The sequence below is a fragment of the Streptococcus oralis genome (assembly GCF_019334565.1).
Classification (GTDB): Bacteria; Bacillota; Bacilli; order Lactobacillales; family Streptococcaceae; genus Streptococcus; species Streptococcus oralis_CR.
In genome coordinates this window covers 489847-951219 of the sequence record NZ_CP079724.1, presented here as the reverse complement: position 1 = coordinate 951219, position 461373 = coordinate 489847, and the positions used below count along the sequence as shown (strand labels likewise).

At 40.9% G+C, this 461373-nt stretch carries 417 protein-coding genes, 3 tRNA genes, 7 pseudogenes and 1 other annotated feature (1 of these 428 only partly in view); of the genes and pseudogenes, 58 read left to right on the top strand and 369 right to left on the bottom strand.

Going from position 1 to position 461373, the window contains the following annotated elements; all coding sequences use genetic code 11:
• Positions 1–11: 11 nt before the first annotated feature.
• The 20 genes and pseudogenes from KX728_RS04710 to eno all read right to left on the bottom strand — a co-directional run bounded on the left by KX728_RS04710 (position 12) and on the right by eno (position 19159).
• Entirely contained in the window at positions 12–1055 is a 1044-nt protein-coding gene (locus KX728_RS04710; RefSeq protein WP_215804685.1) for a dihydrolipoamide acetyltransferase, read from the bottom strand.
• Positions 1056–1272: 217 nt separating this feature from the next.
• Positions 1273–2265, bottom strand: coding sequence for an alpha-ketoacid dehydrogenase subunit beta (locus tag KX728_RS04705; RefSeq protein ID WP_033681771.1), 993 nt, complete (start codon positions 2263–2265; stop codon positions 1273–1275).
• A gap of 16 nt (positions 2266–2281) precedes the next feature.
• Positions 2282–3250 carry a thiamine pyrophosphate-dependent dehydrogenase E1 component subunit alpha gene (locus KX728_RS04700; RefSeq protein WP_000105349.1) on the bottom strand — a complete coding sequence of 323 codons (969 nt, stop codon included), beginning with the start codon at positions 3248–3250 and terminating at the stop codon, positions 2282–2284.
• 178 nt (positions 3251–3428) lie between these two features.
• Positions 3429–4769 carry an MATE family efflux transporter gene (locus tag KX728_RS04695; protein ID WP_084921863.1) on the bottom strand — a complete coding sequence of 447 codons (1341 nt, stop codon included), beginning with the start codon at positions 4767–4769 and terminating at the stop codon, positions 3429–3431.
• A 41-nt stretch (positions 4770–4810) separates the two neighbouring features.
• A complete protein-coding gene (locus KX728_RS04690) occupies positions 4811–6079 on the bottom strand; it encodes a dihydroorotase (protein ID WP_215804686.1) in 1269 nt (422 codons plus the stop codon).
• 12 nt (positions 6080–6091) lie between these two features.
• Positions 6092–6556 (bottom strand): NUDIX hydrolase, encoded by a 465-nt coding sequence (locus tag KX728_RS04685; protein ID WP_001135768.1) that lies wholly within the window; start codon positions 6554–6556, stop codon positions 6092–6094.
• 9 nt (positions 6557–6565) lie between these two features.
• Entirely contained in the window at positions 6566–7219 is a 654-nt protein-coding gene (locus tag KX728_RS04680; RefSeq protein WP_215804687.1) for a uracil-DNA glycosylase, read from the bottom strand.
• Between the two features lie 119 nt (positions 7220–7338).
• Positions 7339–7632 (bottom strand): hypothetical protein, encoded by a 294-nt coding sequence (locus KX728_RS04675; RefSeq protein WP_042902256.1) that lies wholly within the window; start codon positions 7630–7632, stop codon positions 7339–7341.
• Positions 7633–7655: 23 nt separating this feature from the next.
• The gene (pynA, locus tag KX728_RS04670) at positions 7656–8348 is read right to left on the bottom strand and encodes a pyrimidine 5'-nucleotidase PynA (RefSeq protein ID WP_042902255.1); all 693 of its coding nucleotides are present in this window, start codon (positions 8346–8348) and stop codon (positions 7656–7658) included.
• Positions 8349–8389: 41 nt separating this feature from the next.
• The gene (locus KX728_RS04665) at positions 8390–8968 is read right to left on the bottom strand and encodes a hypothetical protein (protein ID WP_042902254.1); all 579 of its coding nucleotides are present in this window, start codon (positions 8966–8968) and stop codon (positions 8390–8392) included.
• A gap of 35 nt (positions 8969–9003) precedes the next feature.
• The gene (locus KX728_RS04660) at positions 9004–10773 is read right to left on the bottom strand and encodes a DUF262 domain-containing protein (protein WP_042902253.1); all 1770 of its coding nucleotides are present in this window, start codon (positions 10771–10773) and stop codon (positions 9004–9006) included.
• A 306-nt stretch (positions 10774–11079) separates the two neighbouring features.
• Positions 11080–11583 carry a hypothetical protein gene (locus KX728_RS04655; protein ID WP_042902252.1) on the bottom strand — a complete coding sequence of 168 codons (504 nt, stop codon included), beginning with the start codon at positions 11581–11583 and terminating at the stop codon, positions 11080–11082.
• A 285-nt stretch (positions 11584–11868) separates the two neighbouring features.
• Positions 11869–12411 carry a ClbS/DfsB family four-helix bundle protein gene (locus KX728_RS04650; protein ID WP_042902251.1) on the bottom strand — a complete coding sequence of 181 codons (543 nt, stop codon included), beginning with the start codon at positions 12409–12411 and terminating at the stop codon, positions 11869–11871.
• A 135-nt stretch (positions 12412–12546) separates the two neighbouring features.
• Positions 12547–13464, bottom strand: coding sequence for a YobF C-terminal domain-containing protein (locus KX728_RS04645; protein ID WP_215804688.1), 918 nt, complete (start codon positions 13462–13464; stop codon positions 12547–12549).
• Positions 13465–13631: 167 nt separating this feature from the next.
• Positions 13632–14031, bottom strand: a pseudogene (locus tag KX728_RS04640) (hypothetical protein).
• The gene (locus tag KX728_RS04635; protein WP_215804689.1) at positions 14006–14917 is read right to left on the bottom strand and encodes a phosphodiester glycosidase family protein; all 912 of its coding nucleotides are present in this window, start codon (positions 14915–14917) and stop codon (positions 14006–14008) included. The pseudogene KX728_RS04640 and the gene KX728_RS04635 overlap by 26 nt, the downstream one beginning before the upstream one ends.
• Entirely contained in the window at positions 14914–15957 is a 1044-nt protein-coding gene (locus KX728_RS04630) for a bifunctional glycosyltransferase family 2/GtrA family protein (protein ID WP_042902247.1), read from the bottom strand. The genes KX728_RS04635 and KX728_RS04630 overlap by 4 nt, the downstream gene beginning before the upstream one ends.
• Before the next feature lie 191 nt (positions 15958–16148).
• Entirely contained in the window at positions 16149–16985 is an 837-nt protein-coding gene (locus KX728_RS04625) for an AraC family transcriptional regulator (RefSeq protein ID WP_084945188.1), read from the bottom strand.
• 199 nt (positions 16986–17184) lie between these two features.
• Positions 17185–17679: a YkgJ family cysteine cluster protein gene (locus KX728_RS04620; RefSeq protein WP_215804690.1), complete on the bottom strand. Its 495-nt coding sequence runs from the start codon at positions 17677–17679 to the stop codon at positions 17185–17187.
• A 175-nt stretch (positions 17680–17854) separates the two neighbouring features.
• Positions 17855–19159 carry a surface-displayed alpha-enolase gene (gene eno / locus KX728_RS04615; RefSeq protein WP_000022821.1) on the bottom strand — a complete coding sequence of 435 codons (1305 nt, stop codon included), beginning with the start codon at positions 19157–19159 and terminating at the stop codon, positions 17855–17857.
• A gap of 162 nt (positions 19160–19321) precedes the next feature.
• On the opposite strand from eno, the gene KX728_RS04610 reads away from it, so the two are divergent.
• Complete coding sequence (locus KX728_RS04610; RefSeq protein ID WP_042902244.1) at positions 19322–19768, top strand: DUF1694 domain-containing protein; 447 nt, start codon at positions 19322–19324, stop codon at positions 19766–19768.
• Here the strand turns inward: KX728_RS04610 and KX728_RS04605 are convergent.
• The 13 genes from KX728_RS04605 to KX728_RS04545 form a co-directional block, all read right to left on the bottom strand.
• Complete coding sequence (locus tag KX728_RS04605) at positions 19765–20880, bottom strand: glycerate kinase (protein ID WP_042902243.1); 1116 nt, start codon at positions 20878–20880, stop codon at positions 19765–19767. The two genes, KX728_RS04610 and KX728_RS04605, sit on opposite strands and share 4 nt — an antisense overlap.
• Before the next feature lie 9 nt (positions 20881–20889).
• Positions 20890–21534 carry a phosphoserine phosphatase SerB gene (gene serB, locus KX728_RS04600; RefSeq protein WP_042902242.1) on the bottom strand — a complete coding sequence of 215 codons (645 nt, stop codon included), beginning with the start codon at positions 21532–21534 and terminating at the stop codon, positions 20890–20892.
• A 58-nt stretch (positions 21535–21592) separates the two neighbouring features.
• Positions 21593–23026, bottom strand: a complete 1434-nt coding sequence (gene glgA, locus KX728_RS04595; protein ID WP_042902241.1) for a glycogen synthase GlgA — start codon at positions 23024–23026, stop codon at positions 21593–21595.
• Positions 23023–24162 carry a glucose-1-phosphate adenylyltransferase subunit GlgD gene (glgD, locus tag KX728_RS04590; RefSeq protein WP_215804691.1) on the bottom strand — a complete coding sequence of 380 codons (1140 nt, stop codon included), beginning with the start codon at positions 24160–24162 and terminating at the stop codon, positions 23023–23025. The genes glgA and glgD overlap by 4 nt, the downstream gene beginning before the upstream one ends.
• Positions 24152–25294 (bottom strand): glucose-1-phosphate adenylyltransferase, encoded by a 1143-nt coding sequence (locus tag KX728_RS04585; RefSeq protein ID WP_000787250.1) that lies wholly within the window; start codon positions 25292–25294, stop codon positions 24152–24154. Before KX728_RS04585 ends, glgD begins: the two co-directional genes overlap by 11 nt.
• A gap of 159 nt (positions 25295–25453) precedes the next feature.
• Positions 25454–27349: a 1,4-alpha-glucan branching protein GlgB gene (gene glgB, locus KX728_RS04580; RefSeq protein ID WP_215804692.1), complete on the bottom strand. Its 1896-nt coding sequence runs from the start codon at positions 27347–27349 to the stop codon at positions 25454–25456.
• Between the two features lie 272 nt (positions 27350–27621).
• Positions 27622–29046, bottom strand: coding sequence for an NADP-dependent glyceraldehyde-3-phosphate dehydrogenase (locus tag KX728_RS04575; protein WP_042902239.1), 1425 nt, complete (start codon positions 29044–29046; stop codon positions 27622–27624).
• 197 nt (positions 29047–29243) lie between these two features.
• The gene (gene pulA / locus KX728_RS04570; RefSeq protein WP_215804693.1) at positions 29244–31529 is read right to left on the bottom strand and encodes a type I pullulanase; all 2286 of its coding nucleotides are present in this window, start codon (positions 31527–31529) and stop codon (positions 29244–29246) included.
• Positions 31530–31686: 157 nt separating this feature from the next.
• Positions 31687–33645, bottom strand: coding sequence for an NAD-dependent DNA ligase LigA (gene ligA / locus KX728_RS04565; protein ID WP_215804694.1), 1959 nt, complete (start codon positions 33643–33645; stop codon positions 31687–31689).
• A gap of 89 nt (positions 33646–33734) precedes the next feature.
• Positions 33735–34913: an MFS transporter gene (locus KX728_RS04560; protein WP_001079360.1), complete on the bottom strand. Its 1179-nt coding sequence runs from the start codon at positions 34911–34913 to the stop codon at positions 33735–33737.
• A gap of 80 nt (positions 34914–34993) precedes the next feature.
• On the bottom strand, positions 34994–35857 hold the full coding sequence (locus KX728_RS04555) for an Rgg family transcriptional regulator (RefSeq protein ID WP_215804695.1): 864 nt from the start codon (positions 35855–35857) through the stop codon (positions 34994–34996).
• Positions 35858–35860: 3 nt separating this feature from the next.
• Positions 35861–37762: an ABC transporter ATP-binding protein gene (locus KX728_RS04550; RefSeq protein WP_215804696.1), complete on the bottom strand. Its 1902-nt coding sequence runs from the start codon at positions 37760–37762 to the stop codon at positions 35861–35863.
• A gap of 78 nt (positions 37763–37840) precedes the next feature.
• Positions 37841–38995, bottom strand: coding sequence for a DUF4352 domain-containing protein (locus tag KX728_RS04545; RefSeq protein ID WP_049479330.1), 1155 nt, complete (start codon positions 38993–38995; stop codon positions 37841–37843).
• Between the two features lie 410 nt (positions 38996–39405).
• Between KX728_RS04545 and KX728_RS04540 the strand changes: the two genes are divergently transcribed.
• Both KX728_RS04540 and KX728_RS04535 read left to right on the top strand, forming a co-directional pair.
• A complete protein-coding gene (locus KX728_RS04540) occupies positions 39406–41124 on the top strand; it encodes a phospho-sugar mutase (RefSeq protein WP_042902233.1) in 1719 nt (572 codons plus the stop codon).
• A gap of 111 nt (positions 41125–41235) precedes the next feature.
• Positions 41236–41583, top strand: coding sequence for a thioredoxin (locus KX728_RS04535; RefSeq protein ID WP_000434660.1), 348 nt, complete (start codon positions 41236–41238; stop codon positions 41581–41583).
• Positions 41584–41617: 34 nt separating this feature from the next.
• Here the strand turns inward: KX728_RS04535 and KX728_RS04530 are convergent, their stop codons facing one another.
• The 10 genes from KX728_RS04530 to yjbM form a co-directional block, all read right to left on the bottom strand.
• The gene (locus KX728_RS04530) at positions 41618–44872 is read right to left on the bottom strand and encodes a DEAD/DEAH box helicase family protein (RefSeq protein ID WP_025169038.1); all 3255 of its coding nucleotides are present in this window, start codon (positions 44870–44872) and stop codon (positions 41618–41620) included.
• Positions 44869–46740: an Eco57I restriction-modification methylase domain-containing protein gene (locus KX728_RS04525; RefSeq protein ID WP_000150976.1), complete on the bottom strand. Its 1872-nt coding sequence runs from the start codon at positions 46738–46740 to the stop codon at positions 44869–44871. The genes KX728_RS04530 and KX728_RS04525 overlap by 4 nt, the downstream gene beginning before the upstream one ends.
• A gap of 106 nt (positions 46741–46846) precedes the next feature.
• Positions 46847–47656 carry an exodeoxyribonuclease WalJ gene (gene walJ, locus KX728_RS04520; protein WP_001290610.1) on the bottom strand — a complete coding sequence of 270 codons (810 nt, stop codon included), beginning with the start codon at positions 47654–47656 and terminating at the stop codon, positions 46847–46849.
• 1 nt (position 47657) lies between these two features.
• Positions 47658–49007: a cell wall metabolism sensor histidine kinase VicK gene (gene vicK / locus KX728_RS04515; protein ID WP_000568721.1), complete on the bottom strand. Its 1350-nt coding sequence runs from the start codon at positions 49005–49007 to the stop codon at positions 47658–47660.
• Positions 49000–49707: a response regulator YycF gene (gene yycF / locus KX728_RS04510; protein ID WP_000722058.1), complete on the bottom strand. Its 708-nt coding sequence runs from the start codon at positions 49705–49707 to the stop codon at positions 49000–49002. Before yycF ends, vicK begins: the two co-directional genes overlap by 8 nt.
• Before the next feature lie 56 nt (positions 49708–49763).
• A complete protein-coding gene (gene mutY, locus KX728_RS04505) occupies positions 49764–50942 on the bottom strand; it encodes an A/G-specific adenine glycosylase (RefSeq protein WP_000886126.1) in 1179 nt (392 codons plus the stop codon).
• A gap of 82 nt (positions 50943–51024) precedes the next feature.
• A complete protein-coding gene (gene pta / locus KX728_RS04500) occupies positions 51025–51999 on the bottom strand; it encodes a phosphate acetyltransferase (RefSeq protein WP_049478210.1) in 975 nt (324 codons plus the stop codon).
• A gap of 43 nt (positions 52000–52042) precedes the next feature.
• Positions 52043–52939, bottom strand: a complete 897-nt coding sequence (locus tag KX728_RS04495; RefSeq protein WP_215804697.1) for an RluA family pseudouridine synthase — start codon at positions 52937–52939, stop codon at positions 52043–52045.
• The gene (locus KX728_RS04490) at positions 52936–53754 is read right to left on the bottom strand and encodes an NAD kinase (RefSeq protein ID WP_000799063.1); all 819 of its coding nucleotides are present in this window, start codon (positions 53752–53754) and stop codon (positions 52936–52938) included. The genes KX728_RS04495 and KX728_RS04490 overlap by 4 nt, the downstream gene beginning before the upstream one ends.
• The gene (yjbM, locus tag KX728_RS04485) at positions 53738–54409 is read right to left on the bottom strand and encodes a GTP diphosphokinase (protein ID WP_000151547.1); all 672 of its coding nucleotides are present in this window, start codon (positions 54407–54409) and stop codon (positions 53738–53740) included. The genes KX728_RS04490 and yjbM overlap by 17 nt, the downstream gene beginning before the upstream one ends.
• Positions 54410–54537: 128 nt before the next feature.
• Between yjbM and KX728_RS04480 the strand changes: the two genes are divergently transcribed.
• From KX728_RS04480 to KX728_RS04450, 7 genes are all read left to right on the top strand, one after another.
• Positions 54538–55107: a CYTH domain-containing protein gene (locus tag KX728_RS04480; protein WP_000681306.1), complete on the top strand. Its 570-nt coding sequence runs from the start codon at positions 54538–54540 to the stop codon at positions 55105–55107.
• A 111-nt stretch (positions 55108–55218) separates the two neighbouring features.
• A complete protein-coding gene (locus KX728_RS04475) occupies positions 55219–56178 on the top strand; it encodes a ribose-phosphate diphosphokinase (RefSeq protein ID WP_001283843.1) in 960 nt (319 codons plus the stop codon).
• 9 nt (positions 56179–56187) lie between these two features.
• Positions 56188–57303: a cysteine desulfurase family protein gene (locus KX728_RS04470; RefSeq protein WP_000639676.1), complete on the top strand. Its 1116-nt coding sequence runs from the start codon at positions 56188–56190 to the stop codon at positions 57301–57303.
• Between the two features lie 4 nt (positions 57304–57307).
• Entirely contained in the window at positions 57308–57655 is a 348-nt protein-coding gene (locus tag KX728_RS04465) for a DUF1831 domain-containing protein (protein WP_000863526.1), read from the top strand.
• A 6-nt stretch (positions 57656–57661) separates the two neighbouring features.
• Positions 57662–57877: a DUF4649 family protein gene (locus KX728_RS04460; protein ID WP_000286093.1), complete on the top strand. Its 216-nt coding sequence runs from the start codon at positions 57662–57664 to the stop codon at positions 57875–57877.
• A gap of 82 nt (positions 57878–57959) precedes the next feature.
• A complete protein-coding gene (locus KX728_RS04455; RefSeq protein WP_000653412.1) occupies positions 57960–58601 on the top strand; it encodes a redox-sensing transcriptional repressor Rex in 642 nt (213 codons plus the stop codon).
• 15 nt (positions 58602–58616) lie between these two features.
• Entirely contained in the window at positions 58617–59306 is a 690-nt protein-coding gene (locus KX728_RS04450) for a gamma-glutamyl-gamma-aminobutyrate hydrolase family protein (RefSeq protein ID WP_000743310.1), read from the top strand.
• On the opposite strand, the gene radC is transcribed toward KX728_RS04450, so the two are convergent.
• The 5 genes from radC to KX728_RS04425 all read right to left on the bottom strand — a co-directional run bounded on the left by radC (position 59303) and on the right by KX728_RS04425 (position 66979).
• Positions 59303–59983: a RadC family protein gene (gene radC, locus KX728_RS04445; protein WP_215804699.1), complete on the bottom strand. Its 681-nt coding sequence runs from the start codon at positions 59981–59983 to the stop codon at positions 59303–59305. The two genes, KX728_RS04450 and radC, sit on opposite strands and share 4 nt — an antisense overlap.
• Positions 59984–60025: 42 nt before the next feature.
• Positions 60026–62317, bottom strand: a complete 2292-nt coding sequence (gene pcrA, locus KX728_RS04440; protein WP_215804700.1) for a DNA helicase PcrA — start codon at positions 62315–62317, stop codon at positions 60026–60028.
• 183 nt (positions 62318–62500) lie between these two features.
• Complete coding sequence (locus KX728_RS04435) at positions 62501–64171, bottom strand: formate--tetrahydrofolate ligase (RefSeq protein WP_215804701.1); 1671 nt, start codon at positions 64169–64171, stop codon at positions 62501–62503.
• 173 nt (positions 64172–64344) lie between these two features.
• Complete coding sequence (locus KX728_RS04430) at positions 64345–65820, bottom strand: hypothetical protein (protein ID WP_215804702.1); 1476 nt, start codon at positions 65818–65820, stop codon at positions 64345–64347.
• Positions 65813–66979 carry a hypothetical protein gene (locus KX728_RS04425; protein ID WP_000345295.1) on the bottom strand — a complete coding sequence of 389 codons (1167 nt, stop codon included), beginning with the start codon at positions 66977–66979 and terminating at the stop codon, positions 65813–65815. The genes KX728_RS04430 and KX728_RS04425 overlap by 8 nt, the downstream gene beginning before the upstream one ends.
• Before the next feature lie 126 nt (positions 66980–67105).
• Between KX728_RS04425 and coaB the strand changes: the two genes are divergently transcribed.
• Genes coaB through KX728_RS04410 form a run of 3 tightly spaced genes read left to right on the top strand, consistent with a single transcriptional unit; the run spans position 67106 to position 68905 of the window.
• Complete coding sequence (gene coaB / locus KX728_RS04420) at positions 67106–67795, top strand: phosphopantothenate--cysteine ligase (protein ID WP_215804703.1); 690 nt, start codon at positions 67106–67108, stop codon at positions 67793–67795.
• 11 nt (positions 67796–67806) lie between these two features.
• The gene (gene coaC / locus KX728_RS04415) at positions 67807–68358 is read left to right on the top strand and encodes a phosphopantothenoylcysteine decarboxylase (protein WP_215804704.1); all 552 of its coding nucleotides are present in this window, start codon (positions 67807–67809) and stop codon (positions 68356–68358) included.
• Positions 68342–68905, top strand: coding sequence for an ECF transporter S component (locus KX728_RS04410; protein ID WP_095725991.1), 564 nt, complete (start codon positions 68342–68344; stop codon positions 68903–68905). Before coaC ends, KX728_RS04410 begins: the two co-directional genes overlap by 17 nt.
• Before the next feature lie 41 nt (positions 68906–68946).
• Here KX728_RS04410 and KX728_RS04405 read toward each other — a convergent pair whose 3' ends face one another.
• Positions 68947–69306, bottom strand: coding sequence for a hypothetical protein (locus KX728_RS04405; protein ID WP_215804705.1), 360 nt, complete (start codon positions 69304–69306; stop codon positions 68947–68949).
• Between the two features lie 135 nt (positions 69307–69441).
• On the opposite strand from KX728_RS04405, the gene KX728_RS04400 reads away from it, so the two are divergent.
• Together KX728_RS04400 and KX728_RS04395 are read left to right on the top strand one after the other, a co-directional pair.
• Positions 69442–69969 (top strand): ECF transporter S component, encoded by a 528-nt coding sequence (locus KX728_RS04400; RefSeq protein ID WP_000354644.1) that lies wholly within the window; start codon positions 69442–69444, stop codon positions 69967–69969.
• An 11-nt stretch (positions 69970–69980) separates the two neighbouring features.
• Complete coding sequence (locus tag KX728_RS04395) at positions 69981–70496, top strand: transcription repressor NadR (protein WP_000159158.1); 516 nt, start codon at positions 69981–69983, stop codon at positions 70494–70496.
• Here the strand turns inward: KX728_RS04395 and KX728_RS04390 are convergent.
• The 7 genes from KX728_RS04390 to uvrB form a co-directional block, all read right to left on the bottom strand.
• On the bottom strand, positions 70493–70960 hold the full coding sequence (locus tag KX728_RS04390; RefSeq protein WP_215804706.1) for an 8-oxo-dGTP diphosphatase: 468 nt from the start codon (positions 70958–70960) through the stop codon (positions 70493–70495). The genes KX728_RS04395 and KX728_RS04390 overlap by 4 nt on opposite strands.
• A gap of 23 nt (positions 70961–70983) precedes the next feature.
• Positions 70984–71427 (bottom strand): hypothetical protein, encoded by a 444-nt coding sequence (locus KX728_RS04385; protein WP_215804707.1) that lies wholly within the window; start codon positions 71425–71427, stop codon positions 70984–70986.
• The gene (locus KX728_RS04380) at positions 71405–71962 is read right to left on the bottom strand and encodes a hypothetical protein (RefSeq protein WP_215804708.1); all 558 of its coding nucleotides are present in this window, start codon (positions 71960–71962) and stop codon (positions 71405–71407) included. The genes KX728_RS04385 and KX728_RS04380 overlap by 23 nt, the downstream gene beginning before the upstream one ends.
• A gap of 1089 nt (positions 71963–73051) precedes the next feature.
• Positions 73052–73555 carry a GNAT family N-acetyltransferase gene (locus tag KX728_RS04375; protein WP_215804709.1) on the bottom strand — a complete coding sequence of 168 codons (504 nt, stop codon included), beginning with the start codon at positions 73553–73555 and terminating at the stop codon, positions 73052–73054.
• Complete coding sequence (locus KX728_RS04370) at positions 73521–74084, bottom strand: GNAT family N-acetyltransferase (protein WP_000262762.1); 564 nt, start codon at positions 74082–74084, stop codon at positions 73521–73523. Before KX728_RS04370 ends, KX728_RS04375 begins: the two co-directional genes overlap by 35 nt.
• 8 nt (positions 74085–74092) lie before the next feature.
• Complete coding sequence (locus KX728_RS04365) at positions 74093–74719, bottom strand: NAD(P)H-dependent oxidoreductase (RefSeq protein WP_215804710.1); 627 nt, start codon at positions 74717–74719, stop codon at positions 74093–74095.
• Between the two features lie 14 nt (positions 74720–74733).
• Positions 74734–76722 carry an excinuclease ABC subunit UvrB gene (uvrB, locus tag KX728_RS04360; RefSeq protein WP_215804711.1) on the bottom strand — a complete coding sequence of 663 codons (1989 nt, stop codon included), beginning with the start codon at positions 76720–76722 and terminating at the stop codon, positions 74734–74736.
• Between the two features lie 180 nt (positions 76723–76902).
• Here uvrB and KX728_RS04355 point away from each other — a divergent pair, with 180 nt between their 5' ends.
• The 3 genes from KX728_RS04355 (at position 76903) to zwf (ending at position 81445) form a co-directional block, all read left to right on the top strand.
• Positions 76903–79068, top strand: a complete 2166-nt coding sequence (locus KX728_RS04355) for an ABC transporter substrate-binding protein/permease (protein WP_215804712.1) — start codon at positions 76903–76905, stop codon at positions 79066–79068.
• Positions 79068–79808 carry an amino acid ABC transporter ATP-binding protein gene (locus tag KX728_RS04350; RefSeq protein ID WP_001096337.1) on the top strand — a complete coding sequence of 247 codons (741 nt, stop codon included), beginning with the start codon at positions 79068–79070 and terminating at the stop codon, positions 79806–79808. Before KX728_RS04355 ends, KX728_RS04350 begins: the two co-directional genes overlap by 1 nt.
• 149 nt (positions 79809–79957) lie before the next feature.
• A complete protein-coding gene (gene zwf / locus KX728_RS04345; RefSeq protein ID WP_042902209.1) occupies positions 79958–81445 on the top strand; it encodes a glucose-6-phosphate dehydrogenase in 1488 nt (495 codons plus the stop codon).
• 44 nt (positions 81446–81489) lie between these two features.
• Here zwf and ftsY read toward each other — a convergent pair whose 3' ends face one another.
• The 3 genes from ftsY to KX728_RS04330 are packed head-to-tail and all read right to left on the bottom strand — an operon-like array spanning position 81490 to position 84413.
• Entirely contained in the window at positions 81490–82800 is a 1311-nt protein-coding gene (gene ftsY / locus KX728_RS04340) for a signal recognition particle-docking protein FtsY (protein ID WP_042902208.1), read from the bottom strand.
• A gap of 3 nt (positions 82801–82803) precedes the next feature.
• A complete protein-coding gene (locus KX728_RS04335) occupies positions 82804–83622 on the bottom strand; it encodes a Cof-type HAD-IIB family hydrolase (RefSeq protein ID WP_000763413.1) in 819 nt (272 codons plus the stop codon).
• Positions 83622–84413 (bottom strand): Cof-type HAD-IIB family hydrolase, encoded by a 792-nt coding sequence (locus tag KX728_RS04330; RefSeq protein WP_042902584.1) that lies wholly within the window; start codon positions 84411–84413, stop codon positions 83622–83624. Before KX728_RS04330 ends, KX728_RS04335 begins: the two co-directional genes overlap by 1 nt.
• 217 nt (positions 84414–84630) lie before the next feature.
• Here KX728_RS04330 and KX728_RS04325 point away from each other — a divergent pair, with 217 nt between their 5' ends.
• Positions 84631–85326, top strand: a complete 696-nt coding sequence (locus tag KX728_RS04325; protein WP_042902207.1) for a VIT1/CCC1 transporter family protein — start codon at positions 84631–84633, stop codon at positions 85324–85326.
• 40 nt (positions 85327–85366) lie between these two features.
• Here the strand turns inward: KX728_RS04325 and KX728_RS04320 are convergent, their stop codons facing one another.
• Positions 85367–87355 (bottom strand): FtsX-like permease family protein, encoded by a 1989-nt coding sequence (locus KX728_RS04320; protein WP_000489345.1) that lies wholly within the window; start codon positions 87353–87355, stop codon positions 85367–85369.
• Between the two features lies 1 nt (position 87356).
• Positions 87357–88115, bottom strand: a complete 759-nt coding sequence (locus KX728_RS04315) for an ABC transporter ATP-binding protein (RefSeq protein WP_000173369.1) — start codon at positions 88113–88115, stop codon at positions 87357–87359.
• A gap of 444 nt (positions 88116–88559) precedes the next feature.
• Between KX728_RS04315 and KX728_RS04310 the strand changes: the two genes are divergently transcribed.
• Entirely contained in the window at positions 88560–90554 is a 1995-nt protein-coding gene (locus KX728_RS04310; protein ID WP_215804713.1) for a DUF1430 domain-containing protein, read from the top strand.
• Position 90555: 1 nt separating this feature from the next.
• Positions 90556–91206, top strand: coding sequence for an ABC transporter ATP-binding protein (locus KX728_RS04305; RefSeq protein WP_042902206.1), 651 nt, complete (start codon positions 90556–90558; stop codon positions 91204–91206).
• Positions 91207–91310: 104 nt separating this feature from the next.
• Here the strand turns inward: KX728_RS04305 and KX728_RS04300 are convergent, their stop codons facing one another.
• The 3 genes from KX728_RS04300 to KX728_RS04290 are packed head-to-tail and all read right to left on the bottom strand — an operon-like array spanning position 91311 to position 94202.
• Entirely contained in the window at positions 91311–91583 is a 273-nt protein-coding gene (locus KX728_RS04300) for a PspC domain-containing protein (RefSeq protein ID WP_001092797.1), read from the bottom strand.
• Positions 91584–91642: 59 nt separating this feature from the next.
• On the bottom strand, positions 91643–92086 hold the full coding sequence (locus KX728_RS04295) for a SprT family protein (RefSeq protein ID WP_215804714.1): 444 nt from the start codon (positions 92084–92086) through the stop codon (positions 91643–91645).
• Positions 92073–94202 carry a Tex family protein gene (locus tag KX728_RS04290; RefSeq protein WP_215804715.1) on the bottom strand — a complete coding sequence of 710 codons (2130 nt, stop codon included), beginning with the start codon at positions 94200–94202 and terminating at the stop codon, positions 92073–92075. The genes KX728_RS04295 and KX728_RS04290 overlap by 14 nt, the downstream gene beginning before the upstream one ends.
• 130 nt (positions 94203–94332) lie before the next feature.
• On the opposite strand from KX728_RS04290, the gene KX728_RS09335 reads away from it, so the two are divergent.
• The 3 genes from KX728_RS09335 to KX728_RS04280 are packed head-to-tail and all read left to right on the top strand — an operon-like array spanning position 94333 to position 96184.
• A complete protein-coding gene (locus tag KX728_RS09335) occupies positions 94333–94467 on the top strand; it encodes an SPJ_0845 family protein (protein WP_084948684.1) in 135 nt (44 codons plus the stop codon).
• Positions 94464–95369 (top strand): permease, encoded by a 906-nt coding sequence (locus KX728_RS04285; RefSeq protein WP_215804716.1) that lies wholly within the window; start codon positions 94464–94466, stop codon positions 95367–95369. Before KX728_RS09335 ends, KX728_RS04285 begins: the two co-directional genes overlap by 4 nt.
• Complete coding sequence (locus tag KX728_RS04280; protein WP_125328420.1) at positions 95366–96184, top strand: TIGR03943 family putative permease subunit; 819 nt, start codon at positions 95366–95368, stop codon at positions 96182–96184. Before KX728_RS04285 ends, KX728_RS04280 begins: the two co-directional genes overlap by 4 nt.
• Positions 96185–96265: 81 nt before the next feature.
• Here the strand turns inward: KX728_RS04280 and KX728_RS04275 are convergent, their stop codons facing one another.
• The 36 genes from KX728_RS04275 to gyrA all read right to left on the bottom strand — a co-directional run bounded on the left by KX728_RS04275 (position 96266) and on the right by gyrA (position 138175).
• On the bottom strand, positions 96266–97192 hold the full coding sequence (locus KX728_RS04275) for a bifunctional riboflavin kinase/FAD synthetase (protein WP_049520365.1): 927 nt from the start codon (positions 97190–97192) through the stop codon (positions 96266–96268).
• A 143-nt stretch (positions 97193–97335) separates the two neighbouring features.
• Complete coding sequence (gene smc, locus KX728_RS04270; RefSeq protein ID WP_215804717.1) at positions 97336–100875, bottom strand: chromosome segregation protein SMC; 3540 nt, start codon at positions 100873–100875, stop codon at positions 97336–97338.
• On the bottom strand, positions 100866–101564 hold the full coding sequence (gene rnc, locus KX728_RS04265; RefSeq protein WP_000661472.1) for a ribonuclease III: 699 nt from the start codon (positions 101562–101564) through the stop codon (positions 100866–100868). The genes smc and rnc overlap by 10 nt, the downstream gene beginning before the upstream one ends.
• Positions 101565–101746: 182 nt before the next feature.
• Positions 101747–101818 (bottom strand) — tRNA-Arg (locus KX728_RS04260).
• Positions 101819–101885: 67 nt separating this feature from the next.
• Positions 101886–102872 carry a GMP reductase gene (locus tag KX728_RS04255; protein WP_215804718.1) on the bottom strand — a complete coding sequence of 329 codons (987 nt, stop codon included), beginning with the start codon at positions 102870–102872 and terminating at the stop codon, positions 101886–101888.
• Positions 102873–103045: 173 nt separating this feature from the next.
• Positions 103046–104362, bottom strand: a complete 1317-nt coding sequence (locus KX728_RS04250; RefSeq protein WP_215804965.1) for an McrC family protein — start codon at positions 104360–104362, stop codon at positions 103046–103048.
• Entirely contained in the window at positions 104349–105977 is a 1629-nt protein-coding gene (locus KX728_RS04245; RefSeq protein WP_215804719.1) for an AAA family ATPase, read from the bottom strand. The genes KX728_RS04250 and KX728_RS04245 overlap by 14 nt, the downstream gene beginning before the upstream one ends.
• Before the next feature lie 164 nt (positions 105978–106141).
• The gene (locus KX728_RS04240; protein WP_125413120.1) at positions 106142–106921 is read right to left on the bottom strand and encodes an L-threonylcarbamoyladenylate synthase; all 780 of its coding nucleotides are present in this window, start codon (positions 106919–106921) and stop codon (positions 106142–106144) included.
• 29 nt (positions 106922–106950) lie between these two features.
• Positions 106951–107544: a 3-isopropylmalate dehydratase small subunit gene (gene leuD / locus KX728_RS04235; RefSeq protein ID WP_125413121.1), complete on the bottom strand. Its 594-nt coding sequence runs from the start codon at positions 107542–107544 to the stop codon at positions 106951–106953.
• Positions 107545–107553: 9 nt separating this feature from the next.
• A complete protein-coding gene (leuC, locus tag KX728_RS04230) occupies positions 107554–108936 on the bottom strand; it encodes a 3-isopropylmalate dehydratase large subunit (RefSeq protein WP_125413122.1) in 1383 nt (460 codons plus the stop codon).
• Between the two features lie 3 nt (positions 108937–108939).
• Positions 108940–109209: a DUF1294 domain-containing protein gene (locus tag KX728_RS04225; RefSeq protein ID WP_125413123.1), complete on the bottom strand. Its 270-nt coding sequence runs from the start codon at positions 109207–109209 to the stop codon at positions 108940–108942.
• Entirely contained in the window at positions 109206–110243 is a 1038-nt protein-coding gene (leuB, locus tag KX728_RS04220) for a 3-isopropylmalate dehydrogenase (RefSeq protein ID WP_125413124.1), read from the bottom strand. Before leuB ends, KX728_RS04225 begins: the two co-directional genes overlap by 4 nt.
• An 11-nt stretch (positions 110244–110254) precedes the next feature.
• Positions 110255–111817: a 2-isopropylmalate synthase gene (locus KX728_RS04215; RefSeq protein ID WP_215804720.1), complete on the bottom strand. Its 1563-nt coding sequence runs from the start codon at positions 111815–111817 to the stop codon at positions 110255–110257.
• A 314-nt stretch (positions 111818–112131) separates the two neighbouring features.
• The gene (locus KX728_RS04210) at positions 112132–112788 is read right to left on the bottom strand and encodes an MmcQ/YjbR family DNA-binding protein (RefSeq protein WP_215804721.1); all 657 of its coding nucleotides are present in this window, start codon (positions 112786–112788) and stop codon (positions 112132–112134) included.
• 43 nt (positions 112789–112831) lie between these two features.
• Complete coding sequence (locus KX728_RS04205; RefSeq protein WP_215804722.1) at positions 112832–113464, bottom strand: copper homeostasis protein CutC; 633 nt, start codon at positions 113462–113464, stop codon at positions 112832–112834.
• A 93-nt stretch (positions 113465–113557) separates the two neighbouring features.
• On the bottom strand, positions 113558–113917 hold the full coding sequence (locus KX728_RS04200) for a YbaN family protein (protein WP_215804723.1): 360 nt from the start codon (positions 113915–113917) through the stop codon (positions 113558–113560).
• A 106-nt stretch (positions 113918–114023) separates the two neighbouring features.
• A complete protein-coding gene (gene topA / locus KX728_RS04195) occupies positions 114024–116111 on the bottom strand; it encodes a type I DNA topoisomerase (RefSeq protein ID WP_215804724.1) in 2088 nt (695 codons plus the stop codon).
• A gap of 117 nt (positions 116112–116228) precedes the next feature.
• Positions 116229–117077, bottom strand: coding sequence for a DNA-processing protein DprA (gene dprA / locus KX728_RS04190; protein WP_215804725.1), 849 nt, complete (start codon positions 117075–117077; stop codon positions 116229–116231).
• Positions 117078–117158: 81 nt separating this feature from the next.
• Complete coding sequence (locus KX728_RS04185; RefSeq protein ID WP_215804726.1) at positions 117159–117782, bottom strand: hypothetical protein; 624 nt, start codon at positions 117780–117782, stop codon at positions 117159–117161.
• Positions 117783–117926: 144 nt separating this feature from the next.
• Positions 117927–119750 (bottom strand): translation elongation factor 4, encoded by a 1824-nt coding sequence (gene lepA / locus KX728_RS04180; RefSeq protein WP_215804727.1) that lies wholly within the window; start codon positions 119748–119750, stop codon positions 117927–117929.
• A 78-nt stretch (positions 119751–119828) separates the two neighbouring features.
• Complete coding sequence (locus KX728_RS04175; RefSeq protein WP_215804728.1) at positions 119829–120557, bottom strand: metallophosphoesterase family protein; 729 nt, start codon at positions 120555–120557, stop codon at positions 119829–119831.
• Positions 120558–122225, bottom strand: coding sequence for a DNA repair protein RecN (recN, locus tag KX728_RS04170; RefSeq protein WP_215804729.1), 1668 nt, complete (start codon positions 122223–122225; stop codon positions 120558–120560). It lies immediately after the preceding gene.
• Positions 122226–122231: 6 nt separating this feature from the next.
• Positions 122232–122663 (bottom strand): arginine repressor, encoded by a 432-nt coding sequence (locus KX728_RS04165; RefSeq protein ID WP_001034390.1) that lies wholly within the window; start codon positions 122661–122663, stop codon positions 122232–122234.
• The gene (locus tag KX728_RS04160; protein WP_070697266.1) at positions 122656–123471 is read right to left on the bottom strand and encodes a TlyA family RNA methyltransferase; all 816 of its coding nucleotides are present in this window, start codon (positions 123469–123471) and stop codon (positions 122656–122658) included. Before KX728_RS04160 ends, KX728_RS04165 begins: the two co-directional genes overlap by 8 nt.
• Positions 123464–124339: a polyprenyl synthetase family protein gene (locus KX728_RS04155; RefSeq protein ID WP_215804730.1), complete on the bottom strand. Its 876-nt coding sequence runs from the start codon at positions 124337–124339 to the stop codon at positions 123464–123466. The genes KX728_RS04160 and KX728_RS04155 overlap by 8 nt, the downstream gene beginning before the upstream one ends.
• Positions 124336–124548 (bottom strand): exodeoxyribonuclease VII small subunit, encoded by a 213-nt coding sequence (locus tag KX728_RS04150; protein WP_215804731.1) that lies wholly within the window; start codon positions 124546–124548, stop codon positions 124336–124338. Before KX728_RS04150 ends, KX728_RS04155 begins: the two co-directional genes overlap by 4 nt.
• Positions 124526–125866 carry an exodeoxyribonuclease VII large subunit gene (gene xseA, locus KX728_RS04145; RefSeq protein WP_000417445.1) on the bottom strand — a complete coding sequence of 447 codons (1341 nt, stop codon included), beginning with the start codon at positions 125864–125866 and terminating at the stop codon, positions 124526–124528. The genes KX728_RS04150 and xseA overlap by 23 nt, the downstream gene beginning before the upstream one ends.
• Before the next feature lie 128 nt (positions 125867–125994).
• Positions 125995–126633, bottom strand: a complete 639-nt coding sequence (gene udk, locus KX728_RS04140) for a uridine kinase (protein ID WP_001181372.1) — start codon at positions 126631–126633, stop codon at positions 125995–125997.
• A 111-nt stretch (positions 126634–126744) separates the two neighbouring features.
• On the bottom strand, positions 126745–127623 hold the full coding sequence (gene truB, locus KX728_RS04135; RefSeq protein WP_001013282.1) for a tRNA pseudouridine(55) synthase TruB: 879 nt from the start codon (positions 127621–127623) through the stop codon (positions 126745–126747).
• Positions 127624–127634: 11 nt separating this feature from the next.
• Positions 127635–128909: a DUF2130 domain-containing protein gene (locus KX728_RS04130; protein WP_001002599.1), complete on the bottom strand. Its 1275-nt coding sequence runs from the start codon at positions 128907–128909 to the stop codon at positions 127635–127637.
• 66 nt (positions 128910–128975) lie between these two features.
• Positions 128976–131108 (bottom strand): DEAD/DEAH box helicase, encoded by a 2133-nt coding sequence (locus tag KX728_RS04125; RefSeq protein ID WP_070697271.1) that lies wholly within the window; start codon positions 131106–131108, stop codon positions 128976–128978.
• Positions 131105–132010 carry a HamA C-terminal domain-containing protein gene (locus tag KX728_RS04120; RefSeq protein ID WP_000017579.1) on the bottom strand — a complete coding sequence of 302 codons (906 nt, stop codon included), beginning with the start codon at positions 132008–132010 and terminating at the stop codon, positions 131105–131107. The genes KX728_RS04125 and KX728_RS04120 overlap by 4 nt, the downstream gene beginning before the upstream one ends.
• Positions 132011–132525: 515 nt before the next feature.
• Entirely contained in the window at positions 132526–133806 is a 1281-nt protein-coding gene (locus KX728_RS04115) for an O-acetylhomoserine aminocarboxypropyltransferase/cysteine synthase family protein (RefSeq protein ID WP_000196304.1), read from the bottom strand.
• A gap of 150 nt (positions 133807–133956) precedes the next feature.
• The gene (locus tag KX728_RS04110; RefSeq protein WP_215804732.1) at positions 133957–134754 is read right to left on the bottom strand and encodes a formate/nitrite transporter family protein; all 798 of its coding nucleotides are present in this window, start codon (positions 134752–134754) and stop codon (positions 133957–133959) included.
• Positions 134755–134951: 197 nt separating this feature from the next.
• A complete protein-coding gene (locus KX728_RS04105; RefSeq protein WP_215804733.1) occupies positions 134952–135707 on the bottom strand; it encodes a class A sortase in 756 nt (251 codons plus the stop codon).
• On the bottom strand, positions 135707–138175 hold the full coding sequence (gene gyrA / locus KX728_RS04100) for a DNA gyrase subunit A (RefSeq protein ID WP_215804734.1): 2469 nt from the start codon (positions 138173–138175) through the stop codon (positions 135707–135709). Before gyrA ends, KX728_RS04105 begins: the two co-directional genes overlap by 1 nt.
• A gap of 193 nt (positions 138176–138368) precedes the next feature.
• On the opposite strand from gyrA, the gene KX728_RS04095 reads away from it, so the two are divergent.
• Positions 138369–139355: an L-lactate dehydrogenase gene (locus KX728_RS04095; protein WP_000204719.1), complete on the top strand. Its 987-nt coding sequence runs from the start codon at positions 138369–138371 to the stop codon at positions 139353–139355.
• A 124-nt stretch (positions 139356–139479) separates the two neighbouring features.
• On the opposite strand, the gene hbs is transcribed toward KX728_RS04095, so the two are convergent.
• On the bottom strand, positions 139480–139755 hold the full coding sequence (gene hbs, locus KX728_RS04090) for a non-specific DNA-binding protein Hbs (protein WP_001284636.1): 276 nt from the start codon (positions 139753–139755) through the stop codon (positions 139480–139482).
• 107 nt (positions 139756–139862) lie between these two features.
• Positions 139863–140699, bottom strand: a complete 837-nt coding sequence (locus tag KX728_RS04085) for a DegV family protein (RefSeq protein WP_070697275.1) — start codon at positions 140697–140699, stop codon at positions 139863–139865.
• Between the two features lie 141 nt (positions 140700–140840).
• Between KX728_RS04085 and KX728_RS04080 the strand changes: the two genes are divergently transcribed.
• Positions 140841–141689: a YitT family protein gene (locus tag KX728_RS04080; RefSeq protein WP_044020617.1), complete on the top strand. Its 849-nt coding sequence runs from the start codon at positions 140841–140843 to the stop codon at positions 141687–141689.
• Between the two features lie 22 nt (positions 141690–141711).
• On the opposite strand, the gene KX728_RS04075 is transcribed toward KX728_RS04080, so the two are convergent.
• The 19 genes from KX728_RS04075 to parE all read right to left on the bottom strand — a co-directional run bounded on the left by KX728_RS04075 (position 141712) and on the right by parE (position 162257).
• Complete coding sequence (locus KX728_RS04075) at positions 141712–143109, bottom strand: APC family permease (protein ID WP_215804735.1); 1398 nt, start codon at positions 143107–143109, stop codon at positions 141712–141714.
• Between the two features lie 214 nt (positions 143110–143323).
• Positions 143324–143893 carry a hypothetical protein gene (locus KX728_RS04070; protein ID WP_215804736.1) on the bottom strand — a complete coding sequence of 190 codons (570 nt, stop codon included), beginning with the start codon at positions 143891–143893 and terminating at the stop codon, positions 143324–143326.
• 19 nt (positions 143894–143912) lie between these two features.
• Positions 143913–145325, bottom strand: coding sequence for a Fe-S cluster assembly protein SufB (sufB, locus tag KX728_RS04065; RefSeq protein ID WP_000797071.1), 1413 nt, complete (start codon positions 145323–145325; stop codon positions 143913–143915).
• A gap of 57 nt (positions 145326–145382) precedes the next feature.
• Positions 145383–145823, bottom strand: a complete 441-nt coding sequence (gene sufU / locus KX728_RS04060; protein ID WP_001218475.1) for a Fe-S cluster assembly sulfur transfer protein SufU — start codon at positions 145821–145823, stop codon at positions 145383–145385.
• Complete coding sequence (locus KX728_RS04055) at positions 145810–147036, bottom strand: cysteine desulfurase (protein WP_215804737.1); 1227 nt, start codon at positions 147034–147036, stop codon at positions 145810–145812. The genes sufU and KX728_RS04055 overlap by 14 nt, the downstream gene beginning before the upstream one ends.
• 10 nt (positions 147037–147046) lie before the next feature.
• Positions 147047–148309 (bottom strand): Fe-S cluster assembly protein SufD, encoded by a 1263-nt coding sequence (gene sufD / locus KX728_RS04050; RefSeq protein ID WP_215804738.1) that lies wholly within the window; start codon positions 148307–148309, stop codon positions 147047–147049.
• A gap of 27 nt (positions 148310–148336) precedes the next feature.
• Positions 148337–149107: a Fe-S cluster assembly ATPase SufC gene (gene sufC / locus KX728_RS04045; protein ID WP_000114489.1), complete on the bottom strand. Its 771-nt coding sequence runs from the start codon at positions 149105–149107 to the stop codon at positions 148337–148339.
• Between the two features lie 152 nt (positions 149108–149259).
• On the bottom strand, positions 149260–149454 hold the full coding sequence (locus KX728_RS04040) for a DUF3272 family protein (RefSeq protein ID WP_000198269.1): 195 nt from the start codon (positions 149452–149454) through the stop codon (positions 149260–149262).
• 27 nt (positions 149455–149481) lie between these two features.
• Complete coding sequence (gene dnaX, locus KX728_RS04035; RefSeq protein ID WP_215804739.1) at positions 149482–151140, bottom strand: DNA polymerase III subunit gamma/tau; 1659 nt, start codon at positions 151138–151140, stop codon at positions 149482–149484.
• Positions 151140–151637 (bottom strand): free L-methionine (R)-S-oxide reductase MsrC, encoded by a 498-nt coding sequence (gene msrC, locus KX728_RS04030; RefSeq protein WP_215804740.1) that lies wholly within the window; start codon positions 151635–151637, stop codon positions 151140–151142. The genes dnaX and msrC overlap by 1 nt, the downstream gene beginning before the upstream one ends.
• Before the next feature lie 82 nt (positions 151638–151719).
• A complete protein-coding gene (gene rpsA, locus KX728_RS04025; protein ID WP_001001617.1) occupies positions 151720–152922 on the bottom strand; it encodes a 30S ribosomal protein S1 in 1203 nt (400 codons plus the stop codon).
• Positions 152923–153086: 164 nt separating this feature from the next.
• A tRNA-Gln gene (locus KX728_RS04020) sits at positions 153087–153158 on the bottom strand.
• A gap of 8 nt (positions 153159–153166) precedes the next feature.
• Positions 153167–153247, bottom strand: a tRNA-Tyr gene (locus tag KX728_RS04015).
• Positions 153248–153296: 49 nt separating this feature from the next.
• Entirely contained in the window at positions 153297–153527 is a 231-nt protein-coding gene (locus KX728_RS04010) for a DUF2969 domain-containing protein (protein ID WP_215804741.1), read from the bottom strand.
• A 112-nt stretch (positions 153528–153639) separates the two neighbouring features.
• Complete coding sequence (locus KX728_RS04005) at positions 153640–154662, bottom strand: branched-chain amino acid aminotransferase (protein WP_215804742.1); 1023 nt, start codon at positions 154660–154662, stop codon at positions 153640–153642.
• A gap of 129 nt (positions 154663–154791) precedes the next feature.
• On the bottom strand, positions 154792–157272 hold the full coding sequence (parC, locus tag KX728_RS04000; RefSeq protein ID WP_215804743.1) for a DNA topoisomerase IV subunit A: 2481 nt from the start codon (positions 157270–157272) through the stop codon (positions 154792–154794).
• Positions 157273–158100: 828 nt separating this feature from the next.
• Complete coding sequence (locus tag KX728_RS03995; RefSeq protein ID WP_215804744.1) at positions 158101–158949, bottom strand: aminoglycoside 6-adenylyltransferase; 849 nt, start codon at positions 158947–158949, stop codon at positions 158101–158103.
• On the bottom strand, positions 158939–159451 hold the full coding sequence (locus KX728_RS03990) for a hypothetical protein (RefSeq protein ID WP_049484235.1): 513 nt from the start codon (positions 159449–159451) through the stop codon (positions 158939–158941). The genes KX728_RS03995 and KX728_RS03990 overlap by 11 nt, the downstream gene beginning before the upstream one ends.
• Positions 159452–160313: 862 nt before the next feature.
• Positions 160314–162257, bottom strand: coding sequence for a DNA topoisomerase IV subunit B (gene parE, locus KX728_RS03985; RefSeq protein ID WP_000037293.1), 1944 nt, complete (start codon positions 162255–162257; stop codon positions 160314–160316).
• Positions 162258–162392: 135 nt separating this feature from the next.
• On the opposite strand from parE, the gene plsY reads away from it, so the two are divergent.
• Positions 162393–163034: a glycerol-3-phosphate 1-O-acyltransferase PlsY gene (plsY, locus tag KX728_RS03980; RefSeq protein WP_049550356.1), complete on the top strand. Its 642-nt coding sequence runs from the start codon at positions 162393–162395 to the stop codon at positions 163032–163034.
• Between the two features lie 34 nt (positions 163035–163068).
• Here the strand turns inward: plsY and KX728_RS03975 are convergent.
• From KX728_RS03975 to KX728_RS03935, 9 genes and pseudogenes are all read right to left on the bottom strand, one after another.
• Positions 163069–164024 (bottom strand): annotated as a pseudogene (locus KX728_RS03975) (ABC transporter permease).
• Positions 164025–164026: 2 nt separating this feature from the next.
• A complete protein-coding gene (locus KX728_RS03970) occupies positions 164027–165085 on the bottom strand; it encodes an ABC transporter permease (RefSeq protein WP_000038688.1) in 1059 nt (352 codons plus the stop codon).
• Positions 165078–166613: an ABC transporter ATP-binding protein gene (locus tag KX728_RS03965; RefSeq protein ID WP_219108679.1), complete on the bottom strand. Its 1536-nt coding sequence runs from the start codon at positions 166611–166613 to the stop codon at positions 165078–165080. The genes KX728_RS03970 and KX728_RS03965 overlap by 8 nt, the downstream gene beginning before the upstream one ends.
• A gap of 136 nt (positions 166614–166749) precedes the next feature.
• The gene (locus KX728_RS03960; protein WP_049477645.1) at positions 166750–167805 is read right to left on the bottom strand and encodes a BMP family lipoprotein; all 1056 of its coding nucleotides are present in this window, start codon (positions 167803–167805) and stop codon (positions 166750–166752) included.
• An 89-nt stretch (positions 167806–167894) separates the two neighbouring features.
• Positions 167895–168284 (bottom strand): cytidine deaminase, encoded by a 390-nt coding sequence (locus KX728_RS03955; RefSeq protein WP_000246111.1) that lies wholly within the window; start codon positions 168282–168284, stop codon positions 167895–167897.
• Entirely contained in the window at positions 168271–168933 is a 663-nt protein-coding gene (gene deoC, locus KX728_RS03950; protein ID WP_215804746.1) for a deoxyribose-phosphate aldolase, read from the bottom strand. The genes KX728_RS03955 and deoC overlap by 14 nt, the downstream gene beginning before the upstream one ends.
• Before the next feature lie 19 nt (positions 168934–168952).
• Positions 168953–170230 (bottom strand): pyrimidine-nucleoside phosphorylase, encoded by a 1278-nt coding sequence (locus KX728_RS03945; RefSeq protein WP_215804747.1) that lies wholly within the window; start codon positions 170228–170230, stop codon positions 168953–168955.
• The gene (locus KX728_RS03940) at positions 170227–170817 is read right to left on the bottom strand and encodes a class I SAM-dependent methyltransferase (protein ID WP_215804748.1); all 591 of its coding nucleotides are present in this window, start codon (positions 170815–170817) and stop codon (positions 170227–170229) included. The genes KX728_RS03945 and KX728_RS03940 overlap by 4 nt, the downstream gene beginning before the upstream one ends.
• 202 nt (positions 170818–171019) lie before the next feature.
• The gene (locus KX728_RS03935) at positions 171020–171424 is read right to left on the bottom strand and encodes a hypothetical protein (RefSeq protein WP_215804749.1); all 405 of its coding nucleotides are present in this window, start codon (positions 171422–171424) and stop codon (positions 171020–171022) included.
• A 201-nt stretch (positions 171425–171625) separates the two neighbouring features.
• On the opposite strand from KX728_RS03935, the gene coaA reads away from it, so the two are divergent.
• The 3 genes from coaA to KX728_RS03920 all read left to right on the top strand — a co-directional run bounded on the left by coaA (position 171626) and on the right by KX728_RS03920 (position 173436).
• Positions 171626–172546 (top strand): type I pantothenate kinase, encoded by a 921-nt coding sequence (gene coaA, locus KX728_RS03930; protein ID WP_215804750.1) that lies wholly within the window; start codon positions 171626–171628, stop codon positions 172544–172546.
• A 67-nt stretch (positions 172547–172613) separates the two neighbouring features.
• The gene (rpsT, locus tag KX728_RS03925; RefSeq protein ID WP_001274000.1) at positions 172614–172850 is read left to right on the top strand and encodes a 30S ribosomal protein S20; all 237 of its coding nucleotides are present in this window, start codon (positions 172614–172616) and stop codon (positions 172848–172850) included.
• A gap of 52 nt (positions 172851–172902) precedes the next feature.
• Positions 172903–173436, top strand: a complete 534-nt coding sequence (locus KX728_RS03920) for a DNA topology modulation protein (protein WP_125328397.1) — start codon at positions 172903–172905, stop codon at positions 173434–173436.
• A 16-nt stretch (positions 173437–173452) separates the two neighbouring features.
• Here KX728_RS03920 and metG read toward each other — a convergent pair whose 3' ends face one another.
• From metG to KX728_RS03900, 4 genes are all read right to left on the bottom strand, one after another.
• On the bottom strand, positions 173453–175450 hold the full coding sequence (gene metG / locus KX728_RS03915; RefSeq protein ID WP_215804751.1) for a methionine--tRNA ligase: 1998 nt from the start codon (positions 175448–175450) through the stop codon (positions 173453–173455).
• A gap of 136 nt (positions 175451–175586) precedes the next feature.
• The gene (locus KX728_RS03910; RefSeq protein WP_215804752.1) at positions 175587–176846 is read right to left on the bottom strand and encodes an ABC transporter permease; all 1260 of its coding nucleotides are present in this window, start codon (positions 176844–176846) and stop codon (positions 175587–175589) included.
• 1 nt (position 176847) lies between these two features.
• A complete protein-coding gene (locus tag KX728_RS03905) occupies positions 176848–177549 on the bottom strand; it encodes an ABC transporter ATP-binding protein (protein WP_000733788.1) in 702 nt (233 codons plus the stop codon).
• Positions 177533–178717, bottom strand: coding sequence for an efflux RND transporter periplasmic adaptor subunit (locus KX728_RS03900; protein WP_215804753.1), 1185 nt, complete (start codon positions 178715–178717; stop codon positions 177533–177535). Before KX728_RS03900 ends, KX728_RS03905 begins: the two co-directional genes overlap by 17 nt.
• 266 nt (positions 178718–178983) lie before the next feature.
• On the opposite strand from KX728_RS03900, the gene gor reads away from it, so the two are divergent.
• From gor to KX728_RS03885, 3 genes are all read left to right on the top strand, one after another.
• A complete protein-coding gene (gene gor, locus KX728_RS03895) occupies positions 178984–180330 on the top strand; it encodes a glutathione-disulfide reductase (protein ID WP_215804754.1) in 1347 nt (448 codons plus the stop codon).
• Between the two features lie 143 nt (positions 180331–180473).
• Positions 180474–181010, top strand: coding sequence for a biotin transporter BioY (locus tag KX728_RS03890; RefSeq protein WP_042768991.1), 537 nt, complete (start codon positions 180474–180476; stop codon positions 181008–181010).
• A gap of 392 nt (positions 181011–181402) precedes the next feature.
• The gene (locus KX728_RS03885; RefSeq protein ID WP_215804755.1) at positions 181403–181960 is read left to right on the top strand and encodes a TetR/AcrR family transcriptional regulator; all 558 of its coding nucleotides are present in this window, start codon (positions 181403–181405) and stop codon (positions 181958–181960) included.
• Between the two features lie 33 nt (positions 181961–181993).
• Here the strand turns inward: KX728_RS03885 and KX728_RS03880 are convergent, their stop codons facing one another.
• Complete coding sequence (locus KX728_RS03880) at positions 181994–182212, bottom strand: YdbC family protein (protein WP_084939098.1); 219 nt, start codon at positions 182210–182212, stop codon at positions 181994–181996.
• 103 nt (positions 182213–182315) lie between these two features.
• On the opposite strand from KX728_RS03880, the gene KX728_RS03875 reads away from it, so the two are divergent.
• On the top strand, positions 182316–182636 hold the full coding sequence (locus KX728_RS03875) for a hypothetical protein (RefSeq protein ID WP_215804756.1): 321 nt from the start codon (positions 182316–182318) through the stop codon (positions 182634–182636).
• 27 nt (positions 182637–182663) lie between these two features.
• On the opposite strand, the gene KX728_RS03870 is transcribed toward KX728_RS03875, so the two are convergent.
• From KX728_RS03870 to rpsP, 10 genes are all read right to left on the bottom strand, one after another.
• Positions 182664–183002 (bottom strand): ATP cone domain-containing protein, encoded by a 339-nt coding sequence (locus tag KX728_RS03870; protein WP_001196045.1) that lies wholly within the window; start codon positions 183000–183002, stop codon positions 182664–182666.
• An 11-nt stretch (positions 183003–183013) separates the two neighbouring features.
• Positions 183014–183733 carry a tRNA (guanosine(37)-N1)-methyltransferase TrmD gene (trmD, locus tag KX728_RS03865; RefSeq protein WP_215804967.1) on the bottom strand — a complete coding sequence of 240 codons (720 nt, stop codon included), beginning with the start codon at positions 183731–183733 and terminating at the stop codon, positions 183014–183016.
• On the bottom strand, positions 183723–184241 hold the full coding sequence (gene rimM, locus KX728_RS03860; RefSeq protein ID WP_215804757.1) for a ribosome maturation factor RimM: 519 nt from the start codon (positions 184239–184241) through the stop codon (positions 183723–183725). The genes trmD and rimM overlap by 11 nt, the downstream gene beginning before the upstream one ends.
• A 30-nt stretch (positions 184242–184271) precedes the next feature.
• Entirely contained in the window at positions 184272–185060 is a 789-nt protein-coding gene (locus KX728_RS03855; protein ID WP_215804758.1) for an alpha/beta hydrolase family protein, read from the bottom strand.
• 98 nt (positions 185061–185158) lie between these two features.
• On the bottom strand, positions 185159–186016 hold the full coding sequence (locus tag KX728_RS03850; RefSeq protein WP_215804759.1) for an alpha/beta fold hydrolase: 858 nt from the start codon (positions 186014–186016) through the stop codon (positions 185159–185161).
• Between the two features lie 149 nt (positions 186017–186165).
• Positions 186166–187068, bottom strand: coding sequence for a DMT family transporter (locus KX728_RS03845; RefSeq protein WP_215804760.1), 903 nt, complete (start codon positions 187066–187068; stop codon positions 186166–186168).
• A gap of 129 nt (positions 187069–187197) precedes the next feature.
• Entirely contained in the window at positions 187198–187749 is a 552-nt protein-coding gene (locus tag KX728_RS03840; protein ID WP_215804761.1) for a putative immunity protein, read from the bottom strand.
• Between the two features lie 73 nt (positions 187750–187822).
• Entirely contained in the window at positions 187823–188158 is a 336-nt protein-coding gene (locus KX728_RS03835) for a MazG nucleotide pyrophosphohydrolase domain-containing protein (RefSeq protein WP_009013949.1), read from the bottom strand.
• Between the two features lie 42 nt (positions 188159–188200).
• Positions 188201–188440: an RNA-binding protein KphA gene (gene kphA / locus KX728_RS03830; protein ID WP_000379625.1), complete on the bottom strand. Its 240-nt coding sequence runs from the start codon at positions 188438–188440 to the stop codon at positions 188201–188203.
• 19 nt (positions 188441–188459) lie between these two features.
• Positions 188460–188732, bottom strand: coding sequence for a 30S ribosomal protein S16 (gene rpsP / locus KX728_RS03825; protein WP_000268760.1), 273 nt, complete (start codon positions 188730–188732; stop codon positions 188460–188462).
• Positions 188733–188948: 216 nt separating this feature from the next.
• Between rpsP and KX728_RS03820 the strand changes: the two genes are divergently transcribed.
• Together KX728_RS03820 and KX728_RS03815 are read left to right on the top strand one after the other, a co-directional pair.
• Positions 188949–189755, top strand: coding sequence for a peptidylprolyl isomerase (locus tag KX728_RS03820; protein WP_045617343.1), 807 nt, complete (start codon positions 188949–188951; stop codon positions 189753–189755).
• A 27-nt stretch (positions 189756–189782) separates the two neighbouring features.
• Positions 189783–190022, top strand: coding sequence for a zinc-ribbon domain-containing protein (locus KX728_RS03815; protein WP_000600215.1), 240 nt, complete (start codon positions 189783–189785; stop codon positions 190020–190022).
• Positions 190023–190064: 42 nt separating this feature from the next.
• Here the strand turns inward: KX728_RS03815 and KX728_RS03810 are convergent, their stop codons facing one another.
• The 7 genes from KX728_RS03810 to KX728_RS03780 form a co-directional block, all read right to left on the bottom strand.
• Entirely contained in the window at positions 190065–191606 is a 1542-nt protein-coding gene (locus tag KX728_RS03810) for an ABC-F family ATP-binding cassette domain-containing protein (protein ID WP_215804762.1), read from the bottom strand.
• Positions 191603–192091, bottom strand: a complete 489-nt coding sequence (locus KX728_RS03805) for a VanZ family protein (RefSeq protein WP_215804763.1) — start codon at positions 192089–192091, stop codon at positions 191603–191605. The genes KX728_RS03810 and KX728_RS03805 overlap by 4 nt, the downstream gene beginning before the upstream one ends.
• Before the next feature lies 1 nt (position 192092).
• Positions 192093–193178: a dual-specificity RNA methyltransferase RlmN gene (gene rlmN / locus KX728_RS03800; RefSeq protein WP_215804764.1), complete on the bottom strand. Its 1086-nt coding sequence runs from the start codon at positions 193176–193178 to the stop codon at positions 192093–192095.
• Positions 193179–193198: 20 nt separating this feature from the next.
• A complete protein-coding gene (locus KX728_RS03795) occupies positions 193199–193729 on the bottom strand; it encodes a YutD family protein (protein WP_061406909.1) in 531 nt (176 codons plus the stop codon).
• 155 nt (positions 193730–193884) lie between these two features.
• Positions 193885–194490, bottom strand: a complete 606-nt coding sequence (gene sodA, locus KX728_RS03790; RefSeq protein ID WP_000974725.1) for a superoxide dismutase SodA — start codon at positions 194488–194490, stop codon at positions 193885–193887.
• A 69-nt stretch (positions 194491–194559) separates the two neighbouring features.
• Positions 194560–195597, bottom strand: coding sequence for a DNA polymerase III subunit delta (gene holA, locus KX728_RS03785; protein WP_215804765.1), 1038 nt, complete (start codon positions 195595–195597; stop codon positions 194560–194562).
• Positions 195598–195630: 33 nt separating this feature from the next.
• The gene (locus KX728_RS03780; RefSeq protein ID WP_215804766.1) at positions 195631–196566 is read right to left on the bottom strand and encodes a dihydroorotate oxidase; all 936 of its coding nucleotides are present in this window, start codon (positions 196564–196566) and stop codon (positions 195631–195633) included.
• A 233-nt stretch (positions 196567–196799) separates the two neighbouring features.
• Here KX728_RS03780 and gdhA point away from each other — a divergent pair, with 233 nt between their 5' ends.
• Positions 196800–198146: an NADP-specific glutamate dehydrogenase gene (gene gdhA, locus KX728_RS03775; RefSeq protein WP_215804767.1), complete on the top strand. Its 1347-nt coding sequence runs from the start codon at positions 196800–196802 to the stop codon at positions 198144–198146.
• Between the two features lie 444 nt (positions 198147–198590).
• Here gdhA and KX728_RS09330 read toward each other — a convergent pair whose 3' ends face one another.
• The 3 genes from KX728_RS09330 to KX728_RS03760 are packed head-to-tail and all read right to left on the bottom strand — an operon-like array spanning position 198591 to position 199140.
• Positions 198591–198719: a hypothetical protein gene (locus KX728_RS09330; protein WP_257474690.1), complete on the bottom strand. Its 129-nt coding sequence runs from the start codon at positions 198717–198719 to the stop codon at positions 198591–198593.
• A 10-nt stretch (positions 198720–198729) separates the two neighbouring features.
• The gene (locus KX728_RS03765) at positions 198730–198927 is read right to left on the bottom strand and encodes a hypothetical protein (protein ID WP_215804768.1); all 198 of its coding nucleotides are present in this window, start codon (positions 198925–198927) and stop codon (positions 198730–198732) included.
• Between the two features lie 3 nt (positions 198928–198930).
• Positions 198931–199140 carry a helix-turn-helix domain-containing protein gene (locus tag KX728_RS03760; protein WP_215804769.1) on the bottom strand — a complete coding sequence of 70 codons (210 nt, stop codon included), beginning with the start codon at positions 199138–199140 and terminating at the stop codon, positions 198931–198933.
• Positions 199141–199192: 52 nt separating this feature from the next.
• On the opposite strand from KX728_RS03760, the gene KX728_RS03755 reads away from it, so the two are divergent.
• The 7 genes from KX728_RS03755 (at position 199193) to KX728_RS09320 (ending at position 204809) form a co-directional block, all read left to right on the top strand.
• Entirely contained in the window at positions 199193–199723 is a 531-nt protein-coding gene (locus tag KX728_RS03755) for a DUF8453 domain-containing protein (protein ID WP_215804770.1), read from the top strand.
• A 449-nt stretch (positions 199724–200172) separates the two neighbouring features.
• Entirely contained in the window at positions 200173–200544 is a 372-nt protein-coding gene (locus KX728_RS03750) for a helix-turn-helix domain-containing protein (protein WP_215804771.1), read from the top strand.
• On the top strand, positions 200531–200914 hold the full coding sequence (locus tag KX728_RS03745) for an ImmA/IrrE family metallo-endopeptidase (protein ID WP_215804772.1): 384 nt from the start codon (positions 200531–200533) through the stop codon (positions 200912–200914). Before KX728_RS03750 ends, KX728_RS03745 begins: the two co-directional genes overlap by 14 nt.
• 2 nt (positions 200915–200916) lie before the next feature.
• Positions 200917–202626: an AAA family ATPase gene (locus KX728_RS03740; RefSeq protein ID WP_215804773.1), complete on the top strand. Its 1710-nt coding sequence runs from the start codon at positions 200917–200919 to the stop codon at positions 202624–202626.
• Positions 202627–202680: 54 nt separating this feature from the next.
• Positions 202681–203535 carry a DNA adenine methylase gene (locus KX728_RS03735; protein WP_215804774.1) on the top strand — a complete coding sequence of 285 codons (855 nt, stop codon included), beginning with the start codon at positions 202681–202683 and terminating at the stop codon, positions 203533–203535.
• Between the two features lie 123 nt (positions 203536–203658).
• A complete protein-coding gene (locus KX728_RS09325) occupies positions 203659–203967 on the top strand; it encodes a hypothetical protein (protein WP_223335634.1) in 309 nt (102 codons plus the stop codon).
• Between the two features lie 188 nt (positions 203968–204155).
• Positions 204156–204809 carry a site-specific integrase gene (locus tag KX728_RS09320; RefSeq protein ID WP_223335635.1) on the top strand — a complete coding sequence of 218 codons (654 nt, stop codon included), beginning with the start codon at positions 204156–204158 and terminating at the stop codon, positions 204807–204809.
• A 99-nt stretch (positions 204810–204908) separates the two neighbouring features.
• Here the strand turns inward: KX728_RS09320 and rplL are convergent, their stop codons facing one another.
• The 9 genes from rplL to mecA all read right to left on the bottom strand — a co-directional run bounded on the left by rplL (position 204909) and on the right by mecA (position 215225).
• The gene (gene rplL / locus KX728_RS03725) at positions 204909–205277 is read right to left on the bottom strand and encodes a 50S ribosomal protein L7/L12 (RefSeq protein ID WP_001196964.1); all 369 of its coding nucleotides are present in this window, start codon (positions 205275–205277) and stop codon (positions 204909–204911) included.
• A 74-nt stretch (positions 205278–205351) separates the two neighbouring features.
• Positions 205352–205852 carry a 50S ribosomal protein L10 gene (rplJ, locus tag KX728_RS03720; RefSeq protein WP_001287274.1) on the bottom strand — a complete coding sequence of 167 codons (501 nt, stop codon included), beginning with the start codon at positions 205850–205852 and terminating at the stop codon, positions 205352–205354.
• 38 nt (positions 205853–205890) lie between these two features.
• Positions 205891–206026: a sequence feature (ribosomal protein L10 leader region), on the bottom strand.
• 61 nt (positions 206027–206087) lie between these two features.
• Positions 206088–207347, bottom strand: coding sequence for a TRZ/ATZ family protein (locus tag KX728_RS03715; RefSeq protein ID WP_049519552.1), 1260 nt, complete (start codon positions 207345–207347; stop codon positions 206088–206090).
• A gap of 100 nt (positions 207348–207447) precedes the next feature.
• Positions 207448–209196: an ABC transporter ATP-binding protein gene (locus KX728_RS03710; RefSeq protein ID WP_215804775.1), complete on the bottom strand. Its 1749-nt coding sequence runs from the start codon at positions 209194–209196 to the stop codon at positions 207448–207450.
• A 1-nt stretch (position 209197) separates the two neighbouring features.
• Positions 209198–210922 carry an ABC transporter ATP-binding protein gene (locus tag KX728_RS03705; protein WP_215804776.1) on the bottom strand — a complete coding sequence of 575 codons (1725 nt, stop codon included), beginning with the start codon at positions 210920–210922 and terminating at the stop codon, positions 209198–209200.
• A gap of 59 nt (positions 210923–210981) precedes the next feature.
• The gene (msrB, locus tag KX728_RS03700; protein ID WP_215804777.1) at positions 210982–211920 is read right to left on the bottom strand and encodes a peptide-methionine (R)-S-oxide reductase MsrB; all 939 of its coding nucleotides are present in this window, start codon (positions 211918–211920) and stop codon (positions 210982–210984) included.
• Positions 211921–212179: 259 nt separating this feature from the next.
• Positions 212180–213049, bottom strand: coding sequence for a homoserine kinase (thrB, locus tag KX728_RS03695; RefSeq protein WP_215804778.1), 870 nt, complete (start codon positions 213047–213049; stop codon positions 212180–212182).
• A gap of 1 nt (position 213050) precedes the next feature.
• Positions 213051–214337: a homoserine dehydrogenase gene (locus tag KX728_RS03690; RefSeq protein ID WP_215804779.1), complete on the bottom strand. Its 1287-nt coding sequence runs from the start codon at positions 214335–214337 to the stop codon at positions 213051–213053.
• Positions 214338–214484: 147 nt separating this feature from the next.
• Positions 214485–215225: an adaptor protein MecA gene (gene mecA / locus KX728_RS03685; RefSeq protein ID WP_215804968.1), complete on the bottom strand. Its 741-nt coding sequence runs from the start codon at positions 215223–215225 to the stop codon at positions 214485–214487.
• Between the two features lie 122 nt (positions 215226–215347).
• Between mecA and KX728_RS03680 the strand changes: the two genes are divergently transcribed.
• Entirely contained in the window at positions 215348–216826 is a 1479-nt protein-coding gene (locus tag KX728_RS03680; protein WP_215804780.1) for an oligosaccharide flippase family protein, read from the top strand.
• Positions 216827–216872: 46 nt separating this feature from the next.
• Here KX728_RS03680 and KX728_RS03675 read toward each other — a convergent pair whose 3' ends face one another.
• The 16 genes from KX728_RS03675 to KX728_RS03600 form a co-directional block, all read right to left on the bottom strand.
• On the bottom strand, positions 216873–219401 hold the full coding sequence (locus KX728_RS03675) for an MBL fold metallo-hydrolase (RefSeq protein ID WP_215804781.1): 2529 nt from the start codon (positions 219399–219401) through the stop codon (positions 216873–216875).
• 43 nt (positions 219402–219444) lie between these two features.
• On the bottom strand, positions 219445–220257 hold the full coding sequence (locus tag KX728_RS03670; protein ID WP_215804782.1) for a LicD family protein: 813 nt from the start codon (positions 220255–220257) through the stop codon (positions 219445–219447).
• Positions 220258–220314: 57 nt separating this feature from the next.
• The gene (locus tag KX728_RS03665) at positions 220315–222474 is read right to left on the bottom strand and encodes an O-antigen ligase family protein (protein WP_215804783.1); all 2160 of its coding nucleotides are present in this window, start codon (positions 222472–222474) and stop codon (positions 220315–220317) included.
• Between the two features lie 21 nt (positions 222475–222495).
• The gene (locus KX728_RS03660; RefSeq protein ID WP_215804784.1) at positions 222496–223464 is read right to left on the bottom strand and encodes a glycosyltransferase family 2 protein; all 969 of its coding nucleotides are present in this window, start codon (positions 223462–223464) and stop codon (positions 222496–222498) included.
• Positions 223461–224297, bottom strand: a complete 837-nt coding sequence (locus KX728_RS03655; RefSeq protein ID WP_215804785.1) for a LicD family protein — start codon at positions 224295–224297, stop codon at positions 223461–223463. Before KX728_RS03655 ends, KX728_RS03660 begins: the two co-directional genes overlap by 4 nt.
• Before the next feature lie 143 nt (positions 224298–224440).
• Positions 224441–225736 (bottom strand): LCP family protein, encoded by a 1296-nt coding sequence (locus KX728_RS03650; protein WP_215804786.1) that lies wholly within the window; start codon positions 225734–225736, stop codon positions 224441–224443.
• Positions 225733–226581, bottom strand: a complete 849-nt coding sequence (gene pheA / locus KX728_RS03645) for a prephenate dehydratase (RefSeq protein ID WP_215804787.1) — start codon at positions 226579–226581, stop codon at positions 225733–225735. Before pheA ends, KX728_RS03650 begins: the two co-directional genes overlap by 4 nt.
• Positions 226578–227054: a shikimate kinase gene (locus tag KX728_RS03640; protein ID WP_215804788.1), complete on the bottom strand. Its 477-nt coding sequence runs from the start codon at positions 227052–227054 to the stop codon at positions 226578–226580. Before KX728_RS03640 ends, pheA begins: the two co-directional genes overlap by 4 nt.
• Positions 227047–228330 carry a 3-phosphoshikimate 1-carboxyvinyltransferase gene (gene aroA / locus KX728_RS03635; RefSeq protein WP_215804789.1) on the bottom strand — a complete coding sequence of 428 codons (1284 nt, stop codon included), beginning with the start codon at positions 228328–228330 and terminating at the stop codon, positions 227047–227049. Before aroA ends, KX728_RS03640 begins: the two co-directional genes overlap by 8 nt.
• 90 nt (positions 228331–228420) lie before the next feature.
• Complete coding sequence (locus KX728_RS03630) at positions 228421–228759, bottom strand: YlbF/YmcA family competence regulator (protein WP_000065973.1); 339 nt, start codon at positions 228757–228759, stop codon at positions 228421–228423.
• A gap of 10 nt (positions 228760–228769) precedes the next feature.
• Positions 228770–229873 (bottom strand): prephenate dehydrogenase, encoded by a 1104-nt coding sequence (locus KX728_RS03625; protein WP_215804790.1) that lies wholly within the window; start codon positions 229871–229873, stop codon positions 228770–228772.
• A 9-nt stretch (positions 229874–229882) separates the two neighbouring features.
• On the bottom strand, positions 229883–231049 hold the full coding sequence (gene aroC / locus KX728_RS03620) for a chorismate synthase (RefSeq protein WP_070697342.1): 1167 nt from the start codon (positions 231047–231049) through the stop codon (positions 229883–229885).
• Positions 231050–231058: 9 nt separating this feature from the next.
• The gene (aroB, locus tag KX728_RS03615) at positions 231059–232126 is read right to left on the bottom strand and encodes a 3-dehydroquinate synthase (protein ID WP_215804791.1); all 1068 of its coding nucleotides are present in this window, start codon (positions 232124–232126) and stop codon (positions 231059–231061) included.
• 18 nt (positions 232127–232144) lie between these two features.
• On the bottom strand, positions 232145–232999 hold the full coding sequence (locus KX728_RS03610; RefSeq protein ID WP_215804792.1) for a shikimate dehydrogenase: 855 nt from the start codon (positions 232997–232999) through the stop codon (positions 232145–232147).
• A complete protein-coding gene (gene aroD, locus KX728_RS03605) occupies positions 232989–233666 on the bottom strand; it encodes a type I 3-dehydroquinate dehydratase (RefSeq protein ID WP_000767778.1) in 678 nt (225 codons plus the stop codon). The genes KX728_RS03610 and aroD overlap by 11 nt, the downstream gene beginning before the upstream one ends.
• Positions 233663–234826, bottom strand: a complete 1164-nt coding sequence (locus KX728_RS03600; protein WP_215804793.1) for a class I SAM-dependent rRNA methyltransferase — start codon at positions 234824–234826, stop codon at positions 233663–233665. Before KX728_RS03600 ends, aroD begins: the two co-directional genes overlap by 4 nt.
• 272 nt (positions 234827–235098) lie before the next feature.
• Between KX728_RS03600 and KX728_RS03595 the strand changes: the two genes are divergently transcribed.
• Positions 235099–236547, top strand: a complete 1449-nt coding sequence (locus KX728_RS03595) for an alpha-amylase (protein ID WP_215804794.1) — start codon at positions 235099–235101, stop codon at positions 236545–236547.
• Between the two features lie 87 nt (positions 236548–236634).
• Here KX728_RS03595 and KX728_RS03590 read toward each other — a convergent pair.
• From KX728_RS03590 to budA, 12 genes and pseudogenes are all read right to left on the bottom strand, one after another.
• Positions 236635–236817: pseudogene (locus KX728_RS03590) on the bottom strand (DHHA1 domain-containing protein); the annotation flags it as partial.
• On the bottom strand, positions 236796–237467 hold the full coding sequence (locus KX728_RS03585; RefSeq protein WP_215804795.1) for a hypothetical protein: 672 nt from the start codon (positions 237465–237467) through the stop codon (positions 236796–236798). The gene KX728_RS03585 and the pseudogene KX728_RS03590, both read right to left, overlap by 22 nt.
• Positions 237468–237472: 5 nt before the next feature.
• Positions 237473–238858 (bottom strand): AAA family ATPase, encoded by a 1386-nt coding sequence (locus KX728_RS03580; protein ID WP_215804796.1) that lies wholly within the window; start codon positions 238856–238858, stop codon positions 237473–237475.
• A 114-nt stretch (positions 238859–238972) separates the two neighbouring features.
• Positions 238973–241591 carry an alanine--tRNA ligase gene (gene alaS, locus KX728_RS03575; protein WP_215804797.1) on the bottom strand — a complete coding sequence of 873 codons (2619 nt, stop codon included), beginning with the start codon at positions 241589–241591 and terminating at the stop codon, positions 238973–238975.
• A gap of 21 nt (positions 241592–241612) precedes the next feature.
• Positions 241613–242098, bottom strand: coding sequence for an LURP-one-related/scramblase family protein (locus tag KX728_RS03570; RefSeq protein WP_000847087.1), 486 nt, complete (start codon positions 242096–242098; stop codon positions 241613–241615).
• A 278-nt stretch (positions 242099–242376) separates the two neighbouring features.
• A complete protein-coding gene (locus tag KX728_RS03565; RefSeq protein WP_215804798.1) occupies positions 242377–243426 on the bottom strand; it encodes an ABC transporter substrate-binding protein in 1050 nt (349 codons plus the stop codon).
• Positions 243423–244196, bottom strand: coding sequence for an ABC transporter permease (locus KX728_RS03560; RefSeq protein ID WP_215804799.1), 774 nt, complete (start codon positions 244194–244196; stop codon positions 243423–243425). The genes KX728_RS03565 and KX728_RS03560 overlap by 4 nt, the downstream gene beginning before the upstream one ends.
• Entirely contained in the window at positions 244193–244999 is an 807-nt protein-coding gene (locus KX728_RS03555; RefSeq protein WP_215804800.1) for an ABC transporter permease, read from the bottom strand. Before KX728_RS03555 ends, KX728_RS03560 begins: the two co-directional genes overlap by 4 nt.
• A complete protein-coding gene (locus KX728_RS03550; protein ID WP_215804801.1) occupies positions 244980–246137 on the bottom strand; it encodes an ABC transporter ATP-binding protein in 1158 nt (385 codons plus the stop codon). The genes KX728_RS03555 and KX728_RS03550 overlap by 20 nt, the downstream gene beginning before the upstream one ends.
• Positions 246138–246276: 139 nt before the next feature.
• Positions 246277–247182, bottom strand: coding sequence for a UDP-N-acetylmuramate dehydrogenase (murB, locus tag KX728_RS03545; protein ID WP_215804802.1), 906 nt, complete (start codon positions 247180–247182; stop codon positions 246277–246279).
• A gap of 111 nt (positions 247183–247293) precedes the next feature.
• Positions 247294–248046, bottom strand: coding sequence for a YhfC family intramembrane metalloprotease (locus KX728_RS03540; RefSeq protein ID WP_215804803.1), 753 nt, complete (start codon positions 248044–248046; stop codon positions 247294–247296).
• A 9-nt stretch (positions 248047–248055) separates the two neighbouring features.
• The gene (gene budA / locus KX728_RS03535; RefSeq protein ID WP_000375405.1) at positions 248056–248787 is read right to left on the bottom strand and encodes an acetolactate decarboxylase; all 732 of its coding nucleotides are present in this window, start codon (positions 248785–248787) and stop codon (positions 248056–248058) included.
• A gap of 145 nt (positions 248788–248932) precedes the next feature.
• Between budA and KX728_RS03530 the strand changes: the two genes are divergently transcribed.
• Positions 248933–250204: an aminotransferase-like domain-containing protein gene (locus KX728_RS03530; protein ID WP_215804804.1), complete on the top strand. Its 1272-nt coding sequence runs from the start codon at positions 248933–248935 to the stop codon at positions 250202–250204.
• A 19-nt stretch (positions 250205–250223) separates the two neighbouring features.
• Here the strand turns inward: KX728_RS03530 and KX728_RS03525 are convergent, their stop codons facing one another.
• From KX728_RS03525 to KX728_RS03405, 25 genes are all read right to left on the bottom strand, one after another.
• Positions 250224–251039, bottom strand: coding sequence for an ABC transporter substrate-binding protein (locus KX728_RS03525; RefSeq protein ID WP_084878886.1), 816 nt, complete (start codon positions 251037–251039; stop codon positions 250224–250226).
• 157 nt (positions 251040–251196) lie between these two features.
• Positions 251197–251850: a phosphate signaling complex protein PhoU gene (gene phoU / locus KX728_RS03520; RefSeq protein ID WP_084878583.1), complete on the bottom strand. Its 654-nt coding sequence runs from the start codon at positions 251848–251850 to the stop codon at positions 251197–251199.
• A gap of 11 nt (positions 251851–251861) precedes the next feature.
• Complete coding sequence (pstB, locus tag KX728_RS03515) at positions 251862–252620, bottom strand: phosphate ABC transporter ATP-binding protein PstB (RefSeq protein ID WP_001287329.1); 759 nt, start codon at positions 252618–252620, stop codon at positions 251862–251864.
• Between the two features lie 12 nt (positions 252621–252632).
• On the bottom strand, positions 252633–253436 hold the full coding sequence (pstB, locus tag KX728_RS03510; protein ID WP_000049851.1) for a phosphate ABC transporter ATP-binding protein PstB: 804 nt from the start codon (positions 253434–253436) through the stop codon (positions 252633–252635).
• Positions 253437–253446: 10 nt separating this feature from the next.
• Positions 253447–254331: a phosphate ABC transporter permease PstA gene (gene pstA / locus KX728_RS03505; RefSeq protein ID WP_215804805.1), complete on the bottom strand. Its 885-nt coding sequence runs from the start codon at positions 254329–254331 to the stop codon at positions 253447–253449.
• Entirely contained in the window at positions 254321–255238 is a 918-nt protein-coding gene (pstC, locus tag KX728_RS03500; RefSeq protein WP_001070950.1) for a phosphate ABC transporter permease subunit PstC, read from the bottom strand. The genes pstA and pstC overlap by 11 nt, the downstream gene beginning before the upstream one ends.
• On the bottom strand, positions 255238–256116 hold the full coding sequence (locus tag KX728_RS03495) for a phosphate ABC transporter substrate-binding protein PstS (RefSeq protein WP_007520299.1): 879 nt from the start codon (positions 256114–256116) through the stop codon (positions 255238–255240). The genes pstC and KX728_RS03495 overlap by 1 nt, the downstream gene beginning before the upstream one ends.
• Before the next feature lie 210 nt (positions 256117–256326).
• Positions 256327–257631, bottom strand: a complete 1305-nt coding sequence (locus KX728_RS03490; RefSeq protein WP_215804806.1) for an RsmF rRNA methyltransferase first C-terminal domain-containing protein — start codon at positions 257629–257631, stop codon at positions 256327–256329.
• The gene (locus KX728_RS03485; protein WP_215804807.1) at positions 257632–258405 is read right to left on the bottom strand and encodes an inositol monophosphatase family protein; all 774 of its coding nucleotides are present in this window, start codon (positions 258403–258405) and stop codon (positions 257632–257634) included.
• On the bottom strand, positions 258395–258673 hold the full coding sequence (locus tag KX728_RS03480; RefSeq protein WP_049505535.1) for a UPF0223 family protein: 279 nt from the start codon (positions 258671–258673) through the stop codon (positions 258395–258397). The genes KX728_RS03485 and KX728_RS03480 overlap by 11 nt, the downstream gene beginning before the upstream one ends.
• On the bottom strand, positions 258674–259075 hold the full coding sequence (locus KX728_RS03475) for a Spx/MgsR family RNA polymerase-binding regulatory protein (RefSeq protein ID WP_000631261.1): 402 nt from the start codon (positions 259073–259075) through the stop codon (positions 258674–258676). It abuts the gene before it with no gap.
• A 220-nt stretch (positions 259076–259295) separates the two neighbouring features.
• Positions 259296–259913: a TIGR01906 family membrane protein gene (locus tag KX728_RS03470; protein WP_215804808.1), complete on the bottom strand. Its 618-nt coding sequence runs from the start codon at positions 259911–259913 to the stop codon at positions 259296–259298.
• Positions 259903–260676, bottom strand: a complete 774-nt coding sequence (locus tag KX728_RS03465; RefSeq protein WP_215804809.1) for a TIGR01457 family HAD-type hydrolase — start codon at positions 260674–260676, stop codon at positions 259903–259905. Before KX728_RS03465 ends, KX728_RS03470 begins: the two co-directional genes overlap by 11 nt.
• A 10-nt stretch (positions 260677–260686) precedes the next feature.
• Complete coding sequence (locus tag KX728_RS03460) at positions 260687–261424, bottom strand: acyl-[acyl-carrier-protein] thioesterase (RefSeq protein WP_215804810.1); 738 nt, start codon at positions 261422–261424, stop codon at positions 260687–260689.
• Between the two features lie 4 nt (positions 261425–261428).
• On the bottom strand, positions 261429–262559 hold the full coding sequence (hemW, locus tag KX728_RS03455; protein WP_215804811.1) for a radical SAM family heme chaperone HemW: 1131 nt from the start codon (positions 262557–262559) through the stop codon (positions 261429–261431).
• Positions 262560–262632: 73 nt separating this feature from the next.
• Complete coding sequence (locus KX728_RS03450) at positions 262633–263031, bottom strand: YtxH domain-containing protein (protein ID WP_000517390.1); 399 nt, start codon at positions 263029–263031, stop codon at positions 262633–262635.
• 15 nt (positions 263032–263046) lie between these two features.
• A complete protein-coding gene (locus tag KX728_RS03445; protein ID WP_000895033.1) occupies positions 263047–263430 on the bottom strand; it encodes a DUF948 domain-containing protein in 384 nt (127 codons plus the stop codon).
• Positions 263431–264219 carry a prolipoprotein diacylglyceryl transferase gene (gene lgt, locus KX728_RS03440; protein ID WP_215804812.1) on the bottom strand — a complete coding sequence of 263 codons (789 nt, stop codon included), beginning with the start codon at positions 264217–264219 and terminating at the stop codon, positions 263431–263433.
• On the bottom strand, positions 264212–265147 hold the full coding sequence (gene hprK / locus KX728_RS03435) for an HPr(Ser) kinase/phosphatase (RefSeq protein ID WP_215804813.1): 936 nt from the start codon (positions 265145–265147) through the stop codon (positions 264212–264214). The genes lgt and hprK overlap by 8 nt, the downstream gene beginning before the upstream one ends.
• Positions 265148–265283: 136 nt before the next feature.
• A complete protein-coding gene (locus KX728_RS03430; RefSeq protein WP_215804814.1) occupies positions 265284–266246 on the bottom strand; it encodes a hypothetical protein in 963 nt (320 codons plus the stop codon).
• A gap of 65 nt (positions 266247–266311) precedes the next feature.
• Complete coding sequence (rpsU, locus tag KX728_RS03425) at positions 266312–266488, bottom strand: 30S ribosomal protein S21 (RefSeq protein WP_000048054.1); 177 nt, start codon at positions 266486–266488, stop codon at positions 266312–266314.
• Positions 266489–266644: 156 nt separating this feature from the next.
• The gene (locus tag KX728_RS03420; RefSeq protein ID WP_070697383.1) at positions 266645–267268 is read right to left on the bottom strand and encodes a Type 1 glutamine amidotransferase-like domain-containing protein; all 624 of its coding nucleotides are present in this window, start codon (positions 267266–267268) and stop codon (positions 266645–266647) included.
• Between the two features lie 13 nt (positions 267269–267281).
• Positions 267282–267899 (bottom strand): class I SAM-dependent methyltransferase, encoded by a 618-nt coding sequence (locus KX728_RS03415; protein WP_215804815.1) that lies wholly within the window; start codon positions 267897–267899, stop codon positions 267282–267284.
• Positions 267900–268112: 213 nt separating this feature from the next.
• Positions 268113–275210 (bottom strand): GEVED domain-containing protein, encoded by a 7098-nt coding sequence (locus KX728_RS03410; protein WP_215804816.1) that lies wholly within the window; start codon positions 275208–275210, stop codon positions 268113–268115.
• Positions 275211–275502: 292 nt separating this feature from the next.
• Positions 275503–276210 (bottom strand): glucosamine-6-phosphate deaminase, encoded by a 708-nt coding sequence (locus tag KX728_RS03405; protein ID WP_000864607.1) that lies wholly within the window; start codon positions 276208–276210, stop codon positions 275503–275505.
• Between the two features lie 146 nt (positions 276211–276356).
• On the opposite strand from KX728_RS03405, the gene queA reads away from it, so the two are divergent.
• Complete coding sequence (queA, locus tag KX728_RS03400; protein ID WP_215804817.1) at positions 276357–277385, top strand: tRNA preQ1(34) S-adenosylmethionine ribosyltransferase-isomerase QueA; 1029 nt, start codon at positions 276357–276359, stop codon at positions 277383–277385.
• A gap of 39 nt (positions 277386–277424) precedes the next feature.
• Here the strand turns inward: queA and KX728_RS03395 are convergent, their stop codons facing one another.
• The 5 genes from KX728_RS03395 to mnmL are packed head-to-tail and all read right to left on the bottom strand — an operon-like array spanning position 277425 to position 282125.
• The gene (locus KX728_RS03395) at positions 277425–278285 is read right to left on the bottom strand and encodes a YihY/virulence factor BrkB family protein (RefSeq protein ID WP_215804818.1); all 861 of its coding nucleotides are present in this window, start codon (positions 278283–278285) and stop codon (positions 277425–277427) included.
• 29 nt (positions 278286–278314) lie between these two features.
• A complete protein-coding gene (locus KX728_RS03390; RefSeq protein WP_215804819.1) occupies positions 278315–280369 on the bottom strand; it encodes a cation:proton antiporter in 2055 nt (684 codons plus the stop codon).
• Positions 280370–280380: 11 nt separating this feature from the next.
• Positions 280381–280635 carry a hypothetical protein gene (locus KX728_RS03385; RefSeq protein ID WP_219108676.1) on the bottom strand — a complete coding sequence of 85 codons (255 nt, stop codon included), beginning with the start codon at positions 280633–280635 and terminating at the stop codon, positions 280381–280383.
• The gene (gene mnmM / locus KX728_RS03380) at positions 280628–281185 is read right to left on the bottom strand and encodes a tRNA 5-(aminomethyl)-2-thiouridylate-methyltransferase MnmM (protein WP_215804820.1); all 558 of its coding nucleotides are present in this window, start codon (positions 281183–281185) and stop codon (positions 280628–280630) included. The genes KX728_RS03385 and mnmM overlap by 8 nt, the downstream gene beginning before the upstream one ends.
• Complete coding sequence (mnmL, locus tag KX728_RS03375) at positions 281169–282125, bottom strand: tRNA modification radical SAM protein MnmL/YtqA (RefSeq protein WP_215804821.1); 957 nt, start codon at positions 282123–282125, stop codon at positions 281169–281171. The genes mnmM and mnmL overlap by 17 nt, the downstream gene beginning before the upstream one ends.
• Before the next feature lie 91 nt (positions 282126–282216).
• Here mnmL and KX728_RS03370 point away from each other — a divergent pair, with 91 nt between their 5' ends.
• Positions 282217–282576 (top strand): DUF3397 domain-containing protein, encoded by a 360-nt coding sequence (locus tag KX728_RS03370; RefSeq protein WP_000525394.1) that lies wholly within the window; start codon positions 282217–282219, stop codon positions 282574–282576.
• Between the two features lie 81 nt (positions 282577–282657).
• Here KX728_RS03370 and KX728_RS03365 read toward each other — a convergent pair whose 3' ends face one another.
• The 12 genes and pseudogenes from KX728_RS03365 to miaA form a co-directional block, all read right to left on the bottom strand.
• Entirely contained in the window at positions 282658–283398 is a 741-nt protein-coding gene (locus KX728_RS03365) for a class I SAM-dependent methyltransferase (protein WP_215804822.1), read from the bottom strand.
• A 206-nt stretch (positions 283399–283604) separates the two neighbouring features.
• Positions 283605–286967 (bottom strand): Cna B-type domain-containing protein, encoded by a 3363-nt coding sequence (locus KX728_RS03360; protein WP_215804823.1) that lies wholly within the window; start codon positions 286965–286967, stop codon positions 283605–283607.
• Between the two features lie 592 nt (positions 286968–287559).
• Entirely contained in the window at positions 287560–292353 is a 4794-nt protein-coding gene (locus tag KX728_RS03355; protein WP_219108673.1) for a SpaA isopeptide-forming pilin-related protein, read from the bottom strand.
• 464 nt (positions 292354–292817) lie between these two features.
• Positions 292818–300056 (bottom strand): LPXTG-anchored adhesin/beta-galactosidase BgaA, encoded by a 7239-nt coding sequence (bgaA, locus tag KX728_RS03350; protein WP_215804825.1) that lies wholly within the window; start codon positions 300054–300056, stop codon positions 292818–292820.
• 250 nt (positions 300057–300306) lie between these two features.
• A pseudogene (locus KX728_RS03345) lies at positions 300307–300501 on the bottom strand (SDR family NAD(P)-dependent oxidoreductase); the annotation flags it as partial.
• A pseudogene (locus tag KX728_RS03340) lies at positions 300493–300959 on the bottom strand (alpha amylase N-terminal ig-like domain-containing protein); the annotation flags it as partial. The pseudogenes KX728_RS03340 and KX728_RS03345, both read right to left, overlap by 9 nt.
• 148 nt (positions 300960–301107) lie before the next feature.
• A complete protein-coding gene (locus KX728_RS03335; protein ID WP_215804826.1) occupies positions 301108–302175 on the bottom strand; it encodes an ankyrin repeat domain-containing protein in 1068 nt (355 codons plus the stop codon).
• A 190-nt stretch (positions 302176–302365) separates the two neighbouring features.
• Positions 302366–303121: an SDR family NAD(P)-dependent oxidoreductase gene (locus KX728_RS03330; protein ID WP_215804827.1), complete on the bottom strand. Its 756-nt coding sequence runs from the start codon at positions 303119–303121 to the stop codon at positions 302366–302368.
• A 20-nt stretch (positions 303122–303141) separates the two neighbouring features.
• A complete protein-coding gene (rnz, locus tag KX728_RS03325; RefSeq protein WP_215804828.1) occupies positions 303142–304071 on the bottom strand; it encodes a ribonuclease Z in 930 nt (309 codons plus the stop codon).
• A gap of 14 nt (positions 304072–304085) precedes the next feature.
• On the bottom strand, positions 304086–304709 hold the full coding sequence (locus KX728_RS03320) for a cystathionine beta-lyase (protein WP_215804829.1): 624 nt from the start codon (positions 304707–304709) through the stop codon (positions 304086–304088).
• Positions 304702–305940 carry a GTPase HflX gene (gene hflX / locus KX728_RS03315; RefSeq protein WP_215804830.1) on the bottom strand — a complete coding sequence of 413 codons (1239 nt, stop codon included), beginning with the start codon at positions 305938–305940 and terminating at the stop codon, positions 304702–304704. The genes KX728_RS03320 and hflX overlap by 8 nt, the downstream gene beginning before the upstream one ends.
• Positions 305933–306817, bottom strand: coding sequence for a tRNA (adenosine(37)-N6)-dimethylallyltransferase MiaA (miaA, locus tag KX728_RS03310; RefSeq protein WP_215804831.1), 885 nt, complete (start codon positions 306815–306817; stop codon positions 305933–305935). The genes hflX and miaA overlap by 8 nt, the downstream gene beginning before the upstream one ends.
• Before the next feature lie 120 nt (positions 306818–306937).
• On the opposite strand from miaA, the gene KX728_RS03305 reads away from it, so the two are divergent.
• Positions 306938–307108, top strand: coding sequence for a DUF3042 family protein (locus KX728_RS03305; protein ID WP_001051782.1), 171 nt, complete (start codon positions 306938–306940; stop codon positions 307106–307108).
• A gap of 422 nt (positions 307109–307530) precedes the next feature.
• Here KX728_RS03305 and gggC read toward each other — a convergent pair whose 3' ends face one another.
• From gggC to KX728_RS03150, 32 genes are all read right to left on the bottom strand, one after another.
• A complete protein-coding gene (gggC, locus tag KX728_RS03300; RefSeq protein WP_061428084.1) occupies positions 307531–309075 on the bottom strand; it encodes a streptosactin export ABC transporter GggC in 1545 nt (514 codons plus the stop codon).
• Complete coding sequence (gene gggB / locus KX728_RS03295; RefSeq protein ID WP_434223055.1) at positions 309068–310249, bottom strand: streptosactin maturase GggB; 1182 nt, start codon at positions 310247–310249, stop codon at positions 309068–309070. Before gggB ends, gggC begins: the two co-directional genes overlap by 8 nt.
• Positions 310209–310313: a streptosactin gene (gene gggA / locus KX728_RS09450; RefSeq protein ID WP_000369345.1), complete on the bottom strand. Its 105-nt coding sequence runs from the start codon at positions 310311–310313 to the stop codon at positions 310209–310211. Before gggA ends, gggB begins: the two co-directional genes overlap by 41 nt.
• A gap of 51 nt (positions 310314–310364) precedes the next feature.
• On the bottom strand, positions 310365–311255 hold the full coding sequence (locus KX728_RS03290) for a helix-turn-helix domain-containing protein (protein WP_061420652.1): 891 nt from the start codon (positions 311253–311255) through the stop codon (positions 310365–310367).
• Between the two features lie 635 nt (positions 311256–311890).
• Positions 311891–312730 (bottom strand): thymidylate synthase, encoded by an 840-nt coding sequence (locus KX728_RS03285; RefSeq protein WP_215804832.1) that lies wholly within the window; start codon positions 312728–312730, stop codon positions 311891–311893.
• A gap of 98 nt (positions 312731–312828) precedes the next feature.
• Positions 312829–313788 (bottom strand): ROK family glucokinase, encoded by a 960-nt coding sequence (locus KX728_RS03280; RefSeq protein ID WP_049484369.1) that lies wholly within the window; start codon positions 313786–313788, stop codon positions 312829–312831.
• Between the two features lie 125 nt (positions 313789–313913).
• The gene (locus tag KX728_RS03275) at positions 313914–316394 is read right to left on the bottom strand and encodes an Ltp family lipoprotein (protein ID WP_219108670.1); all 2481 of its coding nucleotides are present in this window, start codon (positions 316392–316394) and stop codon (positions 313914–313916) included.
• Between the two features lie 120 nt (positions 316395–316514).
• Positions 316515–318230 (bottom strand): aminodeoxychorismate synthase component I, encoded by a 1716-nt coding sequence (pabB, locus tag KX728_RS03270; protein WP_215804834.1) that lies wholly within the window; start codon positions 318228–318230, stop codon positions 316515–316517.
• 263 nt (positions 318231–318493) lie between these two features.
• Positions 318494–319057 (bottom strand): TIGR01440 family protein, encoded by a 564-nt coding sequence (locus KX728_RS03265; protein WP_215804835.1) that lies wholly within the window; start codon positions 319055–319057, stop codon positions 318494–318496.
• Between the two features lie 109 nt (positions 319058–319166).
• Positions 319167–320858: a cache domain-containing sensor histidine kinase gene (locus tag KX728_RS03260; RefSeq protein ID WP_215804836.1), complete on the bottom strand. Its 1692-nt coding sequence runs from the start codon at positions 320856–320858 to the stop codon at positions 319167–319169.
• Entirely contained in the window at positions 320855–321592 is a 738-nt protein-coding gene (locus tag KX728_RS03255) for a response regulator transcription factor (RefSeq protein WP_000222604.1), read from the bottom strand. The genes KX728_RS03260 and KX728_RS03255 overlap by 4 nt, the downstream gene beginning before the upstream one ends.
• A 70-nt stretch (positions 321593–321662) precedes the next feature.
• Positions 321663–322775, bottom strand: a complete 1113-nt coding sequence (gene msrB / locus KX728_RS03250) for a peptide-methionine (R)-S-oxide reductase MsrB (RefSeq protein WP_215804837.1) — start codon at positions 322773–322775, stop codon at positions 321663–321665.
• Positions 322776–322784: 9 nt separating this feature from the next.
• Positions 322785–323348, bottom strand: coding sequence for a redoxin family protein (locus KX728_RS03245; protein ID WP_000759266.1), 564 nt, complete (start codon positions 323346–323348; stop codon positions 322785–322787).
• Positions 323349–323361: 13 nt separating this feature from the next.
• Entirely contained in the window at positions 323362–324072 is a 711-nt protein-coding gene (gene ccdA2 / locus KX728_RS03240) for a thiol-disulfide oxidoreductase-associated membrane protein CcdA2 (RefSeq protein WP_084853362.1), read from the bottom strand.
• 163 nt (positions 324073–324235) lie between these two features.
• Positions 324236–324787, bottom strand: a complete 552-nt coding sequence (locus tag KX728_RS03235; protein WP_215804838.1) for a GNAT family N-acetyltransferase — start codon at positions 324785–324787, stop codon at positions 324236–324238.
• 496 nt (positions 324788–325283) lie between these two features.
• On the bottom strand, positions 325284–326108 hold the full coding sequence (nadE, locus tag KX728_RS03230; protein ID WP_084939840.1) for an NAD(+) synthase: 825 nt from the start codon (positions 326106–326108) through the stop codon (positions 325284–325286).
• Entirely contained in the window at positions 326105–327565 is a 1461-nt protein-coding gene (locus KX728_RS03225; RefSeq protein ID WP_215804839.1) for a nicotinate phosphoribosyltransferase, read from the bottom strand. Before KX728_RS03225 ends, nadE begins: the two co-directional genes overlap by 4 nt.
• 116 nt (positions 327566–327681) lie before the next feature.
• Positions 327682–328170 carry a DUF6773 family protein gene (locus tag KX728_RS03220; protein ID WP_000797158.1) on the bottom strand — a complete coding sequence of 163 codons (489 nt, stop codon included), beginning with the start codon at positions 328168–328170 and terminating at the stop codon, positions 327682–327684.
• On the bottom strand, positions 328160–328369 hold the full coding sequence (locus KX728_RS03215; protein WP_001107502.1) for a helix-turn-helix transcriptional regulator: 210 nt from the start codon (positions 328367–328369) through the stop codon (positions 328160–328162). The genes KX728_RS03220 and KX728_RS03215 overlap by 11 nt, the downstream gene beginning before the upstream one ends.
• Positions 328370–328567: 198 nt before the next feature.
• Positions 328568–328978, bottom strand: a complete 411-nt coding sequence (locus KX728_RS03210) for a GNAT family N-acetyltransferase (protein ID WP_215804840.1) — start codon at positions 328976–328978, stop codon at positions 328568–328570.
• A 99-nt stretch (positions 328979–329077) separates the two neighbouring features.
• Complete coding sequence (locus tag KX728_RS03205; RefSeq protein ID WP_162284726.1) at positions 329078–330442, bottom strand: amino acid permease; 1365 nt, start codon at positions 330440–330442, stop codon at positions 329078–329080.
• Between the two features lie 76 nt (positions 330443–330518).
• Positions 330519–331001, bottom strand: coding sequence for a transcription elongation factor GreA (greA, locus tag KX728_RS03200; RefSeq protein ID WP_000818765.1), 483 nt, complete (start codon positions 330999–331001; stop codon positions 330519–330521).
• A 62-nt stretch (positions 331002–331063) separates the two neighbouring features.
• Entirely contained in the window at positions 331064–332815 is a 1752-nt protein-coding gene (gene mltG / locus KX728_RS03195) for an endolytic transglycosylase MltG (protein ID WP_215804841.1), read from the bottom strand.
• Positions 332816–332895: 80 nt separating this feature from the next.
• Positions 332896–333393: a GNAT family N-acetyltransferase gene (locus tag KX728_RS03190; RefSeq protein ID WP_000702417.1), complete on the bottom strand. Its 498-nt coding sequence runs from the start codon at positions 333391–333393 to the stop codon at positions 332896–332898.
• Positions 333390–333857, bottom strand: a complete 468-nt coding sequence (locus KX728_RS03185) for a GNAT family N-acetyltransferase (protein WP_215804842.1) — start codon at positions 333855–333857, stop codon at positions 333390–333392. Before KX728_RS03185 ends, KX728_RS03190 begins: the two co-directional genes overlap by 4 nt.
• A 9-nt stretch (positions 333858–333866) precedes the next feature.
• Complete coding sequence (gene murC / locus KX728_RS03180; protein WP_000048080.1) at positions 333867–335201, bottom strand: UDP-N-acetylmuramate--L-alanine ligase; 1335 nt, start codon at positions 335199–335201, stop codon at positions 333867–333869.
• 11 nt (positions 335202–335212) lie between these two features.
• Positions 335213–335824, bottom strand: coding sequence for a divisome accessory protein ZapJ (zapJ, locus tag KX728_RS03175; RefSeq protein ID WP_000806744.1), 612 nt, complete (start codon positions 335822–335824; stop codon positions 335213–335215).
• A gap of 47 nt (positions 335825–335871) precedes the next feature.
• Positions 335872–338967 (bottom strand): pilus expression-regulating Snf2 family helicase, encoded by a 3096-nt coding sequence (locus KX728_RS03170; RefSeq protein ID WP_215804843.1) that lies wholly within the window; start codon positions 338965–338967, stop codon positions 335872–335874.
• 92 nt (positions 338968–339059) lie between these two features.
• Entirely contained in the window at positions 339060–340226 is a 1167-nt protein-coding gene (locus KX728_RS03165) for a MalY/PatB family protein (protein ID WP_000521336.1), read from the bottom strand.
• A 7-nt stretch (positions 340227–340233) separates the two neighbouring features.
• On the bottom strand, positions 340234–341328 hold the full coding sequence (locus tag KX728_RS03160) for a cystathionine gamma-synthase (RefSeq protein ID WP_000031951.1): 1095 nt from the start codon (positions 341326–341328) through the stop codon (positions 340234–340236).
• A gap of 145 nt (positions 341329–341473) precedes the next feature.
• On the bottom strand, positions 341474–343432 hold the full coding sequence (locus KX728_RS03155) for a peptide ABC transporter substrate-binding protein (protein WP_215804844.1): 1959 nt from the start codon (positions 343430–343432) through the stop codon (positions 341474–341476).
• Between the two features lie 202 nt (positions 343433–343634).
• The gene (locus KX728_RS03150; RefSeq protein ID WP_215804845.1) at positions 343635–345257 is read right to left on the bottom strand and encodes a putative polysaccharide biosynthesis protein; all 1623 of its coding nucleotides are present in this window, start codon (positions 345255–345257) and stop codon (positions 343635–343637) included.
• A 105-nt stretch (positions 345258–345362) separates the two neighbouring features.
• Between KX728_RS03150 and KX728_RS03145 the strand changes: the two genes are divergently transcribed.
• Positions 345363–346808: a UDP-N-acetylmuramoyl-L-alanyl-D-glutamate--L-lysine ligase gene (locus tag KX728_RS03145; RefSeq protein ID WP_070696316.1), complete on the top strand. Its 1446-nt coding sequence runs from the start codon at positions 345363–345365 to the stop codon at positions 346806–346808.
• Between the two features lie 32 nt (positions 346809–346840).
• Here the strand turns inward: KX728_RS03145 and KX728_RS03140 are convergent, their stop codons facing one another.
• From KX728_RS03140 to KX728_RS03040, 21 genes are all read right to left on the bottom strand, one after another.
• Positions 346841–347041, bottom strand: a complete 201-nt coding sequence (locus tag KX728_RS03140; protein ID WP_000051185.1) for a CsbD family protein — start codon at positions 347039–347041, stop codon at positions 346841–346843.
• 101 nt (positions 347042–347142) lie between these two features.
• Positions 347143–347793 carry a DUF1803 domain-containing protein gene (locus tag KX728_RS03135; protein WP_125441798.1) on the bottom strand — a complete coding sequence of 217 codons (651 nt, stop codon included), beginning with the start codon at positions 347791–347793 and terminating at the stop codon, positions 347143–347145.
• On the bottom strand, positions 347777–348289 hold the full coding sequence (locus tag KX728_RS03130) for a YiiX/YebB-like N1pC/P60 family cysteine hydrolase (RefSeq protein WP_000892233.1): 513 nt from the start codon (positions 348287–348289) through the stop codon (positions 347777–347779). Before KX728_RS03130 ends, KX728_RS03135 begins: the two co-directional genes overlap by 17 nt.
• A 122-nt stretch (positions 348290–348411) precedes the next feature.
• Positions 348412–348738 carry a DUF2568 domain-containing protein gene (locus KX728_RS03125; protein ID WP_000985025.1) on the bottom strand — a complete coding sequence of 109 codons (327 nt, stop codon included), beginning with the start codon at positions 348736–348738 and terminating at the stop codon, positions 348412–348414.
• A 53-nt stretch (positions 348739–348791) separates the two neighbouring features.
• Positions 348792–349727, bottom strand: coding sequence for a manganese-dependent inorganic pyrophosphatase (locus KX728_RS03120; RefSeq protein WP_215804846.1), 936 nt, complete (start codon positions 349725–349727; stop codon positions 348792–348794).
• A gap of 85 nt (positions 349728–349812) precedes the next feature.
• Positions 349813–350097 carry a GIY-YIG nuclease family protein gene (locus tag KX728_RS03115; protein WP_000349631.1) on the bottom strand — a complete coding sequence of 95 codons (285 nt, stop codon included), beginning with the start codon at positions 350095–350097 and terminating at the stop codon, positions 349813–349815.
• Complete coding sequence (locus KX728_RS03110) at positions 350087–350836, bottom strand: tRNA1(Val) (adenine(37)-N6)-methyltransferase (protein ID WP_000657018.1); 750 nt, start codon at positions 350834–350836, stop codon at positions 350087–350089. Before KX728_RS03110 ends, KX728_RS03115 begins: the two co-directional genes overlap by 11 nt.
• 53 nt (positions 350837–350889) lie before the next feature.
• The gene (locus KX728_RS03105; protein ID WP_000689615.1) at positions 350890–351249 is read right to left on the bottom strand and encodes a S1 RNA-binding domain-containing protein; all 360 of its coding nucleotides are present in this window, start codon (positions 351247–351249) and stop codon (positions 350890–350892) included.
• A gap of 1 nt (position 351250) precedes the next feature.
• Positions 351251–352651 carry a bifunctional Cof-type HAD-IIB family hydrolase/peptidylprolyl isomerase gene (locus KX728_RS03100; protein ID WP_057489455.1) on the bottom strand — a complete coding sequence of 467 codons (1401 nt, stop codon included), beginning with the start codon at positions 352649–352651 and terminating at the stop codon, positions 351251–351253.
• Between the two features lie 122 nt (positions 352652–352773).
• Positions 352774–353877, bottom strand: a complete 1104-nt coding sequence (locus KX728_RS03095) for a family 8 glycosyl hydrolase (RefSeq protein WP_215804847.1) — start codon at positions 353875–353877, stop codon at positions 352774–352776.
• Positions 353878–353885: 8 nt separating this feature from the next.
• The gene (locus tag KX728_RS03090; RefSeq protein WP_215804848.1) at positions 353886–355196 is read right to left on the bottom strand and encodes a glycosyltransferase family 2 protein; all 1311 of its coding nucleotides are present in this window, start codon (positions 355194–355196) and stop codon (positions 353886–353888) included.
• Positions 355189–355329, bottom strand: coding sequence for a hypothetical protein (locus tag KX728_RS03085; protein WP_000176307.1), 141 nt, complete (start codon positions 355327–355329; stop codon positions 355189–355191). The genes KX728_RS03090 and KX728_RS03085 overlap by 8 nt, the downstream gene beginning before the upstream one ends.
• Before the next feature lie 9 nt (positions 355330–355338).
• On the bottom strand, positions 355339–356118 hold the full coding sequence (locus tag KX728_RS03080; protein WP_215804849.1) for a hypothetical protein: 780 nt from the start codon (positions 356116–356118) through the stop codon (positions 355339–355341).
• A 6-nt stretch (positions 356119–356124) separates the two neighbouring features.
• Complete coding sequence (gene wecB / locus KX728_RS03075; protein ID WP_215804850.1) at positions 356125–357273, bottom strand: non-hydrolyzing UDP-N-acetylglucosamine 2-epimerase; 1149 nt, start codon at positions 357271–357273, stop codon at positions 356125–356127.
• A 444-nt stretch (positions 357274–357717) separates the two neighbouring features.
• On the bottom strand, positions 357718–358227 hold the full coding sequence (locus tag KX728_RS03070; RefSeq protein ID WP_198459393.1) for a GNAT family N-acetyltransferase: 510 nt from the start codon (positions 358225–358227) through the stop codon (positions 357718–357720).
• A 256-nt stretch (positions 358228–358483) separates the two neighbouring features.
• Positions 358484–358723, bottom strand: coding sequence for a 30S ribosomal protein S18 (rpsR, locus tag KX728_RS03065; RefSeq protein WP_000068664.1), 240 nt, complete (start codon positions 358721–358723; stop codon positions 358484–358486).
• 31 nt (positions 358724–358754) lie between these two features.
• Positions 358755–359225, bottom strand: coding sequence for a single-stranded DNA-binding protein SsbA (ssbA, locus tag KX728_RS03060; protein ID WP_000609595.1), 471 nt, complete (start codon positions 359223–359225; stop codon positions 358755–358757).
• A gap of 11 nt (positions 359226–359236) precedes the next feature.
• The gene (gene rpsF / locus KX728_RS03055; protein WP_001151782.1) at positions 359237–359527 is read right to left on the bottom strand and encodes a 30S ribosomal protein S6; all 291 of its coding nucleotides are present in this window, start codon (positions 359525–359527) and stop codon (positions 359237–359239) included.
• Positions 359528–359675: 148 nt separating this feature from the next.
• Positions 359676–361019, bottom strand: a complete 1344-nt coding sequence (asnS, locus tag KX728_RS03050; RefSeq protein ID WP_252344775.1) for an asparagine--tRNA ligase — start codon at positions 361017–361019, stop codon at positions 359676–359678.
• A 152-nt stretch (positions 361020–361171) separates the two neighbouring features.
• Positions 361172–362350 carry a pyridoxal phosphate-dependent aminotransferase gene (locus KX728_RS03045; RefSeq protein WP_215804851.1) on the bottom strand — a complete coding sequence of 393 codons (1179 nt, stop codon included), beginning with the start codon at positions 362348–362350 and terminating at the stop codon, positions 361172–361174.
• A gap of 9 nt (positions 362351–362359) precedes the next feature.
• A complete protein-coding gene (locus tag KX728_RS03040) occupies positions 362360–362836 on the bottom strand; it encodes a cell wall elongation regulator TseB-like domain-containing protein (RefSeq protein ID WP_000776858.1) in 477 nt (158 codons plus the stop codon).
• Between the two features lie 118 nt (positions 362837–362954).
• Between KX728_RS03040 and KX728_RS03035 the strand changes: the two genes are divergently transcribed.
• On the top strand, positions 362955–363401 hold the full coding sequence (locus KX728_RS03035) for a MarR family winged helix-turn-helix transcriptional regulator (RefSeq protein ID WP_025172773.1): 447 nt from the start codon (positions 362955–362957) through the stop codon (positions 363399–363401).
• A 91-nt stretch (positions 363402–363492) separates the two neighbouring features.
• Positions 363493–364041: an NADPH-dependent FMN reductase gene (locus tag KX728_RS03030; RefSeq protein WP_215804852.1), complete on the top strand. Its 549-nt coding sequence runs from the start codon at positions 363493–363495 to the stop codon at positions 364039–364041.
• A 31-nt stretch (positions 364042–364072) separates the two neighbouring features.
• Here the strand turns inward: KX728_RS03030 and yaaA are convergent, their stop codons facing one another.
• From yaaA to KX728_RS03010, 4 genes are all read right to left on the bottom strand, one after another.
• Positions 364073–364801: a peroxide stress protein YaaA gene (yaaA, locus tag KX728_RS03025; protein WP_215804853.1), complete on the bottom strand. Its 729-nt coding sequence runs from the start codon at positions 364799–364801 to the stop codon at positions 364073–364075.
• A 76-nt stretch (positions 364802–364877) separates the two neighbouring features.
• The gene (locus KX728_RS03020; protein ID WP_215804854.1) at positions 364878–366473 is read right to left on the bottom strand and encodes a hypothetical protein; all 1596 of its coding nucleotides are present in this window, start codon (positions 366471–366473) and stop codon (positions 364878–364880) included.
• 11 nt (positions 366474–366484) lie between these two features.
• A complete protein-coding gene (locus tag KX728_RS03015) occupies positions 366485–366895 on the bottom strand; it encodes a peptide deformylase (RefSeq protein ID WP_215804855.1) in 411 nt (136 codons plus the stop codon).
• Positions 366896–366998: 103 nt separating this feature from the next.
• On the bottom strand, positions 366999–369695 hold the full coding sequence (locus KX728_RS03010) for a cation-translocating P-type ATPase (RefSeq protein ID WP_215804856.1): 2697 nt from the start codon (positions 369693–369695) through the stop codon (positions 366999–367001).
• A 306-nt stretch (positions 369696–370001) separates the two neighbouring features.
• Between KX728_RS03010 and mntE the strand changes: the two genes are divergently transcribed.
• Complete coding sequence (gene mntE, locus KX728_RS03005; protein WP_084859441.1) at positions 370002–371195, top strand: CDF family manganese efflux transporter MntE; 1194 nt, start codon at positions 370002–370004, stop codon at positions 371193–371195.
• Positions 371196–371248: 53 nt separating this feature from the next.
• Here mntE and KX728_RS03000 read toward each other — a convergent pair whose 3' ends face one another.
• The 9 genes from KX728_RS03000 to cdaA all read right to left on the bottom strand — a co-directional run bounded on the left by KX728_RS03000 (position 371249) and on the right by cdaA (position 380160).
• Positions 371249–371860, bottom strand: a complete 612-nt coding sequence (locus KX728_RS03000; protein WP_084859442.1) for a hypothetical protein — start codon at positions 371858–371860, stop codon at positions 371249–371251.
• On the bottom strand, positions 371857–373725 hold the full coding sequence (locus tag KX728_RS02995; RefSeq protein ID WP_215804857.1) for an ABC-F family ATP-binding cassette domain-containing protein: 1869 nt from the start codon (positions 373723–373725) through the stop codon (positions 371857–371859). Before KX728_RS02995 ends, KX728_RS03000 begins: the two co-directional genes overlap by 4 nt.
• The gene (locus KX728_RS02990; protein ID WP_215804858.1) at positions 373722–374921 is read right to left on the bottom strand and encodes a CCA tRNA nucleotidyltransferase; all 1200 of its coding nucleotides are present in this window, start codon (positions 374919–374921) and stop codon (positions 373722–373724) included. Before KX728_RS02990 ends, KX728_RS02995 begins: the two co-directional genes overlap by 4 nt.
• The gene (gene dapB, locus KX728_RS02985) at positions 374918–375685 is read right to left on the bottom strand and encodes a 4-hydroxy-tetrahydrodipicolinate reductase (RefSeq protein WP_215804859.1); all 768 of its coding nucleotides are present in this window, start codon (positions 375683–375685) and stop codon (positions 374918–374920) included. The genes KX728_RS02990 and dapB overlap by 4 nt, the downstream gene beginning before the upstream one ends.
• A 151-nt stretch (positions 375686–375836) precedes the next feature.
• Positions 375837–376685 (bottom strand): DegV family protein, encoded by an 849-nt coding sequence (locus tag KX728_RS02980; RefSeq protein WP_215804860.1) that lies wholly within the window; start codon positions 376683–376685, stop codon positions 375837–375839.
• 2 nt (positions 376686–376687) lie between these two features.
• On the bottom strand, positions 376688–377062 hold the full coding sequence (locus tag KX728_RS02975; protein ID WP_001050092.1) for a DUF1149 family protein: 375 nt from the start codon (positions 377060–377062) through the stop codon (positions 376688–376690).
• Between the two features lie 73 nt (positions 377063–377135).
• Positions 377136–378488, bottom strand: coding sequence for a phosphoglucosamine mutase (gene glmM, locus KX728_RS02970; RefSeq protein ID WP_000521455.1), 1353 nt, complete (start codon positions 378486–378488; stop codon positions 377136–377138).
• Positions 378489–378518: 30 nt separating this feature from the next.
• Positions 378519–379316: a CdaR family protein gene (locus KX728_RS02965; protein ID WP_215804861.1), complete on the bottom strand. Its 798-nt coding sequence runs from the start codon at positions 379314–379316 to the stop codon at positions 378519–378521.
• Positions 379303–380160, bottom strand: a complete 858-nt coding sequence (gene cdaA / locus KX728_RS02960) for a diadenylate cyclase CdaA (protein ID WP_215804862.1) — start codon at positions 380158–380160, stop codon at positions 379303–379305. The genes KX728_RS02965 and cdaA overlap by 14 nt, the downstream gene beginning before the upstream one ends.
• Before the next feature lie 136 nt (positions 380161–380296).
• Here cdaA and KX728_RS02955 point away from each other — a divergent pair, with 136 nt between their 5' ends.
• Positions 380297–381265 (top strand): NAD(P)/FAD-dependent oxidoreductase, encoded by a 969-nt coding sequence (locus KX728_RS02955; protein WP_215804863.1) that lies wholly within the window; start codon positions 380297–380299, stop codon positions 381263–381265.
• Positions 381266–381295: 30 nt separating this feature from the next.
• Here KX728_RS02955 and whiA read toward each other — a convergent pair whose 3' ends face one another.
• From whiA to KX728_RS02905, 10 genes are all read right to left on the bottom strand, one after another.
• On the bottom strand, positions 381296–382207 hold the full coding sequence (gene whiA / locus KX728_RS02950) for a DNA-binding protein WhiA (protein WP_049505290.1): 912 nt from the start codon (positions 382205–382207) through the stop codon (positions 381296–381298).
• On the bottom strand, positions 382204–383181 hold the full coding sequence (locus KX728_RS02945) for a YvcK family protein (protein ID WP_042902709.1): 978 nt from the start codon (positions 383179–383181) through the stop codon (positions 382204–382206). The genes whiA and KX728_RS02945 overlap by 4 nt, the downstream gene beginning before the upstream one ends.
• Positions 383178–384068: an RNase adapter RapZ gene (rapZ, locus tag KX728_RS02940; protein ID WP_215804864.1), complete on the bottom strand. Its 891-nt coding sequence runs from the start codon at positions 384066–384068 to the stop codon at positions 383178–383180. The genes KX728_RS02945 and rapZ overlap by 4 nt, the downstream gene beginning before the upstream one ends.
• 51 nt (positions 384069–384119) lie before the next feature.
• The gene (locus tag KX728_RS02935) at positions 384120–384500 is read right to left on the bottom strand and encodes a RidA family protein (RefSeq protein WP_001140420.1); all 381 of its coding nucleotides are present in this window, start codon (positions 384498–384500) and stop codon (positions 384120–384122) included.
• Between the two features lie 9 nt (positions 384501–384509).
• Entirely contained in the window at positions 384510–385097 is a 588-nt protein-coding gene (gene yihA / locus KX728_RS02930; RefSeq protein WP_000405196.1) for a ribosome biogenesis GTP-binding protein YihA/YsxC, read from the bottom strand.
• A gap of 8 nt (positions 385098–385105) precedes the next feature.
• Entirely contained in the window at positions 385106–386338 is a 1233-nt protein-coding gene (gene clpX, locus KX728_RS02925; RefSeq protein ID WP_002874765.1) for an ATP-dependent Clp protease ATP-binding subunit ClpX, read from the bottom strand.
• Positions 386339–386369: 31 nt separating this feature from the next.
• Positions 386370–386540, bottom strand: a complete 171-nt coding sequence (locus KX728_RS02920) for a hypothetical protein (protein ID WP_000442252.1) — start codon at positions 386538–386540, stop codon at positions 386370–386372.
• Positions 386540–387046, bottom strand: coding sequence for a dihydrofolate reductase (locus KX728_RS02915; protein WP_215804865.1), 507 nt, complete (start codon positions 387044–387046; stop codon positions 386540–386542). Before KX728_RS02915 ends, KX728_RS02920 begins: the two co-directional genes overlap by 1 nt.
• Before the next feature lie 118 nt (positions 387047–387164).
• Positions 387165–387839 carry a (d)CMP kinase gene (cmk, locus tag KX728_RS02910; protein WP_076984713.1) on the bottom strand — a complete coding sequence of 225 codons (675 nt, stop codon included), beginning with the start codon at positions 387837–387839 and terminating at the stop codon, positions 387165–387167.
• Positions 387840–387848: 9 nt separating this feature from the next.
• Positions 387849–388355: an SAG1386/EF1546 family surface-associated protein gene (locus KX728_RS02905; RefSeq protein WP_076984714.1), complete on the bottom strand. Its 507-nt coding sequence runs from the start codon at positions 388353–388355 to the stop codon at positions 387849–387851.
• 45 nt (positions 388356–388400) lie between these two features.
• Between KX728_RS02905 and KX728_RS02900 the strand changes: the two genes are divergently transcribed.
• The gene (locus KX728_RS02900) at positions 388401–388604 is read left to right on the top strand and encodes a ferredoxin (RefSeq protein WP_002874767.1); all 204 of its coding nucleotides are present in this window, start codon (positions 388401–388403) and stop codon (positions 388602–388604) included.
• A gap of 75 nt (positions 388605–388679) precedes the next feature.
• On the opposite strand, the gene KX728_RS02895 is transcribed toward KX728_RS02900, so the two are convergent.
• From KX728_RS02895 to KX728_RS02870, 6 genes are all read right to left on the bottom strand, one after another.
• A complete protein-coding gene (locus tag KX728_RS02895) occupies positions 388680–389645 on the bottom strand; it encodes a glycosyltransferase family 2 protein (RefSeq protein ID WP_025171517.1) in 966 nt (321 codons plus the stop codon).
• Between the two features lies 1 nt (position 389646).
• Positions 389647–390666 carry a UDP-glucose 4-epimerase GalE gene (gene galE / locus KX728_RS02890; protein WP_001156532.1) on the bottom strand — a complete coding sequence of 340 codons (1020 nt, stop codon included), beginning with the start codon at positions 390664–390666 and terminating at the stop codon, positions 389647–389649.
• A 102-nt stretch (positions 390667–390768) separates the two neighbouring features.
• Positions 390769–391872: an NAD(P)/FAD-dependent oxidoreductase gene (locus KX728_RS02885; protein WP_000754624.1), complete on the bottom strand. Its 1104-nt coding sequence runs from the start codon at positions 391870–391872 to the stop codon at positions 390769–390771.
• Between the two features lie 16 nt (positions 391873–391888).
• Positions 391889–392686 (bottom strand): Nif3-like dinuclear metal center hexameric protein, encoded by a 798-nt coding sequence (locus KX728_RS02880; RefSeq protein ID WP_000881165.1) that lies wholly within the window; start codon positions 392684–392686, stop codon positions 391889–391891.
• Positions 392680–393351: a tRNA (adenine(22)-N(1))-methyltransferase gene (locus tag KX728_RS02875; protein WP_000624078.1), complete on the bottom strand. Its 672-nt coding sequence runs from the start codon at positions 393349–393351 to the stop codon at positions 392680–392682. The genes KX728_RS02880 and KX728_RS02875 overlap by 7 nt, the downstream gene beginning before the upstream one ends.
• A gap of 207 nt (positions 393352–393558) precedes the next feature.
• On the bottom strand, positions 393559–395895 hold the full coding sequence (locus tag KX728_RS02870; RefSeq protein WP_002880797.1) for a cation-translocating P-type ATPase: 2337 nt from the start codon (positions 395893–395895) through the stop codon (positions 393559–393561).
• A 133-nt stretch (positions 395896–396028) separates the two neighbouring features.
• On the opposite strand from KX728_RS02870, the gene KX728_RS02865 reads away from it, so the two are divergent.
• Positions 396029–396778 carry a lysophospholipid acyltransferase family protein gene (locus KX728_RS02865; protein ID WP_215804866.1) on the top strand — a complete coding sequence of 250 codons (750 nt, stop codon included), beginning with the start codon at positions 396029–396031 and terminating at the stop codon, positions 396776–396778.
• Between the two features lie 42 nt (positions 396779–396820).
• Here the strand turns inward: KX728_RS02865 and KX728_RS02860 are convergent, their stop codons facing one another.
• From KX728_RS02860 to pbp2b, 39 genes and pseudogenes are all read right to left on the bottom strand, one after another.
• Positions 396821–397513: an alpha/beta hydrolase-fold protein gene (locus KX728_RS02860; protein ID WP_215804867.1), complete on the bottom strand. Its 693-nt coding sequence runs from the start codon at positions 397511–397513 to the stop codon at positions 396821–396823.
• Positions 397494–398504 carry an ABC transporter substrate-binding protein gene (locus KX728_RS02855; protein ID WP_084944154.1) on the bottom strand — a complete coding sequence of 337 codons (1011 nt, stop codon included), beginning with the start codon at positions 398502–398504 and terminating at the stop codon, positions 397494–397496. The genes KX728_RS02860 and KX728_RS02855 overlap by 20 nt, the downstream gene beginning before the upstream one ends.
• A 19-nt stretch (positions 398505–398523) precedes the next feature.
• On the bottom strand, positions 398524–399279 hold the full coding sequence (locus tag KX728_RS02850; protein WP_000364130.1) for an ABC transporter ATP-binding protein: 756 nt from the start codon (positions 399277–399279) through the stop codon (positions 398524–398526).
• Position 399280: 1 nt separating this feature from the next.
• Positions 399281–400327, bottom strand: a complete 1047-nt coding sequence (locus tag KX728_RS02845; RefSeq protein WP_215804868.1) for a FecCD family ABC transporter permease — start codon at positions 400325–400327, stop codon at positions 399281–399283.
• 326 nt (positions 400328–400653) lie between these two features.
• The gene (locus KX728_RS02840) at positions 400654–401265 is read right to left on the bottom strand and encodes a CadD family cadmium resistance transporter (RefSeq protein WP_000531728.1); all 612 of its coding nucleotides are present in this window, start codon (positions 401263–401265) and stop codon (positions 400654–400656) included.
• Positions 401266–401896: 631 nt separating this feature from the next.
• Positions 401897–402166: a 30S ribosomal protein S15 gene (rpsO, locus tag KX728_RS02835; protein WP_001018251.1), complete on the bottom strand. Its 270-nt coding sequence runs from the start codon at positions 402164–402166 to the stop codon at positions 401897–401899.
• A gap of 290 nt (positions 402167–402456) precedes the next feature.
• Positions 402457–403149 (bottom strand): phosphoglycerate mutase, encoded by a 693-nt coding sequence (locus KX728_RS02830; RefSeq protein WP_000240130.1) that lies wholly within the window; start codon positions 403147–403149, stop codon positions 402457–402459.
• Positions 403150–403312: 163 nt separating this feature from the next.
• The gene (locus tag KX728_RS02825) at positions 403313–403567 is read right to left on the bottom strand and encodes a hypothetical protein (protein ID WP_215804869.1); all 255 of its coding nucleotides are present in this window, start codon (positions 403565–403567) and stop codon (positions 403313–403315) included.
• Positions 403568–403929: 362 nt separating this feature from the next.
• Positions 403930–404310 (bottom strand): hypothetical protein, encoded by a 381-nt coding sequence (locus KX728_RS02820; RefSeq protein WP_042768629.1) that lies wholly within the window; start codon positions 404308–404310, stop codon positions 403930–403932.
• A 151-nt stretch (positions 404311–404461) separates the two neighbouring features.
• Positions 404462–409966, bottom strand: a complete 5505-nt coding sequence (locus tag KX728_RS02815) for a ZmpA/ZmpB/ZmpC family metallo-endopeptidase (protein ID WP_215804870.1) — start codon at positions 409964–409966, stop codon at positions 404462–404464.
• Positions 409967–410199: 233 nt separating this feature from the next.
• Positions 410200–410580, bottom strand: coding sequence for a hypothetical protein (locus tag KX728_RS02810; protein ID WP_215804871.1), 381 nt, complete (start codon positions 410578–410580; stop codon positions 410200–410202).
• 246 nt (positions 410581–410826) lie between these two features.
• Positions 410827–418329 (bottom strand): annotated as a pseudogene (locus KX728_RS02805) (ZmpA/ZmpB/ZmpC family metallo-endopeptidase).
• A gap of 294 nt (positions 418330–418623) precedes the next feature.
• Positions 418624–421416 carry an isoleucine--tRNA ligase gene (gene ileS / locus KX728_RS02800; RefSeq protein WP_070535012.1) on the bottom strand — a complete coding sequence of 931 codons (2793 nt, stop codon included), beginning with the start codon at positions 421414–421416 and terminating at the stop codon, positions 418624–418626.
• 251 nt (positions 421417–421667) lie between these two features.
• A complete protein-coding gene (locus tag KX728_RS02795; RefSeq protein WP_049501417.1) occupies positions 421668–422462 on the bottom strand; it encodes a DivIVA domain-containing protein in 795 nt (264 codons plus the stop codon).
• 16 nt (positions 422463–422478) lie between these two features.
• Positions 422479–422733 (bottom strand): DivIVA domain-containing protein, encoded by a 255-nt coding sequence (locus KX728_RS02790; protein WP_000028988.1) that lies wholly within the window; start codon positions 422731–422733, stop codon positions 422479–422481.
• 8 nt (positions 422734–422741) lie between these two features.
• Positions 422742–423533, bottom strand: a complete 792-nt coding sequence (locus KX728_RS02785) for a YlmH family RNA-binding protein (RefSeq protein ID WP_215804872.1) — start codon at positions 423531–423533, stop codon at positions 422742–422744.
• Positions 423530–423790 carry a YggT family protein gene (locus KX728_RS02780; RefSeq protein WP_000576500.1) on the bottom strand — a complete coding sequence of 87 codons (261 nt, stop codon included), beginning with the start codon at positions 423788–423790 and terminating at the stop codon, positions 423530–423532. Before KX728_RS02780 ends, KX728_RS02785 begins: the two co-directional genes overlap by 4 nt.
• Positions 423790–424320, bottom strand: a complete 531-nt coding sequence (locus KX728_RS02775) for a cell division protein SepF (RefSeq protein WP_000053373.1) — start codon at positions 424318–424320, stop codon at positions 423790–423792. Before KX728_RS02775 ends, KX728_RS02780 begins: the two co-directional genes overlap by 1 nt.
• 9 nt (positions 424321–424329) lie before the next feature.
• Positions 424330–425001, bottom strand: coding sequence for a YggS family pyridoxal phosphate-dependent enzyme (locus tag KX728_RS02770; RefSeq protein WP_001049619.1), 672 nt, complete (start codon positions 424999–425001; stop codon positions 424330–424332).
• 3 nt (positions 425002–425004) lie between these two features.
• The gene (ftsZ, locus tag KX728_RS02765; protein ID WP_000144261.1) at positions 425005–426261 is read right to left on the bottom strand and encodes a cell division protein FtsZ; all 1257 of its coding nucleotides are present in this window, start codon (positions 426259–426261) and stop codon (positions 425005–425007) included.
• A 16-nt stretch (positions 426262–426277) separates the two neighbouring features.
• Positions 426278–427648, bottom strand: a complete 1371-nt coding sequence (gene ftsA, locus KX728_RS02760; protein ID WP_000196347.1) for a cell division protein FtsA — start codon at positions 427646–427648, stop codon at positions 426278–426280.
• A 236-nt stretch (positions 427649–427884) separates the two neighbouring features.
• Positions 427885–428589, bottom strand: coding sequence for a YwaF family protein (locus KX728_RS02755; RefSeq protein WP_215804873.1), 705 nt, complete (start codon positions 428587–428589; stop codon positions 427885–427887).
• A gap of 195 nt (positions 428590–428784) precedes the next feature.
• Entirely contained in the window at positions 428785–429396 is a 612-nt protein-coding gene (locus KX728_RS02750; protein WP_215804874.1) for an NUDIX hydrolase N-terminal domain-containing protein, read from the bottom strand.
• Positions 429383–430756: a UDP-N-acetylmuramoyl-tripeptide--D-alanyl-D-alanine ligase gene (locus KX728_RS02745; RefSeq protein ID WP_215804875.1), complete on the bottom strand. Its 1374-nt coding sequence runs from the start codon at positions 430754–430756 to the stop codon at positions 429383–429385. Before KX728_RS02745 ends, KX728_RS02750 begins: the two co-directional genes overlap by 14 nt.
• 84 nt (positions 430757–430840) lie before the next feature.
• Positions 430841–431884 carry a D-alanine--D-alanine ligase gene (locus tag KX728_RS02740; protein ID WP_215804876.1) on the bottom strand — a complete coding sequence of 348 codons (1044 nt, stop codon included), beginning with the start codon at positions 431882–431884 and terminating at the stop codon, positions 430841–430843.
• Positions 431885–431988: 104 nt separating this feature from the next.
• On the bottom strand, positions 431989–432126 hold the full coding sequence (locus KX728_RS02735; protein ID WP_158084816.1) for a hypothetical protein: 138 nt from the start codon (positions 432124–432126) through the stop codon (positions 431989–431991).
• A gap of 55 nt (positions 432127–432181) precedes the next feature.
• Positions 432182–432814, bottom strand: coding sequence for a hypothetical protein (locus KX728_RS02730; protein WP_215804877.1), 633 nt, complete (start codon positions 432812–432814; stop codon positions 432182–432184).
• A 370-nt stretch (positions 432815–433184) separates the two neighbouring features.
• Entirely contained in the window at positions 433185–433811 is a 627-nt protein-coding gene (locus KX728_RS02725; RefSeq protein ID WP_215804878.1) for a TipC family immunity protein, read from the bottom strand.
• Between the two features lie 179 nt (positions 433812–433990).
• Positions 433991–434524: a thiol-disulfide isomerase gene (locus KX728_RS02720; protein ID WP_215804879.1), complete on the bottom strand. Its 534-nt coding sequence runs from the start codon at positions 434522–434524 to the stop codon at positions 433991–433993.
• Positions 434525–434576: 52 nt separating this feature from the next.
• On the bottom strand, positions 434577–435206 hold the full coding sequence (locus tag KX728_RS02715) for a hypothetical protein (protein ID WP_215804880.1): 630 nt from the start codon (positions 435204–435206) through the stop codon (positions 434577–434579).
• Positions 435203–435817 carry a hypothetical protein gene (locus tag KX728_RS02710; protein ID WP_215804881.1) on the bottom strand — a complete coding sequence of 205 codons (615 nt, stop codon included), beginning with the start codon at positions 435815–435817 and terminating at the stop codon, positions 435203–435205. Before KX728_RS02710 ends, KX728_RS02715 begins: the two co-directional genes overlap by 4 nt.
• Positions 435814–436443: a hypothetical protein gene (locus KX728_RS02705; RefSeq protein ID WP_215804882.1), complete on the bottom strand. Its 630-nt coding sequence runs from the start codon at positions 436441–436443 to the stop codon at positions 435814–435816. The genes KX728_RS02710 and KX728_RS02705 overlap by 4 nt, the downstream gene beginning before the upstream one ends.
• Positions 436440–437071, bottom strand: a pseudogene (locus KX728_RS02700) (hypothetical protein). Before KX728_RS02700 ends, KX728_RS02705 begins: the two are co-directional and overlap by 4 nt.
• The gene (locus tag KX728_RS02695) at positions 437068–437694 is read right to left on the bottom strand and encodes a hypothetical protein (protein ID WP_215804883.1); all 627 of its coding nucleotides are present in this window, start codon (positions 437692–437694) and stop codon (positions 437068–437070) included. Before KX728_RS02695 ends, KX728_RS02700 begins: the two are co-directional and overlap by 4 nt.
• Positions 437695–437703: 9 nt before the next feature.
• Positions 437704–439305 carry an LXG domain-containing protein gene (locus KX728_RS02690; RefSeq protein ID WP_215804884.1) on the bottom strand — a complete coding sequence of 534 codons (1602 nt, stop codon included), beginning with the start codon at positions 439303–439305 and terminating at the stop codon, positions 437704–437706.
• Positions 439296–439667 carry a hypothetical protein gene (locus KX728_RS02685; RefSeq protein ID WP_223335690.1) on the bottom strand — a complete coding sequence of 124 codons (372 nt, stop codon included), beginning with the start codon at positions 439665–439667 and terminating at the stop codon, positions 439296–439298. Before KX728_RS02685 ends, KX728_RS02690 begins: the two co-directional genes overlap by 10 nt.
• Positions 439655–439930 (bottom strand): TIGR04197 family type VII secretion effector, encoded by a 276-nt coding sequence (locus tag KX728_RS02680; RefSeq protein WP_215804885.1) that lies wholly within the window; start codon positions 439928–439930, stop codon positions 439655–439657. The genes KX728_RS02685 and KX728_RS02680 overlap by 13 nt, the downstream gene beginning before the upstream one ends.
• 317 nt (positions 439931–440247) lie before the next feature.
• A complete protein-coding gene (gene recR, locus KX728_RS02675; protein WP_000966754.1) occupies positions 440248–440844 on the bottom strand; it encodes a recombination mediator RecR in 597 nt (198 codons plus the stop codon).
• Positions 440845–440854: 10 nt separating this feature from the next.
• Positions 440855–442897 carry a penicillin-binding protein PBP2B gene (gene pbp2b / locus KX728_RS02670; RefSeq protein WP_215804886.1) on the bottom strand — a complete coding sequence of 681 codons (2043 nt, stop codon included), beginning with the start codon at positions 442895–442897 and terminating at the stop codon, positions 440855–440857.
• A 255-nt stretch (positions 442898–443152) separates the two neighbouring features.
• On the opposite strand from pbp2b, the gene KX728_RS02665 reads away from it, so the two are divergent.
• Complete coding sequence (locus KX728_RS02665; RefSeq protein WP_049505654.1) at positions 443153–444004, top strand: MurR/RpiR family transcriptional regulator; 852 nt, start codon at positions 443153–443155, stop codon at positions 444002–444004.
• 297 nt (positions 444005–444301) lie between these two features.
• On the opposite strand, the gene KX728_RS02660 is transcribed toward KX728_RS02665, so the two are convergent.
• From KX728_RS02660 to acpS, 14 genes are all read right to left on the bottom strand, one after another.
• Positions 444302–445066 (bottom strand): class I SAM-dependent methyltransferase, encoded by a 765-nt coding sequence (locus KX728_RS02660; RefSeq protein ID WP_200371009.1) that lies wholly within the window; start codon positions 445064–445066, stop codon positions 444302–444304.
• A gap of 329 nt (positions 445067–445395) precedes the next feature.
• Entirely contained in the window at positions 445396–446280 is an 885-nt protein-coding gene (locus KX728_RS02655; RefSeq protein ID WP_215804888.1) for an ROK family protein, read from the bottom strand.
• 17 nt (positions 446281–446297) lie between these two features.
• Positions 446298–447215, bottom strand: a complete 918-nt coding sequence (locus tag KX728_RS02650; RefSeq protein ID WP_215804889.1) for a dihydrodipicolinate synthase family protein — start codon at positions 447213–447215, stop codon at positions 446298–446300.
• A gap of 170 nt (positions 447216–447385) precedes the next feature.
• Positions 447386–448030, bottom strand: a complete 645-nt coding sequence (locus KX728_RS02645) for a YesL family protein (RefSeq protein ID WP_215804890.1) — start codon at positions 448028–448030, stop codon at positions 447386–447388.
• Between the two features lie 20 nt (positions 448031–448050).
• Positions 448051–448503 (bottom strand): NanQ anomerase/TabA/YiaL family protein, encoded by a 453-nt coding sequence (locus tag KX728_RS02640; protein WP_000575429.1) that lies wholly within the window; start codon positions 448501–448503, stop codon positions 448051–448053.
• A 445-nt stretch (positions 448504–448948) separates the two neighbouring features.
• Positions 448949–449788: a carbohydrate ABC transporter permease gene (locus KX728_RS02635; RefSeq protein WP_215804891.1), complete on the bottom strand. Its 840-nt coding sequence runs from the start codon at positions 449786–449788 to the stop codon at positions 448949–448951.
• A gap of 15 nt (positions 449789–449803) precedes the next feature.
• A complete protein-coding gene (locus KX728_RS02630) occupies positions 449804–450670 on the bottom strand; it encodes a carbohydrate ABC transporter permease (protein ID WP_002874780.1) in 867 nt (288 codons plus the stop codon).
• Positions 450671–450891: 221 nt separating this feature from the next.
• Entirely contained in the window at positions 450892–452220 is a 1329-nt protein-coding gene (locus KX728_RS02625) for an extracellular solute-binding protein (RefSeq protein WP_215804892.1), read from the bottom strand.
• A 113-nt stretch (positions 452221–452333) separates the two neighbouring features.
• A complete protein-coding gene (locus tag KX728_RS02620) occupies positions 452334–453032 on the bottom strand; it encodes an N-acetylmannosamine-6-phosphate 2-epimerase (RefSeq protein ID WP_215804893.1) in 699 nt (232 codons plus the stop codon).
• A gap of 233 nt (positions 453033–453265) precedes the next feature.
• Positions 453266–456547, bottom strand: coding sequence for an SIALI-17 repeat-containing surface protein (locus KX728_RS02615; protein WP_215804894.1), 3282 nt, complete (start codon positions 456545–456547; stop codon positions 453266–453268).
• 333 nt (positions 456548–456880) lie between these two features.
• Positions 456881–457864 (bottom strand): acetylxylan esterase, encoded by a 984-nt coding sequence (locus tag KX728_RS02610; protein ID WP_215804972.1) that lies wholly within the window; start codon positions 457862–457864, stop codon positions 456881–456883.
• Positions 457865–458181: 317 nt separating this feature from the next.
• Complete coding sequence (gene recG, locus KX728_RS02605) at positions 458182–460197, bottom strand: ATP-dependent DNA helicase RecG (protein WP_215804895.1); 2016 nt, start codon at positions 460195–460197, stop codon at positions 458182–458184.
• 18 nt (positions 460198–460215) lie between these two features.
• Positions 460216–461319 carry an alanine racemase gene (gene alr / locus KX728_RS02600; RefSeq protein ID WP_215804896.1) on the bottom strand — a complete coding sequence of 368 codons (1104 nt, stop codon included), beginning with the start codon at positions 461317–461319 and terminating at the stop codon, positions 460216–460218.
• A protein-coding gene (gene acpS, locus KX728_RS02595) for a holo-ACP synthase (RefSeq protein WP_215804973.1) crosses the window boundary here: on the bottom strand, positions 461309–461373 show its 3' end. 298 nt of this gene lie beyond the right edge of the window; the window shows 65 of its 363 coding nt (coding positions 299–363); its start codon lies off the right edge, out of view; the stop codon is at positions 461309–461311. Before acpS ends, alr begins: the two co-directional genes overlap by 11 nt.

The following is a 461373-nucleotide window of genomic DNA, read 5'->3' as shown; positions in this document are numbered from 1 at the left end:
ATACTGTATTTTTAAACCAACATTGAGATTGGGTTCTCAATTAAGGCTTTCAAGTCTTTCATAAACTTAGCACCAGCCATACCATCTACGACACGGTGGTCAATAGTTAACCCCAGGCTCATGATAGGACGAATAACAATCTCACCATTGACAACTACAGGTTTCTCAACTGTTGAGCTAACCCCGATGATAGCTGAGTTTGGTTGGTTAATAATCGGACCGAAGGACTGAACGCCAAACATTCCCAAGTTACTGATTGTGAAGGTTGAATTTTGCAGTTCGCTTGGAGCCAATTTACCGTCCAAGGTACGACCAATCACATCCTTAAAGGCTACGACCAACTCTGACAAGCTCATTTTTTCAGCATTATAGACAACAGGTGTCATCAATCCATTATCCATACCAACCGCCATCGCAAGGTTGACATAGTTATGAGTGATAATGGTCTTGCCGTCTTCTGTCAATGAAGCGTTGATGTAAGGGTGTTTCATCAATGTTTTTACAACAGCGAGTGAAAGAAGGTCTGTTACAGTAGTCTTCTTACCAGTTGCTTCCATAATTGGCTCAAGAACCTTCTTACGAAGAGCCAGCATTTCAGTCATATCAACTTCATAGTTAAGTGTGAAAGTTGGCGCAGTTAGGTAAGATTCAACCATACGTTGCGCGATAACCTTACGCATTGGTGTCATTGGAATACGCTCAATCTCACCATAAGGAGTGATATTATCTGGAACTTCTTCCACTTTTTCAATCTGAGCAGGAGACTTGATGGTGTCGTTTTCGATATTTTCAGGAAGCAAGGCCAAAACATCCTTCTTCATGATTTTACCACGATGACCTGTTCCTTGGATTTCCTGCCAAGCAATGTTATGTTCGAGGGCAATTCGTTTTGCAAGTGGCGAAATGCGAACCACATTTGTGTCTTTATAAGTTTCCACGTCTTCTTTGTGGACACGACCGTTTGCACCTGAGCCAGAAACGTCGTAGAGGTTGATCCCTAGATCATCCGCTAACTTTCTAGCCGCAGGAGTCGCTCTTAGCTTGTCATCAGCCATGACCTCTCCAATTCTATTTATGATGCAAAGGGCGTTTAAAAGCGACCGAAAAATAGGAAATCAACGCAGACTTCGATGAAGTCAAGGAGATTTATCTTTTTTCCGAGCTTTTAGCCCGTGCTCTAATCTATAATATCAAGGACGAAAAGAGTTCTGCACCTAAAAGATACAAAGTTTCTCGTCTTTTTTATTTTATTTACATAACTTATATTATGTATTATTCTTTGTTATATGTCTTACGGATGGCATCTTTGATGCTTTCAACTGTTGGAATCATTGCATTTTCAAGGTTTTGCGCGTAAGGCATTGGCACATCTTCTCCGGCGCAACGGCGGATTGGCGCATCTAGATAATCAAATGCTTCTGATTCTGAAATAATAGCTGAAATCTCTCCGATATAGCCACTTGTTTTGTGGGCGTCGTTGACCAGAACGACCTTACCAGTCTTCTTCACTGAGTTAATGATGATATCCTTATCAAGTGGAACGAGGGTACGTGGGTCCACAATTTCAACTGAAATTCCCTCTTCTGCTAATTCTTCAGCAGCTTGAACCACACGGCGAAGCATTTTACCATAAGTAACGACTGTTACATCTGTTCCTTCGCGTTTGATTTCCCCAACCCCAAGTGGGATTGTATAGTCTGGATCAACTGGCACTTCCCCTTTTTGGTTAAATTCTGACTTGTATTCAAGGATGATAACAGGGTTGTTATCACGGATAGAAGACTTGAGAAGTCCTTTCATGTCAGCAGGTGTACCTGGAGCTACAACCTTAAGACCTGGGATGTGTGTAAACCAAGACTCTAGAGACTGAGAGTGCTGAGCTGCAGAACCAACTCCGTTACCAGCTGCACAACGTACAGTCATTGGAACCTGACCTTTCCCACCAAACATATAACGTGTTTTAGCAGCTTGGTTGACGATATTGTCCATGGCAATAACCGAGAAGTCCATGAAGGTCATATCGACGATTGGACGAAGTCCTGTCATGGCTGCTCCTGCTGCTGCTCCAGAGATGGCAGCTTCAGAAATCGGACAGTCACGGATACGTTCTGGACCAAATTCTTCGAGCATTCCGACAGAAGTTCCGAAGTCTCCTCCGAAGACACCGACGTCTTCTCCCATCAAGAATACATTTTCATCGCGACGCATTTCCTCAGACATAGCAAGGATAATGGTGTCACGGAAGGACATTGTTTTTGTTTCCATTTTTATCTCTTTCTCCTTAGTCTGCGTAAATATCTTCAAATGCTGATTCTAGTGGTGGGAATGGGCTTTCCTCTGCAAATTTAACAGAAGCTTCTACTGCTTCCTTGACTTGTGCTTGAATTTCTTCCAATTCTTCTGCACTTGCAATATTGTTTTCAATGAGGTATTTGCGAAGGTTTTCGATTGGGTCTTTTTGTTTCCACAATTCCACTTCTTCGCGCGTACGATATTTACCAGGATCAGATGATGAGTGACCAAGCCAGCGATAGGTTACACTTTCGATCAAGACTGGGCCATTGCCACCACGAACATGATCTACAGCTTTCTTAAATCCTTCATAGACATCGATGACGTTGTTCCCATCTTCGATAAACATTCCAGGAATTCCATATGCCGCACTACGTTGATGGATATGCTCCACATTGGTCATTTTCTTGATATCCGCAGAAATCCCATAACCGTTGTTAATGCAGTAGAAAATAACAGGAAGTTTCCAAATAGAAGCCATGTTCACTGCTTCGTGGAAAACACCTTCGTTGGTCGCCCCATCTCCAAAGAAACAAACAACGATTTTCCCAGTATGTTGCATTTGTTGACTGAGGGCTGCACCGACAGCGATACCCATACCACCACCTACGATACCATTGGCACCGAGGTTACCAGCATCAAGGTCAGCGATATGCATGGAACCACCTTTTCCTTTACAAGTACCGGTGTACTTACCAAGGATTTCAGCCATCATTCCGTTGAGGTCAATCCCCTTAGCAATAGCTTGCCCGTGTCCACGGTGATTTGAGGTAATCAGATCATCTGGATTAAGAGCCAGCATCGCTCCAACGTTAGCAGCTTCCTCTCCGACAGAAAAGTGAGTCATACCGGGAACTTTCCCCTTTTTCACTAACTGAGCAATTTTTAAGTCCATGCGACGGATTTCTTCCATCTTACGGAACATCTCTAGCAAAAGATTCTTATCTAAAGTTGACATAATCTTGCCTTTCTAACTTTGTACTTACCTTACTATTTTACCTTTTTTAGTATACACTGTCAAAGTATATGGCTAATAAAATTTCACAATTTAAAAAAATAAACCCCTGTTAAAACAGGGATTCTCTCTAGTTAGAGCATTTTTTCACAAAGTTGTTTTTCGGGATAATTTCTTAAAATTAGCTCAATCTTTTCATTACTGTTTTCAAACGCCATTGATACAAACAACCAGAAACAATCAAGCTGGCAATCAACCCAATCCAGTAGGCAAATGCCCCTAAGTCAGTTACCTGATCTAGTAGATATCCTAGAGGTATCGCTACTCCCCAATATCCGATTAGGCCAAGATAGAAAGGAACGATAGTGTCCTTATACCCTCTTAAAATTCCTTGGAGCGGAGCCGCAAAGGTATCAGCTAACTGAAAAAAGAGACTGTAGGTTAGAAATACAGCAGTTGTTTCAATGAACTGAGGGTCATTTCCATATAGATTTGCAACACGATCTCTAAAAATGTAGAGAAAAGACAGGGTAAGACCTGCAAAAATAAGGGCGGTTACTCTCCCCAGACGAGCATAGGTTTTTGCATCCTCATAACGTTTAGCCCCAACCTCGTAAGACACAACAATCGCCATAGCAGAGGAAATACTCATGGGAAAAGCGTACATGAGACTCGAAAAGTTCATAGCTGACTGGTGACTTGCGATGATGAGCGATGAAAACTTAGCCATGATCAAGCCAACCACAGAAAAGATAGCTACTTCAGCAAAGACGGTTCCCCCGATTGGTAGACCTAGCCGAACACCTTCCTTGATTTTATCTATATTGAGTGGAATCCGTTTTTCAAGATGTAACGCTTTTAATCTTTTTTGTTTGAACAAAACAAGCAGGGAAATGCCCAATAAAACCCAATAGGCTAGCGAAGTTCCTAGCCCTGCTCCTGCACCACCAAGCTCAGGAAAACCGAATGCTCCATATATCAAGAGATAGTTAAAACCACTATTGAGCGGAAGTAATAGGAGCATCAGATACATCGATAGTTTGGTCAAACCAAGAGAATCTAACAATGACCGAATGACACTAAAAAGCAACAAGGGAATAATCCCGATAGACAGGTACCAAAGATAGGAAACTGCAACTGCCGCCACTTGAGCTTCTAGTCCGATGTTGTTTAAGACAGGTGGCGCTAAGAATACTACCATGCCAAGCAAGACCAAAGACAGTCCGAAAGCCAAGTAGATAAATTGGTAAAAATCAGATGCTACTTCTTCCTTTTTGCCCCGTCCCAGATGATGGCCTATGATGGGAACCATGGCCGAAACAATCCCTGTTAAAAAAGTAAAGAAAGGATTCCATAGACTCGTTGCAGTTGATACTCCTGCCAAGTCCATGGTATTGTACTGCCCAGTCATGGTTGTATCAACAAATGAGGCAGAATAATTGGCAAACTGATAAATCAGGATAGGGAAAAATATCTTAAGAAATAAGACAAACTTGTCTTTAAATTGATGGGTTGGATACATATACGCTCTCTATTCTTATAGTTTATAGAGCAGAATCCCATCTAGTTTTGATAGACGATTTGTCCCTTACAGATAGTATATTTGACCTGCCCTTTTAAAGTTTCCCCAATAAATGGAGAATTAGCTGATTTTGAAGCGAAGTTTGGACCAATAGTACGATCAGCCTTGGCATCAAAGATAGTGATATCTGCTGGACCATTCTCAGCCAAGTAACCTGCTTCAAAGTTGTAAAGCTTGGCTGGATTGACAGTCATTTTTTCAAGCAATTCCATCAAGCTCAACTCACCAGCTTCCACCAAATAAGTCAAACCAAGAGAAAGAGAGGTTTCCAAACCTGTCATACCAGATGGCGCTTTGGTGATGTCTTCTACATTTTTCTCATCTGCATGGTGAGGTGCGTGGTCTGTCGCAATAACTGTGATAACACCTGACTTAAGACCCTCAATCACGGCACGACGATCTGATTCCAAACGAAGCGGCGGATTCATTTTGGCATTGCTTCCTTGAGTTAAAAGAAGAGCTTCTGTCTTAGAGAAATGTTGTGGTGCTACTTCTGCTGTGACTTGCGCACCCAGACCTTGAGCGAATTCCACTACCTTGACACTTTCTTCCTTAGACAAATGCTGGATGTGAACATGGGCCTTGGTTGCGTAGGCAATCATGACATCACGCGCAATCATAGCGTACTCAGCCACCCCAGTCGCTCCACAGATATGAAAATGTTCCTTAGCGATATTTTCGTTAAATCCAAGAATCCCATTCAAACCTGGATCTTCCTCATGAAGACTAATAAAAGTATTAAGTTTTTTAGCTTCTTCCATGGCTTCCTTGACCACTTTACTGCTCTCAAGCGGAATACCGTCATCAGAAAAACCAACCGCACCTGCTTCTAAAAGCGCCTTAAAGTCTGTCAAGTCTTGTCCATTAAAGTTCTTGGTAATAGTCGCAACTGTCTTGACATTGATTTTTTCCTTGGCAGCTGACTGAAGAACTTCTTGCAAAGTTTCTACGTCCGAAATGGTTGGACTAGTATTAGCCATCATAACAACCGTTGTAAAACCACCTGCAGCAGCCGCTAGTGCCCCAGTATGGATGTCCTCCTTGTGGGTCTGACCAGGTTCACGGAAATGAACATGGATATCGACTAGTCCAGGCGCAACTACAAGACCAGTAGCATCAATTAGCTCTGCTCCTTCTTCCTTGATTTCGGCAGCTATTTTGACAATTTTTCCATCTTGGACTAAAATATCACACACTTGATCCAAACCAGACTTGGGATCCATTACACGACCATTTTTGATAAGTAGCATCTGCTTTCTCCTTTATTCATAGAAATCGACTTGGGTATCCAATAATTTATCCCCATCATAAACAAACTTGGCTGAAAAGAAGGGTTTGTCCTCTAAAAGCCACTCAACAAAGGTGTGGTCACCTTCCCAAGTTGGCTTGCTCAAAACCTCGTCATAGGGAACCCATTCCAGCGTCCCCTCATTGCAGTCAATCAAGTCACCCTCAAACTCTGTCACCTTAAAAACATAGGTGTACCAGTCTAAATCTGGTGTGAATTCTGGAAAAGTGATAACACCTTTAAGTACTGGCTTGGCTTTGAGGCCTGTTTCTTCGAGGATTTCACGCGCTGCGCACTCCTGAGGTGTCTCCCCTCGCTCTAGCTTACCACCCACACCAATCCATTTGCCTTCGTGGACATCATTGGGTTTCTTATTACGATGGAGCATGAGCAGTTCTTTTCCGTTATCAATGTAGCAAATAGTCGCTAACTGAGGCATATTCTCTCCTTATCTAAGCCAATCGATTGGCTCTTGTCCTATCTCTTTTAAGAATGCATTAGCCTTGGAAAAAGGCTTGGAACCCCAAAATCCTCTATAAACCGATAAAGGACTAGGATGGGCTGATTCGATAATCAAGTGGTGAGGATTGGTAACCAAGGCCTTCTTCTTGCGTGCATAAGCACCCCAGAGTACAAAGACTATCGGTCTGTCTAGATTATTGACAACCCGAATCACGGCATCAGTAAAAGGCTCCCATATCTGACCAGCATGACCATTGGCCTGACCAGCAGGGACCGTCAAGCAAGCATTGAGAAGTAAGACTCCCTGCTCAGCCCAAGCCGTCAAATCATGGGATTTCTTAACGCCGATGTCATCTGACAATTCTTTCAAGATGTTTTGCAAGGACGGTGGCGCTGGGATAGAGTCAGGTACAGAAAAACTCAAGCCCTGCGCCTGACCTGGCCCGTGATAGGGGTCTTGCCCTAGAATCACCACCTTAACCTCTTCAAGCGGTGTAGTCAAGAGAGCCTGAAAAACCTTCTCCTTAGATGGATAAACAGTTCCCTGAGCATAGACCTGCTCCATAAATTGATTGATTTTCCCAAAATACCCCTCAGGTAATTGCTCCTTAATCAAAGCATGCCAAGATGAGTGTTGCATCGCCGACTCCTTCGTTTTTACTGCCTCTATTATAGCAAAAAGTGGCTATCTAAACCACTTTTTACAGTTCTTATATATACTGTTATTGACCCTATTATTTGACATGAGTATTGACAGTATCAATCAGCCATTAAAAACTTTTCGATTGTATCAATAGCATAGGAAAGTTGATTATTTACAGACTTCATCCGTTCAAGATTAGCGTCCATATAGTAGAGTTCAGATAAACCACCCCTAGGGAGAAAGAGTGAATAGTGGATATTCATCTTCTCTCGAGTACTTAACTCTATATGATTGCTTATGATATACTTTAACTCTTTTAACGAATTTACTTGAGCAACCACACCTTTTAACTGATACTGCTCGATGAGGTTTAGTAAATTGTCAATCTCTTCAATGACTTTAGTTTCCATATCATCCCCTCTTAGGAAAAGCACTACATAGCATCCAAACAATCTAGTAAGTCTTGGTAAGAATGGACTTCATAAGTTGGCTGGGCTTGTGTGTGATTTTCAAGGTGATGAGGGTTGTACCAGATAGTATCTATGCCAGCATTATTGCCACCTTGAATGTCAGCTGTTAGGGAATCTCCAATCATCAGTGCCTTTTCTTTATCAAATCCAGCAATCTCTTGACCGATTTTTTCATAGAATAGTGCATCAGGCTTTTGTGTTTGCAACTGTTCAGAGATAAAGACTTGGTTGAAATAGGGAGCCAGACCAGATTGAGCCAAACGCCCTGTCTGAATGGCAGTAATGCCATTTGTCGCAGCATACAAGTCATAATCACGCTCAATGAGACAGTCCAAAAGTTCATGAGCTCCCGAAAGGGTTTGTCCTTGCTGGGCTAGAAAAAACTGGTAACGCTGAGCAAGTAACCTACCGTCTTCCTCCTGTCCAAAATGGGCAAATAAACGAGAAAAGCGCGTGTTAATCAGTTCTTGTTTACTGATTTTCTTTTGCTCCAAGTCCTTCCAAAGAGCCTTGTTCATAGGAACGTAGTATTCTTTATAGACTTGAATATCCGCAACTCCTTCTTCCTTTAGAAGTTGCGTCAAAGCCACATCCTCAGCAGCATCAAAATCAAGAAGAGTATGGTCAAGATCGAAGAGTAGAAATTTGTAGGGCATTGAGTTTCCTTTCTGAATCAGTAAATTTATCTTTCAATATATCATACTGCATCAGAACGATATATTATTTTTTGAAAGTTCAGATAATCCATCAAGTTAATAACTTTATTTTTTTCTGGCACTTCTGAGATAGTGTCAGTTTCAAACCCATTTACTTTAGCAAATTGAATTGTATAATCATATACAAAATCAAATAACTCATCAATTTCAGAGTCAAGTTTCAAAGTAAGTAGTTCTTTTTGATTATCCTGTAAAAATTTCAAGAAATTATCGACCTCTTCCTCACTTACTTTCCCCTTTTGAGCTAATTGAATGAAATGAAGTAGCTTTTCTATAAGTTGCTTTACAATCTTTTTATATCTATTAGAAATAAATGCATAATAAGCAACACCACCAACAGCTAGAATAGTTGCACCAATAGTAGTTACTAACACATACTTATTTTTTGCAAGGCCTTTAACGACCTGTTGAGCTGGTTCTCCTACCTTTACTTCTTTTAGATGCTTTACTATATGGCCAGACGAATTTCTGATTATCGAACCATAACGTTTATAAATTCCAGAGTCTAATCCTTTCTGAATATTTAATGGAATTTCTATTGTAACTTGATTTAATGACATAATTAAAACTTACCTCTTAATTCTATCGATCTAGTTTATTCAAAAATAAAATCAGCAATTCGTTTTGCAGCTTTTTCAGTTGCCAATTCAATGTCAGCTTTAGTCCAAGTGTCATTTACATAATTAACAAGAGATTTAGCTATTGGGAACTTACTACCTATATAGCCATGACCACTTGTGATTGTATTCTCTCTTTTTGTTCTAAACCAAGCATCTCCAATTCCACGATTAATTTCGGATTCAAGGAGAATCTTATTACCAAGCTTCTCAGCATAATCCCTGAATTCTTCCTGGCTTTCTAATCCAGCATCTGACATAATATTTTCTCGATTTAAACCACTTTGTGGCATAATATGTTCAATATCAATATTTCCATCTAAATTAAAGTCAATACCTTTTTCCAATGCAAATAGGAATTCATTTACATATAGAATCGAATTTGAAACACCACTTTCAGTCAAAGTTTGTTTAACATCTTCATAAATAAAATTGTTATGAATATGGTTTCTTATTTTTGAAATAAGTTCGTCTATTGAAATTGAATCGACTTGACTATACAACAAATTTATTTCTTCTAAGAAGCCTTTAAAAAGTTTATGGCTATACGAGAGTTCGGATAATTCAATTAAAACTCCAAGTCTAAGTAAGTATTCCAGATATGTGTTGTCTTGTCTGAAAAATAGATAACTACTAACAAAAGGTCTTAAATTACCGTTTAATTTGTTTATCAATTGACCATTGATAGTATCAGATACTCGTTCAAAATTGTTTATGATTGTATTTAGATCAGAAGTAAACAGAATATCTTCATTCAATAGATGCTTATTTTTTGAGAAAAAGGCTCTTATACCAGGATTTCTTCGATCAGCACCGTTTTGTTCTGAGAGTTTTACGAAAATATAATGAGTAATTAACGCATTCAAATCTAATCTAGATGAATCGGTACGTTGTACAATCTCTTGCCAATTTTTTTCGAAGTTCTTCCTATCTGATGCATTTGCAGTGGTCTTAGATACGATTACTTCAATTGGGGTCAATGGGACACCAGTCCCATTTAAAGAATTGAAAATATTTATTGCTTGATCGGTATTATAACTTGTAATGGTGATTACTTGGCAGTTATCAATGAAATGGTTAGCAAAATTGATGAGTTTAAAAACATTCAAATCATCACACATATTATAAAAATATCTAAAGTTTTTATAATAATTTGTATAACGATTATCTTTTTGACGACGATAAATTTGATAAACTTTCTCTTTAATCGAAGTGAAATCTCTACCTAACAAGATAGTAGTCATCTCACTAGCATATTTTTCCGAGATTGAATGATTTAGATACTTTATCCTATCCTTACTAGGATAATACAATCCATCAACGAAATCATCTTTTTCGTCATCTGAAACATTGAAAAGCATTGTAACAATCTGCTCTTTAAGACCATTAAGACGTTTCACTAATCTGCGTGCATCAGTATCTAGAGTCGGTTGAAGTTCAAGCTCCTTATCAATCTTCAATAAGATTGCCTTAAGAAGTAGCATAAATGTCGTTGTTCTTTGCTGGCCATCAATCAAGGTTACTTCATGCTCTTCTCCAGATTCTTGAGCAATGAGAACAGCTCCAAAGAAATAATTGTCTTGAGAACTATCATCGAAATTTTCCATATGAAGATTAATATCTTCAATGAGTTGTTCACATTGTGGTACTTGCCAAGCATAGGGTCTCTGATAGGTAGGAATATAAAATTCTGATTTTTCAAAATAAGATTTTATTGTTTGTAAAGCCGGTTGAATATCGTTTCTCATTCAGATTCTCCAATAATTTATTCTGATAATATTATATCACGAAAACACTGACAATAAAAATCAATACAAGTTTGAACGAAGGTAAAATTTTGTATAGCGATAACATCAAACTTACTTTTTCCGCACAATTAGTAACTTCATTTTCAATACTCTATAAAATCCTTTGGAAGCAATAAATTTCAAAGAATCAAAATTTGCAGGGCATTTAGTTTTCTTCCTGAATATTCATTAAGAACATTATAGTATAAATGAAAATTTCAAGGTAACATTGTTTGAATAACTTAAACTCTCCAATACTACACTCCCCTACCCCAACTCCTTGGCTATTCTGCTTTTTTCAAGTTTTCCCTTGGCAATTCTTTTCCATAAAACAAGTGGGTTCAAACTATAAGATAGGCGTACAATGTAGTAATTAAGCCATTCGATAAAGGCAAAAAGCTCTATCAACGTGGCTAAGACAGCCACTTGGACACTTTGCGTGTTCCAGACAATAAAAGGAAAGCCTGAAATAAGTAAAACAAGGTCTAGTATTCTGAAACAACCATATATTTTCCGCACATTTCCACTTCCGAACTGAGGTTTCGACAGCCTTCTAATCAAAATTGCCCAATAGATTGAACCTTGAAGCAAAATAAATGTCAGTAAAGACAAAGGATAAAGAATAGAGATCAAACCATTCCAATCGCCAAGCCTATTTTTCAAAAGGAAAAAACACAACCAAAAGGATAGAACGGCTGCAAGCTCTCCCAAGCAGAGGGACACCAACTCTTTTCTAACTTTCTCTTTTTGTATGCTCATCATCTCACCCATCTATCTATCATCCTATATCAGAAAAAAAGCTATTCGAATGATTTTCTAGTCAACAGTTCTCAGAATCAAGCTATTCTAAGCATCGAACAGCTCAATTCCTTTAATATCAGTGTAATTCGAAACTTAGAATTACATTGATATAAATGTTTTGGTGCTATTCTAAGTTTATGACAAACCTAAATTTTAATTTTAGAAGGATTCTAAAGCTAGAATGGCTCAAAAATCACGAGAACTATGCTATTCGAAACTTAGAAGAACCTTTTCTAAACCTCATGAGCACTTCAATTAACGTTTCTTACAATTTTTCTGATGAGCTTTGAGTTTTTTCAGAGCCCAGTCATAGTGACTGGAGGTGCTACTGACAAAGTAGGAACCTAGACTTGTCCCACCCGTCCATTTATAGGTACCTTTTGTGAACAATTCGTCATTGCTGAAGCCTTCCATTAACTCTAAAACCTTTTTATGCGATTGATTGAGGAGTTTGGTCGCTTCTTCTACGGACGTTTTCTGATGCTTCTTCCAAATAGCGACATTCATTTCCCCATAAGTTTTCCAATTATAAGGTTCAGGGAGAAAAGTTCTTTCTTGACCTTTTTGATTAGAATGTACCCAAGTTAAAAGTAATTGCTGCCATTCATATAGATGGATCAAAACATCCCGTAGATTTTTATCTCTATTCCAGTGAGCTTCTTTTTTCTTTTGGTCTTTTGAAAAATCAAAAGGAGTCTGTAGCTCCTCTTCACTTAATTTAGATATAAAGTGATTGAGCTTTTCATAGTTTTCCTTAGAGGCTAACACTAGCTCCTCTTTCGTTTTTGGTCTAGGCATGGGCGTTCTCCCTTCATTTTCAAGTAGAATAAGATATTTCCTCACTTCATTATACCATAATCAAAAAGCAGTTCTTCGTTTTACGAAAAACCGCTTTTACTTTCCATTTTATAAAAGTTAGGAGCGCCCCTAGACTTACTTATTTACATATAAAACTCTAAAGCGACCGTCTACTTCTGCTATCTGATAGAGCAAGTGGGACAGTTCTTGGTAATCTTCTTTTAAACATGAAAGGTGGGCTTGGCCAAATAAAGAAGCCAATTTCTCTTTTAATCTTGCCCCTTCGGGATCATGGTTTTTTAAGAATTTACTGAAGTATAGATTTCGAACAGCCGCAAGTTTGAAGCTAAAATACTGGTGCAGTTGTTTTTGCTCCGTATTTAAGCCGTTTTCAGCAACTGCTTTTGCATAGCATTCCAAAACACCACTTTGACCATTCAGATATCGGTTTTTCATAATCCTTGCTGTTTCCTGATAGATTTCAGTCTGACTCGGACTCTTGACCTTCTTAAAATTTCCCCACATGGAGTAGGCTCCGCGCTTATAGTCAATACCCTCTGCCTTCCAGGCTTCTAAAATGTCGTTAAAAGCAACCTTCATACAGGCAAAACCAGCTGGATCATGCAAATAGAGATACTGACCATCAAGAGCATACACGGTTACAAAGTGATCCACACCATAAAGGATTGTGTGATTGGGATTGTAGGTCAGATGCCCCATATCAAGAGGCCCCAGTACGACAGGCCCATTGGACAGAAAGGTTTTCAACTTTCTTCTAATCTCTTCCAAATCTACTTCCGCTCCATCCTTTAGATAGAAATCCTCATAGTCAAATCCAAGTATTTTTAAAGAATGAGAGATTGAAAGATCTGGCATTCCATTATCAAAAAACACTAGAGGGTGTCGTTCATCTTCCTTTACAATACTAGCGCCATTTCCCATCACCATGATTGCCTCTAAAAAGTCTGCTTTAAAGTCATAACCATAGCTATCCAGTGCCATTGCCAATGAATAGCTATAGCAAAGTGACACATCTCCAAAATACATCTGCATATCCATGCCTCCTTATCTTCTATGGGACTATTATACCGAGAAAACTATTCGCATGCCCCATAAAATCCAAACAAAAAATATGGGTATTTGTGATCTATAGTCATGAATTTCAACAAGAAAACTGGCTGTTTCTCTCAACAACCAGTTTTCAATTTTTAAGCTAATTTTTAACTGTTTTTCTTATGAAAGAAAAGCGAGGCGATAGCCAAAATACCAAAGGCTAGGCCGACATACCAGTAAGGTTGATCTAGGGTCGTTGAACGACCTGATAGATTGACAATTCCTCGAAAAAGCATTCCAGCTGTTAGAATTGCAACTGCCGAGTTCCACAAGTTTAGGCTGATTCGTCCTAGGTTTGGCATGATTTTCAACAATAATGCTAGAACGATGCCCCCTACTAGAGGGACTGCAAAGAGATAGTGCATATGAAGCGAGATCTCCCCAAAACTAAGGGATTCGTAGATACGGCTAAATGCAAAGAAGAAAATAGTGAGAAGACTATAGCTAACGAGTGTCTTTTTGAGGCGTTTGTTTTTTGATTTTAGTAACCGATGTAGACAATATCACTCACCGCCCTTTCTGATATCTTGCTTCCACCCGTGGTCGGTTTATTGATTACCTGACCGTTAAAGTAGAGAGTTGAGGATCCACCACCATCAAGGTTATAGGCCGTCTTCACTCCGTAAGATTTCATCACTTCTGCCATCTGGTAAAGAGACAACCCCTTGCTTTCAGAGGTACGACCATCCGAAACGATGATGATGTAGTGATTTTCATCGATAATCCCGATAGCTGTACGAGGATTCGATGACATGGCCTGACCGACTTCTGTATTGGTATCAACGGATATTTCTCCGTTCTCAACTAGAGATGGACCAAATGCCAGTAGATTGACAACACCGTCCTGAACCAACTGATCGGCTGAAACTTGGTCCTCGTAGATGATTTTAAAGGAGCCGTCCTTGTAAATGGCAAGGTCACCGTTACTAGCATCTTCACGGACACTGTCCCGATAGACAACTCCATTACGGATAACATAACCAGAGCTATTGGCACCATAGTAGTCTCCATTGACAGCTAGAATAGCATTGTTTTCAGCGGCTGTTACAGAGGTTTTAGCTATGACGTTGGTTCCATAGGAGTTTTGAGCTAGAGCTGTTTTCAGATAGTCCGATGAACTGAGGGTTATATCTGCCACATAGACCTGAGTTTCTTCCACAGTCTTTTCAGTGAGAGTGACACTGATATTTCCATCTGAATAGCTAGTATCCGTCACCTGGGCATTTTTTGCTGCCTGACTTGCTGCTGTGGTGTTAGAGGTTGAGCCGGTATTAGATACAGTGGAAATCGTTTCAGCGAGTACAAAGGTCTTCAACATTGAATAGGTAAAGGAGCTTGTCAGGAGCAAGCCCAAGACCGAGGCGTATAGATAGGGTTTCTTTAAAACTTTCATAATGGGCTACAAGTCCTTTCTTTGAAAATAAAGCGAGTTTGAACTGTCCAAGAGAGAATAAAGAGCATGATTCCGACAAGAATCTTCGCAATCAGCAAATTGACTCCAAAACCTGAATTAAAGAGACGAATCAGGATGGTGTCTAAGATAAAGAGACCAACTGCTAATCCAAAATAACCTGATCCTGTTTTAAAACTGCTCGCCTTGTTCTTAAAGACCAATTTTTTGTTGGTAGAAAAGTTAAAGATGGAGCTAGTCACACGTGCCAAACCATTTGAGAGGAGAACACGCAAACCAGTCGGAATAAAGCTCAAGCATAGAATAGAGAAAGCGTAGACCACATAATCTACGATAAAACTACTAAAAGACGAGAGCGCAAACTTTAAAATATTCTTATAAATCATCAAGCCATCTCGAATAGGTCGGAAGTGAGAAGCCTCATTGTCGTTGATATAGACTGTTTCAATCGGCACTTCTAAGATTGGGTAGACTTGACTTGCTTCGAGGAGCATGTTCATCTCGTATTCATACCGTTGTCCTTCTACCTTGAGCATAAAAGGGATCATATCCGTTGAAAAGGCACGTAATCCTGTCTGTGTGTCGGATACAGCGACACCTGTCTGCAGTTTAAACAAGATACGAGTCAAGCTGTTTCCAAAACGACTACGCAAGGGAACCTTGCCAGTAAAGGCACGGACACCAAGGACAAGTGTATTAGGATTTTCATTTGATTTGGTCAAGCTACGAAAGATGTCCCAGATCCTGTGCTGTCCATCTGCGTCTGCTGTAACCACAGTCCCTGGCTTATTGAGAGACTGAATGTACTCAAAGGCTGTTTTCAGAGCTTGACCTTTTCCTTGATTGACCTGGTGGCGAAGGACTATCGCAAAATCCGCTGCTCGAGCAAAAATGTCTTGGCATTCTGCCGAACTTCCATCATCAATGACGATGATGTAAAAATCGCTCTTATTGTGAATCTTTTCAACCAATTTAATAAGATTGTAGTCAGGTTCGTAAGCTGGGATAACTAGATAGTTCATATTTACACCTCTTTCTTTGATGATTGGAAAAGTATACAAGTAAATGCTTAAAAATTCCTTATACTTAAATTTAAGTAAAATCAAATTTATTGTTCTTCTCATAAATTCGTGCAATCAAAGAAAGAAAAACTCTGTAAAAGCTATCTTCTACAGAGTTCGATTTGCATCTTTATAAAATGTCAGAAAATGATCTAGTACTTAATCACTGGTATCCAGAGTTCCATTTGATAGTCAGGTGACGACATGTCTCCTTCAGTATAGACTTCAAAGTCTGGTGCTCCTGAGTGGCGATAGCCTGTTTCAGGGAAAAAGACCTCCAAGACATATTTCCAAGCATTGTGAATGCTAGCTGGTATAGGACCTTTGACTGGTACGATAGCATATTCAGCGGCTGGGACATCTTTGATGGACAGACCTAGTTCTTCTGCTTTCGCTTTATCCGTCACATCATAAGCAGCCATATAGTTGATGATTTCTCCTTCTTTGACATCCGAACAGATGCCGAAGGATTGGCCACTACCTAGACTCTCTAGGCTTTCCAAGCTGTAATTGTTATAGAGATTCTCCCAAGCAGACGGGCATTTGCTATTGTCAATAGCTTCCAATAGGATACCTGCAACGGTAAATGCAGGCTTCTTTTGAATCTTGATATCCATGTTCTTTCCTCCTGTAATCTTTAAGGATAATTGAAGTCTAGGAAAGATCCGATAAGGTTTTCCATTTCGAACTTCTGAGGGAGTTGCCCCATGGAATTTCTTAAAGGCCGCACTAAAAGCATCCGCAGACTCATAGCCGTATTTCAGTGCTATGTCAATGACTTTCTCAGAGCCTTCCCGCAAGTCTGTCACAGCTTCTGACAACCTGCGATTGCGTAAGTATTCTGCTAAAGTCATATCTGCTAGGATGGAAAAAAGCCTGCTAAAGAGAGCATAAGAATAGCCTGATAGCTGCTGGAATTTCTGCAAATCCACTTCTGCGTCCAACTTACTTTCCAGATATTCCATGGTTCGATTGAATTGATGCATCATATTCTTTTTCACCTCACAAAAGATACTAAGACCGTTAAAAGCAAAGTGAAAATTGGAAAATTGACGGAGGGGCTCCTGCTCCGAAAAAATTTCATCTTTTTCACACAGCTTTTAGGCCGTGTTCAATTCTAACTATAGTCTAACAGATATAAGATACTTCCGCCCCAGAATTTTTGTACAAGATTTAAAGGTGTAAAATCTATAACTTATCTTTTAATTTCTCAACAAAGAGATAGGCTGCTGGGCAGGTCAAGGTATTCTTAATCGTCAAATAGTTGATTTGATGGATCTTTTTCCGATCTGTATGGGGGAATTCACGACAGGCCTTGGGACGAACATCATAGATGGAGCAGAGATTGTCTCCTCCTAGAAAGGGGTAAGGCATGGATTTGAAAACCTTATCCCCGTCTTCATCTACCTGTAAAAACTCTGCTTCAAAGGCTGGTAATTTCATCTTAAAGTACTTAGCGATACGGGTAATATCTGCTTCTTTAAAGTCGGGCCCCAAAGTCTTGCAACAGTTAGCACAGGCAGTACAATCAATCTCAGCAAAGACTTCTTGGTGAATCTGCTGCGCAATCTTATCTAAGTTTTTAGGAGGTTTTTTCTTTAGATTAGCTAACACTTTGCGGTGCTCCTTCTGCTTTTGCAGTGCTAGTTGGTGGTAATACTCAATATCAATCTCTTTAGACATAATTTCTTCCTAATACAAGTGTTTTTGTCTATTATACCATAAACACTGCCCCCTTTTTGCTCCCTGAACAGAAAAAAGCCCTTCGGAAAAAATCCGAGGGGCTTAAAACGTTGTTAAATCAACGGCCGAACTTTTGAATTTCAAGGTTCGGGATAAAATAGTTCACTGAACTATTTTATTTTTTCAAGTTGTAGAATGATTTCAATCCACGGTATTCAGCTACTTCACCAAGTTGGTCTTCGATACGAAGCAATTGGTTGTATTTAGCGATACGGTCTGTACGTGAGAGTGAACCAGTCTTGATTTGTCCTGCGTTTGTTGCAACTGCGATATCAGCGATTGTTGAATCTTCAGTTTCACCTGAACGGTGTGATACAACAGCAGTGTAACCAGCTTCTTTCGCCATTTCGATAGCGTCGAATGTTTCAGTAAGAGTACCGATTTGGTTAACTTTGATAAGGATTGAGTTAGCAGCACCTTCTGCAATACCTTTTTCAAGATAAGAAGTGTTTGTTACGAAGAAGTCGTCACCAACCAATTGAACTTTACCACCAAGACGTTCAGTAAGAGCTTTCCAACCGTCCCAGTCGTTTTCGTCCATACCATCTTCGATAGTGATGATTGGGTATTTGTTTACCAATTCTTCAAGGTAGTCGATTTGTTCTGCAGCAGTACGTACAGCAGCTCCTTCACCTTCGAATTTAGTGTAGTCGTAAACTTTACGTTCTTTATCGTAGAATTCTGATGAAGCACAGTCAAATCCGATAAATACGTCTTTACCAGGAACATATCCAGCAGCTTCGATTGCAGCAAGGATAGTTTCAACACCGTCTTCAGTTCCTTCAAAACGAGGAGCGAATCCACCTTCGTCACCTACGGCAGTTTCCAAACCACGTGATTTAAGGATTTTCTTAAGAGCGTGGAAGATTTCAGCACCCCAACGAAGAGCTTCTTTGAATGATGGTGCACCAGCAGGTACGATCATGAATTCTTGGAAAGCGATTGGAGCGTCTGAGTGAGAACCACCGTTGATGATGTTCATCATTGGAGTTGGAAGAACTTTAGTGTTGAATCCACCAAGGTAGCTGTAAAGTGGGATTTCAAGGTAGTCAGCAGCAGCACGAGCTACAGCGATAGACACACCAAGAATTGCGTTTGCACCCAATTTACCTTTGTTAGGAGTACCGTCAAGTGCGATCATAGCACGGTCGATAGCTTGTTGGTCACGTACATCGTAGCCGATGATTGCTTCAGCAATGATGTTGTTTACGTTGTCAACAGCTTTTTGTGTACCAAGACCACCGTAACGAGATTTGTCACCGTCGCGAAGTTCAACTGCTTCGTGTTCACCAGTAGAAGCTCCTGATGGAACCATACCACGTCCGAAAGCACCTGATTCAGTATAAACTTCTACTTCAAGTGTTGGGTTACCGCGTGAGTCTAGGACTTCGCGAGCGTAAACATCAGTAATAATTGACATTTTTTACTCTCCTTTGAGTTAAATTTTTTACACCTCTATGATACCTTAAAAATAAGCGTTTTTCAAGAAAAAACGTTATCTTTGTGCAAATTTTCCTTAACTTTATAAAGTAATCGCTTTCTTTTGTCTGTTTTCTTACGATTTTTGTGATATACTGTTTTTATGACAGATTTATCAAAACAACTACTAGAAAAAGCTCATGGTGGGCCGAAATTAAACCCTGACGAACAACGCCGCTATCTCGGGACTTTCGAGGAAAGAGTTCTTGGCTACGCTGATATCAGTACTGCCAATAGTCCTGAATTAGAACATGGATTTTTCTCTATTTTAGAGGGGTTTCAAGAAAAGGTAGAGGCACTTTTTGTGAAGATTTCACCAAATATCGAGTTTGACAAACAGGTCTTTTACTTAAAACAAGCAAAGGAAAGCAACTGTCAGGCGACTATTGTTTCAGATGATCATATCACCTCTCCTTTCGGTCTTGTCATTCATACAAATGAACCTGTTCAAGTAGACGAAAAGGACCTTAGACTTGCATTCTCAAGCCTCTGGGAAGAGAAAAAGGCAGAGCCACCTAAAAAATCCATCTGGAAAAAATGGTTTGGTTAATGATTTCTCATATTTAATAAACGACCAATATTAGTAGATGTGTGCTCCAAATAGAGTCTTGCATTTTTCAGACTGTCTTCCAAAGGTTCACTTTTTTCTAAAATAGAAAAGGCTCCTTGTATATTTTCGAATGGCAGGGAAGGTAAATCCTCGGAAAGACTACCACAAATAGCGATAACTGGAACTCCGTTAGGGGTTCTTTTTGCTACGCCTATAGGCGCTTTCCCAGCAAGGCTTTGACTGTCCAGTCTACCTTCTCCAACGATAACCAGGTCGACACCTGCAACTTTCTTGTCAAAGTCAATCAAATCCAAGCAAGTATCAATCCCAGATACGATACAGGCCTCAGCAAAGGCGCAGAGCCCAGCAGCAATGCCACCACCAGCTCCTGCTCCTTTAAGAGATAGGGTGGAAGGTGAGAATTTTTCATAGAACTCCTGTATAGCCAGATCTACCGTCTCAAATAAAGCAGGATCCAAGCCCTTTTGTTTTCCAAATGTATAGGTTGCCCCTTGAAGACCACATAGAGGGCTCACGACATCTGCTAAAATGCGGATTTTCACATCTTCAGGTATCCTATACAACTTGCTATTTGAAACTGACTCGAACTCAAGCAAAGTCTGACCGCAAGCTGGTAATTCTTTTCCATTCTTATCATAAAAACAATAACCCAGACCAGCTGCAATGCCAATTCCACCATCATTACTTGCCGTACCACCTACACCGATATAGATTTCTTTCATTCCAAGATCAATGAGATGGCGAATCAACTCTCCGATACCTCTGGTTTGGATGTGAAGAGGGTTTCGTTTCTCCCGCGGAATCTTTCCAAGACCAACCAAGTCAGCAACTTCAAAGAGCGCTATTTGATCTTTATAAAAGTAGCGCATGGCTTCTTTTAGGCCAAAAGGTCCTGTCACTTGGAACCATTTTTCTTCTAGTTCAAGAGAATGGCGAATAGCATCTACAGTTCCTTCCCCACCATCACCTACAGGGCAAAGCAGACATTCTACATCTGCTATTGACTGTTCAAAACCCCTTTTTATAGCTTGAGCGACCTCTTCTGCCGTCAAACTTTCTTTAAAAGAATCGGGTGCAATTACAATTTTCATAGTTCCCTCTCATTCTAAGAAATCAATCAAAGGTAGAACTTCCATAAAATCCCTCGTATCTACATGACAAGCTATCTCTGTTTTTACGACCTCTTTGGCACAAAATGCAATACCACGTCCTGCTGACTTTAACATCAAGAGGTCATTGGCACCATCACCGATGGCAATCGTTCTTTCTTTGGGAAGTTTCAGTTCTTTTTTCCATTTCTCAAGAGTATCTTGTTTTACTTGACCTGTCACAATTTCACCAACTAATTTACCTGTTAAAAATCCGTCTTTGACTTCCAACTGGTTGGCGGAGAAATAGGAGATACCAAGGGATTCTGCTAATCTCTCAACTATTGGTGTAAATCCACCAGACACTAGACCGACTAGAATGCCCTTCTTTTGAAGTATGGAGATAAATTCTTGGGCATTCTTGGACAGATGAATGGATTTGATGACAGTATCAAAGACCGAAACCGGAAGGCTTTTTAACAAAGCTACCCTCGCTCGTAAACTTGTTTCAAAGTCCAATTCACCTCGCATTGCCTGGCTTGTAACCTGCGATATTTCTTCTTCACAACCTGCTTCTTTTCCTAAAAGATCAATCACCTCTTCTGCTATCAGGGTGCCGTCAATGTCCATGACACACAAGCCTTTTTCTTGAGACATAAGCTTTCCTTTCTAAACAGCCCAAAAATCGTATGAAAGAATCATACGATTTTATCTATTAGTTGACTAAACTATGGTACAAGTCAAGATAAGACTTACAAGCTGTATCCCATGAGAAATCACATTCCATAGCTTGTTTTTGTAGATTTCTCCAAACGTCTGGCTGGTTCTTATAAACATCCAAGGCTGTTTGGAAACTCCAGTTAAGCCAGTAAGGTGTTAAATTATCAAAGCTAAATCCAGTTCCAGTTCCTTCTATCGGATTGAAGGATTGAACCGTATCACGCAAGCCACCAACTTCATGAACCAATGGTAGAGTTCCATAACGCATCGCCATCATTTGAGACAAACCACATGGTTCAAAACGACTCGGCATGAGGAAGAGATCACAAGCTGCGTAGATTTCTTGAGCAAGTTTGACATCAAAAGTGATATTTGCTGATAACTTGTCTGGATAGACTTGTGCAAACCAAGAGAAGGAATGTTCAAAAGCCGGGTCACCTGTTCCTAAAAGGACTATTTGAACGTCCTCCTGTAAGAAACGATGCAAGCTTTCTACAACGACATCAAAACCTTTTTGGCGCGTCAATCGAGAGACAATCCCAACTAGAGGAACATCTGCTCGCACTGGCAACCCCACTCTCTCTTGCAATTTTGCTTTGTTTTGTGCTTTTCCAGATAAATCTTCCTTATCAAAATGATAGTCTAAAAGTGGGTCTGTTTGAGGATTATAAAGATCTGCATCAATACCATTGACAATCCCTGAAATCTTACCTGACTCCATGCGAAGAATCTGGTCCAAACCGCAACCGAACTGACTGGTCATAATCTCATGCGCATAGCTAGGAGAAACGGTTGAGACACGATCTGCATAGAGAATACCAGCTTTCATCCAGTTGAGACAATCATTCCAGCGAAGGGTGCCATCAGCATAGCGTTCAAAGCCAACACCGAACAAATCCCACAGCATTCCTTCAGAAAATTGACCTTGGAATTCCAAATTATGAATAGTTAAAACGGTTCTGATTCCTTGATATGCCTGAATCCAATGGTACTTTTCTTTTAACAAGAAGGGAATCATGGCTGTGTGGTAGTCGTGGACATGGAGAAGGTCAGGGATAAAGCCGATGCGTTCCATGGCTTCAAGAGCAGCCAGTTGGAAAAAAGCAAAGCGTTCACCGTCGTCAAAATCACCGTAGACATGACCACGGAAGAAATAATACTGATTATCAATGAAGTAGAAGGTAACCCCATTCAAGACCGTTTTTTTAATACCACAGTACTGTCTACGCCATCCCACACTAACTTCAAAGTGGAGAACATCCTCTATCTGGTCACCGAACTTAGCTTCTACCATATCATAATAAGGCAAGAAAACTGCAACTTCGTGCCCCGCTTTTACAAGTGATTTGGGAAGTGCGCCAATGACATCGCCCAAACCACCTGTTTTTGAAAAGGGTGCTCCTTCTGCCGCTACAAATAAAATTTTCATGAATAAATGTCCTCTGTTACTGTTTCACCCTTCTTAACTACAACTGGATGTTCTGCCGTTCCTCGAATGACAACACCGTCCGCAACTTCAACGCCCTTGTCCAAGATAGCATATTCAACTCGGGCACCTTGACCAATCACAACACGAGGGAATAAAATGCTGTCCTTCACCACACTATCCTTGTGAACATAAATGTTACGAGATAGGACTGACTGAACTACCTCACCCTCAATGATACTACCAGAAGCAAATTGAGAAGTACTTACTTTTGAAGTATTCGCATAGTAGGTTGGTTCTTCATTCTTAACTTTGGTATAAATCTTTTGATTTGGTGAGAAAAGTGAGTAGAACTTTTTAGATTCAAGCATATCAATATTTGCTTGATAATAAGACTGAACAGAATGAATGTTTGCTAAGTAACCTGTGTATTCGTAAGCAAAAGCACCTTCTTTTACAGCTAAATCGCGGAGAACATAGCGCAACTTTTCAGGATATTCTTTCTGAGCCTCCTCTTCAAGTCGTTCAATCAACCAAGGAGTGTCCACAACAAAGATATCTGTAGACATGTTGAAGAGTTCATCTGTAGATTTATTATCAAGGAGTTTGTGCGAACGAACATGGTCAGTTTCATCGATTTCCAAGATAGCATTCACATCTGAAATGTCTTTCTTTGGAAGTTTCTTATATACAACTGTGATCGGACCATTTGTTGTATTGTGTAGGTGGAAGACTTGATTCAAGTCAATATTCACCAGCACATCGCAGTTAATCGAAACGGTTTGGTTTGAACCCGAACGTCTCAAGTAGGTGAGAAGCTGTTGGTAATACTCTTTTCCAACTGTACTGCTTTCAACACGAGTATTGTAAATTCCTAGATAGTAGTGACTTAGAAGGGTTGACAAGCCCCACTCACGACCTGAACGGATATGGTCGAAAACTGAGCTGATATTATCTTGTTGGAAAATACCAAAGATACTACGAACACCTGCATTTGCAAGACTGGAAAGGGGGAAGTCAATCAAACGGTATTTCCCACCGAAAGGCAAGCTAGCCACCGGACGGTGTTCTGTTAACGTTGACATATCATGAAAACCAACTGTGTTTCCTAAAATGGCTGAATATTTATCAATCTTCATCTGTTGCTACCCCCACTACTTCATTGTATCCTACTACTTGTACTTCATCCGTTCCGTCAATCTCTACGCCGTCTGCAATGATGGCACCCTCACCAATAATAGCACGAGTAATCTTTGCTCCATGGCCAATAATAGCCCCGCTCATGATGACAGAATCAACGACCTCAGCACCTTCACGTACTTGTGCTTCTGTTGAAAGAATCGAACGTTTAACAGTGCCATCTACAAAACAGCCATCCACGACCAATGAATCTTCAACGTGTGCATGCGCACCAAAGTAGTTTGGTGGTGAAATCAAGTTTCTAGAGTAAATTTTCCACTGACGATTGCGACTATCCAAGGCATTTTCTGGTGAAATGTACTCCATATTGGCTTCCCAAAGTGACTCAATCGTACCAACGTCTTTCCAGTACCCATTAAATTCATAGGCATAGACACTTTCACCAGACTCGAGATAGTTAGGGATAACGTTCTTACCAAAGTCTGACATATCCACATTGCTCTTTTCAGCAGCAACAAGCATATTGCGAAGCCGTTTCCAGTCGAAAATATAAATTCCCATAGAAGCCTTTGTAGACTTAGGTTGCGCAGGTTTTTCTTCGAATTCAACGATACGGTTATTGGCATCTGTATTCATGATACCGAAACGGCTAGCTTCTTTGAGAGGTACGTCTAGGACAGCTACTGTCAAACTGGCATTATTATCCTTATGGGACTGAAGCATATCATCGTAGTCCATCTTGTAGATGTGGTCACCAGAAAGAATCAAAACATACTCAGGATTAACACTGTCGATGTAGTCAATGTTTTGGTAGATAGCGTGACTAGTCCCTTCAAACCAACGGTTTCCTTCGCTGGCTGAATAAGGTTGTAAAATAGAGACACCTGAATTGATACCATCCAATCCCCAGCTAGAGCCATTTCCGATATGGTTATTCAAAGCAAGAGGTTGGTACTGAGTAATCACACCAACATTATGGATTCCAGAGTTTGCACAGTTGGAAAGAGCAAAGTCAATGATACGGTAGCGCCCACCGAATTGCACTGCCGGTTTGGCAATGCTTTGAGTGAGTTTTCCGAGACGTGTTCCTTGCCCACCCGCAAGGATCAAAGCTAGCATTTCATTCTTCATTTTCTACTCCTTTATAAAGACATATGAACGTTAAAATCGAAAGAAGGTCGGAAGTCAAACTTTTTTATAAAAATAATAGGAAATCCATTTCTCTTGTGTTTCAAGTCCAATACAAGTACATCCGGTTTTAAATTCTAAAAAATTGTAATCAACAGCTCATTATTCTTTTTTCTTAGTTGGTTTCAAACGACGCTTGATTTTCCAGATGCTTGCTCCCATGGCAGGCAAGGTGAAGGTCAAGGTCTGCTCATAATCTTTCCATAAGCTTTCTTGAGTCTGAACTGTTTGATTGTGCTCTTTCCACACACCTCCCCATTCTTCTAATTCTGTATTCCAAACTTCTTCGTAAATACCTGCAACAGGTAAACCAATCGTAAAGTCCTTACGTTCAACTGGTGCCATGTTAAAGACACAGACTAACATTTCGTCTTTCTTGCCCTTACGAATAAAGGAAAGGACACTCTGATCTCTATTATCAGCATCGATAATCTCGATACCATCATAACTAGTATCAATTTCCCAAAGACAGCGATGGTCTTTATAGAATTGATTGAGTTGAGAAGTAAAATGCTTCATCTTGGCATTCATCGGATCTTCTAGATTAGACCATTCCAACTGCTCCTCAGACTTCCACTCTAGGAATTGCCCGTACTCACTACCCATGAACAAGAGTTTCTTACCTGGATGACAAATTTGATAGGTGTAGAGGTTGCGCAGACCAGCGAACTGATTGTAGCGATCTCCCCACATCTTATGCATCATACTCTTCTTACCATGAACGACTTCATCGTGTGAGAAAGGTAGGAGATAGTTTTCATTGAAAACATACATAAAGCTGAAAGTCACAAGATTAAAGTCATACTTGCGATAAATCGGATCTTCCTCGTAGAAACGGAGAATGTCGTTCATCCAGCCCATATTCCATTTATAGTCAAATCCAAGGCCGCCCATTTCTTTCATACCAGTAATCTTTGTTGCTGATGAACTTTCTTCTGCAATCATCATGATATCTGGATGAGCTAACTTGATCACTGTGTTCAACCGTTGAAGGAAATAATAACCCTCGTAGTTAAGGTTTCCACCATCTTTGTTTGGAGTCCAAGGAGCATTATCATAATCTAGATACAGCATATTGCTCACTGCATCGACCCGAATACCATCTAAGTGGTAAAAATCAATCCAAAATTTAATACTTGAAATCAGGAAAGACTGGACCTCATTTTTTCCGAGGTCAAAATTCAGTGCACCCCAACCGTAGTTATGAGCCTTGTTGTGGTCTTGGTATTCAAAAGTTGGTGTACCGTCATAATATGCCAATGCATCATCATTAATAGTGAAATGACCTGGAACCCAGTCGACGATAACACCGATATTATTTATATGACACTCTTCAACGAAATCTTGGAATTCCTCAGGTGTACCATAGGAATGTTCAAAAGCAAAGTAACCCATAAGCTGATAGCCCCAGCTCAATCCAAGTGGGTGAGCCATTAAAGGCATGAACTCAATATGTGTATAGTTCATCTCAACTAAGTATGGAATCAACTCGTCTTTCAGTTGTGAAAACGTATAGGGACTACCATCTGGATTTCTCTTCCAAGATCCTGCATGGGCTTCATATATATTAACTGGTCTCTCGAAAAATCCCAGACGTTTGCGACGTGCTAGCCAAAGGCCATCTTTCCATTTCTTTTCACGGATATTGGTCAAAACAGCTCCTGTACCCGGTCTAGCTTCAAAATAAACTGCCAACGGATCGATCTTCATAATCTGGTGACCATTTGCACGCGTGATATGATATTTATAAATCTGACCTTCCTGGGCTTGACTTGTAAAGACTTCCCAAACACCTGCTTCATTACGAACCATGGGAATCTGATTCTCAACCCAATTAGTAAAATCACCAACTAGATGAACTGCTTGTGCATTAGGGGCCCAAACCCTAAAGGTATAGCCTATTTCTCCGTTTTTCTCCTCTCTATGCGCTCCTAAATAATGCTGGAGGTGAAAGTTCTCACCTGTAGTAAAGGTTCTTAATGCTTCTTGATTATTCATTCAATCCCCTTTCTTTTGTAAGCGTTTTCTATAATTCTATTATACACTCTTTTAAGATAACTTTCAAGTAATTTACGAAGGAAATCATATTTTTTTATGAAAGCCTTCAAAAAATTACCTAGCATTTTAAAAAAGATATCCAGAAAATAGAACACGAAACAATTTCCATATATTTTTTTATTATAATACCAGAATATTCGTTTTTTATCAATTTTCTACTGTATTTTTTTGAAAAAAACAAAATCAGGAAGTATTTTTCCTGATTTTATAGATTATTTCACATCAAAAACAATGGATTTAACATTTGTCATCGCTTCGATACTATATTTAATTCCTTGTACTCCTGCACCAGAACCTTTTACACCAAGGAATGGGAAATTATCTGGTCCACGTTGTGTTTTATTATTAATATGAACGGTTCCAACTTCAAGTTTTTCAGCAATTTCAAATGCCTTCTTAAAGTCATTTGTAAAGACTGAAGATTGAAGACCGAATTCTGATTCATTAGCAATTTCTACCGCTTCATTGGCATCTGCAACTCGAATAATTGGAAGAACAGGTCCAAATGGTTCTTCCCAGGCTAATTTCATATCTCTTGTGACATAATCAAAAAGTCCAGGCCAAATGAGGTTGTTTTCACGTTTGATTAGGCTGAGCGCCTTAGCACCCTTTTCTTGAGCATCTTCAATCAATCCCCAGATGAAATCAGCTGAAGCATTATCAATAACTGGCGTGATATCTGCATTGTCAAATGGATCACCGACCGTTAGCTTAGCAACTTCAGCTTGGAGCAATTCAGCCAATTTGTCAGCTACGCTTTCCACAACCAAAACACGTTTGATAGCGGTACAACGCTGACCAGAGTAGCTAAACGCACCACCTACGATTTGCTTAGCTGCATTTTCTAAATCTGCATCTTCTAAAACAATTGCTGCATCTTTCCCACCAAGCTCCAGCATAATCGGGCGCATACCAGCTAAACGACCAATACGCTCCCCAATCGGTGTTGAACCTGTAAAGTTAATGAAGTTCACTTCCTTGTGTTCGATGATGTAGTCACCGATCTCAGAACCACGTCCAGTGATGGTGTTAAAGACACCTGCTGGGATTCCTGCTTCGTCAAATGCTTTAGCCAACAAGAGACCAGAAATAGACCCTTGTGTTGGTGGTTTGAACATAACGACATTTCCTGCAATCAAAGCTGGAGCAATCTTAGATCCAGAAAGGTTGACTGGGTAGTTAAACGGTGCAATAGCTAAGACGACTCCAACTGGCTCACGACGGACAACGGCTAGTTTATTTTTACTTGCAGCTTCAAAACCGCCACCTTCCATTGCTTGTCCAGTGATACGGAGACCTTCCTCAGCAGCAAAACGAATCAATTCTGCTGTACGTACTACCTCTCCAATGGCTGCTTTAATCCCTTTTGCAACCTCTTTGGCAAGAATGGTACCAATTTTTTCTTTATCACGTTCCAAAATGTCTGCTGTCTTATGCAAATAGGCTGCACGCTCAACGGGTGCTAAATCACGCCATGCTGGGAGAGCTGCACGCGCAGCTTTCATAGCCTCATCTACTTCAGCCTGACTCATAGCGGGTACTGTACCCAGCTTTTCTTGATTGATGGGAGAATAGATGGCAATTTCATTCTCCGATGATTTCCATTTTCCATTCACTAAATTCTGATAATTTGTCAAATTCTCTTCCTCCTGAAAATGATTAAAACTTATTTTATCAAATTTTCAGAAAATTACAACCCCTTTTTGGAAAATATTGATATTTTTTTCACAAACTTGATTCTTCAAATTATTTGAAATTTATTCCTATTAGATATTGGTTTTTAAATAAAAATCAAAAAAGGTCTAGCTTTAACTAAACCTTTTTGCTGCATTTACTATGAAAGTACCTTCAAGACTGCAACGCTGATATCATCAATCACATTAGACTCTTTAGAACGACTATTGGACACCAGCATTTCAAGATTTCCCGCATTTTCAAAGTAGAAGGAAGTTCCCTTGGCATTGAATACCACCAATAAGTGCTCTGCTCCGCCGTGAATTTCGTAAACAATCCACCCACTATTTTCAGCAGCTGTATGGACGAAGACATGACGATAAACTTCTTCGTATGTAGGATAAGAGAAAGCACGTGTTTGTGTTTTTAGGCGAATAATCTGGCGAATAAAGTCAATGCTCTCTTGTCTCTCATTGATTAAATCCCAGTTGATCTGGTTGACACTATCTGGAGCATTGTAACTATTCATGGCCCGTTCTCTATCTGCCGGAGTCAGCTCGCCATTTTCTCCTGTAGCAAGGAGTTTGGTACGACCAAATTCTTGCCCCAGCTCTATAAAGGACATCCCTTGCATAAGAATGCTCATCGCTGTTGCTGTCTCGACCTGACGCATAATCTTATCTGAACTGTGATCTGGGTGAAGGGTTGCTAACAAATCATGCAAGTTGTAATTATCATGGGCTTCCACGTAGTTAAGAACTTGGTTTGGACTAAGATATGAACCCAACTCTCGGCTACCAAGAATAGCTTTGGCTACAATCGGCTCTGTAGCTGCACCACTAACAAATCCTGCCTTGATTGAGCCATAAACTTCTCCTCCTTTGATCGCATCACGCTGATCATCGTTGAAGAAGCCGATATTTGGCATTTGGTAGGCATTGTCCTTCTTGGCCTTGTCATAAGGTGCAAGACCTGTTCCCATATCCCAGCCTTCTCCATAAGTTATAATACGGGGATCAACCTCATCTAGCGCCCAACGAATTGCCTGCATGGTTTTGACATCATGAATACCCATCAAGTCAAAACGGAATCCGTCAATATTGTATTCTTTCACCCAATAAAGGAGTGAGTCAATCATATACTTGCGGTACATTTCGGGTTCGCTTGCGGTTTCATTTCCAACACCTGTGCCGTTTTGGAAGGTTCCATCTGGATTCATACGATAGTAATAATCGGGAACAGTTGTTTGGAAAGGTGCATCAACCGTTGAGAAGGTATGGTTGTAAACGACATCCATAATGACACCGATTCCCGCATCATGATATGCTTGAATCATGGTTTTAAGGTCTCGAATAACCTGTCCAGGATCATCTAGATTGCTAGAGAAACTTGGTTCAGGAGCATTGTAGTTTTGAGGATCATAGCCCCAGTTATAGGTTACATTTCCATCCTCGTCATATTCCTTATGGCGATCAAAGATTGGTTGGAGTTGAACATAATTACAGCCGAGTTCTTTGATATAATCAAAGGCTGTTGCTTGACCATACTGGTTAACCGTTCCAGTCTGGGCAGCTCCAAGGAAGGTCCCTCGAAGATTTTCTGGAACTCCAGATGTCGGTGATTTTGTAAAATCACGAATATGCATTTCACAGATAACGGCTTTACATGGATTTTCCAAACGCCAAAGGGCGTCTGTCCCATGTTTGACTTTAAATCCTTCCACCTGTCTATCTTGCTGAGAGAGGATGACAGAACGTTTCCCATCAGGACTTGTAGCGATAGTGTATGGGTCTCGTATCAAGGTCTGGTGGTGCGGAAACTCAATCTGATACTGATAGGCTTTACCTGCAAGATTTTCATCCAGGTCTACACTCCAAACACCAATGGTATTGTACTTATGGCTATATGAATAGCTATTCCCACGCTCAAGATTAAAGGTTTTCCAAATCGGAGCATCGTTGCTGGTATTTTCATAGACAACCACCTGTACAGCTGTAGCTGTAGGAGCCCAGAGTTTAAAGCTTGTCTGGTAGTCAGAGATACTATAACCCAACTCTCCTTGGTATCCCCAATGGTGATCAAAACTTTCACTGTGAAAGGCTTTATCAAAAGCAAACGGGTTTCGATCTTTATAGCAAGGACTTGCAATGGCTGGATTTTCAGAATAATAAACCGTCTCATCACCATCCAAAATCCAAACCTCAGTCAACAGTGGATAATAGTTAAACCGTAGGATATAGTCTTTTGTCTTTCCATCTATTTCGACAGAAAAGGTCAAAGTATCGAGCCTTTCTGTACTTGTGACTGTAAAGGAGAATTTTGCTCCAAAATAGTCATTATCATAATACAAATTTTCTTTAACATCTGCCTGTTTTCTACTGAATGAACAAGCATCATAATCCCCATTTTTTCGGTGAAAATGGATGACTACTGGGTATCTATACATTTCTTTTCCTAATTCCTAATTTCAATTTTAATTTTTTTATGTGGTGCTGAAGAATTTAGCGGGAATTTCAGCACAATAGAGAATAACATTAATAGATATAAAAATACATCAGGAGAGATAGTTTCAGACTATCTAACATCTAGTTTTCAACTATTCTTTACAAACTTTCTAGCCAAGCTTCATCACGAACTTCGATACCAAGTTCTTGTGCTTTTTGGAGCTTGCTTCCTGCATCTGCTCCTGCTACGACAAGATTCGTTTTCTTAGAAACACTGCCTGTGACTTTGGCACCCAGACTTTCGAGTTTGCTTTTGGCTTCTGAGCGCGTGAGACGTTCCAATTTTCCTGTTAATACAACTGTCAAACCTGACAAGGCTGCATCTGCTACTACTGTCTGTCCTTTGTAGTCCAGATTAACTCCAGCTTCTTTCAACTCGTCTAAGAGAATCTTCGATCCTTCTGTAGCAAAATAAGTCTGAAGACTTTGAGCAATCACACTACCCAAGCTCTCGATACTTGCTACTTGCTCAGGATCAGCTTGGGCTAGATTTTCAATAGAGTGGAAATGTTGGAGCAAGAGTTGGCTAGCCTTGCTTCCGACATGGCGAATTCCCAGACCAAACAAGAGCTTTTCAGCAGAGTTTTCCTTGGACGCTTGAATGGCCTGATACAGTTTAGAAGCAGACTTTTCCTTGACACCTTCTAAAAGGAGGAAATCTTCTTCTTTCAAACGATAAATATCTGCCACATCCTTGACTAAATTGGCAGCAAAAAGCTTTTCAACGATAGATGGACCAAGTCCTGTAATATTCATGGCATCTCGAGAAGCAAAGTGAATCAAACCTTCCATGATTTGGGCAGGGCACCGTGGATTGATACAACGAAGAGCCACTTCATCTTCAAAATGAAGCAAGTGACTGTCACAGCTTGGACAGTTAGTCGGAATATCTAGTTTTTCTTCAGAAACACGCTTGGACTCTACCACACGCAAAACAGCAGGAATGATATCTCCAGCCTTATAAACAATAACCGTATCGCCCTTTCGGATATCCTTTTCGGCGATATAATCTACGTTGTGCAGTGTTGCACGACTAACAGTGGTCCCAGCAAGCTGAACAGGTGTTAGATTGGCAGTCGGGGTCACAACACCCGTACGACCTACTGTCCAGTCAACTGAAAGGAGCTGGGCTTCTTTTTCTTCAGCGGGAAATTTATAGGCGATTGCCCACTTGGGTGCTTTAACGGTAAAACCGAGTTCTTCTTGACCTGCTAGGTCATTGACCTTGATTACCACCCCATCGATATCGTAAGGCAGTTTCTCCCGTTCTTGTCCTACTTCTTGGATAAAATCCCATACTTCATCTATACTTTCAGCCAGAATTCGCTTCGGATTAACTACAAAACCAAGCTGTTCAAGATGCTTCAAGACCTTTTCTTGGCTATCACGAGTAGAAGGGCTTGCTTCTTGATAGAGGAAAGTCGAAAGATTACGCTTGGCCACTACTGCTGTATCCAACTGACGGAGGGTTCCTGCTGCTGCATTACGAGGATTGGCAAATTCAGGCTCTCCATTTTCTTGACGGACTTGGTTGACCAGATCAAACGAAGCGCGTGGCATGTAACACTCTCCACGAACAGTGATATCAAGTTCTTCTGGCAAGGTCAAAGGAATATCCTTGACACGCTTGAGGTTTTCTGTGATATTTTCTCCAATAGACCCATCACCACGTGTGGCACCGACTACCAAAATTCCCTTTTCATAAGTTAGCGAGATAGACAAACCATCGATTTTCAGCTCGCAAATATAGGTCGGTTGGGGTAATTCCTTTCGAACACGCGCATCAAAAGCTTCTAACTCTTCACGTGAAAAAGCATCCTGCAAACTATAAAGAGGATACTGATGACTGTATTTTTCAAAACCATCTAAAACCTTACCACCAACACGATGGGTCGGACTGTCCGCTAAAACTTGATCCGGATAGGCGGCTTCCAATTCGACCAACTCTCGGTAGAGGCGATCATACTCACTATCTGAAACCGAGGGATTGTCACTCGTATAGTACTCGGTCGCATAGCGGTTAAGTAAGGCAACTAACTCATTCATTCTTTCATTCATAATCCCATTTTACCACAAAGCAAGCCCTCCTCACAATAGAGAAGGACTGAAAAATGGTTTGTAGTGTAATATTTTCTAAAAAAGAGAAATTATAACTCTTTTTCAAAATGACTTCGCACATAAACGAGGGATAGACAAGACAGGACAATAACCCCGCTTCCAATTATCAGAAAAGAAGAGAGATCGACACTTGGTAGCACCGTCATAAAGCCTTTTGCAATCGGCATAAATAGGATGGCTAAGGTAAAAATGGTGCTTAGTACTCTTCCCAAGTATTCCCCCTCAACCTTGGTTTGCACCTGAGTAAAAAAGTGAATATTAAATATCGTCATAAACAGTTCACAAACTAAATTTCCAGAAAAGGAAAGAAAAGTTGGCAATGGTAACCCCATCATAAAAACTCCAACTCCAGTCAAGGCCAATAGAATCAAAAGATTATAAACACCTGCCTTTATTTTGCTAGCTAGAAGAGCTCCGATAATCGAACCAATAGCGCCCATAGTCAAAATAGTTGCATAAGCTCCTTCTACCCCGTATAGTCGATTTGAAAAAGGAAGGAGAAATTCAAAAGCTGCAAAAAAGAAATTAACACTAGAAGCTACTACCAAAAGGAAAAAGATCTCTTGCTGGCGCCAAATATAGCGAATCCCTTCTTTCATATCAGCAAAAATATTTTTCCAGCTGAGAGTCCTTTTCACTTGTTCCTTAGCCTCTTTTTTGGGGAGGAAAGCTACTAAGATAAATGCGATGAAAAAACTAATGGCATCTAAAACGAGTGTCATATGGAGACTGGCAAATTGTAAAACGATGAAAGAAAGTACAGGGGAGCTAACGCCTACAACCTGCAAAACTAACTCCAAGCGAGAGTTATAGGTCACTATCTCGTCTTTCTCTACAACCTCAGTTATAATGGCTTTGTTGGCTGTACGAGAAAATGCAAAGGCAACCGCCTGAACAATATTTGCGAAGATCAGAGCAGCAATCATCAAGCTATCATTTCTGATGAAAGAAATAGCTAAGCAAAGAACGCCACAAATTAAGTCTGTCGTCATCAAAATTTTGCGACGCGAAAAGCGGTCTGAAATCACTCCGCCAAAGGGATTGACTAGAATCGATGTAACCAACTCAGAAATCTGGTAAATCCCAAGAACAGTCTGTCCTACCGTTCCCATTGATGCTAACCAAACACTATTTCCATAATCATAGAGCATATTCCCTATCTTATTAATAGCCCCACGACTAATCAACTGGATTGCATGTCGATTCATATAAAAAGCTCCTCTCAAATTTTGAAACTATTGTATCAAAACTGAAAGGAGTCTCTTTATTTTTCCCTTATTTGGGAAATTTAAGCATTTACAAATTTTTCATAATGTTCCTGATAGTAGGCCACTTGCTCTGGAAGTCCAAGTACATCAAAAATATGCATGGCTTCCTGCATCTGACAACAACCTTCTTCTTTCAAGTCTCTCTGGTAGAGGGCAAAACCTTTGAGATAATGGAAGATATTGCGCTCATAAAGCTTGATACCATTTCCAATCAACTTCTCCACATAGGCCTCAAAATAGTCCGCATTCGCAAAAGAACGGTTCTCCAAACAATGCTGGTAACAGTTAAGAGCTAAAATCAAAACGAGTTTACGATGCCGACCAATTTCCTTGTAGTACTCTTCTCGCTCCATAACTTCTCTGCCAATCCGAGCTACATAGTCCACATTGTAGAAAGTATAGAGATTACCGAAAAGAATCAACTCATACATAGTCCATTCTTCTGTTTGAAAAAGATAATCTGCTACCTTTTCCAAATCACTCTGACTCATCCTGTAATGAGCATCTCTTTGACAAATCAGACCTTGTAGCAGAATCCAATTCAGCTCAAAATAGAGGGGATTGGTCGAACTCTTTGCTTTCTCAAGCTGTTCCTTTTGAAGCTTTTGAAAACCTGCAATATCATTTGAGTAGTAAAGCGGAATAATCTGTGCCATCAAGGCAACATGTTCATGATTTTGAAAATCTCTAGCCTTGTCCATGAAATTTTCAATAGTCACATGAATATTGTCCAAAATCTCAAAGAAACGAGAAACTGCTAGATCAGACTCCCCAAGCTCGAAGCGAGATAACTGAGAGGTTGAACATGATTCACCTGCCGCCTCTTTTAAGGAGTACTTCCCACTTGTTCGAAATTCACGAAATACCTTTCCAAGATGTTCCATTTCTTACACCTGCTCTGATAATTCTTCCCACTCAAGCATAGCTTCTTCTTGACGATGGCTAATTTTGTCCAGTTCAGCCTGCAATTCCATGAGCTTTTCAGCATCGTTGGTTTCCAGCATTTGTTCAGAAATGGCTTGACTTTGAGTTTCTAACTCTTCAATTTCAGCTTCTAGATTTTCGATTTGTCGCATGAGCTTACGGGCTTCTTTCTGACTTTCTTTCTGAGCTTGGTAGTCATTAACTGGACTTGTTTCTTTTGCTTGATTACTAGTTGAAGCTTCTTTTGTCTGAGTCATTTCTACTTCTGCTTTCTTTTCAACATAGTAGTCATAATCTCCAAGGTAGAGGGTTGAACCACTCTCGGACAATTCCAAAACATGAGTGGCTACACGATTGATAAAGTAACGGTCGTGACTGACAAAGAGCAAGGTCCCATCAAAGTCAATCAAGGCATTTTCCAACACTTCCTTGCTATCAATATCCAAGTGGTTGGTTGGCTCATCCAAAATCAAGAAGTTATTGTTTTCCATTGAAAGTTTGGCAAGAAGCAAACGAGCTTTCTCGCCCCCAGACAGCATGCCTACTGATTTCTTAACATCATCACCAGAGAAGAGGAAGGCACCAAGGCGGTTGCGGATTTCAACTTCTGGTGTCAGTTTAAAATCATTCCAAAGTTCATCCAGAACAGTATTACTTGCTGTTAGCTTACTTTGAGTCTGGTCATAGTAGCCAACCTCAACATTGGCACCAAAACGCTTCTCTCCCTTGATAAAAGGGATCTGGTCTACTATTGACTTGATAAAGGTTGACTTCCCAATGCCGTTTGGTCCGACAATCACAACAGCATTCATCTTACGGAGGTCTAGGTTGATAGGTTCTGACAGTATTTCCCCATCATAACCAATAGCTGCATTTTCAACTGTCAAGACAACATTACCAGATGTTTTTTCCGACTGGAAGGTCATGTTGGCTGATTTCTTGCCAGCTTCAGGCTTGTCCAAACGCTCCATTTTTTCTAGTTGTTTACAGCGAGATTGAGCACGTTTGGTCGTTGAAGCTCGGACTAGATTGCGATTGACAAAGTCTTCTAGAGCAGCGATTTCCTTTTGTTGCTTTTCATAGTTTTTTGCCTCAGTAGCTAGCTTTTGCTCCTTCAACTCAACAAAACGAGAATAATTGCCCACATAACGATCCAAGGAATGCTTAGTCAAATCCAGTGTAACCGTCGCAACCTTGTCCAAAAAGTAACGGTCGTGACTGACAATAATGAGGGCACTGCTATAGTTCACCAAGTAATTCTCTAGCCAGGCAATGGTTTCAATATCCAAGTGGTTGGTTGGCTCGTCCAAGACCAAGAGATTGGGCTTTTCAAGGAGCATTTTAGCCAGTGCAAGACGAGTATTTTGACCACCTGAAAGCTCAGCAATTTTCATCTGCCACATAGACTCGTCAAACTTGAAACCATTCAAGATAGCGCGGATATCAGCTTCGTAGGTAAAGCCACCAGCCTGGCGGAAATTCTCTGATAAACGATCATAATCCGCCATCAGTTTATCTAAATCTTCACCAGACTTTTCACCCATCTCCAACTCCATCTGACGCAGTTGTGTCTCTGTCCGACGCAAGTCATCAAAGACGTAAAGCATTTCATCGTAGATGGTATTGTCAGACTCAAAACGGCTATCTTGGGCTAGGTAAGACAGAGAGATATCTTTTTTCTTATAAATTTCTCCACTAGTTGGCTCCTCTTCTCCAACCAAAATCTTTAAAAGAGTAGACTTACCTGCACCATTTTTCCCAACAAGAGCAATTCGGTCTCGTTCATCTACCTGCAGATTAATATTATCAAAAAGAACCTCACCAGCAAAAGATCGTTCAATTTTATTAGCTTGTAAAATAATCATATCTCTATTTTACTATCTTTTTCTCTTTTGCACAATTGCAACGAAAAAAGTTCGAGTCATAAACTCGAACCTTTCATCTTAGTATCCAATGCCTCCACGGAATGTGCGAGCCATATCTTTCAATTCATAGTTTTTAGAAGAGGTATCGATGGTCCATTTTCCATCTTTCTTAGTCATTTTAATTTCATAACCCTCTTTCTTCATGTTATCACTAGTGTCTAGAGGAGTTGAATCAAATTGACTTGGTGCATTTTCTAAAATGTATTTTTCACCAGCTTTCATAGCTTCAGAGTAGTTGCTATATTTACCTTTGTTTTCTTCGTAGAATTTACGGCTCAATTCATAAACATTCAAGTTATCCAAGTCGATTGTTTCTGGTCTAACATAAACAACAGCATAGTCTGGCAAGTATGTCTTCACCTTGTAATCAACTTTTGCTCTCTTAGCATTTGCTTTGATGTAAGCATCTGCGAATGTTCTAAGTTCTGAATCAGACGGTTTGTAGTTATAGAAGCCTTTTCCGAACGATTCTGTAAATTTCTTGATAAACTCTTCTTTATCAGCTTTCGCATCGTTTGTGAATTCAGCACTATTATCAGAAGATTTTTTATCATCAGCAAGCGCAACAACTTGTGACTTATTATCAGTAGCACTTAGGTTCGTTCCACCACCAGAACTTTCCCCATTAAGGTAAACAGCATCGACATATTTTTTCATTACATCTTTCGCTTCATCAATATTGTCTTCATACTGACTTGGATCCACCTTGATTGCTACATCGTTATTCTTTTTAGAATTTTCTTTGATGTCATCGTAAAAGCTAGGTGCAAAGTGAAGTTCATACTTAGCATTCTTATCGACTTCATACACTACATAACCAGCAACGCTCTTTCCTTTAGAAAGACTGTCACCATATGACATAAATTTCGTTTTACTGTCGCTTTCATAAACTTGAATTGGTTGTAATTTTTCATCCTTTTCATTGTATAGCGTGATATCTTGGCTAGTAAAACTAAACTGTTTATCACGATTGTTCTTGATTTCGACTTGAAGTGCAAGGTATGTTGATGATGAATCCTCATCTTTAGGCAATACATACATACCGTCTTTTACAGAAACCTCAAAGTTAGAGTTTGAAGCTGTACCATTGTCGCTTGCTTTTTTTTGAGCTCCACAGGCAACCAGTGCTAAAGCTGATAAAAGCAAGGCAGAATGCTTAAGAATTTTTTTCATAATGGATTCTCCTTTAATGATTTACTATATTTTACCATACGCAGAATAAAAATCAAAACAGAAACCAGATATTTTCAAAATATCTTAAATTTATAGAGTTTTAACTTAAATTTTTCTATCTGTTCATTTGATGCATTAAAGGATTCTTTATAAAAAGAATAGAATATAACAATATTTTTGATTTTTTTCTTCAACAAACCTACAAAATGAATTATAAACTTTCATGTTATAAAGTATCTAATAATTAATTTTCATCCCTAACTTAGTATAAGTAAGCACAGTCCCCACCATTTTCCCGCTAAAGTGCAAAAGTTAATTTCCTACATTTTAAGTTATGCTAACGTTTTACTAAAATGTCAAATCGTGATATAATGAAAGCGATTAAAGCAAATAAACAAAGGAGACACTCTATGACTTACCAAGAAAATTATCAAAAATGGGTCGATTTTGCTGACCTTCCAGACTACCTTCGTCAAGATTTAATCAATATGGACGAAAAAACAAAGGAAGATGCCTTTTATACCAATCTTGAATTTGGTACCGCTGGTATGCGTGGTTTGATCGGTGCTGGTACAAACCGCATCAATATCTACGTTGTTCGTCAAGCTACCGAAGGTTTGGCTCGTTTGATTGAGTCAAAAGGTGGAAACGAAAAAGAACGTGGTGTAGCAATTGCCTACGATAGCCGTCACTTCTCACCTGAGTTTGCCTTTGAATCTGCGGCAGTTCTTGCTAAACACGGTATCAAATCTTACGTATTTGAAAGCCTCCGTCCAACTCCAGAACTGTCATTTGCAGTTCGTCACCTCAACTGTTTTGCAGGTATCATGATTACTGCCAGCCATAACCCTGCTCCATTTAACGGTTACAAGGTTTACGGTGAAGACGGTGGACAAATGCCTCCACATGACGCGGACGCTTTGACTACTTACATTCGTGCTATCGAAAATCCATTCGCTGTGGAAGTTGCCGATGTAGAAGCGGAAAAAGCTTCTGGCTTGATTGAAGTTATCGGCGAAGCTGTTGATGCAGAATACCTTAAAGAAGTTAAAGACGTAAACATCAACCCAGCCTTGATCGAAGAATTCGGTAAAGACATGAAGATTGTCTACACACCACTTCATGGTACGGGTGAAATGTTGGCTCGTCGTGCTCTTGCTCAAGCAGGATTTGACTCTGTTCAAGTTGTTGAAGCACAAGCAACTGCTGATCCTGACTTCTCAACTGTAAAATCTCCAAACCCAGAAAGCCAAGCAGCCTTCGCCCTTGCTGAAGAACTTGGTCGTCAAGTTGGTGCAGATGTGCTTGTTGCAACTGACCCTGACGCTGACCGTGTTGGTGTTGAAGTTCTTCAAAAAGATGGTAGCTACCTTAACCTTTCAGGTAACCAAATCGGTGCTATCATGGCTAAATACATCTTGGAAGCCCACAAAAATGCTGGAACTCTTCCTGAAAATGCAGCTCTCTGCAAATCCATCGTATCAACTGACTTGGTAACGAAGATTGCTGAAAGCTACGGCGCAACCATGTTCAACGTTTTGACAGGTTTCAAATTTATCGCAGAGAAAATCCAAGAATTTGAAGAAAAACACAATCACACTTACATGATGGGATTTGAAGAAAGCTTCGGTTACTTGATTAAACCATTCGTACGTGATAAAGACGCCATCCAAGCCGTTCTTGTCGTTGCTGAGCTTGCTGCCTACTACCGTTCACGTGGTTTGACACTTGCTGACGGTATCGAAGAAATCTACAAAGAATACGGCTACTACGCTGAAAAGACTATCTCTGTTACCCTTTCTGGTGTTGATGGTGCAGAACAAATCAAGGAAATCATGGCTAAGTTCCGTAACAATGCTCCAAAAGAATGGAATGCAACAGCTATCACTGTCGTAGAAGACTTCAAGGCTCAAACTGCTACTGCTGCTGATGGTACTGTTACAAACTTGACAACTCCTCCAAGTGATGTGTTGAAATATACACTTGCTGACGGTTCATGGATTGCAGTTCGCCCTTCAGGTACAGAACCAAAAATCAAATTCTACATTGCTGTTGTGGGTGAAAGCAATGAAGATTCACAAGCTAAGATTGCCAACATCGAAGCAGAAATCAATGCTTTTGTAAAATAAAGCTCTAAAAAAGATGAGACCAACCAGTCTCATCTTTTTTTCGTATCAAATCTAAGCATTTTTAGAAACTTTATGGCATACTAGACTTATCAATGAAAGCGAGGTAATCTCATGGAACAATTTTTAGAAAACATTAAAGACCTTGAAGTCACTACAGTTGCGCGTGCACAAGAAGCACTCGATAATAAAGAAACAGCAACCTTCTTTATTGGCCGTAAAACTTGCCCTTACTGCCGTAAATTTGCTGGCACATTGGCAGGTGTCGTAGCTGAAACTAAAGCCCACATCTACTTCATCAACAGTGAAGAACCAAGCCAACTCAATGAATTGCAAGAATTCCGCTCACGTTATGGAATCCCAACCGTACCAGGATTTGTTCACATTGCAGATGGCCAAATCAATGTCCGTTGCGACTCTTCCATGTCCGCACAAGAAATCAAGGACTTTGCTGGATTGTAAAAATATATAAAAAAGAAGGCACTCGCCTTCTTTTTTACTTATATTCAAAATATTTATCTACCAATTCTTGGATTTTCCCTTCTTTAGCTGCAGGGATTGTATCTTCTAGAACAAAGTTCTTTCTACTGATCCCTTGGGAGAGATTTCCAAAGATAAAGTTAGTGGAAATATTATAGATTATTTCTGAAGGTGCAAATCCATAAACTTGATTTTCTAGGATATGTTTTAAGCGTTCTTCAGGACTTGGAAATGCTTCTCGTAAACCATTGCTGTTATATAGCCGCTTAACAAGCTCTGCAATATAAAGGCCTGACTTCATGTACAAATCAATGAATGTCTTAGATGGATCATCAAAGATTCCTGGATTTTCTTTTTCAAGGTCATTCACCATTCTCTTCACCACACGTTTAGGAGTAAAAATCTGATTGGTTTTCTGTGGTGGAATATAGTCGAAAATATCTTCTTTCTGATCTCTAAAATAATCTGCCAACTCCTCTTTCTTGCGAAGAAATTCCTGGATGGCTTCATCAAATGTTGCTCGATCAAAGAGATGTCCTGCAAAATCCTGCCCACCATCTCTCAAATAACGAAATTGGTCAATCGTAATACCAGTCACTTCAAAGAAGACATGCTCAGGAACAAAGGTGTCAAAATTATCAAGTGTTAGAGATTGATCGCCGTAGGCCATGATGAAACTTGGAATTGTTCGTGCAAATCCTCGAAGATGGTCCCGAATCTCATCTTGAGCAGATTGTTTCAACTGTTCAACACGTTTGACCTCAACCTGCTCGATAAACTTCTCAGGCATTTTTTCCACTTCTTTTTTGAGTGTTTGTTCTAGTTTTTCTTTATGAATGAGATTATTTTCTTCTAAACGTTTTTCAAGAACTTCTTGAATCTTATCTTTTTGCTCTTTATCATTTTCTTCCTTGAGCTGTTGTTGCAACTCTTCCTTGATATGAGCTTCAGAAATTTTACGTTCTATCTCATTTTTTCGAACTTCGTTCTCAAATGTTGCTACAATTTGTTTCTTGATCTGGTCTGTTTCCCGAGTTTTCAGATCATATCCAGCCTTCAATTCTTCTACAATTACTGAAGAAACGGTCTTACTCAAGTCATTGACCAGCTGTTTTTGAGTTCTTTCTTCATCTTTTGTGACTAACTCAGCAACAGACTCACCAAGCCCATAAACTTTTTCACCAAAAAGTCGTGCTTGTTGATTGACCACGATTTCATGGTCAACCACTGCATTGCCCTCATCATCCACTTTAACACCTGAAAAGTCTAGTAAATCAGAAGGTGTTTGTAACTTGCCTTCCTTTTCAACTGGTAGTTCATTTAAGATGTCTAGAACGGTTTGACTGGCTTGGAAAATACCGCTGATATTATCAAATAGGAGGTTAGACATAAAGCCACGTTTGAGGACTTCCCTAGCTTTTATTTGACGCGGTATAGTCAGAACTGCCTTAGCATCAATTTCAACCATCTTACCTGCACGGTCTTCTGCTATGACAGGGAAGAAATTTAAGAGTTCTCTGATGTTCTCTTCACGAGTTGCGGAAGTTCCACCACCTCCTGCAGTCGCAAGTGATAAGTTGTTTGCAAACTCATCAAAGAGAATCAGGGTTCTTTCTGGCGCAAAGTCAAATACATAGGCTCTTTCTTTGCGGAAGTGATTTCCTTTGTTATCGGTCCATGAGTAAGGGTTTTGTGCACGGAAGGCAGCTTGCATATAAATGGCAGGTGATTTCAAGTTTGATAACATCAATACGCCTGTCCATTCAGGGATCGTCACACCTGTCGTCAATTGACCGACGGATAGGGTAATGGTTTTGTCATTCTCTGCTATCGCTTTTCTAACCAAGTCTAGGGATTTGAGTTTAACCTTATCATCTTCCTCAGACATACGCCCGTCACCAGCAGCTAACACAATCTCATAGTTTTCATAGATGGGATGTTCCTCTAGCAGTGCTTTTAAGGCTTTTGCTGAGGCTACACGTTCTAAGAGCCAAAAAGTATGCTTGAGTTCGTTCCGAAGTTCTTTGGTTGAAAATGGATATTTCTCATTGCTTGATAGAGTATCTAACCAATTTCTGACATCTTGCTCATAGATAAATTTCCCTTTATCATCTGTAGCGAAAAATTCACTCAAGTCAAAAGCATAGTCGATATTTTCGCCGTCTAGTTGAGCACCTTTTTCTAACTCCTCACCAATCATCTGAGACATTTGATAGGTAAAGAGATTTAACTGAGGCAAGCTCCCATATGGATTCTCCTCTTCTTGCTCAGGCGACCAAGTAGTTTTAGCTGCCTGCTCATCCGCATAAGACCAGTTGTAGATCTGCTCCTCGGTAAATTCTCCCTTGGCTAATGCCTTAAATGGAGTTCCTGATAGATGCAAGGTAAAGTTTCGACGAATCTTATTAAAGGCTTGGTCTGTCTTGAAGGTAGCAACTCCTTCGTGCGCTTCATCGATAACCAACAAATCCCAATGTAGATCAGTGACCCATTTGAGTTTATTGTGCTCTCCACCAAGATAAGCAGAGCCTTTCAAGTCTTGGAGACTGATAAAAGCTAGCTGTCTTACATCGTCATCTAAAATACCAACAAATTCTTTTCGTGACAAGGTTGGCCGATTTTTAAGACTGTCTGTTTCTGAAACAAACTTGTAAGTCGTTTGGCCTGCTATGAACTTTTCAAAATCATCGTACCATGAGTTGGCAATGGCAGGTCTGTTTGTTACAATCAGGACATTGACAGCATCCATCCGACGAGCTAAGTCATAGGTAGATAAGGTTTTACCAAAACGTGGCTTGGCATTCCAAAGGAACTTACCTCCTGGATGATTTTTGAAATAATCTAAGGTCTTAGCAACTGCTTCTTCTTGCTCTTGTCGCAAAGTATAGTCCTGTCCTTGGCCAGGCTGATAACCAGACAAATCATGTTGAACAAACTTATCGAAGAGATTTTTAGATTTCTCAGGTGTCCCATTAAAGTAAAACCATTCCGTCTTAGGACGACGCTCCACATCATGGAAAGAAAGGAAATGGTGGAAATCATGGTCCTTAAATGTCTTTCCCTTATCAGGTTCTTCCGTATAGGCTGCATCCCCAGTCCATAAGACATCTGTATCTATATGAGCAGTATGCGTTTGTTCTTTAATCCGTTGTGTAACATCACGCTCTGTATAACCAATCTTAATCCAGCCCTCATTGCTTGTTACCGTAGGGGTGGTGTAAGCATAGATTTTAGGATGAATCTCTTTAGAAGTTTTAATTTCTACCATCAATCCATCTCCCTTACATGCGTCTCAATAAAGGCAATTTCCTCAGGAGAAAGGTCATATTTTTGATAGAGCTGACGGTCAACATCAGCCACTGATTGTGTCCAATCAATGTCCGAATTGACCGTAAAATCTTGGAGTGGGACGTAATACCAAGTTTTTCGTGAGTTATGCTGAGTAACTTTCAAAACACCTAATAATACTCTAGCAAATTTAGTTTTAATAAATTTAATACAAGCATCGGCTTCAAATTTTGTTTTAAAATTACCAATAGATAAAAAAGTATCCGTATGCCCGATTAGGGGTTCCCCGATTAGGGGTGTTGATAAGACCTCACCTAAGGCACCGCTTCCATTAGCTTCTGGTACAAAAACATTGTAATTTTCAAATGTTTCCGGTAAATCTAAATATTTTTTATTAATATATCGATAGACACGTTCAGACCCGATTCTTCCAAGTAAAGCCACATGGTCTTTTTCTTCTACGTTTTTAAAAACGAAATCTAACTGAGTCAATGATTTCGAAACAATTTTATTTTTTGTCCCTTTTCCTTGCAACTTTTCAGCATTTGGATAATCAGAAAAAAGTTCATCTGAAAATCTATAAATACCTTGAGGATAAACTAGATCAGAAAATGTTTCAAAGTCTGGATGTTTTTCAATTTTTTTTACAATACTATTCAAGGCTTCAAAAATAGTAAATACTCCGATTGGTCCCAAAACTTTATCAGCATCACGATAAGTTATTGCTACTCCACCCTTGATATCCGTTCCTGTAAACACTTTACCGCTTTTAAGTTCATAGAATTGAACTTTTAAATGCTTGTCTTCAAGCATCTTTTCCATCCAATTTTTAGGAGTTTGACCAGCTTTAAATAAAAACCTTGCTGGGGTGATTAATATAGATTTATCTGCGATTTTAATAGCTTCATCAATAAAAAAGTGATAAATTGGTTCATCTCTAGCTTCTCCTGTTTCCTGATACGGCGGATTGCCTATCACGACATCAAATTTCATTTCACTTTCCTCACTAGATAGGCGCTCAAAACCTATCATCTTATTCTTTTTCCAATCTTTGATTTGAGTTTTAGATTCTTCTGCTTCTTGAACTTCTAGCTCATCTGAAAACAAGCTTAGCTGTTGAGATGGACTTTGTTTAGCTGAGTAAGGACTAGTTTTTTTCAGTCCATCCATCTGAAAGACATTGTAGGATATAATAGTCGCAATTTCTTTCTTTTGCTCTAAGGTCGGTTGATTGCCAGTCTTTGCAAGATAGTAGTCCTCAAATGTTGCTAAAAGATTTTCACGCGCCAAAAGCAGCGAATCTCCTTGATACTCATATCCATAAGAAGATCGATAAGCTTTTTTTACAAGCTTATAGAAGGTGGCTTCATCTGAGACCTCACGACTAATGCGTTGCAATTTTCTATCAAGAAAACCAACTCGCTCAGATAATGGAATTTCCTCACCAGTCACTGCATCATAGCGAGCAACCATATAAGGTGCTTCACCACAGGTTATTTCTAGCCAGCGCACTTGGATATAATCTTCAAGATCCAGAGATTCAAGTTCAGCTTCAACGTAGCCATTTTGTTTTTCAACTAAACAAGTTGGCGTAAAGACTTCGGCTCTAATCTTGGTTCGGTCTTTTTGCTCATACTTGGACTTTTCTGATCGGGGTTGAATCAAGTTTGCATAGGTTCCCGTCACCTTACTTGGAGTAATGCGGTCACTTGGAGCAAATCCCTTTCCCAACAATTCATAAGAATGCGTCGCCCAAACAATATTTTTCTTGGTCGTTCGATCTTTTAAAAGAATTTTTAATAAGTCAGCAGACTCCATAGCCAACTTTTCTTCACTAATATCTATCGTCATAAGGCAACCTTTCTCGTACTATAAACCTTATTATATCATATTTTAGATGGTGTTTGGAGTAGAAAATAATAGCTAAGCATAAGAAAAGAAGGCACTCGCCTTCTTTTTATATATCTGTTAATGGTGTTGCAGTATCTGGTGAGGTATCATAAACTTTAAAGTCTACTCCGACTCCCAGATCCGCTTGGGCTAGCTGGTTGACCATAGTCATATGAGCCAGCTCCTTGATATTGTTCTCTTTGGATAAATGCCCAAGATAGATTTTCTTAGTCCGATTTCCCATTGTACGAATCATGGCCTCAGCACCGTCTTCGTTAGAAAGATGACCGAGATCCGATAGAATTCGCTGTTTGAGACGCCAAGCGTAAGATCCTGCTCGCAAAATCTCTACATCGTGGTTGGACTCGATGAGGTAACCGTCAGCATTTTCGACTATTCCAGCCATACGGTCACTTACATAACCTGTATCGGTCAACATGACAAAACTCTTGTCATCCTTCATAAAGCGGTAAAACTGTGGTGCTGCCGCATCATGGCTAACCCCAAAACTCTCAATGTCGATATCGCCAAAGGTTTTGGTTTTGCCCATTTCAAAGATATGCTTCTGCGAAGAGTCCACCTTACCGAGGTACTTGCTATTTTCCATAGCCTGCCAAGTCTTTTCATTGGCGTAAAGGTCCATGCCATATTTGCGAGCCAAGACACCGACTCCATGAATATGGTCTGAATGCTCATGCGTAATCAAAATCGCATCCAAATCTTCAGGTTTACGATTGATTTCACTCAAAAGACTTGTAATTTTCTTACCAGACAGGCCTGCATCTACTAGGATTTTCTTTTTTGGGGTTTCCAGATAAAAGGAATTTCCACTGGAACCTGATGCTAAAATACTGTATTTAAAGCCTTTTTCACTCATTCTAGTCTTCTATTTCGTCCTCCCATATTTCTTCTTTTACGGCATCCTTATCATAAGGGAGCACTATGGTAAAGGTTGAGCCCTTACCGTATTCACTTTTGGCCCATATAAAGCCATTGTGTTGTTTGATGATTTCTTTTGCGATCGCCAGACCTAGACCAGTTCCACCTTGAGCCCGGCTTCTTGCACGATCCACACGGTAGAAGCGGTCAAAAATCTTAGGCAAATCTTGCTTTGGAATACCTAGACCTTGGTCTTTGATGGATAAAATCATCTGGTCATCAGTAGTTTTCATGCTGACAGTGATTTTCCCACCATCTGGTGAGTACTTAATGGCATTGTTAAGAATATTATCAATCACCTGAGTCATCTTATCGGTATCAATCTCGATCCAAACTGAATTAATAGGGTAATCTCTGACAAGCTCATATTTTTTCTCGTCATCCTGACTTCTCATCTTATCAAAGCGGTTGAGAATAAAGGTGATGAATGCTGTAAAATTAATCAATTCCACATCTAGCTGACTTGTCGTATTATCAATACGAGAGAGATGCAAGAGATCTGTCACCATCCGCATCATACGGTTGGTTTCATCGAGTGAAACCTTGATAAAATCAGGAGCAACAGGATCATACAGGGCTCCCTCGTCCAAGGCTTCAAGATAAGATTTAACACTGGTCAAAGGAGTTCGCAACTCGTGACTCACGTTAGAAACAAAGAGTCTTCGCTCACGCTCTTCCTTCTCCTGTTCGGTCGTATCATGTAAAACGGCAACCAAACCAGAGATAAAACCTGACTCACGGCGAACCAGAGCAAAACGTACACGAAGGCTTAGATATTCACCATTCACATCCTGGGAGTCAATCGTCAACTCAGGAATCTGTGTAATCAGGTCACGCAACTCATACTCATCTTCTATCTTAAGCAATTCGAGGATGCTTTTATTCAGAACATCTTCTTTCTGCACACCGAGCTGTTTCTTGGCCATATCGTTGATCATAGTAATCTGGCCACGGCGATTGGTCGCAAGAACGCCATCTGTCATGTAAGAAAGAATACTGTTCAATCGTTTACTCTCTTGTTCCAGATTTTCTTGGGTCAAACGAATAACTTCTGACAAATCGTTCAGATTATTGGTGATATTGGTGATTTCTGTACTTCCTTGCAAGTCCAAAACTTGAGAATAATCACCTGCAATCAAGTCCTTAACCTTTTGATTTATCTCCTTTAGACGGATATTATCCCGACGATTTTCCAGTAACAGCAAGGTCACCACCAGGATAAAGCCAAGTAAAATCAAGATAAAGATAAAATCACTGGTCAGAATAGTTTGTCTAATATCTTCAATCATTATTTCTCATATAGTATCCAACACCACGACGTGTGAGAATGTACTCTGGACGACTTGGAGTGTCTTCTATTTTCTCACGCAAGCGTCTAATGGTCACGTCCACAGTACGAACATCACCAAAATAGTCATAACCCCATACAGTCTCAAGCAAATGTTCACGCGTAATCACTTGACCAATATGAGACGCCAAGTGATACAAGAGTTCAAACTCACGGTGGGTCAAATCTAATTCCTCACCATATTTCTTCGCCACGTAAGCATCTGGAACAATTTCCAAATCACCAATTTGTAAAGGTTGCGTCTTCTTCTCATCAGACTCTTGGCTATCCACAGAAACCAGGTCTGTACGACGAAGCAGGGCCTTGACACGAGCCTGCAATTCACGGTTTGAGAAAGGTTTTGTAACATAATCGTCTGCACCTAACTCTAAACCAATAACCTTGTCAAACTCGCTATCCTTAGCTGATAGCATGATAATCGGCACGCTACTAGTCTTACGAATAGCTTTAGCAACTTCTAAACCATCAATTTCAGGTAGCATCAAGTCGAGGATAATAATATCTGGTTGCTCTGCTTCAAATAGCTCGATTGCCTCACGACCATTGAAGGCTGTAACGACTTCATAACCTTCCTTGGCCATATTAAACTTAATAATATCTGAGATTGGTTTCTCATCATCTACAATTAATATTTTTTTCATTTTATCACCTTTTCTCTATCTATTATAACAAAAAAATGCAAAGAAGGCACAAATGGCTACTGTAGGCCTTTATCTCCAAAAGTTGTTTTATAAGCCTTCCAAATTTTTTGTTGAGGTTTCGCAAGTGGATAGTCAGAAAACTCCTGAGGAGAAACCCAACGAATTTCTCTGTCTGAAAACTGTTTTGTTTCTGTCACCTGACCAGCTAGGATTTGAATGTGCCATTTCCGATGACTAAATACATGCTTGACCTGGTCAAATACTTGCTGGGACCAATTCACTTCTAAATCATAATCCTGCTCAAAGTTTTCTTGAGGACTTGGTCCAAATGCTCTGCTTTCCTCTTTGACTTGAGAAAAGAGATCTATCTGATCGTCATCACTTGAGAAATCATCAACTTCAATCAATGGAAAATGCCAAAAACCGGCTAGTAGTTTCTCGCTTTCATTTTTCTCAAGTAGATATTGACCACGGTCATTGCGTACAACCAAAGCCTTGAGATAAATTGGGAGAGGCTTTTTCTTGGGTTCTTTAATCGGATATACATCCATGGTCCCATTCTGATAGGCTGCGCTAAATTCCTTAACAGGGCTTTCTTCTGGTCGAGGGTTAACTGGTGCCTCTATGTCAGAACCTAAATCCATCAGAGCTTGGTTAAAATCACCTGGTCGTTTCGGGTCAATCAAGATTTCCATCATAGCTTGGAAAATCTTTCGATTGCTGGGAACTCCGATATCATGATTAACCTCAAACAAACGTGCCAAAACTCGCATGACATTGCCATCGACCGCTGGCTCAGGCAAATTAAAAGCGATACTGGAAATAGCTCCCGCAGTATAAGGGCCAATCCCTTTTAAACTAGAAATTCCTTCATAGGTGTTTGGAAATTGACCACCAAAGTCAGCCATAATCTGCTGAGCTGCAGCCTGCATATTGCGTACTCGAGAATAATAGCCCAATCCCTCCCAAGCCTTCAACAAACGATCTTCAGGGGCATTGGCCAGACTTTCTACTGTTGGAAACCAGTCCAAGAATCGTTCGTAGTAGGGAATAACTGTATCCACCCTGGTCTGCTGGAGCATGATTTCAGATACCCAGATGCGATAAGGATTTTTACTTCTCCGCCAAGGCAAATCTCGCTTGTTTTCATCATACCAGTTGAGGAGTTTTTCACGAAAAGAAATGATCTTCTCCTCTGGCCACATGACGATATCGTATTCTTTCAAATCTAACATATATCTAGTATAACATAGAAGCTTCTAACTGTCCTTTTCTCAGTACTAAAAAGCCTCTTCCCATGGGAAAGAGGACTAAATCTTATTGATGAACTGCTTGAGCTGCTGTGATAAGGGTCAACTTGTACACATCATCTGCATTACATCCACGAGAAAGGTCGTTAACAGGTTTGTTCAAACCTTGTAAAACAGGTCCGACAGCCGCAAAACCACCAAGGCGCTCAGCCATCTTGTAACCGATATTTCCGGCTTCGATACCTGGGAAGATAAAGACATTTGCTTGACCAGCTACGATACTTCCTGGAGCTTTAAGAGCTGCAGTTTCAGGAACAAAGGCAGCGTCAAATTGCAATTCACCATCAATCTCAAGGTCAGGGCGCAAGTCGTGAGCAATTTTTGTAGCTTCCACTACCTTATCAACACTTTCACCAAATCCTGAACCTTTAGTAGAATAGCTTAGCATAGCAATTTTAGGTTCAATACCAAACATCTTAGCTGTAATTGCTGAGTTGATCGCAATTTCAGCCAGGGCTTCTGCATCTGGATTGATGTTAATGGCACAGTCTCCAAATAGGTAACGTTCCGTACCACGTACCATGAGGAAGGCACCTGAAGTACGCGTTACATTTGGGCGAGTTTTGATAATTTGAAGGGCTGGGCGAACTGTTGAGGCAGTTGAGTGAATCGCACCAGATACCATACCGTCAACCAAGCCCAAGTAGACTAGCATCACACCAAAGTAGTTGACATCTTCAACCAAAACTTTGTGCGCTTCTTCTTCAGTCATTTTGCCCTTACGACGATCTACCAAGGCAGCAACCATTTCTTCAAATTGAGGATAATGTTGAGGGTCAATGACTTCATAACCATCCATGATCCCTTCGATTTCGAGATAAATTTTAATTTTTTCAGGGTTTCCAAGCAAAACAGGAATCACTTCTGTTTCTTTTACCAAGCGTTTTGTTGCTTGAAGAATACGAGGCTCTTCCCCTTCAGGGAGAACGATACGAGCATTTTTGCCAACCAGGTTGGCTTTGAGACTTTCAAAAACTTCCATGAGTTTTCTCCTTTAAGAAAATAAATTATACTCCAAATAGTTTTTAAAGAGTATTAGTTGATAACTGAGTAATAAGATTGCTGAAATCATCCGGCAAGGGACTTTCTAGTTGCAAATCTTGCTCTAGAAAGGGATGATAAAAAGATAAATAATGGCAATGCAAGGCCTGACGCTGAATGCCGTCGTCTAAACTTCCTCCATAGAGATCGTCTCCTAAAAGAGGAAAACCGATGTGAGAAAAATGCACTCGGATCTGATGAGTTCGCCCAGTATGAAGACGAATATCGACTAGGTGAATATTTCCATAAGACGCGACAACTTTATATGATGTATGGGCGTATTTCCCACCCTTGGCAACTCGTCTCGTGATAATGGAATCTTCATCACGCGCAATCGGGGCGATAATCTCCCCTTCAGGCTCCAAGACACCAGCTCCTTTAACTAAAGCAAAGTAACGTTTTTCGATAGACTTTCGTTGCAGTTGCTTGTCTAAACGTGCATGAGCGTAGCCGTGCTTGGCAAAAAGCATCAAACCAGATGTATCTCTATCAAGCCTAGTCACGATGTGAACTTGCTGGTTTTCATATTCTTGTTTGACATAGTAGCCCTTAATAAAATTAGCAATGGTATTGGAATGATTAACACTGGGGATGGAAGCTACTCCATAAGGCTTATTCAAAACCAGAAAATGGTCATCCTCATATAAAATATCGAGTGGTCGATCAATAGTTTCAAGGCTCTCAAAGCCTTCCTCTGCTGGAATGTCAATAGTTACCCTGTCTCTAATATCTAAGAGATAAGTCGCATTTTGAGGTTGGCCATTGACCAGAATAGCCCCGCCTCGAAACTTAATCTTAGCCAAAAGTCCCTTGGAAACCTCATGTTTCTTGAGGAAATTTTTGACTTTGACGTGCTCATCTGCGGTAAATTCGAACCTCATTCATCCACCTCGCCGATGAAGGCATCTTTAACACGATTCCAGAAACTAGTGTGGCTTGGAGTCGCTACGAAGTGAATCTTGTGATGGTCGATTTGATACTCTATCCGTTCGATATTACGGAAGGAATAGACGCTGTTATCGACTGATATCGTATGGTAATCATTGCGTGTCGGCAAAAGTTCAATCTTATCTTTTTTGGGAATAATGATCGATGATCCCAAAGTGCGATAGACTCTATTATTAAGGCTTGCTATTTCCGTCAACTGCAAGGCTTCAATGGTAGGATGTAAGACAGCTCCACCCAAGGATTTGTTGTAGGCGGTACTTCCCGTCGGCGTTGAAACAGTCACTCCATCTCCACGAAATCTCTCAAACGGAACATGGTTAATGATGATATCCGCAACCATGGTGCGGTCTGATCGACGGATACTCGCTTCATTTAAAGCACGGAAGATTTTCACCTCTCCATTTTCAAGCGTTACCTTAACATTCAAGACTGGATAAGAAACTTTGGCTCCAGTATCTAGTAAAAGATTGGTCACCAATTGATCCAGCTCAAAATCACGATAATCTGTGTAAAAACCCAAATGCCCTGTATGAACACCTACAAATCGAACCTTGTCTAACTGATTCTCATACTTGTGAAAGGCAGACAAAAGCATCCCGTCACCACCAATGGAAATGACGATATCGGGATTGGTATCGTTCAGTATAAAATGTTGTTTCTTTAGTTTTTCCCTTAGCTCATGCAAAACCTTCTGACTCTGTGGTTTTCTATTTGCTATGAGGTCAACTCGTTTACCTGTATTCTTCATCTGTATCGTCACTATTTCCTACACCATCGTTTAGTTTTCTGCTCAATGGATCAAAGAGAGCCTGCGCTTCCTGGATATCATCACGAATCTTACCCATTTCTTCATCCAGTTGATAGGCTATTTTCGCTGTGATTTCCAGTCTTTTTCTGATTTCTTCTGGAAAATCACCCTGATACTTATAATTGAGTGAGTGTTCAATCGTAGCCCAGAAATTCATGGCCAAAGTCCGTATTTGTATCTCCGCCAAAATCGTCTTCGCCCCGTTGATCGTATCAACCGTGTATTCGACAACCACGTGATAAGAACGATAGCCCGAAGCCTTACGATGAGTGATATAATCTCGTTCCTGAACGATTCTCATATCTTGGCGTTTACGTAGAATCTCAACTACCTCTTTAACGTCATCAACAAACTGAACCATGACACGTAAACCAGCAATGTCTTGCAGATCGTGTTCTAGACTTGCATAAGTTATTCCTCGACGAGCCATTTTTTCTTTGATACTTTCAATCGGTTTGACACGACCCGTTACAAACTCAATCGGAGAATGCTTGTTTTGCTTACGATACTGTTTGCGAATCCCCCGAAGTTTAATCTTCAATTCACCAACAGCCTGAATGTAAGGATCTAAAAAATCTTCCCATTCTATGGTCATACTTTCTCCCTTGTAATGTTTGATTGCTCTGTCGAAAATCTTTGATTTTTTCAGTACATTCGTATACAATAAATACATTGTCCATTATACCATAAATCGCTTTCAAAGATATAGAAAAGGTTGAAAAAATGAAACATTTAGAAATAGAATTGAAAACACTTCTGAAAAAAGAGGAATATGATCATCTAAAAAAACAGTTTTCCCATATCCAACCCGTTCTTCAGAAGAACTACTACATTGACACACCAGATTTCCAATTGCGTGAAAAGAAGGTTGCCATGCGCATTCGCACTTTTGCAGATTGGGCGGAATTGACCTTAAAAGTGCCTCAAACTGTAGGAAATATGGAATACAACCAGAAACTAACTCTTCCAGAAGCTGAATCGTACCTAGAAAAACCAAAACTACCTCAGGGTCTCGTTCTAGAGAAGCTCTCTAAGATTGGCATCGAAAGCCATGACTGGCTTGTTCTAGGTTGCCTTTCCACCCTTCGTTATGAAATGAAAACTGAGATTGGCTTAATGGCCTTAGATGAAAGTCAATACTTTGACCAGACGGACTATGAACTCGAACTTGAAGTCACCGACCATGAAAAAGGGAAAGAAGATTTTCAGAGATTTTTAGATGAAAATCAGATAACCTATCAGAAAGCTCCTTCAAAATTAATTCGTTTTATTAAAAGCATGAAAAAAAGCTGAAATAATCTCCTTTTTTTGGTAAAATAGAAAAGATAAAAATAAAAGAATCTGGCTTTGAAAAACAAAACTTTCTCAAAGAAGATTCACAAAGTTTACAGAGGACGGTCTATAATGTCAGATAGAAACAACATGAAACTTTTCACCCTAAACTCTAACCATGAAATCGCTCAAAAGATTGCGGATACAGTTGGTGTACCTCTCGGGAAATTATCCTCTCGTCAATTTTCTGACGGCGAAATCCAGGTCAACATTGAAGAAAGTGTCCGTGGTTACGACGTCTACATCATCCAGTCAACCAGCTACCCTGTTAGCAACCACTTGATGGAGTTGTTAATCATGGTTGATGCTTGTGTACGTGCAAGTGCTCATAGTATCAACGTTGTCCTTCCTTACTTTGGTTATGCGCGTCAGGATCGTATCGCTTCTTCTCGCGAACCCCTCACTGCGAAACTGGTTGCCAATATGCTTGTCAAAGCTGGTGTAAGCCGTGTTCTAACGCTTGACCTCCACGCTGTTCAGGTCCAAGGTTTCTTTGACATTCCTGTAGACAATCTTTATACTGTTCCTCTATTTGCTAAGCACTACTGTGATAAAGGGCTTCTTGGTTCTGATGTTGTTGTTGTCAGTCCAAAGAACTCTGGTGTTAAACGTGCACGTAGTTTGGCTGAATATCTTGATGCTCCTATCGCTATCATTGACTACGCCCAAGACGATTCTGATCGTAACGAAGGCTATATCATTGGGGATGTTGAAGGCAAAAAGGCTATCTTGATTGACGATATCCTAAATACTGGTCGTACTTTCTCTGAAGCAGCCAAAATCGTTGAACGTGAAGGCGCAACTGAGATTTATGCAGTATCTAGTCACGGTTTATTTGTTGAAGGGGCAGCAGACCTTCTTGACGCTACAAACATCAAAGAAATCCTTGTGACAGACTCAGTAGCGACCAAAGAAAGGACTCCAGAAAATGTATGTTACATTACTGCTAGCGAATTAATCGGAGATGCTATCGTCCGCATCCATGAAAGAAAACCAGTCAGCCCACTCTTTGCTTACAACAAAAAGAAATAAGGTGATTCTTTGATTTATTTGGACAATGCTGCTACAACTCCTATGTCAGCAGTAGCTATTTCTGAAATGACCAAGGTCATGCAAGAAACTCATGGTAATCCTTCTAGTATTCATAGTCATGGTCGGCAGGCTGGCAAACTCTTGCGAGAAGCTCGTCAAGACTTAGCCCACTTACTAGGAACCAAACCTCAACATATCTTTTTTACATCTGGCGGTACAGAAAGTAACAATACAGCCATTATCGGCTATTGTCTCCGTCATCAAGAACGTGGAAAACATATCATTACTACAGCTATTGAACACCATTCTGTGCTTGAGACTATCGATTATCTGGTTCAACATTTTGGTTTTGAAGCAACTATCATCCAACCAGTAAATCAAGAAATAACTGCCCAGCAAATTCAAGAAGCCTTACGTGACGATACCATCCTCGTTTCCACCATGTATGCTAATAATGAAACAGGTAGCCTCTTACCTATCGCTGAGATTGGACTTATTTTAAAAGATCATCCTGCTGCTTATCATGTAGATGCTGTTCAAGCTATCGGAAAAATTCCTATCCATCCCGAGGAATTAGGAATTGATTTCCTCAGCGCTTCTGCCCACAAATTCCATGGACCAAAAGGAGTGGGCTTTCTTTACGCATCTACTGGAGACTTTGATTCCTATCTTCACGGTGGGGACCAAGAACAAAAAAAACGGGCTGGAACAGAAAATCTCGCTGCCATTGTAGGCATGGTCGCTGCTCTCAAAGAGGATTTAAATGACCAAGTTGAGCATTACCAAAAACTAAGCGCACTTAAATCTACTTTTTTAGAAGAAATTGCAGGTCTCGACTACTATCTCAATGAAAGCAATCACCAACTACCTTATGTTGTCAACATTGGCTTTCCTGGTCAAAAAAATGATTTGCTCTTGCTACGGTTAGACCTTGAAGGAATTTCAATTTCTACCGGTTCAGCTTGTACTGCTGGTATTGTGCAAACCAGTCATGTGCTTGAAGCATTTTATGGACCAAATTCACATCGTTTGAAAGAATCTGTCCGTATCAGTCTCTCTCCTCTTAACACTGAGGTTGAACTGAAACAACTCGCACAAACCTTAAAAAATATTATTGGAGATTAATCTAATGGCATTCGAAAAAACCATTAAACTACAAAACTGCCGCTACGACTACACACTTAGCCCAACTGTCAAAAAGTTCACACTGAAAGACAATACTTTCTTTGAAACAAAAGTTGGAAACTACGAACTGACTCGTCTACTTGAAAAAGTACCCAACAGTGGTGAAGGTTTCAAGCTAAAAATCATCATCAACAAAGACCTTACAGGTGCTAAACTCAACATTACTGACAAGTCTGGCCTTCGTTTGGTTAATATCTTTAAATCAGAAGACCACCACATTCATCAGGAAAAATTCTACTTCCTCATGGACAGTTTAGTAGAACGCGGTATCTTCACTAAAGAAGAAAGATAATTGACTATGTATCGACTTACCTATCAAGATAACTATCACGTAGAACGTACACTTGAATACAAGGATTACGAAGAGCTCATGTTATCTCTATCAGGCTGTGTGACCCTACCTGATACTCTCCTAATCAGCTCCTTAACGCTTAATGATAAGGTGATTTATCAAGGATTGGTTGGCGATCTCTACCGTTTTCTATCACAAGCTCATTTTTCAGATAAAAACTAAGAAATTTCTTAGTTTTTTCTTGTTTTTGTTGATTTTTTCACAATGTTTCTATAAAATAGAAGAATAGAAAGGTTGTGATTTTGTGAAAGATAAACAGTCTGCTATTCCAAAAGCAACAGCAAAAAGACTCTCTCTTTACTATCGAATTTTCAAGAGATTTCATGCAGAAAAAATCGAACGTGCCAACTCCAAGCAAATTGCAGAGGCTATCGGTATCGATTCTGCGACCGTCCGTCGTGATTTTTCCTACTTTGGTGAACTAGGTCGTCGTGGTTTTGGTTACGATGTCAAAAAATTGATGAATTTTTTTGCTGATCTCCTAAATGATAACTCAATTACAAATGTTATGTTGGTTGGAATCGGAAATATGGGACATGCCCTTCTCCACTACCGCTTCCACGAGCGTAACAAGATGAAAATTATTATGGGCTTTGACCTAGATGACCATCCAGAAGTTGGAAGCCAGACACCTGATGGGATTCCAATCTATGGTATCTCACAGATTAAAGAAAAAATCAAAGAAGCAGATGTCAAAACTGCTATCCTAACAGTTCCAAGTGTTCAATCACAAGAAGTTGCCAATCTTTTGGTTGATGCAGGTATAAAAGGTATTCTCAGCTTTTCCCCTGTTCACCTTCACCTCCCAAAAGATGTGGTCGTTCAGTATGTCGATTTGACAAGCGAACTCCAAACTCTCCTCTATTTTATGCGTAAAGAGGATTAGAAAGCGAAAGCATTTATGAAAAAACCAGTTATTGGGATTACAGGAAATGAAAAGGCTCATCCAGATGATGACATCATGATGAGCTATGCAGCAAAGGGCTTTGTTGAAGGAGTCAAGGACGCTGGCGGAATTCCAATCATCCTACCGATTGGTGATCAAGAAATGGCTGCCTATTACATCAGTATCATTGATAAGCTCATCCTAACGGGTGGGCAAAATGTTGATCCAAAATACTATGGTGAACCAAAGGCTATTGATAGTGATGACTACCACCTTCAAAGAGATATTTTTGAACTAGCACTTATCAAAGAAGCGATTAAGCAAAAGAAACCAATTTTCTCTGTTTGCCGTGGTACTCAGCTTTTCAATGTCGCTATGGGAGGTACGCTTCACCAAGATATTGAGGATCATTGGCAGGACTGTTCAGCCGAATACACGACACAACGCCTCGTAACGGAACCTGACACCATTCTCCGAGAGATCTATGGAGAAATCTCCCATATCAACTCCTTCCACCACCAGAGTATTAAAGATCTAGCGCCTAATCTTAAGGTTGTAGCACATGATCCTAAAGATGGAATCATTGAGGCTGTGACAACTACGGATGGCTTTCCTTACCTTGGTGTCCAATGGCATCCAGAATTTCTATTTGAAAATCGCCCCAAAGATAAAACGCTATTTGACTATGTTGTTAACGAACTCTAAATCAGATCCGTCTTTTCACGGTAACTAAAGTAATCCGAGTGCGAGACAATCAGGTGGTCCAAGAAAACGATCCCCATCAGTTCGCAGGCTTCCTTGACTAGCTTAGTGACATGGTCGTCGTTTCGACTAGGAGATACAGCACCAGATGGATGATTGCGAACGAGAATCACCGAGGTTGCCATATGCTTCAAAGCATAGTGAAGAATTTCCCGTGGTTCAGCAATGCTGCGTGTCGCAGATCCGATAAAAATAGTTTGCTGATGGATGATTTGATTTTGAGTATTGAGATAGAGCGCCACTAGGTGCTCTTGTTTTTTGTCGCCAAGTTCCTGTTGCATTTTCTTGGCTAGTTTTTGACTACTGAGAATACTTTCCATCTCAAGGGTTTCATGTTTGTGAATGCGATGTCCCAGTTCAATCACTGCTTGTAGTTCAATGGCCTTAATCCGTCCAATACCAGACAGACTCTGCAATTCCTGCAGGGTCATTTTCTTTAAATCAGTTAGACTGTTAAGACTATCCAAGACTTTCTGAGCAATTTCAAATACATTAGCTTGACGCGTTCCCGTTCTGAGCAAAATAGCTAACAACTCTTGATTGCTTAGAGCCTCTACTCCTTCTTTAACTAGTCTTTCTCTAGGCAAGAGTGAATCTTCTTGGAATGAAATACTGTACATAAAAATCCTCCTCACTTTATTATTCGTGAGGAGGATGAAAAATTAGATTTTTTTCTCAATTGGAGCAACGCTGGCTAGGAGTTTTTTCAGACCCACTTCTGGGAAATTGATTTTCAACTCCTGAGTATCACCGCTACCAGAGACTTCCAGAACAGTTCCCTCTCCCCACTTCTTGTGGAGAGCAATATCCCCAATAGACCAACTTGTATCAGTCGAATCTTTTTTATTTCCGGCTGCTAACTGTCCAAATGGGAGACCACTTGACTGGATAGAACTTGGTGCAGCATTGCGTTTCCGTTCTTGAAGGGCCTGAGCTAAGCTCATACCTTGACCGAAAGCAATCCCACCACTGCTATAAGAGGCTTTAAAGCTAGTATTCGCTGGACGGGCCAAACCTTGATACTCGAGCAAGTCCGAACTGATTTCATTGATGAAACGTGTTGGACGGTTATAATTTGTACGACCGAAAAGCAAGCGAGAGTTGGCATTGGTCAGATAGAGGATCTTTTCTGCTCGTGTGATACCGACATAGGCCAAACGGCGTTCTTCTTCCAGTTCATCTGGATCTTCAGCTGCACGGCTAAGCGGAAAGACATTTTCCTCCATCCCAATGATAAAGACAACTGGGAACTCGAGTCCCTTAGCAGCATGGAGTGTCATCAAAGTCACCTCAGATGTCTCCTGACTGCCCGAATCCGTGTCCGCAATCAAAGCCAAGTCATTCAAGAAACGACTGAGTTTGTCCAAACCAGTTTCTTCTTCCTGACTATCAGGGTTGTCATCAAAGTTTTTGGTCACAGATAGGAACTCTTCGATATTTTCAACCCGAGCCTTGCTTTCTAAGGTCGCTTGGGAATTGAGAATATCGATATAACCTGTTTTTTCTAGAACAGCCTCCACCAGCTCGGTGATAGTTAATTGATCCAGTTTTTCTCGTAAATCCAAGATCATATTGGCAAAGTCCCAAATTGACTGTGCTGCTTTTCCTTTGATGCCAGACAACATGATATTGGCTGAAGCATCCAGCATAGACATGTCTTGCATATTTGCAAAGTCGCGAATTTTCTCAACGGTTCCTGGGCCAATTCCACGTTTTGGTTCGTTGATAATGCGCTCAAAACTGATATTGTCACTCAGATTAGCAATAAGATTGAGGTAGGCAATAATATCACGGATCTCCTTACGGCTGTAGAACTTGGTTCCGCCGACCATAGTATAAGGGATATTGGACTTGAGGAGGGCCTCCTCAATAGTACGAGATTGCGCATTAGTCCGATAAAGAACTGCAAAGTCTTTGTGAAGAAAGTTTTGGCTACGACCAAGTTCATCTATGGTTTTGGCTACAAAAACAGCCTCATCTTGTTCGTCATTTGCACGATAGTAAATAATCTGCTCCCCAACAGCATTCTGGGTCCAGAGATTCTTGGGGCGGCGATTTTTATTATTTTTGATGACGTCGTTTGCTGCTTGAAGAATAGTTTTGGTTGAACGGTAATTTTCTTCTAATAAAACCACCTTGGCGTTAGGGTAATCTTTCTCAAAATCCAAGATATTCTGCATATCAGCCCCACGCCAACCGTAGATAGACTGGTCCGCATCACCGACCACACAGATGTTTTTAAAGCGTGAAGCTAAGAGTTTGACCAGTTGGTACTGGGCATGGTTGGTATCTTGGTATTCATCAACGTGGATATATTGGAATTTTTGTTGGTAGTATGTTAAAACATCAGGATTCTGATCAAAGAGACGCAAGGTCAGCATAATCAAATCATCAAAGTCAACAGACTCAGACTGACGAAGCTCCTTTTGATAGGCTGTATAACATTGAGCCACGATTTGTGTGTACATATCACCAGCTTGGGCAGCATAAGCCACATCATCAATCAAGTCATTCTTAGCATTGGAAATAGTCCCCAAAATGGTCCGTTCATTCCATTTTTTCGGATCTAAGTTTAATTGCTTGAGAATGCGTTTCATGAGGGTTCGCTGTTCTCCGGGATCTACAATGGTGAAGTTCCGATTGTAGCCAATATGATCCGCATCACGACGTAGGATACGAACACACATGGAGTGAAAGGTCGCAATCAGACAGTCCTGAGTAGCTGGATTAAGGCTATAGGCACGCTCCTTCATCTCACGCGCCGCCTTATTGGTAAAGGTAATAGCTAAGATATTCCAAGGATTGACCATTTTTTCATCAATTAAATAAGCAATACGGTGGGTCAAAACACGAGTCTTTCCAGAGCCAGCCCCCGCCATGATTAACAAGGGGCCTTCTGTCGTTTGCACCGCCTCAGCCTGACGGTCATTCATTCCATTCAATAATGCGTTCATTTTTTCTTCCTTACTCTTGAAGTCAATGTTTCTATTATATCAGAAATCAGGGAAAATATCTTTACCTAGACTGATTGCGTCTAGAAAGTAACTCTATTATCAGCTGACGACAACGCCTCATATCTAGACAAGAAAATGAGCTTGGAAATCTTTTCCAAACTCATTTAAATCAATTGCAATTTACTAGAACAAGCCTAGAACGGTCCCGTCACTTTCAACATCCATATTGAGAGCTGCTGGTCGTTTTGGAAGGCCTGGCATAGTCATAACATCACCAGTTAGAGCAACGATAAAGCCTGCACCTAATTTCGGTACCAACTCACGAATGGTAATTTCAAAGTTTTCTGGGGCTCCGAGTGCATTCGGGTTGTCTGAGAAACTGTACTGAGTTTTAGCCATACAGATTGGCAATTTGTCCCAACCATTCTGAACGATTTGGGCAATTTGCGTTTGGGCTTTTTTCTCAAAGTTCACTTTGCTACCACGGTAGATCTCAGTAACAATCTTTTCAATCTTTTCTTGGACAGAAAGGTCATTGTCATAAAGACGAGTGTAGTTGGCTGGATTTTCAGAGATAGTTTTAACAACCGTTTCGGCAAGTGTTACACCACCTTCTGCGCCATCAGCCCAGACACTAGCCAATTCTACTGGTACATCGATTGAGGCACAAAGTTCCTTCAAGGCTGCGATTTCAGCCTCTGTATCAGAAACAAATTCATTGATAGCTACAACTGCTGGAATACCGAACTTACGGATGTTCTCAACGTGGCGTTTCAAGTTAGCAAAACCTGAACGAACTGCTTCTACATTTTCCTCTGTCAAAGCGTCCTTAGCTACACCACCATTCATCTTAAGGGCACGAAGGGTTGCGACGATGACAACTGCATCTGGAGATGTTGGCAAGTTTGGTGTCTTGATATCAAGGAATTTCTCAGCACCAAGGTCTGCACCAAAACCAGCTTCAGTAACAGTATAGTCAGCCAAGCGAAGGGCTGTGCTTGTTGCCAAAACAGAGTTACATCCATGAGCAATATTGGCAAAAGGACCACCGTGTACAAAGGCAGGTGTACCGTAAATTGTCTGAACCAAGTTCGGTTTGATAGCATCTTTCAAAATCAATGCTAAAGCCCCCTCTACCTGTAAATCACCAACAGTAACTGGTGTACGGTCATAGCGATAGCCAATAACGATGCTAGCCAAGCGCTTTTTCAAATCTTCAATATCAGTCGCCAAGCAAAGAATGGCCATGATTTCTGAAGCAACTGTAATATCAAAACCATCCTCACGAGGAATACCGTTTAGAGGACCACCAAGTCCAACGGTTACATGACGAAGGGCACGGTCATTCAAGTCTACTACACGTTTCCAGAGGATACGACGTTGGTCGATTCCCTGCTCATTTCCTTGGTGTAAGTGGTTGTCAATCAAGGCAGAAAGAGCGTTGTTAGCAGTTGTAATGGCATGCATATCCCCGGTAAAGTGAAGGTTGATGTCTTCCATTGGCAACACTTGGGCATAACCACCACCGGCTGCACCACCCTTAATCCCCATTACTGGGCCAAGAGACGGTTCGCGGATGGCAATCATCGTTTTCTTACCAATCTTGTTCAAAGCATCCGCAAGACCAATGGTAATAGTTGATTTCCCTTCACCTGCTGGTGTTGGATTGATGGCAGTAACCAAGATCAATTTCCCAACTGGATTGCTCTCAACTGCACGAATTTTATCAAAGCTGAGTTTAGCCTTATACTTTCCATATAATTCCAAATCATCGTAAGAAATGCCCAATTTCTCAACAACATCAACGATTGGTTTCAATTCAATACTCTGTGCGATTTCAATATCTGTTTTCATTCAAAACTCCTCTAACCTCTAATGTGATAATTCATTATAACACAAAACAAGATTTTTAACATCCATAAACTCTCTAAACGTTCGTAAATATCCTGATTTTCAAGATTTTTAGGGCTCTTTTAAAAATTTTATATGGCTTTATAGTTTTAGACTATAAAGAATGTGAAAATAATCTAGTCAAGAAAGAAATTATCAATTTCAGACAAATCATGGAGAATTTTATTATCTTCAATTTCTAAACTTTCTGCCATCTCAATAGAGTACTCAAACCTAAGTTTAGTATTTATTGACAAATCAAACGAATATGCTTGTATTTCGCCCAATTTTTTATACTTTTCTATAATTTCGTTGTAAATGACAAGATAATTTTCGTCTAAAGTTTTTATGTAACTATTCAGATTTTCTTTGTAATCTTGAATTATCCTTTGTTCTCTTTCATTTAATATTCCCTTACCTATCTCCCAAATTATTGAAGTAGATATTGAACCAACTACAGAACCAAGAACAGGTATTGGAATCATGATCTGACCAATACAAGCACCAATTGTTGCAAAGGAAGTATCCATTACATTTAATGTCAAAAGATTCATAAATTCATCTTGGGTTATTTCTGTAGTTCTATACTTTAGAATAATGTCTATCATTCCATAAGTTGCCATAACTAAAGCACTAGCATTTGGAGCACTAATACCAAAGACATTTGTTAATCCGTAAATGGAATAACCAGATATTGCCCCCTTTACAACTCCTTCAGCTGTGTCCAATCCACAATCTAACCAATCTGATTGTTCGAATTCAAAAATACTTTTTCCTTCTTTGTATTTCCCATACACAGTCGACATTAATGCTAAACCACCCTGTAAAAAAGCTGCGTTTCTTGCAACCTTGTTAGCTTCTTTTAAATTTGGTAATGCATGTTTTTGGGCCACTAATCTTTTTTTATTTAATTCTTCTTGTTTTAGTCTGACTGTTTTACGAATATTCTTCTCTTCAGAATCTATAAGAGAATGAATTGAATTTTTTTGAGCGTCTTTATAATCTAGAGCAGAGGATTTCATCCAATATTTGTATGAAGTAAGTCCCTTGCTTTCAGTGATATCATTAATCATTTGGCGTATATCCGTAATTTGTTTAATGGATAATCTCTTGCCATTCACTTCAACTTCTTTTGCTCCAGCCATTATTTTTTCAAATACTTGAACGTGATCTTTTGGAAACATCATTTTCATTTTTGAACTGTAATGAAACGATTGAGCTAGTTCATCACGTAAATTACCATAAAACTTCATTTGAATGGTATTTCTACCAATTAATAAATCGGCTGGTCCATTATCATTCAATACTTCGACAATAGGATTTAACCCTTCAATGGCTCTCCTCGCATTTACAATCCCTGCTTCTGCAAATTCAGCGATAAAGCCGTGACCACCATAATCTCCTCCACGCTTCTTTAAAATAACGTCTTCAATATTGTCTCTCGTATAGTTTAAAATCTTTGAGGCATTGTCCTTGTTTAAGATGACTCTGCGTGCTTCATCCTCTATGATTTTCATAGCATTATGTAAATCTTGAATTCTCAAGTTATTTAAACAATTGACATATGCACTAATACCTTGGTTAAAAGCTTGATTAATAATCTGGTTACTCATTTATTCTAATTTCCTTATTTACCATAGCAGTCAATGATAGAGTTGAATTCACTAAAGCACCTGCTTGATATTTTTCGTCATCAGTAAATAAGCTATAGTCCATTCCAGTTAAAGATAAATTAGCTAAATAAATTCCTTCTGTTTGTTTTTCAGTTAGTTCTATTAATTCCGTAACTTCTATTACTTTTTCTTTAAGTTGTCTAGCCAACAATTCTACCTTTTTCTGTTCCTCTATAGCCTCTTTTGCAACTTCTTCATTTTTCCTATTAGCTACTACACCAGCGCCAACAGAAGCGGTCAACATAGCGCCTGCAATTCCCCAACCGACAGGACCAGCCAATGCCAAAAATGCGTTACCGGCTGCCACTCCACCGCCACCAGCTGCTACACTTCCACCACCTAACCAAGCCAGAGCGGCGCTATTTGCTGCAGCACCTGTCAAACTTGAAATTGCAGTACCTGTTGATGCAACACCAAATGTAGTTGCAACACCCATAGCGGCAGTAGGCCCTAAAGTTGCAACTGTTACTCCTAATGCGCTAAGTGAAGCCGTAGCCGCTGTGCTACCACTTGCTAATTCAGCTTCCTTAATTGACTGTGAAATAGCAATTTGCTTATCTTCAAAATTCTGAATTTCAACATCAATTGCTTCTAATTTTGTTTCAAACTCTTTTGGTTTATTTGCTAGTTTGTTAATTCTTTCTTCAACAATTTTTACAACTTTGATAGCTTTATCCCTAACCTGATAAAGCTCTATTGATTTATTAGCCAAGCTATCAGCTTCCTCATTATAACAACTAATAGCTTCATTATATCCATCAACAGCTTCTTGTCTTAGTTTAGAATTAAAAAGGTCTACCGATTCAATTTGTTCTTTTGTATTATTCGCTATTTTCCCAGCTTCGTTAAATGTTTCAGAAGTCACATTTGTTATCTGATGTGCTACATCTCCGGCAACTCCAACAGCTTTCACTGAGACATCTGAGACAACATTACCAACTTGGCTTGATACTTCACCTATAGTTTTTACAGATTCAGTAATAACTTCTCCAGTAAATTTACTCGCTTCATTTAAAGCTTCGCTAGTAGCAGAACCGACATCATTCAATACTTTACCAGCTTCCTTTGCAATGTTGTCTGCAAATTTAAAAAAATCCATAATAATACCCCTATTAATTTACTTAGATTCATTATCTTATTTATTACTATAAATGTCAATAATAATATATTTTTCTTTTAAATGCTTTTCTTTGACTTGCATATCATTTTTGTGTACAATAGTCCTATGAAAATTTTAGTCACATCGGGCGGTACCAGTGAAGCTATTGATAGTGTCCGCTCTATTACTAACCATTCTACAGGTCGCTTGGGGAAAATCATCACAGAAACCTTGCTTGCTGCGGGGCATGAAGTTTGTTTGATAACGACAAAACGAGCTTTAAAGCCAGAAGCTCATCCCAACCTAAGCATTCGAGAAATTGATAATACCAACGACCTTCTAATTGTGATGCAAAAACTTGTTAAGGAATATCAGGTCTTAATCCACTCAATGGCTGTGTCTGACTACACTCCTGTTTATATGACGGGACTTGAGGAAGTTCAGGCTAGCTCTAATTTAGAAGAATTTTTAAGCAAGCAGAATCATCAGACTAAGATTTCTTCAACTGATGAAGTTCAGGTTTTGTTCCTTAAAAAGACTCCAAAAATCATCTCTCTAGTCAAAGACTGGAATCCTTCTATCCATCTGATTGGTTTCAAACTGTTGGTTGATGTTACTGAGGATCATCTTATTGAAGTTGCTAGACAGAGTCTTATCAAGAACCAAGCAGACTTGATCATTGCAAATGACCTGACTCAAATTTCAGCAAACCAGCATCAAGCAATCTTTGTTGAGAAAGAGGAACTCAAAACCGTTCAAACCAAAGAGGAAATCGCAAACCTCCTCCTTGAAAAAATTCAAGCATACGATTCATAGAAAGGAAAGCCATGGCAAATATTCTCATCGCAGTGACAGGTTCCATAGCCTCCTATAAAGCAGCTGATTTAGTCAGTTCTTTGAAAAAACAAGGCCATCATGTCACTGTCTTAATGACCGAGGCGGCAAGAGAGTTTATCCAACCGTTGACACTACAGGTCCTCTCTCAAAATCCTGTCCACCTTGATGTCATGAAGGAACCTTATCCTGATCAAGTCAATCATATCGAACTAGGCAAAAGAACTGACCTTTTTATTGTAGCCCCAGCTACTGCTAATACCATTGCAAAGTTAGCCCACGGATTTGCGGACAACATGGTGACAAGTACAGCACTTGCCCTGCCAGGCCACGTCAAAAAGTTAGTCGCACCAGCCATGAATACAAAGATGTATGACCATCCGGCAACTCAGGCTAATCTAAAAAAATTAGAGACCTATGGTTATCAGATTATCTCTCCAAAAGAATCTCTACTAGCCTGTGGCGATCACGGCAAAGGCGCCCTAGCTGACCTGAATACTATTTTAGAAAGAATAAAGGAAACCCTCAATGAACAAACGCTCTAACATTGCTCCAATTGCTATCTTTTTTGCAGTTATGCTCGTTATCCACTTTTTGAGTTCTCTCCTATTTAACCTTTTCCCATTCCCGATTAAACCAACTATCGTTCATATTCCAGTCATTATTGCTAGTATCATCTATGGCCCTCGAGTTGGAGTTACACTTGGTTTTCTTATGGGGCTACTTAGCTTAACAGTAAACACGATTACCATCCTTCCAACCAGCTACCTCTTCTCACCATTCGTACCGAACGGAAACATCTATTCCGCGATTATCGCTATTGTCCCTCGCGTTTTGATTGGTTTGACACCTTACTTGGTTTATAAATTATTAAAAAGCAGAACGGGTCTCATCTTTGCTGGTGCTCTCGGTTCCCTTACCAACACCGTCTTTGTCCTTGGGGGAATCTTCTTCCTTTTTGGAAATGTCTTCGATGGAAATATCCAAAAACTCCTAGCAACTGTCATCTCTACAAACTCAATTGCCGAGCTTGTCATTTCTTCCATTCTAACAGTAGCAATTGTCCCACGTCTCGAAATCTTGAAGAAATAAAAAATTAACTCCACTTTCATCCTGAAGGTGGAGTTTAGCATTTAAAACATGAGAAACACCAATAGAATGTGAAAGCCAAAGCGCAGGAGATGATACGAAAGAGGTGTAGGTTGCTGGCTTTTCTGGCTATCCAAATATAGGGTTAGAGATAGAAAAATCAAACCAAATGCAATCACCAATCTGACGAAATAAGCAATTTCGAGTATTGCTGCCATCAAAAGAAAACCTAATAAAGGAAGGCTGAAGAGTGAAACAGCCAGGCCACTTGCTAATAGAGAGAGTAGCGAAAGGACCAATAAACTATAAACTAGGAAGCGAGTCCAACCTGAGACTACTTTCCCTTCACTTTTCTGTTTTGACATCATCACGATTACCACGATTAGGTAAACAAAAAGTATCATCACAATTTATCCTCAGTTCCTATTATTCTTTACCACATTTTAACCAAATTTTCCTGAAAAATCAATAATACTTCTTGACTTGATTGGCGATTTATTGTACTATACTTGTGTATATACAGACAAATGGAGGTTCTTATGGATATACGGAAAAAAACGCAGTTTATGACTATGACTGCCCTACTCACTGCAATAGCGATTTTGATTCCAATCATTATGCCTTTTAAAATCGTTATCCCACCGGCTTCTTACACCTTGGGAAGTCATATCCCCATCTTTATCGCCATGTTTCTTTCGCCTTTGATGGCTGCTTTTGTGATTATTGCTTCTAGTCTTGGTTTTCTGATGGCAGGCTATCCGCCTGTTATTGTACTCCGTGCCTTCTCTCACATTGTTTTTGGTACTTTGGGGGCTTTGTACTTAAAGAAATTCCCTGAAACCTTGGATAAACCAAAGGCATCTTGGATTTTTAACTTTGTTTTGGGTGTTGTTCATGCTATTGCTGAAGTAATAGCTTGTATCATCTTTTATGCTACTTCAGGGACAAATGTTGAAAATATGTTTTATGTTCTCTTTGTCCTAGTTGGTTTTGGCACAATCGTCCATAGTATGGTAGACTATACATTAGCACTAGCTGTCTATAAAGTGCTTCGAAAACGTCGCTAAAAGGAAAAACTATGACAAAGGATCGCAAACAAGCTCTTCTCAAACTGTTAAAAGAGGCGCCAAAAGCTCTCAATGGTCAAACCTTGGCTGAGCACTTCCATGTTACGCGCCAGGTCATTGTACAGGACATCGCTATTCTCCGAGCAGATGGAGCTCCTATCCTATCCACCAATCGTGGCTATATCTACAAAGAAAATGATGCCAGCCCCTACGTGCACAAACTCTTTAAAGTGAAACATGAACTGGAAGAAATCGGTCAGGAACTACTAGCCATTGTAGATAATGGCGGACGCGTTCAAAATATCTTAATCGATCATCCAGTTTATGGAGAAATTGAAACCCTACTCAAACTCACCTGCCGACGAGATGTCCAGCATTTTCTCGAACAAGTCGAGAATTCAGACTTTAGACCCCTTTCTGAATTGACAGACGGCATCCATTACCACCTTGTTGAAGCCGAGACACAACAAGACCTCCACTATATCGAGGAGGCCTTGGATCAGTTAGGTTATTTAGTAAAAGACTAGAAAATTTCTTTTTCCCAGCCGTCCTCTGTGCGGTGGCGATAGAAGAACTCAGACTTGTCAGGTGCTTCCATCATTTCCATCAAAGGCAACATATCATAGGCCAGTTCCAAGTTTGGAATCTGGTCTTTTTGTACCCAAGATACTTCTCCTTCATCTGAAGATTGGAGATTCCCAGTAAACTCTGTCGCCTTATAACAAAAAACGATGTAGCGCCCACCTGTATCTAAGGGCCAATTTTTAATGCCGACCAGTTGGGGATTCTGAATGGTTAGACCTGTTTCTTCATAAATCTCACGAATGACAGACTCGGCAAAGGCCTCGCCATTCTCAACATGTCCTCCTGGAAAGGCATAGCCAGACCAGCGATTGTTTTCGGGTGAACGATACTGCATCACCACACGCTGGGTTTCGAGGTCTTCAATCAGACAGATATTGGTTAAAATAGTTGCTTGGGCACGGGACATAGATTTGCTCGCTTTCTAAGTTATTAAAATGTATCTTCGTTGTATTTTACTTCTGCCTTCATGATAAAGGGATTGATCAATTCATGATGTTCATAAGTAGTACGGGCCAAAAAACCTCTAGCAATGATGATTTCCTTATCTTCTATGCGATAGTCTATATTGATAGGGATGGCTGGATCCGAGATAACTGATAAAACAAAGAATGCTGCAAACCAAAGGTAAAATGTCACCAATCCACTAAATATTTGAAAAATAAGGTGATACCATTGAAAATCTCTTGTTCTATAAAAGATTCTCCAGGGGTGGATTAGGAAGGTTAAACAAAGAATAAAAAACCAACTATTCCACAAAATCGGAGTAAAAGATAGTCCAAAAACCAACAAGATCAAATGAAGAACCACAAAGGTCAGCAAAGCCAAATAGAGTGTTTTAAATGAAAATAACTTAGTTAGATTTTCTTTTGTCATGATTATTCCTCTTTTTGTCCTTATATTTCAAAATGACCATTAATATCGCTGGAATGATGAAAAAGATTAGATAGGTAGTAATTGGAAGCCAGATGTAGCGATAATCGATAGATAATAGGGAAGGAATTTTTTTAACATTTCTCCCTTTCACCCCAACAATTAAGTGGAGGAGAAAAATAGGTCCGTTTATGAATAGAAAAGTTTTTAAAAATCCTTGTACTGAAGCCTTATTGCTAAAACCATCTCTAAAAATACCTTGATAAAGTGTGTGCACCAAAAAGACAAAATTCATAATAATTGGCAAGACATAGGACATTTCTTGATACGGTTTCGGGATAAGTGACGTCCCGAACAACACATACATGATACCAAAAATAGATAATAATATTATACCACCATCCATAAAAGAAACAATCTTTGAATGTCTTTCCAGCCACAATTGGACGTGAGCTATCAAAGAATACTTTTTCTGGATATTTCTCATTTTTCTGTCCTGTTGTTTGACCTTCTTTTTTCTCTTAATCTTTCGTTCCATTTACGCCTCCTTCTTCTCTTTTCTATCCGTATAATCAAAAGCAGAATGCCCAGCCCCAAGAAAAAGAAAAAGAGATAACTTACAATAGGGACCCAGACATAGGCTGGATCCATAGAAATTATGGGAGGGAAATTCGTTGACTTACGACGTCCTAGCCAATTCAGACCTACCAAGAGATGAAAGGGAAAAAGAAGACCATTGAACCCAATAAATCCCCATGAAAAGTAACGCCATTTCTGAAGTTTATCACTACTAAAACGAAAGACAAGGAAATAGGTTGATAAGATCAGAAGGATAAGATTGAAGCTTAAGGGGGAAAGATAGTTCATGTTCGGTAATAGATAACTAATGTAAGAGGCGGCAAGAAATGATACAAACATAGATCCAAATAATACACTCGTATCCAAAAGTTGACCAATCCTTCTGTGCCTTTCCAGCCAAAGAAAAATCCTCTTAGTCCAAGAAGACTTTTCTTTTGTCTTGTACTTCATTTGCCTACTCATCTTCATTTTCATCTACTCCTTTTTTTGAGCCTTTAGAGAGAAAGAAGATTGCCAAAGTTAACATCAAGACCAGAAGGTAGACGACAATAGGAAACCAGATATAGGATGACTCCAGTGAAAACAAAGGTGAGAGAACAACTCTTCCTCTTTTTCTGACGCCAATCAGTTGAAAAATGAAGCTAAGGACATTGATATAAATAAAGGGTTCACAGAATTTTTTAAGGGTCTTTTCTTTTTTTGTTTTCACTGGTAAAAAGAAAGCATAGAGTCTATAACCCAAGATAAAAAGATTCAATTGCAAGGGAAACAAGAGTTCTCTGTACCGAAAATCAGCTGGAATGCTTTTGTTCTGTGATGTTGTGAATTCTATAACTAGGAACAAGATGATATAAAAGACAATATCAAGCATAAATTTGACAAATCGATGCCCTTGTAACCAAAAACGAACAGAATCTAACCATGTTGACTTCTTATACTTCTTCACTTTCAAATTCATAATAACTTCTCTCTATTTAAAAATATTATCTAAAACATGATTGTTTGTTCATTGCGTAATCTGAAAACAAAATCGCAATTCTACCAGTATTTAACTCTCAGATTTTGAGGATTTCTTACGTACCATTCTAATTTCAGTGATAGGTTTTCCAAGGTCAAGTATTTTTTCTTGCCCATCAAAAGTAAAACCCATTTTTTGATAGAAAGCAATGGCTCGCTTATTCTCTTTTAATACCCATAAAAATATTTCAGAGAACTGTTCAAGAGTAGTCAGAGCTTCCTTCATTAACTTCTGAGCAATACCTTTTCCATAATAGTCTTTTAAAACATATAAGGCAATAATTTCGCCAGCTTGAATAGTCTCATCACGAAAGTTTCCATAACTGATAAAACCAACTATCTTCATGCCATCTATCGCAATCAATGTATTTTTAGGATATTTTTGACTAAAGAATCGACATCTTTCTAATGTCATCGTCTCCTGAAATTCTGCAGGTAAAAGATCATCATAAGCCTCTCTCCACGTTTGCCAATGAACGAAGGATTTAACTTCTATCTCTTCAGGAGTTTCCATTTGTTTGATAGTTAGGTTCATTTATTTTACTCCATTCTTCTCTCAGAATACCATATTTAATACTATCAAAATATTTGCCTTGGTAATAACGAACTTTTGGAATATGAGCTTCTTTTTTCATTCTTAATTTTTCAGCAAGTTTTACCATACCAAGATTTCCTGACCAAGTTGTCAAACCAAGATGCTCCAACACCAAGTAATCCTTAAATGTCCGATCTATCCATTGTAGCATAGCAGCTTTTCCAATGCCAGAGTTCCAAAATTTGTTATCATAAATACAAATCCCCAATTCCATCCATCTTGTTTGTTTACATACCCAGTAGCGCGAAACAGTCCCAACTAATTTATCATCAACAAAAATACCAAGGCGATTTGAGTTGTTTAGAGTAGATTCTGATTTTTGTAGTTTAAATTCTTGAAAATTAGGAAAATGCTGATAATCGTCATAATAGGGAGCATCATACTGCTTCCAAATTGGATTAGATTGTGAATAAGCAATTTCCCACAAAGACACCAAATCTTCTTCAATTAGTTTTCTTAAATAAACCATACTTTTTCCTAATCCAACGCCTTGACTTCCTCAGCTACTTTTTGTAGATATTTTTGTCTTGTAGAATTTGTATTCACCTCACGCCCTAACTCACCCAAAATTGAAACTTTCTTTGTTTTGATACCGCAATGATTCAGGACAGCATTCTTTAATACTGATATTCCATAACTGTCTGGAATACTGATAGAACCTGAAAATACTTTGTACCACCATGTTGGTGCCATGGATGTTGCGTAAATACTAGCTGTTTTTCCTTTTAGTAACTTTTTAAACTGCTGACCCCTTAAGTAGTTTAAAATAAAACTTCCTTGATTATTGGCAGAGTATGCAATTCCTGGCGTGAAAACACGATCAATCCACCCCTTCAATAAACTAGGCATACTACTCCACCAAATTGGATAAACAAAAATGAAATGATCTGCCCACTGGATTAATTCCTGAGAGCGAAGTATGAAGGAGTCCTCTTCCATCCGTTTTCGATAACCATAACGCAATACAGGATCAAAATCTATCTCATTTAGGTTAATAGATTCAAGCTCATTATGATTTGAGTCAATATTTTCTACAATCGTTCGAAAAATTTCTTGACAGAAACTTCCCTTGTCAGGATGTCCATTGATGACTAAAATTTTCATTCGTTTTCTCCTATCTAATCCAACGCCTTCACTTCCAACATCATATCACGTATCTGAGCAGCCAGTTCAAAATCAAGCACTTCGACGGCTTCTTGCATTTGTTTTTCGAGTTTTTTAACGAGTTCCTTGCGCTCTTGTTTGTTGAGGCTATTGATATCGACTTCCTTGTCCTCTTCCTTAGAAACTGCCTTGGTCACGGCAATAAGATCACGAATTTCTTTCTTAATGGTTTGTGGGACGATACCATGCTCTTCATTATAAGCCATCTGGATTTTCCGACGACGGGCCGTTTCATCTATGGCACGTTGCATAGACTGAGTCATCGTGTCCGCATACATGATGACATGTCCTTCGCTATTACGGGCAGCACGTCCAATGGTCTGGATGAGGCCACGTTCGTTACGAAGGAAACCTTCCTTGTCAGCATCTAGAATAGCAACCAAGCTTACCTCGGGAACGTCAATCCCTTCACGAAGAAGGTTAATTCCGACCAAGACATCAAAGACACCCAAACGTAGGTCACGGATAATCTCCGTCCGCTCCAAAGTCTTGATATCCGAGTGCATGTACTTGACCTTGATGCCCATTTCCTTGAAGTAGTCGGTCAAGTCTTCTGCCATTTTCTTGGTCAAAGTGGTGATAAAGGTTCGCTCATTCTTTTCAACACGAGCATTGATTTCACCTAGGAGATCATCAATCTGTCCCATAGTCGGACGGACTTCCACTTCAGGATCCAAGAGCCCTGTCGGACGAATGATTTGCTCAATCACTGTCTCGGTCTGTTCATTTTCATAGTCGCCTGGTGTTGCTGAAACGTAAACAATCTGATGCACATGGCTTTCAAACTCCTCCCGACGGAGAGGACGATTATCCAAGGCTGACGGTAAACGGAAACCATAGTTTACTAACATTTCCTTACGCGAACGGTCTCCATTGTACATACCCTTGATTTGCCCCATGGTCATGTGACTTTCATCAATCATAATCAAGAAATCATCTGGGAAGAAGTCGAGAAGCGTATAAGGAGGCTCGCCTTCGCTCCGTCCATCCATGTGACGAGAGTAGTTTTCAACACCGTTGGTATAGCCCATCTCACGTAACATCTCGATATCATACTCTGTCCGCTGTTTCAAACGCTGGGCTTCCAGCAGTTTGCCTTCCTTCTCAAAGACAGCTAACTGCTCTTCTAACTCTGCTTGAATCTTGGCAATAGCAACTTCCATGTGATCGTCATTGGTCACAAAGTGAGTGGCAGGGAAAATCGCCAAATGATCTACTTCTCCCAATACCTGACCTGTCAAGGCCTCAACCTCACGGATACGGTCAATCTCATCCCCGAAAAACTCTACTCGAAAAGCGTGCTCATCACGAGAAGCTGGGAAAATCTCCACCACATCCCCGCGAACGCGAAATCTTCCCCGTTGGAAATCAATATCATTGCGTTCAAACTGAATATCCACCAAGTCATTCAAGAGTTTATCACGAGAAATCTCCAGACCTGGACGGAGACTAACGACACTATCAGCATATTCCTTTGGCGAACCCAAACCATAGATACAAGAGACAGAAGCCACGACGATGACATCATTGCGCTCCAGAAGGGCTGAAGTCGCTGAGTGACGGAGCTTGTCAATCTCATCATTGACCGAGCTATCCTTTTCAATATAGGTATCACTAGAAGGGACATAGGCCTCGGGTTGGTAATAATCATAGTAAGATACGAAGTACTCAACAGCATTTTCAGGGAAAAATTCCTTGAACTCCCCATAGAGCTGACCAGCTAGGGTTTTGTTATGGGCAATGACCAAAGTTGGTTTATTGACTTTGGAAATGACCTGACTCATGGTATAGGTCTTCCCTGTACCCGTCGCCCCCATCAAAATTTGGGCCTTCTCTCCACCCTCGATATTGTCAACCAACTGCTCAATCGCTTGGGGTTGATCTCCTGAAGGTTCATATTTTGATACTAGTTTAAATTTATTATCTGTAATTCGATTTATCATGATTGCCTCATCTGCATTTTTCTATCCTTCTATTTTACCATAAATTTACTTTTCAGACTCTTCTCTAAGTTGATAAGAGCTAGTATTTCATGTTACATTTTCTTACATAAAATCCATAAAATTTGCCTTTTCATTCATTTTCTGATATAATGGGAAAATATTCGGAAAAGGAGACTAAAAATGAAGAAAAAAATACTAGCATGTTTGCTCATTTTATTTCCCATTTTCTCACTAGGTATGGCAAAAGCTGATACTGTTAAGATTGTGTCTGATACAGCTTACGCACCTTTTGAGTTTAAAGATTCAGATCAAACCTATAAAGGGATTGATGTTGATATTATCAATAAAGTCGCAGAAATCAAAGGATGGAACATCCAAATGTCTTATCCTGGCTTTGATGCAGCTGTAAATGCAGTGCAGTCAGGTCAAGCAGATGCTATTATGGCAGGTATGACAAAAACAAAAGAACGTGAAAATGTCTTTACCATGTCTGATACTTATTATGATACAAAAGTTGTCATTGCTACCACAAAGGCAAATAAAATCACCAAATATGAGGAACTTAGCGGGAAAACAGTTGGAGTTAAGAACGGAACTGCCGCTCAACGTTTCCTCGAAAGTATCAAAGATAAATACGGTTTTTCTATTAAAACCTTTGATACAGGTGATTTGATGAATAACAGTCTAAGTGCTGGTGCTGTAAATGCCATCATGGATGATAAACCTGTTATTGAGTATGCGATTAACCAAGGACAAGATCTCAGCATCAATATGGATGGTGAGGCTGTTGGAAGCTTTGCTTTTGGTGTCAAGAAAGGGAGCAAGTATGAACACTTGGTTACCGAGTTTAACGAAGCCCTAGCACAAATGAAAAAGGATGGTAGCTTGGAGCAAATCATCCAAAAATGGACCGCTTCTACAACTACGGCAAGCCCAACGACAACTACTGCTACTGGACAAAAAGCTACTCCAGTGAAAAGCAAGTACATTATTGCCAGCGACTCATCTTTCGCCCCATTCGTTTTTCAAAATTCAAGCAATCAATACACCGGTATTGATATGGACCTCATCAAGGCCATTGCCAAAGATCAAGGTTTTGAAATTGAAATTACCAACCCAGGATTTGACGCAGCAATCAGTGCTGTTCAAGCAGGACAAGCAGATGGTATCATTGCTGGTATGTCTGTAACAGATGCCCGTAAGGAAACCTTCGACTTCTCAGAATCATACTACACAGCAAATACGATTCTCGGTGTGAAAGAATCAAGCACGATAGCTTCTTATGAAGACCTCAAGGATAAAACTGTCGGTGTTAAAAACGGAACTGCTTCCCAAACATTCCTTACTGAAAATCAAAGCAAATACGGCTATAAGATTAAAACCTTCGCAGATGGCGCATCAATGTATGACAGTCTGAATACTGGAGCTATTGATGCTGTGATGGATGATGAGCCAGTTCTCAAATATTCTATCAGCCAAGGTCAAAAATTGAAAACGCCAATTGCTGGAACTCCAATCGGTGAAACAGCCTTTGCGGTTAAAAAAGGAACAAACCCTGAATTGATCCAGATGTTCAATAACGGACTTGCGAACCTCAAAGCTAACGGAGAATTCCAAAAGATTCTTGACAAGTATCTAGCTAGCGAATCTTCAACTGACTCTACAAGTACGGTTGACGAAACTACTATCTGGGGCTTGCTTCAAAACAACTACAAACAACTTCTTAGTGGACTTGGAATCACTCTTGCTCTTGCGCTTATTTCATTTGCAATTGCCATTGTCATCGGTATTATCTTTGGTATGTTTAGCGTTAGCCCATACAAATCTCTTCGTCTAATCTCTGAGATTTTCGTTGACGTTATCCGTGGTATTCCCTTGATGATTCTTGCTGCCTTCATTTTCTGGGGTATTCCAAACTTCATCGAGTCGATTACAGGCCAACAAAGTCCAATCAATGACTTTGTAGCTGGTACTATTGCCCTCTCACTCAATGCGGCAGCTTATATCGCTGAAATCGTTCGTGGTGGGATCCAAGCTGTTCCAGTTGGGCAAATGGAAGCCAGCCGCAGTCTTGGTATCTCTTATGGAAAAACCATGCGTAAGATTATCTTGCCACAAGCGACTAAATTGATGTTGCCAAACTTCGTCAACCAGTTCGTTATCGCTCTTAAAGATACAACCATCGTATCTGCTATCGGTCTGGTGGAGCTTTTCCAAACTGGTAAGATCATCATCGCCCGTAACTACCAAAGTTTCAAGATGTATGCAATCCTTGCTATCTTCTATCTTGTAATTATCACGCTTTTGACTAGACTAGCGAAACGCTTAGAAAAGAGGATTCGTTAATGGCAAAACTAAAAATTGATGTAAATGATTTGCATAAGTATTATGGAAAAAACGAAGTTTTAAAAGGCATTACTACTAAGTTCTATGAAGGAGATGTTGTCTGTATCATCGGTCCTTCTGGTTCTGGTAAATCCACTTTCCTCCGTAGCCTTAACCTTCTCGAGGAGGTAACGAGTGGCCACATCACAGTAAATGGTTATGATCTGACTGAAAAATCAACCAATGTCGACCATGTTCGTGAAAACGTGGGAATGGTCTTCCAACATTTCAACCTCTTCCCTCATATGTCCGTCCTAGAGAATATCACTTTTGCTCCTATTGAACACAAACGGATGACCAAAGAAGAAGCTGAAAAATTGGGGATGGAGTTGCTTGAAAAGGTAGGACTAGCAGATAAAGCTAATGCCAACCCAGATAGCCTTTCAGGTGGTCAGAAACAGCGTGTAGCTATCGCTCGTGGACTTGCCATGAATCCTGATATCATGCTCTTTGATGAGCCAACTTCTGCTCTTGACCCTGAAATGGTTGGAGATGTACTGAATGTTATGAAGGAATTGGCGGAGCAAGGCATGACCATGATCATCGTAACCCACGAGATGGGATTTGCACGTCAGGTAGCCAACCGTGTTATCTTTACGGCTGATGGTGAATTCCTGGAAGATGGAACTCCAGATCAAATCTTTGACAACCCGCAACACCCTCGTCTAAAAGAGTTCTTGGATAAGGTCTTAAATGTATAAAACAAAACTGTAAGGTTCTCCTTACAGTTTTTTAATTGCGTATTGGATTTTTTGTTTTTTTTGAAAATTATGATAAAATAAAAACTATGATAATGAGGAAATCTCATCCCTAGTCCAACTAGGAAAAAATATAGAAATTAGGTAGCTAGATGTCATCAAAGGTTATTGTTACAATTTTCGGTGCGAGTGGAGATTTAGCTAAACGCAAACTCTACCCTTCCCTTTTCAGACTCTATAAATCAGGCAATCTCTCTGAGCATTTTGCTGTTATCGGAACAGCTCGTAGACCTTGGAGTAAGGAATATTTTGAATCTGTAGTTGTCGAATCCATCCTTGATTTGGCAGATAGTACCGAGCAAGCCCAAGAATTTGCTAGCCACTTCTACTATCAAAGCCATGATGTGAACGATACGGAACATTACATTGCTTTGCGCCAATTACAAACTGAGCTGAATGAAAAATACCAAGCTGAACACAATAAGCTCTTCTTCTTGTCTATGGCACCTCAGTTCTTTGGAACTATTGCCAAGCACCTCAAATCTGAAAACATTGTTGATGGCAAAGGTTTTGAGCGCTTGATCGTTGAGAAACCATTTGGTACAGACTACGAAACAGCTAGCAAACTCAATGAAGATCTCCTTGCAGCCTTTGATGAGGAGCAAATCTACCGTATTGACCATTACCTAGGTAAAGAGATGATTCAGAGTATCTTTGCTGTTCGTTTTGCCAACATGATCTTTGAGAATGTTTGGAATCGCGAACACATCGATAATGTTCAGATTACCTTTGCGGAACGCTTGGGTGTAGAAGAACGCGGTGGCTACTATGATCAATCTGGTGCCCTTCGTGATATGGTGCAAAATCATACTCTTCAACTCCTCTCTCTTCTAGCCATGGACAAACCAGCTAGCTTTACAAAGGATGAGATTCGTGCTGAAAAGATAAAGGTCTTTAAAAACCTCTATCATCCAACTGAGGAAGAATTGAAGGAACAGTTTATCCGTGGTCAATATCGCTCTGGTAAAATCGATGGCATGAAATACATTTCCTATCGTAGCGAGCCAAACGTCGATCCTGAATCTACAACAGAAACTTTCGCATCTGGCGCCTTCTTTGTAGACAGCGATCGTTTCCGTGGTGTTCCCTTCTTCTTCCGTACAGGGAAACGTCTGACTGAAAAAGGGACTCATGTCAATATCGTCTTTAAGCAAATGGACTCTATCTTTGGAGAACCGTTAGCGCCAAATATCTTGACCATCTATATCCAACCAACTGAAGGCTTCTCTCTCAGCCTAAATGGGAAGCAAGTCGGTGAAGAATTTAACCTGGCGCCTAGCTCTCTGGATTACCGTACAGATGCAACTGCTACTGGAGCCTCACCAGATCCATACGAGAAATTAATCTACGATGTTTTGAACAACAACTCAACCAATTTTAGCCACTGGGATGAGGTAAGTGCTTCTTGGAAATTGATTGACCGTATCGAAGAGCTCTGGGCTGAAAACGGTGCACCACTCTACGATTATAAAGCTGGAAGCATGGGACCACAAGCTAGCTTTGACTTACTTGAGAAGTATGGAGCCAAATGGACCTGGCAACCAGATATCGCCTATCGAGAAGATGGCCGTTTAGAATAGCAATAATATCCTGCAAGATTGACTTGCAGGATATTTATTTTGTATTAAATCAAGCCTTCTAAGAGACCCTTCATAAAGTTTTCTGAGTTAAATTCCCCTATATCATCGATTTTTTCACCGAAACCAATCAATTTTACTGGGATATTGAGTTCTTCGCGGATAGCCAGAACAACACCACCTCGGGCAGTTCCGTCAATTTTTGTCAAAACAATTCCAGTCAATGGTGTTATCTTAGAAAATTCCTTAGCTTGCACCAAGGCATTCTGTCCAGTTGAAGCATCAAGGGCAAGGAAGGTTTCATGTGGCGCCTCTGGCACGACACGCTTGATGATGCGACCAATCTTTTCCAACTCAGCCATAAGGTTGTCCTTGTTTTGCAGACGACCTGCTGTATCAATCATGAGAATATCAATCCCTTCAGCTACAGCACGTTCCATCCCATCAAAGACCACACTAGCAGGGTCAGCCTTTTCTGGTCCCGTCACAACAGGAACATCCACACGTCGACCCCATTCAGCTAGCTGGGCCACAGCACCCGCACGGAAGGTATCTGCTGCAACCAGCATGACTTTCTTGCCAGCTTGATTGTAGCGATGAGCCAATTTCCCGATAGAAGTTGTCTTCCCAACACCATTAACACCAACAAAGAGCATGACGGTCAAACCATCTTGGAAGTGGATTTGTTCATCGTAGTTGCCATCCTTCTCATAAAGTTCAACCAATTTCTCGATAATAACACGACGAAGTGCGTCAGGCTTCTTAGCGTTTTCGAGTTTAGCTTCATAGCGTAGTTCTTCTGTTAAGTTTGAAGCGACCTGCACACCGACGTCGCTCATGATGAGCAGTTCTTCCAATTCCTCGAAGAATTCTTCATCGACAGAACGGAAGTTGGCAAAGAAGGCATTCAAACGAGCACCGAATCCTGTACGGGTTTTCTTGAGACTGCGGTCATATTTTTCCTGTACGGTTTCTTCAACCTGAGGAAGTTCTTCTTCTACTACTTCAGAAGCTAACCCTTCTTCGAACTCTACAGTTTCTTGGTTCTCTTCTTCTAGAATTTCTTCCGGCTCTTGGAATTGTTCCAATTCATCAGATTCTAGCTCAACCTCTTCCTGAGCAGTTTCTTCGACTGCTTCTGGTTCAATCACTTCTTCTGTTGAGACTTGAGGAATTTCTTCTTGAGCGGGTGTTTCTTCCACTTTGTCTCTTGCTGTCTCTTCCTGAGAAGTTTCTTCGACTGCCGTTTGGTTCTCTTCAACCTCTTCTGACAAATCAAGATTTTCCAGTGCTTCTTTTACAATATCTTCGATTTTCGGCTCTTCTTTTTTTCCGAATAGACGGTCAAATAATCCCATATTTTAGTTCTCCTTTAGCACGTATTCTTCGATAGCCCAGGCAACGGCTTCCTCGTCGTTGGTCATTGGGGTAATCACATTGGCAACTTCCTTAACTGCTGGAACAGCATTTTGCATAGCAACTCCCAGACCTGCCCATTCAATCATGGAAAGGTCATTGGCCTCGTCCCCACAAGCCATGACTTGACTTTGGTCGATTCCCAAGTGTTTAATTAATTTCGCTAAACCTGTTGCCTTGTGGACGTTTTTCGGCGACCATTCCAATAAGAGTTCACGCGATTTGAAGATTTCATATTGGTCAAACAATTCTGGAGAAATCTGTTGAATCGCTGCATCCAAAGGTTCTTGGGCAAAAGCAGTCACGCATTTATTATACGTCATCTGACTAGATAGATCTTCAAAAGCGACAGGTACGAAAGTCAGGGCTGGGTTGAACTTAGCATAGAGACTTTCTTGGTCTGACTGGATTTGATAGACGGTTCCTTCTGAAATAGCATCTAACGGTAATCCGAGTTTTTCAGTTTCCTCGTACAAGCGTGCCACATCGTCGATTGAAAAGACGGTTTTATCGAGAATCTCCCCTGTATTTTTCTGTACTAGACCACCATTAAAGGTGATGGTGTACTCATCCTCCTGACCATCAGTCCCTAGCTCATGGAGAAAGAAATCCATAGCCTTCAGAGGACGTCCCGTTGTCAGAACGACCTTGATGTCACGGTCACGCGCAGCTTTGAGGACCGCCTTGGTACGATCTGTCAGCTTTTTATCCGTTGTCAGCAAAGTACCGTCCAAATCCAGTGCAATCAATTTAATATCTGCCATTACAAACCCTCCATATAAGCCATCACTGATTGGTCCTTATGGTGGCCAATCACTGCTTCTGCTAATTCTAAAATTTCTGGTCGCGCATTTTCAGGAGCGATGGGGTGCCCCACTACCTGCATCATGTGAAGGTCATTGAGATTATCGCCAAAAGCCATAACCTGATCCATGGTCAGACCAAGTTTTTTTGCCAGCTCAACAATAGCTACACCCTTATCAACATAGTCCAAGACAATATCAATGGATTCAAAACCAGTTGTCATGGCTTTCACACCAGGAACATTTTCATTTACCCAGGCCTCACCAGCTTCTATCGTATCTTCTGTGAAGTTAGTGGTGAATTTAAAAATCTCATCCGTGATCTCTTCCAAACGTGCTATTTTTTGAATATTTTCATTGTAGTGACTACTTAACTTAAGATAAGTTTCATCCACTGTGTCCAAAACATAACAAGCTTTTTTCCCAGTCAGTAGCATTTTTCTTTCATCAAAATAGGGCGATTTCTTTAAAGCTTCAAAAGTGTTCAAGTAAAAGTCGCGAGGCATAGTAGCCTCATACATATCCTCACCATGAAACTCAACATAGCTCCCATTTTCAGCTATAAAAATCACTTCATCACGCACATCAGCAAACAACTTTTTCAGGGACAGGATACCACGACCTGAAGCCACTGCAAAATAAATCCCCTTTTCCTTGTAGGAAACAAGTACGTTTTTGAGGCGTTCCATATCAAACCGACCCTCTCCATCTAGAAAGGTTCCATCCATATCGGTTGCTACAAGTTTAATCATAAAATCCTTCATTCTCCAATTGATAAATCTACCTTCTATTATACCATAGATAAGCTAAAAAAGGACTTGTACAGTAGGATTGGCAACTGTATTGCCGTGCTTTTTCGGTAAAGTCGAAAAGGGCTTAAAAATTAGAATCGTAGAACTTTTTTCAGATAGTTTAAAAAGTTTGTATTCCCCTACCCTTTTCTCTATAATGGAGAGAAAGGAGATGACTATGACAGAAATAAAACATGAAATTGATGCTAACTTTGCAGGCCGACTCAATATCCTACGCGCAGGTGTTCTAGGAGCCAATGATGGAATTATTTCCATTGCTGGAGTCGTTATCGGTGTTGCCAGTGCGACAAGCAATATCTGGATTATCTTTTTATCAGGATTGGCCGCTATCCTTGCTGGTGCTTTTTCTATGGCAGGCGGCGAATATGTCTCTGTATCCACTCAGAAAGACACGGAAGAAGCCGCTGTTGCTAGAGAGCAATTACTCTTGGATAAAAACATCGAATCTGCAAAACAATCCCTCTATGCTGCTTACTTACAAAATGGTGAGTGTGAAACGTCAGCCCAACTCTTGACCAACAAGGCCTTTTTAAAGAATCCACTCAAAGCCTTGGTTGAGGAAAAATACGGTATCGAGTACGAAGAATTTACCAATCCTTGGCATGCTGCAATCTCTAGCTTTATCGCCTTTGTACTGGGAAGTCTTCCTCCCATGCTTTCGATCACTGTCTTTCCAAGTGATTATCGCATTCCTGCTACTGTTTTTATCGTTGCCCTTTCCCTTCTCGTCACTGGCTATACCAGTGCTAAACTAGGCAAGGCACCTACGAAAACTGCTATGATCCGTAACCTCTGTATCGGACTTCTCACCATGGGAGTGACTTACCTGTTTGGACAACTCTTCAGCATTTAAGATAAAGAAATACCTCGATGAATATCGAGGTATCTTTTTTTTACATTTGCACAATCTTGCGATAGCTTCTTGAGGTAATCATAAAGATTAAGACATAGACGATGAGGAAGATAGCACAGATGGATAAAGTGACAGTCAACATCATGGTCGCATCTAGCACCCCAATTACTTTTAGGATGAGGCTAAGCATATGATAGGCAAAGGCAAGGTGTAGGAAGGCAAAGAGCAATGGGAGGAAGAAAACAGTTAGGACCTGTTTATTGATGGTTTGCTTGATTTGCTTTTGATCGAGACCGACTTTTTGCAAAATGATAAAGCGTTCACGATCTTCATAGCCTTCAGAGATTTGTTTGTAGTAGATGACAAGAACCGTTCCCACCATAAAGATGATAGAGAGGAAGATACCGATGAAGAAAACTCCACCAAAGAGAGCACTCATCTGCGCACTACTATCAGCCAGATTGCTTCCGTAAACATAGCTTCCTTCTTTGTTTAGTTCTCTATTAAAGTTGTTAACGAATTTTGAATAGTCATCTGCAATTTTAAGCTGCTCTTCCTCACTAGCCGTTACATTCATACCACCATAGTATTGATTAAAGATGGAAGAATTAGGATGCTGGTCAAGAAAGGCTTTCAAGTCAGGAACAACCAAATAGTTATAATCCGAAGTTAGAATATTGTACTGATTTGGGACATGTTCAAGAATAAAATCTTTTTTGATTTCTTCTTTGATCGTGTAGGTCTGGTCATTCAGAGTCAGTTCTTTTTGACCTTGAAGTTGCTTGTTTTGAGCAAACAATCCAACTTCCTTACCTGAAAGTGCAAGTTTCTGTCCTGTCATATTCTCATAGTCTTTTTGGTCAAAGACCATAAAAATAGTTTTCGGTTGAACACGATTTTGACCTTTCTCAAAAATTGTCAATTTCGTACCTTCTTGATTTGCCACACCAAAGTTACTGTATGTAAGGACTTCTTTCTTTGTGACAGTCAATCCTTTTTCACTAGCATACTGGCTCAAGAGTTTTTCGATATCTTCTTTTTCAACATTCTGTCCTGTAATCCCAAAATCATGTGGATTCATGACCTTCTTGAAGTTTTCTGATGCCTTAAAGATACTTGTTGCAGCAGACATAGTCACTAAGACCATGGTTGAGAGAATAGCAATCGTCGCCAGACCAACCGCATTTTTCTTCATACGGAAAATGAGATTGGATACGGAAATCATGTTGTTGGGTTGGTAATAATAACGCTTGTTTTTCTTTAAGATTTGTAAGAAAACTGTAATCCCTGCATTGAAGAGAAGATAAGTTCCCAAAATTACTAACAAAACTGCTACGAAGAAAATCAGAACAGCAGAAAGTGGGTTTTCGACTGTTACTGCTAGATAGTAACCCGCTCCCAAACTAATCAGACCTAGAATGGTTTGGACACCTAAGAAACGTCCTTTTTTCTCACCACTGGCCTTCTCACGAGAGAGCTGAAGGGCATTCATGCGTGCAATACGAAAGGCATTGATAAAAATCAGACCTAGGAAGATAGCTCCAAAGACGATGAGAACTAGGATAAAGACAATTGGTTGGAAAGTCGAAACGAGCTCCACTTTCATCTTCATCAGCTTCAGAAGAAGGGCGAAGATTAGCTTATCAAAGAGAGCTCCTAGACCGAGACCAGCTGTCAAGGTTAAGGAACCAAAAATAAGAAGCTCCTTAAAAACCATACTGATCAAATGGCGCTTTTCGAGACCCAGCATACCATATACACCCAGCTCCTTGGAGCGGTTCTTCATGACAAAACTATTGGCATAAAGTACAATAATTCCAGAAGCGATGGTAACAACCACCATACCGAGGGCAAGCGTCATAGAGATAGTTTCTCCCCCTCGGATCTTGCCAATGTTAGGATTAAGCGACAGTGAGTAAAAGAGATAGGTGATGGTCACTGCTAAGAGAACAGCTAAAGCAAAGGGATAGTAGAGTTTGCGGTTTTTGATCAAGTTGGATACCGCTAACTTATTGGTTAATCGGAACATACTAATTCACCTCGCTTGCCATAACAGTCAAAGTATCAGAGATTTCTTGGAACATCTGACGCTCTGTCTTGTCTCCACGGTAGATTTGGTTGTAAAGAATGCCGTCTTTGATAAAGAGAACGCGCTTGGCCCTGCTGGCTGCTGCCGTTGAGTGAGTTACCATGAGAATGGTTTGGCCACGTTCATTGATTTCATCAAATACATCCAGAAGTGCTGCAGATGACTTGGAGTCAAGGGCTCCTGTTGGCTCATCGGCAAGGAGAATTTCAGGTTCTGTGATGATGGCGCGTGCTACTGCTACCCGTTGCTTTTGACCACCAGAAATCTCATAAGGGTACTTCTCTTGCAATTGGTTTATGCCCAAATTTTCAGCTGTTACCACCAATTTCTTCATCATCTCCGTGATGGGTTTTCGTGATAAAACTAGCGGAAGCAAGATATTGTCCTTAACAGATAAGGTATCTAGCAAGTTAAAGTCTTGGAAGACAAATCCCAACTTCTCACGACGGAAACTCGAAGCCTGTGAATTTTTAATAGTGGCTGTGTCGGTTCCATTCAGGTAAACCTGCCCACGAGTTGGTTTATCCAGCATAGCTAGAATGTTGAGCAGGGTTGACTTTCCTGAACCAGACTCTCCCATGATAGCCACGTAGTCACCCTTTTCCACGGTAAAGTGAATATCCTTGAGGGCCTCTACTTGGTTGCCTTGGAAACGTGTTTTGTAGATTTTTTGAACGTGTTTTACATCTAAAAGTGTCATGATTTTCTCCTTCTTAATATCCCATCATTTGAAACTGTGCTTGCATCATAGCGCATCCCAGTTGAACACGCTCGATATCTTTTTGACTTAGTTTTCTTGTTTTCTTTTGTAAAATTCTTTTCATGGTTTTGCTCCTTTGTTCTTTATGAGTCTAGTTTATCGCAAAAAAAAATTGCTTGCCATAACCTAACCTTACAAAAGAGACTTTAATCTTACATTTTTGTAAGATTGAAGAATATTTATGAAAATAGCTACTATAAAAAGCCATAGTATTGCTTGTTTTATCCTTAAAATAATAGTAAAATTAAACTATGAAAAGGCTTTCTTTGACGTCTTGTAAAAGAATTAGCTTTCTGATAATTATTTTTAAAAGTGCTAAACTATCATTCGTATCGCTGCTATAAGGAGGGAGGTTCAGCCCCTCTTTTTTAGAAAGAGGTTCCTATGAAACGTGTTTTTCTCTTTATCAGCAATCTTCTTTTAACTTTCTTTCTCATTGCCACTCTGTCCTTTTGGAAAGACTCTCTTCCACAAATCCTGTTCCCGGGTGCAGCAGTATTAAGTGGGCAAGCAGATTATTCTACCGTTAAAGAAGAATTAAATAGTCTTGCTAAAGAACATAATAGTCATATCGCAAGAACCATTTGGGAAGTAGATAGTGATGGAAAATCACAAACTTACTACGAAGTTTTTGGAGATGGGAAACTCCCAGACTGGATGCCTCCAGCAAGTCAAGAAAGCATTCACAAGAGCGATCTTCTCAACAACTACAATATTATCAGCGGATCCCTAACTAGTCAAGAATTGGCCACTCATCTGAAAGAACTTGGACTAGAAAAAGCGAATGCATTTGAAAATGACAGAGTATCCTTTGTACTTGCCCTCTTTACCCAACCTAATCAGCTTACCAGTATGTTAATCTTTTTGCTGACTTTCTTAGCTTTGATTGTTATTGGCCAAATTCAATCTCTCTCTCAGTCAGGGATTCGATTGATTTCTGGAGAACGACTGAGCCATCTCTTCTTTCGTTCTCTCGCAAGAGACGGACTTGATATCCTTCTTTTTGGTCTACCTGCTTTGCTGATAGCAAGTGTCTTGCTCGTTTCCCTAGGATATCCTTATGAAGTTCAGACTTTTCTAGGAATACTTTTTATTCTTTACAATAGCCTACTTCTCTTACTTAGTCTTCTAATTGCCTTTCTTTTTACCATTTCTTTAAAAAAAGTCCATCTCCTCTCTATCATCAAAGGAAAATTACCAATCAAGTCAATTCTACGCATTCTCTACTTTGGTCAGGTACTTGCCATTCTACTGGTTATTGTAGGATTTGGACGTATGTCTACTTACTATCATATACTTGAGAAAAATGAGGCTGGACAAGCTACTTGGGAACAACGCTCCAATGTTGTTACTCTTCAAACAGGGCGTTCCAGTCAGATGAAAAATTTAGATGAACTGCAGACAAATGCTGATAAATGGTTTGACTTTATTCAGCATGCTATAGATAATGAGAATGCCTTCCTTATTAAACATAATCTAGTTGAGCAAGCTCTTAAGCAAGCTATCTCAAATCATAATGAAACTGAAAATAACCCTTATGGTGTGGAAGGAAAAAATATTCTCTATGTAACACCTAACTACTTCAAAAAAGAAGGTATAAAGTTAACATCAGAAACCTTTCAAAAAATCAACACCCTCAAAGATGGACAGATCCTTGCCATACTCCCAGAAGAACTACAAAAAAATGAAAAAGATATAAAAGCAAACTTGCAACAAGAGTTAACCAACCGATTATACAGTAGCAAGTCTAATCAAACTGTCGAAATTAGTATAGCTTATACCAATAAAAATAATGATGTATTTCTCTATAATACCACCCATATCGCTTATGATCAATGGTTATCAAATCCCATCTTTCTTGTGCTTTCTCCTAAAGCACTTGGTAAGGCTTCCTCCATCTTCTGGTTTACAAATCTAGAATATCTCTATTTTACAGACCTCCACCAGACACAAGAACTTTTAAAACACTATCAACTTGATCAAATGGTCTCAGGGCTATCGTCTGCTAGGGAAACCTATCTCCAGTTAAATCAAAAAATTAAAATCGAAATTTTTAGTAACTTAGCGAGTGCTATGTTTGCTATTTTGACTTCAATTTTGCTGTTTACAAGTTTAAATCTGCTCTATTTTGAAGCCTTTCGCAAAACCATATTCTTGAAAAAAATAGCAGGCTATTATTTCTTTGAATTACACAGTAGATATATCACTTCTCAAATAGCAGCTCTCTTTCTCGGAAGTGGTCTAGCTTTCATTATTTCTAAGAATATCTGGATTACCCTAATCCTATTTTTCAGCTTTTCAAGTTTAGCCGTTCTTCTATTGAAAATCTGTGATAAGAAGGAAAGTAAAACCTATGCTAGCATCATCAAAGGAGGATAGTATGATTGAATTACAACATATTTGGAAACAATTTGGTTCTCGTATTATTTTTTCAGACTTGAATCTGAATTTTCAAAGTGGTATGGTATATGCTTTGATAGGAGACAGTGGTTGTGGAAAAACCACTTTGCTCAATATGCTTGCAAAACTAGAGACTTTCGACAAAGGAGAAATCATTTATAAAGGAAAGTCTTTGACTTCTCTAAAAAATGAGGAATTCTATCGTAACGAGCTAGGTTATCTCTTCCAGAACTTCGGACTATTAGAAAGTCAGACCATTCGAGAAAACCTTGAGCTGGGACTGATTGGCAAAAAACAGAACAAGAAACAAGAAAAAGAGAGACTTCTTCTTCAAGCACTACAAGCTGTCAGACTAGATTATCTAAGTCTCAACCAAAAAATCTATGAATTATCTGGTGGTGAAGCTCAACGCGTAGCGCTTGCTAAGATTATCCTGAAAAATCCTCCTTTAGTTTTAGCTGATGAGCCTACCGCCTCGCTAGATCCAAAAAATTCCAAGGAAATTATGGAAATTCTCCTTGAACTTCGTAATGCTAATAGAACAATTATCATCGCAACTCACAATCCTAGTATTTGGAAAATGGCTGATCAGGTAATTCATCTCTCTCAAGATGGAAAAGAATATACTTAAATATCAAAATCCCTTGTGGCTAAATAACCACAAGGGATTTTCAGTCATTTATGCTGCTTCTTTTAAGTAACATAGTGCAAATAATAAATTTTCCCTGTTAAATCTCACCAAAACCAGCCATCATTGTCTTCAATGGCTTGGGCTTCCTTACGTTTGCGTGGTCCTGTTCCGTACATTTCGGCTTCGATTTCTTCCTTAGTTGGCAGGATAGAGGCGAGGATGATGTAAATAATCACACCAATTCCAAAATTTGCTACGGTAAAAATGGCGAAGAGAAAGCGGACTAGGGTTACATCAAAATTCCACTTGTCTGATAGCCCAGCTAAAACTCCTGACACCATACGATTTCGTCTCATTTTATAAAATTTTGTATTCATGATTGTTTCCTCTTTCGGTATTCTTACAAGTAGTATAGCATGAAACAGGTTCACAAACATCAGTCCTTAGGCCGATTTAAGATGACGAGTTTGCCACGGCAGACGCCACAGCGATAGCGTTTTGTATCAATCCTACGCTTGCGCTGATAAGTTTGCTGACAGGATTGACACCGATAAACTAGGTAGGTACTTTGGTCTTTCAGAGGGGGGACAAAGCGTAGCCCATCCACTTCTTTCAAAAGTTCTTTAAAATCTCGGTCCTTATGTCGATATCCTTTTTTCTGAAAATAAAGGTGATAGTGACAGAGTTCATGGCGCACGATTTTCCGAAAAACTTCCAAACCAAGTTCATTATAGACCTTGGGATTAAAATCCAAATGCCCATCCTTAGGGAAAAATCGCCCACCTGTCGTTCGCAGACGAGAATTCCACTGGGCTTGGTGTATAAAAGGTCTACCAAAGTCTTCGAGGGAAACAGACTGAACGTACTCAGTTAGTTTCATCTGGAGCTAAGAGCGACAGATTAACTTTTTCACGTTCAGTATCGATTTTCTTGACCCAAACCGTTACCAAATCTCCAACAGACACCACTTGACTAGGATGTTTGATAAATTTGCGACTCATGTGGGAAATATGGATCAAGCCATCCTCGTGAATCCCAATATCAACGAATGCACCGAAATCAACAACATTACGCACCACACCTTCTAGCTTCTGGCCGACTTTTAAGTCCTTGATATCCAGTACATCTTGACGGAGAACAGGTGCATCAAAAGAATCACGGAAATCTCGACCTGGTTTGAGAAGGTCGGAAATGATATCTTTAAGGGTTTCTGGGCCAAGATCTAGTTCTTGCGCCATCTCCTTGACTGAAAGGGATTTAAGCTTATTTTGTGCTTCTTCATTCAAGTCCTTGATATCCAAGCGTTTGAAAAGCTCTTTGACGGCAGCATAATTTTCTGGGTGAACTCCTGTATTATCAAGTATATTGCTACTTTCCGGGATACGGAGGAAACCGGCAGCCTGTTCAAAGGCTTTGGCACCGAGGCGAGGAACCTTTTTGATTTGGGCGCGCGAAGTGATTTTTCCTTCTTCTTCACGGTATTTTACGATATTTTCAGAGATAGTTTTATTGAGTCCAGCTACATGGGAGAGAAGTGCTGGGCTGGCTGTATTGACATTGACACCGACTTGGTTGACTACGGTATCGACGACAAAGTCCAGACTTTCAGACAGCTTCTTCTGACTGACATCGTGCTGGTATTGACCAACACCGATTGACTTGGGATCGATTTTGACCAATTCAGCAAGGGGATCTTGCAAACGACGAGCGATCGAGATAGCCGATCGTTTTTCAACGGTTAATTCTGGAAACTCCTGACGAGCAAGTTCACTAGCAGAGTAGACAGAAGCGCCACTTTCATTGACAATAACATAGCTGACCTCAGGAAAATCTCTCAGAACTTCCGCTACAAAGGCTTCACTTTCACGGCTTGCAGTACCATTTCCGATGGCAATAATTTCCACGCCATACTGACCGATCAAGTCGGCTAAGTCTCGCTTGGCTTCTTCAATCTGACGAGCTGAGGCTGGTTTAACGGGATAAATGACTTGAGTCGTCAGCATTTTCCCTGTTGCATCTACGACAGCAAGCTTGGCACCTGTACGAAAAGCAGGGTCAAATCCTAGAACCACGCGCCCTTTCAGCGGAGCAACCAAGAGGAGATTGCGCAGGTTGTCAGAAAAGAGTTGGATAGCTCCTTCTTCTGCCTTCTCAGTTAATTCTGTCCGAATACGGCGCTCGATAGCAGGCAAGACTTTTTTCTTAACAGATTGCTGGACAACTTCATCTATATAGGCATTTTTCACCTTGAAACGAGCAGCAAAGAAAGATAGAATACGGTCCGTCGCATGTTCAAAACCAACCTTCAAAATACCTAATTTTTCCCCACGGTTGAGCGCCAAGGTACGATAACCCTGCATATTGCCAACAGTCTCTGAGAATTCGTAATAAATCTGAAAAACTTGTTTTTCATCAAGACTCTCATCCTTGACCTGCGAAGTGATTTTAGAGTGTCTCAACACTTCCTGATAGGTCATAGCACGTAGATTGACATCTTCGGATAAGGCTTCGACCAAAATATCAACCGCACCAGCCAAGGCTTCTTGACCAGTCGCAAATCCTTCACAGACAAACTTCTCAGCTTCTTTCTCCAAGTCAGCTACATCCTGCAAAATCAAGCGAGCAAGAGGAAAGAGTCCAGCTTCACGGGCAATAGTTGCCTTGGTTCGACGTTTTTCCTTATAAGGAAGATAGAGTTCTTCAACGTCTGCTAATTTTTCAGCTGCCAAAATAGCTTCTTCCAATTCCTTGGTTAATTTGCCTTGTTCTTGAATCTTAGCTAAGACAGCTTCTTTACGGTCGTTGAGATTTGTCAGACTTTTATCCAAGTCGATAATGGCCTTAATCGCCACCTCATCCAGACTACCAGTCATGTCCTTGCGATAACGTGCGATGAAGGGAATTGTCGCCCCTTCTGCCGTCAGACTTAGAACAGTATCGATTTGCTTTAAGGTTACACCCAAATCCTGGGAGATTTTTTCATATTTTTTATCCATAAACCTATTATACCATAAGGAACATCCCTTGTTTCGTCCTACCCTTTTTTACCTCTTTGATTATCAAAATAATCCCTTTTCCACAAAATAATAGTATAATAGAGGTAGAATGTAGAAAAGAGGTACACCCATGGCTGTTAAATTTACAAAAACGGATGACTTGGACAAGATGTTTGAAGAATTTGCCAAACTTCCTGACTTAACACAAGTCACTTTCCCAGATGACAAAGACAAAAAAGAAAAAGTTGAGAAGAAAAATAGATGACGATTTTCCAATCTCTTCCTCCTAGCATCTTACAAGCGGGGGCTATTTTTCTCTCCATCATGATTGAAGCCCTTCCTTTTGTCCTGATTGGGAGTCTTATTTCGGGATTGATTGAGGTCTATATCACACCTGATAAAGTTTATGAGTTTCTTCCTCGCAATCGTTGGGGGAGGATCTTTTTTGGTACCTTCATTGGCTTTCTCTTTCCATCCTGCGAATGTGGAATCGTTCCAATTATTAATCGTTTTTTGGAAAAGAAAGTGCCCAGCTACACGGCCGTTCCCTTTCTGGTGACTGCTCCCATCATCAATCCTATCGTTCTTTTCGCTACTTATTCTGCCTTTGGCAATTCAATAAAACTTGCCTTCTTGCGAGCGCTGGGAGCTATTGTGATTGCTTTGATGCTTGGAATTTTCCTAGGATTTTTCTGGAAGGAACCCATTCAGAAAGAGAATCATATCGCTTGCCATGAACATGACTTGTCACACTTGAGTCCTGCTAGAAAGGTCTTTCAGGTCTTTATACAGGCTATTGATGAGTTTTTCGATATGGGGCGTTACTTGGTCTTTGGTTGTCTCTTTGCAGCCATCGTGCAGGTCTATGTCCCGACTCGGATTCTGACCTCTATCAGCGCAAGTCCAGTCCTTGCGATTCTCTTACTCATGTTTCTAGCCTTTCTCCTCTCTCTTTGTAGCGAGGCGGACGCCTTTATCGGCGCTTCTCTCCTCTCGAGCTTCGGCCTAGCGCCAGTCCTTGCCTTTCTGGTCATTGGCCCCATGCTTGATATCAAAAATCTCCTCATGATGAAACACTATCTCAAAGCGCGCTTCATCTTGCAATTCATGGGTATCGTGACAGTGCTTGTCTTGCTTTATTCTTACATGATAGGAGTGATGCTATGATCCGATTTTTCATTTTACTGGGTTATTTTGCCCTAACTCTGTATCTGCAGCTATCTGGCAAGCTCAGTCACTACATCAACCTCCACTATTCCTATCTAGTCTATATCTCCATGATCCTTTCTCTTCTGTTGGCTCTGGTCCAATTCTATATCTGGATCAAGAAAATCAACTTTCACAGTCATTTGGAAAGCCGTCGAGCTAGACGAATCAGCATCCTGTTACTGTCACTACCTCTGTTTATTGGAGTTGCCTTTCCGACAGTAAGTTTGGACTCGAGAACCGTATCTGCTAAGGGATATCATTTCCCACTTGCTGAGGGAATCAACACAGCCATTCAGGCAAGCGATGGAACATCCAGTCAATACCTCAAACCCGATACCAGTACCTATTTTTCCAAATCTGCTTATGAAAAGGAAATGAGGTCTACAGCTGATAAATACCTCACCCAACCAACCATTCAAATTACAGACGATAACTATATGGAGGTCATGGAAGTTCTCTATGACTATCCTCAAGAGTTTGAAGGAAAGAAAATCGAGTTTACAGGCTTCGTCTATAACGATCCTAGCCATGAAGATAGCCAATTCCTCTTTCGCTTTGGGATCATCCACTGTATCGCAGACTCTGGTGTATATGGACTCCTAACTAAGGGAAACTCACGCCAGTATCCTGACAATACCTGGATCACCGCTAGAGGAACCCTGACCCTCCACTATCATAAAGAACTCAAACAAAAACTCCCAACACTAGAGGTTGAGAGTTTCACAAAAGTAGATAAACCAGAAAATCCTTATGTCTATCGCGTGTTTCAATAAAAAAGTAGCCTGACAAGGCTACTTTTTTTGTCCATTATATGAATTTCATTCTATCTACTCTTTCGAATTGATAGAAAACTCTCACTCTCCATCCTTCCAGTTTCGAGCAATCTCTTCGTCTTTCTGGAGTTGGTCTACCAGTTCCTCTACGGAGTCGAATTTGACCATATCGCGGACACGGTCCAGCCAGTAGACCATGACTGTCTCACCGTAAATATCATCTGAAAAGTCGAAAATATTGACTTCAAAACGTGGTTCTTCACCATCAAAGGTAACATTTTTTCCAACACTTGCCATTCCACGATATCTCTGACGTTGCACTTCGATATCGACTACGTAAACACCGTCTGCCGGCATATAGGTTCGGTCTCTTAGGACCAGATTGGCTGTTGGATAACCGATAGTACGCCCACGAGCATTTCCATGAACGACCATTCCGCGAGATGGGAGCGGAGTGCCGAGCAGATGATTGACTTCCTTTACATCTCCATCAAGAATAGCCTGACGAATCCGTGTAGAACTAATCTTGCCCTTTTCGTCTTCGACCGGAGGAACAATGATGATCTCTCCATCAAAATAATCCTTCAGGTCATCCGCAGTTTTCTTATCAGAGCCAAAGGTGTAATCAAATCCTGCTACGATAATGGCTGGTTTTAAAGCTCTAACATAAGTATCAAAGAATTCTTGACCCGTTAAACTAGCAAATTTGCTACTAAAGTCGAGTAAGAATAGAGCCTCTACTCCATGCCATTTCATCTTGTGCTCCCGTTCTTCGTGATTGACGATATGGAGCATGAGTTCAGGTTGGTAAGGTTGTAAGGCAAGTTTTGGCGATTCTGTAAAGGTCATCACGACAACTGGCAGATAATCCTTCATAGAAGCCTTGCTAGCTACTTCAAAGAGTTTCTGATGTCCCTTGTGGATGCCATCAAAATAACCTAGTACAAGGACTGTATTACCTGGTACTGCAATATCTTTTTCGTTCTTAATAGGTACTGTTGTAATCATGAAACTATTATATCATAGAGAAAGTCTTTTCGCTAAGAGGAAATCCCAAATGTCGTTTTTTGCGCCTGAACTGACCTTGATGGACAATTCAAGCTATGAGTTTTAAAAAATAGCACCTCCTAAGAGATGCTATCATTTGATAACTAGTCTACTGTTTCTTCCAAGTCTTTTAACTTAACCGAAACAATCTTAGACACACCTGATTCTTGCATGGTAACTCCATAGATAGAATCCGCTGCCGCCATCGTTCCCTTACGGTGGGTCACAACGATAAACTGACTATCCTTGTCAAAACGATTGAGGTAATCCCCAAAACGTTTGACATTGGCTTCGTCCAGTGCCGCCTCTACCTCATCCAAGATAACAAAAGGAATAGTTTTGACTCGAATGATAGAGAACAACAAGGCCAAAGCCGATAGGGCTTTTTCACCACCACTCATGAGGTTGAGAGACTGGATTTTCTTACCTGGTGGTTGAACAGAAATCTCCACACCAGCTGTTAAAAGGTCGCCTTCAGTCAATATCAAGTCTGCCTGACCTCCACCAAACATCTGTCTAAAGGTCACTTTAAAGGACTCACGAATAGCTTCAAAGGTTGATTTAAAGCGTTCCTTAACCTCATCATTCATCTCTGTGATGGTCTCAAGGAGCAGGTTTTTCGCAGACAAAATATCATCTCGTTGACTATTTAGGAAATCCAAACGATTGTGGACTTCTTCGTACTGGTCAATAGCTTCTATATTGACAGGACCGAGTGAGCGAATAGCCTTCTCAAGATCTTTAACCTCTTGCTCTGCCAAAGTGAGATTTTCCAGTTCATGAGCCTTTTCTAGAGCCTCTGTGTAACTGATCTGGTACTGGTCTGTTAATTGAGCTTGTAGATAGCGCAAGCGTTCGCTGACCTTTTCCTTCTTAGCTTCAGCACGTGTTTGTTTACGAATCCACTCTTCGTTCTGCTGGCGAGCCTGATCCAAATGGCTGGCAATATCATCCAGCTGACCTTCGATATCATCCAACTCAAACTGCTTGCGAATCAAACCTTGTTGGAGGTTTGTTTTCTGAGTTTTGGCCTCTTCCACCTGCTGACTTAGCAGATCCGTATCAACCTTCTCAAGATTATCAACCTTTTCTTGGAGGAGACGTTGGATTTCCTCTTGTTCGAGATTGAGGTTATCCAATTCCTTACCTAGGCGTTCAATATCAGTCACTTCATAGCGCTTTTGTCCTTGCAGTTCTGACTTAAGCAAGCGCGCTTGAGAGATCTGTTCCTGCAAGTTTTGATATCGTTCTTGAATAGCGTTTTTATTCGACTTAATCTCTTCAATCTCAGCTTCTAGATTTTGCTTTTCACTTGCGATAGTAGTAAGGCGCTCTTGGCATTTTTCCTTATCCGCTTGCCAATCTCCTTCAGTAAGGCGATTTAATTCCTCTTCTTGAAGTTTCCAAAGCGTTTCCAGTTCTTCGACCTGCTGATTGGTTTGTTGATAGGCTAGGTACAAACCTTGCTCCTGAATACGAGCTTGCTCGCCTTGAGATTTGATAGCTTCTAATCTTTCTGCCAATACCGCCATCTCATCTTGCAATATCTTCAAACTTTCTTCTTCTGATCGCAAACTAGCTTCTTCTTCAGCAATTTCTTTTTGTAATTGCTCCAGCTCTGGCTTGATGAAAATACTATTGTTTTGACGATTAGCACCACCCGCGTAGGAACCACCTGTACGCAATTCGGTACCATCAAGCGTCACCATGCGAACCTGATAACGAACTTGGCGAGCTGCCGTACGCGCATGTTCTACGGTGTCAAAGATAGCCGTCGTAGCTAGCAAATTCTTAAAAATGGCTTCTAATCTCTTGTCAAACGACACCAACTCATCAGCCATACCAAGGAAGCCTGGACTTGCTGCGATAGCATCTTGATTCTGACTAGAAATCGTACGAGCCTTGATAGTCGTCAGTGGAAGAAAGGTTGCACGACCAGCTCTGTTACGTTTGAGGAAATCAATCGCCTTGGTTGCCGCATTTTCATCTTCTACGATGATATGCTGACTGCTAGCTCCAAGCGCAATCTCTAGGGCAGTTTGATAATGCACATCAAAGGTCAAATGTTCACTGACTGCACCAATGATCCCACCAAGACGGGCTTTTTCTTGAAGAACACTCTTAACACCCGCATAAAAATTACTATGATTTCTTAGGATGTTTTTCAAACTCTGGGCTCTAGCCTGCTTGTTTTTGAGACTGTCTAGACAATCAAAGAGTTGGCTCTGCTGGGCTTGGTAAGAAACTTTCTGCTCCTCTTGTTCCTTGGCACTAGCTTGGTAGTCTGCCAATAATTTCTGAACTTTCTCCTTGGCAGTTTCAAGCTCAGCCTGTTGTTGACTGGCCTTCTCTTTAGCTGTAGCCAGTTGTTCTTTCAGTTTCTCAAGTTGATCTGCTTGTTTTTGAGATAACTGACGGCTGTTCTCTAGTTCATTCTCGATGCGGGTCAACTGGTTTGAGACATCCGCTTCTTCTTGTAAAAGAGCCACAAAACGTTCACGCAAGAGCTCAATCATTTGGTCAGGATCATCTGAAAATGCCAACAACTCCGCTTCTAAACGATTGAGTTCCTTGTTGTTTTCAGCTAGACTTTCCTCTAACTGTTCCAAATTCCCTTCTTTTTCAGCCTTTTCCTTACTTAGAGCCTTCCTCTTATCTTCCAGAGTCGCCAAACGTGCTTGCGCTTCTTGTTGATTAAGGGCAACTTGCTCAGATTCCAGTTTGGATAGGGCTAGTTTTCGCTCTAAGTCACTGATCAAACTAGTCAAATCCATTAAGCTCCCTTGGTCTTTAGCCATTTCAGCTTGCAGATCCTGACGTTTCTTTTTAAGACTTTGATTTTCCTCTTCTAACTCTTCACGTTTTTGGTAATAGCTAGTCAAAAGTTCCTGAACCTGAGTTAGTTCTTCCTCGGTCAGCTCCAGTTCAGCCTTGTTTTCCTTGATTTGGGCAACCAGTACATCCAAATAAATCGCCTTGCGTTGACCATCCAAGTCGAGAAACTTACGAGCATTCTCGGCTTGTTTTGCAAGGGGCTTGATTTGATTGTCTAACTCATAGATAATGTCTTCTAAGCGGTCGAGATTGTCTTGAGTTTGTTGCAGTTTGCTTTCTGTTTCTTTTCGACGAGTCTTGTATTTTAAAACTCCAGCAGCTTCTTCAAAAATAGCTCGGCGTTCCTCTGGCTTGGAATTAAAAATCTCCTCAACCTTCCCTTGAGAGATGATGGAGAAGGAATCCCGTCCCAAACCTGTATCCAAGAAGAGGTCATGAATATCACGCAAGCGCACTTTCTTGCCATCAATTCGATACTCGCTATCTCCACTACGATAGATATGGCGTTCTACCTTAATGACTTGCCCTGCATCCTTGATGAAGCCATCTTCATTGTCCAAGGTCACGATAACAGAGGCATAATTGAGTGGTTTGCGGCTTTCAGTTCCAGCAAAGATAACGTCGGGCATCTTGCCTCCACGAAGACTCTTGACACTAGACTCTCCCAAGGCCCATCGCAAACTTTCTGTGATATTTGACTTCCCAGAACCATTGGGCCCAACGACAGCTGTCACACCTTGGTCAAAGACGACCTTGGTCTTGTCAGCAAAGGACTTGAATCCCTGAATCTCAATCTCCTTTAAATACATGAATCCAGCCCTTTCTCAACTGCATTTTTGGCGGCCTCTTGTTCTGCCAATTTTTTAGAACGGCCTTGACCTTTTCCGATACTCTTGCCCTCAACCAGAACTTCTACATCAAAAACCTTGTCATGGGCAGGCCCCGTCTCAGAGGTCACCTGGTAGCGAATATCCACATCTCCATTGACCTGTAGTAACTCTTGAAGGTGCGTCTTGTAATCCTTAATCATTTCAAAGTCACCTGCTTCAACCTTGGGAATCATGACCTGATAGATGAACTCTTTTACTCTAGCAACATCCTTGTCTAAAAGCAACGCTCCCAGAAAGGCTTCAAAAGCATCGCCAAGAATGGTGTCACGATTGCGCCCACCAGACTTTTCTTCTCCTTTTCCTAGCTTGATAAACTGATCAAACTGGCAATCACGCGCAAAACCAGCCAAACTCTCCTCACGGACAATCATAGCACGGAGTTTAGACAAATCTCCCTCTGGTTTCTTAGGATATTTTTTATAAAGATATTCTGAAATCAATAATTGCAGAACAGCGTCTCCTAAAAATTCCAAGCGCTCATTGTGTGAAATTTTTAAGAGGCGGTGCTCATTGGCATAACTCGTATGAGTAAAGGCCGTTTCCAGTAAGTTTTTGTCTGCAAATTCGATTGCAAAACGCTTCTTTAGTACAGTTTGTAATTCTTTCATACCAACCTCTTTCTAACTGATAAAAGTCTCTTTTATTATATCAAAAAAAGCCCCCTGAGTCACTTTAAAACGGGAGTGAAGGGGATTTGAGCATTTTTTAGAATAAACTTTTCAATTTTAGGGGCAAATTTGGGGCGAGATAAAGAAAAAGCCTTATTTAAGGCTTTCTTAGGCTATTTACATCCACCCTGAGGGAATCGAACCCCCATCTCAAGAACCGGAATCTTACGTGATATCCATTACACTAAGGGTGGAAACTTGTCTTATTATAACAAAAATTTGCTCTAATAACAAGTTTTTTATGGGTAGACTAAGCGTCCATTAGTGGGAAGCATCCCCGTTCCAGATAGAGTTTTTCACGATCACATAATCAACGTGTTTGAGGTCAGCAACCTTTCGTCCACCTGCATAAGAGATAGCACTTTGCAAGTCCTGCTCCATCTCAGTAAGGGTGTCTTGCAAATGCCCTTTAGCAGGCAGTAAGATTCGCTTACCTTCCACATTTTTATAGGCTCCTTTTTGATATTGAGAAGCTGAACCATAGTATTCTTTGAACTGTTCGCCATCGACTTCAATCGTCTTTCCTGGGCTTTCGATATGTCCTGCAAAAAGGGAACCAATCATGACCATGCTGGCACCGAAACGGATAGACTTGGCTATATCACCATGAGTACGAATCCCACCATCAGCAATGATCGGTTTACGCGCAGCTTTAGCACACCAACGTAGGGCAGCCAATTGCCAGCCACCTGTACCAAAACCAGTCTTGACTTTGGTGATACAAACCTTACCAGGACCGATTCCAACCTTAGTAGCATCCGCACCAGCATTTTCCAGTTCACGCACAGCTTCTGGTGTTCCCACATTCCCAGCAATGGCAAAAGTATCTGGTAATTCTTTCTTGATGTGTTGAATCATAGAAATCACACTATCCGCATGACCATGAGCAATGTCAATCGTAATATACTCAGGAGCATCAGCCTTGAGTCGGCTAACAAAATCATACTCGTAATCCTTGACACCGACAGAGATAGATGCAATAAGGCCTTGATCGTGCATGCGTTTGATAAAAGGAATACGCCCTGCCTCATCAAAACGATGCATAATGTAAAAGTAACCGCCTTTAGCAAGTTGCTCTGCTACGTTCTCATCCAAAATCGTCTGCATATTTGCTGGCACAACAGGTAGTTTGAAAGTGTGATTTCCAAGTGTGACACTCGTGTCTGCTTCTGCACGGCTTTTAATGACACATTTATTTGGGATCAACTGAATATCTTCATAATCAAAAATTGGAAATTCATTTAACATATCGCTGTCTCGTTTCTTTTGTAATGACCTACCTATGCTTGCGCATCCCTACGTCTTTTCCGACGTTTCCTTAATTAATTATAAACAAAGGTACAGTTTTTGTCAAATATTTTTAACAATCAAATTATATCGTTCGGGAATTACTTATATAAATAGCAAAAAAAGCGAAGAGATTACTTTCTCCCCACTTCTTCATCAATAATCGCTTTAAAATTTTCTTCTGAATTTTCCATCATTTTACAAAATGCACTATAGGATGAGGCATTCTGAGGGATTTGGATAGACCACTTCTTCAATTGAGCTCCATAGCCAGCTAGTTTTCCTATTTCACTATTTACTGACTGCTCCATACTAGGAAAAATCAGTCCAGCTTTCTCAGCTTCTAAAATATAAGAATAGGAAATCAGCTGGAACAAGTCCTCGCGGTTAATTCCTTTTTCAGTGAACTCCAGTTTTTTATATTTTGCATCTAGAACAGTCTTTCGTTCTCTGTCATAAAAATCTGGATATACTTTTCGTTTCCCAACAGAAAATACTGAAATTCCATCCGTCTTATCCTTATTTCTGGGATGTACAAAATATTTTGGCAACAAGGTGTAGACATACTCTTCCCAAAGCCAGGCAACATCAAAGAGAATACCATGGATTTTTTGCTCTTGATATCCTAACCCATGCTTCTCTCTATTTAGGATCATCAGGCAAAGCTCCTGTAACTTTCTGTACTCTCTGAAGTAGGCGTGTCGGATGGGTTTGATTTTATTCATTCTGATAATCTTAGCACGATCAGCTAGTTTATAAGATGGGGTTACTCGCACGATTTCTGCCACATTTTCACGACTAGTTAAGAGATTATCAAGGATCTCTTGCCCAATGCTTTTCTGATTCTTAATGTATTCAGTAGTGTGACAGATCAACTGCATGAGGGGATTATCATAGGTAAACTCTCTCGTTGTGTAGGCGATATTTCCTATAAAAGGAACATTCCTCTTAAGATGATTTCCTACATCTATCACTCCCTTCACATGACTATCGTTATGGAAAAATAGCTGGTATTCCTTATAAAGACCTTTTCGGAGAGCTGCATGCAGATATTTGGGAAAGAGGTAAATCAAAAGCTGATAGAGTTTATCCTCTTGAGATAGACCGATGTCTAAACTAGTCAGATTGATATTGAGAACCTTTTGTAAAAGATAATGTAAAAAATGATCGTTACTTTCATTAGAAAAACGAGAGGAAATCGTTAATCTTTCCTGACCACACCCCAGAAAACCAATCACATTTCCAGTCTTGATTTTCTGATTGACTGTTTCAAAAATCTTTTGGTCCTTATCTAAGTCAGGAGAATATTGCAGGTCATTTGGAAATATAAAGATACGGTCCTCTCTAGAAAGCTTATCCAGTGTTCTATCAAGAAGAGCTTGACTTAGTTTGGGATATTCAGCGACAAAGTCTTCTTTAGCAATTCTATGCTGATTATCAGTTATCCGCATCATCATCACCAGTCTCTTGCCGAACTGTTTGCTCGTTATTTGTCAGATCAAATGCTTTTTTCAATGTTTGCAGAGTTTCATCTTCTTCATAAGAACCACGCAAGTAGTCTTCTAGGAGCGGTTTAATATAATCAGACCAGAGTAACTCATAGTCAAAATCCACATCCTTCAACTTAAGGAAATAACTTGGTCCGATATGATAATGACTATTTAGCTCTTGAACGTTTTCGATAGCAGCATTCAAGTTTCTTAGACGTTTTTTCGCTTCCTCCTCATGTCCATCTAGTTCGTTATCTAGAATGTATAACTGACTTTCAGCAGTAACTTCAACAAAACGGAAACGACGACGCATAGCAAAATCAAAGGTATCTACTGAACGGTCAATATCATTCATTGTTCCGATGATGTAGACATTTTCAGGGATATAAAATTTATCATCAGTCTCATGTAAATTAGCATACTGGGTAGAAACACTTCCCTTTTCACCACGATAGCCAGGGTCGATAGAGAAAAAGAGTTCACCAAAAATCTTAGAAATCTCCCCACGGTTGATTTCATCGATGATGAAGACGAATTTCTTGTCTGTGTCAATCGTTGGAGATACATAATCACATAATCCATAACTTTCTTTCATGTGATCCAAAACAATGTTTTGATAAGTTTCGTACTTTAAATTAGTATCTTCACCCTTGTACAAAAGATACACTTTTTCTTTGGTAGCAACAGGAGAATCAAACTTCACATTCCCTTGACTATTTAAACTAGCTGGAACAGAACTACGAGGGAAGAAGTATTGTCCTTGTTTTTCATTGATAGCATCCGTTAGCTTACCCCACGCTTCCTCAAAATTATCTTGTCCTCCAGTTTTCTGAGCTTCTTTCGCTCTCTGACAGAACTTCTTAAAAATACCATCCTGTAATTTAAACTCAATAGCTCCATCCCCATTTGATACCGGTCTTAAACCCTCCACAAAATCCGTATAATCATAGGATGGGTGAAATTGTACAAATCCGATTTGGTCTTCGTTACCATCCGTTAATTCTTTAGCAATTTCTTTAGCAAGATAAGTTTTTCCTGTGCCAGGTGCACCACGGAGGATGAGGTTTTTGGATTTTTTTAATTTATCTAAATAATCGTTAATATTTTTATCCATAACAACTTTCTCTATATTTTTTCTGTATGTACCATTTATAATAGATTTATATAAATTGATACGTTCTGAATTTCTATCCCAGTTGATGGTTTGTCTTGTACCTTTTTTACCTTGGTATTCCCATCCACCATCTACTTTCAACCAATTAACACCAATACAATGTTTAAACTCTGTTTTTGTTTCATCAAAGTAATATGTTTTCACACATTGTCCAATACCTAAAATTTTGTTAAATCCTGAGGTAGCTATTATATAATCATTTATTTTTATGTCATGTGCAAACTTCCAAATAAATAAATTGCTCCGCTTTCCTTGCTTCAATTCTTCAGGATTATTGTAATCTAAAATATTAGATAAACTAGAATCGAAATCTATACAAGCTATATTCTCTTCTTTGAATAAAGACCAAACTTTTCCACCTCCTCCTGCAACTATCATCCAATAATTTAATTTTTCTTCCATTTTGTAGCTCCATTTTCATATTATAGGCTAGTTAGTATTTAATATTTCAAAACCCTATTTCATATATAGAATATCATATCTATTTAAAAAAGAAAAGAAATTCTAAAAAAAAAGCCCAGTGTTAGGAGCTTCAATGTCTCTTAACACTAGACTTCTTTTTTATCCTAATAATACTCCCCTTGACGATAATCCCATGAGTTAAAGGTATCTGACAAATGAATCATGATTTTATCAATGTCAAGCCCTTTACGGATAACGACTGGTGCTGGTGAGATTGAACGTGCTCCTCCTTGTTCTGGGATGAGTTTTCCGTCCTTATCGACCATAGAAACCATCACACCTTGCTCGTAGCGAGTTTCAATCGTTTTGTCTGGTTGGATTGAAGCAACGTAGTCATCTGCTTCGATGACAAGGTCCACTGCTCCTTCGATACGTTCTCCGATTCCTTCTACCTTACCACGGTTTCCTTTTCCAGATGGGTTGGCTGATGAGGCGTAGACCATCTTGCCTTCTTCCCAAAGTTTAGCAGCCAACTGTTCACCAGCTTTACCAAATTTGATGACAAAACAGCTAGTACCACGAACGTCTGTCATGAGTTCTTCACGACCATCCCCATAAGCTTCGAGTTTCTCAAAGGCTTCTGGTTTCCAAGGAAGGATACAACCGAGAAGAATGTCTTCGTCCCAATGTTTTTGGTAGAAGGCTTCAATTTCTGGATTGAGTTGTGCTAAAGCGCGAAGCTCATCCATGCTACCACAAAGTACAACACCTGGTTTGTTACGGTTACGTTCTTTAGCTTCAAATTTGCGTTCAAGTCCTGCCTTATCGCTCGTCATGATAATGTAACCAACTTTTGTGGGGCAAACGATACATCCGCCCTCACCTTTTAAAATGTCATATCCTTCTTGTGAAAGTGTTCCGTTCCATTGAATGTGTTTTGTCATAGTTCTATAGTTCCTTTTCTATATTTATTCTAATCCTGCCAGTAGGCTGGTCGTTGTTTTTCATAAGCAGCAATCAAGTCTTCATACTGCAAAGTAATACCGATATCATCTAAACCGTTTAAGAGCTTGTGTTTCCATTCACTATCGATTTCGAAAGTGAATTCTCCAACTGGTGAGATGATTTTTTGTTGTTCCAAGTCCACAGTTACCTGGTCAGTTGGTTTGAGCTGGGCTAGTTTCTCTCTAACCTCTCTGGGCTGAACAATAGGCAACATGCCATTATTGAGTTCATTATTGTAATGAATATCCCCAAAAGAACCTGCAATCACGACCTTAAAACCATAGTCGGCTAGAGCCCAAGCTGCGTGTTCCCTTGAAGAACCTGCCCCAAAATTATCCCCTGAAATGAGGATACTGGCTTTTCGGTATTCAGGTCGGTTAAAGACAAAGTTTGGATCCTCTGTGTAGTTATCGTCCAGATAACGCCAAGCATACATAAGGTACTTACCAAAGCCTTTCTTATCGATTAACTTGAGAAACTGCTTGGGGAGTATTTGATCGGTGTCGATGTTATCATTCATGAGAGGAACGGTCGTTCCCGTATAAACTGTAAATTTCTCCATATCCTCTCCTTACTGGGCTTCTGGCATCTGCCGAACATCTACGAAACGCCCTGCTATAGCTGCCGCAGCTGCCATGGCTGGACTGCAGAGATGGGTCTTAGCACCAAATCCTTGTCTGTCTTCAAAGTTACGGTTACTAGTTGAGGCGCAGTGAACACCATCAGGCACCTTGTCCGGATTCATCCCTAAGCACATAGAGCAACCTGGGTCTCTCCACTCAAAGCCAGCGTCTAGGAAAACCTTGTCCAATCCCAACTTCTCAGCAGCTCGTTTCACAGGACGAGAGCCTGGAACCACGATAGCCGTTAAGTTAGGAGCTATTTTCTTCCCTTTGACAAATCGAGCAGCCAATTGCAAATCGCTGAGACGAGCATTAGTACAAGACCCGATAAAGATATAACCTAGTTCAATGTCCGCTGGCTTTTGACCAGGTTCCAAGTCCATGTAATGATAAGCTCGTTCATCATTCATATCCTTAATTTCTGGAAAACTACTGTCAAAGTCAACGCCCATAGCAGGATTGGTCCCCCAGGTCACCATGGGAGCCAAGTCTGAGACATCCATCTGGATAACCTTATCGTAAACAGCATCATCATCACTGACAATTGTTTTCCAATCCGCCACAGCCTCTTCGAAATCCTCTGGAACACATTCTCGTCCTTTGAGATAATCATAGGTGGTCTGATCCGGATTCATGATCCCCATCTTAGAACCAAACTCGATGGACATATTGCAGATGGTCATTCGCTCTTCCATGGTCAGAGCATCAATCGCTTGCCCACGATATTCCACCACATAGCCTACACCACAAGCAACGCCATACTTGGCAATCAAGGCGAGAATGTAATCCTTGGAATAAACTCCTTTTTGAGCAACACCAGTGAATTCTACCAACATTTTCTTGGGTTTAACTTGCCAGAGGGTCTGGGTAGCGAAGACATGCTCGACCTCACTGGTCCCAATCCCAAAGGCGATAGCTCCGAAAGCTCCGTGAGTAGCCGTATGGCTGTCTCCACAGACGATGAATTTTCCTGGTTGGGTCCGTCCTGTTTCTGGACCTACCATATGAACAATTCCCTGCTTTTCAGAACCGTGGGCTGCGTGTTCAATCCCAAACTCCTCAACATTTTCAGCAAGCTTATCAATTTGAGCCTTGGAAATGACATCTCGAATATCATAGATATTGACAGTCGGGACATTGTGGTCAAAGGTTCCAAATGTCAAGTCTGGTCGTCTCAATCTGCGACCTGCGTCTCGTAATCCTTGAAAGGCTTGGGGACTGGTCACCTCGTGAATATAGTGCTGATCTACATACATGAGTTGGGGTTGCCCCTCTTCTCCTGTGATGACATGGCGTTCCCATAATTTATCAAAAATCGATTTTCCTGCCATCCATTACCTCCAAATAAAATATAAGGCTACTAGTGTGGTTACCATCCCAAGAAACCAAACTGTTTTAAAATACCATTTTCTAGTCTTGTGGTGAAAGGCGATTCCTGCTAAACAAGCACCAAATCCACCACAGACAAGTGCTATAGTCAAGAGAATTTTCTCTGGGATGCGCCAAGCACCTCTCCTTGCCTTGGATTTGTCAATGCCATAAATCGAGAAAACCATGACATTCCAAACCAAAAGGACTAGAGTAATTTTTTCATCTAACTTCATAACCTTGCAATAATAGCTTCCGTCATTTCCTTGGTCGAAGCCTGCCCTCCAATATCTCTCGTTAAAATTCCTACTGCCAAACTGGCTTCCACTGCATGTTCGATACGCTCCGCATCCTCATAACGTCCAAAGCTATCTCTCAACATCATGGCAACTGACAAAATCATGGAAATAGGATTGGCAATTCCTTGACCTGCAATATCAGGTGCCGAACCGTGAATGGGCTCATAGAGACTTGGGCCATTTTCAGAGTGACTAGCAGATGGCATGACTCCAAGTGTGCCAGATAGAACGCTTGATTCATCTGATAGAATATCTCCGAAAAGATTTTCCGTTACAATAACATCAAATTTAGCAGGATTGGTAATCATAAGCATAGCAGCTGAGTCCACCAACTGGTGTTCCAAGGTCACATCTGGGAAATCCTTGGCAACCTCCTCAGCTACTCTCCGCCAGAGTTTTGATGTCGCTAGAACGTTTTGCTTATCGATACTAGTAACGATTTTTCTGCGATTGCTTGCGATTTCAAAGGCTTTACGAAGGATCCGCTCCACTTCCTCATAACTGTAGTCGTTGATATCACGCGCTTTGCGCTCTTCAAGGATATGATCTCCAAAGTAAATCCCCCCTGTCAACTCACGTACCACGAAAAAGTCTACCCCAGCAATTCGTTCCGGTTTGAGAGGTGACAAATGCTTGAGACTGTCAAAAATCTTAACAGGCCGAATATTGGCATAGAGATTGAGTTCCTTACGGAGAGCCAGCAAGCCTTGTTCAGGCCGAATCGCTGCCCCATCATACTGGGGACTACCGATAGCCGCTAGGAGAATAGCATCTGCTTCTCTAGATGCCTTGAGGGTTTCATCAGGTAAGGGATGCCCCACAGCATCAATACCCGCACCTCCAAAGGGGCGTCTTTCTATCTCATAGTCAAATCCTGTTTTTGAAGCTAGAGCTTCCAGAACCGCTAAACCAGCTTCCATGATTTCTGGACCGATTCCATCCCCTGCTAGAGCTACTATTTTCTTTGTCATAGCCTTCTCCTTTACACACTAGGCATGTCTCGGTAGGAAACGCTATGCCCCATCTCACCTGCATTCTCTTTTTGAACAAAAGTATTGGCATTGATATAGGCAATAGCGGAAGCCTTCAATACATCGAAATCAAGACCTGCTGCGTTAAAGATGGTTTCTGTATCTCTGTTTTCAACAGTGACCAAGACACGAGCTTGGGCATCGATTCCATCTGTTACCGCGTCAATAGTGTAGGACACCAAGCGGACAGATTGGTTAAAGAACTTATCGATAGCGTTAAAGACCGCTTCAACAGAGCCTTGCCCTGTTGCATTAAATTCGACTTTCTCACCATCCATATTGGCTAGGGTAACAAGCGCTTCAATGTCATTATCTGCATGAGTTTGAAGTTGTAAATCATCAAAATGGAAGCCTTCTGGATTTTCAACCATGGTTCCAGCTACCAGAGCTCGAATATCTGCATCTGTGATTTCTTGTTTCTTATCAGCCAGAGCCTTGAACTTAGCAAAGAGTGGCTTGATATCCTCTTCTGTAAAATCTAGGGCCAGTTCTCTTAGTTTCTCGACAAAGGCATGGCGACCTGACAATTTTCCAAGCGGAAGGCTATTACTCTTGACACCAACCAATTCAGGTGTGATAATCTCATAAGTGAGAGGATTTTTAAGGACTCCATCTTGGTGAATGCCCGATTCATGAGAGAAGGCATTGCCACCAACGACAGCCTTATTTTTAGGAACTGGAATACCTGAGAAGCGAGAAACCATTTCAGACGTATTCATTGTTTCATCCAAAACAATATCACTAGTTGCTTGAAAGAAATCCTCACGAATCTTCAAAGCAACAGCTACTTCTTCAAGAGCAACATTACCTGCGCGTTCACCAATACCATTAATAGTTCCCTGGACACGTCCAGCACCGTGTTTAATTGCTGTCAAAGTATTTGCAGTTGCCATACCGAGATCATCGTGACAGTGGACACCAAAGACAACTTTATGATCTGATTTAATATTTTCAGTCAAGTAATCAAAGATAAGTGCAAACTCTTCTGGAGTCGTAAAGCCAACTGTGTCAGGGATGTTGATATAAGATGCACCTGCATCGACCGCTGTTTGAACGACTTGTAAGAGGAAATCCAACTCTGTTCTAGTCGCATCTTCAGGAGAGAATTCGACGATTTCAAACTTAGAACGTGCATAAGAAACATGTTCCTTGATAGCTTCTAAAATCTCTTCCTTGCTCTTATTGAGCTTATACTTGCGGTGAATCGGACTAGTAGCAATAAAGACATGAATTTGAGGATACTTGGCATCCTTAAGAGCCTCATAACAAGCATCAATATCAGATTTTACAGAACGAGCTAATCCTGTCACTGCTGTTTTTTTCATGGCTTTAGCAATTTCTTGAACAGCTATAAATGAATCTGGACTAGCAGCCGGAAAACCAGCTTCAATTACAGAAATTCCCCATTTCTCCAGCTGTCTTGCAATGGAAACTTTTTCCTTTATTGAAAAGTTAACACCAGGTGTTTGTTCCCCATCACGAAGGCTTGTATCAAAAAATTCAACTTTACGCATAAGATTTCCCCTTTTCCAAATGTGGTTTTAAAAAAACATCTCGCTCAGAAGCCCAAGCGAGATGTTGATTTACTCCCGCTTGGTAAGCCAAACAGGACTAATGCTTTTGCACTAGCCCGAGTACCTCAACAACAAAGCAAATTGATTAAACTTAGCTGTTTTCATGTTTGACTTTCTCCTTCGTTTGATATCTTGTTTAGTATTTTAGCATAGCTAAAAACACTTGTCAAGAAAAAATCCATTATTTTCTGAAAATTTCTTCAGTAAAGAATATTTTGCTAATTGAAAGTATTTGAAAACTCAATCGAATTTTCTTATTTTTTCACAGTCAAGTTCCAACTTTTTTCGATGAGTTCTATCACTTCTTCATCTTGCAAACTATCATCAAGTGCCAGACTAAGCCAGTAGCGTTTATTCATATGAAAGGCTGGATAAATACCCTTTTGTGAAAGCAGGTCAGCTACTTGGTCGTGTTTGAGGTTGACTGCTTCGACTAGCCCTTCTCTTCCCTTTTCCAGCTTATCCCATGGGATTCTCATCACAACAGCATACCACTTTTGATTGCCTTCATGGCGCAATACAGCTGTATCAGGAGACTTTTCCCACAGATACTCCAACTGATTACCATACTTTTCCTGAACTTGAGCCATGATACGCTTAGTCTGAGGGCAGATAAAATCCTGTACATCAAAGCAAGCCTTCCGAATCTGGTAGAGAGTCTCCAAACAAGCCTCACGGACACTTCCGACAAAACTTCCCCGCATACTTTCCATATGTACTTGAGGATAGAGATCACCAGTTTCCTGGTCAAAGACATGAAATCTCACATTATCAGGAGTGATAGAGACTGTCATGTAAAAGTCACCCTGCAAAATCTGGCAACTATAGGTCCAGACTTCTCCATTTTCTACAAAACCATAGGCATGAGCTTTTTCTTTATTAAACTGATAGGATTTAAAAATTTCAAACATAAGTGAAAACTGCTACCAAAAGCTAGCAGTTCCTTTCTATTTTTTAAAAGACAACCTTAGTTCCATGCAATTGTGTCACAGCCAGCTGGTCGATAAAGGTTTGACGGTTATCCAAGTCAATCCCCCCACCTGGTAGAATTTCAATTTTACCTTTAGCATGTTCCAAAATTCTGTGATAATGAGCGAAACGTTTCTCTAGCGAGTCTCCAGACACACCAGCACGAGTTAAGATACGAGTGACACCAGCTTGGCTGAGCCAGTCAATGGCTTCTAACTGGTCTTCATCACTCAATTCATCAAAGGCCATGTGAAAGACAATTTCCATTCCTTTAGATGCGGCAATCAGCTTCTCAAGATTAGGCTTATCTAACTTTTTATCAGCAGTTAATGTCCCAAATACAACCCCTTGACTTCCAGCCTGTGCAGTCAAACGAATGTCTTCTAGCATGATCGCTATTTCAAGATCAGTATAGACAAAGTCGCCACCACGGGGACGAATCATAGTCATGATGGTGCTATCATAATTAGCTGCCAATTCAACCGCTGCCTTGGTCACTCCATAACTTGGCGTTGTTCCTCCTACAGCTAGATTATCACAAAGTTCGATTCGACGAGCTCCAGCCTGCATCGCTTTTTCAAGCAAGGTCACATTTTCAGCGCAAAATTCGTAAATCATTTGATTCTCCTTGATGTTTTCTTTGAATTTATTATATCATATTATTTTAAATATGCTTTCATTTTTATCAAGGCAAATAACTACTATTTTTATCTATTCTTTGTCAGGAATGACTTTAAAGAGATAGTAGGTGATAAAGATAGTCAGGGCTCCCAGGCCGATTTTGACTGGCAAAAGAGGGGCAAAATAAATAGAAATCCCCATCAAGATATAGATAGATACGATGATTTTTTTCTTTCGTTCTCGCGCGATTGACTTGGTTTCCCGAAAGTCCGCTACATAAGTCTGATAAAGCTTTGTATGATAAAGCCAGACTTCAAAACGCTTAGAAGATTTTGAAAAGCAAGCGATAGCTAACAAAAGAAAGGGTGTTGTTGGTAAAAGTGGTAAGACAACTCCAATAACAGCTAAAGCCAGTGAAATAAAGCCAATACAGAGATAAATGATACGCATGATTTCTCCTAGATAAATTACTCTTCCTCTAGTTTCGCACACAAGGGGGAAATTTGTCAAGCTTCAAGTAAAAAGAGCCTGAAATTCAATTTCAGGACTCTGCATTTTATTTAATTTTCTCTTCTTCGTAGTCGCTATTACTACATACAACCTGCTTGCCTCCACCACGGACTTTTTTCTCCACAAGGAAGTGTCCGCATTTTGGACAGTCACGGCCAATTGGTTTGTCCCAGGAAGTAAACTCACATTCTGGGTAACGATTGCAACCATAGAAGATACGATTGCGCTTGGTTTTTCGTTCGATGATTTGTCCTTGATGACAGCTTGGACACTCGACTCCAATCTCTTTGACAATCGCTTGTGTGTGACGGCAGTCTGGGAAATTACTACAAGCATAGAATTTACCAAAACGTCCTAGCTTAATCACCATCGGACTACCACAAACTTCACAGTCAAATCCAGCTGGCTCATCCTTGATCTGGATTTTTTCCATTTCGGATTCAGCCTTTGCTACTTCTTTGGAGAATGGTTTATAAAATCCGTCAATAACACGTTGCCACTGCTCTTTTCCAACCTCGACATCATCCAGTTTTCCTTCCATCTCAGCTGTGAAGGTCACGTTTACGATATCTGGGAAATATTCAACGATGAGTTTATTGACAATTTCTCCCAGTTCTGTCGGTTCAAAACGTTTAGCTGCCAGACGAACGTAGTAACGTTTTTGGATGGTTTCAATGGTCGGAGCATAGGTTGACGGACGTCCAACTCCATTTTCTTCCAAGGTCTTGATAAGAGTCGCTTCCGAATAGCGAGCTGGCGGTTGAGTGAAATGTTGTTCTGGCTTGCTATTAACCTGTTTGACCATATCCCCAACTGCCATATCTGGCAACATCTTGTTTTTGTCAGAGTCATTGTAGATAGCAAGATAACCATCAAACTTAACTTGGCTTCCATTTGCCGCGAATTGGACTCCATTTTGAGAGAGTTTGACAGCCATGGTATCAAAGATAGCTCCCGCCATCTGGCTAGCCACAAAACGGTTCCAGATAAGAGTATAGAGCTTGAGCTGGTCTTTGTCCAAGTACTTAGCGATGCTTTCAGGTGTATTAAAGACACTAGATGGGCGAATGGCTTCGTGGGCATCTTGAGCACCTGAGGCATTCTTGACCTTGCTACCATGCTTGGAATACTTGCTACCAAAGCGGTCGTTAATATAGCTTGCCGCTTCATTCTGAGCTACTGGACTAATACGAGTCGAGTCTGTACGCATATAGGTAATCAAACCTTGCACGCCCGATCCGATATTGATCCCTTCATAGAGCTGTTGGGCTACCATCATAGTCTTTCGAGTACGGAAATTGATTTTGTTAGCAGCATCCATCTGCATGGTTGAAGTCGTATAAGGTAGGGGCGCATTACGTTTGCGTTCTTTCTTATCTACCTGGTCTACTGTGAAATCTTTGCTAGTCAAATGGGACAAGACTTCTTTGACCTCTTCATTGGTGGTCAATTTCATCTTTTTGCCATTCATACCATAGAAAGAAGCCTGAAATTGCTTGGTTCCCTTCTTAAAGACACCATCAATTGTCCAGTATTCTTCCGGTTGGAAGGCATTGATTTCATTTTCACGGTCAATGATGAGCTTAAGGGCAACTGACTGCACGCGTCCTGCTGATAAGCCCTTCTTGACCTTTTTCCACAAAATTGGCGAAATCGAATACCCTACCAAGCGGTCTAAGACTCGACGAGCTTGTTGGGCGTCGACCAAGTCCATATCAATCTTACGAGGTTCTTTAAAGGCATTTTTTACTGCGTCTTTGGTGATTTCATTAAAGACTACACGGTTGGCATCATTCTCATCCAAGTTGAGAATGTGAGCCAAATGCCAGGAAATTGCTTCTCCTTCACGGTCCGGGTCACTCGCCAGAAAGACTTTATTGGCCTTTTTAGCTTCTTTTTTCAGATCATTGATGAGAGGGCCTTTGCCTCGGATATTGATATACTGTGGTTCATAGTTATTTTCAATGTCGACTGACATACTGGATTTTTTCAAATCACGGATATGTCCGACACTGGCTAAAACCTTGTAATTTCTGCCTAGATATTTCTCAATCGTTTTCGCTTTAGCAGGCGACTCCACGATGACTAAATTTTTTTTAACTGTTGATTTTTTCTTCTTTGTTGCCGTAGCCACACTATCACACCTTTTCAAAGTAATAAACTTTATAAAGTGTAAACCATTTTTCTATAGCTGTCAAGACTTAACTCCTATATATAGAAGAAAAGTTTATCTGTGTGAACAGATTTCTCCTTAAAATTCAAACTCAGCCAACACATCTTGACCACTGCTAATCAGCTTTGCTCCCTCTTGGATCAGGTGGTGACAGCCATCTGAATGGCCATCTAAAATGTTTCCTGGAATGGCAAAAACATCACGCCCTTCCTCCATAGCTCGCTCACAGGTGATAAGACTACCAGAACGCATCCTTGCTTCTGCTACAATCACACCACGGCAAAGGCCAGCAATGATGCGATTACGAGCTGGAAAGTGAAATTTCAAGGGTTCTTCACCAGGTCCATACTCGCTAAGTACCAAATGGTGATTGCCAATGTGTTCCTGCAAACGTTTATTGGCTCGGGGATAGAAAACATCCAATCCTGTTCCAATGACAGCAATTGTTCTTCCTCCATTCTGGAGTGCAGCCATATGGGCAGCCGTATCAATCCCTTTGGCTAAACCACTAACCACGATTAACTCGTTTTCTAAACCTTGGATAATTTTCTGGATTGACTTAGCACCTTGGCTCGAACAAGAACGGCTCCCTACAAGAGCAACCTTGGGAAATTTCAATAAGTCCAGATTCCCTTTGTAAAACAAAAGAGCTGGAGGGTCATAAATCTCACTCAGATCCCAAGGATAACAGTCGTCTAGAATCGAGAAGGATGGAAATTTTTGAAACTCCTTCTCCAACTGCGCATCATCAATCTGGAAATAGCGTTCCATAAAGACAGCAGGATTGCGACAACCAGAGATTTCAGCAATATCTCCTAACAAAAGTTCCTGCTCCACAGTTTCGTCATATTCAAGGACAGTTAAAATCTGTTGATTGGTCAAACCTGCTTTTCTTAATTTGTAAATCTCATAATTTGTGATTTTCATATACAACTCCATTTCTTTTGCTACTCATCTATCTATTCGTAAAAATCATAAAAAGAAGACCAAGGATCTTCTTTTTTTCATTTATTCAGATTTAGTAGTTGACCAGCTACTTTCAACCATCGGTAAGATTGTTTTTAAAGTTTCCCCATCCCCTTCAAGTGAAACATAGCGGATTTTACCATCATTTGATCGGAAAACCCAGGTAACGAGGTATTTCCCTGACTTAGCAATTGCATTGACAACATAGGCTTCATAGCCTCCAATGGTCGATTTGGAGCCCCAAACCTTACTGAAATCAGAGCTTTGTTCTTTGGAAGTTAAAATACTAGATGAGACAGTCACAACATCCAGTTTAGCATATTCTTCTTCGCTGATATTAAACTGCTCAGCCTTGAAGGTATTCAGCGTAACAATGTTGATATCTGTTCCATCACTATACTGTATATCATTTCCACCTTCTACTTCATGGAATCGAACCCATGATTTGGGTACCTTGACAAAACCATATTCATTCGAGCCGATGATTTGCGTCTCTTCCTTTTTCGCTTCAGAAACAGCAGAGCTAGAGCTACTCGTTTCCTGACTGCTAGAAGAACTAACAACCGCAGTCGAACTTTCTTCGGTTGCTGTTTGCGATTTATTAGAGCATGAAGCTAAAAAAACACTAATAGTAACTACAGTACCTAAAATTAATAATCTTTTCATCCTACCACCTTTCCATCTGCATTATAAGAAAAATAAGGACTTCTGTCAAATTCTAACCTAATCGATTCAGTTAGTTTACGATTTTATAGCTCACATTTAAAGCAAAAACTCTTGAAAAATCTTCAAGAGTTTTATTTTATAATTCTATTCTTCATCCATGCTCAAGACGCTAAGGAAGGCTTCTTGTGGGACTTCTACTGATCCGATGGCTTTCATGCGTTTCTTACCAGCTTTTTGTTTTTCAAGCAGTTTGCGTTTACGAGAAACGTCACCACCATAACATTTGGCAAGTACGTTCTTACGAAGGGCCTTGATATCTGTACGAGCCACGATTTTGTGCCCAATAGCTGCTTGGATCGGCACCTCAAATTGTTGACGAGGGATGATTTTCTTGAGCTTATCCACGATGAGTTTCCCACGTTCGTAGGCAAAGTCCTTGTGAACGATAAAGCTGAGGGCATCCACCTTATCACCATTGAGAAGGATATCCATTTTGACCAGCTTAGATGGGCGGTACTCTGACAATTCGTAGTCAAAACTTGCATAACCACGCGTTGAAGACTTGAGCTTATCAAAGAAGTCAAAGACAATTTCAGCAAGCGGAATTTGATAGATAACATTGACACGATTATCATCAATATAGTCCATGGTCACAAAATCCCCACGCTTGCGCTGAGCTAGTTCCATAACTGCTCCGACAAACTCCTGCGGTACCATGATTTGCGCCTTGACATACGGTTCTTCAATGGTCGCAATCTTAGTTGGATCTGGAAATTCAGAGGGGTTAGACACATCCATAGATTCACCATCAGTTTGGTTAACCTTATAGATAACAGACGGAGCTGTCATGATGAGGTCAATATTGAACTCGCGCTCTAAACGCTCTTGAATAACATCCATATGGAGAAGCCCAAGGAATCCACAACGGAAACCAAATCCAAGGGCCTGAGATGTTTCTGGTTCAAACTGCAAGCTGGCATCGTTGAGCTGCAATTTTTCTAGGGCTTCACGAAGGTCATTGTACTTATTTGACTCAATTGGATAGAGACCAGCAAAGACCATAGGATTCATCTGCTTGTAGCCATCTAGCGGTTCTGCTGCAGGATTACTTGCTAGAGTAACTGTATCACCCACGCGCGTATCTTGAACTGTCTTGATAGAAGCCGCAATATAACCAACGTCACCAGTTGCAAGAAAATCTCGCCCTACTGCTTTCGGTGTGAAAATACCAACTTCCGTCACATCAAAGGTCTTATCATTGCTCATGAGCTGAATCTTATCGCCAGGTTTAACCACTCCGTCCATAACACGCACTTGGAGGATAACCCCACGATAAGCATCGTAAACGGAATCGAAAATCAAAGCTTTTAATGGAGCTGAAACATCACCAGTTGGAGCTGGCACTTTTTCAACAATCTGCTCAAGAATTTCTTCAATACCAATACCAGCTTTGGCTGAAGCTAAGACCGCTTCGCTGGCATCCAGTCCGATGACATCCTCAATCTCTGTACGTACACGCTCTGGATCAGCTGCTGGTAGGTCAATTTTGTTAATGACTGGCAGAATTTCCAAATCATTGTCCAAGGCTAGATAAACGTTGGCAAGTGTTTGAGCCTCAATCCCTTGGGCCGCATCAACCACCAAAATCGCTCCTTCACAGGCCGCTAGCGAACGCGACACTTCATAGGTAAAGTCCACATGCCCTGGTGTGTCAATCAAGTGGAAAATATAGGTCTCGCCATCTTTTGCAGTGTAATTCAGCTCAATGGCATTAAGTTTAATGGTAATCCCACGTTCACGCTCAAGATCCATACTATCCAGAAGCTGGGCTTGCATTTCACGACTAGAAACGGTCTCCGTCTTTTCCAAAATGCGGTCTGCCAGCGTTGATTTCCCGTGGTCAATATGGGCGATAATAGAGAAGTTTCGAATCTTCTCCTGTCGTTTCTTCAATTCTTCTAAGTTCATGATGCTCTTCCTTTCAGGGTATCTATTAATTATAAATTGTTTTTAACATTTTGACAAGACCATACCCTGCTAGGAGTACTAATCTTCGGCAATAAAACCATCATTCTCGATAAAGTGGTGTTCTGTCATTCCTTGGTCAGTAAAGACGATCCCATGAAGGACACCGCCATAGACAGCTCCTCCATCCATGCCAATCTTGCCATCTTCTGTCATCCAAAGCTCAGCAGTACCTCGGTCTTGCTTCAGTAAGCCATAAACTGGTGTATGCCCAAAGACAATGATTTTCCCAGTATGATTTTCGGCTTCGTGGAATGGCTTTCTGAGCCAGACTTTCTTGTAATCAGTCGTTTCATGCCAATCATCCAAGGTCAAGTCAATACCCGCATGAACAAAGATATACTTGTCTGTCTCTACTACAAATGGCATTTGACGAATAAATTCGACCAAGTCTGCCGCTTCAGTCGCAACGCGCTTGGCATCTTCTACGCCATCAACTGGTGCATCCAAGGGACGACCTAAAATTGAGTTAATGGTTGTATCACCACCATTGCGACGATAATGGTCATAGCTTTCTTCTGGGTCATCGAGCCAAGTCAAAAACATATACTCGTGGTTTCCTGATAGACAGATAGCCCCTTGATTGTCCACCAAGTCCTTGACCATTTCTAAAACACGGCGACTATCTTCACCTCGGTCAATCAAATCCCCTAGAAAAAGCAACTGAGTTTGACCATCCCAGGTTTTGAGCAGATTTTCTAGCATACCTGCCTTTCCGTGAACGTCTCCAATTACATAATAGTCTGTCATTTATTTCTCCCTCGTTTGCAATAATTCTCTCGCTTGGGTAAGGGCTGCTTCTGTTACATTCTCTCCTGCTAACATCTTAGCAACTTCCTCTACTCGTTCTTCAAGGGTAAGCAAACGAACTGTGGAAACAGTTGAATGCTCATCGCTAATCTTTTCAATAAAGAATTGATAATCCGCGATCGCAATTACTTGAGGTAAGTGAGAGATTGCTAAGACTTGGCCATGCTGACCAATCTTATGAATCTTTTGAGCAATGGCTTGGGCCACACGACCTGAAACTCCCGTATCCACCTCATCAAAGACAATACTAGTCTTACCTTCTTTGCGAGAAAAGGCGGATTTAATAGCTAGCATGAGGCGGGATAATTCCCCACCAGATGCAACTTTGACCAAAGGCTTAAAGTCCTCACCTGGGTTGGTGGAAATGTAAAATTCGACTGCTTCATTTCCTTCACGGCTGAACTTACTCTTACTAAAGCGAACCTGGAACTGTGCCTTCTCCATATAGAGATCTTGCAGTTCTTGTTTAATCTCTGCCTCAAGCTGCTGGGCCAAGTCATGACGAGCAGATGCAAGTTGCCCTGCCAAATCAACAAGATTAACTTCCAATTTCTTAAGCTCTGCTTCCATATCTTCGGAAGAAAGATTATTTCCAGTCAAGAGATTGTACTCATCCGTAATCTTGGCAAAATAAAGCAAAACGTCGTCCACAGTTCCACCATACTTGCGGGTAATAGTATTCAGAAGGTCTAAGCGATTTTCAACCTGCATGAGACGATTACCATCAAAATCCAAGTCATCAATAATATCTTCCAAACGCTTGGTAATATCTTCTAAAACATAGTATGTTTCTGATAGAGAACTTGAAATTTCACGGTATTCAGGGTCATATTCTTCGACACTTTCCATGTCATTCATTGCTGAACGGACATTAGCAAGACTGGAGAATTCCTCATTGTCCAACATAGTGTAGGCATTAGTTAGCGTATCCGCAATATTTTTATGATTGAGGAGTTTATCTCGTTCTTGGTTGAGAGCCAAGTCTTCACCAGCCTGCAAGTTTGCAGCCTCAATCTCTGCCATTTGAAATTCCAACATCTCAATACGAGCCTTGTGTTCCTGCTGGTTTTTCTTGACTTCCAAAACCTGCTTACGCATTTTGCGATAGGCATCAAAGCTCGTCTGATAGGTCTCCTTCAAGTCCAAGAAAGCAGCATCACCAAACTCATCCAACATCTGAATGTGCAGTTGAGGACGCATTAACTCTTCTTGGTCATGCTGACCATGGATATCCACAAGGTGTTGCCCAATAGCACGCAAGACAGAAAGATTGACCATCTGGCCATTCACGCGACTAACACTACGACCATTTTGCAGAATTTCACGCCGGATGATAATTTCATCACCCATTTCCAAACCTTGCTCATCAAAAAGTTCCTGTAAAAGGCGACTATTTTCAACTGAGAAAAGCCCCTCAATCTCTGCCTTAGGAGCACCGTAACGAATAACGTCTGTCGTTGCACGAGCCCCCAACATGAGATTCATAGCGTCGATAATAATAGACTTTCCAGCACCCGTTTCCCCGGTTAAAACAGTCATACCCTTTTCAAAATTGAGGGAAATCGCCTCAATAATGGCAAAGTTTTTTATCGAAATTTCAAGTAACATACTGACCTACCATTTTTTGACTTGTTCAACAATTTCCTCAGCTGCCTCTGCTGTTCTAGCTACAATTAAGATAGAATCATCATCAGCTAGACAGCTAAAAATCTGTTCAGAGAATGCCTCAACCAACTGACTCTTCACAAAAATAGTATTTCCAGGAATGACAGCAAGATTAATCATATTTCCCATTAACTCAGAACTCACAATATTGTCCTCAGCCAACTGCAAACTTTTGACGATTGATTTTGGCAACTCATAGATATAGGTGTTGTTCTTCAAAGGAATTTTAACAATCCCAAGCTCCTTGATGTCCCTTGAGACAGTGGCCTGCGTAGCAGAAATACCTGCTTCCTTCAAATGCTCAACGATTTCTTCCTGAGTCCCGATTTGATAATCCGTAACAAATCTTCTAATTTTTTCAAGTCTCTCTTTTTTATTCATCTTTAAATTCTCTATGTGCTCTCTCTACAACTTTTTCTATTTCAGGGGCAACTTGATTACTTGCTCCCTCTTCCTTTTTCAAATATGCCAGAAATTCGATGTTTCCATGTCCACCTTGGATGGGAGAAAAGTCCAAACCAAGCACTGAAAAACCTTGCTCAACTGCCATAGCAGTGACAGATTCAAGGACAGTTTGATGAACCTTAGCATCTCGAATGATTCCATTTTTCCCAATCTGCTCACGACCTGCTTCAAACTGGGGTTTGACAAGTGCCACCACCTGACCTTGATCAGCCAAGACACGATGCAAAGCAGGCAAAATCAGACTGAGGGAAATGAAACTCACATCAATACTGGCAAAGCTTGGTTCCTGCTCAAAATCAGTCTTTTCAGCATAACGAAAATTAAACTGCTCCATGCTGACAACCCGCGAGTCTTGGCGTAATTTCCAAGCCAACTGATTGGTGCCAACATCGACTGCAAAGACCAACTCAGCACCATTTTGCAACATGACGTCAGTAAATCCTCCAGTGGAAGCACCGATATCAATCGTGGTCGCTCCATCAACTGACAACCCAAAGACCTGCAAGGCTTTTTCTAATTTCAAACCACCACGGCTAACATACTTGAGTTTTTCACCTTTGAGTTTTAGCTCAGTGTCATCTGGGATTTTCTCTCCTGGCTTGTCAAAACGCTCCCCATTGAGGACTGCTACAACTAGACCAGCCATGACACCGCGTTTAGCCTGTTCTCGTGTTTCAAACAAGCCCTGTTTATAAGCTAGTACATCCACTCTTTCCTTAGTCATTGATTCTCAAACTTTCTACTACTTTCACAATCGGCGCTGTTTCAAAGCTGACTTGCTGGGCAATTTCTTCTAATTTAGCCTCGGCTTGATCCAAAGTTTGGTTACAAAAGGATATAGCCTCCTCCAAGCCCAACAAGGCTGGATAGGTCGACTTTTCTGCCTGTAAATCCTTTTGCGGAGTCTTGCCGATTTCCTCAAAACTAGCGGTCATATCTAACACATCATCTCGAACTTGAAAGGCCAGCCCAATCAATTCACCCACAGTTTTTAGTTTTGCTTGGATTTCAGGCGTTAATTCTGCTATGATAGCTGCTGCTTGGAAGGGATAGGCTAGCAATTTTCCAGTCTTATTGGCATGAATGGTCTGAAGTTCTTTCAAGGACAAGTGCTGGTGTTCGCCTTCCATATCTAAAACCTGACCTGCTACCATGCCTAGACTTCCTGAAGCAAGGGATAGGTTGGCAATCAGGTCCACCTTGATCCGACTTGGCAAATCTGCCTGCGCGATCAAGGCATAGGGATCTAGGAACAAAGCGTCTCCTGCCAATATTGCCATCGCTTCGCCAAATTTCTTATGATTGGTTAAACGCCCTCGACGATAATCGTCATCATCCATGGCAGGAAGATCATCATGAATCAAGCTTCCTGTATGAATCATTTCCAAGGCCGCAGCTACCTGCGCGTGTGCTGGTTTAATAGCGACTTGCAAGGCTTCCAGAACCTCCAACAAGAGAAAAGGCCGAATACGCTTGCCCCCAGCATGAATGGAATAGAGAACGGACTCTCGCAAACTAGAGGCAAACTGCTGGTCTCCATAAAAATCTTCCAAGGCAGACTCGACAAGAGCTAATTTTTCTTGCTTCTTCATTCAAAATCACTTTCTGTTCCGTCTTCTTGCATGACCTTAACCAAGGTCTTTTCAGCCCTGTCCAGCGTCGCTTGGAGCTCTTTTGACAAGACCATTCCCTTTTGAAAGGCGGCAATCGCATCTTCCAAAGCGATTTCACCATTTTCTAAACTTTGGACAATGGTCTCCAGTTCTGCTAGATTTTCCTCAAATTTCTTTTGTTTTGACATCTTTAACCTCTAATTCTACTTGACCATCTCGCATCAAAAGCGTCACTTGGTCTTTTTTCTTCAAACTCTCAACCGAGTCTACTACGGACTCTTCCTTTTTGACAATAGCATAACCACGCGCCACGATTCGACTGGTATCCAACATCAGCAGAGCTTCTGAAAGTCGCTTCACTTCAGCAACCTTGGCATCATAAACCAGCGCCATTTGGCTACGTAGGAGCTTGTCCAACTGGCTTAAGCGATCTTGATAGCGTTGGATTTTGGTAACAGGTGATAATTGGACTAGTTGATGCGTCCTTGCTTGAACTAGCTGTTTATTATCAGAAATCTGTGTTCGCAAACTTTGTTTTAAGCGTAGTTGTAGTTGATCTAACCGTTGCAAATAACCATCATACAAGCGCTCTGGCTGTCTAAAAATCACAGACTGACTGCATTTTTTCAGAGCTTCTTGTTTCTTAGATAGGACATTTCGGACTGCTGTTGACATCCGTTTTTCTTGATTTTGCAAATGAGTCAAAAGATCCAACTTGGTTACAGGTGTTGCCAGTTCAGCTGCAGCTGTTGGCGTCGCAGCACGACGATCGGCCACAAAGTCTGCCAAGGTCACATCCGTCTCATGCCCAACACTAGAAATAACTGGCAAACGAGATTCAAAAATAGCCCGTACCACGATCTCTTCGTTAAAAGCCCAGAGATCCTCGATGGAACCCCCACCACGACCAATGATGAGAACATCTAGGTCCTCACGTTGATTGGCACGCGCAATATTTCGAGCAATTTCCTCCGCAGCTCCATCACCTTGTACCTTGGTCGGATAGAGAAGGATATCAACACCTGGAAAACGTCTGCTGACGGTCGTGATAATATCTCGAATAACAGCTCCACTGCGACTGGTTACCACACCGATTCGCTTAGCAAATTGGGGAAGAGGTTGCTTGAATCTCTCTTGAAATAGACCTTCTTCCGTCAATTTTTTCTTGAGTTGTTCAAACTGAATCGCGAGCGCCCCAACCCCATCAGGCTCAGCTTTTTCAATGATGATAGAGTAGCTCCCGCTGGGTTCATAGATTTGCACACGCCCAATCACATTGATTTTCATTCCCTCTTCGAGGTCGAAACCCAATTTTTGATAAATCCCTGACCAGATGGTCGCTTGAATGACTGCATGGTCGTCTTTTAGGGAGAAATATTGGTGAGTAGGTCGTTTACGAAAGTTGGAAACTTGACCAGTTAAATAGACCCGTTCCAAGTAAGGGTCTTTATCGAATTTCATTTTCAGATACTTGGTCAAAGTTGTTACCGATAAATACTTTTCCATCTCCACCTACTATTCATTTTCTTGCTTTTCCATGGGTATTATTATACCAAAAACATGCTTAAAAATCACCTTTTTCCTACTGAAACTAAAGGAAAAATAGAAAAAGGAGGCTAGGCCTCCTCATCTGATTATTTACTGTTTCGCGCTTCTTCCAAAATCTTTGCAATCTTGGTCGTCAAAAGGTCGATAGCAACGGTATTGCTGACTCCCTCAGGAATGACGATATCGGCATAACGCTTAGTCGGCTCGATAAACTGGTGGTACATAGGTTTAACTACACCTAAGTACTGCTCAATGACACTGTCAAGGCTACGTCCACGCTCCTCCATATCACGCTTGATCCGGCGAATAATACGCACGTCATCATCTGTATCCACAAAAATCTTGATATCCATCAAATCGCGCAGACGCTTGTCCTCCAAGACCAAAATTCCCTCAACGATAAAGACATCTTGAGGCTCCTGACGATAGGTCTTGCTACTCCGTGTATGCGCTGTATAGTCATAAGTCGGGATGTCCACCGGGCGCCCTGCCAACAATTCCTTAATTTGCTCAATCATTAAGTCTGTATCAAAAGCAAAAGGATGGTCGTAGTTGGTTTTGACACGCTCTTCAAAGGTCAAGTGAGACTGATCCTTGTAGTATGAATCATGCTCAATCATGGAAATCTTTTCATCAGGAAAATGCGATAAAATGGCTCTTGAAACACTGGTTTTTCCTCCACCAGAACCACCTGTCACTCCGATAATGATTGGTCTATTTTGCATGCTATCCTCCGTTTTTTTATCCGTCGTCTATTCTATCATATTTTTTTCAAAATTTATAGTCTGGTTTGGATAGTCTAGGGGAAACAAATCCATCCCCACACTCCAGTTAGACTAGCCAAAAACCTTTCTTGGTTTGTAGAAATTGTCCCTTTTTTCTAAAATGGCAAGCAATTTATCACCTTCAAAAGCAGCCAATTCTTTGTCCGTTTGGTCTAGCTCGATAAAACGACCAAAGCGCACTTCTGTAGCCTCTTCTGGACTTAGGAAAACTTTGACAAGGTCCCCTGTACCAATCTCAAGAGGGTGGAGAAAGTCAAGTTGACCAGCCTCAACTCTTTCGGCAATTTCTTCCAAGGTAAGAGCCTCATCTAACTGCAAACCTGCAGCACTGGTACGTGTTAGGTGAGACATATGGGCCGCATAACCCAGCTTCTCTCCCAAGTCAACAGACAAGATACGGATATAAGTCCCCTTACTACATTTCACACGAAAAGTGAATCGTGCAAGTTCGCCCTCATAAGAAATCGGACTCGTCCGCTCAAATTGATAAATGGTCACCTGACGTTCTGGACGCTCCACTTCCTGACCTGCACGCGCATACTCATAGAGCTTGCGACCATTGACCTTGACAGCCGAGTACATAGGTGGAATCTGAGTAATAGGCCCAGTCAGACTCGCAATCGCTTCATCGACAGTGGTTTCATCCAAGGGCGACAAAACAGGAGTTTCTGCGACTACTTCCCCACTAGCATCCTCGGTCGTCGTTGAATAGCCGAGAGTGATTTCCCCCTCATAGACCTTGCCCTCATCCTGCATAAACTCGACCATGCGGGTCGCCTTGCCCACCGCAATAGGCAAAACACCCACTACATCCGGATCCAGGGTCCCACCATGACCGATTTTCTTTGTTCCCAAAATCTTACGCAGTTTAAAAACCGCGTCATGCGAAGTCATCCCCGCTTCTTTTTTTAAGTTAATAATACCGTTCATCTGTTGCTTTCTCACTCTCCCTTCAGCGCATCAAACTTGGCTTTCATAGTTGGGTTTTTTCGGGTCAATTTTTTTACTGAAACATCTTCCAATTTGTTATTGGCGAGGCGGAGTTGGTTTTCGGATGTGGTTAGGAATTTCTTAACCTCTTCCATGCGTTTGATAGCCTTATCAATTTCGTCGATGGCTTTACCAAAGTTAGTTGAAGCTGAATTGTAGTTCTTGGCAAAGGCTAGTTTAAAGGCATCCAAATCTTCCTCAAAGTGAGTGATATCAATGTTTTGTTCACGGACAAGTGCCAACTCTTGCTTATATTTCAAAGAATTAAGCGCAGCATTTCGCAAGAGACCAATCAACTGGATAAAGAACTGGGGACGAATCACATACATCTTTTCATACTCATGACTGACATCAACAATCCCTGTATTAAAGTAGTCGTTATCTGCTTCTAGCATGGTCACCAGAACCGCATATTCGCAGTTTTTCTCCCGACGGTCCTTGTCCAATTCCTTGTAGAAGTCCGCATTCTTGTGCCTTTTCTCTGTCCCATCCGCTTCGTTTTTCATCTCAAACATGATGGAAATAATTTCCACTCCATTTTCATCACATTCACGGAAGATAAAGTCTCCCTTAGATCCACGCGCAGAGACCTTGTTATCCTTCTCAAAGTAGGCATTTGGAAAGGCAAAACTACGAACCTTGTTAAACTCACTCTCTGCATACTGTTCCAAACTTTCCCCGATAGCTTTTGTGGATTGTTGGGCTTTGAAATTCTTATAGAACTCGACCTGTTCACTAGCTGCCTTGAGCTGAGCTTCGTAATTTTGCTTAACAGAAGCCAAAGATAACTCATTTTCCTTTTCCTGCAAGAGGAGCTGGTTTTTGACCTGATCACGCTCTCTTTCTAAATCAGAGAGAGTCTTTTGCAGTTGGTTTTCATGCTCTAAACGCAAGGTCGCCAATTGGTTTTCCAAGGCCTGCACTTCCTTGTCCTTTGCTAATAAGGCCTGATGACTTGTCTGTTCAACCTCTTTCTTAGCCAACTCTTGCTCTGTATCAAAGTTTTGGATTTGACTCTGCAGTTGCGCGATTTCTTGGTCTTTTTGAGCTAGTTTAATCTGTTGCTCATTCATAGCCTTTTGCTCAGCCAAGGCTAGCTCCTGCTTCATGCGATCGTGCAGTTCCTTATCAAATTCTGCCGTTCTCACTTGAGACAAGAGTTCGGCATACTGACTCTCATTTACTGTAAAGACTTCCCCACAGTTGGGGCATTTGATTTCGTTCATAGGGGGTACCTCGTGTTATTCAAAATAAAATATACCTAATCTACTTCTTTAGGGTCTTTTTCATATCTACCGTATTGCTTCTTCTAATAAATTTGCTTCATAAGGAATCAAATTCCTAATTATAAGAGATAAATTTCTTCTTAGATATTGTATTATATGAGAATCTTCAATAAGATTATCAGGTATATTTCTAATTTTTTTTACAGCTGAGCTTGGTACACCATAATCAATTAAAAATTGTAATCTTTCATCAATCTGTTCATTCTCTAATAAAGAGGCAAATACAGAATAGTCCCCAGCAGGCAAACCTAATTTATTGAATACATGTCTTTGTATAGAATCAATCACAGATAAAATTTTAGGTATTTCGTACCCAGCTTCTGTTTTTTGAAATTTCAAAACAAAATCAATGGCACTATTTAAAGGATCTTTTCTTTTTTCAGACAAATAGTATTTATACTGTTCTTCAATAACTTTTCTTAATGATAGATTGACAAATTTAAGCGACATTACAGCTCTACTTTGTACAAAACCGATTCTATCATTTGATTTCAAAAATTTATATCCTAAGTAAAGAGTTTGCCATAATTTATCATAACTAGGTATACCATCCCACCTTAAATAATCTATTCCACCAGTTTTTTGCTCTTTTTCTATAAAGCGATACAAAGACTTCTGACCTTCTACTGAAATAAGATTATTCTTAATAATTTCTAAGATTTCATTATCTAAACCATCTTCTAATCTCTGTTTTCGTTCAATATCTTTCACTTCGTTACTTGAAATATTAATTAAAATTTCATCTGACACAGGATTCTGATCAACACTAGGTACATCAATAGTGAGATGTTCATCTGCAATTTCATCAATAAACACATAAACATTTCCAGTGAAATGTTCATTCATTCTACCAGCCCGACCACGTATATTTGCAAAATCAAAAAAGTCAATTTTATTATCACCTTTATGTTGACTATATACAAACATATTTTTCGCAACTGTGTTCACGCCTTCAATCAATGAAACCGTTGCAAAAAGTACTTTAATTTTCTTTTTATTAAATAAATCAATTTCTGAAGTTACTACATGCCTTGGGAGTGCTCCGTTGTGTGCCCCTACACCATGTTCTAACATTTCTTTTAATTGCCAATTAGGAGATATATTATTATCAATCCATTCAAATATATCTAATTTTTTATTTTCAGTCTCAATCTTATTCTTGCGTAAATAGTCTACATATTCTTTGGCAAGTTTATAGGCTTCATTCGGAGATTTTACATATACAATACTTGATTCTTCTTGTTTATATAGCATTTTAAATAATTTATTTTTTTTAGAGTTACCAGATAATAAATTATTATTTCTATTCCTAACCTCGATGACATTAGTATTTACTAAAGCATAATCTGTTTTAAAAAAAGCAACTTTATACCTTTCTCGGAAAGCCTCCGATAAAGAATCTACAGTAGGAGTTAAGAACATTGCTTGGGTATTATGTTTCATAACTCTTAATAACGCAACATTCAAAGAATCAATTCTACTATCATTTAGACGATTACAAATTTTATAAAATTCATCAATGACAAAAAAATCTATATTGGGAAGATTTGGAAATTCTAACACTCGTTCAGCTGTTAAAATAAAAATATTTTTCTCAAGAACTATTTGACGAGTATTAATTATTAAATTATAATCTCCTTTATACTTTGATAGTTTTTTTCTTGTTTCATCAATTAATGCAAGAGTTGGTTGTATAATTAAGATATTACAGAATTGTTTTCTTGCTACAATCTCTTCGATAAGTAAGCTTTTTCCAAAACTAGTTGGCGCGCTTACAGCTATATTATTTCCATTGGATAAAGCTATTTCTATTTCTTTTTGCTGTTGATGAAAATATATATTTGGAAGATAATCAGATTTAAAAAATTCTGTTTTTATTTGATCCTGAAGTGACAGAGTTAATTGCTCTTCTTGACAAACTTTTTCAATATAATACGGATAAAATCCTGCTCTTCCAATCAAATCAATCCACATTTCTTTTGCGTTATTATTTACATTTTCCCAAATATCTAAGATATGAATTATTACTTTTCTAGCATCAGATGTATCAATAATACTAGAAATATATTTAATAAGTTCAAAATTTTCTTCATAATTTTTTAACTCAGAATATTTTAGAATTTCTTTAATATTTTTCATCCTTGCTGCGCCCCTTTTAATTTTAAATGTAGATCTTTGACAAATTCTTTTTTGTTGTCAATGGGAAATAAAAATAAAAAAATATTTAAATGCTCATTCCACGGATGCTCTTCTATTTTTTTTAACGCTTTTTTTTCTAAAATATTAATCTCTGATTCTAATTTTTTCTTAAATGACTCTTCATCTTCAAACTCTTGCAATGACTTGCTATCAAATCCAGCAAATAATGCAATATTGATATTAGCAAGTTTATCTAAAACTTTTGTTTGGGGATTAATTAATTTTTTCATAAAATCATCAAGTTCTATGTCGCTATCATGAACACGATTTTCTATAATAACAAACTCAGAATCAAAAAATGATATTCTAAAATGTTCTTCTAAATCTTTCATCAAAGCATCAATAGCAGAACTAGATTCAGAATATAATTTAGATTCTCCAATCCACAAGATTTGATTATCAGAATCTACGTGAACTGCATCAAAACCATGCGCTGGTAGCCCCATGCTATCCTTGAAATAGATTTTTGAAATTAAAGCATCAGCATTAAAATATTCATGTAGCAGATGATATAAAAGCAATTCTCCAAACTCACCACGCTTAAGATACTTATCCTCTACTAAATCTGATTCAAGATAGTACCTACTAGCTTCTTGTAATTCTGGTATATTATACATTTTTCTCAATGCTTCCCTCTGAACTTTAGAAATATCCTGAGGTTCTTTGATTCTCTTCATTACATTATGTGATCCGAAAGCAAAAGAAGCAATGTCGTCAAACAATTCGTCATAAAACTTCTTTTTTACTTGTGAAATCTTGCCAAAATCATCTAAATCAAATCCGATATAAAATGTATGAACATTATTACTAATTTCTTTATGTTCAGAATGGCAATGGCTCATTTAGAATTTCTCCTTTTATTTATAATTATTTTTTTCAAAATCAAACTTTACTTTTTAACAATTTCACATAATCACTCTTAACACAACACCATTAAGTGATAAAACGGGAAACTTTCCAACCATTCTAAGTTCTTAAAAATTTTTCATTTTATTTGAAACTAATTGATTTAACTGAATCTTATAAGTCAAATTCAGGACTAATTTCTTCTACATCTATAATTTAATTCTGATTAGCTCCATTTGATTATTATTACTATTCCTGAATCAAACGTCCATCCCCTAAACCTTCTTGAGTTGAAAAAGAAAGTTAATTTTTAGAGACAAGTAGTTTCCTTGCCTTTCTTAATGATTCTATGTTCGTCTTAAAGTTTACTTAATATTCTCTAACAATCTCATAACAATAATACTAATCATATTTTAAACTATTATAGCAAAATAAACTATATAAGACTAGATAGTACTAGCCTTATATAGTTTATTTAATAATTAGTTACGAATTATTTATCTGTCTTACTTTATACTTTTTCCAAGGCTAAACGCAAATCTTCAATCAAATCCTCTACATTTTCAAGACCGATAGACAAGCGGATTTGGTTTGGTGTGACACCTGCTGCTTCTAGATCTTTTTCTGACAACTGACCGTGAGTGGTTGTCGCAGGATGGACAACAAGAGATTTGGCATCTGCAACGTTTGCAAGGTCAGAGAAGATTTCCAAATTATCAATGACCTTGCGTGCTTCTGTCTCTCCACCTTTGACATGGAAGGTAAAGATTGAACCAACACCTTTTGGCAAATATTTCTCAGCCAAGGCATGATATGGACTGTCAGCAAGTTTTGGATAGTTGACTTTTTCTACCTTAGGATGGTTGACAAGGAAATCAACAATTTTCTCTGCATTTTGCACATGACGTTCAACACGAAGAGAGAGAGTTTCAAGCCCTTGGAGCAAGAGAAAGGCATTAAATGGTGACAAGGCAGCACCTGTATCACGAAGCAATTGAACACGAACAGCGATAATAAAGGCTGCAGCACCCACGTCACGAGTATAGCTCAAGTTATGGTAGCTTGGGTCTTCCTCAACAAATTGAGGGAACTTCCCTGAAGCTGCCCAGTCAAAACGACCGCTATCGACAATCACTCCTCCAATAGTCGTACCATGTCCACCGATAAACTTAGTCGCTGAGTGGACTGAAATATCGACACCGTGAGAGAAAACGTTAATCAAATATGGTGTGGCAAAAGTATTGTCAGAAACGAGAGGAATCTGGTGTTTATGCGCAATCTCAGCCAATTTTTCCAAGTCAGGAATGTTAATCAAGGGATTCCCTAAGGTTTCAATCAAGACAAGTTTGGTATTGTCACCGATAGCTGCTTCTACTTCCTCCAAATTATCCACATCGACAAAGGTGGTTGTGATTCCATAACGAGGAAGGGTTTCTTTCAAGAGATTGAAAGTCCCACCGTAAATAGTTGACGCAGCCACCACATGGTCACCCGCATGAGCAAGGGCAAGAATTGTATAAGTAAGTGCAGCCATACCAGATGCTGTCGCTAGTGCTCCAACACCACCTTCAAGAGCAGCGATTCTTTCCTCAAAGGCTGCTGTTGTAGGATTTGTGATACGAGTATAGATATTGCCTGGTTTTCTCAAAGCAAACAAATCTGCACCCTCCTGCGTGTCATCAAAAACGAAGGATGTTGTTTGATAAATCGGTACTGCACGAGACTTGGTCGCTGGATCAACGACTTGCCCTGCATGCAATTGTAGGGTTTCAAATTTAAAATCACGAGTCATAAGACGACCTCCAAATAGCTTCATTAGGTATATTGTATCATCTTGGGTTAGCCTTTTCCAATACAGTTTTTCTATATTTTGATATAAGGAACAACTATGACTAGTCATACACATCAAACAAAAAAGCACGATTAACTCGTGCTCATTTCTTTAATCGACATAAGTATCTTCGTTTTTATTGAGGAAGGCGTATGGTAAGCCCATCAAGAGACCTCCTCCGATAAAGTTTCCGACAAAGGTTATACCCCAGTGACGAAGGATGTTCGGAATGTCAAAGTTTGCGATAGAATCAGCTGCAACACTAAACTTAACAATCGCAAAAGAAGCAAAGTTCGCAGCAATGTGTTCGTTTGTTAAGAATACAAACATGTAAATCGCTGATAAGACAAGCCAAAGTTTGGCGCCACCGTCTTTCACCAAAACGAATGAAAGAATGGCAATGTTTACAAAGATATTGGCTAAAATACCTTCAAGCAAGACTAGCTCATTGGAACGACCTAACTTCATCTCAACAACCCCTGAAATGAAGCTATCATGTGTTAGATTTGCATAGGCTGCTGAGTGGGCAAAGCCCCAACCTGCTATCAAAGCTCCGATAAGGTTGAATAAGGTACAGTATAGTAAAATCTCAGCTGTTTTTCTCCATGAGATTTTTTTCAAGAAACTACCAGCTGTCAAAAACATCATATTTGAAGTTACTAGCTCAGCATTCAAGAAAACAATGTAGGCCAATCCCCAAGCAAAAACGAATGGGAAGAGGAAGCGTCCACTGCCTGGTGCGATCTTATTAATCAAGTCAGCCCCAACTGCACCCGCAGCCGTACTAAATGTTAGAAAAGCACCTGCAAACATGGAACGAATCGAATACTTAAACTTACTTTGGCTATAAAGACTTTCTTTCTTCTTACAAGCAAATTCAATCTTTGAAATAAATTCTGAAGAGACCATAAAAAACTCCTAAACTTTTATTTGTGATAATTATAACATAATTCTTGTTTTCTAGAAAGCGTTTTCTGTAAAATTCTAAAATATTTATTTAAAAATCTTTATCCTAAGCCTTCTTATCCTTTTTCACAAGAACTATTTTGAACCTATTTGTTGACATAAAAAACCAGTGAAATAGCACTTCACTGGTTCATTCATTCTTAATAACGTTGTCTATACGGTTGATTAAAGGCCTTCAAAATATCCTCAGAAGTCTCAGAATAAGCTTTTGATTCTTTAAAGATTCCTTTGACGATTATACGTTCAGTCGCATTATAATCAACACAAGTAACCAAAGTAATCTCCTTTACGCCATCACGATCTTCGATTTCATCTACACGGTCTGGTGTAACACGTTTAACTTCTGTAATCACATAAGTATAAACTTTATCCTTATCCGTCAGGTAAATTTTCATACCTGCTTTGGCATTGACCAAAGGTGAGAAGAGCATTTGACTGGCATTTTCAGCAGTAAAGATATGGTGACTGGCTAGAGAATAGTTCCCTTCTCCCATTTTTTGGTCAGGTTTCATGGTCCCTGCTCCATAGAACAAGTTTACATTATCCAAACCTTTGAAAATAGGCAGGTTGATTTCTACTTCAGGAATAGCAATGCCACCGATAACTGGAAGCTTTTGGGCATCCCATTGAGAAGCCAATACAGCTTCAGATGAAATAGACTTAACAGAGTCAAAATCAAAATTTCCCTCGGATTTTAAATTTTCATCTATATTTTCCTTAGTGACTTGATTGACTTGGTATTTATTGGTATTCCAGATCAAAAAGATATCGCGAATCTTTGAATTAAAAATCAAGGCTAGGGAAAGAAGAATTAAGAAACCCGCTAAAATATTGATAAATAGATTTCTGCGCTTATTTTTCTTACTCTTTTTATTTTTCGTTTTTTTATGAGACATTATTCTGCACCTTCTGTTTCAATTTCAGTCCCAACTTCTTCTTTTTCTGCCGCAGCAACCGTTGTAAAGGTCACAATCTTGGCATCTTGGTCTAGACGCATCACCTTAACTCCCATAGTTGAGCGTCCTGTTTGTGAAATATTGGCAACGTTTGTTCGAATCATGACCCCTGTATCCGTGATAATCATCAGGTCTTCATCCCCCTTAACAGTGAGGAGACCTGCCAGAGGACCATTCTTCTCAGCAACATTGGCTGTCTTCATCCCTTTACCGCCACGGCCTTTAGTAGGGTATTCAGTAGCAAGTGTACGTTTACCATAACCTTTTTCAGTGATGATAAGGACCTCATCCTGATCAGTGATGACACTAGCACCAACTACAGTATCTCCTTCACGAAGGTTAACTCCTCGGACACCTGTCGCGATACGGCTCATGCCACGAACAGCTGACTGATTAAAGCGAACAGAATAACCAAACTTGGTACCAATGATGATATCGGTATCTTCTTCTGTCAGCAAGACATTGATTAATTCATCCTCATCCTTGAGATTCAAGGCTTTAAGTCCATTTTGACGAATATTAGCGAACTCTTTAACACTGGTTCTCTTCACAATACCGTAACGAGTTGTAAAGAAGAGATAGGCGTCATCACTACGTTCAGACTCAACATTGATGATGGTCTGAATGCTCTCACCTTCGTCCAACTTCAAAAGATTGACAACTGGCAAGCCCTTAGCGGTACGACCGTATTCAGGGATTTCATAACCTTTTAGTCGGTATACGCGTCCTTTATTAGTAAAGAAAAGCAAATGATCATGGGTGCTGGTCGAAACCAACTCACGTACAAAGTCATCATCCTTTACACCCGTACCTTGAACTCCACGACCACCACGTTTTTGAGCAGTAAACTCACCTTGGTCCAGACGTTTGATATAGCCCTTGTTAGATAGGGTAATCAAAACATCCGTTTCTTCAATCAAATCTTCATCTTCAAGAGTTAAGACTTCTCCGATCATCAACTCCGTACGACGCTTGTCACCAAACTTGCGTTTGACTTCGTCCAATTCTTCTTTGATAATTTGCGCCACACGCTCAGGTTTGGCAAGAATATCAGCCAAATCTGCAATCAAGGCAATCAATTCATCATATTCAGACTGAATCCTATCACGTTCCAATCCTGTCAAACGACGAAGACGCATATCAAGGATAGCTTGACTTTGACGTTCAGAAAGCTTGAACTTGCTCATCAACTCAGCTTGCGCTTCCGCATCTGTTTCACTGGCACGAATGATACGAATCACTTCGTCGATATGGTCAAGTGCAATTAAAAGACCCTCTAAGATGTGCGCACGCGCCTCTGCCTTTTCCTTGTCAAAACGAGTACGACGAACGACCACTTCTTTTTGGTGCTCGATATAAGCATCCAAAATTTGACGAAGGGACAAGATTTTTGGCACACCATTTTGAATCGCCAACATGTTGAAACCAAAGTTGGTTTGCATCTGGGTCATCTTGAAGAGGTTGTTAAGGATAACGTTGGCAGACGCGTCGCGTTTAACCTCGATTACAAAGCGAACGCCTTCACGATTGGACTCATCACGTACAGCTGTAATTCCCTCAATTCGTTTTTCCTGAACCAAGCGAACAATATGCTCATGTACCTTGGTTTTATTAACCATATAAGGGAATTCCGTTACAACAATACGCTCACGACCCGTCTTAGTGGTTTCAATCTCTGTACGAGAACGAAGGACAATAGAACCTTTACCGGTCTCATAAGCTTTGTGGATCCCTGATTTCCCCATGACAAGAGCACCAGTTGGAAAATCTGGACCAGGCAAGACTTCCATCAAGTCCTTAGTCGTCACTTCAGGATTGTCCATAACCAACTTCACTGCATCAATGGTTTCACCCAAGTTGTGAGGTGGAATATTGGTTGCCATCCCAACAGCGATACCAGTTGCCCCATTGACCAAAAGGTTTGGAAAACGAGCTGGCAAAACCAAGGGTTCACGTTCGTTAGCATCGTAGTTATCTACGAAATCAACTGTGTTTTTATTGATATCACGAAGCATTTCAAGAGCAATCTTGCTCATACGTGCCTCAGTGTACCGTTGCGCGGCAGCACCATCCCCGTCCATAGAACCAAAGTTTCCATGCCCATCAACAAGCATGTAACGGTAGCTCCACCACTGGGCCATACGAACCATGGCTTCGTAAATAGAGGAATCTCCGTGCGGGTGGTATTTACCCATAACATCCCCTGTAATACGGGCTGATTTTTTATGAGGTTTGTCTGGTGTAACACCTAGTTCATTCATTCCGTAAAGAATACGACGGTGAACAGGTTTTAAGCCATCTCGAACATCAGGAAGGGCCCGCGCGACGATAACGCTCATGGCGTAGTCGATAAAGCTGGTCTTCATCTCCTTTGTCAGATTGACATTCACTAAATTTCTATCCTGCATTCATAAATGCCTCATTTCACTATTAGTAATTAGATATATTATACCATAATTTGTCCTTCATTTCAGCCTTTGGAAATCGCTAAAACGTTTACATCGATAACCGAATAGAATATTCGTGACAAAGCTTTTTAAAAGTGATAGAATGAAAGTGTCTGGGGATTCCCCTAAAAAAAATGAAGGAGATGTTTAGATAATGACTTCAACTAAACAACACAAAAAAGTGATCCTTGTTGGTGACGGTGCCGTAGGTTCATCTTACGCTTTCGCACTTGTTAACCAAGGAATTGCACAAGAGCTTGGAATTATCGAAATTCCTCAATTACACGAAAAAGCTGTAGGTGATGCGCTTGATCTTAGCCACGCCCTTGCCTTCACTTCACCTAAAAAAATCTACGCTGCACAATACGCTGACTGTGCAGACGCTGACCTTGTTGTTATCACTGCAGGTGCTCCTCAAAAACCAGGTGAAACTCGTCTTGACCTTGTAGGTAAAAACTTGGCTATCAACAAATCAATCGTAACACAAGTTGTTGAATCAGGTTTTGATGGTATCTTCCTTGTTGCAGCTAACCCAGTTGACGTTTTGACTTACTCAACTTGGAAATTCTCTGGATTCCCTAAAGAACGTGTTATCGGTTCAGGTACTTCACTTGACTCAGCACGTTTCCGTCAAGCACTTGCTGAAAAATTGGATGTTGATGCTCGTTCAGTTCACGCCTACATCATGGGTGAACACGGAGATTCTGAATTTGCGGTTTGGTCACACGCTAACATCGCTGGTGTAAACCTTGAAGAATTCCTTAAAGACACTCAAAACGTTCAAGAATCTGAATTGATTGAATTGTTCGAAGGAGTTCGTGACGCTGCCTACACAATCATCAACAAAAAAGGAGCTACATACTACGGTATCGCTGTAGCACTTGCTCGTATCACAAAAGCAATCCTTGATGACGAAAATGCAGTACTTCCACTTTCAGTCTTCCAAGAAGGTCAATACGGTGTTAAAAACGTCTTTATCGGTCAACCAGCTGTTGTTGGTGCGCACGGTATCGTTCGTCCAGTAAACATCCCATTGAATGATGCTGAAACTCAAAAAATGCAAGCATCAGCTAAAGAATTGCAAGCTATCATTGATGAAGCATGGAAAAACCCTGAATTCCAAGCAGCTTCTAAAAACTAATGAAAAGAAGGTTCTCATACGTGAGAACCTTTTTCTTTTTTTTGCCCCAAAAATACCCCAAAACAACAAAAAAAGCCTATCGACCAAGCAATGAAGCTTGATACAATAGGCTTTTTTAAATTCATTATTTAACAGCGTCTTTAAGAGCTTTACCAGCTTTGAATGCTGGAACTTTAGAAGCTGCGATTTTGATTTCTTTACCAGTTTGTGGGTTGCGACCTTTACGTGCAGCACGCTCACGAACTTCAAAGTTACCGAAACCGATCAATTGAACTTTTTCTCCAGCTGCAAGGTATTCAGTTACTGCTGCAAATACAGCGTCAACTGCTGCTGCTGAATCTTTCTTAGTCAATTCTGTAGCTTCTGCTACTTTAGCGATCAAATCTTGTTTGTTTGCCATGTTAACAAATCCTCCAAATAATTTCTAATTAACAAATATAATCATATCCTAAAATCGACTATAGGTCAAGTCAAAAACACTATTTTGACCATTTTTTCTCTATTTTTTTAGGAATTGTAGCGAATTAGAATCGCCCAAGCATTCTCTCCAGTATGAGTTTGAATAATAGAGCCAGTTTCCAATACAGATATTGGCTTCTCAACATAAGGTTGTAATAATGCCTTCATCTCATTCGCCCATTCGTTCGTTCCAGCGTAGGAAATTCCAATCTCAGCAACTGATTTTTTGGAAAGAGTCTCGGTTAATTCCTCAAGCCACTTTTTGAAAGTTTTCGCTCCACGTCCTTTGACGATTGGTTGGAGTTCGTGGTTTTTCATCTGCATTACTACACGAATATTCAAGAGTGAGCTTAGTAATCCTGTCACACGTCCAATACGACCACCCTTAACTAAGTTTTCTAGCGTCGAAACACCGATATAGAGTTCTGTATGATTTTTGACGTCCTCTACATGAGCTAAGATCGTTTCTAAATCTTTACCTTCTTTAGCAAGTTTTGCGGCTTCAACAACTTGGAACTTCATTGCTTGATCTGTAAAAGAACTATCAATAACCGTTACATCAGCAGTTGAGAGGCTTGCCCCTTGGCGAGCAGCTTCTACAGTTCCAGACAAGGCATGGGACATGTGAATGGCGATAATTTGACTGCCATCTTTACCTAGTTCTTCAAAGACCTCAGCAAACACTCCTACAGGTGGCTGGCTTGTTTTAGGCAGATTCTTACTTTGTTGCATAAGATGAAGGAATTCTCCCTCTTTCAAATCTGCATCCGAATAAAGCACACTATCAATCATAACTGATAGAGGGACAACAGTGATATTTAATTCTTTAACTACTTCTGGTTCGATAGTAACAGAAGAGTCCGTTACAATTTTTACTTGTGTCATAATTCAATCTTTCTATTCTTCTCGATAGGATTGGGATTTTCTCCTTTATTATATCAAAAAAATGATAAAAAATCATAAGTGATCCGATGAAAAGAACTGAATTTTTGGTATAATCTATCTATAGAAAAGTGAGGAACAGCCATGATTCGAAAACTTCAACCGATTATCACTATTATTTTTGGAGCTGCTATCTATGCCTTCGGTCTTACCTACTTTGTTGTTCCTTATCATTTATTTGAGGGAGGGGCGACAGGTATTACCTTGATTACCTACTATCTTTTTAAAATCCCTGTCTCATTGATGAACCTCTTAATCAATATCCCTTTATTTATCCTGGCTTGGAAGATATTTGGACCTAAGACCCTCTACTCCAGTCTTTTAGGATCTATTTCACTTTCCGTTTGGCTAGCAATTTTTGAGCGCATTCCTTTGCACATCGACTTGCAAGGGGATCTCATCATTGTCGCTTTAGTCTCAGGAGTCTTACTGGGGGTTGGTTTAGGAATTATCTTTAATGCTGGTGGAACCACTGGTGGCTCTGATATCGTTGCCCGTATCCTCAACAAATACACCAATATTTCGATTGGTAAATTGCTTTTTGGGATTGACTTTTTTATCCTAATGTTGATTTTGATTATCTTCCAGGACCTTCGTCTAGTTACCTATACCCTCTTATTTGACTTTATCATCGCTCGTGTTATCGACTTGATCGGCGAAGGAGGTTATGCTGGTAAAGGATTTATGATTATTACCCAATATCCTGATCAATTGGCCAAAGAGATTAACGATGAACTCGGACGTGGCGTTACCTTTATATCTGGTCAAGGCTACTACAGCAAAAAGGATTTAAAAATTATCTACTGTATCGTCGGTCGAAACGAAATCGTTAAAATGAAAGATATGATTCACAAAATTGATCCTCAAGCCTTTATCACCATCACTGAGGCTCATGAAATTCTGGGTGAAGGATTTACTTATGTGAAAGATTAAAAAAGCTGGGAATTCCCAGCTTTTATTCTTCTTCTGCGAGGGTTGAATGGCGGAACCCGTAAGTAAAGTAAATGACTAGACCAACTAGAAGAGCAATGCCAAAGGCGATCCAGGTATCTAGACTATATTGAAGCATAAAGGAAACACAGATAAGGATGGAAAGGATTGGCAAAAGTGGTACCAAAGGAGTTTTAAACTCTCCCTCTTTTGGCATACCCTTATCCTTTCTGAGTTTTATTATTCCGTAGGCTAGCAAAATGAGATAAGCTAGCGTACAGATATTTAAGAAGGCTGCAATACTGGCTAGAGGAAAGACTCCTGCAGCAATGGCTGAAGCAACTCCTGTTAAGAGGGTCGCATTTTTAGGAACGCGACTAGTCTTGCTTAATTGTTTGAAACTTTGAGGTAAAAGTCCATCACGTGCTAAGCTATAAATCATCCGAGACAAAGCATAAGTCATGGAGATACATACGGTTATCAGGGTTAGAATGGCTACAAGCGAAACATAATTTGCAGCCCAGCCGATACCAATACTCCGTAATGAAAATGCTACTGCATCGTCCACATTGAGCTTACTGTAGTGAACAATCCCTGTCAATACTAAGGTTACCAAGGCATAGAGAATGGTGACGATTGTCAGAGAAAGCACAATTCCGCGAGGAATATTTTTTTGCGGGCTTTGAATTTCATCAACTGCCATGGAAATAGACTCAAATCCTAGAAAACCAAAGAACATCAAAGATGCACCCGCCATAATCCCAGTACTTCCACCATATAGTTGACCAAAACCAAATGGAGCAAAATTCGTCCAATTTTCTGGCTTGATGTACCAAATACCAACTAGAATAAATAAGGCGAGAGCTGAGAATTTCAAGACCACTAAAAGCGAATTAAATCTCAAAGCTGCCTTAGAATTTAATAAAACCAATCCCGTTACCAAGGTAAGTACTAAAATAGGCAGAAGATCTATATAGGTTCCTTGTTCAGGGTTAAAGGTTCCATTCAAGGCTTGGGGCATGGAGATACCATAATTACTGAGCAATCCCTTAAAGTAAGCTGCCCAGCCAGACGCCACACCTGAAACAGCCGTCATGAATTCCATGATGGTCAGCCAGCCAGCAATCCAGGCTGGCAATTCTCCTAAAATCGCATAGAGGTAACTATAAGCACCACCAGTAGCAGGCACACGAGAGGCAAATTCTGCGAAAAAGAGGGCTGATAGAGAAACACACAGAGCAGAAATCACAATGGAAATCACTAATGAGGGACCAGCTAGGGTAGCCGCTGCTGTTCCTGTAATGGTGAAAATCCCTGTCCCCACCATGGCACCAATCCCTAGAAGAATCAAATCCCACAACTTCAAATGGCGGTGCATCTCTGTCTGTCTCAGACTAACATCCTTGGTTCTAAAAATATTCATACTTCATCTCCACTAAATGTAATTGTTTTATTTTACCATATAAAAGCAGTTTTGTGAATATTTATTAGGTCCTTTTTTGAAAAAAATTCTGAACAGAAAGGATTCCTGTTCAGAATTTGCATTTTTACCCACTGATTCTTTCAATTTGTTACTGATCAAGCGAGTAGGCTCAACAGTATACTCCATTGAAAGTTTTTTAGGGATTTGGGATTTTTTAAACTTCAAAGTAAGGGAACGGACGGTCACTATCTAAAGGACGATTGGGAACTTCTTGTTCCAAAATAGCGCGCCAACCTGATACCAATTCTTCAAAAGTCAATTGGGCTTCTGGAGAAGCTGTTGTCAGCTTCCGACCAAACCAAGCCATGGTTGCAGTTTCAAACTGAAGCATAGCGTACTGGAATACTGGTACATTTGCCTCTTCATAATTTTCATTTACTGCACGCGCTACTTCTGCCGCTTGCGGAAGGAGTTGATTGCTGATTTTATCAACAACAGTCGCATCCATCTCTCTCCATGAAAGAAGTTGACCATTTACCTGATAAAAGAGCTCAAAGGTTTCTTGATTTTCCTTGATATTAGTAAGAACAAAAGCACGTTCCACGGCCTCAGGACCACCAGCAGCTTTTACAGCGTTTATCAAGAGGTTTTGTTCCATTTGTCGCCAATAATCATCTGCTTCTTCTGCTAAATCAATTGTAAAAGGTGGAACAATTTCCTCGACAGGAATTTCACCTTTATTCGCTTTTTCAACATTACCGAATAATTTTTTTAAAAATCCCATTTGCTTCTCCTTTTTGGATTTATCCGACTGAACCTTCCATTTCATAGCTAATCAAGCGGTTCAGCTCAACTGCGTATTCCATTGGAAGTTCTTTAGTGAAGGGCTCTACAAATCCCATAACGATCATCTCAGTAGCTTCAGATTCTGACAAACCACGACTCATGAGGTAGTAGAGTTGTTCCTCTGAAATCTTAGATACCTTGGCCTCGTGTTCCAAAGCAACTTGCGAGTTGTGAATTTCATTAAACGGAATGGTATCTGACGCTGATAAGTCATCCATGATAATGGTATCACACTCGATGTGAGAAACAGATTTCTTAGAGTTCTTGTTAAAGGTTACTTGTCCACGATAGTCCACCTTTCCTCCGCCTTTAGCAATGGATTTAGACACGATAGACGAGCTTGTATGTGGAGCGTTGTGGATCATCTTGGCACCCGTATCTTGGTGTTGCCCTGCATTGGCAAAGGCGATAGAGAGCATGGTTCCACGCGCTCCTTCTCCATCAAGGTAAACAGACGGGTATTTCATGGTTGTTTTAGCACCCAAGTTACCATCAATCCACTCAACAGTCGCATCTTTCAAAGCTTTGGCACGTTTTGTTACCAAGTTATAGACATTATCAGACCAGTTTTGGATGGTTGTATAACGCATATAAGCTCCGTCCAAAGCGAAAATTTCTACAATGGCAGCGTGCAAGCTGTTACTTGAATAAGTTGGCGCTGTACAGCCTTCTACGTAGTGGACGCTTGCTCCTTCATCAACAATAATCAAGGTACGTTCGAACTGACCTGTATTTTCGTTGTTGATACGGAAGTAGGTTTGAAGTGGAATATCTACCTTGACACCTTTTGGCACGTAGATAAAGGTTCCACCCGACCATACTGCAGAGTTGAGGGCTGCCAACTTGTTATCAGTCGGTGGTACCAACTTCGCAAAGTATTGTTTAAACAAGTCTGGGTATTCCTTGAGGGCAGAATCCGTATCTGTAAAGATAATACCCAATTTCTGGAACTCTTCCTTCATGTTATGGTAAACCACTTCTGACTCATACTGGGCAGAAGCTCCTGCTAGATAAGCACGCTCAGCTTCTGGAATCCCAATACGTTCAAAGGTTTCTTTGATTTTCTCAGGAACTTCATCCCAAGAACGGGCAGGTTTATCAGAAGGTTTTTGGTAGTAGATCAAGTCATCAAAGTCAATCTCTGACAAGTCTGCTCCCCAGGTTTGCATAGGCATTTTTTTGAAGGTTTCATAAGACTTCAAACGGAATTCTAACATCCACTCAGGTTCACCCTTAGCAGCAGATAATTCACGAATAACACCTTCGTTGAGTCCTTTTCCTGTCGATAGGACAGGCTCTACATCGTCATGGAAACCAAATTTATATTCACCAAGGTCAATTGGTTTTGGTTCTACTCTTTCTTCAGCCATAATATCCTTTCTTTCATTCTTCATTTCTACTGATTCGTAAGACAAAAGAAACTTGTCTTACTGTTTTTCTTGATCTTCAATTGTTTTCTTAAGGGCATTCCAAGCCAGGGTTGCACACTTGATTCGTTGTGGGAATTTGGCAACACCTGACAAGAAGGCACCATCCCCGAGTTGGTCTTGACGGTCATCCTTTTGACCTTGAACCATTTCAGAAAAGATAGTTGCAAGTTCTAGAATTTCTTGTTTGGTCTTGCCCAAAACAGCATCTGTCATCATACTAGCAGAAGCAGTTGAAATCGTGCATCCTGAATTTAGAAAAGCAATATCTTCCAAACGGTCCTCTGCATCAAACTTGACAGAGAGGTTGATAACATCCCCACAGGTTGGATTATTGAGGCTGATTTGCTCAGCATCTTCCAGCTTCCCTTGGTGATGTGGATTTTTCGAATGGTCTGCCACCACTGCCATATAAAGGCTATCTAGTTTAGAAAGTGCCATTGAAAAACTCCTTTGTCTTTTGTAGGGCATCGACTAGCTTGTCACAATCTGCCTTGGTATTGTAGATATAAAAACTTGCACGAGCTGTTGCTGGGACTTCCAAATACTGAAGCAAGGGTTGGGCGCAATGGTGACCAGCACGAACAGCCACTCCTTCATAATCCAGAGCCGTCGCAAGATCGTGGGGATGAAGATCCCCTAAGTTAAAAGCAATGACACCCGAACGTTGAGCCAAGTCCTGCGAACCATAAATGGTCAAACCTTCAATGGCCTGTAATTTTGGATAGACGTATGCAATCAGTTCTTGTTCATGAGCTTCAATGGCGTCCATGCCAATCTTTTCCAGATAATCCACTGCTGCAGCAAGTCCAATAGCACCTGCCATATTTGGCGTTCCAGCCTCAAATTTCCAAGGCAATTCCTTCCAACTAGCAGATTGCTCATAGACGAAATCAATCATCTCACCACCAAATTCAACTGGAGACATTTGTTCCAGATACTTTTCTTTACCGTAAAGCACACCGATGCCTGTAGGACCAGCCATCTTGTGACCTGAAAAGGCAAAGAAGTCCACATCCAAGTCCTGGACATCAATCTTCATATGTGGCGTAGACTGAGCACCATCCACCACCATGATAGCCCCAACTTGGTGGGCTAATTGAGTGATTTCTTTGATAGGATTAACCACACCAAGGACATTAGAGGCATGAGCTAGCGAAACAAACTTGACCTTGTCCGTCAATTTAGCGCGCAAGTCATCCATATCCAGAGCTTCGTCCTTGAGATAAACATAGACAAGCTCTGCCCCAGTCTTGCGACAAGCTTCCTGCCATGGAATGATATTGGAATGGTGTTCCATGACAGAAATCAAGACCTGGTCTCCCTCAGTCAGGATTTCCTCCGCGAAGCGTGCCACCCAGTTAAGGCTGGTTGTCGTTCCTCTGGTAAAGAGAACTTCCTTTGTAGAACTTGCATTGATAAACTTACGAATGGTTTCACGAGCAGCTTCATAAGAAGCTGTCGCCCGCTCCGCCAAGGTATGAACCCCACGGTGAACATTGGCATTGTCCTGCTCATAGTAGCGGTTGATTGTTTCCAGAACTGCTAGTGGTTTTTGTGTCGTCGCAGCATTGTCCAGATAGACCAGAGGTTCATCGTTGACAATCTGGTCTAAAATTGGAAAATCCTTGCGAATCGCTTCTACATCTAACATAGGCTTCCCCTTAGCGTCTTGACAATTTTTCTTCGATGGTTGCAATCATTTCATCACGAACTTCTTTGACTGGAATCTCAACGATAACGGAACCAAGGAAACCACGAACAACCAAACGCTCAGCAGTCGCCTTATCCAAGCCACGGCTCATGAGGTAGTACATATCTTCTGGATCCACCTGACCGATAGAGGCCGCGTGACCTGCAGTTACGTCATTTTCATCAATCAAAAGAATTGGGTTGGCATCTGAACGTGCTTGGTCTGAAAGCATGAGAACACGGCTTTCTTGTTGAGCATCTGCTCCCTTAGCCCCCTTGATAATGTGGCCGATACCATTGAAGGTCAATGTTGCTTTTTCAAGGATAACCCCATGTTGGAGGATATTTCCGATTGAATTACAACCATAGTTAGTCACTCGAGTGTCAATCCCTTGAACCTGACGGCCACTTGAAAGAGCTACAACCTTGAGATCTGCATGGCTACCGTTACCAATCAAGTCGCTATCAAAGTCAGCAACGACGTTTCCTTCGTTCATGACACCGATTGCCCAGTCAATACTTGCATCGTTGCCTAATTTACCACGACGGCTAATATAGGCAGTGACGTTTTCACCTAGACGGTCAATAGCAGCAAACTTCACTTGCGCACCAGAACGAGCAATCACTTCGACCGTGATATTAGCAGTTGCCTTCGCACTACCTTCACCTCGTGACTCTAGACGTTCAAGATAACTAATCTTAGAATTTTTACCAGCGATAATCATAATATGCTTGTTAAATGGCACATCGCTATCACTGTCTTGGTAGAAAATTCCTTCGATTGGCTCTGTAATCTCAACATTATCAGGAATGTAGAGGACAGCACCACTGTTAAAGTAAGCTGTATGGTAGGCTGCCAACTTGTCATCGTCATACTTAACAGATGACATGAAGAATTCCTCGATAAGTTCTGGAATTTCTTCTAAAGCTGAGTGAAAGTCTGTAAAGATTACTCCTTGTTCAGCCAATTCAACTGGAGTTTGTTCAAAAACAGTCTGCGTTCCTACTTGCACCAACTTCAAGTGATTATCTAGAGCTGTGAAGTCTGGAACATTTGCTGAAGGCTCACTTTCTGTGATGGTTCCATCTCCCAGATTCCAGCGGTGAAATTTGACACGCTCAATGACTGGTAATTCCAAACTCTCAATCTTATCAAAAGCTTTTTGACGGAGGTCAGCCAACCAGCTTGGTTCAGCGTGCATTTCTGAAAAAAGTTTAATAGTTTCTTTAGACATTTACTTCTCCTAAAAGATACGAGGGAATTACAATTCTTCCTTGTAGTCGTAGCCAAGTTCTTCAGCTAGTTTTGCGTATCCTTCACGTTCCAAACGGGCAGCCAATTCTGGACCACCAGAAAGGACCACACGACCTTCCATCATCACGTGGACCACGTCAGGCGTGATGTAGTTCAAAAGACGTTGGTAGTGAGTGATAATCATAGCACCAAATCCCTCGCCACGCATAGCATTCACACCTTTCGATACAACTTTAAGGGCGTCAATATCAAGACCTGAGTCAATCTCATCCAAAAGGGCAAAAGTTGGTTCCAACATCAAGAGTTGAAGAATTTCATTACGTTTTTTCTCACCACCTGAGAAACCTTCGTTGAGGTAACGCTCTGCCATTTCTTCTTTCATGTTGAGCAATTCCATTTTCTCGTCTAGTTTAGTGATAAACTCACGAACTGAAATCTTTTCATCATCTTCTTTACCAGCATTCATAGCTGCACGAAGAAATTCAGCGTTGGTAATTCCTGGAATTTCAGATGGGTATTGCATAGCCAGGAAAAGTCCCATACGCGCACGCTCGTCCACTTCCAACTCAAGAATATTTACGCCATCAAACAAGACCTCACCTTTGGTAACTTCATAGTTAGGGTTCCCCATGATAGCGGCAGAAAGAGTCGATTTACCAGTACCATTTGGTCCCATGATAGCTGCGATTTCTCCTGTTTTCAGAGTCAGATTGACTCCTTTCAAAATTTCTTTTCCTTCAATCTCAACGTGAAGATCTTTGATCTCTAATACTGACATGATAGTTCCTTTCTTTTTCTGGCCTACTTCCTTTATCATTAGAGAAATCACTTACATTTCTCTAAAAAATACAAGAAAAGGTCCATAAATATACTCTACTAGTATAACAAAAAAAAGCCTAAAAGGCTTTGATTTTGTTTAGAAGCTAGTGACTAATCCTTGCGGTTTAGGTGCTGATCAATGGCATCTACTATTTTCCCCATTACATAACTTAACCTAAAATTTCGAAAAAGTAGAATGGCCCAAAAGGCTGCCATGAAATAGCGACCAGTCATCCAAGCTTCATTGAAAAAATAAGTCTCAGCAGCGGTAAATAGTGCTATCACGATAAATTGTTGTCTAGTCATAGGATTATTGTACCATGAAATCCACTTTTAGTCTTCTTCGACCATGACTTTATCAGCCAGAAATTCGAATCCCTCTGGAATTAGACTTTCTTCTTCTACCTCTTGATCTGCTTGAGAAGACTTGTTTTTAGCTGAAAATGCTGCACGAACCTCTTTCCATTCCTCTAGGGAAATTGCCAGGATTTCAGGTGAAAATCCAGCCGCTTGGCTAAGAATATTGCCAAACATGGTATTGAGGTTGTCCCGTTTCATGGTTTGTCCAGCATTGAAATTAGATTCAAAAGCTAAAATAGCATGGTGTTCGTTGGCTGCAACTGGTTGAGAACCAACAAGCAGAGCCTTATCAGGACCAGCTAAGCTTTCGATTACTTCTCCCCATGCATTCTGGAGGCGAATCAAGTTTTGCCGTGCCAATTCAGGATTTTCAACAGCTTCTTGTAGGATAGCCTGAACTTTATTACGGTCTACTCGATAGACAGTCTTGGAAGTTGCTGGACGGCTAGGGACTGGCGCCACTTGTTTAGGAGCAGTTCCAACATTGGCAAGTTCTTGTTTAAGACGAGCGACTTCCTGTCTCAGTGCAGAAATTTCACTTTCGACAGCTTCTGAAAGCATTGGTTCAGGCTTAATCTCCGCTAAACGAATGGTCATCATCTCAGCATAAATCTTAGGTTGTAGACTAGCTTTCATATCTGGCAAGCTCACAGTTGCTATTCGAATCATTTCAAAGAGACTTTCCTGAGAAAGAGCTAGATTGTCCATAAAAACTGGACTATGATGAGTATTTTCGCCACCTGTCTGAACAACTAGTAGATCACGCAAATACTGCAAGAGATCCGTCACAAAACGAGTCATGCTCTTGCCATTTTCAAACAAAAGATTCAAAGAATCAAGCGCTTTTGAAACATCCTGCTGAGACAAGGCGGCTACATAGTCATCTAGTGCTGATAGACTAATGGTGCCTGTAATCTCCTCAGAGATAGCAGTCGTGAGCTCATTTCCCTGTGTCAAACTCAAGGCTTGGTCCAGAATAGACAAGGCATCCCGCATTCCACCTTCAGCCCGTCTAGCAATGATTTCCACAGCCTCTGGTTCAGAACTGATATTTTCTTTTTCTAAAATATGATGAATATGTGCCGTGATATCTTGAGTTCTAATCGATTTAAACTCAAAACGTTGGACACGCGATAAAATAGTTGCTGGAATCTTGTGCAATTCGGTAGTCGCCAAGATAAAGACAACATTTTGAGTTGGTTCTTCTAGCGTCTTTAAAAGCGCATTAAAAGCTCCTGTAGACAGCATATGAACCTCGTCTATGATATAGACCTTATAACGTGCCAAACTAGGAGCATAGGTGGATTTATCACGAATTTCTCGGATTTCATCAACTCCGTTATTCGAAGCCGCATCCATTTCGATAACATCTTCTAAGCTACCTTCTGTCACTGCTTGGCAGATATAGCAGTTATTACATGGTTCTCCGTCCACTTGGTTCGGACAGTTCATAGCCTTGGCAAAAATCTTGGCTACACTGGTCTTCCCAGTCCCACGAGGGCCTGAGAAAAGATAGGCATGACTAATCTTTTCCTGCTCGACCGCTTGTTTTAGGGTTTTAGCCACAACCTCTTGTCCGACCAATTGTGAAAAAGTTTGACTCCTATATTTTCGATAAAGTGCTTGATACATTAGGCTTTCTCCTCAAACATCGTAAAGTCCCATTCTGTCTTCTCAAGCAAAATAGCGACAAATTGTTCCAAGTAATCACGGTCAACGGCATTGTAATCATCAATAAGTGAAGAATCCAAGTCTAAGACACCCAGCAATCGACCATTCTTGAGCATGGGAACCACGATTTCACTCTTGGCCATACTATCACAAGAAATGTAGTTTGGATAGGTGCTCACATCGCCAACCAAAACAGTCTCTTGAAACTCAGCAGCTTCTCCACAAACGCCTTTCCCAAGCGGAATGCGAATACAAGAAACACCACCCTGAAAAGACCCTAAAACCAACTCGCTACCATCAAACAGATAAAACCCTGCAAATACAGTATTTGGAAAGCGAGATTTTAGGAGGGCACTAGCATTCGAAAGATTGGCAAGAACATTGCTCTCACCTTCAAGTAAATAAGAGAGTTCCTCATTTAACAATTGATATTGTGATTGTTTTTCTGAATCTAACATAGAACTATTATATCAAAAATGGGAAAGAGACAAAAGAAAAATCCCTTGTTTTAAACAAAGGATTTTGTGATTATCAATTTGATTAAAGTTCGATATCACCGAACAAGTCAGCCATTGAGAATCCTGTTTGTGTTTCTGGAAGTTCGAAATCACGTTTTTCTTGACGTTTTGGACGACGTGGACGAGCAGCACGTTTTTCTTCTTTTTGTCCTTCTTCTTGAGCTGGACGTTCTTCAAGAGCTTTGATAGAAAGTGATACACGTTCTGCGTCAGCGTTAACATCAAGGACTTTAACAGTAACTTCTTGACCAACAGTAAGAGCTTCTTTTGGATTTTCGATACGTTTGTGTGAAATTTGTGATACATGAACAAGTCCATCGATACCTGGCAATACTTCAACAAATGCACCGAAGTCAGTCAAACGTTTAACTGTTCCTTCTACTACATCACCTTTAGCCAATTTTTGCTCAACGCCATCCCATGGTCCAGGTGTTGTTGCTTTAAGTGAAAGTGATACGCGACCTTCTTCTTCGTTAAGATCAAGGATCTTCACTTCAATTTCTTCACCAACAGTTACAACTGATTTAGGTGATACGTTACGTTCGTGTGACAATTCAGTCAAGTGGACCAATCCGTCAACACCACCAAGGTCGATGAAAGCACCAAAGCTAGTGATACGAGCAACTTTACCAGTTACGACATCACCAACAGCCAATTTACCGAATACTTCAGCACGAGCTGCTGCAGTAGCTGCTTCAACAACTTCACGACGTGAAAGGATGAAGCGGTTTTCTTTAGGATCAACTTCTTTGATTTTAGCATCAAATTCTTGACCTACGAAACGTTCAGTGTTACGTACGAAACGAGTATCCAACATTGAAGCTGGGATGAATCCACGAACACCTTCAAATTCTACTGAAAGTCCACCTTTAACGGCACGAGTTCCTTTAACAGTAACAACTTCTTCTTCGCGTCCTACAAGTTTGTCCCATGCTTTGCGAGCTTCAAGGCGTTTTTTAGATACAAGGTATGTAACTGTATCAGTATCTTTACCAACTACTTGACGAAGTACAAGAACATCCAATACTTCTCCTACTTTCACAAAGTCATTAATATCTGCATCGCGATCGTTTGTCAATTCGCGAAGAGTCAAGACACCTTCAACACCAGTCCCAGAGATTGCAACGTTAGCTTGAGTCGCATCAACTGTCAATACTTCAGCACTAACAACATCACCAGGCTCAACTTGGCTAACGCTATTTAGCAAATCTTCAAATTCGTTCATCTAAAAAATCCTCCAACAATCAAGTTTTTCCAAAAACTTGACATACTTATAATTTTTTTCCTAAGCACCCGCAAAGACATGTTCATATCGTTCACGTCTTTCAATTATAAAAATAAAATACCCTAAGATATTTTTCTTTTTATCTTGAATTTATTACCTAAGAACTGGGGTAGCTGGATTCGAACCAACGCATGAGGGAGTCAAAGTCCCTTGCCTTACCGCTTGGCTATACCCCATTGATGAATGGAGAGAGAGGGATTCGAACCCCCGAACCCGAAGGAGCGGATTTACAGTCCGCCGCGTTTAGCCTCTTCGCTATCTCTCCAATGTTTAACGAGAACTATTATATCATGAAATTTTCAATAAAACAAGTATTATTTTGTCAAATTATAGTTTTCAATCAAAATTTCCACAGCTTTTTCAAGTTTTTTATAAAAACTATCGACATTTCCATTCTTTATGATGGCAAATTGACTATCTAATTCGGCAATTTCACCAATAACCTTTTTTCCAATCGTCAAAATGTATCCTTCATAGCTGTCTTTTCCAACAGTCACTTTTGCATCGGTTAATTGGATTTCAATTTTCTTATCTTTTTTACTCATACTTTACCTCTTTTCACTTTTTCTATTGTACAAGAAAATGCTCAAACTAGCAAGAAAAAACTCCATTTCAGCTATTACAACTGCTATGGAGTTTCTCTTTACTTCCAGTCTTTTAGTCCACTTTGACAATCCATCCCTCTGGTGCATCCACATCACCAAATTGGATACCAGTCAATTCATCATAGAGTTTGCGTGTAACAGGACCTACTTCTGTTTCACTATAGAAAACATGGAAATCATCGCCATGTTGGATACCTCCAATTGGAGAAATAACTGCTGCTGTACCGCAGGCACCTGCCTCTACAAAACGAGCCAAATTATCAATTGGGACATCGCCTTCAATCGGTGTCAAGCCCAAGCGGTGTTCTGCCAAGTAAAGCAAAGAATACTTGGTAATAGATGGCAAGATAGATGGACTCAATGGCGTAACAAATTTATTGTCGGCCGTGATTCCAAAGAAGTTGGCTGATCCGACTTCTTCAATCTTTGTATGTGTAGATGGGTCTAGGTAGATAACATCTGAAAATTGGCGTGACTTGGCCATTTTACCTGGGAGGAGACTAGCAGCATAGTTTCCACCTACCTTGGCCGCACCTGTACCATTCGGAGCTGCACGGTCGTATACATCCTGAATCAAGAAGTTGGTTGGGACTAAACCACCTTTAAAATAGTTACCAACTGGCATAGCAAAGATGGTGAAAATATACTCTTCTGCTGGTTTAACCCCAATAATATCCCCAACACCAATCAAAAGTGGACGAAGATAAAGGGTTCCACCTGTTCCATATGGTGGGACGTATTCTTCATTTGCACGCACAACTGCTTTACAAGCTTCTACAAACATTTCTGTCGGAACTTGTGGCATCAAAAGACGGTCACAAGTACGTTGCAAACGCTTGGCATTTTCGTCAGGACGGAACAATTGAACACTGCCGTCCTTGGTACGATAAGCTTTCAATCCCTCAAATGCTTGCTGTCCATAGTGGAGACTTGGAGAAGACTCTGAAATATGCAAGGTTGCATCCTCTGTCAATTCTCCTTGATCCCATTGACCATTTTTGTAGTGAGCGATATAACGGTAAGGTAGTTTCATATAAGCAAAGCCAAGATTTTCCCAATCAATTGCAACTGTCATGTGTTTCTCCTTTATACTATTCAAACTATGTGTTCTATTCTACACTTTTCTAGTAAAATTTCAAGTATTTTTTGTAATTTTCTGAAAATTTTTCAACACAAAGAAATCAGCCCTCTGGGCTGATTCTTTTTACGAACTTGCTTTGTCCTCTTTAAAGACTTCTTTGAGGTAAGCATCGAAAACTTCTTCATCTGAAATCGTGTCTGAAATAAAGCTTCCATTGCTAGTACGTTCTGACAAGTTGAGGTCTTGCAATCGGCTTTCATAGATTGTTCCCTTGTTAGATTGGACAAGTAACGTTTGGTCGTTTTCTTCTACTTCTGTACTAAAAAGATCACCAACGAATCCTTGCTCTGCAACTGCTCCAGCCAAGAAGACACGGTGCGGTTTGTTTTTCAACTCACGCAAGACTTGTAGGCCTCGTTTGGCACGGCTGGTCGCCGGAATTTCCTCACAAGAGACACGTTTCAAGCTACCACGTTGGGTCAAGAGGTAGAAGGATGAAGTGTTACAGATAAAGGCGGATTGGAGGACATCATCTTCTTTCAGGTTCATAGCCTTGACACCTGCAGCCTTGGCACCGACAACGGGAACCTCTTCGATATTGAAACGAAGGGCATAACCATTTTGACTAATCAAGAGAACATCATCTAGTTTAATCGGTGCCACTGCTACAATCTGGTCTGTCTCATCTTTTAGCTTAGCATACTTGACAGACTTCGACTTGTAGGTCCGCCATGGAGAGAATTCTTTGCGTTCTACGCGTTTGATTTGACCAAGGCGAGTTGCTGCAAAGTAGGTTGTCGCATCATCAAACTGATCCACTACTTCTGCATAAAGGATTTCTTCGTTAGTTTCAAAGTTTGTAATCGTTTGGCTCAAGTGCTCTCCGATGTCCTTCCAGCGAATGTCTGCCAATTCATGGATTGGTCGATAGATGACATTCCCAAGAGTTGTAAACATCAAGAGGTGCTGGGTTGTCTTGGCAGTTTGTACAAAGATCAAACGATCATCATCACGCTTGCCAATTTCTTCCAGAGTGGATGCCGCAAAGGAACGTGGGCTAGTACGCTTGATATAGCCTGCCTTAGTCACGCTGACATAGGTATCTTCCTCAGCAATCAAACTAGCTGTGTCAATATCGATTGCTTTCGCAGTATCTTCCAAAGTACTCAAACGTGGTGTCGCAAATTTCTTCTTGACCTCGCGAAGTTCTTTCTTCATGAGATTGTACATAGTCCGTTCATCACCGATGATAGCCGCAAGCATGGCAATCTTTTCACGCAATTCTGCTTCTTCTTCCTGCAAGACAACAACGTCTGTATTGGTCAAACGGTAAAGTTGTAAGGTCACGATGGCTTCAGCCTGCTCTTCTGTAAACTCATAGCTGACCTTGAGGTTTTCCTTGGCGTCAGCCTTGTTCTCAGAGGCACGGATAAGGGCAATGACTTCGTCCAAAATTGAAATTACGCGAATTAAACCTTCAACGATGTGAAGACGTTTCTCAGCCTTTTCCTTGTCAAAGCGTGAACGAGCCAAAATCACTTCACGACGGTGGGCGATGTAGCTAGACAAGATTGGAACAATCCCGACCTGACGAGGTGTGAAATTGTCAATCGCTACCATGTTAAAGTTGTAGTTGATTTGTAGGTCGGTGTATTTGAAGAGATAGTTAAGAACAAGCTCGGTATTGGCGTCTTTCTTGAGTTCGATAGCAATGCGAAGACCATCACGGTCAGACTCATCACGAACCTCAGCAATACCAGCCACCTTGTTATTGACACGAACATCATCGATTTTCTTGACCAGATTGGCCTTATTGATTTCATAAGGAATTTCAGTGATAACGATTTGTTCCTTACCACCTTTTAGCTTTTCAATCTCCGTCTTGGAGCGAACGACCACGCGCCCTTTCCCAGTTTCATAGGCCTTCTTGATTTCGTCACGCCCTTGGATGATTCCTCCCGTCGGGAAGTCTGGTCCAGGCAAAAATTCCATGAGTTTATCCACCTTGGCAGTTGGATGATCAATCATGTAGACTGTCGCATCGATAACTTCGGCCAAATTATGAGGTGGAATATCTGTCGCATAACCAGCTGAAATCCCGGTTGAACCATTAACCAAGAGGTTTGGAAAGGCTGCTGGCAAAACCGTCGGTTCTTTCTCGGTATCGTCAAAGTTCCATGCAAAGGGAACTGTCTTCTTCTCGATATCCTGAAGAAGGTACCCAGCAATTTCAGACAAACGCGCCTCGGTATAACGCATTGCCGCTGGCGGATCTCCGTCCATAGAACCGTTATTACCGTGCATTTCAACTAGAATCTCACGGTTCTTCCAATCCTGAGACATACGGACCATAGCATCATAGATAGAACTGTCACCGTGTGGGTGGAAATTCCCCATGATGTTCCCGACAGACTTGGCCGACTTGCGGTAGCTCTTATCAAAGGTATTGCCATCCTTATTCATCGAATAAAGAATGCGACGCTGAACCGGCTTCAATCCATCACGAATGTCTGGCAAAGCCCGGTCTTGAATAATGTATTTGGAGTAGCGACCAAAGCGCTCTCCCATGATGTCCTCAAGGGACATGTTTTGAATGTTAGACATAAGATACAAAGGGACGATTCGGCTTGCCGAAAATTTCTGTAGAAAAATAGGAAATGGATGCAAGGTTCGATGAACCTAAGGCGATTTATCTTTTTTCCTAAGAAATTAGTCCCGTGTTCAGTTACCTCTAGTAACCAAACTATCCTTTCTGTAGTTTAAAATACGTTTTAAAAAATGCGTCAGGAGTTTTCACACAGCATTTAGGGCGTGTTCAACTCCTTTCAAAGAATGTAGAGAAGGTTTTTACATTAAAATTGGTATTAAGAAAAATATTTTTAGATACTATTTAAGTCATTCACAAACACTTATTTAGATTAAGCAAAGGCAACTATTTCCTATGGATTATTCTTTCTTCTTTGAAGTGTGTACAAATATTGACAAGGTAAATAAGAAACTATAGCAGTTGATATCAGCAAGATATTAAACATAAACTTTTGCCCTCGAAATAGCTCCTCCCAATGCATTGTATTAAGATAATGAAAAATTAAACCGAATAAATAACAGATACTGATAGGGAAGACTCTCCACTTGATTGATTTGTATAAATAATATAAGCGTATTGAGTGATAGAGTGTGGAAGAAATAAGCATAGGTAAACAAAAAGAAATTAGAAAGAACGAAAATCTTAAAGCATCATCAAAAAGCTCTGTGCGATCTATTGAAATAAGCCAAATATTACACATCGTTATAATAATCGGGAAAAATAATCCATACACCCTTTTATGTAACTTATTTCTTTTGATAGCTAGAAATATAGAGGACACCAATACTAAAATTTGTACTCCTGGGAATCCCATAAAAAATGTAGCAAATACATAATCTAACATACTAGTTCAACCTCTCCTCAGTATACTTAATCATCTTCTCAGCCACTTCCTTATCGTAGTCAAATCCCATCATTTGAGCAAGGATTTGAGCTTCTTGGTGGAAAAGTTTCATCGTAGCAAATAAGGACTGAGTAAGTTTCTCTACACTTGAAAAATCAAGCAGATTTGAGAATTCCTTCTCCTTCTCTGCAGGTAAATACTGAAAAAGATACTTGTAGTTCTTGCCAATATCAATCGTCCCCTTATCTGCTGCAACTCGCCAAGCCAAGACCTTCAAGAGTTCTTGTTGACAAATTCCGTAGAGATGATCCGTGGCATAGATGGCTTGCTTGCGACAAATCCCTTTAACCACGTAGGCTGACACCCACCAAAATTCATTGCAGGCTTTTTCGAAATCTGTCTGACTAGCTGGATTTGTCCAGTAACGTTGAGGACTTGTAGTATAGGACTCAAACAAGCCTTTCTCATCTTTCAAAACTGTATAATCAGCTTCACTATCCACCCACTCTTGAATGTGGTCTTTGGGGCAGAGGGTCAAATCAATCCGATTTCCATCTTCAAATAGCATCAGATAAAGTCGACGGTTGCCTAGGACATTATGCTGCTCAATAATACGTTTGCCAAACTGGTCTAACCAAGAAAGGTCACTCGTCAGATTATCTAAGTCGTCCACGACATAAACAACATCATAGTCTTGAAACTCGTCTTTTGGTGCTTTTGGATTTGTCCGTGAACCAGACATGGCGACAGCTTCTACTTGTATATTTTCGGCTACCTGTAAAATCAATCTCAGCATTTGCACTTCACTTCTATATTGTCTGCACATATCTTTTATAGAATTATTTTTCATTGCCGTCTAGCTCCTCTTGTTTTTGGATGCCTCGTATTCTTTTCATCTCAAGTTCGCCTACTATCAATTGGATAGTTGAACAAATCCCCGAAACGATTAAAATAAAATAAAACAAATTCATATCGTTTTTATGATATATTTGAAAGCTTCTCCATAATACAAAAGTATTTACTAATGAAAGAAGGAAAAGTAAAATAGCATTGAATCGAAGTATTATAGCAAACTTACTCTTAAAATACCTATAATGTTTTCCAATCCGATAGAGAGTATATAGTGAAAAAACAATCATCAAAGGGGTGAAGGCAAGTGCATAAAATAAGATAAACCCTATTCCTGAGTATGGTTTACTTTCCATTGGTAGATCTAATAGACAGATACCAATAGTGAGGATGTTCAATATAAACAAAGATACTGTGCGAGCACACTCTTTTCTCCCTTTACTGGTCGTTAAATCATATATAATTCCAAAAATGGCTAGGAGAACAAGGAAAAAAGGCAACATTAATAACGTAATCAATACCGCACCTCCAATAGTTTTAGCGATTGTTTACCTACAAAAGATAATCATCACCTTTACTTGAATTTTACAACTCCCCTGTCTGGTATAGGTTATACCCTTAAAGAAACGGGTCTGAGTAAGGTCATCCGTCAGATTATTGAGGAGGAGATACTTGAGTTCCTACCAGCGTCAACTTTTAAAGTTTTAACTGTCCCTAAAATCAGTCCAAGTATTTCCTGATCAGTTCTCATATTTCAATTCTTCATCACTTAGAGCTGTTTGAAATTGTTTTTCATTATAAATCGTAAACCATTTGCCATCTCTGACATAATCTAAGTAATTAATCACTATACCCAACCAAAAAGTATTCTATGTCTTACTGATTTCGTTTGGTGTAATGGAGATAGAGAGGAGGAAGATAGGAAACTAGAATCATCAAAATCATTACCAAGAATGTCAACAGATGGATCTGAACTAAATTTACCACATACCATCCCAGAATACCTACAGATAGGGGACCTAAAATATAGGATAGGAAAATCAAAAAAGCCTTCCACCGTTTCTCCGGATAGACATAACACAATCGAATAAGTGTGTAGATTAAGGCTCCTGCTATCAAAGGAAAACCAAATAAAATCATGACAAAGGATGCCACTAAAGAACCGGATTCTGACGAATCCATATTGAATAAAAGCATCAAGATCATAAACAAGGTAAATACAATCGGTGCATATAAACCTTGGAAACTTTTTTTTCGACTGTTAATGTAGAATGCAAGAATAGCCGAGGGTAAAGAAACTAAGAAAACCAAACCCAAGTAACTACCAAAAATCGAATATCCTGAATCAACCATTATTCATGCCCCTTAAAACACAGTCGCTTCCTCAAGCGTAAACTTGACATTATCCTCAATCCACTTACGGCGTGGTTCGACCTTATCTCCCATAAGGACATTGACGCGACGTTCAGCGCGTGCTAGGTCTTCGATAGTGACACGGATGAGGGTACGCGTTTCTGGGTTCATGGTTGTTTCCCAGAGTTGGTCTGCATTCATCTCACCAAGACCTTTATAGCGTTGGAGCGTAGCGCCTTTACCGAACTGCTTGCGAAGTTCTTCTAACTCACCATCCGTCCAAGCATAGGCCACTTCTTCTTTCTTACCTTTCCCTTTGGACATCTTGTAAAGTGGAGGAAGGGCGATATAGACATGGCCTGCCTCAACTAGCGGACGCATATAACGGTAGAAGAATGTTAAAAGAAGAGTTTGGATATGGGCACCGTCGGTGTCGGCATCGGTCATGATAATAATCTTGTCATAGTTGGCATCTTCAAGTGAGAAATCTGCTCCAACACCAGCACCGATGGTATAAATCATGGTATTGATTTCTTCATTTTTGAGGATATCCGCCATCTTAGCCTTGGCTGTATTGATAACCTTGCCACGAAGAGGCAAGATAGCTTGGAATTTACGGTCACGACCTTGCTTGGCAGAACCACCGGCAGAATCTCCTTCGACTAGGTAGAGTTCATTCTTTGCAGGGTTTTTAGACTGGGCTGGAGTCAATTTACCAGAAAGCAAGCCCTTGTCTTTTTTATTTTTCTTACCATTTCGGCTCTCATCACGCGCTTTGCGAGCTGCCTCACGAGCATCACGCGCCTTGATAGCCTTGCGAATGAGATTGGAAGCCAATTCTCCATTTTCCATAAGGAAGAAGGTCAACTTATCAGCCACAATTCCATCCACAACCGGACGAGCTAGTGGACTCCCCAGTTTATCCTTGGTCTGACCCTCAAACTGGAGGTGTTCTTCAGGAACGAGAATAGAAAGAACGGCTGCTAGTCCCTCGCGGTAGTCTGACCCTTCAAGGTTTTTATCTTTTTCCTTGAGAAGTCCTGTCTTGCGCGCATAGTCATTCATAACCTTGGTAATGGCAGACTTGAGTCCTGTCTCATGTGTTCCACCATCTTTAGTACGAACGTTATTGACAAAGGATAGAATGTTATCTGAAAATCCATCATTGTACTGGAGGGCAATCTCCACTTGGAAACCATTGTCTTCGCCTTCAAAGTATAGGACTGGCGTCAAGGTTTCCTTGTCTTCATTGAGGTAAGAAACAAAGTCTTGTACCCCGTTCTCATAATGGAATTCGATTGCTTCATCTGTTCGCTTATCTGTTAAAGACAAGGTCACATTTTTTAAGAGAAAGGCTGACTCATTGAGTCGTTCTGAAATGGTATTGTATTTGAAGTCAGTCGTAGAGAAAATCGTCGCGTCAGGCATGAAAGTGACTTTGGTACCGGTCTTAGACTTGGGTGCTGTACCAATTTTCTTCAAGGTTGTGACGGGTTTCCCGCCATTTTCAAAACGTTGCTTGTAGACTGTACCGTCACGGGTAATTTCAACTTCCAACCAACTTGAGAGGGCATTAACAACCGAAGAACCGACTCCGTGAAGACCTCCAGATGTCTTATAGCCACCTTGACCGAATTTCCCTCCAGCGTGGAGAATGGTAAAGATAACTTCAACAGTTGGAATTCCCATGGCGTGCATTCCCGTTGGCATCCCACGTCCGTGGTCTTGAACCGTTAAACTCCCGTCCTTATTAATCGTCACATCGATGCGATCACCAAATCCAGACAAGGCTTCGTCAACCGCATTATCCACGATTTCCCAGACTAGGTGATGGAGACCTGCTCCGTCGGTCGATCCAATGTACATCCCTGGACGTTTACGGACCGCATCCAACCCTTCTAGCACCTGAATGGCGTCATCATTGTAGTTATTAATATTGATTTCCTTTTTTGACACAAGGAACCTCCTATTTGTTCATCTTTTCTATTTTACAGGTTTTCTAGCGATTTTGCAAAGCTTTTCCCTTTCAGCTGTCACAATTTCACAGGATATTCTCTGACTTTCTATACCATTTCATGGTATAATAGTACTATGATGACATTTGTATTATTAATTTTAGCTTATCTGCTAGGTTCGATTCCGTCTGGTCTTTGGATTGGACAAATCTTCTTTCAAACAAATCTGCGTGAACATGGTTCTGGAAACACCGGAACAACCAATACTTTCCGAATTTTAGGTAAGAAAGCGGGTATGGCAACCTTTGTGATTGATTTCTTTAAAGGAACCTTGGCCACTCTCCTTCCAATCCTTTTCCACCTTCAAGGTGTATCACCTCTTGTCTTTGGTCTTTTGGCCGTAATTGGACATACCTTTCCTATCTTTGCAGAATTTAAAGGTGGCAAGGCTGTCGCAACCAGTGCTGGAGTGATTTTCGGATTTGCGCCTGTTTTCTGTTTTTATCTAGCAATCGTATTCTTTGGAAGCCTCTATCTAGGTAGTATGATTTCACTATCAAGCGTTACTGCTTCTATTGCAGCCGTTATCGGAGTTCTCCTATTTCCACTATTTGGATTTATCCTGAGTAGCTATGACCCTCTCTTCATTCTGATTATCCTAGCACTTGCTAGCTTGATTATCATTCGTCACAAGGATAATATCATACGTATCAAAAATAAAACTGAAAATCTTGTCCCTTGGGGATTGAACCTAACCCATCAAAATCCTAATAAATAAAACGCCAGTTTGAAACTGGCGTTTTTTTGTATGCTTATTTTGACTTGATGTAGTTGATACCATCTGCCTTAGGCGCAACTGCTTTTCCAAAGAAGGCTGCCAAGACAAGAATGGTCAAGACATAAGGCGCGATTTGAAGGTAAACCGCTGGAACTCCTTGTAGGAAAGGTAATTGAGAACCGATAACTGCCAAACTTTGTGAAAGTCCAAAGAAAAGACTAGAAAGCATAGCACCAATTGGGTTCCATTTACCAAAGATCATCGCAGCAAGGGCGATAAATCCAGGACCGATAATAGTTGTCACTGAGAAGTTAACTGAAATGGATTGAGCATAAATTGCTCCCCCAATTCCACCTAGGAATCCTGAAATAATAACCCCAAGATATCGCATCTTGTAGACATTGATCCCCAAGGTATCCGCTGCCTGAGGGTGTTCACCAACAGAGCGAAGGCGAAGACCAAACGTGTCTTAAAGAGAATAAACCATGCAAGGAATGAGAAGGCAATCGCGATATAACCTAGCAAACTTGTTGACTTGAAGAAGATATCTCCAATCACAGGGATATCAGCCAAAACTGGGAAATCAAAACGTCCGAAAGTCTGGCTTAAGTTATCCGTTTGCCCTTTGTTATAAAGAACTTTAACCAAGAAAACTGCTAGGGCAGGAGCCATCAAGTTCAATACTGTACCACTGACAACATGGTCTGCACGGAAATGAACTGTAGCGACGGCATGGATGAGGGAGAAAATAGCTCCCACGATACCAGCAACTAACAAGGAAATCCAAGGAGTCGCCGCTCCAAGTTGTTCTGCAAACTCAAGGTTAAAGACAACCCCAGAAAAGGCTCCCATAACCATAATTCCTTCAAGACCGACGTTAACGACACCACCACGTTCAGAGAAAACTCCTCCGATACTCGTAAAAATAAGTGGTGCTGAGTAAATCAGCATAGAAGAGACCAAGAGGGTGAGTAATGTTGTAATAGACATCCTTACTTACCTCCTTTAACTTGTTTTTTAGGTTTGACAAAGCGTTCGATAATGTAGTGAACGCTGACAAAGAAGATAATAGACGCTGTTACAATGCTGACAAGCTCAGACGGAACTTGCGCTGCGTTCATACCCGGTGCACCAACTTGTAGAACACCAAATAAGAAGGCTGCAAAGAGAATTCCAATTGGTGAATTTCCAGCAAGCAAACTAACTGCCATCCCGTTAAATCCGATAGCTAATGATGATCCCTGAACGTAAACGTTTTGGAAGGTTCCAAGACCTTCTACCGCCCCACCAAGACCAGCCAAGGCACCAGAGATAATCATTGATAGAATGATTGTACGTTTTGCTGAAATACCAGCGTACTCTGAAGCATGGGGATTAAGACCAACTGCACGAATTTCAAAACCGAGAGTCGTTTTCTTGAGCAAGAACCAAATCACAGCTACAGCAATGATTGCAAAGAAGATTCCAATATTCATACGGGAATTTCCAGTCAACTCTGATAACCATGGTGTCTGGTAAGTAGCATTGGCACTAACACGAATCGTTGAGTCTGTACTTTGCATAATATCTTTCGGAAAGGCATGAATAAAGGCATTTCCCACATACAATACAATGTAGTTCATCATGATGGTCACGATAACCTCTGACGTACCGAGATAGGCTCTGAGGATACCTGGAATCGCACCAACAATTCCACCTGCGATCAAAGCAATGATCACTGTCAATGGAATCAAAACGAGACGAGGCATATCTGGATTTGACAAGGCAAACCAACCACTGAGAATCCAGCCTGCAAGTGCTTGACCAGGAAGTCCAACGTTAAAGAAACCTGCTCGACTGGCAACTGCGAAACCAAGACCTATCAAGACAAGAGGACCCATGGCACGGAAAATTTCACCAACTCCACGAAGACTACCGAAAGCTGTATAGAACAACTCCTCATAACCCCAGATAGCATCATATCCGAAGATCCACATGACAATGGCTCCGAGCAAGATTCCTAAGAATACGGAAATCAAGGGAACCGAAATTTGTTGTAATTTTTTAGACATCACTCTTCTCCTTTCCCAAGTTTCCACCTGCCATCAAGACACCAAGTTCTTGTTTGTTAGTTGTTTCTGGCGATACAATACCTTGAATTTTACCATCGTGAATAACAGCAATTCGGTCTGAGACATTTAAAATCTCATCCAATTCAAAGCTGACAACAAGGACAGCCTTCCCGTTATCACGCTCTTCAATCAAACGTTTGTGGATATATTCAATGGCACCGACATCCAAACCAAGAGTTGGCTGGCTGACGATAAGGAGATCAGGATCTCGATCAATCTCACGAGCGATAATCGCTTTTTGTTGATTTCCTCCTGAAAGAGCTGCTGCTGGAACAAATTCGCTTGCCGCACGGACGTCAAATTCTTCCATCAATTTCTTAGCATGTGAAGTGATATTTGCATAGTTTAAGATACCATTCTTGCTGAGTGGTTCTTTGTAGTAGGTTTGAAGAGCGATATTTTCTGAAATCATCATCTCCAAAATCAAGCCATCACGGTGACGGTCCTCAGGAACGTGCCCCACGCTTAGTTCTGTAATTTGTCGAGGATGCATCCCTACGATTGATTTGCCTTTTAATTCAACGCTACCTGACTCAATCTTACGAAGACCTGTAATGGCTTGAATGAGTTCAGATTGACCATTGCCATCAATACCTGCAATACCGACAATCTCCCCAGCACGAACATCCAAAGAAAGATTCTTCACAGCTGGTACACCGCGGTTTTCATTGACAACCAAGTCTTTGATAGACAAGACCACTTCTTTGGGTTGTGGTGCTTGTTTTTCCGTTTTAAAGGAGACTGAGCGTCCAACCATCATTTCTGCCAAGTCCGCATTTGTTGCCCCTGCGATTTCAACTGTCTGGATTGATTTCCCACGACGGATAACCGTCACTCGATTGGATACCGCACGAATCTCATCCAGTTTATGGGTAATCAAAATGATAGACTTCCCTTCTTTGACAAGGTTTTTCATGATTGCCATCAACTCATCAATCTCTGAAGGAGTCAATACGGCTGTAGGTTCGTCAAAGATAAGGATATCAGCACCACGATAGAGTGTTTTCAAGATCTCTACACGTTGTTGGGCACCAACGGAAATATCCGCCACCTTAGCAGCTGGATCCACTGCCAAACCATAACGTTCAGAAAGAGCCTTAATTTCTTTAGTAGCACCAGCTATATCTAGAACACCATTTTTAGTGACTTCACTTCCTAAAATGATATTCTCAGCTACTGTAAAAGCCTCAACCAACATGAAATGTTGGTGAACCATCCCAATTCCAAGACCAGCGGCTTTAGATGGTGAGTCTAGTTTTACAACCTGACCATTCACCACAATTTCACCACTCGTTGGTTCAAGAAGTCCTGCCAGCATATTCATCAGAGTGGATTTACCCGCTCCATTTTCTCCTAAAAGTGCATGGATTTCACCTTTTCGCAGTTGCAAGTTGATTTTGTCGTTTGCTACAAATTCACCAAACACCTTGGTAATATCCCGCATCTCAATGACATTTTCGTGTGCCATGTGCTCTTCCTTTCAGAGGTTTATTTTATTTCAATAAAACCTGCTAATCACATTAACAAGCTTTATTGAGACAAAAATTGCCTCAATTCTTAAAGAAGCGACCGATGGCCGCTTCCTAAGAAATGACTTTTATCCATTATTTTTCAGGAACTTTTACGCTTCCGTCAAGGATTTTAGCTTTTGCATCTTCAACAGCTTTTTTACCTTCTTCTGAAAGGTTTGTTACTGCTAGCTCAACCCCTTTATCTTTCAATGAGTAAACAATCACTTGTCCACCAGGGAATTCACCTTTTTCTGTTTTGTTGGCAATATCTTTTACAGTTGTACCAACTTGTTTCAATGTAGATACAAGAACGAAGTTAGATTCTTTACCATCTTTAGAAGTGTATTTACCTTCTGCTGCTTGGTCACGGTCTACACCGATAACCCAAACTTTTTCGTCTTCATTTTTGTTTTCATTTAATGATTTTGCTTCAGCAAAGACACCAGCACCTGTACCACCAGCTGCTTGGTAGACAACGTCTGCACCGGCAGCGTATTGAGCTGCTGCGATTGTTTTACCTTTGGCAGCATCACCAAATGAACCAGCGTAGTCAACTTGGACTTTGATAGATGGGTCTACTGACTCAACACCAGCTTTGAATCCAGCTGCAAAACGTGAAATAACTTCAGATTCGATACCACCTACAAAACCAACTTGTTTTGTTTTCGTAGTTTTCGCTGCTGCAACACCAGCAAGGTAAGCTGCTTCGTTATCCGCAAATCTTACGCTCGCAACATTCTTTTGACCTTCAATCACATCATCAATCAAGACATAGTTTAGGTCAGAGTGGTCTTTTGCTGCTTCCTCAACTGCATTGTGAAGGGCAAAACCAACACCGAAGATCAGGTTGTAACTTCCAGCCGCTTGTTGCAAGTTGTTAGCATAGTCTGCTTCGCTTGTTGATTGGAAGTAAGTATAACCTTTATCTTTAGAAAGATTGTGTTCTTTACCCCAGTCTTGCAAACCTTCCCAAGCTGATTGGTTAAATGATTTATCATCAACACCACCAGTATCTGTTACGATTGCTGCTTTGGTCTTCATTTCTGATGAAGATGAAGCTGCGTTACGAGAAGAGCGGTTACCACATGCAGCAAGTCCAACTGCTGCTACTGCAACTAGACCAAGGCCTAGCCATTGTTTCTTGTTCATTACTGAACCTCCTAAATAAGATGTGCAACGATGTTGCAAGTATGGATTGGTTGGCCACAAGGACCGCGTCACTCAGAGAGTGACTCAGACTAGTTTAAGTCTGTAAATGAGTATGGAAGTAACTCCCCGACCGTCATCTCGACCGTCGATTTATCTTTAGCGACTAAAGTCACTTTTAGATCTTGTTCAAAAAATTCAACCATGACCTGGCGACAAGCACCACATGGCGAGATGGGTTTTTCAGTTTGTCCGTAGACAATCAATTCTGAAAACTCTCGTTGCCCCTCCGAAACTGCTTTAAAAATAGCAGTACGTTCTCCACAATTAGTCAAGGGATAACTAGCATTCTCGATGTTCACACCCGTATAAATACTACCATCCTTGGCTACTAAAACAGCACCTATGGGAAAATGAGAATAGGGGACATAGGCTTGTTTGCTGGTTTCAATTGCTAGTTCAATTAACTCAGTAGTCGCCATCTGCCAATTCTCCTTTTAAAATCGCTACACCAGCAGATGTTCCGATACGGATAGCGCCTGCTTCCACAAAAGCGACAGCATCTGCATATGAACGAGCTCCACCAGCTGCCTTAACTCCCATATCTGGCCCGACTGTTTCACGCATCAACTGAACATCCTCAATAGTGGCACCACCAGTTGAAAATCCAGTTGATGTTTTGACAAAGTCAGCGCCTGCTTTCTGGGATAATTGGCAGGCCACAACCTTTTCATCGTCTGTCAACAAGCAAGCTTCGATAATGACTTTCACCAGCTTGTCACCACTTGCTTCTACGACAGCACGGATGTCCGATTCAACCAAATCCAGATTGCCTGATTTGAGGGCACCGACATTGATAACCATATCAATCTCATCTGCACCATTTTGGACAGCTTCCTTTGTTTCAAAAGCTTTCACAGCTGAAGTTGTTGCTCCCAAAGGAAAACCTACTACTGTACAAACTTTTACATCTGAGCCTTCAAGCCCTGTTTTCGCATGTTTAACCCATGTGGGATTAACACAAACGCTGGCAAAGTCATACTCACGCGCTTCAGATAGCAAACGATCAATTTGTTCTTGGCTTGCATCTTGCTTTAAAAGCGTATGATCAATATATTTATTTAACTTCATATTCGGATTCTCCCTGGTTTTATGAGATAATTTCTATAATTTCTCGTAAACTTTGCACTCCATCATTTATTTTAACATATTTTTGAAATTCTGTAACTAGTTCAGAAGAAATTTTTCCATTTGTATAAACTTTTGCAACAATTTCACCCTTTTGAACGGAATCTCCAACTTTCTTTTCAAAAACAATCCCTGTTTCATAGTCCAAGTCATCAGACTTGACTGCACGACCAGCTCCTAGTCTCATGGCATAGAGCCCAAATTCCATAGCTGGAAGGGCTGAAATAACACCCGTTTCTTGAGCATGGATTTCCACCACATGGGCAACTTTGACGGGGCGATAGAGATCTTCTAAATCACCGCCTTGTGCTGCTACCATTTCTTCAAACTTAGCCAGTGCTTGGCCATTTTCCAGGTGTTGACGGATTTCCTCGATCGTTTTCTCAACATCAGCCAAGCCAAGCATAATCTGAGCTAGCTCGCAGATAAAGTGACTAATATCTTCTCGGCCTTTTCCTTGAAGAATCTCGATTGCCTCAAGGATTTCGAGACGATTGCCAATGGCTCTTCCCAAGGGTTGGCTCATATCGGTAATGACTGCTACCGTCTTTCGACCAACTGCCTTACCAAGATCCACCATGGTTTGAGCTAATTTGCGCGCCTCATCAACCGTCTTCATGAAGGCACCCTCACCGACCGTTACGTCTAGCAAAATAGCATCCGCCCCAGCAGCAATTTTCTTGCTCATGACAGAACTAGCAATCAAAGGAATCGTGTCGACAGTTGCTGTCACATCTCGGAGGGCATAGAGAAGTTTGTCTGCTTTAACCAGCTGATCTGACTGCCCAATGACAGATACACCAATGTCCTGTACCTGACGAATAAAATCTTCTTGACTTCGCTCGACTTGATAGCCCTTAATGGACTCCAATTTATCAATTGTTCCACCAGTATGGCCGAGACCACGACCACTCATTTTAGCAACGGGCACACCGAAACTCGCAACAAGTGGAGCCAAGACTAAGGTCACCTTATCACCTACACCACCAGTAGAGTGCTTATCAACTTTAACCCCATCAATAGCTGACAAGTCAAACTCCTGACCTGTCTTGACCATATTCATCGTCAGATCAGAAATCTCACGTGTGGTCATTCCTTTAAAATAAACAGCCATAGCAAAAGCAGACATCTGATAGTCTGGAACAGTTCCAGCCACATAGCCTTCTACCAACCATTTGATTTCAGCTGCAGTCAGTTCTTGACCATCTCGTTTCTTTTGGATTAAATCAACTGCTCTCATGCTTTCACACTTCTAAGGATATAATATCCCTTATCTTTCTTTACGATTTCACAATTGCCAAAAACATCTTCCATCTTATTTTTAGCACTTGGAGCTCCTTGCTTTTTCTGAATGACGATGGTTAAATCTCCTCCGTCTTTCAAGAAATCTCTGCTCTTTTCGATAATCTCATGAACAACCTGTTTACCCGCTCGAATCGGCGGATTGGAAATAACATGGTCAAACTTCCCTTCAACTTGTTCATAGATATTGGATTGGAAAATCTCCGCTTCTACTCTATTTCTTTCGGCATTTTGTCGTGCTAAGTCCAAGGCGCGATTATTAATATCAACCATGGTCACCTGAACTCCATAAGCCTTGACCAATGACAAACCCAATGGCCCATATCCACAGCCCACATCAAGGACCTTCTCTCCTTCATTGACCTCTAGGCACTTGAGCAAGAGCTGACTCCCAAAGTCAACCATTTTCTTGCTAAAAACCCCCGCATCCGTCAAAAAGGTCATGTTTTCTCCCAACAACTCCACTCTCAACTCATGAATGTCGTGAGCAGCATCAGGATTTTCTGCATAATACATTTTACTCATAAAACTATTTTACCATAATTTGGCTTGAATTGTAAATCGTTTACAAAGTGATGATAAAGTGAAAAAGACTGAAGAATCTTAGTCAAAAAACCTTTTCTTCAATCTCTTTCAATTATCAGAAATACATTACAATCTATCAGGAACTACAAATTATCATAGTCAGGAAAAAACAGTTCGTCTGCAATCAGGCGCATTTTTATTACTATTTCTTAACCTTAAAATACTTTATTATCAATAGGATTCCCAATATGATGTTTAGATAAAAACCCAACTGATAAGTTTGTGTCAAGATTTCCAAACTTGTCCAAAGTCGTATCAAATCATCTAGTGACATACGGAATAGATATCCTTCTGTAGCAATCCACAAAATCAAAAATAGATAACTACCAGCAGCAAGCCATTTTGTCCACTGCTTTTTTACTAGCCAAGCAATCAAGAGTGAACAGATAAAGACAACTGTTACAAGGAGATGATCCATTAAGAAGGTAAAGCCGTAGTAGGTTTCTACAAAGCGTCTCCCATTATCCGCATTTGCTCCCCTTATAAAAGGTAGTGTAAAACTTAAAATAAAACAGAGTTCCAATATGTAACATCTCAAAATTTTCATTGTATACCTCCTATAAGTTGCGAACTAAAAATCCCACTTTTAATAATTGATAAGTCTTCAGAAACAATTCCCTATCTCATCATTAAATTATTCAACCTCCATCTACCTCTATTATACGATATTGACTTACTACCATCAAGAAACCGCTTTATTTTTTTAGCTTTTTATGGTATGATTAACAAAATATCTAGGGGAAAACAAATGACCAACGAATTTTTACATTTTGAAAAAATCAGTCGCCAGACTTGGCAATCATTGCATCGCAAAACAACCCCTCCCTTGACAGAGGAAGAGTTAGAATCCATCAAGAGTTTCAATGACCAGATTAGTCTGCAGGACGTAACGGACGTCTATCTTCCCCTTGTTCATCTTATCCATATTTACAAGCGCACTAAGGATGATTTGGCATTTTCAAAAGGAATTTTCCTCCAACGTGAAAGCAAATCCCAACCTTTTATCATTGGGGTTTCTGGAAGTGTTGCTGTCGGGAAATCGACTACTAGTCGCTTACTTCAGATTCTTCTATCACGTACTCTCCCAGATGCTACTGTAGAATTGGTGACAACTGACGGTTTTCTCTATCCCAATCAAATCTTGATTGACCAAGATATCTTAAATCGCAAAGGTTTTCCTGAAAGTTATGATATGGAAGCCTTGCTGAATTTTCTTGATCGCCTAAAAAATGGCCAAGATGTCGATATTCCTGTCTATTCTCATGAAGTGTATGACATCGTTCTTGGGGAGAAACAATGTGTCAAAGCTGCTGACTTTGTCATTGTAGAGGGGATTAATGTCTTTCAAAATCCTCAAAATGAGCGTCTTTACATCACTGATTTCTTTGATTTCTCCATCTATGTGGATGCTGCTGTCGAGGATATTGAAAGCTGGTATCTGGATCGTTTCTTGAAACTGCTCAGCTTTGCCCAAAATGATCCCAACAGCTACTACCACCGCTTTACGCAAATGCCAATTGGAGAAGTTGAATCCTTTGCACACCAGGTTTGGACCAGTATTAATCTCACAAATCTACAAAACTATATCGAACCAACAAGGAATCGCGCCGAGGTCATTCTCCACAAGACTAAAAACCATGAAATCGATGAAATTTACCTAAAAAAATAATTTCCCCTTGTCAAAACCTAAGTTTTCATATATAATGGTATAGTTAGTAAATATGGAGGTAAGAACATTGGCAAACATTAAATCAGCTATCAAACGCGCTGAATTGAACGTTAAACAAAACGAAAAAAACTCAGCTCAAAAATCAGCTATGCGTACTGCTATCAAAGCTTTCGAAGCAAACCCTTCTGAAGAACTTTTCCGTGCTGCTAGCTCAGCTATCGACAAAGCAGAAACTAAAGGTTTGATTCATAAAAACAAAGCAAGCCGCGATAAAGCTCGTCTTTCAGCTAAACTTGCTAAATAAGAAACAGTCCATAGAGGCTGTTTTTTTGTCCTCTAATCAGAAAAGGTAGAAAATGAAAATCGCAATCATAGGATATTCTGGAGCTGGCAAGTCAACTCTAGCTGAAAAGTTGTCAAACTACTACTCCATCCCCAAACTGCATATGGATACACTTCAATTTCAACCTGGTTGGCAAGACAGTGACCGCGAATGGATGTTGACCGAGATGAAAAACTTTCTCACAAAGCACGAAGCTTGGGTCATCGACGGCAACTACTCTTGGTGTTGCTATGAAGAAAGAATGCTGGAAGCTGACCAAATCATCTTTCTCAACTTTTCCCCATGGACTTGTCTCTTTCGAGCCTTTAAACGGTATCTCACATACCGAGGTAAAGTCAGAGAAAGTATGGCAGCAGGCTGTCCTGAACGCTTTGACTGGGATTTTATCCGATGGATTCTCTGGGATGGGCGGACAAAACATGCTAAAGAACGCTATCAACGGGTTCAAGAAACCTACCCTGAGAAAGTAATTGTCCTCCGGTCGCAAAAGGAGATGGATTACTTCTTAGAAAATCTCGCGCATAACAAGAAAAACCAACGTGTATAACGTTGGTTTTTTGCTATTAGCCAATCACACTTCCGTTTGGTACAGCTGGATCAACTGTGAGAAGGGTTAATTTGCCTTCATGTTCAGCTGAGAGGATCATTCCTTGACTGACATATTTTTTCATCATCTTGCGTGGTTTGAGGTTGGCAACGATTTGGACCTTCTTGCCGACCAATTCTTGTTCGTTTGGATAGTATTTGGCAATTCCTGAGAGGATTTGACGGTCTTCGCCATCACCTGCATCGAGGCGGAATTGGAGCAACTTGTCAGAACCTTCTACTTTAGACACTTCTTTGACCTCTGCAACACGGATTTCGACCTTATCAAAGTCTTCAAACTTGATTTCTTCCTTGTTGAGTTTGAGTTCAACTTCATCTGGATTCCATTCTTTTTCGACGGCTGGTTTGTTGCCTTCCATTTGTTCCTTGATATAGGCAATCTCTTCTTCCATGTCGAGACGCGGGAAGATTGGTGTTCCTTTGGCAACAACAGTCACACCTGCAGGGAAATCTGCCAAGCTCAAGTTTTCTAGGCTAGAAACTTCTGCTAGACCAAGTTGTGCCAATACAGCGCGACTAGTTCCCATCATAAAGGGCTCAATCATGTGAGCTACGACACGAAGGCTGGCTGCCAAGTGGCTCATGACACTTGCCAATTGGTCACGGTGCTCTTCATCCTTAGCCAAGACCCATGGGGCTGTCTCATCTATGTATTTGTTGGTACGTGATATAAGAGTCCATACTGCTTCTAAAGCACGTGGATAGTCAACTGCTTCCATGTGTGTATGGTAGTCAGAGATAGATTGCTCTGCAACCTCAGCAAGAGCATTATCAAATTCAGTCACACCCTCTACATAGGCAGGGATTTGCCCATCAAAATACTTGTTAATCATAGAAACCGTACGGTTAAGGAGGTTTCCAAGGTCATTGGCCAATTCATAGTTGATACGGCCAATGTAGTCCTCAGGAGTGAAGGTTCCATCTGAACCAACAGGAAGGCTACGCATGAGGTAGTAACGAAGTGGATCCAGTCCATAACGCTCTACTAACATTTCAGGATAAACGACATTCCCTTTAGACTTAGACATCTTGCCGTCTTTCATGACGAACCAACCATGGGCAATCAAGCGGGCAGGCAATTTCATATCCAACATCATGAGAAGGATTGGCCAGTAGATGGAGTGGAAACGAAGAATGTCTTTTCCGACCATGTGGAAGACCGTTCCATTCCAGAATTTATCATAGTTAGCATGATCGTCTTGACCGTAACCAAGAGCAGTCGCATAGTTAAGAAGGGCATCGATCCAAACATAGACAACGTGTTTTGGATTGGAAGGGACTGGCACACCCCAGGTAAAGGTTGTACGAGAAACTGCCAAATCTTCTAAACCTGGCTCGATGAAGTTACGCAACATTTCATTAAGACGACCATCTGGAGTAATGAAGTCAGGATGTGATTTGAAAAATTCAACCAAACGGTCTTGGTATTTGCTGAGGCGAAGGAAATAAGACTCTTCTGAAACCCATTCAACCTCGTGACCTGATGGAGCAATACCGCCTGTCACATTTCCAGCTTCATCACGGAAAACTTCCGCAAGCTGACTTTCTGTAAAGAATTCCTCATCTGAAACTGAATACCAACCAGAGTATTCACCCAAGTAGATATCATCTTGAGCAAGCAAGCGCTCAAAGACCTGTGCTACCACTTTTTCATGGTAATCATCAGTTGTACGGATAAATTTATCATATGAGATATCGAGTAATTTCCAGAGTTCTTTGACGCCAACTGCCATGCCATCAACATAGGCTTGTGGTGTGATGCCAGCTTCTTCCGCTTTTTGTTGGATCTTTTGACCATGCTCATCAAGACCTGTCAGATAAAAGACATCGTAGCCCATGAGGCGTTTGTAGCGAGCTAGGACATCACAAGCGATGGTTGTGTAGGCAGAACCGATATGAAGTTTACCAGATGGATAGTAAATCGGTGTTGTAATATAAAAATTCTTTTCAGACATAATTTTTCCTTTCCAGGCAAATGAAACCTGTTTTTCTAACACTTCATTATATCATATTTTTAGTGATTTTCGATAGGAAAATCCATACAAAAACAAGACAGACAAATGTCCATCTTGTTTTTTTCTGTTCTATATCTTATTCATAACGAAGGGCTTCAATCGGATCAAGCTTAGACGCTTTATTGGCTGGCAAGACTCCGAAAACCATCCCAACACTGGCTGACACAGCCAAGCTAAAGAGAGCGATTGGGAGGGAAACCCCAACTTCAATACCTGCAATCATGTTTTGAAGCAGTACTCCAGCTAACATGGTCATTCCAGCAGCAATCCCAAGACCGATGACACCACCTAGCAAGGTCAAGATCATAGACTCAATCAAAAACTGTACCAAGATATTAGCCCGTGTAGCTCCAAGCGCCTTACGTAGACCAATCTCACGCGTGCGTTCTGTAACCGAAACTAGCATGATATTCATAACACCAGTTCCCCCGACAAAGAGAGAGATTCCTGCAATGGCACTGATAATGGTGGTCATAAAACCAAATAGTTGTTGTACCTCTTGGAAGGCGGCAGTTGCATCCGCAACTTGGTACTCCCCTTGTTGAAGACCTGCAATCTCGGTCAGTTTTCGAGCCAACTCTGGTCCCAAGGTCTGCGTTAGACTAGTATCATTGACACGAAAGACGATATTCGAGATTTCATCAGTATTAAAATTGGCTGCGAGAGAGATATTGGTCGTAATTGGAAGACCACCAATCCCAAAGGCTTTAGCAGTTTTAGCTTCATTGCTAGTATAAACGCCAATCACACGGTAACTAAATTCATTGACAGAGATGACTTGATTAACCGCAGCTTCTGGACTATCAAACAAACTCTTGGCTAATTCTTCATCCAACAAAATCACACTGGCAAATTCCTTGTAGTCTTGCGGTCTTAGACTTCTACCCGCAACGATTTCATTTTCAACTGCGTTCATGTAGGTACTATTTCCGCCTGTCAGAGTCGCGCGTTCAACCTTCTTATCCTTATAAGATAGGGTGACGTTGGTCGAGTTGGTGACATAGTAACTGTCTACTCCTTTAAGTTTAGCAGCTTCCTTGACCCAGGATTCTAGTGGTTTTGGTGGTTCAACATGAACATCCTCTTCTTTCCCGCTGACTGTCAAAGCGGATTGTTTCTGCGTGAAGGAACCGTCCTTGCTTTTAATAGGAGAGAAAAAGACATGGATATCCTTCTGTGATTTGGTCATATTTTTATTGACCTGACGAGACATGGAGTCTCCCAGAGCCATGATGACAACGACAGACGAAACTCCGATGATAATCCCAATCATAGTCAGGAAGGAACGCATCTTGTGGGCCATGATGGATGAAAAGGCAAATTTCAGATTCTGCATCTTAGTTTTCCTCCTTTTCTACCTGAGCACTGTCAGACGAGATGACCCCATCACGAATGACAATTTGGCGTTTGGCATAGGCAGCAATCTCAGGCTCGTGCGTGACCATGATAATGGTCTTCCCTTCCTTGTTTAGCTCCACCAACAGCTGCATGATTTGATTTCCTGTCTTGGTATCTAAGGCTCCTGTAGGTTCGTCCGCTAGGATGATAGAGGGATTATTTACCAAGGCACGCGCAATCGCTACACGTTGCTTTTGACCACCTGATAACTCAGACGGCAAATGATGACTGCGCTCCGTCAGCTCAACCTTTTCCAGAAACTCCTCAGCCAATTTCCGACGTTTTGAAGCCGAAACACCCGCGTAAATCAAGGGCAATTCGACGTTTTGAAGAGCATTAAGCTTGGACAAGAGAAAGAACTGCTGAAAGACAAAGCCGATTTGCTGATTGCGGACCTTGGCCAGTTGTTTCTCTCCAAGACCTGCAACTTCTTGTCCTTCAAGGTAGTACTCTCCACTAGTTGGTGTATCCAACATTCCGATGGTATTCATCAAGGTAGACTTACCAGAACCAGATGGTCCCATAATGGCAACAAACTCACCTTCATGAACTTCTAGATTGATATTTTTAAGGACCTGCAGTTCTTGGTCACCATTTCGATAACTTCTACAGATATTTTTGAGACTAATTAGTTTCTTCATCAGCCTTCACCTCTTTTCCTTCTTCCAAGGAAGATGTTGGATTACTGATGACCTTGGCACCGTCTGTCAAACCTGAAGTAATTTCTTGGTTGTCTGCATCCGCATTCCCCAAAGTAACTTCCACTTTCTTGGCTTTTTTCTGGTCGTCAACGAGCCAGACATAGTTTTTGTCATTTTCGGTAACAACACTTGTCAGAGGAACAAGGATGGCCTTACTCTTATTTTTGACTTCCACACTGACAGAGAAGCCTTGTTTCAACTCTCCGATATCGCTGGTCACATCAACAGTATAAGGGTACTTAGAGCCAGTATTTCCTCCAAGGGCTGCATTTGCTGCTTCTCCGTTGTTTTTAGGATAATCAGAAATATAGCTAATCTTACCTGTCCAGCTCTTATCTTGATAAACCTTCGAAGTAAAGGTAACTTCTTGTCCAACAGAAAGATTAGCAAGGTTGTATTCAGACAACTCTCCTTTGACCTGCAAGTTTTCATTACTTACGACATGTACTACCACTTGGCTATTACCTGTTGGCGATTTGGAAACATTACGATTAACTTCAACTACAGTCCCTTCTAGTGTACTGAGGACAGTTGCTGCATCTAATTGTGCTTGAGCCTTATTGAGCTGAGCCACAGCATCTGCACGATTATCCTTGGCATCACTGATTTGAGAATCAATAGAAGATACTGAAGAAGTCGCTGCTTGCGCCTGTTCTGGGAGTCCAGCTTCTGTTGGAACCTGTGGAGAAGCTGGTGCAGCTGATGCATTTTCACGAGCTTTTTTTAACTCCTCGATATGACGGTCTGCCTTTGCAACTGCACGTTCTGCTGCATCATAGGCAGCTTGAGCATCCGCACTGCTGTATTTGACCAAAGCTTGCCCTTCTTCGACCTTGTCTCCAACCGAAACGAGAATTTCATCTAAATCTCCCTTACTAGCATCAAAATAAACGTATTGTTCATTTTTTGCTGTAACCGTACCTGACAAGAGAACCGATGAAGCAACGGAACCTTCCTTAGCAGTAACGATATGAGAGGTTTCATCCTTGACTGCTGACTGGGAAGGTTGTCTAAAAATCAAAATTCCCGCAGCACCGATAACAATAGCACTGGCAATACCAATCGCTGTGTATAATTGCCATTTTTTTGCCTTCTTATTTCTTTTCATTTTTAAGCTCCTTTATATTTTTGCCTTACAAAAACCATTATATCAGAAACACCAAGCCCAAACAATAACAGTTCAGATGGAAACAATGACAATTCAGGATCATTATTTCGTTCGGTATTCGTTTATTGAGTTATTGTTCTAGATATAGAATACAATAACTTTTTGAGTTTGGCAAGCGTTTTTATAATTTTTTTATCGTAGCAGATTTTTGCATTCAAAAAATAAAAACGATAGAATATGACTATCAAAGCTATAAGGAGTTTTCTATGAGAGAATATGATATCATCGCCATCGGTGGAGGGAGCGGTGGCATTGCCACCATGAACCGAGCTGGCGAACACGGTGCTAAAGCAGCTGTTATCGAGGAGAAAAAATTAGGTGGAACCTGCGTCAATGTCGGCTGCGTTCCTAAGAAAATCATGTGGTATGGAGCGCAGATCGCTGAAAGCTTCCACCACTACGGTCCTGACTATGGGTTTACGAGTTCAGATATTCAATTTGATTTCGCAAAACTTCGTCAAAATCGTGAAGCCTACATCGATCGTGCCCGCTCGTCTTATGATGGAAGTTTCAAGCGCAACGGTGTTGATTTGATTGAAGGTCGTGCTCATTTCGTTGATTCCCACACAGTCAGCGTTGATGGTGAATTGATTCGTGCCAAACATATCGTAATTGCGACTGGTGCTCGCCCAAGCATCCCAACTATCCCTGGAGCTGAACTCGGTGGTAGCTCAGACGATGTCTTTGCTTGGGAGCAACTTCCTGAATCCGTTGCGATTCTTGGAGCTGGCTATATCGCCGTTGAATTAGCAGGTGTTCTCCACGCGCTAGGAGTAAAAACGGATTTGTTTGTCCGTCGTGATCGTCCCTTGCGCACGTTTGACAGCTACATCGTTGAAGGTCTTGTCAATGAAATGGAAGAAACAGGTCTACCTTTGCACACACACAAGGTACCCGTCAAGCTCGAAGAAACGGATCAAGGTATTACCATTCATTTCGAAGACGGTTCTAGTCACACTGCTAGCCAAGTTATTTGGGCTACCGGTCGCCGTCCAAATGTAGATGGTCTTGAGTTAGAAAAGGCCGGCGTTACACTCAACCAACGTGGATTTATCCAAGTGGATGAGTATCAAAATACTGTTGTAGATGGTATCTATGCCCTTGGAGACGTTACTGGTGAGAAGGAACTAACTCCAGTAGCCATCAAGGCTGGACGTACCCTATCTGAACGTCTCTTTAATGGGAAAACAAGTGCTAAGATGGACTACACGACTATCCCTACTGTTGTCTTCTCACACCCAGCAATCGGAACAGTTGGTTTAACTGAAGATCAAGCTATCAAAGAATACGGCCAAGATAACATCAAAGTCTACAAATCAAGTTTTGCATCTATGTACTCTGCCGTTACAAACCATCGTCAAGAATCACGCTTCAAACTCATCACCGCTGGTGCTGATGAAAAAGTTGTTGGCCTTCACGGACTCGGTTATGGAGTGGATGAGATGATTCAAGGATTCGCTGTTGCCATCAAGATGGGAGCAACCAAGGCGGACTTTGATGCTACAGTAGCTATCCACCCAACTGCCTCAGAAGAATTTGTGACCATGCGCTAATTATCGTAAGAGACCTCTTGAGGTCTCTTTTTACATGCAAAATCGGCTGTCACAAAATTGTTACCTCAATTTCAAAAATAGGTTGACTTTTGTTTCTGAATTAGTATAATAGTTACTATAATTTTGAAAAGAGGTTAACAGTTTTGAAAAAAGCTCATATTTATGCTATCCCTGCTATCGGTGCTGCTCTCATTGCCGTATTGGCACAAATCAGTCTCCCTATCGGTCCTGTCCCCTTCACTTTGCAAAACTTTGCAATTGGTCTGATTGCTACTGTTTTTAGACCCAGAGAAGCTGTTCTATCTGTAGCTCTCTATCTCCTGCTGGGTTCCATTGGTTTACCTGTTTTTGCAGGGGGAGGAGCTGGATTTCACGTTTTAGTCGGTCCAAGTGCAGGCTATCTTTGGTTTGACCTTGTCTATGCAGGACTTACATCTTATCTCATCCATCAAAATAGTGGCTACATTCGCATTTTCCTAGCCAACCTCTTGGGTGACTCCCTCGTCTTTGTCGGAGGTATTCTCAGCCTCCACTTCCTTGCTGGGATGCCATTTGATAAGGCACTAGCTGTCGGTGTCCTTCCCTTTATCCTTCCTGATCTTGGTAAGATTATTGCCATTAGTTTCATTGGTCGTCCCCTCCTAGAACGATTGAAAAGCCTTCCATATTTTTCAAGATAAAAGAATAGTCCAGAATAATTGTTCTGGACTATTTCCTTTCTAAGAATCAACTGTACTCTATTTAGCTACTTGACTATTCTTATACCGGTATGAATATTAATCGTTTTATTCTTCAAATTAAAGCTATTTACGATATGCAAAGTAGAAAAGTATTCTAATTGATTCAAACCAAATAAGCTTCCATTTATTTTGGAAGGTTAATAATTGTATACTTTTCAGAAAACGCATTTTCACTGATAGAACTATATTTAATAAATTATTTGTGATACAATAGAGCTACCTAAAAGATTCAGTAAATTTAATGTTCATTGATTATTTATATTAACTTGAACATTTTGATTTTTCTTCATTCAAAAATAACTGTAAATAATTATAAACAGAAAGGTAATTCTATGGCAAAGAATACTCGTGAGCTAATCATTGGTTCTCTCATCACACTAGCTAAGAAAAATCCTCAGCGTAGTTCCTTTACAATGACTGAAATTGCTGCTGAAGCTGGTATCTCACGACAAGCGATTTATCAAAAGCATTTTAACAACTTTGAAGATATTATTGAGTACATTCATGAAGAAACCAATCAGCACATTTTTAACGTCTTTAATAAGTACTGTCCTAACAATGACGGAGATCCTATCAGCTTTTTAGCAGACTATATACTTCCGCTCATATACGAAAAAAAAGAAATTGTTAACACCTTGTATACCACACAAGTCGACCCATGTTGGAAGGAGTTTCTGCGTGGAACATACTCTGAGTGGGTACTAAAGAATGTCAATTACCAACTGAAATATAATTTTAGTAAAGAAGACATCGCTTATATCATTACGACCATGGCAATCTCTTTCATCGAAGTCTGGATTCGTAAAGATAATCCAATACCACCTGAAGAGTATAGAGAGACTTTCATTCAATTGTCTAAAACTTCTTTGTGTGACTACATTGTGTCCTAAAAAAAGAATCTTGAGCTGTACTCAAGATTCTTTTTATTGTCCACCTTTAAAGGCATCAACCATTACCTGAAATTCTTCATTGGAAAGGGTGATTCCTTTGCCCATTTTGGTATGGTCAGGGCTCCAAGTTCGAATGTCAAACTTTGCTGGCGCACCATTAAAGCTAACTCGATTTAGTTCTTTTGTCCAGCCTTTTTCATTTTCAGACAAGGTCAGTAAGTGTTCTTCGATTTCAAATGTAAATTCTGCCATTTTAACTCCTTTATGTGGTATGCTTTCTATAGTTTATTTGTAAAAATCTTGTGGTTTTTAGGAAAATTTTATATAATGTGGATATATAAGAAGGGAGGATTCTATGAGACAGACATTCAAACTAGTTCTAGATAAACTACATGGTTTTCTCAATGGGAATGATGATCATCCTCAAACCGAGGACAACTCCCTCACTGCTATGATTGAACAAGCCATCCAGAAAAAGACGGCTGTTCATGTCATATTTGCTGAAACAAGTTTTTCGGGTGATATTGTTAAACACGATGCTAATCGCCAACAAATTATCGTCAAAAATTTTTCAAAAAACGTGACCCGAATCATTCGTATCAGTGACATTAAGCGACTTCGTTTCGTTCCCTCAACTGTACAAAAAGCTCAGAAAAGTCTATTTAAGAAAGAGTGAGATGTTCTTTGCATCCCACTCTTTTTCTTAACGGATTTGTTCAAAATGAAGATGAACTGCGATATGGTCACCATAGCCACTTCTCTCCAAATCGCGTTGCAAGCGATAAGAGATATAGTGTTCTGCAATGGTAATGTAGCCAGCTCCAAGTAAGCGGTGTTCAACCATTGATTGGATCATGCTGATAGTGGCACGTTCTACTTTTGCTTCTTCCAAGTCCAAAACGACTTTCTTAGTAACTTGAGCTAAGTTTTGACGTAAGTCATCAGTCAAAACATAAACTGTTTGAGCTGCTTTTAGGACAGCTTGGTAAATTTTATCTGGATCAAATTCAGCAATTTCTCCATTACGTTTGATTACTTGCATAAGGTTCTCCTTTATTCTTTGTTTTCTTTGATTTCAGCCAGCATCTTTTCTTCTTCGGCTGTCAGTTGATAGTTTTCTAGCAGGTCAGGTCTGCGCTCGTAGGTTTTCTTTAGACTCTCATACAGTCGCCACTGGCGAATCTTCTCATGATGTCCACTCATGAGCACATCTGGAACGACCATGCCTCGATAGTCATAAGGGCGTGTATACTGAGGATATTCGAGAAGACCTGAAGAAAAGCTATCATCTTGGTGGCTAGACTCCTTACCAATCACTTCTGGTATCAAGCGCACAGTCGCATCAATCATGGTCATGGCCGCCAACTCACCACCAGTCAGGACATAATCTCCTAGGGAAATTTCATCGGTTACCAAGGTCTTGATGCGCTCGTCATACCCTTCGTAGTGACCGCAGATAAAGATCAGTTCCTCTTCTTGAGCCAAATCTTCAGCGTAGGCTTGATCGAACTGTTTCCCAGCAGGATCGAGAAGAATGACGCGGGGATTTTTCTTTTCAATGGCGTCAAAGGCGTCGAAAATAGGTTGGGCACGGAGCAACATTCCTTGACCGCCTCCGTAAGGTTCATCGTCAACATGACGGGCCTTTTCGGCGTAATCTCTAAAATTATGATACTGGATATCCAAGAGCCCTTTTTCTCGAGCTTTCCCAACGATCGAGTGCTCCAGCGGAGAAAACATCTCTGGAAAGAGGGTTAAAATATCAATCTTCATCATCTAACCCTTCTAAGATTTCCACTTCGACCCGCTTGTCTGGAATATCAACATTGAGAACTACTGGCGGAATGTAAGGTAAAAGCAAATCACGCTTACCTTTTCGTTTGACCACCCAGACATCGTTGGCACCTGGTTGTAGGATTTCCTTGATAGTTCCAATCAAGTTCTCTCCCTCGTAAACTTCCAAACCAATAATTTCATGATAGTAGAATTCACCATCATCTAAATCGTTCAAATCTTCCTCAGCAACCTTGAGGCTATAACCCTTGTACTTCTCAATCGCATTGATATGGTACATGTCTTTGAATTTGATAATGTCAAAATTCTTATGCTTACGGTGGCTAGCGATGGTCACTGTTTGGACAAACTGATCTTTTTCATCAAATAAAGCCAGCTCTGCTCCCTTTTTAAACCGTTCTTCAGCAAAATCCGTCACAGACAAGACTCGCATCTCACCCTGCAGACCCTGCGTATTAACGATTTTCCCAACATTAAAGTAGTTCATCTTGTCTCCTGTACTCTCCTTCTTTCCATCTTATTCTGACAATTCTCGAATGATGGCTGCAATTTTTTCTGATTCTGACCATTGTAAATAATGGTGATTCCCTCCTAAAATGAGCTTAGTATTGGAAGTCCAATACTCTGATTCTCTATACTCTTTTTCTCTATAAGCCTGACAAAAAATAAAAACGGGAATATGAGCTTCTATAGATACATTCTCAAAATCTTTCTCAGTAATCTCACAATATATATGAAATTCTGGAACTTGTCTTTCCAACTCTGAATCTTTTTCTTGCACTAAATCCCAGATTTCTTCATTAGTTTCAGAGCTAAATGCTGCTTGAGTTATGTTCTTAAAATAAACTTCGGGGCCACACTCTTCAATCAGTCTCATCTGCTCTTCCATTTCTGGATAAGGATTTTCTGAAAAATCAGGAAACATTACTTTTTTAGTTGTTGGTTCAATTGCTACTAAAGCCTGACACTTAATTGATTTGCTCATCAATTTGCAAGCCAAAATTCCACTCAAACTATGTACACAAAGTATATATTCAGAAATTGCCAATTCTTCAAGTACTTCATAAACCGCGTCTACAAGATTGTCCAGATTTTTTCCAGATTGGTCATGAATCGGACTCCTACCTGTGTTTGGAAAATCAATTGTCAAATAACCAATTGTTGAAGGAAGTTTTTCAAGTATAAGTGAAAAATTTTCATAACTTGGTAGCAAACCTGCGCCATTTAAACAAACAAGCACTTTCTTTTGCTTTTTATAAGTAACAGAGAGACTGACAATTTTTGTAGTTACTTCAAACCGTTTCATAAAGAAATCCATTCATTCTATAACAATGATTTATTAAAAACCCTTATCCTTTATTTTATCACGTTCCAGGGATTTTCACAAGTTGGATAGGTTCTATCTTACAAGGCTACTACTTCTTCAAAAAAATCACCAACTATCTGATTAAACTCTTTAGGATGGTCATTCATCGGTTGGTGTTTGCTGTCTGAAATCGTTACTTGACGCGCATTGGGATTTAAAGCAATGATACCATCATAGATTTTTTTTAGGTGTTTGGGAAAATCATTTTCGCCTCTTACTAATAGCATGGGAGGATTTCCTTTATATCCTTCTATCTCATGAACTGCCAAGAAACCTGTGATTCCAAGGTTCAAGAAAACATCTCGCCCAGTTTCTATAATGGCCGTCTTGACCAATTCTCTTGTGATAGGATTATCACTACACATTTTTGAGTTTTTATCAGCAACCACCTTCCAAGGAATCGTTTTATACATAAGAGAACTATATTTGATTCGACCTCTTTCTTTCTCTGATAGGTAACGATGCTGTCCCCAACTATCTACCATGACCAAGGCTAGGACTCTTTCTGGATGGCGATAGGTGTACTCTTGAAGTGGATTTCCTCCACAAGAATGACCAACCAATATCACCTTATCTAGCTGGAAATAGGACAAAATAGCATCTACATCTTGAACAGCGCCTTCCAAGTCGGGAAGGCCAACTTTCATAGGTGATTCACCCTGTCCTCGAACATTGACAAAATAGAGGTCAAATCCCTCAAAGGCATCATACTGGTTGGCCCACATCTGACTACGGCCACAAGCTCCATGATAAAAAATAATGTGTCCTTTACTTGAGCTTCCAGGGCGATGATAAACAACCAAATCACAATCTAATACTGGTATAAGGTGACGTTCCAACACCTCGGGTTCTCTGTTATAAAAAGCAATAGCTTCAGCAATATCATTTGGCTTCATTTCTACACTCTCTCCTCTTTATCCTGATATCATTCTTTTTATCTATTTTATCATGCTATATTAAAATCATCGTTTTCCAAGCTTAATTTCATTAAAAATTTTGAATTTTCTGCATCATTTAGATAAAGAAAAAGACTGCTAAACAATCTTTACTTTTTTCTCATCAGATTCATGCCTAAGATTCCAGCAATAATCAGAGCAGCTCCAATCACATGATAATTATAAATTGGTTCGTGGAGAATAAGAGCTCCAGCTAGAATGGTCAAAACTGTTCCAAGATTGCCAAAGACACTGACGGTTGATGCCCCGAGGCGAACGATAGCATAGATAGAAAGACTACCAGTAACTATAGAGGCTAGTATTCCCAAATAGAGGATGGAAAGCAGATAGGGCAGCTGTCCAAACGGCGCAAAGTAAGCTAATATGTTGCCCTCTAGATAGTGCGAGGTCAGACTCAGCGTATTAAAGGTGACGAAGCCAACAAATATCACAACAGCTGTCATATCCATGGCCCGATAGCGTCCTCCTTTAGCCTTACTGAGGATATTGTTTATCGCATTGGCGAGAACAGATCCCAACATCAAGAGAAAGCCCAAGCTAGCAGTTTCAGTGCTAAAATTCGCTCCTTTGCTAAGAAAGATGAAAACTACTCCTGCTACGGATAAAATTAAAAAGAACTTTTGCAGCACACTTGTCTTCTCCTTGAGAAAGACCGATGCCAAAAGGAGAGTAAAAATCGGGACAAGCGCTTGTAAAATTCCCGCTTCAGAAGACGATATATACTGTAAAGCAAAGGATTGGAAAATAAAGAAGAGGAGTGGATAGAAAAGACTCATAGGAAGAATAGAAAGAATATCTTTTCTACTTAAACTTACATTAATAAGTTTTGTTTGATGAAGGATGACCAATACCAGAGCAGCGATTGTAAAGCGATGTGCCAAGTTTGTAAGAGGACTGGCATAGCTCAAAGCAATCTTTGTAAATAAAAAAGAAAATCCAATGATGGCTGAAAAGGATAAGGCTGCTAGGTAAGCTTTTGTTTTCTCGTTCATAGACTGTTGCTCCCTTTAAAAATAGCTATTCTCAAGATTGATTGGCTAGAATTCTTTGAGACTGCCTTTCCATTGTAGCATAGTAAAATCCTAGATGCTATTTCTAGGATTAGTATTTTATGCCTTCTTTCACCGTTTATCTATTACATTAGCTAAAAAGGATTCAGCCAGTCTGATCTGCTTTTCTCGTTCTTGTCTCACAAGTTCTAACTTATCTGCCTCTTGGAGATTCCTTACTTTAATAGCATAATCCGCGGAAACGATGGCGTGTCCTCTCATATGGGCTGTTGAAATAGCTTGTACAAAGACTCTGGCAGCGTACTTAGCGATTTGATTTTGGGCATTTTTAGAGAGGAGATTTGCTGCGAAACCTGCTTTTCTCAACTCATGAGGTGAGAACTCATTTCTCAATCGTGCATCAAAAGCCTCATAAGCTTGCCGAATTATTTTATTTTTCTCACCTTCATCACCGATATCAATTAAAGATAAGAAATCTCGCGAGTTCTCTAATGCCCATCGAGCTAGTTCTTTCTGAGGAAGTCTATCCAGTATTTGTTCTAGTTCCAATCTTTTCTCAGAGTCGTCCCAAATGACAACTTTGTAAGGACTGGGTAGGTGATTCATTTTGGTCTTATAGGCAGTTCGTTCGAACTCGTTCCATGCATAATCCTCTTGTCTCATTGATTTCTCATTCTTTCTTACTAGCTAGCGTAATCTAGGAGAAACCTTTCATATTAGTGAAAAGAGATTACTCCTAGTTCTCTTGGAAGTTATCCAAAAATTCTTCCAAATCACGTTCATGTTGATACTTAATGGCCGCTTTTTTATCTTTATCAAAGATAGTTTTGGTTAGGTCAATATCGTTGATAGCCGCGATTGCAACCGTGTAGTGAATGATATCAGCCAGTTCTTTGGCTAGTTCCTCATTTGAGTCCTGGACACCCTCTTTTCGACCAGAGCGCCCATTCAAGACCTCGGCTACTTCTCCGACTTCCTCCACTAGCTTGATAAAGAGGCCTTCCTCAGTTCGAGATTGCTGGTAATGTTCGAGTAAGTAAGCTTGTAATTGTCTAAAGGTTAAATCCTTCATCTTCTCCTCCTCACAAAAAAGCGAGACATCTGTCCCGCTTTTTTATTTTTCATCGATAACGATTCTTACTTTTTTGTCTTCAGTTGGGACAGAGTAGACAATCGTTCTTATCGCTGAGATAGTGCGACCCTTACGACCGATAACACGACCGACATCGCTTTGGTCAAGATCCAAGTGATACTCCAAAAACTCTGGTGTGTCTTTAATCTTGATAGTTAAGGCATCAGGTTGTGAAATCAAAGGTTTCACAATCGCAATAATGAGATTTTCAATCGTATCCATCTGTCAACCTACTTTAAACTTATTTTGAGAATTTAGAATCGTGGAATTTTTTCAATACGCCTTCTTTTGAAAGGATGTTGCGAACTGTATCTGAAGGTTGAGCTCCATCAGCCAACCATGCAAGAACGCGGTCTTCTTTCAAAGTTACTTGGTTTTCAGCAACAAGTGGGTTGTAAGTCCCAACTGTTTCGATGAAACGTCCGTCACGTGGTGAACGTGAGTCTGCTACGTTGATACGGTAGAAAGGTTTTTTCTTAGAACCCATACGAGTCAAACGGATTTTAACTGCCATTTTTTAATGTCTCTTTTCTTATTTTTTATTTCGGTGAAATAGCTGAGCTATTTAGCACATGTTCTATTATAGCAGATTTCTGACAGGTGTCAAGAAAAAAACTTGACAGAGTTTTAATTTTTTTTACTACTAGAAATTTTTAGTAAAATCTTTTACATTTGAAATCAAACTCCTTTTAAGGTACAATGGTAGAAATGAATTTTTGAGAGGTTAACAATGAAAAAACTAGCAACCCTTCTTTTACTATCAACTGTAGCCCTTGCTGGATGTACTAGTATCCAACGTGGTCTCCGTGGTGATGAATATGTCGACTCCAGCATCTCAGCTGAAGAAAGCTCAAAAGCAGCTGCTCAGGCTGCCAAAGATTTGAATGACGCATTGACCAATGACAATGCCAACTTCCCTCAACTTTCTAAGGAAGTTGCTGAAGATGAAGCTGAGGTCATTTTACACACAAATCAAGGCGATATCCGTATCAAACTCTTTCCAAAACTAGCACCTCTTGCGGTTGAAAACTTCCTTACTCACGCTAAGGAAGGCTATTATAACGGCATTACCTTCCACCGTGTCATTGATGGATTTATGGTCCAAACTGGAGATCCTAAGGGAGATGGTACAGGGGGCCAATCTATCTGGCATGATAAGGATAAAACAAAGGACAAGGGAACTGGTTTCAAAAATGAAATCTCTCCTTACCTATACAATATCCGAGGAGCCCTTGCTATGGCTAACACTGGTCAACCAAACACCAACGGTAGCCAGTTCTTCATCAACCAAAACTCAACAGATATTTCAGCTAAACTCCCTACTAGCAAGTATCCAAAGAAAATCATCGAAGCCTATAAAGAGGGCGGAAATCCTAGTCTAGACGGCAAACACCCTGTCTTTGGTCAAGTCATCGATGGCATGGATGTTGTTGACAAGATTGCCAAAGCTGAAAAAGATGAAAAAGACAAACCAACGTCTGCTATCACCATTGATAGTATCGAAGTGGTGAAAGACTACGACTTCAGTAAAAAATAAGCCATCAACAGATAAGGAGACGATGACATGATTTTATTTTGGGGTTCTAAAGGTTATCAGAAAGATTTGGGACATACGCAAACAGCGATCGAATGTGGTCATTGTAACAATGTCGACACTTGGGAAATCGTAGAAACTGGGCGCAAGTTCACCCTTTACTGGATTCCACTTTTTCCTTATGGTAAAAGTTACTTCGTTTCTTGTCCGATTTGCCACTACGGTAAAGAAATTGAGAAATCTGAAGTTGAAAGCTTTTTAAATTACTAGTCAAAAAAGCCAAGTCTAAATGACTTGGCTTTTTTACTGCTTTTAAGTTAGCTTGTTAAAGTCCCAGATTTGGTCCATCCAGCCTTCATAAAAGTCTGGTTCGTGGCAAACCATAAGAATGCTTCCTTTGTATTCTTTAAGCGCCCGTTTGAGTTCATCCTTGGCATCTACATCCAAGTGGTTGGTCGGCTCGTCCAGCACTAAAACATTGTTTTCACGATTCATCAAGAGACAGAAACGCACCTTGGCTTGTTCCCCACCTGATAAGACCTGAATCTGACTTTCGATATGCTTAGTTGTCAAACCACAACGAGCAAGGGCTGCACGAACTTCTGCCTGATTGAGTGCTGGAAAGGCGTTCCAGACCGCTTCTAGAGGCGTCTGACGATTGCTACCTTCTACTTCCTGCTCAAAGTAGCCAAGTTCTAGGTAGTCACCACGTTCAACTTCCCCAGCGATTGGTGGAATAATGCCCAAGAGAGACTTCAGGAGAGTTGTTTTCCCGATACCATTTGCCCCAATAATAGCAACCTTTTGATTGCGTTCAAAGGTGAGGTTTAAAGGCTTGGTAAGGGGATGGTCATAACCAATCTGCAAGTCCTTGGCTTGGAAGATAAAGCGCCCAGGTGTACGAGCCGGTTTGAAATCAAAGGATGGTTTTGGCTTCTCACTTTGAAGTTCGATGATATCCATCTTATCGAGTTTCTTTTGACGAGACATGGCCATGTTACGTGTTGCAACACGGGCTTTGTTTCGAGCGACAAAGTCCTTGAGGTCCGCAATCTCTTTCTGCTGACGTTCATAGGCCGCTTCTAACTGAGATTTCTTCATAGCATAGACTTCTTGGAACTGGTAGTAGTCTCCAGAATAGCGAGTCAACTGCTGATTTTCCACATGATAGACGATATTGATTACGTCGTTGAGGAAAGGAATATCATGTGAAATAAGGACAAAGGCATTCTCATAGTTTTGGAGATAACGCTTGAGCCAGTCAATATGTTCAGCATCCAAGTAGTTGGTTGGCTCATCAAGCAACAAGATATCAGGCTTTTCAAGGAGAAGTTTAGCCAAGAGTACCTTGGTTCTTTGTCCACCTGACAAGGCTGTTACGTCTGTATCCATACCATAGTCCATGACACCGAGGGCACGCGCCACTTCATCAATCTTAGCATCCAAGGTATAGAAATCACGACTCTCCAAACGGTCTTGGAGTTCGCCAACTTCTTCCATCAGCGCATCGATATCTGCGCCCTCTTCTGCCATCTCCATATAGAGTTCATTGATACGAACTTCTGCTTTAAAAAGCTCATCAAAGGCTGTCCGCAAAACATCGCGCACAGTTTGACCTTCTTTTAGCACAGCGTGCTGGTCTAGATAGCCAGCAGTCACGTACTTAGACCACTCCACCTTTCCTTCATCTGGCAACATTTTACCAGTCACGATGCTCATAAAGGTTGATTTTCCTTCACCATTGGCACCGACTAAGCCGATATGCTCTCCCTTGAGGAGACGGAAGGAGACATCTTCAAAAATTGCACGGTCACCAAAACCGTGACTCAGATTTTTAACTTCTAAAATACTCATTTTAATTCCTTTGTAAGTTTAGTTACATTTAATTTTCTGTAGAGAACCCAAGCTAGATAGCCTCCCAGGGTATTGATCCACAAATCATCAATCTCAAAGACGCGATTAAAGTCGAAGAAAAAATCTAAGACCAGCTGCGTACATTCAATTCCTAAGCTCAGAAGAAAACTGAGAAATAGGATTTTTTTCGTTTTTCGTAAGTTTGGATAGAGGTAGAGCAGTTGAAATACCAGCGGGAAGAGCAGGAGGATATTTAAGGCATTTTGCAAAAATATCCAGAATAGCTGCAGAAGGCTAGTCACTTCACCCAGTTTCCAAAAGGAGTTAAAAGGCGTCAAAAGAAAAACCAGGCGTCCAAAAGTTTGAATACCTGGAGTTTCCACTCCTGTAGGAAGTTGAGGCTGGGGAGTAAAACAAAAACAGACAATGCATAGACTGTAAATAGCCACTCCCAATCTCAAGATTAATTCTCTTTTTCTAGTCATTTTATGGATTTACCGCTGCGACTGCCTTCTGGCGGTCACGTTTCATTGTATTAGAACGCAATTGTCCACAAGCTGCATCAATATCTGTACCGTGCTCTTGACGGACAACACAGTTAATCCCTTTTTTCTTGAGGGTATCATAGAAGGCCATCACACGCTCTTTAGGACTACGGCTATATTGGTCATGTTCACTAACTGGGTTGTAGGGAATCAAGTTTACATAAGACAATTTCTTGATATTCTTGAGCAACTCAGCCAACTCCAAGGCTTGTTCTACTCCGTCGTTGACTTCATTGAGCATGATGTATTCAAAGGTCACACGGCGATTGGTTGTTTCGATATAGTACTCAATAGCTGCAAAGAGCTTTTCAATCGGAAAGGCACGGTTAATTTTCATGATGCTTGAACGCAATTCATTGTTGGGTGCGTGAAGGGAAACAGCCAGATTAACCTGTACGCCTTCATTAGCAAAGTCACGAATTTTATGGGCCAAACCTGAAGTTGAAACAGTGATGTGACGAGCACCGATAGCCATCCCCTTGTCATCATTGATGGTACGGACGAAATTCAAAACATTGTTGTAGTTATCAAATGGTTCACCAATTCCCATGACAACAATATGGCTGACACGTTCGTCCTGCCCACGCTCATCAAAGTATTTCTGAACCAACATGATCTGCGCTACGATTTCACCGTTATTAAGGTCACGTTGCTTCTTAATCAAACCTGATGCACAGAAGGTACAACCGATATTACAACCGACCTGAGTGGTCACACAGACTGACAAACCGTAGTGTTGACGCATCAACACAGTCTCAATCAACATGCCATCTGGCAACTCAAAAAGATACTTAACAGTACCGTCAGCTGACTCTTGTACAATTCGTTGTTTCAAAGGATTTACGACAAACTGCTCATTGAGCTTGGCAATCAAACCCTTGGAAAGGTTGGTCATTTCTTCAAATGACTGGACACGTTTACGGTAGAGCCATTCCCAGATCTGATCTGCTCGGAATTTCTTTTCTCCTTGTTCTAATACCCATTCTTGCATGGCTTGACGTGTTAAACTATAAATAGACGGTTTCATCTCTTCTCCTTATTCTCTATCTATTTCTGACGAATGACAAAATGGCGCTGTCCCTTGTCCTCTTTCTGAGACTTTTGGTCCTTATGACGACGTCTATTTCTCTTATCCGCATTTGGCTTTCTCTTGTTTTGCGAAGGTTTCTTTCCTCTTCTAGGAAGGTTTTCCTCTTCCTTTTTACGCATTTTCTTGTCAAATGACGCACGCTTAGGTGCTTGATTCTCTAAGACAAAATAAGCACAACCATAACTACAGTACTCCAAAAGATAATCTTGTAAGCGACTGATTTTTTCAATTTTTTCCTCTGTTCGATCGTCTTTGTAAAAACCGCGAAGGCGAAGCTGTTCATTGCTCCAGTCCCCCACGACATAATCAAACTTGGTCAACACTTCTGAGAAGCGCTGATTAAAGACGGTTACATCGAAAGCCTCCTTGATATTTTCAACCAAGGTAAAAGCAATCCCTTCAGTCTCAACCTTATCCCCATTTACCTGAAATTCTGGGCCAGGAAACTTGTTATAATTGTATAATTCAGGTGCAATTTCTTTACGCATAGTCTTCCTTTTCCACGATTACTTAACACTCTATTTTACCATATTTTCTATAAGTTGGCACGAATATCCTGAAAATGAAAAAAGTCTGACGATTCTGTCAGACTTCTGCTCTATAACCTTAAAAAGAGAAGAACAATTCTTCCCTCCATATTTTATTATTTAGCTGCTGCGTAAAGCTCGTCTACTTTGTTCCAGTTAATCACTGAGAAGAAAGCTTTGATGTAGTCAGGACGCACGTTGCGGTATTTCACGTAGTAAGCATGTTCCCAAACGTCCAAGCCTAAGATTGGTTTTTTACCTTCTGAGATTGGTGTATCTTGGTTTGCTGTTGAAGTCACTTCAAGTTTCCCTTCTTTGTTAACAACCAACCATGCCCATCCAGAACCGAAACGTGTTGTTGCTGCCGCAGTAAATGCTGCTTGGAACTCTTCAAATGAACCAAATGTTGCATCGATTGCTGCTGCAAGTTCTGCTGAAGGAGCAGTCTTTTCAGGAGTCATCAATTCCCAGAAAAGAGCGTGGTTCAAGTGTCCACCACCGTTGTTGATAAGCGCTTGGCGGATATCAGCTGGGATAGATTCTACATCAGCAAGCAAGGCTTCAAGGTCTTCACCGATTTCAGGGTGTTTTTCAAGAGCAGCATTCGCATTGTTAACGTAGGCTTGATGGTGCTTGTCATGGTGCAAGTGCATTGTTTCAGCATCAATGTATGGTTCCAATGCGTCATACGCGTATGGAAGGTCTGGTAAGATAATAGCCATCTGTAATACCTCTTTTTCTTTCTATATGAAAATGATAACACAATCATCCTCTTTTTTCAAGTTTTTTGCTCAATTTGCCTCTGTCGCAATCTGCAAGAGTGCCTTTTCAAACAAGTAACTTTTTTCATAGACACCTGTCTTAATCTGGTAGTCTGTTTCAATCAAATAAGAAATCGCTCGCTTAAGAAAATCTAAGGAAATCCCTCTCGAATCTCTTAATGCAAACTTGATTTGATAAGGATTAGGATTGCGCCCCAAGTAAGTTCCCAGACTGCTTACAATCTGCGATTCCGTCTGACCAGATTCTGATAAGATTTTCACTTGGGTAAAGGTTCGGAACTGTCCTAACATGACAGCTATGAGCTTGATTTCGTCTTCCCCTTGCAAGGTCAAATCTCTAACCAAGTCACGCGCCTGATCAATTTTCTTAGCTAAGATAAACTGAGTCAAATCAAAAATATTGTCTTGCAAAGTCTTTGGAATGGCTTCGATAATATCCTTTTCCTCAATCAGGCCGTCTGACTTGTAAGACTGTAAAAAGAGGAGATTTTTCTGGATTTCGTTAAACTGAAAACCAGACTTGACGAGGAGATTTTCAAAAGATTTTTCCGCAAACTGCAGACCTTGTTTCTGGCTCCATTTTTGGAAATACTGGCGGAGTTCTTGTTCCTTGGGTTCAATAGCATCAAATACTGTCGCGTCACGTTTGAGCAGTTTAACCAATCGTCTTTTGCTGTCCAGTTTTCCTTCTGCAAAAATTAATAACTTGGTTGTCGGTGAAGGATTGTCAAGGTATTCTTCAAACGACTTGAGCTCATCATCTGTTAAAAACCGTTTCTTGGCTGTTGTGATATCGACAAAATGGTCTAATATCACGATTTTCTCATCCGCAAAGAAAGGGAGACTGACCAGCTCCAGCTCTAAATCCTTATAGGCTACTTCTTTCATGTCAAAGTAGGCAAAATTGAGGTCGGCTGGATCATAGCCGATCTGTTTCAGCACCTGATCCTTCATAACTTCAAACTGACCTTGGTCCGAACCTGTAAATAAGGTCAGACTAGATAAGTTTGATAAAGACAAATTTTGACTCTCTTCTATGGCTAGCATCTTCTCTCCTTTCTTCTTGTTTTTCTATTTTGTTTAGTCAATATAGCGCAATTTCCCGCGGAAATCTTCTAGGTTTTCGTACCCTTTTTCCGTCATGATTGCTTTTAGTTCATTGGTAATACGCTCAAAAGCACCGACGCCTTCCTTGTGAAGGGTGGTTCCCACCTGCACCATGCTGGCACCACAGAGGATATGTTCAAAGGCGTCGCGACCTGTCAAGACACCACCTGTACCAATGATTTGAATTTGAGGATTGAGACGTTGGTAGAAGGCATGTACATTCGCTAGAGCAGTCGGTTTGATATACTCTCCACCAATCCCACCAAAACCATTTTTAGGGCGAATCACGACCGACTCATCTTCAATGTAAAGGCCATTTCCGATAGAGTTGACACAGTTGACAAACTTGAGTGGATACTTGTTGAAAATTTCTGCTGCTTGGTCAAAGTGGACAATATCAAAATAAGGTGGCAACTTAATTCCAAGAGGTTTGGTAAAGTAGGCAAATACCTCTGACAAGATACGGTCTGTTGTCTCAAAATCATAAGCAATCTGAGGCTTTCCTGGAACATTTGGACAAGAGAGATTGAGCTCTGTCAATCCTTTAAACTCACTCTCTTGGACTTTTTTCAAGATGGTATGTGTTTCCTCTGGAGACATGCCAACCAGAGATAGGAAGAAAGTATGGTTTGGCTCTTTTTCCTGCAAGTCCAAAAGATATTCCAGATAATAGTCTAAACCATTATTTGGCAAGCCCATAGAGTTGATGGAACCAAGTGGAACATTTTGGTAACGAGGTTCAGGATTTCCCTGACGGAAGTCCAAGGTTGCTGTCTTAGTGACAAAGGTTCCTGCTACTGAGTCTTTGACACCTTCCAACTCAGCTATTGTCATACAAGCTACACCTGCTGCGTTCATCAAGCAATTGTCAAACTCAAAACCAGCAATTTGAGTTTTTGTTGATACCATGATTCTAATCCTCCAGATTCCTTTTATTTCTAATATTATACCATACTTTCAGATTTTCTCTTTGAGAAAGTTGTTTTGGCAGAAAACGTTCGTTTTTTGACAAGTCACTCCGTATTGACCGAATGTAAATTGAGAGAATTTTTAGAAAATTTCCGTTTTTTTCTTTACACTGAAAAAAAATTCTGCTATAATGTCTCACGTAATAAAATAGGACAAGAATAAAGGAGAACGATATGACATCTGCTAAAGACTATATCCAAAGCGTGTTTGAAACTGTAACAGCTCGTAATGGGCACGAGGCTGAATTTCTCCAGGCGGTTGAAGAATTCTTCAGTACCTTGGAGCCTGTCTTTGAAAAGCACCCTGAGTATATCGAAGAAAATATCTTGGCACGTATCACTGAACCTGAGCGCGTGATTTCTTTCCGTGTTCCTTGGCTTGATCGTGATGGAAAAGTACAAGTCAACCGTGGTTACCGTGTTCAATTTAACTCAGCTGTTGGACCATATAAAGGCGGACTTCGTTTCCACCCAACCGTAAACCAAGGAATCTTGAAATTCCTCGGATTTGAACAAATCTTTAAAAACGTTTTGACTGGACTGCCAATCGGAGGCGGTAAAGGTGGATCAGATTTTGATCCTAAAGGCAAGACCGATGCTGAAGTCATGAATTTCTGCCAAAGTTTCATGACTGAATTGCAAAAATACATCGGACCATCACTTGACGTACCTGCTGGTGATATCGGTGTTGGTGGACGTGAGATTGGTTACCTTTACGGACAATACAAACGTCTCAACCAGTTTGACGCAGGTGTCTTGACTGGTAAACCTCTCCCATTTGGTGGTAGCTTGATCCGTCCAGAGGCTACTGGTTACGGTTTGGTCTACTATACGGAAGAAATGCTCAAGGCTAATGGAAATAGCTTTGCTGGTAAAAAAGTGGTGATTTCAGGTTCTGGTAATGTTGCCCAGTTTGCTCTCCAAAAAGCGACTGAACTTGGCGCAACTGTCATCTCAGTATCCGACTCAAATGGTTATGTTATTGATGAAAATGGTATCGACTTCGACCTTCTAGCAGATGTGAAAAATAAACGTCGTGCTCGTTTGACTGAATACGCTGCTGAAAAATCTACTGCTACTTACCACGAAGGTTCTGTCTGGACATACACTGGCAGCTATGACATCGCTCTTCCATGTGCCACTCAAAATGAAATCAATGGTGATGCAGTAAAACGCTTGGTTGCTCAAGGTGTTATCTGTGTATCTGAAGGTGCTAACATGCCAAGTGACCTAGATGCCATCAAAGTCTACAAAGAAAACGGACTCCTTTACGGACCTGCTAAAGCTGCCAACGCTGGTGGTGTAGCCGTTTCAGCCCTTGAAATGAGCCAAAACAGCCTTCGACTCTCATGGACTCGTGAGGAAGTTGACGGCCGTCTCAAAGACATCATGACCAATATCTTTAATACAGCTAAAACAACTGCTGAAACATACGGTCTTGGTACTGACTACCTTGCAGGAGCCAATATCGCTGCCTTCGAAAACGTAGCCAACGCTATGATTGCACAAGGCGTGGTATAAAAAACAAATTACGGAAACTGACTGCCCATAAGGGCAGCCAGTTTTTTCATTGAACAAAAAGAAAAACCACTACTCCTAAGAATAGCGGTTTATTCATGTTTTTAAGCTACTAATAAGGTTTTAAGACATATATTCAATCTTTACAAGCTGAGGTAGACGGTTACGACACTTTAGTCGGAATTGGTCTTAGAAAGTCTCTGGAGTTCATCATCAAAGATTTTTTGGTCCATAAATTCCCCGAAAAAGCTGATGAAATCAAGGTAAAACCGTTAGGAGCTGTCATTAAAGATTACATCGATGATCAAATTCTACAAAAGCTCGCTCAAGCCACTTCGTGGATAGGAAATGATAAAACTCACTACGTACGAAAACATACAGACAAAGATTTACAAGATTTGAAAATTTTTTTTAATGCTACCATCCGCTTTATTGAATACCAACTAACTATTCTGGACGCTCAAAATCTTGTAGATCAGATTTATCAAGTTTAGACTCCAACTCATCCAACTTCTCTGCAATATATGTCACGGTCCTCAATATCTCATTGAGGGCTGTTCTTTCTAATTCGTTCATTCTACTCCTCCTACTCCAGCACTTTGCCACCAACAGATAAACGTTTAACCACAACGTCAACTTCTTTAAAATCAGCATTTTCTGCACAATAGCGAACACTTTCGCTGATGATGTGGCAAATAGATACACCGTATTCGTTGGCTAGTTCAGTAGCGGTATCCCATGCATCTTTATTAATTCTTGTTACTTTTTGAGCTGTATTATTCATTTCCTACTCTCCTAAATCAACCCAGCTTTCGTCAATGCCCAGGACATCGCACACTCGGTTTTTCAATCTGTCGCTACCTTTACCATATTTCAGTAATTCTGAAATGGTAGGTTTCTTCACTCCACAAGCACGGGCAAGATGTGTTTGTGTCATTCCTTCTGAATTCAATTTGTCTTTGACAATCTGAATCCATTTTTGATGTTGTTGACTCATATATTTTCCTTTCTAAATTTGGTATAATTAAAATAAAAATTTGAGGTTAAATATGCTTAGCGATATTATTAATATTATTTCAATCATTGCTTCTACATCAGTCAGTATTGTATCGATTTACTACTCACACAAAGCTGTCAAAATAGCCAGTGATGCCAATAAACTTACATCAGAGATAACTGAAGAAGCAAATCGTCCTGTTATTGTTGCTTATTTAGATACTATAGAAATCAATGATTTCCATAAGTATCTCGTTATCAAAAACTTTGGGAACACTTCTGCAACTATCCTAGATTTGAAATTTTCAAAAGATGTTGACACACTAGGTTTTAATATGTCCTCCCTAATTGGTTATACCATGGCTCCCTCACAAAAATTTATGCACATACTAGACAATGACTTAAAAGATACCATTGCTGTTAACATCATTTATAAGAACCAAACAGGCAAAACATATGATGAAGAATACCTAGTAAAAACTGATGCAACATCAAAACTCTTATGGATTGGTAGTAGTGATACTGATAAAACAAGCAAACTTTTAAAAAACTCGGTTGAGGCTATTATCAAAAGCCTTAAATAATTATTCTGGCAACTGTGAGTAGTTCGCAATCGTCTCAATAGTTTCAGTAAGAACCGCCTTAGCAAGCCCACTGTTTAAATCATAACTACGAAGAACTTGCAAAAGTTCTTTTTTTTATTTCTGCCACGTCCTCTTCAGTTAGATATTCTAAAGACATCATCATCCACCCTCCTTTTTAAAAATATTATCTAAAAAGTTAGCGAATTTCTTGACAATTTTAAATGAATGATTTAAAATCAAGACATAGAAAAAAGACTTACTAAAAAGTAAGGTTTACCTATTCAAAACGGACGCCAATCAGTTTTTTAGGTTTTTATTTTTTAGTTTTCTATTTCGCTAACTCTTTAGCTTACGAATATAATTTTAAATTATTTATTTAATTTTGTAAACGGTTTTAATCATATAATTTAAAATATTTTTTCGTAATGCTTAGAAAGGTTGATAAAACAATGTTTCTGACATTTGAAAGAATTAAAGAACTAGCAAAAAGACAAGGTCTCTCTTTAAATGCCTTGGAAGAAAAGCTAGGATATAGTAGAAATACACTTTATTCATTAAAAAAACAAAAAGCTAGCACTGAAAGAATGCAAGAAATTGCTGACTTTTTTAATGTTTCTTTAGATTATCTTCTAGGCCGTACTGACAATCCTGCTATTTCAAGCGACCTTGTCACTACTGCTGACGGCCGTGTGGTCGACTTGTCTAATCTTCGTGAACGTGTGGTTCTCTTTGATGGAAAACCACTATCAGATGAGGATGTAGACAAGATTGCGCAGATCATTAAACTCTCTTTGGGGTTGTCCGACATTGAAAGTGAATGAGTTACTGGATGAATACCAGGTCACACTCTATCTCTTCTCAGAAACCATGTGGGTGCGTAGGGGCTTCTATTTCCCTGATGAGCGCATTATCTACGTCAATAGGGATTTTATATCCCTAGAGGAGCGAGAAAAGGTCATCCTGCACGAATTAGGGCACATAAACCACAATCCAGCGCATTACAAGAGACTACTTTACAAATACGAGAACGAAGCAGACCGCTTCATGATTCGACATCTCATCTCTGAAGAACTCGCGCAGTATGAAGTATCAGACTTCAACTGGCTCCAGTTTGCAGAAAGACACAAAATCTCAACAATCTGGGGCGAGGATATGATCCAGGAAGAGTTTAAGAAAATAGAAGGAATATAAAAATGGTCTATATCAAAGAACTTAAAATAAAAGATTTCAGGTTGATAAAAGAATTGTCTTTCCAACCATCAAAATACGTCAATATAATTTCAGGAAAAAACGGAACTGGTAAATCTACTATTCTTGGAATGATTGCCCAAGGTTTTTCATACAATAATAAAGTCATTGAATTTATTTCTCCAGAGTGTCAAGAACTTAATAAAACAAAATTTTCTAAATTAGACTCTGAACTAGATTCAGAACTTATAACTGAGTATAATTCCATTCTTACTCATTTTGGAAAACCATTCGAATCCTCTTCAAATGAACATTTTAAACTGTCTGAAAAAGATGTCAGAGAAACAGAACATATCAATGTAATTTTAGATAATGAGGAATGGTTCAAAGTTGAAACTACAAATCATACAGACAGAATATTGCCTCGTTTTGTAACTAGACGAGATAATAATGAATCCGCCAATTATATCCATCCTGTTATTTATCTTGGTCTTGATCGATTAACACCATTAGTCAAAACTAAAAATAAAAGTTATAGTCTCGAAATTTCAGAACAAGATAAGAAAGATATTCATATTTTATATGAATCTATATTGCTTAAACAATATCCGGATAATTTAACTGCCACTGAAACTAATACAAAAAAACAAACTGCAGCATATATCGATTCTGAACGGACAATAGAGATGATATCCTCAGGAGAAGATATTGTTGGACAACTATTACTTGCATTGTATTCATTTAAAAAATTAAAAGATAATTATCCAAATCATTATAAAGGTGGAATTTTATTAGTTGACGAAGTTGATGCAACACTATATCCTGCTGCACAAAATATACTTCTCGATATCTTTTTAGAAAAAGCCAGAGCGTGGAATATACAAATATTCGTAACCTCTCATTCACTTACTCTTTTAGAACATCTTGAAACAGAAAAAATAAAAAACCAAAGAATAAATCGTGATGTTAAAATCTTTACAACTAATGAATCTGATATTTCAGATATCAAATTAACTGAGCTTGACTTTTTATATAAGTTTAAAAATGAATTGCTAGCCCAAGTAAATCAAGAACTGATATTGGATAAGGTAAAAGTTTATTTTGAAGACCCTGAAGCATATTTTGTTTTTAAAAATCTAATTAAAGGATTTAAAGATAGTGATAATTTAGCTGTTTCGAAAAGAATCAAGCCTATCAGTAGTGTAAGTATTTCCTCTAGCCAATATCAATCACTTCACAAACATAAAGTTCCTGAATTTACAAATAACTCCATTATATGTTTAGATGGTGATCAAGAAATCGACAATAGTAAGTACAAAAATTTTATTACCCTACCGAATCATGGATCAAAGGCTAATCCTGAAGAATTTGTTTTTGATATATTAAATAACCCAGACTCTGAATTTTGGGAGCAGACTAGTGACAACTACAATTTTCCTATTTTCATGAATAATTCCAAGTACCGTGTTCTACAATCCATCAAAAACGGTACATATGAAGAACAATATGAAAATCAGAACGGTACATACAAAAATACAAAACCTAGAGTAGTTTGGAAGACTTGGTTTAATGATGAAAAATCAAATTGGAAAGGGCAAAATAATCCAATAGTATATTGGAAGAAGAAAAATCCTGATTCTGTTAATGAATTTGAAAAATTATTTAAAAAAGCATACGATTTTGTGGCCAAAAATAATAAAATACCTAGATTATAAAACTGGCCAAAATTTTTGAAATAGTGTATTATAAATAGAAAGGAGGAATGAATTATGAAAAATATTAGTCCTTTAAGGTATCCAGGTGGAAAGTCTCAAATTTACGAATATGTTAGAGAGCTCGTTGTATCTAACAATGCAACAACTTATATCGAACCTTATATGGGCGGAATGGGGATTGCCTTGAAGTTACTTCTTAATAATGATGTAGAAAAAATCATGGTGAATGATTTTGATAAAGCAATTTATGCTTTTTGGTATTCCGTGTTAAATTATACTGAACAGCTGATTAAAAAAATTGAAACCACACCTATCACTATCGAAGAATGGAAAATTCAAAGAGATATCCAGAATAATAAAGATAATTGTGATGATTTGCTTTCTCTAGGTTTTTCAACTTTATTCCTCAATCGTACAAATCGTTCAGGTATTATAAAAGCTGGTGTAATTGGTGGTTTAAAACAAGACGGAGATTACAAACTTGATTGTCGATTCAATAGAGAAAAAATTATTGAGAAAATTACATTGATTGCATCTCTAAAAAAACGTATTAAACTTTATAACATGGATGCTGAAAAGTTTATTCGTTTAAATATTTCTAGAACAAAAAATTCTTTTACATTTTTTGATCCACCTTATTATAAAAAAGGACCTGGATTATATACAAACTTCTATAATCATGAAAATCACCTTAGTTTAGCTAAATCCATAAAAAAATATATGTCTAATAAAAAATGGATTCTTACATATGATGTTTCTGATGAAATTTTTAAAATGTACAGTAACCTTAGGAATGAAAAGTATTATCTAAATTATTCTGTGACAAAACCTAGTAAAGGAATTGAATATATTTTCTACTCGAAACAATTAATTATTCCAATTGAAACACAATATTTGAAGAAAGCTTAAATAAAAAATCCTCACACTCTCCGACCGCCAAGTTTTTGAGTGTGAGGATATCCTGTATAAGAAACAACCATTCAAAAGGTCGTTTTCTTATACCCATTTTAACAAAAAAGTGAGGTAAAATCAATGTGGATGGAAGAACTTTCCAACAGAAAATATAAATTTTTCGAGCGATACAAAGACCCATACACTGAGAAATGGAAAAGAGTTTCTGTTACTCTGAACTCTGGATCATCCAGAGCGAAAAAAGAAGCTCAAAAGCTACTAGATGAAAAGATAGTTGAAAGGTTACAAAGCTTGACTACTACTGATATGCTTTTCGAAGACGTGCTAAGCGACTGGTGGGAACTCCATAAAATATCCATCAAAGCATCTACTATAAAAACAATGGTCTATGCGGTTGATGAAGTAAAAAAAGTTTTGCGCCAGGAATAAAAATAAATAACATCACTACTAAATATTCTCAACAATATTTTACAGACTCAGAAGACAATCATATCAAATTAAAAAAGCACAAATCCGTACTAAGTATGGTATTCAAGTACGCTCAAGATTTAGAGTTGATTGATAGCAATCCTATCCAACTGGTAAGGCTACCAAAGGGAGTCGTCACATACGAAACAATGGAGCGTATTGAAGACAAATTCCTTGAACAAAGCGAATTAAAAATATTGTTAAAAGCCATGAAAAAATACAATAGAGGGTATCATGTTGCTCGTATGGCTGAATTTATGGCTTTGAATGGTTATCGAGTCGGTGAAGCTGGTGCGCTTAAATTTGAAAATTACGATAAGAAAAACCGTACTATCACTATCAACGGAACTTTAGATCCAACTCGTAAAGGTTTAGAAGGTGTCAAAACAACTCCTAAAACCTTATCATCTGTCAGAGTGGTTGATTTAACGAATAAAGAAATTGAGATTATTGAAGAATTTATAGAGCTGCATGAATTAAGAAAAAATACGAATCCAGCCTATAAAGATATGGGATTTATATTCGTTTCTTCTAGCGGTATTCCAATTCATAAATCAAGCATCAGTAAGTTAATGAAGAATGCTAATGCAACTCTAAAGAAACCAATTAACAAAAAATTGCACCCTCACATTCTAAGACACACTCTTATCAGTACGCTTGCTGAAAACAATATCCCCTTAAAAGCAATAACTCAGAGAGTTGCCCACAAAGATAATGGTAAGACAACCATGGAAATCTATACTCACGTTACCAAGAACATCAAGTCAAAAGTTGTTGATGTCCTGGATAAAATTTACAAATAGTTTGCCCCTTTTTTGCCCCCTCACGAACAAAAAGAAAAACCGCTACTCCTAAGAATAGCGATTTAATCATGTTTTTAAGCTACTAAAGTAGTCGCTCTATTATTTAAGAGTAACTGAAGCTCCAGCTTCTTCCAATTTAGCTTTGATTTCTTCAGCTTCTGCAGTTGGAACGCCTTCTTTGATGACACCTGGTGCACCATCAACAAGTTCTTTAGCTTCTTTAAGTCCAAGACCAGTGATTTCACGTACAACTTTGATAACGCCAACTTTTTTGTCACCAGCAGCTGTCAACTCAACGTCAAATGAGTCTTTAGCAGCACCAGCGTCAGCAGCACCAGCTGCAGCAACAGCTACAGGAGCAGCTGCAGTTACACCAAATTCTTCTTCGATAGCTTTTACAAGGTCGTTCAATTCAAGGATTGAAGCTTCTTTAATTTCAGCAATAATGTTTTCAATGTTCAATGCCATTGTTATTTCCTCCAAATAAGTTTTTAATTTTATAATCGTTTTTCCGTAGCTAGGCTACGCTGCGTAGCTTAAGATTAAGCTGCGTCTTCTTTGTTGTCTGCAACCGCTTTGACTGCAAGAGCAACGTTGCGCACTGGCGCTTGAAGTACAGAAAGGAGCATAGAAAGAAGTCCTTCGCGGTTTGGAAGAGTTGCAAGAGCAACGATTTCTTCTTTAGATGCGACAGCGCCTTCGATTGCACCACCTTTGATTTCAAGTGCTTCAGCGTTTTTAGCAAAATCGTTCAAGATTTTCGCTGGTGCGATAACATCTTCGTTAGAAAATGCTACTGCAGATGGTCCAACAAATACTGATGCAAGATCTTCAAGACCAGCTTTTTCAGCTGCACGACGCAAGATTGAGTTTTTAATGACTTTATACTCAACTTCGCTTCCACGAAGCTCACGACGAAGAACTGTATCTTGCTCAACTGTCAAACCACGAGCGTCTACAACGACGATAGATGCAGCAGCTTTCATTTTTTCAGCCACTACGTCAACTAGTTCCGCTTTTTTAGCAATAATTGCTTCACTCATTAGTGTGTTCACCTCCGTAATTATTTTGCTTGGGGAATTTTTCCAAAAGAAAAACGCGCCCAAACCTAGACACGAAAGTACAATACGCTTCTTTTTACATGATACGTTTTGTCCTCGGTAGGATCTTTATGAGTCGAGCTCCCCTACTGTCTTAGGCAGTTTTTTCAAACCGTATATAAGTATAGCATAGACAAAAAAAGAATGCAAGATTTTTGCAAACTTTTTTTAAATTTTTTTAAATCTCTACTGTCAAAACTTTGCCTTGCTTAACCACCTGTTCTCCAGCGATATAAACATCATCAACATCACTGGATTTGACAGCATAAACCAGATGAGAGAGCATATTTTTCTGAGGTTGAAGATGGATTTTTCCTTGTGGTTGAATGACCAGAAAATCCGCTTGCTTGCCAACTTCTAGGCTTCCTATCTGCTTTTCCATTCCTAGAACCTTAGCTCCTTCGATCGTCAGTGCCTTAAGGGCTGTCTCGATAGGGAATTGGCTGGCATCTCCACTCTTCATTTTCTGAAGAAGGGCTGCGGTCCGTCCTTCCTCAAACATATCTAGATTATTATTGGAAGCAACTGAGTCAGTCGCAATTCCGACTGCTACTCCTGCTTTTTGCAGTTGGATGATTGGAGCGATCCCTGAGGCCAGTTTGAGGTTACTGATAGGATTATGGGCGATTGCCACATGAGAAGTTGCCAAGCGTTCAATTTCTCGCTCGTTTAGCTCGACCCCATGAGCAAAGACAGACGGATGATCTAAATAACCCAGTTCTTCTAGAAAGGCGAGGGGACGTTTGCCATAGCGTTTGAGGATAATTCCTGACTCTTCCTTGGTCTCTGCCACATGGATATGGAGAGGGATATTTAGCTCTTTTGCCATATCTAAGCTCGCTTCCAGCAAGTCTCTACTACAGCTGTAGGGAGAATGTGGAGCTACCATAACCTTGAAATTTGGGTTTTCATATCCTAAGATTTCCTCTATGATGGCTCGGGTTCTGCTTATGGTCTCAGCAGTTGTTTCTGCCTCTGAAGAAAAGAGGGTCGGTGAGAAATAACAACTCATCTTGGAAGCCTTAACTGCCTGATAAATTTGCTGGATATCCACACCATTGGGATTATACATATCGTTGAAGGTTGTTGTCCCTGACTGGAGCATCTCTGTCAGAGCTTCTTTGACCGCCTTGGTAGTCATATCAGGCGTAAATCCTGCTTCTGCAGGCCAGATATAGTCATTGAGCCATTCATGGAGATTGCTATCATCTTGGATCCCTCTCAATCCTGTCATAGCTGAATGGGTATGGCAATTGACCAAACCAGGCATGATCCAGGCTCCCTGATAGTCTATAATCTGCTCAGCTTGCTCTAAAATCTCTGGCTCCTCTTGGCCGACATAAATGATTTGAGAGTCCTTAACGGCTAAGATACCATCCAAATAAACATGGAAATCTTGGTCACAAGTCACGATATTTACATGCTGATAGACTTTCATTGTTTTCTCCTTCCAAGGCCTTGATTTTTTCTAGCTATTGTAACAAAAAAGTCACCCGAAGGCAACTTTTTTCGTTCATAAGATTTTAAAATAGAAAGGATTATTCAGAGCGAAAAGCTGCAGCTTTCTGCATTTGGTAATACTTGCCCTTTCTAGCCATGAGATCCTGATGGTTACCATGCTCAACAATGTCACCATCCACCAAGACTAGAATCAGATCCGCATCCTGAATAGTTGACAAACGGTGAGCAATGATAAAGCTTGTGCGCCCCTTCATCAGTTTGGCAAAGGCATCCTGTACCAGCACTTCTGTCCGTGTATCGATGGAGGAAGTTGCCTCGTCTAAGATAAGAATCTTTGGGATAGCTAGAAAGACTCGGGCGATGGTCAAGAGCTGGGCTTGCCCGACAGAGAGAGATTCTCCTGCATTTTCCAACTTGGTATCGTATCCCTGTGGCAACTGTTGGATGAAAAAGTCTGCGTTGGCTGCCTTTGCAGCAGCAATCACCTGCTCCCGGCTAGCATCAGGATTTCCAAAGGCAATATTGTCATGGATGGTTCCTTGCTTGAGCCAGGTTTCTTGGAGAACCATCCCAAACTGCTGTCTCAATGAAGCTCGGGTATAATCATAAATGGATTGCCCATCTAGCAAGATATCTCCCGAGTTAATAGGATAAAAACGCATGAGGAGATTGATAAGAGTTGACTTACCAGCACCTGTCGGACCAACGATGGCTACCTTGCTACCAGCTGGGATATCGATGGATAAGTCCTTAATCAAGATCCTTTCAGGATGGTAGCCAAAAGAAACATGTTTAAAGGAAATAGCTCCCTTGACTTGGTCACTGGTCAAGACTTCCTTACCTGTTTCAGCAACCTCAGGACTTTCTAAGACAGCATAGACACGCTCTGCGCAAGCGAGAGCACTTTGCAACTCAGCTAGCACTGAAGAAATATCGTTAAAGGGCTTGGTATACTGTTGGACATAGTTCAAAAAAGTCACTAAACGCCCAATGGTCAAGGTTGAACCCATCATGATACGATAGGCTCCCACTCCAGCAAGAAGGGCATAAATGAGCGCATTGACAAAGCGAGTTGAAGGATTAACCGTTGATGAATAAAAGATGGCTGACTGAGAATAGCCTGCATAGTTGGCATTCGCCTCGTGCAGTCTTTGGATAAACTCTGTTTGAGCATTGAAGGACTGGATAATGGTCTGCTGGCTAAGCGACTCTTCAATCAACTGAGTCTGAATCCCCCTGGTCTCTGTTTGCTTCTGGAAGAGATGATAGGAGCGTTTGGCAATAAAGCGTGAAATCACCATGGACAGCGGCGTCAACAGCAAGACCAAGAGGGTCATGAGGAGATGAATTTGGAGCATGGCTAGAATACTAACCAAAATCATCAAGACACCAATGAAAAATTGGTTAAAAATCATGGTCAAGCCAGCTGCCAACTGTTCGATATCCGTGGTTACACGACTAACCATTTCCCCACTACCTTGTCTATCTACAAAGGAAATCGGTAAACGATGGAGTTTATGAATGATTCTCTCTCGCAAGTCTTTGGTATAAGAGAAGATTAGACGATTATAAAGAAGAGGATTGGCCCATTGTACCAGTGTATTTCCTATGACCACCAAGATCATCTGGATGAAAATCTGCCAAAAAACTGGTGAAGAACCAGTTACGAGGACCTGGTCAATGACCTGCCCAACCAAGATAGGTAGGTAGATCGATAAAGCAACTTGGGCAATAGTTCCTAAAAAGGCTAGGAAAAGGAGGAAGGGATGGTTTGCTAAATCTACGGTCAAACGCTTGAGAGTTTGGTTTGCAGTTTGTCGTTTCATGCTAGTCCTCCTTTCCATGTTGGGATGCATTGATTTCGCGATAGACTTGGCTAGTCTTCATCAATTCCTCGTGCTTGCCAACAGCTAGTAACTCACCTTTTTCCAAGAGGAGAATCTGGTCAGCCATCTGAAGTGTCGAAGTCCGTTGAGAAATCAAGATTAAGCTCGTATTTGGCAGATTTTCTCTAATAGCTTTCAAGAGCTTGGACTCGGTAATGGTGTCGAGGGCCGAGGTCGCATCATCTAAGATGAGAAATGGAGCTTGGCGCAAGACTGCTCGGGTAATAGATAGCCTTTGTTTTTGTCCGCCTGAGAAATTTCGACCTCCTGCCTCAACTAGGGCATCCAAAAGTCCTTCCTTTTCACTGACAAAATCCTTAGCTTGCGCAATCTCCAAGGCCTGCCAGAGTTGCTGGTCAGACACTTCTTGATTTAAACCTAGAGTCAAGTTAGAACGAATAGTTCCTTTAAAAAGTTCGACCTTTTGGGGAACATAGGCAATCCAAGACCGCCACTGCTCAAGATTAAGAGGACTACGTCCATTTCGATAAAGGTCAATGCTACCCTTGTCTGCTGGATAAAGACCAAGTAAGACTTGCACCAAGCTTGACTTACCAGAACCCGTTCCCCCAATGATACCAAGGATTTGCCCTTGAGTCATATTAAAGGAAATGTCTCTCAGAGAAGCTTGAGCCGCATCGGGATAGGTAAAGGTTAATTCTTTGACTTGCAAAACCCGATCACCGGTAGCTTGTTTTTGTTCTAATTCTGAAAAAGTATCTTCTGGAGCTTCGGTAAAAACTTCCTCAATTCGCTTGGCTGAGATATAGGATTGGTTGAGGGAATTGATCAGCATAGCTAGCTTAACCAATTCCACCAAGATCTGCAAGAGGTAGTTGATAAGAGCAATCAGGGCACCTTGACTGAGTAAACCTCCTTGAATTGAAATATATCCCTGCCAGATAATGACGAGGAGAGTTCCATTAACAATCAGATAGGTCAGAGGTGTTAACAAACTTGACCAGAAACCTGTCTTTTCTTGCAATCTGGCATAAATTTGGTTAAGGGTTTGAAAAATCTGTAACTCTCGTTTTTCCTGACCAAAAGCACGAATAACTCGCATCCCTTGCAATTGCTGGCGCGTTTCCTGAACCAGCTGGTCCGTTTTCTTTCTGAGACTGCTGTAGAGAGGATTGACCAGCCGAGATAGGCCGACAATGACAATCGTCAAAATGACAACCATAACTAAGAACCAGAAAGTCAGCTCAGCTGAGATTCTATAGGCCATAAAAATGGCTCCAAAAACGATAATAGGCGCTCTCAAAAAGAGGCGCAGGAATTGATTGATACCAGTCTGTATCTGGTAGGTATCCGAAGTCAAGCGAGTCACCAAGCTAGAAGTTGTCAAACGATCTCTGCTGTCCTTGGGTAAGGAAAGAATATGACGATAAAGGTCGTCTGTCAGTTCTTTGGCAAAACCCACCGCAGCCTTAGCTGAGTAAAACTGGGCTACCAAGGCCACTAAAACACCAATCACTGCAAAGATAAGGAGCAGGCCAATCTGCATCCAGAGATGCCCTTGATCTCTCTGGGGCAAGGACTGGTCAACAATCCCAGCAATCACCATGGGAACCAAGAGTTCAAAAACAGCTTCAAGTAGCTTGAACAAGGGAGCTAAAATGGATTCTTTGATATAGGATTTGAAGTAAGATAGTAAGTGTTTCATAGATCCCTTCTATTCATATTCTAGAAATGAAGAAAGTGGGAAGCCCCACCCTCTCAGTTTTATTTGTTTAAGTAAGGTAATAGATAGCCATATCCTGCTTTTTCCATCTCATCCTTGGCTATAAAGCGTAAGGAAGCAGAATTAATACAGTAACGGAGGCCACCTAACTCCTGAGGTCCATCTGTGAAAACATGACCCAAGTGAGCATTGCCTGAGCGAGAACGAACCTCGATTCGCTCCATTCCATGGCTCAGGTCCTTGTAATAGTGAATCAACTCCTTAGAAATCGGACGACTAAAACTTGGCCAACCACAACCTGAGGCAAACTTATCCTTAGCAAAAAAGAGTGGCTCCCCTGTCGTGATGTCTACATAAATCCCCTCTTCAAAAGTTTGGTCATAAGCATTACTAAATGGAGCCTCTGTAGCAGCTTCTTGCGTAACACGATAGGACTCTTCAGTTAAGCTTTCCTTTAACACCTCTTGACTAGGCTTTTCATAGTTAGAGGCGTCAATCAATGGCTTATCAGCATCCGTCACATCGATATGACAATAACCGGAAGGATTTTTCTTGAGATAGTCTTGGTGGTAGTCTTCAGCCAAAATGTAGTGGCGAAGTTTCTCCACTTCTACTGCAATCTTTCGACCAAGCATGCGTTCCTGCTCCTGCACCACTGTGTAGATAGCTGGCAAGTCTGCTTCATCTTGGTAATAAATACCAGTACGATATTGGCGACCACGGTCATTCCCCTGCTGGTTAATAGACAAGGGATCAATAACACGGAAATAATAAAGCAAAATCTCTCTGAGTGACACTACTTTCTCATCATAAATCACTTGAACAGTCTCTGCATGGTCTGTTTCCTTGAGTAGCTGGTAATTGGTCGTTTCGACTTGACCATTAGCGTAGCCGACACTGGTTGCCAGCACTCCAGAAATACGTGAAAAATACTCCTCTAGGCCCCAAAAACAACCACCTGCTAGATAAATTTCTGCCATCTTTATTTCTCCTTTATCAAGTTTTTAACTAATACTCTTCGAAAATCTCTTCAAACCACGTCAGCTTACATCTGCAACCTCAAAACAGTATTTTGAGCTAACTTCGTCAGTTCTATCCACAACCTCAAAACACTGTTTTGAGCAGCCTGCGGCTAGCTTCCTAGTTTGCTCTTTGATTTTCATTGAGTATAAACTTCTTTTCAAAAAAAGGATAGGAAGCCCCCTAGTCGAGACTTTCCCCATCCTATCCTCTATTTCTTTACTTTGTTTCGACACGGACACCTTGGGTATCCACTTTCAAGTCATGAAGTTTGCCTTTGAAAGACTGCTTTTGCAATTCTGCCTTAATCGCCGGCATCTTGTCATGAGAAGCCAAGACCATAACTGTCGGCCCTGCTCCAGAGAGATAGGTCGCATAGGCACCATTCTCTTTGGCTACTTGCTTAATCGTCGCAAATTCACGGACCAGACTTTGACGATAGCGCTCGTGGAAGAGGTCCCCCTCGATTGCTTGTCCAGCTGTCACCATGTCTCCTGCTAACAAGGCTGCAACCGCCACATTGGCAATTGAACTAGCTGCAACAGCTTCCTTGTAGGACAATTTCTTAGGTAAGACACCACGACTGTCGCGAGTGCGCAATTCATAGTTAGGAATGTAAGCTAGAAAATCACATTCTGGGAAGTCTGCTACGATAGCAGAGACTTGACCTTCAACGGAACTCGCAATAACAAGATTTCCATAGATAGCTGGAGCCACATTGTCAGGATGCCCTTCAATCTTGGTAGCCAACTGCAATTTGTCGTGGTTAGATAAGTTGAGATTGCCCAGTTGGTTAGCCAGTTCAATCCCAGCAACGATAACAGAGCTAGAAGAACCCAAACCACGCGCCAAGGGAACATCGCTGGTCATTTTCAAACGTCTCGGTTGCAAGTCAGGCGCAATTTGCAAGGCAATCTTAAGCAAAAGATTACGCTCGTCATGGGGAATCCATTTACCAATCTGATGTTCAATCAACCACTCATCCCGTTCTTCACAGACCTCAATTTGAAGATACTTGGTTACAGCTACACCGACCGAATCAAAACCTGGCCCAATATTGGCACTGGTTGCAGGTACAATAATCTTCATCCTATTCTCCTAACACCTTGAAGGTATTCAAGAGGTCAAATTCTGAAGCTTTGGCCAACTCAGCTGAAACATTCTCAAGTTGTGCTTTATTGATCTTATGTGTAATAATGACGACACGCGCCTTGTCACCCTCTTTACCATCTTGGAGGATTTGCTTGAAGGAAATATCTTGAGCGTTGAAAATCTCAGCCAATTTCAAGACCTGCCCTTTTGAGTCTGGAGCCAAGATTGAGAAATAGTAGTTTGCTTTAACATCTTCTGGATTTGCCAAGACCAAGTCACGGCTATATTCGTTGAAGTCTTTGCCAATGGTACCATCATTCAAACGACGAACGATACGGACAATGTCCGCTACAACACTTGTTGCAGTTGGTTTTTGACCAGCACCTGGTCCGTAGTACATCGATTCACCGATACCGATAGATTCTACAAAAACAGCGTTCATTACCCCATTCACACTGGCAAGTGGATGTGCTTTAGGTAGGAAGGTTGGAGTCACTTCTGCAGCAATGCCTGAAGGAGTTTCCTCGATAGAACCAACCAATTTCACTACATAGCCCAAGTCTTGGGCTACAGCTACGTCTTCTGGCGTGATGTTGCGGATTCCCTTGTGGGCTACATCGTCAAAGGCAACCTTCATACCAAAAGCAAACTGGCTCAAAATCACCATCTTGTAGGCTGCGTCAATCCCATCCACGTCATTTGTAGGGTCGCTTTCTGCAAATCCAAGTCTTTGAGCTTCAGCCAGAGCATCATCGTAAGACCAGCCTTCTTCCACCATCTTGGTCATCATGAAGTTGGAAGTTCCATTAACAACGCCAAGAACGCGCGTAATTTTGTCAGAAGCCAACGAATTTGCCAAAGTACGAAGAATTGGAATCCCACCAGCTACTGCTGCTTCGTAGTAAAGTGCTACGTTATGCTCTTTAGCGATTTCTAGCAATTCTGCTCCATGGACAGCCAAAAGGTCCTTATTAGCAGTAACAACGTGTTTCCCAGCTTCCAAGGCACGAGTGATAAAGGTTTTAGCTGGTTCGATACGCCCCATCAATTCCACTACAATGGTAACATCTTTGTCTGCTAAAATATCGTCTACATTGGTTACAAAGTTAAAGTCATTTCCTGCTGCAAGCAAGCGGTTCTTTTCATCTTCATCCTTGACCAATACCTTGGCTACTTCAATCTCTGAATGAGCTGACTGAACGATTTTTTCTCCATTTTCCTTTAGGAGGAAAGGCACGCCACTTGCAACGGTACCAAATCCGAGTAAAGCAATTTTAACTGTCATGTTTGTCTCCTAGAAATTTTCTGATATAGCCATTATAACAGAATTTTATGAAAATTCCTATTATAGTAAATCACTATTTCGGTCTAGAAAAGAAAAAACGAATCCCAAGATTCGTCTTTCCTGATAAATGAAAATTGATTTTAAAAATTATGAACGAATCTTTTGCAGACCGAGAACTGCGTCATGGTTAATCAATATTTGCCCATACTCTTGCAAGACTGAACGACTGATGTCACTGTCGTCTGCAAACTCACGCATACGAGCCAAGAGCCAAGCCGGATATGGACTTGGATGATTTTCCACATCGACTAAGATTGTCAAATAATAGTGTCCATTCATCTTATAGAGTTCAGATGTTTCCATCTGGTAGTTAACCGTCTTTGCAAAAGCAACTAAGTCAGCAAGGCTTGCAAAGCGCAGGATATAGTAGATATAAGGTTCTTTCTTACTCTCAGTCTCCTTGTCTGCCTGCTCTTGCTCTTCTTCCTTTGCTTCGACCTGCTCTAGAGATTGGATGGCCTCAATATCGTCCTTGGTTTTATCTGCAATACTCTTTTCCAAGGTTTTGAGAAATTCATCTGGCGACATTTGGGCTAATTCTTCCATGTCTGGTAGATCCGCCAAATCTTCAAAATCCAGAGTTTGGTCAATCTTGGATTTGGTCACAAAGACGTCCACCTTATCAGGTTTTGGCGTCACGCGGAAACTCAGCATACCACTATCCAAGAAATTGTCTGGCATCTCTAACTCATCTAAAATAGCATAGAAAAACTCTTCGGTTTTTTCCTGAGGAACGAGAAAGTCTGCAATCTCCATTCCTCTATCCATCAAATCATCTAAAGTCATCGTGATTTTCAGTGTTGTATCACTAATTTGTTTCATCTTCATATCTAGTAACCTCATACTTTCAGTCTATCTATTATACTAGATTTTTACGATTTTATCAAAAGAATGAAGCGAGAATGTGATATAATACTAGATATGATTTTAGATTTAAGAAAGAAAGTTCAATGAAAAATATAAAAGTAAATGCCTTGGCCAGCTTGCTGGTCAATATTCTCAATATCGTTTTTCCACTGATAACCAATCCTTATCTGACGCGGATTCTCAGCAAATCCAATTACGGTTATTTCAATACAGCCAATACCTGGGCAAGTTTCGTTATTCCACTAGCTGCCTTTGGAATATACAACTACGGGATTCGAGCTATTAGTAAGGTCAAGGATGACAAGAATAAAATCAACTACGTCTTTTCTAAGTTGTTTTATATCTCGGTTTTCACTTCCCTCCTGACCACTGGTATCTACTTCCTCATTATCTTCTTTGACACCAACATTGAGAATCTGAAAGTTCTCTACTACATCCTAGGAGCCCAAGCACTCTTCCAATTTCTCAATATCGAATGGATGAACGAGGCTTATGAAAACTATGCCTTCATCCTCTACAAAACGTTAATTATTCGAATTACCATGCTGGTCGCTATCTTCGCCTTTGTTAAAACGGCAGATGATATTGTTCCTTATGCTATCGTTATGACAGCGACCACTATCCTCAACTACCTGCTCAGTTTTCTTTGGATTAAGAGAGAAGTTTCTTTTGTTAAGATTGGTTTCGTCGAATTAGCTAAAGCTTCTAAACCGCTCTTCACTATGCTTCTCTTAGCAAATGCTAATATGCTTTATACCTTGCTAGATAGAATGTTTATCACCAAGGGACCAGATGAAAACTACATTTCTTATTATACAATTGCCTATAGTATCGTCATGTTGATTGCCAGTGTCTTGAGTGGAGCTATCAACGTCAGTATTCCACGCCTTGGCTACTATCTCGGTAAAAAGGATTACAAGTCCTATAATTATCTCGTGAATCAAGCGGCATCCTTATTCTATTTCCTTATGGTTCCAACTAGTATCGGGATTATGATATTGGGACGGTACGCAACTGTTATTTATTCATCTGAAAAATATCTTGAAGCGGGTATCGTAACTAGCGTCTTCGCTTTTCGTACCATCATCTGGGCTATAGAGTTGATTCTTGGTAAACAGATTATCTTTATCAACGACCATGAAAATCGCTTAACTGCCTTCTACTTCCTTGGTGGTGGTGCCAATATACTATTAAATAGCATCTTGTATTTCAATAATATTTTTGCACCTGAGTATTACATCGCTACGACCATTATCGCAGAAACTATCGTTGTTTTACTTGAAATTCATTTTATCAAGAAACACCAACTGATTAGTTTAAAAGAAATTTTTATAACCTTAACACGTTATAGCATTATATCCCTTGGTTTTATCCCAATCTTCTATATTTTCAAGATGATTTTCCAAATCAATTCCTACACAGTAAACTTCAATATGATTCTCATGGTTCTGTCTACCGTAGCAACTTGTGGTATCTATTACCTCTTGACCCTCTTTATTACCAAAGACAAAACACTCCACTATGCACTGAACCTTGTACTTGCTAAATTAAAACGAAATTAAAAAAATCCCCTACTGATAAATTAGTTGCCAGTAGGGGATTTCTTCTTTATTCTTTTTCTTTCTTTTCAGAAGCGTTGGCTTCTAGATTTGAATCTTGTTTAGGTTGTTCAACAATAGAGGAATTAGCTTCTTGTTTCTGTTCTGGCTTGACTGCATCGCTATTTACAGCAGCAACAGCCTGTTTCCAGATTCCTTCTTCGTTTACTTTGTAACCATCAGGTGTTGTTGCGTTCTTCAACAAAGAACCATCAGCTTGGAAATAGTACCAATTACCATCAAGCTGTTTCCAACCTGTCTGCATAGCTCCTGATTCATCAAAGTAATAATGATCACCATTTACTTTATGAAGGCCAACCAACATGATACCATCTTCAGGATTTAGATAATACCAGACACCTTTGTCTTTTATCCAACCAGTTTTCATGGCTCCATTTGATTCAAAGTAACGGTAATGATTATCAAACCATTTCCAGCCAGTTTGCATGGCTCCAGATTTGCTAAAGTAATATTGCTTACCATCTACTTGATGGAGGCCGACTAACATAACGCCTTCCTTACCTTCAAGATAATACCAGACATCACCATCTTTCAACCAACCAGTTTGGAGTGCGCCCGACGTAGCGTAGTAATGCCAAGAATCATTTGACCTCTGCCATCCAACTTGCATAGTACCTGCTGAGCTGAAGAAATAGTTCTTACCGTCAATCTCTTTAGATCCTACAGCCATAATACCAGTTTCTGGATCCAAATAATACCATGATTCTTTATCTTTCAACCAACTAGTTTTCATAGCACCTGAGTTCGTATAGAAGTACCAGCTATTGTCTTGCCACTTCCAGCCAGTCTGCATGGCACCACTAGCATTCAAATAGTAACGAACACCATTTATATCTTGTCTGCCAGTTAACATGATGCCATCTTTATCCAGATAATACCATGTTTCCTGATCCTTGACCCAGCCGGTTTTCATAGCTCCAGAACTTGCAAAATAGTTCCAGTGACCATCAACAAAGGCCCAGCCAGTTTGCATGATACCTTCTTGATTAAAGTAGTATGTGCTTCCGTTGATATTCTTTTTACCGATGGTCTTTAGCCCATCCTCATCATAGAAATACCAATTTGAATCAATCTTTTGCCAAGTTGAAGGCTTACCTGCTGTTTGGAGTGCACCACTTTCGCTAAAGAACATCTTCTTGCCATTATAGACTTGATGTCCTGTTAGCATCTTGCCATCTGCCGCAAAGAGATACTTTTTCCCTCCAATTTCAGAGAGCTCGCTAAATCGTCTAGCACCATTTGATTGGATATAATACCAAGAGTCATCTAGTTTGAACCAACCACCAGTTTGCATTTTACCATTTTGGTTCAGATAGTAATCATTCCCTTTGGCATTTTCTCCCCAGTCGTCGTTAAGGTGAAGCCAGCGACCTGCTTGCATTTGTCCTTTTCCATTAAAGAAGTAAGTGGCTCCGCCAATCTCTCTCCAGCCGATAGCCATTTCTCCGTCAGTCAAACGATATTTCCAATAGCCATCTTCTTGATACCATTTTTCGTCAACTACAGGGATATCAGGGAAGGTATTTGAAACATTAGCAAATCCTTTATCGCTAATATCAAAAACGGTAGCATCTTGAGTTTGGCTAGCAGCATGAAGAACCTGAATATTTTTCTTCTGAAGGTATTCTCTGGTTGAAGCAACATTAATATCTCCACCAGTTGTCTGAATAATCATCTTTGGTGATAAGTTTTCAAGAAAATTAATCGTATTTGAAATTGTCGCATCATAATGGTGGTTCCATTTCATCATATCAACCTTACCGATAACTGGACCTAACTTATCTTCTGCTCCTTCGGCATTATCCAAATCTCCACCAAGATAAATTCTCTTTCCTGCCACAGTCACTACTGAAACGATGGAGTTGGAGTTATCATCTCGAACTTTTTTCAGATTCCCTTCAGCATCATATTCATTCTTATAGTTGTAGAGTTGGATATCCATATCACCTAATTTTAGATGGCTATCCTCATCTGAAATATTCTGGATAAGAGTAACTCCTCGTTTTTGAGCTGCTCTCAAAGCATTATCATAATTGAAAAGATTATCCCATAGTCCCCAGTTTGCTGTGATCCGATCATCTGAATATTTTTTCAAATAAAACTTACCGACTTGATATCGATTGAGTATTTCGTCCGCTCCACCAATATGGTCACTATGGACATGAGTTCCTATAATAAAATCTAATTTTTTTACACCTATCTGATCCAAGTGGCGAATCAATCGATCCTCCAATACTTGATAATTTCTCATAGAAATTCCCCAGCGGCTTGGATAGCGTGGGTCACTCCCATCAGGGAAATCATAGTCTTCTCCCATATCAATCAAAGCATAGTGACCATTGCTTTCCAGAAGGATGGCGTCACTCCCAGATTTTGCTTTAGTATTTATGAAATGGATACGATTGCCCGAACCTGCAGAGATAGTATCTGCATCTACTCCTTGCGATAACTGAATAAGTAATAGAAAGAATGCGAGAACACTATAGCTGACTGATTTTAATAACCATTTATTTTTCACCTTGAAAACTCCTTTATCTTAACATTAAGCAACTTTTAAAAATCTAATCAATCCAGTAGTTTTTATCCCCTCCTGGGACTTGTTGCTCAATAGGAGGTGGAGTCATATAGTTTTCTCCAAATTCGTAGACAAGTATTTCATGGTATTTTCTCGGAACCTTGAGCACAATGTTTTCATAAGGCATATCAATCAAATCATAGAGCCATTCTTTTTTTATACCATTTGGATAATAAGGGTCATAGATAGTACAAGTAAGATCTGTTGCTTGATCTACACTATACTTCAAAGCAAGACTCTCTAATTTTTGATTCCATAGCTGTGGGGAAGTTAATCGGAAAATAGCTGATCCCATATAACGAGGGAGGTTTTTAAGTCCACCATTCTCAGACTTGATCCCTTTAAAATTCAAAGAAGAAAGGCGAATGAAATATTTGTAGAGCCTCATTTTTTTACGGTCACTTTCCTCTGTGACGACACCATCATATGGAAAAATGTCAACGCAAGTTCCCAATACGACCGTTGGGTCTACGAGGTTAGCATCTCGACGAGTCCTTACATCATAGACTCTCATATAACTGTATGGGTATCCCTTTGTTTCTCTGAATGAAATCAATTTGTAGTAGGGATGATTTTCATTTTGTAAAACCTTATACAGTTTTTCAAATTCATCACGCGCCAAGGAAATATCTGTATCATCATCCCAAGGGATAAATCCTTTATGGCGTACAGCTCCTAGTAAGGTTCCAAAATCAATAAAGTATTTGATTTGATGTTGTTCACAAAGATCATGTAGATACTTTAAAATATCCAATTCTACTTGCTTGATTTCTTCAAGAGTTAAAGTTCTTTCAGACATAGGTTCTATTCTCCTAAATTTGACTATATTTTTAAACGTTTCTTAATTCCAATCCCGTCATTTAGACCTTTTAACAATCTTCCATAATTTAAAATCATGATGAGATACTCTTTGTTCAACCGGTGGCAATTGCATATAGTCTCCGTAGTCTGAGGTCAAAATTTCATGATAGTTCTTCGGAATGGTAAATTCCTTACCTTCAAATGTTCCAGTAGTAACTTGTTCCAGCCATTCACGTCTCCACACTGGTTTGTTCATATCCTTGTAGATAAGATAATCCACTTGCTCATAATCTGAGACTTTACGGGATTTTGCAAGCTCTTCAATCTGGGCAACGTATTTGTTCGTATTGGTGAAATAGAAAATAATAACTGACACATAACGTAGCAGTGAATTCAGTACACTTTTTGTATTGGTAATGCCTTTGAAGGTGTAGCAACTCAATTGACGTTTCTTTATCAGTTTCGTCATCTTGTTTTTAAATTGTACGTCATCCTCGTAGCCATCTACAGGGAAAATATCTACATAGATTCCCATATTCGAATCGATGCGAACATCTTCTTCTAGCAAGTAAGTATGGTTATCCTGCACTTTCATGAAGGGATAGACATAGTTGAGATTATTTTTATAAGACATGACCTCGTAACGTTCATCAGGGTTAGCGATAAGGTAGTCTTGCAACTTTTCATAATCTTCTCGTAACATGCAGATATCCATGTCATCATCCCAAGGGATAAATCCTTGATGGCGAACAGCACCGATTAGACTTCCATATGCTAAGAAATACTTGACCCCAATTTTCTGACAAACTTCATGAATATACTCCATGATTCCAAGTTCCATCTGTTGAATTTCATTGACATCTGTTACTTCTTGGTACCGAACTCCTTCATCCCGTTTGCAGACTACGAGTCCATAGCCAATCGCTAGCCAGAAGATGATATTAATAAAGTTGGTTGAATACATAATCTGACTCTCAAATAATTGGCCAAACAAGATACCGAAGAAAAGGATCATGGTCAATTTATCAGTATTTTTCTTGGAAACAATCAAATACGTCAAAAAGCGCCTGATGACATAAGCCAGTACAAGAAGGAAGGATAGCAAACCTAGAACTCCCGAACTGACAAATATAGTCACAAAAATGTTATGGAAATTCCCACCGATAAGGGAGTTTTGAATCTCAAATTTACTGAAATACTCTGTGTAGTAATCTGGAACATTTCGTACACCATAACCAAAAATTGGTTTGGCACTTCCCATCTTGATGGCATTTTTCCAGATATAGGTTCTACCACTTGGTGTTGTTTCAATCAGATGGAGCTCACCGTTCTTCTTAGTGACAGACGAATCTGTTTCAGCATAGGATTGTCCTTTGTTTAAATCTAAGACAGTCGCAGTTTCAGATGAGATATAGATAGAAGTTACATAGCTTAATCCAATATTAGTTGCAGTAATCAGCAAACCAGCAACTATAAAAGTGAGGAATCGTTTAACGATACTTCCTCTAGTAGCAAAGAAACTATAGAGTCCAATCATGAGAAGTAAAGAAAGTAAGGCTCCTCGACTTTGCATCGTAGCAAAGTAAACGAATTGAATCACATTGTTCAGTTTAAGATAAACAGAATATTTACTTCCTTTATGAATCAAATACATAGCCAAAATAATGCTAATGTATGAAAATATCGCACTAGCATTTGGATTGACAATCCCCCACAGACGTCCATTCATGACACCATAGTAATAAGATTGTTCGCCAATCTTAAATAGGATAAGGACTCTACTAACCAATAAACCAAACGCAAAAATTGCTGAAGAAAAAGAAACAATTTGAACCGTATAGGCAATCCAGTCAACTAATTTTTTAAGTTGCCCTGATTGTAACATGGTAAATAATAAAACATAGGTTACCATGAAGAGGATTTCAATCACATTTCCAATCAGATGTCCAGAGCGATTGAAAATAGCTGATAGCAGATGACCTCCAGCTAAGAGTCCAAATAAGGATAGAAATTTGCGATCTACTTTGATTTCTTTCCACTTAAACAATAAGGTATAGCAAATATAAAGCACTACAATCGCTGATAATCCCTTGTAGAGGGGATTTGCTATCTTATAAACCAGTGAACTCATACTTAAAATCGAAATGAAAACAAATAGATATGCAATCCATAGTTTTGATTTTTCAAAGTATTCATCCATTTTTGAAAAATTCATTTTCAACTCCTTCTCATGATATTAGTTTTTTAATCCAACAATTTTCTTATATAGCCATGGAGAAATGACAAGTGAAAGGATCGCTACCTTGCGAAAAGTAGTGAAATAAGCATCCTTCCATATTTCACGTCGGTGCTGAACAATCCAAGTCCTCAGCTCGGCTTTCTCCTTTTGATACTCTTCACGTGAAGTAAAGATAATTTTATCGTAAACTGTGATGTACGACCAACATTCTCTATTTATTAATTCGTATTTTAAATTAGGGAAGGCTTGTGAAACTTGAGCAATTATTTGCTGATAAACTTCTATCGTGTCAAATACATATCGATTAACAGATGTCGTTGCACTTCCCTCACGATGATCATAATAATAAACAGGTTTGTCAATAAATACGCAACTGCATCTTGTCTTTAGTAGCAATTCGGTTAAAAATAGAGCATCTTCAGCTAGGTGATAATTTGTATTAAACTTTTCATCCGCAAGCAGGTCTCTCTTAAACAGTTTTGCAACTGGAAAAAATGACGTTCTGGTAGTCATCAGTAGTTCCTTCATGGTTTCTTCTGTTGACCAGAGTTCTGTTTTTCCTGAATGTGAAGGTATATCAGTTACAATGCCGTTTTTGATATGGTGCAGAGGAGCAATAACAAAGCCTACATTCACCCCTTCAACTGCACTTGCTAAAGTAGCTAGGTAATCCTGGGTAACGAAATCATCACTATCAATAAAGGTAACCCAAGAACCCGTCGTTAGCTGAATTCCCATATTTCTAGCATTTGAAACACCAGCATTTTCGATATGATAAACCTTGATATTCTCATACTGAGATGCTAAGTGATCACAGATCTGTCCACTAGAATCAGTAGAACCATCGTTGATTAGGATTAACTCAAAATGGGCATAAGTCTGTTGAAGAATCGACTCCACACATCGCTCCAGATAGGCTTCTACATTGTAGACTGGAACGATAACGCTTATTTTTTCTCCCATCATGCTCCATATTCTCCCTTGTACTCTGTGTAGCTCTTGTCCATGTCCGCTATAATAGCATCATGATGCGGTACTTGCTTGTCCGCTGGTGGCGGTGTCATATAGTCCCCAAAAGCAGTGCTGAGATAGGCATCATAACCGACTGGAATGGGCATCTCAGTTCCTTCAAATGGCAAGAAAAGATTGTCTTCAAAAGATGCAATTGTGTACTTGTTTCGCATGTAGCCGGGACCTGAGCATAATTCCGTAATTCCATCGCTCTCAGCGAGACCATACTTGGTCATTTCTTTTTCAGCTTTTTTCCAAATGCGATAACGTAGAGATTTTGGAGTCAGGCCGAGTAAGATACGACTTCCCCATTTCATGACTGCACCATGCTTTTCTGGGATAGTTTGGGCGCAAAAGAGTGAATAAATCAAGGCCCAACGAACCTGTTTCTTACGCTCAGCTGGATTTTTAGGATAATAATCCAATGGTAAAACATCCAAGGCCAAACCGTGTGGCAGATCCAAATCCTTCTGATAAGGCTTGATACAAGTGGTTTTCTTATCACGAATGGTAATAAAAAGGTTACGGTCTACAAAATCTTTGTTACTCTTTGACAAGAAATAACGCTCATCTGCATAACGTGGCCACAGTTCTGCTAATTTTTCATAGTCCTTGCGAGGCATAAAAAAGTCTAGGTCATCATCCCAAGGAATGAAGCCCTTATTACGTAGGGCACCAATAGCCCCTCCACCACAGAGATAGCACAACAAATCATGTTCTTTACAAAATGCAACGAAATATTCAGCCATTTCCAGACTACGAGCCTGAATCGCTTTCAAATCACTCATGTCTCTCCTCTTCTGTCCAATAACGAGTTATATCGTTTTATTATACCATAAAAAAGCCCTAAAAATCCATCAGATACTAAGAAAAATCAAAGCCTAAACCACTTTTTCACTGGTGATTCAAACTTTGATTTTTTTATAGCATTCTATCTCATTCCCATTTGGGCGAGTTTGGTCTGGTATTTATTTTGATCAACTAGAAGTCCTTGTCCACCATAGATATCATAAGCGTCCACCCAGTCACCAAGTTCTGGGACGGTGAGTCTTTCAATGCCATTTTGAGCACCTTCTAGGACAGATAAGCCATTGGTCAACAAGAAGCTATATGGTAGATTTGTTGATGTCATGCCAAAGACTTTTCCAAGTGCCTCTGATCCCGTAAAGAGCTTGGTTGGATCTTTGATTTGCTCAAGAACAGCCGACATGACTTGTTGCTGACGTTTGGTACGTCCGTAGTCTCCCTCATCATCATCACGGAAGCGAGCATAGTTCAGCAAGGTGGATCCATTCATCTGCTGTTTTCCAACTTTGATGGTTTGGGTTGGCGATTCTGTCTCTGTTGCATGAAGGTCATCTCCAACTGTGGCTTCTGTTAAAGGTTGACCATTCAATGTTGAGAATTGAGCATCAATCGTTACTCCGTCAGGGAATAGGGTATCAATAGCTGTTGCAAAAGCCTGGAAGTCGACTAGGGCATAGTACTTAATATCCAAATCAAAGTTGTCTTTTAGAACCTTGCGGACCATTTCAGCCCCTTTTTGCCCTTCTTGTTCCCCAAGTTCATAAGCAACATTGAGTTTGTTATCCGTTTGTTTCTGGCCATTTACAATCTTACTATACCCGTCGATATAAACCAAGTTGTCACGCATAAAGCTGACTAGTTTGATCTTCTTATCTGATCCACTGACATTCAGTACCATGATTGTGTCGGTACGGGTCTCCGCACTATTTTGACCGATACGGCCATCTGTCCCCATGACTAGGATATTCACACCATCTTTGGTATCCTGACCGTTAAAGACCTCTACTTGAGCTGCCTTGGCATCAGCTGGCTTATTGCTTGGATTGGCTGCTGACTGGAACCCTCGAAGAAACATAAAAATCATTCCTGCAAGCACACAAGTAATCAACAGCAGGAACCAAGTCAGTATTCGTTTGAAGCGAATTCTTCTTTTTTTCTTTTTGACTTTAGGTTGAGGGGCTACCTTTTCACGTTTCTTAGACCGGCTTCTACTGCCATAAGTCGGAAGATCAATGTCTCTACCCCAAGATTCTTCTTTTTCTTCTTGTTGGAAATGGTGAACTTCAGACTTGGGACCTGCCATTTTCTGTTGCAGATAGTCAAACTCCCTCCGTTCACGATCGTTGAGGTAATGAATATTTTTGAAGAGATAGTCATAACGTAACTGCTCGTGATGACTTAAAGGATTTTCTTTGCTCATTGACTCTCCTTTTCTATATCAGTTATGGTAAAAATCGGGTAGGTTCCCAGTATCTTGTGCTGGATTCCAATGGCTTCTAGTTCTTGTCTGGCAAAATGAACCAGTTCTTTATCACTATAGTCTACATCGATAATGAAAAAGTATTCTCCCAAGGCTGTTTTAAGGGGGCGACTTTCAATCTTTGTTAAGTCAATCCCTCTCCAAGCAAAGGTCGAAAGTGCCTTGTAAAGAGCACCAGGTAAGTTGTCTGGTAAGGTCAAGGCCAAACTCATTTTTTCAGCTTGTGAGTTCAAAGGAATCTTCAGTATCTCTGCCCCTAACACCCAAAAACGTGTGAAATTGGCTTCCATCTCCTGAATATCCTCTGCAATTAATTCCAAGCTATATTCCTCGGCAGAACTTCTTGGTGCAATGGCTGCATAAGGCTGGTCTGGATGTTCCGAAATAAAGCGAGCTGCATAGGCGGTACTAGCAGTCACCTCGATTTGAGCCTCTGGATAGTGCACATCGATGAATTTCTTTCCTTGAGCCAGAGCCTGAGGATGGGAAAAAATCTTCTCAATTTTTGACTGACCGGGAACCGCCATCAGCTGCTGGTGAATGGGTTGAACGATTTCTGCAACTGCTTGGATGCGAGTCTGATGAAAAAGGTAATCCAAGCTTTCATGAACGCTACCCTCGATAGAATTTTCAACTGGCACCACCGAATAGTCCACCAAGCCTTGTTCATAGGCCTTGATAACATCTGTGATATTGGCAAAAGCCTGCAATTCCTCTTTGGGAAAAGCTGTCTGCACAACATGATGCGAAAAAGATCCCTTGGGACCTAGATAGGCAATTTTCATCTCAGTTCCTCTATAATTTCCTCTGGGCTTAACTTGGTCACATCTAGAACCCGACTGGCTACTTCCTCATACCAAGCTTGTCTTTCATGGAAAATAGCTGCTAGTTCTTCCTTACTTTTGTTAAGAAAAAGCGGGCGCTGATTGTCCTTATCAGCTGCGATACGTTGGTAGAGGGTTTCAAAATCTGCTTTTAGGTAGATGTTATCAGGATTGGTTTTGAGCAAGTCACGATTTCTCTGAGAAATGACAACTCCTCCGCCAGTTGACACAACTCGGTCCGTTTTTAGTAAGTCAGCTAGGACTTCTGACTCTACTTGACGAAAGGCCACTTCTCCTTTTTCAGCGAAGAAATCCGCAATGGACATGCCCAAATGTTCCTCGATTAAGGCATCCATATCGATATAGTCTGGGTCCAAGCCTCTAGCGATTGTCGACTTGCCTGCCCCCATAAATCCAAGTAATACCTTAGCCATGAGTCATGCTCTCCAAATCATCAAAGAAGCTAGGATAGCTAGTGTTGATGGCTTCAGCACGGTCAAGTTCCACTTCTCCATCCGCAACCAAGAGGGCTGCAATGGCTGTCATCATTCCAATTCGATGGTCACCAAACGTATTGACTCTAGCGCCATGAAGGGCTGATTTCCCTTTGATAATCATCCCATCTGCTGTGGGGGTGATGTCCGCTCCCATGCTATTTAAGGCATCAGCCACCACCTGAATGCGGTCAGTTTCCTTGACCTTGAGTTCCTCAGCATCCTTAATGACTGTTACACCTTGCGCTTGTGTCGCTAAAAGGGCAATAATAGGTAATTCATCAATCAAGCGTGGAATCAAAGCTCCACCAATCTCTGTTCCTTTCAGGTCTGAAGATTCGACAATCAGGGTTGCTGATTTAGCGACTGGATCGATTTCAGTTATTTCTAGTTTTCCACCCATGGCGCGAATGACATCAATAATACCAGTACGAGTTTCATTGATGCCCACATTCTGCAGCACTACGCGAGAGTTTGGAACAATCAAACCTGCGACCAACCAAAAGGCTGCACTGGAAATATCTCCTGGAACAACTACCTTTTGTCCGGTCAGTCTTTGTGGTCCTTGGACTGTGATTTTCTTACCTTCCACACTTAAATGGCCACCAAATTGTTGTAGCATATCTTCGGTGTGGTTACGAGTACATTCTTTCTCGATAATAACGGACTCCCCCTGAGCCTGTAAGGCTGCAAATATCAAGGCAGACTTGACTTGCGCAGAGGCGATTGGCAACTCATAGTGAATCGGTTTTAAATTTTTCGTCCCTTTTAGGCGAAGAGGGGGGAGGTCTCGCTCTGTTTGCCCTGAAATGCTAACGCCCATTTTTTTCAGTGGAATCGTCACACGATCCATAGGACGTTTAGAAAGACTATCATCTCCAAACATCTCTACTTCAAAATCTGCACCAGCAAGGACACCTGAAATCAGGCGAATCGAGGTGCCAGAATTACCCACATCCAAGGCGTTTTGCGGAGCTTTTAAGCCATCCATGCCAACACCTTGAATGGTAATAACCCCATCTTTGTCCTCAATTTCAACACCAAGGTCACGAAAAACCTGCATGGTTGAAAGCACATCCTCTCCACGCAAAATATCATAAACCTTAGTCTCTCCCTCAGCCAAACTTCCAAAAATAATCGAACGATGGCTAATAGACTTGTCACCTGGAACCCGGATACTGCCATGTAAGTGGCGAATGTTTGTTTTTAGTTTCATAGTTGACCTCATACTTGCAATACTTTTTCTTATTTTATCACAAAAAAGCCAGAAATTCCTGAAATTTCTGGCTTTTATACAGATAAAATACTATTTCAATAATTCTGAAACAGGTTCAAAGACAATTTTTTCAATGTCTGAAAGGTAAATGGACAATTGTTGCTGTTTGGCAAAGAAATCTGACAAAAGAGCGTTCTCTTGGATTTGCTTACTGAAAGACTGCATCTTTTCTTGGAAAGAGGCGTCTGGCATTTGTCCCGTTTGCGCCATGACTTGGATTTCTTGTTGGAAAGCGAGGTAGTCTGCAAAAATCTTGCTAGCTTGTTCATCAGCTTGGATGGCATCTTTTGCTGCCTTAACCGCCTTGTATTCTGGTAATTCGCGTAACCCGCGACTGAGTTCATTTGCACTATCGTAAATATTTGACATGATTTTCTCCTTATTTGATGACGACTGTATAGTCCGTATTTTCTGTGATTAAACGCTCAGCTCGTTCTAAGTCTTGAGCATTTTTAAAGGAAATTTGTAGAATCCCGTGAATATCCTCACGGTTTTCTTCGTTGATGTGAATGTTGACCAAGGAAGTTCCTCGTAGCAATTCCAAAATCCGCAAGATGACATCTTCTTCATCGGGAACATCGACATAGAGGTCGTAAGAGCTATCCACACCACCACGTTTATGGATTTCCATGGCCCGACGTTTCTCACGCGCTTGGTTGAAAAAGTTCCAGATTTGCTCTTCATCTCCCTTGCTGATGGCTTGTCCAACCTCATCTAGGCGCTCCTTGAAATCCGCAATTCGATCTAGAATAGTCTCGCGATTGGACAAGAGAATGGAAGTCCACATACCTGGTTCACTCTCTGCAATGCGAGTCATATCTCGAAAACCACCCGCCGCAAAGCGCCTTGCCATTTCATGTTCTTGAGCATAGATCGCTGTCTGCTCCATAAGGCTGGAAGCCAGAATATGAGGAAAATGGCTAATCTGAGAAGTGACTCGATCATGCTCCTTGGCATCAATTTCAATGAAACGAGCATGGAGACCAGAAAGTAGGTACTTCATTTCCTCAAGTGTGTCAGGACTTGTCAGGCTCGAAGGTGTGAAGATATAGTAGGCATTTTCAAAGAGATTAACATCCGCAGAGGCAGCCCCTGTTTTGTGGCTACCAGCCATGGGATGGGCCCCGACAAAGCGAACAGGTTTGCCAGCTAAATATTCCTCCGCCGCATCTACAATGGCTGACTTGGTTGAGCCCGCATCCGAGATAATGACGCCTTCTTTCAAGGCTAAGTTTGCCAGCTCCTTAATAAAAGCAATGGTCTGTTTGATTGGCAAGGTCAGGATGATGACATCTGCTAGGGGAGCGAAACTAGCAAAATCATCCGTCGCACGGTCTATCATTCCTCGCTCCAAAGCAATATCTCTCGAAGCCTGACTGCGATTATAACCCAAAATTTCATAATCTGGATGATCGCGCTTGATACCGAGCGCCATCGAAGCACCAATCAAACCGAGACCTGCAATATAGATGGTTTTTGCCATGAAGACTCCTTAATAGTTCTTTGTATAGTCTCGGTGCTTGGCAACTGCCTCTTTTAATTCTTCAAGATTATCTGATGAGAATTTTTCAAGGATTTCTTGTGCCAGAACCGTTGCCACAACAGCTTCCATGACCACACCTGCTGCTGGAAGAGCGGTCGGATCACTTCTCTCCACGGTTGCCTTATAGGGTTCATGCGTCTCGATATCCACACTCATAAGAGGTTTATAAAGAGTAGGAATGGGTTTCATAACTCCACGAACAACAATTGGTTGCCCATTGGTCATACCACCTTCAAAACCACCTAGATTGTTGGTACGGCGAGTATAGCCGTCTTCTTTAGACCAGAGAATTTCATCCATAACCTGGCTGCCTTTGCGGTAACCAGCTTCAAAGCCGAGACCAAATTCCACCCCTTTAAAGGCATTGATAGAGACAACTGCTTGGGCCAATCGCGCATCTAATTTTCTGTCCCATTGAACATAGGATCCAAGGCCAACTGGAACGCCTCCGACGACTGTCTCTACAACCCCACCGATGGTATCACCGTCACGTTTGATTTGGTCAATATAGTCCTTGATTTCTTGTTCTCGCTCTTGGTTGACAATAGAAACTTCAGACTGGGCAGCTCGTTCCTTAATCTCAGCCACTGTCAGATTTTCAGGTACATCGATTTCCTTGCCACCAAAGACCACGACATGGTTGGCAATCTCCATATCCAATTCAGCTAAGAGACGTTTGGCTACTGCCCCAACAGCAACTCGCATGGTGGTTTCACGGGCAGATGACCTCTCCAAGGAATTTCGTAAGTCATCAAAACGGTACTTGATGCCCCCAACCAAATCGGCATGACCTGGACGAGGATGAGTGATTTTCCGCTTGCTTTTGAGGCGGTCTTCGATGTCTTCTGCAGACATGATATCCAGCCATTTTTGGTGGTCCTTATTGATGACATCCATGGTAATCGGAGCCCCTGTCGTCTTCCCGTGACGAACGCCCGAAGTAAAGACAACCTGGTCACTCTCAATCTTCATACGGCCACCACGACCGTAGCCACCCTGACGGCGTTTAAGGTCTCCATTAATATCCTCAGCTGTCAAAGGAAGTCCAGCGGGAATTCCTTCAATGATAGCCGTCAGACGAGGACCGTGTGATTCTCCTGCAGTTAAATATCTCATACGTTCTCCTTATTTTACCAAGTAGTCTTTCATCTCTTCCAGGGAAACTGGGTGAATGGTCGCTGAACCAAGCTCTGGTACCAAGACCAATTTCAAGATGTTGCCACGTGCCTTCTTGTCATGAGTCAAAGCCTGATAAAGCTTGTCAACATCCCAGTTTTCATAGTCAACAGGTAGTCCAAATTTCTGGCACATCTCTCTAATGGACTTGGTTATGCCATCAGGCATGAGTCCTTTTCCCTCAGCAACCTTGGAAATCTGCACCATACCCATAGCCACAGCCTCACCATGCATGACCCTGCCATAACCAGCAGTCGCTTCAATAGCATGGCCAATAGTGTGACCAAAATTGAGGTAAAGACGAACTCCGTTATCCAACTCATCTTCGACCACCATCTTCCGCTTCACCTGACAAGAATGTTCAATCAAAGTCTCTGCATGTTCCAGTATGCTCTCAACAGAACCATCCAGGTCCGTTAAGAGAGCCCACAGTTCTGGGTCTTCAATCAAACCATACTTGATGACCTCGCCCATTCCTTCAATCAACTCTCTTTTTCCGAGTGTTTCAAGGACCAGCGGGTCAATCAGGACTCCATCTGGTTGGGCAAAAGTCCCCACCATATTTTTAGCAAAAGGAGTATTGACACCCGTCTTTCCACCGATAGAAGAATCAACCTGAGCTGTCAAACTAGTCGGAATCTGAACAAAGTGAATGCCCCGCATATAGGTAGAGGCTACGAAACCAGCCAGGTCCCCAACGACACCACCACCTAGAGCCACGATTCCATCGCTACGAGTCAAACCTTGCTTAACTAGAAATTCATAGACCTTCTGAACAGTGGTTAAATTTTTTCGTTCTTCGCCTTCTAAAAAGTCAAAAACAGCTACCTGAAAACCAGCATCTTCTAGGCTGAGTTTAACCTTCTCTGCATAGAGAGAAGCTACATGGTTGTCGGTTACAATAACCACTTTTTGAGGTTGCCAGAGTTCTCGCAACCATTGACCAGCCTGAGCTAGACAACCTTTTTCAATCTGAATATCATAAGGATGATGCGGAATATCAATTCTGATTTTCATAGGAGAATCTCCCTTTCTTTATTGGTATTTTTCTGTTAAGGACTGCCAAATCTCATCTGTCGGCATTTCTTTTCCTGTCCACAGTTGAAAAGCTTCAGCAGCTTGATAGAGCAACATTCCCAAACCATTGACGGCTGGATTGCCCTGACTTCTAGCCCATTTCAAAAATGGTGTCTCAAAAGGTTGGTAAATGATGTCTGCGACCAAGAGAGCCTCTGGCAAATTGATACTTTCTGGAACTGGCGACGACTGGCCATCCATCCCTACACTGGTCGCATTGACGAGCAGGTCCGACTCGGCAATCCTTGATTGCAGTTCAGAAAGATCTTCTAAAGCATACAAGTCCACTTTAAAACCTGTTTGCTCCTGCAACTTGTCTAGGTAAGGTCTTGTTTTTTCCGTAGAAACTGAACGAACAAAAACTGAAATCTGACTGGCCCCGTCCAAAATGGCTTGTGCCAAGATTGATTTGGCCGCACCACCTGCACCCAAAATGGTCATTGTTTTACCTGAAATTGTAAAAGAAGGCAAGCTCTTAAAGAATCCCTTGCCATCTGTATTATATCCAATTAAAGTGCCATTATGATTAACAACCGTATTAACCGCCCCAATCAAACGAGCCTCATCACTCAACTCATCCAGATAAGGAATCACTTGCTCCTTGTAAGGCATAGACAGGTTGATGCCAAACATCTGGTAACGGCGAATATTGGCGACTGTTTCTGCCAAATCACCCGCTTCAATCTCCCAAGCTACATAGGCACCATTAATAGCTGTCGCCTCAAAGGCCCTATTGTGGATAAAGGGCGAAATAGAGTGTTTGATGGGATTGGCAACAACTGCAGCTAAACGTGTATAGCCATCAAGCTTCATCCAAAATCTCCCTGATTTTCTTCATGTTTGATAGCGAAATCTGACCTGGGGCACTCGCTTCATCCAGACTAGCAAATGACCAACTCGAACCCGTCACATCTGAAGTAATGCGTGATACCTTGCCCATTTTCCCCATGGAAATGGTCACGTACTCTTGCTCAGGATTGAGTGTTTTAAATCCTCGAGTGTAATTCATCAGGTCTAAAACATCCTGCTCCGTATGAGCCATAACTGATACCTTGACCACTTTCGGAGAGAGACTGGTCAACTCAGACAAAATTTCCATCATGTTTTCAGGTGTCTCCTGGAAATTATGGTAACTCAAAACAAGATTTGGAAAATCCAACATTTCCTCAAAAACGTCCTTGTAGCTGAAATACTCAAAATCTACATAATCCGGCTGATAAAGCTGAGTAACTTCCTTAATGATTTGAACATACTCTTCTGAGGAAAGTTCGATTTCTCCTCCCTCAGCGCGGGTCCGAAGGGTAAAGACAAGTTCGCGTCCTGCAAATTTCTCAAAGATAGCGGGTGCTACCTGTAAAATAGCGTCCTTTGTAAGAAAGTCCGCACGCCACTCAATGATATCGGCATCTTCATACCTAGTGGCATCCAGTTCTTGCGCTTCTTCTAAACTTCTTGGCATTACTGAAACGATTAATTTCATCTACTAACCTTCATACTAATCACCTTGAGGTAATTACTGCTTTCATCTTTTTTATTATAGGCAAAGTCTGCTGGAAGTCCGTATTGGTTCAAGACCTGATACCTTCTTCCTGCAAAACCTTTATCAATTTGTTCTGTAAATTTCTGGCGGGAAACATTGGCAGCATTGGTACTGGCAATGATAATCCCTCCCGGATTTAAAATCTCTAGACTCTGGGAAATCAACTTGTGATAGTCCTTAGCTACAGAGAATGTTTGTTTTTTATTGCGGGCAAAGCTTGGCGGATCAAGAACAATCACATCATAGGTCAAGCCTTTTCGCTTGGCATACTTGAAGTACTCAAAGACATCCATAACGATAAAACGATGATTGTCCGTGCTGAGTCCATTTGCCTGAAAATGAGCTTCTGACAGCTCTCTAGACCGTTTGGCCAAGTCGACAGAAGTCGTCTCACTCGCGCCTCCCATAGCTGCAGCAACTGAAAAGGCAGCCGTATAGGAGAACATATTGAGCAAGGATTTGCCCATGGCTAGACCGTCAACCAGACTCCCACGAACCTCATGCTGGTCTAGGAAAATCCCTGTCATCAAGCCATCATTCATAAAGACTTGATAGAGCACGCCATTCTCAAGAACAGTAAAGTAATCTGGCGCTTCCTCACCATAAACATAGGCAGACTCGTAGTCTAGACCTTTAAAACGAATCTTTTCATAAGCCCCCAAGACCTCAGGGAAAACTTCCTTAAAAGCATTTATGATCAGCACACGAATCTGGTAAACAAAGGAATTGTACCAAGAAAAGACAGCATAATCTCCATAGAGATCAACAGTCAGACCACCAAAACCATCCCCCTCTTGGTTAAAAAGGCGAAAGGCAGTGGTCAAGTCATCTTGATAATAAGGCTTTCTAGCTTCCTTGGACTTACGAAACAGAGTTTCAAAGAAGGATTGGTTGAAACCAACCTTTTCCTTGCTGACCAACCAGCCAATGCCCTTGTTCTGCTGAGAAAGATAGGCACTCCCTAAAAACTTCCCGTCTTGACTAAGAACTTCTACTGCCTGATCCGTCAGTTCAATATCTGTTAAATCACTTGCTTCCAAAAGAACTAGACCCTTAGCTAGCTTTTTTTCAACACGTCTGCTGACCCTAATTCTATTCATAGCTACTATTATAGCAAATTTTGTGACAATTCTCAAAAAAGAAACCGTTTAACCATTTGTACTTTAGTTTACTAAGTGTCATTTTTGTTCAAATAAGTTTATTCCATTTACTTTTTCACCAAAACATCCTTTCCCTTGTGATGGAAAGAGAGATTTTAATCGATAAAAATAGACAATTTCAGAAATGAGTATAGAATCTTGCGCAAACGTTTGCCTAGTTCTAAACTTTATGGTAGAATAAAACACAACATTGATAAGCAAGAGGAAAAACAATGCAAAATCAGACACTTATGCAATACTTTGAATGGTATCTGCCTCACGACGGCCAACACTGGACGCGACTGGCTGAAGATGCTTCACACCTAGCTCATCTGGGGATTAGCCATGTCTGGATGCCACCTGCCTTCAAGGCAACCAACGAAAAAGATGTCGGCTATGGTGTTTACGATCTTTTTGACCTAGGCGAATTTCACCAAAAAGGGACTGTCCGTACCAAGTATGGGTTTAAAGAAGACTATCTTCAAGCCATTCAAACTCTAAAGGCACAGGGAATTCAACCTATGGCCGATGTGGTGCTCAATCACAAGGCTGCTGCCGATCACATGGAAGCCTTTCAGGTTATTGAAGTGGACCCTGAGGACCGTACCGTTCAACTAAGCGAGCCCTTTACTATCAATGGCTGGACTCACTTTACTTTCGATGGTCGCCAAGATACCTACAATAACTTCCACTGGCACTGGTACCACTTCACAGGTACAGACTACGATGCCAAGCGCCGTAAGTCTGGCATTTATCTGATCCAGGGAGACAATAAAGGTTGGGCCAACGAGGAATTGGTCGATAACGAAAACGGTAACTACGACTACCTCATGTATGCTGACCTAGACTTTAAGCATCCTGAAGTCATCCAAAACATCTATGACTGGGCTGACTGGTTCATGGAAACGACTGGTGTAGCTGGTTTCCGCTTGGATGCCGTTAAGCACATCGACTCCTTCTTTATGGGTAATTTCATCCGTGATATGAAGGAAAAATACGGTGACGATTTCTATGTTTTCGGAGAATTTTGGAACCCTGACAAGGAAGCCAACCTAGACTATCTTGAAAAAACAGAAGAACGCTTTGACCTTGTCGATGTTCGCCTCCACCAGAATCTCTTTGAAGCCAGTCAAACTGGAGCAAGTTACGATCTTCGTAACATTTTCACAGATAGCTTGGTTGAACTAAAACCCGATAAGGCTGTAACCTTTGTCGACAACCATGATACTCAACGAGGACAAGCCCTTGAGTCTACTGTTGAAGAATGGTTCAAGCCAGCAGCCTATGCCCTTATTCTATTACGCCAAGATGGGCTTCCATGTGTCTTTTACGGAGACTATTATGGTATTTCTGGGCAATTTGCTCAACAAGATTTCAAAGAAGTTCTTGATCGTCTCCTAGCCATCCGAAAAGACAGGGCCTATGGAGAGCAAACAGACTACTTTGATGATGCTAACTGTATCGGTTGGGTTCGTTCAGGTGCTGAACATCAATCTCCAATCGCTGTCCTTATCTCAAATGACCAAGAAAACAGCAAATCTATGTTTGTCGGCCAAGAATGGACTAACCAAACCTTTGTTGATCTCCTTGAAAATCATCCAGCACAAGTTACAATCAATGCTGAAGGTTATGGAGAATTTCCAGTAGCAGCGGGTTCAGTCAGTGTCTGGGCGGTTAAATAAATCTATCAGTTACAAGCCAGATCCAACCGGATTTGGCTTTTTTGCAATCACAAAAAGACCTATCCAAATGGATAGATCTTTATTGTCTTATAATTTACCAGCTACTGCATCCAAGAGTTCTTGGATTTTCGCTTGATTGCTTCCTCCTGCCATGGCCATGTCTGGTTTACCACCACCACGTCCATCAACGATTGGAGCCAATTCTTTGACAAGGTTTCCTGCGTGGATGTCTTTTGTCTTGCTGGCTACTAAAACATAGACTTTGTCTCCACAATCCATGGAATCACTTGACTACTCGCATAAACTGTACACTTTTGTTGTTGAGAAACTTTATCAAAGACAATTTTTTCAAATCCAAAAGTAATTTGATTTCCAATTGCACTACAATTATACAAAACAATATTTCTATAATAATTTTCAAGTATAGGAGAATAATTACTCGGAGAACCAGGCAAATTCTTATATTTAAATATTCCTTCTATTTCGCTAGATAAAGGTGCCTCTTCAACTGTTCCAATAATAAAATTATATTGTATTTTAAAGTTTCTGTTTGGTTCTTTTTTATAATTCAGTGGAGATCCGATGATAGCAATATCAGATAACGCTCTCAAAACTGATGCATGAAATTGCTCAGGAATTCTTGATAAATATGATGTAGCAGTTTTTTTCAATTCTATTATATAAACTGATACAATGTTATCCACAAACCATAAAATAATTCCATCACAAAACTTTTGAGAAAATAATGTATTCATCCCATTATTGTCCGGATTATGCTTTCCTAATTTATATAACTTTCCCTTTTGTGGAAAAGATAACTGCAAATTCATTACAAAATCATTTTGTTTCTCAGAAATAATAGTCTGAAAACTATTTATTTCTTCAATAAAATCATCTTTTATTAATTTTGTATTTCTCAAGATAATCACTCTTCCAGATAATTTAATTTTTGTTGACTTTCTAGAGTCATTCTCTGTAATAACAACAACTGTTCATTCATAAATTCTGAAATTAGACCATAATCACCCAGCTCCAATTTAGTAAACATATACTTAGAATTGTTCTCAGAATTTAAATCAAGAAGCTCCCATCCGCCTACTGTATTATTACTAGGATTAGCTAAATACCAATTATTAACAAGTGTCAACATAATATCACTATGGGTTGCAATAACAATTCTATAATACTTTGAAAGATGTTTTAAATATTTAAAAATTTCTAAAATACTCTTTATCGAGAGGTGAGCTTCTGGCTCCTCAATAATTAACAATCGACGATTAGCATATTTCATTGAAGCTCTAGGTAACATTTGAAATTTATCTAAAAAATGTAAACTCTGTAATTTATTTTGTTTAGTAGAAAATAACTCACGTGGAATTTCTACTCCTAAATCATCCGTTAAAGAAATTACCTCACCATCATCAAAATTTAGAGTTCCCCCTATTAATTCCTTAAACTCATCTGAAGTATAACTATTTTCTTCAAAGAATTTAGCCATAAATTGTTTGGATTCTTTAACTTCCTCATAATCTTTCATAAATTTCTTTTCACTATAACGTAAAAATGGAGTTTCTGACAACATTTTTACAAGATTCTTACTCATTGAATATACACGCTCAGACGGAATATAAGTAATATTAAAAATATTATTAGTGGTTACAAACTTCTCTTCAATGATTTTAGCAATTATAAATTTAAAGCCCTCTAATAAATACTTAACTTGATTAGTATTCATTGATTTTATGATTTCCTTTAAATTACTTTCATTTAGAAATCTAACAAGGCTAATATCTTTGTACTCAAACTCTATATAATAGTCTTCCGCATCTTCAAAATTAATAAAATTATTATCAGAGTTATTTGAAAAAGATTTAATACTTACTGAAATCTCACCCGAAAAATTGATTAGCTCATCAATACCTTTAAAGTCTATTAACAAACCATCCATCGATAAATTTTCGTTCAATACATCCGATTTCAATTTCTCCTCAATTTCATCTTTTAATTTTCGTATTCCAACATTAAATAGATTTTTCACTTTTGAACTATCTATGAAAGATAGTTCATATTTATAACTATTATTACCTTCTTTAGAAATTTTAATTATATTTAGTTTGGCCTGATCAATTATACTCGAAATAAAATTATTTTTTGAATCTAAATGTGAAATAACTGTATCGTTAATATTACTATATGCTTCTAGCAATAAAGTCTTTCCAGTACCATTATCTCCAATCAAAATATTCATTTGATTACTAAATTCTATATCTACATTATTGATATTCGCAAATCTTTCAATTTTAATTCTCATTGTAAACCCCTTTCTATAGAAGGTTATATAGAAATCTTTAAAGTATGGTAATTAACTCACTTAAACTTATGTTCAAAAATAGGAGTTAATTGACTTCAATTTCCAATTTCTTAATTACAATTTACCTGCTACGGCATCCAGCAATTCCTGGATCTTAGCTTGGTTGCTTCCTCCTGCCATAGCCATGTCTGGTTTACCACCACCACGTCCATCGACGATTGGAGCCAATTCTTTAACCAAGTTTCCTGCGTGTACATCTTTAGTCTTGCTTGCTACGAGGACATTGACCTTGTAACCAATAGCGGCAACTAGGACAAGCACATCAGAGTAGTCTTTTTGTTTCCAGTTATCCGCAAAGGTACGAAGGGCACTTGCATCTGATACAGAAACTTGGCTTGCAATGTAACGGTGTCCGTTGACTTCCTTCACATCCTTAAAGACATCACCTGCCGCTGCAGCTGCTGCTTTTTCCTTCAATTCTGCATTTTCTTTTTGCAATTGACGGAGTTGCTCTTGAAGGCCTTCAACCTTGTGAGGTACTTCCTTGAGTTGAGGTGCTTTAAGAGTTGATGCAACAGCTTTAAGAGCGTCTTCTTGTTCACGGTAGGCTTCAAAGGCTTCTTTACCAGTCACTGCCAAGATACGACGAGTTCCTGAACCAATCCCTTCTTCTTTGACAATCTTGAAGAGGCCAATTTCAGAAGTGTTGCCAACGTGGGTACCACCACAGAGTTCCACAGAGTAGTCACCGATAGTCACAACACGGACTTCCTTGCCATACTTCTCACCAAAGAGGGCCATAGCTCCCATTTCCTTAGCTGTGTCAATATCTGTCTCAACAGTCTTAACTGCAATTGCTTCCCAGATTTTCTCGTTGACTTGCTGTTCAATGGCACGCAATTCTTCAGCCGTAACTGCTTGGAAGTGGGTAAAGTCAAAGCGAAGGAATTCTACTTCATTAAGAGATCCTGCTTGAGTTGCGTGGCTACCAAGGATATTGTGAAGAGCGGCATGGAGCAAGTGAGTCGCTGTGTGGTTCTTCATGACACGAAGACGACGATCCGTATCAATTGCCAAAGTGTATTCTGCATTCAAAGTAAGTGGAGCATGGACTTCAACAGTATGAAGAGCTTGGCCATTTGGTGCTTTTTGAACATCTGTCACTGTAGCTACGATGTTTCCAGCAGCATCCAAGATTTGACCGTGGTCAGCTACTTGTCCACCCATTTCAGCGTAGAATGGTGTTTCCGCAAAGATGAGAGAGGCAGTTCCTTCAGAAACAGCTTCTACTTCTGCATTATCCGCTACGATAGCTACCAATTTAGAAGGCAATTGGCTGGCATTGTAGTTAAAGACACTTTCCACTGTGATGTTTTGAAGGGTCTCATTTTGCATGCCCATAGAGCCACCTTTGACAGCTGACGCACGCGCACGCTCTTGCTGTTCTTTCATGGCTGCTTCAAAACCTTCACGGTCTACCGTCATGCCAGCTTCTTCAGCGATTTCTGCTGTCAATTCAACTGGGAATCCATATGTATCGTAGAGTTTGAAGACATCTGAACCAGCGATAACGCTTTGTCCTTTCGCTTTCAAGTCAGATACAATGGTTTCTGCAAAGTGTTGACCTGAGTGAAGGGTACGAGCAAATGACTCTTCTTCGCTCTTAACGATTTTTTCGATAAAGTCCCGCTTTTCAAGCACTTCTGGGTAGTAGCTTTCCATGATTTTTCCAACAGTTGGAACGAGTTTGTAAAGGAAAGGCTCGTTGATGCCCAATTTTTGACCGTGCATAGAAGCACGACGGAGTAGACGACGAAGGACATAACCACGACCTTCATTTCCTGGAAGAGCACCATCACCGATGGCAAATGAAAGGGAACGGATGTGGTCAGCGATGACCTTGAAGCTCATGTTGTCGCCATCTTGGTCGTAGACCTTACCAGACAATTTCTCAACTTCACGAATGATTGGCATGAAGAGGTCAGTTTCAAAGTTTGTCTTAGCCCCTTGGATAACTGCCACCAAACGCTCCAAACCAGCGCCCGTATCAATATTCTTGTGTGGCAATTCCTTGTACTCACTACGAGGTACAGCAGGGTCTGCGTTAAATTGTGACAAAACGATGTTCCAGATTTCGATGTAACGGTCGTTTTCGATATCTTCTGCAAGAAGGCGAATACCTATATTTTCTGGGTCAAATGCTTCTCCACGGTCAAAGAAGATCTCAGTATCAGGTCCAGAAGGTCCCGCACCGATTTCCCAGAAGTTGTCCTCAATTGGAATCAAGTGGCTTGGATCCACTCCTACTTCAATCCAGCGGTTGTAAGAATCCTTATCTTCAGGATAGTAGGTCATATAAAGTTTTTCAGCTGGGAAATCAAACCATTCTGGGCTTGTCAAAAGCTCGTAAGCCCAAGTGATGGCTTCGTCACGGAAGTAATCCCCGATAGAGAAGTTCCCCAACATTTCAAACATGGTATGGTGACGCGCAGTCTTCCCTACGTTTTCGATGTCGTTGGTACGGATGGCTTTTTGCGCATTGGTAATACGTGGATTTTCAGGAATGATGGTTCCGTCAAAATATTTCTTAAGGGTTGCTACCCCAGAGTTGATCCACAAAAGAGTTGGATCGTTTACTGGAACCAAGCTCACTGATGGTTCTACAGAGTGACCTTTGCTTGCCCAGAAATCTAGCCACATTTGGCGAACTTGAGCACTAGATAGTTGTTTCATAATATCTCCTTATTTACTTGTTTAATTTGATTGGCTTTCCAGCATCTCCACATAGTCAATCGCGACACAAAGGGAAATGACCAAATCTGCATACGAGTCTTCATAGACGGTTACGGTGTAGGTTGAGGTCAAATGGAAAATTTCTTTCCGAATCTCGGCAATCACTTGGTCGCGGTCATCCAGCAATTTGAAATTCAAATCCCAGATATTGCCCTCGATACGAAGCCCTAGATTGTCAAACTCATACTTATCTCGCCAGAAGGTCAACTTCTTGCGAATGACGAAATTGGAACCGTTTCGTAACTGGATAGTAAAGCGAGGAAGCAAAGTGAAAAATTCTTTACTAATCTCACTGACTTGCTCACCATAGGCGTCATAGATGGTAAAGGTCTTAGGAATTTGGAAAAATGATCCCTCCACCTGATAGTTCACTACTCCTCTATCATCCTTGATATCGAAGCGTTCGCCTCCAAGACGAAACTTTTGTTTGACAAGAAATGTCTTCATAAACACCTCCAAAAATCAAAAGACAAGTCCATATCACGAAGGGCGAAAAACCGCGGTACCACCTTCATTCAATGAACTTGTCATTCTCTTATTCTTATGCAATTGTCTGATTGAGTAGCATGATTTCCTAGCTTAGATGGCTCGCAGCACCGCCATTTCTCTGGACTAAGACAACTGAAAATCAATTCTCAACTTTCTTATTATATCGTTTTTTGGGTTCTGCGTCAACTAGGAAAGCTGACAAGAAAGCATATCTCCTACTTCCGATACATTTTAAATTATAGGAAGAGGTCGCTGTATTTTCCTGTCCATTTATGGTCAAACTTTTCATAAACTTCTAGTTGTTTCATGGTATCAGCGTCTGGATAGAAGGATTTGTCCTCACGAGTCTCCTCTGGGAGCATTTCCTTGGCTGGCAGGTTTGGTGTTGAGTAGCCCACATACTCAGCATTTTTCAGAGCATTTTCGGGTTTCAACATAAAATTGATAAAGGCATAGGCAGCATCCTGGTTTTTCACAGTTTTTGGAATGACCATGTTATCAAACCAGAGATTGCTGGCCTCAGTCGGAACGACATACTTGAGGTTAGGATTTTTCTCCAACATCTGGCTGGCCTCCCCGGAAAAGGTCACACCAATAGCAGCATTATTCTGAATCATGTAACCCTTCATCTCGTCTGCCACAATGGCCTTGATATTTGGAGTCAATTTGTAGAGCTTATCCACTGTCTCTTCCAACTGCTGAGGATCCTTGGAGTTGAGACTGTAACCAAGTGAGTTAAGCCCGAGTCCCAGTACCTCACGCGCCCCATCAAAGAGCATAATGGAATCCTTGTATTCTGGTTTCCAGAGGTCATCCCAATGCTCGGGCGCCTCATCTATCATGGTTTCATTGTAAACAATTCCCAAGGTCCCCCAGAAGTATGGGATGGAGAATTTGTTGCCCGGGTCAAAAGACTGGTTGAGGAACTCAGGTCCGATATTTTCGATTCCTTCAATTTTTGAATAATCAAGCGGAACTAAGAGGTCTTCGTCCTTCATCTTGTTGATCATGTATTCACTTGGGATGGCAATATCATAGGTTGTTCCACCCTGCTTGATCTTGGTATACATGGCTTCGTTAGAATCAAAGGTCTCGTACTGTACTTGGATTCCTGTTTCTTCGGTGAATTTCTCCAAGAGTTCTGGATCGATATAGTCCCCCCAGTTGTAGATAACCAATTTCTGACTGTCTCGGCTATTGATTTTACTATCTAGATGAGTCGCAATCCCCCACAAGACAAGGATAATCGATACAATTCCTGCTAAAAATGAATAGAGTTTTTTCATGCTTGCTCCTCCTTCTCACGTGAGATAAAGTAATAGCCAACAACTAGGATAATACTAAAGAGAAAGACCAGGGCAGAGAGGGCATTGATTTCTAGCGAAATCCCCTTACGAGCACGAGAGTAGATCTCAACCGAGAGGGTCGAAAAGCCATTCCCTGTGACAAAGAAGGTCACGGCAAAATCATCCAGCGAATAGGTGAAGGCCATGAAATAACCTGCAATGATAGACGGAGTCAGGTACGGAAGCATGATTTCCTTGAACATCTGAAACTGGCTGGCTCCCAAGTCATAGGCTGCATGAATCATGTCATCATTCATCTCCTTGAGACGTGGCAAGACCATCAAGACCACGATTGGGATGGAGAATGCCACGTGACTAGATAGAACCGTCAAAAAGCCAAGTGAAAACTTAAGCTGGGTAAAGAGAATCAAGAAGCTGGCACCAATCATAACGTCAGGCGCAACCATCAAAATATTATTAAGAGATAGAAAGGTCTCTTGGTATTTCTTACGAGACTGATAGATATAAATGGCACCAAAAGTCCCAATAATGGTTGCAATCAAGGCTGATAGAAAGGCCAAGAAAAAGGTTTGAGTGAGGATCAACATGAGACGACCATCACCAAACATGGTTTGAAAATGGCTCAAGCTAAAACCAGTAAAGCTGTTCATATCATCGCCTGCGTTAAAGGCGTAACCAATCAGGTAAAAAATCGGCAAATAAAGGATGATAAAGACAAAGGCTAGGTAGAGATTGGCAAATTTTTTCATCGTTCTCTCCTTTCCTTGGTCACCCACATGGTGATGAACATGGTTAGGATGAGGATCACACCAATGGTTGAACCCATACCGTAGTTGTCATTGGTCAGGAAGTTCTGCTCAATAGCCGTTCCCAGCGTGATAACACGGTTACCCCCAATCAAACGTGTCAGCATGAAGAGACTCAAGCTGGGAATAAAGACGGACTGAACCCCACTTCTCACCCCGTTCATAGATAGAGGAAAGATAACATGGCGGAAGGTTTCCCACTTGGTCGCACCGAGGTCGTAGCTGGCATTGATAAGATTGTTGTCCATATCGTCCAAGACATTGAAAATCGGCAAAATCATAAAGGGAAGCTCAATGTAGCTTGCAACAAAGATAAAGGAGAAATCCGTAAAGAGCAACTGCTGCGAACCGATTCCGATGAATTCCAAAAATTGGTTAATAGAGCCATTTTGACCAAAAATCCCGATAAAGGCATAGGCCTTGAGGAGCAGGTTAATCCATGTTGGCAGGATAATCAGCATGAGCCAGAGTTGACGGTGCTTGAGACGGGTCAAAAAGAGGGCTGTTGGATAGCTGATAAGAAGTGTCACTAGGGTTACAATCCCAGCATAGAGCACAGAGTTGAAGCTCATTTTAAGATAGGTCAAGTTTTGTGACGCAAAGTAGGATTTATAGTTTTCTAAACTAAACTGCCCTTCAATGTTGAAAAAGGATTGACTGAAAATCAAGACCAAGGGTGCGAGAACAAAGAGGGCAATCCAAAGCATGTAGGGCACTACAAAGAGTTTAGAGGTTGTTTTCTTCATCTCTTTCCTCCTCGATCGCGTTAATCAGACCTGCTTCTTGCTCTTCGATTTCTACGTATTCTTCGATACGAGCATCGAACTCTTCTTCGGTTTCGTTGAGACGCATGATGTGGATATCTTCTGGTTCAAAGTCCAGACCGATTTCCTCGCCAACGATGGCCTTACGAGTCGAGTGGATCATCCATTCATTTCCAAGCTCATCATAGGCAATAATCTCGTAGTGAACCCCACGGAAAAGCTGGGTATCAACCTTAACTTGGAGCTTTCCTTCTTCAGGAAGGGTAATGCGCAAGTCTTCTGGACGAATGACAACCTCAACAGGCTCATTTGGCTTCATCCCACCATCGACCGCTTCAAAGCGTTTGCCGTTAAACTCGACCAAGTAGTCTTCAATCATGGTTCCTGGCAAGATATTTGACTCACCGATAAAGGTCGCAACAAAATGGTTGATTGGCTCATCGTAGATATCAACAGGTGTTCCAGATTGGACAATCTCACCATCGTTCATAACGAAAATCCAGTCACTCATAGCGAGAGCTTCCTCCTGATCGTGAGTGACAAAGACAAAGGTAATCCCCAATCGTTGTTGCAGTTCACGCAGTTCGTACTGCATGTCTGTTCGCAATTTCAAGTCCAGCGCTGACAAGGGCTCATCCAACAAGACCACACGGGGTTGGTTGATGATGGCACGGGCAATGGCTACACGCTGACGTTGTCCTCCAGAGAGTTTACGGATGGAACGTTTCTCATAACCTTCCAGCTGAACCATCTTGAGAACTTCCGCTACACGCTGCTCGATTTCTTTCTTGTCGACTTTACGCAAGCGGAGTGGAAAGGCAACATTTTCAAACACATTCATATGTGGAAACAAGGCATAAGATTGGAAGACCGTGTGAACATCACGTTTGTTGGTTGGGATGTCGTTGATCCGTACCCCATCCAGCAAAATATCTCCTGTCGTTGCATCCAGTAAACCTGCAATGATATTCAAGATGGTTGATTTCCCAGAACCTGATGCACCTAGTAGGGTATAGAATTTCCCTTCTTCCAACTCAAATTTAATATCTTTGAGAACCTTGGTGTTGCTGTCTTCAAAAACTTTAGAGACGTTTTTGAATTCAATAATTGGTTTTTTCAATTCCTCTAAATTCCTTCTTCTTCTTAAATTAACAGATTGGGACCTTGTTAGAATGCTAGACACAAGCGTAGGAAATAAAATGACCTAAACCTCATTTAGCGATAAAATCCCAATCTTTGAATGCTATGTAAAAATAATGTTATTCGTGTTCACCCAAGATACGAACTTCTCGCTCTAAGGTAACACCTGAGTGTTCCTTGACTTTTTCGATAACAGATTGGATCAAGTCTTCATAGTCTTTGGCCGTTCCGTCAGCAACATTGATCATAAAACCGGCATGCTTTTCAGATACTTCCACACCACCGATTCGATAGCCTTTCAAGCCAGCCTCAGAAATCAACTGACCTGCAAAATGCCCAACTGGACGCTTAAAGACTGAACCACAAGATGGGTATTCTAATGGTTGTTTGAGTTCACGTAGGTGCGTCAAGCGGTCCATTTCTTGCTTGATAACCTGATGATTCCCTGGAGCCAAGGCAAATTTAGCTGACAAAACAACAGCCCCAGAATCCTGAATAGCTGAATGACGGTAACCAAAAGCCAAATCCTTGGCAGATAAGGTCTCGATTTCCCCTTCCTTGGTCAAAATTTGACAAGACTGCAAGATATGAGCAATCTCTCCTCCATAGGCACCCGCATTCATAAAGACAGCTCCTCCGATGCTTCCAGGAATCCCACAAGCAAACTCAAAACCAGTCAAACTATGACGGAGGGCAATACGTGTTGTTTCGATCAAGTTCGCTCCTGCTTCCGCTTCAATGGTATAGCCATCAACTGAAACGTTATTAAGCTTATCACACAAGATAACAAAACCACGGATTCCACCTTCACGAACGATGATATTGCTGGCATTTCCTAGCACCATCCAAGGAATATTCTCTTGATTGGCAAATTGGACGACACGGGCCATCTCATAGCGATTGCGTGGCAAAACTAAATAATCCGCTCGACCTCCTACCTTGGTATAGGTATAGGTCTTCAAGGGTTCCTTAAAACGAATATCGATTCCTTCTAGGATTTCAAGCATTTTTTCTTTTACTGACATGTCACTCTTCCTTTTTCAAAATTCATTCCATTATACCATTTTTAGAGACATTTGACGACCATAAAAAGAGCTTGTTTTATCTTTACATAAAAAAAGAGGTCACCCCTCTTTTTATGATTTTTTCCAAAATGTAGATTTTGTCAGCCAGATAAAGACTAAAAGTTCTACGAGAAGAATAAACTCAACTAGAAGCGGATTTGCAATCCATCCTACCTGAGATAATGCTGGAGCCAAGTCAAACAAGGCATGCAAACCATAGGCAGCAAGGAGGTAGATCCATTTCTTTTGACGGATACTTTGATAAACCCAGATGGAAAGACCGATTTGGAGAACCAAGGCAAGAACACGCTCAACTCCTAGTAAATAAACCTGCCATACAGAAAGAGACTGAACCGTTTCGAGTGTAGACTTTGGAAGAAGATTGGCTACATCAGTATTTGAAGACTGGATGAGTGAAAAGAGAATCAAAAGACTGATCAAGCTTCCCATTCCGAGATAGAGCATCTCCAAGCCCCCATGTCCCAAACCATAGGCCAAAGCATCTCGATCTTCTAGCTTTCTCTTTTTCTCCAACCATTTAAAAAAGATAAGACGAGCCGTTTCCTCAAAGAGGGCTGCCATAGCGATCCCATAAAGGACGTATAAGAAAGGCTGCTCCTGCATAAGCGGAATGGTTCCATCTTTTTGCGGATGGAGTATCAGAAGGTGAACCATCTTCTCTAACACTTGAGAAGAAACAAAAAATGCGATTGCCCCCAAGCCCATCACTGCAAGAGAGATTTTAAACCGTTTTTTGGCATACCAAGTTCCACTTACTAGAATGAGAACCAAAGCAATCATGGTGAGGATAATATGTACTGTCATCTTTTTCTCCTATTCCGACTTATCAATATCTTTCTTCATCTCGTCAACGTTAAATTTGGCAAATAAATACTGGCGATCTTGGACTGGAAAGCGTTGGTCCAACTGGTCGACTGCCCCAACCTCAATCATTCCTTCTTTGATAACAAAGTCCATCACATGCCCACCAAAGGTCAAATCATCTGAGATAAAATGCAAATGGTAGCCTGCAACACTCACTCCGTGGAAAATCTCCGGTGTCCAAAATCCAACAATAGTTCCGGATACATTTTCACGGCTATATTCAGGTTGGTGTGTCGCCACATCAGCAAACTTGGTATCAGGTGTGGATTTGGGAATCATCCGTACGTGCATTTGTGAAAATTCGCCATGAATCTTGATGGAACGAAAAAGATTTTCCCCATCATAGTAGGACTCAATCCGCTTTTCTAATTCCTTATCAGTCATCTCAAAGCGCTGACGGAAAATCACTTCTGCCTGATGAGGAACCACTGCTGCATAGGGAATAAGGGCATCCGCTGCCACTTCAACGATTTCAGGCGTTTGACCAGATCCCTTGGCTTGATAAGCTTTGCCATCAAGGACAATCAACTCCCCATCAATCGAATCCAAAGTTCCCAAGCCGAGGTCACCATGTTCCAGCAATTCTCCCACTGTCATGGTTCCACCATAGAGACCTGCCATTAAGGCACCTAGAGTATTGTATTGAAATAATTTAACCGGTTCCTGCACTTTTCTATCCATTCTCTTTCTTATCTTCTGTTCAATGAATCATCATACTTTCTAAGTATACCACATTTGCTCCTAGTTGTGAAAGGGAGAAATGCTTTTCCCATTGCCAAGTAGGCAAAAAAAAGGTACAATGTAACAAAATCAACGGAGGTCTGGAATGAAGATAGAAAGTAAATACCAAGCAGTCATTTCCTTTCTCAAAAAAGGTATCGAATCAGGAAAATTTCCAACAGGTAGCCGACTTCCCTCCATCCGTCAACTGAGCCAAGACTTCAGCTGTAGCAAGGACACTATCCAACGAGCCCTACTGGAATTACGCCATGAACAATACCTCTATGCTAAACCCCAAAGTGGCTACTATGTTCTAGAACAAGGACAGCACCAAGACTTGGAAATCGAAGTCACTGACGAGCATGCCAGTGCCTATGACGACTTCCGACTCTGTGTCAACGAAACTCTGATAGGCCGAGAAAACTACCTCTTCAACTACTATGACAACCAAGAAGGCCTTGAGGAACTTAGACAATCTGTCCATCAACTCCTCTTTGATCAAGCCCTCTACTGTAAACCCGACCAACTGGTTCTAACATCTGGCACCCAGCAAGCTCTCTTTATCCTTTCTCAGATTAACTTTCCGAGCGAGGGAGCTGAGATTTTGGTCGAACAACCGACTTACCACCGGATGAACCGCCTATTGGTCGCTCAGGGATTAGCCTACCAGACCATAGAACGCCGAATTGATGGCATTAACCTTGAAGAACTGGAAGAACAGTTCAAATCTGGAAAAATCAAGTTTTTCTATACCATTCCTCGCTTCCACTATCCTCTTGGACATTCCTATTCTGATCAGGAAAAAAGGGCCATTCTGGATCTAGCAAACCAGTATGGTGTTTACATCGTAGAGGATGACTATTTAGGGGATCTAGATCCTAGAAAGGGCCAAACCTTCCACTATCTGGATACTGAGGATCGGGTCATTTATATCAAGTCCTTCTCAACCAGCCTCTTTCCAGCCCTTCGTATTACCGCTCTCATTCTCCCAAATGCCCTAAAAGAGGCCTTTGTTTCCTACAAAAATATCCTGGACTATGACAGCAATCTCATCATGCAAAAGGCTCTGTCTCTTTACATCGATAGCCAGTTATTTGAAAAAAATCGACTGGCCAGACTGACCCTTCAAGAGAACTATCAGGCTCAGATTAAGGAAGTACTTGAAAAAAACACCTGTCCCTTGCCCCACTATCCTCTACACGATGGTCTCTTGCTTGATTTGAGACACTATCCTAAAATTGCCAGTTTGAAACACAGCTCACTCAAACTAGACTTTTTTGAGAAGGCTTATTTGAACGCCTGTCCTTATCAGTTCGCTAAAGTCACTCTTGAAAATCTAGAAGATCTATTACAATACATAAAAGCAGAGTTGGATTAAAGTCCAACTCTGCTTTTTCTTATTGTTCAACTTCTGTAAGTTTCGCTGCTTTTTCTAGATAGGTTTGATAAGTTCCTTCATCTTTTAGTTTTTGGATAACCTTATCTACTACTGCTTTCAAATCTGATTGATTCTTCTTGATGGCAACGGCATTGGCTTCGCCATCTTTCATCGTCAAGTTAACAGATGCAACAACAAGGTCTGAGTTTTTGCCTGCGTAGCTAAGAGCCACTGGTTCATCCATATGAACAGCATCCACTTTTCCAGCCTGCAATTCATTGACTGCTTCACCCATATTGGTCAAGGATGTCAACTGGGCATTTGGCAATTGTTCCTTGACCATGGTTTCTGGCACAGTTCCTTTTTGAGCTGCGATATTGGCACTTGCAAGGCTTGAAAGATCCTTGTATTTGTCTAAATCGGCTTTTCTAACCAAGAAACTCATCTTATTTTCATAGTAAGGAATTGAAAAGTCAAAGACTTCCTTTCTCTCATCTGTAGCACTAATTCCTGCTATGGCTAAGTCAGCCTTTCCAGTTTGAAGGCTGGTCAAGACATTGTCAAAACTCATACTTGAGATTTCAAGTTTAACCCCAAGCTCGTCCGCAATCGCTTGAGCCATATCAATATCTGCTCCAACTACCTGGTTTTTACCATCTACCAAGGCTTGGAATTCAAACGGTGCATAGTCTGGGCTGGTCGCAACAACTAGCTTTCCTTTTTGTTTAATAGCGTCCACAGCAGATTGGGAACTATCCGTTCCTGACTGACAAGCTACCAAAACCATGCTGGCAAGCATGCTACACACAACAAACATCCATTTCTTAAACTTCATAAATAAACGACCTTTCTGTTTTTCCTGAATAATTATAACTCTTTTAAAAATAGTTGTCAACCCTTTTAAAGATTTTGATTGTAAAACAATTCTTTTCATAAAAAAGAAGACTGATTTATTCTAATCAGCCTTTTGTTCTGTATATTTAAACCGTTTCTTATAGTTCGACAATCTTACCTGTTTCAAAGTAAACAACCCATTCACAGATATTTTTTGCGTAGTCTCCGATACGCTCCAAGAAAGAAATGACTTGGAAGTAATCACGACCTGTAACGATAGCTTCAGGATTTTTCCTAATTTCTTCTGTAGCCAAATCACGGATGTTATCAAAGTAATGGTTAATTTTTTCATCCATAGCCGCTACTTCGTAGGCTTGATCCACAGAACCATTCAGATAGAGATCTAGAGCTGCTTCAACGAAGTTTTTTACATCGCGTCCCATCTTTTTGATTTCTTCTTCAACAGAAGGGATACGTTGCTCCCCCTTCATACGAATGGTCGCCTCAGCGATAGACACTGCATGATCTCCCATGCGTTCCACGTCAGAAACTGCCTTGAGAACGGTCAAGACGGTACGAAGATCTTGCGAAACAGGTTGTTGGAGGGCAATCATTTCAAATGATTTCTTTTCCAACTTCACTTCATATTCATTTACTTCTGCATCGTCTTCGATGACTTCTTTTGCCAAATCACGGTCATGCGTAACAAAGGCACGCACTGTACGATTGATCTGCGAGAGCACTTCTTGTCCCATAGCATAGAACTGGTTGTGCAATTTCTCCAAATCTTCTTCAAATTGAGATCGTAACATCATTCAACTCCTTATCCAAATTTTCCTGTAATATAATCTTCTGTTTCCTTGTTTTGTGGGTCTAGGAACATCTTCTTCGTATCGTTAAACTCGATTAAATCCCCATCTAGGAAAAATCCTGTTTTATCAGAGATACGAGAAGCTTGTTGCATCGAACGCGTTACCAAGAGCATGGTGTATTTATCTTTCAGACCATACAAGGTTTCCTCAATCTTACCTGCAGAAATAGGATCCAAAGCTGAAGTTGGTTCATCTAAGAGGATAATTTTCGGACTGGTTGCTAAGACACGAGCAACACAAACACGTTGTTGTTGTCCACCAGAGAGACCAATGGCCGAATCATGCAACCGATCCTTTACTTCATCCCAGATAGAAGCACGTTGCAAGGCCTTTTCTACTGCTTCATCAAGAACTTGCTTGTCCTTGACCCCATTGATACGCAGCCCATAGACAACATTTTCGTAGATAGACATAGGGAAGGGATTAGGCTGTTGAAAGACCATACCGATTTCCTTACGCAATTCAACCGTATCGGTACGGGGGCTGTAGATATTGTGACCATTATAGACCACTGAGCCAGTTGTTGTCACCTCAGGATTTAGATCGCCCATGCGGTTGATGGCTTTGAGCAGGGTAGACTTTCCTGATCCAGAAGGACCAATCAAGGCCGTTATTTCCTTAGGTTGGAAAGAAAGGGAAACACTATTCAAGGCCTTCTTTTTATTGTAATAAACGGACAGGTCTGACACCTGTAAAATCGCTTCTGACATACCGTTTCCTTTCTAACCAAAGTGTCCCGTTACATAGTCATTGGTTGACTGTAACTTGGCATTTTGGAAAATATTGGATGTCTTATCGTACTCAATCAAATCACCCAAGTAGAAAAATCCAGTGTAGTCACTTGCACGCGCTGCCTGCTGCATACTGTGGGTAACGATGATGATGGTAAAGTCTTTCTTCAATTCCAACATAGTCTCTTCCAGCTGGGCTGTCGCAATCGGATCCAAGGCTGACGCTGGCTCATCCATCAAGAGGATGTCTGGCTTGACAGAGATGGCGCGAGCGATACAGAGACGTTGTTGCTGTCCACCAGAGAGCATCAAGGCTGATTTGTGGAGGTCGTCTTTGACCTGATCCCAAAGGGCAGCCTGTCTTAGAGAGGTTTCTACAATTTCGTCAAGGACTTTCTTGTCTTTAACACCTGCACGTTCATGAGCAAAAGTGATGTTGCGGTAAATAGACTTGGCAAATGGATTTGGACGTTGAAAGACCATTCCGATATGCTTGCGCATCTCATAGACATTGATTTCTGGACGGTTGACATCAATCCCTCGGTAGAGGATTTGACCTGTGACCTTGGCAATATCAATGGTATCATTCATCCGATTGAGACTGCGAAGATAAGTAGATTTCCCTGATCCAGAAGGACCAATCAAAGCTGTAATTTTATTTTTTTCAAATTGCATATCGATGCCCTTGATGGATTCATTTTTACCATAGTAAACATGTAAATCCTTAGTAGAGAGGGCCACTTTTTCTTCAGGGAAGGTGATGATATGCTTTTCATCCCAGTTATATTTTGACATGGCTTCTCCTTTAGGCAGCGGTTAATTTCTTGTGTAAATAGCTTCCGAGTTTGCGTGCTCCAAAGTTAAAAATCAAGATAAAGATGAGGAGCACAGCGGCAGAACCTGCTGATACGATAGTAGCATCAGGAATGGTTCCCTCACTGTTGACCTTCCAAATGTGGACAGCCAAGGTTTCTGCTTGACGGAAGATTGAGATAGGACTGGTAACACTGAGGATATTCCAGTTAGACCAGTCAAGGGCGGGAGCGGATTGTCCTGCCGTATAGATAAGAGCGGCGGCTTCACCAAAGATACGGCCAGATGCCAAGACAACACCCGTTACGATACCTGGAAGGGCTTCTGGAATGACGACATGGACCACAGTCTCCCAACGAGAAATTCCAAGAGCTAAGCCAGCCTCACGTTGTGTATGGTGAACGTGTTTTAAACTGTCTTCAACATTTCGAGTCATCTGAGGGAGGTTAAAGACCGTCAAGGCCAAGGCACCTGAAATGATTGAAAATCCATACTCAAACTGGACTACAAAAATCAAGTAACCAAAGAGACCCACAACGACTGATGGTAGAGAAGACAAAATCTCAATACAGGTACGAATAAAATTGGTCACAGGTCCTTTTTTGGCATACTCAGCAAGGAAAACGCCAGCTCCCATAGACAGGGGAACAGAAATGATCAAGGTAATGACCAAAAGGAAGAAGGAATTATAGAGCTGAATCCCAATACCCCCGCCTGCTTGATAAGAGGAAGATTTCCCAGTCAAGAAGGACCAAGAGATATGCGGTAACCCTCTCACCAAGATATAGAGAATCAAAGATGCCAAAATGGTCACGATGATACCCGCGATGATATAGAGGACAGCTGTTGCAAGTTTATCTAATTTCTTAGCGTGCATAGTTTTTCTTTCCTCTTTCTTTCGTAATCAATTTAATCACACTGTTGAAGGCTAAACTCATCAAGAGCAAGACTAGGGCCAGTGACCAGAGAACGTTATTATCAACCGTTCCCATGACGGTATTTCCGATACCCATAGTCAATACAGATGTCAAGGTCGCAGCTGGTGTTGTTAGCGAGGTTGGGATAACTGCTGAGTTTCCGACAACCATCTGAATAGCAAGAGCTTCACCGAAAGCACGCGCCATCCCAAAGACCACTGCAGTGAAAATACCTGAACGTGCTGCTTTCAAGGTCACACGCCAGATGGTTTGCCAACGAGTGGCTCCCATAGCTAAACTGGCTTCACGGTAATGACGAGGAACAGCACGCAAGCTGTCTGTTGTCATAAAGGTTACAGTTGGTAGGATCATGACAAAGAGAACGAAAATCCCTGACAAGATCCCAAAACCAGTTCCACCAAAGATGCTACGAACAAAAGGCACCACAACTTGCAAACCGATAAATCCATAGACGACTGAAGGAATACCGACGAGAAGTTCAATGGCTGGTTGCAAAATCTTTGCACCCTTTGGTGAGACTTCTGTCATAAAGACTGCAGCTCCGATAGCGAAGGGGGTTGCGATGAGGGCTGATAAAATCGTCACAATAAAGGAACCCAAAATCATTGGAAGGGCACCAAATTGTTTCCCTGAAGGATTCCAAGTTTGTCCAAAGAGGAAATCAAAGATGTTGACCCCATTGACAAAGAAGGTCGATAAGCCTTTTTGAGCTACAAAAATCAAAATCATGGCCACAATGATAACAATCAAAGAAAGGCAAGTGAAGGTCAAACCTTTACCAAACTTCTCAAGGCGAGAGTTCTTTGAAGGAGATAGTAATTTTTTTGATAATTCTTCTTGATTCATTATTGACCTCCTTCTACTGCTGTAACGGTACCTGAAGCATCCTTTTGGACTTTCATTTCATTGATAGAGATATAGCCCATGCCCTTAACAATTCCATTTTGGGCTTCATCTGAGAGGACGAAATTCAGGAATTCAGCAGCTAACTCATTTGGCTGACCAAGTGTGTACATATGTTCATAAGACCACAAAGGCCAGTTGTTGGTCGTTACATTCTCAGATGTAGGTTCATACCCATTCAGTTTCATGCTTTTCACGGAGTCATCTACATAGGCAAAAGCCAGGTAAGAAATGGCTCCAGGGGTTTGGGATACAATGGACTTGACCATCCCGTTAGAATCCTGTTCTTGACTCTGCATTGCCGATTGGCCATTCATAACCACCGTATCAAACGTCGCTCGTGAACCAGAACTTGCTGCTCGGTTGATGATTGAAATGGCCAGGTCTTTGCCCCCAACTTCTTTCCAGTTGGTCACTTCACCTGTAAAGATTTTGCGAAGTTGCTCGGTTGTGAGATTTTCAACATCCACTTCCTTGTTTACAATCACTGCAAGACCAGCCACTGCAACCTTGTGGTCTACCAGAGCTGAAGCATCGATTCCTTCTTTTTCCTCTGCAAAGACGTCAGAGTTCCCGATGTCAACTGCTCCAGACTGGACTTGAGATAGGCCTGTACCCGATCCACCACCTTGAACATTGACTGTTTTTCCGATGTTTCTAGAACCAAATTCATCTGCTGCCGCTTCGACAAGAGGCTGAAGAGCAGTTGAACCAACGGCTGTCATGGATTCTCCACGATCAATCCAGCTAGCGCATCCTGCTAGAGAACCTGCCATCAAAAGAGCTGCAAGAGACATGACGAGCTTTTTTCTTTTTTTCACTGTTATTCTCCTTGAACATAATGATAAATGTTCTGATTTCTTCCGTTTGTCCTGATCATCCAATTATCATCAATGATTGTCCCGCTTTATTTTATCTAGTCATTCTTAGGAGCGGACAATTCCATCGTATAATATAAGTAATAATGAAAGACTATCAGAAAAAACTCATACTTCCACTATAACATAGAATAGGCTCTTTGACTAGCTTTTTCACCTGAATCTGAGTCCTTTTGGATAATAATTTTTCAAAACATTTCCCGTTACCTTGGCAAAGCCTAATCCGTTTCCTTGAACCAGAACTTGGTACCAACCATTTGGTCGAGCTTCAGACAATTGAACAGTCTCACCAGCCACATATTTTACAAAGTCCTTATCATTGATTTCGACACTTTGTTTTACTTGGCTTGGTTTCAAGGCTAATCCGAGAGCAAAGCTTGGTTCGAAGCGTTTCTTCTTAAAAGTACCCAGATGGAGCCCATTTCGGGCAATTTTGAGTTTCCCTAGATTAGGTAGCATCTCTGGCAAGAGATAGAGCTGGTCTCCAAAAGTTTGCAAGATACCAGTTAGATTGACTCGCAAGTATTTTTGAACAAAATCATGCCACAAGTTCTGCTGTTCCCGACTGAGATTGCTTTTGCTAGCTTTGAATTTAGGTGCGGGATTTTGTCCCTTAAACTGCAGGTGGGCAACAAACTGGCCTTCTCCCTTGAAATGATGAGGATACATCCGCGCCGTTTCAGGAAGGTTAATTCCTGCTACCATACCGTTCACATGCTCGACTGGAAGCAGTTCAAAATCATAAGTATCCAGTAACCAGTGGACGATTTCTTCATTTTCTTCAGGTGCCCAAGTACAGGTAGAATAGACCAAACTGCCACCTTCTGCAAGCATGGTCACTGCATCTTCTAAAATTTCTCTTTGGAGACTGGCACATTGGCTCGGATAGTCGATGTTCCAATAATCCATGGCATCTGGTTGTTTACGGAACATTCCTTCACCCGAGCAAGGGGCATCAAGGACAATCACATCAAAATATCCTTTAAAGACCTTGGCTAAACGATCCGCAGACTCATTGGTCACGACTACGTTTGTAGCTCCAAACCGCTCCATATTTTCCACTAAAATCTTAGCCCGCTTGCTTGAAATTTCATTGGAAACAAGGACGCCCTGATTAGCCAGATAAGCGGCCAATTGAGTGGATTTCCCACCTGGCGCTGCCGCCAAGTCCAAGACCTTCATACCAGGACTTGGTTGAGCTACCTGGGCCACCATTTGGGCTGCAGGCTCTTGCGAATAAACGAAACCTGTCACATGCTCTGGAGACTTTCCAGAGATCTTACCATAATGCCCCCAAGGTGTATGAGGAATGGCATCTGCAAACGATAGCTGACTTTCTTTTAAGGGATTAACCCGAAAAGCCGATACCGCTTCCTGTTTAAAAGAGGCAAGAAAATCTCTTGCCTCATCTTCTAGTATCGCTTCATATTTTTCAACAAATCCTTCTGGAAATTGCATTTAGTTCTCTTTCCTTTCGTAGATATAAGACTGAATCTCCTCTTGCATCTCGATTGGCACCATCATGACAGGCTGACGCGTTTTAAAATCAGCGGGCTCACCTGATACCGTAAGAAGACGATAACCCAGACTTTCCCCTAAGATACTGGCCGCAGCGTAATCCCATGGTTGTAAGTAGGTAATATAAGTCAGCAGACGACCAGACAAAACCTTGGCAAAACTAATGGCCGCACTGCCATATACACGGACACCCAACGCTGCTCGGCCCAAATCTGCCAAACCCCACTCATTGCTTTCAAACATACCTGAGTTACCGGCAACTAAAAATTCTTGAAGAGGCTTCTTTTTAAAAGGGGGTAAGGGCTCATTATTGCGACAAGGAGGAAAGGCACCACCACCATAGTAACAATCGCCTTTCATGACATCATAGATAATGCCAAATTTGCCCACACCATTCTCAAAATAAGCCAACATAACGGCAAAATCTTCCTGCTGGGCGACAAAGTTATTGGTACCGTCAATGGGATCAATCACCCAAACAGAACCTTGACCGACTGCAGCACGTAAACAGCCCTCTTCCGCGCAAATCAAATCCTCAGGATAGGTGGACTTGATCCGATCAACCAAGAGTTCCTGGACCTCCTTATCCAAACGTGTCACCAAGTCAGTAGGGGAAGACTTGCGCTCAACCTGCAAATCTTCTTTCATGTGAGCCAAAATATAGTTAGCAGCTTCCTGCACAATCTGTTTGGCAAATTCAAATTTAGTTTCCAAGAGAAATCTTCCCTTCTCTTTTTTCTTTTGCTAATTGAACCGCATGATAGCAGGAATAACCGCTAGCCGTCTCAAATTCGCGACCTAAACGTTTTTCTTCACTTTTGCTTGGAACCACAGACTTAAATTTCTTGTAAGATTCTAGCAGTTTTTTTGCTTCAACCTTATCTTCATAAGCAGCTTCAACATCATTAAAAAAAGAAAGCACTGAAGCAAGTTCTTCAGTGCTCCACGACAAATCTAGTGGGTAACTATACTGTTTGTTCATCTATCCAATACCAGCTCTCAATGTTGCTTCTTTCAATTCCTGTTTACGGTAACTACGAGGGAGAAAAGCACGAATCTCATCTTCATTAAAACCGATCTGCATGCGTTTGGTATCTATAATGATTGGGCGACGCAAAAGACTAGGATATTGCTCAATCAACTGAAGCAACTCCGATACCGAGATACTCTCTACATCAATATCCAATTTTTGAAAAATTTTTGAACGAGTTGAAATGATGTCATCAGTACCATTTTCGGTCAAGGAAAGAATATGTTGTAATTCTTTTCTTGTTAAAGGACTAGTCATAATATTATGCTCTTGAAAGGGCACTTTATGCGTCTCTAACCAAGCCTTTGCCTTACGACATGATGTACAACTCGGTGATAAAAATAGTGTAATCATGCTTTTCTCTTCTTTTATCTATACTTGCTATTTCTATTATACAAAAAAATAAAGCGCTTGACTAGGTATTTTTAGAAAAAAAGCCTATTTTTTCATAGAAAATAGACTGTTTTCTGCAAAAATCTCCTGCTTTGCAAGTTTATCTTTAGGATAACCTAACAATAAATAGGGAGTAGAGCAACTTCTCTCGTTTTTTATTAAAAATACAGAATTTTTTCCACTATTTCCTTGAAGCTTTAACAAGAAGGAAACCAAACATTCCTTCATACAAAACAAAGAAAAGTACAAAGGCATGGAGAAAGAAAGTCTCTGGCAAAATCCAAATAACGGGATCCTTTGCTGGATCAAAAAGCCAGGTATCATCTCCCACAAAGAGAATCTGATGGAAAAGAGTAAAAAATTGCTCAAAACCAATCAACACTCCTACAAGGCCAATGATTAGAGGCAATAGTACTAGAGTTAGGATACTTTTACGATATAGGGGCAAAAAGCCTTTTTTTACAATCTTTCTAACAAAGAAATAGAAACTTGGAAGTGTCACTAGGGCAACTAGCTGAACTAGGTGAAAGAGATTCTTCACCACCGCAAAGTGATGTAAACCAGCCGCTGATGAACGAAAATCTGGCATCTCCAAGACCTGACTAAAGGGATTGGTCAGGTAATTCATCAAGATATGAAAGTTATACAGAATGGTTTCTCGCTTTAGATAGACTCGATCCACTAAGTTTGGCCACTCAATCTCCAAAGGATAGAAAATCCATGCCAGATAAATGGTCAGAAGAATAGAAAAAGAGAGGAGAAAGAGCATACTTCCCCAAAAGGTTAGTTTAGTCTTCATCAAAATCCCACTCCTCTAGGCTAGAAAGCACATGTGTTGGTGCAATTGGCAAGTCCGCCACTTCTTCTGCCTTTGTAAAACCTGTCGTCACCAAGAGCGTTGGAATGCCATTGTCAATCCCTGCTCGGATATCCGTCAGATAGTTGTCCCCGACCATGAGCAAGTCTTCTCGATCTATACCCAGATGTTCCACGGCCTTTTCCATGATGATCGCATTCGGTTTTCCGATATATACTGGTTTGACCCGTGTAGCGACTTCAAGAAGTGTTACAAGTGAACCAGCACCAGGCAAAAGACCGCGTTCCGTCGGGATATTGAGGTCTGGATTGGTTCCGATAAAGTGAGCCCCCTTTTGAATGGCTAGAGTCGCCGTCGCAAATTTTTCATAGTCGACTTGCCAGTCCAGTCCAACGACCACATAGGCAGGATTTTCCTTGTCTTCGACATAACCAGCCGCCTGAATGGCATCCTTGAGTCCTGCTTCTCCGATGACATAGACTGTCTTTTCCAATCCCAAGTCATTCATATAGTCGATGGTTGCCAGAGTTGCTGTGTATACAGTCGATAGAGGGGTGTTGATATTAAAATTCTTAGCCAACACCTCTTGTACACTCTCAGGAGTACGAGTTGTATTGTTGGTTACAAAGAGATAAGGAATTGCTCGCTTTTGTAACTCATGGACAAAAGCCTCACCCGCCGGAATCCGGTCTTTCCCCTTGTAAATGGTCCCGTCTAAATCAATTAAATAACCTTTATAAGCCATATCGTCCTTTCTAATTCGCTTCAATTTCTTGCCACGTAATCATAGCTTGGGCATTGATCTCGCCATCACTGATAATCTCATGCTTGCTTTCTAGTCCCTTGAGTTCATAAGCTGAAGCAATCATGCCACCTGGTCGCACTTCTTTGACATATTTGAGATTGATTTTTTTTGGAATATACTTGGTCAAAAAGTCTGCTCCCATGACCTCAAAAATCCAATCCAGGTATTTGCTGTTATTAACATGACCATTCATATCCAAGTCGTAAAAACGAACATGGTAGTCTTTACTGATCGGATCTTCTAGATTTGCATACTTTGGCCCGCGGATGAGTTTTTTATCAAACTCAGACTGGTAAGGCGCAACAATCTCCGGTTCGACAGCATGGACTTTCCGACTGTCTCTGTCCATGAGAACAAAGGTTGCTACCATGCGAATGATTTCTTGACCTGCTCCATCATAGATAGTGAAACGGCGGTAGCAAAAAAGACGATTGTAAGTCAATGCTTCTGTTTCAATCGTAATCTCTTCAGCAAAGCGAGGCAAGCGAACCACGTCAATCGCATAGTCTGTAATAATCCAGACCAGATTGTAGCGTTCTAACATATCCTTGTCACTGACTCCCAGCTCAATCGATTGCATACCGGATACTTGCAGGGACAGCAAAATCACATCTGGAAGTTTGATATGACCGTTCATGTCCGCCATATCAAAAGGAATTTTCATTTTCATTTGATAAGTTAAGCCCATTGTTCTACTCCAAAATAAATCGTTCTGCTACAGTGTCTCCCAAGAAGAGACCTCTCTTTGTCATTCGGACACGATCACCGTCGATCTGCATAAGTCCTTGCTGAACCAAGTCTCTGATGATTTCGCCATAAAGTTCATCAAAGGACAGTCCAAATTTTTCCTCAAATCGCGCCACGGAAACCCCGGATTTTTTCCGGAGGCCTAGGAACATTTCTTCTTCCATCTGCTCCCTTTGACTCAGGTGTTCTTCTGTAATCCGAGCATCTCCTGCCTCTACCGCATTGAGATAGTGGCGGATAGGACCATGATTTTTATAACGCACCCCGTTCACATAACCTGAAGCACCCGCACCGATACCATAATACTCGGCATTGTCCCAGTACATGAGATTGTGGCGACTTTCAAATCCGGGTTTAGAGAAATTGGAAATCTCATAATGCTCAAAACCAGCTCGCTCCAGTTCTGCGATGATGTACTCAAACATCTCCGCTTCTAACTCTTCCTTGGGTAGGGGCAACTTCCCTCGTCGCATGCGGTTCATAAAGACCGTATGATTTTCCAAAATCAAGCTATAAAGGCTCATATGAGGAATATCAAGCGAGATAGCCTTAGCCACATTGTCCTTGACCTGAGCCATAGTTTGACCTGGAAGAGCATAGATTAGATCAATGGAGATATTGTCAAAACCAGCCAGTTTGAGACGGTCGATATTCTCATAAATATCCTTTTCTAAATGACTGCGCCCAATCTTTTTCAGCATTTTGTCATCAAAAGTCTGCACACCTAAAGAAACACGATTGACTGGCGACTGTTTCAAAACCGCAATTTTATCCGCATCTAAGTCTCCTGGATTAGCCTCAATGGTCAACTCTTCCAAGACAGACAAATCTAGGTTTTTAGTCAAACCATCTAAGAGCACCTCTAATTGCGGAGCTGACAAAGCCGTTGGCGTTCCACCTCCAATATAGAGAGTTGACAACTTTTGGATATCATAAGAACGAAACTCCTCTAGCAGATGCTCCAGGTAACTATCTACTGGTTGATTCTTGATAAAAACTTTTGAAAAGTCACAATAATAACAAATCTGTGTGCAAAAGGGAATATGCACGTAGGCGGACGTTGGTTTTTTCTGCATAGTATTTATTATACCACAAAGACAGGCTTGCAGATAAAAATCACCATCTCCAAAAAACAGAGATGGTGATACCTTATACTTCAGTAATATCGATGATGATTTCTTCTTGGTCTTCAGCGACGTCTGGAGTTGCTGACTGTTCTTGCCATTGCTCCTTGAGATTGTTAAAGGTTTCCTTGGATGCTTCTGTCGCTTGTCGAGCACAGTTTTTAGCTTGGTCAAGGACACTATCAAAAGTGATTTCACCAGATTCTACTTGTTCCTTTGTTTTCAGCACAAAGTCAGTTGCCTGTTCCTTCACTTCTGTTAGTTTTTCACAGACTTGCTCTCTAGCATATTCTGGATCTTCTCTCAAATCATCTAGAAAATCCTGAGCTTGACTACAAACTTGCTTACCCTTGTCACTCGTCAAAAACAAAGCAAGAGCAGCACCTGAAACTGTTCCTAAAAGGATAGAGGATAGTTTTCCCATGAGATTTCTCCTTTTTTATTTTTTGAAAAATTTACTTGCGACACGGAGAGCTGACAAGCCTGCACCTGTTTTAATGGTTTTTGAACCAGCAGATGAAGCTTTTTTACCTAAAACACGCGCATGTTGGTTGAGATCAGATACTGACTCTGACAAGTCCGCCACCGCTGTAAAAAGTGGATCAATCGTCGCAACTTTGATATTGATATCGTCTGCTAACACATTGACCTTAACCAACAATTCATTGGTCTGATGCAAGGTAACGTTCACATCTGAGCTCAACGTTTTGATGGTTTTCTCTGTCTCATCAATCATACGACCGGCTTTTTGAATCGTGATTGTCAAATAGACTAAACAGACAATCAAAGCAATCGCAACAAGTATATATGCAACTTCTAACATTTATTTTTCCTCCTCTGTATGATAGAAAGGGGCTTTCTTTCGATTTTGATAAAGTATGATAAAAATACCGAGTCCGATAAGGATAACTGATAACCATTGGGAAACTCGTAGGCCAAAGAACATGAGACTATCCGTCCGCATCCCTTCGATGATCATACGACCAAAACCATACCAAATCAAGTAGAAAGCAGTGATATGACCACGTCTGATTCCCTTCAATTTTCTTCTAAAAATCAGAATCAAAGCAAATCCAATTAGATTCCAAACCGACTCATATAGGAAGGTCGGCTGACGGTAGCTCCCCTCAATGTACATCTGATCACGGATAAAGTCTGGCAAATAATCCAGACTATCTACTGCTGCACCGTAGGCTTCTTGGTTAAAGAAGTTCCCCCAGCGCCCTAAACTCTGGGCAATCATGACGCTCGGTGCTGCAATATCTAAGAAATCCCAAGTATTAATCAGCTTTCTATCTGCAAAGATATAAAGGACAATAGCACCCGCTATCAATCCTCCGTAAATGGCCAAGCCACCATTCCAGATGGCGATGATTTCACCTGGATTTTGCAGATAATAATCTAAGCGAAAGAGTACGTAGTATAGTCTAGCACCTAAAATAGCTACTGGAAAAGCAATCAGGATAAAATCCAAAATATCATCTGATAGAATTCTCTTTTTAGGAGCTTCTTTCATGGCAAGGTAGACTGCTAAAACCAAACCAGCTACAATACACAAAGCATACCAACGAATAGCAAAGGGACCAATTTCAAATGCGACTGGATTAATCATGTTTCACCTCATTTTGAGCGATTAGATTTGTCAAGCGTTCTTCAAATAAACGTGTCGCATCAAAGCCCATTTCTTTAGCACGATAGTTCATGGCAGCCGCCTCAATAACAACGGAGATATTGCGTCCTGTTTTTACTGGGATGCGGATACGCGGAATCGTTACACCAGAAACTTCGAGTTCTTCGGCATTGTTTCCTAGACGGTCAAAGGTCTTATGCGTATCATAATTTTCCAAATAAACTGCTAGCTGAACTTGTGAAGAATCTTTTACAGCACTTGCACCATAGAGACTCATGATATCGATAATCCCAACTCCACGAATCTCAAGTAAATGTTTCAAGATTTCAGCAGGTTCGCCCCAAAGAGTCATCTCATCCTTAGAATAAATATCTACACGATCGTCTGCTACTAGACGGTGTCCACGCTTCACAAGTTCAAGACCTGTCTCGCTCTTACTGATACCACTATCCCCTTGGATCAAGACACCCATGCCATAGATATCCATCAAGACACCATGCACGCTAGTACGTTTAGCCAAACGGGAATCAAGGTAGCTAGAAAGTTCTCCAGATAAACGACTGGTTGCTGTTCGACTGGTTAAAATCGCAATCTTACATTCTCTAGCAGCCCTCAACATTTCCTCTGGCACTACCAGACCACGAGCCACGATAACCGCAGGTGTTTCAGGTAGAAACATTTTCTTCAAAACTTGATAACGGTTCTGGGCAGGCATAGCAACTAAATAGGACCACTCCTTCATCCCTAACAGCTGAATCCGTTCTGGTGTATAGTAATCAAAATAGCCCGTCATTTCAAGACCAGGTCTCATAATGTCCGCAGTATTGATTTCTTTTTCAAGTAATTCGCCTTCACCATAGACAATATCTAGTCTGAGTTTTTCAATGACATCTCTTACTAAAACCGACATAATTTCCTCCTTCAATCGAGTTCTCCCTACTATTATATCAGATTGTAGGTGGAAGTTTCCTTTTTTTGCAGGATTTACAGTATTTATTTGATGTAGCTTGGGAAAAGATTTGACTAGTAAGTCTTTTCGTACTCTTTTAAATTAACCGAGACAAATCTACTGCAAATCGGTCAACGTCTATCACTAAGTCCCTTCCAGATTTTTCTAAGTAAATTCTTGGGAAACCTTTTGTTAACATTCTGTTTGCATCAGCCATAGCTTGAGGATAGGTATAGAACTGTTGACCTTGTGGAAACTGATTTTGGACTTGCCATTCTTCAAACTCCTTCAAAAAAGTCTTATGAGATGGCATACTGACTTCTTCGAACAAGGAATGGTCAAAAAATCGTACTAAACGATATAGACCATGAATCTCATCCGCAAAGCACTTATCAATTTTTTCATAGGGGTAACCTCGTCTCTGATAAGCTTGGCATAAGTTTTGTAAGGACTCACTTAATGCAACTGCATCTTTTCTTGCCAAACTTATAAAATACCGAACAGAAAATTCTTCCATGCCAGTTCGTTTTTTCTTCCCTAAAAACTGTTGTGCACGCAAGAGAGACTCGGATAATCTTTCTTCATCTTGATAATAAAGAGCGTATAAAAGATTCATCACATTTTCTGGATAATAGGTTCCTTTCAACAAGGGTAAATCTTTGGGGATGAATGATGGAATGGCTGAAAAATCGTTACAAGCAAAAGAGGTAAACAAGCCTTTCAAAATCCCTTCTGTGTAAATGGTTCCACTTGCTAACAAACCGCCTCTCATCAACTCAGTTCTTCCTGTTTGCCATAGCGCGTTGTTTAACTGTGTATAATCCCCATCTAAAAACGCCGCATAATAGGCAAAATATTGAATATCATCTAGCAATAAGCTATTGTACAATTTTACTCTTAAAACCTTGTCAGACAATACTTTTGAATCGGTCAAATATTCTTCAAAAATTCTTTTGTTTGACTCTTCAAATTCCTTCCAATCTATCGGATTAGCACAATAACCCCAATCTTCCAAGTGATTTTCACGCATCTTTTGATATTCTTTTATATACTCTTTCATAAGAATTTGTTCCTCTAAATACTATGCAAAAAAAAGACTAGACAAGTCTAGCCTTTCATTTCAAATTAGAATTTTTTACGTTTACGAGCTGCTTCTGATTTACGTTTACGTTTTACAGAAGGCTTTTCATAGAATTCACGTTTGCGTGTTTCTTGAAGAGTACCAGCTTTAGTAACCGCACGTTTGAAACGACGAAGTGCATCGTCAAGAGATTCATTCTTACGTACTACTGTTTTAGACATTTTTTTCACTCCCTTCAAGTTCAAGATCTATTCCATTTTACACGCAAAATGAATATTTGTCAAGGGAAAACTGCCATAAACTTATATTATCTTCCCTTTTCTTTTTAAAAGGGACAACGTATTAGAATAGATGTCATAATAGCGAAAAAAATTATTTTAATCCTGTTCAGAAACAACTTTTATTTCTTTATCATTTACAATAACAGCTTGTGAATTGTTCATTCGCATTAAGTCGAGCTGATTTTTATAGGTTTCAAAGGTCTTCTTGCTACTATCAGTAAAAGGCTCCTCACCATAATGTGGAAGGATGTAAAACTCCACTTCATTCAATCCCGTTGTATCCGATAACTCTTTCGCTACCGTCTTGTCATCCATGAGCTTATTGTAGTCAATATCCTTGGCAGTAATGATAGCCCCTGCTGATTCCCCCACATAGATCAGCCCATCTCTTATTTGTTCTTTGATAAGAGATAGGAGTTGTTTTTTCTTTAATTCTTGTAATAAATAAAATGTATTCCCGCCAGAGATATAAAGAATTTTGCTTTGGAAAATCTTTGCCTGTGCAGTTTCTCGATCACAAGAAGCAATATCTAAAACCTCTATCTCAAATCCTAAATCTTTGAATGTTTGCTGAGCCTCATCGATATAGGCAGTATAATCCTCTTTGTTCCCAGCGGTAGGAATAAATAAAACCTTGTTTTCTAGATTCTTTTCCTTTGCATAATCGCTAAAAAGCTTTTTGACTCCAGCAAAGTATGAACATAAAAATAATTGTTTCATGATTGTACCTCCATTAATGTTTAACAATTTTATAAAGGATCCACGATCCCTTTCTTTGACTAGTTATAAGCTCAAGCCCTATTAACAACAAGAATCGTCTAAATGCTTCTTCGCTTTGGACCTCTGGTAAAAAGTAAGACAACTTATTATATTCACAAGCCAGTAAGAGCATCCCGTCTGATTTGAGTATTCTTCGAAGTTCCATAAAAGAAGCCTCTAGATCCTGCCAATGAAAATGAGTTTGAAAGGCTGTGATTAAATCAAAACTTTCATCAGAAAAGCCTGTCTCCCTAACGTCTCTTCGTTCAAAATTTAGATTAGTCATCTCTACCTGTTTGGCTTGAGCTATTGCAGTATCTGAAATATCGATTCCAGTTATGGTACTTTGCGGAAAAGTTTCTTTCAGCAGGATAGTTGAACGACCATTTCCAACTCCTACATCTAAGATTACAGGGTAAAATGTCCTATCCAGATGACGAATTGCCCATACAAACATGGGGAGATAGGCTCTATTCCACAATTTCATCATTCGTTTTCCTAGAAAGCCCGAAGGGTTCTTTGATTGCTGAATGAGACGAGAAAACAGTAACATTAAAAGTAAAAAACAAGCAAAACCAATTATATAAATCAAAGTCGAGCCTCCTCGTATAGCTATATTATACCACTTTAGTAAAATTGTGAATAATTGATGCAGAATAATTAAACGATTTTCAAATCAATTACCAAAAAGAGAGAACCAATTGGTTCTCTCTTTCTGTTAGACTGACATCTTCTTAGATAGCAATGAATGTAATCATTTCAATCAAGTATCTAAAACAACTTACTAGATGACTTTCACCACTAATTATTCTTCCTCAGATTTTTTTCTTTGAGCTAGAGAAATTAATCCCATACCTGATAAAGCAGCCAATAGACCAGCTGTCAAGTGAGATGTCTCCTCAGAACCCGTATTTGGAAGAGTTTTAGTAGTTCTTTCTTCTGTAATACCTTGTTGTTCTGGATTTTCAATCACAGGAAGTTCTACTACTGTTGGAATATAGAATCCTGAAATGATATTTCCATTACGGTCTTTACGGATCACTTTCACACCTTTGGCTTGTCCTACAAAGTCTGCCTCAGGGGTAAAGGTGACGGTGCCATCTGGTGAGATTACATAAGTTCCTTCACCTGGAACGACTTTTTCAGTTGTTCCATCTTCAAAGGTTGGCGGAACTGTCAGATCGACATCACCTGTAAAGTTTGGTTTACCAGTCTGAGTTTGACCTTTAAGACCTTCTGATGTCGCATCACTCACTTGTGTTTGTCCAAGGACAGTTGGTGTGTAATGAGCAGTAACTACATTTCCATACATATCCAAACGTTTCACAATCAATCCTTTAGCTGTACCAACAAAGTCTGGTTCTGGAGTAAAGGTAATCTTACCATCTTTATCAATTGTATAGCTTCCTTCACCCGGAACAACCATAGTCGTGCTACCATCCTCAAAGGTTGGTGGTACAGTCGAATCGATATGTCCTTCAAACGTTGGTGTTGCCACTTGTGGTTGGCCTTTTGCTCCTGTAGAAGCCGTATCATGACCAGTAGATGGATCTACAACTGTTGGACGATAGCTTGCAGTAACTGGAGTTCCGTTCTTATCCTTACGGACAATCGTTACGCCTGTTCCTTTTCCTACAAAATTAGCTTCTGGAGTGAAGGTGACGATGCCATCTGGTGAGATTGCATAAGTTCCTTCACCTGGAATCACTTTTTCAGTTGATCCATCTTCAAATGTCGCCGCCACAGTTTCATCGATTGGAACAAGCGGATTACCACCTTCAAATGTTGGCGTACCTGTTTGAACAAGACCCTTAATGTTAACTGAAGAAGTATCTTTACCAGTTGGAGTCACCTTAGTAAACTCTGGACTGTAAGTCGCAGTAACTGGAGTGCCATTCTTATCTACACGTTTGACTGTGACTGGATCTGGGTTTCCGACAAACTGTTTGTCTGGTGTGAAAGTTACAGTTCCGTCTGGTGCAATCGTGTAAGTTCCTTGACCTGGAATAGATTTCTCTTTGCTTCCATCTTCGAAAGTTGGCTCGACTGTTTCATCGATTGGGACCAGTGGATCGCCGCCTTGGAAGCTTGGAGTGCCCGTTTGTGGAACACCTTGAGGACCTATGCTGGTTGCACCAGTTCCTGTAGGAGTCACCTTAGTAAACTCTGGACTGTAGGTTGCAGTAACTGGGGTGCCGTTCTTATCCACACGTTTCACTGTGACTGGATCTGGGTTTCCAACAAACTGCTTGTCTGGCGTGAAAGTTACAGTTCCATCTGGCGCAATTGTGTAGGTTCCTTGACCTGGAATAGACTTCTCTTTGCTTCCATCTTCGAAAGTTGGCTCTACTGTTTCATCGATTGGAACTAGTGGGTCGCCACCTTGGAAGCTTGGAGTGCCCGTTTGTGGAACACCTTGAGGACCTGTGCTGGTTGCGTTAGTGCTGGTTGGAACTACTTCTTTCACCACCGCTTGGTACTTGACTGTAACAGGAGTTCCATTGGCATCCACACGAGTCAAATCAAGCTCTGGTGTTTCACCCTTGAACTGTTTATCAGGAGTGAAAGTCACTTTTCCGTCTGCGTCCACTTCGAACTTACCAACATTTGGCACTTCTTTCACAGCTGTACCATTGTCAAATAGTGGTGTCGAATCAGCTGGGAATGGAACTGAGTCATGGCCTGACGTGAAGGTCACTTTACCTTCTTGGACTTGACCTTGAAGTCCTTCTGTCTTATCACCTGAACCTGTTGGAGTCACCTTAGTAAACTCTGGACTGTAAGTCGCAGTAACTGGAGTGCCATTCTTATCAACACGTTTCACTGTGACTGAATCTGGGTTTCCGACAAACTGCTTGTCTGGGGTGAAAGTTACAGTTCCGTCTGGTGCAATCGTGTAGGTTCCTTGACCTGGAATAGTCTTCTCTTTGCTTCCATCTTCGAAAGTTGGCTCTACTGTTTCATCAATTGGAACCAATGGGTCGCCACCTTGGAAGGTTGGAGTACCTGTTTGTGGAACACCCTGAGGACCCGTGCTGGTTGCGTTAGTTCCTGTTGGTGTTACTTTCGTAAACTCTGGACTGTAGGTCGCAGTAACTGGGGTGCCGTTCTTATCTACGCGTTTGACTGTGACTGGTTCTGGTGTACCAACGAACTGCTTGTCTGGGGTGAAGGTCACAGTTCCATTTGATGCAATCGTGTAAGTTCCTTGACCTGGAATAGTCTTCTCTTTGCTTCCATCTTCGAAGGCTGGTTCAACTGTTTCATCAATTGGAACCAGTGGGTCGCCACCTTGGAAGGTTGGGGTACCTTTTTGCGGTTGACCTTGGATACCTGTGCTGGTTGCGTTAGTGCTGGTTGGGGTTACCTTAGTCACTGTTGGTGTATAAGTCGCAGTCACTGGGGTACCGTTCTTATCCACACGTTTGACTGTAACTGGATCTGGGTTTCCAACAAACTGTTTGTCTGGAGTAAAAGTTACAGTTCCATCTGGTGAAATCGTGTAAGTTCCTTGACCTGGAATAGACTTCTCTTTGCTTCCATCTTCGAAGGCTGGTTCAACTGTTTCATCGATTGGAACCAGTGGGTCGCCACCTTGGAAGCTTGGAGTTCCTGTTTGTGGAACACCCTGAGGACCCGTGCTAGTTGCGTTAGTGCTGGTTGGAACTACTTCTTTCACCACCGCTTGGTACTTGACTGTAACAGGAGTTCCGTTGGCATCCACACGAGTCAATTCAAGTTCTGGTGTTTCCCCCTTGAATTGCTTATCTGGGGTGAAGGTCACCTTGCCATCTGCATCCACTTCAAACTTACCAACATTTGGCACTTCTTTCACAGTTGTACCATTGTCAAATAGTGGTGTCGAATCCGCTGGGAATGGAACCGAGTCATGGCCTGGGGTGAAGGTCACTTTACCTTCCTGCACTTGACCTTGAAGACCTTCTGTCTTATCACCTGAACCAGTCGGAGTTACCTTAGTGAACTCTGGGCTGTAAGTCGCAGTAACTGGAGTGCCATTCTTATCCACACGTTTCACTGTAACTGGATCTGGGTTTCCGACAAACTGTTTGTCTGGGGTGAAGGTTACTGTGCCGTCTGGCGCAATTGTGTAAGTTCCTTGACCTGGAATAGACTTCTCTTTACTTCCATCTGCGAAGGTTGGCTCAACTGTTTCATCGATTGGAACCAATGGATCACCACCTTGGAAGCTTGGAGTGCCTGTTTGTGGAACACCCTGAGGGCCTGTGCTGGTTGCGTTAGTGCTGATTGGGGTTACCTTAGTCACTGTTGGGGTATAGGTCGCAGTCACTGGGGTGCCGTTCTTATCTACACGTTTCACTGTAACTGGAGCTGGTGTGCCAACATATTGTTTTTCTGGCGTAAAGGTAATAGAGCCATCTGGATTGATGCTGTATTCACCTACACCTGGAACTGTTTTCGTTGACTGTCCATCTTCGAAAGTCATTGGTTTCGTATCATCAATTGGAACCAATGGATTACCTTCTGTGAAGGTTGGGGTACCTTTTTGCGGTTGACCTTGGATACCATTTGAAGTGGCGTCTGTTGAAGTTGGAACTACTTCTTTCACCACCGCTTGGTACTTGACAGTAACAGGAGTTCCGTTGGCATCCACACGAGTCAATTCAAGCTCTGGTGTTTCACCCTTGAACTGTTTATCAGGAGTAAAGGTCACCTTACCGTCTGCGTCCACTTCGAACTTACCAACATTTGGCACTTCCTTCACAGTTGTACCATTGTCAAATAGTGGAGTTGAATCAGCTGGGAATGGAACTGAGTCATGGCCTGGAGTGAAGGTCACTTTACCTTCTTGTACCTGACCTTGAAGTCCTTCTGTCTTATCTCCTGTACCAGTTGGTGTTACTTTCGTAAACTCTGGACTATAAGTTGCAGTGACTGGGGTGCCATTCTTATCTACGCGTTTGACTGTTACTGGAGTTGGGTTTCCAACAAACTGTTTGTCTGGAGTGAAAGTTACAGTTCCGTCTGGTGCAATCGTGTAGGTTCCTTGGCCTGGAATATTCTTTTCCTTGCTACCATCTTCGAAGGTTGGCTCAACTGTTTCATCGATTGGAACCAATGGATCACCACCTTGGAAGCTTGGAGTGCCTGTTTGTGGAACACCCTGAGGGCCTGTGCTGGTTGCGTTAGTTCCTGTAGGTGTTACCTTGGTCACTGTTGGTTTATAATGTGCTCGGTAAGGAACACCGTTAGAATCATTTACTTGAACAGTAACTGGGTCCGGGGTACCAACAAAATTTTTGTTAGGTTTGAAAGTGACTTGACCAGTGTTAGGGTCTAGCTCATAAGTTCCAACTGACTGACCATTGGATGTAGCAGGAACTGAGTTACCAGTAATAGGTTGGCCATTAGCATCCACAAAGGTCGCAGGGCGTGAAGAATCTGGAGTCACTGGCGTTTTAGCTGGATCGCCATCATTAAAGATTAGATTTTTGTTTTGTTCTTGACCTTGAACACCAGTCGATTCATATGTTGGTATCTTTCGAACAGTAGGGATGTATCGACCATCCATATTGTTCAAAATGTCATTCTTATTTGGATTTGATGCATCAGTTGATTGCCAGTTAGTTGATGAACCGTTTGAGTCTGTACGACGAATATTAATCCCTTCAGCAGTTCCTGTGAAGTCTGCATTTGGTGTGAACACTACATCGATATCATCACCATTAGCAGTCACTACATAGGTCCCTTCAGGACGCACATAAGTATTGCCGTTAGTTGGAGTCAAGACATTCCCTTGATTATCCAAAATTTGTGGCACTTGGCTACTCATGCTAGCATTAGTTACAAAGTCTGAACGATCTGGTCCTTTAGGTGTGAAGTGAACTGTAGCATTTTGTGTCTCACCTTGAAGACCGGTAGTTTCTTTCTTTTCACCTTGAGGTGGATAAGTACGGCGAACCAACATGTCCTCTACTTCACCACTAAATGCCGTCCCGGTAGGCTTCTCAATATCACCTGCATTAGTCGCAATACGCACACGCATTCCAAGTTGGTCAACTAATCCACCACTAAGACTCGGAATTGCATTAAATGTTAAAGTGTGGTCTCCATTAGCTGTTATTTCTTTAACCACACTGCCTTCATTATCATCAAATTTCCCGTTATTATTGAAGTCCACCCATGCTTTGACATATGCTTTAGCATTACCATTTGGATTAGCCTTAATCTTAAGGGTATAAGTGCCATTCTTAGCTTTGTTTAAATCCAAAAGGTCGTTAGTATTGTTATATTGATCAGCAGTTAGCAATTGCTGCGGACCTTCATCTGAAACATCCTCACGATCATCAGAAGTCCAATCATTTTTAGAATCCACATCGATATCTGCTTCTGTAGAACCTAAGTAAGGTTGCTTTATTTGAACATTTGTTATCGAATCGCGTGTAGAGATAGTATGGTGAGCTTCACCGTAACTTTCTGGCGCATCACCACCATCAACTACCAAGAATCCCATCATAAGTGCCTGTTGCCCTGCGGTCGCAACATAAAAACCTACCTCAGAAGCCCCACGGGTCATTACAACTGGCACTGCTTTACTTGCTGAAACTATTGGTCCAAATACTTGACTACCTAGACCACCTGTAACTGTATCAGGACTCAAAAACTTATTCCAATCGACAGTCTTATCTTTTAGGATGAGTAGACCACCTCTTGTTGTCTTGTCAGCCTGCTTAACAAGTTCTTCAGTCGTAACAGTGTAAGGACCTTTTGCACGAGGACCTTTCATCCATTCTCCTACGTATTCCCAACCTTCACCGTTAGTGGTAAAAATACCATATTCACCAGGGTTAGCATCTTCTCCATCAGCCATAACAACTGCTGGTTTTACTTTTTTTCCACGATAAGTGGCTTCTATTTTAAATTTAACCCCCCAGTTTACACCATCAACTGGTACGATAATTTGTGTTTTATGGCCTTGTGTATCAAAACCTTGTCCCCCAATAGTACTCCATTTATCTTGAGGTTGACCTGATACAGGAGGTGGAGTTTTTCCATAATCTTTCCAACTTTTTAAATAACTGTTTGTTGCATTTGGATCATAAGTTCCAGCAGATGAAGTTCCTTCCACACGCTTTTTATAAATTTCAGTAGCGTGGAATGGTTTAAGCTCAGTAACTGTCAAGGTAACTACATAACCAGGTGAAATTTCTTTCGTATAAGTAGTTCCAATCTTAAACCCTCCCTGAGGATCTAAGTTTTTCAAGCTTGCTGTATCAGAGAAATCAATCCAGTTAATTTGTTTTGCTAATTGTGTACTTTCTTTCTTCTCTGATTCAGACAATTCTGGTTTAGATGTACGTGGTACAGGAGTCGCATCGTCCGCACCTGCATAACTAGCTGGTGCAACTGAAGTCGCCTGGGTATCACGACGAACTCTACGAGAACGTGTAGATTGTTCAGTAACACTAGACGTCTCAGTAGGTTCAGCAATTATTGGAGCAACTGCAGTTTCTGGTTTAGCACTCTCTGTAGATTTATCTTCTGGAGAAGTAACTGGTTTCTCAACAGGAGACTGTGATGTTTCAGAGATAACCGATTTGTCATTGTTCTTTTTATCAGCAGGCTCTGTTCCAGAATTTGAAGTTGCTGTTTCTTTAGTTGGTTGAGAGGATTCTACTACAGATGGTGTTTCAGACTTTTCCGATGTTTTAGAATCTGTAGGTGATATAGAAGTCCCCGTTGTTTTATCAAGGTTTGTTTTAGCTACCTCGTTTAAAGAGTTTGTCACACTCGTCTCATCAGCACTAACTTGAGAAGTTGCTCCCAAAAGGACAAAAGTAGACAAGAGCACAGAACAAACACCTACATTTAGTTTTCGAATAGAAAACTTATGAAGGCGTGGATTAAATAAATCTTTCCCCATTATAATCTCCTTAATTATAATTTTATAACTCAGAACATTATACAACTTTTTTTATAGCTTCGCTACTAAGTAAACTTAAAAAATTTTAGTTATTATTTAAATTATAAAAGAAAAAAACTACGTATACTTAACTTCAATTATTATCTTGTTATATTTTTTTCCTGCATTAAAATTTATATAATTTCTTTATTCAAATATTTTATAGTTTAAACCAAAATTATCAAAATTTCACTTCTAGCTTATAAGAATCAAAAAACCACTCACTCCAAAGAGCAAGTGGTTCGTGTAATTTTTATTTTTCAAGTAAGCTGAGCGCTTCTGCATCAGCGATAATAGTCACATCAGGGTGGTTTTGTAGACTACTTGCTGGGAGGTTCTCAGTCACTGGGCCAGATACTGTTCCAGCAATAGCTTCTGCTTTTGACTCACCGTAAGCAAAAAGAATAATTGACTTGGCATCCAAGATGTTTTTAATTCCCATTGAAATGGCTTGAGTTGGAACGTCTTCAATCTTGTCAAAAAAGCGAGCATTAGCTTCGATGGTAGATTGATCAAGTTCTACTAGATGCGTTTGGCTATCAAATGGAGTGCCAGGCTCATTAAAGCCGATATGTCCATTGCGACCAATCCCCAAGATTTGCAAATCAACAGGATGGTCAGCTAAAATTTGATTGTAGCGTTCTACTTCTTCTTCAGCATTATCCTTAACACCACGTGGCAAGAAACTTTCTTTAAATGGTTTTTGGTTAAACAGGTTTTCTTGCATGAAGTAACGGTAAGACTGTGGATTATCCCCATCAAGCCCTACATACTCATCAAGGTTCACACTGGTTAGATTTGAAAAATCAAGGTCACTCTCAACGATTTCCTTGTAAAACTCAAGCGGACTACTTCCTGTTGCAAGTCCTAATGTTTGAGCACCATTGGCCAATTTTTCCTTCAAAATCTCAAAAGCTACTTTTCCACCTTCGACTTGATTTTCAACTTTAATAACTTTCATTTTATATCCTCCATGTTTCTATATTCATTATATGGTATAGACCAATTTTTGTCAAGTGAAAACGATTTAATTTCTAAAAAAAGAGCGCCCAAACTTGAAACATGTTATAATGGATAAGATTAGAAGTTAGAAAGAATGATGAAAAAATGAATACAGCTGATTTTGATTTCCACTTACCTGAGGAATTGATTGCTCAAACACCCCTTGAAAAACGGGATGCCTCCAAACTCCTCATCGTCAATCGTGAGACGGGAGAATTTCAGGATAAACACTTCCACTCTATTATTGATATGTTGGAACCGGGTGATGCCCTTGTCATGAACGACACCCGTGTTCTCCCAGCCCGCCTCTATGGTCAAAAGGAAGAAACAGGTGGCCACGTGGAGCTTCTCCTTCTTAAAAATACTGCTGGTGATGAGTGGGAAGTCCTAGCGAAACCTGCCAAACGCCTCAAGGTCGGTACTCGCGTCAGCTTTGGAGATGGTCGTCTCAGCGCTGTCGTTACGGAAGAATTGACCCACGGAGGCCGTATTGTCCGCTTTGAATACCAAGGAATTTTCCTAGAAGTCTTGGAAAGTCTGGGTGAAATGCCGCTACCGCCTTATATCCATGAAAAACTGGATGACCGTGAACGTTATCAAACGGTCTACGCTAAAGAAAGTGGCTCTGCTGCAGCACCGACTGCTGGATTGCACTTCACCAAAGAACTGCTAGCAGAAATCCAAGCCAAGGGTGTTCATCTGGTCTATCTCACTCTTCACGTCGGACTCGGAACCTTTAGACCTGTCTCTGTTGACAATCTGGATGAACACGAAATGCACTCAGAATTCTACCAGCTCTCTGAGGAAGCAGCAGCCACTCTTCGCTCTGTCAAGGAAAAGGGAGGTCGCGTCATCGCTGTCGGAACTACTTCGATCCGCACACTGGAAACCATCGGTTCCAAGTTTAATGGACAAATCCAAGCAGATTCTGGCTGGACCAATATCTTTATCAAACCAGGCTACGACTGGAAGGTTGTGGATGCTTTTTCAACCAACTTCCACCTACCCAAGTCAACTCTTGTTATGCTAGTTTCTGCCTTTGCCGGTCGTGACTTAGTCCTAGATGCCTATCACCATGCCATCCAAGAACACTACCGCTTCTTCAGTTTTGGAGATGCCATGTTTATCTATTAAGAAAATCCCTATTAGGAAACCTAATAGGGATTTTTCTAATTATTCCATACCAAACTTTGGATCTTTCAAACTCTGAACACTGGCATTGATAACTGCTCCGATAATCAAAATCTTTGCAATGAGAATAAACCAGAACATCATGACTACCACGATAATGGAACTGAAAAATCGTACATCAACTAGATGATTAACATAACTATTGACGTAGACAGAAAAGATATTCAATAAAAAAATAAGAGTTAGCAAGACAAAGACACTTCCTGGTAAAACATAGCGGATTCGTGGTGCTTTTACTTTTGGAAGGAAGTAATAAATCATAACCAGAATGGCAAAGATCAAGGCATAGACCAGAGGGCCTGTAAAGTCTTGCAGGTAGGAGAATAGCAGACTGTCTGATTGCCAGTAAGTTTTGAGGATGTTAAGCAACATACGACCAAACATACTCAAAAACAAGGCCAAGGCAAAAAGAATCTGCAAGCCGAAACTAACAAGTAAACTCATCAACTGATGGGAGATAATTCCTCGACTCTTGGTCACTCCATAGGCTTTATTAAAGGCTTTTTGAAGGAAATCCATTGATTTCGAAAAGGTCCAGAGGGCAGATAAAACGGCAAAACTCAACAAACCAGTTGATGGTTGAGTCAGAACTTCTCGGACAATCTTGGCGACCACATCATACACCGTATCGGGCAAAAATTCCTTGATCGTCAGTAAGAAATTTGAGACCGGAATCTGAAAATAAGGCAAAATATTGACCATTATCATTAGCAAAGGAAAGATTGAAATCAACCAATAGTAGGCAACCGCAACACTGGTCAACTCGCTATCAGATGCTTGATAGTAATGCAAAAAAGCTTTCAATAAGGGCCTGTCCATCAGCTCTTTCCACCACTTTTTCATGTTCCATCCTCCGTCATTTTCTTCATCATTTAAGTTCTTCTGATTAAATCTAGCATATCATAAGGCAAGGTATTTGCAGCCTCTTTCAGAGAATAATTCTCTAAATTATTCACATTTTGGCGTAGTTTTTTGGCATACTTGGCTGTTATCAGTTTAGCTTCTTCGTATTCAAAGATTGCCTTACGTTCGAGATAGTAGCCTCGTAGCATTTCATCGATATTGTTTGGTTTGATGCGATTGATAACCCGCTCAACAAAGGTACCACTTCCGATAATAGCCGTCTCGCGTAGACGAGACTCTTGCATAAAGCTAATCAGAGAACTCTTATAAACCCCTTTGAGGTTTTCCAAACTCTCGATAATCAGCTCTGTATTTTCCAAATACAACTCTGAAATCTGATCATAGTCAACTGCTAGTAGTTTACGAGATTCTTCATTCATCCAACTACGGAAAGTTTTGCCAAAGGTAAACATTTCATGGAGTAGAAAGCGCAGTATCCGTAAGGAAACTAGGAAGTAATAAGTCACTCTAGAAGCGAAATTCCGATTGATACTCTGCTCCATGTTTTTTAGGTAACGTTGGTAAACTCGATAGCCACGCTCACTGATTCTATTTTCTTCGTAGGCTTGCTCCAAACCGTCACTCTCAATACTCAAGATAAGAAGCTTGAGGGACTCCCAGTCCTCTTGGACTCTCTTATTTTCCAGACTAAGGATGAGGTTTTCAATCCGACCATGATAGTTATCAATAGCTGCATAAAGAGGAAGTTTGTTCTTGTGATGGTCCAACTCTTTTTCTAATTCTGCAGCTACATCATTCAAAATCGCAATATGCATCAAATGGTCCTTGCTTTCCTCTTGTTCCTCAGATAAGTGAGGGAGGACCAGTAAACCCGTTAAAAAGCTCAACAGTGTAACACCTGCTACTAGGAAGAGCAACAAAGGATATTCCTGCTCCAAATGACTTGGTATGAGGAGAATGGTCGCGATAGATACTGTTCCTTTGACACCAGAGAAGGTCAAAAGAAGCATATCTTTCATGTACTTATGAATTTTTTTCTTAAGTCGACGCGTCCTCACAAAGTAAAAACCAGCAATCATGACAAAGCGGATCGCAAAGAGTAAGAAGGTCAGAACGACAACTGAAAGCAGTAAAAGAAGGGGATTGTAAAGAGAATTAGACAAGATTGGCTCTGCTATCAATTCTAATTCCATTCCCAAGAGAACAAAGACTGATCCATTTAGCATAAAGGTCACGGTATGCCAAACGGTCTCCGTCATGGTGTCTACCTGAGCCTCAAGGAGCGTAATTTTCTTAAAACGACTGGCCTTCAAAATACCTGCAACCACTACTGCGATAATCCCTGAAACATGAAACTCTTCTGCGATGAAAAAGGTCATGAGCGGCAAACTTAGCTCTAGCAATAGTTCACTGGCTATATCTATCGCTCGCACACTCAGCAAAAAGCTATGCAAGAAACGATTGACCATAGCCGTCACAAAACCGACTACAAAACCACCAAGGATAGAAAGTGCTAGGGAAGTTCCAGCTTGGCTGAGAGAAAACGTTCCTGTTGTCCAAGCAGCCAGAGCCATCTGAAAGGCAACCAAACCAGAAGCGTCATTTAAAAGTCCTTCCCCTTTTAGGATATTGGAAACCCGTTTTGGAAAACGAAAACGTTCAGAAAGAGATGCGAAGGCAACCAAATCTGTTGGCCCAAGTGCCGCTCCAACTGCTAAACAGGCAGCTAAAGGAAGAGTCATCCAAAGGAAGTGAGCCATGCCCCCCAAGCTTAAGGTCGAGATAAAAATCACAGGAAAGATCAGAAAGACGACAATCCGCCAATGCTTCAAAATGGACGTAATATCCGCTTCTTCTGCCTCCCGGAAAAGTAAGGGACCAATAACCATGGCTAGAAACAGCTCTGTATTGAGATGAAAGTCCGCATCAGGAACAAATAAGCCAATCCCAATCCCAAAAAGGATTTGTACAAGAGGAAGGGGCAAAAAAGGGAGAAGTTTATTGGTCGTAGTTGAAATGATTAAGACAAATAAAAATAGAATCAAGTAAATGAGTAATTCCACACAATTCCTCCTTAATCTTTTTTACAACAAGATTCAAAAATCTCCTTTTGCTCTTGGATTTTCTGATCAATCTTAGAACAGTCTTTGTGCTCAATTTTTTTCTGGCATCGTTCCATTTCAAGAGCCACTAATTTTTTCTTGATTTTAAGCATTTTCTTGCTCATATGTGCTTCGTCGAGCACCCCGACTGCTCGCTCGTGATGCGTTGACTCGACAAAATTTTGGCACATTGCCTCAAGCTTCTCACGAAGGTATTGTTTATCCATGTCTATACCTTTCTAATTTTTCAATCATAACTAAAAACGGTGGATTATTAACTTGGTTGAGAGTCCGATAAATGGCAGCTGTATACTCTTGTTGGTTCAACTGGCTAACAAAATCCAATACAGCATCCCTCTCGGTGTCTCCTCCTTCATGACCATAGTAAATCATGATTGCAATCCGTCCCCCTTTGACAAGCAAGTGACACAGCTTTTCTAAGGCTTCGATAGTAGTCTGAGGTTGAGTGATGACGGATTTGTCAGCAGAAGGCAGATAACCCAGATTAAAAATCCCTGCCTTAGCTTCTGTCACAAACTGGTCTAGTGTCTCATGACCTTTCAAGATTAACTGGGCATTTGTTATTCCAGCCTGATCCAAACGCTCTTGCGTCTTCTCCAAAGCCTGCTCCTGGACATCAAAGGCATAGACTTTCTTAGCTAGCTCGGCTAGAAAAAGGGTATCATGGCCATTTCCCATGGTCGCATCCACTACGATATCCCCTTTTGTCACAACCTCAGCCAAAAAATCATGTGCCATCTCAAGTGGTCTTTTCATTTTTAAACTCCTGTTTTACAGCCTTGCATCCTTGCACACTTCCGCGACGTCGCATCTCAGTTTCAATAGCATTCAGCACTTCCCATTTATTGAGGCTCCACATGGGACCAATCAGCATATCTCTAGGTGCATCTCCTGTGATTCGATGGATGACAATATGCTTGGGAATGATTTCCAACTGGTCACAGATGACCTTGACATACTCATCCTGACTCATCAGTTGCAAGCGTCCTTCGTGGTAATCTCGCTGCATCCGTGTATTGGTCATGAGGTGGAGCAAGTGCAGTTTAATTCCTTGAATGTCATTGTCTGTGACACAGCGACGGACATTTTCGACCATCATCTCATGAGTCTCACCGGGCAAACCGTTGATCAAATGGGAAACAATTTCAATTTTGGGATATTTTCTCAAGCGTTTTACTGTTTCCACGTATAATTCATAAGAATGAGCACGGTTAATCAGGTCAGAAGTTGCTTCAAAGGTAGTCTGCAAGCCCAATTCTACCGTCACATGCATACGTTCCGATAACTCAGCCAAATATTCGATGGTTTCGTCTGGCAGACAGTCTGGGCGTGTTCCGATATTGATTCCCACTACACCAAGTTCGTTGATAGCCTGCTCATATCGCTCCCGAATCACTTCCACCTTTTCATGGGTGTTGGTAAAATTTTGAAAATAAACCAAGTACTTCTGAACATCTGGCCATTTGCGGTGCATAAAGTCAATTTCCTTATAAAATTGCTCACGGATAGGGGCATCCGGTGCCACGATGGCATCTCCAGAACCTGAAACCGTACAAAAAGTACAACCACCATGGGCTACAGTTCCATCCCGATTTGGACAGTCAAATCCCGCATCGATGGGAACTTTAAAAGTCTTCTCTCCAAAAAGTTTTCGATAATAATCATTCAAGGTATTATAAGATTTCATAACTTTCATTATAACAAAAAACACCTACAATCTCAAAAGCCTGACTTTCCTACAAATTCCCTTGTTTCTCATTTCCTTTAGCGTTTTTTTATGATACAATATGGGTATGATTTTAATGAAAATAGCATCTATTTTATTATTGATATTAACCTTGGTGGTTTGCTTTATTGTCACCAAGCTTTTCGGACTTAGGAAAATAGGATTTAATTTCGCGGATCTAGCTTTTCCACTTTTGGTATTTGAGTACTATCTGATTACTGCTAAAGCCTTTACCCACAACTTTCTACCGCGACTTGGAGTCGCACTTTCTCTCCTAGCAATCCTCCTTGTAGTCTTTTTCCTTGTCAAAAAACGAAGTTTTTATTACCCTAAATTCATCAAATTCTTCTGGAGAGCCGGTTTTCTCCTTACCTTAATCATCTACATTGCTATGATTGTCGAATTGATGATGCTCCCATAAAAAATATTCCCTCAGACAGCTGTCTAAGGGAATATTTTTATCTTCATACTTACTTTCTAAGCTCTACCAAGATACTTTTTCTTATTTCCTAAATGTTAAGGCGTAGAATTTGCCATCCCAAAGAAGTTTCATTTCCTTTTCCTTAACTTCGCTTGGAACAGCATTCTCAATTTCACTCAAATCAACAGTAGCATCTTTGAAATAATCCTTACTAAAATGATTTTTCTTATATTGCTGATCTACATAGTCAGCCGTCTCATCTGCGATTAAAATTTTGGTTCCTGGCTTCGCCACTCGTAGCATTTCCTGCATAGCCTTGGCCTTATCATTGAAAAAATTGATTCCGCCAATATGGTAGACAATGTCAAAACTATTATCCGCAAAGGGTAGATCCTCCGCGCAAGCATGGAAAAGTTGCAAATTAGTCTTTTTAGCGCAAGATTTCTGGCATTTTTCTAGCATACTGATAGAAATATCTACCCCTACAAAGTCTAAACTTTTCAGGTCAATTGTCTCAGGAATATAACGTAGGTCTTGACCAGTCCCGATAGAGACATAAAGAACAGATAAATTATCTTTCCATTCTATTTCCTCCATCAGATCCCTTCTCAACTTATCAATTGCTTTGCCGTGGAGAAGTGGTCCTATCCATTTCTCACTCATATCGTACCAGCGAGCCATACGGTTATACATGGTCATGTATTTAGCATTATCTCCAGATAGATAATCTGGATTAAGAGACAGATAGATATCCCCATCTTTTTGAAAATTTTCTACCTCCAAACCTGGCTTCAATTTATCTTGTAATCTTGTTTCAATCATATGTAACATCTCCTTTTTTATTTGTCACCTATTATAGAGGATTTCGTAGCGAAAACAATAGCTTTTCAGTAAGTGGCAACTATCCACTTGTATCCGGTAGTAGAACCAGGGTCAGTTACAAAAAAACAAGTGCCAATTTCCATTGACACTTGTTTTTACTTTTAAAATGTGTTGCAAAATTTCGTGAAAGATACCGTTTAAAAAACTTAACCTTCTTTTTTGCGTCTTGCCAAGAATCCTGTTCCCAATCCAAGAAGGGCGATTCCAGCTACTAGAGCCACTTGGTTAGACTCGCTTCCTGTATTAGGCAATTCCCCACCTTTTTTAGGCTTACCTGGTTCATTTGGTTTGCCAGGTGTTGGTTTTTCAGGAGTGTGCGTATTTGTAATGTTGTAACCTTCTACTGAAGCTGTATAACCATCTGGAACATTCACTTCTTCAACAGCGTAGGCAATCTCCTTACCTTCTTGATAACGATCAAGACCTGTAAACTCATAAGTCCAGCCACTTGTTTCTGACACTGTAGCTGTCTGACCAGTTTCCTTGCCATCTGCAAGAAGTTTTACGGTGATAGATGCTGGACGGATGCCATCTTTGTTATCTTCATCTTTCCAGATCTTATGACCTTTTACAGCTGTTTTTTCTGGAGTATGTTCGTTGGTAATGGTATACTTGCCATCCTTATCTGTAGTGATAGTTGCTTTGTATTCTGTCATAGCAGTTTCTTTGACAGTATACTTGATTTCTTTACCATTCTCATACTTAGGAAGTTTTTTAGATTCGAACTTCCAGCCAGTTTTTTCTGAAACTTCAATTTCTTGAACAACTTTTTCGCCGTTAAGAATTTGAACTTTCACAGATGTTGTACGTTTACCGTCTTGGTTGTTGTTATCTTTCCACACCTTAGTTCCTGAAAGAACAACTGTTTCTGGGTTATAGGTGTTTGTCACTACTTGACCAGTCACAGAGGCTTCGTAACCAGCTGGTACATCCACTTCCTTGATAGAATAGGTGATTTCTTTTCCAGCTTCGTATTGTGGAAGATTGGTGAAGGATGCTACCCAAGTGTTATCATCAGTCTTTTCCTTAGCTGTTAAGGTCAATTTCTTACCTTCAACAGCTACTGGATCTGCATTTCCTACTTTTTTATAAAGTTGAACCGTTACGGACTCAGGACGTTTACCGTCTTGGTTGTTCGCATCGTTCCATACTTTTGTTACCTTGTAGTCAATTTCTTTAGGAGCATATTTGTTTGTGATGGTAAAGTCTGTAATAGTCGCTTCGTATTCTGCTACGGCTTCTTCTGTTACAGTGTATTTGATTTCTTTACCAGCTTTATATTTTGCTAATTTCGTGAATTCGACAGTCCAAGTTCCGTCCGCAGCTGCTTGAACTTCTTTCGAATCAACTTGCTGACCGTCTGCTAAAAGATTGATTGTAATCTTGGTTGGACGTTTGCCGTCTTGGTTGTTAGCGTCATCCCAGTTCTTAGTTGCTTTTACAACAACTGTTTCTGGTAAATAGCTATTTGTGATAGTGAATCCAGATGCAGCGTCACCAGTAACTTCAGAAGTGTAACCAGCAACAGTTACTTCTACTACTGTGTACTTAATAGGTGTTCCGCCTTTATCAGCATCAAGATCTTTGAAGCTTCCAGCCCAACCATTTGCTTCAGTCAATTCAAGTGTTTTACCAGTATCTTGACCATCTGCAAGCAATTTAACTGTGACAGAAGATGGGCGTTTGCCATCTTGGTTGTTCTCGTCCTTCCATACTTTCTTAACAGAAACTTCCGTTTTTGCTGGAGTGTAAGTGTTCTCGAATGCTTTTTCATCATCGTAAGAAACAGTTGCTTCAAGTGCGCCTTTACCCTTGTCCGCTACAGTAACTGTAGCCGTAACAGTTTTAGTATCGTACTTGATGCTTGTATCACTGCCAGCTTTTTCAACAATTTTAAAGGTATAAGTTCCTGCTTTGTCGAATTCCAATTCTGAGAAAGCAATGTTTCCGTCTTTGTCATTCTTCACAGTTTCTTTCACCTTACCATCTTGATCTGTTAAAGTGAATTCAAACTCTTCAGCCTTTAACTCACGTCCTGTAAGTTTTTTATTAGCTTTAATCTTAACTTTAGCTTTGCTACGTTTATTTGTAACTGTTTTGATAGCTCCGTCTTGTCCAACAGTCATCTCAAATGGAGTAGGATTTAACTCATATCCCTCAGGAGCCTGAACCTCAGTTACTGTAAAGTTCCCTTTCTTGATATCACTTTCTGAGTAAATAGATGATTCAGCAATTCCGTCATCATTTGTCGTTACAATTTCCTCTTTAGCCGTAGCTCCTGCCGGAGGAGTAATCTTGAATTTTGCTCCTTTTAGACGGTCATGAGTCAGCTCGTCGACCTTGTAAAGAATGATACGGTAACCTGTTTCTAACTGAATTGTACCGCCAGAAGCAACGACTGAGTTTCCGATTTGCTTAACGACTGTCTTATTACTATAGTCATCATATGTTAGAATCTGGTCATCACCCTTCATTTCAGCATTGTTTTGGACTTGCGTGCCATCAGCTGGAGCACTTGTTTTATAATTAATTCGAAATGCTGCTGGTTTACCGTTCTTCGCAAGAATTGAAGATGCATTGTTAATTGTTAAAGTAAATTCTGTGTAAGAATCATTCCATTTTACTTGGTAATCCTTCCCAGCTTCTAAAACCACTTCATCTTTCAAATAATAATATTGATCATACCAACCTGCCGTGACGCTAAATGTTTCAGGAATCATCTGCATTGGTGAAGCATTTGGATCTACCCAGTCATGAATTTCAATTTTATTATAGGCTGCCTGTTTCGGATTAACACGAACATACCAGCTGTGTAAGTATTTTCCACTCTTATTTAGAGCCTTGGATGTCCAATCCTCTTTGTAAATCAAACCGTGATATTTATTGAAATTAGCTCGACCAATTCCTTCAGAATAATCAGCCGCATCACCTTTTTTAACCTTGATTTGATGGGTAATTTCATTTATGGTTTCCGTTTTATCAAAACGGAGCGTTTCATTGCTTAATTCATTTTTAGAACTAAAACCAACAAAGAAATTTCCTTTAACGTTTTGGACCTGATAGCCACCTTTTTTCTCAAGATAGGCTTTCAGATTTTTTAATGTAATAGTTGCCTTACCACCATTATTATCCCCGTTTGATACAATTTGAGTTTCTCCGATAACGAGATCTGTTTCCTTATCTTTTAAATCAAAAGTTTCATTTCTAACAGTTAAAGGGCTCGGAACAGTAAAGGTAAAGGTATCACCGTCCTCTAATTTACCATCATAGGCGCTCAAATCGTAATCAACAGTGAATTTATAATTTGAGTAGTTATGATGCTCAGGAGAAAGTGTATAAACACCATTCGCATCCGGTTTTATAAACTTACCATTATCAACCTCCCAAATTCCAATATTACTGATAACGTTCTTCAGTTCCTTTGCTTGAACTGAATTTGGAGCAAAGAACATCCCTAGCAAACAGGCCAGAGAAGTTAGGATGGGTAACCAAAATTTCTTGTTCTTCATAATCTTCCTTTCTAAATTACCGAAAACATTAAAACGACAAACTATGATTATAAAATCTCAACACACATCTCCTTTCGAATTCATTGAAATCCATGAGGGTTATTGAATAAGTTACATCATATTAATATGTTTCATAACTATATGTGAGTGCAATATTTACCATATTTGTTCTATTCTTAATATAGAAACCTCCTTTAATTTCATTATAAAACAAAATTAACTTTTTTTGTAATATTATGAGGTTATTGCCTTTTGAAAATATTGACACAGTGTAAAATTACTGCCATAAAAACTAATTCTTTCATCACACTATAGTTTCTTTAAGTATAGTGTACACATACGAACAACTTCTCTTTTAAACAAACAGAAAGAAACATTGTACAAAACATTCCATTTATTTATAAGTTTGATACACCTTAATAATTATCCAAACTATTTTATATAAGTAAAACTCAGAAGAAATCTAGTAATAGTCATATCCCATCCTGATAAATAGTTTAATTTAGCATATTTCATTATTCTGAACCATAAAAAAAGACCAGGGGGTTATCCCTGATCTTTCTTTACTGTACTTATTGGCTACTAAATGAGATTAGTCTTCTTTTCTTCGTTTAGTTGCTACAAGACCTGCACCTAAAGCTAGAAGAGCTAAACCTGCTGCTAATGCAGCTTGTCCAGATTCACTTCCAGTGTTTGGTAGGTTAGGATTTTCTGGTTCAGTTTGGTCCGTTACTACTAACTTACCATCCTTGAACTCAACCTGATTTCCACTAGCATTTACCACTGTTACAGTTCCGTCGTAGTTAACTTGGAATGTAATATCTGTTACTGCTAAGTATCCAGTTGGAGCGGCTTCTTCATGGAAAGTATATACTCCCGGAGTCAAATCAAGTACATGTGATTGATTGGCTTTTGAAGTCCATTCAGCCACAGGATTACCTGCAACTTTTTCTCCTCGGAAAATTTGGATTTTTGCACCCGCGATTTCTTCACCCGCTAGATTTACCTTGCTAAAGGTAATCTTACGTGGAAGGTCATCGTCTTTATCCGTTACTGTTACAGTTGAGCCGTTGGTTACGACCTTGTTTTCTTCACCTTTAGAGTCCTTTTCACCAACATTTGTCACTTCCACTGTGCCGTCATGTTTGACTTGGAAAGTGATGTCGGTTACTTTGAGGTAGCCTGTTGGAGCTGCTTCCTCATGGAAGGTGTAAGTGCCAGGTGCCAAGTTCAAGTCTTTAGACTTACCAGCTTCTGAAGTCCAGCTTTCTACGGCTGTACCTTCTGCCTTGTCGCCCTTGTAGATCTTGATTTGTGCACCAGCGATTTCTGTTCCACCAAGGCTAACCTTGCTGAAGGTAATCTTACGTGGAAGGTCATCGTCTTTATCGGTTACAGTTACTGTTGAGCCGTTGGTTACGACTTTGTTCTCTTCACCTTTAGAGTCTTTTTCACCAACATTTGTCACTTCCACTGTGCCGTCATGTTTGACTTGGAAAGTGATATCGGTTACTTTGAGGTAGCCTGTTGGAGCTGCTTCCTCATGGAAGGTGTAAGTACCTGGGGCCAAGTTGAGATCTTTAGACTTACCAGCTTCTGAAGTCCAGCTTTCTACGGCTGTGCCTTCTGCCTTATCGCCTTTGTAGATCTTAATCTCTGCACCAGCGATTTCTGTTCCACCAAGGCTAACCTTGCTGAAGGTAATCTTACGTGGAAGGTCATCGTCTTTGTCGGTTACAGTTACTGTTGAACCGTTGGTTACAACCTTGTTTTCTTCACCCTTAGAGTCTTTTTCTCCAACGTTGGTCACTTCCACTGTGCCGTCATGTTTGACTTTAAAAGTGATATCCGTTACTTTGAGGTAGCCTGTTGGGGCTGCTTCCTCATGGAAGGTGTAAGTGCCCGGAGCCAAGTTGAGATCTTTAGACTTACCAGCTTCTGAAGTCCAGCTTTCTACGGCTGTGCCTTCTGCTTTATCGCCCTTGTAGATCTTGATTTGAGCGCCTGCGATTTCTGTTCCACCAAGGCTAACCTTGCTGAAGGTAATCTTACGTGGAAGGTCATCGTCTTTATCGGTTACAGTTACTGTTGAGCCGTTGGTTACGACTTTGTTTTCTTCACCTTTAGAGTCTTTTTCACCAACATTTGTCACTTCCACTGTGCCATCATGTTTGACTTGGAAAGTGATGTCCGTTACTTTGAGGTAACCAGTTGGAGCGGCTTCCTCATGGAAGGTGTAAGTACCTGGGGCCAAGTTCAAGTCTTTAGACTTACCAGCTTCTGAAGTCCAGCTTTCTACGGCTGTGCCTTCTGCCTTATCGCCCTTGTAGATCTTGATTTGAGCGCCTGCGAATTCTGTTCCACCAAGGCTAACCTTGCTAAAGGTAATCTTACGTGGAAGGTCATCGTCTTTATCGGTTACAGTTACAGTTGAGCCGTTGGTTACGACTTTGTTTTCTTCACCCTTAGAGTCTTTCTCACCAACATTTGTCACTTCCACTGTGCCATCATGTTTGACTTGGAAAGTGATGTCCGTTACTTTGAGGTAACCAGTTGGAGCGGCTTCCTCATGGAAGGTGTAAGTACCTGGGGCCAAGTTCAAGTCTTTAGACTTACCAGCTTCTGAAGTCCAGCTTTCTACGGCTGTGCCTTCTGCCTTATCGCCCTTGTAGATCTTGATTTGAGCACCTGCGATTTCTGTTCCACCAAGGTTAACTTTACTGAAAGTAATGGCTTTTGGACTATCATCGTCTTTATCAGTTACAGTTACAGTTGAACCGTTTGTAGCAACTTTGTTGTCTTCACCCTTAGAGTCTTTCTCGCCGACATTGGTTACTTCTACTGTTCCGTCAGTTTTCACTTTGAAAGTAATATCTGTTACTTTGAGGTAACCAGTTGGGGCGGCTTCCTCATGGAAAGTATAAGTACCTGGTGCCAAGTTCAAGTCTTTAGACTTACCAGCTTCTGAAGTCCAGCTTTCTACGGCTGTGCCTTCTGCCTTATCGCCCTTGTAGATCTTGATTTGAGCGCCTGCGATTTCTGTTCCACCAAGGTTAACTTTACTGAAAGTAATGGCTTTTGGACTATCATCGTCTTTATCAGTGACTTTGATTGTTGAACCATCGGTTACGACTGTATTGTCCTCGCCTTTAGCATCCTTAGTACCAACATTCGTCACTTTAACTGTTCCATCATAGTTAACTTGGAAAGTGATATCCGTTACTTTGAGGTATCCAGTTGGGGCTGCTTCCTCATGGAAGGTGTAAGTACCTGGGGCCAAGCTCAATTCTTTAGACTTACCAGCTTCTGAAGTCCAGCTTTCTACAGCTGTGCCTTCTGCCTTATCGCCTTTGAAGATCTTGATTTGTGCTCCTGCGATTTCAACCCCACCAAGACTAATTTTACTGAACGTGATTTTACGAGCTACATCGTCATCTTTATCAGTAACTGTCAGAGTTGAATTTTGGGCTACAACACGATTGTCTTCACCTTTAGAATCTTTTTCACCTACTTTTGTCACTTCAACAGTACCGTTAGGTTTAACTTGGAAAGTGATATCCGTTACTTTGAGGTAACCAGTTGGGGCTGCTTCCTCATGGAAAGTGTAGATGCCTGGTTCAAGATTCAGTTGCTTAGGTTGGTCAGTTGAAGTCCAGCTCTCTACAGCTGTGCCTTCTGCCTTGTCGCCCTTGTAGATCTTAATCTGTGCACCCGCGATTTCATTTCCTCCAAGATTGACTTTACTGAAGGTAATCGCCTTTGGAGTTGTATCCTCTTTGTCAGTGATTGACAAAACAGAACCAGTTGTTACGACAGTATCTGTTGTACCTTTTTTGACTATTGTAATAGAACCATCAGCATTGACCGTGAAGGTAACATCATCAACATACTGATACCCATCTGGAGCAACGGACTCTGTTAGAGTATAGGTACCAGGAGCTAATTTAATCACTTTAGAAGTATTAGCTTCTGTTGTCCAGTCTGCTACAGGTGGAGCTTCTGGTCTTACACGATCTCCGCTGTAGATTTTAAGTTCGGCACCTGGGATTTCTTTCCCATTTGGATCCACCTTTTTGAAAGTAATCTCTTTCTCAGTTGGTGTCTTTGGAGGTGTCTTCTTATTTTCAATTCGACGTTCTACAGATTTATCTGAGCCAAACTCATCTGGAGAAATTTTAATATCTTCAGTTAGTTTGTCATAGCCAAAAGGAGCCGTTACTTCACGAATTGTATAGTTGTCTCGCAACAATTTACCTACACTAGCGTTACCATCAGGACCTGTTGTCAATCGTCCAACAACAGCTTGGTTACGATCACGAATCACTTCAAAAACTGCACCTTGCAAAGGTTGGCCTGCTTCGTTTACCTTATGAATTTTAATGGTGAAAACATATCCTTCCGCAACACCACCTGCAATCTGGTAGGTACGTGTGCTGGTTGATTGTTCATTCTCACTTCCATTGTAGCTCATGTTGGCTACGTTCGTGATTTCCTCACCATCGACTAGATCATAATTCGCTTTAGCTCGATACTCGATCATATAACCAAAACCATTAGTATCTCCTAAAGGAAGGGTGAAACCATCACCATTCGCATTTACCACTAGTTGGTTTTTAAAGGTTTCAGTCATATCCTGAGCATCGGACCATTTCCAGTCTCCGTTATTCCAGCTCCAGTTTACTTTATAAATACGAAAAGTATCCGGTAGGAATGTCATATTTGGAGAAGAGAAAGCATCTTTGATAGTGACATCACTGTAGTTCGCCATATTGCGGTTTACAGTAATGTTATAACGGATTACATTTTTCTCGTCATCCTTGTATTGGAAGGAACTCTTTTCAATTTTAGAGTCGTATTTCCCTGGAGGGCCGTTATAACGGATTTTCCCTGCAAATAGAACTCTATGTCCTACAGTAATGTTGACATCAACGTCTTTTTCTTCTGAAACAACGTCATGGTCAACTCGGACATAGACAAAGAATTTCCCCCTAACGCCAGAATTATTCTCAACAAACTTTGTGTAAGTTAGAGTAATTGTTTTGCTAGTGGAATCTAGATGTCCAGTAGCTACAAGATTGTTAGAAGCATCTCGTAATTCAATGTCTGAAGAGTTTGAAAATGTAATCTCTGAAGGCAATTGAAGTGTTGTTGTATCACCTTCATGCACCGTATTATCTGGCAAAACAAAATCTGCAGTAAGACGGAATTCTTGCCAAATATCCAACCCTTGCGTTAAAGCTTCACCAGATCTGTTTTCAACACCAACACTAGTGATAACATCATTATACTCTGCCGCACGTACTTGCGTAAGAGGAGCAAATGATTGGAGAATAACTCCCAAACAAAGAATAAGGATCTGAATCCAAGATCTTATTTTCTTGTTCATTTAATCTTCCTTTCTTATAATATTCAGTTGTAAATGTACAATGTAATAGTAAACTAAATGATTGTCCCCAACTAATCACCATTCTCCTTTTTCAAGCGAAAATTATTAGCCACATTACATCCACATTTTATCATACTATGAAGAAAAAGGCTAGAACTATCAAGCAAATTTTTATAAAAAATATCCAATTTTTTCTTACCGATTGAAATCGACTTTTTCACATCCGTATATTAACCGCTTTGTGTCTTTTCTTCTCCTGTCATCGAAACAAAATCTGGTATATTTTACCGCCATTTTTTAAAAAATAAGTTCACCTCGTTTTGGATACCAGATAGTGTTTTTATCATTTTGGTTATCTGATTTCACAAACGTTAAATTGCTCTTTAGAGAATACTTCTACCCATTAAAAAGACCAGGATTCCCTGGTCTTTCTGAGATACATTTAGAAGAAATACTGATTCATTCTAGTCTTCTTTTTTACCTTTAGTGGCCACTAGACCTGCACTCAAACCAAGAAGAGCTAAACCTGCTGCTAGAGCTGCTTGACTTGCTGCACTTCCTGTATTTGGTAACTGTTCTTCTTGAGCTTGACTAGCTTCACTTGAGGAGATTTCTTTTGTATCTGCTTTTTCTGATACTTGTGGTTTTGTAGATTCTTGAGGTACTGGTTTAGTTGTTTCACTAGCCGTACCTACTTCTACAATGCGATCTTGAGCCATGACTTTATCATAGCTTTCTTTTTCAGTTCGCTTGCCATTTTCAACTTCGATTAAGTGAACACGGATACCTTTTTGACCTTCTTGGAGAACACGAATTTGACCTACTGGAAGCTGATCATTCTTTTGTTCCTGAACCTTGAAATCAATTGTTTCTTCTTCGATTACAAGTTCTGGTCTGTTAAGGACTAGGTTCTTCACTTCATCTTCTGGAAGAGAAGTTCCTGGTTTAGTGCCAACTTCTACTATACGATCTTGAGCAGCGACTTTATCGTAAGTTTCTTTAAGCTGACGTTTTCCATTTTCTACTTCAATCAAGTGAAGACGAATACCTTTTTGACCTTCTTGTAGGACACGAGTTTCTCCTAGATACAACTTATCAGACTTACGCTCCTGAACCTTGAAGTCGATGGTTTCTTCTTCGACTATAAGTTCGGGTCTGTCGAGGACAAGGTTCTTCACTTCGTCTTCTGGAAGAGAGGTTCCTGGTTTTGTTCCGACCAAGACGATGCGGTCTGTCGGAGCCTCTACCACTTCACGGAGTTTTTCTTCCTTACTTCCACTAGGATTAACCACTGTGAAGATCCGTTCCTTACCAACTTTTCCTTCTTGTTCTACACGAGTTTCTCCTAGATACAGCGTTGAATCCTTTTTCTCAACTGTCTTGTAGGCCAAATCGTTTTCAACAAATTCGAGTTTTGGAAGTTCTTCTTGTACAGCAGCAACAGTCTTCTCAGAAACTGGTTTTTCCTTAGTCAACTGGATACGGTATTCCTTGACTTGTTTTCCACTTTCTGAAACAAGACGAACAAGTACTGGAAGGCTATCGTCTCCGCTATCTACAACTGTTGAAGCTACTTGATTGCTTTCTTCGACTGAGACTTTTGGACGTTGACCTTTATAGGTGATTTGGTAGTCTTGACGATCTTCAGCGAAGTCAGGAAGCTCTTTTCCATCTACAAGAATTTTTGATTGGGTACTTTCTTGAGGTAATTCACTCGGTGCAAGGAAGGTCATCTCAATCATCGCAACACCCTTCTTATCCGCTTTGCGCTCCATACGCCATCTCATGGCTTTGGCTTTGACAGCTTTAAATGTTACGTTGATTTCATCACCAGCTGCGATGTCTTTATCCGCACGATAAGGCACAGCTTCCCAATTTTCTGGATTATTGAATGGATGAGCTGCATCGTAGGCTTGGTAGTTAGAATAGTAGGTAGGAACTTCAAAATCTGGGCCAATATAGCGTTCCAAAACGAGTTTAGATGGGGCATCCGTACCACTATCTGCAAAGAAATGAAGTTTAGCTTGCGCAACAGTCCGTTCGACAATCTTACCATTTTCACGGAAGATTACACCCGCTGATACTTCTGGATTTGAAGATGGTGTTGGAGACCAGTTTGTCCAACGACGATTTTCTGAATGATTTCCGTCATTGAGATAGTCCACACGGTCATGGGAGTTTCTATCAATGTCGTTAGTGGCTGAAGCAAAGGCGCGGTTACTATTTTCATCATACTCTGGGTTATTTGAAAGAGCTTCACCAAGTTTGTCTGTCACTCGTACAGTGAACTCAGCAACAAGATCACTACCAAGAACACGGCCTCTTACAGTAAATTGACCTGCTTTTGTCAGATTTTCTGCTGGAACTTCTTCCCATTCAACTGCCAAGTCTTTTGTTTCGTAACCGTCTTTACCTGTGAAGTAAACAGGAACCTTAGTTGGCAATTCAAGCGGTTGCCCTACTTGTAGCAAGCGAGCTTGTTTGACCGCGGCAACTGGTTTACGAGAGAGCAAGTCTTTATTGCTTGTAAAGTGTAGACGGTATTCTCCTAGGATGTCGCCATTTTCAGCTTTCGCGATAACACGAACTGGCTCACCTTCACGAACACTTGGAACGACGGTAGCGAGACCATTGTTGCTAACACTTGCTGTTACTGCAGGAACTTTTCCATCTACAGACTCAAGATAGTAGTCTGTCAAATCTGGGTTAAAGTTTGCTAAGTCTTTACCGTCAACTTGGATTCTCGTTTGTCCTTGTTTAGCTGCCGCAACTTGTTTCGCAAAAATTTGTACTTCTGTGATAGACGTTCCCTTCTTGCTATCAAGTCGAACCATACGAATGCGAACCGCATAGGTCTCAACTTTATCAAAGCTGAAATGATTCATTTCTCCAGCTTTTAATTGAGCTGGTGCTTTGAGATTGCTTACCTCTTTCCAGTTTGCAGGATCATTAAAGGCATGGTTTTCCTCACCTACAAAGCTAGGGTTTTTAGGGGCTGTTGGAACGGTCTTACCGACATAATATTCAATCACATAAGACTTCGGTACACCAACTCCGTGGTCTTCGTGGAATCCGACACTTAGATTATCAACTGAACGTTTGCTCAAAATACCTGAGTCTCCGAATAGGACACCAACTGAAGCTTCTGGATTAGTACGGTTCCAGTTTGTCCAACGGTTAGCTGGGCGGTCATTAAAGGAAATCAATTTATCGTTGACGTTTGAAACAGGATCAGTTGGATTTGAGTCTGAAGCAAAGGCAAGTGGCAATTCTGAACCGGTCCATTGGTCAGAAATATTTGCCCCCTTCTCAGTTTGAGCAGATACGCGAACATGAAGTTTAGTTGTTAATTGCGTACCTTCTAGGCGACCATTAACTGTAAAGACACCTTCCTTGGCGTATTGGTCTGGACGAATCGCATCCCAAGTAACCTTAGCTGATGAAACGTGGCCATTTGAATCGTAGGTACGAACGCTTTCTGGTAATTGTGGTGCTTCTGCGATTGGGGTTGTCACACTAACTTCTTCAACTGAAACGATGCCTTCTACAGATACTTTAGCACGCGCTTCAAGATCCAGACCTTCAACTTTACCTAGAACTTCAAAGGTTTGATAGTGGTCGAGTTTTTCTTTTGGAATGGCTTGCCAAGTGACTTTGTGCGCTTTAGGGAAACCTTTGTCATACTCAACCGTTACTGTTGCTGGAAGAGTAGGTTCTTGATGCAAGTCTGTTACTACGTTTACTGGACGGATAGATTGGGCTACTTTTTTCTCAGTATTGGCCTGGATCGTAAGATCGATTTGACCTGTAGCCCCCTCATATTCTGCTTTGAGAGTGACTGTTCCTGGCTTATGCAACTCAAGCATTCCTTTACGAACTGCGACTTCCCCTTCACCACTTGTAGAGAAGGTCACCTTATCTGCTGGTAGAACTGCTTGTGTTCCGTCTTGATAGTGTGCAAGGACAGACAATTTCACTGTTTGGTCTTCTTTAAGACCGTCAGCTTGCTCTACTTGTAAGCTCAAGTGGTCAATTTTTGGTGCTTCTTCAAGGAATTGAATTGCATATGTTTGAAGAGGTCCACCATCTTTTGGTTGAACATAGATGCTTGCACGCATGCCGTTTGCTGCACTTGCTTGGACTACAGTAACATCCGCATTTTCAGCACTTGCTACAACTTCTGGCAAGGATGCACCGTAAGCAAGAGTTCGATATTGCATTGGATTTTGAGTAGTAAGACCAGTGACAGATTCGCCACCAACCGTTACATTTGGTACTGCAGGAGCCGCAGGATTACCTTCTTCTACCACAAGGGTAGCGTGAATAGTCTCACCACCCAGTTGACCAGTCATTTGAATACGTGATCCTGCAACTGACAGTTTAGCTTTATCTGCTTCCGAAATCTCCCACTTATCAACTTCGTATTCTTGTACGCTTCCATCCGTAACAGCAATAGAAACGTATTTATCAACAGCGCTCAAGTCTGTTCCTGGGGCAACACGTTTAACAGTTGGTAGTTCTTTCGCAATTGCTAGAACTTCTACACGAGCCTCAACTTCACGTCCGTCTGCCATACCTTTAACAGTCACAACTCCTGCTTGGCTCACATCAACTGAAGACCAGGTTACTGGACGTTTTTCACGACTGCCATCACTGTAGATAAAACCGACTGTCTTCGGCATTTTTGGCTCTTTTTCAATAACAGTACGTACTTTTGGTACTTCTGTTCCGAGAACGGTCTTTTCTTGGTCTTCTTTTTTACCAGTAAAGACCGTTACTTGACCAGATTTCAAGAGATCTGAATGGGCTGTTAGAGTGAATTTACCTGCTTGCTCAGTTGATTTAACAATGGCAACCCCTTTACCGTTAAAGGCTCTGCGGATCCAAGAACCATCAGGTTGTGCCTTGTAGCGTTCACGGCTGGCTTGTTCCCCATTATCAACACCAACCAGTTGACCTTGTCCATGCAATTGGAAACGAACCAAATTATTGGCAGTTGGTACCACATTTCCTTCACTATCTACGATTTCGTAGTAGATGTAGGTCAAGTCTTTTCCATCTGCTGCGATTGCGTGTTCTTCCTTGACGAGGCGAACACCTGCTGGTTGGCCTGCCGTCGTGATCTTATCACGTGCAATTTCTTTTCCAGCTTCATCGCGAGCTACAGCTTCTAAAGTACCTGGTTGGTACGCAACCTTCCATTCAAGATAGAGTTCCTTAGCATTGGCACCTTCTTGGTAAGTGCGGCCATCACTGGTTTGTTTCTTGTTGAACTTCTTAACTCCAAGAGATTGACCATTTAAGAACAATTCTACACTTGCAGCGTTTGAGTAAGCTCGAACTGGGATTTTTCCGTCTGAATCTTCAACTTTCGATGCCAATTCTCTATTTTCCCAGTTCCAGTGAGGAAGAAGGTGTACCATCGGTTTCTTCTTGGCAGAAACCCATTGGCTTTGGTAGAGATAAAAGTCATGTTTTGGAATACCTGCTGTATCTACGATACCAAAGTAAGAGCTCTTAACGGGAGTTTGGTTTTGGTTGTGCCATGGTGTAGGTTCACCGATATAGTCCGTACCTGTCCAGATAAACTGTCCAGCATAGCCAGCGTTGTCACGGTCAAATGTCCATGAATCTGTTGCCGTTTTACCCCAGCCAACTCGGTCATTACCATAGTCAGACTGTTCGTAATGGCGCTCAGGTCCGTTACTATGTTTCAATTCCTGTTCAGGGCGATAGTAACTTCCACGTGTACGGGTAGCTGAAGATGTTTCAGAACCGTAAATCAACCAGTTTGGATGTTTCGCACGAAGTTTCTTGTAGTTGTCTTCTGAATAGTTGAAACCAACTGCATCCAGTTCATTAGCAATTTTCTCATGATCACCGCTACCATCACCAAAGCGGAACTTATCTGCTCCCATAGTAACATAACGTGTAGTATCAACATCTTTAATCACTTTTACTAAGCGTTTAACCGTTGCAAGAGAGTGAGCATTACCGTTAGCTTCACCGATTTCATTCCCGATAGACCACATGAAGACAGCTGGGTTATTTTTATCTCTTTCAACCATGGTACGAAGATCGTAGTCAGACCATTTTTCACCTTTTCTAGCTTCTGGGTGAGTAGCGTCTTTTTCAAAGAAACGTCCGTAGTCATAAGGTTTCTTACCACCATACCACGTATCAAAGGCCTCTTCCTGAACCAGCAAACCAAGTTCTGCTGCGATTTGCAAGGTCTGTGGACTTGCAGGGTTATGAGTTGTACGGATGGCGTTAACGCCCATCTCCTTCATTTGTTTGAGACGACGGTATTCTGCCTTATAGTTTTCTTCTGCTCCAAGCGCTCCGTGGTCATGGTGTAAGGAAACACCATGGAATTTAATGCGTTCACCATTCAAAGAGAATCCTTCATTTGGAGTCCAATGATAGTAACGGTAACCAAACAGATCCTTCTTAGCATCCACCAATTGACCATCACGGTAAACACGCGTAATCAATTCGTACAAGGCAGGTTTGTCATTTAAAACGGTCCAGAGTTTTGGTTGTTCAACTTCTAAAATAGCATCAAGACTTGTTGATTCATGTGCTTTCAAGGTACGACTCGCTGTACGAACCAAGCCTGTTACAGCCTGACCACCACGTTCAACGATTTGATACTCTGCCACCAATTCATGGTCTTTATCGTCTGTATTAACGATTTTGCTGGTCACATGCGTTTCAACCTTGCCATGTTGCTGTTGTTCTAGCTTTGGTGTTAAGATGGTTGTCCCATTCTTCTCAACATGAACTTTATCTGTCATTTGCAAGGTCACATCACGGTAGATACCGCTACCAGAGTACCAGCGGCTACTTGGTTGTTTGTTAACCGCATGGACAGCAATCACATTCTCACGACCATCTTTGTGGAGGTATTTAGTAATATCGTAAGAGAACTGGTTATAACCATTTGGATAATGTCCCACTAACTGGCCATTGACATAGACTTGAGAATCCATGTAGACCCCATCAAAGGTCAAACGAACATTCTTCTTGAGATCTTTTTCATCAAGTTTAAAGGTCTTACGATACCAAGCTTCACCACCATTGAGCTGTCCACCTTCGTTTTGGGCAGGTGATTGATGGTCAAAATCGTTAAAGATACTCCAGTCGTGTGGTAGATCCAATTTTTGCCATGACGAAACATCTGCATCTGGTTTCACAGCTTCTTTGGAGTTTGCATTGAGTTTAAAGTGCCAATTTTGATTAAAATTCACTTTTCTGTCTTCAATCATTTGATTTACTTCTTCATTTGTCGCAGCCTTCAAATCTTCCTTAACAGGTTTTTCTTGACTTGAAGCTTGAGATTCTACCTTTGGTGCTGTTTCTTCAGGTTTTAGAGATGCTTTCTCCTCTTTTGGAACTACAGGTTCCTCTTCTTTCACCTCTGGTTTGCTTGCTTCAATGGGAGCAGCTTGACTTTGGTCGACACTTGCAGCATCCTTGTGCTCTGCTACAGTTTGATCTCCTTTTTCCTCCACTGCCGGACTTTCCTCTTTTGCTTGTTCCACAGTGTGGGCGATAGAAGTTTCATCCGCGAAAACTGGTGATTCTCCAATGACACTTCCTCCAAATAGAACCGCACAGGTTCCAATCATGACAGAGCAAGCGCCTACGGCAAACTTACGAATGCTGTAGACTCTTTTACGATTCCAATGGCCTTTTTCCATAAAATCCTCCTTTAGTAACCGCTTCCATTTGTTTGTAAGCGTATTACTTTTTCATAGCCTTTTACCCTTATTTTATAAAATAATATAGGAAATTTCAATACCCTAAACACAAAAAATCATATTTTTGATTGTTTTTTCTAAAATTTGTAGAAGACTCAAAAAAAGTGAATGTAGATTTAGAACAAAAACAAACAAATTTTTGACACTCAGTTAAATAGTATAAAAAAGTTCCTTTTGTAAGGAACTCCTTTTACTTATAATTAAAGATTCCCCCTGCCAACTTATCGGCTAATTTGGGGAAGAGGGTATAAAATTTATGGGCTAAATGGAGCAAGATTGGAAGATTAAGTTCCCGTTTGTTTTTTCCTATGATTTTGACAATCTTTCTAGCTACTGCATCTGGCTCGAGTAGGAAACGGTCAACCGATTTGAGGTAGCTCCCATCTGACGTCAAATGAGGATTTCCATTAGCAAAGCGTTCTGGGAAAATCTGATACCACACGGTATTTGAAATCCAACTAGGAACCTGACATCCATCAATTTCGTGAACATAAGGAAGTTTAAAGCCATTTCCTTCAGCATCCAAGTTTTCTTGAGTATGTTCCTTATCTACATAAAAATACCCTTACCCTCTTTATCAAGGAGTTCAAAGAGATACTGAATGCGTAAAAAACCAACAGAGACCGTAACCTGCCAATAATCAAGTAAGGTGTCTGAAGTTACTTTGGTCATTTCTTTCTTAGCTTCATACTTATCCTCAATGAAAATAAATGGATCTCCATAATGCAGAATAACCTTCTGAACATCATTTTTCTACGTTCTAATTCGGATATGTAGCTGACCTTCTTTGTAAAGATAAGCGTATTCTGATTCTGGTCTATGATAAATGGCTGTCAATTCCATATTTTATCTCCTAAATAGTCTACTATCATTTTAAGCAAACGTTTTAATAATCGCTGGTTCTAGTATACTTTTTACGGTTTAAATTGCAATACTTGGATAAATAGTTGAATAAATCCATCATATATTTTTAACTGGATTTAATTTCCATTTACCTCTTATAACTTGTTTTTTCTAGGGAAAGGGGTTCAGGATTTTTCTTAATCCAAGCAATAGCTAGCTGACACAGACGGTCTAGACTGCCTTCATCATCACTTTCTTTGCTATGAATTCGCGCAATGACTTGCTTGCTTTCTTCCAATTCTTGGTCTGAAAGGGGATTTCCCAGAGACAAGTATTGAGGGAGAGCTTGAAGCATTTTTCTATAGTCCCTGTCCCAGTTGGCCCCACCATTGCGATCCAGTTCGTCTCGAACTCGACCTGGTATACGGATAACTTCTCCCTGAACAGTTTTTGCTGCACCACTTGAAGGGATTAAGAAGGACCAAAGTTCCTCATATTGCTCCCCCCAAGTTCCTTCTTTGACTAAGATTGGTGCACTGCCATCATGGGTTATTCGTTTGGCTACTGGCTTGACATCAAACAAACCGTAAAGTTTGGCTAAACCTTTATCTGCTGCTTCTAGATAGTCAGGATTGATTCCTTCTCTATGAAATTCAAAATCCTTACCGATATTTTCGACCTTTTCTTTCATAGCTGGTGTTTTCTTAGCACCCGCATCCAGAAGCATAGAGGCGATTTCAGCTGTTTGGGCAATATAGATTCCCCGACAGACAGTAAGAACTAAGTCTAGTGGAGTCTGTCCCCTATCATTTTTAGAATTGACACTTGCCCCCTTTTCTAAAAGAAGCGCAACGGTCTTAGGATGAAAAAACTCAGCTGCCATGTGCAGAGGTGTATTTCCGTAAGTATTGCTTTTTTCAATATCTGCCCCCAATTCAAGCAAGAGTTTTACAGTATCTCTCCCCATGGTTGCCTGACGATATAAAGGAGTCGCTCCATAATAATCAGGGATATTGATATCTAAGCCCTGTTCGACAAGCCAAATAACCAGCTCATCAGGAACCCCACCAAAATGCAGGGCCGTACTTAAACTATATCTCCCGTCATGGGCAGTTAGCTCACACTTGTCATACACGGCCTTTAATTGATCAATATTGCCGTTAGTTAGTAGTTCATTAAAGTCCTTGGGTAAGGTAACTCTTTTCTTTTTTGCCATTTTTTACTCCTGTATCCATGATTCTATCTTTTTGTACCTAGATTGTACTCTAAGTATCTTCTAGAACTCTTTTATTTGTATTATACCCTAAAAGCTATGAATAGGCACGAATAAGCTTGATTTTAAACTTTAAAACACTCTTCTTTCAAGAAATTAAATCAAAAAACTATTCATTAAAGGAATAGCTTTTTTACTTATAATTAAAGGTTTCCCCAGCCAACTTATCTGCTAGCTTAGGGAAAAGAGTATAAAATTTATGGGCTAAATGGAGCAAGATTGGAAGATTAAGTTCCCGTTTGTTTTTTCCTATGATTTTGACAATCTTTCTAGCTACTGCATCTGGCTCGAGTAGGAAACGGTCAACCGATTTTAGATAACTGCCGTCTGGGTCAGCCTGGTCGAAAAACCCTGTACGGATAGGACCGGGATTAACCGTCGTCACATAGACACCATAAGGCATGAGTTCGAGCCGTAAAGCATTTGAAAAACCGATGGCCGCAAACTTGGTCGCTGAATAGAGACTAGACTTGCCAGTCGCTATCAACCCTGCCATGCTGACGATATTGATGATATGTCCTTTTCCCCTCTCCTTCATGAAAGCTCCAAGACGACGAGACAGATTCATCAAAGCAAAGGTGTTAACCTCAAACATCTGATGAATATCTTGATCTGAAATCTTGTCAAAATCCTCAAAAATCCCGTAACCAGCGTTATTAATCAAAACATCAATCTTACCATAACGCTGATAGAGTTCAGCCACTAGTTCTTCTAAGGCTTGAGCATCGGTAATATCAATCTCAATCAATTCTGCCTGAGGATGATTTCCGTATAGCTGAACTAGTTTTTCCTTATTTCTACCTAGCAAAATGAGTTGATCTTGAGGCAAGAGTTTGATCATTTCTTGGGCTAGACCTCCGCTAGCTCCTGTTATAAGAATCGTACGCATCCTTATCCTTTCTCAATCTTCTAGATTTCCACTTCTTCCAAGTCTTTGACCACATGGACGTTTTCAAAAATCGTTGCAGCATCTTTCTTAAGCTGGCTGATATCTTTTGAGAGGAAACGAGCACTGATATGATTTAGTAGGAGGCGTTTGGCACCTGCTTCTGCTGCTACTTGTGCTGCCTGCATATTGGTTGAGTGACCGTGATTGCGAGCAATTTTTTCATCTCCCTTACCATAAGTCGACTCGTGAACCAAGACATCGGCATTGACAGCTAGACGCACACTGGCATTGGTTTTTCGGGTATCACCCAGAATGGTGATAATCTTACCTGGACGTGGCGCTGAGATATAATCAGCAGCCTTGATTTTAGTGCCGTCTTCTAGGACAACATCCTGACCGTTTTTGATTTTTCCAAAAAGCGGGCCGAACGGAACACCAGCAGCCTTGAGTTTTTCAGCATCTAAGGTTCCTTCTAAGTCCTTTTGCATGACACGATAACCAACACAGAAAATAGTGTGGTCCAACTCCTCTGCATACACTGTGAATTTATCGGTCTCAAGGATTTTCCCTAGAGAATCTTGGTCAAATTCATGGAAATGAATCTTATAGGGCAGACGTGAACCTGACACTCGTAGACTGGTCAAGACAAATGACTTGATCCCTTGCGGTCCATAGATGTCCAAATCTGTCTGCTCTTCATTGGCCTGAAAGGCACGACTAGAAAGGAATCCTGGCAAGCCAAAGATATGATCTCCATGCAGGTGAGTGATAAAGATTTTGCTGACCTTCCGTGGTCGAATCGTGGTTTCCAGAATGCGATTTTGCGTTCCTTCTCCACAGTCAAAGAGCCAAACTTCGTTAATCTCATCCAAGAGTTTCAGGGCGAGACTTGAAACGTTGCGGGCTTTAGAGGGCTGACCAGCCCCTGTTCCTAAAAATTGAATATCCATTCGATACTTTCTAATTAATCAATATATAACATGGCTGTGCGGTTTTCCGATCGGAAATAGCGACTGCCAGAAAAAGCAACAGCTTCTTGCAGTAAATCCTCTTGACTGTAGCCTTTGAGACGTTTACGACCATCCGCCAAGCTTTCCAAATCAGTCAAAGCTGTGAGACTCTCCACACTAACAACTTCCTCTTCTCCGGCATCCTTCATGTAAATCTTTCCAGACTCTTCAAAGACGAGTTGATGGGGGAAAATTTGCGCAATTTCAAAAAGTAAGTCATCCGAGATTACCTCTTCATTTTCAGAGAAAATCCGTCCAAGACCTTCTTCCTCATAGCAAAAGCCAAAGGATTTGCCAGATAAATTAAGACGAATAAAAGGCTTATTTTCAAAGGTGAAACTTGGTTCAACATTGTAGAGGTTCAGTTCCTGACTGAGTTCTGAAAAATAATCCGTCGCAGCTTCAGGACTCTTTTTCTGGTAGAGTTCAGCAAAGTAGGCATTAACGACACTCGGAGGAGGTGTGATGAGAGCCAACTGCTCTTGCTCTGTTTTGCTAGCTAGAAGCTGATCTAGATAGACCTTATCCAGACTTGTATAACCTCCATACTTTAGAGCCAACGTTTTAATATCAGTCATAAAATTCCTCTAACCTCCATTTATTTTTCTCAGAAATGTAGCCTGTAATCACTTCCCCGTCATCTTGATAGTCACGATCCTCCAGAATCGCTACATTTTCTAAATCATGAATCTTGTAAGACTTTGAAAAAGGCACGCGCAGGGTAAAGGGTTCGAAAATATCCTTGATTTTCTCCAAAAACAATGCTTGCAGCTGCTCACGACTATCCTCAGACTTGGCAGAAATGAGGGCATACGGCGTTTGGGTAGGCATGAAATCCTCCACTAAATCCGCTTTATTGTAAAGGGTCAGGCGAGGAATATCCTCCATGTCCAAATCTTTCATGATAGACAGAACCGTTTTTTCGTGCTCCTCGTGGTAAGGATTGCTGGCATCAATGACATGAACCAGAAGGTCCACATGCTTGCTTTCTTCCAAGGTTGACTTGAAACTGGACACCAACTCAGTCGGCAAATCTTGGATAAAGCCAACGGTATCAGTCAAGGTAACCTGTAGATTGCCTCCAAGATGGATACTCTTTGTCGTCGCATCCAGGGTCGCAAACAGCTCGTCTGCTTCATACTGGGTCTTGCTGGTCAAGGTGTTCATGATGGTTGATTTCCCAGCATTGGTGTAGCCAATCAGACCAATTTTAAAGGTGCTCGACTCCAGACGTTTTTCTCTGACTGTCGCCCGATTTTTCTCAACCACCTTGAGCTGGCGCTCGATATCTGTGATTTGATTACGAACACTACGACGGTTCAGTTCCAGCTGGCTTTCACCTGGACCACGAGAACCAATTCCCCCTGCCTGACGGCTAAGCATGATCCCCTGACCAACCAAGCGAGGTAAGAGATATTTGAGCTGGGCTAGGTGGACTTGGAGTTTCCCTTCATGGCTTCGAGCCCGCATGGCAAAGATATCCAAAATCAACTGCATACGGTCAATGACCTTGACACCTAGAACTTCTTCTAGATTGACATTTTGCCGTGGAGTCAAGCGATTATTGACGATGACAGTAGTAATTTCTTCTGCATCCACCATTCGAGCGATTTCTTCCAACTTACCAGAGCCAACAAAAGTCTTGGAATCATATTTTTCCCGTTTTTGTCTGTAACTATCTACAACGACTGCCCCAGCTGTCTTAGCCAGACTGGCCAATTCTTCCATAGAGAGGTCAAAATTGTCCATGCCCTGCAATTCCACACCGATGAGCAGGACTCGTTCCTCTTTTTTCTCCGTTTCAATCATCTAAAAACTCCTCAATCTGGCTTAAAATACGGTTTTGAACTCCAGACTCTCCTATCTGATAAAAGGTCACCTGCATACGATTACGGAACCAGGTCAGCTGACGCTTGGCAAAACGGCGGGTCGCCTGCTTGAGACTCTCGCTCGCTTCCTCAAGAGTTTGCTCCCCACGGAAATAAGGAAAGAGTTCCTTGTAGCCAATGCCTTTGGCAGCCTGCGCATCTGGATAATGGTCAAAGAGCCACTTGGCCTCATCCAAAAGACCAGCCTCAAACATCAGATCTACTCGGCGATTGATACGCTCATAAAGCTGACTGCGTTCATCATTCAAGCAGATAATCAAAGGTTCATAAGGACTTTCCTGATTTTCCAAATCCTGACCAAAATGGGCAATTTCCAAGGTGCGCATGGCACGACGACGATTAAACTGAGGAATATCAAGACCTGCTTGCTCCACCAAATGGGCTAATTCCTCATCTGAATAAGGCTCCAAACTAGCCCGATAAGCTACAATCTCCTCATGAGGTGTTTCCCCACCTAGATGATAGCCTTCCAGCAAGCTCTGGATATAAAGTCCAGTTCCACCAGCGATAATGGCTAGCTTGCCACGGCTTTGAATATCCTCAATAGCCTTCTTAGCTTCTGAAACAAAATCAAAAGCCGAGTAAGACTCGGTCACCTCTCTGACATCAATCAAATGATGAGGAACAGCTACTTGCTCCTCTGGGCTAACCTTGGCCGTCCCAATATCCAACCCTCTGTATACTTGCTGACTGTCACCACTAACCACCTCTCCACCAAAGCGCTTGGCCACTTCAATAGCAAGGGCTGTCTTCCCAACAGCAGTCGGTCCAACAATCACAATTATTTTTGTTTTCATCTTTTTTCCTTGAAAAATTTCCATTTTTTCGTTACTATTATTATATCACAAAAAGGTCAGTCAGAAAAATGCTACCACTTGGGGAGCCTGGCTGATCGGGAAGATAAAGGAGGAAGACTCATGGCTAAAGGATTCGCTAAAGGTCTTGTAACAGGTGTCGCAGGAACTGTCGCTGCCGTTGCAGGTGCAGTATACGCAATTAAAAAGAAAGTGATTGAGCCAGAAGAGCAAAAAGCAGCTTTCATCGAAGAAAACCGCAAAAAAGCAGCTCGCCGCCGCGTATCACATTAAGCAACAAAAGAAGTTGGGGATAAACTTAATTTGAGGAGAATACCCAATAAATATTTCCACAATAAAACACATAGTATCAGGTATTCAAAAAACTGATACTATGTGTTTTTTGATTTCGACGACTTTTAACCCATACTTTATAATTAAAAAGTAGAAATCGAATTGATAAATAAAGTATGAATCTATATTACGAAAGTTAGACAGAAAATTTCATGATTGAGGTGTAAATTAAATATGTTTGCTACTATTCTTTACTTATATTATTCATAAAAAGGCAATATTGAATCTATTAAATTTACAATATCAGATTTTGTAATAACGTATATATACACAATGACGTTAACTGTCATCCAAATGCAAACAATTCGCGTACTAATAATTTTACAAATGAACGAGACATACTTTCCTCTTTTTATTGATTGTCACTGAGACAAATTAATTACTTTGTCGTATTGTGCAAGTGTCTCCTCATCATAATGGTGGATTACCTCAACCAAGGTTTGTGGAAGGGTTAATAAGATATTTGAAATTTGTTTTGAATTCACTTTATCAAGATTGGCTTTAACCTCGTCTGCCAAAATCAGATCACTATCATGATACAAACTGCGAGCGATTTCTATACGTTGCTTTTCCCCACCAGAAAGATGATTTCCATAAAGAAGATGTCCCTTTAAAAATTCTAGATTTACTCGATTAAGAATCAGGTCCATCTTTATATTATCCATCGACTCTCCAAGGGTAATATTCTCCTCAAGTGATAAACCATCAAAAATATAGGAATCTTGTAAAATATAAGAAGCTGATTTGGCAACTTGCTCTTGATTTAAGATCTGACCAGCATAAGTCACCTTCCCCAAATCTGGAGATAGTTGCCCATAGATGAGGTTAAGTAAGGTTGACTTACCACAACCACTTGCACCTATTAGAGCAATTTTTTCTCCTTTTTTAATTTCAAATGATAGATTTTCAAAAAGTATATTATCTTCAAAACTTAAACTGACGCAATCAACTAAGATAGGAAAAAGTGATGTTGAAGACAGGTCATCTGTTTGTATAATCGCATCTTGAAGTAGAAAATCATAACGATTCCTAAGCTGCTTGCTTGATTTATAGGTATTGATAAAATATGACAATTCATTGAATTGATAGCCTATGTTATGAGATACTAGATAAATTGCAACAAAACTAGCTCCTGACAAATAATTATAATAAGTCATTATACCACCGATAATGATGGGAACTACCGAACAAAATGCGTCAATACTATTAATGAGAATATTATTAATCGTACGTTGTTGTTCATAACGAATGTCCTGATCAATTCTCTTCGACAAGGCTCTTCTGAAAAGAGAATAGAAGAAATCCATAGCACCGTAATTTTTAATCACACTCTCTCCACCAATGATATTCGTTGTCTGAGACAAGTACTCCTGATTCGACGTCGCTTTTTCCTCAGAAATAAGGGCTAATTTTTTACTACCTATACCACTACAGAGTGCAGGCATAGAGTAAAAAAAGATAAATATCCAGCCCAACCAAAAATTTGTTGTCAATGCATATACAATGGAAACTATTGTAAAACCAACTGAGGAAATAATAATGACTGCTGGTTCGAGATAAGACGTTTCTAATTGTTTGACATCGTTTTCAAGATTGGATAGGATATCCTCTTTTTTACTATTTTTATTATATAGAAAATGCTCAAACAATTTATATTTCGTGATCCAAGTGAAATCTGCTACTAACTTGGCATAATAATACCTTTTCCCAGCCAATCCAATAAGAATAAATAAATTACCAATTATACCTACAGTAAGGGCTATCCATAAATCATCCAGAATCTTCTTCTCAAAACTGGCTATAATCATCGATACCAAGGTTGGTGTGATGATAGCCTCTAACCACGTAATAGCAATGAAAATAAAATAGAGCACCAAATGTTTTTTTGTGATGAACTTTTTAAGCATATCTAATGAACCTTTCAAAATTGTTAACTAATTTTGTTAAACGCTCTTTATCCTTACTCAATTCAATAATTTTATAAATACAGTATTCCATTAAATCTTGTTTTTTACACTCAATAAATTTTCCTTCTTCAGAAATAATTGATGAATAGCCATCAATCATATTTGCGACACATTCCATGCACATTCCTCTACACCAACAATCTTTACACTTATAAAAGTTATCCTTATTATTGAATTGTGTAACTTTATCACTGCTATGGGTCCCCCAAAATCTAAAGCAAGATTTAGTTGATCCATCAACATCAAATGTTATTGTTGTTTCTGGATCAATATCATCACAAAACGATTCTATCTTACTTTTAAAAATCATTGAAAGTAGCACATCATAAACAATCGGGCTAATGTAGTTTTTAACATTATTATTGATAATATCTTCGAATGACTGATCGATAAATGTTTTTCTATTTTCTTCAGTCATTTCCATTTCTTTAACTATTAGAATTTTATTTTTGCTAAATACATTATTGATATTAAATCTAACACCCATATCAGTAAAATATCTATAGATATCCCCTTTTTGAAATCCAAGTATTTGATGCATCCGCGTGTAAGTAGAAGCGACTTCAAAATTTTCGTAATCTATTTCTTTTAAATACTGAATAAAATTCAATGTTCGTCTATGACTTCCCTTGCCTCTTAACTTATCGTGAATCAATTGTGGGCCATCAAGGCTAACTGTTAAAAAAGGATGATAATTGTTAATCATCATTTCAACTTTCTTATTTAGGATGGTACCATTTGTCACAGTTTCAATTTTTTGAATCTCAATATTTTTAGATAGCTTTTCAATAATATAAACAAACAAATCAATATTTAAAAACGGCTCGCCTCCAAAAAGGATTAATCTCTTTATACATTGAATTCTGCGAGAGACTAGCTGATCAATAATTTTATCTGCTGTATCAATATTCATCAGTTGATTCATCATTCCGTAATTACCACCATCAGCATAGCAGTATGTACATGAAAGATTACAGTTATTTGAAATATTGATTACTACTTTTTTTAAAATACTATAATCGTTTTCTTTTTTGATATTATTATTCAAATCATCTATAAAAATAAGATAGTCGTTACCGACCTCCACCACAAGAATGACTAGGGCCGCAATCATGAATAACATAGGCTGATTTATTGGCTAGTAATTCTTCCAAATCGATAATTTTGAGATTATCCATTTTATTGTCCTCCTTTATTTGATGATATGATTATATCATTCAATAGTTCAGTCACAATTTCTTTCCCATATCTGCTTGACGACTGTCCTCCCCTAAAACTTTTTTTAAATGTCCTTCATAAATCTTTGCTAAGTGGTTACTGCCTGCTAATTTTATTGCTCCAATACATTTTTTCATTTCAATAATTGCAATCTTATTTCCGTTTTTTTGATAGCGATAAAGGTTTTGAGCATAGAGAAAAATGAGTCTTTCATAAATTTCTGTCTCGATAAAAAAGCATTGTTTCAATTGTTTTTCAAAATACAAAGCATCCATAAACTTTTTCTTTTCAATACAGGTAATATAAGCATTAAGCAACATGGTTGAAATCAGGCGTCGATTAATAGGAATTTCTTTATAAAAATCTGATCGTCTAGACATTTCTCTTGCTAAAACCATAAAAACATCATGTTTTAGAACATCCAAAGTATTCATGAAAATCAACAATTCATAATATCCCCAATATTCAACACCAAATAGATAATCGGTTAAATCATCCAAATCTGTTTCATTATAGTATTTTTCTCCCGATAAATCCTGAAGGCGAATTTTAACTAAAATGGTATTTATATGATGAAATTTCTCTCGTTTTCCTTCATTTTCCATTTGAGATATCAACAATCTCTTCATCCCTTCAATGTCGCGAGTCGTTACACATTTCCTAACCTGAGCTAATAGTTCATTTAGTTCATCACGATGAAAATCATGAACGGCATACATAAATTCATCAATTGGCATGTTAATTTCATTTAGAATATGTATAAACTTTGAAATGGTTAAATCCGTTTCTCCTTTTTCGAAACGTGAAAGCTGAGATGTTGATATACCAGCCTTCGTGAGATCCTTTAACCGCAATCCTCTTGATTCTCTAAACTTTTTAAAAATTTCTCCAAAATTTTTCATTCTGAACCTCCATCACGCATATATGGGAATATATTTTATTCACCCCAATAATAACATATAATAAAAAAAAAAAAAGTGAGGATTACACATGAAAAAACAAAAAATATTACCACTCCTACTCTTTTTACTAGAAGGAATTATTATTATCGGAGTTGGATAATCTTAATTTCTAAGGAGAGTTTTGCCTAGACTGCTCATCGATAAGTACTGCTGAGCGCCGGCTTATAGTTTGGAGGCAGGTAATGTACGTAACAGTCAGGTATTGCCTGCCCTCTTTAGCTAGATAGAAAACATCAAACTTTCTTACATTATCGCGAATTCCAGTTACAAAACTCCCATTAAACTTAAGTTCTTACTGAATTAAGACATCACTCCTATCTCTCCTTACACTCGTCCTAACAGACAGAAGGATATGCTTAGTCCGAAAAAGTTTAACTATAGTCAGCACAATGACTCCTATACCTGTCTTAAAAAGGCTTTTCGCTAGACCACTACAGTTGACGAAAAGCCTGCTTTTGCAGATTATAAATTTGAACTTTATCCTCATAAATTACAACATAAGAAAACACCTCATAAGTTAGATTTTTCTGTCTAACTTATGAGGTGTTAGTCATAGAAGGATATTTACATTTTTCTTAAATAGCCAAATCAAACTTCAGTTGTGGCTTGACTGGATCATAGTCAACTAACTCAAAGTCCTCCGCTCTGATATCAAAGAAATTGGTCCCATCAGGAACATTTAAAACCAAGCGTGGTTGGCAGTTTGATGGCTCACGGCGGAGCAATTCCTCTGCTTGTTCAAACTGATTATCATAGATATGAAGGTTGTTGATGAAGTAGAAGAACTTCCCAACCTTCCATCCGAAATGCTTGGCAATCATCATTTGAAGAGCCACATACTGCATAGCATTGATGTGGTGGGCCACCAGCATATCATTCGAACGCTGGGTCAAGGTCGCATCCAGATAGATGTCCCCATCAACCCGACGGACATCAAACATGGTCTGAAAGGCGCATGGAAGAAGACCATCTGTCTCCTCAAAAGCTTGGTAATCCCAGAGCGAGATGATATTTCGACGGTTCCAAGGGTTGGCTTCCAATTGTTTGAGAATCTTATTGATGATGTCATGTTTCTTAACGACCGCCCCATAGCGCTCACCAATGGTTCCCGTATCTCCCACTTCCCAGTCATTCCAGTAGTGAACATTGTACTTATCATTGAGAACTTCTAGACTATTAGACTGATCTTGGTAAATCCAGAGTACTTCCTTGATGGCGGATTTGATCGCAATGGGACGCAAGGTTATGATGGGAAATTCCCCTTTAGACAAATCATACTCCGCAAAGGCACCCGTTACGTACTTGGAGTTGGCAACAGTCCCATCCTTGTACTTGGGACGTGCTTGTTCAGAAAAGACGCCGTCTTTGAGGATTCGTTCAATATTCTCTTTAAAAATCGTATCTGCTTTTGTCATTTACTCTCACCTCATTTATAGTCTTAACTAGTATAGCATAAAAAAAGAAAGGAGGAAAATCACTAGCTTTAAAGTAGTGTTTTTCTCCTTTTATTATCTTATTGCAATACAAGTGATGCTGCTCCGATAACTCCAGCGTCATTTCCTAGAGTTGCAAGAGCTAGTTTAGTTGTTGTGCGTACTTGTGGGAAGGTATTTTCGTCATAAACCTTTTGAACACCTTGTAGAAGGAATTCTCCCGCAGCTGACACCCCACCACCGATAACGATTGTTGAAGGGTTGAGGATAGAGCCGATGTTGGCACAAGCGATTCCCAAGTAACGTGAGAAGTTACGGTAAACGATCAAGGCAAGGTCGTCCCCTTCTTTTGCAAGGTCAAAGACAGTTTTGGCTGTTACTTCTTCACCGTCGTCGATCAAGCGTTTCAAAGCCGCATCGCCTTCGTATTCATCTGCATAACGACGTGTCAAGTTGACAATCCCTGTTGCAGAAGCAACTGTCTCAAGACAGCCTTTCTTACCACAAGTACAAGCGATTGGTTGGTCAAAGTCAACAGTGATATGACCAAGTTCTCCTGCCGCACCAGCGACACCGTGAAGCAATTTGCCTTCTGCCACGATACCACCACCAACACCAGTACCAAGTGTCATAAAGACAACGTCTGGTTGGTTTTCACCAGCACCCATCCAGCGCTCACCAAGAGCAGCTACGTTGGCATCATTATCAATGAAGAATGGAATCCCCAAGGCTTTTTCAATCTTTTCTTTAATCGGTTGAAGGGTTTTCCAGTTTAGGTTGTAGGCACCGATAACAGTTCCTTTTTCACGGTCTACCACACCAGGTGATCCCATTCCAATACCTCGGAAATCCGTAGCTGACAATCCAAGCAAGTCCAAACGATGTTGAATAGACTCGATCATATCATCTACGATATGGCTTCCTTCGTCCAAAATATTGGTCTTGATAGACCATTTTTCTTGGATTTCTCCCTCTTGAGTTAAAATTGCAAACTTAATAGATGTTCCACCAAGGTCAATCCCAATAATCTTTTGACTCATCGTCTTCTCCTTTTTAATTGAAAATGCTTACAGATATAGTATAACAAAATCGTCTCTTTTGTGCAAAGGTTTGCAGGCTACAAGCCAAAATTAAAACATCTCATTTGCTTCACTATTTGTAAAAATTAGTCACCTAAATGTTGAATGGCATAGTCGGCTTCTTCTTTGGTAAATTTGTCAATACTAGGAGAAGTTAGCCAGTCATAAATTTTCGTTTTTGAGAAATTGTTATGTTTTCGGTATCCTCTTGCTTTAGCTAAGGCATTCGCCTTATAGTCTGCTTGCAAATGATTGATAGCATATTGTGCAGTGTCACTATTAAAACCTTCAAAAATTAACATCTCATAAATTCTTTTTTTTGACAAATGAATCCTATTATATGCTTGTGCTGTCTTTAAAGCTGCTGAGTATGGATTCCCAGCTGCTGGTTTTGGTTGCCACACACCATCGTATCCTACATAGTAACGACCACCATCTACCCATTTATCCCTAGCCATTTTACCGTCTGATTCAACATAGTAACGACCGCCATCTACCCATTCATTCTTGGCTAACTTTCCATCTGATTTATAATAATAGTATCCTACCCATTTATTGCGAGGATAGCTGCCTTCTGATGGTAGATTAAGTTTTTGAATAGCATAGTTGGCTTCTTCTTTGGTAAATTTGTCAATACTAGGAGAAGTTAGCCAGTCATAAATTTTCGTTTTTGAGAAATTGCTATTTTTTCGGTATCCTATTGCTTTAGCTAAGGCATTCGCCTTATAGTCTGCTTGCAAATGATTGATAGCATATTGTGCAGTGTCACTATTAAAACCTTCAAAAATTAACATCTCATAAATTCTTTTTTTTGACAAATGAATCCTATTATATGCTTGTGCTGTCTTTAAAGCTGCTGAGTATGGATTCCCGGCTGCTGGTTTTGGTTGCCACACACCATCGTATCCTACATAGTAACGACCACCATCTACCCATTTGTCCTTAGCCATTTTACCGTCTGATTCAACATAATAACGGCCACCATCTACCCATTCATTCTTGGCCATCTTCCCATCTGATTTGAGGTAATAATTTCCTACCCATTTGTTGCGAGCGTAGCTGCCGTCTGCTGTTAGATAATAATAGGATCCATAGTTTTTATCATAAATCCAGTCACTTTTAACCTTTTTTCCATCAGAATCAACATAATAACGACCACCATCTACCCATTCATTTTTAGCTCTCTTTCCATCTGATTTGAGGTAGTAATTTCCTACCCAGCCAGACTGAACTTTAGATTGTGATTTATCCTGTTTAGGAGTTGTTTCTTTAGCTTTTTCAGCAGGTTTTTGTGCTGGTGTTTTCGGTTTCTCAGCAGGTTTTTGTGCTGGTGTTTTCGGTTTCTCAGCTGGTTTTTGTGCTGGTGTTTTTGGTTTCTCAGCTGGTTTTTGTGCTGGTGTTTTTGGTTTCTCAGCAGGTTTTTGAGCTGGTGTTTTCGGTTTCTCAGCTGGTTTTTGTGCTGGTGTTTTCGGTTTCTCAGCTGGTTTTTGTGCTGGTGTTTTCGGTTTCTCAGCAGGTTTTTGTGCTGGTGTTTTCGGTTTCTCAGCTGGTTTTTGTGCTGGTGTTTTCGGTTTCTCAGCTGGTTTTGGTGCTGGCTTTGGCGCTGGTTTTGGTTGCCACAGACCATCGTCTCCTACATAATAACGACCACCATCTACCCATTCATTTTTGGCCATCTTACCATCTGATTTTAGATAGTAATTGCCTACCCATTTGTTGCGAGCGTAGCTGCCTTCTGCTGTTAGATAATAATAGGATCCATAGTTTTTGTCATAAATCCACTCAGCTTTAGCCATCTTACCATCTGATTTAAGATAGTAATTGCCTATCCATGTGTTGCGAGCGTAGCTGCCTTCTCCTGTTAAATAATAGTATGACCCATAGTTATTGTCATAAATCCATTCATTTTTAGCTCTCTTCCCATTTGATTTGAGATAGTAATTACCTACCCATGTGTTGCGAGCGTAGCTGCCTTCTCCTGTTAGATAATAGTATGACCCATAGTTTTTATCATAAATCCATTCGTTCTTGGCCATTTTACCATCTGATTTAAGATAGTAATTGCCTACCCAAGCATTTTGGACATAGTTTCCCGAAGCATTTAGATAGAAATAAGAATTAGCTTTTTTATCAAAAATCCACTTATTTATAACTTTAGTACCATTTTGATAGTACGATGAGCCTACCCAACCAGACTGAGCTGTAGATTTGGACTTATCCTCTTTAGGACTTGTATTTTTAGGTTTCTCAGCAGGTTTTTGAGCTGGTGTTTTCGGTTTCTCAGCTGGTTTCGGCGCTGGCTTTGGCGCTGGTTTTGGTTCTGGTTTCGGTGCTGGTGTTTTTGGTTTCTCAGCAGGATTTTGCGCTGGTGTTTTTGATTTTTCAGCTTGATTTGGCGCCGAAGTTGTATTCTCTTTTACAACCTTACCATTTTTAGATGCATCCTTTTCTTGAGCAGAAACATGCTGAGCCGAAAAAGGAAAGTCTCCAGTTGTATCTGATAATGCAATAAGTCCCAGTGTTGCAGTTGCTAAGCTGGTTACTAAAATTTTTTTTGATTTTTTCATAAAAATCTCCATTGTTTTTAATGATTTATACTTATTAGTATACCATATTTTTAATTTTTCTTTCAAATCAAATATTAAATATTCAGAAATAAATCTAAAACTTAATTAAAAAATTCATAATCATATCACTTCCAACTCATACAAACCTCTGACTGCGTTACAGCCATAGATAGTCTCCACTTGGTTCAAGTCTGCCAAAGTCAAGACTTTTTCCTCTACCTGTCCTCTTTCCAGCAAATGCTGACGATAAATTCCTGGCAAAATTCCTAGACTGGTAGGCGGTGTGTAAAGTTTTCCAGCAATTTTCAGAACTAGATTCCCGATAGATGTTTCTAATAGCTCTCCTGCCACATTATGGTAAATGATTTCCTGTTTACCTAGACTTAAGTGCGGTCTGTGAGTGGTTTTGAAGTAGGTAAATGCTTGCTGCAAATCAGCTTCTTGCAGACAAAGTTTTGCTTTGCAGAAGCTTGGACTAAGGGGGCTTAAGATTTGGCGACTGAGCTCTATCTCTCCAGATTTGCTGAGGGTGATTCGCATACGGTAGTCTTGATTAACATCACAAACTTGGCACTCTTCCTCTATCTTTTGTCTCAGGTTTTCTGGATCAAAAGGATAGGCAAAATACCGACTTGCTTTTCTCAGTCTTTCCAGATGTTGTTCTTCAAACAGCAAGTTCTTCTGGCTGATTTTTCCAGTTGTAATCAATTGGAAACGTGCTTGTTTACGATAGAGAACAGCCGCCTTTTGATGAACCTCTCGGTATTCAGATTCCCAAGTACTATCCCAAGTAATGCCACCACCCACTCCATATATGGCTTTCCCTTGATGCAGTTGAATGGTCCGAATGGCGACATTAAAAATCCGTCTCCCATTTGGAAGCAAGAGACCAATCGTTCCACAGTAAACTCCTCTGGGTTGGGGCTCCAAGTCCTTGATGATTTCCATGGTCGCAATTTTCGGTGCTCCCGTTATGGAACCACATGGAAAGAGCGAACGGAAGATTTCAACTAGGTCCACATCCGGTCGCAACTGACTCTTGATGGTAGAAGTCATCTGCCAAACGGTCGAATACTGCTCCACCTGACACAGACGCTCCACGTGCTCACTCCCCACCTCAGAAATACGGTTCATATCGTTGCGCAAGAGATCTACAATCATCATATTTTCAGAGCGATTTTTAGAATCCTGCTCCAACCAGCTAGCTTGGGCAAGGTCTTCTTGGTCAGTCACTCCCCGCTGGGTTGTTCCCTTCATTGGGCGAGTCGTTAATTCCCGGTCATTTTGCTCAAAAAAGAGCTCTGGGCTCATGGAAATCACTGCCATCTCGTCATGTTCCACATAGGCATTGTAGCCCGCCTCCTGCTCTACCACCATACGATTGTAGATGGCAAAAGGATTGTCACTTAAGTCCTGCTTGAGTTGGACGGTGTAGTTGACCTGATAGGTGTCTCCCTGACGCAAATGATGGTGAATCTGGGCAATAGCCTTTTCATAGTTCTCTGCAGATGTTTCTTCCTGCCACTTTGAAGGCAGATCTACTTCCTCATAAGTCAGAGGAATAGGCGATGTTTCTACCCTATCATGAACTGTAAAATATAGCAGATACTCTGCCAGTAAAGGAGCTTTATGAACTGCTAATTTCTCCTCAAATGCAGGTGAAGCCTCGTAACTGACATAACCCACCACATAATACCCTTGCTCTTGGTAGCTTTCCACTTGTGCCAGCAAGTCTGCCACTTCTGATAAATCTCTCGTTTTTAACTCTTTGATAGGCTGAGTGAAGGTATATCTCTCCCCCAAAGCCCTAAAATCAATCACTGTTTTTCTATGCATATCTTAAGTATAGCACAAAAAAGCCGACCTAGAACAGCTAAATCCAGCTTTGTTGACTGATTTACATAACGAAAAAAATTCTCTACCTTACTTTTTCTACTTTTGGCAATTTTCCATCAGATGGCGTCCCTTCTTCTTGTAAAAACTGGTCTTATTTGGAGCACTTTACAACAAAAATCCAACAAAAAGAACAGAGGAAGTCATGGTATCTATACCATTGTTTCCTCTGTCTTTTGCTTTTCTTCTTTTACTACAGAATAATTTCACGACTTTCTGATAGAATCTTGTGGATACTGCGCACGCGCACCTCCGATTAGTTTGGGACGACTAGCTAGAGCCGTTACATGGGCATGCCCAATTTCCCTCAAAAGAGGGCGAATCGGAACCTGAACATGCTTGACATGCATGCCAATCGCAGTATCTCCGATATCCAATCCAGCATGGGCCTTGATAAATTCAACCTCAACTGGATCCCGCATAAACTTGAAGGCTGCCAACTGACCCGAACCTCCTGCATGAAGTGTAGGAAGGACACTGACGATTTCAAGACCAAACTGCTCTGCCACCTGACGTTCAACGACGAGGGCTCGATTGACATGTTCACAACCTTGAACAGCTAGATGAATTCCTTTTCCCTCTAGGATATCTAGGATGGTCTTCACAATGATTTCCCCAATTTCTTGACTGGATTCCTTGCCAATCTGACCACCTATCACCTCACTAGAAGAAAGACCCAAAACAAAGATGGCTCCTTGCTTCAAATTAGCCTTTTCTATTACATCTTCTACAATCTGGCTTGTTGCTCTTTGAATGTCTTTTTCCTTCATACTTGATACCTCTTTTATCACTATCTATCATATCTTTTTTTACTGATTTTATCAAGGACAACTAATCATTCTGATTTTTAAAAGTAAAACTCCCAGAATTGACTGGGAGCTAACTTATTTCTATTTTATTAATGTATATTTCAACCGTCGTCCCTTTTGAAGGTACAGAATTGATCTTCATCTGGTAATTGTCTCCAAAATGAAGTTTGAGGCGTTGATCAACGTTTTGCAAACCAACTCCTCCACGTTTGAGCTGACTTTGACTACTATCGCTAGTAGCTTGGAAACCAACACCATCATCCTCAATGCGGATGACAAGCCCTGTATCCTTTTTCTGAACAGAGACTTTAATATGGCCCTGACCTTCCTTCTCCTTAATACCATGGTAAAGAGCATTTTCTACAAGAGGTTGTAACACCAGCTTGGGCAAGACTAGGTTACCAAAAGCAGGATCTTCATCAATCTCATACTCCAGCTTATCACCATAGCGTTGTTTCTGGATAAAGAGATACTGGCGGACATGATTGATTTCATCAGAAAGAGAAATCAAATCCTTGCCTTGATTGAGCGCCAAGCGGAAATAGGTTGCCAAAGACTTGGTCACCTGAACCACTCGCTGACTATCCTGAAATTCAGCCATCCAGATGATAGTGTCCAAAGTATTATAGAGGAAATGGGGGTTAATCTGGCTCGACAGTGCTTGAAGTTCATACTGCCGGGTTGCTTCTTCCTGCCTGCGCACATCTGCCATCAACTGATCAATCTGATCCAGCATGGCATTAAACTGGCGAGTCACTTCTCTCAGTTCATAGGCGCCAGCTTCTTTGGCTCGAAGATTTTGTGTACCAGAAGCAATTTCCAGCATGGTTTCTCTCAGATCCTTCAAAGGGGCAATCCAGCGTTTGAGACTGAACCACACCAAGCAGAGACAGGCAAGAAGAGATAAGGCACTAGCAGCAAGCAAGGTCCACAAGAGCTGACTCCGAACCTGGTCTAACTTCTCCAGCGAAGACACACCTATAACCGTCCAATCAGTACCTGCAATCTTTTCCTGACTGACGTAGGATTGGTGATACAGCGTATATCCCTGCCCCGTCTCGATGTAGGGTTTCATGGCCTCCATTTCACTCGCTGAGCTATAGACAGTACGTTTAGGATGGTAGACAAATTCATGGTTTTCATTGATGATAAAGGCAAAGCCCTGCTGGCCCAACTGGAGCTGGTTGAGATAGGCTTCCAGAGTTTCGTAGGAAATGTCTAATCGAAGCACGCCAAGATTGGCCCCCTTTGTATCGACAAGTTCCTGAGTGACAGAAATGACCCATTGACTATCTGATTTACGAGCTGGGGTTAAAACTGGCTTAGCTCCCTGATGAATAGCCTTTTGGTACCAATCCTCAGCCATCATATCTGAGGAAGTTTTCATCTGCACACTATCATCTGTAGAAATAACCTGACCGGATTTGGTGACCAGTACCACCGTTTTCAAGTCCTGGTCTGCCTTTAAGATAGTCAAAAACAGATCTCTGATTCCCTTGGCTTGGACTTGGTTAGGATTCTCAGCATAGGCTAAGACATCTGCCTGCTGGGTCAAACTGGTAGAGGTGGTTTCTAATTTTTTGATATAAGAATGAATAAAGTGGCTAGTTTGGCTAATGGTCGTTTGGCTATTACCCTCAATAGTGGCCTCAATGGCTGATGAACTAGATTGATAGTAGAAAGTCCCAACAACAGCTAGTAGAATGAGAAAGACCAGAAAGATGGAAATAACCATTCTGACTAAGAGAGAAGAACGCTTCATCGGCCTTCCCCTTTCTTAAACTGACGAGGTGTCACACCTGCAATCTGTTTAAAACGTTGGGTAAAATAGTTCATATCTTCAAAACCAACCTTTTCGGCTATCTCATAAATCTTTAAATCCGTAGTCAGAAGCAAGAGCTTGGCCTGTTTGACACGCTCTCTCACCAGGTAATCCTGAAAAGGCAGGCCCAACTCTTTCTTAATCAAGGAACTCAAATAAGTCGGACTAAAGCCCAAGTCACTGGCCAAAGACTTCAAACTAAACTGACTGTCAGCTAGATGGGACTGGATTTTCTGAGCAATATTTCCCTCAAACTTATCGGTTAATAAATCTTGTAACTGCTCTTCTTTTTCTTCCTTGTCTAGTTTTTGCTTGATTTTCCCCAACATTTCCTCAATATCCTGACGAGAAAAGGGTTTGAGCAGGTAATCATCTACACCGAGTTTGACAGCAGACAAGGCATAATCAAAATCATCGTAACCCGTCAAAAATACCAGATGCACCTGAGGATAGGTTTCTCGGACCAGACTGGCCAACTGGATGCCATTTAGCTGAGGCATATTGATATCAGTTAAAATGATATCTGGCACCTGCTTTTGAATCAAGTCCCAAGCCTGTCTTCCATTTTCAGCCTGACCGATGATTTCCATATCGTAGGCTGCCACATTGACCAACTTGGTCAAGCCTTGTCTTACCAGATACTCATCTTCTACGATTAAGATTGTGTAGGTCATGCTCTGCTCCTTTACCACTTACTAGTATCAGTATAGCAAAATTCTCCACTAACTGCTTAGGAAAGACTTCTTAATCGACATAATCTAGTAAATAGGCATAGCCTTTTTCTTCCATTTGGTCTTTGGGAATAAATCGGATAGAAAGACTATTGATACAGTAGCGCAAGCCACCCTTGTCCTGAGGCCCATCTGTAAAGACATGGCCAAGGTGAGAATCTCCAACTCGGCTTCTCACTTCCATACGCGTCATATTGTAGGACTTATCTTCCTTGTAGGTGACAACATCTGGACTAATTGGTTGGGTGAAACTAGGCCAGCCACAACCAGACTCAAACTTGTCCTTTGATGAAAAGAGAGGTTCGCCAGTTGCCACATCCACATAGATACCAGATTCAAATTTATCCCAGTAACGGTTTGAAAAAGCTCGTTCTGTTTGATTTTTCTGGGTAACGGCATACTCCTCAGGCGACAAGGTCTTTTTCAATTCCTCATCACTTGGTTTAGGATATTTGCTAGCATCAATGACGGGATAGGCAGCCTGATTAACATTGATATGACAGTAGCCATTTGGATTTTTCTTGAGGTAGTCTTGGTGATAATCCTCCGCCACCACAAAATTCTTCAAATTTTCCTTTTCAACTGCCAGAGGTTGGTCGTATTTCTTAGCAACTTCATCAAAGACTTGGTTGATTAGTTCCAAATCCTTGTCATCTGTGTAATATACGCCGGTACGATACTGAGTCCCCACATCATTTCCTTGTTTATTTTTGCTGGTTGGATTAATGATGCGGAAGTAATGAAGCAGAATTTCCTTGAGGGAAATTTGATTGGCATCATAGGTGATATGGACAGTCTCTGCATGGCCTGTTTGATTAATCAATTCGTACTTGGTTGTTTCCCCTCTACCGTTTGCATAGCCAGAAACGGCATCTGTCACTCCGGGAACGCGTGAGAAGTATTCCTCCACTCCCCAGAAACATCCCCCAGCTAGATAAATTTCGTGCAAGTCTGCGTCTTTACTCACTTCTGTTTTTTTCACTGTTTTTCCTCCTTGGCTAACTGATGCTTTCTCAATTTGCGAGCTATCTGTCTGCCCTGCATTTCGCATCAATAGAAAATAGAAACCGGTTAGGGCTAGGAGAATGACCCCTGCCAAGACAAAAAGTTTTACTTTATCATTCATAGCCTTTCTCTACCCCATTTCTTTCAATTCTTTTAAAATCATATCCTTATCCATAAAACCTGGTTGCGTTTTGACCAGCTTGCCTTCCTTGTCTATAAAGGCTTGAGTCGGATAAGAACGGACACCATAACTTTCCAAGAGTTTACCTGATGGATCAATTAAAACTGGAAAATTTTTATAATCCAAGCCCTTGTACCAATTCTTAAAGTCCGCTTCTGCTTGTTCCCCCTTGTGTCCAGGAGACACCACTGTCAAGACCACATAGTCATCACCAGCTTCTTTAGCAATTTCATCCGTATCTGGAAGGCTGGCTAGACAGATGGAACACCAAGAAGCCCAAAATTTGAGATAGACTTTCTTGCCCTTGTAATCAGACAAACGATAGGTCTTGCCATCTACACCTGTCAGTTCAAAATCAGCGACTTCCTGACCTTTAGTCGCAGTTTTCGAACTAACTTGTTCTGTTTTGGATTGCTCCCTCATAGTAGACTCGTCTGACATGTTTTTAGCCGAACAGGCTGCCAAGCAACAAATTGAGCCTACTCCAAGGAGACATGTTTGCCATTTTTTCATTTCTTTTTCCTCTCTATTCAAATAATGTAGTCAAAATGGAAGCATTTCCCAAAAGCACCAAGATTCCCATCACGATAATGAGAAAACCACCCACTTTTTTGAAGGTTCCGAGATAAGGATGGAGTTTTCGGAAATGTTTCAAAACATAGCTGGAAGCAAGAGCTAGAACCAAAAATGGTAGCGCCAAACCCAGCGTGTAAATCAACATGAGACCAGCACCCTGCCAAGCTCCTGAACCACCTGAAGCCGCCAAGGCCAAAACAGACCCCAGAACCGGCCCCACACATGGCGTCCAAGCAAAACTAAAGGTTAACCCCAGTAAAAATGCCTGACTATAGCCGTTACCCTTTTGCCCTTGTCTCTTTAATTGTAGCCTTCTTTCCTTGTAGAGTCCCTGCAAATGTAAGACTTCCATCTGGTGCAAGCCCAAGAGAATGATAATCGCACCCGTCACATACTGAAACCAAGAAGCATACAGCAAATTGCCTAAAAAACCAGCTCCATAACCCAGTAAGATAAAAACAAAGGAAATCCCCGCTATAAAGGCCAGAGTTCGCAATAAACTTACAACTGAGATTGAAAATTTTCCGCTAGAAGCCTGAGCATCATTCTTATCATCCAATAAGACTCCTGCATAGACTGGCAACAAGGGTAAAATACAAGGAGAAAAGAAGGAAAGAATTCCAGCAAGAAAAACACTAATAAAAAAGATTACATTGTCCATTGCCTTCCTCCATTCTTTGATTTGATAGGTCTATTATATCCCCAAAACTCCAGAAAAAACAGGGACAATGATAGGGAAAAATAGGAATTTAATCAGCTTATTTAGAAATCTGGCACAAAAAAAGCCAGACAAGGTCTGACTTTGGTAGAAACAGAAAAGAGAATCACCTGTCCTCCCTACTTATCTGGTAATAAATAAGGTCCGCAACGTAGTCTTTTCTCTCCACACCATTGGCAATGGTTTTTAGATAAGACATTCCCGCTTTTTCCATAACACGGCCTGAAGCTAGATTGAGACTAGCGTAACGAGCTCTGACTTTTTGAAAGCCTGCTTGAGTAAAACAAAAATCTAACACAGCTTTCAAGGCCTCTGTCATCATACCTCGGCCCCAAAAGTTTTTTCCTAAAACATACCCAATTTCACAACTTAAATCTTCCTCGTGCATTTCAATGATGCTGATATCTCCTATCACATGCTCTGGGTTCTCTTTGAGACAAATGGCCCATTTGTAATAGTTGGGATTAGTATAGGATGCAACCCAATTTTGAATCGAGTTCCGAGTCACCTCAACATCAGGATGAGGATCCCAGGTGACATAGGCCAGATTCTCAGCAGACGAAGCCCAATTTTGAAACATGGCTTCCGCATCACTCTCCACAAATCTTCTCAAAATCAAACGTTCTGTCTGTAATATTTGCGTACCGATTGCTTTCATAACGTTACCTCGCTTTCTAAGCTTAAGGCTCAAGCTAAAAAAGTCCCCCGGGCCTTCCTCGTTTTCCCGTTTCTAGACTCGGGCTTAAAAGGTCCCCCGGACCTTCTTCGCTTTCTCATTTCTAGGCTCAGGGTAAAAAGACTATACTCAGTAATAGCTAGGAAACAAGTGTTTTACCTAATCCCTTGACGCAGTCGCTGTCTGGTTTGAAATGCGCTTTACCAAGCTTTTTCAAACCTAGTCATCGTTGCGGGGGTGAGACAAGGAAAATCGAACACTACGAGTTACCGAATCTGCCTCGTTTTCCTGTTTCTAGACTCGTGCTAAAAAGGTCCCCCGGACCTTCTTCGCTTTCTCATTTCTAGGCTCAGGGTAAAAACCTCCACTGGAGGTTATTCTTGCTCTCGAGTTTCAAGGCAAGAAGCTAAAAAGGTCCCCCGGACCTTCTTCGCTTTCCCATTTCTAGGCTCAGGGTAAAAAGGTCCACAGGACCTTTTTACTCCCAAAAGTCATCAAATACGGTGATTGGTAGGTGGCGTTTGTGTTGGCCTTTGTGCCACCAGTTTTCGATAGTTGCTTGGGCTTCTGGACTGATGGTTTTGCCTTCAAGGTAGTCATCAATTTCATTGTAAGTGACTCCCAAGGCTACTTCGTCTGCAAGTCCAGGTTTGTCTTCTTCCAAATCTGCTGTTGGGATCTTTTCATAAAGGGCTGGGTCTGCACCAAGTTCCTTCAAGAGTTGTTTCCCTTGGCGTTTATTGAGGCGATAAAGTGGGAGAATGTCTGCACCACCGTCACCAAACTTGGTAAAAAAGCCTGTGATATTTTCCGCAGCATGGTCTGTTCCAATGACCGCTCCGCTATGGGCACCCGCAAGGGCATATTGGGCAATCATACGACTACGAGCCTTAATATTGCCCTTGTTAAAGTCTGAAACAGGACTTCCTGTCGCTTCAACTGCAGCTGTCATGGCATCAGCTGATTCCTTGATATTTACAACTAGACTGACATCTGGCTGGATGAAAGCAAGAGCTTTTTGAGCATCTGCCTCATCTGCTTGCACGCCATATGGCAGGCGGACAGCAATAAATTGGTAGCTGTCATCTCCTGTCTCTGCTCGCATTTCTTCCATAGCTAATTGCGCCAAGCGCCCTGCCAAGGTTGAGTCTTGTCCTCCAGAAATCCCTAGTACAAAGGTTTTAAGGAAGGGGTGTTTTTTCAAGTATCTCTTTAAGAAGTCAATGGAACGACGAATTTCTTCCTGGGCATCAATCACTGGTTTGACGCCCAGTTGCTGGATAATGGTCTCTTGCAAACTCATTCTTCTTCTCCTTCACCAAGGGCTTCTTTGCGCATCTTATCAATCAAGTCCATCTTATCTTGCCAAATATCACGGGCCAAATCTACTGGGTAATGTTGCGGATTGAGCACGCGCTTGTATTCATCCCATAGCTTGTCAAATTCCTTACGGGCATAATCCTGAATCTCAGTCAAACTAGGCAGGTTGTAGACTAATGTTCCTTCTTTGAAAATATCCACCAAGAGAGGAACGGCATCAAAATTACGAACGGTCTTTTTGATGTAGGTATAAGTCGGATGGAACATCTTGATTTCTGTCATGTCACTCACATCCACACCATCATAAGTAATGTAGTCCCCTTCTGACTTGCCTTTTTCACGGCTGGTAATGCGCCATACCTGCTTCTTACCTGGGGTCGATACTTTTTCAGCATTATTAGACAGTTTGATGGTATTGCGCATACGACCATTCTCATCTTCGATAGCTACAATCTTATAAACTGCCCCAAGAGCTGGCTGATCATAGGCTGTAATCAGCTTGGTACCCACCCCCCAAACGTCAATCTTAGCGTGTTGCATTTTGAGGTTAAGGATGGTATTTTCATCGAGGTCATTGGAAGCGTAAATTTTGGCATCTGGATATCCAGCCTCATCTAACTGTTGGCGAACTTTCTTGGAAATGTAGGCAATATCCCCAGAGTCGATACGAACGCCTTTAAAATTGATCTTATCACCCAACTCACTCGCTACCTGAATGGCAGCTGGCACACCGATACGCAACGTATCATAAGTATCTACTAGAAAGACACAGTCACGATGGGTTGAAGCATAGGCCTTGAAGGCTTCATAGTCGTTTCTATAAACCTGTACCAAGGCATGGGCATGAGTCCCCAAGACTGGAATACCAAAGAGCTTCCCGGCACGCACATTGCTGGTTCCATTAGCGCCACCAATCACAGCTGCGCGTGTTCCCCAGATAGCTGCATCCATTTCTTGTGCACGACGTGTCCCGAACTCCATCAAGGGTTCATCTTCGATAACCGAACGAATACGTGCTGCCTTGGTCGCTATCAAGGTTTGAAAGTTAACGATGTTCAAGAGAGCCGTTTCGACCAACTGGCATTGGGCTAGAGGGCCTTCAACTTGAACAATTGGCTCATTAGCAAAAACCAAGTCCCCTTCCTGGGCAGAACGAACCGTCAACTCCAACTTGAGATTGCGGAGGTAGTCTAAGAATGCCCCATGATAGCCAAGCGACTCCAAGTAGGCAATATCGCTATCTGAAAAGCGCAAGTCTTTAAGATAATGTACAATTCTTTCCAAACCAGCAAAAACTGCATAACCGTTCTGAAAAGGTTGCTGACGGAAATAAACTTCAAAGACCGCCTTTTTATTGTGAATTCCTTGGTCAAAGTAAACTTGCATCATGTTAATCTGGTACAAGTCCGTGTGCAATGTCAAACTATCATCTGGATACATCTGTTTTCCTTCTTCCTACTTTACAAAGGTATGAACGTATTCTACCACTTTCACACCATCCGATAAATTAGTACTATTATAACACATTTTACTGAGATTGATAAAAAGCTAACAAGCTATTCTCCATTCTCCAGTTCATCCATATCTTGCTCAAACTTTTTTTGAGCCCATTCGCCATAACTTTTAAGCCCAAGATTGCCGATAAAAACCCAAGGAAGGTAAATCAGATAAGTAATAACCCAAGCAGACAAATATTTAAGGTTCAGAGGATTGTGCTGATAAATTTCGATATTGAATTGATAATTCTGCAACATCAAAAGAGTCGTAATAGCGAGAGTTACCAGCAAACACCCTCCAATCGTAAAATGAAAACGACTATAGTAGTTCACACCCAAATCTCGAGCACGGCCGAAAAAGTAAGAAGTTCCAATAATGATAATGATGAGAATCATTATCGGATTAAAAAGACTTGGTGCTAATACTGTAATCATATAAGATAAAAGCAAGAAAGCTATAGAGATATAGAAACTTTCAGCCCCCGCTTTATTCATCAGTTGTTCTTCTCTTTCGTCTAGTAATTGATAATAAAAAAATCTATTTTTCATCTTCTTCCTCCCAAAATAATTGATCTAATGTTTTTCCTAAGCATCTGCAAATTGACTGGCAAAGGGAGAGACTAGGATTATATTTCCCTGCTTCTATCAAGCCTATAGTCTGCCTAGTAACACCCACAGCCTCTGCCAAATCCCCTTGTGTTAAATCACGCTCTACCCGAGCTAATTTTAATTTTAAATTTTTAGCCACTAGCGTCCTCCTTCACATTTTTAAAAAGTTGCGCTTCTTTTAAAAACATTATACCATATATCTAACTTAATGCAATATATAAATGTCATTTTGTAAGATTTTATTAACAAAAAAACTCTCTACCATTTTACATGATAAAGAGTATTCGTTCTTTTTTGATACTTAGCTAAGTTCCTCTTCAAAGGATAGAAGTCTAGGTCACAAATCTTTTTGGTAATAGTATCTTTGTCCTGTGTAGGGATAGTCTTGCAAGGTAAAAACTTCCTTGTAACCATGACTTAGATAAAAATCTGGCGCTTGAAACTGGTAAGTATTTACAAAAGCAAAACGACAGTTTCGATTCTTAGCTTCATTTTCTGCTCGCTGTAATAGTTTTGAGCCAATTCCTTGTCCCCGTAATTCCTCTCTCACAAACAAATATTCGATTTCCAACCAATTTCCGAAAGTCTCAGCTACTAATCCTGCCATGAGATTGCCCTTTTCGTCTTCGAGATAAAGGTTCAGTGGCTCGCTTTCAGCCACTTCTCTTTTGGAACGATTATAAGCACGAATCAAATCCCCTATTTCCTGCGCTTTATGCGATTCCCTATTTTCCAATCTAATGTACATCCAAACCTCCCAATAAACTACTACAGCTTGATTATAGTCTTATTTCGATGGACTGTCAAACTAGAAAAACTCACCAAACAGAGTTGATGAGTTCATGATTTATTTTCTAAATTTCCACTGACTATAAATCCCAAAAACAAGGATCCAGATAGCAGAACCTACTGCCCCCATAAAAGTGGACTCTTGCAAAAAGAGAGTCACAAAAACAAAGACAAAAAAGAGAATGGTTAGGGGATTAAGCAAGCGATACTGAGGCATAAGGTAGCCATCAGCCATGAAGTCTTGTGACTTGCGGTATTTGAGATGAGCCACCATAATCAAGATATAAATCGCGATGTAAACACCTGATGAGGATGCGGTGATCAAAGCAAAGGCATCTGAAACACCTGGTAGCACGTTGATAAAGGCAGCCAGAGCAATCAAGATCGCTGAGGCGATGATGGCATTTTGAGGTACATTGTGGCGAGAAAGGGTATCGACCTTGATGGCCTTTAAGAAACGATTTGGCGAATCATGGGCAATCTGATATAAGTGTCTCCCTGTTGAGTAGAGAGTTGAGTTAAGAGCAGACGCCGCTGATGTCAAGACAACAAAGTTGATTAGAGCCGCCGCCCACTTGATCCCCGCCAGTTCAAAGACCGTTACAAATGGAGAATCTGAAGAATTAAGATAAGACCAAGGAATAATGGCCATAATCGCAATGAGAGCTCCCCCGTAGAAGAAGATAATTCTGAGAGGAATTTCCTTAACAGCTTTGGGCAAGACCTGACGAGGGTTCTTTGTTTCAGAAGTTGTTACCCCGATAAACTCAATCATCAGATAGGCAAAAAATACCATTTGAAAGGCCATGACAAAGTTCATAACTCCGTTTGGAAAAAGAGAGAACTGGTCGCTGATATTTGCCAAGCTTGCAACACCATGCGGTGTCTTAAAGCCTGTCAAAACCATAAATACCCCAGTGGCAATCATGGCTAAAATCGCCACAATCTTGACCATAGCAAACCAAAACTCGACTTCGCCAAAGAGCTTAACTGCAATCAGATTGACCAAAGCCAAAATCGTTAAAAAGACAAGCTGAATCATCCAGCTAGGCCATGTGGGAAACCAGAAGCGGACATAGTCTGAGATGGCAGTGATTTCTGCCATACCGATAAAGACAACTGATAACCAATAAGACCAAACTGAGAAATATCCCCAGCCTTTCCCCAAATGACGGGTGATAAAGTTGATAAAGGTATGTTGTTCCGGATCCTGATACAGCATCTCTCCAACAGCCCTCATCATCAAAAACATAAAGGCTCCTGTGATCATATAAATCAGGATGATAGAAGGTCCTGTAAGGCTGATAGAGCGACCAGCACCTAGGAAAAGTCCGGTTCCGATTGTTCCCGCAATGGCCATCACCTGAACATGGCGATTGGTTAAACCACGCTCCATTTTATTTTTCTTCTTATTTTCACTCATATAGTCTCCTTTTTATCCAAAAAACCAAAAAGGAGTTGAGCAAGGCAAGGCCTTCACTACTCCTTTTTCATTCTATTTAAGCTGTTTTTTCAACCTTTAAGATTTTGACATCATAGCTACCAACTGGTGTTTCAATCGTTGCAGTATCGCCAGTCTTCTTGCCAATCAAAGCACGGCCAATCGGACTTTCATTTGAGACTTTACCAGCAAAAGCATCTGCACCTGCAGAACCAACGATGATGTAGACCTCTTCTTCGTCTTCACCGACTTCTTGGATTGTTACTGTTTTACCGATTGCTACCTCATCTTGGGCAACTGCATCGCTATTAACAATTTCAGCATAACGAATTTTTGTTTCTAGACTTGAAATTTGTCCTTCAACAAAAGCTTGTTCATCTTTCGCTGCTTCATACTCACTATTTTCTGAAAGGTCTCCATAGGAGCGAGCAATCTTGATACGCTCTACGACTTCGGGACGTCGAACGAGTTTCAACTCCTCTAATTCTTTTTCTAGTTTTTCCTTTTCTTCAAGGGTCATTGGGTAAGTTTTTTCTGCCATTTTTTTAACTTTCTTTTCTATTTACTTTTTTAAAACAAAATTATGTGGAAAACCACATAATTTTAGTTTGAACTACTTGCTTGAGGTAACTTGCTATTGATATGCTCTGCAACGTTTTGATCATGTTCTTCTTTTGTTGTTGCAAAGTATACTTTACCATCTTCAACATTTGCTACAAAGTACAAGTACTCACTCTTTGTCTGGTTTACACTTGCTTCAATCGCATCCGAACTTGGGCTATCAACCGGTCCAGGCATGAGGCCAAGGTGTGTGTAAACATTGTATGGTGAATCAATCGTTGTATCAATTCCAGCGTCATCTGCTAAACTAATCTTTTGACCAAGTTTTCCTTGAGCATATAGGATAGCGATATTACTTTGAAGTGGCATACCAGCATTCAAGCGGTTATAGAAGACACCTGCGATTTTCTTGCGATCTTCCGTCTTAGCACCTTCTTTTTCGACAAGAGAAGCAATGCTGAGCAATTCATTAACTGTCAGATTCTTTTCTTTGATCGTAGCGTAATATGGTGACATAGCCTTATCCATAGCAGCTACCATGTCATCAATCAAACTTTCAACAGTTGTGCTGTCTTTGATCGTATAGGTTGCTGGGAAAAGGTAGCCTTCAAGACGATAACGAACGCCACTGTCTTTTGTTGGAAGACTTCCAAGTAGGTTTGGATACTTGGCTACTAATTGTGAGATAAAGGTCTCATCTTGAGCTTTTGCCAAGAAAGCATCCGCAGTAAGAGGTTCTTTAAATTCACCTTGAAGTTGTCCTACTGTTTGAGCGATTTGCTCTAATGTATAGCCTTCTGGAATGGTCAAGTTTGCAAGAACAGGTGCCTGAGCTTCAGGAGTCCCACCTTTTTGCAATTCTTGAATCAACTCATCCGTACTCATACTCTTCTTCAAGTTGTAATAACCTGACTTCAAGTTAGCATGGCTATAGTATTTAGCATAAAGGCTAAAGATCAGTCCATGTTTAACCAAACCAGATTTTTCCAAGGTGCTTCCAATTTCTTGAACATTTGCACCGTCTGGGATTTGAACCGTTACGTAATCCTTAGAGCTTGCATCCACAGGTTTCAAGGAATCTTGAACGTAACCATAACCAAAGTAACCACCAACTGTAACGAGTACTAGGAGAACTAGAACTGTTACTAGGCAACCTTTAGCTTTTGATTTATTCTTTTTCTTAGTTGATGTTGCACCTTGACGACGACTACGACGTGGAGCATCAGCTAATCCACCGCTAGATTCTGTAGAAACAGGCTCAACTCTTTCAGGCATTCCTGGAGTGATTTCCTCTTTCTTGTCTTCTGTTTTATAGGTTACGGCAACCTTAGTCGGAGTATCGTTAAATTCTTTTTCTTCGGGTTTAAGCTCAACTGGTTCTACCTTAGGTTGAACGGGTTCCACTACAGGTTCTTCAGCCAGATGAATCGGCTCTACTAGAGGTTCTTCAGATTCTACAACTTCAATCTTGTCGATGATTGGCTGTCTAATCTCTTTCTCTTCTTGGTCATCCGTTTCATCAGTTCTAGCACTTGAAAGTGGAGGAACACTTGGTGCATTCTTTAGAATTTTATCGACAACAGACAGGGAATCAGCCATCAACTCTTCTGTTGATGTTTCTGGTTCAAGATCTGAAGGAGTTGCTGAACTAGCTTGAGATGATGAAGCCGTCAGATTTGGAATCTCTACTTCTTTCTCTCTTCTATCTTGTTCTTTTACTCTTTCTAAATCACGTAGAATCTGCTCTTTAAAGCTTAATTTTTCTTCTTCTCTTGATTTTTCAGTCAAAAGCATTACCTCCTTGTTGACAATCCATAATATTATATCTTAAAAGTCGTAGAAAAGCAACCAACTAGGGCATTCCCTAGCTAGTTTTATTGATTTTCAGGCTGCCAGACCATATCATACCATGTTTCCCCAGCAAAGTTTGACTGGGATATTCCTTCATTAACAAAGCCGTGCTTTTCATAATAGGCGATAAGGTAATCATGACATGTCAGATTAATGCCCTCTCGCTCATGTTCTAAAGCGACTTCTTTCAAAGCCCTTAATAGTCTTTTCCCCACTCCCAAAGCTTGTGCTTCCTTGGCAATAGATAGGCAAGTCACAGAAATATAACCTCCAGGTTGATGGCTATAGTCTTTTATTTCTTCTGTAAATGACTGATCATGTAGATGGCGGTGTGGGACGACTGGACCTTCGATATAACCAAGAATATTCCCCTCTTTTTCAGCTACCAGAAAACTGGTCTGAATTTCCTGCAAATGGGCCTCAAAGACCGAACGAGGAATGGCTTCCTCCAGTGAAAAATTCTCCAGCTCTATCTCTATAATCCGATCTAAATCCGAAAATCTTGCTTGTCTGATTTTCATATTTCCTCCTGATAAAAGGGATTAGCCCAAGTCAGATACCATTCAGAACCACTGCCATGATGACTTTCTGTCACTTCTTCTTCAACAAAGCCATTCATTTCAAAATATGATAGTAGTTCATCAGGACTTTGTAAAAGAATACCTTGGTAATCTAGTTCGACTGTCACCTGTTTCAAGGCCGCAAGAAGAAGAGTTCCCAACCCCTGTCCCCAATGGTCAGGATGAATGGTCAATGATTTTATTTCTATCCACTTGGGATGAAGATACTGAGCTTCTCCTAAAACATAGCCTAGGAGCTGATTTTCATCCCCAGCTACAAGAAAGGTACCCGCAGTCTTGCGGATACTCTCTTCTAATGATTGGTGGCTAAATGCCTCTTCTAATGAAGAATTGGCTTCTTCAATAGCCAATATTTCTTCTAAATCTGATAAGGTAGCTTGCCTTATTGTGATTGGAATTTCCATCTGTTTTCCTTATTGGACGTTGCTTGTCAAGTTAGACAAGAGACGTTCAAATGAATATTCATAGGTTTGGATGTCTCCTGCACCCATAAAGACGTAAACAGCATTGTCATGGTCTAGGAGTGGTGAAACATTTTCAACAGTGATAACCTGGTGTTTCTTGTTGATCTTATTGGCTAAGTCTTCTACTTTGACATCACCATGGTCCACTTCACGAGCTGATCCATAGATTTGCGCTAGGTAGACGGCGTCTGCTTGATTCAATGCATGGGCAAATTCGTCCAACAAGGCAATGGTTCTTGTAAAAGTATGTGGTTGGAAGATTGCCACGATTTCCTTGCTTGGGTATTTTTGACGAGCCGCATCCAAGGTCGCAATGATTTCTGTTGGATGGTGGGCAAAGTCATCAATAATCACTGTATCATTGACAATTTTCTCAGTGAAACGACGCTTAACACCTGCAAAGGTTTTCAAGTGTTCACGGACCAAGTTCAAATCAAAACCAGCTGTGTAAAGAAGACCAATAACAGCTGTCGCATTCATAATATTGTGACGACCAAAGGTTGGAATGTGGAATTGACCCAACTCTTGACCACGGAAATGAACGGTGAATGTAGAACCAGTCGTAGAACGAAGAAGATCGCTAGCTACAAAGTCATTGCCCTCAGCTTCAAACCCATAGTAATAGATTGGCGCATTGGCTGTGATCTTACGCAACTCAGGATCTTCACCATATACAAACAAACCTTTGGTAATTTGTTTGGCATAGTCGTTAAAGGCATTGAAAACGTCCTCTAGACTTGTAAAGTAGTCTGGATGGTCAAAGTCAATGTTGGTGATGATAGAGTATTCTGGGTGGTAAGGCATGAAATGACGCTCATATTCGTCTGATTCAAAGACAAAATATTTGGCATTGGCTGAACCGCGACCTGTCCCGTCTCCAATCAAAAAACTGGTGTCTGTGATGTGAGACAAGACATGTGACAGCATACCTGTCGTTGAAGTTTTTCCATGTGCTCCTGCCACTCCCATGCTGACAAAGTCGCGCATAAAGCTACCTAGGAATTCGTGGTAACGTTTGTAGCTGATACCATTTTGATCTGCATAGGCTATTTCAACGTTGTTATCTGGACGGAAGGCATTCCCAGCGATAATCTCCACATCACCTTGTAGGTTCTTTTCATCAAAAGGAAGAATGGCAATCCCTGCCTGCTCTAGACCACGTTGAGTAAAGTAGTATTTTTCAACGTCTGAACCTTGAACCTTGTGTCCCATTTGGTGCAACATCAAGGCTAGGGCACTCATCCCTGATCCCTTGATTCCAATAAAATGATATGTTTTTGACATGCTTTTCTCCCCTACTCAGTAATTCTTGTCAGATTCAACTCTTGGGCAACCTGACGTTCCTGTTCTGTTTGCTTATTCTTTTTATTATAGATTTGACTCTTCTTTAGAAAATCGTAGTTGTTCTTTTTAGCTTTTTCCGTTTGGTTTTTCGGAGTTGGATTCGCCACTTGGCCAACCTCCTCAGCTAAGATATAGTGAGACTGGCTCAAGTTTTTGCTAAATTTGGCAAACTCACCAGGATTTTCCTTTTGAAATGGTGCTGTTGGTTGGTTTCCTTGACGAACAAGTGTTGAACCATTGTGTCGTCTGGTATGACTAACATCCTGAGTCAAATACTTGGCTGAACGTTTCTTCTTCAAGTCCGCACGCGCCTCTTCTCGAGCCAACTCTGCATAAGTCTTTTCAACTTTTTTAGGTTCTGGACTTGGCTTTGACTCCTTGTTAATCACTGGAGAAACTACGGTTTCTTCCTCATTGATAGGAGACCATTCCAAATAGTTCTTATCGCGGTAATCACCTTTGATATTGCTAATAAAGTCTGACTCATCGTACAAGTCCATGACTGGCATTTTGGTCAGCATGATCTCATCATCTGACACCAATGGAAATCGATCTTGTTTCATTTTGTATTTCCTTTCAACACTTCATTATAGCGTATTGTCTTGATTTTTCAAGTGCTGGCTTCAGAAATTCCCAAAATTTCACGAATTTCTGCCAGACTGAGACTCGCACGCGACTCCGTACCATCTAAAACTTGGGAAACCAAATGTTTCTTTTGTTCTTGAAGTTCTTGGATTTTTTCTTCAATGGTCCCCTTGGTAATCAAACGATAGACCTCGACCATCTGCTCCTGCCCCATGCGGTGAGCTCTTCCGATAGCCTGGGCTTCGACAGCGGGATTCCACCAAAGGTCAACTAAAATGACCGTATCAGCTCCCGTTAGATTGAGACCAACACCACCCGCCTTAAGGGAGATGAGAAAGGCATCTCTTTCCCCTTGGTTAAAGGCCTTAGTCATCTCCTGTCTGTCATGAGCAGGAGTTGAACCTGTGATTTTGAAGGAGGTCAAGCCCAAGTCTGGGAGTTCTTTCTCGATTTTTTCCAACATTCCTTTGAACTGGGAGAAAATCAAGACCCGATGCCCACCATCAGCCACTTGTAGCAATAAATCTCGGAGACTATCGAGTTTACCACTGGCTCCCTGGTAATCGTCCATGAAGAGGGCAGGCGTATCGCAGATCTGGCGCAATCGCATGAGACCAGATAAGATTTCTACCCGACTTCTTTGGAATTCTTGATCTGTCACTTGCGCTAGGCGGTCTCGCATCTGTTGCAACTGGGCGAGATAGATGGCCTTCTGTTGGTCTTCCAGTTCATTTTTATAGACGACTTCGATCAGATCAGGCAGTTCTGTAAGAACTTCTTCTTTCTTACGCCTCATGACGAAAGGCTTGATAAACTGCGCGACTCGGTCAGCCGGTAATTTCATAAACTCCTTTTTACTTGGTAAGAGCCCCGGTAGCACAATTTGGAAGATAGACCACAACTCTCCTAAATGATTTTCGATGGGCGTACCCGACAAAGCAAAGACTGCTGGCACCACAAACTGGCGCAAACTCTGAGCAATCTTAGTCTGGGCATTTTTCATGACCTGGGCCTCATCTAAGAAGAGAAAATCAAAAGCCATCTCTTGATAAAGCTCGCTGTCTTGACGAAAGGTTGCATAGCTAGTCACATAGATTTGGTGATTTTCAGAAAGAATCGCTTCTCGATTCGCTTTCAAACCATGAACGACAGCCAAATCCAACTGTGGGGCAAATTTCCTGAATTCATCTGCCCAATTGTAGATTAAACCTGACGGAGCCAAAATCAAGACCCGACTATCTTCTGTCACCTGACTGGTCAAAAAAGCAATAGTTTGCAGTGTTTTTCCCAGTCCCATATCATCGGCTAGGATGCCACCAAAGCCATAGTGATGAAGCATCTGGAGCCAACGGACACCCTTTTCCTGATAGTCTCTCAAACTCGCCTGCACCCGTATATCTCCCAAAGGAAAGTCCTCTGGATGGGTCAAATCATGAGCTAAATGCTGAAATTCTTCCGAGAAGGAGATCCTGTCTCGACCTTCAAAAAGCTGAGAAAGGCTATAAGCCAGAGATTTTCGCGCTTGAAAAGAACCATCTTTTAGCTCAACCCCCAGTTCCTGCAAATTTTGACGAATCTGCTTGGTTTCCTCATCAAAAAAGTACACTTGATCAGAAGAACTGATATAGAAATCCTGATTGCTGGTCAGGGCTTTAAGAGCTTGATCAATCTCTTCTTGGGCAATCCCTTGGAAATCAAACTGAATCTCCAACAGTCCTCCCTTGGACTCAATCTGAACCTGAGGAGCTTGGACACTGTAGAGCTGATTCATCTCATCAGACAAGAAAACCTGACCCAACTTCTCAAAAGCTGGAATCGTACGGTGAAAGAAAGAATAAACTGCCTCTGGCTTCAAAGCCTGTCTCCAAGACTGAAAATCAGCCTCAAAACCAGCCTCTAAACAGACTTGAAATAGTTGGTTTTCCAAGACAGCATCACTTGAAAAAGGTAATTGTTCCAGCTGTTGACGACTAGTCACCTTAACATCTCCATAGTCAAATTGGATATCCAAACGGATGCTGCCGTCATCCTCCCTATCAAAGTAAAAGATTGGTGAAAAGGGTCTGATTTGCAAGCGCTCAGGAGCAGAAACTATACCCAGCTGTCCAAATAAAGGAAGACAGGCGGCCAGACGATCACGATCACTGTTGTCAAACTGGAGGCATTTTCTCGCTCTTTCCTCCTGAGGGAGATCCTTTATTTCCTTTAGGAGGCTGATTTGTTTAGGATTTAAGAGATAAAGATTCCCCTTACGAAAGAGAACCGCTCCCCCATAGAATACGTTAACTCGGTCAGTCTCAGAAATTTCCATCTCAAAATAATCGGGATACTCCTGCACGGAAAAAGAGAAAATCTCTGCATCTGGATCTAAATCATGAAAGAGAAGATTTTCATAACTAGTAATCTGATGTTCGAAATGAAAATCTTCCAAGTTCATCAGCAACTCCACTCCCTGCTCAAAAAAGGTCAGAGGGAAAAAGAGGTGACGACCTTGATTGGGGAAAAAGAGGTCTTGACTCAGTCCCTCCTCAATTAAGCCACATAAAAAAGTAAGAACTTCTTGACTAGCTGTATCAAAAGCATCCCAAGACAAGTCATTTTCATAGTGCTTCCCAATCATATATGGCTTTCGATGGACTAAGACCTTCAAAAAGAGAGGGATGTCACGAATGACATAATATTTTTGACTATCAGCTAAACCGATTCGGAGAGTCCAAAGGAGGCGATTGGTTCCAGCTTCCACCTGGCCTTGAGACGACAAAGTGTAGATTTTCTCTCTCTTCTGAGGTTGGATACACTCCAAAAAACTACCGCCAAAACTAACCTTGGTTTCGACCTCTTCTTGCTCTTCATGTCCTTTTTCTAAGGCTTGTAAAATCACCTGGCCTTCTTCATCATTCTTCAGATAATGCTCGAGCGCTGCGAGGTGAACACAGTAACTTCTTTTTTGGAAAAAATCGCAAGCACAAAAAACCAGATCATCCTCTAAACTGTAGCGCAAGTCTTCTCCCGCCACACGAGTATAGAGGCGATTCCCTTTTTCCTTGATTATCTCAATGTTGCCTGTTTCATAGAGTGCAACCCCCTCCATGCGCAACTTTCCCGGAATCAATTTAGCCATAGTTACCCCTTTATCTTATCTTTTCATTATACCACATTTTCCCCTACGAAAATAGCCTTCTAGGAAGACTTTTCTCCTAGAAGGCTCGATTTTTAAAGTGTAGCAAAAGTGGTCACGATGCGTTGGCAAACCTCTTCCAGTACTGACTTCGGCATAGCCACATTGAGGCGGGCATGAAGAGTTCCCTCCTCTCCAAAGTCCAAACCTCGATTCAAGATAACCTTGGCTTCATTCTTCAAAAGCTCTTGCAAGCGGTCATCCGTTAGCTCATAGACTGAAAAATCAAGCCAGATCAAGTAGGTACCTTGTGGTTTCATGACCTTAATCTTGGTTTCGTTGCCCAAAATATCCACTACATAGTTAATGTGGTCCTCGATGACTTCTTTTAACTCTCCTAACCAGTCCTTGCCATAACGGTAGGCAGCTTCTGTCGCCAAATACCCCAAGCCTGAGATTTCATGTTGGTTATTGGCCAACTGGCGTTTTTGGAAAGCCACACGAAGCTTTGGATTTTCAATAACTGCATAGGAATTTTTCGTCCCAGCAATATTAAAGGTCTTAGTGGCACTGCTCAAGATAAGGGCAAAGTCTTTAAAAGCTGGATTAATGGTATTGAATGACTGGTGTTTGTGACCAAAGAGGGCCAAATCTTGGTGAATCTCATCTGAAACCAACAAAACACCGTGTTTTTGGCAGAGATGCCCAATCTTTTCTAACACTTCCTTTTCCCAAACACGTCCACCAGGATTGTGGGGATTGCAAAGGATATAAAGCTTCACATCCTCTTCCACCAATTCCTTCTCCAACTGGTCAAAGTCAATCTCAAACAGCCCGTCCTTTTCCACCAAAGAATTGGTAATCAATCTGCGATTGTTCAGTTTGACACTGCGGGCAAAAGGTGGATAGACCGGTGTGTTAATCAGAACAGCCTCTCCTTCTTTTGTAAAGGCTTGAATGGCTGTTGAAATAGCTGGTACCACACCCTCGATAAAGACGAGGGCATCCTTATCAAAGTGATAGCCATGTTGTGTGGCTTCCCAGTCCTGAACCGACTCAATCAAAGCATCACTGGCATAGGTATAGCCATAGACCAACTGATCTGCGTAGGCTTGTACAGCTTGTCGAACTTCAGGCAAAACCACAAAGTCCATATCTGCTATCCAAGCTGGTAGAACTTCTCGATCAGCTTCCGCTTCTTTCCATTTATAGGTATGATGCCCAAAACGATTGGGCAGGCTTGTAAAATCATATTTTCCCATATCTATCTTATCCTTCCAAAGCTTGTCGCAAGTCCGCAATCAAATCTCTGGCATCCTCAATCCCAATTGACAAGCGCAAGAGGTCATCTGTTAAGCCATAGGAATGACGCACTTCTGCTGGAATATCCGCATGGGTTTGAGTCGTCGGATAGGTGATCAGGCTTTCCACCCCACCTAAACTCTCAGCAAAAGAGAAGACCTTGAGGCTATTTAAAATATGAGGAATACGTTTTTCATCCACTACTTTAAAGGAAATCATCCCCCCACGTCCTGTATAGAGCACTTCCTTAACAGCAGGTGAATCCTTCAAAAAAGCAACCACTTCTTGGGCATTGGCTGTCGAACGTTCCATACGAAGAGGTAGAGTTTTGAGACCACGAATCAACTGATAACTATCAAATGGTGACAAGACCGCACCAGTCGTATTCAAATTGTAGAAAAGTTGCTCATATAGTTCTAAACTATTAGTCACAACCACCCCAGCTAAAACATCATTGTGCCCTGCTAGATACTTGGTAGCAGAATGAAGAACGATATCCGCACCATCTTCAATCGGACGTTGGTAAATTGGACTGTAGAAGGTATTGTCCACCACTACCTTGGCACCTTTGGTATGAGCAAGTTTTGTAAGTTTTGCAATATCAAATTCCAACATCAAGGGATTGGTTGGTGTTTCGATATAGAGAACATCCACATCTTTCTCTAACTCAGCAATTAGCTCTTCTTCTGTATTGGCATAGGTAAAATGGAAACGGCCTTCTTGCTCCACTTGGTTGAACCAACGGAAAGAGCCTCCATAAAGATCACGCACAGCCAAGACTTTACTTCCTACTGGAAAAACACTAAAAGCTAGTACAATCGCAGCCATACCTGAGCTTGTCGCTAGGGCATAGTCTGCTGATTCGATTGCCGCCAAGACTTCCTCCGCCTTACTGCGAGTTGGGTTTTTGGTACGAGTATAGTCAAATCCCGTAGACTGACCGAACTCCGGATGCTGATAAGTGGTTGAAAAATGAAGCGGTGTTACCAAGGCACCTGTAGCCTCATCTGACTTGATCCCAGCCTGGGCCAAAATTGTGTTGATGTGTAGTTCTTTGCTCATACAATACCTCCAAATCTATAGTAACTATTGTACCACTTATTTTTACTAACTCATTTTCTTGTTTTCAAGAGCTAGTTATAGTTTCAAACTATATAAAAACGATAGTTCCTTGAGAAACTATCGTTTTTCCTGTTGAATAGACTGATTATTTAACGTGTTTTGCCAGTTCTTCTTGGGCTTTTTTATTTGATTCTTCTTTTTCTTTCAGCCATTTTCCTTTAGCTTTTTCATACTCATCAGTCGTTACAGTCTTATCTTGCAACTTGAGGTACTTGTATGATTCGACACCCTTATTTCCAGCTTGTGAGAATGGTGATGAGAATGGAACTGTCTTTCTCAAGGTCGGTGTTCCACCCTGAGAAACGTTTGGAATTGCAAGGGCGCTATCAACGAGCCAAGCTTGAATTTCAGCATATTTTTCATAACGTTTTGCTGGTTCTTGCTCCTTGTTCGCTTCTTCTAACATTTGAGTGTAAGTATCCAGACCAACTGCCTTAGCCTTGTCATTGACCTCACCTGGTTCTAGACCAATGTTTTGCAACATACCACCGTTATTGACATTTAAGATATCAAGATAACTTGATGGATCCAAGTAGTCCGCACTCCAACCGCCATTATAGATATCAAAGTCTTTTTGAGCTGCAGTTTGAGCTAGGTAGCTAGAGTTGTCAAAGTCATCTGTTGATAGCTGTTGGATATCGATAACCACATTCTCAGCTCCTAGAACAGATTCGATGGATTGTTTTAAAGAGCTCGCTTCAAGTACACCTTTTTTAGCTGATTGGTCTACAGATACATCCAAGTGGATTGGGAATTGCACACCCTTAGCTTCCAATTCTTTCTTAGCTTCTGCAAATTTAGCTTTAGCCTTGTCAGGATTGTAGTATGGATCTTGTGCGTCCGCAAAGTTGATTCCTTGCCATTCTTGGCCATAGTTGACCATCTTTTCTGAAACAACATCGCCAAAGTCTTTTCCGTTGATACTTACAAACGTAGGAGGTACAACCAAGTTACGAATAATCTTTGTTGCTCCGTCCTCCCCTTGAGATTGTGCTCCATAGGCTGTACGGTTATAAGCATAGTTGAAGGCTTGACGGAAGTTTTTATTCAAAACTGCTTCTTGGGTTGATTTCTTTTCGATATCTGATGATTTAGACGTGAAGTTATATGATTTTCTATCCAAGTTGAAGTTTATGTAATAAGAAGTTGCATTTTGCATGCTATAGATGATGTTATCCTTGTTCTTCTCTTTAATTCCTTCAAAGCTTGAGCTATTTGGATAGAGACGCGCGTAGCTATAGACTCCTTCTACAAAGTTACGTGCTAGTGCATCTTGGTCACTACCATCATAATAGGCCAATTTCACATCATCCACAAAGACATTTTTTTCATCCCAGTAGTTGGGATTTTTCTTGAATTCGATAACAGATTTTGAAACAAACGATTTCATCAAGAAAGGTCCATTGTACAAAATACTAGAAGGGTCTACCTTACCAAAGTCATCCCCTTTTGATTTTAAGAAATCTGCATTGACAGGGAAGAGAATGGTTGAAGTTGTTTTAGAATTCCAATAAGATTCTGGACGTGTCAAAGTGTACTGAACCGTTTGGTCGTCAATCGCCTTAACACCGACAGTTGAAAAGTCAGTTGTTTTCCCGTTGATATAGTCATCCAAACCTGCTACCGAGTCTTGAACCAGGTACAAGGCTTCGGATTTTTTATCAGCAGCATATTTCAAACCTGTCACAAAGTCTTGGGCCGTTACAGGGGCGTATTCTTCACCCTCATAAGTATACCATTTTGCATCCTTACGCAATTTGTAAGTATAGGTCAAACCGTCCTGAGAAACAGTCCAATCCTCTGCCAATGATGGAACATAGTTACCATATTGGTCATTTTCCATCAATCCATCCACCAAATTGGTCACGATGTCGTTGGTTGTTGCACGGTTTTCTGCAAGATAGTTCAAACTAGATGGATCGCTCGAATAAACATAGTTATATGTTTTAGTAGCGCTATTTGAATTTCCACATGCGCTCAGTAAGATACCTGCGCTTAACACGACACTTGCAAGTGTCAGATACTTGGCCTTAGACTTTTTCATTTCCAGAACCTCCTGTTTAAAAGTTTTGTCTTATTATACAGCTTTAGTTTTATTTAGTCAAGTAATTTCTGAAGAAAAACTTAAAAAAACATATTTTTTGCTCTTAATTTTAGAAAAAGTTCTCTTTTTTTAAGAAAAATGTAGTATAAAAACCTTTCTGTTAAAGAAAGGTTAAATTTATTACTTTTATTTATAAATCATTTTATGATATTTTCAATCGTGTACGTAGGCGGTCTGCTTGAGCTTTGCCGATTATCTTGTCCAAGAGTCGTGTCCGTAGGCTCATCAAACCATAAAGACCTCCTCCAAGCCCTCCGATGAGAGCCACATAAAGGAAACTCCAGAAACGGCCACTTGGCTGGAAGACAAAACCGAGTAGCCACTGCAAGAAGCCAACTAGGATAAACATGACAAGGGTCAAGATGGTAATCAAAATGGTTCGCTTCAAGATAATCTTTCGACGAGCACCCGTTACCTGGCAAATGTCTCGGTGCATCAGGACATTTGGAATAATCAAGCCGATAGTCGTTGAAATCAAGGGACCGTAACTATGGAAAATAGCAATGGTTGGCAATTGCAAGACGATCTTAGCAATGGAACCATAGATGAAGTAAAGAACTGCCTTGCGGTTTCGGAACATGGCCTGAAGCATAGGAGACAAGACCATATACAAGCCTAGGATAGTAGACTGCAAAACTGCAAAGACAAATAAGCCCATGGCCAGACTATCTGGCTTACCGTAAAAAACTGTATAAAGAGGCTCCCCTACCATGACCACTCCAACCGTTGCAGGCAGTAGAAATAAGAAGAGCATGGTAAGGCTATCTTGGACTAGGCGAGCCGCCGCCTGCAAGTCGCCTTTTACATAGTTTTCCGTCAACAGCGGCAAGCCGACACTCCCGATTGAAACTCCCACAGAGATTAAAATCATGGTAATTTTATTAGGATTGGCTGAGAAATAAGAAAACATGACAACCAAGTCTTCATTGCTGTAGTTAGTAAACCACTTCATACTATTGATAAAGGTCATCTGGTCTAAGATTTGGAAGAGTTGAATGGCTGATCCTGTCAGGATAAAGGGAATGGCTTCCTTGATGGTATCGACTAAGAGTCGCTTACTATTGATTTTATCCCGTGTTTCAAAAACTCTTTTGAGCAAACCTTCTTGGGCAAGAAAGTAGATCAAAACTGCAAAACTTGCCACCATCCCCACAAAGGCTGCAAAGGTCGATTGGGTAACGGCTGATAAGTAGTCACCAGAACCCATCTTCATAATGAAGAAGGTTGCCATCAACATCCAGATAACACGGATTACCTGCTCGGCGATTTGACTCATAGCATAGGGTTTCAGGTTATTCATCCCTTGGAAGAATCCTCGGATGACACTCATAGATGGGAAAATCAAGACTGCCCAAGCCAAGCTCTGCATGATGGGAATCAGGTCTTTCCCCACACCTGACAAATCTGCTAACCAGGGAGAAAAGAGATACAAGACCAAAGCAAAGACTAAGCCCAAGCCCGTCATAAAGCTTAGGAAACTCCGAATCAAGGCAAAGCTATGCTCTTCTTCTCGCATGGTATTGTACTTAGCTACTTGTTTGGCGACCGCAACTGGGATACCCGCTGTCGAAATCAGCAAGAACCAGGCGTAAATATTGTAGCCCATGGTAAAGAGTCCATTTGCCTTAGCAGCATAGGTCCCCATCCAGATATACCAGGGAATAATGTAGATAGCACCAAGGAGGCGACTAATAAAGTTACTAGCTGTTAGCCAAGCAGTCCCTCGCAACATCTGGGCTTGCTGGTGATTGTTTTCGTTAGACATAGCTTCCTCATTCAATTTTGATAACTAGGAAAAGTTCCTTATCTTCCATTATAAACTTTTCCTTGTTACTTGTAAAATTCGGGCTTGAAGTTTATAATAGAAAGTATGATTAAGATTGAAACCGTATTAGATATTTTAAAGAAAGATGGCCTTTTTCGTGAGATTGTTGACCAAGGACATTACCACTACAACTACAGTGAAGTTGTTTTTGATAGCATCAGTTATGACAGCCGAAAAGTAAAAGAAGGGACTCTTTTTTTTGCAAAAGGTGCTGCCTTTAAAAAAGAATATCTGCTCTCAGCTATCTCGCAGGGCTTAGCTTGGTATGTCGCAGAAAAGGACTACGAGATTGGTATCCCCGTCATCATTGTGAACGATATCAAGAAAGCCATGAGTTTGATTGCGATGGAATTTTATGGTAATCCGCAAGAGAAACTCAAAATTCTCGCTTTCACAGGGACAAAAGGAAAGACAACAGCTGCTTACTTTGCTTACCACATCCTATCTCAACGCTACCCAACAGCTCTCTTGTCAACTATGAATACAACTCTGGATGGCAAGACCTTCTTTAAATCTTCCTTCTCAACACCTGAAAATATCGATCTTTTCGACATGATGGCTCAGGCTGTTAAGAATGGAAGAACCCATCTTGTAATGGAAGTCTCTAGCCAAGCCTATCTTGTTCATCGAGTCTATGGTCTGACCTTTGATGTAGGTGTCTTTCTTAACATCACTCCTGACCATATCGGTCCGATTGAGCATCCAAGCTTTGAAGATTACTTCTACCACAAACGTCTCTTGATGAAAAATAGCCGAGCAGTTGTCATTAATAGCGACATGGACCATTTTTCTGTATTGAAAGAACAAGTGGAAGATCAAGAACATGACTTCTATGGTAGCCAGTCAAGTAACCAAATCGAGAACTCCAAAGCCTTTAGCTTTTCCGCTACAGGTAAACTCGCTGGTGATTATGATATCCAACTCATCGGCCACTTTAACCAAGAAAATGCCGTTGCTGCAGGACTTGCCTGTCTTCGTCTAGGTGCCAGTCTTGAAGATATCAAAAAAGGGATCGCTGCAACCCGCGTCCCTGGACGTATGGAAGTTCTCACTCAGAAAAATGGAGCCAAGGTCTTCATCGACTACGCCCACAATGGTGACAGTCTGAAAAAACTGATTTCTGTTGTTGAAACTCATCAAACTGGAAAGATTGCTCTGGTTCTCGGTTCGACTGGAAACAAGGGTGAAAGTCGTCGCAAAGACTTTGGACTCCTCCTCAATCAACACCCTGAGATTCATGTCTTTCTCACCGCTGATGACCCCAACTATGAGGATCCAATGGTCATTGCTGAAGAAATCAGTAGCTATATCAGTCATCCTGTTGAAAAGATTGCCGATCGTGAAGAAGCCATCAAGGCAGCGATGGCCATCACAAATCAAGAACTCGATGCTGTGATTATTGCAGGCAAGGGAGCTGATTGTTACCAAATCGTCCAAGGAAAGAAAGAAGACTATCCTGGAGACGCAGCTATCGCAGAACGTTATCTATAAAAAAAATCAAGGGAAACATTCCCTTGATTTTTTTAGTCTTCTTTTTTAAATGAATTTTTAAGACCTTCAACGGCACCTTCTACAGCACCTTTAGCATCTTCTACAACTTCTTTTGCTTTGGCAACTGTTTTTTCTACAGCACCTTCTGCTTCAGTTTTGCTATCACCAGTAACTTTCCCAAATCCTTCTTTGATAGCACCAGTTGCTTGTTCCAATTTATTTTCAAGTGACATAGCTCTGTCTCCTTTGCTTTTAATACGATAAACGTTATCGCTTACATTCAGTTTATGCTTATTCTTTAGTAAAGTCAAACAATCTGCTCAAAATGAAGCAATTAAGGTAAATAGAAAGTCAACCGTTCCTTGTCAAAATCAACAGCCAACTCATACTTCCCTTCTTCATTTTGAACAATATAGCCCAAGACGACTAGACTCTCAACGAAGATATCACGCCGTTTCTGCATAAGCTGGTCCTTTTTGAGGAACTTGAGCAAAAACGTCGTCATATACTTGAGAGCATACTCAGGATTGACATCTCCTAAAATGGCATAGAGTTCTTGCTGTTTTTCTGTCAAAGGATATTGATTCTTGACCTTGTAGAAATAGTTGGACAAGGTCATCTTTTCTCTTGCAAAGTCCGTAGGTTCGACTAAAATGGCGGCATTAGTTTGATTGCGTAATTCTGTCTCATAAGTCTTCTCCAGCAAGGCTTGATAGACTGGGCTGTCCTCTCTGATAAAAATCTCTTGGTCAAGGGATAGATTACCTATCGATTCTAGAAAAGGGAGATTAAGGGAATAACGTTTGTTTTCCCTTAGGATCAAGCCTGCCTTGATAAACTCTTCCATGAGCTTATCAACTGCTACATCTGGAAACTGAGCCTTAATTTCTCGGAGGATCACATCATCATGCTGGTCCAGATAGTCCACCAAATCTATAAAAAATGGCTGTCGAGTCAAACGAGATGGGTTAAAAATCTGAATCATGAAGATTCCTTTCTTTACATTCTAAAAGAGGGGATGCTGCTAGTTGACTAGGATTGGTCCCTGGCTGATTCAGAGGCACAGGAAATTTGAGTTTCCTGTAATATTCCCTCCAAAAATCACTAATCTCCTGCTCCCCATCACCAAATTTCATGGGAATAGTTTCAAAAATCGGTAGGATTTCAGCGATATACTGGGAGCAATAAAAGCCATTCCCATCCGGATAAAAAGAGGCATTATAGGGTGCACCCAAATGTTTGCTAGCTCTCTCCTTTACCAAGTCAGCTTCCAGCTCTGGATAGACATAAAGATCGTAGAGATGAGTTGGTTCAAAAAATTCAGCCGGTTCTTGACAAATGACACCAGCTTGTCCACTAGCATGGTAAATGAAACCGTCCAAAAAGATGGCTACATGACTATAGTTCCCAGTAGAATCCTGGATAGCCTGACCCATATCTGAAAGGTCCTTCACAAAAATCAAATCGCCATTTTCTAACATCTTTCTCTCCTAGAAAAAAAGGAGCCGAAACCCCTTTAGCTATATGGAAAACACCGTTTTCTCGTGTCAATCTCCAGTCAAATAATTACCATTTAAATAATTCATTAACTATATTATAAGAATCACTCTAGCTGAAAATAATAAAGCAGACCCAAACTTCCAAAAGACAGAGCTAAGTATAGGATTCCTATTTGCAATCCATACAAATGCCAAAAACTACCACTAACTAAAATAAAAATCGATGTTTCAGCAACGAGGCGATGCCATTTTTTAAAAGCATGTGGAGATTTTGGTGCCATATATCGCGCCCAAAATAAGATTAATAGAACTGCTAGAAGAAAAAATAGGAATTTTTCCAGCCAAGAAATTTGTATCACAGATACGGAGAAAAGACCAAGGATTGCCACAACCTCAACCAAAAAGCGCAGTCCTTCAATCAATCGCATCATGCTATCACCTTCTATAAATAGTCAAATTAACAGTTCCAAATATTCCTTAAAAATTACCCATTAAAGCTTTCAGTCAACTGAGGCACCACTTGTTTCTTACGTGAAACAGCACCTGGAAGGAATGCGTGGTTGTTTTCAAGTTTGAAGTTAAAAGCTGTTTCCACCTTGTCCATGTTTGATCCAAGAGCCAAAATTTCTGAGTTTGAGTTGACGATGTCTGTAATCATCAAGACAAAGTCTGAGTAGCCGTTTGCTGCATTAGCCGCTTGCATTGCATCTTCAATTTCTGCTTGGCGTTCCAAGACTTCAGCAATATCAACTGTATTGACTTGGGCAACACGAACCTTATTTCCGTTGAGTTCAAAAGTCTTAACATCGATATCAATCAATTCTTCAGCAGATTTACTAGCCAAGTTTGTGCCAGCTTTCAGCATAGCAAGACCGTACTCTTCTAAGTTGACACCAGCCAATTCAGCCAATTCAGGCGCAATCACTTTATCAGATGGGTGAGTTGTTGGTGATTTCAAAAGAAGAGTATCTGAAATCAAACCTGAAAGCATCAAACCTGCGATTTCTTTAGGAACAGCTACACCATGCTCTTTGAACATGCGGTAAACGATAGAAGACGCTGATCCAACTGGTTCCAAGCGCATGTAAAGTGGGCTGGCAGTTTCAAAATTAGCCACACGGTGGTGATCCACAACTCCGTAAACTTCTACTTCAGCAATATCTGACACTGATTGTTGGAATTCATTGTGGTCAGTCAAGATGACTTGCTCTGCACCTTCTGCTTTAGCAGATGTGATAACGCGTGGTGCTTCTACACCAAAATAGTTCAAAACGAAGGCTGTTTCTTCATTAGGAGTTCCAAGTGCTACTGCTTCTGTGTCCAATCCATAAGCTTCTTTTGCAAGGTAAGCAAAGGCTACAGATGACCCGATGGCATCTGAGTCTGGATTTTGGTGACCAAATACTAGAATCTTAGACATGATAATACCTCTTTAAATTTATTCATCTTATTGTAGCACTTTTTTCCTCTTTTGACAAAAGTAAGAGGAGCCAAAAGACTCCTCCTTAGACATCAATATGGTTGACTAGATTTTTCTCTTGATTTTCAGATAAAAATCGTTCTTTCTGAGGACGTTTCTTTCGTTTGAGGAGAGCCTCGGCAGACATGGCTTCTTCCTTACTGGCAAAACCCTCTACATAGATGAGTTTGACTGGCAAGCGAGCTCGGGTATACTTGGCTCCCTTACCACTATTATGAACGGCAAGGCGCCTCTTCACATCCGTTGTATAGCCCGTATAGTAAGAACCGTCGCGACACTCCACCACATACATATAGGCCTTATGATCCATAGTAAATCTCTTGAATTTCTGGTGTATAAGAACCATCATCATTGTGAACGATGAGTGGTGGCAAGACCTTAAAGCCACTGGTCGATCCATCCTTGATAGCTTCGATTAAGAGCATATTAGCCTCCTTCTCACGTTTAGGATAGACAAATTGCAGGCGCTTGGGTGCCAAATTATGGCGTTGAAGCATGTCTAAGATATCCAAGAGCCGATCTGGACGATGAACCATGGCCAAACGGCCATTAGACTTGAGAATACTCTGAGCACTACGGCAAATTTCTTTTAGGTTAGTCGTAATTTCGTGTCTGGCCAGAAGGTAATGTTCACTCTCGTTCAGATTAGAATGCGGATCCACCTTAAAATAAGGCGGATTGCACAAAATCATATCCACCTTACTTCCCTGAATGTGGGCAGGCATATTTTTCAAATCATCACAGATGACCTGCATCTGCTCTTCCAAGCCATTCAACTGAACCGAACGCTCTGCCATATCCGCCAAGCGCTCCTGAATCTCTACAGATATTATCCGCGCCTGAGTACGTGAACTAGCAAAAAGTCCCACTGCACCATTTCCAGCACAAAAGTCCACAATTAAACCCCGTTTAGGGAAGCGAGGAAAGCGTGATAAAAGAACACTATCCACCGAATAGCTAAACACCTCTCTATTTTGGATGATTTTGATATCTGTCGAAAAGAGCTGATTGATTCGCTCTCCTGGTTTTAATAATTGTTCTTCTTTCATACTTTTATTATAACAAATAATGTTAATATTACAAATGGTTTAGATAATCGTATTTATGGCTTCTTCTTTAAATGCTCTAATGCCTCACGCGTCCAAACAGGCATCATTCGTCCAAGTGGTGCAAAACCGTGCTTGATCCGATCATTTGAAAAACGTCTCCGTCTTGGCAATTGATGTTTTTCCTCTTCCAAGGTACGGATAGAAAGACTGGCCTTCCCAGTGTATTCGTCAAAATCCACCACCTGAACTTGAACTTCATCGCCAATTTTTAAAATGTCATAGATATTTTCAATAAATCCCGTCCGAATCTCCGAGATGTGAATCAGCCCTGTCACCCCTGTCTCTAACTCGACAAAGGCACCATAGGGCTGAATTCCTGTAATACGCCCGTTTAGCTTATCACCAATTTTCATTCTAGTCCTCAATTTCAATCGTTTCAATTACTACATCTTCAACTGGCTTGTCCATTGCACCTGTCTCAACAGCTGCAATGGCATCCAAGACCGCAAAAGATTCAGCATCTAGCAACTGCCCGAAAACAGTATGACGACGGTCAAGGTGAGGAGTTCCACCTTGTTCTGCATAAATCTCAGCTATTGGTTCTGGCCAGCCACCACGCGCAATCTCTTTCTTAGAATATGGCAAATGTTGGTTTTGCACGATAAAGAACTGGCTACCATTGGTATTTGGACCAGCATTGGCCATAGAAAGGGCACCACGGATATTGTAGAGTTCTTCTGAAAATTCATCTTCAAAAGAGTCGCCGTAGATTGACTCACCACCCATACCAGTACCAGTTGGGTCTCCACCTTGGATCATAAAGTCCTTGATAATTCGGTGGAAAATCACACCATCATAGTAACCGTCTTTTGACAGAGCAACAAAGTTTGCTACTGTTTTGGGAGCCTGTTCAGGGAAGAGCTTGATACGCAAGTCTCCGTGATTTGTTTTAATGGTCGCAAGAGGACCTTCTACTGTTTCAATGTCTACTTGTGGGAAATGCAATTCTTTTTCTACCATACCAAATCCTTCTAAGGCATCAAAAATGCCATCTTCTTCTACTGTTTTTGTAATATAATCTGCTTTTTCTTTGATTTTATCATGGGAAACACCCATAGCAATACTGATTCCAGCATAATCAAAGAGTTCCAAGTCATTGAGACCATCCCCAAAGACCATGACATTCTCTGGTTTCAAGCCTATATGTTCTACCACCTTGGCTACACCAGTTGCTTTGGATCCTGAAATCGGCACGATATCAGATGAATGTTCATGCCAACGCACCATGCGAAGTTTATCCGATAAAGACTCTGGTAGGTGCAAATCAGCCCCTTTATCCTCAAAGGTCCACATCTGGTATATATCCGTTTTTTCATGGAAGTTAGGATCCACATCCAAGTTTGGATAAATCGGATCAATAGCTTCACTGATCAGTTCTGTTCGCGTGGAGAGTTTGGCGTCATGACTACCAACCAGGCCGTACTCAATTCCCTCTTCCTTCGTCCAAGAGACATACTCCTCAACATCTGACTTGTCAATCTGATGTTGATAAATCACCTTCCCTTTTTTATCTTCAATATAGGCCCCATTTAGGGTTACAAAAAAGTCAGGTTTGAGATCACGAATCTCTGGAACAACACCGAAAATACCGCGCCCAGAGGCAATTCCTGTTAAAATTCCTTTTTCACGCAACTGTTTAAAGACAGTGGGAATTGTAGCTGGAATAAAACCTGTCTTTGACGTACGCAAGGTATCATCAATATCAAAAAAGACGATTTTAATCCTCTTTGCCTTGTATTTTAATTTTGCATCCATCTCTCTACCTCTTTTTTATCACTCCTTCTATTATACCATAAAGCTGATGAAATTCCTTTTTTGAAAAAAGATGAAAATCCTATCAAAAAGAGAGCCAGAAAAACTAGCCCTCTCTTTTCATCCTAGAACATCTCTAGAGCAATCATGGTAATCATCGTTGCATCATAGTAGTTGTCCAAAGGTAAATCTTGTGTGAAAATGTATTTATTTTGCTGAAGAAGTTTCAGATAGCCTTCTCCCTTGTCAGACGCGTAGGTAATCGGTGCCAAGAAACTACCTGCCTGGTATTGATTGAGGGCCGTTCCGTTCAAGTCATAGCCAGCATAAATGCGTTGCTCTTTCATAAAGAAATCCATCATCTTTTGAACGAGTTTTTGGCTTCTTTCATCCTGGCTCTGTGACAGGTGATAAGGCAAACGACAAGCATTATAAGAATAAGCCCCATCGTATTGAGATTCGATAGTGTTGGCATCAACAAGACGTGCCCCTGACTTCTCAGCCCAGATAAAGTCTGGCAAGAGACCCGTATCAGAATGAGAACTGATTTGCTCCAATTGCCCAAGCATCTTATCCTTAATGTCTAACCACTGTTTATTTCCAGTCAGGTCATAGAAAGATTGGAAATAGTGAGGAAGAGTATCAGACGTCCGCATCAAGTAATAGTAATCGGAATCCTTGTTGGCCCAGTTCCCTACTGTCAGAACACCTGTCTCTTCGTTGAAATTGTATTGAAGGATATCAGCCAAGATCTTTTTAGCTTGTTCTTGGTATTCCTGTGCTTTATCTGGCCACTGTTTGGCAGCTTCAATTAAAGAATAAGCGATATAGAGATCTCCATCAGTTGCGTTCTGCTTCTCAACCGATTCGCTACCATTTGTGATTACTTGCTTCCAAGACATCAACTGCGTTCCCTCAATACGATGATTTTGGTAGTAACGATAAAGACTCTCAAAATCTGCTTGTGTTGCTTGCCCTTTTTGGGCTGCTAAAACCGTTATGAGCATGCCGTAACTTTGGGCCTCTGATAGAACTGTCGTTTCCTCAGAATCATTCGTCGTACGAACATAAGACTGATCGCCTTTTGTAACAAGGAACTGCTGACTCCATTGGCTGTAAATTCGATTACGCATCTCGATTTTAGTCCTTCCTCTTACTAAAAACAAGGCTAAACAAAAGATAGAAAGGATGAGCACAAACCAGACATATTTTAATTTATTCGTTTTCATAGAACCTCCTATCCTGCAAATCGCTTGGTTTTAACCCACTTGGTTTCTTTTCGTCGGAGTACCTTGTCCAGCACGATTGAAGAAATGGAATCAACGGATACAACGATAAACATCTGTGCATAAGAGAAATAGGCTGCCAAGGCCAACCAGATTTGTTTAGTCGTCGCTTGTCCAAACTGACTTGCCAATGCTGTCATAATTTGCATCAGATAAAGACCAATCATGAGAATCCAGTTGAAGAGCATGAGCTGGGCGATGTAGATATTGTCCGCATCAAAAGCAAATGGAACCCTGACATCTGGGAAGAAAAGATTAAGGCAGATTGCTAGCACATTCGCTAGGAAAATCAAATCCGATAGGACAATGGCAAAGTTAAACCAAAAGAAAACACAAGAATAGTTAAAGACTTCTAGTTTAACGCGCCAGTTTGCTCTGCCAAATAAATGCTTAAAGTTCGAGAGAACTACTTCATAATTTCCTTTTGCCCAACGTTTACGTTGCATATAGTAACTTTTTAAGGTCTCAGGTTCTTGTTGGAAAGCCTCTGAATTATAGGCAAGGGCAATCAATTTACCACTCTGCATGATTTTGAAGGAAATATCGGTATCCTCTGTCAAGGCACCATTTTTCCAACCACCGATACTCTTTACAAAGTCGGTTTGAATGATAAAGTTAGTTCCTGGAATACGCCCAATTTTAAAGAGATGCCACATTCCAACGTGGTGCACGCGCTGAGTAACAACGATCTCTTGGTTAATACAACGTGTCAAGAAATTTTGATTGGCGTTTCGAGTCTTGTTGCGACCGAAAGATGCCACGTGACGTTCTGGGTCCTTCATCACTTCTTTCACAAGGAAATAGAGGGCATTTTTTTCATGCATGGCATCTGCATCATAAACACAGATGTATTCACCTGTTGCCATCTCCAAAGCATCATTTAGAACGCCTGCTTTTCCTCCCGTACCAGTACGGTCGATAATAGTCAGATTTCTTTCTGCATATTCAGGCATGGCTTGTACAGACAAACACTCTGCATAGGTATTATCTGAACAGTTATCCGCAAACAAGAGCAACTCCACACGGTCGTGAGGATAGTTCATATCCAAGATAGCTTTTGCCGTTTGGGCAATAACCACATCCTCATTATGAGCAGGAACAACAATGGTGACCTTCGGATAATAAGGTAGCGGCGAAGTGTCTACACGAAAATCACTGTGTTTAAACCAAAAGTGTACTGCCGAAAAGAGAATTACCAAGCCCCATGCCAGAGAAATCCAAATTGTAAGCAAGGTAAAAATCATTAACATTTGACTAATCATGATTCACCGCCTTAAAATTTTTGTTCACTCGATGGTAAAGAATATTGTATGCAATAAATAGTATGATAAAACAAATGCCAAAGGCGAGACTGAGCCCCAAAGCAATACCAAAAAATAGTTCGGTTAAAGTCATGTTTCCCTCCTAATATTCTACAATTACATCTGTCTCTAATTGACGTTTGAGATGACTGGCAACATCCGCGTAGTCTTGGTATTTATCTTTATTATCAGAGTTAATCACCAAATAGCCTGTTTGGAACTGAATTCCTTGATTGCCATCTTCTCCATGAAAAACTAAACTGCTCAGTTTCTCCTGCAAACCATTCAAATAAAGTTCCTTCAAAGAATGTTGGCTACTACTCGATAGAACGAGAAAATTACCATCCGAAACGTAATAGAGCTTATCATTGTAACTCAATTCCTGAGCAATCACCTCTTGAATGCGACTGAGCATCTGGTTATGTTCTTTGGGTTTAATCTGGAAGAACAAATCTTCATGTGCCCAATGAATCAATAAGGACTGTACCATCACATCACTTTGTTCAGTGATCATAGCTTGGTAATCTGCTCGAGCTTCGTCCTCCTGTTCTTGGACCTTTGAGGCCACCTTGAAGAAATAATAACGAACCTTAAGTAGAATCCCAATCAAAAGTGGAAAACTGATTAATAAGAAGATCAGTTGAATGATCGGGATATAAACCACACCCGCAACCAAAACGATAAGTCCAAAACCAAATGCTAAGATAAGGGTCCAAGTAAGCAAAAGGTCAGATAATACCAACACTGCAAACAAGGCTAAAGCTAAAAACAAGATTTGTTCTAAAATGATTGCTCGAGCATACAAAAAACAAAGCACCAAAAGAATGACCTCACAAGCAAGCAAAGCCATAAGCCAGTTTTTAAATTGACTCCAATTTTTCATTTTATCTTATTTCCCCCCTTTGAATTCAGATACAAAAGTCGCTGCCCCAAAGTACTGTTGAATGGATTGTACGATTCGTTCAGAAGCTCTTCCATCTCCATAAGGATTTGGTGCCTGAGACATTTGTCCATAAAGAGTTTCATCTGTTAAGAGTGCTGCCATCGCTTCTTTCACACGTACTGGATCCGTACCAACTAGCTTCAACGTACCTGCTCTTACTCCTTCTGGACGTTCCGTCGTGTCACGAAGGACAAGGACAGGTTTGCCGAGAGAAGGCGCCTCTTCCTGAACACCTCCAGAGTCAGTCATGATAAAATAGCTTCTTGAAGCCAAATTATGAAAATCAAGTACATCTAAAGGCTCGATCAAGTGAATACGATCGTGACCAGCTAAGATATCGTTTGCTGCTTCTTGCACAGCAGGGCTAAGGTGAACAGGATAAACAACTTCAATTTCCTGATGAAGATCGACCATCTCACGTAAAGCTGTAAAGACATTTCTCATTGGTTGACCTTGATTCTCACGACGGTGCATGGTTACCAATACAAGTTTCTTATCTGGATCCAATTGATCTAGAACATCATGATAGTAATCCGATTGAACGGTTAGTTTCAAGGCATCAATGGCTGTATTTCCCGTAATGACAATAGCAGACTCAGGGTGATTTTCCTTGAGGAGATTTTCTTTACTCTCACTAGTTGGAGCAAAATAAAGATCCGCTAAGTTATCAGTCATCTGACGATTCATTTCTTCTGGGAAAGGAGAATACTTATCAAAGGTCCTTAGACCAGCTTCAACGTGGCCGATACGTACCTGATTATAGAAAGCAACTAAACTTGCTGCAAAAGTTGTCGTTGTATCTCCATGAACAAGAATTATATCTGGAAGTTCTTGCTTAACAACTGGATCAAACTTTTCTAAAATTTTTCCAGTAATATCTAAGAGGGATTGATTTTTCCCCATAATATCCAGGTCATAATGTGGCTCGATGCTAAAAGTTTCAAGAACTTGATCTAGCATTTGGCGATGCTGAGCTGTCACAACTGTGATCGTCTCAATGCTGTCACTATGTTTTTGCAATTCTAACACTAAAGGGGCCATTTTAATAGCTTCTGGTCGTGTTCCAAAAACAACCATCACTTTCAGTTTCTTCATTATGCTATCCTTCTACTATAATAAAAAATAAAATTTGATAAATCGTATTAATTTGTGTATCGAATAGTTCCGATTTCAATTAATTTGACTTTCATAATTATTTTACCGTCAATTTATTTATATGTCAAATTTTTTCCAAATTATATTATTTCATTTCATTTAATTTTAACAATTTGTAACCTTTTTGTAACAATATTATTTACAACCTTTAAAAAGCCTTATTTTAGGAAATTTTAAGACTTTTCAAAAGAATCCGTATTTTAAAAAAACTAAACCTTATATGCTTTTTTCGATATTTATCTTTATCTTGATATTTCAAACAATTATATTTTACCACTTTGAAGAATAAATCAAACAATTTCAAACAAAAAAATCCCTTTTTCGAATGAAAAAGGGACTGTGATTGTTTACTATATTTAAAATTTAAACCTTATAAAATCTGTCTTAAAACAAATTTTTCGACAGATACAAAACCAATTCTCCGATATCTTCACAAACCGCATTCATGGCCGGTTGATGGTTCTGATACCAAACACCCGTCCCATCTGGAATATAGCCTCGTTTGATGTACAATCTCTGGGCAGGTCCATACCCTGAATGGAGCCCAACACCAAGGGTCACCTTATCCGATATGAGCCTAACTCGTTTTTCTGCTTCTTCCAGCAAGAGATTTCCAATACCTTGATTTTGAAAAGGTTCAAATACATTGAAATCTGATAGTTCTGGATAGATTTCTGCAAAAGGCCCCTGCTTAGCGCAGGGCAAAATTGTGATATAACCCGCTAAAGCACCCTCAACCTCTGCAACTAAGACTTCTCTCTCCCCACATTCTTGTTCAAGAAAATATCTAGCCAAAATTTCTTCTCTACCCGGCCAACCTTGGCTGATAAATCCTCGAGATAGATCTTTAATGTCAGATTCTTGCATTTTTCTAATTGAACATGTCGTCTTCATAAGTTGCTCCTTTATAGCTTTCTCCTACCATTATAGCACGATAATAAAGATTAAAAGAAAAAACCTAGTAAGACAAAAGAATCTTACTAGGTCAACAGGGAAGCCTTTCTAACAAAGTCCTATAAAAATCTGAAAAAGAGGTCCACCCGGACCTGAAAAAAAGACCCACAAGGGTCTTAATTCGCTTTCTTATTTTCAAGCTCATAAAAAAGAGGTCCACCGGACCTGAAAAAAAGACCCATAAGGGTCTTTTTTTTTAATCTTCGTTTACGAAAGGCATCAAAGCCATTACGCGAGCGCGTTTGATAGCTGTTGTTACTTTACGTTGGTTTTTAGCTGAAGTTCCTGTTACACGACGTGGAAGGATTTTCCCACGTTCTGAAACGAAACGGCTAAGAAGCTCAGTATCTTTGTAATCAACATATTCAATTTTGTTTGCTGCGATGTAATCAACTTTTTTACGGCGTTTGAATCCGCCACGACGTTGTTGAGCCATGTTTTTTCTCCTTTATAGTATTAATTGTCCATTAGAATGGTAAATCATCATCTGAAATGTCCAATGGATTGGTTGCTCCAAATGGATTTTCAGAACGTGAAAAGTCTGGTACTGGGTTTGCAGGTGCTGATTGGCCAGCAGTTGGTGCAGAATAAGCGCCACCTGAATGTCCTTCACGCACTCCGCGGCTTTCCAACATTTGGAAATTCTCAGCCACGACTTCTGTTACGTAGACACGTTGTCCTTGCTGGTTATCGTAACTACGAGTCTGGATACGGCCTGTGATCCCGATAAGAGAGCCTTTTTTAGCCCAGTTAGCAAGATTTTCAGCCTGTTGGCGCCACATAACGACATTGATGAAATCAGCCTCACGTTCGCCATTTTGACTCTTAAATGTACGGTTTACTGCAAGAGTAAAAGTCGCAACTGCTACATTTGATGGGGTATAACGCAACTCAGCGTCACGTGTCATACGCCCTACAAGTACAACATTGTTAATCATAATTTACCTTCTTACGCGTCAAGTTTGACGATCATGTGACGAAGAATGTCAGCGTTGATTTTTGAAAGACGGTCAAACTCTTTAAGAGCTGCGTCGTCGTTTGCTTCAACGTTAACGATGTGGTAAAGTCCTTCACGGAAATCTTGGATTTCGTATGCAAGACGACGTTTTTCCCATGATTTTGATTCAACAACAGTTGCACCGTTGTCAGTCAAGATAGAGTCAAAACGTGCTACCAAAGCGTTTTTCGCTTCTTCTTCAATGTTTGGACGAATGATATAAAGAATTTCGTATTTAGCCATTGATATGTTCCTCCTTTTGGTCTAATGACCCCTAGTCTTTGCAAGGGGTAAGTGAGGTTTGCTCACAATAAACTATTATACTAGAAAAACTGATAGATAGCAAGATAAAAGTGAAAAAAGAAGATGAAAATATCTTCTTTTTACTAGTTTATGGTTTGATACGATGCAACATACGTGGGAATGGAATAGCTTCACGGATGTGTTTTGTACCAGCTGCGAAGGTTACCATACGTTCAATACCGATACCAAATCCTCCGTGTGGTACTGTACCATATTTACGAAGGTCAAGGTAAAATTCATACTCTGTACGATCCATGCCAAGTTCTTCCATTTTAGCGACAAGGGCATCGTAGTCTTCCTCACGCATAGAACCACCGATGATTTCTCCGTAACCTTCTGGTGCAAGCAAGTCTGCACAAAGTACGCGCTCTGGATTTCCAGGAACTGGTTTCATGTAGAAGGCCTTGATAGCTGCTGGGTAGTTCATAACAAATGTTGGCACACCAAAGTGGTTTGAAATCCATGTTTCGTGTGGTGAACCAAAGTCATCGCCATGCTCAAGATGCTCGTAGTCAGCATCTTCATCATTTTCATGCTCTTGCAAAAGGTCAATGGCTTGATCGTAAGTGATACGTTTGAAAGGCTCTGCAATGTAGCGTTTCAAAAGCTCTGTATCACGTTCCAAGGTTTCCAAGGCTTGAGGCGCACGATCCAAAACGCCTTGAAGAAGAGCTTTAACATAAGCTTCTTGCAAGTCAAGTGACTCATCGTGTGTCAAGTATGAGTACTCCGCATCCATCATCCAAAACTCAGTCAAGTGACGGCGCGTTTTTGATTTTTCAGCACGGAATACTGGACCAAAGTCAAAGACACGGCCAAGAGCCATAGCTCCTGCTTCTAGGTAAAGCTGACCTGATTGACTCAAGTAGGCTGGCGTTCCGAAGTAATCTGTTTCAAAGAGTTCTGTTGAATCTTCAGCCGCGTTTCCTGAAAGAATTGGGCTATCAAATTTCATGAAGCCGTTCTTGTCGAAAAACTCATAAGTTGCATAGATGATAGCGTTACGGATTTGCATCACCGCCACTTGCTTACGAGAGCGGAGCCACAAGTGACGGTTGTCCATCAAGAAGTCTGTTCCGTGTTCTTTTGGTGTGATTGGGTAATCTTGAGATTCACCGATCACTTCGATGTCTGTAATATCCAACTCATAGCCAAACTTAGAACGTTCGTCTTCTTTGACAATCCCTGTCACATAAACAGAAGTTTCTTGGCTTAGACGTTTAATCGTATCAAACTTCTCTAGCCCCACTTCTTCACCAAATTTTTCTACAAAGTTTGGTTTAAAGGCTACACCTTGGAAGAAGGCTGTTCCATCACGCAATTGCAAGAAGGCAATTTTCCCTTTTCCAGATTTGTTGGCAACCCAGGCTCCGATGGTCACTTCTTGACCAACGTAGTCTTTTACATCGATAATTGTTACACGTTTTGTCATAATCTATCTTCCTTTTTTCGTTTAACTTGTCCGAAGACATCATTACCCACTATTTTACCATAAATAGACTGCGATAGCTAGGTTCTACTAGAGAAAAATCGCGAGATTTTCGTTACAAAAAATCTTCGCCAAAAAGGCGAAGATTTTGAGTTTTATTTTTCCATAAACTGATGCAAACGGCGAATAGCTTCTTTCAAAGTATCCAAGTCTGTGGCATAGCTGAGACGAACATTTTCTGGTGCTCCAAATCCAGCTCCTGTAATCAAGGCAAGTCCGACTTCTTCGAGAATAGCTGTTGTAAACTCTGTCACATCGGTATAACCCTTCATTTCCATCGCTTTTTTAACATTTGGGAAGAGATAGAAGGCTCCTTGGGGCTTGACAACTTCAAATCCTGGCACTTGGCACAAGAGAGGATAAATGGTATTCAAACGTTCTTCAAAGGCTTGGCGCATGGTTTCAACAGAGTCTTGCGGTCCAGTCAGCGCCTCAATCGTTGCATATTGAGATACTGCTGTCAGATTTGAAGTCGTTTGTCCTGTCAATTTGCTCATGGCAGCGATAATTTCAGGATTTCCCACAGCATAACCTACCCGCCAACCAGTCATGGCATAGGCCTTAGATACACCGTTAATCACGATGGTTTGCTGACGAATGGCTTCTGACAGACTAGAGATTGGAACAAATTCATTCCCGTTATAAACCAGACGACCGTAAATATCATCTGCTAGGATAAGGACATCATGTTCAACAGCCCAATTTCCGATAGCCAAGAGTTCCTCGCGAGAGTAGATCATACCGGTCGGATTCGATGGTGAATTGAGAACCAAGACCTTGGTCTTATCTGTTCGCGCTGCTTCTAGCTGCTCTACTGTTACTTTAAAATGATTGTCTTCCTTGGCCTGGACAAAGACTGGCACTCCTTCTGCCATTTTGACCTGGTCTCCATAGCTGACCCAGTATGGTGTAGGGATAATGACTTCATCACCTGGATTGACCACAGCCATAAAGAAGGTGTAGAGAGAGAACTTAGCACCAGTGGCAAAGGTAACCTCGTTGGCTGCAACAGAATACCCATAATAGCGTTCAAAATAGGTATTAACCGCCGCTTTTAACTCTGGTAGGCCTGAAGCAACTGTATAAAAGGAAGCTCGTCCATCTCGAATCGCTTCTACCGCTGCATCCTGAATGTTTTCAGGAGTATGAAAATCAGGCTGTCCCAAGGTTAAGAAAAGAACGTCTTTTCCCTGAGCTTTTAATGCTTTGGCTCTTGCATCACTAGCTAGAGTGACGCTTTCTTCCATTTCTAGTACACGTTTGGATAGTTTCATATGCCCTCCTTATTGGATCACTGCTCCTGTTTCAAAGTCGACCAGATAGTACTGGTTTCCTGACTTGACTTCCCAAATCGGCTTGTCCTGATAACGACCAAAGGTAATCTTGTCAATGTCGCTAGCTCCTTTTTCCCTCGAAATCGTCGCTGCCTTGTCTTGAGAAATCCCCTTATCAAGCTGATAAACATAAATCTTGTGGTCATTCTTTTCAATCAGTACGGCAATGGCCTCTTGCTTTTTATTATGTCCCAGAACACTGTAATAACCTTCTAGTCCATTATAAAAATCAACCTGATCTGCCTGTTCCAATTCTGCATACTGCTTGGCTAGTTTTTCTCCCTCAACTCTAGCATCTTGATAGGGTTTCATGCTGAGTGATATCAGATAAAGGAAGGAAGTCGTCATGACTAGTACTACCAGAGCAATGCCGATTCCATACTGTAAAAGTAGCTTGTTTTTTGCTTTTTTCTGTCTTAGTTTCACTCGTCTATTTTACCATCTCTCCTTCTTTATTACAAGTGAAGACAGGAACATTCTAAGATTCTTTTCCTATAAAATGTAAGTTCTTGTTTTTCTCTCTCATTATTGATAAAATAACCTTATGAAACAATATTTGAAAGAGAAAATTTCCGATAATCAATTAGACTTAAAAACGGCTATCGTCCTCAATAAAGCCATACGAACTTTTAAACCATATGAAGCCAAGGCTGCTAAAGAACACGGGCTAACACCCACCCAATTTTCAGTTTTGGAAACCCTCTATAGCAAGGGGGAACTACGCATTCAGGATTTGATTGAAAAAATGTTGGCCACTTCTGGAAACATGACTGTTGTCATTCGAAATATGGTTCGAGATGGATGGATTTCTAGAACTTGTGACCCGAAAGATCGTCGCTCTTTTTTCCTGAAATTAACACCTGCAGGACGCAGAAAAATCGAAGAGGTTCTTCCTGACCATATCGATTCGATCGTAGAAGCACTCAGCATCTTGGAAGATGGTGAAAAGGAGGAGTTAATCCGCATTTTAAAAAAATTTAAAAATTTGTGAGCAAAATTATTGCTAATTAGTATCATTTGTTGTAACATGGATGGTAACAAAAGAGTTTGCTCTTTGAATTTTAAACTAAAGGAGACACAACATGTCTAAAAAAGTATTATTTATCGTCGGTTCACTACGCCAAGGTTCTTTCAACCACCAAATGGCCCTCGAAGCTGAAAAAGCACTTGCTGGAAAAGCAGAAGTTAGCTATCTTGATTACTCAGCTGTTCCTCTCTTCAGCCAAGATTTGGAAGTTCCAACTCATCCAGCTGTAGCTGCTGCTCGTGAAGAAGTTCTTGCTGCGGATGCTATCTGGATCTTCTCTCCAGCCTACAACTTCTCTATCCCTGGAACAGTGAAAAATTTGCTTGACTGGCTCTCTCGTGCCCTTGACTTGTCTGATACACGTGGTGCTTCTGCCCTCCAAGACAAGTTTGTTACTGTCTCATCTGTAGCCAATGCCGGTCACGATCAACTCTTTGCTATTTACAAAGACCTCTTGCCATTTATCCGTACACAAGTCGTTGGTGACTTTACAGCTGCTCGTGTCAATGACTCTGCTTGGGCAGACGGAAAATTGGTATTAGAAGAAGCAACTGCTTCATCACTTGCCAAACAAGCTGACGACCTTCTTGCAGCCATTAACTAATCCAGCAAAAACCAGCTCGAATGAGCTGGTTTTATGCTAGTTTCACAAAGACGAGTTCTAAGTTACTGGATAAATCAGGTTGGTAGTCAAAACCTGCAAAACTGAGCTGGCGAGCTTGTTCGACTGTTTGAACTTGTCCTTCTATCAAGGCGGTCAAAAAGGCACCACGGGCTTTTTTTGAAATAGTTGAGTGGATCTTCAGCTGACCTGCCTTGTCCTCCATAAATTTGAAGGTCACCATCTTTTCTCTGATTTCCTTAGAAAATACAGTTTCAAACTCTGATGACAAGAGAGAAAATATCATGTCCTCATCCTGTAGGGACTCATCATAGGCTGATTTCCAATGACTCTTTAGGGTTTTTCCAGCTACTTTTAACTTCATCAAGAAGTCCAAACGGTGAGGAGCCATAGGCGACAAGGCTGGGACAACACCGTATAAAGCCGAGGTAATCAGGACATGATTTTCAAGATAGGTTTGTTCAGCCTCGGTTAACCCATTTCGTTTGATGTGACGATACATGAGACCATCGAAAAGTTTCAAGGCTGGATAATGTTTAGCCCTGTAGTCTTTTAAAGCTTGAATATGGCCGTACTCTTCTTCTGCTTTCTCGGCAGATGCCTTATAAAAACTTTCTAATTCACTAGCTGAGTAGTGCGCCAGTGAGTCAAGGACTGCCTGACTTTCTTCCCTCAAAGGGAGCGCTTCAATATAAGGATGGTCTGTGTTCATTTCTTTGGCTGTTGGGATTAAAATTTTCATATTGTTAGTGTAGCATATTTTTCAACCACTACCAAGAATTTCATCTTAAAAACCTCGGTTCATACCGAGGTTTCTTTTACTTGACTTTAAAGGTCTTGAGATAATTATCTTTTCCAACTTGACCTTCGAAGGATTGACCATTTTCAAGGTAAGGAAGGTCGTCTGACACTGAAGCCTTGACCTTATAAATCTTGCCATCAACTTTAAAGAAGTAGACGGTATCCCCCTTGATGACAGCTGATTTAAGATCTGAAACCACTCCCTTAATGTTTTCTACCGTTTCATTATCCAGCTCGAGGTCGTTTTTATTGGCATACTTGCTGAGGAGTTCATCTACAGTAGTTGCTACGATGACATTTTGATACTCCACTGCATCGACCAATGCATACTCCTTGACCAAGCCTGCATTGTCCTTCAAGCCCATGATATAGAGTGGTTTGTCATTGAGATTGACAAGAATAGGGAAGGTAGCCTTGTAGGCCTTCTCCTGAACGGCTCCTTCTGCAGAAGCACGGGCTGATTCTTCGGTTGCTGAAGCTAGATTGTACTTGGTGATTTCACCAGTGCGCATATTTTCAAGGATAAATCCTAGATTACTTTCGTCAGCGTTGGCTGAAGTCACCCCAGTGTAGAGATAAATGTCATTTCCGATAGAAAGATAGTTATAGCCTTCTGTCGTTTGGGTAACGTTTTTCTTAGAAATCAAGGCATTCCAGAAGCCGTCTTTATACTTGCCGTTGTAGTTGATTTGTTCGATGGTTTCTTCTGCTGGATAGACACGATCCACCCATTCTGGTACTTCATCCAAGCTGTATTCCTTGGTTTCTCCATTGGTGGCGTCTAAGATAATAACAGACGAAGGACGAGGTACTCCTAGACCAAACTGTTTTTGATAAACGGTTGCTACATAGAAGGGATTGCCTTCATCATCCACCTCAAAGGAGGGCGTTTTAAAAATCTTGGTTGGGTACTTAATCCGAAGATGGCGTTTGACGTCTCGGTTAAAATACTCAGAGTCTGAATACTTCATGGGCGTTTTTAAATCCACCAATTCCGCATTTCCTGTCACCATATCAACCTTGATATACTCGCCAATTCCCTTGGACTGATTATTAAACCATTTGATCGGGTCGGCATACTCCAAAGGAGTCACTCGATAAGGTTTGCCATCAACCGTCAGCTGGGTATAAGTATCTGCTGCTACGTACTGGGAGACCTTATCCGTCAGAGAGCCTAGATAACGGTCTCCAATCTTCTCTGCAGTGCTCCGATCCAAGATCGGAACCTTACTGGTATCACTCTTAGGAAAATCTTTAAAGTCTTTTTCTGTGATAGACACCACATTAGCATAATTTTTAGCTTGGAAAAAGCTAGAGGTCACTAGGCTTACCAGACCAGCAAGGGCAAAGATGATACCTGCAGTCAAAAACAATCCTCTACTAAGTTTGGTAACAAGGAATCCTTCTAGATTGAGATCTTTGGTAGCCTTGCCATGGCGTAGGTGAACTGTCTTGACAAGATTGGTATCCTTGCGGAAACTAAACAAAATCCCCATCACCACCAGATGCCCACAGAGAAAGAAGATGAATTCCCAACTGGTCAGATTGAAGGGTGGTAAAAAGATATACCAGGTCGTTGCGATAAAAACAAGTTCAAATAGTATGCGTTTCATCTGAGTTCCTCCTAAATAATCCGTCCTTCCAAATGATCCAGTTCATGCTGGCAGATCTGAGCTGGAAAACCTGTTAGCGTAATGGTCTGCTCCTGCCACTTACTATCACAATAGGAAACCGTAATCGTTTCATAACGAGTTGTTGGTCGCACCCCAGTCAAGGACAAACAACCTTCCTCAGTCTCGTAAGATCCTTTGTAGGAAAGGAGAACGGGATTAAACATGACCATGGGAACCAAGCCAAGATTAAAGATAATGACACGCTTCTGCACCCCAATCATATTAGCCGCTAGACCGACACAGGTCTCGCGATTGGCTAGCAGGGTATCCTGTAAATCTCTAGCCAGATAAAGGTCTTCCTGACTTGCAGGTTTCGAGACCTGCGACAAGAATAAGACATCTCGGACAATTTTCTTTTCCATTCTCTTTCACTCCTTGCTATTTTACTTTATTATAGCACAAAAGGGAGCGACTTCTAGTCCTTTCCATCAAATGCAAAAAAGCCATCCGAAGATGACTTTCTTTTTAAATCGCGTTCTTATCAAAACCAAGTTTACGTTGAACAAACTTGACGATTTCGACGATAAGTATCATTGAGAAGCTTCCAGCTAGAACAATAGCCCATTGTGACAAGTCTAGTTTGGTTACGTGGAAGATACCTTCAAGCGGTTCTACAACGATTGTTGCCATCAAGAGGATGAAGGATACCAAGATAGACCAGTTGAAGGTCTTAGACTTGAATGGTCCGACTGTCAAGATGGATTGGTAAACAGACTTGACGTTGTAGGCATGGAAGAGCTGAATCAAACCAAGCGTTGCAAAGGCCATGGTGAGGGCATCCGCGTGAATGGCGTGATTATCTCCTACATGGACCGGATAAGCAAGAGCAAGACCATAAACAGTCAAGACGAGAGCCCCTTGGAGTACACCTTGATAGATAATGGAACTCATGACCCCACCTGAGAAGAAACTTGATTTGCGTCCACGTGGTTTGTGGGTCATAACACCTGGCTCAGCTGGTTCAACACCAAGAGCGATAGCTGGGAAGGTATCGGTTACCAAGTTAATCCACAAGAGATGAACTGGCTGTAGGACATCCCAACCAAACAAGGTTGATAAGAAGATGGTTAATACTTCAGCCGTATTGGCAGAAAGTAGGTACTGAATTGTCTTTTGAATATTTGAGAAGACCTTACGTCCTTCTTCAACTGCGACGATGATGGTCGCAAAGTTATCATCTGCAAGAATCATGTCTGATGCACCTTTAGAAACCTCTGTACCAGTGATTCCCATACCGATACCGATATCGGCTGTTTTCAGAGCTGGCGCGTCATTAACACCGTCACCTGTCATAGCAACGACCTTACCTTGGTTTTGCCAAGCTTTCACGATACGAACCTTGTGTTCTGGAGATACACGCGCATAAACAGAGTATTGACCAACGACTTTTTCAAATTCTTCATCAGAAAGTTCGTTGAGCTCAGCACCAGTCAAAACATGGTCTTCCGAGTCATTTTCATCGATGATTCCCAAACGTTTGGCAATGGCTTCCGCTGTGTCTTGGTGGTCACCAGTGATCATGATTGGACGGATTCCTGCTTCCTTAGCGACACGAACCGCTTCTGCTGCTTCGGCACGCTCAGGGTCAATCATCCCAATCAAACCAGTAAAGATCAAGTTGTTTTCAAGCTCTTCAGAAGTAAGATTTTCTGGAATACTATCGATAATCTTATAAGCACCCGCAAGAACACGCAGAGCTTGGTGAGCCATGTCAGAGTTGTTTGTATGGATTAATTCAGTGACTTTCTCATCAATCGGAGCAACATCTCCAACTTTATCACGAGCAACACAACGTTTCAAAAGTTGATCTGGAGCCCCCTTGACTGCCACGAGGAATTTACCATCTGGCAATGGATGAACCGTTGACATGAGTTTACGATCTGAGTCAAACGGCAATTCAGCTACACGAGGATATTTCTCTAAAAATCCTTTAACATCGTAGCCCTTGTCCAAGGCATACTGGATGAAGGCTGTTTCCGTTGGATCCCCGATCAGGTTACCTTCAGCATCAATCTTGGTATCATTGGCTAAGACAACCGAACGAAGTAGGGGCATGTCCAAGCCAAGTTCAATATCATCAGCTGAGTCATGTAGAACTGCGTCATAGAAGACTTTCTCGACTGTCATCTTGTTCATGGTAAGCGTACCAGTCTTATCAGAAGCGATAATCTCAGTTGAACCAAGCGTTTCAACTGCTGGCAACTTACGAACGATAGAGTTTCGTTTGGCCAAGACTTGAGTACCAAGGGCAAGAACGATCGTCACGATAGCTGGGAGTCCTTCTGGAATGGCTGCAACAGCAAGCGCAACAGAGGTCATCAACTCACCAAGTGGATTTTTACCTTGAATGAAGACTCCAACTACAAAAGTAACAAGGGCAATGACCAAAATTGCATAGGTCAAGACCTTAGAAAGGTTGTTCAAGTTTTGTTTAAGTGGTGTATCCGTCTCATCCGCATCTTGGAGCATACCAGCGATATGACCCACTTCAGTATACATACCTGTATTGACAACAACACCAAGACCACGACCATAAGTCACATTTGAGTTTTGGAAGGCCATGTTGACACGGTCACCAATACCAGCATCTGCAGCGAGTTCTACAGTCAAATCTTTTTCAACTGGAACAGACTCACCTGTCAAGGCTGCTTCTTCGATTTTAAGAGAGTTGGCTTCTAGCAAACGTAGGTCTGCTGGCACTACATCACCAGCTTCGAGAGCTACGATATCACCTGGCACCAATTCTTTGGAATCAATCTCAGCCATGTGTCCATCACGAATAACGCGAGCAGCTGGACTAGACATAGACTTGAGGGCTTCGATAGCTTCTTCTGCTTTTCCTTCTTGGTAAACACCGAAGGCAGCGTTGATGATAACCACGGCAAGGATAATGATGGCATCTGCGATATCTTCCCCACCAGAAGTTACGACTGACAAGATAGCCGCAGCAACTAGGATGATAATCATCAAATCCTTAAATTGCTCGATAAACTTGACTAGGAGAGATTTTTTCTCACCCTCTTCCAGTTCATTGCGTCCATATTCAGCTAGACGTTTCTGCGCTTCGCTTGACGAAAGACCTTGCTCAGTTGCTTCAACTGACTTCAAGACCTCTTCAGGACTTTGAGTGTAAAACGCTTGGCGTTTTTGTTCTTTTGACATGTGTCTCCTCCTTGACATTGTGTGCAAAACAAGTTCTCTTTTAGTTTTATGACAAACAAAAAGAGACCTGTTAATCATAACAAGTCTCGCTGTTTAAGATAGTGCCGGAAAACATACTTTTCAGTATACAATTCGGAATGACGACACTATCACAGGTTTCTGCCAGCTACTCCCTTGAGTAGTACTATTATATCAAAATTTGAAAAGTTTTCAAGGGTTTAAATCCGATGAAACAAGACTAAATTTGAATTTTCCCTTGAAAACCAGTATAATGGTAGAATACTATATGACTAGAAAGGAAGTCCGATGAACCAATCCATGTCAAATCTCAAATTGGCAGAACGTGGAGCCATTATCAGTATTTCAACCTACCTCCTCTTGTCTGCGGCAAAATTGGCAACTGGTCACCTCCTGCATTCTTCCAGTTTGGTGGCAGATGGTTTCAACAACGTATCCGATATTATCGGAAACGTTGCCCTCTTGATTGGGATTCGGATGGCCCGCCAACCTGCAGACCGTGACCATCGCTTTGGTCACTGGAAGATTGAAGATTTGGCTAGCTTGATTACTTCCATCATCATGTTCTATGTTGGTTTTGATGTGCTTCGGGACACCATTCAGAAAATCCTCAGTCGGGAACAAACACCTATTGATCCTTTGGGAGCGATTCTAGGAATCATTTCAGCAGCGGTCATGTTTGCTGTTTATCTCTATAACACACGCCTCAGTAAGAAATCGAAATCCAAAGCTCTCAAGGCAGCTGCTAAGGACAATCTTTCTGATGCTGTCACCTCGCTTGGGACTTCCATTGCTATCTTAGCCAGCAGTTTCAATTATCCTATCGTGGATAAATTGGTCGCTATTATCATCACCTTCTTTATCTTAAAAACAGCCTATGATATCTTTATCGAGTCTTCCTTCAGTCTTTCAGATGGTTTTGATGACCGTCTGCTAGAGGACTACCAAAAGGCCATCATGGAGATTCCAAAGATTAGTAAGGTCAAGTCCCAAAGAGGGCGTACCTACGGTAGCAATATCTACCTTGATATCACCTTAGAAATGAATCCCGACTTATCAGTCTATGAGAGTCACGAAATTGCAGACCAGGTCGAATCCATGCTGGAAGAGCGCTTTGGAGTCTTTGATACCGATGTCCATATCGAGCCAGCTCCCATACCTGAGGACGAGATTTTAGACAATGTCTACAAAAAACTGCTCATGCGTGAGCAATTGATTGACCAAGGAAATCAGCTAGAAGAACTCCTTGCTGAGGACTTTCTCTATATCCGTCAAGATGGAGAGCAGATGGATAAAGTCGCTTATCAAGCCGAAAAAGAACTTAAAGCTGCTATTAAGGATATTCAAATCACTTCCATTAGTCAGAAAACCAAGCTCATTTGCTATGAGCTAGATGGCATCGTCCACACCAGTATCTGGCGTCGCCATGAGACTTGGCAAAACATCTTCCATCAGGAAACTAAAAAAGAAGACAAACAGTGACCCTATCCAGTGGATAGGGCCTTTTTGATTATTCTACTTTAAGCAAAGACAGACTATGACGGTTTGGAAGATTTGCTTTTCGAAGCTTGTTTTGCCTTTTTTCTTGCTTGACGATTTTGTTCGATGCGCCATTCTCTTTCATAGTACTTCATGGTCTCGTAGACCCTTTCAGGAAGTCCTACATCTAGCAGAAAGATAGGGATGATCAAATCTGCTGACGGATAAAAAGGGAGAATCCTTCTCTTCAGCAGTGTTAGAAAGGATTGGGATTTCACATTTTCCTTGTTTTTAAAATAGACTTCAATCCGATAAGAATCCCTATACTTCCCTCGAATCCGAGAGAAGGAAAATTCCTCTACATCAGCCCAAGCGTAGAAATGACTGGGTTTCTTTGGATTCGGTTTGTAGTAAAACCCCTCGACAGTACATCTCAAATATTCCTTATCGGAGCTTAACAACCTGTATGTCTGATAAACAACTACTCCAGCGCAAAAAAGTACAAGCAGCATTAACAAAAGACTTATCGTATGAAGTCCCGTCCCCTTTTCCGAATACGAATGGAGATAATAGAGAGGTAACAAGAAGAAAAGCACCGAAGCTAGGCCAAACAAGGCATTCCAAATGATTTTCTTGGGACTACGTTTAATGACTTTTTCTTCCATCATGCCAACTCACTTAAATATTCATAACGTTCGTATTTTTCAAGGAGTGCTTCGTTTTTCTCATCCAGTTCTTTTTGGAGAGTAGCCAGCTTACCAAAGTCAGAGCCATTTGCCTGCATTTCTTCTTCAATAGCAGCAATACGATTTTCCAAGGCTTCAATATCCCCTTCAATGCTTCCCCACTCCTGCTTTTCTTGGTAGGTCATGCGTTTCTTATCTTCACGGACCTTGACCACTTTTTCCTTTTCGGCCTTTTGAACTTGATTGGCTATATCAGTTTCAAAGTTTTTTTCATCAAGGTAGTCGGTGTAATGACCAAAGAAAGGACGAATCTTGCCATTCTCAAAGGCGAGAATCTTGGTCGCTACCTTATCCAAGAAATAACGATCGTGGCTAACTGTCAAGACAGGACCTGAAAAGCTCTGCAAGAAATTTTCCAAAACTGTCAAGGTCGCAATATCTAGGTCATTTGTCGGCTCGTCCAAAAGAAGAACATTGGGTTTTTCCAAAAGCAATTTGAGAAGATAAAGGCGTTTTTTCTCTCCACCAGACAATTTCTCAATCAAGGTTCCATGCGTCGAACGTGGGAAGAGAAACTGCTCTAGCAACTCTGCAATGGAAGTCGTAGAACCACCACTGGTCTTAACCTCTTCTGCTACTTCCTGCAGGTAATTGATAACCCGTTTGCTTTCATCCAAACCTTCAATTTGTTGAGAAAAATAGGCGATGCGAACCGTCTCACCGATGATAACTTGACCTTTAGTCGGCTCAAGACTTCCTGCGATGAGATTAAGCAGAGTTGACTTCCCGACACCGTTGTCCCCAACGATTCCGATACGGTCTTTGGCTTGCACCAATAGATTAAAATCTTGCAAAATGGGCTTGTTTTCATAGGCGAAGGAAACATTCTGAAACTCAATGACTTTTTTCCCAATCCGACTGGTTTCAAAGTTCATGGTCAAGTCTGTTTCAGCAACGCCACCTGAAACTTCCTTTTTCAAATCGTGGAAACGATTGATACGAGCTTGTTGCTTGGTCGCACGCGCCTGCGGTTGTCTGCGCATCCAGGCCAGTTCTTGTTTGTAGAGTTGTTCTTTCTTGTGGAGAAGGGCAGCGTCACGCTCATCTTGTTCAGCCTTGAGGCGAACATAGTCCTGATAATTTCCCTGATACTCGGTCAAGCCTGCTCGGTCCAACTCGAAAATCCGCGTTGATAGTGCATCTAGGAAATAACGATCATGTGTGATAAAGAGAACGGTCTTCTTGGAATTTTTCAAAAAAAGAGTCAGCCACTCAATGGTCGCAATATCCAAATGGTTAGTCGGCTCGTCCAGAAGCAAGAGGTCGTGGTTTCCTAGGAGAACTTGCGCCAACTGAACCCGTCTTCTTAGACCACCTGACAATTCACCAACTGGAGTCGACAAGTCCTGAATACCTAGCTTACTGAGGACCGTCTTGACCTGGCTTTCAATTTCCCAGGCTTGGAGAGAATCCATCTCTGCCATGACCCGTTCCAAAGGAGCCTGCTTGTCCTCACTGTAGTTGAGCATGATTAACTCATACTCACGAATGAGCTGGATTTCCTTGAGGTCGCTGGAGAGAACCGTATCCAAGACCGTCTTGTTATCATCAAAATCAGGATTCTGGGTCAAGTAGCCAATCTTGTAGTCATTCTTAGCCGAAAAGGGACTGACATCCCCATCAAAGCCAGAAACGCCAGAAAGGACGTCTAAAAGGGTGGTCTTACCCGTCCCATTGACACCGATTAGACCGATTCTGTCCAAGTCATGGATGATAAAGGAAATATCCTTAAAAACGGTCTTGTCTCCAACGGATTTGCTTAGTTTTTCAACGATAAAATCACTCATTTTTTCTCCCTCAGGTAAGCATGGATTGCTTGACGATCATTTTCCAATTCTCCATCGACAATGGCAAACTCAATCTCTGTTAAAATCTCTCCCAAGTCTGGTCCTGGCTGGTAACCATATTCCTTAATCAAAATGCCACCGTTAATCTGAATTTCTTTCTTATCATGAATGGTCAAACTCTGGTAAGTTTCTTTGATGGTTTGTGGGTTGACTTCTTTCCCTTGAGCCTGACGAAGACTTTCGGCTTGTAGAAGGGAATCCAAATCAAAGCGGTAACAATCGCGCTTGCTCAGCTCTCCTTCTTCTCGCAAAGTCAAAATAGTCAGCAAATCCTGTACTTGCTTGGCAAACTGGCGTGAGGTCTTCCAAGCTTTCAAAAATGGCTGTGCATCTTTAATCTCCAAAGCCCACAATAGAGCCGCCCAAGCTTGTTCGGAAGATTCAAAAGTGAAATCCCCCTCTAAATCAAACAGTCTGTTGAGCTTGTCTTGGCTTCCTGCCATATCTGGAAGATAGTCATAAGCTTGACTTTCAATCATGGAAGACAGACCAACTCGCCAAAAAGGTGCCAGCAATAGTTTATCAAACTCAACGAAGGTGCGCTCCACAGAAATTTTCTCCAAGAGTGGCGTCAAAGTCTTCATCGCCTCAAAAGTTTCTGACTCAAGTTTAAAACCTAGACTGGCCTGAAACCGGAAACCACGCATAATCCGCAGAGCATCTTCATTGAAGCGCTCACTAGCTACTCCAACTGCTCGCAAGACTTGGTTTTCCAAATCCTCTAAACCATGAAACAAGTCAATGATTTCCCCTGTCTCGTCCAAGGCAAAGGCGTTGACTGTGAAATCACGGCGCTTGAGGTCCTCTTCTAGCGAGCGCACAAAGGAAACCGCACTGGGTCTGCGATAGTCTACATAGACATCTTCTGTCCGAAAGGTGGTTACCTCATACTCCTCGTCACCATCTAAAACTAAGACAGTTCCGTGCTCGATTCCGATATCAGCTGTTCGCGGAAAAATCTGCTTGGTCTCCTCTGGATAGGAAGAAGTCGCGATATCCACATCGTGGATGGGACGATTGAGGAGGGCATCTCGAACAGAGCCCCCAACAAAATAGGCCTCAAAGCCTGCTTCTTTAATTTTTTCTAATACTGGTAAAGCCTTCTGAAATTCAGAAGGCATTTGCGTTAATCTCATAATAAGTGTTCTAATCCATAGACAAGCTCATGACGCTTGACAACTTCTTTGATTCCCAAATTGACCCCTGTCATGAAGGAGCTACGATCATAGGAGTCATGACGGAGGGTCAATCCTTCTCCCTGATTGCCAAAGATGACTTCCTGATGGGCTACCAAGCCTGGTAGACGAACTGAGTGGATCCGCATGCCATCAAAGTCAGCACCACGGGCACCAGCAATCAATTCTTCCTCATCAGGCGCACCTTGCTGGATAGACTCTCGAACTTCTGCCATCAACTCAGCTGTTTTAATGGCTGTTCCACTCGGAGCATCTTTTTTCTTGTCATGATGGAGCTCGATAATCTCCACATTTGGGAAATATTTGGCAGCCTGCGCCGCAAATTGCATCAGCAAGACAGCTCCCAAGGCAAAGTTAGGGGCAATCAAGCCACCCAAATCTTGTTCACGGGAAAATGCTTTTAGTTCTGCAATTTCTTCACTAGTAAATCCTGTTGTTCCAACTACTGGAGCAAAGCCATTTTCAAGGGCAAAGCGCGTATTTTCGTAAGCAACGGCTGGTGTTGTAAAGTCTACCCAGACATGCGCTTCAAAACCAGCCAAGGCAGCCTTATCATTGAAGACAGGAATTCCCTGCCACTCTGACTCAGACTCAAACGGATCCAAAACTGCGACCAAGTCCAAGTCTGGATCAGCCAAGACCATCTGACAAGCAGCTTGACCCATCTTTCCCTTAAAACCGGCAATAATTACTCGAATACTCATCTCTACTCCTGTCTAAGATACAAAGGACGTTAGCTGCCCATGAAAAATAGGGAATGGCGCTGACTTTCCACGAAAGGAAAAACAGGCATCTTTTTTCAAGAGGCAGGTAGTCTGTGTTTAATTTCTAAGATACAAAGCCTGTAAGAACAATTTAGACGATTGGTGTATAGCTCAAGGCGATACTACCTTCTCCAAGGTGAGTCCCAATGACACTACCAAAGGTATCAATTGGAATCTCAGCAGTCACACCACTCTCCATCAAAAGCTGACGTAAATCCGCTGCCTTTTGAGGAGTGTTCCCATGAATGACTGTTATACGGTAATCCCCATCTTTTGTCAACTCTTTGATGATTTCCACCAAACGTTTGATTGCCTTCTTTTCCGTACGAACTTTTTCGTAAACTTCAATCACCCCTTGGTCATTAAAGTAGAGGATAGGCTTGATACTGAGAAGATTTCCTAAGACGGCTGCCCCATTTGACAAACGTCCTCCCTTAACCAAGTGGTCGAGGTCATCTACTATGATAAAGGCTGAATTATCAGCAATTTGGATAGCCAACTTCTCCTGAATCTGCGCAAAATCATCGCCTTGTTCTGCCCAATCAAAGGCACTCTCTACCATAAATCCTAGAGGGGAACTTGTGATATGGGTATCTGGAAAGGCAATGGTCAAACCTTCATACTCGTCTAACATATATTGGATATTCTGATAAAAGCCTGAAATTCCTGACGAAAGAAAGAGGCCCAAGACATGAGTATAACCTTCATCTTTCAAGGAACTTAGAATCTCATCCAATTTGGCAATACTTGGTTGACTAGTTTTAGGCAATTCTGCAGACTGAGCCATTTTTTGATAAAATTCTTCAGCAGTCAGATTGACACCTTCAACATACTCCTCCCCATCAATATTGACAGGAATATCCAAGATAAATAGATTCTCTCTTTGCAGCGTCCTCTCCTCTAAATAGGCTGAAGAATCTGTAATGACAGCTAATTTCATGACTAAAACTCCAAATTGATTCCTGGAAGATCCAAGGCGATTTCTGTTACTTCATACGTCAAACGATTGAGCATGTTCAAGCATGGACGTGCCAAGGTTTCGACTTCTTCTTGGTTAAATTCGCTTGGTTCATTGACAATACGACCTTCCACGTGGTTCACTTGGGAAATCGTCCCGCTGATGACAAATTTGTCAAAGACAATCATGAAACTCAAGATAACAACAAGCGAAGTCACTTGGTTTTCTTGGTCATGTTGGAGTAACTGAAAGTTCACGTCTACCTTGGTTTCAGGAGCTCCATTTTCATTTTCCCATTCAAAGTTACGAGCATCAAAGTGATACTGGCTAACAAATTCTTGTTCTCGTTTAAGATTCATTTTTCTCTCCCATTGCTACAATTTACTATGCAATTGTACCACATTTTTATCATTTCATCTAGTTTTCTAGGCTTTAGTCAATTCCGATTTCATCTTTAACAACAGCAGCAATCGTATCTACGTAGTAGTTAACTTCTTCTGTCGTAGGAGCTTCTGCCATGACGCGCAAGAGGGGTTCTGTTCCACTTGGACGGACAAGGATACGACCGTTCCCTGCCATTTCTTCTTCCATCTTTTCGATGATTGTCTTGATGGCTGGTACTTCCATGGCTTTCTCTTTCATGGCATTTTCCACTCGGATATTGACCAGTTTTTGTGGGTAAATCGTCACTTCTGATGCTAATTGAGACAAGCTCTTGCCTGTTTCTTTCATGATTTTAGTCAATTGAACAGCTGATAATTGACCATCACCAGTTGTATTGTAGTCCATCAAGATTACATGACCAGACTGTTCACCACCAAGATTGTAGCCTGATTTTCTCATTTCTTCAACGACATAGCGGTCACCAACAGCAGTCACTGCCTTGTTAATACCGGCACTCTCCAAGGCCTTATGGAAGCCAAGGTTAGACATAACGGTTGTCACGATGGTGTTTTGAGCCAACTGGCCTTTTTCAGAAAGGTATTTTCCGATGATGTACATGATCTTATCACCATCGACGATGTCGCCATTTTCATCAACAGCAATCAAACGGTCACTATCTCCGTCAAAGGCCAAACCAATAGCTGACTGGCTTTCTTTGACCACTTCTTGAAGAGCTTCTGGATGTGTAGAACCCACATTCAAGTTGATATTCAGACCATCTGGTGTCTCCCCAATAACAGTTATTTGAGCCCCAAGGTCTGCAAAGATTTGACGAGCACTCGTAGACGCTGCACCGTTGGCTGTATCCAAGGCCACTTTCATTCCTTCAAGAGGAGTTCCAGTTGAAACAAGGTAGCCTTCATACTTACGTAAACCTTCTGGATAGTCCACTAAGGTTCCCAAGCCTTCGGCACTTGGACGAGGAAGAGTGTCTTCTGTAGCATCTAGCAAGGCTTCGATTTCTGCTTCTTTTTCGTCATCAAGTTTGAAGCCATCGCCTCCAAAGAACTTAATTCCATTATCAAGGGCTGGGTTGTGACTAGCGGAAATCATGACACCCGCACTAGCTCCCTCAGTTTTAACCAAATAAGCTACTGCTGGTGTTGCAAGAACACCGAGTTTGTAGACGTGAATTCCTACTGATAGAAGACCTGCCACCAAGGCAGATTCTAGCATTTCTCCTGAGATACGTGTATCACGTCCTACAAAGACTTTAGGGGCTTCCGTTTCATGTTGGCTAAGAACATAACCACCAAAACGTCCCAATTTAAAGGCTAATTCTGGCGTCAGTTCTACGTTTGCTTCTCCACGGACTCCATCGGTCCCAAAATATTTACCCATTTTGTTAATCATCCTTTTCTACTTTTTTATTTATTCTTGTTTAGACGAGTCTGGTTTTGTTTCTGAACTCGTTGAAGACGAGCTGCTAGTCGAGGATCCTGTTGACGAGTTTGTTGACGAAGAACTCGAGCTAGACGATACTGTTTTGGTTGTAATTTTCATTGTAGTGTCAAATGGCATAATGACGCTTGGTAAGACATTTCCATTTTTATCGACTGCTTGTAGAGGAACAGAGGACGAGTAGTTTCCAGTTATCCGTTCACTCGTCGGTAAGATGGCAATGACACGATCTACTTTGGAGAGGGTTTCCTCATCACTAATAACCGTTACTTTTTCATCTGATACAGTAACTGTATCAATTTTCACACGAGAATCAATTTGGCTAGGATCAATCTCCGGCACAACAATGACATTGTCCCGTTTTGCTTTTTTACCGACCTTCACTGTTATCTTTTGCGGTGTCGCAACAGCCGTCAAACCGCTCGGAAGATTTTCAATGGTTAGAGGAACTTCGATGGTTCCTACACTGGCATCAGAAAGATCAGCTGTCACCTTAAATTTGCGGGTGCTTTCCTGCATCTCACTCGCCAAAGCAACTCTATTTGACCCTGTTAGAAAGACCGTCACCTCAGATGTAAAACCACTGATAAAATACTGATCACTGTCATACTGAATATCAATTGGGACATTAAGAACTGTGTTCGTATAAGTCTCCGTCCGCACCTGTCTGGCACTGTTGCTATTCTGATAGTTTGTCAATGTTGCATAGATAAAGAGAATGCAGGCGAAAAAGAAGGAAGAAATGATGTATAGACTATTTTTTCTCATGTTTCAATCCTCCTAGCAAGCGCTCTTTCAGACCTTGCTTTTTCTCTGATTTTGGAAGTAAGATTCTTCTCAATTCAGATTCAAACTCTTCCAAGGTCAAATCGTGCTTAAAGACTCCATTATAGGTGATGGAGATTCCACCCGTTTCTTCCGAAACCACAAAGGTAAGAGCATCTGATACTTCCGACAAACCAATCGCCGCCCTGTGACGCGTTCCAAACTCCTTGGAAATCCCGGTATCTTCAGTCAAGGGTAGATAGGCTGAAGTTACAGCAATTCGGTCTTCCTTGATAATGACAGCACCATCATGCAAGGGAGTATTGGGAATAAAAATATTGATAAGCAATTCAGCCGAAATTTTAGCATCTAAAGGAATCCCTGTCGAGATATATTCCTGCAAGGTTCTCACTCTCTGAACCACTACAAGCGCCCCAATCTTACGAGGGCTCATGTATTCAACTGATTTCACAAATGCACGGACCATCTGCTCTTCCGCACTAATAGGGGCATTGGAGAAGAAATCAGTAGCCCGGCCCAATCGCTCCAAACCAGTCCGAATCTCTGGTGAAAAGATAACCACCGCTGCAATCACCCCGTAGGTGATGATCTGATTGATCAACCAGGAAATAGTCGTTAAACCAATCATATTGGAAAGAATCTGGGCTAGAATAAAAACTAAGACTCCACGGACCAATATCATAATCTTGGTGCCTGCAATAGCTTTAGTAAAATGATATAAAATATAAGTCACAATGAGAATATCAATCAGATTGGTGACTATACTCCAAGGACTTGAAAACAAACTCGTCCAGTATTGCAAATTGGATAATGGTTGAAAATTCATCCTTGGCCTCCTCCCTGTCAAAACACTTTACTCATCATTATACCATTTTTTGCCCATTTTTTCCCTATCCTACCTCATTTTAAATTAAGCAAAAATATGATAAAATAAACTGATTAGAAAAAACGAAGGAGAAATCATGTCTCAACTTTATGATATTACCATTGTAGGTGGCGGTCCTGTTGGGCTCTTTGCTGCCTTTTACGCCCACCTACGCCAAGCCAAAGTCCAAATCATCGACTCCCTTCCCCAGCTTGGTGGTCAGCCTGCCATCCTCTACCCTGAAAAGCAAATCCTTGATGTGCCAGGTTTTCCAAACTTAACCGGGGAAGAATTGACCAATCGCTTGATTGAACAGCTAAACGGCTTTGATACCCCTATTCATCTTAATGAAACAGTTCTTGAGATTGAAAAACAAGAAGAAGGCTTTGACATTACAACCTCTAAAGGTAGTCACCTGACTAAAACCGTTATCATTGCTATGGGTGGTGGCGCCTTCAAACCACGTCCGCTCGAATTGGAGAACGTTGAGGACTATGAAAATATCCACTACCATGTTTCCAACATCCAACAATACGTTGGCAAGAAAGTAACCATCCTTGGTGGTGGAGACTCAGCTGTGGACTGGGCTCTAGCTTTTGAAAAAATTGCCCCAACTACTCTCGTTCACCGCAGAGATAACTTCCGCGCCTTGGAACATAGTGTGCAAGCTCTACAAGAATCATCTGTGACCATCAAGACACCGTTCGTCCCTAGCCAACTCCTTGGAGATGGTAAAACACTCGACAAACTAGAAATCACCAAAGTCAAATCAGATGAAACCGAAACTATCGAAGTAGACCATCTCTTTGTCAACTATGGTTTCAAATCATCTGTCGGCAATCTTAAAAATTGGGGTCTGGACCTCAACCGTCACAAGATTATCGTCAATAGCAAGCAAGAATCCAGCCAAGCAGGTATCTATGCCATCGGCGACTGCTGCTACTATGAAGGTAAGATTGATTTGATTGCGACAGGACTGGGGGAAGCTCCAACTGCTGTTAACAATGCCATCAACTACATCGACCCTGAACAAAAAGTTCAACCAAAACACTCGACAAGTTTATAAAAAAGAACCACGGATCAACGATTCGTGGTTTTATAGTTCATCTGCAATCTTGTTTATTTTTCTTAGTCTGTGGTTGACACCACTTTTGGTTAGGGGATTGCTCAGGCTATCTGCCAACTGCTGGATAGAGTAGTCTGGATGCTGGATTCGCAACTGAGCCACCTCTTGCAAATCTACGGGTAAATTTTCCAAACCCATTCTATCTTTGATTTTACTGATATTATTAATGGTCTTCATACTAGCAGAAACTGTCCGAGCGATATTGGCTGTTTCAGCGTTATTAGCTCGATTGAGATCGTTACGAGTTTCACGTAAAATCTTGACGCGCTCAAAATTATCACGCGCCTGCATGGCCCCAATCACTATCAAGAAATCCATGATGTCTTCTGCACGCTGGAGATAGGTAACTGCACCTTTCTTGCGCTCAATGACCTTGGCGTCCAGCAAAAACTGCTGAAGAAGAGAGGCCAGTCCTTGGGCATGATCCAGATAAACAGAACTGATCTCCAATTGGTATTTGCCAGACTCAGGATCTCGGATGCTGCCATTTGCCAGAAAGGCCCCACATAAGTAAGCACGACCAGCCTCCTCATCTGCTAAAATATCAGGATCGATACCTGTCTCCAAACCAAAGAAGGAATCCGCAAGCCGCAAATCAGCTAAAAGCTCCTGCACCCTCTCATCGGTATAGACCGTGTAGACACGGTTCTTGCGAAGATTGCTTCTCTGATGATGACGAATCTCTGACTTGATTTCATAAAAATGGAGAAAGGACTCATAGAGATGCCGAGCTAACTTAGCATTTTCAGTCACGACGGACAAGGTCAGTCCTGAAGTCGAGAGACCGATACTGCCAGACATCTTGATAATTGCCGACAGCTCATAACGACTGAGATGGTGTTGACCAAGAATTTCCTCTTTTACTGCAACTGTAAAACTCATTTTCTCACCTGTATAATGCGCATCAATTCGTCTACAATCAAATCGCCATCATGGAAGGCTCCTCCATTTTCCAAACGAAGAAAGTTGGATGAAATCACACGAGGAACCTGCTTGCAAAGACCAGCAAAATCATGCTCTACCTGAACCAAATATTCATCAAAACGGTTGGTATCCATGTATTCTCTAGGAACCTTTTCGATATTAACCAAGACCGTATCAATAAAAGGCCGACCTAAGTGTCGATGGAGGACTTCCACGTGGTCACTGTCTGAAAAGTACTCTGTTTCCCCACGCTGGGTCATGATATTGCAGACATAGGCGATCTCAGCCTTAGTCTCCAAGAGAGCCTGCCCAATCTCCTCAATGACAATATTTGGCAAAATCGATGTAAAGAGGGAACCAGGCCCCAAGACAATCATGTCACTCTCGAGAATAGTATTGACCACTCGACGGCTGGCTTGGGGTGTTTCATCATCCAAGGTATTGGTCACATAGACATGGTCGATCATGCCTGGATGATCTGCAATGTGGCTCTCACCTGCCACCTCAGAACCGTCTTTAAAGACTGCATGCAGTGTCAGAGGCTGATCGCTTGAGGGGTAGATTTTTCCTGTTGTATGAAAGAACTTACTGAGTAATTGCATAGCATTGTAGGTAGATCCTTGCATTTCAGAAAGCCCTGCTATGATGATATTCCCCAGTGGATGACCCGCAAAAGCTCCAGCCTCTTCTGAGAAGCGGTACTGAAAAACCTTCTCATAAAACTTAGGCATATCCGACATGGCTACCAGAACATTGCGAAGATCACCTGGTGGTGTCAGCTGTTGGATATTCTTTCTTAGTTCACCAGAAGAGCCACCATCATCAGCTACCGTTACGATGGCTGCGATATCAACATCCTTTTCTCGCAAGCTTTTCAAAATGACGGGGATACCTGTTCCTCCACCAATCACCGTTATCTTTGGTTTTCTCATGAACGGTTTACCGTTTCCTTTCTTCGGTCTTTGTCACGATGGCTTTCATTGACAGGCCAGTTTTTAGCAAGGTCCTCAGCTATTCGTTTTGCAAAGGCAACACTACGGTGTTGTCCACCTGTACATCCTATTGCAATGGTTAAAACAGACTTGCCTTCTTTTTTGTAACTTGGCAAAATGGGCTCGATCAAAGCGAGTAAGTGCTGATAGAAACTTTCAGACTCTTCATGATTCATCACATAGTCATAAACTGCTCGATCCTCACCTGTCTGATTACGAAGTTCAGGGAGGTAGTATGGATTTGGCAAGAAACGGACATCAAAGACTAGATCTGCATCAATTGGGATACCATACTTGAATCCAAAAGACATGACTTCGATACGGAAAGACTGGGCTTGTTCTTGGTCTGAAAATTGCTCAGCAATGGTTTTACGCAGTTCACGCGGAGTGAGTTCCGTCGTATCCACCACATTTTGACTCATGTTTTTCAAAGGTGCTAGGAGTTCGCGTTCCAACTTGATGCCATCTAAAATCCGACCATCAGCAGCTAGAGGGTGACTTCTTCTAGTTTCCTTATAGCGTGCCACCAATTCCTTATCTGCTGCGTCTAAAAAGAGGATTTTGAAGTCCAAATCGTCTTGGTTTTCCAATTCATCCAAAACAGCCTGAATCTCTGAAAAGAAGGAACGGCTCCGCATATCGACTACTAGGGCTAACTTATGGTCATCATCCTTGGTCTCAACCAACTGCAAAAACTTTGGCAAGAGGGCTGGTGGCATATTGTCAATAGTGAAATATCCCAAATCCTCGAAGGACTGAATGGCTACCGTTTTCCCTGCGCCACTCATCCCTGTCACAATCACCAAGTGAAGTTGTTTCTTTGTCATCTATCTCTCCTTATATCAAAAAAAGTTTGGCAGAGCCAAACTTCAACTAGCTTATCCAATCTCTGCGATCACTTCAATTTCGACTTTTACATCACGAGGAAGACGTGCAACCTCTACAGCTGAACGAGCTGGAAATTCCTCTTTAAAGGCAGTCTGGTAAACCTCGTTAAAAGGAACAAAGTCATTCATATCGCTCAAGAAGCAAGTTGTTTTAACAACATGGTCAAAGTCTGTTCCTGCTTCAGCCAAAATAGCACCGATATTTTTCAAGACTTGTTCTGTCTGTTCTTGGATCGTTTCTCCTACAATTTCACCAGTTTCAGGTGAAAGAGGAACTTGACCGCTCGCAAACAAAAGATTGCCAACGATTTTTCCTTGAACATATGGTCCGATAGCCTTTGGAGCTTTGTCTGTATGAATTGTTTTTGCCATTTCTTTCCCTCATAATTTTTCTAATATTGCATCCCAAGCCTGATCCATCCCTGCCTTGCTAACAGATGAAAAGAGGATGAAGTCGTCACTTGGGTCGAAGTTTAATTTCTTTTTGATTGCTGATTCATGCTTGTTCCACTTACCACGGGGAATCTTATCTGCCTTAGTCGCAACGATGATAACCGGAATCTCATAATACTTGAGAAATTCGTACATCTGCACATCATCTGCTGACGGGTCGTGGCGGAGATCCACCAGACTGACCACGGCACGGAGATTTTCCCTAGTCGTCAGGTATTCCTCAATCATGCGCCCCCACTTTTCACGTTCCTTTTTGGAAACGCGGGCATAGCCATAACCTGGTACATCCACAAAGCGCATCTTGTCATCAATGTTAAAGAAGTTGAGTAGCTGGGTTTTTCCAGGTTTCCCAGATGTACGGGCCAGATTTTTGCGGTTCAACATGGTGTTAATAAAGCTAGACTTGCCAACATTTGAACGGCCTGCTAGGGCAATCTCTGGCAGGTCATCCTGCGGATAGTGGGACTTGTTGGCTGCACTAAGCAAGATTTCAGCATTGTGTGTATTGATTTCCATAGTCACCTCTAGGCTGTTTCTAGGATTGGTTTTTCCGTTCCATCGACAGCTTCTTTCGTGATGCGAACCAATTTCACATTTTCCTGACTTGGCACTTCAAACATAACATCTAGCATGGTTTCTTCGATGATTGAGCGAAGACCACGCGCACCAGTTTTGCGTTCGATAGCCTTATTGGCGATTTCCTGAAGGGCTTCGTCGTCAAATTCCAACTCAACATCATCATAAGAAAGCAAGGTTTGGTATTGTTTGACCAAGGCATTTCTTGGCTCTTTCAAGATGCGAACCAAGTCATCGACCGTCAATTGCTCAAGAGCTGCAAAGACGGGTAAACGTCCAATCAACTCAGGGATAATCCCAAATTTTTGAATATCTTCTGCGATGATTTCTTGCATGTAGGAGCTGTTTTCGTCAATTGCCTTGTTATTTTGGCCGAAACCGATAACTTTTTCTCCCAGACGTTGTTTCACAATTTCTTCGATGCCATCAAAAGCACCACCCACGATAAAGAGGATATTCTTGGTATCCACCTGAATCATCTCTTGTTGTGGATGTTTGCGTCCTCCTTGAGGCGGCACGCTAGCGACAGTTCCCTCGATAATCTTGAGAAGGGCTTGTTGCACACCTTCACCCGAAACGTCACGTGTGATAGACACATTCTCGCTCTTCTTGGCAATTTTGTCAATTTCATCTACGTAGATAATCCCACGTTCTGCACGTTCGATGTTAAAGTCAGCAGCCTGCAAAAGTTTGAGGAGGATATTTTCCACGTCCTCACCCACATACCCAGCCTCAGTCAGAGCTGTCGCATCTGCAATAGCGAAAGGCACGTTCAAGCTCTTAGCCAAAGTCTGAGCCAAGAAGGTTTTCCCAGAACCAGTTGGACCAATCATCAAGATGTTTGACTTCTGCAAATCCACATCTTCTGACTCTTCACGAGTATCATGGAAATTGATGCGTTTGTAGTGGTTGTAAACTGCCACTGCCAAGGCACGTTTAGCGCGATCCTGACCGATCACATAGTGATTCAAGATATTGAGGAGTTCGATTGGTTTTGGTACTTCAGACAAGTCTGCCAAAACTTCCTCAGCCAACTCCTCCCGAATGATTTCCTGGGCCAATTCCACACATTCATTACAGATAAAGGCGTTGTTCCCAGCGATTATTTTCTTTACTTCTTCTTGGCTCTTGCCACAAAATGAGCAATAAACCATCATATCATTTTTCCTATTTGTAGGCATGATTTCCTTCCATTCTATATTTTCATTCTATCTAAAATAAGGTCATATAAAAAGCATGGACACTGTTTACCAGATTGGTAAAAGCATTCAACCAGAGTAAGGCAGACAGTCCATAGCGCTTCTTACGAAAAGCCTGTGCTCCAGTCAAAATACAGATCACACACAAAAAAGCTGTAAAAAATCCAAATATACTGCGCTCCATTAGACTTCCTTTCTATCTCGGTATTCGATAGTAAAATCATAGTCGTTTTTCTCATCACTGGTGTAAGATTTACTTGCTACTGTCTCAAAATGAGATAAGTCAAATTCCTCAGGAAAATAGGTATCTCCCTCCACCTGAGCATGAATCTGTGTCACGATGATTTCATCTAAATAGGGCTCAAAAGCCTGAAAAATCTGTTTTCCGCCAATGATATAGAGATTTTTTTCCTGACTCTGATACCACGCTAAAACAGACTCCACATCTTGAAATACGAGCGCCCCATCTATGACTTCTTCGCTATTGCGCGTTAAAATCAGGGTTTGCCGTTTTGGAAGCAGACGACGTCCCATGCCATCAAAGGTCACTCGCCCCATCAGTATAGCATGATTTAAAGTTGTTTCCTTAAAATGTTGCAACTCTGCTGGCAAATGCCAAGGGAGACGATTTTCCTTCCCAATCACACCTTTTTCATCTTGGGCCCAAATGGCTATGATTTTCTTTGTCATGCTTCCGTCCTTTTTATTGATACTACTATTTTATCAAAATTCTCCCAAAAAGACTGTTTTGAAACGCGCGCAAAAGAGAGAAAAGGAGCAGGCTTCATTTAGCCTGCTCCTCTCGTCCCTAGGACAAATATTTTTTTGCTTCTGATTCGATTTTTTCGACCACTTCTTGGATACTTAGTCCAGTTGTGTCAAGGTAAACTGCATCCTCAGCCTGTTTGAGAGGTGAGGTTTCACGATGACTATCCTTGTAGTCACGCGCCGCAATCTCTTCTTTCAACGTTTCAAGGTCTGTTTCAATCCCTTTAACAATATTTTCCTTGTAACGACGCTCTGCTCTTTCTTCAACAGAAGCCACTAAGAAAATCTTGAGTTCAGCTTGTGGTAAAACAACTGTCCCGATATCACGCCCATCCATGACGATACCACCTTGCTGAGCAATCTCTTGCTGGAGCGAAACCAGTTTCTCACGCACCTCAGGAATGGCAGCAATGCTTGAAACCTTGTTGGTCACTTCATTTTCACGAATCGGATGCGTAATATCAACATCTCCTACAAAAACAAGTTGCTCACCAGTTTCTGAACGACCAAAACTAATGGGGTGTTGGTTAAGAAGCTCGAGAAGTTGATCTACATTTCCTGCATCCAACTGGTGTTTGAGCGCTATATAAGTCGCAGCACGGTACATAGCACCCGTATCGAGATAAGTGTAACCAAAATCCTTAGCGACAATCTTTGCGACCGTACTCTTACCACTCGAAGCCGGACCATCGATAGCAATTTGAATTGTCTTCATGACCGACTCCTATCTTGTCTTAATCACATCACCTGGGTTGGCAAACCAAGATCCAGATGACATATGAGAAGGATTTAGAGCCTCTAGCTGGGCAATGGAAATCCCTGCACGTTGAGCAAGAGCTGCTTCTCCCTCTCCCGGCTGTACTGTAAGTGTTCCTTCACCCTCTGTATGTTCTTCCGAACTGCTCTCTGAAGGTGTTGATTCAGAAGAAGATGTTTCCTCTACCTTGCTACTTGAAGATGATGATGCTTCCACTTTAGAACTTGAACTTGTAGAAGGAGACGATGCATCATAGAAGTCCTTCAAAGATGAAGTACGATTGCTTCCTCCGGTTGATAGGTAAATCAATACAACTACCATCGCTACAACAATTACAAAGAAGAGGCTAGCTAGAACTGTCAAGACACGATTGGCAACTACGCCTTTCCCTTTTTGTTTCCGGTGTCGACGCTCTGATCTTGTTTCTTCCTCATTGTTTTCGTAAATATCTTCTTGCCACGGTTCTTTTTCCATACCTTACTCCTTGTTTTTTTTACATTTTCTTATTACAATATAAATATGAAAGTCACACTTATACCCGAACGGTGCATCGCCTGCGGGCTTTGCCAAACCTATTCTGAACTCTTTGATTACCATGATAATGGAATCGTTCGATTTTACGATGATCCAGTTGAATTGCAAAGAGAAATCGCTGAGACCAGCGATGTTCTAGAGGCCATCAAAAATTGTCCTACAAGAGCACTTCTAAAAGATCCATCGTAGAAAGCAGGGAATGAATGTTATTAATTTTTTCTCATTTTTCCCACACTTACTAGTTTAGCATATTTCTAGGTAAAATTATAGTCTTTTTTGGTTATTTTTTCCTTCAATAATAGAAAGGTCACTTTTTTCTTTGACGAGATAGAGTGGTCTTTTTTTGGTCTCTAGATAAATCTTACTGATATACTTACCGAGAATCCCAATCGTCAGGAGTTGAATCCCTCCAAGAAAGAGAATGACAGCCATCAAAGAGGTCCAACCAGATGTCGGATTTCCCAAGATAAGAGTCCGAAACACTACAAAAACTGTCATCGCAAAAGAAAGAAAACAAGATAGAAGTCCCGCTACAAAGGCTATACTCAAGGGGAAATCTGAAAAGTTAAGAATTCCTTCAATCGAGTAGAAAAAGAGTTGTCTAAAACTCCAACTGGTCTTGCCAGCCTGTCGTTCAACGTTTGGATAATCAAGATAGTGCGTTTTAAAACCCACCCAGGCAAAGAGTCCTTTAGAAAAACGATTGGATTCGGTCAGGGTTAAGATAGCATCTACCACAGACCGTCTCATCATACGAAAATCACGGACACCTGAGGGTAGAGCCACTGGGCTAATTTTTTGCATGAGGCGGTAAAAGAGGTCAGCACAGAAACTGCGGAAAAAGGGTTCTCCCTCCCGACTAGTTCTCCGTGTCCCAACACAGTCCAAGTCTGCATTTTGGTCTAGTAAGGCTTTCATCTCAAGTAGCATACTAGGAGGATCCTGAAGGTCTGCATCCATCACGACCACCAGGTCTCCAGTTGCATGCTGCAAGCCTGCGTATAAGGCTGCCTCTTTCCCAAAATTTCGTGAGAATGAGACATAACGGACCGCAGGATTTTGCTCCCGATAGGTCTTCAAAAGCTCTAAGGTCCCATCGTTTGAGCCATCGTCTACAAAGACATATTCGACTTCTGCTCCCAAGTCAGGAAGCAGAGCTTCCACAGACTTATAAAAAAGAGGAAGTACTTCCTCTTCGTTTAGACATGGGACAATGATTGAGATCATCATCTTAGTCTTCAAATCCATTTGGATGCTTGCTTTGCCAACGCCATGCGTCTTCACACATTTGGGTGATGTCGAGTTCTGCTTCCCATCCGAGCTCTGCTTTGGCTTTTGCTGGGTCTGAGTAGCAGGCAGCGATATCACCTGGGCGGCGTTCTACGATGCGGTAAGGAATAGGACGTCCCACTGCTTTTTCCATATTTTGGATAATTTCAAGAACGGAGTAACCTTTACCAGTTCCAAGGTTATAAATGTTTAGACCTGAACCTTTTTGGAGTTTTTTCAAAGCTGCAACGTGACCTTTAGCTAAATCGACAACATGGATATAGTCACGAACCCCGGTTCCATCTTCTGTATCGTAATCATCTCCAAACACTTGTACTTGTTCTAGTTTGCCCACTGCTACTTGTGAAACATAAGGCAAGAGATTGTTTGGAATTCCGTTAGGATTTTCTCCCAAGTCACCGCTCTCATGTGCTCCGATTGGGTTAAAGTAACGTAGCAAGACCACATTCCATTCTGAGTCTGCCTTGTAGATATCCGTCAAAATTTCCTCTAACATGAGCTTGGTACGACCGTATGGATTGGTCACTGAAAGTGGGAAATCTTCTAAGATTGGAACAGTGTGAGGATCTCCGTAAACTGTCGCAGAAGAACTGAAGATGATGTTCTTACAGTTATTTTCTTCCATAGCTTTTAGAAGGCTGACAGTTCCAGCGATATTGTTGTCATAGTAGGCAAGAGGGATACGGGTTGATTCGCCAACAGCCTTCAAACCAGCAAAGTGAATCACACCAGTCGGTTCTTCCTGCTTGAAAATATCTCTGAGGGTATCTGTGTCACGGATATCTGCCTCATAGAAAGGGATCTCAACTCCTGTAATTCTCTCAACAACTTCTAAACTTTTACGATTGCTATTGACAAGATTATCCACCACAACGACTTGATGACCTGCTTGGATCAACTCAATAACCGTATGGGTTCCGATAAATCCAGCACCACCAGTTACCAAAATCTTTTCTTGCATCTTTTTTCCTCGATTCTCGGATTATTTTTTCTTATTTTATCATTTTTGATAGGGAATGTCATTTGACATCCTAAACTACCTGCTAAAATTTCAGTAAAATACTTATTCGCTTTTTACTCGTTTGACATAGTTTGCAATGGGATAATTTTCAGGGGCCAAGGTCAACTCCTTGTCTTGGACCAGTTGAGCTAGATGATACCCGATGATCGGACCCGTTGTGAGACCTGATGAACCTAGACCGCTAGCCGCATAGACACCTGCTAAGCCTGGCACTTGTCCAAAAAATGGGGAGAAATCACTGGTGTAGGCACGGATTCCCACACGCTCAGCTGATGATTTCGCTTCTGCCAAGGCTGGATAGTGAGGTAAGGCCGCCTCCTCCATTTGTTGCAGCAAGGTTTCATCTACCGTCAAGTCATATCCCATATCATTTTCATGGGTAGCGCCTAAGGACAATTTCTCACCTGCAAAAGGGATCAAATCCCACTCCCCCTCTGGCATGACCACAGGGTAAGATTTCATATCTTTGGTAAGTTGATAATCTCGTAGTTGTCCCTTTTGGGGGCGAACATCTACCTCATATCCTAAAGGTTCCAAAATGTCTCCCAACCAAGCTCCCGTTGCTAGAATAACCTGATCAAACACCTCTTCATCAATCTGGTAACCTGATGCTAAAGGTGTCAAACTCACTTTTTCTTTGACCAGCTTGACTTGACTAGCTTCTAGCAAACGATTCACTAAGAGCTGGCCATCTACTCTCGCTCCACCAGAAGCATAGAGCAGGCGGTCAAATCCCTGCAAGCCAGGGAATAATTCATTTGCAGACGCTTGGTCTAGAATGGCTAATTGACCTATCAAGGGAGATTCTTCCCTACGTTGAAGGGCTAGTTCATAAAGTTCTTCTAGCTTGGATTCGTCCTTTTTCAAGAGGAAAACTCCCGAACGCTGGTAAAAGTCGATCTCCTGTCCTGACTTTTCTAAATCAGCCAACAAATCCACATAAAAGTCAGCCCCCAAGCGCGCCATCTTGTACCAGGCTTTATTACGGCGTTTGGAAAACCAAGGACTGATAATTCCTGCTGCAGCCTTGGTTGCTTGCCCCTGTCCATGGTCAAAAACGGTCACCTCTAGGTCAGCTTCTTTAGAGAGGTAGTAGGCAGCTGTTGCCCCCACAATTCCTGCTCCAATAATGGCAACTTTTTTCATTGTCTTCACCTTCTAACTAGATATGGTGGAAAGGATTGGTCGATGCTTGACTAGGTACAATATCGATTGTCCAGCCCTTCTCTTCCTTCCATTGAGTAAGAAGTGCAGCGATTTTTTCCACAAAAAGCACTTCGATATAGTGACCTGGGTCCAGCGCTAACAGGCCATCAGACAGCATATCCTGAGCTGTGTGATAGTAGATATCGCCAGTGATATAAACATCTGCCCCCTTTGCTAAAGCATCAGAGTAGAAAGACTGCCCACTGCCACCACAGATGGCCACTCTTGAAATAGGCTTCTTCAAATCACTCTCTTGATAATGCACCATTCGAAGACTATCAAGACCAAAGACTTGCTTGACATACTGAGCAAATGCTCCAAAAGTCTGTGGTTGAATGTCACCAATACGCCCAATCCCACGTTCTGGGCCTGTTTCCTGGAGATAAGTCGTCTCCTCAATGCCTAGCATCTGGCAGAACCAGTCATTGAGACCATTCTCTACAATATCGATATTAGTATGACTGACATAAACGGCAATGTCATGCTTGATCAGGTCGATGTAAATCTGATTTTGCGGACGGCTGGCTATCAGATCCTTGATAGGACGGAAAATTGGCGCGTGCTTAACGATAATCAAATCCACACCCTTTTCAATGGCTTCAGCCACCGTTTCTTCACGAATATCGAGAGCTACCATGACACTTTGGATATCCTTATCCAAAGTGCCAATTTGCAGGCCACGACTGTCACCCTCCATTGAAAATTCCTGAGGGCAAAAGGCTTCATAAGCTTGTATTACTTCACTTGCTAGCATGAAAGCACCTCCTTGATGGCTTGAATTTTATCTACTAAAACTTGACGTTCCTCCAGATTTTTTTCTGGGATTTGTTCGAGGGCGAACTCTAGCTTAACCGCTTCTTTTTGCCATTTTTGGACAAAAACTGGGCTGACTTCTTTGGATAAGAAGGGACCAAAGCGGACATCACTTGCTGATAGCTTCATTTGTCCTGATTCCACCACCAAAATCTCGTAGAATTTGCCTGCTTCTTCTAGAATGCTTTCTGCCACAATCTGAAAACCATTGGCTTGCAACCAAATGCGCAAGTCGTCTTCACGATTATTGGGCTGGAGGATTAAACGCTCTACATTAGCTAGCTTTTCCAAACCTTCTTTCAATATGGTAGCAATCAAACGGCCACCCATACCAGCAATGGTGATAACCGATACTTGGTCAGCCTCTTCAAAGGCTGCCAAGCCATTGGCTAAACGGACTTGAATTCTCTCTTTTAGATTGTGACTTTCAACATTTTTAACCGCTGACTTGTAGGGACCTTCCACCACCTCACCTGCAATGGCGCTTTTGATTTGGCCTCTCTCAACTAACTCGATTGGCAGATAAGCATGGTCACTCCCCACATCTAGTAAAACAGCCCCTTGTGGCACAAAGGAAGCTACCAATTCTAATCTCTTTGAAATCATCTTCTCTCACTTTCCAAAACTCTGTTACCTCTTATTATACCACATTTCATACTCTTCAAAAATCAAATTCAAACCGCGTCAACGTCGCCTTGCCGTACTCAAGTACAGCCTGCGGCTAGTTTCCTAGTTTGCTCTTTGATTTTCATTGAGTATCAGCTAGCAATCTTGCACCTAAAAAGACCGCAATCCACAGATTGCAGTCTTTCTTTATTTTCTGGATTGGTAACGACTAGTTAGAATGAAAATCACGGTAAAGACCAACATCATGGCCCCATAGACAGGTAATGTTTGTCCTGTTAAGGTCGAAATTTCAAGCAACTTTTGGATCTTTGGGAAAAGAGCTGTAGCTAGGAAACCACCTACCGACCAAACAATCAAGAGGACACGCCAGAGGGTAAATGGCATGCAGGCTCTAAATACGGATAAGAAACCAATTGATCCAAGTAGATAATAGAGTAGGGTTGAGATTTCTATCTCAGACCAACCTTGACTACTTCCAAATATTTTCACAAAAAGAACGCTGAAGACGACCATAAGAGCACTTGGTAGGGCACGAAGCATGGATTTTCTGAGGAAGTTTGGTTCAACAGGCTTGATATTTCTCTCAAAAGTCAGAACGAATGGCGGGAAACCTTCCACGAATTGGTCAATCATGGTAATCTGGATCGGAATGAAAGGGAAAATCAAAATCCACTCAGACCGCCCTAGTAAAACACTAGCAATACAAATCACCGCAAGCAAGAAGGAATAAATCGTCTTAATCAAGAAAATCGGTGCGATGTGGGCGATGTTATTGACCACACGACGACCTTCAAAGAGAATCTCAGGAACATCATTAAAGTCTGAGTTCAAAAGAACCAGATTGGCAATCTGACGAGTCGCCGGATCTCCCTCCGCCATTACAATCGAACAATCTGCTTCACGAAGAGCCAGAATATCATTGACTCCGTCCCCTGTCATGGCCGTTGTATGCCCTGCTTTTTTCAGCGTTTGGATGATGAGTTTCTTTTGATGAGGGGAAACACGTCCGAAAATAGCTGTCTCTTCAGCCATGGCAATCAATTCCTCATCCGTGATTTTTGAACAATCTACATAGCTGTGATAGTCTGCAAAACCAGCCTTCTGGGCAATGCTGGAAACCGTGACTGGATTATCACCAGAGATAATCTTGAGGCCTACTTCCTGGGAACGAAGATAGTCTAGGGTCTCAGCCGCTCCTTCTCGAATCGGATCCAAGATCTCCAGCAGTGCCAAGGCTTGAATATCAGATGGTTTCTGGGGCTTGTGATGGTCTAGTTTTTCCTGACTGAGAGCCAAGACTAAGACACGCGAGCCTCTCTCCAAGGCCTCTCTGGCTTCAGGGACTTCAGAGTCCAACAACATCTCAGGTGCCCCTAAAAAAACCGTCCCCAAACCTTCTAACTCCATAGCTCCCCACTTACGGTCGCTTGAGAAAGGAAGATTCGAAATCATAGGGTAAGCAACCTTTCCTTGGAAACGCTGGCGAATAGCCTGAGCTGTTGGATTTTTATCCTCACTATGAGCTATGTAGCTGGTCAGAATGTTAGTAATAGCCTCATCACCATAAGTTTCCGTCAGAGGAAGAACCGCCTCCACCTGCATCTTTCCTTGGGTGATGGTGCCCGTTTTGTCCAGACAGAGCATATCCACGCGCGCCAAGGTCTCGACAGAGTACATCTCCTGCACCAAGACCTTTTTCAAGCCCAGCTTAATCACCGCAGTCAAGAGCGAAGTAATGGTCAAAAGGGCGATTCCCTTAGGCAACATTCCCAAAAGGGCAGTCGATGAATTTACAACAGATGACTTGAGGGGCAAACCCTTTAAAATCAAGGCTTCTAGGAGGAGAGCTAGACCAAAGGGAATGATAATCTTCCCAGTAAAACCAGCTAGCTTGTCCAGCGATTTCATGATACGGGAGTTAATGGGTTTAACAGTCTTGGCTTCCAGCATGAGTTTGGAAGCATAGTTTTCTGCACCGACATGGTGAACTTGAGCCAAAACTGATCCACTGGCTAAGAAACTTCCAGACAAAAGCAAGGCGTCAACTTCCTTTTGCACCAAATCACTCTCACCCGTCAACATGGCTTCATTGACTTCCGCAAAGCCTTCTAAAACCTGCGCATCACTAGGAATCTGCTCCCCAGCCGACAGACGAATCACATCACCCAGCACCAATTCTTCTGGATTGATGGCAATATCCTGACCATCACGAATGGTTTTGACCTTTTCCTTGGTCATGAGGTTGAGCTTGTCCACCATGTGTTTGGCCCGTAGTTCGGTCACAATTCCAGAAAAAGCGTTAAAGCAGATAACAGCAAAGAAGACCAAATTGCTCCAAGCCTGCACAAAAGCTAGCGCCAAGGCAATGGCAAAGTTCAACGCGTTAAAAAGTGTAAAAACATTTCGTTTGATGATTTGCCAAGTACTGGTACTGGCTGATGCGGTAAAGTCATTGACCAAACCTTGAGCCTGTCTTTCCTTGACTTCTCTTTGGGTTAATCCCATTATCTTATTTTTATCCATAAATTCTATCATATCATTTTTTCTAGCAGAATTCTAATCCTATCCAAAAACTGTCCACTGAAAACTGAAAAAGTTTGCCAGTAGTCTTTCGATAAGGTATAATAATAAAAGCAATACAATCGAAGGAGTTCTCATGTTTTATACTTATTTGCGTGGACTAGTCATGCTGATCTTGTGGTCCATCAACGGCAATGCCCACTACCACAATACTGATAAAATCCCTAGTAAAGATGAAAACTATATCCTGGTCGCACCTCATCGTACCTGGTGGGATCCAGTTTACATGGCTTTTGCGACCAAACCAAAACAATTCATCTTTATGGCTAAAAAAGAGCTTTTTAACAACCGCATCTTTGGCTGGTGGATTCGTATGTGTGGGGCCTTTCCTATCGACCGGGAAAATCCTAGCGCCTCTGCTATCAAATACCCTATCAATGTCCTCAAAAAAAGTGACCGTTCCCTTATCATGTTTCCTAGTGGTAGTCGCCACTCGACAGATGTCAAAGGCGGAGTTGCTCTGATTGCCAAGATGGCTAAGGTCCGTATCATGCCAGTTACCTATACTGGTCCCATGACCTTGAAAGGTTTGGTTAGCCGTGAACGTGTCGATATGAACTTTGGAAACCCTATCGATATCTCAGACATCAAGAAAATGAATGATGAAGGGATTGAAATGGTTGCAGACCGCATCCAAGCTGAATTCCAACGTTTAGACGAAGAAACCAAGCAATGGCACAATGATAAAAAACCAAACCCACTCTGGTGGTTTATCCGCATCCCTGCCCTCATCCTTGCTGTGGTTGTTGGTATCCTAACGATTATCTTTACCTTCATCGCAAGCTTTATCTGGAATCCAGATAAGAAGAGAGAGAAACTTGGTTAAAAAATACAATTATCCCTTGGCAAAAGCCAAGGGATAATTCTTTTATTTGATTTTCCATTTTTGGGTCAACCAGCTGGAAAAGGCTAAAAATCGCTCAGCAACTTGCTCATGGTGCCCATAAGGATCAAAAACAAACTGACCAGTCAGATAACGTTTCTGAAGACTGGTATGGATCTGCTCAGCATAGGCTGGTGCTTGACCCAGACGATTGCTATGATGGGCTCCTTCTGTTTGACCATTCTGTAAATACAGTAAACAGTCCAAATTTCTCACCTTTTCTTCCTTGCAATAAGTCACAAAATCAGGATACCAAAAGGAACCACAGATAGAGAAGACACAGGAGACCTTGTCAAAGCTGAAAAGACTGTATACTGCCACCAAACCACCTAGTGAGTATCCTCCATAAGCAAGGCGATTTTTGTCCAGACGATAAAGCGACTGCAACTTATCTAAAAGACCTCCAAATAAATGACCATGATAGGCATTTGCCTGACCACCAAAATCTGGAGCCCCCTCTCTCAGAGCAACTGCCTTCCATGGAGTGTAGTCGTCTAGGCGATTTTTAGAGGTCAAACCCACTAAAATCACAGATTCTGAAAGGGAAGAGAGGAAATCCAAGTTTCCATCATTCAAGAGAATCGCTGGATAGGTTTGGTTGGGATCATAGGCCGAAGGAAGGCTGACCTTGACTTGGATTCCCTCCCAATCAAACTCATTATTTATTGATAAAGTCATTGATTTTCTCAAGGGAATCAATTACTGCTGGACCATAATCCATCAACTCATCGTAAGAAATGGTCATGATTTTTTGATTCTTAATTGCAGGAACGTTTTCCAAAACTTCATTTGCTTTCATCAACTCTACTGCGTTGGCATCCAATTTTTTATTGCGGTCGCTGGTTACATAGATAATCAACTCAGGATCCATTGACACGAGATTTTCCAAGGTCAAGCCTGATGTTCCCGTTGCAACGTTGGTATAACCAAGTTGATTCAACAAGCTTTCTTGCAAAGCAGACTTGTAGGCACCAAAGGTTTCATCATTATAAGCAACCATAATCAAAGCCTTTTTCTTTTCACCTTGGCTTGTTGGATTTGCTTTCTTAACAGCGTCAATTTTAGCTTGTAATTGGGCTGCGTATTCATTAGCCTTGTCCTGAACATTGAAAATCATTCCAAGATTTTTGACATCTTCTACAATATTTCCCAAATCTTGCTGAATTGTTGAGAGAGAAGCTTTTTGCGTATAAACTGGGATTTTGTTTTCATTCCAAGCGCTAACTGTTCCCAAGGATTTTTCTGAAAACATCATGTTTCGACCCATCACCGCATCTGGCTCATAAGAAAGGACTGTCTCTTGTGAGACTGTTTTTTTGTCCCCAATTTGAGGAATCGTCGCAATCGCGTCCTTGTATTTGTCTGTTACAGCATTGTCAGGGTTGAGCATGCCAGCAATTTTATCCTTCAAGCCTAACTCCAATAAGATTTCAGTGGTTGAAAGATTGTTGGTGATAACTTTTTCAGGTGCCTTGTCAAAGACTTGTTCGACTTCATTTCCCTTAATATCATAGGTTTTAACCGTTAACGGATAAGTCGTCTCTGTGCTGGCCTTTTGACTTGTTTCTGTGCTAGACTGTGTGGTAGCTTTTTCTGTAGTAGTGTTACCACAAGCTGCCATGGTTAAGGTAGCTACTGTTACGAGTAAAATGCTTAGTGTTTTTTTCATCTTATTTTCCTTTTTACTTTTATAAATAGTGAATCATGGCTTGCTGATCCTCGGTCCAAGTCACCTGACTTTGAACTCCGTATACAGTTTGCAATGACTCAGGGGTGATGGTCTCCTTTGGAGTCCCTTGGTAAAGGATTTCTCCCTCTTTCATCAGATAGAGATAATCCGAATAGCGACAAGCAAGTTGAATATCATGTAGGACAGCTAAAACATTGACCTTGAGATTCTTCACAATTGCCAACAAGTCTAACTGGTACTTGATATCCAGGTGATTGGTAGGTTCATCCAGGAGCAAGAGAGTCGGTTCTTGCGCCAAGGCGCGTGCCAACAAGACTCTCTGTTTCTCGCCCCCTGACAAGGACGAATAGAGACGAGTTTTCTTCTCAAGCATATCCACCTTGACGAGAGCATCTTGAACGAGGGCATAATCCCTTTCCTTTTCCTTCTGTAAAAAAGAGAGGTGGGGAGTTCTGCCCAACAAGACGATTTCCTCAACTGTACAATCAAACTGCAATTGATTAAACTGGGTGACAACTGCCATTTGCTTGGCTGTTTCTTTGAGTGACCAATGCTCCAGTGGCTTTCCATCTAGGCTTATCAAGCCTTTGTCCGCCTTTTCCTGACGATAGAGGAGTTTAAGCAGGCTGGTTTTTCCACTTCCATTTGGCCCTAGTATCGTGTGAAATTGATACCCCTCAACCTTAAGAGAAACTCCTTTGAGGATTTTTTTCTCTCCTAGTCCAAAGTGGACATCCTGACAAATCAAGTCCATATCAGGCCCTCACCTCCCTTCGCCTACCTCCAACAATGTAGATAAAGAAGGGAGCACCTACTAAGGCTGTGAAAATACCAATTGGAAGCTCAGCATTTGGAATAATGACACGAGAAAGTACATCTGCCCAGACGACAAAGAGGGCACCCAGTAAGGTCGCAACGGGAAAAAGTCTCCTGTAATTCGTTCCTACTAACCCTCGAGCTAAATGTGGAGTAATCAGTCCAACAAATCCAATAATCCCACAAGTTGCCACCAAGACAGCTGTCAGCACAGCCACCATGGTCACATAAAGATACCAATAGAAGCGTAAGGGAATTCCCAAAGTTAAAGCAGCCTCATCTCCCATCATCATCGCATTAAAAACACGATACTGAGTAGCGAAAAATAGAAAGACCATTCCTACTACTATAGTTGGCAGAACCAAGTCTGCCCAAGTAGTCCCGGCAAGCGATCCCATGGTCCAAAACTTAATGGTCATCACACTGTCCGCATTAGCGCCAACTGAGATAATAAAGTTGGAAAAGGCTAGAAAGAGAGCGTTGACCACCGTTCCTGATAAAATCAGACTAGAAGTCGTCATCCTTCCCTGCATAGAGGCAATGATAAGGACAGCGATTGTTGCCAAAATAGCTCCAAGGAAAGCTCCAAGGCTAATCACCAATTTTAAACCAAGAATGATGCTCAAAGTTGCCCCTAGAGTTGCACCCGCAGAAATTCCTAAGACATAAGGCTCTGCGATGGGATTGTTCACTGTAGACTGCATCACGCTACCACACATAGAAAGACCAGCCCCTACTATCAGACCTAACAATACTCGGGGGAATCTCATGTTCCATACAATGGCAAGAGTGGACTTGGAAACCTCTCCTATCTCAAGAGGAAATCCCAATCTGCTCAAAATGATCCGATAGGTATCTCCTAGATCAATCGCAACAGACCCCATAGAAACAGCTAGAAAGAGAGAAATTCCTAAAACGCTTAGCAAAATAACCAAAAACAACACAAATTGCAAATCTTGTCGGCTTCCAGAAAATTTGGAAAGCATGAAAACCTCCTTATACAAAATTAAAAATTTAGAAAATTATCATAAAAAGTATACCATATTTCTATTAAATGAACAAGGATAGGGACATATATAGAAAAATCCCTCTGATAACAGAGAGCTGATTTGAACTAGAGCCAGAATCCTAGTGAAACAAAAAATCTCCCCGAAGGGAGATGATCTGGTTTATTTTACCTTACAATGCTAGGAACCGTAACCAAAGATTATACTTGAGTATATCGAGGTAGGGTGACAAAAGTAAAAAAGCTCTCTGAATATCAGAGAGCTTGATTTGAGCTCGGGCTAAAATCCTAGTGAAACAAAAAAATCTACACGATCAGAAAAGTCTCTATCGTGCCATTTTCATACATGATGTATAGTCCAAGTAGAATGAATACTATGGGCACAATGATTCGCTCGTATTTTTCAATTGTCTCGAATATTAACGGAATAGAGGATAACATCCGACTAATCTCGCAAAAGATAATTATGCCGATTACAAACACAAGCAACGCCACGAGGGTCTGTGACCAATCTAACGAAGCAAAATAAGGTATATAGATACCTAAATTATCTCCGCCAGACGCAATTGTCAGCAATGTAACTGTCCAAAACAGTTGATTTGCCTTGCTTTGTTCTAATCTTTCAATAATTTCTTCCTCTTCTTCCTCACCTTCTCCAACAATTGCAAAGCGAATCCCTAAATAGATAGGGATTAAACCAAGCAATCCAACCATCCATTCTTCAGGCACGAAATTAACGACATAAGCAGCAACTAAACTCGCCCCTACAAGTAAGCCTGTTCCTAGATATTGCCCCGCATAAATATGCCATTTCTGTTTATTCTGTGATAGCTGTGCAAATAAAATAATTAAAATAATTAAATAATCGATACTGGTGGAAATATAAACACCAATAGCAGATATGATTGTCTGTCCCATAAAAACCTCCTGTATTAGTTAGTAATAAATCAGCAGATTTTAGGAGAGCACAGACACATTAATTTAGCTATCGCTAGTGGGTAATGTCGAACGTAGGAAAGCATTTTACTCCTCCTCAAAACGTAGTTACAAAGTAATTTCTAACTGGAATTCGGTGACTACTTCCATGTAAAGTATAACATACTATACTTTACTTCGTAAAGTGTGGGCTCTCCGAGGGGGCTTGCAGACAGTTACTCGGCTTGAAAAGCCGAGTAACTGCGCACCTTCATGGTGTCATTAGCTGATACCATTTGAGGTTTTTGTAGTCTCCAAAATTATGACCGATAAAACTCAAGCGAACAGAGAAGCCAAAAGCAGTTGGTTTTTGTAGTCTCCAAAATTATGACCGATAAAACCGCAATAAAAAAGCTCTCTGAATATCAGAGAGCTCAAGTCTTGCTGGATAAAACGTTTATAGACTAGGCGACAAGCCGAAGATTGTACAAAAATGTTAGTGAAACAAAAAATCTCCCCGAAGGGAGATGATCTGGTTTATTTTACCTTACAGTGCTAGGAACCGTAACCGAAGATTATACTTGAGTATATCGAGGTAAGGTGACAACGCAATGTAAGTGGAAAATAAAGCAGATTAGCGACGAAGTCCTAGAGAGTTAATCAACTCACGGTAACGGTTAACGTCGTTTTTACGCAAGTATGCAAGCAAGTTACGACGGCGACCGATTTTCTTCATCAATCCACGGTAAGTAGCGTGGTCTTTTTTGTGTTGTTTGATGTGTTCGTTAAGGTGGTTGATTTCCCAAGTAAGGACAGCAACTTGAACCTCTACTGAACCTGTATCACCTTCGTGACGTGCATATTGTGCGATGATTTCATTTTTTTTCTCTTTTGAGATTGCCATGATGTTTCTCCTTTTTATTTGGCTTCATCCGAGTGACAGGTTGGCATGCCTGTAACCAAGAAGAAGTTATTTGTCTTTATGACAGTTCTTATTCTACCAAGAAGCAGAGACTTTGTCAACTGATTTACTGTTTAAAACCTTGAATTACTCTACTGATTTCAGGCTTCGAGCATATCAACCTTTCTTACAATCAAGTCACTCTTTACTATCATTATAAGGCTTTTTCAACTAGTTGGAAACTAGAAGCAAAAACAAAAAAGCCTAGGAATCCTAGGCTTTCTGTTTATAAATTATTTTCCAAGGTAGTATTCAGAAACTACGTTCAATTTTTCGTCGAATTCGAATACCAATGGTGGGAAGTTAGGGATTTCCACGTCCATGATTTCGTCATCTGACAAGCGTTTGATGTGTTTTACAAGGGCACGGATTGAGTTACCGTGAGCTCCTACGAATACGTTTTTACCATCTTTAAGTGCTGGAGCGATTTTGTCTTCCCAGAATGGAAGGGCACGTTCCAAAGTCACTTTCAAGTTTTCAGCATCTGGGATAACTGAGTCGTCAAGTGAAGCGTAACGACGGTCAGTGTGAGCTGAATGCTCATCATCACGGTCCATGTTTGGAGGCAATACATCGTATGAACGACGCCAGATGTGAACTTGCTCATCACCAAATTGTTCAGCAGCTTCAGCCTTGTTTTTACCAGTCAAACCACCGTAGTGACGTTCGTTCAAGCGCCATGATTTTTCAACTGGAACCCACAATTGGTCAGAAGCTTCAAGAGCCAAGTTTGTTGTTTTGATCGCACGTTTCAATACTGAAGTGTAAGCTTGGTCAAATTCGATACCAGCTTCTTTGATCAATTTACCAGCGTCAATCGCTTGTTGTGTTCCTTTTTCAGACAAATCAACATCAGCCCAACCAGTGAAAAGGTTAGCTTTGTTCCATTCAGACTCACCGTGGCGAGCAAAAACCAATTTTACCATTAGATGGATTCTCCTTTTATTTTTCGAGGTTTCCCTCGTTTATCTATTCTATTTTACACAATTTTTAATAAAAAAGCTAGTTAAAATCAACTAAAAAGAGAGAACAGTGTCCTCTCATCTAGTTATTATTATTTCGCGATATTCAATCAAGAAACGATTGCAATTATTTGTTATTTAAAGCATCAATTATACGATCAGTATTCTTAGTTACATTAGTATCATTGTAACGATTATGAATTAGACCTTCAATTGTTTCTTTGCAATTTTCAAGATTAGCTTTTTCAAATACTACCACACTGACAACATGTGTTCCACCAGAAGTAAGATGCAAAACTAGTAGAGTCTGAAAAGCGCTTAGCACTGTTAATACATCATATGCCGCTAATATCAATCCTCCGATAAATGAATTTTGCACCATTGAAAGGTCAATAAGAGCGAAAATGATACCCCAAGCAAATGATTTGAAATCAAGACGAAATGAACTATCTACACTTGCAACATGATCAACAGGAATTGTTTTATTTTGAGAACCCAGTGGAATAACTTTTAAAATAGTATTAGGGTTCGAAGTTTTTATAAAGACTCCCTCTAAAGCAATGGAAGCTTTTAAATAAATGTTAAATACGATGTAATGAAAGATTATTTCATAATATTCTCCTTTTTTTTCAAGTTGTATTACATCATGTTTTCTTATAAAAAAAGCATTTTGCTAACATATTCTTTCGCCAGATAATTCTTTAAATAAAAAACAACCCTCAAACGGATTGTTTCACTAGACGATCAGACAAGGCCACGGACTTCTTTTAAAAATTTAGAAAAAGAAACAGCACCTTTAATGATTAGAAATCCTCCTATCCACTCGGTCGCTGAAAGAAAGCCCAGCACGCCACCAATGATAAATAAAATAGATGGCAGCATTCGAAGTTGTTGATCCTCTTCGAAATAGATTAGCATAAAAGTCCCTAATGCAATCATCAAAATCTTAAAAAATGTCAGGAGCAGGGAAAAGGCAACCGTGACGACCAGCATTTTTGAAGGATCTTTATAGATGATGGCCCCAGTATAGGATAGCAAAAATCGTAGGACAGGTCCCAAAAGCAAGGTTATACCTGCCAGCATGCCCAGTCTCCAATTGAGTCGAACCAATCTATCTCTCTCCATAAAAACCTCCTTCTCTCGTAGCTATCATTCTACCATATTTGCTCCAGAAACAAAAGACCTTCTCCGTCACAAACAAATCGCTTACCAGCTTTCAGACATCCGAACATAAAAAGAGAAGATCTGTCGATCCTCCCTTTTCATTTTCCAACCCTTATTTCTTAAAAATAGAGGTTCTGAAGTCGTTTGTTTGGTCAAGATAGGCCTTAAAGATTGCTCTCTTCAACTTATGAACGGCACTGTCATACTCTGGATTATAGTTGCTCCAACGAGGACTTGCAGCATCCTTGAGAACAGCTTGGTCCATGAGGGCCTGCAATTCACTTACTTTATTAATAGTCTTTGTTACATAGCTTGGCCATGGTTTTGTCGGATCTTTAAAGGTCACCTGCTTCAAGTTCTCAAACTGATCCACACGTTCTTTATACATGGCTTTCTTAAAGGCAGCCCAAGATGAATACTTCCCTTCAAATACCTTGTTCAATACAAGTTCATCTGTCACCAATCCTCGTTCTTTACCATAGAGATTGATAGTTTTACCTTTTTGTTTGGCAGCTTCTTCGTATTGGTTAGAGATATAAGGTACCATTCCATCCTTGAAGCCTTTGGCAGCCAAAAGTTCGTAAGCAATCCTACGCCCCATAAGGTCCCCTGGCGTGCCTTTCTCACTGCTGAGAGCTGAATAGATTGGGGCAAAGAGTTTAATCGTATAGTAGCCATTTCGCTCGTATTCACCAGACTGGTACTCACGAGCTGACAAGATATTATGGTCAATCAAACTATCAAAACTATTCAGGTTTTGGGCCTCTGCTTCTGTCAATTCTTTGACTACGTTAGTGGCATAAACCTCATTTCCATCTGCTGGATCTTTCACATACTTGTTCTCAATCTTTCTGAGAGCCGCCATTTTCTGGTAAACATTCAGTTTGTTAACGATTGATTGTCCTTCGAGGTATTCCAGCATGTAGATAAGGTCAAACATGTTGTGGACATAGTTCTGAAGATCTGTTGCGTTTTGGAATCTCTCTGTCGGATCCAAGACTTGCAGACGGGATTCCTCTGTACTATCTGATTTTGAGTGTTTCAAGATAGAATTGATGGTAATGGTTGCGTCACTTGGTTGGTCAGGGGCTTGCAATAAACCTTTTGCAAAGAACTCTGGTCCCAATCCACTTCTTCGACCATAGCCGCCAAGGTAGATATCCTGATCTGAATCATGGGTCATTTCATGGGTATAAGTAATGGCTCCATCCTTGTCCAGCATACGGTAAGACATATAGTAGACGCCATCCCCTGTTGCGTAGGCTCCATGTTGGTTGTGTACTACCTTATTGCCAACTGGTCCAAAGAAGTTCTTCATGGCTGGATTGGAACTATCAAACTTAGCCTCAACTGTAGCTTTTCCAGAGGTTGTGTCATCCCCAAACTTATAAGCATCATAAAGGAGGATGGTACGATAGAGTTTTTCACGTGATTGTTCATCTAAAATGCGATACCAATAATCGTAGTGATCTCGCTGGCGTTTGGCTGTTTCACGCGCATTTTCTTCAACAAAGTCATTGAGAGCCTTGCCCGCTTTATGCTCGCTATTGCGGTAGCGATCATAGGCTCCAAATCCTAGACTAGACATAGTTGAGATGACAAATACTGATTTCTCTGGCAAGGTTAGGAGCGGCAAGACCATATTGCGGTATTTCCATGTGGCACTCGTGATGCGATCATAAACACCGATAGAATACTTGGTACCAGCTTGTCCCTGCTTAGTTCTGACTTCTTCAATATTAGATTTTTCTTCGACGATGTAAGCCTTAGTCTCTGATTTAAACCAGTCATTGTTGCTTTTCTCTGGTAGAAAGACTTTTCGGTAATGTTCTAAAGTGCTAAACAAATCTGTCGTTCCATGTTGACTGGCAAGACTGATACCATAAGTATCGACATTATTCTTAGCTAGAAGATTGTTAAAACCAGATTTACCTAACTCAATCAGGGCATCTAGTGGTAAAGCATTTCCCTTACCAAAGAAGTTCAGGTGGTACAGAACCAGGTCTTTGACGTTTACCTGACCATAGCTGAAGTTGTACCAACGCTCCAGATAGGTCAAACCAAGTAGCAAGGCTTCCTTGTTGCGCTTGATTTTATCTACAAGATAGCCCTTGGTAACTGGGTTGTCACCAGCCAGTCCAGCATCTGCTGACAAGAGTTTCTTCAAACTGTCTTCCAGTTGTTCCTTGGTTTTGGCGAACTGGTCTTCTAGATAGAGCTCAGTCTGCTTAACGTTTGGAGAAATACCGAGCGTCTTTCTGATGGCTTCTGAATGATAGTCAACCTTTTGTAAGCCTGGTAAGACTTGCTTGATGATAGAGCTTTGGTCATACAAGAATTGGTTTGGCGTATAGAGAAGGCCAGTATCTCCTAGACTATATTCTGCTAATTTGGCAAAATCAGCCTGGTATTTGAGATTGAGTTTTTCAGATGAATGGTCCTTGTAGTGTAGCAAGAGTTTGTTTGCAGTCTCTTTGTTAGAAACAATGTCTGTGATGACTTGGTCATCCTTCATCATAACTGCTGACAAGAGCTCTTTTTGATATAACAGACTGTTCTCATTGACCAGATTTCCGTATTTGACGATAGTTGCCTTGTTATAGAAAGGTAGTAATTTTTCAATATTTTTATAAGCCAAAGCGCGCTTAGCTTGATAATGGGCCACCTTAGAAAAATCACTTTCTTTACTACCACTTGTTGAAAGGGGCTCCACTGTTGGTAGAGTGAGAGGATTGATGGCTGCTTTTTTGCTTTCGATTTGGGAAGCATCCAGCATTGTTCCTCTTTCTTCAAAGGATTCCTTGCTGACGACCTCATCCTTGACCATAGTGACATTGTAGACTCTGTTGGCCTTGCTACTGAATGTGTCCTTCACCTTCATTCCATTGTAGTGGTAGCCGGTAATGGCATTTCCGTTGGTTACATTGACATCACTGAGAACATTGGTCAATCTTCCAGCATGCTGTTCCTCATTAGTTTTTCGATCCCACAAATAGCCTGCTACTCCCGCGACTCTACCAAAGTGCTTGGCATTGTTAATATCGCCTTCAGCATAGCTATCTTGGATTTGTGCATCCTGATCTACTAGACCTGCAAGACCACCCACTGTCTGATCTGAACTATTTGTGTTGGACGAAATGGCTACTGTCGCTTTTGACTTCGTCAGCAAAGCCCTGTTTCCTGTCAAATGACCGACCAGACCACCGATATTGTAGGCAGCAGTCGTTTCATAAGTGTTGATAATTCTTCCCTTGAAAATGCTCTCTGTGATGCTTGATTGGTCCGCCTTAGCTAGCAAACCACCGATACCACGTTCACCGGCGAGAACACCATCGACGTGAACTTGCTGAATCTTTGTGTTATTCTGGGCTTCATAGGCCAGTGAACCAATATCATCTTTCCCTGAAATAGAGACATTTTTCAGACTCAATTTTTCTACTCTAGCGCCATTCAAGATTTCAAACAGAGGCTTTTTCAAGTTGTAAATAGCATACTGCTTGCCATCTTTTTCACCAATCAACTGACCAGTAAAGGCGCCCTTGATGTAAGATCTTTCATCAGGTCCCAGTTCCACTTCGTTGGCATTCAAACTAGCTGCTAAATGATAGGTTCCAGAGAGATTCTTGTTGATAGCTTTGACCAGGTTGCTAAAGGAAGTAAAGGTTATCGTTTCCTCTGTAGCCTTCTTAGCTAAGTAGAAGGTGAAATTATCAACATATTTATTTTCTAGCTCTTGCTGGAGTTTCTCAGCCTTGGCTGTGATTTTATAAACTGGCTGCCCATTTTTCGTTTCTGCAGCTATTGAAGCGACTGGTAGATAGACATCTTTAAATGACGAAGATTTAACCTTGACAAAGTAAGTGTCTGGATTACTTGGGACACCATCTAAAGAAACGTGTTGTTTGTAAGTACCATTGGTCTGACTATACAACTCCAGATCCGAAACATTTCTTAATTCAAGTGTTTTTTCTGGATCTTTTTCTTTTGGTTTTTCTGTCGGAGCTTCCGGTTTTACTTGCTCAGTATTGCCAGTATATTCTGGAAGAGGAGCGACTTGTTCCGGTTCAACGATAGCTCCTGCTTGAGTGCCTGTATAGGCTGGTGTTTCAGTTGTCTCTGGGGCTACTATTGCACCTGATTGCGTATCTGTATATTCTGGTTTTTCAGCTATCTCAGGGGCAACAATCGCTCCCGCTTGAGTTCCTGTATACTCTTGTGTCGGTGGTACCTTTTCAGGCTCTACGATTGCTCCAGACTGCTCGCCTGTATAGGTTGGTTTCTCAGCCGTTTCTGGTTCCACCAAAGCCCCAGACTGGACGCCCCCAACCTCTGGCTCAACTTTTTCTGGTTCGACGATAGCACCAGCTTGGGTTCCCTGATACTCAGGTAGCGGAGCGACTTGCTCGGGTTCAACGACTGCTCCTGCTTGGGTGCCAGTATATTCAGGTTTTTCAGCTGTTTCAGGGGCAACAATCGCTCCCGCTTGATTCCCATTGTATTCTGGTAATGGAGCCTGAGTCTCAGACTCTCCTTTTCTTGCAGACTGAGGTGCTTCACTCGGAGCAACTGCCTTCTTAGTCCCTTTCTCTACTATACGTGGCAAGGCTTCTTCTACTTTAGTTGATAGAACTTCCCGAGAAATTTCTTGGTTTTCAACAGTGAAAATGCGAACAAGTTGAATCTTCTTCCCAGCACGACCTTCTTGTTTGACATGGATGGTCTCCTCTGCTAGATCTGGATTTTCTTGAACCACTTCTGAAAAGTCTAGTTTGGTTACAATTTCTTGGTCTTTGTATAGGAGCTCTGGTTTGTTCACGCGACCAGCCAAGACTTCGTCTTGAGGATCTACACTAGCAATACCGGACGGCTTTTGATTGGATGAATCTTGAGATGGGATTGGTTTTTCAGCAGGGAGTGTAGGAGATGGAGCTTTCTGCTCATCTCCTGCCTTTTGCCCACCCTCATTGGTCTGGAAATGAGGTTGAACCGTATAGTCAAGTTTCTGATCCCTAGCAGCAGTTTCTTGCTGATTAATCTCTTTGTCTTGCTTAATATAACCTAGGTAGGTATAACCCGATAAGGCACGTGGCAAAGGCAGACTATCTCCTTGGGATAATTGGTATTCTTGATTGTACTGTAGCAAAAGTTGATTTTCGATAGCCTGAACTGAAGAAACCAAACCTCTGCCCATCCCTGTTACCAAAATCACATTCAAGAGAGCTTTCTTTTTGCCTTTCTTTTTCGATACAACAAAAATAAGAAGGCCAATCGAAGCTAGCGCTTCACCTGATAAAACACTAGTAAGACTATGCTGCCCACCTGTATTGGGCAACTGACCTAGCTGTGCTTTCTCATCCATACGGTAGACTAGATAATAGGTGCTTTCACTATCTTCAGCAATTTTAGGAATGTCCTTTACAATCAAGTCTTTTTCTTGTCCACTCAACTCCGTATCCGTCATATATTTGTAGTGAATAGCTACATTTTCTTGAGCAAATACGGTTCCACTGCTAGCAATGGACACAAAAAATAGGCTTGAAATCGAAGCTGACACAAGACCAATTGCTAATTTTCGTAAGGAGAAACGATGCTGCTTCTCTCCAAAAATCTTTTTCATTCTAAATCCTCTCGCTTTTTAACCTCTATCAAGAAAATAACTATTTTTATATTTTGATATAGGTATTTTACATCAACCATTATACTATAAAAAGAGTTCCTTGTCTCAAATAAATGCTTTAGATTTTACGATTATTAAAGCTTATTTATCCTGTCAAATCTACCCCTGCTTGGTAACAAAAAAAGAAGGCTAAGCGCCTTCTCTTATTTGAAAATATTCCTAACAAAAAGTTATTATTCTTGAATCTCGAATTTTTTCAAAAGTCCAAAATAGAGGGATCCACCAATGATTGTCAGAATTCCTCCTACCCATCCCAAGAATGGGATCAATCTAACAGAACCACCTACGATAAACAAAACAGACGGTGCAGGGGTCACACGTTCATCGTCCTTGTAATAGACAATAGACACAATTCCTAAAACCAAGACAGCAATTTTTACCAATGACAAAATAATTGAAAAAATCGTCAATATACCAACTGTTGCATCAGAGTCTTCCGTCGCCGCAGCAGCCCCGACAGCTATCATAAACATAACAAGAGGTGCCAACAGTAAAACAATACCTGCGATAAGACCAAAAATCGCATTTACGCGAGCAAGTGTATCTGTTTTCATCTGAATCTCCTTAAAAATTTTTACAGCTATCATTTTATCATATTTTCATGAAAAACAAAAGAAATTTCAAAACGAGTATTCTAGTTGGTGAATGATTTCAAATTTCTATCCAGACATTTAGACTAAGAAATAAGTTATGTATCAATTTGTTTGTAAGTTATTCGTCTTCTCCACTAAGCAAGCAATTCCATAGAAAAAAGAAGATCACTTAGATCTTCTTTTTTCATGTCTATCTTTGCAAGATGCTTATCTTTCAAAGATAGACTGTCTGAAGTCGTCTGTCTCACGAAGATAAGCGTTGTAAATCTTCTTCTTGAGCAGGTTAACCCAGCTAGCTTCGACACGGCTAGTAGCATTGGTAATGTTGCGTACATCCTCTGCCACGGCTGCGTCCATCAACTGCTGCATCTCTGCATAAGAACGAATGGTTACTTTCTTGGTACTGTTTGGATTTTTAAGCTCGTACTCAATGGTGATTGGCTTCAGCTTGGTTAGCTGATCAATTCGCTCCTTGTACATGGCCTTCTTGAAGGCTGCCCAAGAGGTGTATTCACCCTTAAATACATTTTCCAAGACTTTCTGGTCTGTCACGAGACCGACATCTCTTCCAGACCATCCGTCCCACGTTTTCTTCCCTTCATCGAAGGCTTCCTGAGAGTACTGACCAGAAACATAAGGGACAAATCCGTCATGATAGCCCTTGGCTGCCAGTAATTCATAGGCTGTGCGACGGAACATAACGTCTCCAGGTGCTCCATTTGGATTGCTCAAGGCTGAGTAAATTGGTGAGAAAAGGCTGAGGCTGAGGTAGCCATTTCGACCATATTTCCCACTTTCTTTATTCTCCCGACGAGTGATCACATCATTATCAATCAGGGAGTCAAAGGTCTTCAGCTGCTTGATTTCCTCAGCTGTGAAGCTTCGCGTCTGGTTACCTGCGTGGGTCTCCTTACCATACTTATCTGTAATATAGTAATTCTCCATCTTCCTGAACCACTGTAACTTGGCAGCATCGCTCTGCTTCAACATAGAAGTACCTTCTAGATAGTCCAAGGTGTAGATCATGTCAAACATACCATGGACATAGTGTTGTAGGTCTGCTGCATTTTGAACGCGTTCCTTGAAATTATAGGTATGCATACGTGTCTTAGAATCCTTATCCACCTTGAAGAGAGTATTGAGCGTAATGGTTGGTTCATCTGCGCTCGGTGAAGACTGCAAGAGTCCGCGAGCATAGAGTTCCGCACCCAAGCCCTCACGACGACCATAACCTTCAAAGTAAATAGCACCGTCAGAGTTATGGGTCATCTCATGCGTGTAGACTGAGTTACCATAGTCTTCCAACAATTTAGCAGCATCAAAGTGAGTTACACTACCCGTAGCATAGGCATTATAGCCCTTGCTTGGATACCACTTGCCAGCTGGTCCAAAGAATTCCTGCATAGCCTGTGATTTTTTGTCATTAGCTGGAGCCCAATATCTTTGACCATTCTTGTCAACCAATGAGAATCCATCATACACCAGAACCGAACGGAAGAGCTTGTCCTTGCTTTCTGGACTGAGAATCTTATACCAGAAATCATAGTGGTCGCGCTGGTATTCAGCTGTTTTTCTCACTCTGTCTTCGACATATTCAACTAGTTCTGCGTCTGTTCGCACTCTGTTATTGGCATCCAGGCGGTAACGATCATAAGCCCCCATAGAGAGGGTAGACATATTAGAGATAGCATAGACACCCTTCTCTGTCATGGTCAAGAGTGGCAGGAGCATGCCCTTGTGTTCCCAATTATCTGCAGTAATCTTGTCATAAACACCGACAGAGTACTTGCTCTTGCCCTCGGCTGCGTCCTGAAGCTGTCTCGCTTCTGCTACATCGGACTTAGCCTCAACGATGTAGGCTTTTGTATTGGTCTTGAGCCATTCATTATTGGTCTTGTATGGTAGGAAGAGCTGACGGTAGCCTTCAAGGTAATTGAAGAGTCCTCGCTTGCCAGTTGCTTCAGAGAGCGAATTATCATATGCTGTATAGTTGTTCTTAGCCTTTAGATTCTCAAGTCCTGATTTCCCTAAAGAAATGATTGTATCAAGAACCGAAACGTCATTCTTACCATAGAAATCCAACTTGTAAGCCGATAGGTCCTTAACATTAAAGTTGTCATAGTTGATATTATACCAACGGTTAAGGTAAGTCAACCCTAATAGGAAAGCTTCTTTATCAGCAAGAATCTTCTTAACAAGATAATCCTTAACTACTTCACCTTCAGTATTGATAGCTTTATCCATAGCTAGCACTTTGCGAAGCTCACCTGATAGCTTGCTTTTCACTTGCGTAAATGCAGTGTCTAAGTATAGTTCATCCAAAGAAGTATCTGCGGCTACTCCGAGAGCTGTACGCATAGCTGGCGAATCAAGAACGACTTTGTTTAACTCTGGCAGGACTTGATTTAGAATACTAGTATAATCTGATACAAAGGCTTCTGGAGTATAAAGAAGGTCTAACCCCTTGATACTATACTCAGCAATGCCTTGGTTGACGAAATCTCCCTGATAAGATATTTCTAGGTAGTCAATAGTATTGTCCATGTAGTGCAGCATCAAACGATTGATTGCTGTTTTATTGCTATGGATATCAGTGATAACCTGGTCGCCCTTCATCGGAACAACATCCAGTAGGTACTCCTTGTTCAACTTATGCTCTTTCGGGATCTTGTTCGCAAACGAAACAATGGTTTCTTTATTGTAGAAAGGAAGCAGTTTCTCCATATTTGCATAAGAATATCCACGGTCGAATTGAGCATTGTTTACCTCACCATAGTCGACATAACGCATATTTAGATTCGTGTCATCTAGGCTAGTCGTGATGTCCATAGCAGTCAGTTTTTCTTCCATTTCTTCTTGAGTAATAGTAGAAGTAACAAACTGATCGTTTTTCAAGGTTTCACTTTTAGCAACTTTATATGCTTGCGTAATGCGGTCGTTTTTGTAGCCCTGATCCCCAGAAATACTGTAAACATTTGTACCGCTAACATTACTGATCACATTATCAACTAAACCATTAAAGTAGTTCGAGCCGACCACTCCACCGATTTGACCGCTAGTGGTTGCATTATATAGTTTTCCTGTCACATACGACTTGGTGATTCGAGCATTGTTTTCTAGACGTCCAACCAAACCACCGATACGTTGTTCATTTGATCGTGCACCACTAATAATCGTTACATCTGCTTTACTTTGGCTAAGAAGAGATTCTCCTCCTTTAAGGTTTGCAACCAAACCACCTACATTATAAGCTTTGATTTGTTGACTGTTAGATAGGATAGTCCCCGTAAAGGAACTATTCGTGATTTTCGTATTGGTTCCATTAACTACTAGACCCGCTACGTTAGAGGCGTTGCCTACTACCGATACTCTCCCCAGAACAGAAACATCTGTGATTAGCGCATTCTCCGCATTGCGTGCCAGAGCAGCCGAGTCATAGGTACCCACGATATTCACGTCTTTAAAGTCGATATTGGTAATAGAAGATCCGTTCTTGAGGTTTTCAAATAAAGGCTTGGCTAGATTGTAAATCGCATATTGCTTGCCATTTTGACTACCCGTCAGACTGCCGGTGAAGTTCCCTTTGAGATAGACATAATCAGCAGGAGCTAGGTTGACCTCGCTCGCATCCAAATCAGCTCCCAACACATAATTTCCTGCCATATTTCGCTTCATAGCGTCTACCAATCCAGCAAAGCTGGTGTAGACATTTTGCTGACTTGGGACTGCCTTACTGATGTAAAAGTCGTGCCCAGACTTGTATCCTATCTCACTTTCTTGGACGAGTTCAGGAAGGGCTACATTAACCTTATAGACTGCCTTGCCATCTTTCTCTGCTTCAGCAATGCTGTGAACTGGTAGGAGAATTTCCTTGGATTCGCTTGACTTGATTTTGACGAAGTAGGTAGACAGATCCGTAGGCATAGAGCTCATCGATACAAAGCGCTTGTATTGGTCATTTTCTTTATGATAAAACTCAACAGAATCAATATCACGGAAGGCAATCTTCTTGTATTCTAGCTCAAAGTTACGACTGTCTGTTTCAAACTCAGTAAAGCTGCCATTATCGAGTTCATAAGTCAACTTGGTTTTTAGAGTGTAGCCTGTGTAGTAGTCTAGGTCGCCAATTTTCAAGCTGCCAGCAAAGTTGGTAATCGGAAGAGTGCGAATCAGCTGGTCTCCCTGGTACAATTCTGCAGTCGCTGAACGGAAGGACTGGGTCTGGTCTTCCAATCTATATTGGACCGTCACCGACTTATCATCAGCATTCTCAGTCAGACTTAGAATGGAAACAGTCGGCTTGACTTTAGGCACTCCATTTAGTGCTTCTTTGGCTGCTGTCAGGCTAACAAGAGCTTGGTTGACCTGTACTTGTGTAGCAGTCTGATTGTTCAAAACTCCCTCTGCCTTGGTCAATTCGTCAGTATAAGCTGTCTGCTTTTCTGAATCCGCATTCTTATATTTAACCGAGGTTTTAACCGTTGGATTTAAATCGTACTCAGTCTGAAGAGCTGTTTTAACAACTTCAAGACCACTTAATTGCGCCTTGGCTTGATTGATTTGTTCCACCAGTTGGTTGACTTCTGCTTGGCTGGCTTGGGATTGGCTCAGAATCGCTTAGCCTGCCGTCAAAGCAGCATCATAGTTAGCTTGATGACTCTGACTATCGTTGAAATAACGGGCCTGAGCTTTAATCTGATTCGCTTCTGCCAAGAGACTATGCAGTGAAATTAAATCGAACTCCTCTAAAGCGTCTGCTTTCGGTGCATCACTTGGTACCATAGTTGGCTTAGCCGTGCCGACTTTGACGATTTGTGTTATAGGAGCTAGTGTTTCTTCATTAGATAATTCTTGGCGGTCAACAACTTGACCGTTAGAACTGTAAACACGAGTCTTAATGGTACGTTCGCCTTGAACACCCGGAGTTGTGATTTGGCGAGCATCTCGAACAAGCTCATCCGTATATTGCTCCTCGATGTTAAAGGCTATTTTCTCTACGAGGGTTTCATCTGTGTAAGTCAGTGGATACTCTGGCAAAGCGTCTGCTTTTGGCGCATCGCTTGGTACCATGTTTGGTTTAGCCGTACCGACCTTGACCACTTGCGTTACGGGAGCTAGTGTTTCCTCGTTGGACAACTCTTGGCGGTCAACCTCTTGACCGTTAGAACTGTAGACACGAGTCTTGATGGTACGTTCACCTTGGACACCCGGAGTCGCGATTTGACGAGCATCTCGAACAAGCTCATCGGTTTCTTCTTCACGAATAGTGAAGTTAATTTTCTCAACGCGAATTTCGTCAGTATATGTCAGCGGATACTCTGGCAAAGCATCTGCTTTCGGTGCATCACTTGGTACCATGTTTGGTTTAGCTGTGCCGACTTTGACAATTTGCGTTACTGGAGCTAGAGTTTCCTCGTTAGACAACTCTTGGCGGTCGACAACTTGACCGTTGGAACTGTAGACACGGGTCTTAATCGTACGTTCACCTTGGACACCCGGAGTTGCGATTTGACGAGCATCTTGGACCAATTCATCCGTTTCTTCTTCACGAATGCTAAAGTTGATTTTCTCTACGCGCGTTTCGTCAGTATATGTCAACGGATACTCTGGCAGGGCGTCTGCTTTTGGCGCTTCGTTCGGTACCATGCTTGGTTTAGCTGTGCCGACTTTGACAATTTGCGTTACTGGAGCTAGAGTTTCCTCGTTAGACAACTCTTGGCGGTCGACAACTTGACCGTTGGAACTGTAGACACGGGTCTTAATCGTACGTTCACCTTGGACACCCGGAGTTGCGATTTGACGGGCATCTTGAACAAGCTCATCCGTATATTGCTCTTCGATATTAAAGGCTATTTTCTCTACGCGGGTTTCGTCAGTATATGTCAGCGGATACTCTGGCAGAGCGTCTGCTTTTGGCGCTTCGTTCGGTACCATATTTGGCTTAGCTGTTCCGACTTTGATGATTTGCATTACCGGAGCCAAGGTTTCTTCATTCGAAAGTTCTTGGCGGTCGACAACTTGACCGTTGGAACTGTAAACACGAGTCTTAATGGTACGCTCACCTTGGACACCCGGAGCTGCGATTTGACGACTTCCTTCTGGAATTTCATCTGTATATTGCTCGTCAATAGAAAAATCAATCTTTTCTATTCTAACCTCATCATTTGTAGTCAATTCCAACTCAGAATTCTCATGAATAGGCGCTGTTTCTGGACTGGTGCCATATTCTGTCAGTTCTGGAATCTCTTGAACTGGAGGCGTATCAGAACTGGTGCCATACTCTGCTAATTCTGGAACTTCGTGAACTGGCGCTGTATCAGGATTTGTCCCATATTCCGTTAGTTCTGGAATCTCTTGAACTGGAGATGTCTCGGGACTAGTGCCATACTCTGCCAATTCTGGAACTTCGTGAACTGGTGCTGTATCAGGATTTGTCCCATATTCCGTTAGTTCTGGAATCTCTTGAACTGGAGATGTCTCGGGACTAGTGCCATACTCTGCCAATTCTGAAACTTCGTGAACTGGCGCTGTTTCTGGACTGGTGCCATACTCTGCTAATTCTGGAACTTCGTGAACTGGCGCTGTATCAGGAGTTGTGCCATATTCTGCCAATTCTGGAACTTCGTGAACTGGAGTTTCTTTTGGTATCGAGTTAGTTGGAGCTGTTCCAACTAAAATAATTTCAGAAACAGGTTTAAGCGTCACTTGATCAGAAATCATTTCGCTTTTTACGATTTCTTGATCCTTACGAAAATGACGAGTCACTACTGTACGTTGACCTCGAATACCTGATTGTATGACTTTTGATTGGCCTTGAGCCAATTCATCGGTATATTGGTATTTTGTCTGATAAGGAAGTTCTTGGACTGACTTTTGCTCACTAATTTTTAGTTCTGGTAAGTCATAAATAGGAGTTGAGCGTGTGAATTCAATCTCCTTGGCAGCTATAGCTTCTCTTTCTTCCTCAGTTAAAGCATCACCCTTATCTGAAACAATCTCTTTCATATCAAGATTTGTTTCACTCGGTTTAAGCTCACTTCCCTTCTCTTTCTCCAAGTCAAGTGTCGGATTTTCCTTCTGAACAGAATGAGCTAAATGACTATCATTTTGTTCTTCATTCTTTAAGTAACCGATATAGTCGTAACCATCAATTTTCAATGGCGCTGGCAGTGCATCTCCAAGACCCAAGTTAAGACTTTGATTATATGCCGCAAGTTCGATATTCGTCACTGCTAAGACTGTTGGAGATAGCAGTATGGATCCCATTCCAGTTACCAACAAGATCGAAGATAAATACCTCTTCCCATTTCTGCCTCTAACAACTACAAGCACTAGTAATGCAAGACCCATCGCTGTAAAAGTTGATTCCCAAAGGTCGGAGTGACCTGTCTTAGGCAATACTCCAGATGAATCCCCTTGAGTAGTCGGACGATAAACTAAGTAATAGGTCTCTGAAGCATCCTCAACATACTTTGGAATCTCCCTTATCAAGGCACTCTTCTCTGCATCCGTCAATTCAGACTCCACTACGTAGTGGTATTTGACCTGAGCAGACTGCTGACTTTGAATTTCTGCTGCCTTGACAGAAGTCAAGCCCCCAGCCATTTGCCCACTCAAAAGGAAGCTTCCAATAGTCGCCGAAACGAGCCCGACAGACAACTTTCTGAAAGAAAAACGCTGTCGTTTTTCTCCATAAAACCGATGTTTCATTCTCAAAATTTCCTCTTCAATATATTATTCAATCCTTTCTATTCTACCTGATTTAACTTGATTATTCAAATTATTTGTCGCGATTTTTAGAAGCAACACATGCTTTTTAAAAGTACCAAAAAAAGACTCCTCTTTTTAAAAAATCTCAAAAAATCAACTTAAAACTCTCCCTAAAAATGTTGAATTTCTACATCTTTATCCTAAGCTTTTACCAGCAAAAAAAGAGAGAAATGACTTTCTCTCTTTTACCTTTCCTCTCATCTTAAACTATGAGAAGACATATTTCTAATCTGATTATTTGGCTTCAAATCCTTCTGCAACTGCATCCGCAAAGTTTTCTTCTACGATGTTTGCACAGTGGTCACAGATGACTGCATGGTAGCTGCGTTCTGCTGTTGTTGGGTCGATACGACGGCAACGGTCACAAACTTCACCTGCAGCGCGTTCAACTGTAAAGGCAACATCCTCAAAGCTAACTGCGCCTTCTGGAGCTGTACCTTCAGCGATGGTCAATTCTGACACGATCAAAAGTTGAGCTACATTGCTATCCACTGCTCCAAGAAGAGTTTTCACCACTTCATTTGGATAAACTGTCAAGTGTGCTTCAAGCGATTTCCCGATAACTTTTGCATTACGCGCTTCTTCCAAGGCTTTTTGAGCTTGTCCTCGGAAATCCATGAAAGCTGCCCATGTATCCAAGATTTCTTCTTGGTTGGCAAAAGTTTGAGCCTCTGGTAATTCAGACAATTGAACAAAGTCTTCAGCTTCAAACTCAAGATATGACCAGATTTCCTCTGCAGTGTGAGGAAGGATTGGTGTCAAGAGTTTGGTGATTTTCACAAGAATGTCATAGAAGACAGTTTGCATTTGACGGCGTTCGAGTGATTTGGCACCTTCGATGTAAACAACGTCTTTAGCGAAGTCAAGGTAGAAGGCTGACAAGTCAACGTTGATAAAGTTCACCAAGGCCTTGTAAATTGTCAAGAATTCAAAGTTGGCATAAGCATCACGAATGGTCTTGACAAGCTGGTTAAAGCGGATGGTCATGTACTTATCAACCGAACGAAGCTCATCGTAAGCCACTGCGTCTTGAGCTGGGTTAAAGTCAGAAGTGTTAGCAATCAAGAAACGAAGTGTGTTCCGGATCTTACGGTAAGTTTCAGAGACTTGGCTCAAGATATCCATAGAGATACGCACATCGTTGCTTGAGTCCACACTTGTTACCCAGAGACGCAAGATTTCCGCACCAAATTGTTTTTCAACATCACTTGGAGCAATGGTATTCCCAAGAGATTTAGACATCTTCTCACCTTTACCATCAAGGGCAAAACCTTGTGACAAGATTTGTTTATATGGAGCAACGCCATGGTTGGCAACAGATGTGATAAGTGATGAGTTAAACCAACCACGGTATTGGTCAGAACCTTCAAGGTAAAGATCTGCTGGGTATTTGAGTTCTGGACGGTTGACCACTACTCCATTCCATGATGAACCTGAGTCAAACCATACGTCCATGATATCTGTTTCTTTTTTGAACTCGCCATTTGGTGAACCTGGATGAGTAAATCCTTCTGGCAAGAGGTCCTTAGCATCACGTTCCCACCAGATGATAGAACCGTGTTCCTCAAAGAGTTGAGCTACATGTTCAATCGTTTCAGCTGTCATGATAGCTGTACCATCTTCTGCGTAGAAGATTGGAAGCGGAACTCCCCAAGCACGTTGACGAGAGATAACCCAGTCACCACGGTCACGAATCATATTGTAAAGACGAACTTTCCCCCATTCTGAGTGGAACTTCACTTTTTCAATTTCATCCAAGATTTCTTGGCGGAATTTAGATACAGAAGCAAACCACTGTGGAACAGCTCGCCAGATGATTGGTTTCTTGGTACGCCAGTCAAATGGGTATGAGTGAGAAATTTCTTCCTGAGCAAGGAGTAAATCACCCAGTTTTTCGATAACAGTCGGCACAACCTTGTCATAGAACTGACCCGCAAATTCAGGACCAGCATTTTCCATCATAATACCGCGTTCGTTAACTGTTACAGCAACTTCAAGGCCGTTGGCAACACCAACATTGTAGTCGTCCTCACCAAAACCAGGGGCTGTATGGACAATACCAGTACCAGAGTCAGTCGTAACGTGGTCACCAAGGATCACCAACTCATCTACAGCTGTATCCCATGGGTGGACTGTTACGATGTGATTCAATTCTTGACCACGGTAGGTTGCCAAGACTTGCACATCAGCCCAGCCAAATTTCTCAGACAAACTGTTCAACAATTCTGAAGCAACTACAAACTTACGAGATTCACCAGCTGGTTGTACCAATACATAATCAATATCTGCTCCAACTGTCAAACCACGAGATGCTGTGATAGTAAATGGTGTAGTGGTCCATACGACAATATAAGTATCCGTATCTAGAACACCTTTTCCGTCTTTGACGCGGTTAGCATAGTAAAGGGAAGTTGAAAGCAAGTCATGGTATTCAATTTCCGCTTCAGCAAGAGCTGATTCAGATGACCAAGACCAGTAAACTGGCTTGGCACCACGGTAGATGTAGCCTTTCTTAGCCATTTCTCCGAAGACACGGATCTGAGCCGCTTCATAGTCCGGAGTCAAAGTCACATAAGGATTTTCCCAGTCACCAGAAACACCCAATCGTTTAAAGTCTTCACGTTGTTTATCTACTTGAGAAAGAGCGTACTCGCGGCAAAGTTTCAAGTACTCAACCAAGTCCATTTCTTTGCGTTTAACACCTTGTTTAGCCAAGACTTGCTCGATTGGCAATCCATGTGTATCCCAACCTGGAATATAAGGGGCGTAAAATCCAGACATAGATTTCGAACGAACAATAATATCTTTAGAAATCTTGTTCATGGCATGTCCAACGTGGATATTTCCGTTTGCATACGGAGGTCCATCATGCAAGGTGAAATGTGGTTTTCCTTGGTTCAATTCTTGACGACGTTGGTAAAGTTTTGCTTCTTCCCATTCTTTTTGCCAAACTGGTTCTTTGGTTGGAAGACCAGCACGCATAGGAAAGTCTGTTTTCCCTAGATTGAGGGTTTCTTTAAGTTTCATTGTTACTCCTTTAATTTAAACTGACAAAATAAAAACCACGATTCGCAAAAAGGACGAAAATCGTGGTACCACCTTTGTTCGAAAAAAGACAGGGTCTCTTTTCCTCTTTTCCCGTAACGTGGGGGACGTCTAGTCTTACTGCTTTCAGACTAGATTCGTTGAGAGGATAATCTAACCACTAGGGATTGCAGGACTCTCACCATCTCCCGCTCGCTGAAAATATAGTTGGTTGGATCTTGTTCTCACATTTTTTATAGGATAAGAACAGATTCTTTGTTTGCATCGTCCTCAGTTGCCGCAGTAGCTTCTACTTCAACTGACTCTTCATGCTGATCAATTTCTTCTGTCTGTTGATTTTGTTGAGCTTCAAACTCAGCTAATTCCTTGTTGCCAGCCTCGATACGAGCTTGCAATTCAGCAACCTCTTCTGGTGTGAATTGACGAGTCATATCAATAGGCTCTTCCTCTGGTTGTAAAGATACAGATTCACCCAGAACTTCACCCACCACTTCTTTAAAGGCTTCATCACTTGTCTGAAGGTAAGTAGCTGTTGGGCGAAGAATATCTTCCCAATCAGATGACTCGACAATAGCCAATTGACTTTCAATCGTAGACTTGAGGCGTTGATGGAATACGCGGCTCTTGTTCTTCAACTCTTCTGTCTCAACAGCCACTCTCTTCGCATTATCTGTTGCCTGACGGAGAATTTCATTTGCCTTGTATTTCGCTTCTTCAAGCAAACGCTGAGCGTCCTGTTCAGCTTGTTGAATAATATTGTTTGAACGTTCTTGAGCAGCTTGTTTGACACGCTCAGCTGTATCTTGAGCAATCAAAACTGACTGACTCAAGGAATCCTTCATCTCATCGAAGTATGACAAACGTTCTTCCAAACTCTTGATGTGTGTCTCTTTATCGTGATTGCTACGAACCAAGTCTTCGTAGTCACGAACAACGATATCAAGAAACTCGTCTACTTCTTCTGGGTCAAAACCTCTAAATCTTGTGCCAAAGGTTTTATCTTTAATTTCTAACGATGTAATTGGCATACTTTTCCTCACTTACTTAATAAAAAATAGAATCATTAATTGCTTCTGGTTCTTGCTCGCTTGTTACTGTTCTCTTAGGAATATCATTCGTATAATAGGAAAGACGTTCTTCTAGTTTTTTGATATAGAGTTCAGTTTCATCTTTGTATCGAATCATCTCCTCTAATTCAAAGTAAATCTTATCTAGAAAGAGGTCAACTTCTTCCTGATTGTAGCCTCTGAATGTTCTTGAGAAAGCTTTATCACTTATTTCTTGTGGTGTAATCGACATATTTTTTCTCACTTGCTTAAAAGTAGCCGGACTGTTAGTTTTTTCTTATCCTTTTTGGTCTGACCATTGTCTTTGACAACTTTTAGACGACCAAACTTTCTCACACTGATCAAATCTCCAACTGCAACCTGGTAATCACTTTTTTCAACCAGATGATAGTTCACCTGGACAGATTTTTTCTCTATCAATTGACTAGCTTGGTTTCTAGATAATTTCAAGGCACTTGATAAGAGGGCATCCAATCGAAAACTCGAAACTAAAATTTCTCGTTCTCTATAATCAATTTTAGACAAAATCCTATCGGTAAAAGGACGTTCCTCCAGCGATACAGGAAGTCTGCCAATCTTTCTTATTCCATCCTGAAAAAGAGGAATGAAATCACGATTGACAAAAATCTGTGCTCTCTTTTCATCTACCAAGATATCACCAAATAATTTACGGTCAATTCCTAGTTGGTTGATAATTGTTCCCAATATTTTTCCATGACTCAGTTGCTCAAACTTACTCGGATAGCAAATTTCCAACAAGGCCATTTCAAAGTCTGATATCTCCGGTTCAAAGTAATCTGGATAGAGAAGAACTCGAACCGACTCTGTCGGAAGAACATCACCACTACTTTGGCAACCCAGTCCATATGTCCCAGCTAGTACCCTCAAAATCTGTTCCTGATGGGGATTGATAAATGGAGTAAGCACCGGCGCATATGTATCTTCTACCCGCTTGATCCACTCTAATCCCTTATCAATAAAGGGGATATCATCTTGGGAAAAATGCTGATAAATGGCTCGATTTACTGTCATAGTAATAGTACTAGTCGTGTTAAGATATTTCCAACAAACTGAATCAGAATTAGCGCTGCCCAAACCGTAAAATCAAGACCAGCAAATTGTAGATTGAGCTTACGAAGGGGCTCAATAACTGGGCGAGCAAGTCTGATAACTAAGCGACCTAGCTGGCTTTCATAGGCATTTGGAAACCATGAAAGAAGAGCAAATGCAACGAGAATGATGGAATAAATGCTAACCGCATTTTGGATTAAACGAATTAAGAAAATCATTATCTTGCTCTATTTCGTTTAATATCAAAACCAAACTCAGCGCTTTGTGATTCGTCTGGAAGTTTGATATCTTCAATATTCACGATAACGTTGACAGGCGTCAATAGATACATCGTACTCGCAACTTTTTTCATATTTCCAGCTAAGACATGACGGGCTCCATCCAAGTAATCAAGGCAACGACGGGCTTGTACTTCTGTCATGTATTGGAAATCAATCAAAATACTTTCATTTCCAGCCAACAAATCTACAATTTCAGTTGCATCTTCATATTTCCTTGGATAGCGAACGTCAATTGTCACTTTCTCATCTGAACGGTGACTTTGCATCGCCAATTCTTGCTGACGCGCATGAAGACGAGTAATATTTGCATCTTTTGCTGTTCCTGACTGAGCAGGTGCTGGTAATTCTTTAGAAGTTGAGATGGCTGGGCTAACTGTTTCCTCTTGTTGAGTCTGATAGTTAGTCGTTTCTTCTCCGTCTTCTGTAAAATAATCTATAAATTTATCGAATCTATCTTTTAAAGACATAGCTCTCTCCTATTTAAAAAATGCTGTACCGATTCGAACAAAGGTTGAGCCGAACTGAATCGCTTCTTTAAAATCACGACTCATTCCCATGCTTAGCTCTGTCATCGGCATATTAGGGATTTGTTTTTCTCTAATTTCTGCTTGCAGAGCCTGCGTATCCTTGAAAATTTCTTTCAATTCATCACTGTCTGCCTCAAAAGGAGCCATGGTCATTAAACCAACATACTCAATCTGATCTAACTTAGCCAATTCTGGCAAAAGTTCTAGCAATTCTTCTTTTGAAAACCCATGCTTGCTTTCTTCCCCAGAAATATTGACCTGCAAGAAACACTTGACAACATGATCTGTTCTCTTTTGAATTTCCTGGGCTAACTTTAGGGAGTCTAAAGCATGAAAGTAATCCACATATGGGATTACTTCTTTCACTTTCCGTCTCTGTAGTGTTCCTATTAAATGCCAAGTAACTGGGTAATCTTTCAAGGCCTGATATTTTTCTAAAAATTTATCGACTCGATTTTCACCTATATGACGGACACCAAGCGGAAGCATGGCTTCCGCTGTTTGTACATCTACATACTTTGTCACTGCGATTACTGAAACAGCATCTAGAGCACGGTTGGCTTCTTGACTAGCATCAGCTATTTGCTGAAAAACTAATTCAGTATTTTTTTTCAAATTCATTGATTAACGATTTTTGAAGAATGGAGGTGTATCCAATTCATCTTCATCTTGTGAAACTGGTGTTTCGAAGCGTTCTACTGGTGAAACAACTGGATCTGTTTGGCGAACAATAGACTCACGACGCAAGTCCCAGTCTCCAAAAGCAGAGGCTTGGTTAGTTTCAAAGCGACGTGGACTTGATTTAGGCAATTCTGCTGTCTCTTCCAAGTCGAATTGACGGTCAAATGTGTGTGCTTGTGGAGCTTTAGTTGATGGTCTTCCAACTGGTTGGTTGTTACGAGCTCCAACTACTTTTTCCACTCGCTCTTGACGAACACCTGTTGCTACAACTGTAACACGGATTTCATCCTTCATGCTTTCGTCAATTGATGTTCCAAGCCAGATGTTTACACCTTGGCCAGCTGCTTGGTTGACAATTTCTGAAGCTTCTTCTGCTTCAATCAAGGTCAAGTCAAGTCCACCAGTAACATTTACGATAACATCCTCTGCACCATCGATAGTTGTTTCAAGAAGTGGAGAGTAAATTGCTTTACGAGCCGCTTCAACAACGCGTTCTTCACCACTACCGATACCGATACCCATAAGGGCATTCCCTTTGTTTGCCATTACAGTTTTCACGTCAGCAAAGTCAAGGTTAATCAATCCTGGGTTCGTGATCAAGTCAGTGATCCCTTGAACACCTTGACGAAGAACGTTATCTGCTTCGCTAAGAGCTTCAAGAAGTGGTGTTTTCTTATCAACAATTTCAAGCAAGTTGTTATTAGAGATAATCAACAAAGTATCAACATGCTCGCGAAGTTCGTTGATTCCTTCTACAGCGTACTGACCACGTTTGCTTCCTTCAAATCCGAAAGGACGTGTCACAACACCAACTGTAAGAGCACCAAGATCTTTAGCGATACGTGCAATAACAGGGGCTGCACCTGTACCAGATCCACCACCCATACCTGCCGTGATAAAGACCATGTCTGCTCCAGTGATAGCTTCCGTCAAAGCTTCTTCACTTTCTTCTGCAGCTTTACGTCCAACTTCTGGACGTCCTCCAGCACCCAAACCACGAGTCAATTTTGGACCAAGTTGGATAACTGTTTCTGCTTTCGTACTGCTAAGGGCTTGCACATCAGTGTTAGCTGCGATAAATTCTACACCAGCAACACCTTCGTCAACCATGCGGTTAATGGCGTTACCACCACCACCACCGACACCAATTACCTTAATAACTGCGCCTTGAGCTGCTGCTGTATCAAATGAAAATGTCATAATTTCTTATCCTCTTTTATTCATCAAACATGCTTCCGATCAAACCACGGAAACGTTCTGTTAGCTTCGGTTTACTTTGAGAACTTGCTTGGAATTCTTCCTTCGGAGCAACTGGAGTTTCCTGCACAGTTTCAGCTGGAGCTGTTTGTGCTGGACTTGGTTGCGCTACTGGATTCAAACGTTGATTTGGAATGCCAAAGTTGATTGGTTTTTGACGAAGGAATTCATCTCCTTTAACTGCTTTTTGAGCAAGAAGATTGACTTCAGTCAATTTACCAGCAAACTCAGACAAGCTAATCACGTGCGCAAATGCAGGGTTGCGAATTCCAACTTGATTTGGTACATAGAGTTTTACGCGAACACCAAATACTTCTTGGGCTAATTCAACAATTCCTGGTAAAATTGCATTTCCACCGATAAGGACGATACCTCCTGGCAAATCCAACAAGTGTCTTCTTTCCAACTCTTGTTTGATTTGGTCAAAGATATGTTTGATGCGTGCTGAGATAATTTCTGCCAAGTAGCTTTCTGTTACTTCAACAGGTTCTACTTCACCAATTACTTCAACTTGGAAAGTTTCGTTACTCGCAAGTGGAACGTAAGCTTCACCATAGTTCAGTTTCAAACTTTCTGCAATTTTTTGAGATGTTTTCAAGACTTTAGAAATGTCTTTAGTGACGTAATCTCCACCTTCTTGGTAGATGTTAGTGAACTGCAATTCTTGGTTACGGATAGTCGCTACAGTAGTCTGACCTCCACCCATGTCAATGACAGTCGCACCAAATTCACGTTCACCTTCATTGAGAACGGAGTTCACGATTGCCAAAGGTGAAATAATCACGTTATCAACATGAATACCTACACGCTCAACTGTCTTGCGAAGATTGTGTAGAATCGTACGAGGACCTGTGTAAAGCAGACCGCGCATTTCCAAGCGGACACCCATCATACCACGAGGGTCACGGATTCCTTGGAAACCATCCACGATGAATTCTTCTGGAATAAAGGTAATCACTTCACGGTCAGGAGTCATGCTCTTTGTCAAAGCTGATTTGACAACATTTTCAACATCTTGATCTGTGATTTCTTTAGTATCTGAAGTTACAGGAATCATTCCTTGTGTTGGTTCAACCTGCAAGAGGTTTGCTGGAAGGCCAACATTGACAGACTTAATAGAAATACCAGCTTTCTCTTCTGCCTGTGTGATTGCAGATTTGATTGCTGAAGCAGCTGCTTCAATATCAACAATAATTCCGTCTTTGACACCTTTACTTTTGGCATTGCTAACACCAATTACATTTACTTCGCCATCTCTATGCTCAGCTACTAGCACTTTAATCGAGCTAGTTCCGATATCTAAGCCTGTAAAAAAACCATCTCTAGTCATTACATCGCATCCTCTCTGTCTTCCAAGTTTCTCACTTCTATTTAATAACTATGTTTGGGCATAGCTATTCAAAGAATATTATAACACAAAAAATCCAATCGTGCTTAGTTTTTGATAAAATTCCTGCATGTTTTTTGAGAAAATTCTAGAAAAATTCTACTTCTAAGAGAATTTTTGAAGTTAACGTTCACAATTTTCTTTTTGCTTCTTAAAAACCCAAAAAAGAGAAGATCATTTTAGATCTTCTCTTGAATAAATTCTTCCGATTTTTGTTGTAAAAAATTTTCTACTAATTTCCCTGTTAAGCGAATTGCTATCACGATAACAGTCGAAACAATGAGATAATTTAAGGGCTGGCCGAAGTTTCCAACAATTGGTGGTTTACTCAAAAATCCATAATCCCCACCTACAACTAAGTTGACAACCCATATCAAGCCATTTAAGGCAAAGGTAATCACCGCCACATTCTTCAAATCGAGAAGGGAAGCCTCATAGTTTCTAAACAAGTATAGAAGCGCATTTCCTAAAAGGGCAACATGTCCGATAATGAAAGACAAAATGGTCACGTGTGGAAATGGGTAGGGATCAAAGAGTGGGTAAGCCAGTGCCGCTGTTGCTCCAAAAGTTCCTAAAAGGGCAAAGTATTGTTTGTACTTGGATGTCCCTGGAATCAAGAGCATCACAAACATGGCGATACGGCAATGATAGAAGGGCAAACTTTCTGACAGAGGCATGAGATTGCCCCAATACCAGCTATACAGAACAATCAGTTGAACAGACTGAAGGATCTGAATAAAACGCTGGTAAGCCACTTTATCGCGAAAACGATAAGAAGCATAGAAAGTAAGAGCCAGTAAACATAACAAACCAATGTACCAGTGGAGTTCAAACTGGGGCGGTTCTGATATCTGTGTGGTAAATAATTTATCCCACAAATTCATATTCTATTCCTCGTTCATCTAGCTAGAGGCAATAAAAAATTCACTTTCCCCAGCTTTTAAATTTTTTGAAAAACTTGATTCCATGCTATGCATAGAATACTTGCGTCTTAAATTCGCAACCTATTATATCATTTGTATTGCAGAAATGCACCTTGCAGATATCCTTTTTTGATTTGTCAACTTCTCTAGCATAAACTAATCAACATATTGGTCTCTTTGTCCTTTATAAACTTGCCAAAGAATCTCCATTTGCTCCTTGGTGATGCGTTTTTCAGATAAGACTGGCAATTGGTCAATGGCAAAAAATTGAAGTTCAGCAATTTCTTGATTCTCTTGAAATTGTCCATCAAGAAGCTTACATTCAAAGACAAACTTTGCATATTGTTTGCTCTGTAGTTGGAAACGATTGGTGTCAAAAACTGCAAGTAACCTTTCAGCTTTTGCTGTAAAGCCGGTTTCTTCTTCAATTTCTTTAAGAATATTTTCGGTTGGAGAATAGCCAACTTCACCAAAACCACCTGGCAAAGCCCAACTATCCTCCCCTTTTCCTCTAACTAAACAGACTTTTTCATCCTCAACAATCCAAGCACGGACGTCCATCAGAGGAGTTGCATAAACGGAAGTCGGTTTCATGACTTCTGCTACTTCTTCTGCATCGAGGTCTGATCCCTGATTCAACATTTCAGATAACAGGCTTCGCAAGTCCTCGTAACGCTCACGGTTGAAAGGATCTTTTGTAAAGGTTAATCCAGTATCCGTAATGGCTAGCATTCTTTGAAGATACTTAGCAAAATCACTTGCATTCATTTTCTAAACTTTCTACCAACTTGGCTAGATTCATGGAGTTAGAGCCTTTGAGCAAGATTTGGTCATTGGCACCGAGACTTTCCTTGACTTGTTTTACTAGGTCTTCAAATTGGTCCTCGTCAGCTGTTTTCTTGAAGTAGAAAACGTGACCTATTGGGAACATTTGACTAGCAAGTTGGCTTAATTCGGCAATGTCTTCTCCATAGAAAATAACGGTATCCAGCACATCTGGCGATAGGCTCAAAATCATCTGGTTATGGAGCTGAACAGACTGGTCACCAAGTTCCTTCATGTCTGCTAAGACAGCGATTTTCTTGCCCCCTTCATTAGCTGGAATGGCAGAGAATGTCTCCAAAATCAACTTCATAGCAGTTGGATTGGCATTGTATACGTCAGACAGAATATCTGCTCCATTGGCTGCTTTCTTCCACTCAGTACGATTGCGGGTCAATTCTAGGTTCTGAAAGGCCTGACGAATTTGCTCCTCCGAAACTCCTTCTTGTAGAGCCACATAAGCAGCAATCATAGCATTGGTGGCGTTGTACTTACCTGTCACTGGCAAATCGAGGGCTTGTTCCAAAAAATTAGCCTTAAAGGTCAGACTATCCTTGCGCTCAATCAAGTCTGTGACTTCTAACTCAGCTCCTGACCCAAAACGGACCACTTTTTTATCTGTAGGCAAGTAGTCCTCTACAATGGAGTCGGCTGGTGCCAAAAGCAAAGAACCTGGTGCCATACCGTCTGCAATTTGCAATTTTCCTTTAGCAATTTCTGAACGGTCTTTGAAAAAGGCCAAATGAGCCTCTCCAACCAAGGTCACGATAGCTGTTTTTGGATGAGCCAATTCAGACAAGAGATGGATATCTCCCAAGTGATCCTGCCCCATCTCCAAGACCAACTTTTCTGTCCCTTCAGGCATGTGGAGAACTGTGTAAGGAAGGCCAATCTCGTTATTGTAATTTCCCTGAGTTTTGTAGGTCTTGTAGGTTGTTGACAGTAAATGCGCCAACATATCCTTGGTCGTCGTTTTTCCATTTGAACCCGTTACTGCAAAGACATCAACTGCCGTTTTTTCAAGATAGTAGGCTGCGAGGGTTTGAAAGGCAGTCAAAACGTCGTCTACTAGAATGTAGGGATGATTTGCAACCTCTTTCTCAGACAAGCTTACTACTGCACCATTTTCAAAAGCTGTTTCGATAAAGTCATGACCGTCACGCGCACCTTTAAGTGGCACAAACAAATCACCTGTCCCAATCAGACGACTGTCGAACTCAGCTTTTTCTAACTGAACGTCCGCAAAAAGACTAACGTCATTTTTAGCTCCAACAGCTTGGGCAACTTCATGGATTGTTAATTTCATTTCTACTCCTTTAAAAAGGGTTGAAGTCCAAGAACTCTAGTCACCATGCAGTGATAGTTCTGGCTTCTACCCTCTCTTTCATTTTTATAGCAAATGCGCTTCGCGCTTGTCAAAACTTTGCTTAGCAAGGTCAACCAAATGCTCGATTAGTTCTGGGTAGCTGATTCCCATATTATCCCAAAGTAGTGGATACATAGACCACTGGGTAAAACCTGGCATGGTATTAAGCTCATTTAGGAAAATTTCGCCCTTATCTGTATAGAAGAAATCACAACGAGATAGACCAAGTCCACCAATCGCACGGAAGGCTGTTTCTGCATTTTGACGCATGACAGCTACTACATCATCGCTAATCTTGGCTGGGATGTCCATGGTAATCTTGTTATCGATGTATTTAGCATCATAGTCATAAAAGGCAACATCCTTGACCACTTCACCTGGCAAAGTGCTCTTCACATCGTAATTGCCCAAAAGACCAACCTCGATTTCACGGGCATTCACCCCTTGCTCTACCAAGACACGGCTGTCATATTGGAAGGCAAGTTCCAAAGCTTGACGGAGCTCCTCTTGATTTTCAGACTTAGAAATACCGACACTTGAACCCATGTTTGACGGTTTCGTGAAGACTGGATAAGTCAATTTTTCTTCAACTTCAGCGATTTTAGCAGTCACATCATCACCTTCGACGATGGCCACATAAGGTACTTGGGCAATCCCGGCAGACTCCAAGACACGCTTAGTCGTAATTTTATCCATGGCAAGGCTGGATGACAAGATGTTACAACCAACGTAAGGCATTTTCAAAACTTCCAAGAATCCTTGAACAGAGCCATCTTCTCCCATCGGACCATGAAGAACCGGAAAGACCACTGCGCCTTCTTCGTAAATGGAACTTGGCGCTATTTTCTTATCCCAATCAATAGTTTCATTGGTCATGAGACGGTCTTCTTGACCTGGGGTCTGGCTAAATTCCTGTGTTTTAATAAAGTCACCTGACTGGCTGATGAAGAAAGTCTTGACTGTGAAACGGTCGTAGTTGACCGCACGCATAACACTTTCAGCTGAAAGGACAGAGACTTCACGCTCTGCACTACGCCCACCGTATAAAAGAATAATTGTTTGTTTCATATTGCTTGTCCTAATTCTAATAGAATACTCGTTCTTTAGTATATCATATTTGCTTCTTTTTTGAAACTTGAATCTAAAAAAGCCCTCATTTGAGAGCTGAAATTTTACCGATCCACCACTTGAGCTTCAAAGTAAGCTGGCTTGTCGTCTACATTGGTGATGGTGATCGTGTAGGACTTGTTATTGGTTACATAAAAAACTTTCTCCCCTTGGTAGCTGACAACAATCCCATTCTTTACCAAATGAATATCTTTTTGATTGTTTGGAAGCTCTTTATCATCGTACCTTTTTGGAGCTCTATGTATTCTGCAAAATTTCGTTCTCTTTCCTTTTTCTACGCTGACCCGACCACCTGATACACTGCAACAATACTATCATACGAAGAATCAAATAGACCAAACGAAGGATTTTCATCTTTCCAAGAGCTGATAAGAAGTTTTTCCTTGCATTCCCCACTTCTTGAACTAACTGTTCAACTGTTTTACCTGTTTCCTCTTCAATAGCAACTGCATTCTTTGAAATCAAATAATAATTTTGTTCTAAACTGCTGATATAGGCTTTGGAAATTGGCTCGTCTAAGAAAAAATATACTCTATCAGCATATTCATCCTGAGACAGCGTATAGTATACTTCAGCTTCACTCTCCCATTTTTTAGGAAAACTAGTTATTCTAATATTTCCATAGTCTAAATGCATAATTCCAACTAAAACGTCATTAGTCCATTCTTCCGCATAGTGGTATAATTTCATTTTCTTATCTACCATTGGCCAAACCATAACATACCGACTATGCATGAATTCCTTAGTCAATGCAGAATTACTTGCCAAACTGGTCGCACTAATCTCATATACTGACCAAATAAGAACTACGAGCATTAAGATAGCTTGAGTTGGTTTGTTTTTATAATAGTTTCTTATTCTTTTTAACATATTACTCTCCAACTGCGGGATTGGGTTTATCTAAATCTTTTTTGAAATTTTGACTAGTATTCGCCACTAGAGCCTCTCTTGCATATTCGAATGAAACAAGCTGATTGTTACTTTCAAAGAAACAAGTCTCCTTTACTAAACAATTGCAACTACTGAGGCCTAGTTTACGGTTCTTAAATCTACCTATCCACCACTTGAGCTTCAAAGTGCACCGGTTTGTCGTCTATATTAGTGATGGTGATAGTATAGGAAGTTTCTTCCGTCACACCAAAAGAAAGCAGACCAAAGCTATCGAATACAATAAAATGTTCTTAAGAACTCTGTCATGGTAAGCTGCCTTTATAAAACTATTACCTCGTCGTTCCGTTTGTTATTCTGTTCTCCATATATCCTTAACTGTCACTTCTCCCCAATTATCTGGGCTAAAACGACTAGCATATATGGAAGTCCAGTCTTTAAGGACTTTGTGACGGAGTATTTCATCTGCTTCTTTGCGAATCTCATCGACAGTCTTTCCATGATCCGCTAGAAAGGCTTCTACTTGAGACTGCTGAAAATATCCTGTACTCTCATCATCATAGTACCACATAAACCGTTCTAATTGCTGATTGTTTACCTCGTACTGGTAATCTACATTTATGGTTGTCTCTGTATCTGGCAGTCTCAAACGCATTTCTATCCCAACTTTCGTCATCTCCTGAAATCCAAAATAAAAATAATAACCTAGAGAATGAATAGTGTTTGGTAAATTTACACTTTTATAATCAATAGAATGTTTATATAAATCTTGAGATCCATTATCGATAATTTTTAACCCTTTTAACTTATAAAAAGCTCGTCCTTTCCAGAGAAATGTATAATTGTGATAATCACTTTCTTCGTAGTATATTTCATCAAAAATATTGTGAACTCTCTGATATTTATAGTACTGAAAACCAGAGAAAGATAATAATAGAACCATTAACAACGAAAAAATTACAAATTTTCTCTTCTTCATCTAATCACCTCATCTCTGTCAACTCTTGATTACCTGCTTCAATATTTCGAATGAAATTATAAGTACTTGGGTAATTTTTTTGTAGCTCATCTACGGTATCTTTTTCTAGTAAAGTCCCTCAACATACCCCGTTGTTCATACAGCATTGCGGTGAGCAAGAAGTTACTTTCTCTGGTAAACTATCCATACAAAGTCTGATACATCTTTTTCATGAAAGACTCAAGCTCGCTTTGAACACTTCTCAACAAGTAATCTTCTTCGGCTTGTGAGATAGAAACAATCTCTCTTTTCCCGTTACCATTTTGCTGAGAATAACTAGAATCAATTAAATTCAGATTTTTATCTAAAATAAAAGCTACATGCGTTTGTTTTTCATTAACCTGTGTGATGAAAAACAACTGAAAATCCTTAGCATCCTTTTTGGGAGGGCTAATTTTCAAATGTAAATCTCCTTCTATTTCTAATGGATAAATAACTCCATCTAATCGAATAGCTCCGTCAGAAGGAATAGTATAGCCTGCCTTGCGGTTGTCAGACGCATATTTTTCTGATGCCGTCAAACGATGCAGAACTTCAATTCTTTCATTTTTCTCAAAGGATTCTTTTAAAGCACTAGATTGTCGGAAATGCTTGTAAGTAAAATATAAAGGAATCGATAATAGGAACAAGGACAATACAATCAACCATTTAAACTGTTTTACTTTATCTGACATTCGTCTTTCCTCTATTCAATACTCTCTTTCAAATAGGTGGGATTATAAATACTCACTCGTCTTCCTCGTCATCATAAACTGGCTCGCCATGGATTTTGATGTATTCTTCATTTCTACGGTCATCTTCTTCCCAAACTGGGTCTCTCACATCGTCCAAAAAGGGAATTTCTTCCAAACTCAGCTCATTAGCTTCTTCATAACTCATCGAAAGGATATCCTCATGTCGATTTTTAAATTCCTCCACACTTAACCAGCTCTCTTTATCATCTTCGCTAATCTGACCATCAATAGCAGTCGCAATTTCAATGGCCATGATATAGAAGGCACGTTTATCAACGGTGAGCAGGTCAAGGTGGGTAGAAGCTAAACGTAGACAGTCTCCTTTTTCTCGATAGTCTGTTGATGGATTGTCTTCAAAATCTAATTCAAGATTTTCATATACATGACTCCCAAATTTGTTGGTAATCCCTTCTTTCAACTGAACATTATTCCATCTATTATCATGCATCCACTTATTCAATTTCAAGTGAATAGTTGGGTCTGTTTTAAATGGGCGAGTATTCCCAAAATAAGAAATATCTACTGTCTTCCCATCTTTAGCATCAAACCACATCCTCTTCGCTAGTTCTAAATAATCAAACGGAATTTCTTTGGTGTAATCACCTTTAAGATATAGTTTCACTCGTCTTCCTCATCGTCGTAAACACGTTCGCCATGGATTCTGATGTATTCTTCACGAAGACGCTCTTCTTCATCCCATAAAGGTTCTCTTACTGGCACCATTGTCTTTAATTCTTCCAAACTAATTTCAACCGCTTCATCATAAGTCAGTGAAAGAACATCCTTATGTAGCTCCTTAAAAGTCTCTACATCTAACCATGTCTCTTTGTCATCTTCGCTGATTTGGCCGCCAATGGCAGATGCTACCTCAATCGCCATAATATACATCGCACGCTTGTCAACCGTTAAAATATCTAGATGAGTAGAAATAATTCGCAAATAATCACCTTTCTCACGCCCATCGCTTTCATAGGAATTTTCAAAATCCAATATTAGATACTCGTATTTAAATGAATTCCACGGATTATCTCCTATTTTAAAATCAGTCACCCCCCAACGCTCATCATTCGAAGAAAATTTATCCAGACTAACGCTAAAATAAAAATCATCATCACGTGCGTAAGAAAAACCAACTTCCACACCTTTGCATTCTTTGAACCACATTTTCCAAGGATATTCCATACAGTCTTGGTAAATACTAGTCTCGTAGTTGCCTTTAAGATATAGTTTCACTCATCTTCCTCATCGTCGTAAACTCGTTCACCATGGATTTTGATGTATTCTTCACGAAGACGTTCTTCCTCTTCCCATAGAGGATCTTCTAAAGGTTTCATACTTTTCAGTTCCTCCACACTGATATCAGTTGCTTGATCGTAGGTTAGTGATAAGACATCCTTGTGCAACTCCTTAAAAGTCTCCACATCTATCCAAGTCAGCTTGTCATCCTCGCTGATCTGCCCATCAATAGCAGAAGCCACCTCGACTGCCATAATATACATATCACGTTTATCAACCGTTAAAATGTCTGTATGAGTAGTCGCAATTCTAAGGTATTCTCCACGCTTTCTCCCATCAGTAATAAAATCATTTTCAAATTCAAGTGTTATATTCTCATATTCCAAAGACAACCAAGGATTACTAGGAATTATAAAAGGAGCCTTATCCCATCTTTCGTCAACTGAAGACCATTTGTGTAACCGAACACCAAAGTAAAAATCATCCTGTAACATAGCATCATCACCAACATTGGAGAAACTTATTTTCTTGCCATTCCGTTCCTTAAACCACATCTTCCAAACTAGTTCTCTAGTAGTAAATGTTATTTTTTGCTTAAAATCACTTTTGATATATAGTCTCACTCATCTTCCTCATCGTCATAAACACTTTCACCATGGATTTGGATGTACTCCTCACGCTTCTTATCCAATTCTTCCCAGATGGGTTCATCAATAGCATCAATCGTTTGAATTTCTTCCAAACTCAGCTCATTTGCTTCCTCAAAGGTTAGAGATAAGATATCTTTATGTTTTTCCTTGAATTCCTCGATTGTTAACCATGTTTTTTTGTCATCTTCGCTAATTTGTCCGTTAAAGATTGTAGCAATCTCAATTGCCATGATATAGAAAGCTCTTTTATCAAGAGTGAGCAGTTCAAGATGAGTAGAAGCAAGACGCAAACAGTCTCCATTTTCTCGAAAATCTGTTACATAAGCATCTTCATAATCTAAATTTAGTTCTTCATCAATTTGTGAAAAAAGCGATATTTTATCCCTTCTTGTATTGGAACATGCAACCAACGTTCATCATAATCCTGTTTATCTAGTTTTAGATGAATTGCTATATCATTCCTATCTCTGATTTGAAGAAAACCAGAATAGGAGAGTGGGATGCCTTCTCCTTGATAACTTTCAAACCACATTCTCTTCGCTAGTTCTAAATAATCAAACGGAATTTCTTTGGCGTAATCACTTTTAAGATATAGTCTCACTCGTCTTCCTCATCGTCATAAACACGTTCGCCATGGATAGCTATGTATTCTTCACGCTTCTTATCCAATTCTTCCCAGATGGGTTCGTCAATAGCGTCAATCGTCTGAATTTCTTCCAAACTCATCTCATTTGCTTCATCAAAAGTTAGAGATAAGATATCTTGGTGCTTTTCCTTGAATTCCTCGATTGTTAGCCATGTTTTCTTATCATCTTCACTGATTTGTCCATCAATAGCAATCGCAATTTCAAGCGCCATAATATACATAGCACGTTTATCAACTGTTAAAACATCCAAATAATTAGAAGCGATTCTTAGGTATTTTCCCTTTTCTCTACCGTCGCTTTCATAACTTCCCTCATAATCCAAATCAATATTTTCATATTTTTGGGAATTTATTGCACTGCCTCCTTTAACCTTGGCATCTTTCCAACGAGAGCCACTTGCTCCCCACTTATCTAACCGCAAAGATAAATAGAAGTCATTTTGCAACATTTCATCATCCCCGACATTTGAGAAACTTATTTTTTGACCATTTCTTTCTTTAAACCACATCTTCCATGCGAGTTCTCTGTACCCAAATGGCACTTTTCTAGTATAGTCTCCTTTGATATATAGTCTCATACACTTCACCTAATTTCCGTAATAGTTTCGGTATCCTTTCCAGATTCTTTCTACGATTTCACTCTTCACACTTTTATCTAGATTCTTTATCTTTTTAGTTTTATTCACCCAATCCAATATATCTGTTTTGCTTGAAATACTATTAACATCTATAGCTTCGTTAAGCGAATAGCCCGACTTCCCACTTCCAGATTGAACCTGAAATAATCCATCACCATTAGGTCCACTATTTGGCTCCCAATCTACACGAATGTTCTCTTTTCGATTTCCTACTCGGGCTTCAATTTGTTTACCACCCCTGCCAGAAATGGTCTTACTCGTAGGTTTATTGGCCTTCCAGCTATCGTAGTTGCTAGAATAATTAACCTGAATTTCGCCATTTAGTAAAACCGTCTTTGTGATAGCTGATAAGCTAGTTACTGCTCCACTAGCTATCAGTACATTTCCATATTGTACCCCTGATACAGATGCTGCCGTACCAGCTACGATACTTGTCCCTGCTGTTGGCGGACCAGCCATGATACTCAAGGCTTCAAGGGCGCCACTCGCAAAGTAAACTCCCAATCCAGAGAATATTTGAGCTACTCCACTCCAAAATTCGGCTGAATTTGCTTCAAAGTTTTGTGCTTTTAGTTCATCAAATTTTTTGTTAACCAAATGAGTATAGTCAGCATCGTATTTCCCATTTTTTGAAACAACATAGCCTTGCTGAAATGGGTAAATTTCAATGATATTCCCTGTTTCGTCAATCTTAAGAGTGTGATTGTAGTCGTCAATTATTTTATCCCATTCAGACTTGTCGTGACCTTTTAAGCGCTTCTTTAATTCGGCACGATAGTAGGCATCACCATCGTCCGATAGCATCATATCCCTAGAAGCTTTATTGATGACACGAGTTTCTGAGTCTTGATAATCTCTTTTGGCATACGAAACAATCTTCACATCCTTCATCTTCTGTACCCAGCTCATGTCCACACCGTCCGCATAGTAGTTTCCTTCGCTATCGACAATGATTTTACTTAGTTGCGTGGCTCCTTTGATAGCTAAACCAAGGACTTCTAGGCTATCGTTGAAATACTGGGAAACCTGTGAGACAAAGAATTCTAGTTTTTCAATCTTATCATCCAAATCCTGAATACCTGACTCGATTTGAGATTTGGTATTGTAGAGAATGGTCTTCTCAGAAAAAACTTTCCCCCAATTAAGTGTAAAGAGATCTTTGATTTGATTTAGCCAGTTCTCCCTCGCTTGAATCTGAGCTTCTACGATAGCCAACTGCTCTTCTCTCAGCTTTTTCAGTTCCTTGAGCTGGTCTAGGTCCAAATCACCATATCCAGAGACCTGAGCATCCGCATTTTTGTAGGAGGTCAACTCTAGTTGGATATCATCTATCGCTGCTTGTAACTTCTTGATGCAGGGGATGATAATCTCTGTAAAGAGACCCTTCCCAGCTGTGTAGGCCGCTCCTGTCAGCTCACCTGAGTCTAAAGAGGAAATCAGGTGATCACAGCCACTAGATAAGCGGTCCGTGACTTCATTTGCGACCTGGAGATTGTTAGTCATAGTCTGAATCAATTCTTGGGATTCTTGTACGCTGTATTTTACTCCCATGGTAGCCGATTCCTTTCCGCTATCAGTTCTTCTCTGGCTTCATCGAAAGTTCGACGAGCCTTCTTCGTTTGTTTTTCCAACTCATCCAGTTCCTCTTCTACATAAGAGTTGACCTGTCGCTGAATGGTTCTATTATCACTTTCGATTTGCTCTATCACCTGACGAGAACTGGGTGAGAGAGCCAATAGAGTCGCCATACGATGGTGTATGCTCTGGATTTCTGAGTGAAAGTGAATTACCTGCTGTTCATATTGTCTTTTTAGAGTCTGAAGACTTTCTTCCTTATCGTCAATCTTGACAATTTCTCGCCAAAGTTTGTAGCGTTTTTCTTCGTTCTTATCTGCCATTTTTAATGTTCCCATCTCTTAGCCAGCTCTATATCACGTTTTTCAATCTTATGAGCAATTTCTGGAAACTTATTTGCTTGGGTCAAAATAGCCGAGCTGAAATCACTGACCGCCTGAAGCATTTGATTGCAGGCCTGACGTCCAGCTTCCATCCCAGCAATTTCAGAAGTGTATGAAAATTCTACTTGCTGATTTTGCTTGTTGCTCGTATCATACCCGACTAATTCATTAATAGCTGCCTCTGCTGCTATCGTGCTGGATTTTATCTTTCCACCCATACTTCAAACTCCCCTTATTTATTATATATTGACCATATCATAACACAAAAATAGTACGATTTCAAAACAAATCATAAGGGACTAATGCGTCCATCACCTGAGAATAGACTCTATCATTCGGTGAATGAGTTTGACAGAAACGGCACAAGTGATTTTGGAGGTCCGTTTTCTGATGCCTTATATTTTGTGTTTACTGGGAAGCATTCTTATTAGCAAGAATTGTCCTCCCTTCGTGAGAAACAGAAAAAAACAAAGCCCTAAGAAAAATTCCTAGGGCTTGTCTTATACGTCAAAATGAGCTACGTTTTTACTGACTCCTACAACTCTGTCCGATTTTCAATGGCTCGTAAGAGTGTGACTTCGTCCGCATACTCGATATCTGCTCCCACGGCTAGTCCTCGTGCTAGGCGAGTGACCTTGATACCAGCTGGCTTGAGGAGACGAGAGAGATACATAGATGTCGCTTCTCCATCTGCTGTCGCATTGGTTGCCACAATCACCTCTGAAACCTCACTATCCATAAGACGGGTCATGAGACTCTTGAGGTTGATATCGTCTGGGCTGATGCCATTCATCGGAGAAATGAGGCCGTGCAAGACATGATAGAGTCCGTGGTATTCTTGGATATTTTCCATAGCAGCCACATCGCGACTATCCTCTAACACCAAGATCGTTGTCTGGTCTCGAGTCGGGTCCGTACAGATCGAGCAAGGATCATCATCCGTCAGGCGACCACAGATGGAACAATAGGTTAATTCCCGTTTAGCAGACAGGAGATTTTTGGCAAATTCATTGACATCGTCATCAGACATTCCAATGGTATAGAAGGCTAGGCGGGTAGCCGTTTTGATCCCGATACCTGGTAACTTTGAATAGCTATCAATCAGCTTGGCAATAGGTGTTGGATACAGCATAAGTTCCTTTCTAATTCATTGGATGGTGTTGGTGATAAAGATTGATAATGTCGCGCGCAATAGAAGGTCCGACACCGTTTGTAAGGTTGGTGTTATGAGGAAAGACGACTGCGACCGCGATTTGGGGATTTTCGGTCGGTGCATAGGCGACTGCGTTGGTATTATTGGCTTTTTGACCGCCATTAACGTAACTTTCGGCAGTACCTGTTTTCCCGCTGATGGAAACGGCGGCGCCATTTGAAAAGGCACGACCAGTTGTTAGAGCACTCGTTCCATGCGAAACTTGATAGAAACCTTGCTGCAAGATAGCCATATCTGATTCTGAGACATTGACCTTGTTTAGTTCCTTAGTGGCTGTTTCTTGAACCAGACTGCCTAAGCCACCTTGGTCATTGTTTCCATAAACCCCTTCAACGATGTGAGGAGCCAAACGCACACCATTGTTTGCAATGGTTGCGACATACTGGGCTAACTGCATCGGTGTGTAGTTGTCAAACTGACCAAAGGAATTATTGATATAGTTCCCCAAATCAAATTCTTTTGGCGTGAATCCTGTGGATTCATCTGGGAGGTCAATTCCTGTTGAAGCTCCGAGTCCATATTCCCCGAAGGTTGATCGCAATTTGCCCATTGCAGTCTCTAACTGTCCCGTTGCGACTGTCATATTTGGTGTGTAGGTTTGTCCCATGATTCCTAGCGCAGTTTGAACCATGTAGGTATTAGAAGAGTATTCCAAAGCCTCAACTGCTGTGATAGGGAAAGAGCCATAGGACAAGGTATACCATGAATTGATAGGGGCCGAACCTTGGAAAACAATCGGCTGGTCTGTCAAGGTTTGATTACCTGACAAGACTCCATTTTCCCAACCAGAGCTGATGGTCGCCGCCTTAACAACAGATCCTGGCACAAAGACATTGGTTATCGTTCCAAGCGAATCTGAACTTAATTTACCGGATTCGACATCATGCTTGACACCAGACATGGCCAGAACTGCACCGGTTTTAGGATTGAGAGCTACAGCGTAGACTCCTTCAGAGTACTTTGCTCCACCGTTACCCAACTCTGAGTTGAAGTAGCTCTTGAGTAGGTCGTCCACACCATTCTGGAAAGCTAGGTCAACCGTTAACTTGATGTTGTTTCCTTTGCTTCCTTCTTCGACATTTTCCACACTTTCCATATTTCCGTGTTTGTCGAGGTGGATTTCTTTGACGGAGCGTTTCCCTTGAAGAACATCTTCATATTGCTTTTCAAGATAGGAAGTTCCCACTCGGTCATTGAGAGAATAGCCTTTTTTGAGATAGGCATCAACTTCCTCTGCTGGAAGTCCTGACTTTTCATTTGAAACGCTACCGACGATTGTCGATAAAGATGTATCCAGTACTTTACGATCCCATGAGGTTGAAATACTGATACCTGGTAATTCCTTGGACGCTGATGCAACGAGAGCAACTTGGGTATCATCTAAGGCATCCGTAGAAATGGTTCCTGTCGCAAAATTTTCAACGGCATTGAGCTGACTAAAGAGATAGATTTCCTTTTTCTGGTCATCTGTATAATTAAGTTGACTCACGTCAATGCTTTCAACCGCATTATTGTAAAGTGTCGCTTCCGATAAGCGGTTCCCATCTGAATCCAGGCGTTTATCGCTTGGCAAGGATTCGACTGTTTTTTTGTAAATATCCTGGTCCGCCAAGTAATAGTCTGCAATTTGTCGATCAGTCAGATCAGGGGAGGTTACATTTACATATGTGAGGAGTTTCTTGGCTGTCTCCTTCAATTCAGCTGCTGTCATTTTATTGTTTCGTGTGAAAGAAACAACTTGCTTGACAGTATTTTCTACCAAGGGTTTCCCTGCCGCATCATAGATCTGTCCACGAGCTGAACTGGTTGTTACCCTTGTTTGGCTGGCTGAAGCCAATTTTGTTTCATAAAAATCTTTATTTAGCACCTGCATGTATAACAAACGACCAATAATGGCCATAAAGAGCAGGATAACAATCGCAAATAATAAATTAAGCCGAATCGGAATCGAATGGCTATTAAATTTTCTCATACAACTAAGACTCTTTTCTAGAAAAATTCCCGATTTCCACCTTTATTTTCCCTAAAATAATAGAGCAAACAGGTGCAGCTCAGTACATTTCATTGTACCATATTTTACGGAGAAACTCTTGGAAAAGTCGAAGCATTTTTTGACTTTTAACTGAAAATGCCTTTTTATTTGGTTATCCTATTTTCTATGATATAATGATAGTAATAGTTAGGAAAGCGTTAACCTTTAAGACTTTGACTCATAAAAAGGAGCCTCATGAACAAGCCAGATATCGCAACCATAATCGACCTCCATTTTGAAGAATTAACCGAGCTCGAGCAAGAAATCGCTCGCTATTTTTTGCAAGCTGAAACAATCCAAGATGATCTCTCTTCTCAGCAAGTTACCCAGAAATTACATATCTCCCAAGCAGCCTTGACCCGCTTTGCCAAAAAGTGTGGTTTTACAGGCTACCGAGAATTCGTCTTTCAATATCAGCACCAGGCTAGTAAACCGGACACTCATTCGCACAAACACAGTCCTTTGACCAAACGTGTTTTGCGAAGCTACAGTATCATGCGAGAACAAACACAGGATTTGATCGACGAAGAACAACTGGAACGCGTCGCCCAATTAATCGATGACGCTGAACGAGTTTACTTCTTTGGGACAGGAAGTTCTGGTCTGATTGCCCGTGAGATGAAACTGCGCTTTATGCGATTAGGTGTTGTCTGTGAAGCTTTGACCGATCAGGATGGCTTTGCTTGGACGACCAGTATCATGGATGAAAATTGTTTGGTGCTAGGTTTTTCCCTGTCTGGCACCACCCAATCCGTCCTCGATAGTTTGTTGGATGCCAAGGAAATGGGGGCCAAGACCATCCTCTTTACCAGCGCTCCAAACAAAAACAGTCAGGCCTACACCGAAACGGTCCTTGTGGCAAGCCATAGTCAATCTTCTTACATCCAGCGTATTTCCGCTCAACTCCCTATGCTCATTTTAATAGATTTGATATATGCCTACTTTTTGGAAATCAATCGCGAGAGCAAGGAAAAAATCTTTAATAGCTATTGGGAAAATAAAAAGCTCAATGGCTATCGTAGACAAAAACGCGTTAGAAAATCCTAGTTTGGTTGAACCAAACTAGGATTGTTTTGTTTTAAAATGATAATAGGCACATAGGTAGTCTTTCCAATCTTTCTCTTTGTGCTAATGCCTTTTTTATCTGGGCTTTTCAGTTCTTCCTTAAATTCTCCTTTCCATTTTTGAATGTTTGACATCAAAAAAAGGAAGTAGCGACTATGTGCTGCTTTTACTTCCTCTCTTTAATTTTATTTAATAGTTTTGCTTCGACAAACTGAGATTTAGATTTTAACCCTTACAGAAAATAAAACGAGCTATTCTCCAGAAGTACGTTCTATAGTATCATAGTTTAATGCAGAGTGTAGCGATGTAGTCATTTCCATAACGTGACAATCGATGTCTTTTGTCACACGATTCATAAAAATCGATCATAGCGAGACCGTTTTTTAGTTGTCCTCTAATCTGACTTTCTAAAGTATGGCTAAATTCATATCCATATTCTGGATTGATGGTAATTTTGTCTTCCTCTTCAAGCTCTCTTGAATTAAAAGGTAGTGAAAACTTTAACAGTAATTCCTCATCGGGTTTGTCCCATACAGTGTCAGCATCATACATGTAGATCCAAGGATTCATGAATCCGACCATTAACAAACCGCCCTTTTTCAATACTCGAGAGGCTTCTTTATACATGTTTTCTAAATCTTCTATGTATACATTTGAAACTGGATTAAAAACAATATCAAACGTTTCATCTTCAAATGGGAATGGTTTTGTCATATCGCCTTGAACGGTATTGATTTTTAAGCCTTCTCGTTTTGCAACCATTTCATCTCTTTCTAATTGTGATTTAGAAAAATCCATAATGGTGACATCATAACCTTTTAGAGCAAAAACGGGACCCTGCTGTCCACCACCACAAGCTAACCCTAATATCTTTTTTCCCTTGGCTTTTTCAAACCATTCTTTCGGAACTTTTTTCCCAACAGTTAAGGCAACAGAAATTGGATGCTTTCTAACTTCTTCTAATTCTTCCTGTGTCAATGGCTCAGTATAGTCATTTTTTACATTATTCCATCGATCTTCATTTAATTTTATATAATTGTTCATCTTACAATCTCCTCGTAATTTTATATGATTTCGATTTCAGGTGAATCAGTTGCCATTACATTTTCTCACCTCTAGAAATTCTAATTTGTCAATTTTTCGTCCATCTCATTATATCACTTTTCCACATTTTCTCATTTACTCAAGCTAAATATCAATTAAATGGATGATAGAATTGCTCTCTCCTTAACTTCTCATGCAAGTCGGTTATTTTCTCCTAGTTTCTCACGATTACCTCCTTTGGCTCAAATTTTTCAATAAAAAAAGAATTAAGCAAAACAGTTTTCACTCGAGTAGTGATTAAGTGTTCTGCTTAATTCTATAGTTCCAAACTAGGATTGTTTTGTTTTGAAATGGTAATAGGCTCCCAACATACCTGCTGTGTTTTGGTGATGGGCAAATTCTAATCGTGTTTTTTCAGCTAGGCTTGGCACCAAGGCCGCCTTCAAGGCTGTGCGAATCTTTGGTTTGAGGATAGCCTCTTGCCCCATGATACCGCCACCAAGAATGACCACTTCTGGATTGGCAACATAGCAAATATTTGCCAGACCTTTTCCTAGATAGTCTACCATGCGGTCAATCCCAGACATACAGATCTTGTTTCCTTCGGTAGCTTCCTTGAAAATGCGTCGGCCATTCCACTGATCAACCGGATCTCCATGAGCTGCTGCTACATACTCCACCAAGGCTGTCGTAGAGGCGAGGTCTTGGAAAGCTCCATCCTGCATGTGCATGTAACCGACTTCGCAGGCCGAATTGCTAAATCCATGGAAGACTTTCCCATCCATAATCAAGCAACCACCGATACCAGTTCCAATGGTCAAGCAAAGAGTGACACTCGCTCCCTTGCCTGAACCAGATACTGCCTCAGCCAGACCTGCACAGTTGACATCATTTTCAATTTCACAAGGAATCGCAAAACTCGTCTCGATTTCCTTCTTGAACTGGGTTCCTGCATAGTTGGGAATCTGAGGACCAGCATAGAAAATCTCACCCTTATCAGGATCCACCATTCCTGCAGAAGAAATGGCAACACCTGCTACTGGGCCTTTTTCTAAATAGCTGGCTACGATATCTTTTGTCTTTTGTAAGATATGAGGTCCACCCTTATGCGCCTCAGTTGGCATTTCATGCGATTCAACAAGTTGGCCTTCTTGGTCAATCAAACCATATTTGATATTGGTTCCACCGATATCAATTGCAACGTAGTGTGTCATAAATACCTCCTTATGGATTAGAGGAAGCGCTCCTTGGTTTCACGAATCAATTGTGCTGCTGCTTCTACAACTGGGCGATCTTCTTCGGTTACTGGCGTCAATGGCGAACGAACTGAACCAATGTTCAAGCCTTCATTGATCTTCAAGACTTCCTTAATCACACCGTACATATTTCCATGTGCAGAAGTGAGTTTTCCAATGATTGCATTGATAGCGTATTGCAATTCACGCGCTGTTTCCAAATCTTTCTCTGCAATCAACTCATTGAGTTTCAAGAAGAGTTCTGGCATCGCACCGTAAGTACCACCAATACCAGCTTTGGCACCCATGAGTCGTCCACCTAGGAACTGTTCATCTGGACCATTGAATACGATATGGTCTTCTCCACCAAGGCTGACAAAGGTTTGGATATCTTGAACTGGCATAGAAGAGTTCTTAACACCGATAACACGAGGATTCTTCAACATTTCAGTATAGAGACTTGGAGTCAAAGCAACTCCTGCCAATTGAGGAATGTTATAAATCACGTAGTCTGTGTTTGGTGCTGCAGCACTAATGTCATTCCAGTATTTGGCAACTGAGTACTCAGGCAAGCGGAAGTAAATTGGTGGAATCGTTGCAATGGCATCTACACCCAAACTTTCTGCGTGGCGAGCAAGTTCCATACTGTCTTTGGTATTGTTGCAGGCAACATGGGCGATGATTGTCAATTTGCCCTTGGCAACTGCCATGACTTCTTCCAAAATCAACTTGCGGTCTGCTACACTTTGGTAGATACATTCACCAGAAGAACCATTGACATAGAGACCTTGAACTCCTTTATCAATGAAGTATTGGACCAAGTCGCGCGTACGCTCTGGACTGACTTCTCCTTGATCATCATAACATGCGTAGAAGGCTGGAATGACACCTTCGTATTTTTTCAAATCTGACATAGATTTTCTCCTAAGATTTCTTTTTTTCTGCTGAGAGCAGTTCTATTTTTACAAGTTTAGTATACACCTTGTGAAAATCGCTTTCAATATCTTGTATACACTTAGATTTTAGTTTCTACTTGTATTTTAGAAACTGTAACGATTGAAAGTAGTTTCAGAAACAAGTCATCCTACTGGTATTTGGCGAAAATTTTCTCCATCAATACTGCTTGGAGAAAGACCAACAAACCAAAACCAAAGAGGATAAAGGCTGACCCACCCAAAAGGAGAGTGAAGGCGGATAGATAAAGAACCATCACTATGAGAAAGAGAATGGCTAACATGAGGAAGAACCATGGAAAGTTAAAACTTGCCAAGATAAGCCCTTTTTGCAGCACTTCTTTCCAAGACAAATCATAGCGGGCAGCGATAGGATAACTAGCCAGCATCACCAGAGTGAGGAAAATGAGAATCCCCAAACAAATAGCTTTCACAAGTTGAAAAGGCAAAGCTGTCTGTCCCCAGAAGAGATAGAGGTCTAGAAGGCTTAATGACACAACGCCCAACTCTAACAAACCTAACTGGAAACCCAGTTTCAGATTTTGCTTGAAAGCTCTTAGATAAGTTCTAAAGACTGGTACCCGTCTGCTTCTCTTAATCTCAAACATGGTCTCATAGAGGCTGATTTTCGCCACTCCAATCGTCACGATGGGCAAACAAGAGACGACAAAAAGAAGATTGACTGTCACGATATCCAAGACCTTCTCACTGAAACGCATGAGAAAATTATCTGTATCAAATGCTGCCTTGATAAGGCTTACTCCTTTTTGTGCCATGTTTGCTCCTCCTGATTCTTTTAATCAATCAAAATTTTAAAGAGATATTTGCGAACCTTCTCTTCCATACCTGCATAGCCATTTGGCTGATGCGGTTCTCCTGGGAAGAAAATCGCAAAATTGTGATAGCCCAACAAGAGTGGGTATTTTTCATGACAATGGACAAAACCAATGTCACTCGCTTCGTCGAATGCTACCGCTTCGTCTTTGATACGTGAACCGTAGCTCGAATATTCATGTCCTTCTACCAGCAAATGCAAGTCTGCATAGTTCTTATGGTGCTCAAATTGATCATTTTCAGCTTGATTGAGGACATTTTCCTGCACAACTAGAAAGACCTTGTCCCCGTCAATCTCATACTTACCGAGTTCGAAAGAATCCTTACGGTGCTGATAGAGATAGTCGATAGCCTTATCTAGATTGGGATGGATCCCCTTGTAAAAGGCTATGTTTTTCAAATCGTCAAAAATCATACTGTTTCCTTCGTTTCTGATAGTTACTAGTTTTCAGTTCCGAATTATCCTTCCTCTATTTCCCTGTAATAGTGCGGACGGAAGCAAATTCCTTCGGAATTTCATTCCTAATTTTTGAGCCTTTTGCTCTTTCATCGTCAGTCTCAAAAATTCCGTCTAAGATAAGCGTTAATTGCTTATCTTAGATACCACTAAAGCGGGAAATAGTTACCCTAAAACGAACCTACTCTATCTAGTATCATGAAAAGAGTTCATTCTTAAGTTTATAAGTGTCTGACAAAACTTCACGAAGCAACTGCATACTCTCCATTTTGTAGACACTTATAACTCTGTATTCTCTTATACTCAATGAAAATCGAAGAACAAACTAGAAAGCTATCCGCAGGCAATACTTAAGTATGGCAAGGTGATGCTGATGTAGTTTAAACTCGATTTTCGCAGAGCATTATCCTTTGACCGCTCCCATAGTGATCCCTTGAGTGAAGGATTTTTGGAAGACAAGGAAGACGGTTACGATTGGCACGGCTGCAAGAGCTGCACCTGCCATGATCAAACCATAGTTGGTTGCCATTTCAGCCTGCATGGTCGCAACCCCGAGTGAGATGGTCAAGTTTTGACGTGAAGTCAACATAACCAACTGCATAAAGTAGTCGTTCCAAGTATTGATGAAGGTAAAGATTGCAAGGGCTGCAAATCCTGGTTTCACAATAGGGAAGGCTACGCTCCAGAAGGTACGAATCTCACCACAACCGTCGATTTTAGCTGATTCAAGCAATTCTGTTGGGATATTTTCACTGAATTGTTTCATAAGGAAGACCCCAAATGGCCATCCAATCAAAGGCAAGATAACTGCCCAAAGAGTATCGTGAATTCCCATGAAGTTGACGATACGTACCAATGGTACAAGGACAACTTGTTTTGGAAGAGCCATGGCAGCGATAAAGACTGCAAATAGGATGCGTTGACCATAGAAACGTTTCTTAGCCAAGACATAACCTGCTAGAGAAGAGGTTGCACACACTAGGAACATGGTTACCAGTGAGATAAATACAGAGTTCCACATCCACTGTATAGCAGGGTTTTGTACCATGAGTTGTTGGAAGTTTTCCATGGTTGGCATTTTAGGGAACCACTGTGGCGGAATCATAATGGTATCAGGCTGTGATTTGAAGGCCCCTGTCAAGATCCAGTAGAATGGAAAGATGAACAGCACGGTCAACAAGAGCAAGATAATCGTTGAAATAACAGTGAAAGCTGTTAAGGGTTTCTTTTGTGTAGGTTGCATAACTGTCTCCTTTCTTTAGTATTCTACGTCGTTTCCGAGGATCTTGAATTGAGCAAAGCTGACAATGGCAATCATCACTGCCAAGAAGACACCGATGGTATTTGCATAGCCGTATTCTGTCAATTGGAAGGCTTTTTCGTAAAGGTAGTACATCAAGGTACTTGTTGAGTAGTTTGGACCACCAGAAGTCAACAACTGAATCAAAGCGAAACATTGGAATGAGTTGATAGTCGTAATAATCGCGATGTAAAGAGTTGTTGGAAGAAGGCTAGGCCATTTGATCTTCCAGAAGACTTGAAACTCAGTCGCACCGTCTACACGCGCTGCTTCAACAAGTGAGTTGTCAATATTCCCCATGGCAGCGATATAAAGGATAATCGGTTGACCAACAGATGTTGTCAAAAGGATAATCATAATCGCTAGCAAAGCCCAGTTTTTGTCACCCAGCCAAGAAATGTTTTGGCTGATGATGTGGCTTGACTTAAGGACAAAGTTTAGAATCCCTGATAGGGGGTCATAGATCCATTTCCATACAACCGTTACGGCAACACTACCTGTAACTACAGGAAGGAAGAATACGAAACGATAGAAAGAACGGGCAATGGCATTTTGATGATAGGTTTGAGATGCTACAAAGAGCGAGAAGAGAACCACAATCGGAACAGATCCAATAACCAGGATAACGGTATTGATCAAAGACTTCATAAAGACAGGGTCTTTAAACATGCGAATGTAGTTGTCAAAGCCTACAAACTCAAATTTAGTCATGGAGTAGTTAAAGAAACTTGTAATGAATCCCATAATCATAGGAGCCAAGACAAAGATGACAAAGAAGAATAACACTGGTGCTAGGAAAGCGTAGGAAATCACTGTTTCCCGCATCCGAATTTTATTGACTTTCACAGTCGGCACCTCTCTTTCAAATAGAATAGTTTTTGATTTTCTTGAACTGTTTTAAAACCAAAATGAAATTTTTTAAGATTCGCTTATGTAAGAACTTCATTTTAATTTCGTGACAGTTCCTACCATTTCAAACAAAAGTCCCCCTTTTCTTACACCATAGTGCACAGGGAAAAGGGGGGGGAATCAATCTGACTTAGTGCTTATTGTTTTGTAGCTTTTTTGATTGTTTCGTTAGCTTTTTCAGTGAAGGCTTTCAAAGCATCCGCTGGTTTTTCGTCACCATTTGATACAGATTGCAACATTGGGAACCAAAGTGTTCTCATTTCAGCAAATCCATCGATAGTGTTGTAGTATGGTGAGTAGTATTTAGTCCAGCCACTGATTGTTTCCATACGTTTGTCTTCATAAAGTTTGCCAAATGAAGTACGAACTGGGAAGGCACCTGTACGAACTACATCTTTAGGACCCCATTCTTTGTCATCTGCGATGAATTGAACGAATTTCTTAGCAGCTGCGATTTTCTTATCGTCTTTGTTGTTAAATACTGCAAATCCGTTTACAAGGTATTCAAGAGATGGTTTACCAGAGTCTGATGGGAATGGTACTTCTACCACATCTACCTTACTTGCTTCCAAGAGTTTCGCTTGGATACCGTTTTGAGCTGGTGCCCAAAGGATTGTGTATGAAGTTTGACCGTTGGCAAAGTTTTGGATGTCTGCTCCACCGTCAAATTGTGAACCGTTGTTCAACAAACCGTCTTTAATCCAGCTAGCCGCTTTTTCAAGACCTTTGACGAATTTAGGATCGTCTGTTGTATATTTGGTTACGTCTTTGTCTGTTACAGAACCGCCATAAAGGTTTGCGATGAAGGCACGTGTTCCTTGGTCTCCCCCTTGACCAGCACTGAACAATGAACCTGGTGTATAGCCTTTATCTTTAAGCGCTTTCAAAACTTTTTCAAAGTCATCAGTTGTCCAACCTTCTTTTACAAGGTTTGCAACTCCAGCATCTTCCAACATTTTCTTGTTCATAGCCATGTAGAATGGAGCTGAACTGATTGGATACATGTAAGCTTTGTCTCCAGCCTTACTTGCTTGTACGATGTTTTCGTTGTTGACATCTTTGACGAATTCGTCTGTGAAGAGGTCGTTCAACTCAGCCAATTTACCATTTTTACCATATTGGATGATACGTCCTGGTGCGTCAAAGAGTACGTCTGGCGCTGTTCCTGCTTCGATGGCTGTTGTGATCTTTTCAGGACCTGACTTGAAGTCGATGGTTTCCAATTTCACTTTTACATCTGGATTTGCTTTTTCAAAAGCTTCGATGATTGATTTTTCATAAGTTCCAACACCGTCACCAGTTTTTTCTTGTGTGAAGACTGGGAATGCCCACCAAGTGATTTCTGTTTTCCCGCTATCGCTACTAGAGCTTCCAGCATCTTTACTTCCACCAGAGTTACCACAAGCCGCAAGGCCAAGAATCGCAGCACCCGCAAGTACTGTACAAGCTAGTTTTCTAAATTTCATTTGTATTCTCCTAATTGATAAGCGTATCCATATTGGATAATGAGTTCTTTATATTTGTATACGTTTTCATTTTATCCGACGCATCAACCACTCTCCTCTGTTTTGAGATTGTGTTATTTAAGACCGGCAACAAAGCGTTCCGTAATCTCTTTTGGTCTAGTAATAGCCCCACCAACAACGATACCTCGCACCCCATATTCAAGGATTTGTTTGGCTTGTTCTGGTGTATGAATCTTCCCTTCAGCGATGACATCCACACCTGCTTCACACAGTTTTTTGATCAGTTCAAAGTCTGGACCATCTACTTTGGGACTATAAGAGGTGTAACCTGATAGCGTTGTTCCAACAAAATCAATTCCTGCTTCAACTGCTGCTATACCCTCTTCAAACGTGCTAGTATCAGCCATTAAGAGTTGATGCGGATATTTTTCTTTGACTTGTCGGATAAAGTCCTGAATTTCCAAACCGTCGTAACGTTCACGTTTGGTACAATCCAGAGCAATGACCTCGATGTCTAGTTCAGCCAATTCATCAACTTCTTTCATAGTAGCTGTAATGAATGGCTCCTGTGGCGGATAGTCACGTTTGATAATCCCGATAATCGGGAGTTTCGTAACCTCCTTGATCTCCTTGATATCACGAACACTGTTTGCTCGGATACCGACTACTCCACCTTGCTCAGCCGCTTTGACTAGCAAGGGAATGACTCCTCCCGCTTCTGTATAAAGCGGTTCGTGAGGAAGTGCCTGGCAAGAGACAATGATTCCATCTTTGATTTGTTCAATCAAGGCTTCTTTGCTGATCTGTGGCATCCTCTTTCCTCCCTTTCTTGTTCTTATGGGCTTATTATATATCATTTGTTAAGCGCTTTCAATAGCTTGTAGTAGAATAGATTTCAGTTTCAAAACTATTTTATAGAACAGACTATCCTGAAAGTAGTTTCAGACTTCTTATGATTTCGAATCAACCTAAATTTAATAAAGAAAGATAGCAGGCTGAAAAACCTGCTACCTCTTCTGAGACCTACTCAAATAGCTCTTGCTTATTATTCTTTTCTCTTCTTGCCAAATGCAAACAAGGATAAAAGAACACCTGCAAGACCAAGGGAAATCAGTGAGTTTGTTTCCTTACTTCCCGTATTCGGAAGTTCATCTTGTTTAGCTGCTGGTGCTTGATAGGTCACATCTTGGCCTAGAGACAGTTTGTTGTCTGCAGCTGCTAATACTAGATTGGTGTCTCCCTTGTACTCTGGCACTTCAAGAACTGCTGCCTCAGCGCCATTAACACCACCCTTATACTCTGGAAGGTCATTTGAAGCTGCCAAGACAAAGTTAGCACCTCCTCTATATTCAGGAAGCTCGTTTGAGGCTGCTAGAACCGCGTTAACGCCACCTTTAAACTCTGGAAGTTCATGGACTGCTGCCTCAACAGCGTTGACCCCACCTGCAAATTCAGGCTTTTCAACGGTTGGCGCTGCTTCTTCGCCTACTGTTGCCAATGGTCCAGTGTACTCTGGTATCTCTGCCACAGCGGCTTCTTCTGCATTAACACCACCTGTGAACTCTGGAACCTCATGGATAGCAGCTTCACTGCCATTAATACCATCGCTTAGTTTAGAGCCAGCTAAAGAAACTGGTAAATTGTGCATGCTTTCAATTGCACCCTCAGCTAGACCTGTAATTCTTTGACCCATATCCTCTGGATCTATTGTGAATAGGAGAGTTTTTGTATCGTACTGGGTCATAAAGGTTGCTGTCTTGCCATTCGCTAATTGAAGGGTCGGAGCCTTGTTGACCAATACTTCCGAATCGAACTCCATGGCAATGATGCCTGGCCATTTTTGGATAGCATATTTTACTTTTGCTTCTTTAGGAGAAATTCTTTCCTTGGTCAAGAAATCCCAATTGAATTTCTTGAAGGAAAGTGTATATGGAACACCTCCAGGAGCATGGTGCTCATATAAAAGTCCAAATTCATCTGGTCCAATTTGTTGGAGAGAGTTATAAGCATATTCTCCTTCCTGAATCAAATGATGGTGCAACCAAGTTAACTGGCCATCTTCTTCAACACGAGCCACTCGAATATAACCATTTTTACGACCTGGACCGTTCGCATTCGCCAAGAGAATATACTCTTTACCATTTTGAACTGTATGAGTCGCAGCCATTTGAACATAAACGTCTGGCACATCGTAGCGTTCAACGTTATTGTCCCAAGTTAGACCACCATCATGACTGGTTGCAACCTGTAGATCACCTGTCAAACCACGCATAAATAGTTTGAGATCCCCATTGTTCAACTGAACAACAGAAGCCTCTGTATTTTGAGCATAATAATTGTTCATGGTGCTTGAATCAACCACTGTACCATCATAAAGTGTACGATTATCGTTGACACCACCCCCCATATGCCAAGTCTTACCATGGTCGTCTGAGTAGATGATTCGAGATGATTGGGAACCGTTGAGGTGGTTGGTACGGTTAGTTGTATAGACAGGAACTACGATTCGACCTTTATGTGGTCCGGTACGAAGGGTAATCCCCACTCCGGGACCTACTCCTAGGAATTTCATCCAATCGGCTTTGACCATCGGAGTAATATCTTGAGGTGCTGACCAGGTCTTCCCGTCGTCATCACTGTAGGACATCCATAGATAGCTATCCTTGGCAATTCTAAATGGAGAAGTTTTGTTTGTTGTGAAGTAGATATTGCCTAATAGCTGGTCACCCTTGTATAGATCACCCTTGTCGCTGTATGCTGGTTTGACAGGATTTACAACAACGCGGTATTCCGTTGCCTTGCCATCTGGTGTATAGACAGTACCATTTTCTCGAATAGTATAAGCTCCCTGTTCACCTTCTCGGTAGAGGATTTGATAGGTTTTGCCATCGATTTCTTTATAGGCTTCTTCTTTTTGAGAAGACATTCCAAAGATTCCTTTCCCTTCTGGGAACATGTCATATACGGCAAAAATCCGTTTGGTTTCAGGATCTTGAGTCAAGACCATATCGATATTCACTGGTGAACCGATTGATGGGTCAGAAGCTTTTGGATTATCACGTAAGTTGGTAATGGTTACTCGGTCACCCCAAGTTTTACCATTATCTTCACTACGTCTGATGACCATACCGATATCTCCCCAGTCACTTGAATGGAGACGGCGTTCATCTGCACCAGCGATTAAAGTTCCTTTATCTGTCTTGAGCAGAGCTGGAATACGATAACTCTTGATGCCATCTTTGTTTGGTTGGTTATGCATTCCCCCTTCAAAGACATCTTCTTTCTCTGAGATTTTCGCGCCCTCAGGAAGTTTCTTCTCCAAATCACCTCTTTCAAATAATTGACTCCGTGTTTGAACTTCATCTGGGCTTAAAGCACGATCGTAAACGGTTAAGTTTCGGACTTGTAGGTTTGATGCCCAAACTGTTTTATTGCCCCGTTTGGTTGCTCCAAGTTGAGCTTGATTAACATCTGGCATATCTTTGATAAAGTTACCAGATTTTAGACTTGTTCGGGATAAGACACCATTCACATAGAGACGAACTCGACCATGAGGTAACTCTGCTGTCGGTTGTTCGACAGTAAAGGTCACAGAATTCCATTGTCCAGGGCGAACTTTCAAAGGAGCATCTGTATACTTATCATAGAACTGCTCCCCGTTAGCGCCACGCCCTTCAATAAGAGCTGTATTATCAAGGACCGACATAGTAAAGTACTCATTTTCCTTGGTTTCACTGGATACAGAGAAGAGATTGTAAAAGCGTGGAGCTGACGCATCTGGTTTGAACTCCATGTGAACTGTAGCATTTTTTAGTTGCTTTAGTTTGTCTAGTTCACTTGATAAATCAACTCTCTGACCATTTGCCGCATTGGTTTCAACATCTTCTTTTTTAAGGACAGGATTGGCATTTTTTAAATCTCTTGAGTAATAGTCACGAGGAATAGCACCCTGATCCTCTGATTCCTCTTCCTTATTTGCTTCTTCTGCAGGGGTTTCCGTAGAGGATGGGGTTTCTGATTCTGCACTCTCATTTTTTTTCAAATGATCTTGGTCCACCTCAACGCCGTTGTCTTGAGCTGCTGCCAATTTACCAGCCAAATCCTTATCCAAATGAGCAAGATCTCCCGAGGACGCTTCTTTTGGCAATTCTGATAAACCTTGACCAGGTTCGACAGTTTCTGTACTGGCCCCTGCTGCATTGGCTTGCTCTTGAGCTAAGACTGGATTTACTCCAAATACTACTGTACCAATCACTACAGATGCCGCCCCAACTGCAAATTTTCGAATTCCGTATCGCTGTTTCCGATGTAAAGATTTGTAATTCATGTTTGTCCTTTCATTTTTCATAAAATAAAGCGCTTTCTTTTTTCTTTAAAAATTTTTATTGTCTCTCAAGAGACAAGTTTTTACAAGAAAGTAACCAACTCAATGAGAGCTCCCAATCCTCTCCCATTTTCTGCTGAGGAATTCTTTAAGCACCCAGCAGCCTTTTTCCTCCTTTCACAAGTGACTTTTCTTTTATTATACAATAAAGTCTTATATTTATATCTGTGTTCCCACAGAATAGATTTTACTTTTAAGAATATTTTAATATTTTAAATTTTCTGAAAGTACTTTCAGAGTTTTGTGACAAAAAAGAGAGCTACTGCCCTCTCAAAGTTATTTTTTTACATAAGAAAAAGGAATCTCACTTCCACAGAGCCAGTTATAAACCTGGTCATTTACAAAAACATTCATGGCTTCGTGAGCATACTCTGGCATGATGCGATAGGCCTTGTCGCAAGTCAAACGGTTGTATATCGCAAACTGGGTAATGGGATAGCAAACATCGTCATCCAAGCCCGTAATCATCTTGACCTCTCCCTTGATACGATGGGCAAGATTCTTCACATCGATATAGGCTAGAGTCGCCATGATTTCATCCTCTGTTTCATGGAAGGGATCGTGAAACTTGAAATAACGGAAAAGTTCGTCATAGGCTTCACTGGTATTGCCAATCTCAAGCACTCTTCTAAAGTCAGACAAGAAAGGATAGATGGCAACTGTTCGCTGAATCCGAGGATTGAGCGCTGCTGCAACCAAGGCTAAAGCCCCTCCTTGTGAGGCACCATAACTAGAAAGTCTTTTCTCATCCACCTGAGATAGACTAGCAACAATTTCAACTAACTGGTATATATCCAGATAGACATCCTTATAAAAGAGATGCTCCCTACCCTCAACAGCACCACGGATGATATGTCCCTTCACCGTATTTCCTAGCGGAGAGCGCAAGCTATCTTGCGAATAGCCCGACTGGCCTCGAACGTCCATAGAAACAACACCGTAACCAGCCACAGTATAGGCTAGCATGTCAGCCCAGTCCCAGCCACGGCCCATGTACCCATGGAAATGGAAGATTAACGGAACTTTACCCTGACTCTTTGGAAGAACGATGCGTGCATAGACCTTGCCTTCATTGGTTCCTTCAAAGGTTAGCTCATAGCACTTGACTTGGGGAATATGAAAATCTCTTTCCTCCAACTGGTAGGCAGGAAGGACTGAAACTTTTTTGACCTCTTCATCCCAAAAAGCATCAAAGTCTTCTGGCACCTCATCCCGTCCTAGATAGGTCTTGATTTCTTCTAACAAAGCTGGATTTTTCATAGCATGCTCCTTTTGTTTTGTAATCGCTATCATAACTCTAGCATATCTAGGAAAGCAATGCAAGAAAGAATGCTAAATAGAAAGTGATTTTAGATTCTCTTTCCTCAAACCTATTGTCTGAAAGTAGTTTTAAAAATAAAAAGAGCGTTTCCGCTCTCTCTGTATCAATAGGTGCTAGCTCCTTTCTCTAGTTTAACGGTTTGGAATTTCTTTTGGTAGGTTACTTTAATAGTCATGTGAGAGTCCTCGTTTCTTTTTGATGACTCTAGTATAAGACCCAAATCTAAAAGCTAGCTTATAGATTTCTTAGAAAAGGCTTAATCCAGATGTTCTCTCTTTTCTAGGTGGAGAGCAATCATGCGCCATTCTGGATCCTCTTTCCAACCTTCTATCGAACTAATATAGCTGGCAACCTTTCTGGCTTCTTCTAAAATCGGAAAATCTTCGATAATATCAGCCACTTGAAACTCTGGAAGTCCTGACTGTCTGGTTCCAAAAATCTCTCCAGAACCACGCATTTTCAAATCTTCCTCCGCAAGGACAAATCCATTGGTCGTTTCTGTCATGATACGCATGCGATCTTTCCCAGAATCCGTCTTGGGATTAGCCACGAGAACAGCATAGGACTGCTTGTCTCCCCGACCGACACGACCTCTGAGCTGGTGAAGCTGACTGAGACCGAACCGGTCGGCATCCATGATAATCATGACGGTCGCATTGGGAACATTAACCCCAACCTCAATAACCGTCGTCGAAACCAGAATATCCGTTTTTCTCTCTTTGAATTCCTGCATAATCTGGTCTTTTTCGTCACTCTTCATCTTACCATGTAGTAGAGCAACATCTGCCTTTCCTGCAAAATGAGCTGTCAACTCCTCAGATAAGGCAATGGCATTTTTCAGATCCAGAGCTTCAGATTCTTCGATCAGGGGAGAGATGACATAGACTTGCGAACCTTTTTGAATTTCTCCCTCTAACCAAGTCAAGACCTGAGACAGCTGCTCATGCTTAATCCAGCGCGTCACAATCGGCTTCCGCCCTGCTGGCATCTGGTCAATAATGGAAACATCCATATCGCCAAAGGCTGTGATAGCCAGTGTTCGCGGAATGGGCGTCGCTGTCATCATGAGAACGTCAGGATTGTCCCCTTTTTCCCGTAAAATACGCCTTTGGCCCACACCAAAACGATGCTGCTCATCGATGATAATCAAACCAAGACGAGCATAATCAACCCCATCTTGTATCAGAGCATGGGTTCCGATAATCAAATCAGCCTCACCCTTGGCAATGGTCTCTAAAACTTCTCTCTTTTCTGAAGCTTTTAAGGAACCTGTTAAGAGAGCGAGTTTCAAGTCTGGAAAAAGGTTTCGTAAACTCTCAAAGTGTTGCTCTGCTAAGATTTCTGTCGGTACCATGAGAGCAGCCTGGTAGCCAGCCGTCACCGCCGCAAACATAGCCAAGCCAGCAACCACCGTCTTTCCGCTCCCTACATCTCCTTGCAGAAGACGATTCATGTGGTGGTCGGACTTCATGTCGGTCAAAATCTCCTGCAGACTCTTTTCCTGAGCTTGAGTCAGGGCAAAAGGCAGATTTTCTTTAGCAGCTGTCACCTTTTCCTGAGACCAATTCAGAACCAGACCGCTTCCCTGAACTCTATTTTCAGACTTGAGCGTCTGTAGCTGCATCTGAAAATAAAAGAGTTCCTCAAATTTGATACGGCGAAGGGCCTGCTTGTATTCTGCCAAATCCTTTGGAAAATGCATTGCACGAACTGCCTGACAACGGGACATGAGTTTGTATTTATCAAGTAAAGACTGGGGAAGATTTTCCTCTATCAAGAGGTCCAGTCCCTGATCAAAGGCTGTCTTAATGACCTTAACCAGACTGGCCTGACTAATTCCCTGAGCCAGACGATAAACAGGTTGGAGGTCATCTTCCACCTGAGCCAGGACCTTCATCCCAGTCAGACTGGCCTTGGCACGGTCCCATTTCCCAAAGACAGCAAGAGTTGCACCCAACTCTATCTTATCAGCCAGATAGGGCTGGTTAAAGAAGTTCACCGCAAAAACGACTTCTCCCTGCTTGAGACTAAAACGCAGGCGATTGCGCTTGAAACCATAATACTGTACACTGGCAGGTGTCACGACTTGACCAGACAGGACCGCCTTTTCACCATCTTCCAGCTCCAGCACCCGCTTGGTTTTGAAGTCTTCGTAACGGAAAGGAAAGTAGAGCAAGAGGTCTTGCAAGTTTTCAATTCCTAGTTTGGCGTATTTCTCGGCTGACTTTGGTCCCACACCAGGCAAGACATGCAAGGGTTGATGTAGATTCATGCTCCACTCCTTTCTTTTTTAATAATATTCTCTCGGAATGCGATCGCTGAGGAGGCAAACCACCTCATAGTTAATGGTTCCACGGTAGGTCGCTACCTGAGTAGCTGTGATTTCCTTGTCGCCGTTAGAACCAATTAATGTTACTTTTGTTCCTAGTGGGTAAACCTTAGGCAGCCGAATAGTGATTTGGTCCATAGATACTCGTCCGACGATTGGGCAAGCTTGGCCATCTACCAAGACGGAGAAATTTTGCATATCTCGTGTCCAACCATCTGCATAACCGATTGGCACCGTCGCAATGACTTGTTCACTATCCGCCTGATAGGTCGCCCCATAGCCCATGCAAGCTCCAGCTGAAACTGTCTTTACATGAACAAGGGCAGACTCCAAACTCAAGGCTGGAGCCAAGTCATAAGGCAAGTCCAAAACCTCTCCACTTGGGTTAAGACCATACATGGCATCTCCCATACGGACAGCATTGAAAATAGTCTCTGCATGCCAGAGGGTCGTTGCCGAATTGCTGGCATGAACCAGCTCTGGGACTTCCTTCATACTTGCCAAAATAGCTTTAAATCGTTCTAACTGGGTATTAAAATAGTCATCTGATTCTTCATCTGCAGTAGCAAAGTGGGTAAAAATCCCCTCAACACGAGCGCCGTGTTGTTGGACCAAGGCTTGAGCCAGATCAGCTTCACTGGCCTCTCTAAAACCAATCCGTCCCATCCCTGAGTCAATCTTGAGGTGAACAGTCAAGCCAGTTAAATCTGTCTCCCTAGCTAAGAGCGCTTGAATCCACTCCAGTCCAGCCACAGTCAAGGTGATGTCGTATTCTTTAGCTAGAGCAACAGCTTCGATTTCAGAAACTCCTAAGATAAGGATTTTCTTGCTAACTCCAGCCTGACGAAGTTCAATAGCTTCATCAATATTGGAAACACAAAATCCATCAACATCATCTTGAATCGCCATCGCAACGGCAACTGCCCCATGACCATAGGCATTGGCCTTGACCACTGCCCACTTGAGCGTTCCTTCAGGGATATGAGCCTCCATTTGCTGAATATTTTGTCGAATAGCTCCCAGATGAATCAGAGCCTTGGTTGGTCTATGTGGACTAGCTTTCATGATTTTCCTCCAAAATAACACCGGCTGTCACAAACTGATCTGTATGGCTAATAG

Coding starts and splice junctions, on each gene's coding strand:
- KX728_RS02755 (WP_215804873.1), bottom strand. CDS start 428,589: ATGAATTTGTGGGATAAATTATTTACCACACAGATATCAGAACCGCCC.
- KX728_RS02980 (WP_215804860.1), bottom strand. CDS start 376,685: ATGAAATTAGCTGTCATTACAGATTCTTCAGCCTATTTAGAGGAGAGG.
- KX728_RS03570 (WP_000847087.1), bottom strand. CDS start 242,098: ATGAAGACATTTCTTGTCAAACAAAAGTTTCGTCTTGGAGGCGAACGC.
- KX728_RS04040 (WP_000198269.1), bottom strand. CDS start 149,454: ATGACTAGACAACAATTTATCGTGATAGCACTATTTACCGCTGCTGAG.
- pstB (WP_000049851.1), bottom strand. CDS start 253,436: ATGTCAAAATATAACTGGGATGAAAAGCATATCATCACCTTCCCTGAA.
- recG (WP_215804895.1), bottom strand. CDS start 460,197: ATGAATCTACATCAACCCTTGCATGTCTTGCCTGGTGTGGGACCAAAG.
- cdaA (WP_215804862.1), bottom strand. CDS start 380,160: ATGAATTTTCAACCATTATCCAATTTGCAATACTGGACGAGTTTGTTT.
- KX728_RS04175 (WP_215804728.1), bottom strand. CDS start 120,557: ATGACAGACTATTATGTAATTGGAGACGTTCACGGAAAGGCAGGTATG.
- KX728_RS04465 (WP_000863526.1), top strand. CDS start 57,308: ATGGCATTCGAAAAAACCATTAAACTACAAAACTGCCGCTACGACTAC.
- KX728_RS04655 (WP_042902252.1), bottom strand. CDS start 11,583: ATGGGTGAGATGATGAGCATACAAAAAGAGAAAGTTAGAAAAGAGTTG.
- KX728_RS02810 (WP_215804871.1), bottom strand. CDS start 410,580: ATGAAAACAGATACACTTGCTCGCGTAAATGCGATTTTTGGTCTTATC.
- KX728_RS02790 (WP_000028988.1), bottom strand. CDS start 422,733: ATGTCGATTACACCACAAGAAATAAGTGATAAAGCTTTCTCAAGAACA.
- KX728_RS02610 (WP_215804972.1), bottom strand. CDS start 457,864: ATGAAAAATCCAGCTTTGTTAGAAGAAATCAAGACCTATCTAGGACGG.
- KX728_RS04690 (WP_215804686.1), bottom strand. CDS start 6,079: ATGCTACTTATCAAAAATGGTCGTGTAATGGATCCCAAGTCTGGTTTG.
- KX728_RS04680 (WP_215804687.1), bottom strand. CDS start 7,219: ATGCAACACTCATCTTGGCATGCTTTGATTAAGGAGCAATTACCTGAG.
- eno (WP_000022821.1), bottom strand. CDS start 19,159: ATGTCAATTATTACTGATGTTTACGCTCGCGAAGTCCTAGACTCACGC.
- KX728_RS02840 (WP_000531728.1), bottom strand. CDS start 401,265: ATGGGACAGACAATCATATCTGCTATTGGTGTTTATATTTCCACCAGT.
- KX728_RS04425 (WP_000345295.1), bottom strand. CDS start 66,979: ATGGATTTTTTTAAATTTGCAGACAACATTGCAAAGGAAGCTGGTAAA.
- KX728_RS03640 (WP_215804788.1), bottom strand. CDS start 227,054: ATGGCTAAGGTATTACTTGGATTTATGGGGGCAGGCAAGTCGACAATC.
- KX728_RS04480 (WP_000681306.1), top strand. CDS start 54,538: ATGAAACATTTAGAAATAGAATTGAAAACACTTCTGAAAAAAGAGGAA.
- KX728_RS02995 (WP_215804857.1), bottom strand. CDS start 373,725: ATGAGTGATTTTATCGTTGAAAAACTAAGCAAATCCGTTGGAGACAAG.
- KX728_RS04250 (WP_215804965.1), bottom strand. CDS start 104,362: ATGCGGATAACTGATAATCAGCATAGAATTGCTAAAGAAGACTTTGTC.
- KX728_RS04660 (WP_042902253.1), bottom strand. CDS start 10,773: ATGAGAAACGATATTCAACCGGCTTTACAAACAATAAAATCTTATTTT.
- aroD (WP_000767778.1), bottom strand. CDS start 233,666: ATGAAATTAATCGTTTCAGTAATGCCAAGAAGTTTAGAAGAAGCGCAA.
- KX728_RS03385 (WP_219108676.1), bottom strand. CDS start 280,635: ATGGATAAACAATACCTTCGTGAGAAGCTTGAGGCAATGTGCCAAAAT.
- KX728_RS03445 (WP_000895033.1), bottom strand. CDS start 263,430: ATGTTAGAAGTTGCATATATACTTGTTGCGATTGCTTTGATTGTCTGT.
- KX728_RS04710 (WP_215804685.1), bottom strand. CDS start 1,055: ATGGCTGATGACAAGCTAAGAGCGACTCCTGCGGCTAGAAAGTTAGCG.
- KX728_RS04005 (WP_215804742.1), bottom strand. CDS start 154,662: ATGACAGTTGCAATTGATTGGGAAAATCTTGGCTTTGCTTATATGAAA.
- KX728_RS03850 (WP_215804759.1), bottom strand. CDS start 186,016: ATGAAGCCAAATGATATTGCTGAAGCTATTGCTTTTTATAACAGAGAA.
- KX728_RS02645 (WP_215804890.1), bottom strand. CDS start 448,030: ATGGCACAAAAAGGAGTAAGCCTTATCAAGGCAGCATTTGATACAGAT.
- lepA (WP_215804727.1), bottom strand. CDS start 119,750: ATGAACTTAGAAGAATTGAAGAAACGACAGGAGAAGATTCGAAACTTC.
- xseA (WP_000417445.1), bottom strand. CDS start 125,866: ATGGAAAAGTATTTATCGGTAACAACTTTGACCAAGTATCTGAAAATG.
- KX728_RS02660 (WP_200371009.1), bottom strand. CDS start 445,066: ATGAACAATTATATAAAATTAAATGAAGATCGATGGAATAATGTAAAA.
- KX728_RS04280 (WP_125328420.1), top strand. CDS start 95,366: ATGATCCGATTTTTCATTTTACTGGGTTATTTTGCCCTAACTCTGTAT.
- KX728_RS03190 (WP_000702417.1), bottom strand. CDS start 333,393: ATGAAAATCAGACAAGCAAGATTTTCGGATTTAGATCGGATTATAGAG.
- rnz (WP_215804828.1), bottom strand. CDS start 304,071: ATGGATATTCAATTTTTAGGAACAGGGGCTGGTCAGCCCTCTAAAGCC.
- KX728_RS03900 (WP_215804753.1), bottom strand. CDS start 178,717: ATGAAAAGAAATAAGAAGGCAAAAAAATGGCAATTATACACAGCGATT.
- KX728_RS04395 (WP_000159158.1), top strand. CDS start 69,981: ATGACAAAGGATCGCAAACAAGCTCTTCTCAAACTGTTAAAAGAGGCG.
- mltG (WP_215804841.1), bottom strand. CDS start 332,815: ATGCTTTTGACTGAAAAATCAAGAGAAGAAGAAAAATTAAGCTTTAAA.
- KX728_RS03235 (WP_215804838.1), bottom strand. CDS start 324,787: ATGAAAGCAATCGGTACGCAAATATTACAGACAGAACGTTTGATTTTG.
- KX728_RS03920 (WP_125328397.1), top strand. CDS start 172,903: ATGAAAATCGCAATCATAGGATATTCTGGAGCTGGCAAGTCAACTCTA.
- KX728_RS04475 (WP_001283843.1), top strand. CDS start 55,219: ATGTCAGATAGAAACAACATGAAACTTTTCACCCTAAACTCTAACCAT.
- KX728_RS03855 (WP_215804758.1), bottom strand. CDS start 185,060: ATGAAACGGTTTGAAGTAACTACAAAAATTGTCAGTCTCTCTGTTACT.
- wecB (WP_215804850.1), bottom strand. CDS start 357,273: ATGAAGAAACTGAAAGTGATGGTTGTTTTTGGAACACGACCAGAAGCT.
- KX728_RS02690 (WP_215804884.1), bottom strand. CDS start 439,305: ATGGGAGTAAAATACAGCGTACAAGAATCCCAAGAATTGATTCAGACT.
- KX728_RS04545 (WP_049479330.1), bottom strand. CDS start 38,995: ATGAAAAAAATTCTTAAGCATTCTGCCTTGCTTTTATCAGCTTTAGCA.
- KX728_RS03080 (WP_215804849.1), bottom strand. CDS start 356,118: ATGAAAAATTGGAGTCAATTTAAAAACTGGCTTATGGCTTTGCTTGCT.
- KX728_RS03290 (WP_061420652.1), bottom strand. CDS start 311,255: ATGAAAAATTTTGGAGAAATTTTTAAAAAGTTTAGAGAATCAAGAGGA.
- KX728_RS03150 (WP_215804845.1), bottom strand. CDS start 345,257: ATGTCTAACGAAAACAATCACCAGCAAGCCCAGATGTTGCGAGGGACT.
- KX728_RS04240 (WP_125413120.1), bottom strand. CDS start 106,921: ATGACAAAACACATTCAATGGAACGGAACACTTTCACAAGAAGGATAT.
- KX728_RS02695 (WP_215804883.1), bottom strand. CDS start 437,694: ATGAGACTATATATCAAAGGAGACTATACTAGAAAAGTGCCATTTGGG.
- KX728_RS03870 (WP_001196045.1), bottom strand. CDS start 183,002: ATGCAAGTAATCAAACGTAATGGAGAAATTGCTGAATTTGATCCAGAT.
- KX728_RS03625 (WP_215804790.1), bottom strand. CDS start 229,873: ATGGCAAAAACCATCTATATTGCAGGTCTCGGTTTGATTGGTGCTTCG.
- KX728_RS04365 (WP_215804710.1), bottom strand. CDS start 74,719: ATGAAAATTTTAGTCATCAATGGACATCCTGACAAGGGAAGTTTCTGT.
- trmD (WP_215804967.1), bottom strand. CDS start 183,733: ATGAAGATTGATATTTTAACCCTCTTTCCAGAGATGTTTTCTCCGCTG.
- mutY (WP_000886126.1), bottom strand. CDS start 50,942: ATGTTAGATTTGAAAGAATACGATATCGTCATGTGGCCAGAGGAGAAG.
- KX728_RS02750 (WP_215804874.1), bottom strand. CDS start 429,396: ATGAATGCAAGTGATTTTGCTAAGTATCTTCAAAGAATGCTAGCCATT.
- KX728_RS02730 (WP_215804877.1), bottom strand. CDS start 432,814: ATGTTAAAAAGAATAAGAAACTATTATAAAAACAAACCAACTCAAGCT.
- aroC (WP_070697342.1), bottom strand. CDS start 231,049: ATGAGATATTTAACTGCAGGAGAATCACACGGTCCTCGTCTGACGGCT.
- KX728_RS02990 (WP_215804858.1), bottom strand. CDS start 374,921: ATGAGATTAACGCAAATGCCTTCTGAATTTCAGAAGGCTTTACCAGTA.
- KX728_RS03185 (WP_215804842.1), bottom strand. CDS start 333,857: ATGGAAATTCCAATCACAATAAGGCAAGCTACCTTATCAGATTTAGAA.
- KX728_RS09320 (WP_223335635.1), top strand. CDS start 204,156: ATGGAGCGTATTGAAGACAAATTCCTTGAACAAAGCGAATTAAAAATA.
- KX728_RS04225 (WP_125413123.1), bottom strand. CDS start 109,209: ATGAAGTTAGATGAAAAAATTACTCTAGTCCTTTTGGTTTGGAATGTC.
- KX728_RS03905 (WP_000733788.1), bottom strand. CDS start 177,549: ATGAAGAAACTAATTAGTCTCAAAAATATCTGTAGAAGTTATCGAAAT.
- KX728_RS03540 (WP_215804803.1), bottom strand. CDS start 248,046: ATGACAGTACATATTATCCTCACCATGATTGCTTTGGTTCTCATTCTA.
- yycF (WP_000722058.1), bottom strand. CDS start 49,707: ATGAAAAAAATATTAATTGTAGATGATGAGAAACCAATCTCAGATATT.
- KX728_RS02650 (WP_215804889.1), bottom strand. CDS start 447,215: ATGTCAGATTTGAAAAAATACGAAGGTGTCATTCCAGCCTTCTACGCA.
- pstA (WP_215804805.1), bottom strand. CDS start 254,331: ATGCACGCTAAGAAATTAGATAAACTTGCAACAGCTGTCCTCTATATC.
- KX728_RS04010 (WP_215804741.1), bottom strand. CDS start 153,527: ATGAGTAAAAAAGATAAGAAAATTGAAATCCAATTAACCGATGCAAAA.
- KX728_RS04320 (WP_000489345.1), bottom strand. CDS start 87,355: ATGTTCCGATTAACCAATAAGTTAGCGGTATCCAACTTGATCAAAAAC.
- rlmN (WP_215804764.1), bottom strand. CDS start 193,178: ATGAAACCGTCTATTTATAGTTTAACACGTCAAGCCATGCAAGAATGG.
- KX728_RS03715 (WP_049519552.1), bottom strand. CDS start 207,347: ATGAAAGTCTATCAGCATGTAAATATCGTGACTTGTGACCAAGATTTC.
- KX728_RS04460 (WP_000286093.1), top strand. CDS start 57,662: ATGTATCGACTTACCTATCAAGATAACTATCACGTAGAACGTACACTT.
- gyrA (WP_215804734.1), bottom strand. CDS start 138,175: ATGCAGGATAGAAATTTAGTGAATGTCAATCTGACAAAGGAGATGAAG.
- KX728_RS03370 (WP_000525394.1), top strand. CDS start 282,217: ATGGGTATGATTTTAATGAAAATAGCATCTATTTTATTATTGATATTA.
- KX728_RS02775 (WP_000053373.1), bottom strand. CDS start 424,320: ATGTCTTTAAAAGATAGATTCGATAAATTTATAGATTATTTTACAGAA.
- KX728_RS03275 (WP_219108670.1), bottom strand. CDS start 316,394: ATGAAAAAATCAAAAAAAATTTTAGTAACCAGCTTAGCAACTGCAACA.
- pbp2b (WP_215804886.1), bottom strand. CDS start 442,897: ATGAGAAAATTTAATAGCCATTCGATTCCGATTCGGCTTAATTTATTA.
- KX728_RS04085 (WP_070697275.1), bottom strand. CDS start 140,699: ATGACACAAGTAAAAATTGTAACGGACTCTTCTGTTACTATCGAACCA.
- KX728_RS02845 (WP_215804868.1), bottom strand. CDS start 400,327: ATGCTTTCCAAATTTTCTGGAAGCCGACAAGATTTGCAATTTGTGTTG.
- KX728_RS03450 (WP_000517390.1), bottom strand. CDS start 263,031: ATGGGAAAACTATCCTCTATCCTTTTAGGAACAGTTTCAGGTGCTGCT.
- leuB (WP_125413124.1), bottom strand. CDS start 110,243: ATGACAAAGAAAATAGTAGCTCTAGCAGGGGATGGAATCGGTCCAGAA.
- bgaA (WP_215804825.1), bottom strand. CDS start 300,056: ATGGAAAAAGGCCATTGGAATCGTAAAAGAGTCTACAGCATTCGTAAG.
- KX728_RS03395 (WP_215804818.1), bottom strand. CDS start 278,285: ATGAAAAAGTGGTGGAAAGAGCTGATGGACAGGCCCTTATTGAAAGCT.
- KX728_RS04160 (WP_070697266.1), bottom strand. CDS start 123,471: ATGACTAAGGAAAGAGTGGATGTACTAGCTTATAAACAGGGCTTGTTT.
- KX728_RS04350 (WP_001096337.1), top strand. CDS start 79,068: ATGGCAAAACTAAAAATTGATGTAAATGATTTGCATAAGTATTATGGA.
- glgB (WP_215804692.1), bottom strand. CDS start 27,349: ATGAATAATCAAGAAGCATTAAGAACCTTTACTACAGGTGAGAACTTT.
- KX728_RS03710 (WP_215804775.1), bottom strand. CDS start 209,196: ATGAAACGACAAACTGCAAACCAAACTCTCAAGCGTTTGACCGTAGAT.
- gggA (WP_000369345.1), bottom strand. CDS start 310,313: ATGGATAATCTCAAAATTATCGATTTGGAAGAATTACTAGCCAATAAA.
- glmM (WP_000521455.1), bottom strand. CDS start 378,488: ATGGGTAAATATTTTGGGACCGATGGAGTCCGTGGAGAAGCAAACGTA.
- KX728_RS03610 (WP_215804792.1), bottom strand. CDS start 232,999: ATGAAGCTTGATGGCTATACACGTTTAGCTGCAGTTGTTGCCAATCCC.
- KX728_RS02915 (WP_215804865.1), bottom strand. CDS start 387,046: ATGACAAAGAAAATCATAGCCATTTGGGCCCAAGATGAAAAAGGTGTG.
- KX728_RS04380 (WP_215804708.1), bottom strand. CDS start 71,962: ATGGAACGAAAGATTAAGAGAAAAAAGAAGGTCAAACAACAGGACAGA.
- KX728_RS04610 (WP_042902244.1), top strand. CDS start 19,322: ATGACAGATTTATCAAAACAACTACTAGAAAAAGCTCATGGTGGGCCG.
- mnmL (WP_215804821.1), bottom strand. CDS start 282,125: ATGAAAGTTATGAAATCTTATAATACCTTGAATGATTATTATCGAAAA.
- KX728_RS02870 (WP_002880797.1), bottom strand. CDS start 395,895: ATGGATAAAAATAAGATAATGGGATTAACCCAAAGAGAAGTCAAGGAA.
- KX728_RS02640 (WP_000575429.1), bottom strand. CDS start 448,503: ATGATTTTTGACGATTTGAAAAACATAGCCTTTTACAAGGGGATCCAT.
- KX728_RS04665 (WP_042902254.1), bottom strand. CDS start 8,968: ATGTCATTAAATCAAGTTACAATAGAAATTCCATTAAATATTCAGAAA.
- sufD (WP_215804738.1), bottom strand. CDS start 148,309: ATGTCTAAAGAAACTATTAAACTTTTTTCAGAAATGCACGCTGAACCA.
- KX728_RS03530 (WP_215804804.1), top strand. CDS start 248,933: ATGAAGATAGAAAGTAAATACCAAGCAGTCATTTCCTTTCTCAAAAAA.
- KX728_RS03995 (WP_215804744.1), bottom strand. CDS start 158,949: ATGAAAAATAATTCTATAAAAGATATGTGCAGACAATATAGAAGTGAA.
- KX728_RS03160 (WP_000031951.1), bottom strand. CDS start 341,328: ATGAGCAAAGAACTACACATCAACACAATTTTGGCCCAGGCTGGGATC.
- KX728_RS04490 (WP_000799063.1), bottom strand. CDS start 53,754: ATGAAGAATACAGGTAAACGAGTTGACCTCATAGCAAATAGAAAACCA.
- udk (WP_001181372.1), bottom strand. CDS start 126,633: ATGCAAAATAGACCAATCATTATCGGAGTGACAGGTGGTTCTGGTGGA.
- parC (WP_215804743.1), bottom strand. CDS start 157,272: ATGTCTAACATTCAAAACATGTCCCTTGAGGACATCATGGGAGAGCGC.
- KX728_RS04325 (WP_042902207.1), top strand. CDS start 84,631: ATGACAGAAATAAAACATGAAATTGATGCTAACTTTGCAGGCCGACTC.
- KX728_RS02895 (WP_025171517.1), bottom strand. CDS start 389,645: ATGATGATCTCAATCATTGTCCCATGTCTAAACGAAGAGGAAGTACTT.
- KX728_RS03225 (WP_215804839.1), bottom strand. CDS start 327,565: ATGTATCCAGATGATAGTTTGACATTGCACACGGACTTGTACCAGATT.
- KX728_RS03810 (WP_215804762.1), bottom strand. CDS start 191,606: ATGAGTATTTTAGAAGTTAAAAATCTGAGTCACGGTTTTGGTGACCGT.
- glgD (WP_215804691.1), bottom strand. CDS start 24,162: ATGAAGATTGATAAATATTCAGCCATTTTAGGAAACACAGTTGGTTTT.
- KX728_RS03815 (WP_000600215.1), top strand. CDS start 189,783: ATGATTTTATTTTGGGGTTCTAAAGGTTATCAGAAAGATTTGGGACAT.
- KX728_RS04335 (WP_000763413.1), bottom strand. CDS start 83,622: ATGGCAGATATTAAATTGATTGCACTGGATTTGGACGGTACTTTGCTG.
- nadE (WP_084939840.1), bottom strand. CDS start 326,108: ATGAGTTTGCAAGAGACCATTATCCAGCAACTGGGCGTCAAACCAGTG.
- plsY (WP_049550356.1), top strand. CDS start 162,393: ATGATGACATTTGTATTATTAATTTTAGCTTATCTGCTAGGTTCGATT.
- hbs (WP_001284636.1), bottom strand. CDS start 139,755: ATGGCAAACAAACAAGATTTGATCGCTAAAGTAGCAGAAGCTACAGAA.
- KX728_RS03105 (WP_000689615.1), bottom strand. CDS start 351,249: ATGAAAATTGGTGATAAGCTAAACGGGCGTATTACAGGAATTCAGCCC.
- dprA (WP_215804725.1), bottom strand. CDS start 117,077: ATGAAAATCACAAATTATGAGATTTACAAATTAAGAAAAGCAGGTTTG.
- KX728_RS04330 (WP_042902584.1), bottom strand. CDS start 84,413: ATGATTAAACTTGTAGCAACCGATATGGATGGAACCTTTCTAGATGGA.
- KX728_RS03595 (WP_215804794.1), top strand. CDS start 235,099: ATGCAAAATCAGACACTTATGCAATACTTTGAATGGTATCTGCCTCAC.
- KX728_RS02745 (WP_215804875.1), bottom strand. CDS start 430,756: ATGAAATTAACAATCCATGAAGTTGCCCAAGCTGTTGGAGCTAAAAAT.
- alr (WP_215804896.1), bottom strand. CDS start 461,319: ATGAAAGCTAGTCCACATAGACCAACCAAGGCTCTGATTCATCTGGGA.
- murC (WP_000048080.1), bottom strand. CDS start 335,201: ATGTCAAAAACATATCATTTTATTGGAATCAAGGGATCAGGGATGAGT.
- KX728_RS04390 (WP_215804706.1), bottom strand. CDS start 70,960: ATGTCCCGTGCCCAAGCAACTATTTTAACCAATATCTGTCTGATTGAA.
- KX728_RS03565 (WP_215804798.1), bottom strand. CDS start 243,426: ATGAAAAAACTCTATTCATTTTTAGCAGGAATTGTATCGATTATCCTT.
- phoU (WP_084878583.1), bottom strand. CDS start 251,850: ATGTTACGATCTCAATTTGAAGAAGATTTGGAGAAATTGCACAACCAG.
- KX728_RS04285 (WP_215804716.1), top strand. CDS start 94,464: ATGACGATTTTCCAATCTCTTCCTCCTAGCATCTTACAAGCGGGGGCT.
- KX728_RS03660 (WP_215804784.1), bottom strand. CDS start 223,464: ATGATGGGAGAAAAAATAAGCGTTATCGTTCCAGTCTACAATGTAGAA.
- KX728_RS04295 (WP_215804714.1), bottom strand. CDS start 92,086: ATGAAACTAACTGAGTACGTTCAGTCTGTTTCCCTCGAAGACTTTGGT.
- KX728_RS02905 (WP_076984714.1), bottom strand. CDS start 388,355: ATGGAAAAAGAACCGTGGCAAGAAGATATTTACGAAAACAATGAGGAA.
- KX728_RS04125 (WP_070697271.1), bottom strand. CDS start 131,108: ATGAAAAATATTAAAGAAATTCTAAAATATTCTGAGTTAAAAAATTAT.
- metG (WP_215804751.1), bottom strand. CDS start 175,450: ATGTCTGAAAAGAATTTTTATATTACAACACCGATTTACTATCCATCT.
- msrB (WP_215804837.1), bottom strand. CDS start 322,775: ATGAATGATAAAGTAAAACTTTTTGTCTTGGCAGGGGTCATTCTCCTA.
- KX728_RS04525 (WP_000150976.1), bottom strand. CDS start 46,740: ATGACGATAGATATTAGTGAAGAAAAGTTGGCTATGGAGTCTGCTGAC.
- KX728_RS03035 (WP_025172773.1), top strand. CDS start 362,955: ATGAAACAATATTTGAAAGAGAAAATTTCCGATAATCAATTAGACTTA.
- KX728_RS04130 (WP_001002599.1), bottom strand. CDS start 128,909: ATGAACGAAATCAAATGCCCCAACTGTGGGGAAGTCTTTACAGTAAAT.
- KX728_RS03740 (WP_215804773.1), top strand. CDS start 200,917: ATGGTCTATATCAAAGAACTTAAAATAAAAGATTTCAGGTTGATAAAA.
- KX728_RS04410 (WP_095725991.1), top strand. CDS start 68,342: ATGAACAAACGCTCTAACATTGCTCCAATTGCTATCTTTTTTGCAGTT.
- gdhA (WP_215804767.1), top strand. CDS start 196,800: ATGACATCTGCTAAAGACTATATCCAAAGCGTGTTTGAAACTGTAACA.
- KX728_RS04620 (WP_215804690.1), bottom strand. CDS start 17,679: ATGTCTAAAGAGATTGATATTGAGTATTACCACCAACTAGCACTGCAA.
- KX728_RS02665 (WP_049505654.1), top strand. CDS start 443,153: ATGAACAAGCCAGATATCGCAACCATAATCGACCTCCATTTTGAAGAA.
- KX728_RS03220 (WP_000797158.1), bottom strand. CDS start 328,170: ATGAAAAATAGATTTTTTTATTATCAATTACTAGACGAAAGAGAAGAA.
- KX728_RS03320 (WP_215804829.1), bottom strand. CDS start 304,709: ATGACTGATATTAAAACGTTGGCTCTAAAGTATGGAGGTTATACAAGT.
- KX728_RS02880 (WP_000881165.1), bottom strand. CDS start 392,686: ATGCTAGCAAGTGAAGTAATACAAGCTTATGAAGCCTTTTGCCCTCAG.
- ccdA2 (WP_084853362.1), bottom strand. CDS start 324,072: ATGGACAATGTAATCTTTTTTATTAGTGTTTTTCTTGCTGGAATTCTT.
- pta (WP_049478210.1), bottom strand. CDS start 51,999: ATGGAAGTTTTTGAAAGTCTCAAAGCCAACCTGGTTGGCAAAAATGCT.
- recR (WP_000966754.1), bottom strand. CDS start 440,844: ATGCTGTATCCAACACCTATTGCCAAGCTGATTGATAGCTATTCAAAG.
- KX728_RS02830 (WP_000240130.1), bottom strand. CDS start 403,149: ATGGTAAAATTGGTTTTTGCTCGCCACGGTGAGTCTGAATGGAACAAA.
- KX728_RS03140 (WP_000051185.1), bottom strand. CDS start 347,041: ATGTCACTTGAAAATAAATTGGAACAAGCAACTGGTGCTATCAAAGAA.
- gggB (WP_434223055.1), bottom strand. CDS start 310,249: ATGATTGCGGCCCTAGTCATTCTTGTGGTGGAGGTCGGTAACGACTAT.
- KX728_RS04635 (WP_215804689.1), bottom strand. CDS start 14,917: ATGAAAGTTTTAAAGAAACCCTATCTATACGCCTCGGTCTTGGGCTTG.
- KX728_RS02655 (WP_215804888.1), bottom strand. CDS start 446,280: ATGACACACTACGTTGCAATTGATATCGGTGGAACCAATATCAAATAT.
- KX728_RS04585 (WP_000787250.1), bottom strand. CDS start 25,294: ATGAAGAATGAAATGCTAGCTTTGATCCTTGCGGGTGGGCAAGGAACA.
- KX728_RS03030 (WP_215804852.1), top strand. CDS start 363,493: ATGTCTAAAAAAGTATTATTTATCGTCGGTTCACTACGCCAAGGTTCT.
- pcrA (WP_215804700.1), bottom strand. CDS start 62,317: ATGAACGCATTATTGAATGGAATGAATGACCGTCAGGCTGAGGCGGTG.
- rpsF (WP_001151782.1), bottom strand. CDS start 359,527: ATGGCTAAATACGAAATTCTTTATATCATTCGTCCAAACATTGAAGAA.
- KX728_RS03490 (WP_215804806.1), bottom strand. CDS start 257,631: ATGCAATTTCCAGAAGGATTTGTTGAAAAATATGAAGCGATACTAGAA.
- KX728_RS02785 (WP_215804872.1), bottom strand. CDS start 423,533: ATGACAGTAAATCGAGCCATTTATCAGCATTTTTCCCAAGATGATATC.
- KX728_RS02975 (WP_001050092.1), bottom strand. CDS start 377,062: ATGAATCTTAAACGAGAACAAGAATTTGTTAGCCAGTATCACTTTGAT.
- glgA (WP_042902241.1), bottom strand. CDS start 23,026: ATGAAAATTTTATTTGTAGCGGCAGAAGGAGCACCCTTTTCAAAAACA.
- zwf (WP_042902209.1), top strand. CDS start 79,958: ATGTCATCAAAGGTTATTGTTACAATTTTCGGTGCGAGTGGAGATTTA.
- KX728_RS03955 (WP_000246111.1), bottom strand. CDS start 168,284: ATGGCGACTACTGAGTTAATTGAACTAGCAATTGAAACCAGCAAACAA.
- truB (WP_001013282.1), bottom strand. CDS start 127,623: ATGAACGGTATTATTAACTTAAAAAAAGAAGCGGGGATGACTTCGCAT.
- asnS (WP_252344775.1), bottom strand. CDS start 361,019: ATGACAAAACGTGTAACAATTATCGATGTAAAAGACTACGTTGGTCAA.
- KX728_RS03430 (WP_215804814.1), bottom strand. CDS start 266,246: ATGAAAGAGTATATAAAAGAATATCAAAAGATGCGTGAAAATCACTTG.
- KX728_RS04075 (WP_215804735.1), bottom strand. CDS start 143,109: ATGAATATTTTTAGAACCAAGGATGTTAGTCTGAGACAGACAGAGATG.
- KX728_RS04675 (WP_042902256.1), bottom strand. CDS start 7,632: ATGGAAACTAAAGTCATTGAAGAGATTGACAATTTACTAAACCTCATC.
- KX728_RS03265 (WP_215804835.1), bottom strand. CDS start 319,057: ATGAAGGAAAAAGACATTCAAAGAGCAACAAGCCAGATTGTAGAAGAT.
- KX728_RS04630 (WP_042902247.1), bottom strand. CDS start 15,957: ATGAACTATCTAGTTATCCCAGCTTACGAACCTGACTACAATCTTATT.
- leuC (WP_125413122.1), bottom strand. CDS start 108,936: ATGGCAGGAAAATCGATTTTTGATAAATTATGGGAACGCCATGTCATC.
- coaB (WP_215804703.1), top strand. CDS start 67,106: ATGAAAATTTTAGTCACATCGGGCGGTACCAGTGAAGCTATTGATAGT.
- KX728_RS09330 (WP_257474690.1), bottom strand. CDS start 198,719: ATGAACGAATTAGAAAGAACAGCCCTCAATGAGATATTGAGGACCGTG.
- aroA (WP_215804789.1), bottom strand. CDS start 228,330: ATGAAACTAAAAACAAACATTCGCCACTTACATGGCAGTATCCGGGTT.
- KX728_RS04400 (WP_000354644.1), top strand. CDS start 69,442: ATGGATATACGGAAAAAAACGCAGTTTATGACTATGACTGCCCTACTC.
- KX728_RS04275 (WP_049520365.1), bottom strand. CDS start 97,192: ATGATTACAACAGTACCTATTAAGAACGAAAAAGATATTGCAGTACCA.
- KX728_RS04055 (WP_215804737.1), bottom strand. CDS start 147,036: ATGTTAGATGTAGAAGCGATTCGCAAGGATTTTCCAATTTTAGACCAG.
- KX728_RS03470 (WP_215804808.1), bottom strand. CDS start 259,913: ATGAAGACTAAACTAACCTTTTGGGGAAGTATGCTCTTTCTCCTCTCT.
- KX728_RS02935 (WP_001140420.1), bottom strand. CDS start 384,500: ATGGCAAAAACAATTCATACAGACAAAGCTCCAAAGGCTATCGGACCA.
- KX728_RS03680 (WP_215804780.1), top strand. CDS start 215,348: ATGAAAAATATAAAAGTAAATGCCTTGGCCAGCTTGCTGGTCAATATT.
- KX728_RS04305 (WP_042902206.1), top strand. CDS start 90,556: ATGATTGAATTACAACATATTTGGAAACAATTTGGTTCTCGTATTATT.
- KX728_RS03760 (WP_215804769.1), bottom strand. CDS start 199,140: ATGAGTCAACAACATCAAAAATGGATTCAGATTGTCAAAGACAAATTG.
- gor (WP_215804754.1), top strand. CDS start 178,984: ATGAGAGAATATGATATCATCGCCATCGGTGGAGGGAGCGGTGGCATT.
- KX728_RS03560 (WP_215804799.1), bottom strand. CDS start 244,196: ATGAAAAAATTTGCCAATCTCTACCTAGCCTTTGTCTTTATCATCCTT.
- rpsA (WP_001001617.1), bottom strand. CDS start 152,922: ATGAACGAATTTGAAGATTTGCTAAATAGCGTTAGCCAAGTTGAGCCT.
- KX728_RS04165 (WP_001034390.1), bottom strand. CDS start 122,663: ATGAATAAAAAAGAGAGACTTGAAAAAATTAGAAGATTTGTTACGGAT.
- KX728_RS03100 (WP_057489455.1), bottom strand. CDS start 352,651: ATGGATGCAAAATTAAAATACAAGGCAAAGAGGATTAAAATCGTCTTT.
- kphA (WP_000379625.1), bottom strand. CDS start 188,440: ATGGATACGATTGAAAATCTCATTATTGCGATTGTGAAACCTTTGATT.
- KX728_RS02720 (WP_215804879.1), bottom strand. CDS start 434,524: ATGTCAGATAAAGTAAAACAGTTTAAATGGTTGATTGTATTGTCCTTG.
- KX728_RS04695 (WP_084921863.1), bottom strand. CDS start 4,769: ATGTATCCAACCCATCAATTTAAAGACAAGTTTGTCTTATTTCTTAAG.
- KX728_RS04315 (WP_000173369.1), bottom strand. CDS start 88,115: ATGACACTTTTAGATGTAAAACACGTTCAAAAAATCTACAAAACACGT.
- KX728_RS04120 (WP_000017579.1), bottom strand. CDS start 132,010: ATGAGCCATTGCCATTCTGAACATAAAGAAATTAGTAATAATGTTCAT.
- KX728_RS04110 (WP_215804732.1), bottom strand. CDS start 134,754: ATGGTCTCTTCAGAATTTATTTCAAAGATTGAATTTGCTTGTAAGAAG.
- KX728_RS02685 (WP_223335690.1), bottom strand. CDS start 439,667: ATGGGAACATTAAAAATGGCAGATAAGAACGAAGAAAAACGCTACAAA.
- thrB (WP_215804778.1), bottom strand. CDS start 213,049: ATGAAGATTATTGTACCTGCAACCAGTGCCAATATTGGGCCAGGTTTT.
- KX728_RS04245 (WP_215804719.1), bottom strand. CDS start 105,977: ATGGAAGAAAAATTAAATTATTGGATGATAGTTGCAGGAGGAGGTGGA.
- KX728_RS03555 (WP_215804800.1), bottom strand. CDS start 244,999: ATGAAGAAAACAACCTCTAAACTCTTTGTAGTGCCCTACATGCTTTGG.
- KX728_RS03125 (WP_000985025.1), bottom strand. CDS start 348,738: ATGATGCGATTGATTGAAGGACTGCGCTTTTTGGTTGAGGTTGTGGCA.
- KX728_RS04650 (WP_042902251.1), bottom strand. CDS start 12,411: ATGCCTAGACCAAAAACGAAAGAGGAGCTAGTGTTAGCCTCTAAGGAA.
- pstC (WP_001070950.1), bottom strand. CDS start 255,238: ATGAATCAAGAAGAATTATCAAAAAAATTACTATCTCCTTCAAAGAAC.
- KX728_RS03170 (WP_215804843.1), bottom strand. CDS start 338,967: ATGGCTAAATTGATTCCGGGAAAGTTGCGCATGGAGGGGGTTGCACTC.
- sufC (WP_000114489.1), bottom strand. CDS start 149,107: ATGTCAGTATTAGAGATCAAAGATCTTCACGTTGAGATTGAAGGAAAA.
- aroB (WP_215804791.1), bottom strand. CDS start 232,126: ATGAAAATCAGAATTGATATTCCGCATCATCCTTATGATATTCAGATT.
- rplJ (WP_001287274.1), bottom strand. CDS start 205,852: ATGAGTGAAGCAATTATTGCTAAAAAAGCGGAACTAGTTGACGTAGTG.
- coaA (WP_215804750.1), top strand. CDS start 171,626: ATGACCAACGAATTTTTACATTTTGAAAAAATCAGTCGCCAGACTTGG.
- KX728_RS04210 (WP_215804721.1), bottom strand. CDS start 112,788: ATGTTTGAAATTTTTAAATCCTATCAGTTTAATAAAGAAAAAGCTCAT.
- KX728_RS04370 (WP_000262762.1), bottom strand. CDS start 74,084: ATGGTTTATTTAAGAAAACTAATTGAAGAAGATTTGGTGTCTTTGTGG.
- KX728_RS03875 (WP_215804756.1), top strand. CDS start 182,316: ATGAGACAGACATTCAAACTAGTTCTAGATAAACTACATGGTTTTCTC.
- KX728_RS03885 (WP_215804755.1), top strand. CDS start 181,403: ATGGCAAAGAATACTCGTGAGCTAATCATTGGTTCTCTCATCACACTA.
- KX728_RS02725 (WP_215804878.1), bottom strand. CDS start 433,811: ATGAAGAAGAGAAAATTTGTAATTTTTTCGTTGTTAATGGTTCTATTA.
- rnc (WP_000661472.1), bottom strand. CDS start 101,564: ATGAAAGAATTACAAACTGTACTAAAGAAGCGTTTTGCAATCGAATTT.
- KX728_RS04625 (WP_084945188.1), bottom strand. CDS start 16,985: ATGATGCATCAATTCAATCGAACCATGGAATATCTGGAAAGTAAGTTG.
- sufB (WP_000797071.1), bottom strand. CDS start 145,325: ATGGCTGAAGAAAGAGTAGAACCAAAACCAATTGACCTTGGTGAATAT.
- hprK (WP_215804813.1), bottom strand. CDS start 265,147: ATGTCGGTTTTAGTAAGAGATGTCATTGAAAAACTCAGACTAGATATT.
- miaA (WP_215804831.1), bottom strand. CDS start 306,817: ATGAAAACAAAAATAATTGTGATTGTTGGACCGACTGCTGTTGGGAAG.
- KX728_RS03735 (WP_215804774.1), top strand. CDS start 202,681: ATGAAAAATATTAGTCCTTTAAGGTATCCAGGTGGAAAGTCTCAAATT.
- KX728_RS03480 (WP_049505535.1), bottom strand. CDS start 258,673: ATGAACAAACAGTATAGTTACCCACTAGATTTGTCGTGGAGCACTGAA.
- KX728_RS03690 (WP_215804779.1), bottom strand. CDS start 214,337: ATGACAGTTAAAATTGCTTTACTCGGATTTGGTACCGTTGCAAGTGGC.
- KX728_RS04070 (WP_215804736.1), bottom strand. CDS start 143,893: ATGGGATTTTTAAAAAAATTATTCGGTAATGTTGAAAAAGCGAATAAA.
- KX728_RS03210 (WP_215804840.1), bottom strand. CDS start 328,978: ATGTACATTAGATTGGAAAATAGGGAATCGCATAAAGCGCAGGAAATA.
- KX728_RS04200 (WP_215804723.1), bottom strand. CDS start 113,917: ATGCGTATCATTTATCTCTGTATTGGCTTTATTTCACTGGCTTTAGCT.
- KX728_RS03765 (WP_215804768.1), bottom strand. CDS start 198,927: ATGAATAATACAGCTCAAAAAGTAACAAGAATTAATAAAGATGCATGG.
- KX728_RS03405 (WP_000864607.1), bottom strand. CDS start 276,210: ATGAAAGTTATTAAAGTTGAAAATCAAGTCGAAGGTGGAAAAGTAGCT.
- KX728_RS02865 (WP_215804866.1), top strand. CDS start 396,029: ATGTTTTATACTTATTTGCGTGGACTAGTCATGCTGATCTTGTGGTCC.
- mecA (WP_215804968.1), bottom strand. CDS start 215,225: ATGAAGATGAAACAAATTAGTGATACAACACTGAAAATCACGATGACT.
- KX728_RS02955 (WP_215804863.1), top strand. CDS start 380,297: ATGTCTCAACTTTATGATATTACCATTGTAGGTGGCGGTCCTGTTGGG.
- rpsP (WP_000268760.1), bottom strand. CDS start 188,732: ATGGCAGTTAAAATCCGTTTGACTCGTATGGGTTCTAAGAAAAAACCT.
- KX728_RS02850 (WP_000364130.1), bottom strand. CDS start 399,279: ATGGACTTGATTTGTCAGGATGTCCACTTTGGACTAGGAGAGAAAAAA.
- KX728_RS04310 (WP_215804713.1), top strand. CDS start 88,560: ATGAAACGTGTTTTTCTCTTTATCAGCAATCTTCTTTTAACTTTCTTT.
- KX728_RS03165 (WP_000521336.1), bottom strand. CDS start 340,226: ATGGGAAAATATGATTTTACAAGCCTGCCCAATCGTTTTGGGCATCAT.
- KX728_RS04700 (WP_000105349.1), bottom strand. CDS start 3,250: ATGTCAACTTTAGATAAGAATCTTTTGCTAGAGATGTTCCGTAAGATG.
- KX728_RS03010 (WP_215804856.1), bottom strand. CDS start 369,695: ATGTCAAAAGAACAAAAACGCCAAGCGTTTTACACTCAAAGTCCTGAA.
- KX728_RS04150 (WP_215804731.1), bottom strand. CDS start 124,548: ATGTCAAAACAAAAGAAATTTGAGGAAAATCTAGCAGAACTGGAGACC.
- KX728_RS03095 (WP_215804847.1), bottom strand. CDS start 353,877: ATGAAAACGAATAAATTAAAATATGTCTGGTTTGTGCTCATCCTTTCT.
- KX728_RS04185 (WP_215804726.1), bottom strand. CDS start 117,782: ATGAAAAGATTATTAATTTTAGGTACTGTAGTTACTATTAGTGTTTTT.
- zapJ (WP_000806744.1), bottom strand. CDS start 335,824: ATGAAACAAGATCGATTTCCATTGGTGTCAGATGATGAGATCATGCTG.
- KX728_RS02860 (WP_215804867.1), bottom strand. CDS start 397,513: ATGACTTTATCAATAAATAATGAGTTTGATTGGGAGGGAATCCAAGTC.
- KX728_RS02740 (WP_215804876.1), bottom strand. CDS start 431,884: ATGAAACAAACAATTATTCTTTTATACGGTGGGCGTAGTGCAGAGCGT.
- KX728_RS03045 (WP_215804851.1), bottom strand. CDS start 362,350: ATGAAACTATCCAAACGTGTACTAGAAATGGAAGAAAGCGTCACTCTA.
- KX728_RS03355 (WP_219108673.1), bottom strand. CDS start 292,353: ATGAACAAGAAAATAAGATCTTGGATTCAGATCCTTATTCTTTGTTTG.
- KX728_RS04095 (WP_000204719.1), top strand. CDS start 138,369: ATGACTTCAACTAAACAACACAAAAAAGTGATCCTTGTTGGTGACGGT.
- rpsR (WP_000068664.1), bottom strand. CDS start 358,723: ATGGCTCAACAACGTCGTGGCGGATTCAAACGCCGTAAAAAAGTTGAT.
- KX728_RS03805 (WP_215804763.1), bottom strand. CDS start 192,091: ATGACTAGAAAAAGAGAATTAATCTTGAGATTGGGAGTGGCTATTTAC.
- KX728_RS02885 (WP_000754624.1), bottom strand. CDS start 391,872: ATGAAAAAAGTTGCCATTATTGGAGCAGGAATTGTGGGGGCAACAGCT.
- KX728_RS03945 (WP_215804747.1), bottom strand. CDS start 170,230: ATGAGAGCAGTTGATTTAATCCAAAAGAAACGAGATGGTCAAGAACTG.
- KX728_RS04430 (WP_215804702.1), bottom strand. CDS start 65,820: ATGAGTAACCAGATTATTAATCAAGCTTTTAACCAAGGTATTAGTGCA.
- KX728_RS03840 (WP_215804761.1), bottom strand. CDS start 187,749: ATGAGACAAGAGGATTATGCATGGAACGAGTTCGAACGAACTGCCTAT.
- KX728_RS04300 (WP_001092797.1), bottom strand. CDS start 91,583: ATGAATACAAAATTTTATAAAATGAGACGAAATCGTATGGTGTCAGGA.
- pstB (WP_001287329.1), bottom strand. CDS start 252,620: ATGTCAGAAGCGATTTTACAGGTGTCAGACCTGTCCGTTTATTACAAT.
- KX728_RS04375 (WP_215804709.1), bottom strand. CDS start 73,555: ATGAACCTAACTATCAAACAAATGGAAACTCCTGAAGAGATAGAAGTT.
- lgt (WP_215804812.1), bottom strand. CDS start 264,219: ATGATTAATCCAGTCGCATTTGAAATTGGTCCCTTTGCTATTCGTTGG.
- pheA (WP_215804787.1), bottom strand. CDS start 226,581: ATGAAAATTGCCTATCTAGGTCCCAAGGGATCTTTTTCGCATCATGTT.
- KX728_RS04215 (WP_215804720.1), bottom strand. CDS start 111,817: ATGCGTAAAGTTGAATTTTTTGATACAAGCCTTCGTGATGGGGAACAA.
- KX728_RS02920 (WP_000442252.1), bottom strand. CDS start 386,540: ATGGAGCGCAGTATATTTGGATTTTTTACAGCTTTTTTGTGTGTGATC.
- KX728_RS03630 (WP_000065973.1), bottom strand. CDS start 228,759: ATGTCAAATATTTACGATAGTGCAAATGAACTCAGTCGCGGGTTACGC.
- KX728_RS04405 (WP_215804705.1), bottom strand. CDS start 69,306: ATGATACTTTTTGTTTACCTAATCGTGGTAATCGTGATGATGTCAAAA.
- walJ (WP_001290610.1), bottom strand. CDS start 47,656: ATGAGTGAAAAAGGCTTTAAATACAGTATTTTAGCATCAGGTTCCAGT.
- KX728_RS03475 (WP_000631261.1), bottom strand. CDS start 259,075: ATGATTACACTATTTTTATCACCGAGTTGTACATCATGTCGTAAGGCA.
- KX728_RS03135 (WP_125441798.1), bottom strand. CDS start 347,793: ATGATTCAGATTTTTAACCCATCTCGTTTGACTCGACAGCCATTTTTT.
- ftsZ (WP_000144261.1), bottom strand. CDS start 426,261: ATGACATTTTCATTTGATACAGCAGCAGCTCAAGGCGCAGTTATTAAG.
- vicK (WP_000568721.1), bottom strand. CDS start 49,007: ATGATTGAAGATATTAGACAAACTATTCTGACCAGTGATTTTATCTTT.
- KX728_RS03260 (WP_215804836.1), bottom strand. CDS start 320,858: ATGAAGCGTTCTTCTCTCTTAGTCAGAATGGTTATTTCCATCTTTCTG.
- KX728_RS02945 (WP_042902709.1), bottom strand. CDS start 383,181: ATGAGAAAACCAAAGATAACGGTGATTGGTGGAGGAACAGGTATCCCC.
- KX728_RS09325 (WP_223335634.1), top strand. CDS start 203,659: ATGTGGATGGAAGAACTTTCCAACAGAAAATATAAATTTTTCGAGCGA.
- KX728_RS03705 (WP_215804776.1), bottom strand. CDS start 210,922: ATGAAACACTTACTATCTTACTTCAAATCCTATATCAAAGAATCCATT.
- smc (WP_215804717.1), bottom strand. CDS start 100,875: ATGTATTTAAAGGAGATTGAGATTCAGGGATTCAAGTCCTTTGCTGAC.
- hemW (WP_215804811.1), bottom strand. CDS start 262,559: ATGCAGAAAAAACCAACGTCCGCCTACGTGCATATTCCCTTTTGCACA.
- rplL (WP_001196964.1), bottom strand. CDS start 205,277: ATGGCATTGAACATTGAAAACATTATTGCTGAAATTAAAGAAGCTTCA.
- KX728_RS03145 (WP_070696316.1), top strand. CDS start 345,363: ATGATTAAGATTGAAACCGTATTAGATATTTTAAAGAAAGATGGCCTT.
- KX728_RS04290 (WP_215804715.1), bottom strand. CDS start 94,202: ATGGATAAAAAATATGAAAAAATCTCCCAGGATTTGGGTGTAACCTTA.
- KX728_RS03255 (WP_000222604.1), bottom strand. CDS start 321,592: ATGACCTACACAATCTTAATCGTAGAAGATGAGTATCTGGTAAGACAA.
- KX728_RS03110 (WP_000657018.1), bottom strand. CDS start 350,836: ATGAAAGAAGAACAATTATTAAAACCAGGAGAGCGAATCAATCAGCTC.
- sufU (WP_001218475.1), bottom strand. CDS start 145,823: ATGGCACTTTCTAAACTAGATAGCCTTTATATGGCAGTGGTGGCAGAC.
- KX728_RS03090 (WP_215804848.1), bottom strand. CDS start 355,196: ATGATTAGTCAAATGTTAATGATTTTTACCTTGCTTACAATTTGGATT.
- KX728_RS02815 (WP_215804870.1), bottom strand. CDS start 409,966: ATGAAAAAGATTTTTGGAGAGAAGCAGCATCGTTTCTCCTTACGAAAA.
- ftsY (WP_042902208.1), bottom strand. CDS start 82,800: ATGGGATTATTTGACCGTCTATTCGGAAAAAAAGAAGAGCCGAAAATC.
- rpsO (WP_001018251.1), bottom strand. CDS start 402,166: ATGGCAATCTCAAAAGAGAAAAAAAATGAAATCATCGCACAATATGCA.
- queA (WP_215804817.1), top strand. CDS start 276,357: ATGAATACAGCTGATTTTGATTTCCACTTACCTGAGGAATTGATTGCT.
- KX728_RS03335 (WP_215804826.1), bottom strand. CDS start 302,175: ATGGCAAAAAAGAAAAGAGTTACCTTACCCAAGGACTTTAATGAACTA.
- KX728_RS03670 (WP_215804782.1), bottom strand. CDS start 220,257: ATGTCTGAAAGAACTTTAACTCTTGAAGAAATCAAGCAAGTAGAATTG.
- KX728_RS04355 (WP_215804712.1), top strand. CDS start 76,903: ATGAAGAAAAAAATACTAGCATGTTTGCTCATTTTATTTCCCATTTTC.
- gggC (WP_061428084.1), bottom strand. CDS start 309,075: ATGCTTAAAAAGTTCATCACAAAAAAACATTTGGTGCTCTATTTTATT.
- galE (WP_001156532.1), bottom strand. CDS start 390,666: ATGCAAGAAAAGATTTTGGTAACTGGTGGTGCTGGATTTATCGGAACC.
- KX728_RS02825 (WP_215804869.1), bottom strand. CDS start 403,567: ATGGTGCAAAATTCATTTATCGGAGGATTGATATTAGCGGCATATGAT.
- budA (WP_000375405.1), bottom strand. CDS start 248,787: ATGGATAGAAAAGTGCAGGAACCGGTTAAATTATTTCAATACAATACT.
- KX728_RS03910 (WP_215804752.1), bottom strand. CDS start 176,846: ATGCAGAATCTGAAATTTGCCTTTTCATCCATCATGGCCCACAAGATG.
- KX728_RS03420 (WP_070697383.1), bottom strand. CDS start 267,268: ATGAAACAATTATTTTTATGTTCATACTTTGCTGGAGTCAAAAAGCTT.
- KX728_RS03600 (WP_215804793.1), bottom strand. CDS start 234,826: ATGAATAGAATTAGGGTCAGCAGACGTGTTGAAAAAAAGCTAGCTAAG.
- pynA (WP_042902255.1), bottom strand. CDS start 8,348: ATGCCCTACAAATTTCTACTCTTCGATCTTGACCATACTCTTCTTGAT.
- KX728_RS03130 (WP_000892233.1), bottom strand. CDS start 348,289: ATGTTAGAAAATGGCGATTTGATTTTTGTGAAGGACCTTTCAGATATG.
- KX728_RS02855 (WP_084944154.1), bottom strand. CDS start 398,504: ATGAAAAAAACACTAAGCATTTTACTCGTAACAGTAGCTACCTTAACC.
- KX728_RS03305 (WP_001051782.1), top strand. CDS start 306,938: ATGGCTAAAGGATTCGCTAAAGGTCTTGTAACAGGTGTCGCAGGAACT.
- KX728_RS02680 (WP_215804885.1), bottom strand. CDS start 439,930: ATGGGTGGAAAGATAAAATCCAGCACGATAGCAGCAGAGGCAGCTATT.
- yjbM (WP_000151547.1), bottom strand. CDS start 54,409: ATGACCATAGAATGGGAAGATTTTTTAGATCCTTACATTCAGGCTGTT.
- deoC (WP_215804746.1), bottom strand. CDS start 168,933: ATGAAGTTAAATAAATATATTGATCATACGCTTTTAAAGCAAGATGCA.
- KX728_RS04705 (WP_033681771.1), bottom strand. CDS start 2,265: ATGGAAACAAAAACAATGTCCTTCCGTGACACCATTATCCTTGCTATG.
- KX728_RS04115 (WP_000196304.1), bottom strand. CDS start 133,806: ATGACTCGTGATTTTAAATTTGAAACCCTACAATTGCATGCAGGGCAA.
- dnaX (WP_215804739.1), bottom strand. CDS start 151,140: ATGTATCAAGCACTTTATCGAAAATATAGGAGTCAAACTTTTTCACAA.
- KX728_RS03330 (WP_215804827.1), bottom strand. CDS start 303,121: ATGCGTACGATTCTTATAACAGGAGCTAGCGGAGGTCTAGCCCAAGAA.
- murB (WP_215804802.1), bottom strand. CDS start 247,182: ATGTCAGTAAAAGAAAAAATGCTTGAAATCCTAGAAGGAATCGATATT.
- KX728_RS03795 (WP_061406909.1), bottom strand. CDS start 193,729: ATGCGTAAAGAAATTGCACCTGAATTATACAATTATAACAAGTTTCCT.
- holA (WP_215804765.1), bottom strand. CDS start 195,597: ATGCTAGCCATAGAAGAGAGTCAAAATTTGTCTTTATCAAACTTATCT.
- yihA (WP_000405196.1), bottom strand. CDS start 385,097: ATGGAAATCAATACACACAATGCTGAAATCTTGCTTAGTGCAGCCAAC.
- recN (WP_215804729.1), bottom strand. CDS start 122,225: ATGTTACTTGAAATTTCGATAAAAAACTTTGCCATTATTGAGGCGATT.
- KX728_RS03755 (WP_215804770.1), top strand. CDS start 199,193: ATGCTTAGCGATATTATTAATATTATTTCAATCATTGCTTCTACATCA.
- KX728_RS02770 (WP_001049619.1), bottom strand. CDS start 425,001: ATGAATTTGAAAAAAAATACTGAATTAGTTTTTCAGCAAATAGCTGAT.
- coaC (WP_215804704.1), top strand. CDS start 67,807: ATGGCAAATATTCTCATCGCAGTGACAGGTTCCATAGCCTCCTATAAA.
- KX728_RS02630 (WP_002874780.1), bottom strand. CDS start 450,670: ATGCGGGAAACAGTGATTTCCTACGCTTTCCTAGCACCAGTGTTATTC.
- leuD (WP_125413121.1), bottom strand. CDS start 107,544: ATGGAGAAATTTACAGTTTATACGGGAACGACCGTTCCTCTCATGAAT.
- KX728_RS03155 (WP_215804844.1), bottom strand. CDS start 343,432: ATGAAAAAGTCTAAGGCCAAGTATCTGACACTTGCAAGTGTCGTGTTA.
- KX728_RS04550 (WP_215804696.1), bottom strand. CDS start 37,762: ATGATTATTTTACAAGCTAATAAAATTGAACGATCTTTTGCTGGTGAG.
- clpX (WP_002874765.1), bottom strand. CDS start 386,338: ATGCCTACAAATAGGAAAAATGATATGATGGTTTATTGCTCATTTTGT.
- alaS (WP_215804797.1), bottom strand. CDS start 241,591: ATGAAACAACTATCTAGTGCTCAAGTTCGCCAAATGTGGCTAGATTTC.
- mntE (WP_084859441.1), top strand. CDS start 370,002: ATGAACCAATCCATGTCAAATCTCAAATTGGCAGAACGTGGAGCCATT.
- KX728_RS04540 (WP_042902233.1), top strand. CDS start 39,406: ATGACTTACCAAGAAAATTATCAAAAATGGGTCGATTTTGCTGACCTT.
- rpsU (WP_000048054.1), bottom strand. CDS start 266,488: ATGTCTAAAACAGTAGTACGTAAGAATGAATCTCTTGACGATGCACTT.
- pulA (WP_215804693.1), bottom strand. CDS start 31,529: ATGTATAGATACCCAGTAGTCATCCATTTTCACCGAAAAAATGGGGAT.
- ileS (WP_070535012.1), bottom strand. CDS start 421,416: ATGAAACTTAAAGAAACCCTCAATCTAGGGAAAACAGACTTTCCTATG.
- KX728_RS03465 (WP_215804809.1), bottom strand. CDS start 260,676: ATGGCTTATAAAGGTTATTTAATTGATTTAGACGGGACCATTTACAAG.
- yaaA (WP_215804853.1), bottom strand. CDS start 364,801: ATGAAAATTTTAATCCCAACAGCCAAAGAAATGAACACAGACCATCCT.
- KX728_RS03205 (WP_162284726.1), bottom strand. CDS start 330,442: ATGAGTGAAAATAAGAAGAAAAATAAAATGGAGCGTGGTTTAACCAAT.
- KX728_RS04605 (WP_042902243.1), bottom strand. CDS start 20,880: ATGAAAATTGTAATTGCACCCGATTCTTTTAAAGAAAGTTTGACGGCA.
- KX728_RS03970 (WP_000038688.1), bottom strand. CDS start 165,085: ATGTCTAAAAAATTACAACAAATTTCGGTTCCCTTGATTTCCGTATTC.
- KX728_RS04450 (WP_000743310.1), top strand. CDS start 58,617: ATGAAAAAACCAGTTATTGGGATTACAGGAAATGAAAAGGCTCATCCA.
- KX728_RS03085 (WP_000176307.1), bottom strand. CDS start 355,329: ATGACTTTAACCGAACTATTTTTTGGTATTGCTTTGGGGCTCAGTCTC.
- KX728_RS03835 (WP_009013949.1), bottom strand. CDS start 188,158: ATGAAGGATTTAACCTTTAGACAATTACAAGCTTACTTACTCGAACAT.
- sodA (WP_000974725.1), bottom strand. CDS start 194,490: ATGGCTATTATCTTACCAGACCTTCCATACGCGTATGACGCATTGGAA.
- radC (WP_215804699.1), bottom strand. CDS start 59,983: ATGTACAGTATTTCATTCCAAGAAGATTCACTCTTGCCTAGAGAAAGA.
- KX728_RS03845 (WP_215804760.1), bottom strand. CDS start 187,068: ATGAACGAGAAAACAAAAGCTTACCTAGCAGCCTTATCCTTTTCAGCC.
- cmk (WP_076984713.1), bottom strand. CDS start 387,839: ATGAAGACAATTCAAATTGCTATCGATGGTCCGGCTTCGAGTGGTAAG.
- KX728_RS02875 (WP_000624078.1), bottom strand. CDS start 393,351: ATGATTTCAAAGAGATTAGAATTGGTAGCTTCCTTTGTGCCACAAGGG.
- rapZ (WP_215804864.1), bottom strand. CDS start 384,068: ATGACAAAGAAACAACTTCACTTGGTGATTGTGACAGGGATGAGTGGC.
- KX728_RS03820 (WP_045617343.1), top strand. CDS start 188,949: ATGAAAAAACTAGCAACCCTTCTTTTACTATCAACTGTAGCCCTTGCT.
- pabB (WP_215804834.1), bottom strand. CDS start 318,230: ATGCATAGAAAAACAGTGATTGATTTTAGGGCTTTGGGGGAGAGATAT.
- KX728_RS04555 (WP_215804695.1), bottom strand. CDS start 35,857: ATGGAACATCTTGGAAAGGTATTTCGTGAATTTCGAACAAGTGGGAAG.
- KX728_RS04645 (WP_215804688.1), bottom strand. CDS start 13,464: ATGCAGATGTATTTTGGAGATGTGTCACTTTGCTATAGCTATTCATTG.
- KX728_RS02965 (WP_215804861.1), bottom strand. CDS start 379,316: ATGAGAAAAAATAGTCTATACATCATTTCTTCCTTCTTTTTCGCCTGC.
- KX728_RS04495 (WP_215804697.1), bottom strand. CDS start 52,939: ATGAGGTTCGAATTTACCGCAGATGAGCACGTCAAAGTCAAAAATTTC.
- KX728_RS03285 (WP_215804832.1), bottom strand. CDS start 312,730: ATGACAAAAGCAGATACGATTTTTAAAGAGAATATTGAACGAATCCTC.
- KX728_RS03070 (WP_198459393.1), bottom strand. CDS start 358,227: ATGAAGACGACATGTTCAATTAGAAAAATGCAAGAATCTGACATTAAA.
- KX728_RS03750 (WP_215804771.1), top strand. CDS start 200,173: ATGTTTCTGACATTTGAAAGAATTAAAGAACTAGCAAAAAGACAAGGT.
- KX728_RS03990 (WP_049484235.1), bottom strand. CDS start 159,451: ATGTTGCCTTTTTTCCTTGTTCTCCTAGCCATTTTTGGAATTATATAT.
- KX728_RS02635 (WP_215804891.1), bottom strand. CDS start 449,788: ATGCAACCTACACAAAAGAAACCCTTAACAGCTTTCACTGTTATTTCA.
- KX728_RS02820 (WP_042768629.1), bottom strand. CDS start 404,310: ATGGAGAGAGATAGATTGGTTCGACTCAATTGGAGACTGGGCATGCTG.
- KX728_RS03365 (WP_215804822.1), bottom strand. CDS start 283,398: ATGATTGAAACAAGATTACAAGATAAATTGAAGCCAGGTTTGGAGGTA.
- KX728_RS02795 (WP_049501417.1), bottom strand. CDS start 422,462: ATGCCAATTACATCGTTAGAAATTAAAGATAAAACCTTTGGCACAAGA.
- KX728_RS04385 (WP_215804707.1), bottom strand. CDS start 71,427: ATGACAAAAGAAAATCTAACTAAGTTATTTTCATTTAAAACACTCTAT.
- greA (WP_000818765.1), bottom strand. CDS start 331,001: ATGGCAGAAAAAACTTACCCAATGACCCTTGAAGAAAAGGAAAAACTA.
- KX728_RS03665 (WP_215804783.1), bottom strand. CDS start 222,474: ATGAATTTTTCAAAAATGGATGAATACTTTGAAAAATCAAAACTATGG.
- KX728_RS03280 (WP_049484369.1), bottom strand. CDS start 313,788: ATGAGTCAAAAGATTATTGGGATTGACCTTGGTGGAACATCTATTAAG.
- KX728_RS03525 (WP_084878886.1), bottom strand. CDS start 251,039: ATGAAGTTTAAGAAATGGATGTTTGTTGTGTGTAGCATGCTTGCCAGC.
- KX728_RS03880 (WP_084939098.1), bottom strand. CDS start 182,212: ATGGCAGAATTTACATTTGAAATCGAAGAACACTTACTGACCTTGTCT.
- KX728_RS04255 (WP_215804718.1), bottom strand. CDS start 102,872: ATGTTAAATGAATTTCCAATTTTTGATTATGAAGATATTCAGTTGATC.
- KX728_RS04535 (WP_000434660.1), top strand. CDS start 41,236: ATGGAACAATTTTTAGAAAACATTAAAGACCTTGAAGTCACTACAGTT.
- KX728_RS03935 (WP_215804749.1), bottom strand. CDS start 171,424: ATGAAAATTTTGAGATGTTACATATTGGAACTCTGTTTTATTTTAAGT.
- KX728_RS03410 (WP_215804816.1), bottom strand. CDS start 275,210: ATGGGGAAAGATTTATTTAATCCACGCCTTCATAAGTTTTCTATTCGA.
- KX728_RS03120 (WP_215804846.1), bottom strand. CDS start 349,727: ATGTCTAAGATTCTAGTATTTGGTCACCAAAATCCAGACTCAGATGCC.
- dapB (WP_215804859.1), bottom strand. CDS start 375,685: ATGAGTATTCGAGTAATTATTGCCGGTTTTAAGGGAAAGATGGGTCAA.
- KX728_RS04155 (WP_215804730.1), bottom strand. CDS start 124,339: ATGAAGAAGCAAGAAAAATTAGCTCTTGTCGAGTCTGCCTTGGAAGAT.
- KX728_RS02900 (WP_002874767.1), top strand. CDS start 388,401: ATGAAAGTCACACTTATACCCGAACGGTGCATCGCCTGCGGGCTTTGC.
- KX728_RS04205 (WP_215804722.1), bottom strand. CDS start 113,464: ATGATTTACGAATTTTGCGCTGAAAATGTGACCTTGCTTGAAAAAGCG.
- KX728_RS02620 (WP_215804893.1), bottom strand. CDS start 453,032: ATGCCACAGATCAGCAAAGAAGCCTTGATTGAACAAATCAAAGATGGA.
- KX728_RS03360 (WP_215804823.1), bottom strand. CDS start 286,967: ATGAAGAACAAGAAATTTTGGTTACCCATCCTAACTTCTCTGGCCTGT.
- whiA (WP_049505290.1), bottom strand. CDS start 382,207: ATGAGTTTTACAGTTGCAGTAAAAGAGGAAATTCTTGGTCAACACCAT.
- mnmM (WP_215804820.1), bottom strand. CDS start 281,185: ATGAAAAGACCACTTGAGATGGCACATGATTTTTTGGCTGAGGTTGTG.
- KX728_RS04105 (WP_215804733.1), bottom strand. CDS start 135,707: ATGTCTCATAAAAAAACGAAAAATAAAAAGAGTAAGAAAAATAAGCGC.
- KX728_RS03655 (WP_215804785.1), bottom strand. CDS start 224,297: ATGAGTGATTTGAAAGCGATTCAGGCTCGTAGTCTGGAAATGGCTGAA.
- rimM (WP_215804757.1), bottom strand. CDS start 184,241: ATGAACTACTTTAATGTTGGGAAAATCGTTAATACGCAGGGTCTGCAG.
- msrC (WP_215804740.1), bottom strand. CDS start 151,637: ATGTTAGATTCAGAAAAACAATCACAATATCAATTGTTAAATGAGGAA.
- KX728_RS03020 (WP_215804854.1), bottom strand. CDS start 366,473: ATGAAACGCATACTATTTGAACTTGTTTTTATCGCAACGACCTGGTAT.
- KX728_RS04560 (WP_001079360.1), bottom strand. CDS start 34,913: ATGAATCGACATGCAATCCAGTTGATTAGTCGTGGGGCTATTAATAAG.
- KX728_RS03960 (WP_049477645.1), bottom strand. CDS start 167,805: ATGAACAAGAAACAATGGCTAGGCCTTGGTCTAGTTGCAGTAGCAGCA.
- serB (WP_042902242.1), bottom strand. CDS start 21,534: ATGTCTCAAGAAAAAGGCTTGTGTGTCATGGACATTGACGGCACCCTG.
- KX728_RS04080 (WP_044020617.1), top strand. CDS start 140,841: ATGATTCGAAAACTTCAACCGATTATCACTATTATTTTTGGAGCTGCT.
- KX728_RS02780 (WP_000576500.1), bottom strand. CDS start 423,790: ATGATTTTCTTAATTCGTTTAATCCAAAATGCGGTTAGCATTTATTCC.
- ligA (WP_215804694.1), bottom strand. CDS start 33,645: ATGAATGAAAGAATGAATGAGTTAGTTGCCTTACTTAACCGCTATGCG.
- KX728_RS02615 (WP_215804894.1), bottom strand. CDS start 456,547: ATGAATTACAAATCTTTACATCGGAAACAGCGATACGGAATTCGAAAA.
- KX728_RS03580 (WP_215804796.1), bottom strand. CDS start 238,858: ATGAGAATTAAAATTGAAAGATTTGCGAATATCAATAATGTAGATATA.
- KX728_RS03015 (WP_215804855.1), bottom strand. CDS start 366,895: ATGGAAAAGAAAATTGTCCGAGATGTCTTATTCTTGTCGCAGGTCTCG.
- KX728_RS03460 (WP_215804810.1), bottom strand. CDS start 261,424: ATGGGCTTAACTTATCAAATGAAAATGAAAATTCCTTTTGATATGGCG.
- KX728_RS03650 (WP_215804786.1), bottom strand. CDS start 225,736: ATGAGCAAAGAAAATCCTTTAAGTCATCACGAGCAGTTACGTTATGAC.
- KX728_RS03245 (WP_000759266.1), bottom strand. CDS start 323,348: ATGAAAAAATGGCAAACATGTCTCCTTGGAGTAGGCTCAATTTGTTGC.
- KX728_RS04435 (WP_215804701.1), bottom strand. CDS start 64,171: ATGAAAACAGATATTGAAATCGCACAGAGTATTGAATTGAAACCAATC.
- KX728_RS03780 (WP_215804766.1), bottom strand. CDS start 196,566: ATGGTATCAACAAAAACTCAAATTGCTGGTTTTGAGTTTGACAATTGC.
- KX728_RS03940 (WP_215804748.1), bottom strand. CDS start 170,817: ATGAGTAAAATGTATTATGCAGAAAATCCTGATGCTGCTCACGACATT.
- ssbA (WP_000609595.1), bottom strand. CDS start 359,225: ATGATTAACAATGTTGTACTTGTAGGGCGTATGACACGTGACGCTGAG.
- KX728_RS03115 (WP_000349631.1), bottom strand. CDS start 350,097: ATGGATCATAAGGCCTATATGTATGTGGTGGAGTGTCGCGACGGTTCT.
- uvrB (WP_215804711.1), bottom strand. CDS start 76,722: ATGATAAATCGAATTACAGATAATAAATTTAAACTAGTATCAAAATAT.
- msrB (WP_215804777.1), bottom strand. CDS start 211,920: ATGGCAGAAATTTATCTAGCAGGTGGTTGTTTTTGGGGCCTAGAGGAG.
- KX728_RS02625 (WP_215804892.1), bottom strand. CDS start 452,220: ATGAAATTTAGAAAACTAGCTTGTACAGTACTTGCGGGTGCTGCGATT.
- KX728_RS04685 (WP_001135768.1), bottom strand. CDS start 6,556: ATGCCTCAGTTAGCGACTATTTGCTACATTGATAACGGAAAAGAACTG.
- KX728_RS03965 (WP_219108679.1), bottom strand. CDS start 166,613: ATGGCACACGAAAATGTCATTGAGATGCGGGATATTACCAAGGTGTTT.
- ftsA (WP_000196347.1), bottom strand. CDS start 427,648: ATGACTAGAGATGGTTTTTTTACAGGCTTAGATATCGGAACTAGCTCG.
- KX728_RS09335 (WP_084948684.1), top strand. CDS start 94,333: ATGGCTGTTAAATTTACAAAAACGGATGACTTGGACAAGATGTTTGAA.
- KX728_RS03000 (WP_084859442.1), bottom strand. CDS start 371,860: ATGATGGAAGAAAAAGTCATTAAACGTAGTCCCAAGAAAATCATTTGG.
- hflX (WP_215804830.1), bottom strand. CDS start 305,940: ATGATTGAAACGGAGAAAAAAGAGGAACGAGTCCTGCTCATCGGTGTG.